Genomic DNA, 461,373 nt, shown 5'->3' with positions numbered 1-461,373 from the left:
TCGTTTAACTGGTTAAACGATTAAACGAATTAACATTATAGTAAACTTAGTTTTTAAGCTCTTCTAAACTTTCTTTCAAAGCTTTTACAAACGTATCAATATCAGATTTTTTCACTGTTAGCGGTGGTAAAATTCTTAACAGATTTTTATTGTTTGCACTTCCTGTAAAAATGTGTTTTTCGATGATTAGTTTCTTTCTTAAAGCTGCTACATCAAAATCAAACTCAACTCCAAGCATTAATCCTTTTCCTTTTACTTGTTTAATTCCGTCAACTTCTTTGATTTTTTCTAAGAAATATGCATAAACTTCATTTACATTTTTCTGCAAATCCAGTTTTTCAATAACATCTAAAACTGCGATTCCTGCTGCACAAGATAAATGGCTTCCACCGAAAGTTGTTCCTAATAATCCGAAACTTGCTTCAAATTTTGGAGAAATTAAAATAGCTCCAACTGGAAATCCATTTCCCATTCCTTTTGCAACGGAGATAATATCAGCATTAATTCCGTGATGTTGGAATGCAAAGAATTTCCCGCTTCTTCCGTATCCTGATTGCACTTCATCTAAAATCAAAACAACATCGTGTTTTTTACATGCTTTTTCTAAAGCCTGAAAAAATTCGGTTGTTCCTTGATCTAAACCTCCAACTCCTTGAATTCCTTCGATAATTACTGCTGTAACATCGCCTTTAGCTAATTCAGCTTCAACTAATTCGATTTGGTTTAAGGGTAAAAAAGTAACGACTTGCTGTGCATTAATTGGTGCAACGATTTTCTTATTGTCTGTAACGGCAACAGCTGCAGAAGTTCTTCCGTGGAAAGAATTATCAAAAGCGACAACTCTAGATTTTCCGTTATGGAAAGACGCTAATTTTAAAGCATTTTCATTGGCTTCAGCACCAGAACTGCACAAAAACAATTCGTAATCTTCTAAACCAGAAAGTTTTCCTAATTTCTGAGCCAATTCCACCTGCAAAGGATTCTGAATTGCATTCGAATAAAATCCTAAATTATCTAATTGATTTTTTAATTTTTCTACATAATCCGGCTGTGTGTGTCCGATAGAAATCACACCATGTCCGCTGTATAAATCTAAATATTCTACTCCTTTGTCGTCTGTAATTGTACAGTCAATTGCTTTTACTGGAGTTATGTCGTATAATGGGTAAACGTTGAATAAGTTCATGTGTTTTTTGTTTATTTTGTTTCAGGTTTCAAGTTTCAAGTTACGTACAGAACGTGGAACTTGAAACATGAAACTTGAAACCATTATTAAAATCCGCTTGGTTTCAAATGTAAACCTGTGGTTTCTTCTAATCCGAACATTAAATTCATGTTTTGAATCGCTTGTCCCGAAGCACCTTTGGTTAAGTTATCTATAATTGATGTTATCAAAACCCGGTTTCCTTTTTTTAATAAACTAATGATACATTTGTTCGTTTGCACCACTTGCTTCATGTTGATGTTTGTTGTGGTTACAGTTACGAAAGGTTCGTTTTTGTAGAAATCTTCATATTTAGCAACCAATTGCTCCAAACTATCATCAGAAAGTGTGTATAAAGTCGCAAAAATTCCTCTTGGAAAATCACCTCTATTCGGAATAAAAAGCAATTCACTTTCAAAATCGTCCTGTAATTGCACCAAACTTTCTGAGATTTCACCTAAATGCTGGTGTTCAAAAGCTTTATAATGCGACATATTGTTGTTTCTCCAGCTAAAATGAGAAGTTTCAGAAAGACTTACGCCTGCTCCTGTACTTCCTGTTGTAGCATTGATGTGAACATCATTATTCAACAGATTATTTTTAGCTAAAGGCAACAAAGCCAATTGAATAGCCGTAGCAAAACAACCTGGATTTGCAATATAATTTGCTTTTTTAATGTCCGCTTTATTCAATTCAGGCAAACCGTAAATAAAATCTTTTCCTTCAAAATGAGCGTCTTTATTCAATCTGAAATCATTTCCTAAATCAATGATTTTAGTATGACTTGCAAATTGATTTTCTTTCAAAAATGAAATTGATTTTCCGTGGCCTAAACACAAGAAAACAACATTTACGTCAGGATTTATTTCATCAGTAAAATTCATTTCGATATCACCCATCAAATCTTGATGCGCCACAGAAAGTGGTTTCCCAGCGTTTGTTGTACTGTAAACAAAATCGATGTTTACTTTTGGGTGAAACATTAAAATTCTGATGAGTTCTCCGGCCGTGTAGCCCGAACCACCAATTATTCCGACATTAATCATGATCTAAATGATTTACAGATGAAAATATGTTTTGTGCATTTCCTAAAATCTTAATAAATCCTTTTGCATCGTCAGACGTCCAGGCATTGTTCATTTCTCCGTATTGACCAAAACCAGTGTTCATCAAATCGTTTTTAGATTCGATTCCGTCAAGTGAGAAATGATATGGTTTTAAAGAAACTGTAACAGTTCCGTTTACTGTTTTTTGTGTGTCTTGCAGGAAAGTTTCAATATTTCTCATAACCGGATCTAAGAATTGACCTTCGTGGAATAGCATCCCGTACCAGTTCCCTAATTGCTCTTTCCAGTATTGCTGCCATTTTCCAAGCGTATGTTTCTCTAATAAATGGTGCGCTTTGATGATAATTAATGGAGCAGCCGCTTCAAAACCAACTCTTCCTTTAATTCCGATAATCGTATCTCCAACGTGAATATCTCTACCAATTGCGTAAGCATTTGCTAGTTTTTCAAGTTTTACAATATTTTTTTCAGGAGCATCTTTTTTACCATTTAATGCAACTAATTCCCCTTGTTCAAAATGTAAAGTCACTTTTTCTTCACCTTCTTTTTTCAATTGCGAAGGATATGCTTCACTTGGCAACGGCTGGCTTGAAGTTAAAGTTTCTTTTCCTCCAACGCTGGTTCCCCAAAGTCCTTTATTGATAGAATATTGTGCTTTTTCCCAAGAATAGTGAACTCCGTTTTGAGCCAAGTAATCCACTTCTTCTTGTCTTGAAAGTTTTAAATCTCTAATTGGTGTAATAATTTCGATTTCCGGAGCGATGGTTTGGAAAATCAAATCAAAACGAATTTGGTCATTTCCTGCACCCGTACTTCCGTGTGCAATAGCGCTTGCTCCTACTTTTTTAGCATATTTGATAGCTTCAATAGCCTGAAAAACACGTTCTGCACTCACTGATAACGGATAAGTATTGTTTTTTAATACATTACCGAAAATCAAATATTTTATCGCTTTATCATAATATTTATCTACGATGGTAAGGTTAGCATGTTGTGCACTTCCTAACTCGTAAGCTCTTTTTTCAATAGCTGCTAATTCTTCTGCGTCGAATCCTCCTGTATCTACTAGTACGGTGTGAACTTCGTATCCTTTTTCATTTTTTAAATATTTCAAACAATACGAGGTATCTAATCCTCCGCTATAAGCTAATACTACTTTTTTCATTTTTTATAATTTTGGCTAATACTTTCGTATGTAGCAGTTTGAGATTTCTTTTTAATTAAATTTTGAATAAAAAAACAAACGACAATAATTTATTTAAAAATAAAGCCTGTTTAATTTTTTTAAGTCTGCTTAAAACAGCCTCGTTAAAAGGATGTCTAGGCGGTGTTTTTTGTTTTTCTTTTGGATCGTATAACATTCCGGTACAAAGACACATTTTGTTTTCTTTGCTTTGTAAAATAGGGAAGTTAGTACAAGTTTTACAGCCAGCCCAGAAACTTGGGTCGGTTGTAAGTTCAGAGAAAGGAACCGGTTTATAACCTAAATCAGAGTTAATTTTCATTACAGCCAAACCAGTTGTAATTCCAAATATTTTTGCATCTGGATATCTCTGTAATGAGTAATCAAAAACTTTTGATTTTATCTTTTTTGCCAAGCCTAAACTTCTGTAGTCAGGATGTACAATTAACCCCGAATGTGCCACGAATTTTCCGTGCTGCCAGCTTTCGATATAACAAAAACCTGCAAATTTACCGTCTGCCAGAGCAATCATTGCATCACCATTCGACATTTTTTTCTGAATGTACTCAGGAGTTCTTTTAGCAATCCCCGTACCTCTCAACAAGGCAGATGATTCTATCGTATCGCAGATTTCTTGTGCGAATTTGAAGTGTTCTTCCTGGGTAACAACAATAGAGATCTTCATTTCAATAATTGAAGTTAGAGTTAAAAATTAAAGCATATTGTTTAGTTTGAAATCCAGAATTGAATCCAATAAAATTAAGCAAAATAGAAGTAACATTCTCAAAATCAAAAGATTGATTTAAAAAATCTACAAAATAATAAATACTTTTAGGATATGTTTGTCCAATGGACAAATTATGTGATTTCAAAATGAAAAATGGATATGAATAAATATACGGCTATAAAACTCAGTGAATACTATATAGATAGTATCCGTACTTCGGGAGAAGTACTAGGTGAGTTTGTCCGTGACAAAGAAGTTGTATGTAAACTTATTTTATTCATCGGTGCAAAAGTACATCTTTTTTTTATTTACAAAACAAAAAATTAAAATTCTAACATTTTTTTAATGTAATGTTATTTTTTGAAGATAGTAAGATTCTAAGTTGCTAAGATTCTAAGATTTAAAATCCGGTAAAGTAAACTTGAAACCTGAAACAAAAAAGAAAACCCGATAATCAAACATGACTATCGGGTTTTTAAATTATTTACAACTTTACCTTTTACTTTTTAGCAAACGGAATTACTTTTCCATCAGATATAATCATATCTACGGCAGTCTTGGCTTCATTGAATTTGAACTTAACTCCTGCTCTTTTTGATTCAAATGTATCATTTTCTCCAGCAACAGCTTTAACAGAGAATTTTGGATAGTTTGTTAATTCAGCATTTAGAACACCATTTTTTTCTGTAAATTCAACTGTCAAAGATGTTTTTGTAGCAGCATATGTTCCCAAATAACCATCTAAAATTACATCTTTTTCAATTTTTCCTTTTCCAGCAGTCCAAACATTATTTGACTCGTTATTATCTGGGAAAGCATGATCAGGATCTAAAGTAATACTTTCGATTTCTTCAGTAGAATTGTGTTTGAAAGACCAGTCATTGTTACGCTGCCAAATTTCAACAGGCAAATTAACTCTAGTCACTTTACCACTTTTTGTTTTAACATCTAAAACAATTGGCATTGGCATTTTATCGAAATTTTCAACTGTGATTACAACACCTTTTGCAGGGTCATTTTTCACGTATTTAATTGAATTCACACCTTGGTCAAAACGCCAGTTGTTCACATACCAGCTTCTCCAGAACCAGCTTAAATCTTCTCCAGCCACATTTTCCATTGATCTGAAAAAGTCATCTGGAGTTGGATGTTTGTAAGCCCAGCGCTCAACATAAGTTCTAAAAGCAGTATCAAAACGTTCTTTTCCTAAAACCTGCTCTCTTAAAAGAATCAGACCTGCACTTGGTTTAAAATAACACAGCATACCAATATTTGCTTCCTTCATATTATCAGGAGAACTCATAATAGTTTCAAGATCAGGACGTGTGAATGATTCAGCTTCTTCGTGTAAATCTGTTGCTGGCTCTTTGTATTCGCCATTATTAAATGTCGCTGTACTTAATGAATTGATAAATGTATTAAACCCTTCATCCATCCATGCAAATAATCTCTCGTTCGAACCTACAATCATAGGAAACCAGATATGCCCGAATTCGTGATCTGTAACTCCCCATAAATCAGCTTTTTTAGATTTCCATCCACAAAAAACAATTCCAGGATATTCCATTCCGCCTTCGTTTCCTGCCACATTTGTAGCAACCGGATAAGGATATTCAAACCATTGTTTTGAATAATGCTCAATTGCTCCTTTTACATACTCACTTGAACGTCCGTATGCGTCATTTCCGTTACTTTCAATAGGATAAGCTGACAGTGCCAAAGCTTTTTTGCCGCTTGGCAAGTTGATTTTTGCTCCATCTAAAATAAAAGCTGGTGATGATGCCCAAGAAAAATCACGAGCGTTTTTGATTTTGTAATGCCAAGTTTTCTCAGTTCCTGCATTTGTATTTGCTGTAGCATTCACTTCATCAGCAGTACGAATCATAACTGTTTTATCACTTTGAGAAGCATCTTTGTATCTTTTTAATTGTTCAGCAGAAAATACTTCCTGACCATTTAACAATTCTCCAGAAGCCACTACATAATGATTTCCAGGAACAGTAAGTTTTACATCAAAATCTCCATATTCTAAATAAAACTCAGAAGCTCCTAAATATGGCGCTGTATTCCATCCGCGCACATCATCGTACACACACATACGCGGGTACCATTGTGCAATAGTGAAGATTTTTCCGTTTTTAGTTTCTAAAACTCCCATTCTGTCAGATCCTTCAAAAGGTGCAATGAAAGAGAATTCGATTTTAATTTTTACTGAAGCTCCCTTTGCTGCTAATTCTTGCGGAAGAAAAATCTGCATTCTGGTATCTGTAACAATAAACTTTGCGTTCACTTCTGTTTTAGTTTTTCCACCAGAAATAACTTTTACAGATTTAATCTTATTTCCTCCATCAAAAACCTGCCCCTGAGCACCGTTACGGCTTCCTATTAAAGGCACAACCGCATTTCCTCTAGAATCCTCTTTGAATAAATTCTGATCTAAATTCAACCAAAGAAACCCAAGTTTGTCTGGACTATTATTTGTATATGTAATTTCGTCTGTGCCGACAATTTCATTTGTGTTCGCATTTAATTTAGCAGTGATTTGGTAATCGGCTCTATTTTGCCAATATTCTGCGCCCGGCTGACCGCTTGCAGTTCTTGTGGCAGTTCCGTTTTTTGTGTAAAAGTGCGGAGCAAAGGCATCATGATAATTATAATTGTTTACTGGATTTGCTGTTTGCGCTGGCGGCGTCTGCTGTGCCCATGCAAAAGAAATTCCAAAAAATAAAGCCGCGGTTAAAATGGCTTTTGAAGATTGCTTTTTCATATTTTTTAGCTGTTTATGTAGCAAATTAATGAAAAAAAAAGCTATTTACAGAGAAATATCCAAGCTTAAATTTAATTTTAGCAAAATTTTATCAATAAAATAAATTGAACGATTTTCCTGAAAAAATAAAATTTATTCAAATATCTTTACATCAGCATTAAAATCAACTCGTTTAATTTTACAATTTTGACTACAACTATATCAAACTCAATACTTACTGCTTCAATCAAACATGCCGGAGCAGAATTATCTTCTTTAAAAAACAATGATAGCAAAGAATATATTTGGGAAGGAAATCCAAATTTCTGGGGAAAACACTCTCCTATTCTTTTCCCAATTGTAGGCACTTTAAAGAATAACACTTATGAAGTTAATGGAAAAGAATATCAATTGCCAAGACATGGTTTTGCAAGAGATATGGAATTTCAATTGATTGAAAAAACAGGAAACAGTGCGGTATTTTCTTTAGAATCGAACGAAGAAACTTTGAAAAAATATCCTTTTGAATTTGAATTGCAGCTTATTTACACGATAGAAGGCACATCTTTAAATATTGAATATATTGTAATTAATAAGAATGATGAAAAAATGCCATTTTCAATTGGAGCGCATCCAGCGATTGCACTTCCTGAAAGTTTTGAAAGCTATTCATTTAAGTTCGAAAAAGAAGAATCGTTGAAATTCAATCTTTTAGAAAATGATCTGATTTCAAATAAAACCGAAACTTTGAAGACTACAAATAATGTAGTTCCCTTAAATTACAAGCTTTTTGAAAATGATGCCTTGGTTTTTAAAACTTTAGAATCAAATTCACTCACCATACTTGAAAACTCAAAACCCTATTTAGAAGTTGATTTTGAAGATTTTCCGAGTTTAGGTATTTGGACCAAAGACCAAGCTCATTTTGTTTGTATTGAACCATGGTTTGGATATTCTGATACTTCTAATAATTCAGGGAATCTATTTGAAAAAGAAGGAATTTTGATTTTAGAGGCCGATCAAACTTTTTATTCTCAATTTAGTCTTAAAATTTTATAAAATGTTAGAATTTAACTTTCATCCGTTTCCAATAATCGAAACAGAACGTTTATTATTGAGAAGAATGACAAACGATGATGTCAATGAAGTTTTCGAATTGCGTTCGAATCCAGAGACCATGAAATATATTCCGCGTCCATTAGCTAAAAACAATGAAGATGCTTTAGCTCACATTGACGTAATCAATAAAAATATTGACAATAACATTGGCATCAATTGGGCAATTACTTTAAAAGATAATCCAAGACTTCTCGGGATTATAGGTTATTACAGACTACAGCCTGAAAATTACCGCGCAGAAATTGGCTATATGCTTTTACCTGAATTTCACGGAAAAGGAATTATACCAGAAGCCGTCAATAGATTGATCACTTACGGGTTTAAAGATTTGAAACTGCACTCCATAGAAGCTGTTATAGACCCTGAAAACTTTGCTTCCGAAAAAGTACTGCAAAAATGCGGATTTGTTAAAGAAGCTCATTTTAAAGAATCAGAATTTTATGAAGGTCGTTTTCTAGACAAGGTAATATACTCATTATTAGAAAAATAGACATTCGTTAACTTTTAACAAGAAATCAACATTTGTTAAAACAAATATTATTAAGACGAAAAGTATGTTAATGCACTATATTTGCACGCGAAATTAGCCACTTTTAACTATTTCGTTCTAAAAACATCTTTATGAAAAAAATATTTTTATTAGCCATAATCTTCTTTTCAATTCAATCACACAGTCAAACTTTTATTAAATTTAATGGTGCTACGGCACTTCTAGCCATTCCAAATGTTGGTATTGAAACCAGCATTGGAGAAAAAACAACTTTTAGCTTTGATGTTATGGCATCTTTCTGGAAGTCGTTCAACGGCCACAACCCAATGGAATTTTATACTTTTACTCCTGAAATTCGTTATCATTTTAAAGAAAAATACAATGGATTGTATGTTGGAGGCCATGCTGGTCCTGATTTTTATCAAATTCAAAAATGGGGATACTGGGGTAGTCCAAAGTACGAACATGGTTTTGGTTATCGATTAGGAGTTACCGTAGGATATAATATTAAATTAAGCGACAAATTTTTATTAGATGTTTTTGCAGGTGGCGGATGGCATCAAGGTTTCTATCATGGATATTATAATGATGGAACTCCCGGAAGATATGACAAGGCAGAAAACTGGAATAAAAGTGGTGAATGGCTTCCATACCGCGGAGGCGTTATGATTTCTTATAAGTTATAGCTATCAACTAAATTTAGGAATTGACTTAATATAAAGTTCTTCCACTTTTTTACGGGCCCAATCTGTTTTTCTTAAAAAAGTAAGTGATGATTTTATGCTAGGAGTCGAAATAAAACATTTAATTGGTATTAATTCTCCCAGAGTGTCAAAACCATAATAATCGACTAAAGTTTCGACAATTTTTTGAAGTGTTATTCCGTGTAAAGGATCTTTTGATTTGTTTTCCATTTTATCACTTTTTAAATTATATCAAAAAGACCGTACTGTAAAAAAGTACGGTCTTTCTTTTTTTGCAAAATTACAAAATAGAATTCGACATTAATCAAATAATGAATATTAGAATAAGAATTTAAATCCAACTGAAATTGGAGAAGTCAAATTTGGATGACTACCACCTAAAGCACCTGTATAAAATGAATCAACATTTGCAGCATGAGCTAAAGCAAAATTAGTTACAGTTGTTTTCTCTCCAACTTTTGGATCAAGTGTTGTAGAGGTAAAATTAGCTAAATCATAAGAAAACTCAACAGAGAAATTCTTCGTAACAAAATAATCAAATCCTCCTGAAAGCGCTAATCCTACTTGATTTACTTTTAATTCACTTTCTTTCTCTTTTCCCGTAATAACTGGCAAAGCTAATTGTCCAAAGAAATATAACGAGCCTGCAACATTCCAATATTTTCTTGCCAATGGTTCAACCACAATTAGATCTGTTTTTGCAGCTGTTCCTGCATTTGAATCTGATTTAATGTTGATATAACCAACTGCACCTCCAACCGCGACAGATGGCGTAACAAATGTTCCAACGATTGGTAAAACTGATAAAGTAGTATTTTTTACATCACCCGTTTTGGTCTGCTGATAACCAAATTGCGATGTTGCAAACCATGCTCCTTTTAAACCTTGACTTGAATCTTGCGCTTTTACTGATAATCCAATTAAAGCGATACTTACGAATGTTAAAAATTTTTTCATTTTTTAAGTTTGTTTAGAATTATTTAACAAAAATAATCCTAAGCTTTTTCTTTAAAACTGATTAAAATCATAGATTAAAAAAAATGTTTAATTATCTTAGATCGCATTAAAATTTTTCAATTTTGTTTTACATTTGCAGTTATGATAAAATCAGTTAATATACTAAATAAAAGAGCTCGATTTGATTATGAAATAATCGATACCTACAGTGCCGGAATTGTTTTGACAGGTACTGAAATCAAATCAATACGCTTAGGAAAAGCAAATATTACGGAGAGTTTTTGCGAATTTAGCGGTATGGAACTTTTTGCCATCAACACTTATATTGAAGAATATTCTTTTGGTAATCAATTCAATCATAAATCCAGAAGTGAAAGAAAATTGCTTTTAAATAAAAAGGAATTAAAAACACTTCATAAAAGTGTACAGGCAAAAGGACTTACTATCGTTCCATTAAAATTATTTACGAACGAAAAAGGATTAGCAAAACTTCAAATTGGACTTTGTAAAGGAAAGAAGAACTACGATAAACGTGAATCTTTAAAAGAGCAGGATACAAAACGTGATTTAGACCGAATTAAAAAAGCTTATAATTAACAAACAGGACTTTAATTTTCTGAAAATGATCAGTTTATAAATATTTTATCGTTATTTTTACTACAAACAATATAACCGTAAAATATGAAAAAGTATCTAATCTTGTTAATTACTATACTGTCCCTTTCTAGTTGCGGCAGTAATACTTCAATTGTAAACAGCTGGAGAGATCCTGATGTCACCGTTGCTCAGGAACAATTTAAAAAAGTTTTAGTTGTAGCTTTGGTCAAAGATGAAGCTTCAAGAAGAATTACAGAAAACAGAATTGCAGCAAGCAATCCTGTATTCAAAACTTCATATCAATATTTAACTGCTACCACACAATTAACGCAGGAGCAAAAACTAAAAATCCTGCAAGATGAAAACTTTGACGGTGTTGTCACAATGCGTTTAGTAAGCAAAGAAAAAGAAACTAATTATGTACCCGGAACATACACAGGAATGTATTACGGCGGTTTTGACGGAATGTATACGGGAATGTACGGATATGGTTTCGGGAATTGGTATGGCATGTATTCCCCAAATTTTTATGATCCAGGATATTATCAGGAAACAACATCCTACATGGTTGAAACCAATATTTTTTCATTAAAACAAAACAAATTAATCTGGACAGGAACTACAGAATCGCAATATGTGACAGATCTAGGGCAAACAGTTGATGCAATTATGCAGGCCGTTGTCAAAGAAATGAGAAAAGACGGCTCTTTGCCTCCAAAATAAAACTGACGAGAGCAACATTTAAATTGTTGCTTTTTTTCTGATTAAATAAATGACTAATTTTGTCAAGACCATAATTTTCATCAAAAATGAAATCACTTTTAAAAAATGCTAGAGAACAAAAAGGTTTAAAAACTCGTGAATTGGCACAATTGGCGGAAATAGATCAGGCGCTAATTAGTAAATTTGAATCAGGAACAAGAAAACCTACTAGAGATCAAGTTATTAAATTATCTCAACTTTTAGAAATTGATTATGAAACTTTAATGGTTGCTTGGCTAAAGGAGAAAATTCTTAATGAGATTGGCGATGATGAGTTTGCTTTGAAGGCTTTAAAAATTGCTGAGGATGAAATTAAATACAATAAAACGGTATCAAGTCTTAAACTATCTACTTCTTTAGAAAAAATCTTAAAAGAAATTGATTCTCTAAAAGAAAAATTAGACACTTACAGACAATTTGATAGCTTTAAAATTAAGCAAGCTTTAGAACTTGAATATACATTTGAAAGCAATAGAATTGAAGGAAATACTATGACCCTGCGTGAAACTGACATGGTAATAAATGAAGGTTTGACAATTTCTGGAAAAAGCATGCGTGAACATCTAGAAGCAATTAATCATCAGGAAGCAATTGGTTTTATTAAAGATTTGATGAGTAAAAACAATTCATTAAACGAGCGTGACCTCTTATCCATTCATAATTTAATTCTCAGAGGAATAATTCCTGAAGATGCAGGACGTTACCGAAAAGTTCAAGTTATGATTCAGGGAAGTACTCACATGCCTCCACAACCTTTGTTAGTTCAACAGGAAATGGAAGAATATTTTACGTGGTACGAAATCAACAAAAACAAACTTCACCCTGTTATACTGGCTACCGAAATGCATGAAAGATTGGTTACAATTCATCCTTTTATTGATGGAAATGGAAGAACCTCAAGACTAATTATGAATTTAATTTTGATGCAAAAAGGTTATTTAATTGCCAACATAAAGGGTGATTACGAAAACCGAATGCGTTATTATCAATCTCTCGAAACTGCACAGATCAAAAAAGATAAAGAAGATTTTCTGCTTTTTATTGCTCAAACACAAAAAGAAAGTTTAGAACGATATATCTCAATTCTTACGCAATAAAAAAGTCCAGCTTAAAACTGGACTTTCTTTACTAATTTTTATCTTCTAACAAAGGAACGAATCTAAATTCTCCAAACTCATGTTTTTCAAATTGAGTTTCATTTTTTCGGATTAACAAAGTCATAATCTGAACATCTTCTCCTAACGGAATAACAAGTCTTCCTCCTATTTTTAACTGTGCCATTAAAGGTTGTGGAATAAATGGTGCGCCCGCCGTAACAATAATACTGTCAAAGGGAGCAAAATTTGGCAATCCTTTATATCCATCACCAAAAGTGACATGTTTTGGACGAATATTTAATTTTGGAAATAAATTGGATGTGGTTTTAAACAATTCATTTTGTCTTTCCACAGTATATACTTTTGCGCCTAGCATAAATAAAACAGCTGTCTGATAACCCGAGCCCGTTCCAATCTCTAAAACTTTGTGATCTTTCTTAACTTCAAGTAATTGCGATTGAAAAGCAACTGTATAAGGCTGTGAAATAGTCTGACCAGCTCCAATAGGAAACGCTTTGTCCTGATACGCAAAATCTTCAAAACTTGAATTTAGAAAAAGGTGTCTCGGGATTTTTTTTATCGCATCCAGAACGGCTCTGTCAGTAATTCCTTTTTGTTCTAAAGTTGTTACTAATTGATTACGAAGTCCTTGATGTTTTGCAGTATCTTTCAAAATGGGTTGGTTTTATTTTGGCAAAAATAAGAAAACAAATTATCAATTTTCAAGTACTTTTTAATCATTTAATTTCTATTTTTGATTTATATGCTAACTCAAATGAATTCTAATATTTTATGAAGAAAACTATACTTGCCTTATCTTTATTTTTTTCATTAATGGGGATTATAAGATCCTTTATTTTTGTTTTTTATAATTTTGAAGATATAACGGAATTTTTAAATTTTATACTATTCGATATTCAGGCATATGATTATGCAGGAATGACCATCTATATCCCAAGACACCCAATTCATGGCATTGAAGGCGGCAGAGTTTCCATGGAACTTCTAAATTTGTCTTTTTTTCTAACTTTCCTTTCTGGTACTTTTATCTATTATTTTTCAAAATACAAAGAAACCAAACTCTTAGCTTTCAATTACGGTTTAGTGTTTTTAGGTTCTATACTAAAAACAGGCTCTTTTATTCTTTTTTTTAATTTTGAAAAATTAAATTTTTATACTGTTTTCTATATCGCAATAACACTATTGTACATTTTCATGTCCTATCAATTTATAACCAAAGAGCTAAATTCTAATGGAATTGAAGATGATATTCAATTAACCGAAAACAAACTTGAAAACGCATCGAATACAAAGCGTTTTTTAAATTTATTCATTGATTCTTTCATTATACTCGCAATTGTTTTTGGTTATATCAAATATGCGGATAGAATGGATGGTGTAACCACTTATTACAATTATTTTAAAAGCGCTTTTGGTGATCAATTTGCGGGTATTGCATTCTATTGGACCTTTAAATTTATATATTATCTATTATTTGAATCTGTTTTTAAAACTACACCTGCAAAATTTATAACATCATGTTATATAACAGATGAAGAAGGAAATCCACCAAGCTTTCAGATGATTTTAAAACGAACGTTACTGCGTTTTGTTCCTTTTGAAAGTTTCTCATTTCTGCTTGGAAAAAATTTACACGACGACTATTCAGATACCTATGTTATCAATAAAAAAACAGATCATAAAATTGAAAATCAATATACACAATTTTTAGCAATCTCATTCGGAATAGTTTTAGTTGTTTACCTCACTATGTTCAACAGAGATTTTTATTAGTAAAAAAAACAGACAAGTAAGATTGATTTAAATTATCAAATCGCTAAATCTTTACTGCATTCATTTTCCCGTTCAACAAATAAATTATATTTTTGTTTAAAATACATTCTCATGTTAAAAGTAGGAGTTTTAGGTGCTGGTCATCTTGGTAAAATACATTTACGCTTATTACAACAATCTGACAAATACGAATTAGTTGGATTTTACGACGAAAATCAAGAAAATGCCGAAAGAATTTCAAAAGAATTTGGCTATAAAAACTTCAGCACAATTGCAAAACTTATTCACGCCGTAGACGTGATTGACATTGTTACTCCAACACTTTCACACTACAAATGTGCAAAAGTTGCAATCAAATCAGGAAAACATATCTTTATTGAAAAACCAATTGCAAACACTGTTGAAGAAGCTGAAGAAATCATTGCTTTAGCCAAAGAATACAATGTAAAAGGCCAAGTTGGCCATGTGGAGCGTTTTAATCCTGCTTTTATTGCTACAAAAAACATGATCGAAAATCCGATGTTTATTGAAACGCATCGTTTGGCCGAATTTAATCCGCGTGGTACAGATGTACCTGTAGTTTTAGATTTAATGATTCATGACATTGATGCTATTTTAAGTGTTGTCAATTCAAAAGTAAAAAATATAAATGCGAGCGGCGTTTCTGTAATCAGCGACACGCCGGATATTGCGAATGCCCGAATTGAATTCGAAAATGGATGTGTTGCTAATTTAACTGCCAGCCGAATTTCGATGAAAAACATGCGTAAAACACGTTTTTTTCAAAGAGATGCTTATATTTCAGTTGATTTTCTAGAAAAAAAATGCGAAGTAGTTCGTATGAAAGATGCTCCTGAAGTTCCAGGAGATTTTGATATGATTCTTCAAAATGCCGAAGGTGTAAAAAAACAAATCTATTTCACCAATCCAGATGTAGAGCAAAACAATGCCATTCTTGATGAATTAGAATCTTTTGCAAATGCAATTAATACAGATACGACTCCGGTTGTAACACTTGAGCAGGCGACAGATGCATTGCGTGTGGCTTATCAAATTATTGATTGTTTCAATAAATAATTTTAAGAATTTTAAAAATAAAATTAGCCACGAAATTCACGATAATGAAGTGAATTCGTGGCTAAATCGTAAAATATAATACCAAAAAAGTAAAATGAAAACAATAGCAGTAATTGGTGCAGGAACAATGGGCAACGGAATTGCTCATACATTTGCACAAAGCGGTTTTATCGTAAAACTAATAGATGTTTCAGAAAAATCATTAGACAAAGGAATGGCAACTATTGCTGCCAATTTAGACAGAATGTTGTCTAAAGGAACAATTACTCAAGAAGATGTTGCAAAAACAATTACCAATATTATTACCTATACTGATATTAAAGACGGAGTTGTTGGCGCTGATTTAGTAGTGGAAGCTGCAACTGAAAATGTCGAATTGAAACTGAATATTTTCAAACAATTAAACGAAGCTTGTTCTCATAATACGATCTTAGCAACAAATACTTCTTCTATTTCAATTACACAAATCGGATCTGTAGTAGCACATCCTGAACGCGTAATCGGAATGCATTTTATGAATCCGGTGCCGATTATGAAATTGGTAGAAATTATCCGCGGATACAATACCAGCGATGAAGTAACCAAAATCATCATGGATTTATCTGAAAAACTAGGTAAAGTTCCTGTTGAAGTAAATGATTATCCAGGCTTTGTGGCCAACAGAATTTTAATGCCAATGCTAAACGAAGCAATCGAAACGTTATATAATAAAGTTGCCGGCGTTTATGAAATTGACACGGTAATGAAATTAGGAATGGGACACCCAATGGGACCGCTTCAATTGGCCGATTTTATTGGTCTTGATGTTTGTTTGGCAATCCTAAACGTAATGTATGAAGGTTTCAAAAACCCAAAATATGCTCCTTGCCCACTATTAGTCAATATGGTTAGAGCCGGAAAACTGGGTGTGAAATCTGGTGAAGGTTTTTATGATTACAGCGAAAGTAAAAAAGCAGAGAAAATCTCGAAGCAGTTTTTATAAAAAATAAATACCATGTCGATTCAATCGAATTTAAATACAATAAAAGAAAGTTTACCTGAACACGTAACGCTTGTTGCCGTTTCAAAAACAAAACCAGTTTCAGACTTATTACAAGCCTACGAAGCCGGACAGCGTATTTTCGGAGAAAACAAAATTCAGGAAATGACGGAGAAATGGGAACAAATGCCAAAAGACATTCAATGGCATATGATTGGTCATGTTCAGTCGAATAAAGTAAAATTTATGGCACCATTTGTGAGTTTGATTCATGGTGTTGACAGTTTAAAATTACTGCAGGAAATCAATAAACAAGCTCTAAAAAACAATCGAACAATAGATTGTCTTCTTCAAATATATATTGCAGAAGAGGAATCTAAATTTGGTTTGGACGAAAACGAATTAAACGAACTTTTAACTTCTGTAGAGTTTAAAGAGTTAAAAAATATTCGTATCTTAGGTTTAATGGGAATGGCAACTTTCACAGAAAATCAAAACCAGATTAAAAAAGAATTTACGCATTTAAAATCTATTTTTGATTCTATTCAAACACTGAAAACTGAAAACTGCGAACTGAACACAATATCAATGGGAATGTCCGGAGATTATCAATTAGCAATTGAATGCGGCAGCACAATGGTCCGCATTGGAAGCAGCATTTTTGGAGGAAGATAATTTTAAAGAACCAAAATCATAAGATGTACAGTTGTGCATCTCTACAAAAAACTGATTACTAAAAACTGAACACTGATTACTGAATTTGTACGCGATATTAGACATAGAAACCACTGGAGGACAATTTAATGAAGAAGGAATTACTGAAATCGCCATCTACAAATTTGATGGACATGAAGTAGTTGACCAATTCATCAGTCTTGTTAATCCCGAAATTCCGATTCAGCCTTTCGTTGTAAAGTTGACCGGAATCAATAATGCTATGTTACAGTCTGCTCCAAAGTTTTTTGAAGTCGCCAAACGCATCATCGAAATCACTTCAGACTGCGTTATTGTCGCTCATAATGCCTCTTTTGACTACAGAATTCTTCGTACAGAATTCAGACGTCTAGGTTATGATTTTGAAGCCAAAACACTCTGTACAGTTGAATTAGCCAAAAAATTAATTCCGGAACAGCCTTCCTATAGTTTAGGAAAATTAGTTCGAGCACTTGGAATCCCAATGGCCGACAGACATCGCGCGAGCGGAGATGCCATGGCAACGACAAAGCTTTTTAAAATGCTTTTAGAAAAAGATGTCGAAAAAACAATCGTAAAAGATTTTATAAAACTCGAAGTCGAAAAAGGAATTGCACCAAAATTTCTTGATCTAATTAGTCAAATGCCTGCAAAAACGGGTGTTTATTATATTTATAATGAAAGTGGCACTTTAATTTATATTGGCAAAAGTCAAAATATAAAAAAAAGAATCAATCAGCATTTTACCGGAATTACAACAAAAAGCAAAAAAATCCAAGCCGAAGTTTTCACCATTACTTATGATGAAACCGGAAGCGAATTAATAGCGCTTTTAAAAGAAAGTGAAGAAATAAAAATTAATCGCCCACGCTACAATCGAGCACAGCGAAAAACAATTTTTCAATACGCCTTATATGCCGAAAAAGATGCTCAAGGATATTTGAACTTAAAACTTGAAAAAGCAGACGGACGAAAAAAAGAAATAACCTCTTTTGCTTCTTTGCAGGAAGGTAAAAATGCGCTTTTCAAATTCACTGCAAAATATCATTTGTGCCAAAAACTTACAGGCTTATATCAAACTAAAAAAGAGTGTTTTCAATATAAAATAAAAGAGTGCGACGGGGCCTGTATTGGTGAAATCACTCCAGAAATTTATAATTTGAGAGTCCAACAGTTCATTTCTGAAAACAGTTTTGAAAATAAAAGCATGATTTTGATCGACAGAGGCCGAAATATTAATGAACGAAGCGCTGTTTTGATTGAAAATGGAATCTATAAAGGTTACGCATATTACGACCTTAATTACCAGATTACTAACATCGAAATCCTAAAAAACATCCTGACGCCAATGCAGCACAATCGCGACGTCAAAAACATCATTCAAAGTTACATTCGAAAAAGTAAGTCGGTAAAAACGCTTCATTTTTAACAAACTTGAACTTTCATTTATCTTTAGATTAAAATTATCCTTTATAGCAAAGGAAAATGTTCGATTATTATAAATATGAAACCGAATTGCTTAGTAATTAAAATTAGAAGCTAATCCAGCTGTACATTGCAACTCCTCCTTATATTTGTTGTTTTTTTAAGGCATAAAAGGAGCTTCCGCTGGTCGCTCTTTTATACCAAAAAAACTAACAAATATAAGTCCGGGGTTTCCATTTCCATCTGGGCTAAAAAATATGAAATACCTAATTACCATTGTCGGACCAACAGCGATAGGCAAAACAGCCTTAAGCATTGCTTTAGCACAACATTTTAAATGCGAGATCGTTTCTTGCGACAGCCGTCAATTTTTCAAAGAAATGACAATTGGAACCGCAGTTCCCAGTCAAGAAGAATTAAATTCGGCCAAACATCATTTCATTCAAAATAAATCTATTTTCGAAAATTATACCGTCGGCGACTACGAAAAAGAAGCTTTAGCCAAAATTGAAGAACTATTTCAAACCAATGATTTTGTTATTCTAATTGGCGGTTCAGGTTTATACGTCGATGCTGTTTTAAAAGGTTTCGACGAATTTCCAGAAATCGATCCACAAGTTCGTTCAGAAATAAATTCAAACTACGAAAAACTCGGAATTGAATATCTTCAGGAACAACTGAAAAATTTAGACCCTGAATATTATACAAAAATAACTTTAGAAAATCCTCAGACTTTACAAAATCCACAGCGGATGATGCGTTTTGTAGAAGTTTGCATTGGAGCTCAAAAACCATATTCTTCCTTTCTAAATCAAAAGAAAAACAATCGGAACTTCACTCCCATTTTAATTGGTTTAGATGCAGATCGAGAAATCATTTACAGCCGAATCAACCAGCGTGTTGACATCATGATGAACGAAGGATTGCTCGAAGAAGCAAAGTCATTGTATCCTAATAAAGCGTTAAATGCGCTTCAAACGGTCGGTTATAGAGAATTATTTAGTTATTTTGACGAGGAATTCACTTTGCCATTTGCTATAGAAGAAATCAAGAAAAACACAAGAAGATTTTCTAAAAGGCAATTAACGTGGTTCAAAAGAAACGAAAACACAAAATGGTTTGATTACGCGACAGATAGAAAAAATATCACTGATTACATAGAAAATCTTCTAAAGTAAAAGTCTTTTCTCTATGTTCTTTATTCTATTCTCTAAAAAAAAAATAAAAAATGCCAATATCTCCAAATTTCACATCAGTTTTAAGTAAAGACTGGGAAATCAATTTCACTCAATGCACACCAACAGGTTTCTTAAAATATACCGATTTGTGTAATATTTTGCAATTAACCGCGGCGGCACATTCTGAAATTGGAGGAATTAGTTTTTATGATATGCAGGAATTTCACCAAGCCTGGGTCTTAAGTCGAATGCGTGTTGAAGTGCATGCGTTACCAAAATGGCAGGACGTTGTAACAGTAAAAACATGGATTAATAGTCTGGAAAACTCACGTTCTGTTCGCGCATTAGAAATGTATGTAAACGGAAAAAAAATCGTGGGTTGTGAAACGTATTGGGCTGTTTTTAATACACAAGCACGCCGTCCAGAAGCTTTAGCTTTACCTTATGAACACTTCGAATTATTCCCTGAAAACAGAGCAACCAAAGAAGGTTTTTCTAAAATAAACATCAACCACGAAAAAGAAGCTGTTTTTGAAAAAACCGTTTATTTATCAGATTTAGACATTGTAAATCACGTAAATAACGTAAAATACCTAGAATGGTGTCTTGATCATGTTGATGCAAAAAGAATCTTAAAACAAGAAGTAAAAAGCTTTGAAATGAATTTCATGAAAGAGCTTTCATTAAAAGATAATGTTGTCATTCACGAAAGCGAAGACGACGATCATACAACAGCAACATTCAGCATTACAAAAGGCGAAAAAACCTGCTTTGCATTGGAGTTGCATTGGAAATGATCTGGGATTCCATTCCTGCAAGGTTTTTAAAACCTTGTAGGTATTTACACTTCCAGTATTTCAATTAAATTACGATCCCGTAATCTAAATAACAAACCTGCAAGGTTTCGAAAACCTTGCAGGAAATTGTACTCAATAAAAAAACGATGCAAAATTGCATCGTTTTTTATTAATCATTTCGATTTCTTTTTAGAATCTTTTTTAGATTTCTTCTCCTTCTTCTTTTTCAATAAATCTATTTTGCCTTCAATTCTCTTCTCTACATCAGAAATATCCGATTCATAATTGAATTGCAACGAATGAAGTTTGGCATTTTTAATTTCTTTTAATGCGTTTTTAAAGTCGTTCTGCGCTTCTAAAAGAATGGCTTTTTTGATGTAAATTTCAGATTTGTTGATTCCTTTTACTGTTAAAGCAAAATCAATTAGCTTTTGAGCTTGTTCATAATCTTCATTTAAAATCAATGTTTTTAAATAATACGGATACACTTCAAGCGCATGAATATTAATCGACAGAGCTTGCTGAAAATAGGCTTTCGCTTCTTCATAATTTAATAATTGCTCTGCCTGAATTCTTCCGTACAAACACAAAACCATTGTGTTTTTATCATCATAAGAAAAAGCATAATCTAAAGATTCAATCGTTTCTTCAAGCGAATACGGATAGTTATCCAAAGCCTGAAAAAGGTATTTATCAATTGTTTTCATTTTTTAAATCGTTTTTTAATTTCTGACGAGTTCCTTTGTAACTTTTCTCTGCTTTATTCTTTTTAAAATCACTTCCGGTAAAAATTCTAACAGGATTTCCACGCTCAATGTTCAGCTGGTTTTCCCATTGTTTCCCCACATGATTTTTAAGCTGAACCAGTTTTTCGTCTTCTAATTTTTTTAATAACCTTTCTGTTGCCAGTTTTTTGTTTTGGTGTTGCGAACGGCTGTCCATCGAAACTACCGCAATTCCAGTTGGAATATGCGTCGCACGAATTGCCGAACTCACTTTATTCACATGCTGACCACCGGCGCCCGAACTTCTCATGGCCTGATATTGAATATCATTTTCTGAAACTGATGCGTTTTTCTGTGCTTCGATTTCAAAAATTCCAATAAACCAGTTTTTGCGTTTGTGCATTTTCCTAAACTGACTCTGGCCAATCCATTGAATGGTTCCAATCCACGAATTCACAAAACTATCTGCATTTTTTCCTTTTACAGAAATAGATGCTGTTTCGACAGTTCCATTTTCCTGACCCGCTTCTCGTTGTAGTAAAACAACATCTAAGTTTTGATCCTGCGCTTCCTCCAAAACTTTTTTAAGCACTTGGGCCACAACCCAAGTGCATTCTGCAGGTCCACGACCCGCTGTTATTTGAATTATTTTTTCCATTTTAAATCTCTTTTAGCGGTCCATTCTAACAATCTTTGGTGTAAAAGTTCCCAGAACTTCAACTAGATCGGCTTGATTTGCCATCACTTTTGTAATGTCTTTGTAGGCCATTGGCGCTTCATCAATATTTCCCCCAATCAAGGTTACGTCATTAGCTTTCAAAACCTTTTTGATTTCGCTTTGCGTGAAAGTACTTTTACATTTTGCTCTCGAAAACAAACGTCCCGCACCATGTGAAGCTGAATTTAAGCTTTCAGCATTTCCTTTTCCTTTTACAATGTAACCCGGCGCAGTCATCGAACCCGGAATAATTCCCAATTGGCCTTTTCCTGCTGGGGTTGCACCTTTTCTGTGCACAATACATTCCTGACCGTTTACCATTTCTTTCCATGCAAAATTGTGATGATTTTCGATTGTTACCACTACCCTTTTCCCAATCGCTTTTGCAATTCGTCTGTGAATATCATCGTGACAAGCTTTCGCATATTCTCCGGCTAAATTCATCGCCAGCCAATATTCCTGTCCATCATGTGTATTCAAATCCAGCCAAGCCAAATGTTGCACATTTTTTGGTAATGGACATTGTTTTGTTGCCAAATAGGTATAATGCTTTGCAATATTTGCACCCAAACCGCGGGAACCACTATGTGAAAGAACAGCGAAATATTCGCCTTTTTCCAATTTCCATTCGTTCTCAGGATTTTCAATTTTTGCAATTCCAAATTCTACAAAATGATTTCCTCCGCCCGAGCTTCCTAATTGTTTGTAGGCTTTTGGCAAAAGATTTTTCAACAATGGAATATCTTGAAATTCGCTTTTATAAAACACTTCATGATCTACTCTTGAAGCATGCGTTTCATACATTCCAAACTTGGTATTGTCTTTTAAAATAGCTTCTAACTGATGCTCTCTTCCTTTAAAATGAGAAGCCGGCAAATCGAAAATTGAAAGACTCATTCGGCAACCAATATCTACTCCAACTCCGTATGGAATCACAGCGTTATCTGTTGCTAAAACCCCACCAATCGGCAATCCGTAGCCCGAATGTGCATCTGGCATTAAAGCTCCAGCTACTGAAACTGGCAGTTTCAACGAATCATACAATTGAAATTTTGCCTGCTGATCGATTTCATTTTCACCAAAAATGGTAAAAGGTGCTCTCGTTGTTTTAAGCTGATGCATTCTTACGTGAACTGGTTTTATCAAACCTTCTGCAACTTTTCCCCATGTTCCATTTCCTTCGTATTTTTCAGGATTTAGCAAAACATCTTTCGCTTCTGTTAGAATGGATTCCTTTTTTTCTCTTTTTCTATATCTGTTTATCTGCCCTAAGGCAATGTTTATTGAATTGTTCTTTGGAAAGCCTAATTTGATTAGGTCTTTTCCGGATAATTTATTTCCCATAAATTTTTTAATTATTCTTGTTGTTTTGCAAGCTGATACTTTCCAAAACCAAATCGTTTTGAATAAAACATAAGCGTGCGGCATCTTTTATCCTTTTGGATAAATAATAAAATCTATTATTCGGGAAAATTTGAAGTGTCTAGAATAAAAAAAGCCCGAAACTAAATGTCTTCGGGCTTTTTTATATATCTAAAAATGTATTTCTAAGATTGAAATAAGCCACGAAGAAGCGCTGCACCAAATCCGTTTGGTGTGAAGCTTTGTGATGTCGATGTAAGTACAAACATTTTTCTTCGTTTTTAAAGGGTTATTATTTTTTTCGTCTGCAAATATTCAGAATTGTTTTTTGATTTTCCAAATTTATTTTAGAGAAAATTCGTGTAAAAATAATTTAGATGGTATTAAAAAACTAAAAAAAATAGTATAGATAATTGAAAAACAAAGAGATAACATCAATAAAAACAAGATCATTTTTTTTCTCGTTTCCCATAATTACTTTACTACTTCATTGTTGACAAAGTTCATATTCATTCTTTGTCGAGCTACTCGCGAAGATTTCTCCTTCGTCGAAATGACAAGATTGCGCAGAAATTCTGTTTATCTTTAAACATAAAAAAAGCCCTGATTTCTCAGAGCTTTTATTTTATTTATAAGTGAATTTGTTATTCAGTTACTTTGCTTTTTACAACTAATCTGAAACCTTCTCCGTGAATGTTTAAGATCTCTACATCTTCATCTGCTTTTAGATATTTTCTAAGCTTAGCGATGTAAACGTCCATACTTCTTGAAGTAAAATAGTTATCATCTCTCCAGATTTTAGTTAAAGCTAATTCTCTTGGCATTAGATCATTTTCATGAAGAATCAGCATTTTAAGTAATTCGTTTTCTTTTGGAGACAATTTAATTGGTTCTTCATCTTGAAAAGTCAAGAATCTAAGTTTTGAATTTAAATGGAATTTACCAATATTAAACTCAAACTGAACTTGCTCCGCTTTATTATCCGCAGATTTTCTTTGAATAATCGCTTTAATTTTCATCAATAAAACCTCTGAATCAAAAGGTTTATTTAAATAATCGTCAGCACCAGCTTTATATCCTTTCAACACATCCTCTTTCATAGATTTTGCTGTCAAGAAAATAATTGGCACTTCACTGTTTTTTTCTCTAATTTCTTTGGCTAAAGTATAACCATCTTTATAAGGCATCATTACATCAAGAATACATAAATCATATACATCCTTCTTGAATTTTTCGAAACCTTCCATACCGTTTTTAGCTAAAGTAACTTCAAAGTCATTTAACATTAGATAATCTTTAAGAACTGCCCCAAAATTTAGGTCATCTTCTACTAAAAGTATTCTTTTGTTATTATTTTCCATATTTTAATTTATTAATGGTATTTTTATTATAAAGGTGCTACCTTTTCCTTTTTCGCTTTCTACATATACTTGACCATTGTGATCTTCTACTATTCTTTTTACATAAGCAAGACCCAGTCCGTGTCCTTTTACATTATGTAAGTCTCCTGTATGTTCTCTGTAAAACTTCTCAAAAACTCGCTTTTGAGCTATCTTACTCATACCAAGACCATTATCTTTTACTTTTATCAGAATCATGTCTTTTACATTTTCTGTAAAAATTTCAATCTCAGGAATATCCGGTGAATATTTTATTGCATTTTCTAAAATATTTACCAACACATTTGTAAAATGCACTTCATTTACCAAACACGTTGTTCTTGAGGCATTTAAGTGTTTCACTACTGTTCCGTTTCTATCCTCTAGAATCAGATTTACGTGCTCTATTGCATCATCAATAATATCATGAATTGCAGTTGGTTCTTTTGTAATATCCAATTCTCTTTTTTCTAATTTAGAAATACGAAGAACGTTTTCAACCTGCGCATGCATTCTTTTATTTTCATCCCTGATCATTTGCAGATATCGATAGACCTTTTCTTTATCTTCAATAACCTTCGGACTTTTAATCGCATCAAGGGCTAAATTTATAGTCGCAATTGGCGTCTTAAACTCATGCGTCATATTATTTATAAAATCTGTCTTAATTTCAGATATATGTTTTTGACGCAGCAACTGATTCAAAGCACTTGTGTATGCTATTATTATAATAAGCGTAAAAACAATAGATAATATTGTAATACTTAACAGCTCTGATAATAAAAATTTCTTTTTGTGTGGAAATGTAATGAATAACTCATATTTACTATTTCCTTCATTATCCGTATATATTGGCACATGATAACTTGCATCTTTATCGTAATGAAACCCATCCGATTTTACTTTTGTTGGCAAACCACTATTAAGAACACCAAATTCGAATTTGGTTTTTACGCCATATTCTTCTAATTCTTTCTTTAATAGTTTGTAAAGTTTGTCTTTTGTAATTCTGCCTTCAATAGGAGTCAGCGAAGCGATATCTTTGTATTGAATTTGCTGCTGTACTTTATTTAAGATATCTAAACTGCCTGATTTTTCAATTTTTAAATCAGGAATAATAGTCTGTCCTAAAGAATTATTATCAATACCATTATTATTGTTATAAACTTCAGTTACACGTTTTGAACTAAAATTCTTAAATCTTTCACTGCTGAATTTTTTATTAAAAAGCGATCCGCTTATATCATAATCTTCAGAAGTCAGCGTGTTAGAATATACGATTGTTTTATTTGTTTTTGTATTTCTCTGAACGTACAAAACCTCCAGTAAATCTTCTTTTTTAGGAATTTTACCAGTACTGTCTTTTATACGATTGTATTTATCATAAAAACTATACTCTTCTTGTTGCTCTAGTTTATCAGCAACATTTCCAATTACTTGAGTAACGTGGTATTTAAATTGTTCGTCATTATTTTTGAACGAAGAATTGAACCAAAATACTTGAACCAGAATTATCCCTATTAAGGACAAACTCATAAGCAAAACAAGTATTCTAAAAAATAATTTATTCATCGAAACAAAATTAATATTTTAACAATATACTAAATAATACATTAACCAAATATTAACATTTAAGACTGATTTTGTTTAATATTTAAAATTTTAAGAATTTTAACAACTTCTTCCTTAGCAATTTTAAGATTTACGTTATTAATAATAAAATTACTCTTCAAAATGCGATCTTCATCTTTCCATTGCATCTGCATCCTGCTTAAAACTTGTGCTCGAGTGGTATTATCACGTTTTAAGACTCTTTCAATTCTGACTTCCTCTGGAGCAGTAACTAGAATTATAAAATCGCAGTCTTTGTATCGGCCGCTTTCGAATAAAATTGCGGCTTCATAAATTACATATTCTTCATTTTTATGCTGTAAAATCCAAGATTCAAAATCTTCTTTTACTGCAGGATGTACAATTGCATTCAGCTTTGCTAATTCATCAGCATCATTAAATACAATTTCAGCCAGTTTTGCTCTATTTAAAACATTATTTTCAAAAAGCGATTCTCCAAATACTTTCTTTACTTTTTCAATAACTGCCTGAGACTGCATAACAGCTCTGGCTGCATCATCGGCAATATAAACGGAAACTCCCATTTCCTTGAAATAATTCGCAATAGTCGTTTTACCACTCCCTATTCCGCCCGTTAAGCCAATAACTTTTGTCATTTTAAACTTTAAAAAACATACGAGGAAACGCTTCTTGCGGTTTTCTCTTCAGAAGAATAACTTTTACATATGATTCTAAAAATCCTGTTCCGTAACCATAAAATTGTTTCCAAACCGCAATTACGGATAGATATCCAATTTTAATACTTTTATTTTGAATACTTGCTGTAAGAAAAATAATAACGAAATATACAAAATATAATTGTAATAAAATATCAATATTAAAAATTAACAATAAAAAAGCTAATAATAATCCGAACATGAAGAATGTTGGAAAGAAGAAAGTTAATTTATTATACTCTGGATACCAGCTGTTTAGTATTGGTCTTGCTATTCCAAATTTATGAACTTGAACAGAAAATTTCTCCCAGTCGATTCTACGTTTATGGTAAACATAAGCTTCTGAAAATAACCGAGTTTCAAAACCTAAATTCCACAAACGAATTGACAAATCAGGATCTTCTCCTGGGTGAATATTGCCAAAACCTTTTGAAATCTGAAACGCTTTTTTAGAAATCCCCATGTTGAAACTTCTTGGCTGAAACTTATTAATTTTCTCAGAACCACCGCGAATTCCACCCGTTGTCAAGAATGACGTCATTGCAAAGTTAATTGCTTTCTGAATACTTGAAAAGCTGTCTAATGCTTTATCTGGACCGCCAAAACAATCTACATATTCTTTATTCAACGCTTTTCTGACCTCGGTTAAATAATTGGAAGGAATGATGCAATCTGAATCAAAAATGATAAAATAATCACCGCGCGCTTTCTGCATTCCGAAATTTCTCGAATCTCCTGGACCAGAATTATCTTTAAAATAATACGAAATATTCAGCTTTCCCTGATAATTCATCACGACATCCTTACACGGAATCGAAGAACCGTCTTCAACAAGAACAATTTCAAATGGTTCATTATAATCAGATTTTGCAAGACTTTCTAAAAGTTCATCAACTTCATCTGGACGATTATACACGGGTATAATTAAAGAAAAAATCATAATGGAATATGCGGTATTAGAATGGCAATTTTTTAAATTTCAAAATTTTAACAAAGATAGGCTATATTCATAAAAAAACCATCAACTTTTGGTTGATGGTTTTCATTTTATATTTTTCAATATCCTTATTTGATACTTTCAATATCAACTACTTCATTTGCCTCTGCCTGATAATCAACTCCAGCAAATTCAAATCCGAATAAGTTTAGGAAATCATTTCTGTATCCAGCTAAATCGCCAATTTCTGGCAACGTTTCAGTTGTAGCTTCTAACCAAAGTTTCGCCACTTTTTCCTGAACATCATCTCTCATTTCCCAGTCATCAATTCTGATTCTTCCTTTTTCATCAACAGGAACTTCAGAACCGTTATATAATCTGTCTTGGAATAAACGCTGAATCTGCTCAATACATCCTTCATGAATTCCTTCTTCTTTCATAATTTTATATAAAAGAGAAATATACAATGGAATAACCGGAATTGCAGAACTTGCCTGAGTTACCAACGCTTTATTTACTGAAACATAAGCTTTTCCACCAATAGATGCTAAGCTGTCAGTAATTGTAAATGCAGTAGCCTCTAAATGATCTTTTGCACGTCCGATAGTACCTTTACGGTAAACCGCTTCAGTCAATGAAGGTCCGATGTAAGAATATGCAACTGTAGTTGCACCCTCAGCTAATAAATTTTCAGCTTTTAAAGCATCAATCCACATTGCCCAGTCTTCACCTCCCATAACCGCAACTGTATTTTCAATATCTTCCTCATTTGCAGGAGCGATTGAAACTTCAGAAACTTTTCCTGTATGAAAATCAACTGTTTTATTTGTAAACGTCTGTCCAATTGGTTTTAAAACCGAACGATGCGTAACACCTGTATTAGGGTTTGTACGCACTGGCGAAGCTAAACTGTAAATTATAAGATCTACTTGTCCTAAATCAGCTTTGATTAAATCTAACGTTTCTCTTTTTATTTCGTTTGAAAAAGCATCTCCATTGATACTTTTTGCATATAGACCTGCTTTATGAGCTTCTTTTTCAAATGCTGCAGAATTATACCAACCTGGTGAAGCCGTTTTTCCTTCAACTGGCGGTTTTTCAAAAAATACTCCAATCGTTGATGCATTAGATCCAAAAGCACTTGTAATTCTTGAAGCCAATCCGAAACCTGTTGACGCTCCAATAACCAATACTTTTTTAGCACCAGCAATTGATCCTTTTGATTTTACATATTCTATTTGATTTTTAACATTTTGCTCTGCTCCCGCTGGGTGGGCTGTCAAGCAAATAAAGCCTCTCATTCTAGGTTCTATAATCATATTTTCTTGTTTATTCGTTAATATAGCAATCGTCAGTTAAGACAATTGATTAACTTATTTACCTTTGTTTAATTCGTTTTTAGATGACAAATATAAAGTATTTCTTTAGTTCAACAAGGCTTTAGCATGATTTAAAGCCGAATCAGAAACAACTGCACCAGATAACATTTGAGCAATTTCGATAACTCTTTCGTCCTGAGACAAAAGCTTTAATTCTGATTGTGTGTCATCATCAACTGTTGATTTGAAAACTTTAAAATGAGAATCTCCTTTTGCCGCAATTTGAGGTAAATGCGTTATTGCAAAAATTTGCATCGATGTACTCATTTCTTTCATTATTTCGCCCATTCTAATAGCGATTTCTCCAGAAACACCTGTGTCAATTTCATCGAAAATTAACGTTGGAAGTTTTGAATATTGTGCCAAAATTGCTTTTACAGCCAGCATAATACGCGACATTTCTCCACCTGACGCCACTTTCTTAAGCAACCCGAAGTCGGTTCCTTTGTTTGCAGAAAATAAAAACTGCAGTTCGTCTTTACCATTTGAGAAATAGGTTTCAGATGGTAAGAGTTCAATATTAAAACGCACATTCGGCATTCCTAAAGTTTCTAAAATAGAAATCAGTTTATTCGATAAAACCGGAATTGCATTTGATCTATTTTGATGAATTGTTTCAGAAAAAGCATCTAATTCAATTACTTTCTGATCAATTATTTTTGATAATGAAGCTATCTCTTCTTCAATATTTCCTAATTCTAAAACCGTGTTGCTCAATTCGGCTTCAATTTGAATTAATTCCTCAACTGAAGATACTTGATGTTTCTTTTGAAGATTATAAATCAATTGCAATTTCTGACTGATCATTTCTAATTGGGCAGGATCATTCAATAATTTCTCTGAGCAATTTTGCAGTTCTTTTGAAACATCATCAAATTCAATCGTCAAACTTATAATTCTTTCAAAAAGATTTTGATATTCGGTCGAAAACGGAGCAATCTTCTGAAGTGTTGCTTTTACTTCATTTAAATTATGCAAAACACCAAATTGCTCTTCATTAGCAATTACTAACGATTTATCAATTGATTCTTTTATGATCTCAACATTATTTAATTTCTCAAAATCAGCCTCAAGTTCTGCTTGTTCTCCAGATTTTAGTTTAGCAGCAACCAATTCATTCAATAAAAAAGTATTGTATTCCTGTTCTTTTCCAGAATCACTCTGCTTTTTCAGCAATGCATTAAGTTTTGATTTATCTGATTTATATGTTTTTAATAATTTTTGATAATCTAAAATAACTTCTCCATTATTTGCAATAGCATCAATTATTTTAAACTGAACACTCTCATCTGACAATTCCTGAGTTTGCTGCTGTGAATGAATATCAATTAAAAACAGACTTAAATCTTGCAATTCCTGAAGATTTACCGGACTATCATTTATAAAAGCACGGGATTTTCCTGAAGGTAAAATTTCACGTCGGATGATGGTTTCATCTTCATAATCTAAATCATTTGCTTCAAAAAACTCTTTTAGATTGTATTTTGAAATTTCAAACTGTGCTTCAATTATACATTTTTCTTCTTTATTCTTTAAAGAAGTCAAATCGGCCCTTTTGCCTAAAACCAAGCCCAAAGCACCTAAGATAATCGATTTACCTGCTCCCGTTTCACCTGTAATTATTGAAAATCCTTTTGAAAAATCAATAGAAAGCTTTTCAATCAAAGCATAGTTTTTAATCGACAGAGAAGTAATCATAAAATAATTTGTAGCTAAAAGTTAATGAGAGAAAGCAAAAGTAAGACTAAAAAAGCAACTAAAACTTAATTTGCGACCATTTTGTACTATTCAATGGCGAAACTTTATTTAAAACATCGGTTAAATCTGTAACGGTAATACTCGGACCACCAGAAAAGATTGAAGTAATTTCATCTGATTTTGCATCAAAAAAGACTCTGGTCAAAAAGGCATTTGGTTTAACACTATTGAATTTTCCAATCAGCATTAAAGAAGCTTTGATTTTTTCTTTTGCCCCTTTTAGATCCTCACTCATAGTATCCAATCCTGAGTGATACATATATGTAACCTGACGCAAATCACTATACATTGGTGAAATCATATCTGTTATCAAATAATAACGATTTTGAATTCCGTCAGCCTGGCTCCAGCCTTTAAAACCGCCTTGCTGGGCAACATTTGCAATATTTTGAGCCGTTTGAAGATATTGATTTCCGGCGCCTAATTGAAATGTATCAGCATCCATCCCTAAAATCAAGTAACTATAAAAAGAAACGATAGAAACTAAATTAGACTCAAAAGTGGTTGGATTAAATAATAACGGTTCATATTCTGTATATCTAAAACTACAATCTTTATCGTTATAATTTAATACAGGAGAAGAATAAGTAGAATTAAAAATCAATCGTGAAGACTGTACCTGAATAGTTCCGGTAAACTGATCTGAATTGTTTGAAGACAATGTAATATACATCGAGCAGTTTATACGCTCATTCTGCTTCAGCACTGAGCCAGTCCAATCTGTTTTATTCACAAATTCTGACAATGAAGTCTGAAGCGTTTTAAAAACCTGCTGATTAGGATTTGGAAGTCTTTCAGTGTTAATAGTTACGATACAATTTAGCTGCTGTGCCTGAGTAAAGCTAAAAATTAAAAACATTAAAACTGTAACTGCTTTATTCATAAAAAAAGATTTGTGTTGATGTAAAATTGTTATTGATACTTTATCTTAAACTCAAAGAAAAGGCATTTATTTTGCAAAATGCAAAATCACTTTGTTTAAAATATCAACAGCAACAGACTCTTTTGATTTTAATTCCATAGGTTCGATTTTAAAATCTTTATCAATAAAAGTAACTTTATTGGTTTCTTTTTTAAAACCTGCACCTTCATCCTGCAAGGAATTAAGAACTATCAAATCTAAGTTTTTTTTCTGAATTTTCAGCTTCGCATTTTCAATTTCATTTTGAGTTTCCAAAGCAAAACCAATTAAAAACTGTTCTTTTTTTATTGCTCCTAATGATGCTAAAATATCTTTTGTTTTTTCAAGCTCAATTGAAAACTCCTCGGCCGCTTTTTTAATTTTTTGCAGTGCCACAACTTTAGGCTTATAATCTGCTACGGCGGCGGCGGCAATAGCCACATCAGTATCATTAAAATACAAATGACAAGCATCATACATTTCTTGCGCAGAAACTACATTTACAACTTCAATTAAACTATTTTTAACTTTAAAATGTGTTGGACCGGCCACTAAAATTACTTGCGCACCTAATTTTGCGGCTTCGTTTGCGATATCAAAACCCATCTTTCCAGAGGAATGATTTCCAATAAAACGTACAGGATCTATCGCTTCGTATGTTGGTCCGGCAGTAATAAGTATTTTTTTTCCTTTTAATGGAAGTTTGCTTTCTAAATCAGCTTCAAGAAAAGCGATTATGTTTTCAGGTTCAGCCATTCGGCCTTCACCAGATAAACCGCTTGCCAGCTCACCATTTTCAGCAGGAATCATTACGTTTCCAAACTGTTTTAAAGCCGCAAAACTTGATAAAGTCGAAGGATGTTTGTACATATCCAAATCCATCGCCGGAGCAAAATAGACTGGACATTTAGCCGATAAATAAGTTGCAATTAAAAGATTATCGCAGTTTCCTGTTGTCATTTTAGACAACGTGTTTGCAGTTGCCGGAGCAATTAGCATTAAATCAGCCCAAAGTGCCAGATCAACATGGTTGTTCCAGACAGCATCTTGATCATCTTCATTAAAGAAACTGGAATGTACAGGATTTTTTGACAAAGTAGATAACGTAAGCGGCGTTACAAAATCCTTAGAAGCAGGTGTCATTATCACTTGGACATGTGCACCTGCTTTTATAAAAAGTCGTACTAATGAGGCTGTTTTATAGGCTGCAATTCCACCAGAAACTCCCAGTAAAATTTTTTTCCCGTTTAAAACTGACATTTATACTATATTATTTGTTTGAACCTCTGTGGTACGTTTTACCGTCTAACCATTCTTGAACAGCTAAAGCGTGTGGTTTTGGTAATTTTTCGTAAAATTTAGAAACTTCAATTTGTTCTTTATTTTCAAAAACTTCTTCAAGACTATCATTATAAGTAGCAAACTCTTCTAATTTCTCAGTCAATTCTTTTTTGATTTCAGAATTAATCTGATTTGCTCTTTTAGCCATAATGGTAATTGCTTCATACACATTTCCTGTTGGCTCTTCAATAACAGTTTTATTGTATGTTATTGTATTTACAGGAGCATTCGTCTTTTTTAAATCCATGACTTTTTTTTATTTAGTATATTTTTGTAAATCAGTTTCAACACGGGCATTCATTTCGTCTGCCTCTTTTTTGTATTTTGTATCGCTTTTAAACTTAATTAAGTTGTTATAAGCCACTTTTGCAACATTTAAACGCTCTTCCATTTTTTGAGGAATACTGTTTATAGCCAATTTATATGCCGAATCATATTTATAAAACAGTGCATCTTCTTTAAATGGAGTTCCAGGGAAATCAGCAATAAAATTATCAAATGCAACTAAAGCTGATTTATAATCCGAAATTGTATTATAACCTTTAGCATTTTCGTATGCTTTTTTCTCCAATTTTCCGTTCAAAACCTTAACAGCTTCATTAGCCTGAGCAATGTATTCAGAATTAGGATAATTATCAATAAATGCTTGTAATTTCTCTAAAGCTTTTACTGTATCAGCCTGATCTAAACTGTAAACAGGAGCTAATTTTGAATAACTGTATGCACCTAAAAATGCTGCTTCCTGTACTTTTTCACTTCGCGGATAACCTGAAACAAAACTTTCGAATTGGTAACCAGCTAAATAATACTGACGCGTTTTATAGTAAGATTGTGAAAACATATAAAAAAGCTTTTCAGCCTGAGGCTTACCTCTATATGATGGCGCTAATTGCTCAAAAAGACGAATCGCTTTTGAATATTTGCCTGCATCGTACATTTTTGTTGCCATTTCAAATTTTGCTGCAACATCTTCATTTTTTAATACCTTTTGGTAATCACTACAAGAACAAAAAAGGACAACAACAATTAATAGAGATACTATTTTTTTCATTTTCTTACTTTTATTATGATTTCTTAGACAATTATGCCAAAGCAAAATCACACCGAAGTTCCGGTGGCAAATTTAGTTATTAATTTAGCTACTACAAAATATTTTTTTTGTATAATAAAATCGTGACAGTCTTACTCTGCTTTGATACTGCTTTTTACAAAATCATTCAATCTTGAAGCCAAAGATTCATCAACAGCTACAAGCGGTAAACGCACGGTATTGTCAGCAATTCCAAGGGCCTGAAAGACTTGTTTTATTCCCGCAGGATTTCCTTGTTCGAAAATCATGTCGATACAATCTGCCAAGAAATATTGTGTTTTAAATGCCTCATTTACTTTTCTGTTCAAACCTAAACGAATCATTTCTGAGAATTCTTTCGGATAACCTTGTCCAATAACTGAAATTACTCCTGCTCCGCCAGCTAAAACAATTGGCAGTGCAATCATATCATCTCCAGAAATTACAAGGAAATCTTTTGGTGCATTTTTAATCAATTGTAAGGCCTGAGCCATATCTCCCGCAGCTTCTTTTATTGCTACAACATTTTCAAAATCATTAGCCAGACGAATTACTGTTGAAGGCAACATATTACTTGCAGTTCTACCTGGAACATTATATAAAATTACTGGAATTGGAGAAGCTTCAGCAATGGCTTTAAAATGCTGATAAATTCCTTCCTGAGTTGGTTTATTATAATAAGGAGAGACTGAAAGTATAGCTTCGAAAGCTGAAAAATCTCTAGTCTTTAATTCTTTGACAATCTCCATAGTGTTATTCCCTCCCACTCCAAGAACTAGAGGCAATCTTCCTTTGTTTACGTCGATTACTGTCTTTATAACCAACTCTTTTTCTTCTGATGTAAGGGTAGCATTTTCTGCTGTTGTTCCCATAACAACCAGATATTCAACTCCTCCATCGATAGAGAAGTTTACAATTCGTTGTAAAGCCTCGATGTCAACTGAAAAATCTTTTTTAAATGGAGTTACAAGCGCAACACCAGTTCCTATTAATGATTGCATATTTTTATTATAATTTATTTTAAACTTTTTAAATACCTAAATAATTCGGAAACAAATACTTTATAGTTTTCCATTTCCGTCTCGATCATCCATCGGTTTAAATTTTTATTTACTGATGAAAATCCGACTTTAAACTTCGCTTTTGATTTACTGGTTATCATCATCAAAATTGCTTTTTCGATGTTATAATAACTAATCAAAAGATCAAATTCTTCTTCTGTAAAATCATTTAGAAAATCTGCTGTAACATCTCCCTTCCAATTAATGTCTTTTTTACTGAAAGTAGGCCTTGAGTACGTTTTTTTCTTCTCTAATTTACTTCTGTAAGCAACGATTTTTATGTTTTTCGGATCAATTCCATGCAGTGAAAGCTCTTTTACCAATTCCTTAGAATGGCGAAACTTACTCTCATCTATCAATAAACCAATTGTTTGTACATTACTAGTAAAGACTTCGTTTTTGACAATTTTCAGATTATTTTTTAATGATTTTTTTACAAATAATTCCTTTATATAATTTAAAAACATAGTATTTTTACCAGATTACAAAATTAATTATTTAAGTCGCATTTAAAATGGTAAAACTAAAAAAGTATAACGGATTTTTAAAACTTTTTGTTATATTCTTAACACTTTTTTTTATTTATTCCTGCAGTCCAAAAAACTACAATTTAACTAAAATAGAAGGCAAACAACTTCCGATAACTGAAAAAGGGGCAGAAACTCCTGAAATTGAAAGCTTTATCAAACCCTATCGCGATCATATTAATAAGGATTTAGACAGTATTTTAGCGTATTCTCCTGAAACTCTAGATAAAAGCAGCGGAAAATGGCAGACAACAATAGGATGTCTATTGGCAGATGTTTGTGTGCAAAGAGGTAATTTAGTTTTCAAAAAGCGCGAAAACAAAACAATCGATTTGTGTCTTTTAAATCATGGCGGGATCCGCGCTATTCTTCCAAAAGGAAATGTAACGAGCAGAACCGCTTTTGAAATTATGCCTTTTGAAAACAACTTAGTTGTTATTGCCTTAAAAGGACAGCAAATTCTTGATATTGCTGCTTATATTATTAAGGAGAAAAAACCGCAGCCGTTATCTGGAATGACATTTACAATTGCTCAGGATAAGACTGCAAAAAATATTTTAATTCAAGGAAAACCTTTTGACATCAACAAAGTTTATTATGTTGCAACAAATGATTATTTGGCAAATGGCGGAGATAACATGAGTTTCTTTGCAAAAGGTGTTCAGAAATTTGATTTAAACTACAAACTTCGAGATGTATTGATTGATTATTTCAAAGAAGTTGATACAATTCCAGCACCAAGAGATATCAGAATTACTGAAGAATAACATTTCAAGAAAAAATAAAATTACCCGCGTTTACGCAAAAAAATATATCCCATGAAAAGAAGAGAATTTATCGAAAAAACTGCTGCCAGTACTGCCCTATTAAGTTTAGGTTTGTCGTTAAGCAGTTTTGAAACTAACGATATTAAGCACTTGACTATTTTGCATACTAATGATGTTCACAGCCATATTGATCCTTTTCCTGCTGATGATCCTCGTAATGCAAATAAAGGTGGCGTATCTCGACGTGCAGCACTTATTGAGACTATTCGTCAGGAAAATCCAAATGTGCTTTTGTTAGATGCTGGAGATATTTTTCAGGGAACTCCTTATTTTAATTATTACGGAGGAGAACTTGAATTTAAGCTGATGAGCATGATGAAATATGATGCTTCGACTATTGGAAATCATGATTTTGATAACGGTGTTGAGGGCTTATATGCACAAATGCCTCATGCAAAATTTGAATTTATCAATTCTAATTATGACTTTAAAAATACGGTCATGAACGGACTTGTAAAACCTTATAAAATTTTCAACAAAAACGGAATTAAAGTGGGTGTTTTTGGTGTAGGAATTGAGCTTGACGGTTTAGTTGATAAAAAAATGTACAAGGAAACTGTTTATAATGATCCTGTAGAAATTGCTCAGGATATGACTCAGTTATTAAAGAAAGAAGAAAAATGTGATTTGGTTATCTGCTTGTCGCACCTTGGTTACAATTATAAAGATGAACCAACAAAAATCTGTGATTTGAAATTAGCCGAATTAACGCAAGATATTGATTTGATTATTGGCGGACACACACATACTTTTCTTGACAAACCAACTATTGTAAAAAATAAGGCCGGTGAAAATGTATTGGTCAACCAAGTGGGCTGTTATGGAATTAATTTAGGCCGTATTGATTTTTATTTTGACCAAAACAAAAATCATACAAACCAAGGAAAATCAATTATTGTATAACATTTTCTTTTGCATTTTTGCCTTTTCAAGAAAATATTCAACCATAAAATAGTAGGCTAAAATTTGCGTTATGTCGCGAATTAAAACCAAAACTACTGAGTATGAAAAATATTCGCTGAAAATATAAAAGATGTCCGAAAATATATAACTGACGGCCATTAAAGACATTAAAAGTGCTATATGCGTTCCTTTTGTAATGTAACTTACAAAGGAATAATAACTCATGACACTTAATACAATTCCGTAAACAGTGTAAAGCAAGTTGAACTTTTTCATGTTGTCAAACTGAAGGCTTAACACTGAAACGAGCAAATAGACAATAAATATGACCACGATAGAAACCGGAAGAACATCTTTTCTTCTTAATTTAATTTTTTCGTGGTCTATTACAAAAAGCTTTATAATCAATAAGTAAACAACTAAAAAGCTCAGCACGGCGCCTATTTCTGAAATTTCAACGTCCATAAGGTCAAAAACCTGACCGACGAAGCAAAAGAAAAAAACAAAACCTTCAGTCTTTCCAATTTTAAAATCATTGCTGATAATAAAATAGAAGAAAATGGCCGGCAATACAACAGCTTTTGCATAAATAGCCAAAATATCCTGTTTTGTGCTATCTAAAATTATTGTAAACAATAATGCTACAAAGAATAAAATCAAAGACGGTTTATTCGCTTTCATTTAATTTAGTTATAAAATCTTCCTCAGACAATATCGGAATATTTAATTTATTTGCCTTTTCTAGTTTTGCTGGTCCCATATTATCACCTGCGACAACAAAATCAGTTTTTGCAGAAATTGAGCTTCCTACCTTTCCACCATTATCTTCGATTGTTTTCTTTAATTCATCTCGCGAAAACTGAGTAAAAACTCCTGAAACTACAAATGTTTTTCCGATGAATTTTTCAGTAGCGTTGGGGTTAATTTTTTCAACTATTTCAAATTGAACACCATAATTTTTTAAGCGTTCAATTATTCGTTTATTTTCTTCATTTTCAAAAAATTCGATTACACTTTTGGCAATTCGTTCTCCAATTTCATCAACTAAAATTAAATCCATTAAAGAAGCTTGGCTTAAAGCATCGATACTTTTATAATGTTTGGCTAATTTTTTAGCAACGGTCTCGCCTACAAAACGAATCCCAAGTGCAAATAGAACGCTTTCAAAAGGAATTTCCTTAGACTTTTCAACTCCGTTTACTAAATTCTCTGCCGATTTTTGCGCCATTCTTTCTAAATGCAAAATATCTTCGACTTTCAATTCATATAAATCGGCGTAATTATGCACTAAATCATTTTTGAAAAGCAGCGCCACTGTTTCACCTCCAAGACCTTCAATATCCATTGCTTTTCTTGAAATATAATGCTGCACGCGGCCAATAATCTGCGGAGGACATCCGTAGAAATTTGGGCAATAATGATTTGCTTCACCTTCATTTCTCACTAATTCCGTCTGACATTCAGGGCAATGTGTAATATATTCTGTTTTTTCTGAATTTTCTGGTCGTTTATCTAAATCTACTGCAATAATTTTCGGGATGATTTCTCCTCCTTTTTCAACAAATACGGTATCGTTTATTCTGATATCTAATTTTTCGATTTGGTCTGCGTTATGCAAAGAAGCTCTTTTTACAATAGTTCCTGCCAATTGCACAGGCTCAAGATTTGCAACCGGAGTGATAGCTCCTGTACGGCCAACTTGATATGAAATTGAATTTAATTTAGTAGAAACTTGTTCTGCCTTGAATTTGTAAGCCATTGCCCAACGAGGCGATTTGGCTGTGTATCCTAATTCTTCCTGATGCTGAATACTGTTTACTTTTATTACAACACCATCCGTTTCATAAGGCAAATTGTGGCGATGTGTGTCCCAATGATCAATGAAATCAAAAACTTCATTCATATTGCCGACCAATTTTGCTTCTTTTGGCACTTTAAATCCCCATTTTCTAGCTGATTCTAATCCTTCGTATTGCGTAGAAAAGGGCAAATTATTTCCGGTTACAAAATACAACAAACATTCTAATGGACGTTTGGCAACCTCAGCACTATCTTGAAGTTTTAAACTCCCTGAAGCTGTATTTCTAGGATTTGAATAAGGTGTTTCGCCTATTTCAATTAATTCCTGATTCATTCTTTCGAAACCGGCAAAAGGCAAAATAATTTCTCCGCGAATATCAAATGTTTCCGGATAATTTCCTTTTAACTGAAGCGGAACCGATTTAATTGTTTTAATATTATTTGTTACCTCATCACCTTGAAAACCATCTCCGCGCGTTAAGGCCTGAACCAGTTTTCCGTTTTCGTAAGTAATACTTATTGATGCTCCGTCATATTTCAACTCGCATGTATATTCTAATTTTACGTTTCCTAAGACTTTTTGAATTCGGTTTTCCCAATCCAACAAATCTTCTTTTGAATACGAATTATCCAAAGAATACATACGGGATCGGTGCGCAATTGTTTTAAAGTTTTTAGTAATGCTTCCTCCTACGCGCTGCGTTGGTGAATGCTCGTCAAAAAATTCGGGGTGTTTGTTTTCTAAATCCTGAAGTTCTTTTAATTTAATATCGAAATCATAATCTGAAATTGTGGCGTTATCAAGCACATAATAATTGTAGTTGTGCTGGTTAAGTTCGTTTCTTAAAGTTTGAATGGTTTCTTGAATACTCATATGATATTAAAATAATGCCTGTTAATTTAGAATAACTGAAGTATCAAAATTAGAATTATTTTTGCGGAAAAACATCAAAAATATAAAGTTTTAAAAAATCAAAAATCAGGCGACAACGAATTGTAGCCTGATTTTCTTCTTGTCCACTATTCTTTAAAAAAGAATTAAACAAAACCAACTTCCAAATGGTTTCTACGTTTTATATTTTTGCACTGATAATCAAATAATTAGAGTGCAAATATAAAACTATTTTTGGATAATGATAAAGTCAGAGCGTCTATTTAACAAATGCTCTTCTTCGGTACATTTTACGCCGTTCTTACATTTGTTAATCAATCGGCTTTCGCCATAACCTATTGCACTTTCAATGCGAGAGGCATCAATCCCTTGAGAAATAATATAATCACGAGTTGATTTCGCTCTATTATCTGAAAGTTTCAAGTTGTATGAATCCTTTCCTCGGGAATCAGTATGCGACTCAATTTTGATTTTGATGTTTGGAAATTTTTGCATGATAAAGACTACTTTTGTCAGCTCTTCAACTGCCAACGGTGTAATAGCATACTTGTCATAATCGAAATAAATAGGTTTTACATCCACTTTTTCAACACCTTTGCTTTTGACTACCAAATCGTCATAATTACTCAATTCAAAATTGACATCTTTAATTTCGCCTCCATTTTCCTTTGTTGTTTCAACTGTTTTTTCGTCGCTGGCGTAATTTGGTTTTGCGGCAATCATTTTTACTATTTTTCCGCAAGGTACTTCGATGGCGTATTTGCCTTCAAAATTTGTTTTTGTTTCGCCAAGAATTTCGGTATATGAATTATATGCCATAATTGAAACATCTGTAAGAGGCAATCTAGTCTTTTTATCTATTGCCATACCCGAAATACTCTGGTTGCAGACTGGTTTTCCTTTTACAAAAGAATAGATATCATCATCTCCTTTTCCTCCGGCTCTGTTTGATGAAACATAACCATAAGTATCGGCGTTGTCGATTATAAAAGAAAAATCATCTTTATTGCTGTTAATTGGTGCACCTAAATTAACTGGAGCCGAAAAAGTTCCGTCAGCTAAAAGGTTGCTTTCATACACATCTAAATCTCCATAGCCATAATGTCCATCTGAAGAAAAATACAGTTTTCCGTTACGGAAGTATGGAAAAACCTCATTTCCAAGCGTATTGATTTTTGGTCCAAGATTTACTGGAGAACTCATGGTGCCATCAGCAGCAATTTTTACATAATACAGATCCGTTTCACCTGCTCCACCTGGCATATCTGAGGCAAAGAAAAGCCATTTTCCATCTTCACTTAAAGCAGGATGCCCAACAGAATAATCTTTATTATCAAAGAAAACCTGCTGTGGATTTTCTAATTTATTATTTACAATATCGCCTTTAACAATCTGAAAATTATTGGTTTTACTTTCGTCAATAACCAATTTATTCTTTTTGACAATGTTTGTAGAATAATAAATTGTTTTTCCGCTGGCATCAAAAGATGCTGTTGCTTCGTGATATTTCGTCATTACATTTGGAAGAAACAGTTTTTCGTTAAACAAACTTCCATCAGCAGGATTTCTTTCGGCCAAATAAAGATTCAAGAAAGGCTGATTGTTCCATGTATATAACTTTTCACTAAACTTTGTGGTGTCTCTGGCAGAAGTAAATACGATTCGGTCTTGAAAATAAGTTGCTCCAAAATCAGATTTACTGGTATTAATATCCAGATTTTTAATTGTGTACAGCGATTTTGCTTTAGATAAACTGTCCATTTGCTGTTTTTGAGCAAGATATCGGTTGACTTCTTTCTGATCGCCTTTTTTAGTCAGATATTCTTTGGTCATTTTATCAGCATCGTCATAATCCATTACGCCTTTCAGTGTCTGAATATAACGGAGATAATAAATATCAGTCAAATTATTGCCCTGTGCTTCGTACAGCTTTTTGTACCATTTTAAAGCATTTCTTTCATCGGAAATAAAATAATACGAATCGGCAGCATTCTTTAAGGTTTGTGCCGAAGGATTTTTGCTGTTCTGCAAAATTTCTTCGTATGCCTTTGAAGCATCTGCGTAAGCATAGTTTCTAAACAAGGCATCGGCCTTTTTTAAATTAGTCTTCTGAGCAAAACTAAACGTAATGCTCAAGACTAAACTTAGGATATATAGTTTTTTCATAGGTTTTTGATTTAGAAGAATCGAGGAGATTTAATTTTACTTTCGCCTTTATTGAACTGATAACGCAGGATAATTTCGTGCGATCCGTCATTGTATTTATTCAGATCGCTCACGGTGTAATCGAAAGCATATCCGACATAAAAACTTTTAGAAATTTGAAAACCAGCCAGTATGCTTACAGAATCATCTGTTCTGTATGAACCGCCAATTACAAATTTTTCAGCAATCATAAAATTCGCCGAGATATCAGCAGTAAGTGGAGCTCCACTCACTGCTTTTACTAAAAATGCAGGTTTAAATTTTAAATTTGGATTCAAATCAAAAACATAACCTCCCATGAAATAATAATGCAGACGATCGTAGTCGATAGATTCCTGAACATCATCATAATAGGCGTTCTGGATAAAACTCGGAACTGATGCCCCTACGTACCATTTATCAGTATAATAATAGATTCCGGCTCCAACTGCCAGTTTTGCCTGGTTGTCAATATTTTGATTTAGCAAAACATCATTTGGATCGTAATATCTCCCTTTTGACCAATCTACATTTAACATTCTCATACCTGCTTTTAAACCGAAAGCCAATCTTTTTTCATATCCTAAGGGAATTGAATAAGAAAAGTTTCCGTCAAGGTAAAGCTCGTTTGACGGACCTATTTTGTCATTAACAACACTAAGTCCCAAGCCAACTTTTTCATTACTAAGCGGTGCGTGAATAGAAAAAGACTGTGTTTCTGGAGCGCCATCAATTCCAACCCATTGAGAACGGTGTAAAAGAGTTGCTTCTAAAGTACCGGTAGACCCAGCATAAGCTGGATTTACCGCCATAGTATTATACATATACTGCGTGTACTCTGGATCTTGCTGTGCACTGGCACAGACTGTGATAAAAGAACATATTAAAATAAAATATGTTTTCTTCAGTGATTTTATATATAGTTTCATAACGATACTTATTTAGTTTAATTAATTAGATGATTAACATCGTCTGCTTATCTCATTATAGATAACCATCCTTTTTTAACCGTTCCGTCTCCAATGTCTATCACATAAAAATAAGTACCTGTTGGCAGCATATCTCCTCTACTAATAACTCCTGATACATTGGCAGTTCCGTTCCAATCATTTTCATAATGCTGTTTGCTGTAAACTAATGCACCGTATCTGTTGTACACTTTCAACTCATTATTTGGATACGATTCGATACAGTCAATTCTGAATAAGTCATTAGCTCCATCATTATTTGGCGTAAACTCATTGTAAACTGTCAAACAAATTGGGGTAACAGAAACTGAAGCCGTATTGTTTGCTGCAGAAACATCTAAAGGAGTTGATATTTCGATGGTTGCGACAGAAAGATAGTCGGTTCCATGAAGTACTTCGGCAACAATTGTAAGCACTACGCTCTGACCTGCATTTAACGTTGGAATTGTCCAAAGCTGTGTTAGTGGATCAAATGTTCCTTGAGTTGTGCTTGAACTGATCAATTCATAACCATTAGGCAATAAGTCGCTTACAAGTGTATTTATGAAATTTCCTTGTCCAACATTATTTACTGTTACTGTAAATGTAATCTGCTCACCAAAATTTGGAGTTGGATTACTCACTGTATTGGTAATCGTTAAATCGGAACAAGTTGCTACTGTAACATTCAAAGTTTTAGTAGTTGTTTCATCGCAAGTGTTTATGTAGGTAACTTTAACTTGACCAGCACCAATATCAGACCATGAAATGGTTACATTTCCATCAGCAGTTCCTCCGCCAGAAAGAATTGTTCCGTTAGTAACTGACCACACATAATTTGATTTGCCGTTTGCAATTGAATACGTCACACCTTGGAAAACACATGGTGTATCGTCGCTTGATGTTATTGGAACTAAAGCATCATTTTCAAATGCAATGGTTACTCCTAATCTTGCTGCGCTTTCGCATCCATTTGTAGTATTACTAAGTGCTGCTGCATAATAAGTTCCAGCCGTTAATTGCGTATTTGCAGTTAAAGGTGTTCCTCCTGTTGCAGTAGAATACCAAACTACATTTGGCTCATTTACCAAGATATTAGCAAGTGTTGGCAATTTTGACAAACAGAATGTTTGCGTTGTTCTTGGCGTTGTAACTACTCCAGGAGTATTTACATTTACCACAACTGCCAAACGTACTGGATTCTCGCAGCCTATTGCACTTGAAACAGCTCCATAATATGTACCTGTAACTAATGCTGTTGTTGCAGGAATTGCTGTTCCGCCAGTTGCAGTAGCGTACCAAACCACATTTGCTTCATTTACCTGAATATTCGCAACTGTAGGTGAATTCAGCGTACAGAAGTTTTGCGTCATATTATTTGTAGTCGGTGTCAGACTTGGATTCGTTACCGTAACCGTTACCTGCAAACGAGTTGAGCTTTCACAGCCTGTCGCCGCATCTATAATATTTCCAAAATAAACGCCGGATGTCAATGCAGTTGTTGATGGAATTGCAGTTCCGCCTGTTGCAGTACTGTACCAAACAACATTACTCTCATTTACTTGAATGCTTGCAATAGTTGGCGCTGCTGTAGAGCAGAAACTTTGTGAGGCATTGTTCGTAGTAGGATTTATTGTGTTTCCTACTTTTACATTTACAAGCAATCTTACACTGCTTTCACAACCCGTAACCGGATCTTTTATAGCTCCGTAATAAACACCTGTAGTTAAAGCTGTTGTTGCTGGAATTGCTGTTCCGCCTGTTGCAGTGCTGTACCAAACCACATTTGCTTCATTTACTTGGATACTTGCCACTGTCGGCGCATTTCCAGAACAGAAAACTTGGGCATTATTAGTCGTTGTTGGTGTAGCTGGATCAGTTACTGTAACCGCTACTTGTAAACGTGTTGCACTTTCACAACCCGTTGCCGGATCTTTTATTGCTCCAAAATAAGTACCGCTTGTTAAAGCTGTTGTTGAAGCAATTGCTGTTCCTCCTGTTGAAGTGCTGTACCAAACTACATTTGCCTCATTCACCTGAATACTTGCAAAAGTTGGTGCATTTACTAAACAGAAATCTTGTGTATTATCTACAGTTGTTGGTGTTCCCGGATCAGATACAGTAATTACTATTTCTAATCTTGTTGCGCTTTCACAGTTTGTTGCTGGATCAAAAATCGCTGCAAAATAACTGCCGCTTGTCAACGCTGTTGTTGAAGCAACTGCAGTTCCGCCTGTTAAAGCTGTGTACCAAACAATGTTTCCAACTGCTGGTGCATTTATTTGAATATTAGCAACCGTCGGCGCATCAATCAAACAGAAATCTTGCGTAGTATCTGCTGTTGTCGGAGTTCCCGGATCAGATACTGTAACAGTAACTAATAAACGAACTGCACTTTCACAATTTGTTACAGGATCTTTAATAGCTGCATAATAATCACCGCTCACTAAAGCCGTTGTTGATGCAATCGCTGTTCCGCCTGTTGAAGTGCTGTACCAAACCACATTTGTTTCATTTACTTGAATGCTTGCCACTGTTGGCGCATCGATTAAACAAAAATCTTGCGTAGTATCTGTAGTTGTTGGTGTCAATGGATCAGATACAGTAATCGTAACTGCTAATCTTTGAGCACTTTCACAGTTTGTTACTGGATCATGAATTGTTGCATAATAAATACCTGTTGTTAAAACTGTTGTTGATGGAATTACTGTTCCACCAGTTAACGCAGTGTACCAAACAATATTTGCCGGATCTGCTGTACTAACTTGAATACTTGCAAATGTTGGCGCATCAACAACACAGAATTTTTGATCTGTATTTGTTATTGAAGGTGTTCCCGGGTCATTTACTTTAATTGTAACTGCTAATCGAACTGAACTTTCACAGCTTGTTAAAGGATCTTTTATTGCTGCATAGTAAATTCCATCAGCTAATGCGGTTGTTGGGGCAATTGCTGTTCCACCTGTTGAAACGGAATACCAAACCACATTTGCTTCATTTACCTGAATATTAGCAACAGTTGGCGCATTGATTAAACAAAAATCTTGCGTATCATCTGTTGTAGTTGGAGTTCCAGGATCTGTTAGAGTTATAGTTCCTTCTTGAAGAGTTCCTGCTAAATTTTCGCAAGTTGTATCACTTGAAACTGCAACATAATAAGAAACTGGTCCCATTGCAAGTGTTAATCCTGAAACAGTTAATACTCCTGCTGAATTAATTGCATATGTTATGCCACCATTAGTATCTCCATCAGCTATAGGCTGTGTTTTATTGCTGTCAAGATACCAAGTAAATACAGGATTTGTCAAAGCTGCTGCAACCGGAGTTAAAGAAGCTGATAAATCGTGACAAACGGTTACATCATCTACCGAAAGATCATTTTGATCAGATGGTCTTAATATTGTAAAAGTTATTTGTTTTCTGTCGCCTTCAGCAGTTTCACAATATTCATCTGAACTGAATCCAACAAAGTAAGTATAAGTTCCAGGTGTTAAACCATTAATCGTTAATGAAGCTGTTGTTGCTCCCGCGACTGGCTGACTGGTTGTTCCATCAAATTTATACCAATGATAAACAGGATTTGTAATTGTTCCTGTAGCCGTTAATGTTGTAGCTAAAGTTACCGTTCCTGTTGGCGCACAAATAGTAGTTGAAGCTGCTCCGTTTAAAGTGATATCTGTTAAAAGATTTTCTGGGCTAGATGCCTTAATTTCAACAGTAACTTCTCCTCTAGTCATTGCCTCACAACCGTAACGAACTGGCTGAACATAATATTTGTATGTTCCCGCTGCTAAATTTGCCGGAAGCGTATAAGTAAGACCGCTGGCAACAATTGAACCTCCAGTAGGAGCATCGTACCAAACATAGGTAGAACAAGCTTCTTCTGGTATTTGAAGCGTGACATCACTTCCAGGACAGACCGTAACTTTATTAGTAATGTCTCCGCCAACGACTGAAGTATTTGCAACACGTTCAACTGTATGAACTCTTAAGAATTCTAAAACACCTGCTACTCCTCCAAAGCGAATTCTCACTCTGTCATACGATTCTGTTGGAGAAGATACTAAAACCATCGCCATCGTATTTGCAGATAATAATTTTATACTTAAAAGCGAACTTGTGTTTTGAATTGGAGCTCCTACTGCAACGTTTCCTAAATAACGCTGAATAGTAAAACCAGTCAATAAATTAACATTTAAAAGAACCGCAGGTTTTGAAATTACAATTCTTAAAGTATCACTTACCACAGATGGGGTTTTAAACTGTACTGTTAAATCTGCTGCTGCCAAAGCACCAACTCCACTGTACATTGTTGCATAGGTCGTAACATCATTATCAGCAATATTCCATGCATCACTTACTCCAACTGTAGCTGTTAATGCTCCTACAGGAAGTCCTAAGTCAGTTGTTCCGTAAAAGATATCCTGAATATCTCCAGGCGTACATGCTACAGTAGTAACTGATTTTTTATAATAAGCTTCATATACTTTTGTATTTTGGGCAACACTCAAAAGTGCTCCTGATACAATTCTGATTCCGTCATAATCTTGAGGACCAGCTGCATTTGATGGAACAAAAGTAAATTCGTACGCATTATCTCCCGGAAGAACATTCAATAATGCTCCCGAAACAGACTGCAATACTCCGATATCTACTCCTGCTTTTCTTCCAATAACAGAAACTCCTTGTGCAACGCCCAAACCACTGAATTCAGAACCAAGCTTAATCGTTACTGGTGTTCCTTTTGCAATATTTGAAGGCCATGTTAGATCTTGCCAAGTTGTACCAATTCCTAAAAGTCCAACTCCTGTTGTGATAGTTGAGAATGTCTGCGGATTTCCGTCAATTGCATTTGCTCCATTAGAAACGCCTCCCGTAACAATTGAACCTGAACTTTGCGCAGTCGCATATACTCTTTCAGTTAATGATTGACAATTGTCTGGATCTTTAACATTGATAGAAAGAGTTCCTGTAACAGAACAGCTTCCTAAAGTTGCTACAACTGTATAAGTATAAATTCCCGGAACATTCAGCGCACCTGTAGTAAAAGGTGGCCCTGCCAATGCATTTCCTTGTGGATCATACCAAGCCAATGTACCGTTTGAAGTTGCATTTAATGTTACATTTGTTCCTTGAGCTACAGATTGAGCCGGATCAACTGTCAAGCTTGGCAACGGATTAACTGTCACAGTTACTGGCTGTTTTGCAGATGGACAATCGACTCCGTTGGCTTTAGCCTGAATTGAGTAAACACCATTAATTGTTATGTTCATCGCCGCTTCATCTGTCATAACTGCATTTGAAGGGTCGAAAAAAGTATAAGTTGTATTACCGCTAGTATCTAACGTCGTAATTGCATTTTTTAAGTTGGCACTTCCGCAGGCAACTAATGGCGATGTTACTGCCAAAGTTGTAGATGTTGCTGGGAAATTAACAACAACAGGCTTCAAGGTATTTATTGCATTATCACAACTTGTTGCATTTCCTACAGCAATATAATATGTATATGATGCGCCTGAAGCTAATCCGTTTATTGTAAGTGCTCCAGTTGAGCCATCTTTTGAGAAAGTTACTCCTGTTTGACCAGCCACTGTAGATCCTGTTGTAATTTCCTGTGTTTTTAACTGGTCAGTATAATATTTAAACTGTGCACCAGTTAAACCAGAAGTTGGAGCCAAAACAGCTGTTCCAGCACAAGACGATACTACTGGACTTGTAATAGTAATATCGGCCGCAACTGATAAAGGCAATACTGTTACAGTTACTGGCTGACGAACACTGTTTATACAGGTTCCACCGCGAACAGCTTCAATATAATATGTTTTTGATGCAGTTAAATTGCCTGTATTATAGGTCAATGTATTTGTTGCCAAAGCTGTACCTCCACTAGCAACATCATACCAGTTAATTGTATCACCAGCTGTAGTTGATGCCGTTAATAGTGTAGATGTTCCTGAACAAATTGCAGAAGATGCTCCTGTAATTGTTGCTTCTTTATATCTGAATGAAGCGCCATAGATATCTAAATTAGTAAGTAGCGTAGCTATTCCTCCTAATCGAACTTCTACAGCAGTAAAATCACCAGATGTTACAAAACTTGCTTTAAGACGCTCTCCACCTAATAATTGAACATTTACTAATGCGCCAATATTAACTTGATCACTGTTTGGTGTTCCTCCATTATAGCTTCTTAAACTTATATAGGATAGCGCACTTACATCGGCAATGCCACCTGGAATTCCTAATTCAACATCGATAATATCGCCTGCTTTTCCTGAAGTAGAAAAAGTAAGCATTTGCTGAATATAATCCCCAACTAACCCTACCGGAACTGAAAGTCTTGCAGCTGTTGCGTCATTACCATCAACAGAATTACCATCATTAAGAGATGAACATGTAAGACAAACTGTTAATCCTCCTTTTGAAGTTACTTGCGAATTTACCTGCAAACAAGAAGTAATTGGAGCTGGAGGTGTAACCACAACATTAATTACTGTTCTTGATGCACTAACACAATTTGTTGCATTTCTCGCTTGAATATAAAAGGATTTGTTTGCTGTCAAAGCTGGACTTGGCGTATAGCTTGGATTATCTGTTACTAATGCTGTTCCACCTGTCGCAACATCGTACCAATCGTAAGCTACCCCCGCAATAGGATTTGAAACTTGTAAAGTAACAACTTGCCCTGAAGGAATAATTACTGTTGAAGAAGCCACAGTTGGAACTGCCGGCAACGGATTAACAGTAATAGATGCTTGTGCACGTGTTGGACTAGAACAGCTTCCAATTACTGACTCAACATAATAATTTGTTGAACCAGTTAAAGCAGGTGTTGTAAAAGATGTTCCCGTAAATAACAAATTCCCAGCCGTTGCAGCATCGTACCAATTATAAGTTGTTCCCGCAACTGGAGACTGAACTGTTATAGTAGCCGACTGCCCTGCACAAATACTGGAAGAACCTCCATTAAGAGCAGCAGCAACAGGATTGTTAACGATGATTGGCATTGCATAACGTACGCTGTTAACGCAGCCATTTCGAGTGATCTCAGCATAATAAGTAGTATTAGCCGTTAAATTTGGTGTTGTAAAAGCTGCAGTACCTGCCAGTGAAGCACCGCCTGTGGCTGCAGAATACCAATTAACGGTTTCTCCAACAGCAAGGCCTGCAGTTAGTGTTGTATTTTGTCCACTGCAAATAATTTTATTTCCAGTAACACTTGGATCGCTATATCTATAACTTGCCTGATAAATATCTAAACTTGTCAGTACTGTAGCCAAACCGCCTAAACGAACTTCCACTCGGTCAAAATTTGCACCTGCAGTAATACTCGCTTTAAAACGGTTTCCTCCTAATAATTGAACACTGACTAAATTATTTATCGAAACTCTGTCGTTATTAAAAGTTGCTCCATTATAAGTTGCTAAACTAATATAATTCAATAAACTTAAATCAAGGACACCTCCTGGCAATTCTAATTCGACGTCAATAATATCTCCAGCTTTTCCTGGATTATTAAATTGTAATGTTTGCTGAATCCATCCGTTTATTAAACCAACTGGAACAGTCAAACGTGCTGCAGTAGAAATATCTCCATCAACAGAATTATCTGGATTTGTACTGTTGCACAATAAACAAAGTCCGTTTAAACTTGTTTGCTGGCTGTTTGCCTGTAAACACCCGCCTAACGGAGTCGTAATTACATTAACAGTAATTGGAACTCTAGAGGCGCTTACACACCCGCCTGCTGCACTCTGTGTTTCTACATAGTACGTTTTTGTTGCAGTTAAAATTGGTGTTGTAAAAGTTGAAGTATTTGTTGCGATAGCTGTACCGCCTGTTGCAACATCATACCAATTTAAAGTTACTCCAGCTTCAGATGTTGTGGCACTTAATGTGGCATTTTGACCTGACTGAATCGTTACGCTTTGTGTCAATGCAGTAGCCACAGCAGGAACTGGGTTAGACACAACATCAACTTGAGCACGAGTTGGGCTTATACAACTTCCTATAACAGCTTCTACATAAAAACTAGTTGTTCCAATAGGAACTGTTGGTGAATAAGAATTTCCAGAAGCTAATATTGTTCCACCGCTTGAAGTTGAATACCAATTATAAGTTGTTCCCGGAATTGGGTTTATTAAGGACAATGTAGTCTGCTGTGTAGCACCACTCGAGCATACTGCCGTTCCTGAAGAACTGATTGCAGGTGCTACAGGATTAGAAACATTAACTACAACTGCCACACGATTATTTCCTTCACAGCTTCCTGCTCTCGCTACTCCTATATAATAGGTAGTATTTGCAGTTAAACTAGGAGTTACATATGTATTTCCTGTTGCTAATGCTGTTGTTGAAGATGCTGAATTGTACCATGCTAATGTTGTTCCCGCAACAGTTGTCGCGGTTAATGTCGTTGAAGTTCCAGAACAAATAGTCTGATTTAGCCCCCCAGAAACACTAGGTTTAGCAAAATCCAGACGAACATCGTAAACTCTTAAATTTACAAGGAGACTTAAAAGTCCTCCTACTTGAATTTGAACCTGATTGGCATCACCCGGAACTGTGTATCTCACTTCTCCTATCGCGTTTCCAGATAATAAACTTAAGTTCAAAACGGGGCTGTTTAATGCCACTCTTGGACCTACGTTTGTGCCAGAAAGCTTTGTTTGAATTGAAACATTAGACAACAGTCCAACATCAAGCAAACCGTTTCCTGTACCTAAATAAAGTACAATTTCATCTCCGGCTCTTACGGTCTGATTCAATGTCATGGTCTCTTCAACCATACAAAGGAGTCCGACCGCATTTTGCAGAGTTGCATAAGTCGTTAGGCCTGGATCATTATCATAGGCCAATGCAGGACTATTTACATCTAAACCTATACATAATAAGCCCGCCTGACTATTTGTTTGTGACACTGGTCTACAAACAGTCTGAGAAAAAGCATTACCACATAATAGGAATAAAAACAATAGTCCTAATAATCTCTTCTTAAAGCAGAGATCACAAAAAGTAAAATTTTTTTTCATAATTTGGAAGATTAGAAAATGGACAATAAAACACCTGTTGCGATAAGCACGTATGCTTAGGCAATTTTAAAAAACATTAATACTCAAATAGTTAAAATGAAATTTAAAACATTTGGGGCCGAACTTTAAATCTTCATTTCATTAAAAAAAATAAATGCTGCGATACATATTTATGTATCTAAAGAGTGCTTTTACCCATCAAGAATAAAACCCCTCGAAACGTTTAGGAAATATTGATCTGGACCAATCTTCCTCACGAAGTGATTTGTTTGAAACATAATTTTCATAAAAGAAAATTTTAACGTTATGTAAGGGGGGGTATTTAAAAAATATTTTACTGATTCAATATCAAAAGAAGCTGATTAGACTACCTAAGATTTTTTATTTAGAAAATACTAAAAATTGAAGCAGTTCTGTGATAAAATAATCAATATCGCATTTATCAAAATGTTAGACACGATAAAACATTACTTCATTAACAAAGCCGCCGACTGGGGTTTGAAAATGAACTAATGAAGCAATTATATTGTTGGAAGGAATTTATAATTGAAAAAAAAGATATTTCACGAAAAAAAATTATCGCATTAAATATGCTAAAAAATAAGGCAGAAATAAATTGAACACTTAACGCAAACTTGATAATGAGAGTAGTTGTCAATTCCATATACAGGCTAATTAAGTTACTTAAAAAATTTGATAAATCTTTTGTTTACCAAAACTCAAACATTAAACAAAACAAAAACAAAAACATCAAAAAGCAATCATCTTATACAAAAGCAAATAGTTTTGTTTAACATTTCTATTTCAAAAATATAGAAAATAAAAACAAAAAACAACCTAATATTCTTATTTTTTTTGAAAGCCAACATTCAACAAAGTGCTAAAAAACAGCTGAATCACAAGAAAAAACCGCATTTTCACTTGAAAAACCTAATTCTCTTATGAGTGTAAAAATAACGTTTATCTCGTGTTAAATTTTAAATTTGAAAGTTAATTCATACGAAAAATCACTAAATCCGACTTGATTTTAACATAAAAACAAATCAAAGCCAGAAAACATTCATTTTTATAGTAGAAATCACAAAATTATGAGAATTATGAAATAAACACGTAAAACTACTTGGTTTAAAAAATAATAAAGATTAAACAAATGTTAAAAAAATAAAAAAAGGTTAAACAATTTACACCTAAACTGTTTAACCTTTTAAAGATATTTAAAATAAAAAAAGCTTATTTAAGACTCAATAATACTATTGATTTGTTTGAACAATTGTCCATCACTTAAAAAAGCACCTTGCTGAATCAATTCAAATATAGAAGCATTGCGATCTTCAGTGAATACTTTTTTACCAACTTTCATTTCAATTGTCTCAGTAAACATATTGTCGCTTAACCACTGTAAACCTTCCTGAGTTAAAAAATCAGTTTCAGGCACTAATGATTTCAGCACTATCGACTGAACATGGGTTTCAAAGCATTGAAACAAGAAAATATGATTTTTTGAGAAATGTTCTAAAAATTCAGCTCTAGACAAAACACCTTCCCAGATCAAATCTGAAAAAACATCCAATTCCTGTTCAGCAACTTCAGGTTTATTTATTTTTAAAGAATCCCATTCAGCTTTATCAATAGCCTGTGTCGCTAAAAAGCTCGCAAATTCAGCGTGTAATTCATCAAATTGTTCTTTTGTTAATCTTGCGTATTTCATTTTATTTTAGGCTTTGTGCCTTACACTATAAGCAATAAGCAAAAAGCGCTTATGCAAATAACTTTAAGTCTGTTAATCAATATTTCATTAAACAAAAAAATCCCGATTTTCATCGGGATTTTTGTATAGTTTTTAAAACTATTACTTTTCAGCAACAATTTCGTAAGCTAAATCAACGATTACATCTCTGTGTAAACGAACTGTAGCATTGTATTTTCCAGTACGTTTAACGATACCGCTAGTGATGAATTTTCTATCGATAGCATTACCAGATTTCTCTAAAGCTTCAGCAATATCGATGTTAGTGATAGAACCAAAAAGTTTCTCTCCACCAGCTTTTGCAGTAAGTTTAATTTCAAGAGCTTTAAGAGTTTCAGCTAATGCTTTAGCATCAGCAACAATTTTAGCTTCTTTATGTGCTCTTTGTTTTAGGTTTTCAGCTAAAACTTTTTTAGCAGAAGGAGTTGCTAAAGCAGCAAAACCTTGAGGAATTAAAAAGTTACGACCGTAACCAGGTTTTACAGATACTACATCATCTTTAAATCCTAAGTTTTGTACGTCTTGTTTTAAAATAAGTTCCATGTTGTTGTCCTTATATTTTAGAAGTTAGGTTCTGCTTTATACAGAAACCAGCGACTAGAGTTTTTAATTATTTTAATAAATCGGCCACGTATGGCATTAAAGCTAAGTGACGAGCTCTTTTTACAGCTACAGAAACTTTTCTTTGGTATTTTAATGAAGTTCCAGTTAAACGACGAGGAAGAATTTTTCCTTGCTCATTAACGAATTTCAATAAGAAATCAGCATCTTTATAATCAATATATTTGATTCCTGATTTTTTGAAACGACAGTACTTTTTAGTTTTGTTAGTTTCAATGTTTAAAGGCGTTAAATATCTGATATCTCCGTCTTTTTTTCCTTTTGCAGATTGTTCGATTGTAGACATAATAATTACGCTTTAGTAGATTTTAATTTAGCTCTTCTTCTCTCCGCCCATGAAATAGCATGTTTATCTAAACTTACAGTTAAGAAACGCATAACTCTTTCGTCACGTCTAAATTCAGTTTCAAAAGCAATTAGAACTTCTCCAGCTACTTTGAATTCGAATAAATGGTAAAAACCACTTTTTTTGTTTTGGATTTCGTAAGCCATTTTTTTCAGACCCCAATCCTCTTTCGATACCATCTCAGCTCCTCTACTAGTAAGAAATTCTTCAAATTTCGTTACTGTTTCCTTCACCTGAACCTCAGATAAAACGGGATTTAAAATGAAAACAGTTTCATAATGATTCATAAATACAATATTTATTTGTTAAAATTGGGTGCAAAAGTAATCATAAAATTTAAATACACAACACATTTTTGCTTTTATTCGTCATAATGCAAAAAATATATGCTCACTTTAGGTTTTTTTACAAAAAAAATAATACTTTTACTAATGCTATCCTGAATTTATTCTAAATTTAAATGTTATGAAACTAAACTGTGTTGTTGTAGATGATAGTTCTATACAGAGGACCATTATTGCAAAATTAGTTAATAATCACCCAGGTTTGCACTTAATCGGGGATTTTTCTAATGCAATAGAAGCAAAAAGCTGTATCTCTTTAAATAATATCGATTTAATATTTCTAGATATTGAAATGCCTGTTATTAACGGTTTTGACTTCCTTGACGGACTAAAATCAAAACCGCAGATTATATTTATTACTTCTAAAGCAGAGTATGCCTTAAAAGCTTTTGACTATGATGCCACCGATTATCTGCAGAAACCAATTGCAGTCGATCGATTCAATGCTTCTGTCAAAAGGGCGATCGATATGCACTTGCTCAAAAAAGAAGTTAAAGAAGAAGAAGGCGAACATATATTCATTAAAAGTAATCTTAAAAAACTAAAAATCTTTACCGCTAAAATCAAATGGATCGAAGCATTTGGAGATTATGTCAGAGTGGTTACAGAAGATGACAGCAATTTGGTTCTTTCAACAATGAAATCCTTTGAAAATGATCTATCAAAGGATAAATTTATTCGAGTGCATAAATCTTACATCATTAATATTGATAAGGTAGAACGCTTTAACAGCAAATTTGCTGAAATTGGAATTACAAAAATTCCTTTAAGCCGAAACAAAAAAGAAGACCTAGTTAAAGCATTATCAACTTCGTCTTAATAGAAATCTACATTCACGACAACTTTTATAGCTCTGTACTGAGCAACAGCTTCAAAACTATTCAGCATTTTCTGAATAGTTTTTTTTGTGTTTCCTAAATGCAAGTTTTGTGGAATCTTAATTAATATAGTTCTGATGTATTCATTTCTGATTCTGCTTATAGCTGGTTCTTCCGGACCTAAAACAGGCATATTCAAGTTTTGGCTCAAAACCTGATACAGCCACATCGAACCTTCTTTCAGCTTATCAAAATCCTTATGTTTTATGGTAAGCTTGATAATCCTGAAATACGGCGGATATTTATAGATTTGACGGTCGTATAATTGCTCTTTATACATACCCATATAATTATGATTTGTAACCTGCTGAATTGTATTATGATTTGGATTATAAGTCTGAATGACAACTTTTCCTTGTTTTTCAGATCTTCCTGCCCTTCCTGCAACCTGCGTCATCATTTGAAAACTGCGTTCAAAAGCTCTAAAGTCAGGATGATGAAGCATATTATCCGCATTCATAATCCCAACCAAACTTACATTATCAAAATCTAAACCTTTAGCCAGCATTTGTGTTCCGACTAAAATATCAATTTCTCTATTTTTGAATGTATCGATAATTTTTTCAAAACCAAATTTTCCGCGTGTCGTATCCTGATCCATTCGCGCTGTTTTCGCTTTTGGGAAAAGAGAAACCAGCTCCTGCTCTATTTGCTCTGTTCCAAAACCTTTTGTTGTCAAATCAATACTCGAACAACTATGACAATTCGTTGGTTTTGCAATCGAATAACCACAATAATGGCAACGCAATTGATTTTTAAATTTATGAAAAGTCAAACTCACATCGCATTGCTGGCAATGAGGTACGTGTCCACAAGTCAAACATTCTATTATAGGAGAATATCCTCTTCTGTTTTGAAACAAAATTATCTGTTCACCCAAAGACAAAGCTTCGGCAATTTCCTCTATTAAAAGATCACTAAAATGCCCCGTCATTCTTTTTCTGAAATGTTTGTCTTTCAAATCAACCAAAACAACTTCAGGCATACGAACATTTTTATATCGTTCTGTAAGCGTTACCAAACCGTATTTATCGGTCTGTGAATTAAAATAAGTTTCAATACTTGGCGTTGCTGATCCTAATAAAACTTTGGCATTATGAAAATTAGCCAAAACTATAGCACTGTCTCTCGCGTGATATCTTGGCGCAGGATCCGTTTGCTTAAAAGTCTGTTCATGTTCTTCATCCACAATCAACAATCCTAAATCATTAAAAGGCAAAAACAAAGCCGACCTCGCTCCTATTACAATTTGTGCTTTTTCTGAATTTTCAAGCGTTTGTTTCCAAACCTCAACTCTTTCGTTATTGCTGTATTTTGAATGAAAAACAGCTACTTTATCTCCAAAATGAAGACGCAAACGCGAAACCAACTGCGTTGTCAGTGCAATTTCAGGAAGCAAATACAAAACCTGTCTTCCTGTCTGCAAATATTCTTCAATTAATTTGATGTAGATTTCTGTTTTCCCGCTTGAAGTAACGCCATGAAGAAGGCAAACTTCTTTCTCAGAAAAACTTTCTTTTATTGCAAGAAAAGCATTTTCCTGAGCTTCGCTTAGCTGAAGTTCTTTTTCTGATTTTTCTCCATTAAATGAAACTCTATCGTGCTGTAAATAATATTCTTCGAAAATTTCTTTTTCTACCAATGCCTTTACAACAGCTGCGGTTACATTAGAAGTCTCAGTAAGTTTTTTTACTGTAATTGGCTTTTTTTCTGAAGCATTCAGCTGAAAATAAGTTAGAACAACTTCTTTTTGCTTATTGGCGCTTTTCAATGCATCAAGCAATTCAGTCAAACCATTGTCCGATTCATATTTTGAATGCAGTTTTACATACCGAACCAATTTTGGCTTGTAGCTTTCTTTTATTTCTTCTTCTAAAACAATAATGTCTTTGCTTATTAATTTTTGAAGAACCGGAAGTATATTTTTCTTGTTTAAAATCGAAGCAATTTCCTGAACCTTTAACGAACTCTGATGCTGTAAAGCTTCATAAACTAAAAATTCATCATCTGAAAGTTCAGAATCATTTACAATTACCTCGGGTTTATGTGACACAATTGTTTCACTTTCCAGCAATAATCCGCTTGGAAAAGCGCCGCGATATACATCGCCAATACCACACATATAATAATTGGCAACCCAGAGCCAATGCTTTATCTGAATTTCGGTTGCAATTGGTTTTTCATCGAGAATTTGATGGATTTCTTTGGCATCATATAATGTTGGTGCATTTTCATGAATATCCAAAACTAGCGCCGTGTATATTTTATTTTTACCAAAAGGCACCGCCACGCGCATTCCTTTTTTAATGAAATGATATTCGGCCTCAGAAATACGATAAGTAAAAGTTTTTGCTAAGGAAAGCGGTAAAATAACTTCGATAAAAAACATGCGATAATTTTAAGTAAAAATTGGAAAATTATTTTTTTCCTAAAGATTTTTGAGCCAAATACTCATCAACCAATTTCTGTGTATGATTTAAAGATTCGATATTTTTCCAATCTTCGTGACCTGGAATAATATACTTTGGACTTTTAAATTTCGTTTGCACTTTTTTAATAGATGTTTTCCATTCTTTTACATCAGCATCACCTAAATAACCAAGATCTTGAGCATCGGCACTTTTTATAAAACAAGCTCCATACAGCACTTTTTCTTTGTCAAACCAAACTACAATATTATCTGGTGCATGTCCTTTTCCAGGATAATAAACCTCAAAAGTATGCTGACCCACAGTAAATGTTTTATCACTCGGAATTATGAATTCGGCTCTCGGTTTCTTTTCTTTTTTAAGAATATCATCAGTCAATTTAATCGAATAGGTTTTGATTCCTTTTTTTCTATAAAAATCAAATCCCCCTGCACGATCATCATGCGAATGTGTAGCAAAAAGCATGATAACGTCTTTATGATGCCTTGCTTTTATAGTATCTAACAAAGGCTGAAATTGTGTTTGATCCCAAGGAGCATCAAACAGAACAACACCTTTATCTGTAACAAGATACATAGCATTGGCAGAAATCATCGTTCCATTATAATCATGAAACGTTTTATAAACATAAAAGTCACCTGTAAGATGACTTATTTGTAATGGCGAATTCTTAGATTGTCCAAAACTATTTGAAGTTAAAACTAAGAATAAAATTATCGAAGTTAATTTTCGCATTTAGTATTTTAATTAATTATTTCACTCGTGTCCAGTATTGTGTTCTTCCCATTAAAGAAATTCCAACATAACCGCGAAGCTTTAATTTATCAGCAGATTCTAAAGTAATATAACACTTGTATTTTTTACCGTTTGTAGGATCTAAAATAGTTCCGTCGTTATATTCGCTTCCCTCTTTTTTAAGACCATTTATAATCACCATTCCTAAAATTGGTTTGTTTTTTTCTGCACCATCACATTTAGAACAAACATCTTTTTTATGATTTTCACGAAGTATTTCTACTATTTTACCGTATATTTTTCCTGATTTCTCGTAAACTTCAACAACAGATTTTGCTTCACCTGTTTCATCATCAATCGTTTTCCATTTTCCAATTACGCTTTGCCCTTGCATACTGATTGCTAAGAAGAAAACACCAATCGCTAACATCCAATTTTTCATATTATTTTATTTTTTTTTGTTTTAATTTTCTGATAGTAGCATTCAATTCGAACCCTAAAAGCAGAATCATACAGTTAATCCAAATGTAAAACATTAGAATTAATAATGTGCCAATAGAACCATAAAGTTCGTTATATTTTGAGAATTTTATAACCCAAATCCCAAAAAAGAACGAAGATATAACAATTAATACCGTCGTAAAAACAGAACCGATGCTTATAAAAGGCACTTTATTGTACTGTTTAGTTCCATAACGCAATAATATTGAGGATGTTATCAAAATCATTAAAAGAACAAACAAATATCGGCCTAAAATAATCAGTGGAATACGATCACTCAACACATCCTGAATGATTGTTTTTTGAATAAATACCTCAAAAACGACAATGGTTGCCACCGTTACAAACAATATTATAGTCATTACAAGTGAGATTGCCAGCGCCACCAAATATTGATGTAAAAACCCACGCTTGTCAAAAACATGTTTTGAAGATTCGAAACCACTCAAAATTCCGTTGATTCCATTTGCCATTAAAAATATGGACAGAAAAAAACCAGTTGACAATAATCCCGAATGACTATTATTCAAAATATCGCTGATAATTTTACTGATGGCATCGTACGTATTTGGAGGAACTCCCTGCTGCACAAACTGAAGAAAATCTTCCTGAAAATTATCGATTGGGATAAACGGAATTAAGTTTAAAATAAATAAGGCAAAGGGAAATAAAGCCATAAAAAAACTAAAAGAAACAGCGCTTGCATGATAGGAGAATGCACCGTCAATAATACCGATAACGTACATTTCGATCAAATCATACAACGAAAAACCTTCCAGCCAAGGCAATTTTATTTTCTTTAAAAGTCGGGCTAAAGTGCGCACTACAGGCAATTTCTCAATCCGAGCTTCTATCTCTTGCGACATATATTTTTAGATTTTAGACCTTTTAGATCATTAGACTTCTTAGAATTTCAATGCTAACAATTGATAATTAATATTTTATAATTATTAAAAAGCTTTCAAACTCAAATCCATGTTATAAACAGAATGCGTTAAAGCTCCGGACGATATATAATTTACACCGCAAAGTCCATACCCGTGAATCGTTTTTTCGTTGATATTTCCTGAAGATTCGGTCTGACATTTTTTACCAATTAAATCCACAGCCTTTTTAGTATCTTCATAATTAAAGTTATCGATCAAAATTCTGTGAACGCCATCGCTTAATAATATTTCGCGAATTTCATCAAGGTTTCTTGCTTCAACAATAATCTTTAAATCTAAATTATTGGCTTTTAAATACTCTTTGGTTTTCTTTATCGCAAGTGTAATTCCGCCAGCAAAATCAATATGATTATCTTTCAGCATAATCATATCGTACAAAGCATAACGATGATTTTCGCCTCCGCCAATTTTTACTGCCCATTTTTCAGCTGCTCTGAAATTTGGCGTTGTTTTACGTGTATCTAATATTTTAGCACCTGTTCCTTCTAAAAGCTGCATCAAGTGATGAGTTTTTGTAGCAATGGCTGACATACGCTGCATGGTATTCAAAACTACTCTTTCGGCTTTTAAAATAGACTGTGAACTTCCGGAAACCTCAAAAACGATATCGCCATATTCTACATGTGTTCCGTCTTCGATAAAAGTCTTTATTTTTAGCTTTGGGTCAACAAATTCGAAAATCATTTTCGCCAAGGCAACACCAGCAATAATTCCCTGATCTTTTACTAATAATTTGGCCTGGCCATGTGCTGTATCAGGAATACAAGCCAACGAACTGTAATCGCCCGGGCCAACATCTTCTCTTATGGCATTGCTTATCAAAAGTTGTAATTCTGCCTGAAATTGCGCTTCGCTTATCATTTTTCTGTTTTTAATAATATGCTAAATTAGGATATATTTTATGGATTTGAAAGTTTACTTAACATGAAAAATTTTTCAAAACATTAAAGTTTTCTTTTTTAACCATTAAGATATTTAGAAAAAAAAGTTACAATTCTTAACAAAACTTACTCCCTTAATAAGCGTTCAATTAAATATCTTTGAGGTTCATTCAAACAAAATCATGGGATTAATTAAAGATATTTATTCGGTTTCTTTTTACGAAAAATTTAGTCAGGCTGTCGCCGAAGTACATCCAACATTCAACAAACAAAAATTTATCGAAGCCATTTACGAAGGCGATTTTGCGCAAAAAGAATGGAAAGAAAGAATGAAACACACCACAGTAGTTTTTCATCAATTTATGCCTCAAAATTTCCCTGAAGCCGTTTCTCTAATTGATAAGATCATTAAAAATTTGAAGAAAAACAATTTTGCAGACAGCAATCTGGCTTTCATCTTTTTTGCTGATTATATTGAAATGTACGGTTTAGACGATTTTAAAACTTCGGCGAAAGCCTTTGTTTCCATCACACAATTTATAAGCTGTGAATTTGCCGTTCGTCCTTTTATTTTAAAGTATAAAGAACAAATGATTGATGAAATGACCAAATGGTCTCTGCACGAAAATCATCATGTTAGAAGATTGTCCAGTGAGGGTTCACGCCCAAGATTACCGTGGGCAATGGCGATTCCGTTTCTTAAAAAAGACCCTACTTCTATTCTTCCTATTTTGGAGAATTTAAAAAACGATCCATCAGAATATGTCCGTAGAAGTGTTGCCAATAACTTAAATGATATTGTAAAAGATAATCCGCAGATTGTATTAGAAATTGCCAATAGATGGAAAGGTCACAGCAAAGAAACAGATGGAATTATAAAACACGGGTGCAGAACTTTATTAAAACAAGGTCATCCAGAAATTCTGAGTCATTATGGCTTAGAAAGTACCAATATTGAACTTTCGTCATTTGAAATCAAAACACCAACTGTAAAAATTGGCGATTATTTGCAGTTTCAATTTCATTTAAATAATAAAAATTCAGCAGCTAAAACGATTCGTTTAGAATATGCCGTTCATTACAAAAAAGCAAAAGGACATTTGGCGAAAAAAGTCTTTAAAATCAGTGAGAAAATTTATCAACCGAACCAATTGATTAAAGTAGACAGAAATCAATCTTTTAAGTTAATTACAACGAGAGTTTTCCATACGGGAATTCATCAATTGTCGATTATTATTAATGGAACTGAAAGTGAGGTTTTGGAATTTGAATTGATTGATTAAATGAAATAAATTCTCGTATTTTTTTGTCATTCCGAGGAACGAGGAATCTCCGCGAGAAGCTCGACAAAGATTGATACTTTAGATTGCGGAGTTACTTGCAGAGATTCCTCGTTCCTCGGAATGACAAATAGAATTGGATAAAAAAGAAGCATTTGAATTATTCGACATTTTCCTTACTTTTATAGATATTACCAAAAACAATTTTTCTTAATCTAAATTAAGTTACAGATTTCTATCACCACTGTAATTTTGTTTTCAAATCAAATCAAAATACCACATGTCAAATATCAGTTTAATTATCGAAGAACGTGCTGCCAATATTGGCAATTTTATGGTTGGACGTTTATTGCCTTTCCGTGAAAAAAGAGCCGTTGGACCCTTTGTATTTATCGATCATATGGGACCTGCGCATTTAAGTGACCATGAAAATATGGATGTTCCGTCACATCCGCATATTGGACTTTCAACATTGACTTTTTTGTTTGAAGGAAGCATTATGCACCGCGATAGTTTGGGAACAGAATTAGAAATAAAACCGGGCGCCGTAAACTGGATGACGGCCGGAAAAGGAATTGTGCATTCTGAAAGAACGCCTGAATATTTAAGACGTTCAGACAAAATGCTTCACGGGTTACAGATTTGGGTGGCACTACCAAAAGAATTGGAGCAAATGGATCCGAATTTTACGCATGTTGAAGCTGATGATATTCCGGCTTGGGAAGAAGACGGCGTTTCATACAAATTAATTGCAGGAGAAGCTTTTGGAAAAAAATCGCCGGTTCCTGTTTACAGTCCGCTTTATTTTATTGAAATTAAAAGCGAGGAAGCGAAGAAAATTAATATTGGTAAGGATTTATTCGGCGAAAGCGGTTTGTATATTTTGGAAGGAAGTATTAAAAGCGGTGAACACGTTTACGATCCGAAACAGATTTTAATTACAAACGACAGTACGCTTTGTGAATTTGAAATTTCTGAAAACTCAACGGTTTATATCTTCGGAGGACAGCCGTTTCCTGAAGAACATTTTATCTTTTGGAATTTTGTTTCTTCAGATAAAAATCTAATCGAAAAAGCCAAAACAGACTGGACAGCACAGACTTTCCCGAAAGTTCCAGGCGAAACCGAATTTGTGCCATTACCAGAACCTAGAATCAAATAACTCATGCAAACAATTTCAGCAAAAATAGATACACGTTTGTATCGTACGGAAATCACATCAGCAAGCGGAAATGTTTTGATTTCTGATGAACCTCAAGAAATTGGAGGAAAAAATTTAGGGCTTAATCCGACAGAACTTTTGGCTTCATCATTAGCATCTTGCACATTAATTACTTTAAGAATGTACATTAATCGCAAGCAATGGAACGTCGAAGAAATCAATATCAAAATTGATTTTGAAAGAGATTCAGAACGAAATTGTACCTCATTTACCAGAAGAATTGAAGTAATCGGAGAAGTAGACGAAACGCAAAAACAAAGATTGGAAACCATTGCCAACAGCTGTCCAATTCATAAAACATTAATGCATTCAATAGAAATTAAAACGACACTAATATAATTAACATGGAAATTCAACAAATAAACGATACAAGAAGAGGATATTTTGAAGCTGTAGAAGACGGAAAACAAGCTGGAAAAATGACTTACACCTGGGCCGGAGATTCAAAATTCATCATAGACCATACAGAAGTCAACGAAGAATTTAACGGAAAAGGTGTCGGAAAAAAATTGGTTATGGCAGCCGTTGAATATGCGAGAGCAAACAACTTAAAAATTATTCCGCTTTGTCCTTTTGCAAAAAGCGTTTTTGATAAAGTTGAAGACATTCATGATGTACTTTTTTCTTAAAGATACTAAGGTTCTGAGTTGCTAAGATTCTAAGGTTTTTTTAACCGCAAAGCACACAAAGGATTACACAAAGTTCGCAAAGTTTTTTAGACAAAGCTTTGCGAACTTTGCGTTTTTTATTAAGTCTAGCAGATAATAAAACCTTGCGTTCTTTGCGGTTAAAATCAACGCAAAGAAATTCAATTTTCAAATCTCCTCGAAAAGCCTTACATTTGCATGTAATTTAAACTTAGAGTATGACAAGGATAATTACGTTTTTCTGTATTTTTATAGCACAAATCGGCTTTTCTCAATCGGCTGAAAGTTATTTAGAAAAAATCAGAAATAATGAAGCGCTCTTAACCGCTTTTTTTCAACAAATGCCAAAAGGAGGCGATTTACACCACCATTTTTCAGGATCAATTTACGCAGAACCACTATTAGAAAGAGCGATTTCAGAAGACTTTTATCTGAATTTAGAAACTTTGGCAGTTTCGAAAACAAAACCTGAAAAAGGAAATTGGGAAAGCTTCTCCTCTCTTAAAGAAAAAGGAAAATTAGAGTATTACCAACAACAAATTATGCAGACTTGGTCGATCAAAGATTATAACGGTTCAGTTCCGTCTGACGATCAGTTTTTTGATTCGTTTATGAAATTCGAACCGACTATTCAAGGTCATTTTGCAGAAGGAATGCTCGAATTAAAAAAACGTGCGATTGCCGAAAACGTAAGTTATATTGAAACACAATTATCTACAATTCCGTGTGACATGAATGTTTCTGATTTGACTGATTTCAATTCGAAATTGCGTCAGGCTTCTGTTCAAAAAGATGAAAAAACAGTTTTGAAACTTTTAGACGAATTGTATAAATCGCTTCAGAAAAAAGAGGCTAAAAAATATGCCGAGGATTTCAATACTAATTTCTTAGCAAAACTTCATAAAGACTTAAAAATTGACGACGAAAAATTCACCATGCGTTATCAAAATTTTGTGCTTCGTTTTATGGAACCGGTAGATTTGTTTAAAAATCTGGTTATTGCTTTTATTTCTTCAAACGAAAGCAAATTGACTGCGGGTGTCAATATCGTTTCTCCAGAACATGGCGAAAATTCGATGAAAGATTATTGGTTGCATATGGTGATGTTTAAATACTGTCACGATAAATTTCCTGATGTAAAATACACGCTTCATGCAGGCGAATTGACTTTAGGTTTGGTTCAGCCGGAAGATTTAACGTGGCATATTAACGACGCGATTTATGTTGCAGGCGCTAACAGAATTGGTCACGGAGTTGACATTGCTTACGAAGCAAATTCATATGATTTATTGAAATACATGTCAAAAAACAATATTCCGATCGAAATCAATTTAGCGAGTAATGAGTTTATTTTGAAAGTAAAAGAAAACAAACATCCGTTTACGCTGTACAAAGAATTTAATGTGCCAATTGTAATCAGCACAGACGACGCCGGAATTTTAAGAAGCAATATGACAGAACAATATGTTTTATTAGCCAAAAGATATCAGGATGTTTCCTATGCAACAATAAAAAAATATGTTTATAACAGCATCAATTATAGTTTTATTCAGGATGAATCGGTTAAAAAACAATTGATTAAAGATCTTGATAATCGTTTTAAAACTTTTGAAGCGAAGCTCTCCAAAAATTAATAAAAATAAAAATCAGCCAAATCCGCTAAATCTGCGAGAGTATAATTTTTCCCGCAGATTTAGCAGATCAAGCAAATAAAATTGAGTTTAAAATGATTCTAGAAGCCGTTTATCTTTTTATAAAACCGGAATTAGCTTCAAAATTTGAAGATGATTTTGCAAAAGCAAGTCAGTACATTTCTTCGATTGAAGGTTATTTAGGGCATCGTTTAGAGAAATGCCTTGAAGTCGAAAACAAATATCTTTTGTTGGTTGATTGGAATACATTGGAAGATCATACAATAGGTTTCAGAACTTCTGAAGCGTATTTGGAGTGGAAAAAGATTTTGCATCATTATTACGAACCGTTTCCAATTGTAGAACATTTTGAAACGGTTTTTGAAAATAAAAAATAGACATGAACATCAAACTTATCGCCATTGGCAAAACAGATAATAAATCGCTTCAGACTTTGATTGACGATTATACCAAACGTTTGTCATTTTACATCAAATTTGATTTGGAGATTATTCCGGATATCAAAAACGTAAAAAACTTATCTGAAAGCCAGCAAAAAGAAAAAGAAGGCGAATTGATTCTGTCGAAACTTTCACCAACCGATCAATTGATTTTATTGGATGAAAATGGGAAAAACTTCTCCAGCGTTGGTTTCTCTGAAGAATTGCAAAAGAAAATGAATTCGGGAATCAAAACTCTTGTTTTTGTAATTGGCGGTCCTTATGGGTTTTCAGATACGGTTTACAGCAAAGCGCAGGGAAAAATTTCGCTTTCGCTGATGACGTTTTCCCATCAAATGGTTCGACTATTTTTTATTGAACAATTGTACCGCGGATTTACCATTTTACGAAATGAACCTTATCATCATCAGTAAAATTAGTATTCAGTCGCAGTTTTTAGTGTTCAGTTAGAAAACGAATTCTTCTTCTTTATTAATAAACTGTTTTTGTTTCAAATTTAATTTTTCCAAAAAAATCTTATATTGAATGTATTCGCCGTATGACATGTTTTTTTCGAATGAAAAAACAATCTTGAATTTAGAATATTTCATTAAACTGTCCAAAAATACGGGAAGCTCATTTTTAGGAAAATAATAGTCTTTTTTTGTCGTGTACTGAATTATTCCATTCTTTTTTAAATACAGCTCGCTACTATTTTTAGCAAATTCCATATTGTAATACACTTTCGTGAAAGGCAAAAAGGCTAAATTCTTCCCAATTGAATCTGCGTAGGAATAATAATTTTCAGCTTTTTCATTTTTATGAGCGCTGTCACCACGTTTTTTTTCCTGTAATTTCATTACTTCCGGAATTACCAATTTTAAAGGCAAACGTTTGTCAATATTGAAAATCCAATTCGTTGAGATAATGCTGTTTTTTCTGTTTACATCGGCAATTGTGTCTTTTCCTTCAGTTTTAAAAAAGATATAAATTGGAGAGTGATCTTGTACATCTTTTACAATTGTGACGCTTGATTTTGGAAGCAAAACGTCTTTTTTTTCTCCGCAGGAGAATAAAAGACAAATCAATAATAAGATAATGTATTTCATAACAATTTAATTAGCAACTTTTTTAGTCTTAATCTTAATTTTAAAAAAATAGCTCTAGATTTTTTCGTTTAATATTGAAAAATATCTTTTTTCTAATTTCATATAATCATTTTTCCAATCTTGAACATTTTTTGGTACATTATACTTTGAAAAGTTCAAAATTAAAATTTCGTGATCAATATCATCAAAACACCCCCATTCTTCTTCATATTCTGTTATTTCTCCTTTCCAGAAATTCACACTATTGTTCTCCACAGTTAGAAAAGATTTTTCACCTATATACCTATGAATTTTCCAATATAAATCAACTCTTTCAGAATAATCTAGATTGAAATTTATTTCTACAACTTCATAATAATCCACAGGCTCACCAACTCCATATAAAAATTCATTTTGACTCCAATTAGGAATATCGCTAAAATAGAATAAAACATTAGCGTTTACGACCATTTCTATTTTTTGGAGTATATTTAAAGTATTTATAATCCTTGGTTTTTCCATAAACTTATCAATAATAAAGTAGATTCTAATTAATTCAATTTATTAAACAACGCCACACATTCCACCGCTTCCTTCACATCATGAACACGTAAAATTTTAGCTCCTTTTGTTAAAGCAATTGTATTCAAAAATGTTGTTCCGTTTAAAGCTTCTTGTGGTGTAATATTAAGTGCTTTATAAATCATCGATTTTCTGGAAATTCCTGCTAAAACCGGCAATTCTAATAGATTAAAAAGTTCCATTTTTTGCATCACTTCATAATTCTGATCAGTAGTTTTAGCAAAACCGAAACCTGGATCTAGAATCAAGTCGTTGATTCCTAAACTTCTCGCCTTTTTTACTTTTTCAGAAAAATAAAAAAGTATTTCTTTTACAATATCATCATACTGCGTCAAACTCTGCATCGTCTGCGGATTGCCACGCATGTGCATCATGATATACGGAACATTATATTTTGCAATTACCTCAAACATTTTATCGTCAAGTTCTCCTGCTGCAATATCGTTGATGATTGTAGCGCCGCTTTCTATGCTTGCTTTTGCAACTTCGGCCCTGAAAGTGTCAATTGACAATAATGTTTCTGGAAAATGCTTTAAAATCAATTCGATTACAGGAACAATTCGGTCGATTTCCTCTTGTTCGGTAACAAATTCAGCGCTTGGTTTGCTTGAATATGCACCAATATCGATAAATGTTGCGCCTTCAGAAAGCATTTTATCGACTTGCGAAATAATTTCGTCTTCGTTTTTATATTTTCCTCCGTCAAAGAAAGAATTTGGTGTAATGTTCAAAATTCCCATTACTTTGGGAATTGATAAATCTATAAGCTTGCCTTTGCAGTTAATTGTCATCTGTTTTGTTATTTTTGTTTCAGGTTTCAGGTTTCAAGTTATGACCTAGATTGCGATAGTTCTGGAACTTGAAACCTGAAACTTGAAACTTTTATATTTTCAAGCTGTTGTCATTAACACTTTGTTTAGAAAAAACTTGAAACAAAGAAAACCTTAAACTTGAAACTCTTTAATTTAATCCTTATTTTTGGAAAAATTTAAGCAAATATACAGCAATAAATGAAGAATACTTCCCTTGAATTTGATAATGTAATTACGGTTTGCCGAACCTTATTTATCAATAAAATGAAAGATTACGGCAGTGCATGGCGAATTTTAAGACTGCCGTCATTGACCGATCAAATTTTCATAAAAGCACAAAGAATCAGAAGTTTACAGGAAAATGATGTCCGTAAAGTTGATGAAGACGAAAAAGGAGAATTCATCGGAATCATCAATTATTCTATCATGGCTTTAATTCAGCTGGAATTAGGCGTTGTTGATCAGCCTGATTTGGATGTTGAAAAAGCAACCGAATTATACGATGCCAAAGTTAAATTGACCAAAGATTTAATGGAAGCTAAAAATCATGATTACGGAGAAGCGTGGCGTGATATGCGTGTGAGTTCTTTGACTGATCTTATTCTTCAAAAATTGTTGCGTGTTAAGCAAATCGAAGACAATAAAGGTGCAACTTTAGTTTCTGAAGGCATCGACGCAAATTATCAGGATATGATTAATTATGCTGTTTTTGCTCTGATTTTAAACCCTATTACTAAATAAAATTCCAAATCTTAAATTCCAAATTCCAATGCTAAACTTGGAATTTGGAATTTGAATATTTAAATATTTGTTATGAAAAACATCATTACTCAATTCTCCCGATTATTTGTCGGTGTATTATTTATCATTTCCGGATTAATCAAACTAAATGATCCTGTTGGTTTCTCTTATAAACTGGCTGAATATTTCAGCGAACCCGTTTTCAATATGCCATTTTTAGAGCCATTGGCTTTAGGTTTAGCAATCTTTTTAGTGATTTTAGAAGTAGTTTTAGGTGTCATGTTATTAGTTGGCTATAAATCAAAATTGACCATTTGGGCGTTATTATTATTAATTGTTTTCTTCACGTTCCTTACCTTCTACTCTGCTTATTTTGACGTAGTAAAAGATTGTGGATGCTTTGGTGATGCTTTACATTTAACTCCTTGGCAATCTTTCACAAAAGATATTATTTTACTTTTCTTTATTCTGATTTTATTCATTAATAAAAAATTAGTTAAACCATTATTTTCAAAAATGGTTACAAACATCCTTACTTTAATCAGCATCGTTCTTTGTGTGTTTATGGCAGTTTGGGTTTTAAATCATAATCCGATAAAAGATTTCCGTCCGTATAAAGTGGGAACTAATATCGAAAAAGGAATGGAAATTCCAGAAGGTGCTCCAAAATCTGTAGTTGAAATGATTTTCATTTACAAAGTAAACGGAGTTGACAAAGAATTTACTGAAAAAGATTTAGCGAATATTCCTGAAGGCGCCACTTTTGTTGACAGAAAAGACAAAGTGATTACAGAAGGTTATGTACCGCCAATTCATGATTTCACGATGACAAAAGACGATTCTGATTATAAAGCAGAATTATTGCAAGAGCCAAAATTGCTGGTTTTTGTAACTTACGATTTGGCTTTGTCTAATCCTGAAGGAATGAAAAAATTAGCAAAAGTGGAAGCTGATGCCAAAGCAAAAGGATACAAAGTTATCGCGATGACAGCTTCTGGAGCGGATGAAATTGCAAAGGCAAAAAAGCAATATGGTTTAAATGTTGACTTTTATTTCTGCGATGCAACAGCTTTAAAAACCGTTGAAAGAGCAAACCCGAGCATTGTTGTGATACATAAAGGAACTATTGTTCAAAAAGTGCATTATAACGATGTTGATGATTTAAAATTGTCTGATGTAGCTTACGGTATTTAAAATCATAAACAATAATTTTACTAAACGCCAATATTCTTTTTTAGATGTATTGGCGTTTTTTTGAATAAACAATTAACCAATAAGAAATATGTTTGCAAAACTAAAAAATGAATTGATTACCAAGTTTTCACAAAATCTTTATCTTTTTTTATTTATAATATTTTTAATTCTTTATGCCATCTGTGATTCTAATTTTTACGAAACTGATGGTGTACATTTGATTCCTCTTCATATCCTGGCTTTAATCTCAGGTATTATTTTTGAAAGTAAAAGAATTACAAAAACATGGACAACAGCTTTTGTAATAGCGATTATTTCTCTTATTTCTACTTTTTCTTTAGGTCTCTATTTATATCACATCTCGCCTAATTCAAAATTTGATTTCATGCAAATTTTAAATCTAAGTATTTTAGCTTGGCCTATTGTTTTCTTTATTTTATATGTTACTTATTCACTACTATTTAATAAGAGAAGAATTGCTCCTCAATTGACAGAAGGTATAACCTTAATACTTTCGATATCGATGATTTATTGGGTTATAGATAATGGTTTGGTAAGATTTGATAATTTCATCTTACGAACATTCATGATTATTGTAATTTTACTTTCCTTATTTTCTTTTTATAATGCTTTTAGTAAAGCTTATTTATCTGATACTAAAAAACTAATCCTAAGCATCTGGAGTTCGATAATTATAATGTTTTTTGCTATCGATAACTTATCTGGAATTTTTAAATATGGAAGCTTTGTAAGTACTAATGAATTAATACAAGCAACATACATTGCAATTCAATATTTTCTTTTAGGTGTTTCAAGTATTTACATGATTCAGAATTTTATGATGCTTATTGGTTTTCTGCTAAGTTGGAAAATATTCTTCTTTACAAAATATTCTGACGCAATAAGTGACCTTAAAAATGAACACATCGATAGATATTCAGATACACAAGTAAGCAAATCAGACTCTAAGTTCTGTATTCTTTTTGTTAGTACTATTTTCTTTTTAAATTATTATTATGAAATCGTTCCCAGACAATTTATAATCTGGTTAACTTTTGTAACATTCCCATTTTTTTTAATGGCGTATAATCATTTTCTAAAAAAGAAAAAAGAACCTTATTTTCAATTTTTGCGACGCAACATCTTTAAAAACAGTTGAAAGATCAAACCCTAACATTGTAGTTATATACAAAGGAACTATTGTTCAAAAAGTGGATTACAACGATGTTGATGATTTGAAATTATCTGATGTTGCTTATCGTCTTTAAATAACATACAATTCAAAAAAACGCTAATATTCTATTTTTAGATTATTGGCGTTTTTTTATAAGAAAATTTTTAATCTTCATTATTGTTTAATTATATTTGGTTTGAAAATTATCCGAAATAAACCTTATCGATGAAACAATTACCAAAGTTCTTTTCTGCCTACTTGCTTATAATATTTTTCAGTGTTCTTGCTTCTGCTCAAGGCGATAAAGATCAGAAATATATCTTTTTTCTGCATAACGCATTTGTGGAGCAAAATGATTTAAGTGTGGCACATCCTGAATATGGAAAAGCAGAGTATAATGAAATTTTGGCTTCATTTAGAAAAGATAATTTCATTGTTTACAGTGAAATCAGGAGTAAAAACACTAATGCAGCAGAGTATGCAAAAAAAATTGTCAAACAAATAAAAGCATTATTAAAAAAAGGCGTTTCTGCCAATAAAATTACCATCATCGGAACTTCAAAAGGCGGTTATATTGCACAATATGCTTCTACTTATTTAGCCAATCCTGATGTAAATTTTGTTTTTATCGGCTGTTTTAGAGATGTTGATATTGAGCAAGCTCCAGAAATCAATTTCTGTGGAAACATTCTCACCATTTACGAAAAATCAGATATCTATGGTGTTTCAGCAATTAAACGAAAAGAAACTTCGAAACTTAAAATAAATCACTTCAAAGAGATCGAATTGAATACAAATCTAAAGCACGGTTTCCTTTATAAAGCTTTAGACTTATGGATTGCTCCATGTAAAAAATGGGCCAATGGAAATTATGATTTGAATTAGCATTTTAAAATTATTCTCAAAAAACTGAATTTGTTAAAATAAATAATATTCTTAAATTTAATATACCAAAAACGAAACTATATCCATGAAAGTATTAATCAAATTATCATTTATTTTCTTTTGTATAACCATTTCAGGGTGCGCTGGAGAAAATATAGATTGTACAACACCACCAAATGAATTTGTTTTTCAGTTTATAGATAAAAACACAGGCGAAGATTTATTATCAAACGGAAAATATGATCCTAAAACTGCTATTATAGTAACTGATTTAAATACGGCAAATATTATAAGAACTGTAAACATAATAAACGGAAACTCCTATTATGTTTCAATTCGTGATATAGGATGGCAAACAGAAAAGATAAATTATGTTATTGCTTTTTTTCAAGGCAAAAGCATTTTTGAACTAAAAGTTGATGCGGAAAGAATAAATAAAAAATGTTCTTATACAAAATACAATTCTATTGAAATCAAGAATGCAGATTTTCAGTTCGATAAAACTACTGGAATTTATAAAATTCTAATCGATACAAAATAGTAAAATACCCATCTATTCTTTTAAAAAAAGTAAAACATAAGATATTTTTTTAACGTTAAAGGTACCTTTAAAAATAAAAAAACTCCTTTTTTTGTCTTAATAAAAAATCAATTCTAAAAAAAACTCTTTAAAATTAGATTTTTCAACCTAACTATTACGATTTCATTCTGTTTTTCGTAACCAAAATTTAACGAATTGTTACAAAACAAACTACTCTTCAAATTTTGTTAATCTCCATTTGGCATTCAATTTGTTTGTTTAACTTTGTGAATTCAGTACTTAAAAAAATAATTTAAATATAATATGAAACAGTTAGCCCTAGTAGTTATTGCATTTATTACATTTTCATGTTCTCAGGCACAGAAAAAAGAATTTTCAAAAGAAGCTTTATCTGAAAAATTATTAGCAACAGACGATAGTCAAGTTGCATTCAAAAGCATATTAAAAAAATATAAAGGAAAAACTTTGGTTATCGAAGTTTGGGCTTCATGGTGCGGTGATTGCGTAAAAGCAATGCCAAAAGTAAAAGAACTTCAAGCTAATAATCCTGATGTTTCTTATCTATTCATTTCCGCTGATAAAACAGCTGATAAATGGAAAGCCGGAATCGAAAAACACGAATTAAAAGGTGATCATTATATGATGAATGACGGCATGAAAGGACTTTTTGGAAAAGCAATTGACTTAGACTGGATTCCAAGATATATCATCATTGACAAAACTGGAAAAATCGTTCTTTACCGTGCTATCGAAACTGATTTTGATAAAATCAATGAAGCTTTGAAAAGCTTAAAAGAAGCTTAACAAATTACCGCAAAAACAAAAAATTAAAAGAATAATAAAAACTACCAAAATGAGAAAAAAGATTGTTGCAGGAAACTGGAAAATGCATAAAAACGCAGCACAGACTGAAGAATTATTAAGCGAATTAATCACTAAAATACCAGCACAAACAACTGCACAAGTTATTGTAGCACCTACATTTGTAAATTTACAAGCAGCCGCTGCAAAAGTAAAAAATACAACTATTGGAGTTTCTGCTCAAAACGTTCACCAAGCTGAAGGCGGTGCTTTTACAGGAGAAATTTCTGCAGATATGCTAACAAGTATTGGTGTTAATACAGTAATTCTAGGTCACTCAGAGCGCAGAGCTATTTTCCACGAAACTGATGCATTAATCGCAAACAAAGTTGACACAGCTTTGAAACATGACATGACTGTTATTTTCTGTTTTGGAGAAGAATTAAAAGACCGTCAGTCTGGAAATCACTTCAACATTGTTGAAAATCAATTACGTGATGGTATTTTCCATATTGCAAAAGAATCTTGGTCTAAAGTTGTTTTAGCGTATGAGCCAGTTTGGGCTATTGGAACTGGAGAAACTGCTTCGCCAGAACAAGCTCAGGAAATGCACGAATTTATCAGAGAAACTATCCGCAAAGCTTTTGGAGCTGACATCGCTGACGAAGTTTCTATTTTATACGGTGGTTCTGTAAAACCAGACAACGCTAAAGAAATATTCTCTAAACCAGACGTAGACGGTGGTCTAATTGGAGGTGCGGCTTTAAAAGCAGATGACTTTTTAGCAATTGTAACTGCTATATAATTAGATTTTCAAAACCTTATATAAAAAAGCGTTCGTTATTCGAACGCTTTTTTTTGTTTTAAATTATTCTTAAATTATCAATGTTCTTCTAGATTTATAAGCTACTTCTGCTTTCTATTCTTACCTTTGCAAAAAAATAATTTATGTCGAATATATATTTAGGATATCATTTTACAATTGAGCCGAAAGAATTAGGATCAGAAATTTTAGTTGCTGAATTAGGAGAAAAAGCGTTTGAAAGTTTTACAGAAACTGAAAATGGGATTTCGGCTTTTGTAAAGAAAGATTTATGGGATGAAAATATCCTGGATGATATTTATATTTTACAGTCTGAAGAATTTAAAATTGAATATACCATTGAAGAAATCGATCAGGTTAACTGGAACGAAGAATGGGAAAAGAATTTTGAACCAATTGACGTTGATGGAAAATGCCACGTTCGCGCTCCTTTTCACCCAAAAACGGATGCCGAATTTGATATTTTAATTGAACCAAAAATGAGTTTTGGAACCGGACATCATGAAACAACACACATGATGATTCAACATTTGTTAGAAATGGATGTTAAAGGTTTAAAAACACTTGATATGGGCTGCGGAACTGCAATCTTAGCTATTCTAGCTGAAATGAAAGGTGCAGAACCAATTGATGCAATTGATATCGACAATTGGTGTTATTTAAATTCTATTGAAAATGCCGAACGCAATAATTGCAAACATATTACCGTTTACGAAGGCGATGCTGCATTATTAGCTAGTAAAAAATACGATTTGATTATTGCCAACATCAACAGAAATATTCTGTTAAACGACATGCAGGCTTATGTTGATTCTTTAAACCCAAAAGGAATTATATTGTTCAGCGGTTTTTATGAAGAAGACATCCCATTTATTGACGCTTCTTGCGTTGAAAAAGGACTGACGTATGTTAAAAAGCTGCAGAGAAACAATTGGGTTTCATTAAAATACGTAAATTAGTTATAAGTAATTACAAGTACAAAAATTAGACAAAATGAGTACTAAAGAAAAAGTAAGAGAAAGAGTTCGCGAAAAGGAAGCAACAGTATTCAATAACGAAATTATTGTTTATAATGATGATGTAAACACTTTTGATCACGTAATTGATACTTTAATGCGTGTGTGCAGCCATACTGCAGAACAGGCAGAACAATGTTCCTTGATTGTACATTACAACGGAAAATGCACCGTAAAAACAGGTCCGCTGGACAAGTTAAAACCGCAATGCTTACAACTTTTAGATGCCGGATTAAGCGCTGAAATTGTTTAATCGCAAATAATTTAAAAAGCATTCTATTTTATTTTATATTTGAATAAAATAGAATGCTTTTTTTATGGAAGAATACGGAAAAATACTAATTATTGCCATGCCGGTCTTTTTAACTTTAATTGTAATTGAAAAGTTATACGGCATTTATAAAAAAAACGATACTGCGCCTTTAATAGACAGCGTATCGAGTATCAGTTCCGGAATTACTAATTCAGTCAAAGACGTTTTGGGACTGAGCATTACTTTTCTTTCGTATGAATGGCTGGTTTCAAAAATAGCCATACAGCATTTAGAACCAAGCGTTATCTCCTATTTTATAGCCTTTTTTGTTATTGATTTTTATGGTTATTGGAGCCATCGTCTGGCACATCAAATCAATTTTCTTTGGAACAAACATGCAATTCATCATAGCAGTGAAGAATTTAATTTGGCCTGTGCGCTTCGTCAGCCCATTGCGAGTTTAGTCAATCTTTTTACTTTTTTGCTGATTCCTGCTGCGCTTCTTGGAGTTCCAGCTTCTGTAATCGCAATTACGTTGCCGCTTCATTTGTTTTTACAGTTTTGGTATCATACCAAACACATCAAAAAAATGGGGATTTTAGAACATATAATTGTTACACCTTCGCATCATCGCGTGCACCATGCCATAAATCCAGAATATTTAGACAAAAACCATTCACAGATTTTTATTTTCTGGGATAAGCTTTTCGGAACTTTTCAGGCCGAATTAGATGATGTTCCGCCTGTTTATGGAATTACAAGACCTGCAAATACTTGGAATCCTGTAAAAATCAATTTTCAGCATTTAACCTTACTGATTAAAGATGCTTGGCGTGCTGAAAATTGGAAAGATAAATTCACTATCTGGTTTAAACCAACGGGCTGGCGTCCTGAAAATTTTGAAGAAAAATATCCTGTAAACAAAATTGAAAATGTTTTTTCTTTTGACAAATACGGCACGCAAAATTCTCAAAAACTAATATATTGGTCGGTTACACAAATGTTAATTACGCTTTTGTTTGTAAGTTATCTATTTGACAATATTGCTAAAATTGGTCTTCCAAATATCTTTGTCTATGGCTTTTTTATTCTGATCACGATTTACAGTTACACCGAATTGATGGACAAAAATAAATATGCCATTTTTTGGGAAGGACTGCGTTTTGCAGTTGTCAGCGGTATTATAGTATATTATGGCGACTGGTTCGGTTTAAATACTATCTTTCCAGCAGGCAATTATATCATTTTAGTCTATTTGACTTTATCCTTTTTAACCACAATTTATTTTGTTACTATAGATTTTAAAAGACCAATGACCCAAACCGCTAATTTATAACCATTTATGAGAAACGCCACCTACTATAAAATTTACAGCGCTTTTAGCTTCATTTATCTTCTTATCTTGTTTTTAGGCTATGAAAATTTAGATTTATTTTTAAAGCCAATACTGATTCCGTTATTGAGTTTTGGAATTTATTTTCACCCAAATTTTCCAACAAAAAACATTTTGCTTCTTGCTTTGCTATTTTCATGGATTGGCGATGTTATCTTGCTTTTTACAGATTTAGGTGAAATCTATTTTATTTTAGGATTAGTTTCGTTCCTGATCTCACATATTACATATTGCGTTTTATTCAACAGACAAAATAAAGGCGAAATCAAAAGAAACTTAGTTTTTTTCGCAATTGGAAGCGTTGTTATTGGCTTATATTTAATCGGAATGCTTTCTGTTTTACTGCCTTCTTTAGGCGATTTAAAAATTCCAGTAATTGTGTATGCTACTGTCATTTCAATAATGCTTTTATTTGCTTTTAATGGCTATTTAATATGGAAAAAACCAGGGAATTTATATGTTTTTTTAGGTGCGATTGTGTTTGTAATTTCAGATAGTATTTTGGCTGTAAACAAATTCTACTCGCCAATTGAAAAAAGTTCGTTTTTTATTATGCTGACGTATCTTGTGGCACAATATCTGATTGTAATTGGTATATTAAAACTAAATCCAAAAAAGGCAGAATAATGTTTTTTAAATAGATTTCTGAGTTTTTAAATCTTTAGAATTATTTATCTGATAGCTCTTAGGAGTGACGGAAAAAACCTTTTAAATTTGCATGACCAAAACAATACAAATCATGAAAAGAATATTCTTTTTTTTAATTTTATTAATTACTGCATCCTCTTGCGTGAGTACTAAATCGACATTGAAAAATGTAGATGACAATGCTCCCGATTTAATTTTGAAGAAAGACAATACGTTCGCCATTACGCTTTTTGCCAAAGACAAAAAATATGGCTACCATCCCGATTATCCGATAAATATTTTCTACAGAAACACCAAAGATGAAGCCTTAAACGAAACTCGTTTCCTAAACGCTCTTACTGGTCCAAATGGTGAAAAAATCACGTATAAACGCTTAGAAACCTGTTGTCCTTTTCCAACCAAAAGAAGCGATATGGGAGCTGGATTTTTAAATGTATATGAATTAACTTGGGAAGGTCAAAAGAAACCAATTACACTTTATTTGAATATTTATGAAAAAGGAATTTTAATGGTACCGATGGGATTGGGTTTGAAGAAAGAGTAAAATATAGTTTCAACATAAAACATTCAAATTAATGTCTGACAATATTAATAATAGGATCGAGTTTTGGATTAATTTGTGGGAAGATTTAATTTCTAACTTTTTAAAAAAATCATATGGATTGTCATTATATAGTCCGCATATATTGGTTGAAGACATTATTACAGAAATAGAAGAAAACTCATTTCAGAATTTAGATAATAGAGCTTATTTTTATAAGAAATTATCATTTTATATAGACAATGATATTATTGTTAAAAATAATTTCAAATCAAGTTTCAAAATTTTAAGATCAATTTTTAATTCTGAAAGAAATCATTATATCCTTGAAACTTCAAAAAAAATAAAAAATGAATTCCAAGAAGGTTTGTATTTTAATTCTTGTTTAGAAATTTTAAATATAGAACTCAGCAAAGATGAAGAAATATCAATAAACTTTATAGATTCTATAAATTACTTAACCCAAAGTATAATCGTTGAATTTATAAAAAAAGGTTACGTATTAGAAGATATTAAAAAATTCGCAGAAAATATATTTTCTGATTATAAAAAAGTTTCTGGAATTGTTAATACAAATTATCCACATAATTTAGATGAGCAAAAATACATCAATGAAAACGGTATTTTCAATCAATCTAAATATGATGAAGATATTATTTTTTTGATGGATAAATTAGAGACTAAAGACCGAATTCATTCATTTTTACAATATTTTTATAAAACAAAAGAAAAAGCTAATTATATTTTTGTTGTTAAAGGACTGAAGGGTTCTATCAACATTGAAATTGGAGGAATTACTTTGTATTCATTAGAAAACAAACGATTTATTACAAGTGAAAGAGGAATTAATGATGAAGACATACAAGGAAGAAATAATAATTCATCCGAGAGATTTATTCAAGCGTCAGTTGAAATTGAATACCTCTCTCCTAAATCTTCCTTAATTAATGCATTAACAAAACTTGAAAATGCCCTAGATTTAATTTCTTGCCATTTCAAAACAAAAACTGAGATTGAAATAGATTCCTCAAATTATATAATAGTAAAAAATGGTGAACGTATTTTTTCGTCATGGGGTCTTAATAAAAGAGAAAATCACATAAAGTTTCGGGACTCTTTAATTTTAAATGATTTCGAAAAAGATTTAAATAGTCTAAATGATTTTTCATTTTTATGGAGTGATAAAAAACAACATAAAAAAGGTCACTCAAAATTATTAAATGCCATCCATTGGTACAGTAAAGCAGAGCAGTCAATAAAGCAAGAAGACAAGATGCTTAATTACTGGATTGCAATCGAAAACTTATTTAATTTAGAATTTGATATATTAAATGATGTTTTAAATAGCAAAAAAAAGCGAAAAATTCACTTGATACAAGAAGTAATTTCATCTACACAAATTTTTAATTATATTTATGATTATGGATGGGAATTATATCGTCATTATGAAAATCAAATTGCTAACCAACGTTTTTCAACAGCAAAAAAATTACCAGACGAAGTCATTTTAAAAGCAAACTTAGCAGTAAATGCAGGGAAAACTATTTATTTAGAAAAATTCATAGATTCATTAGAAGAAATAAAAGAACACGAAACTGACTTGTTCATATTACAAAAAATAGAAAATTTAATTTCCTTTTATAAGGATTCAAAATTCACTAAAAAAACTATAGAAATGCAAATTGAACTCATTGAGAGTGATGTGCTCATGATATATAGATTTAGAAATTTAATCGTTCACAATGCCCACTTTGATAATGCTTTATTGCCATATTTTGTGTGGAAAATTAGAGATTATTCTGGAACATTAATTAGAAAATTAATTCAAGAATTGAGTGTTAATGATAATGAACTTTCTAATTTAATGATACAATTATTTCTAAACAAAGAGCATTTTCTCCTTGAACTAGAAAGAGGAAAAGTTAATATGTTTGAAGATAAAAAATAACTTATACAATAATTGCGCTTACGCTAGTGATTAGAGAAAGTCTCGAAAATAAATATTAGATTCATTATCTTTATAATTAATGAAAATGACTAGAAATAATGACACAATCAAAAAATCACTATAAAATTGAATCTTCAAGTTTCAATCTACAACAATATTTAGACAGAATTAAATTTTCAGGAGAAATTGAATTGAATATCTCAGGCATCAAAAAATTAATGCAATCTCAGTTATTTACTGTTCCTTTTGAAAACATTGATGTTCAAGCTGGAAAAATTATTTCTCTTGCTGGTGATGATATTGTTGATCAAATCATTCATAAAAAGCGTGGCGGATACTGTTATCAGATTAATGGAATATTTTCTTTAGCTCTTCAAGAAATTGGAGTGCCGCATTATTATATTGCTGCGCGACCAATGGTAAATCCCGGAGAAAATGCAAAAACACATTTTGGCATTATTGCAACTATTGAAAATGAAGATTATTTGATTGATTTGGGTTTTGGCGGAAATAGTATCCGTGAACCTTTAAAGTTGAGTGAAGTTGGAAAAGAAATTCAGCATGACTCTGATATATTTACTTTAATCAAAACTGAGGATGACGAATATTTGCTTCAAATTTTAATTGGGAAAGAATGGTCAAATTTGTATTCTTTTGGCTTAACACCTCAAAGATGGATCGATTTTAAACCTGCCAATTATTATAATTACTCTCATCCAGATTCCTTTTTTACTCAAAACTTAATTGTTGTTTTGCAAAATCCATTAGGCAAAAAAATACTGTTTAAAAATTCAGTAAAATCGATAATAAATGGTAAAACAGAAATTGCTTATTTTGAAGATAATGATTTGAAAACGGTTCTTGAAAATGAGTTTAGTTTGAAAGATTTAGAAATCTTTAATTAACTTAAATTATCGTAATTCCACTAATTCCTAGCCCTGATAGCAGTGGAAATCATTTTGCTCTTAAACTTATTTTTTACTGGCTGGGCAGAGCGACCAAAGGAAGCTCCTGAACAGACTTTGGAAAAAAAAGTTTAAGAGCAAAATATTGAAACGGATAGCAGGATTAGCTTCATAAAAATTTCTTAAATCTTCATTCGAAACTCACAAATCATAACTACCTTTGCACTGTCAAAAAATCATATTATGAACATACAACATATTCCACAAATTAAGCATACTGACAGCGGAAATTTCTTTTTATTGGCGGGGCCTTGTGCGATCGAAGGAGAAGAAATGGCGCTAAGAATTGCTGAAAAATTAGTTGGTATTACCGACAAACTTCAGATTCCTTATGTATTTAAAGGATCTTTTAAAAAAGCAAACCGTTCTAGAATTGACAGTTTCTCTGGAATTGGTGACGAAAAAGCTTTGAAAATTTTAAGAAAAGTTTCAGAAACTTTTCATGTTCCAACTGTTACTGATATTCATACCAATGAGGATGCTGATATGGCAGCTCAATATGTTGATGTTTTACAAATTCCTGCATTTTTAGTTCGTCAGACTGACCTTGTTGTGGCTGCAGCGAATACTGGAAAAGTAGTAAACTTGAAAAAAGGACAATTTATGAGTCCGGAAAGCATGAAACATGCGGTTCAAAAAGTACTAGATTGTAATAACGAAAATGTTATGGTTACAGATCGCGGTACTATGTTTGGTTACCAAGACATGATTGTTGATTTTAGAGGGATTCCTACTATGCAGCAATATGCATCTACGGTTCTAGACGTGACACATTCTTTACAACAGCCTAATCAAACTGCAGGTGTAACTGGAGGAAGACCAGATATGATCGAAACAGTTGCTAAAGCTGGTATTGCTGTTGGTGTGGATGGTATTTTTATCGAAACTCACTTTGATCCTGCAAATGCAAAAAGCGATGGCGCTAACATGCTTCATTTAGACTATTTTGAAGGCCTGATGACAAAATTAGTGGCTATCAGAAAAACGGTTAACTCATTCTAAATTTATAACACTTAAGTTCTTTGAAAACAAAAATTTTATTTTTCTTTCTTGCTTGTGTTTCATTAAACACTTATGCACAGGACGAAATTCCGGTTCAAGATAAATACACTGCTCACAACAAAGGTAAATTCTTTATTTCATGGGGAGGAAACAGAGACAGCTACACAAAATCTGATGTGAATTTCAGAGGGAAAGATTACAACTTTACAGTTGCTGATATGGCTTCTCACGATAAACCAAAAGGATATCATGTCGATTACATCAATCCGGCAAATATGACTATCCCTCAGACTAACTTTAGAATGGGATATTTCATTAACGATCATTACAGCGTTGCTGTTGGCTGGGATCACATGAAATATGTGATGACTCAGAATCAAACGGCTAATGTTACTGGTACTATTAATTTACCTGCTGATCAACCTGGATCTTACTACAACGGAGTTTATAATAATACTCCTGTAGATATGTCTCAAAATGGCGCTATAGAAGGTGGTTATGATAAAGGTGTCGCTCAAGGAAATCCTCCTGCTTTTTTAATGTACGAACATACAGATGGTTTGAATTATATTAATACTGAGGTTTCCAGACATGACGATATTTCGAAATGGTTTGGTTTGCCAAATATCGATAAAGTTCAGATTAATTTAACTGAAGGTGTAGGAGGTGGAGTTTTATACCCAAAAACAAATACAACTTTATTAGGAATGGAACGTCATGATGATTTCCATATTTCTGGTTTTGGTGTGTCTGCAAAAGCGGGAATCAACTTTACTTTCTTTAAACATTTTTACCTTCAAGGTGAGTTGAAAGGCGGTTATATCGATATGAAAGATATTAGAACTACTCTTAGCAGCGACGATAAAGCGACACAACATTTCTTATTCTTTCAGAGGATTGTTGCTGTAGGCGGTATTTTTAGAATTTAACCATTCTTAAAAAATATATTTAAAAATAGTTATCATTAATTTGGTAACTATTTTTTTTATCATTTACTTTGTAACTCAAAGTACTTTAAAAACAGATTTATGAAATCTAAAAAATATCTATTTCCCCTAATCACATTCATTCTTAGTTTTGGATGTGCATTGTTTATCAGTTTAAAAGTTTTTCCAGATAATCCTTTTACTGGAAATAAAGAAAAAAAAGCTCTATTGAGTAAATATAAAGATGGCGATATTATTTTTCAAACTTCAGAATCTAAACAATGTGAAGCGGTTCGTATAGCAACTAATTCTAAGTTTTCGCACTGTGGGATAATTTATGATATTAACGGAAAATGGTTTGTTTTTGAAGCTGTTCAGCCTGTAAAATTGACTCCGCTTGAAGATTGGATCAAACACGGACGAGACAGCAAATATGTCGTTAAAAGGTTGAAGAATGACAGTATTCTGAAACCTGAAGTTCTACAAAAAATGAAAGAATACAGCCAGCAGTTTGACGGTAAAGAATATGACGCTTATTTTGAATGGACTGACAATAGAATTTACTGCTCCGAATTGGTTTGGAAAATTTATAAAAACGCTGCCGGAATTGAATTATCAAAGCTGAGAGAATTAAAAGATTTTAATTTAGAAAATCCACAAGTTCAAAAAATATTGAAAGAGCGTTATGGCAATGCTATTCCATTAGAAGAAAAAGTCGTTGCTCCTTCTGACCTTGCTGATTCCAATTTATTGAAAACTGTTATCGACACTTACTAAATATTAAAAAGCTAGTTAAGTTATTATTTCTAGCTTTTTTATTTATTATTTTACTTTGAATTTCAAAGAACTTTTAAAATATATTTATGAGAGATTATTTAATTGAAAAATTGTATGAATGTTCTAAAAAACCCTATCAAAAATACTTCAAGAAAAATGAACCTTGGAAAATTGACAAAGCCAAGCTAATGGATTATCCAACAGAAAGTTTAGGTTATGGTTTAGGGAATTTTCTTCACCACAATCATTTTGATATTCAGGAAAAACTGGAAGATCACGATATAATTCATGTTCTAACGAATACAGGAGTTTCTGTTTATGAGGAAATTGGAATGCAGTTTTATCTGCTCGGAAACGGAAAGAAAAGTTTGTATTTGTTTATGGTTATTTTAACTGGAACTGTTTTTTATCCTAAACGAATAAATTACTTCATTCAGCAGTATCAAAAAGGAAAAAATGCGTTTTCGTTTCATTATTTAGATTTTTCAAAAATGCTTTTTATCCCAATTCAATCTATTCAACAGGCTTTTAAAATTTAATATTATGAAAACAATTAATGACAAACCTTTCAAAGAAAATCAATCCATTGAACTGGCAGTTGGTTCTTTTATAATAACAACTGTATTATTTGTACTCTACATTATTTTAAATGAAAGTCCGAATGTTTTAGTTATTGCATGGCCGTTTGCTTTATCTGCAATAATCGTAAACCTCATTATGTTTTTTCATTTGACTGATAAATTCATTCATTTACCACAACAGCGAAAAGAAATAGGCATTAAAATTTTATTGTTGCTTTCTAATATTCCTGTCACATTTGTTTATTATTTGATTGTGATGAGACTTTAAGTATTAGTATGATTGTTCCTTTAATGATCTTAAATAAAATGTCGATCCTTTGGGATTTTTATAAAAAAATAGGCTGTCATTTCTGACAGCCTATTTATATCAATTTTAAAAATCTTAATTTGAAGCCGGAACTGTTATTCCGTTTTGATCAACTAAATAAATTAATGATGTCATTGTAGCTGCACCAAGTTCTAATTCTCTTTTGTTGATTGCATCAAATTTATCATTTGCTGCATGGTGATAATCAAAATAACGCTGTGAATCTGGCTGTAAACCAGCTTTAACAATCGTTTTTGAAGTTAAATGCTCAATATCTGATCCTGCATGTCCTTTTACAAAACTATGGATTAAATAGGGCTCAAAAAAAGTTTTATACTCCTGCAGCTTTTTGAAGTTTGCTTCATCAGCTTCAATTGAAAATCCTCTTGGTGTAAATCCGCCTGAATCACTTTCTAAGGCAAAAATATGATTCTCGTTCTTTTGTTTTGAAACTTCTTCATATTTTGCTCCACCTTTTCCTCCATTTTCTTCATTCATAAACAATACAACACGAATCGTATTTTTAGGTTTGTAGTTTAAGTTTTTCAAAATACGAACTACTTCCATACTTTGTACTACTCCTGCCCCATCGTCATGAGAACCGTCTGCTAAATCCCAAGAATCTAAATGTCCACCAACAACAAGAATGTTTTCTGGAGTTACAGTTCCTGTTAATTCGCCGATAACATTATACGATAATGCATCTGGCAACGTTTCGCAAGATTGCTTGAAATAAAATTTTAAAGCAGGATTTGCTTTTAATGTTTTGCTTAATAATTCAGCACCATTTGTACTAATTGCAGCTGCTGGAATATATTGTTCTTTTGGCAAATCGCCATAACTTTGAGCTCCAGCGTGAGGAAAATCATCTAAACGAAGGTTTAACGAACGTACAATTGCACCAACTGCACCAAGTTTAGCTGCTTCTTTTGCACCGCTTCTTCTTTGATCTCCTGCACTTGAATAAGAATCAAAAGTTCCGATGTTTTCAGGATTCATTGGTCTGTTAAAAAACACAATTTTACCTTTTACTTTGTCTCCAAGTGTTTTTAATTCGTCAAGACTTTGTACTTCGATTACTTCTGCCGTAATTCCTATTTTTGGAGTTGCAACAGAACTTCCTAAAGCACAAATTGGCACAGCCGTTTTTACTTTTCCATCAAGGATAAAAGCGGTTTCTTTTTCGCCGCGAACCCAGTGAGGAACCGTAACTTCCTGCAAATAAACTTTGTCAAGGCCTAAACTTTCTAATTGTCTTTTTGTATACTCTACCGCCTCTGCTGCACCTTTTGATCCAGATAAACGGCTTCCGATATCATTTGAAAGATATTCTAACCAAGAATAACATTTAGCTTCGGTTAAAGCTTTTTTATAAAATAATTTAATGTTTTTTTCATCATTTGACTGAGCAAAAGATGCGGTCAATCCATTTAAAACTAAAGCAGTTAAAAGAATCGTTTTTTTCATAATTTTAATACCATTTTGGGGTTATGCTGTTTTTTGGGTTTGTTTGACAAAGTAACAAAAAATCTATAGAATTGTCAGAGTTTTTCCTTAGTCTTTGGTAAAAAAAAAACTCCAATTACAAATCTTTAAATTTATAATCAGAGTTTTTATGATTTTAATTAAATAAACTTATTTTACTTCAATAAGCTTATTTCTTGTTCCAATGCCGTTTTCATTAAAAGGTTCAATGGTAAAATAATATTTTGTTCCTTTATCTAAACCTCTAAAATCATATGAATTCTCTCCGTAAACCATAATACTGTTGTATAATTTATCAGGCGTAATTCCGTAATAAATATTGTACCCAACAGCATCATTTTGTTTTTTCCAAGAAATCATAGCATTTCGGGAATCAGTTTTATTTCTGTCTACTTTAAAAGAAGTGACTGCTTTTGGTTTTTGTGCTAAACCATTTCCAAAAACTCTAAAATCAGATATTGCAAACAATCCAGATGCATTATGAATGTTTTCCATTTTGATGTAACGCGCTTTTATTGATTTTGTAAGCTCTACATAATCATGCGGAACATCTTTGTCATTTTTAGATTTATCAACAACCAAAGTCCAGTTTACAGCATCATCAGACATGAATATTTTATATTGATAATAAATATCCATCGCTTTATTGTACTGCATTGCTTTATGATCGGCATAGTTGATCTGTAAAGCATTTATTTCCATTTTTCTGCCTAAATCCAGCTGCAGCCATTCCCCAGGATTACTTGTTTTAGCAGACCAATAGGTTTGGATATTTTCATCAGTAAGATTTTCTGCTCCGTAACAGAATTTCTCATAGACTTTTTTTCCACCATTATCCATTCTGTGTGTTTCAACTTCCATACATTCTTCAGAAGAAGAAACCGTAACGGGCTTTTTGTACGAAAGCAGCATCCAGCCCGATGAAGCACCTTTTGTCTGATCACGCTCGCCAGTTGGAAGCACTATCGGAAAATCTCCATAAGCTGTAATAGAATACATTACATCATCTTTATCAAATCCGGCGGGAAACATATCGATACGGCGCTCAAAACGGTCTTTAATTGAGATTTTGCAGGTTCCCGTATTCCAGTAATTTCCGTAATTATCTGCAAAAGTATTTCCGTGTCCCGCTCCAATCACAAATCCGCCTGGTTTATAAGACATCGGATTGTGTTTTTGATAGGTAAAAGGTCCTAACGGATTATCACCTACGTGAACGCCATTTGCATAACCTTTAAATTCTGTTGCTGGAGCTCCATACTGCATATAATATTTTCCATTATGTTTGGTCATCCAAGCACCTTCAATGAAATTTCCCCATGGTGCTGGTTCCATATCATTATTTGGCCCAAAACGCTCCCATCCATGAGCTGATGGATCTAGAATCGCAACTTCTTTTATCTGTCCATAGGGACGCTGAATATCTTCTACCTCAGTTGCTTTGTATAATTGCGCATAATCTGCCTGATTTCCTTTTGGCAGCCAAGTGTTATAATCAACTTCAGTACCTACAAGTGGCAGTTTTCCGCTTGATCCGTAGTACATATATACTTTTTTGTCATCATCCTGAAAAATCGCTGGATCCCAAGTCGGCAACATTGCTTTGTCAACATGACGCGTCCATCTTCCTGATTTTGGATCAGCCGTTTTCCAAATTGGATGATCTCTTTTCCATGTCGAACCAACGTAAAATAAAGTATCATTTACAACCCAAGCAGCAGGTGCGCACTGGTCGTCATCGCCGGGCTGTCTTTGAAAACTTCCGTAAACAAATTTCCAGTCTGACATGTCTTTACTCCAAAAGAAACCTGCCTGATTTGTTGCAAATAAATAATATTCGCCTTTATAAGTAATAATTACCGGATCGGCACTTGAACGGCGCGATTCTGGAATTCCGTTATGGTTGTGTGTGGTGAAATTGTAGCCAATATTAATAGGATTACAATAAGTCGTTGCCGGTTTAGCAGGGTCAAACCATTCTGTTTTTCCACTTGCATTTTGAGCCAAAATACTGTTATTGAAAACGATCAAAAACAATACGACTGGCAGTCTCAGTTGTTTGTATATTTTTTTCATGATTTGGTTTGTATTTGTAAAGGGCAAAAGATTACTTTTTTATGTTTAATCTTTCCTTTAAAAGTTCAGGTTCATTTGTAGTGATATAATCGAATTTTTGATCGATAATCCAATCCATATCAGCAGCTTCATTTACAGTCCAGGCATTCAAAATAATTTTGCTGTCTTTTGCTTCTTGAATCCATTCAGGATGTTTTTTAAAAACCGAATAATGATAATCAACACCATTAATATTATCAGCTTTAACTTCGATTGGAGATTTATTTCCTTCCAAATATTGAAGCTTTGTTTTAGCATCTATAGCTCTAATTTGTTTTAGAATGTCATAATCAAAACTTATATAACAAGTCTTTTTGTCGGCTTTAAGTTTTTTGATTGTTTCTACGGTTTTAATAGCCGTTTCTTTTCCGCGTTCTTTGCTTATTTCCGAAGGTTTTATTTCGCAAACCAAAAGAGTCTGTTTATTGTTTTTTATTCCTTCTGAAATATATTCATAAAGCGTTGGAAGCTTTTCTCCGTTGGATAACTTAAACTTCATCAAATCGGAATAATTGGTTTGTTCGATCAGTAATTTATTAAAATGTGCGTCGTGATTAATTACCAATGAATCGTCGGCAGTACGCCAAACATCAAATTCTGATCCAGGCAATTTTAAGTCAATTGCATGTCTTAAAGAAGCTATAGAATTTTCAGGAAAATTGTTCTTTTTCCAAGCTCCTCTATGTGCTACAATTGCATTTTTCTGCACATTGCAGGAAGCAAAAACCATTACTAACAGTAAAGAAAAAGCGCTAGATATTTTTAAAGTATTCATAGATAAAAATTAAAAAGAGAATCTTTATTTTAGAAAAAAAGCCCTCCATATGAAGGGCTTTTAACTAACCAATAAACCAACTATTTAGTTAACTCGAAACTAACTTTCTTGTCGGCAGTTGAATTTCCTCCAACGAAAATATCAAACTGTCCAGGTTCTGCAGCGAATTGCAAATCAGAATTATAAAATTTTAAATCTTCAACAGTAATATCAAAACTTACGGTTTGTTTTTCACCTTTTTTAAGTGCTATTTTTTGGAAACCTTTCAATTCTCTAACTGGTCTTGTTACAGAACCAACTAAATCTCTGATGTATAATTGAACTGTTTCTTTTCCGTCAAAATTTCCTGTATTTGTTACATCAACAGTAACTTTTAATTTTCCGCTGAAATTCATTTTATCAGCAGAAATTTTCAAGTTTGAATAATCAAAAGTGGTGTAGCTTAAACCAAAACCAAATGGGAATAAAGGTTCGTTTCTTTCGTCAATATAGTTTGATCTGAATTTTTCGAATTTCCCTTCCGTATTAGAAAGCGGTCTTCCTGTATTTTTGTGTGCGTAGTAAATTGGCAATTGACCAACACTTCTTGGGAAAGTTGAAGTCAATTTTCCAGAAGGATTTACATCTCCAAATAAAACATCAGCAATAGCGTAACCTGCTTCTGTACCAGCAAACCAAGCATTTAAAATGGCTGGAACTGTTTTTTCTTCGTCAACAATTACTAAAGGACGTCCATCAAACAATACTAAAACGACCGGTTTTCCTGTTTTTAATAAAGCGTTTAATAAATCTTTCTGTGCTTGTGGAATCTGTAAATTTGTACGGCTGCTTGATTCCCCACTCATTTCTGCAGATTCTCCTAAAGCTGCAACAATTACATCAGATTGTTCAGCTACTTTTAAAGCTTCTGCTAATAATTCTTCTTTTGAACGCCCGTCACGGTGTAGAGTTTTTCCAAACATCGTTGCATTAGTTTCAAAAGTTTCGTCGTAATCTAAATTGCTTCCTTTAGCATATAAAACTTTAGTTCCTGCTCCAGCAACTTCTTTAATACCAGCTAATAATGAAACTGCATTTTCCATTTTAGTAGCCACACTCCAAGTTCCTGGCATATTTTCTTTAGCATCTGCCAATGGTCCGATTAAACCAATTGTTCCTGATTTTTTAAGAGGCAATAATTGGTTTTGATTTTTTAGCAATACCAATGATTGCGCCGCAATTTGACGCGCTTCTTTTCTGCTGTCCATTGTGAAAATTTCAGTTTTAGCTCTTTTCTCATCACAATATTTATATGGATCTTGGAACAATCCTAAATCATATTTTGCTTCTAAAATAAGTTTTACTGCATTGTCGATTGTTTCCATTGAAACTCTTTTTTCATCTAATGATTTTTTCAAAGTTCCTAAGAAACCTTCTCCAACCATATCCATTTCAACACCAGCATTTAAAGCCAAAGCCGAAACATCTTGAAGGTTACCCATTCCGTGCTCGATCATTTCAGGAATTCCTGTAAAATCGGTTACTACGAAACCTTTGAAACCCCATTGTTTTCTTAAAACATCTGTCATTAACCATTTATTTCCCGTTGCTGGAATTCCGTCAATTTCATTGAAAGATGCCATAACTGAACCTACACCAGCATCAACCGCTGCTTTGTAAGGAGGAAAATAATCATTAAACATTCTGATATGGCTCATATCAACTGTGTTGTAATCACGTCCCGCTTCTGGCGCACCATACAATGCGAAGTGTTTTACACAAGCTAAAATTGAACTGTTTTTTGAAAGATCGTGTTGTTGGTATCCGTTAACCATTGCTTTCGCAATTTGGCTTCCTAAATATGGATCTTCTCCTGAACCTTCAGAAACTCTTCCCCAACGTGGATCGCGAGAAATATCAACCATAGGAGAGAATGTCCAGTTGATTCCGTCAGCACTTGCTTCTTTTGCTGCAATTTGAGCACTTCTTTCAATTAAACCCATATCCCAAGTACAAGATAATCCTAATGGAATTGGGAATGTTGTTTCGTAACCGTGAATTACGTCCATACCAAAAAGCAATGGAATTTTTAAACGGCTCTGTTCGACAGCAATTTTTTGTACTTCTTTAATTTTTTGTACTGATTTTATATTGAACAAACCGCCTACTTTACCTTCAGCAATATTTTTTGCAACATTTGAACTATTTGCCTGACCAGTTGTAATATCTCCAGATGTTGGTAAATTCAACTGTCCTAATTTTTCTTCTAATGTCATTTTTGACATTAAATCTGCCACAAACTCTGACTTAGGTTTAATTTTCACTGTACTTTTTGTGCTCTTTTTTTGAGCATAACCCAAAACAGCACATCCTAAAAAAAGTAAGACTAATTTGTTTTTCATTCTATTCTATTTATTTGTTTGTATTCGTTTTTTTCTGCTGTAACATCCAGTCATAGATTTCTTGATTATCATAAACTCTTGTCCAACTATCGTGATTTGCGTCATCAAAAATGGTCAGCTTTACATCTTTTGCATTACACTTTTTCAATTCTTTGTAAACCGTTATCGCATAATTGACGTTAACCACATCATCTAACAATCCGTGGAAAATTCTGGTTGGAATATTGGCTATTTCACAAATTTTCTCCAGCTGAATTAAATCTACAAAACCAGCGACAGGTACGTTTGCTGCAAATAGATCTGGATGTGCAAAAGCCAAATTCCATGAAGCCCAGCCTCCTGAGCTTAAACCAGTAACATATATTCTTTCTGAATCAATTTTATTTTCTTTCTGAATTTTTAAAATCAGCTCATAAATTGACTCTATATCCCAATTTTCATCTTCATTGCATTGAGGAGCCAAAACATAAGCATCTAGCTGATGTGTCTTTAAATATTTAAAAGGACCGTTAATTTTCACTTTTGCAATATCGGTTCCTTTTTCACCATCTCCCGAAATAAAAACTATTAAAGGCTTCTTTTCTTTAGTATTTGCTGGCTTGTACAAGGCATAACCAAGCTCATACTTTGCCATAATAACCGTATTTATTTTACCCGTTGTTTCGGTTTGGGAAAAACCAAATACCGAAAATAATAAGATGAGAAGCGTTACTTTAAATTTCATTTAGATGCAATTAAATTCCGTACTTACCTGACGTGAAACCAAGTTTTTTCAAACCTTGTTTGGTATCTGACGCATTCATAAATAATTTCCATAATAAACCACTTCTGTAGTTTTCAATCATTGGTGCAATAGTTCCTTGATCGATTGCTAAATAACGAGCCGTTACCCAGTTGTACTGCGGTGAAAAAGCATCATATGGTCCTGCAATTCCAACAAGTTTTGTTCTATTATCATCATATAAATAATGCAAAAACTTCATTGCTTCTGTTGGTGCATAAGGAAATGATGATAAAGCGGCAGTTGGAGAAATAACTCCATTATCATTATTTGGCTGATGTGCTGTATAACCAGTTGTTCCGTCAGGATTAAGAGTATAACTTGCTGTTAATCCCCAGCATTTATCTGAATAATCTTTAAATCCTTTTGGATTAGCAATACTGTACTGAACCATGATTTTTGCATGATTTTGTGTCAACTGCCAATAATCAGCATATTTATCTTTAAGCATATTTGGGTCTAAGCCTAAATATGAATAGTGCGACCAAAACATTGGTCCTACATTTCCAACTGCTCCGTTATAACTTAAAACAACTGGAATTCCATATTGCAAACCTCCGTTTACTATAGCTCCATTTCGCGCCCAAGCCTGGTGATACGCTTCTGCAGAAATTGGGTGTGTTGGAGATGAAGCTGCCATAACATATGTAATCAGACACTCGTTGTAGCCTTCAAGCTTAAAGTTCATTTCCCAGCCATAATTAGGTGACCAATGCCAATACAAAGCATTTTCTCCTTTTGTGTACCAGTCCCACTCTACACCTTTCCAAAGTTCATCAGCTTTTGCTGCTAATGCTTTTTCAGAAGTACTTCCGTTTTTAAAATATTCTCTAATGGTAATTAAAGCTTGACAAACGAAAGAAGTTTCAACTAAATCTCCACCATTATCTTTTGTTCCAAATGGTATAACTTTACCCGCTTTGTTGTCCATCCAATGTGGCCAAGCACCGTGAAAACGGTCAGCATTTTCTAGGAAAGTTAATGCCGTAGTAAGTCTAGAAACAGCTTCAGCTCTTGGCAAAAAACCTCTTTCTACGCCTACAACTATACTCATTAATCCAAATCCAGAACCTCCTGTAGTTATAATATTTGACTCAAAATTAGGATCTTCTGTCAGGTATCTTTCTCTTGCCAATTTTGAATTAGGGTCAGCATAATCCCAAAAATATTTTATTGCATCTTTTTGAACCAGATCCATTGCTTCGGCATCAGTCAAAGGTTTAGTTGGCGTTGTTGGATTTGTTGGCAATGGAGTTCCGCCTCCTGTTCCATCTGGTGTAGATGATGAGCATGAGTTGAAGAAGCTCAAAAAAACAATTACTAATATTGAAGTTTTCATTTTATTCTAAATAATATTAACTAAATAATACACCTGAAGAAAATTCTCCAGGTGTATTGAAAAATACTTATCTCTTATCTTTTTCCAGTTTATATAAAGCCGTAACTTCATTATCTGCAAGAGCAGCATCATATATTCTGAACTCATCCATTAAGCCTGTATAATTAAGCATCCATCCATCAGGAGCACCCCATGGAGCACCTAAATGCTGCTGATAACCTCCAATAATGAATTTAGAAACTTCAGAACTAGCTAATTCTCCAAAAGGACCACCGCCTGTTGCAGGATCACTTGCATATCTTTTAGAAATAGATGCTGGTAAAGCGATTTTTTGTCCATCAATATAAAGGCTGTAAGTAGAACTTGTTCCGTTATATGACCAAATTACCTGTTTCCACGCACCAAACATATTTGGCAAAACATTTGTTCCTCCGTGTTCAATAAATTGCCCAGCCCAAGGAATGCTTGGAGTTACATCTCTTTGAATATGATTTTTCATCAACATTGTTGTTGCTGGTCCAGTTCCTTCAATAAGTGTAAAAATATTACCCCAGAAATCTGTTTTCTTTGGAAGCATGAACAACGACTGAGCACCGCCTGTATGCGGATCAGTTTTGATCCACATTGAAACTGTAATACTTTTCAAGCCTGCAACAGAACTTGCAACATTGTTATAAGCAATAAATGAAGTTGCAGAACCTTTGTAAGCACTACCTTTTACACCTGTATCATACGAAACATTTGTTCCTGTTCCACCAGTAATTGCTCCTTTTGAATCATTGATATTTCCATCAAAACTGAATTTAGCAAGCAAGTGGCTTGGTGCAACATCATCTGAATTCTCATACCCGCCAATTGACTCGTATGGAATTGGACTATTAACTTTATCTATACTATCCTCACAGCTTACAAAAATTTGTGAAGCCAAAGCAAAAGAAAGTAATAAAATAGATTTATTTTTTTTCATTTTATTTATTATTTAAGGATTAGTAACCAGGATTTTGAGCTGATAAACCACCAGCTTGATTAATGAAAGTTGCCGGAATTGGGAATAATTCATTTTTACCTTCTGTGAATACTTTGCCATCAATTGCAAAAGCCGCTTTTGCCTGACCAGTTCTAACAAGATCAAAGAATCTGTCGTGCTCGAAAGCCATTTCTACTCTTCTTTCTTTCCAGATTGCAGTTCTAATATCTGCCTGAGAACTTGCACTAGTATTTCCTAATCCAGCTCTGTTTCTGATTTGATTCAATAATGGAATCGCTGCAGAAGTTTGTCCTAATTCATTTGATGCTTCCGCTTTCATTAATAAAACTTCAGCATATCTTAAATACTTAATGTCAACATCTGTTTCCCAAGCATCTGTATAGGCAGATGAGTATGCTTTATAGTTGTATCTTTCATTTTCAACCGTATTTGGTATTACTCTTCCATCATACAAAGTAGTTCCTCTAAAAATGATTGTTGCTGCTTTTCTAACATCACCAGCCTCATAAGCGTTTACTAAACTTTGAGATGGCGTATTGAAGCCCCAGCCCCAGCCACCAGCACCACGAGCACCTTGCGTATTAGAGTAACCTTCAATTCCTTTTGCTGGTACTGCTCCTTGTGCATAGATTTCGAAAATAGACTCAGAATCAAACTTCCCTGTTGCTTTGTACATTGAAGCATAATCACTTACAAGAGAATAACCAGTAACTTTATTACAATTGTCGATTACTTGCTGCCATTTCTTTTGGTATAAACTTACTTTAGCTAATAAAGCATAAGCAGCACCTTTTGAAACTCTTGATTTTTCATTAGCTGAATAAGCTCCTTTTTCAGGCAAAGCCGCAATCGCATCATTTAAATCAGCTTCGATAAAAGCATAAACTTCAGCAGATGTTTTACGTGTTAACTGCATAACTCTGTCTGATTCTAAAGCTGGAACTGGTAAATGATCTACAATTGGTACTCCTCCATAACATTTTACTAAAGTAAAATACATAAAAGCTCTTAAAAATTTAGCTTCACCGGCTAATCTATTTCTCAAAGCAGCATCTGCTTTATCTAATTTGGGAAGTATGTTTAAAGCCTGATTACATCTATTAATTCCATCATAGTTGGCAATAAAAGTACTTTCGCAAGAAGGATTAGAAGCGTTATAAGTCAGAGCATCCAATACGTCTTTATCTGTTCCAGTATCACCAGGAGAAGATCCCTTATCAGCATCATCAGATGTAATACTTGATAAACCGATCCAACCAAAAGAGGTCATATCCCAATTTAAAAATTTGTTATAAATTGAAGTAACAAACGTTTCTGCTCCTGTGTTGTTATTATATAACTCAATATCTTTTGTCGAAACAGTCTCGGTTTGCTGAACATCTAAATAATCGTCTGCGCATCCTGTAAAAAAGAATGTCGAAAGAACAAACGCGGTAATATATATCTTTTTCATCTTTTTAAAATTTTAAATTAGCACCAACTACAAATGATCTCATTGTTGGATAAGCATCAAGCTCAATTCCCTGAGAACCATAAGGATTTCCATCTCCGTTTAATTCTGGAGAAAATCCTGAGAATTTTTGTGTAATAAATGGATTAATAGCATTTACATAAATTCTGCAAGCGCTGATAAAATTATTTTCTTGTATTGGCAATTTGTAACCTAATGTAATATTATTGATTCTGAAGAAATCTCCAGATTCTAAATAGTAAGTAGAAGCAACAGGTACTTGATTAAATGGTGCAGGGTTTGAAGCTGTTAAATTATTTGGTGTCCAGAAATCAGTAGCAATTGAATCTTCAATATTTTCTCCTGCAAAACGCTGTGCTTTTTTACCATTATAAACTTTAGCGCCACCTGTTCCGTATCCGTCAACAGAAAAATCAAAGTTTTTATAGGTAATTCCTAAAGTAACACCATAGTTCGTTTTTGGTAAACTAGATCCAACATATTTTCTATCTTTATTAGCATCTAATGCATCTTGAGTAACTTTATCTCCTGCAGCATTGTAATAAAGCATTTTTCCATTTGTAGCATCAAAACCAGCATAATCATAAATATAAAAACTTCCTAAAGGTTGGCCAATTGTAGTATTATTAAGCAATTTAGTATTCTGTCCATTTCCTAAACCTCCACCTATAAGATCCGATAAAATAACATTTTTTAAACCTGTAAGTTCATTTTTATTGTTAGAGAAATTTCCTCCAACCCAATATCTAATATTTTCTCCTATTTTATCATCCCAACGCAATGAAATTTCATAACCTCTATTAGATACTTCTCCAACATGTGCAGGTGATGGGAGTGTTAGTCCAGATGTATAATAAGGTTTTGTATTTAAAATTACATTAGATGTTTTCTTGTCATACACATCAAAAGTTCCTTTTAATCTGCTATTTAAAAGTTCGAAATCTAAACCTGCAGAAGACTCTTCTGTAATTTCCCACGATAAGCTAGGATCAATTTGAGAACTAATTGTAGTACCGTTATATAGAAGGGAACCTCCTAGGTAAGCATTACCTCCAGAAGTATATGATTGATCATTAAGCGGAACATTTTGATTTCCTAATCTTCCCCAGCCTCCTCTTAATTTCAATAAATTAATAGCTTTTACATCAGCCATAAAACTTTCTTTGGTAATAATCCAACCTAAACCAAAAGCCGGGAAAGTTCCCCAACGGTAATCTTTACCAAAATTTGACGAACCATCACGTCTAACAGTTCCGGTAATTAAGTATCTATCCATTAATTTATATTGAAAACGTCCAAAATAAGATGCCAATTTCGTTTCATTATAAACAACATCGTAAAAACTTGTTACAGTTGGAGCATATTCTACTCCATGATTAGCAACAGGATCGTTTAATGACCAATAATTAGAATTCGCATTAACATTTTTTCTTGCAATAGTAAGCGTTTCTCTAGGGCCTTTTACCGAAGTTTCAATACCACCTGTCAATTCAACATCGTGGATCTCATTAAATACCTTGTTATAAGTTAAATAATTTGATAAATTCCAATTAAAATAATCTGATCTTCCTTGAGTTAATAAATTTATATTGCTATTAGGAAATTCTTTAGCATAATCGCTATCAACTTTATTAGGGTTAGCAGCTAACCAAATATTTTTAGTATCATCATAATTATACTGTTTCCAAGTATAATATTCACCATTAAATTGTGAAGTAAATTTTAATCCCTTCAAAATTTCATAATCTAATTTCAATCCTCCCTGCAGCGTAACACTTCTTTGTTGTTCATCATAAAAATTTAATTGAGCAACTGGGTTTCCTACGTTGTTAAATGAAGAACCTGTTTCACTTGCAAAGCCATTATCGCCTACACGAGAAACACCATATTTACCATCAGGAAAATAAACCGGCACAATAGGAGACTGTTTGTAAGCATTTGTAAATGCACTTAATGGTTTTGGAGTTGAGTTAGCAGATGTAAAGCTGAAATTTTGACTTAAAGTCAGTTTTTTAGAAATTTTATATTCATTATTATTTCTAAACGTAGTTCTTCCGTAATCCAAGCCATTTAAAACAGCTTTCTCTGAATAGTTTCCTAAACTGAAGAAGTATTTGACGCTCTCTGTAGCTCCAGAAACTGACACGTTATTTTGAGTATAACTTCCAGTTCTTGTAATTTCATCAAACCAATCTGTATTTACAGGCTGATCTTGTGAAAAAGTTGTAGATTGCAAAGCAGCATTTGAATAGTAAGCATACTTGTTGCTTCCTGCCATTTTTACTGTTTTAAGTGGCGATCTAACCCCTGCAAAACTTTCAATTTCGACAGAAACTTTATCTCCTGTACCTTTTTTAGTTGTAATGATAATAACTCCGTTTGCAGCACGAGTTCCGTAAATGGCTAACGCAGAAGCATCTTTTAAGATTTCATAAGAAGTAATATCATTTGCATTGATATTGTTGATATTTTCAGTCTGCATACCATCTACAATATATAAAGGATTTCTTCCTCCTAATGCAGTTCCTAAACCTCTAATAACAACAGAAGGTGTACTTCCTGGTAAATCAGATGAAATTACTTGTACACCAGCCGCTTTACCTTGAATAGCTTGTGAAGCATTCAATACTTTGGTTTTTGTAATTTCTTCTGCTTTTATAGATGAAATAGCAGTAGTGTTATCTACTTTCTTTCTTGTTCCGTAACCAATTACCACTACTTCTTTAAGAGCAGTATCGCCTGCTTCTTTTAGGGTAATTGTCATAGGAGTCGAAGTTGCCACAACAGAGACAGCATCGAAACCTAACATTGAGACCTTTATTGTCTCTCCCGCTTTGGCATTGATTGTAAAATTACCGTCGAAGTCAGCATCAGCAGTTGTTCGGGAACTGGCAGCACTAATAACTGCTCCAGGAATCCCCATTCCGCTGCTGTCAACTACTTTTCCTTTAATTGCTTGCACTTGTCCAGACATATAAGCCGGAAGCAGCAATAACGCTAAAAAGCTAAAAATAAAATTTTTCATACAGTATGTAATCGTTTAAGTTAGTAGAGCCAAATTAAACAATTACAACGTTGTAGTACATCAATTCACACTACTACATAGCTACATCATTATGTTAAAAACTTATTGTATACTTCTAAAAATCAACAGTCTAAATGTTAATTTATTTTCTTTAACATAACCTTATGATGTAGTAATGATGTATTGGAATTATATAAAAAAAGGAATGAAAAAATATAAAATCTTTAAAATTCAATGTCAAATCTTACACAGTTAATAAAAACTTTGACAGGTTTTCGTCCTGTGTGAGGTTTAGCTTCTTTCTTAAGCGATATCTATGTAATTCTACACCTCTAAAAGAGATATTCATCATAGGAGCAATTTCCTTTGATGAAAGATTCATTTTTAGATAAACACACAGTTTTATATCCTTTGGAGTCAGGTTTGGATATTTTTTTGAAAGATTAATAATAAACTCATTATGAATCTGATTCAGATTTGTTTCAAAAATCTCCCATTCGTGTTTATTTACTTCATTTATCTTAATTGCTTTTCTGATTTCGCTCTTAAGCTTGTTAAAATCTTTTTCAGAATCTAAAATATGCTGAATATTATCAATCATTTCACTTTGTTTTGCAATAGAAAGTGATTTCCCAGCAACTTCTGATAATTTGGTCTGCAATTCTAATTCTAAAATGTGCTTTTCATATTCCTGAACATTCAATTCATTCTCTTTTTTCAATTCCATTTCGAGAATTTCACGCTGATGTTTCAGTTCTTCGGCCTGCAGTTTTAATTTTTGAGTATATCTAAGCTTATTCCATTTGTAATAAAAGAACAATACTGCTCCAATTACTAATAAATAAAGCAAAATCATCCAAAATGAAAAATACCAAGGCTGGGCAACCCTAAACTCAAATACTGCAACATTATCGTAGTTCGCCCCATCATGCTTAAAAATCAGGATAGAATGATAACCACTATTTAAGTTATTTAAAACAATTGTTCCGTTTGAAATTGGAATATAATTTTTACTTCCATTTATCTGATAAAACAAATTTGGCTTGCTGGCGCCATAAATACCCGAAATGACATTAATGCGCAATTCGGTATTGTGTTTTATTTTGCCTTCATTTGCCAATAAGATATTATTATTGTAGGCTTCAACTTTAACTCCTTTGTTTTGTTTGTTTTCATAAGACAGCTGCAGCGAAATAAAACCGTCATCAAGATTCATTAAATAATGATTATTGCTTTTGAAGATGCGCAGGTTTTCATTAATTAATTTTCCTTTATAATATTTCTCCTGAATCATATTCCAGACAAATTTATTGCCGTTAGCATAAATATGATATAAGATTCCTTCCTGAAGCACTATAAAATGGTTCTCGTCGATAGCAACAACATCTGAAATATTTTTGAAGTTGGTATTGAACAATTCATTCTCTTCTAATTTATTTGTAATTGAATTGAATGTGTACCATACATTATTGATCAAAAAAAGAATTTCTTCTCTAAACTCAAAAATCTTAACACCAAAGTCATTTTCTATTTTACTTTGCTGCGTAATATTTTCAACTTTTGTGGTTTTAAAATTATCATCAAACAGCACTCTATATAAGCCGCGGTAATTATCTGCTGCCCAAATTTCATTTCTTTTATTCTGTGCAACATATTTTATTGGTTTTGAAAGATCATTAAACTTGGTGCTTTCTGTCAATTTCGAAGCATCCTTGTAAACTAAAATTCCGCTGTAAGTAGATTGAAAATAAGTGTCATTTATAATACTTTTTGACAAATTCCATCCGCCGCTGACATTATTAATTTTTGTCAATGCACCATTTTCATAAGAGAAGGTTCCGTCATTATGACCAATAACATATTTACTGCCAATTTTAGTGATATTCCAGCCTTGTCCTTGTGTATTAGGCAGCATTTTAAAATTACCCGACTCAAATTCAAAAATACCATGATTTGACGCAATTAAATATCCTTTATTTGTTGTGGCTACGGAGTAAACTGAACCTAAAATACCCGAATTATCATAAAAAAAGGAAATTGGAGAATTTACCTCAACATGTGCAATTCCGTTATCAAGCCCAAGCCATAAATCTTCCTCTTTATCAAAGCCAATACATAAAACCGAATTGTTCATTAAAACATTATTTCGGTCTATATTTTTAAAAGAATGAGAACTGAAATCATAAATAAAAACACCTTTATTTCCTGTTCCAATGACCAATTTATTGTTTTTGATAAACTTTGCAACATTAATTCCAGTTCCTTTCAGCATTTCGTTTAATGGATTTTCCCATGCAGTCAATCCATTTTTCTCAACAATAAAAATTCCCTTTTTGTGGGTAAAAATATAGGTTTTGCCTTTGTACTTTTCGATAGCATGAACAACTGTATTTTTTAAAACATTCCACCCTTTCGGATTTGCGATTTTTGAGCCATTCATTCTAAAAATACCTTTGTCGACAGAAGCTACATAGAGATTTTGATCGACAACAAAACAATACGATATCAGAAAAGGAAATTTGATTTTTTTAATATGTTTTCCATCATAAATAAAAACATCATTGAAAGACTGAAAATATAGTGAACCTTTGAATCTGAAAATTTTCCAGATTTCTTCATTGTCTTTTTCATCAAACAAACGGAGATTTTTGGTGATAGAAACGTAAAGCATTTTTCCGTCTTTTCTATACCAATAACCAAATTCTTTATAAGAACCTGAATAAATTCGATCTCCTTCAATTAATATAGAACGAATAATTGTTTTGTTTGGCAAAGAATATTTTTCCCAAACAACACCATCATATCGCAATAAATAATGGTTATTTGCGAAATACATGGCTCGATCCTGACCTTGAACAATATTCCAGATTTGATTATCGCCTTGATAATCTGATTTATTATAATTTTCAACAAAGGGAAGTAATTCTTGTGCTTGTATGTGCGAAGCAATGAAAAAGAAGAAAACTAGTTTAAAAAGTATCGATTTCAAGATATTCGGTTTTATAGTCAAAGATACTCACAAATATTTAATTTTAAGGCGTAAAAAAAGCCTCTCTAAAGAGAAGCTTTGTTATCTAAAACTGTTTTAATCTTAACTGTTCAACAACTGATACACCTGATTTGCAATTTCGTATTCTTCATCTGTTGGCACAACTAAAACCTTTGCTGTTGAATTGGCTTTATTAATTTCTCTAACTTCTTTTGAGCGAATTTTATTTTTTTCTGAATCAATTTCAATTCCAAAATACTCCATATCCGTACAAACCAATTGACGCATATATGAAGAATTTTCTCCAATTCCTGCTGTAAAAACAATAGCATCTAAACCATTCAACGCTGCAGTATAAGAACCAATTGTTTTTTTGATTCGGTAAGCATTCATCAATAAAGCTAGTTGGCAGTCTTTATTTCCTTTTTCAGCCTCTGATTCAATATCACGCAAATCACTATAACCAGTAAGACCAAGCATTCCCGACTGTTTTAATAAAACCGCATTAACTTCATCCGGAGTATAGTTTAGATTTTTTATCATATAAAATATGACAGACTGGTCAATATCGCCCGCACGCGTACCCATAATCAGACCATTTGATGGCGAAAATCCCATTGAAGTATCAATACATTTTCCGTCTTTAACGGCCGCCATACTGCACCCATTTCCTAAGTGAATGGTAATTATTTTCGAATGATTTTCTAAAAATTTAATTGCTTTTTCTGAAACGTATTTGTGACTTGTTCCGTGAAAACCGTAAACACGAACTTTATTTTCTGTCAAGAGATAATTCGGAATTGCATATTTATAAGCCACTTCTGGCATTGTCTGATGAAAAGCAGTATCAAAAACTGCAATTTGTTCAGCCGAATTAAATATTTCTTCAGCAACATTTATACCCTCCAAATTTGCGGGATTATGAAGCGGAGCAAGTTCAAAAAGCTGTTTGATTTTTAGTTTTACTTTCTCGTCGATTTTTACTGTGTCACTAAAATCGCTTCCGCCATGCACCACACGATGCCCAACTGCGGTAATTTCGGAAGTAGATTTAATTACACCTTTTTCAGCGTCTAAAAGCATATTGGCTACTTTTTGCAGACCAACTTTATGATTTGGAATTGGAAGTAATTCCTCAATAGAATTTGAGGATGTTTTAAAAGTAACATTTGAAGTTTCTAAACCAATTCTGTCAATCATACCAGAACAAATTACTTCGTTTTCTGGCATAACCATTAATTGATATTTAATAGATGAACTTCCTGAGTTTATAATTAGTATTTTCATTCTTTTTAAGTTGCTAAGGTTCTAAGATGCTGAGCTTCTAAGTTTTTTTTTATTTTTTTTTATCATGAATTTAGGCTGAAACGAAAGCAATTTTTAGACAAAGTGCAAATTCATAATTTACAATTAACAATTCATAATTAATTACAATCCCTGCGCTTGAATCGCTGTAATGACGACAGTATTGATTATATCGTCAACTGTACAGCCACGGCTTAAGTCATTTACAGGCTTGTTTAAACCTTGAAGCATTGGTCCAATTGCCAAAGCTCCAGTTTCTCTTTGTACGGCTTTGTACGTGTTATTTCCGGTATTTAAATCAGGGAAAATAAGCACACTTGCCTGCCCTGCTACTTCAGAATCTGGCATTTTGCTTTTTCCAACTGCTCGATCTACCGCTGCATCATATTGAATTGGACCTTCGATTTTTAAATCAGGTCTTTTTTGTTTTACAATTTCGGTTGCTGTTCTTACTTTATCAACTTCATCACCTTTTCCTGAAGCTCCAGAAGAATAGGAAAGCATGGCAATTTTTGGCTCAATTCCGAAAGCTGCACTTGATTCTGCCGATGAAATAGCGATTTCTGCCAATTGTTCAGCCGTTGGGTTTGGATTGATGGCACAATCGCCAAAAACAGAAACTCTGTCTTCTAAACACATAAAAAACACAGAAGAAACTACAGAGGAATTGGGTTTTGTTTTAATGAATTGAAGTGCCGGTAAAATCGTATGTTGTGTAGTATGTGCCGCTCCCGAAACCATTCCGTCTGCGTGCCCTTTATACACCATCATAGTACCGAAATACGAAACATCTTCCATTAAATCTCTTGCCATGGTTATACTTACGTTTTTAGCTTTTCTAAGCTCATAATACGTATTGGCATAATCTTCATAAAGCTCTGATTCTTTCGGATTAATAATCTGCACTTTTGAAAAATCTAGGCTAATTCCGAGTTCAGCAACTTTGCTCTCAATTTGTTTTTTATCTCCAATAATCGAAATATCAACCACATCCATATCCATCAATCTTGACGCTGCAGTGATAATTCGGTCATCATTTCCTTCTGGAAGCACAATATGTTTACGATGCTGTTTGGCTCTTTTTACCATGTTGTACTGAAACATTTTTGGCGTCATTCCTTCAGGCTGAAAAGTAATAACTCTTTCTGATAAAGCATCGATTTCAACGTATTTCTCAAACGTACTGATTGAAGTTTCAATTTTATGCGTGTTAGTAGCATAAATTTCAGATTTTATGGAACCAATTTTATTTGTGATATTATAAGTTCCGCCATCGACAGCGATAATTGGAACAATGGCCGAAAGTCCTTCTATAAGCTTTAAAATACTTTCTTCTGGAACAATATTTCCGGTTAAAATGATTCCCGAAATCGTAGGATAATTAGCAGATTCATTTGCCTGCAAAGCTCCTAAAATAATATCTGAACGATCTCCAGGGGTAATTACAAGTGCATTATTATGCAAATGCACCAGATAATTATGAAGCTGCATTGCTCCAACGCTGTAATGACCAATTTCGTTATTAAGATAGTTTTCACCAAACAAAACTTTAGCGCCAAGTTCATTCACAATTTCCTGCATTGTAGGATTGTTCAAACTTGATATTAACGGAATCGTATTGACCAATACATTTGGAGGCAGACTTTTTTGAAGACTTTTAGTGACCAATTTTATATTTTCAGGCTGTACCTTATTGGCAAAAACAGACAAAACCTCAACTTCTTTTACTTTGAAAGAATCATACACTAAATACAAACTATCAACCAGTTCTTCTAAAGTTTTTCCAACGCCGGAACCAATAATTATAGTTGGAATTCCGAGATTTTTTGCAATTAAAACATTCAAATCTAATTCAATTGAAGTTCCTTCGCCAGTAAAACTCGTTCCTTCAACTAAAACAAAATCAAAACGTTCTTCAAGCTTTTTATATTTTTCGATAATTAAATCTAAAACCTCTCCTATTTTGCCTTTATTCTTTTTCTTGATCAGTTTGCTTTTTGTAATTGCATAAGCATCTTCGAACTTAATATCAAGGTTAAAATGCGACAAAACCGTCTCGATATGATTGTCTTGTTCACCGTCTACAAAATCTTCTACAATGGGTCTAAAATAACCCACTTTTGCTGTTTTGCCTAACAAAATGCTCATTAAACCAAGGGTAATTATTGATTTACCGCTATTATGATCACTTGTGGCAATGTATATCGCTTTACTCATAATTTATATTTTGAAACTATAATATGTATTTGAAAAATATTTTTATTCTAAAACCATCGTCTTTTCTTGAAATAGATAATCAAACCTATCACAAGCAAAAGCATAATGCCCATAACTACAAAATAGCCATTTTCGGTTTTGAGTTCTGGCATATTTTCAAAATTCATTCCGTACACTCCCACAATAAAGGTTAATGGAATAAATATAGCTGAGATTATCGTGAGCGTTTTCATGATTTCATTCATTTTTCGGCTTTGTTCCGAAAAATAAAAGTTAGAAGCGCTTTCTAATGAACTCATATCTGATTCTATCTGCTCTAAGAGCTCTAAACTTTTTTGATGAAGTCTGATAAAGAAATTAAACGTTTCCTTCTGAATAAGGCCGTTATTTTCATCGTCATCTTTAATTGTTTTCAGATAATACAATGAATCTCGAAGCGGTACAATGGAACGTTTTAAAAAATTAAAGTTATCTCGGTGATTCTCAATTTTTTCCAGAATAACCGGATGCGCTCCTTTTTTAGCCTGATTAATTAATTCTTCGATTTTGTCTTCTTCATCTTCAATTGTGATGTAGAAATTTTCCATTACGGCATCAAGCAGTAAATAAAGAAGATAATCTACTTTTTTTGTTCTTACAATTCCGGCATGTGTGCGAAGACGCTCGCGAATATGCGTAAAGAAATCACTGCGTTTTTCCTGAAAAGAAATCAGTAATCCATCTTTCAAAATAAAACTAAGCTGCTCCACACTAATGTTATCTGAATACTCAGAAGGTAAAAGTGATTTTATATTAAAAAATAATATATCAGGTTGCTCTTCTAATTTGGTTCTTTTGGTTGTGTTTAAAATATCAGCTAAAAGGAAGTCGTCAAGCTTAAAATGAGTTCCAATTGTTTTAAGCAAGTCAATGTCATTTAAGCCATGAACATTTAACCAATTGTTTTTAGTAAAATCAAAACAAGAATTTAAAGCTAAAACCGTAAACTTGTCATATTCAACAACATCAGCATCATCATATACAAAAAGTTGCATCTCTGTTTCATGTTCTTTATGTGTACCGGTGTACTCTAATGTAATGTGCTGCAGCTTGCGCCCTTTCTTGTATTTAATCTTTCTCATTCAAAAAAATTTACAATAGTAATATTACGAAAAAGAATCCGAATGGGAAATGACAATTGTCATTTTGGCAAGAAAAATAAAGCTTCAATAATTCAAAATAAAACTTATTTTTATTAAAATTAATCGTTCCAAAATTTTGCATTATGATGAAACTAAAAATGACTCTCGCAATTCCTGAATTACAAGAGCAAAATACTAAGTGGATAATTCCTTTTGTCTTAATTATCGCTTTTTTTGGATTAGGAATTCAAGCTACCAAAGCGCAAGAAAAGATGCAAGCCGAACAAAAAATTAATCAGCTCCAAGAAAATATAAAAACGAAAGCCAGCAATGACACTATAGAATATAAAGGAATTGTATATTACAACAATAGCAATGAACCTTTGCCTGGTGTAGAAATAATTGTAAAAGGAACAAAAACCGTAACTATAAGCGATATTAATGGCGAATTCACAATTAGAGCAAAAAAAAGAAATGTTTTAATATTTAAGTACATAAGTTGTGAAATTAAAGAATTAAAACTTAAAAAGAAGCCTACAATAATAGTAAATCTAGACAAAATACCTACTCCGGGAGTTGTAGTAATCACAAAATACGAAGAAGAAGATTAACAAAACAAAAAAACCGAGCCATTTCTGACTCGGTTTTTTTATTTATGATCTTTAAAAAGATCCCGATAAAAATCGGGATAAGCGATTCACATCCCGATAAATCGGGAGCTCTCTGCTTATTTTACTTCTTCGAATTCAACGTCTTCAACATTGTCTCCAGATTGCTCTTGTTGTGGAGCAGCTTGTTGACCTTCCCCACCTTGAGCGTACATTGCTTCTGTAGCTGTTTTCCAAGCTGCATTTACATTGTCTAATCCTTTTTGGATTGCTTCAAGATCTTGAGATTGGTGAGCGAATCTTAATTCAGTCAAAGCAAATTCGATAGCTGTTTTTTGATCGTCTGTCAATTTACTTCCCAATTCTTTCAATTGACTTTCAGTTTGGAAAATAGTACTGTCAGCTTCGTTCAATTTCTCAGCTCTTTCTTTTGCAATTCTGTCAGCATCAGCGTTAGCTTCAGCATCTTTTTTCATTTTTTCGATTTCTTCAGCTGTTAATCCAGAAGAAGCTTCGATACGGATATCGTGAGATTTTCCAGTTCCTTTATCAGTTGCAGAAACTTTGATGATACCATTAGCATCGATATCGAAAGTTACTTCGATTTGAGGAACTCCTCTTGGTGCTGGTGGAATACCATCTAAGTGGAAACGACCGATAGTTTTGTTATCAGCAGCCATAGCTCTTTCTCCTTGTAATACATGGATTTCAACAGATGGTTGAGAATCAGCAGCAGTAGAGAATACTTGAGATTTTTTAGTTGGAATAGTTGTATTAGACTCAATTAGTTTAGTCAATACACCACCCATAGTTTCGATACCTAAAGAAAGAGGTGTTACGTCAAGTAACAATACATCTTTTACATCTCCAGATAAAACTCCACCTTGAATAGCAGCTCCAATAGCAACAACCTCATCAGGGTTAACACCTTTAGATGCTTTTTTACCGAAGAATTTTTCAACTTCGTCAGCGATTCTTGGCATACGAGTAGAACCTCCAACAAGGATTACTTCGTCGATATCAGATGTAGATAAACCTGCATCTTTTAATGCTTTAGCAACTGGCTCCATAGAACGTTTTACTAAAGAATCAGATAATTGCTCAAATTTAGCTCTAGATAATTTTTTCACTAAGTGTTTTGGTCCAGAAGCAGTAGCAGTTACGTAAGGCAAGTTGATTTCTGTTTCAGCAGAAGATGACAATTCAATCTTAGCTTTCTCAGCAGCTTCTTTCAAACGCTGTAATGACATTGGATCTAAACGTAAATCAATACCTTCTTCAGATTTGAATTCGTCAGCTAACCAGTCAATAATAACTTGGTCAAAATCATCACCACCTAAGTGAGTATCACCGTTTGTAGATAATACTTCAAATACACCATCTCCTAATTCAAGAACAGAGATATCAAAAGTACCTCCACCTAAATCGTAAACAGCAATTTTTTGATCAGTTCCTTTTTTATCTAATCCGTAAGCAAGTGCAGCAGCAGTTGGCTCGTTGATGATACGCATAACTTTAAGACCAGCGATTTCACCAGCTTCTTTAGTAGCTTGACGTTGCGCATCGTTAAAGTAAGCAGGAACAGTAATAACTGCTTCAGTTACAGTTTGACCTAAATAGTCTTCAGCAGTTTTTTTCATTTTTTGAAGTGTCATTGCAGACAATTCTTGAGCAGTGTATAAACGACCGTCAATATCCACACGTGGCGTATTGTTGTCACCTTTTACAACACTGTAAGGAACTCTTTTTGCCTCATCTTGAGTTTCAGCAAAAGTGTGTCCCATAAAACGTTTAATAGAAGCAATCGTTTTTGTAGGATTCGTTACTGCTTGTCTTTTTGCAGGATCACCTACTTTAATTTCTCCACCTTCAACAAAAGCGATGATAGATGGTGTAGTTCTTTTTCCTTCTGCGTTAGGGATAACAACTGCTTCGTTACCTTCCATTACAGAAACACAAGAGTTCGTCGTACCTAAGTCAATTCCGATTATTTTACCCATTTTTTATATATTTAATTTTTGATTTAATTTTATAACTCAGGTGGCATAAGTCAATCTTTGTGCCAATATAAAAAACTAAATAAAAATGTCAGTTTTGCCGTCAGAACCTTAAAAATCATCTGACAACATGACATTTTTAAAACCTGACAAGTGTGGCATATCAGTATTTTGGCTGTCATTATATAGGTTATTTTACAAATTTAAATGGTTATTTTTTTTATCCTTAAATACTATTTTTAAGTAAATTCGTTAAAAACTTTATTCATGAAAAAAATATACTTCGCCTTTTTATTCCTTTTCACAATAAACCTTGCAAATGCGCATACCTGCGAAAACGAAACTGTCAATTGTCCTTTGGATAATGCTAAAGTTGACTTTTGTGTGACAATGAGTATGACAACATTTGGCTCTTTAAAAGACTTTCAAAAGCAAGGCGCTATTGGTAGCTTTTATGAGGAACTTATCAATTCCTGTCCGAAATGTCATTTTTCAGGATATATTGATGATTTTAAAGCGAAATACAGCGACGAAGAAAAAGCGAAAATAAAAACCTTTCTGCAGCAATATGAACAAACAAAAATGACCGACATAATGCAATGCAAAGTGGCAGGAGATTTAAAAGAATTTCTTTCTGCTCCAAATGCAAAAATAGCGCACTGCTATTTAGTTGGTTCCTATTTAGCCCGAGACAAAGGAAAATTTATTGATTTAAGAAAAGAACTTCAAGTAAAAACCAAAACTTTCTTGGTTCTCGCTCTTGAAAAAAATGAATACGAGGATAAAACGTCCATCGCTAATATAGATTATTTAATAGCCGAAATGTGTAGAAGAACAGCCAACTTTGATGACGCAATAAAATATTACGACCTTGCCCTAAATGATCCCAACAAACAGGAATGGATTGATGAAGTCGCAAAAATGCAAAAGGATCTTGCTTTGAAAAAAGATGACAATAATACTCTTTAATAATAGTTGCCACAATTGATTTAGGCAATTGGCTTTGTATTTCGGATGATTTTACAAATCCGAAGAATGGTCTTAATTTAGTCACAAACCCGCTATACTACCAAAACGTTGCTGGCAATTATAACAAACATACTCCAATGACAATAAGAAAAGTAATCATTTTAGTTTTAAAAATTTCAATTTTAACAAGTTGCAGACGTGGCTACAAGATTGAAGGCGATAAAGTTTATTATGAATATTGGAATGAAGGAAGTGGGCAAAATAAACTACTCATTCAACAAGCAGATGCAAAGACTTTTAAAGAATTAACTTTTGACTGCGATTGTGACTTTGAGTTTGGCAAGGATAAAAATCACTTATTTATTGATGGAGAACTTATAAAAAATATTGACCCAAACACTTTTAAATTTATTGGAAATTATATTTTCCGAGACAAAGACTCCGCTTATTTTTTTGGTTTTTATAACAACATAAACGACTGTGTAATTAAGGGTATTAATCCCGACAAAATAAAATTGATTAAATATCCTTGGTCAAAGGCCGATAATTTTTTAATTCACGGTGGAGATGCTGTAAATATTGACAATTTAAATGAATTTATTCCTATTGATGATGATTGGGGAAAGACAAAAAAATATATAATTAATAACAATCAAATTCTATATGGAGCAGACGTAGAAACTTTTAAAATTACAAGTTCTTTTCAAGGTAAAGACAAAAACTTCAATTACGAGTTCGGTATTATTAATGAAGATGATTTCAAAAAAATAAGTTACAAGAAATTTGATTTTGACAAGCCTATTTGTGAATATGAACCAATAGTATTTGATGATATTTATGACAGTTTGGTATCATATAAAGAAGATCAAAATAAAAGCATTGAAATTGTAGAAAAATTAAAATCCAAAGGTTTTACAATTAAGAATATTAGATATTCAAATTGGTCAGGCGAATCAAAAATTATCAGCGTTTCGTTGGCAAATGACAAATGTAATTGCATTGTTGAGAAACTTTACCGTTACGATTATTCAAAACCTTCTGAAACTGAAAAAATATTTAAAGTAACAGAAAGAATTCACTGTAAACCGAAAGAAAAAAATCAAGACTAATATAATATTTCACAGCTTTAATCATAAACTGAATTCTTTAAATCAATGGAAAATTACAACAAAGAAGTTACTGCTTACATTGCAAAAATGACCGACTTTGCAAAACCAATCCTAACCCATTTAAGAGAACTAATTTTTAGCACCTGCCCCGAAGTAGAAGAAAATATTAAATGGGGAACACCGCATTATTCCTACAAAGGTGACCATTTAGTTATGATGGGAGGTTTTAAACAGCATTGTTCTTTTAGTCTGTATAAAGCTGAACTAATGAAGGATAAGGATATACAAGAAAGTGTAAAATCAGGTAAAAAATTCGGATATATGGACAAAATTAAAGATATATCTGAACTGCCAAATAAGGAAGTTTTAATTGCGTATATCAAAGAAGCAATGGAATTAAATAAAAACGGTACTGCAAAACCCAAACCCGTAAAAGAGAAATCAACAGTAGAAGTTGTTGTTCCCAAAGAATTTTTGGATGCATTAAAAAAAGACAGTAAAGCAACCGAAATCTTTGAAAGCAAATCACCGTCATTTCGTAAAAATTATATCATTTGGATTGCAGACGCAAAAACAGACGAAACCAGAAATAAAAGAATTACCCAATCTTTAGAATGGATTGCAGAAGGAAAAGATAGATTTTGGCAATCTAAAAAGTAAATACGCTCGACAAAGAACAAATAATGACTGATAGTTTTACAGGATTTGAAAAATTAACTAAAATAAATTATTAAAAATGGGAATACGTGAAAAACTATTTGGAAAGCCGAAACCAAAAAATCCTGAAGATATTTTTTTAATTACAATTAATAAAGAATTTATTAGAGTCGAGCATCCTGAGAGAAAAACCGAAGAAATTTTATGGAATGATATTCAAGAAATAAAATTAATAAATACAGATGAGGGACCTTTTGCACCCGATGTTTGGCTAGCCTTGCTTGGCGAAAATTCAGGGTGTCTTATTCCACATGGCGCTAAAGGATTTGAAACAGTTTATGAGATAATATCAAAATATGATAATTTCAACTTTGACAATTTTATTTCTTCAATGTCGTGCACAGATAATGAAGAATTTTTATTGTGGAAAAAGGAATAAATATGCTGTATGATAACTAACAAAACGATTTTTTGAAAACAAGTTTAATGAATCGGTGTAAATAATGCTATCCATTAAATTGAGATCAACAAAAAAACAATACGTCATAAAATGAGACTAAAATTAACTTTGCTTTTTCATATTTTATCTATTTCGATATTTGCACAGACAAACTTAGGAATTGGTTTGATATCCATTAAATTTAATGATAAAACCGTTTTGCCCTTTTATTCTTCAACGAATGACAAAGAGCCTATAAAAACCATTCGGTTTTTTAATGATACATCGATCAACAGCTGGAATATTAAAGATCTTAAAAATCAGCAAAAATGGCTAAAACCAGAGGTACTTTGGCTGGATTACAATTTCTTTGTTTTTCGTTGCGAGAAACAGGAAAATGACTGGTTTAAAATAATTGTAAATAATGAATCAGGAAAATCACTTTGGATTAAAAAAAATAAAATAACAGAATTTAGAAATTGGGAAAAGTATCTTCAGGATATGTTTAGAATTAGTCGCATTTCGAAAACGGACAAAATTTATAAGTTACCCAATAAAAATGCAGCAACAATTAAATACTCTGGAGAGGATTGTTTTCAGGTTAAATCAACGAAAGGAGATTGGATTGAAATTTTTACTTCAGAATGTGATGAATCAAAAAATGAAATAAAATCGGGTTGGATAAAATGGAAAGAAGGAAATCGTTTATTGATTGAATATTTTCCAATCAGCTAATAAACAGTTGAATCATTGCTTATTAACATTTTTCTAAATTATAAAAATGAAAAAACTAATTTTACCTATCATAGCAATTTCATTTGCTTTTACAGTTCAATCTTGTCTTAAAAAAGAAACAATAAGCCCCAAAAAAAATGTTTCTGTAATCGACAGCCTTCCTGAGCACGACTGTGCGGAAGAAGAAGAATACGAGGAAACTGTTTCTGGAGAACCTAATGATGTTACCTATCCTGAAACAGGAAATAAAATTGCAGACTTTCTTCCTAAACCCGACGTTTATGAAGTACAATATAAAGCTGAAGGAGATTTAAACAATGACAATTTACCAGATATTGCTGTTGTATTAAAACATAAGGAAAATTACACTTTAAAAAGACCTATGCTTATCCTTTTACAAAATATAGATAAATCATACCATTTAGATAAAATTTCGAATATTGTGATACCAGCTGAATACGACGAAAACGATTTTAAAATGTACAGTGAAAAAATCAGTATAGAAAAAGGAGAATTGCGTATTTATCTCTTTGGCGGACCACATAATGCCATTTCCAGTACATTTAAATACATTGAAAAAGGCCTTGTTTTAAACACTTTAACTGCATATTCTGGTGGTGCGGGCAGTATTGTCGAAATGTCTTATGATTTTGAAAAAAGTGAGATCACAACAAAAGAAACCAATACAATGGAAGAAAATATGCCGTCAACATCAGAAACTTTCCCTGTAAAAAAGGAATTTCATTTTTTTGAAGACACAGCCATTACGGAATTCTATAACGAAGATAGTGACGAATCGTAAAATTTAGAATGATTTAGTGTCAAAACCGCTGTAGTGCCAAAAACTTATACTAAATATTAAAACAAACTAAACAAAAATGGGAATATTTGATTTCTTTAAGAAAAAAAGTAAAAACAGTACCGAAGAAAAAAATGATGAACTTTTAATAAAACCTCAAACAGAGGAAACAAAACCTAACACATCTTCAAGCGAAATATCGATCGAGATCATTTCAGATGATCAAGGCTCTCATGGCGATAATTTTGGAGGACTTTTAGGATTTAATTATTTAAACTCTGATAATGGCAATCAATTTATAAATGAAATGATTGCTTTAGCTGCTATTCAAGCGCCAATTCTTGAAAATCCTATTATCAAAATAAATGAGGTAAGTTTCGAAAATTCAAACAATGTAAAAATTAGGGCAATTACCAAAAACGGAAATATGTCGAATGGAGCGGTTTTATCTGCTTATCCCTATATAAAAACGGATTATATATTGCCATTTGAAACTAAAAAAATCATTGAATGGTCACATGTTGCAAATATGGAAGCTGAAATTCAAGGCGGAGGTAGGGATACTTTTGGCTTATCTTTTTTTGCAACTGACTATGCAATTAATAAAAGAAAATACAAATCTGAAAAAAAATTAAATATTAAAATTTCTGCAGTTGGGCTGGTTCTCGACAAGAGTGATTTAACAGAAATAAATGGCACTTCAGTAAGTCCAGACTTTTGTACCTATATGCCAAACCAAGATATTCCAAGACCAACATATTTTGACTTTATAGGAGTTCTAAACAGTTATAAAGAATGCAAAATAAATAACGAAAACTATGGATATTTAATCAATGTAAAATTAATAAACCAAGAAGAAGATCCTGATTTTTTCACAATAGATTTGTTTATTAATAAAGAGAATATGCGATTTACAGATTTAACTATAGGAATGAAAATTACCGGAGCGCTTTGGCTACAGGGAGAAATTGCATAAAAATATTTTGTAAAACAAGGGTTTTACCTCAAAAATGTTAGTGGTAGATTTCAGAAAAAACAAGAATAACAAGATAGAAACTGAATAAAAAATTAAATGAAATTACTCCTAAAGATCATAAGTCCAATTTTAATTGCTATAGTTCTACTAAGCTTTACATACGGTCAAAATTCAGTAAAGATTTATGGGGAATTGAAACCTAAAAAATCTGAAATCAATGTTTCTCGATTGAAAATTTTGGTAAAAACGAACAACCTTATTTCAGCTGAAACAGTAACAGATACTTTTGGTAAATTCAAATTAATACTTACTCAAAAAACAAATGACAAAATTGATTTTTATTGCACAGGAATTGGCAACGACACAATATTTTTAAAAAGAGTATTAAATATCCAATCCGACTCCTTAAATCTAGCTTTTTTACTGCCGTTAAAATACAAACTAAATTTAAAGGGAAAAGTAATTTGTCCTATTTGTAAAAAAACAGATAAGGTTGTGAAAATTATTTATATAAATACAAATCCTTATATTGCTGTTGGAGTAAAAAAAACAGATAACGGTCTATATGATATGTCAAATGTTGAGCTAAAACAAGAAAAATATACTCCAGTAGAACTTTCAAGATATTCATGCAAGAGAGATGTTATAAAATTTTAAAAAATGGAAAACTATACCATAATCATTTTCATATTAGCCATTGTAATTGGTATTTCTGCTTATGCCGAAAAATCAAAACTGCCATTCCCTATTCTTTTGGTAATTGTTGGAGTTGCGATCGGTTTTATTCCGACTATGAATGAAATTGAGATTAATCCTGAAATTATTTTCCTGATTTTTTTGCCTCCGTTGTTGTATGATGCTTCATTTAATATTTCGCCAAAACATTTTAAAACAAACCTGAGTACGATAAGTACATTAGCTATTCCGTTAGTTTTTTTGACCACATTTTGGATTGCCGTCGTTTCGCATTATATGATTCCGGGTATGAGCTGGCCTTTGTCGTTTGTTCTTGGCGCCATACTTTCAGCAACAGATGCAGTCGCAGCCATAAACATAACAAGAGGTCTTGACATCCCCGAAAAGACACTGACAATACTTGAAGGTGAAAGTCTTATTAATGATGCATCTGCGTTAGTTGCGTATCGTTTTGCAGTTGCAGCGGTAATGGGTTCTGTTTTTGTTATCTGGAAAGCCACACTTCAGTTCGTATTCTTGCTTGGAGGCGGATTTCTAGTAGGTTTTGTTATGGGCAAAATCTTAGCTTTCATTCTGACAAAAGTCCGAAACAATATTAATGTTACGGTCAGTTTTATGCTTTTAATGCCATTTGTAACGTATCTTGTTGCAGAGCATTTGCATGTTTCAGGCGTAATTGCTGTAGTATTTTTAGGTTTGGCGATGGCTCGTTTAAGCAACAAAATTTTGCCAGAAAAATTAAAGGCCAATTCCAGAAGCCTTTGGGACGTCATCATCTTTTTGCTCAACGGATTAATTTTTATCTTAATCGGACTTAATTTCAGATACGTTTTAAAAGATATTGACGACGGAATGATTCTTCCATACATTGGTTATGCCGTAATAATTACAATCGTCGCATTATTAACCCGAATGGTGAGGATATTTTTTCAAAAAATAAATTTACAGAAAGCCTATCTCAAAAACAGCAATAAAAAACGAAAAGTAAGTGAACATGCTTTACTCGATTCAAAAAACAGCTTTATTATCGCATGGTCAGGAATGCGCGGTATTGTTTCGCTGGCGATTGCTTTAGGTTTGCCTAAATTTCTGGAAGACGGAACTCCTTTTCCGCATCGAAATGCCATTATTTTTATTTCTGTGGCTGTTGTACTGATCACTATCATTGGCCAAGGCCTTACTTTGCCGTGGGTTGTAAAAAAAATAAATGCCAAAAACGACATTTCGTCATAATAAAAAAGTTTATTTTTTATCTTTACATAAATAAATCTTTCCCGTTTTACTATTTTACCTTCGATAAAATATTCGCCCCTCTATCACAAAACCATTTACTAACAACCAAAAACATAAAAATATGAGTGAAGAATTACAAAGCCAATTTGACGAATTTGAAAAAACAGGAATCATCAGAAGAAAATTACTGCCTTGGTGGATTAAAACATTCTGCTGGATTTTTATGATTTTGTCCGTTTGCGGGTTAGGTACTTTAATAGGCAGTGCTTTTTCAAATAATGTTCATTTATCTTTATATGGTTTTGAAACCAATACTGCTTACTCTGGTGTTGGAATTTTTCTTATTGCAGTTATGACTTTTAAAGGTTATGCCGCGTACTTACTTTGGTTCGAAAAAGCAAATGCGATATCAATTGCCAAAATTGATGCAATCATTGGGGTTGTAATTTGCATCGCATCAATGTTTGTACTTCCTTTTACGACTGGAGATGGACATATTCCTATTCGATTAGAACTTTTATTATTAATCCCGTACTTCATTAAAATCAATAAAATTGAATACGAATGGGATAATCTGGAAAAAATTTAATTATTTAAAAAATATTTAATTACTAAATAGATTAAAAAATGAAATCAGAAATCATCATAACAACTGCAGAATCAGAAATTGTTACGACACGAATTCTGAATTTCCCGCAGGAACTGGTTTTTAAAGCCTGGAGCGATCCTGACCATTTAAAAAATTGGTGGGGACCAAAAGGCTTCACCAATACTTTTAATAAATTTGACTTCTGCGAAGGCGGAAAATGGGAATTTATTATGCATGGCCCTGAAGTGGGAAATTATGCCAATGAATGTGAATTTATAAAAATTGACAGACCAAATCTTATTGCATGGAAACGCTATTCAAAACCGCTTTTCCAAATTCTGGCAACATTTGAAACTGTTGCTGAAAATGAAACAAAAGTTGTTTTTAAAATGCTTTTTGAAACAATTGAAGAATGCCAGAAACTAAAACCTTACGTTGTCGATAAAAACGAAGAAAACTTCGACCGGCTTGAAGTTGAATTATCGAAAATGAAGCCCTAACCATCTATCAAATATATCTTATGACCGCTAATCGAAAAAGAATATGTGTAGAGTTTATAACACAATTGGATGCCTGAATGCTATACAATTAATGTTAGTCAGATATAACGTTGACGAATTTCGCACGTTAAATGAATTGATTAATTATCGGAAAAATTATCAGTTTAACGAACAAGAAATCATCTCTGATCATACGCTGTTTATACAGGAGGAAAAATCAATTCTTGAACAAGAAATCGCTGAATTAAATGACGCAATTCCTCGAAATAAAAATGATCTTGAAGATCGGCTGCGCCAACAGCTTGATGCTTTTAACCAAGAAATAGATAATCTTCCTGAAACTAATTCTAAAATTATCCCAACAATACGGGACTATTGGCTAAACCTAGTCATCTGTACAAAATTTTGGTTTGTCCAGCTTCAATTTCATTATAATATTAAAACATTCAATTATCAGGTAAAAAAATTACTTTCCGAAAAAAATAAACGTTTCGAATATCTTTCTGCAAATTTTCAAGATGCTATAAACGAAAGCTGTTTTCCAGAACTGCAGGCATTTGAGAAAAAAAAGGAAATAATTGAAAATCTAAACCATACAATTTACGGCGCCGTTGGCGAACAAAAAGTCGAAAAGACACTAAGAATACTCTCCGACGATTTTATTTTAATAAATGACTTTTGCTGCACTTTTAAGCCTCCAATTCATAATAAAGCCAATAACGACACGATTCATTCCATTCAAGTTGATCATCTTTTAATTTCATCAGCAGGCATTTTTTTAATCGAAACAAAAAATTGGAGCGACAAGTCAATAAATAATTCAGATTTACGCTCTCCTGTAGAGCAGATTCTTAGAACAAATTTTGCGCTATATAAATTATTATCTGAAAAGAAAAGAAAACGAAATTGGAATTTTGCCCGCCAGCATTGGGGCGATCGCAAAATTCCAATCAAAAATATTATTGTCTTCACAAATAATAAGCCAGTCGAAGAATTTCAATTTGCAAAAATTCTCACACTGACGGAGTTAATTCCATACATAAAATATTTTAAAGGAAATTTCACATCTGATGAAACTGAAATGATTGCCGAATTTCTGCTTAAATTTTCGGAACAAAAAAAAGCGCATTCTAAATTAAAATGCTGAATACATAACATCTCCGATTCTATTTTTGAGGCAATTCCTTTTTTTATTCTTAAAAATCCTATATTTATAAAAAACTAAAAATACCACTATGAAAAAAGTAATTTGTTTCGTCCTTCTGATGATTTCTTATTCGTTTTGTGCACAAAATAAAGTCGCAAAAAAACCTGAAAATGTAATTATAATCAACAATGAAATCGTGACGATGGAACAAGTTGAAAAATATGGGCAGGAAGGCAGAATCAAATCTATGAATAAAGGCGTATCGGAAGAAGAGAGAAATGAATTAGCTAAAAAATATGGTGATAAAATTGGTGACAGAGAATTTATAACGGTTGTTGAGATTTTTTCTGAACAAGAAAAACTTGAAAACAGCAAAAAAGTTGTCACTAATGCACCAAAAAAAGAAATCCAAAAAACTAACGAATATCTTTTAAACATAAATGACACCGCAAAAGATTTCACTTTGAAACTCCTTGATGGCAAAACAATAAAACTTTCTGATTTAAAAGGAAAAGTAGTTCTTGTAAATTTTTGGGCCACTTGGTGTGCACCTTGTCTTTTGGAATTTTACGATATTCCTGCTAAAATTACTGAACCATTTAAAAACGACAATTTTGTATTTTTAGCCATCTCAAGTGGAGAAGCTGAAAAACTTGTGGCACAAAAAGCAACAAAACTAAAAAAAGATGGTCTTGATTTTAATTATGGAATTGATCCAGATAGAAAAATTTGGAATGATTATGCCACCAATTCGATTCCAAAAAACTTTCTGATTGACCAAAATGGAGTTATAAAATTTGCAACGACAGGAAATGTAGAAGGAAATCTAGATAATCTTGCGGCTGAAATCAAAAAACTACTTTCAAAATAAACTAAAGTACTTTCTTCAAATATTCATAAAATTTTGCTTGCTGGAAATTCCATTTGTTTTTATTCGTAATTTCGATTTTTAAAAATGATTGTTTTTTTAGCCGAAACAATTTCGGCAGGCAATCGCAATAAAATCTAAATTACAATTACAAAATGGCTTCATTTATTAAAGAAATTTCTTTTCGCTGGTCAGATCTTGACCCTAATTTTCATGTTCGTCACAGTGCTTATTACGATTTTGGTGCACAGCATCGTATCGAAATCCTTGAAGAATTAGGTTTGACTTTAAGAGTGATGCAATCACAGGGTTTTGGACCTGTTTTGTTTAGAGAAGAATGCGTTTTCAGAAAAGAATTAAAACTTTCTGATAAAATATTCATTCACACTAAAACATCAAAAATGAAAGCCGATGCTTCGCGCTGGTCTATCATTCATGAATTTAGAAGAGAAGATGATACGCTTTGTGCTACTATTACGGTTGACGGTGCCTGGATGGATACAAAATTGCGCAAACTAGCTTCTCCAACTCCAGAAATTGCGATTGAAGCGCTGAGCATTTTCCCAAAAAGCGATGATTTTGTTGGACTATAAAACTAACAATATTTAACCCGTTGGGTGAATTAATTCAAACACATAGAAACATAGATTTAGGAGGTGCAAAAAAGGCGTTTCACTTGTTTAAAACAAACATAGCAAGCTATGTGTTAGAAACTAGTTTCTTTTTTAAGCTCTTTTTTCTGCAAATAAAATCTCTGTTTCTATGTGTTAAATAAAATTTCACGCATTACACCTAACTGGTAATATTTATTTTAACTTTATAAAATCCAAAAAGCAATATTCAAAATTGTTTTTTGGATTTTTTTTCTCAAAATCAAAATCTATGATGGATTACATAAATGATTTCAGAATCGCATTTGTAATTGCTATAATTGCCATTACAACTATTATTTTGGGCGCTATAACAGAAAAAACGCTGCGTTATTTTTTATATCGAAAGTTAACCGATAAAGAATATGATGCAACCGGATTTAAGTTCTTAAAACACTTAATAATAACTGTAATTTACATTCTTGGTTTTGCTTTTGCATTAATTCAGATTCCCGAATTTAAAATTATCGGACACTCCTTTTTAGCGGGTGCAGGCGTAATTTCTCTTGTTGCTGGTTTGGCTTCACAGCAGGCTTTAAGCAATATTGTGAGCGGTATATTTTTGGTCATTTTTAAACCTTTTAAAATTAATGACAAAATCACCATTAACAACTTTGCCGGTACGGTTGAAGACATTAATTTAAGACAAGTCGTTTTGAAAGATGCCGAAAACAACCGAATTATAATTCCAAATTCGGTGATCAGCAATCAAATAATTGTCAATACCAATATGCTTGATACTAAATGCTGTAAAATAATCGAAATCGGAATTGGTTATGATTCTGATGTCGAAAAAGCATTAGAAATCATAAAAGATGAAATTGCCAAACATCCATTATTTATTGATACTCGGACCGCAGAAGCTAAAAAACAAAAAGAACCGATGGTTATTGCAAGAGTTGTGGCTTTAGCCGATTCCAGCGTAAATTTAAAAGCCTGGGCTTGGGCAAAAAATTCTACAGAAGGTTTTGTAATGTATTGCGATTTACTGCAAAGCATTAAAAAATGTTTTGACGAAAATAATATCGATATTCCGTATCCGCAAAGAGTGGTGACACTTAAAAAACAATAATCTTCAATAAATTTTTTAAATTCCAAATTCCAAAAACCTGCGGCCTAAACCGTAGCTACTCAAACTTTAACCCAAAGTTTACTTTTTCAAAAGTGGTACTGCAGGAAAGTGCAAATCGTCCGAGATTTACTGTTCCGAAGATTCCTCCTACTGAGTGTCCAGAGTAAAATCCTCCGGCTGAAAATCGGTGAACCTGATACTTCAGTGCAATATCATTAACTCTGCTGCTCAGCTGACCAAAAGCAATCACATTTGGGATAATTTCATAACTTCCAAAAACTTTCGGAACCAGTTTTTTGTAATAATCAAAACTTTCATCGGTTTCATAATCAACACTTGTCGAATGTAAATTTTCAAGATTTCCTCCGATATAAGTGTTTTCAGAAAAATGCCATGAAATGCTGAAACCCGTAAAAGTTCCGTCGTAACCGCTCCGCGATTCTAAATAACCAACTCCAATTGTAGCTCTGAATTTACCGCATATTTTTCCGATGTAACCAATGTACGTTCGGTCAATTTCCGATTTATCGATTCCAGCGCCAAAAATAACATCGTCATCACACATACTAAATGCGTACTGAAAATAAGCCGAATATTGATCTTCATTGGCCGCGACAACGCTCCGCCCTTTATCAAGATCGATATTTGCTGAGATTAAGGTAGAGTTTATAACGGCGAAATCAAATGTGTTGATTTCTTGGGCAAATGTGGGGACTGTGAGCAAGAGTAAAAGTATTGTTTTTTTCATAATACACTTTTTTAGCTGACAACATTCTACCTCTAATTTACCTACAATTTCGAAATTTTCAAAAGAACTCCCTTAAAGTAGTGGCATTAATCGTTGAACTGCAATATTTTCACAATCAATACCTTACAAATGATAAAAATGCAAAATTAAGAATGCCAAAAAAAATTAAAAGTGAAGAATCAGATGATTAAATTGACTTTAATTTTTCTTTCTGATTCATTTTTTCTGATAATTTTAAGAAGTTAAACTTTGGTTTTCAGAATGGTTAACGGTAATTTTATAGTTCTTAACCCAAAATCAACTCAAAAATGAAAATTTTCCAGCTCTTAATGCTCTTATTTCCTTTTTTAAGTTTTTCTCAAGATGGAAACATAAAACCCTTAGATATAAATCTTTCAAATTACGATTATCCTTTTCCGGTTCAGTTTTTAGAATTAACCAGTCAGCGCCAATACATGCAGATGTTTTATATGGACATAACTCCAGATAATTATAACAATAAAAATGTGGTCCTGCTTCACGGAAAAAACTTCAACGGCGCCTATTGGGAAACAACTATAAAAGCTTTGACCGCAGCAGGTTTTCGCGTAATTGTTCCAGATCAGATTGGTTTTGGAAAATCATCAAAACCAGATAATTTTCAATATACGTTTCAGCAATTAGCAGAAAACACCAAAAAATTATTAGATCATCTCGGAATCGGAAAAGCAACTATTTTAGGACATTCTATGGGCGGTATGCTTGCCACAAGATTTGCTTTGATGTATCCAGAAATGACCGAAAAATTAGTTCTAGAAAATCCAATTGGGTTAGAAGACTGGAAATTAGTGGTTCCCTACAAACCTGTTGATTGGTGGTACGAATCGGAATTAAAACAAAATTATCAGTCCATCAAAAACTATCAAATGGCGAATTATTATAACGGAAAATGGAATGCTGAATATCAAAAATGGGCAGAACTCAGCGCCGGCTGGACAACTGATCCTGAATATGATAAAGTGGCTTGGAATTCGGCACTTTTATATGAAATGATTTTTACACAGCCTGTATTGTATGAGTTCAGAAATATCCAGGTTCCTACTCTTTTAATTATTGGAACAAGAGATAAAACTGCTTTAGGCAAACCTTTAGTTTCTGAAGAAATCCAAGCGGAAATGGGGAACTATGCCGAATTAGGCCGAAGAACACAAAAAGCAATTCCGAATTCAAAACTGGTTGAAATTCCAAATACTGGACATTTGCCGCATATTGAATCTTTTGATCAATTTATAAAACCATTAATCGTATTTTTGAAACAATAATTTTTTTGTTCGCCACGAATTCACAAATTACACTAAAAAAATTCGTGAATTCGTGGCGAACAAAAACCTAAAAACTAAAAACTATGTTTACTATCGACCAAATCAAAGAAGCACATTCTAAAGTAAAAAGCGGTGCTGATTTTCCTAATTATATTCAAGATTTAATCATTCTTGGTGTAAAAGGCTACGATACTTTTGTGCATGACGGAAGTGTCATTTATTTTGGATTAAATAATTATACCGCAGCAGCTGAAGAAAAATATCCTGAAATAAAAGTTGCAGATTTTCCTAACAAAGAACTTTTTATCGAACTTTTGGTAAAACATCAGCATGGTGAAACCGATTATATGACTTTCTGCACCCATTGTGCGCAATGCGGTATTGCAAAATGGCGCGTGAACATTATCGAAATGACATGCACTTATTTTGATAAATCAGAAAACGAAATTTTAATCGAAAAAATTCCTAGTTAAGAGATGAATGTTTTTAATCAAAAAATGAAATTAGCTGCAAAGTGTATTCTGTTAACTCTTTTTCTTGTTTGTTTTACAGGAATTGCACAGCATAAAAAAGCAAAATTTAAAGTAATTGCTTTTTATACAGGCAAAAATGATCAAGCGCACATAAGTTTTGTGCACGAAGCCAATAAATGGTTTCCAAAAATAGCGGAGGAAAATCATTTTGAATACGATTCAACCAGCAATTGGGACAACCTCAATGCAAAGTTTTTAGCAAATTACCAAGTTGTATTATTTTTAGATACAAGACCAGAAACTCCAGCGCAGCGTGAAGCTTTTCAAAAGCATATGGAAAACGGCGGCGGTTTTATTGGTTTTCATTTCTCGGCCTTTGCATTAAATGATTCATCCTATCCGCAAAACTGGGATTGGTACCATAACACATTTTTGGGTTCCGGTGAATACGGAAGCAATACATGGCGGCCAACATCAGCAGTTTTAAGAGTTGAAAATCAAGATCCGATAACTAAAAACATTCCTAAAACCTTTAAATCTCAGCCAAACGAATGGTATCGATGGAGCAATGATTTGACAAAAAATCCAGACATCAAAATTCTGTTGGCAATTGACGAAAGCAGTTTCCCTTTAGGAACAGGCCCAAAAGCGCATGAAATTTGGCACAGCGGTTATTATCCTGTCGTTTGGACCAATAAAAAATACAAAATGATGTATGTGAATATGGGACATAATGATATTGATTATGAAGGCAAAACCAACAAAACGCTTTCGTATACATTTGAAAATGAAACACAAAATAAAGTAATTTTGAATGCTTTGCTTTTGTTTGGAACTAAAAAAGGTAAATAATTTCAAAATGTCAGACAAACTTTCTCCAATTATAAGTGCTGAAGAATTATTAAAACTTAATTCTTCAGAAATCATATTAATTGATGCCAGAGGCGGCATTAATGCACCAGAAAATTATCTAAACGAACATTTAAAAGGTGCACGATATGTTGATCTAAACAAAGATTTGGCAACAGCCGAAAATCCTGCAGATGGCGGAAGACATCCTTTGCCATCTTTTTCCAAATTTTCTGAAGTGTTGTCTAAACTCGGAATTTCCCCAACAAGTCATGTTGTTGTATACGATGACAAAAACGGATCAAACGCCGCGTCACGATTTTGGTGGATGCTGAAAGCCGTTGGACATGAAAAAATTCAGGTTTTAAATGGAGGTTTACAAGAAGCTATAAAAGCAGGTTTTCCGGTAAGTTCTGAAATTGAAAATTTCGAAAAAACAGAAAATTATCCAATAACGGAATGGAAATTAGCTTTAGTCGATATCAATGAAGTCGATAAAGCTCGAAATAACAACGAAAATATCGTAATCGATGTAAGAGATAAAAATCGATTTGATGGCCTTACAGAACCTCTGGATTTAATTGCAGGACATATTCTCGGAGCAGTAAATGTTCCGTTCAGTGAAAATCTGGATGAAAATGGTCTTTTTAAATCGGCTGAAGTTTTAGCTGAAAAATATACTTCAATTTTAGAAAGCAAATCATCTGAAAACATAATCGTTCATTGCGGATCTGGTGTTACGGCTTGTCACACATTATTAGCAATGGATTATGCCGGAATTCCAATTCCAAAATTATACGTCGGCTCGTGGAGTGAATGGTCACGAAATGACCGCGAAATGGCAACAAAAAAATAGAATAAACTATATTCTTCTTGCCGCTCCCGATGGCTATCGGGAGTGGCAAAAGAAACTTTTAATAATACAGAAATGCAGCACTGGGACATACTTTTATCTAACCAGGTAAACAAAAAAGCTTTTATTGATAACATACTTAACGGCGAAGCAAAAGGAGAATTAGCCGTTTTCAACAATCAAAAAGGTATTTTATTCTCTGACATCGCAATTGAAAAATTCATCGAAAAAGAATATCAATATGACAGTGTAGAAGCTTCTCCGGAATCGCATCGCCAATTGAGAACCTTTTCATCAGGCGAACGCAAAAAAGAATTTTTAAAATACTGTATCAATCAAAAGCCAGATTTTATCATTTTTGATAATCCGTTCGATCATTTAGATCAGGCATCAAGAGTAATTTTAGCCGATTCTCTAAAAGATTTAACTGATGAAATTGCTATTATCCAGCTTTTAAATCGTGTTGTGGATGTTTTGGAATTTGTTCCGAATAAAGCGCAGATCAAAGACAATACTTTTGAATTGCATCCAATTTCAAAAACCGAAAGCCATTTTAAAACTCTGAATACATCAGAAATTCCAAAGGCGATTGAACCACATTCTTTCCACGAAAGTGTATTAATAAAACTGGAAAATGTATCCGTAAGTTACGAGGAAAGAAAAATTCTCGACACTATTTCATGGACCATAAAACAAGGTGAATTCTGGCAGTTAATTGGCCCAAATGGTTCTGGAAAAAGCACCATTTTATCTCTAATTACAGGAGATAATCCAAAAGGGTTCGGGCAGGATTTATTTTTATTCGGAAGAAAAAAAGGAACTGGAGAAAGTGTTTGGGACATCAAAAAACAAATCGGAATCTTCACGACTTCGATGACTGATTTATTTCAAAAAGGCCACACTCTGGAACAAATGATTCTTTCCGGTTTTTTTGATTCCATCGGGCTTTATAATGAGCCAACAACCCATCAACAGCAAATTGTATCGCAATGGCTGGAAGTAATCGAAATGACGCATTTGCGAAAAAAACGCTTTATTGATCTTTCCATCGGGCAGCAAAGAGTTGCGCTGATTGTTCGTGCCGTTTTGAAACATCCGCCATTATTAATTTTAGACGAACCGGTAGAAGGCCTGGACGACGAAAATGTAGATTTGGTCATTCAGCTAATCAATACAATTAAACAGGAAACAAACGTCACAATTTTATACGTTTCGCACAGAATAGAACAAGGCCTCGCTCCTACTTCGGTTTTCGAACTTTTACCAAATCCAACAGGATCAATCGGTAAAATAAAATCCCATTCAGAATTAAACTAGATTTTTTTACCATTAAGATATTAAGTTAATTAAGAGTGTTGCGCTTAATTTTCTTTTAAGAATATTAAGCTTATTAAGATCTACGCTTAATTAACTTAATATCTTAATGGTAAAATAAAAAAAGCCCCAGTTGGAGCTTTTTCTATATTCTTTAATCTATTTTCTTTTTTCTAAAAAATTAATTCTCTTCATCTTCCGTATTATGTGATTTCACATATGTACGCCATTTTTCAATACAATCCTGAAAATCCTGAGGAAGTTCCGTATCAAAACGCATCATTTCTCCCGTATTCGGGTGAACAAATCCAAGCGTTTTAGCATGAAGCGCCTGACGTGGCAATGCTTTAAAACAATTCTCAATAAACTGTTTGTATTTGGTAAACGTCGTTCCTTTCAAAATTAAATGACCACCGTAACGCTCATCATTAAATAACGGATGCCCAATATGTTTCATGTGCGCACGAATTTGGTGTGTTCTTCCAGTTTCTAATCGGCAAGAAATCAAAGTCACATAACCAAAACGTTCCAAAACTTTATAATGCGTAATGGCAGGTTTTCCAATTTCAGGATCAGCAAAAACAGCCATTTGCATACGGTCTTTTAAATGTCGTGCCAAGTTTCCTTCAATTGTACCACTTTCTGCAACGACATTTCCCCAAACAAGCGCAATATATTCACGTTCCGTTGTTTTAGCTTCAAATTGCTTAGCCAAATGCGTCATTGCCGCTTCAGTTTTGGCAACAACCAAAAGCCCAGAGGTATCCTTGTCAATTCGGTGCACCAAACCAGGACGTTCACTGCTGTTCATTGGCAAATTATCAAAATGATGTGCCAATGCATTTACAAGAGTTCCTGTATAGTTTCCGTGACCTGGATGTACCACCATTCCCGGCTCTTTATTGATCAATAAAAACGCATCATCTTCATACACAATATTGATCGGAAGATCTTCTGGCAGAATATGATTTTCGTATGGCGGATGCGACAACATAACCGTTATCACATCAAAAGGTTTTACTTTATAATTTGATTTTACCGGAATATCATTTACAAAAATGTTTCCGTCATTTGCCGCGTTCTGAATTTTATTACGCGTAGCATTCTGAATCAAATTCATTAAATATTTGTCAATACGCAAAAACGCTTGACCTTTTGGGACTTCAAATCTGTAATGTTCGAATAATTCGTCTTCCAGATCTAAATTTTCTTCAATATTATTGTTCATCTTGTGGTGTTTCTACAGGCACTGCAGTACTGTCTGCCTGGCTATCATCTACATAACTCGCTTTTCCGTCACCTAAAACCAAATCAATTTTAGACGCTTTCAACACGCGATCTCCTACTTTTAAATTTCTGCCTTTGTAACGCATTTCCAAAACCATATCTTTCCCAAGATTCGGAATATAAGTAATCGTTCCCAGCTCAAGTCCTAAAGCTTTCAAAGTTGGAACCGCTTCACGATATGTTTTTTCAATCAAATCAGGAATCTTCACAGATGAGAATCCAGACGAGTTAATTTTAATATATATTTTTCTTCCTACTTTCACTTTAGTTCCCGGCAGCGGATCCTGCTCTACAACACTAAATTTCGGATATTCACTTTTGTAATCAACGCTGTCCAAAAGCACATAATCTAAGTCAAGTTCGTCTAGTTTTTCTTCAACTTGTTCTTCCGTTAATCTTGCTAAATTTGGAACTGCAATTTCGTGTCCGTGATCAGTTGTAAAAGTCAGCCAATGCATAAACAAATATCCTAAAACTGCAATGATAGCAGCCGCACTCAATAATTGTAAAAAAAATACGCGGCTAGTTAAATACTTACGTAAACTCATAAATTAATTTTTAGTTGTCGCAAAGATAAAGTATTTCATTTCAAAAAAAATGATAATTTTGTTTAAAACAAGAAACTCCTGCGATTGTCATCCTGAGTGAAGTACAAGGATAATTTTGAGGAGCTGTTTCCTGCTGTCCGCTGTATCTTTTATGGTGAACCCCACCATAAAAGGATGCCGCTTCCATCAGGGCTAGGGCACTCGGTTTCAAAAGAACATTATTTAAAAAATCATATACCCAATAAAAAAATTCAATAACGAGTTTTAACAATCCTGACAAAACTTGAAACTTGAAACAAATTAAAACCTGAAACAAAAACATGAAAAACATTGCCATCATCATGGGCGGATATTCAAGCGAATACAAAATTTCGCTTATCAGCGGAAACGTTGTATACCAATATCTTGACAAAACAAAATACAACGGATTCCGAATTCATATTTTCAAAGAAAAATGGGTTTATGTAGACGCAAATGACGCCGAATTCCCAATTGACAGAAACGATTTTTCTGTAACAGTAAATGGCGAAAAAATTACTTTCGACTGCGTTTTCAACGCCATTCACGGAACTCCGGGCGAAGATGGATTAATGCAGGCTTATTTTGAATTAATCGGTTTACCGCAATCGTCTTGCGATTATTACCAATCGGCATTGACTTTTAATAAACGTGATTTATTATCTGTTTTAAAACCATACGGAATCAAAACAGCAATCTCTTATTATCTAAACAAAGGCGACGAAATCAACACAGCCGAAATCGTTAAAAAAGTAGGTTTGCCATGTTTCGTAAAACCAAACAAAGCCGGTTCAAGTTTCGGAATCTCAAAAGTAAAAACGGAAGCAGAACTGCCAATCGCAATTGAAGTGGCGTATAAAGAAGACAACGAAATCATCATTGAAAGTTTCCTTGACGGAACTGAAGTTTCTGTTGGCGTAATCAATTATAAAGGCGAAATCAAAGTCTTGCCAATTACGGAAATTGTTTCTGACAATGATTTCTTCGATTACGAAGCCAAATACGAAGGAAAATCACAAGAAATCACACCAGCCAGAATCTCTGATGAATTGACTCAAAAAGTAGGAGAAACTGCAAAACGTGCTTACGAAGTCTTAAAAATGAAAGGTTTCTCACGAAGCGAATTCATCATTGTAAACAACGAGCCATACATGCTTGAAATGAATACAATTCCAGGCTTAACTACCGAAAGTTTGATTCCACAGCAAGCAAAAGCAGCCGGAATTTCGCTGGAAGATTTATTTACAAATGCGATTGAGTTGGCTTTGGCCTAGTTACTAAGATACTAAGGTGCTAAGATTTTAGCACCTTATTTTTTTTCAAAAAAATTAAATAATAAAAATTGTCGTTCCGAGCTTCATTATCTAAAAAAAACTTAGAATCTTAGTATCTCAGAACCTCAGAATCTTTAAAAAAAAATGCGAAAAGCCATATTTCCCGGATCATTTGACCCTATTACACTTGGACACGAAGATATCATCAAAAGAGGAATTTCTTTATTTGATGAAATCGTAATTGCAATTGGTGTCAACGCCGAAAAAAAATACATGTTTTCACTTGAAGAAAGAAAACGCTTTATTGAAGAAACTTTCAAAGACGAACCAAAAATTTCGGTAATTACTTATGAAGGCCTAACAATTGATTTGGCACACAAACAAAAAGCCAATTTCATTTTGAGAGGCTTGCGCAACCCAGCCGATTTTGAGTTCGAAAAAGCAATTGCACACACGAACAGACGACTTTCTAAAATTGAAACCGTATTTTTATTGACTGCAGCCAGAACATCATACATCAGCTCAAGTATTGTTCGCGATGTATTGCGAAATGGCGGCGAATATGAAATGCTGGTTCCCGACGCTGTAAGGGTTAAGAAATAACTGAATAAGGTACAAGCAAACTTATTTGCATTGCTCAATTAAATCGTTATTTTTGTTTTTATTAACCAATAAAACCCTAATAATGATTTTTTACGGAACCAAATCGAGACACATTAAAAATGACCGCATTAGCAATGTAGATTGCCCAGATTGCAACACTACGGTTTCTATGAATTACAGTTTATATGAAAAGTATGCACATATCTACTGGATACCATTTTTTCCAATTAAAAAGTTAACCTTTGCCGAATGCAACTCTTGTAAAAAAACATTTGAACAGAAAGATTTTTCAGCCCCTATTAAACAAAAAATACACTACTCGATGGGAAGAATAAGCAGCCCGCTTTGGATGTATTCTGGAATTTTTATTATAGCTGGTATTTTTCTTTTTGCCATGTATAGTTCGGTACAAAAAGGAAAAGACACTGAAACTTTTATTAAAAGCCCTAAAGTAGGAGATGTTTATTTTTTAAATTCAAGCAAAGGTTTTTACTCAAGTGTAAAAGTAAGTAAGGTTTCAAAAGACAGTTTGACTATTTTATTAAATGATATGGAAATTGATAATAAAACAAATATCGATAAAATAGATGTGGACAAAAATTATAATAACAAATCTAATGTTTCTAAAAAAGAGATGCAGAAACTTTATGATGAAAAGAAGATTTTTGAGATTAAACGTAATTAATATTTAATCTTCAAATACAACTTGCAAAATGTAGTATTTAACTGTATTTTTGCCAAAATAAAATAATAAAATGAGCATCGAAAGAGAATTAAGCAAACGAAGCGGATCTAAATGTGAACTTTGCGGCGCGGAAGAAAACCTAAAAGTATATCAAGTACTGCCAACACAAAAAGGCGGAATTGATGAAGCAATATTTGCCTGTACTACCTGTATTGACCAAATTGAAAATCCTGATAATGTTGATCTAAACCACTGGAGATGTCTGAATGACAGTATGTGGAATGAAAATATTCCGGTTCAAGTTGTAGCATGGAGAATGTTGAGCCGTTTGCGAGCTGCAGGATGGCCTCAAGAATTGCTGGATATGATGTATTTAGACGAAGATACGCTTGCGTGGGCACAGGCAACTGGAGAAGGCGAAGATGACGAAAACAAACTGGTTCACCGCGACAGCAACGGCGTAGTTTTACAGCACGGAGATTCTGTTGTTTTGATTAAAGATCTAAAAGTAAAAGGCTCAAGTATGGTAGCCAAACAAGGAACTGCTGTTAGAAACATCCGTTTAGACCATGAAAATGCCGAATATATTGAAGGAAAAGTCGATGGACAGCAGATTGTGATTATCACACAATACGTGAAGAAAATATAGGTGCTGAGATTCTAAGATACTAAGTTGCTGAGATTTTTTGAAATAACAACTATTTTAACCGCAAAGCACACAAAGGATTACGCAAAGTTCGCAAAGTTTTTATTCACAAAGCTTTGCGAACTTTGCACTTTTTACAAAGTCTTAGATAAAAAACTTAGCGTGCTTTGCGTTAAAATAAAGACAACGTAAAGAAACTTGAAACTAGAAACGATAAAAAAAGGCTATTCAAAATTTGAATAGCCTTTTATATTTTATAAGATTTACAGTAACTTGAAACTAAATCAAACCTGAAACCTCAAACTAAACTAAATTATTTTTGAAATAATTTATTGATTTGATCTTTTATAAATGGCTCAGAAACACTGCTTGTTGCTGCTGTAGCTTCTTTACTTGAAACCATAAATTGAACTGTCGCTTTTTCTGGAATAACACTTCCTGTGTAGTGAAGCCAGATATAGTTATTAGGCAATTCTAACTTAATATCATATAACGGACTTGCAGTGAAACCGTTCATAATAATGTTATAAAGACTTGCATAATCGTTATTTACATTTTTGAACGTAAATTTTCTTAAAGTTGATCCTTCGTCATCGTTTTGAATACTAGTATAATATACAGTGTATTCGTCTCCAATTTTTTGAATGTAGTTGTTGTTTACTTTTCCTAATTTCTCAACAGGAACGGTTTCAAGAACTTTAATTTGTGCGAAAGAAACAAAACTAAAGAACAAAATGGCAACGGTAATAATTCTTTTCATAATGGATTTGGGGTTTACATTTTTACTGTAACAAAAAAACATAGAATTTATGAAAAAACCCCTATCAAATCGTTATTTTTTTAACACAAAATTGTAAAACTTAGTTTTCATTTTATAAAAACCTGATAAACAACAAAATAGAACATCACGCTCCATTTAAAACTTTTTGCCCTTCTCCTCTTCTTTCTTGATTACATTGCGCGCAACTTCAATTTTAAACTTCTTGCCTTTCATCTTTTCGTCTTTAATATTCTTTAAAAGCTCTTTTACTTTCCCGAATTTTACTGCTGCAAACGAAACAAAATCTTTTACCTCGATCAGTCCTATATCATCTTTTTCTAATTTTCCTTTTTGAGAAAAGAAACCCACAATATCAAACTTATTTAACTTTGTCTTTTTACCTCCGCTGATGTAAATCGTCTGAAATTCTGGCGGTTTTGGCAAAGAAACTTTTCCTTCAACATTTAAAACGTTCATTTCATAATCAATATAATCAAGCTGTTTTTCACTTTCATGAATGATTACATATGCTGTTCCAGTTGCCTGCATACGTGCTGTACGCCCATTTCTGTGTGTGAATTCATCTTCTTTTAAAGGCAAATGATAATGAATTACGTGTTTCATTTCAGGAATATCCAACCCTCTTGCAGCAAGATCGGTTGTGATTAAATAGGATATACTTCCATTTCTAAACTGAATCAAAGCGCGCTCACGTTCATCCTGATCCATTCCGCCATGATAGTAGGTGGCGTAAATTCCTTTTTCGTTCAAAGTATCGCTGATTCTTTCTGCAGCATCACGATGATTACAAAAAATAATAGCCGACTGCGATTTAAGTGAACAAATTAAATTGAACAAACTTTCCAGTTTATCTTTAGAAGGAGACAAAATCATCTTCATCGAAAGATTTGCTTTTTCTTCTTCTTCCGGAATAAAATCTAAAACCGTTGGATTTATAACTCTTGTATACTTTGGAATTTCAATATCTGAAGTAGCCGAAACCAAAACTCTTTTATTCACTTTAGGCAATCTTCCAATGATGAAAGACATCTGTTCATGAAATCCTAATTGAAGCGATTTATCAAATTCGTCTAAAATTAACGTCTGAATTTTATCTGTTCTAAAAGTATCTCTGTCAATATGATCGGCAATTCTTCCTGGAGTTCCAATCAAAACTGCTGGCGGATTGCTTAAATTCTTGATTTCAGTATCAATGGAGTGTCCGCCATAACAAATATTTACTTTATACTGCGTTCCCATTTTTTTCCAAACCTGCTCAATCTGCAACCCAAGTTCGCGTGATGGAACCAGAATCAAACATTGAACTGATAAAATTTCTGGCTGTAATAATTCTAAAACGGGAAGCAAAAAAGCTAATGTTTTTCCAGATCCCGTTGGCGAAAGCAGTAAAACATTGTTATCGTTCAAAATAGCATCTTGCGCCATTTCTTGCATTTCGTTCAGGCTTTCAATTCCTAAATTCGAAAGTATGTTGTTGGAATGGTGTTTTTTATTCATTTTGCAAAAATAGAGAAAATAGTTGGCAGTGTACAGTTTTTAGTGTTCAGGTTTAAATAGTGTTGAATTTTACCTCACGCAGATTTTGCAGATTAAACAGATTAAATTTTCAACTAATAGAATAAAAAATCTATTTAATCTGCAAAATCTGCGAGAAAACAATATCCGAAAAGCATATCAACTTGAAACTTGAAACAAGAAAAACTTGAAACAAAAAACTTATATTTGATTCCTATTAAAATCAAACTCATGAAACTTTTTACCATTCTCATTTCACTTTTCACGATTACCGCTTTTGCTCAAAACAATAAAAAATACGACACTTTTTTTGAAAAAGGAAACGGAAATCAATCGGCTCCATATGCTGAAACTATAGCATATTTTAAAATGCTGGCAAATGATTTTCCAACGATCCAAATAAAAGAAATGGGTTTGACAGATTCTGGTGAACCTTTGCATATGGTAACTTTTAATCCAGACGCGGCATTTGATTTTGATAAAATTCAGAAAACAAAAGCAGTTCTTTTTGTGAATAACGGAATCCACGCCGGAGAGCCAGACGGAATCGACGCGACGATGCAGTTTTACAGAGATTTAGCCATTGGAAAACTGAAGGCACCAAAAAATACTGTTTTGGTTTGTATTCCTGTTTATAATATTGGCGGGGCTTTAAACCGTAATTCAACAACACGCGCCAACCAAGACGGACCAGAAATTTACGGTTTCAGAGGAAATGCCAGAAACTATGATTTGAATCGTGATTTAATGAAATCGGACACTAGAAACACCAAAAGTTTTGTCGAGATTTTCCAGAAAATAAATGCCGATGTTTTTATTGATAATCACGTGAGCAACGGTTCTGATTATCAATACAAACTGACTTATATTATGACGGAACATAATAAATTAGGAAGCGTTCTGGGTGATTTTATGAACAACGAAATGATGCCGGCGCTGGTAAAAGATTTACAGAAAAAGAAAATCGAAACTACACCTTATGTTGATTCGTTTAAAGACACGCCAGACAAAGGTTTTGGGCAGTTTGTTGACAGTCCGAGATATACAACGGGTTATACTTCTTTGTTTAATACAATTGGTTTTGTGGTCGAAACACATATGCTGAAAAAATATGCCGAGCGTGTAAAAATGACTTACGAATACATGAAATCAACTTTGGATTTTACAGATGCCAATTATCTAAAAATCAAAGAACTTCGCGTTAAAAATCTGGAGCAATACCAGCCAAAGAAAAAATACACTTTGCAATGGGAATTAGACAGCACAAAAGCTACTACTTTTTCGTTTTTAGGATATGAAGCGAGTTACAAAAAAAGTGAGGCGACAACAGGAAATCGTTTGTATTACGACCGAAGCAAACCGTATAAAAAGGACGTTCCGTATATCAAAGAATTCAAATCGCTAAAAGACGTTGTTATTCCGTCTGCTTATATCATTCCGCGCGGATATTGGAATATTATTGATTTATTGAAAAACAATAACATCACTTTTTCACAGCTTAAAAACGACACTATTATTGAAGTGGAGAGCTACAGAATTGCTGATTTTAAAACCGTTCCATCGGCTTACGAAGGACATTATGCACATAGAAACACAACGGTAACTTCTAAAATCGTTAAAATGGCTTTTGCCAAAGGAGATTACATCGTTCCAACAACTCAAAAAGGTGTAAAATATTTAGTTGAAGCTTTTGAACCAGAAGGCGTTGATTCCTTTTTTAACTGGAATTTCTTCGACCCAATTTTACAGCAAAAAGAACATTATTCGGAATATATTTTTGAAGATACTGCGGCAAATCTTTTAAAAGAAAATCCGTCTCTAAAAGCAGAATTAGAATCTAAAAAACAAACTGATGCAGCATTTGCAAAAAGCCCTGAAGCGCAGTTGGAATGGATTTACAAACATTCTGTTTATTATGAAAAGGCGCATTTGCAGTATCCTGTTTATCGTGTTTTGTAGATTTTTTTCTAACGCAAAGCGCGCTAAGATTTTTTTGATTTTGGGTGCGTAATAAAAACGCTAAGATCGCAAAGCTATATGTAGAAAACTGACTTGTCTTAACAAATATTTTATTTGTAAAAACTTTATACAGATGTATACTTATAAACATTTATACTTCAGTAATATTTTACTTTTCATGTTTGTTTTCTACATGCTTTTAATTTAGTTTTGATTTAATAAACTTACAGTATGACAATACCGGATTTAATAAAAGATTTTATTGATGCTAGTAAAGAAAGACTAAAAACTCCTATTTCAGGAGCTTTTTTATGGTCATTTATAATTTATAATTGGCGACCAATTTTTTTATTAATGTTTTCTAATAAATCCATTGAGGATAAGATCACGGTAATCAATAACGAGTATTGTAATCTTCTAGCCATAATAGTACCTATTTTAATGGCAATTTTTTATACAAAAACGATTCCTTGGATAATGCTACAAATCGATAATGATTTATTAGAAACTAAACTTAAGCGAATTGACAATATCTATGATTCAAGATCTCATACAATGGATAGAAAAATTAATATTGCAAAACTAGACTTTAAACTTAAAAATGCCGAATCAGGAAATCGTGAAATAGAGGATTATTTAGAACAAATCGAATCTCTAAAAAACAGCAATAAAGGCTTGCAAGACAGTATTAAAAATATTAATGAAGCAAATAATAATACAATCAACGAACTTAATAACCAATTTACTATGTTGGAGGCCGAAAACTCTAAGTTGAAACATAGATTAAAATACAATAGTTTGCGAGTTAATATTTTAAGTGAAACACTTCATTTAGATCAAAAATTAGTCGATCATACTGTAATAGTCGCAGATACACTGACTTTCACTGAATATATGTTTTTATGGAGACAAAAAATGACAGAGAATAACATGGTCAAATACACAACAGATAAGGCAGAAATGGTCCATGAACTTGCAAACAAGGGTGTTTTCATTATTGACCCGGCAAGCAGTAGCGTGCAATTTACTGAAATCGGAGACCTCTTATGCAAAATAATTCAAACTGTATAAAGAACAATTGTTATGACTATCGCAGATTTAATAAAAGAGTTTATAGAAACCAGCAAAGAGCGTTTAAAATCTCCTTTTTCAGGAGCATTTTTATGGTCTTTTGGAATTTATAATTGGAGACCATTTTTTTTATTGATGTTTTCAGATGCTTCAATGGAAGATAAAATTGTAGTCATAAATCATGAATACTGTAAACCAGGGGCTATTTTATGGCCAATTGGTTTAGCTCTTTTTTACATAGTAATATTACCATTTATCATGTGGCTAATTGATTGGCCTGTAGTTTTCGCAAAAAAGATAAGATTGGCAAAAGTGTATGAAAATAAAAATAATGTAATAATAGAAAAAATTGCAATTGCAGCGAAAATATCGGAATTAAAAAATGCTGAATCTGGGAATAAAGAACTACAAAATTTATTAGATGAAAACACTTCGCTAAAGGAACAAACATTTAGTTTACAAGAAAGCATCAACCAGATAAATGAATTAAATAAAAATAGAATTGATGGGCTTAATGATCAATTAAAGATTGCAATTGAGACATCTAATGAAAAACAAAAAGAGATCAATAAAATGAATAAGCTTGTTGATTCAGATTTTAATCAAATGCGTAGTCGTTGGCATCGAAGATTTAATAGAAAGATTCAGCGACTTGAACAAGATTATCCAACACTTTCTCCTGAATTGGTAAAAGAAATTTATTCCGTTTCTCATCTTTTAAATTATTACGAGTTTGAAATTTTAATTAAAATTGAAACAAGCAATACAGGTAGCATTTTAAATGGTTTAGATGAAAATTTAGAAACATTAAAAGGGTTACAAGGGAAAGGACTACTTCGTACTCAATACAATGGTAGTAAAATTGAATTCTTCTTAACTGATGTAGGTAAGATAGTTACAGAAGTTATACAAGATACTCGAGACGAAGAGTCTGAGAATATTTCATAACTTAAAAAAAATGCCAAAATAAAAAATAAATCATATAAAAATCTTAAATAAAAAGCTATGCCACAGGAAGAACAAACAATTTACAATTTACAACTTCACCAATCGTTAACAATAAATATTTCAGGAGGTGAAGGCGACAATCGAGCCGCGCACACGACAGTCTTAAGAGTTCCAGGTGGATGGGTTTACACTACAAAAACTCAATTAGGAGATATTTTAACACAATCAAGTGCATTTGTTCCATTCATTCAAGAATTTAAAAAATTAGAAGATGATGAAGAAGTTTATGAATAATATGAAAAAGTGAGTTTTAATAGCATCATTGTTTTTTATTATATTCATTTAGTTCAAAGAAAAACGAAGATGTATCACCCGTTAGTGCGGATTTGCAATCCGAGCTCGCATAGAGAAGAAGTTTAAAAAACGAAAACTGATACTTTGTGGGCACGGATTACAAATCCGCGCTAACGTTATGCTTATTTAATAATAAAAAAAATTACGTTTTCCCGTAATCATATTCAATTCCAACATTCTATATTTGAATTCAAATAGTATTACCCAATTCTAACCTGCTTAACCAAAAACTATGGACAACCAAACCGGCAACACTATTGTTGAAGGAATATTTTACGGACTAAATTATTTGGGAGCTCTATTCCATTGGTCTGTTTTCTTGGGTAAAAAATCTTTTCAGAACGCACTTCAAAGCAGTTTTATTAATTGTATTATCGGAATTTTGGCAATTGTCTTGATTGTCATTGTGTTCAAAAATGAAGTTTTGCATCTTCTATTATCTTTAATCAAAAACCGACTAAACCATAACTAAAAATGAATTACCAATCTTCTGGAAACCCAAAACCTTTTGCGATAATAGGCTTAGTATTTGCCATTTTAGCCTTTCTATTTTCAATGATTCCGTGTGTGGGATTTTACGCCGTTGGCCCAAGTCTTTTTGCGCTTGCTTTTAGCGGTATTTCCTATCTTGGCTTAAAACAAAGAAACGAAAGTACCTCTATTTCACTTGCTGGTTTAATTATTGGAGCAGTCGCGATTTCTATTGGGATTTTTCAATATTATAAATACGAAACAGTTTATGATGCTAAAGCAAAAATTGAAAACTCTATCAACGAAGCACAGGGAGAAATACTCGATACTATTCAAAAAAAGGTTTTAGAAAAAGCAGAGCAAAAACTTCAAGAAGAGATATCGAAAGATTCTATTTTACAGATTAAAAAAGATTCCCTTCAAAAAATCAAGAATGATTCTGTCTCGAAATAGAGAATATCATTTTTTTAATTTTTTAGTATTTACTGCTATACTAATTTTAGTTCTTTATTTGAAGACTGAAATTATCAGCATAAAATGTCCGTATGCAGAAATTGGACTGAAATGCAAAACCTGCGGCCTTACAACATCTTTTAAAAGGATTTTAAACGGTGATTTTTCCAATTTAAATTTTGGATATTTATTGCTGTTTATTGCCTTTCTTTCACAATTGATTTTGAGACCATTAGTGAGTTTTGCACTGTTTTTTTCAAACAATTGGAAATTGATCCGAAATATTGATATACTATTTTCTGTTTTTCTATTTGCTTTTGCTTTTGCCGAATTAATCTAAAAACTAAAATTATTACTTTTAATAAACTAGCCAAATGAAATTAAAACTTGTATTAATAACTGCATTTGTTTTAAGTATTTCTTCGTGTAAAAACGAAACAAAAGAAGGTAATACTAAATCAGGATCTCAAAAGCCAGAAAAGGAAACTATTTTAAATGATACTTTAAAAACGGATTCGGCAACTGTCAGTTCTTCAAAAAACAATGTTACCGAAAACCAAAAATTACTGCTCGATTTTTTTATTAAAAATGATAAAAAACCACAATTCTTTTTGATCAATAATCAGAAAGACACCACTATTATTTGTGCCGAGAAAACCAAGATTACAATCAAAGCAAATTCTTTTGTTTCAATTAAAACGGGAAATGAAGCATCAGGAAAAATCAAAATATCAGTTAAAGAATATTACTCTATTTCTGATATAATTTTGGGCGGGCTTTCAACAACTTCTAACGGAAAATTATTAGAAACTGGCGGTATGCTGCATATTACTGCAACATCAAATAATGAAAAGTGCGATTTAAAAAAAGGAAAGAATATCGAAATTGCTTTTCCTAAAAAAAGTAATAAAGATGGAATGCAGCTTTTTAATGGAAATTGGAAAAAAGACCAGATCAATTGGACTGTCGACAAAAAATCGGTTGATTTAGCACAGACTTTTACAAATGTTGACGAAAGACCCGTGTATATAGGTGGGAATGAAGCTTTGTACAAATTCATTGGCAACAATTACAGAAATTCTGATGAAGAAATTAGTGGCAAAATATATGCTTCTTTTGTTGTAAACAGAGAAGGAAATGTCACTAATATTAAGATAACAAAAGGTTTGAGTAGAAAAGCTGATGACGAATATCTTAGAGTTCTAAAAAAAATTGGAAAATTTACCCCAGGCAAAGTGCAAGGCGTTCCTGTGAACTTTACGTATACTTTGCCAATTACTATAAAATCAGAGGACTCCGATATTTCCAGTTCAAGAAATTACAGCAACAACCGCTCTCAAGAACCTTATTCCACAAAAACGGATGAAAATATAAAAGCAAATGAAATCAGTTACAATATGTTCAGTAGTGCAAAGCTTGGTTACCTAAATTGTGACCGTTTTTTATACTATATTCCATCAATGGTAATCAATTATGGTGTTATTGTCGAAGATGAAAGCAATGTTTCGATGAATATTATTTACCATAGCTTTAAATCTATTATGAAAGGTGAATTGAGTCCTAAAAAAGTTGTTTTTTATAATTCGCTTTTAAAAGAAAAAATTACGATTGTTGCTATTAAATATTTTGAAGGCAAACCATTTTTAGCGATTAAAGAAGCGACTACGAGTGAAAAATCGGCAAAGGATCTGCAATTTAACCCGGTAACGCCTGAAGAGTTGAAAAATGAAATCATAAAACTGAATAATTTCAATTAATCGCTCGATTTGAGTTATTTTTAAGCATTAATTTAAAAAAATGGATACTTCTTTTTATCTGGAAAATTTTCAAAAAATAGCTCATCAGCTTGATCAGAAGCTTCTGGATGAAAAATCAATTGAAGTTTCTGTTGGTATTTATCTAGATTCTGTTTTTATCAAATTGTATAAAAAATCATGGGCAAGTAATCCAAACGAAGCTTTAACAGCCGAATCAAGGATTTTCTTTTCTGTTTGGATTAATGATTCAAGCATCAAGAAACAAAAAATCATGTATAATATTCATGCCCTAAAGTTGAGAAAACTTAAAGGTTATGCAATAGAAAGCAGAAAATTTGCCGAAAAATTCAGAAATCTTTTTGAAAATTACAGCCAAAAATGGCCAAATGTCAGCACAAATCACGGTCCGTTGACTTTAATGGAAGGCTGGATTGAGTTGGATTCCGAAAATTATCAAAAAGAAATTTTAAAAATCTGCGATAGCTTTTTGGAGATTGATTATTTAATTGATGATACGCTTCTTCAATTTAAATCAATAAAATAGAAAACTATTCGCAAAGTGCAGCTCCGCGTGAGGGATAGAGCTAAGCTACCGAAGTAGCAGCGAAAGCCCGACAGCATCCCGATAAAAGGGCGTATACACACAAACTGAGTTAGCCCTTTTATCGGGATGGTGGCACGCCCAACTATTTATATTTCAAATTTTAATCATCAACCGCAGCGCAACCTTTTCGAGCTTTTTGTACTTATAAAATATAACGTAAACAAAAAGTAAAATGAAAAAGCTAATCGCATTATTTGCTGTACTTGCAATTGTTTCTTGCTCTAATGAAGAAATTGGTGACGCATCAACTAAAACTAATTTAAGTTCTGTCAAGATCACTGATTACTCCAAAAATACTGAAATTCTTAGTTCTCAAGAACTGTTTTTTGAAAATGAGAAACTTACAACAATTAAATATTTTGACGACAGAATAAGTGATTATACGTATAACAATCAGAATTTGGTTTCGAAAATAATTGATTATAATCCTGATGGGGAAATTTTAATTACAACCACTTTCTTGTATAATACTACCGGAAAAATAAGTGAAATTACGCGAATCTCAGGACCGGCAAATGATGAAATTTTGAATAACAAGTTTGTTTTTACTTATCTGGCGGGTAAACTACTTTTGGCAAAATCTTCTGGGAATAATCCGGCGGAACATTCGGAGATTTCACTTAATTCAAACAATCAATTTGAAAAACAAACTATGTTTTCGGGCGCTTTATATTATAAGTATAATTTTGTGAACGGCAACTTAGAAAAGTGTGCTGAATTTGATAATAACGGGAATTTGACCGGAAATGTTAGAAGTTATAAATACACAAATTTGCCCAATATTGATAGTTATAAAAAACTCCTTTTTGGCAACGAATGGAAACTTAATAACTTTTTATGCAGTTTTTACAATTCTAACAGCACTGTGTTTCTGGATCTTTCTGAAAACCTAGTTTCTGAAGATGTCCTTACTTTTTTTCATGCGAGTTCTAATTATACTGTTACTTATAGAACAAAAACAGATTATATTTTTGACAGTTCAAACAGAATGTCAAAAATGACTGAAAACAACACTATTGAAAGTGGTACAACAAGTACTACTATAAGACCAAGCATTAAAACGGAGTTTGTTTTTACTTATAAAGATTAAAAACCAACAACAAAAATGGATTTAAATCGCAATTTACTATTGCGATTTTTTATTTATACTGATTTTCTTCTGCAAATAACAATTTAATATTCTCGTACGAATTTTTAAGCGCTTCTTTGATTTGTTCTGGATTTAACCAAGCTACTTTTTCGATGCCTTCTTCGATTTGTCCGTGTGGTGTTCCTTCAAAATCAGACTGCATTTCAAACCAATGCGTGATTTTAAGTTTGTATTTTCCGTTGCGTTTAAAGATATGATAGGTTTTTTGAAGCTTATTGGTAATTCTCAGTTTGTTTACACCCGTTTCTTCTTCAACTTCGCGCATAGCGGTAACTTCGATGTCCTCACCTTTCTCGATTCCTCCTTTTGGAAGATCCCATTTTCCATTTCTGAAGATAAATAAAACCTCGCCTTTTTTATTGTACACAAAACCTCCGCCGGCTTTATTTACCGGAATTTTGGCTTTCAAGGTTTTCATAATTTCACTTTCGTCAGGATGATAAAGAATAGCTTTTTGAATTTTATTTTGAAAAATTTTTATAATAAGCTGTTCGATATCAATACTTTCTAACAAGAACAATTGGAAATCTGTTTCGCGCGAGATTTCATTTGTCAAAAAAAGTGGTTTGTCGTTCACAAAAACTTTATACATTTGTACTATGATTTTTAATAAAGATACTGCCGAAAAAACAGCCGAATTGCTTTTGCAAATAAATGCAATTAAATTGAATCCCGAAAATCCTTTTACATGGGCTTCTGGTTGGAAATCTCCTATTTACTGCGATAATAGGTTAATTCTTTCATTTCCGATCATCCGAAACTATGTTCGTGATGAGTTTGCAAAGAATATTGAAAAACAATTTGGAAAACCTGACGTAATTGCCGGTGTTGCTACTGGAGCGATTGGAATTGGTATTCTGGTTGCTGAAAGCCTTGGATTGCCGTTTGTATATGTGCGTCCGGAAGCTAAAAAACACGGAAGACAAAACCAAGTGGAAGGTTTTTTACAAAAAGGCCAAAATGTTGTGGTTGTCGAAGATTTAATTAGTACTGGAAACAGCAGTTTATTAGCTGTTGAAGCTTTGCGTAATGAAGGTGCAAATATTAAAGGTATGGCGGCAATTTTTACATATGGCTTTGGAGTTGCCGAAGAAAATTTCAAAAATGCTAATATTGATTTATATACTTTGAGCAACTATGAAAATCTATTGGATTTAGCGGTTCAAAAACAATATATTACTGAAGACCAGCAATCTACCTTGCAAGAATGGAGCATAAGCCCATCAACTTGGGGACAGGAATAGATTTTAGATTTTAAAAAACCGCTCCGCTCTTTTTTGAAATTTCTAATTAAATACAGCTTTGCGATCTTTGCGCAATTTAAAGATAAAACTTAGAAAAAAACCTTGCGCCCTTTGCGTTAAAAAACAAAAAACAATATGAACTTAGAAAGTCCAAAAGTTACTGTTCAGAAATCAGCTCAAGATTTATTTGATCAATTGACTGATGTTAAGAATTTTGAAAAATTAATGCCGGATAATATCGCCAAATTCGAAGTAATTGGTGAAGATGCTTTTATTTTTGGATTGAAAGGTATGCCGGAAATCAAATTAAAAATGAAAGACAAAGTAGCTCCAAACAAAATCGTTCTGGGTGCTGCAAGTGATAAACTTCCATTTACTTTGACTTCAAATATTGACAGTGTTTCTGATTCAGAAAGTGCCGTTCAGTTATTTTTTGAAGGTGAATTTAACGCTATGATGGCAATGATGATCAAAGGACCAATCAGTAAGTTTATTGAAACTCTGGCAAACAACATGAACAAGCTTTAATAATGGTGAATTATTAATTGTGAATTATAAATGAAAAGTCCAATCTAAACGATTGGACTTTTTTTATGCCCATTTATTTCACGGCAAAGCAAAAAACCTTAGAACCTTAGAATCTTAGCAACTTAGAACCTTCCAAAAAAACATTTCATCCTGAAAAAAACACAGTTCAGAAACAAAAATTATTCTCCATTGAAATATTGATGGAAGTTTGAATCATCAAACTAAAACATATCAAAATGGAACCAGCTATTAAGATTTTAATTTACATTCACGCTTTCTTTGGCGGAATTGGGCTAATTACAGGAATTGGAAGTATTGTCGTTAAAAAAGGCGGAAAACTTCATAAAAGAATGGGGAAATTATTCTCTATCGGAATGATAACCAGTTCTCTAATTTCTCTGCCAATTTGCTGGATGCCAAAACATCAAAATATTTTCCTGTTCTTAATTGGCTTATTTACTATTTACCTTGTTATTTCTGGAAACAGAGCTTTAGGTTTTAAAACTAAACCTAAAGCCGACTTATTAGATAAAATAATTTCAGGAACTATGCTGTTCTTTTCTGCCGTTATGATTTCAATTGGCTTGTACTGCCAGTTAAACAACATTGCAAACGGAATATTATTTACTTTTTTTGGCGGATTTGGACTTTTTATGACCGTTAAAGATTTTATTTTCTACAGAAACTTTTCAGAAACCAATAGAAACTGGCTGTCAAAACACATTGGAAAAATGGTTGGCGCTTTAATAGCTTCAATTACAGCCTACATAGTAGCCGGATTGGGAATTGGCAGTTTAATTGCTTGGATTGCTCCATCAATTTTAGGTACTTTTTATATCATTTATCGGAACAAAAAAATAGAGCCAAAAGCAAAAACAATAATTAATCCGAGTTAAGAAAAACTCAGAATCTTAGCAACTCAGTATCTCAGAATCTTATCAATAAAGCATCTGAACTTCTTTAATATCAAACTCTGAAACCGAATCATCTTCAAGCAAAACCTGCAATTTTCCAATTGAAGAAACGCCTTGAATAATTCCCATAAAATTTTGTCCAGACGAATTAGGATCAAGATTTTTAAAAGGCATTGGAACACCTTTTCGGAACAAAGTATTAAAATATTCTTCCCAAAAAAATGAAGAATTTGATTCCCAAGATTCGATTTTCTGCTGTATTTTCTCTATGATTAATTCTGGCAAAAGATTTTTATCAAGAGAACTCCCTAAAATGACTGCCAATGAAGAAGCATTTGGCAATTCATCAAAATTAGTCTGATTGACATTAAGTCCTAATCCGACTACTGACACGATTCTGCCATCACTTTTGATGGTATTTTCGATTAGTATGCCACCAATTTTTTTATTGTATGACATAATGTCGTTTGGCCATTTTATACTTAAATCAGGAATATTTAACGATTTTAAAACTTCAATTACACTCAATGAAACTATTAAGCTTAAATTAAAAACCTCTTCATTACTATAGATAAAATCCTTTACCAAGGCACTCATAATTAAGTTTTTACCTGATTCTGACTGCCACTTTGAGCCCATTTGCCCCTTTCCTTTTGTCTGATTTTCAGCCGTTACCACAGTAAAATTATCAAGTTCATCCTGGCTTGATAACGCTTTAAGAAAGTCATTTGTAGAATCTATGGCATCGAGTTTGATTAGCTTCATCTAAGTAATTTAAATTAACTTAATTTAATATTTTGTTAAGGTTCAAAAATAATCACAAAATTTGGTAACTTTACAAATTCATAAAAATAATTCATGGCGAAAAAGACTATTAATAATGATGTTCTGCTGGCGAACATAATCAAAGGGATTGAAGAAGTAAAAGGAAATGATATCGATATTCTTGACTTAAGAGAAATAGATACGGCTGTATGTGACTACTTTGTCATTTGCAATGGATCTTCAAATACCCAAGTTAACGCCATCGTAAACTCTATTCAAAAAACAGTATCTAAAGACTTAAAAGATAAACCTTGGCACGTAGAAGGAACCGACAACGCAGAATGGGTTCTGATGGATTATGTGCATATCGTGGTACATGTTTTCCAAAAACACATACGTGAATACTATAATATCGAAAGCCTTTGGGGTGACGCCAAAATAACTACAATCGAAAACAAATACTAAAGAAAAATTTTTCTAATGGCTAAAGATAATAATCCAAATCCGAATAAATTTAAAATAAGTCCTTGGTTAATATATACCGCAATACTTTTAGTTTTTTTATTTATAAGTTTTGCAACCGGAGGATCTAACTTAAGCGAACCTGCTCAATTGACTTCTTCTAAATTCAATACGTTATTAGAAAAAGGTCAAATTGAAAAAGTAATCGTTTATAATAAAGCTGAAGCCGAAGTTTACTTGACTGCTGCAGCTCTTAAAGATAAAGCAAACGAGAAAGTTTCTAAAGATATTTTCAAAAATCCTAACAAAGGACCACATTATACTTTAGAAATTGGTAACGATCAAATTTTCCAGACTAAACTTGAAAAAGCAGTTGGCGAAGGAAAACTAAAAGATTTCAATTTTCTTCAAAAAAACAATTGGAGCGATATTTTAATCAGCTTGCTTCCAATCATCATTATTATTGGTGTATGGATTTTCATTATGCGTAAAATGTCTGGCGGAGGCGCTGGCGGAGGCGGACAGATTTTTAATATTGGAAAATCAAAAGCTAAGCTTTTTGATGAAAAAACAGATATCAAAACAACATTTAAAGATGTTGCAGGTCTAGAAGGTGCTAAAGAAGAAATTCAAGAAATTGTTGAATTCCTTAAAAACCCTGAAAAATATACCAACTTAGGAGGTAAAATTCCAAAAGGAGCTTTACTTGTAGGTCCTCCGGGAACTGGTAAAACTTTGCTTGCAAAAGCTGTTGCCGGCGAAGCTCAAGTACCTTTCTTCTCATTGTCAGGTTCTGATTTCGTTGAAATGTTTGTTGGTGTTGGTGCGTCACGTGTACGTGATTTATTCAAACAGGCAAAAGAAAAATCTCCTGCTATCATTTTCATTGATGAAATTGATGCTGTAGGTAGAGCTAGAGGAAAAAGCAATATGTCTGGCGGAAACGACGAAAGAGAAAATACTCTGAACCAATTACTGACAGAAATGGATGGTTTTGGTACAAACTCAAACGTAATTGTTTTAGCTGCAACAAACAGAGCTGATGTTCTTGATAAAGCTTTAATGCGTGCTGGACGTTTTGACAGACAAATTTTTGTTGACTTACCAGACATTCGCGAAAGAGCTGAAATCTTTAAAGTTCACTTGGCTCCTATCAAAAAAATTGAAGGTCTTGATTTAGACTTCTTAGCAAAACAAACTCCAGGTTTCTCTGGTGCTGATATTGCTAATGTTTGTAACGAAGCTGCATTAATTGCTGCTCGTAACAATAAAACTGCTGTTGACAGACAAGATTTTCTTGACGCAGTTGACAGAATCATTGGTGGTCTTGAGAAGAAAAATAAAATCATTACTCCAGAAGAAAAAAGAGCAATCGCGATTCACGAAGCTGGTCACGCAACTGTAAGCTGGATGTTAGAGCATGCTGCACCGCTTATTAAAGTAACTATTGTTCCTCGCGGACAAAGTTTAGGAGCTGCTTGGTACCTTCCAGAAGAAAGACAAATCGTTAGAACAGATCAAATGTTAGACGAAATGTGTGCTACTATGGGCGGAAGAGCGGCTGAAAAAGTAACTTTTGACAGAATTTCAACTGGTGCATTAAGTGATTTAGAAAAAGTAACACGCCAAGCTCGTGCAATGGTAACGATTTACGGTTTGAACGATAAAATCGGGAATGTTACTTATTATGATTCAAGCGGACAAAGCGAATACAACTTCTCTAAACCATATTCTGACGAAACAGCAAAAATTATTGATGCTGAAATTTCAGAATTAATTGAAGGACAATACCAAAGAGCTATTCAAATTCTTGAAGAAAATAAAGACAAGTTAAATCAGCTTGCTGATATCTTAATAGAGAAAGAAGTTATTTTTAAAGATGACTTAGAAACTATTTTCGGAAAACGTACTTTTGACAAAAATCTGGAAGAAGTGGTTTCGTAAATAATTCAGAAATATGTAATATTTTTTAAAATCTTAATTCAAAATAGCCTTTTGAATTAAGATTTTTTTATCTTTGAACGTTTTCAATTAACATGTAAAGTATTTCATATAAAAATGAATTTTTTCAAAAAAATATTTGGTTCCAGTGATGCCGCTTCGGATGAAGAAAGTGAAAGCGAATATGGAGGAAATCCTATTCAGAACAGTCATTTATCTATAGACGAACAATTCATTTTTAATTTCAAAAAAAATGGCGGTAAATTTTTGTATTGTGAAAACACACAAGAAGTTGCTGAACAATTTGAAAATATTTTAGAAGAAAATGATTGGTTTGAAAATGAAGTTTTATGTTACGAACCAGGTCTTTTTCATTTATTAGAAGAAAATAAACTGCCTCATATTTCACCTAGAAATCCTAAATTTTTATTGGCTTCATGTGAAAATTTAATTGCCGATGAAGGTTCAATTTTGTTTTCCTCTAAACAAATCAGACAAGACAAACCTAACGAACTTCCTGCAAACATTGTCATAATTGCCACTACAAGCCAAATTCTGCCAATGAAAAGCGACGGCTTAAGCGCAATTAAACGCAAATACGAAAGAGACTATCCTACCAACATTACCACTATAAAATATTTCGAAAAGGCAAAAGAGGAAGATTTTACTCAATACGGAAGTGTTGCAAAAAATCTTTATTTATTGCTTTTAGAAGATCTTTAAGATGAACGAAACACTGAAGAGAACCATTTCTGGTGCTGTTTATATCGCTTTACTGCTTACCTCTATTCTGTTTTCAACTGAAAGCTTTATTGTTCTTTTTGGTATTTTCTTAATTATTACAATTTACGAATTTTCCAATCTAGTAAGCCTGAATAAAATATTTTCTATTTTATTTGGAACACTTCTATTTTCTGTAATTATACTGATCAGTCATTATAACAAACAAACTACTGATTATTTAAATAGCGCATTGAGCTCAAATCTTGATTTAACCATCAATATCAAGCAATTAGATTTAATACTTCTTGCCGTTACGCTAGTTATATCCATAAAATGTATTCTATTCTTATTTTATGATTCGGTACAAAAAATAAGTACTTCTTCTAAATATTTGTACTTATTAGGATACATTACTTTGCCTTTTGTTTTTATTGTAAAAATTTCTTTTGGTGCTAATGATTATAATCCGAAAATCATTCTTGGATTATTCATTTTAATATGGACCAATGATACTTTTGCCTATTTGGTCGGAAAATCTATAGGAAAACATAAATTATTCGAACGTGTTTCACCTAAAAAAACAATCGAAGGTTTTTTAGGCGGTGCTGTATTTGCCGCATTTGCCGGTTTCTTAATATCAAAATTATACATTCAGCCAACTCCTGAGTTTAGCAATAAATCCATTTTAATCTGGACCATAATTGCTATAATTGTAAGCATTTTTGGTACAATTGGAGACTTAATAGAATCCAAATTTAAACGAATTGCTGGCGTAAAAGACAGTGGTTCAATTATGCCAGGACATGGAGGCATTCTAGATCGCTTAGATAGTGTTATATTTGTATCACCAATTATATTTTTATTTTATCAAATTTTATATTATGTTTCATAAAGAAGGAGGACCATCCATTTTACTAGGTACTATTTTTGCTGTTGCTGTACTGCTTATTGCTGAAAAATTTATTGATATTGCCTGGCTGAGAATGCTTGTTCAAATTGCTGGCGTAGTAGTTTTGATTATTATTTTGCAGTTTTTCAGAAACCCAAAAAGAATTGCAATTCGCAACAGCGATCACATACTTGCTCCAGTTGACGGAAAAGTTGTGGTTATTGAAGAAGTTTATGAAGGTGAATTTTTTAAAGATAAACGTTTACAAGTTTCTATCTTCATGTCGCCAATAAACGTTCACGTAACGCGTTACGCTATGGACGGAGTAATAAAATTCAGCAAATATCATCCTGGGAAATTTTTGGTAGCGTGGCACCCAAAAGCAAGTGAAGAAAACGAAAGAACTACAGTGGTAATCGAAAATGATACTTTTGGAGCAGTTCTTTACAGACAAATTGCTGGAGCTTTGGCACGAAGAATTGTAAATTACGCTAAAGAAGGAATGCAGGTTGTTCAAGGAACTGATGCCGGTTTCATTAAATTTGGTTCGAGAGTAGATTTATTTTTACCTTTAGGTACTCCAATTGATGTGGTTTTAGGCCAAAAAGCAATTGGCGGAAAAACAATTATAGCTACAAAAGCTTAAATGGCTGAAAAAGATTTAGATACACGGTTCGCAGAGGCTGTTGAAAATGCTTTAAAAATGACACAGGCCTCACTGCCTCAAGATGTGCAGTTACGACTTTATGCCTATTACAAGCAAGCAACTTTTGGTACAGCAGTCTATAATCAATCGCAGAATTTTGATTTAAGAGATGCCTTCAAAACAAATGCATGGATGCAGATCAGCCATATTTCAATTGAAGAAGCAAAAGAAAGTTATATCGAGATCATCAATTCACTAACATCGAAATAAATTACATTATGAAGAAAAACATTACTCGTTTTGGCATTATAGCTTCATTTTTCGTATTATTTTCTTGTAATGACAGTAATAAACTTACTGAAGTTGTGGAAGTGCCTTTGCCGACGAAAGAAGAAAAAATCACTATTGGATCTCCTGATCAAGTTACGATTGCACCTGGTTCATTTGAACTTACCAAACTGCCTTTCGGTTATGATGGTTTAGCGCCAGATATTCGTTCTCTTACTCTTGAAACACATTATTCTAAGCATTATGTTACTTATACGAATAATCTAAACAAAGAGATTGTTTCAACTGAGTACGAAAATATGCCGTTGGAGGATATTTTAAAGAAAATGGATCTCAGCAATGCTAAACTTCGTCAAAATGCTGGAGGATATTATAATCACACCATGTATTTTAATCTCCTGACACCAAAAGAACAAACACCAAAAGATACACTTGCCAGTTCTATCAACAAGGAATTTGGATCTTTTAACAACTTGACAAATCAATTTAAAGCACAGGCGGAAAAACAATTTGGTTCTGGATGGGTTTGGCTTGTTGTAGACCGATATGGTAAACTGCAGATTACAACAACAGACAATCAAGATAATCCTTTAATGAAAAATGCTTTGATTCCGGGAACTCCAATTTTAGCAATTGATTTATGGGAACATGCCTATTATCTTGATTATCAAAACCGAAAAGGAAGTTATGTTGATGCTTTTTACAAACATATAAATTGGGAAAAAGCAAACGAATATTATAAAGAGGCTTTAAAGAAAGTCAAAAAAGTATAATTTAAAAAAAGCTGATACAAAATAAGTATCAGCTTTTTTTGTATCTTAATGTTCTGATTTTAAAGACATGAAAGATATTGCCCATCGTTTTATAGAAAATCCGCTGTTATCACCTTCAGATATTCCAGCAAGCCTTGACGGACTAGAAATCACTTGTCTTCTCAATCCAGGAGTTTTTCAATTTCAAAATAAAATATGGCTGGCAGTGCGAGTTGCCGAAAGGCCAAAACAGATTGAAAGCATTATTTCATTTCCAATTTTAACAGAGTTTGGCACTATTGAAATTATTGAAATTTCAATAGATCACCCGGAATTGATTGCAACTGACGCAAGAGTTATCAATTATCAAGGAGCAGATTATTTAACAACATTATCACACATAAGGCTGTTATGCAGTGAAGACGGACGTCATTTTTATGAACCTGAAAATTATCCGCATCTTGTGGGTGAAGGAATTTTGGAAACATTTGGAATCGAGGATTGCCGTGTTTCTTTCATCGAAGGAAAATATTACCTGACATTTACTTCTGTATCAAACAATGGCGTTGGCGTTGGATTACGCACAACAACCGATTGGAAAGTTTTTCAAAAACACGGAATGATTTTACCTCCTCATAATAAAGATTGTGCTCTTTTTGAAGAAAAAATAAACGGATTATTTTATGCATTGCACCGCCCGAGCAGTGTTGATATCGGTGGAAATTATATTTGGATCGCTTCTTCACCAGACGGCATTCATTGGGGAAATCATAAATGTATCGTTAAAACCAGAAAAAATCTTTGGGACAGCAAAAGAGTTGGTGCCGGCGCTGCGCCTATAAAAACAGAAAAAGGCTGGCTGGAAATTTATCATGGCGCAAATGAACAGCATCAATATTGTTTAGGCGCTTTTTTGATGGATTTGAATGATCCTTCAAAAGTAATTTCAAGAACTGAAGATCCAATTATGTTCCCAACAACAGACTATGAATTGAGTGGTTTTTTCGGGAATGTCGTTTTTACAAATGGTCATATAATTGAACCCGACGGAGACACTCTAACCATTTATTATGGCGCTTCTGATGAATTTGTATGCGGTGCTCAATTTTCAATAAAAGAAATTTTATCACTTTTAATAGACATCTAAAAAACAAAAACTTGCCTAGAATTGATTATTCTAAACAAGTTTTTTTTGCATTTAAGTCTTCTTATTTCTATCAGTTCACTTCATAAATAAAGGATTCCGAAGGCTTTATTTTAACTCTTGCTGTACCTTCACCATTCTTAACCGTAAAATAGGTTTTACTCTCAGAATATAATTTATCTAAAAGCACATAAGAACCGTCTTTCAGTTTCCATTTTGAAATGACATCCGCTGGAACTTTTAATTCGAATTCGCTTGTTTTATCAGAAGAAAAATTGGCTATAACAATCAATTTTTGTTTTTCAGACCAGCGAACATAAGAATAAATTAATTCATCGTATCCCGCATTATTCTGACGGTTTGCTGACTGAATTTCCTGAAAACTTCCCATTAAAGCTGAACTATTAATTGAAAAATTCAATAATTGTTTGTAGAAATCGCGTAAATTTTTCTCTGAATCAGATAATTTCCCGCCATCAAATTTTCCATCATTCATCCATCTTTGATGATTTGGAACTCCGATATAATCAAAAATTGATGTTCTGGAGCGTTTTCCAAAACCAGCATCGTCGTTTCCTGCCTCTCCTACTTCCTGTCCAAAATAAATCATTGTAGGCGAAGTGCTTATTGTTGTCGAAACGACCATTAAAGGTTTTCCGCGTTCTGGAGTTCCTGCAAATTCAGGACTTGCTAAGCGCTGTTCGTCATGATTGTCTAAAAAATGAAGCATATGATGCTCAATATCTGTCATTCCTTTTTGAATGTCAGACAAACCATCTGGTGAAGATTTCCCTCTAATAACATCTTTCAGTTTATCGTAAGTTTCTACTTTATCATATAAATAATCCATTTTTCCTAAGCGAATATAATTACGATATTCATTTGGATTATAAACTTCGGCTAATAAAAATGCATCTGGATTCTTCATTTTAATTGCCGAATTCATATAACTCCAAAATTCATATGGAACCATTTCTGCCATATCATAACGAAAACCATCCACACCTTTTGCTGTCCAATACAATGCAATAGATTTAAATTTTTTCCAAGAATCTGGAACGTCTTTATCTTGCCAAAAAGCAAAATGCTCTTTATAAGATTTCTGATCAAATCCTGCAGGAAGTTCTGGAAAATCTTTTGAACCATCTGGACGAATTCCGTAATTGACTTTTACTGTTTCATACCAGTCGTTTTGATCTGGTTTTGCTTTTCGTGAGCCATTCCCTGTCCACTTTGCTGGATTTTCGGGAAATTTTCCATCAACAAGAGGATTTTTTTCTCCATTTAAAGGAATGTCGCCATCCGGAATTTCAAAAGAAGTATTTGGTATATAGTAAAAGTTGTTATCTCGTTTATATTCAACATTTACATCGTCATTGGCACCAAAATCACTTACACCTTGAGGATTGTTTTTTCCTTCATATTTTCTGGCAATATGATTTGGCACAATATCAATAATCAGTTTTAAGCCTGCTTTGTGTGTACGTTCAATCAGTGCCTCAAATTCCTGCAGTCTGTTTGCGGGATTCTCTGCCAAATCAGGATTTACATTATAATAATCTTTGACGGCATAAGGCGAACCTGCACGTCCTTTTACAACTTCTGGATCATCATTTGAAATTCCAATTGCCGTGTAATCGTGAACCAGTGCATGATGAGGAACACCTGTGTACCAAATGTAAGTAACACCTAAATCTTTAATTTCATGAAGCGCTTTGTCTGTAAAATCATTAAACTTTCCAACGCCATTTTCCTCTATTGTACCCCAAGGTTTGTTTGTCGTGTTTTTGTTTCCAAACAATCGTGTAAAAACTTGATAAACTACAACTTTCTTCGTTGCAGAATTTTCTTCTTTAGCCGTACTCATTTTTATATCTTTTGTTTTACATGCCGAAAAAAGCATACTTACTGCTATTCCCGCAGCAAAAAATCGTTTATTTATCATATTCACTATATAATCTTTCTTTTTTGAGATTTCAGAATTAAAATTGGCTTCCAAAACCATTTCCTAAATTTAGTTTAATTTTTAGAACAGGAATAAAACTGATTTTAAATTATTCTAAATTCGGTTCAAAATAGTGAACTACAACGTGAGAGTAAGATCTTTTGTTAATAAATTAAAGCTTCAGGCATACAAAAGCACGAAGGCTCTCAAAAATCATTAAAAAATGTAAAAAGAATCAATTTAAACTTTGAAACTTTGCCCCTTTGTACCTCTGAACCTAAAAATATAAATTAATCCTAATAACATTATAAGGTTGTATCCTTTTTCATAAATTTGACAAAAATTTAATCAATTGAAGAAATCACTCTTTTTCATATCTTTTTGTCTGATGTTACTAGCTGCGCAATTTGGTTTTGCACAGGCATCAAAAAATAAGCCAGGAACTAAAAAAATAATTATAGAGAACTCTGACTTTTCTGATGTCAACCAAGAAATAGCGCCAGACGCAATTTTATTGACTGGAAATGTAAAAATCAATCACGACGGAGTAGTTTTAACTTGCAACAAAGCTTATTTTTTTCAGAAAGAAAATTATTTAAAGGCTTTTGGAAATGTACAATTGGTTCAAGGTGATACTTTATACTTAAACAGCAAATATGCTGAATACAACGGAAATCTAAAAAAAGCTTTTGCAACCGGAGATGCCGTGATGACTTCGCCAGACGCTACGCTGCAGACCGATACAATTAATTTTGACCGAAATGTACAGCAGGTTTTCTACAACACAAAAGGAACAATTGTCAATAAAGACAACACTTTAGTAAGCAAATCTGGGCGCTATTTTGTGGCTGAAAAAAAGTTTCAATTTTTAACCGAAGTGACCATTACAAATCCAAAATATGTAATTAAATCAAATCACTTAGATTATTACAGTAATTCAGGACACACTTATTTACTTGGACCTTCGACAATTACAAGCAAAGCCAATTACATTTATACCGAAAAAGGTTTTTATGACACGAAGAAGAACCTAGCCCATTTCCTCAGAAAATCGTACATAAAATATGATGATCGACGTATTGAAGGTGACAGTTTATATTATAATCGAAATACCGAATTTGCATCGGCAACGCGAAATGTAAAAATAACCGATTCCATAAATCGCGGTATTGTAAAAGGTCATTACGCCGAAATTTTTAAGCTTAAAGATTCTATGTTTGTTACCAAAAGAGCCGTAGCGGTTAATTTTGTCGAAAATGATTCGGTTTACATTCACGGACAAAAGTTAATGGTTACCGGAAAAGAAGGCGAACGAATTTTGAGAGCGTTTAAAAATGTTCGTTTTTACAAGACTGATATGAGCGGTAAATGCGATTCGATTCATTCTAATTCTAAAACTGCCTTGACTAAATTGATAGGAAATCCGATTTTATGGAATGGAGAAAGTCAAATTACTGGCGATGTCATGCACTTAATTGGCGATAATAATACTAAGAAAATAGATTCCTTAAAAGTGCTCAACAATACTTTTCTGATTTCGCGGGATACGTTAGGAACTGGTTTTAATCAGGTAAAAGGACTTAATTTATTTGGGAAATTTTTAGACGGAAAGCTTCATGACGTTGATATCATAAAAAATACCGAGGTCATTTATTATAGCCGAAATGACCAAAACGAGCTTGTTGGGATTAATAAAAGTGTTAGCAGTAAAATAAATTTGATAATAGAAAATAATGTAATTGAAACTATTACTCTTTTTAATAATGTTGACGGAGATTTATTTCCTGAAGCTGATTTGCCTGAAAATGCCCGAAAATTAAGAGGTATGCACTGGCGAGGTGATGAACGAATAAAAACGAAAGATGATATTTTCACCGAGGAAGATAATGAGCTCAATGACAAATTAGTCAAAGAAGGAAAAGATCAGGAAGAAAAAGATAAAAATGTCCCGATGAAAGTCAGAAAAGAGACATTGAATTACGATAAGAAGAAACCGGCTGTGAAACCTGCAATTACGTCTAAGAAAAAATAGTTTTTTTTAGTTTTCAGTCGCAGTCACACAGTTTTCAGTAACCTGAAACAAAACCTCAGAACCTTAGTACCTTTGCTACTTAGCACCTTTAAAAAAAATGAATCCAGATTTTATAAAATATCAGGCACAAACTTCTCCTTATCCTTTAGGAATGGAAGTTTCTCACGCCATCGGCTCTTATATTTACGACACAAACGATAAAAAATATTTAGATTTTGTAGCAGGCGTTTCTGCCTGTACACTTGGGCATCAGCATCCGCGAGTAAATCAGGCTATAAAGGATCAGCTTGATAAATATTCGCATGTAATGGTTTACGGAGAATATTCGCAAAGTCCCGCTGTACAGTATTGCAAATTATTGGCCTCACTCCTTCCTGAATCTCTAAACAAAACGTATTTAGTCAATTCAGGTACCGAAGCGATTGAAGGAGCCTTAAAACTGGCGAAAAGAACTACAGGCCGCAGTCAGCTTATTTCTTGCCACAACGCGTATCACGGAAACACAATGGGTTCTATGAGCGTTATGGGATTTGAAGAACGTAAACAGGCATTTAGACCTTTACTTCCTGATGTTGATTTTATCACTTTCAATAACGAAGAAGATTTACAAAAAATAACCACTCGAACAGCTGCAATTCTTTTAGAAACCATTCAAGGAGGTGCTGGATTTATTCAGCCTCAGGATAATTATCTTCAAAAAGTACGCAAACGTTGTGATGAAGTTGGCGCCATGATGATTGTAGATGAAATTCAGCCTGGTTTTGGAAGAACTGGAAAACTTTTTGGGTTTCAAAACTACGATGTAATTCCAGATATTGTCGTTATGGGAAAAGGAATGGGAGGCGGAATGCCAGTTGGAGCTTTTACCGCATCGGCAGAAAAAATGGATCTTTTGACGGAGAATCCCAAACTAGGACATATCACCACTTTTGGAGGACACCCTGTCATTGCGTCAGCCTGTTTAGCTACTTTGCAGGAATTAACTGAAACAAATTTAATGGCAGATACGCTGGAGAAGGAAAAACTCTTCAGATCACTTTTGGTACATCCTTTGATAACAGAAGTAAGAGGAAAAGGATTAATGCTGGCTGCCATGACAGAATCGGCTGAAATTACCAACGAAGTCATTTTAAATTGTCAGGACAAAGGCTTGATATTATTTTGGCTTTTATTCGAAGGATGCGCAATTAGAATCACTCCTCCATTGACTATTTCAGAAGAGGAAATCAGAGAAGGCTGTGCCATAATTTTAGCCGTAATGGACGAAATTATGAAGAGAAACCAAGAATAGATTTTAAAGTTATATTTCAGCCATTTTTTTCTTCTTGAACCAGCAGACAGAATAATAAACAGCAAATTGATAACCGGCTAAAATTTGGGTTACAATTAAAAAAGAATAAAAAACGAAGCTGATCCCTTGATTATAAAGGAGATTTCTTCCCAAAACAGAATAAAAAACATCATATATTGTTAATTAAATTGTTCAAAACAATTAATTCTCTTTCCTTACAACAATTATATGGTTGCCTAAATTTATAACAGGCTAATTTCAAATAGAGAAAGTATGCAATTAAGCAACGAAGAAGAAGATTATAACCTATCCCTATCTAAATTTGAGTCAATGTTAAAAACTAACAAAGTACTCTTTTTTGATTCTGAAGAATTCGAGGAAATCATTCTTCATTATCTAGATATAGGTAAGGCTAATTTAGCAAAAAAGGCCTTAAAACTTGCATTAGATCAGCATCCAAAATCTACAGGCTTAAAATTAGTACAAGTAGAAATGCTGGTTTATGACGACAAACTCGATATCGCTGAAAAGCTTTTGAATGAGTTGTACGCAATTGAACCCAACAACGAAGAGATTTATATCCAAAAAGCTAATATCTGTTCTAAAAGAGATCAACACGAGAAAGCCGTAGAATTACTAAAAATTGCCCTGCAATATACAGATGACTACGCTGACGTGTACAACTTGATTGGAATGGAATATCTGTTTATGGATAATCTTGAGATGGCAAAAGAAAGTTTTATCAAATGTCTTGAAGAAGATTTAGAAGATCAGTCGGCTTTATATAACGTAGTTTACTGTTTTGAATTTTTAGATCAAAATCAGGAAGCTATTGTTTATCTTAACGACTACATCAACAGAAATCCGTATAGTGAAATTGCCTGGCATCAGCTTGGACGCCTTCATTATGGCGTAAAAGAATATGAAGCTGCAATTCGCGCTTTTGACTATGCAACGCTGATTGATGATGAATTTTTAGGAGCGTTTATGGAAAAAGCAAAAGCTTATGAACGCCTTAAAAAATACAATGAAGCAATTGAAAGCTACAATCGTACAATCGAACTTGATGACGCTACTTCATATGCATTATTGCGTATCGGGAAATGTTATGAAAAGCTTGGAAATGCGGTAAAAGCACTTCAGTATTACAATCAAACCGTTCATGAAGATCCGCTTTTAGACAAAGGATGGATCGCGATCACTGATTTTTATGTTCGCCAGAAAAATTTCCAAAAAGCACTGTTTTTTGTAAACAAGGCTTTGGCAATTGACAATCAAAATCGTTTGTACTGGAAACGTTATGCAACGATAAACAAACAAATGAACTTTTTTGAAGAAGCTGAGTTTGGATACCGTAAAGCTGTAGAATTCGGAGATTATGCTTTAGATACATGGTTATTTTGGACTGATATTCTTCAGTTTCTAGGCGAATTTGAAAGTGCCATTCAAACTTTATTGCAGGCAACAGAATATTTTCCAGAAGAAAATGAAATTGAATACCGTTTAGCAGGATTGTATTTCATGATTCAGGATACAACAAAAGCAAAATTTCATTTAAGCAATGGTTTGCGTTTAAACTTCGACAATTATATCTTAATCGAAGATTTGTTTCCTGTTGTTTGGACAAAAAAAACAGTTAGAAATTATATCGAAAAACATAGAAAATAAGAATGATAGGGATTTTAAAAAGGCGATTTGGCTTATTGGGCCGTAATATTAGCTACTCATTTTCAAAAGGTTATTTTACTGAAAAATTCAATAACGAGATTTTTGCCGGCAACAGCTACGAGAATTTCGATATTGCTGAAATTAATCACCTTACTGGATTATTAAAAAACAATCCTGATTTGAAAGGTTTAAATGTTACAATTCCATATAAAGAGCAGGTCATTCCTTTTTTAGACAAACTATCACGAAAAGCAACTTTAATTGGTGCAGTAAACACTATTAAATTCACCAAAAACGGAAAACTAAAAGGATACAATACTGATTATTACGGTTTTAAAAAATCATTAAAACCATTATTAGAGCCACACCATAAAAAAGCCCTGATTTTAGGAACTGGAGGTGCTTCAAAAGGTGTTGCTTTTGCTCTTGAAGAATTAGATATTCCGTATACTTTTGTTTCGCGTGAAGCCAAAGAAAATATTATCGATTATAATTTAATCAACGCTACGACCTTTGATAATTTTCAAATTATAATCAACTGTACACCGGTAGGAACAAGTCCGAATATTGAGGCTTGCCCTGAACTTCCTTATGAGTTTTTCACTGACAAACATATTGCTTACGATTTAATTTATAACCCTGCTGAAACGCAATTTTTAAAAAATGCTAAGGAAAGAGGCGCAATAATTAAAAACGGATACGATATGTTAATTTTTCAAGCTGAAAAAGCTTGGAAAATCTGGAACAAATAAAAAAAAATACTGACTATCAGAATGTTAAAGTAATTTTCGTAAATTAGTCTACTCATTTGTAGATAGTTATGAAAAAAACGATACTTTACTTCTGCATATTTTTTTTAATTTCAATTGCTGCTAAAGCACAAGACGGAGATATTATTGCTAAAGCAGATGGTCCATTTATGGAACCGCGTTTTAATTATTTCTTAAAAACGATTTTGCTTTTTAATGAATATTTAGACACAAAAAACGGTTCCTTCAACACTACTAATTTACGTATCTTACACCCTATTGGAGATAAATCATGGAATCTTCGATTTGACCTTCCTTTAATTTCAACTAATTCAAATTCTATCAATCAAACCGGGCTCGGTGATGTTGGTGCGGGAATTAGTTATATTCCCTATTTCAAGAAAGACGATGGTTTTGCTTTCAGAACCAGAATAATTTCAAATTCAGCAGCCGATCCAAGTTTTGGAACCGGAAAATGGGTTGTGATTCCAGCCGGTTTTTATGCGCGATATTTTAGACATAAGCAGTTTTTATGGATTGCTACTGTCGAGCATTCCCAAAGTTTTGCCGGTTCAAGTAACAGAAGTGATGTCAGTGTAACGCTTCTTGAAAATAATTTTCTATGGTTTTTTGGAAGAAACTGGCTCGCAACAGATGTTGGACTTAGATATAATTACGTTCTGGATGGTTTTCAGAATAATGCATTTTTAGAATTTGGGCGAAAAATTACACCTACCAATCTGGCCTACGTGCATCCCAGCGTTGCATTCGGCGGTGAAAAATCGTATAACTTTGGCATTGAAATGGGATTAATAATATTGTTTTAATTTCAGAAATACAATAAATTTAGATCGACAACATCGTTTTTCATCTCTTTTTCTAAAAATTATAAGAAATTCAAATTTATGTTTCATTCAAAGAAAAAGTAAAAATTTAAGATATCATACTTACAAAACAGAGTAAAGAATAAGAATTTCATCGTAAAATAAAGCATAAACAAGTGATTTATTTTGTATTTAGAAACACCTTTACTATCTTTCGCACTGTTTAAAGTACAAACCTTATACATTTAAGATGTTAGAAGAAAAGAATGATAACCTGCAAGAAGCAGACGGAAAATTAGAAATCGAAACTACAGATTCTATTCAAGAAAACGCAATTGATGAAACATTGGGTACGGATACAACTGCTGAAAATCCAGTTTCTGAAACGGAAACAATAGCAGAAAATACAGCCGGTACCGAAGAAGACGATCATCAAGATGCGTTAGATGCCATTACAAATTCTAATGCAGAAGAAAGTGAAGATGAAACGCTGAAAGAGCGTCATGATATTCCTATGCAGGATTACGATACTTTTTCATTAGATGCACTTGTAGATGAATTAAGAAAGCTGATTCAAACAGACAAAGTAATGTCTGTAAAAGATCATATTGAAGAAATTAAAAAGTCATTTTTGCTGCAATACAATCACTTGATTGAAGAAAAAAGAGAAGAATTCAACGCTTCAAAACAAGATCCAAATGAAGAGTTTGAATATCATTCTCCTTTAAAATCAAAATTTGACGAATATTACAATGTTTTCAGAGAAAAAAGAAACGTTCACTTTAAACACTTACAGAGTAATCTAAAAACAAATTTAGAAAATAGACTGGCTATTGTTGAGGAATTAAAAGAACTTATCAATCCGCAGGAAAATATTAAAGATACTCTTAAACATTTTAATGACTTAAGAGAAAGATGGAAAAATGCTGGTGCGATTCCAAAAGACAAATACAATCACGTTTGGAATAATTATCATTTTCATGTAGAGAATTTTTATGATTATCTGCATTTAGACCGTGAAGCGAGGGATTTAGATTTCAAATATAATTTGGAACAAAAACAAAAAATCATCACACGCGTTGAAGAATTAGCCAATGAAACTGATATCAGTAAAGCTTTCCGTGAATTGCAGGATTTGCACAGAATCTGGAAAGAAGATATTGGACCAGTTTCTAAAGAACATCGTGATGTTATCTGGAATAAATTTAGCGAACTGACCAAAAAAATACATGACAAAAGAGAAATATTGTTTGAAAGCCAAAGAGCTAATGAACAGCAGAATCTTGAAATCAAAAAAGAAATCATTGGCAAAATTGAAGTTTTAGGAACCGAAAAAGTAAATTCTCATTCGCAATGGCTTGTACAAATTCAAAAAGTAGAAGCACTTAGAAATGAGTTTTTTGCAGCTGGAAAAGTACCTTCAGAAGTAAATGAAGAAACTTGGTCTGCTTTTAAAACAGCAGTAAGAAACTTTAATTCATTTAAAAACTCGTTTTACAAAGACATTAAAAAAGACCAAAACGACAATTTAAATAAAAAAATGGCTTTGGTTGCAAAAGCTAAAGAATTACAAGAAAGCACTGATTTTAGCAGCACTACTCCAATTATGAAGCAAATTCAGGAAGAGTGGAAACAAATTGGTCATGTTCCTAAAAAATATTCAGATAAAATCTGGAAAGAATTTAAAGACGCCTGCAACCATTATTTTGACAAATTAAAAGAGCATAAATCTGAAGAAAACCAAGACGAAGTAACTGCTTTTGACAACAAAAAAGCGTATTTGGACATCTTGAGAGCCTATCAGCTTACGGGCGATCATAAAACCGACTTAGACGCTATAAAACAGCATATTGAAATCTGGAAAAGCTACGGTAAAGTTCCTTTTTCAAGACGTCATATTGAAGGGAAATTCAACAAAATTCTGGATGCTCTTTTTGAAAAATTAAGTTTAAGCAAAAAAGAAAGCGAAATGATGCGTTTTTCAAACCGTCTTGACACTTTATCGGAAAGCAACGATACACGTAAACTAGACAATGAGAAAATCTTTATAATGCGTAAAATTGAAGAAGTTCAAAATGAAATTTTCCAATTAGAAAATAACATTCAGTTTTTTACAAATACTAAAAACGCTAAAAAAGAAAATTCAATTGTTCTTGAAGTCCGTAAAAACATTGCAATTCACAAGGAAAGTCTTGATGTATGGAAAGACAAGTTAAAGCAGCTTCGCAATTTAAACCAAGAGTAAAACTCGATTTTAAATAAATACAAGAGGTGTAATGAAATAATTCATTACACCTCTTTTTTTTTTGCATTTCACTTTCTGGTAACAAATTGATAAAACAATACTTCAAAATAATGCTTATATTTGATAGATTGATTGTAATTGACAATCAACACTTTAAAAATGTTTTATTAACTCAAAATACTTAAATAATGAAATTTACTAGAAAAGCGCACGCCAACTGGCAAGGAACCGGGATGGAAGGAAAAGGAACGATAAGTACACAAAGTACAACTTTAGACAATGCACAGTTATCCTTTAAAACAAGATTTGCTGATGGCGTAGGAACAAATCCTGAGGAACTTATTGCAGCAGCGCATTCAGGCTGTTTTACGATGCAATTAAGTTTTTTGCTGAATGAAGGAGGTTTTACAGCTGATAATTTAACTACAGAAGCGACTGTAACTTTTGAAGATGGAACAATAACATTAATTCACTTGGAACTAAAAGGAAAAGTTCCTTCAATTTCTTCAGAAGAATTTAACGCAGCAGCTGCAAAAGCAAAGGAAATTTGTCCAATTTCAAAGCTTCTAAATACCACAATAACACTGAATGTAACTTTAGAAAGTTAATTGAGACTTTATTGCATAAAAAAAACCATCCGCCAAGACGGATGGTTTTTTTTATGAATTCAGAATTTTTATTATCCTTTAGCTTTTAAAGCTTTAGCTTCAGCAGTCATTTCAAGAGCACTGTAAACCCCTAGCAATGTTTTTTTAACATCTTCGTTTTGTGGATCTAATTCGTTAGCTTTTTTAAGGTAAGGAATTACGCTTTTGAAAACACCTTCTCTTTGTGCTTTTAATACATCATAACGCTTCATATCTTTCGCTGAAGTACCTAACTTATTCATTTCGTCAATGATTGGTTTTTCAGCTTCTAATTTTAAAGCAGCAAGATTAATATAAGCATTTACATAATCAGGTTTAATTTCGATTGCTTTTGTATAGTATTTCTCAGCGTCAACATTATTTTTTGCACCAGCACTGATAACTCCTAAGTTAAAAATCAAATCAGCATTAGTTGGATCTTTTTCTAAAGCTTCGTTTACTAATTTTTTGTAAGTTTCAAAATCTTTAGTTTCTAGATATAAATTAGCTTCAGTAAGAATCAAAGAACTATCATCTGGATTTGTTTTTCTTGCATCAGCAATTGCTTTTTTAGCTTCTTCAGTTTTTCCTTTTTGAACTAAAATTAAAGCTAAGTTTTTGTAAATCTCACCTCTTTTAGAAGGAACTGCTTCCGTTTTAGGTTTTTCGTGAGTTCCTAATTTTACAGCTAAATCTCTGTCTTTTGCATTACTAAAACCATCTTCGCTTCCAGAAATCTTGTTTACTGCAGTAAAAAGAGTTCCTTTTCCAGAATAATTTAATTTTTTCAATTCTTCATACATTGGCAATGCAGCATCATAATCCTGCGCATTTACAGCGGTAGAAGCTGCATAGTATAAATTAATTGTATCGTTTTTATCTAATAAATAAGCATCGTACAATTTTTTAGCACTTTCTGTATGCTTATTAGCCTGAGAGTCAGCAATAGCTGAATTGATTAATTTTCCTTTAATCTCAGTAATTGAAGCAGCAGCTTGAGTTGAATACTTCTGTTTTCCAGATGTTTTTTCAACATCAATCAGTGTTTTGTAGCTTTCAGCTGCAGCAGTCAAGTTTTTGCTTTCGTCAACTTTTTTATTTGCTAAATCTAAGAAAGCATTACCTTTTACAAAATAGTATTGTGCTTGTTCAACATCTTTAGCATTTGTTACTAAGTTTTCAGCATCTTTCAATATTGCAATTGCTCCTTGTGCGTCGCCGCTTTTTAGCGCTTTTTCAGCACTTTTGATTTGATCTTTCTGAGCAAAAGTTGCTGCTGAAATCAATAATGCTGAAGCAAGTAATACATATTTACTTTTCATAATGTTCAATTTGTGTATTTAATTTTAATTTCCTTTTTTTTTATTATTCTTCAGATTCCTCCTCATCAGATTCCTCTTCTTCGTCTTCAACTACATCATTAGCGTCATCATCGTCATCATCTGCTGTTCCGTCATCTTCAAGAACTTCATCAAGATCTGGCTTAACTCTTTCGATTGCAGACTCAACAACATTTCCATCTTCGTCAACAACAACTTCTTCGGCATCATCTTTCATAACTTTTGTCACTGCCGCGATAGAATCTTTCCCTTTTAAATTGATTAATCTAACACCTTGAGTAGCACGTCCCATAACACGTAAATCCTCAATCGCCATTCTGATTGTCAATCCTGATTTGTTGATAATCATTAAATCATCAGCATCTGTTACAGCGCTGATTGAAATCAACTTACCTGTTTTTTCCGTAATATTAAGCGTTTTAACCCCTTTACCTCCACGGTTTGTAATTCTGTAAACATCTTCTCCATCTTCGTCAACTAATTTAGTACGTTTACCGTATCCGTTTTCAGTTACAACCAAAATTTGAGAATCGTTAACATCATTTTTACCAACAGTTACCATACCAATTACTTCATCAGTATCATCTTTTAAAGTAATACCGCGAACTCCAGAAGCTGTTCTTCCCATCGGACGCGTTTTAGTTTCTTCAAAACGAACTAACTTACCAGATTTAACTGCCAGAATGATTTGGCTTTCTCCGTCAGTTAATTGCGCCCCAAGTAACTCATCACCTTCTTTAATTGTAATTGCAGCAACACCATTTACACGAGGTTTAGAATATTTCTCTAAAGAAGTTTTCTTAACCTGGCCTTGTTTGGTAACCATTACAAGGTTATGACTGTTGATATAATCCTTATCTTTTAAATCTTGTGTACAAATGAAAGCTTTTACTTTATCATCACTTTCAATGTTCACTAAGTTTTGAATTGCTCTACCTTTTGCCGTTTTGCTTCCTTCCGGAATTTCATAAACACGCATCCAGAAACATTTTCCTTTTTGTGTAAAGAACATCATATATTGATGGTTAGTTGCAACGAACATATGTTCAAGGAAATCCTGATCTCTTGTTCCAGCACTTTTTTGCCCAACTCCACCTCTATTTTGAGTTTTATATTCTGTTAAGTTTGTACGTTTGATATAACCTGCATGAGAAATCGTAATTACCACATTTTCATCAGCAATTAAGTCTTCTATACTTACATCTCCACCAGAATATTCAATTTGAGAACGACGAGCATCGCCATATTTATCGCGAATTTCAATTAATTCTTCTTTAATCAAATCTGTTCTTAAATTAACATCTGCTAATAAAGCTTTCAAATGCTCGATTAACTTCATTAATTCTTCAAACTCAGCTCTTAATTTATCCTGCTCCAGTCCAGTTAACTGACGTAGACGCATCTCAACAATCGCACGAGCTTGAATATCTGATAACTTAAATCTTTCGATTAATTTTTCTCTTGCTTCATCTGTATTTTTAGACCCTCTGATTAACGCAATTACTTCATCAATATTATCAGAAGCAATAATTAAACCTTCTAAAATATGAGCTCTTTCTTCCGCTTTACGCAATTCAAACTGCGTTCTTCTTACCACAACATCATGACGGTGCTCAATAAAATAGTGAATCATATCTTTCAGATTCAACATTTGTGGGCGGCCTTTTACCAATGCAATATTGTTTACACTGAAAGAAGATTGTAATGAAGTGAATTTATATAAGGTATTTAAAACTACGTTTGGCGTTGCATCACGTTTTAAGATATAAACGATACGCATACCATTTCTATCCGACTCGTCACGGATATTGGCAATACCTTCGATTTTTTTATCGTTAACTAAATCTGCCGTACGTTTGATCATTTCGGCTTTGTTAACCTGATAAGGAATCTCAGTAACAATGATACATTCTCTACCGTCAACTTCTTCAAAACCAACTTTTGCACGCATTACAATACGGCCTCTTCCTGTTTTGAAAGCTTCACGAACACCTTCGTATCCATATATTACACCTCCAGTTGGAAAATCTGGAGCTTTTACATGCGTAATTAATTCGTCTATTTCAATATCGTTATTATCTAGATATGCTAATGTACCATTGATAACTTCCGTTAAATTGTGAGGTGGCATATTTGTCGCCATACCAACTGCAATACCGGTTGCTCCATTTACTAACAAAGTAGGAACTCTTGTTGGCATTACTTTTGGCTCATATAAAGTATCATCAAAGTTCAATTGAAAATCAACTGTTTCTTTTTCGATGTCTGCCATAATATCCTCAGATATTTTACGCATTCTGGCCTCAGTATAACGCATTGCTGCAGGACTATCGCCATCAACAGAACCAAAGTTACCTTGACCATCAACTAATAAATAACGCATACTCCATTCTTGAGCCATACGAACCATTGCATCATAAACTGAAGTATCTCCGTGTGGGTGATACTTACCCAGAACCTCTCCTACGATTCTTGCAGATTTTTTGTGGGCAGATCTTGAAGTTACACCTAAATCATACATTCCATAAAGAACTCTTCGGTGCACTGGTTTTAAGCCATCTCTAACATCCGGAAGTGCTCTCGATACGATTACTGACATCGAATAATCGATGTAAGCTGATTTCATTTCATCCTCAATGTTAATAGGAATTAACTTTTCTCCTTCAGACATAAGTTGTTATGTTTAAATAATTATATTAGTTTCAAAGCGTGCCAAGATACGTTTTTTTGAAATTTTTTCAGCTATTTCCTTACACTTATTTCAATGATTTATTAACAACTTTATTTTGTCTTTTAGTTAATAAATTAAGCGTTTTTTAACTCTTTTATTGTTATTTTTTTTGTCAATTAGCTGACAGCAGATATCAATGGGTATGATTTTTGTTTTTCAACCAGTAAATAATTAAATTTACATATCGAATTATATATTATGGATGATAATTTTTCACCAAGAGTAAAAGATGTTATTACATACAGTAAGGAAGAAGCACTGCGTCTAGGGCACGACTTTATTGGTACTGAACATCTGATGCTAGGCATTTTAAGAGATGGTAACGGAAAAGCTATTCATATACTTAATAACCTAGCAGTTGATTTAGATCATTTACGCAGGAAAGTAGAAATACTGAGTCCAGCCAATCACAGCATTGAGATAAACACTGAAAAGAAAAACCTTCATCTTACACGCCAGGCCGAAAGAGCCCTTAAGACAACCTTTCTTGAAGCTAAAGTATTTCAGAGCTCGTCGATCAGCACGGCTCACCTGCTTTTATGCATCTTACGAAACGAAAACGATCCAACAACCAAGCTATTGAATAAGCTAAAAATAGATTATGACATAGCTAAAGAACAATATCTAAACATGACGCCAAACGAAGAAGAATTTTTAGAAAACTTGCCAAGAAATGAGTCATACAATGACGATTCAGGACAAGATGACAGTCTTAAAGAAAGCAGTTTTAATAATCCCGCCAATAAGTCAAACAAAAAATCTAAGACTCCGGTGTTAGATAATTTTGGGAGAGATTTAACAGAAATGGCGGAAGAAGGAAAACTAGATCCTGTCGTAGGACGCGAAAAAGAAATTGAACGCGTTTCTCAAATTTTAAGCCGAAGAAAAAAGAACAACCCGCTTCTTATTGGAGAGCCTGGAGTTGGTAAGTCTGCTATTGCAGAAGGACTGGCTTTGCGCATCATTCAAAAGAAAGTGTCTCGTATTCTTTTCCACAAGCGTGTTGTAACACTGGATTTAGCCAGCTTAGTTGCCGGAACAAAATACAGAGGACAATTTGAGGAAAGAATGAAAGCCGTAATGAACGAGCTTGAGAAAAATGACGATATTATTCTTTTCATTGATGAAATCCATACTATTGTAGGTGCTGGAGGAGCAACTGGTTCGCTTGATGCTTCAAACATGTTCAAACCTGCTTTAGCAAGAGGCGAAATTCAATGTATCGGTGCTACTACTCTTGATGAGTACAGACAATATATTGAAAAAGATGGTGCGTTAGAAAGACGTTTCCAAAAAGTAATCGTTGAACCAACTTCTGTTGAAGAAACTATTGCTATTTTGAACAACGTAAAAGACAAATACGAAGACCACCATAATGTTACTTATACTCAGGAAGCAATTGAAGCCTGTGTGAAATTAACAAACAGATATATGTCTGAGCGTTTCTTACCAGACAAAGCGATCGATGCAATGGACGAAGCTGGATCTCGTGTTCACATCACTAATATTGATGTTCCTAAACAAATTCTTGATTTAGAGCGTCAATTGGAGGAAGTTCGTGAAAATAAAAACATGGTAGTCAAAAAACAAAAATATGAAGAGGCTGCCAAACTTCGCGACGATGAAAAACGCATCGAAAAAGATCTTGCTGTTGCTCAAGAACAATGGGAAGAAGATTCTAAAAACAACAGAATCGAAGTTACAGAAGATAATGTAGCCGATGTTGTTTCGATGATGACTGGAATTCCTGTTAACAGAATTGCTCAAACAGAAAGCAATAAATTGGCGAAATTACCTGAATTGATTCAGAATAAAGTAATTGGACAGAATGAAGCTGTTCTTAAAATTGCACGTTCTATTCAGCGTAACAGAGCCGGACTTAAAGATCCTAACAAACCAATTGGTTCGTTTATTTTCTTAGGTCAGACTGGAGTTGGTAAAACACAATTAGCAAAAGTATTAGCAAAAGAATTATTCGATTCTGAAGATGCGTTAGTTCGTATCGACATGAGCGAATACATGGAGAAATTTGCGATCTCTCGTTTAGTTGGAGCGCCTCCAGGATACGTTGGTTATGAAGAAGGCGGACAATTAACTGAAAAAGTTCGTAGAAAACCATATTGTGTTGTTCTTTTAGACGAGATCGAAAAAGCGCATCCAGATGTATTCAATATGATGCTTCAGGTTTTAGATGACGGATATTTAACAGATAGTTTAGGTCGTAAAATTGACTTTAAAAACACGATCATTATCATGACATCTAACGTTGGTGCACGCCAGTTGAAAGATTTTGGACAAGGTGTTGGATTCGGAACTGCTGCAAAAGTGGCTCAGGCTGATGAAAACTCAAAAAGCATTATCGAAAATGCTTTGAAGAAAACTTTTGCTCCCGAATTCTTAAACAGAATTGACGACGTAATTGTATTTAATGCATTAGAAAAAGGTGATATTGATTTGATTATCGATATTGAACTTGCTAAACTTTATTCACGTATTGCTGAATTAGGATACAAACTGAATTTGACTGATAAAGCCAAAGCATTTATTGCTGAAAAAGGTTTCGACAGACAATTTGGTGCAAGACCGTTGAAAAGAGCAATTCAGAAATATGTTGAAGATTTGTTAGCCGAAGAAATCATTACTTCAAAAATACATTCTGGTGACGAAATCATGATGGATTTAAAAGATGACTCACAGGAACTTTCAGTAGAAATTCATAAAGCTGAAGAACCGACAAATCAATAAATTACTTAAAATTTATACCAAAAATAATACACCCGTTACGTTTTCATAACATAACGGGTGTTTTTTTTAGATAATTTACTATCTTTAGTAAAAGCAAATAGCTACTTTTGAATTTAAATTCTATAATAAAAATTAACGTATGCTTCAACACAAAGTCATTTTAGGCAGCGAAGAATGGTGCTCATTTCCAGAACTAGGAATCCCGACGATTAAAGCTCGTGTCGACTCTGGTGCCAAAACTTCGGCAATGCACGCTATTAATATAGCTCCTTTTATAAAAAATGATGCTAATTGGGTAAAATTTGACATTAATCCAATTCAGAATAATATTAAAACTATCATTCATTGCGAAGCGCCGCTGGTTGATAAAAGAATTGTAAAAAGCTCAAGCGGTTTTAGAGAACATCGTTATGTAATTCAGACAAACATTAAAATTGGTGATTCAAAATGGCCAATCGAAATGACTTTGACTAATCGTGATTCAATGGGTTTCAGAATGCTTTTAGGCCGTGAAGCCATGAGCGGACGTGTATTAGTAGATCCAGAAGAAAAATACCTATTGGGACAACCTACACCAGAATCTCTTAAAGAATTATACCAAAACTCAGAAAAAGCAAGTTCTGGTTTGCGAATTGGGCTTTTAGCCAGCAATCCAGAATTATACAGCAATAAAAGAATCATGGAAGCCGGCGAAATGCGCGGCCATGAAATGCATTTTTTGAATATCAAAGAATGTTATATGAAACTGGACGCCAAAACTCCAGAAATTCATTACAGAGGCGGAAAAATCTTAAATCAATTTGACGCTATTATTCCGAGAATTAGACCAAGCATCACTTTTTATGGATGTGCTTTAACGCGTCAGTTTGAGGCTTTGAAGGTTTTCGTTTTAAACTCGGCTACAGCCATAACACAATCTCGCGATAAATTATATTCTTTACAATTGTTATTAAACAGTGGGATTGATATTCCGACAACTGGATTTGCCAATTCTCCGCTTGATACAGACAACTTAATTAAGATGGTTGGAGGTTCGCCTCTAATTGTAAAGTTATTAGAAGGAACACAAGGAAAAGGGGTTGTTTTAGCCGAAACCAAGAAAGCAGCCGAAAGTGTTATAAATGCTTTTAAAAGTTTAAATGCCAATATCTTAGTTCAGGAATTCATTAAAGAAGCTAACGGAAAAGATATTCGCTGTTTTGTAATCGACGGAAAAGTAGTTGCTGCTATTCAGCGTGAAGCGATGCCGGGAGAGTTCAGAGCCAATATTCATCTTGGTGGAACTGCATCAGTAATCAAAGTAACGGCTGAAGAAAAAAAGATCGCTATTAAAGCCGCAAAAGCAATGGACTTAAAAGTAGCTGGAGTTGATATTATTCGTTCTTCTAAAGGACCATTATTGCTTGAAGTAAACTCTTCTCCAGGCCTTGAAGGAATTGAAGGCGCGACAAATAAAGATGTTGCTGGAGAAATGATTAAAGCAATTGAAAAGAATTTCAAACTGAGTTAAGTTCATTTAAACTTAATATCACATAAATAATTTAGCAGCTTTGTCGAAGTTTAAAACTTTGGCAAAGCTTTTTTATTTAACTTTAATAAAACAAAAGAATAAAAAATGATGCAATTCCCCTATTTAGATATCATAATAAGAAGTATCGCTGTCTATTTTTTCATGACGATTGCTTTGAGAATTTTTGGCAAAAAAGAACTTTCACAATTGAATACCGCTGATATTATTCTGATTTTACTGATCAGCAACTCCGTTCAAAACGCCATGGTTGGACCTGACACTAGTCTTTTAGGAGGCTTAGTAGCAGCTTTAGTTTTATTCGCAATCAACTTTATAATAAAAAAACTTACGCGCAGGTATAAAGTTATCGGCGATTTATTATTAGACAAACCTGAAATCTTAATTCATGATGGAAAATTAGATTTCAAAGCTTTAAGCAAACTTGATATTTCTGATGAAGAATTAAAAGAAGCCATGAGAGAACACGGAATTGAATTCTTTAAAAATGTAAAACTTGCCATGCTCGAAATCGACGGAACAATCAGCATCATTTCTGAAGATGAAAAGGACCTAAAACAAACGCATTACAAACGTAAACATAATCGCAAAAACATTCAGAACTTCTAATAATTTCAAAGACAAAAAAAGCCGATTTCAAATTGAAATCGGCTTTTTAATATGTTTACAAAATGCAATTTACATCTCACATTTCGCAATAATCGTTTTAAGAAATAAACACGCTCAGTACAAAATAAACCAAACCTGCTAATATAGCTGAAATTGGAATAGTCAAGATCCATGCCCAAACTAAACTTACGGTAACTCCCCAGCGAACTGCAGAAACACGTTTTGTTAATCCAACTCCAATGATAGATCCTGTAATCGTATGCGTTGTACTTACCGGAATTTTTAAATGCTCTGTAAAATAAAGTGTCAAAGCTCCAGCAGTTTCCGCAGCAACTCCTTCAAATGAGCTCACTTTTGTAATTTTAGAACCCATTGTTTTTACAATTTTCCATCCACCACTTAAAGTTCCCGCAGCAATTGCAGAATAACAAGCTAACGGAATCCAACCTGGCATCACTCCTTTTATTCCCAAATCATCATTTGGCAGAACAACATCTAGCCAAGAAGCCATGTGAACTCCAGGATTTGTATTGATATAAACCGCTACAGCCGCAGCGATAATACCCATTACTTTTTGAGAATCATTTCCTCCGTGACCTAAACTAAAAGCCGCAGAAGATATTAACTGCATCTTTTTCAGTGCAGCATCTGCTTGATGAAGATTTAAACTGCTAAATATCAAACAAAATGCACTTACAGTTAATATAATAAAGGCTACTAAAAACCATTTAATATTATGAGGATCAAAAGCTACACTCCAAAAATGAGAATCAAATCTTCCTTTATGACCATCTTTTATAATTTCTTCATAAGGAACCATTTGTGTATATACAAACCAAACTGTAGCAATCATTAAACATACAGTAAACACTTTAGGCCAAATACTTTTACGAGAAGCATTCAATAACCAAATAGAAATTAAATACGAAGCTAAAGCCCCTAAAAGCGGTGCTAAAACAATAAAAGCAATAATAATAAGAACTCCTGAAGGCATTCCACCATCTTTTCCGGCTTTATACCAGCTTACGATTTCGTACCAATAATGTGTCGCTCCATCTTCACCAACATATCCAGAAAAACCATGAACTGCGATAGCATGCGCAACGGCTGCTCCGGCAAAACCTCCAATAAGTGTATGTGAAGAACTTGAAGGAATTCCAAGCCACCAAGTCAATAAGTTCCAACAGATTGCCGCAATAACACCGGCAAGAATTACTACTAGGTTAATTTCCATTGTGTGCGCTGTTTTAGCAACAGTATCTGCAACACCAAATCCGAAAACCCAATAAGCTAAAAAGTTAAAAAATGCTGCCCAAAGAACGGCCTGAAAAGGCGTCAAAACCTTTGTAGCAACAACAGTCGCTATAGCATTTGCCGCATCATGAAAACCATTGATGTAATCAAAAATTAAGGCTAATACTATAATTAATATAAGTAGCGTCATAAAATTATAACTTCAGAATGAAAAATTGAATTAAGAATGTTTTACAGAAATAGATTCTAGTATGTTTGCAACACTCTTACATTTATCTGTTGCTGATTCTAAAACAGATAACACTTCTTTATATTTAATAATATTTTTAGCGTCTGTTTCGTTTTCAAAAATTTCAAAAACTGCTTTGTTATATACGTTATCAGATTTGTTTTCCAGCTTGTTGATTCTGGCACATGAATCTTTAATAACTTTCATATTTTTCAAGTTGCTCAATTCCTTAACAGCACTATCAATATTTTGACAAGCTTCAAGGTTGATTTCTGTCATTTTTCTGATCGATTTTGTAATCTTGTCAACTTGGTATAATCTCATACGGCTTGCAGCTCCATGAAGGTAATCTGCAACGTTATCAATTGAAGTAATTAAGGTATGAATATCTTCTCTATCAAATGGAGTAATAAAGTTTCTGCTCAATTCCAAGTTAGTTTGACGTGTAATGTCTTCTCCTTTTTGCTCTAATTCATCAATTTTCTGAAAAAGAACTTCTCTTTCTTTTAATGGTAAGTTTACAGCTTCGTGTAGGTTAGATGCTAATTCAATTAAATTGCTTGAAGCCTCTTCAAAAAGTGGAAAGAATTTCTTGTCTTTCGGCACTAAAAATTGGAAAATACTGTTTATTGACATTTTTATATTTTTGATAGTGCAAAATTACTTCAATAATATTCTACTATGTTAAGCCATTGTTAACAAATCGTTTTCAATTTGAAAACTATCCAAGAACGATATTGTCTTCTCGATATCATAATGCAAGATTCTATCTTCTTTAACCAAAGGCACAACTTCACGATAACTGCTTAAGAACATTTCAATAAAATCACTTGATTTCAAAGGCTCTCTATACGCAATTGCCTGTGATGCATTCATCAATTCAATTGCTAAAATACGCTCTAAATTATCTAAAACACGCAATGCTTTTGTCGCGCCATTTGCTCCCATACTTACGTGATCTTCCTGACCATTGCTCGAAACAATACTGTCAATACTTGATGGAGTTGCCAACTGTTTATTTTGACTTGCAATACTTGCAGCAGTATATTGCGGAATCATAAATCCTGAATTCAATCCTGGATTATCAACTAAAAATGCAGGAAGATTTCGTAATCCTGAAATCAACTGATACGTTCTTCTTTCTGAAATACTTCCCAATTCCGCCAAAGCAATTGCCATAAAATCTAAAGCCAAAGCCAATGGCTGTCCGTGGAAATTTCCTCCCGAAATAATCTGATCTGCTTCAACAAATATGTTTGGATTATCTGTAACCGAATTAATCTCAGTTTTGAATACTTTTCGGACATAATCGATCGCATCTTTTGAAGCACCATGAACCTGTGGCATACAACGGAAAGAATACGGATCTTGAACGTGTTTCTTTTCTTGAGCGATAATTTCACTTCCGTCTAAGAATTCTGCAATTCGCTGCGCCGTTACAATTTGCCCTTTATGCGGACGTATATAATGTATCAATTCATTGAATGGTTCAATTCTTCCATCAAAACCTTCCAACGAAATAGTTCCGATTAAATCGGCTAAATAAGATAATTTATAACCTTTAATTAAAATATGAGCTCCGTAGGCACTCATAAACTGCGTTCCGTTTAACAAAGCCAAACCTTCTTTTGACTGTAAAATAATTGGTTCCCAGTTAAAATGTTTTAAAACTTCGGCAGAAGCTGTTTTTTTACCTTCAAAATACACTTCTCCTTCTCCTAATAAAGGCAATGATAAATGTGCCAAAGGCGCCAAATCGCCAGAAGCCCCAAGTGAACCCTGAGTATAAATAACAGGAAGAATATCGTTGTTATAAAAATCAACTAAACGTTGAAGCGTAATCAACTGCACTCCTGAATGCCCGTAGCTTAAAGACTGAATCTTCAGCAAAAGCATCATCTTCACAATTTCTGCAGGAACTTCCTCTCCTGTTCCGCAGGCGTGCGATTTTACTAGATTTTCCTGAAGCTTAGAAAGATTTTCATTTGATATTTTCACACTGTAAAGCGATCCAAAACCAGTATTGATTCCATAAATAGGTGCAGAAAGCGTCGACATTTTTTTGTCAAGATAATCACGGCATTTCTGAACGTTCACTTTTGCTTCTTCAGATAATTCAAGCGTTTTGTCATTAACTAAAATCTCTTGTAATGTTTCTAAAGTTATGGTTTCAGTACTTATATAATGAATCTCTCTCATGATTATTTTAAATTTAAGACGTCAAAATTCAACAAATCAATATTAAAAAGCAACATTTTATCACAATAATTAAAATTTGCATCTGAGCATTTCTTAAGTTTTATTTATTCAGCAATTTGAAATTTAGCCAAAAACAACATTTTTTGACAAGACTTTCGTTAAAAATCAATTCATTGTATCTGTTTTATGAGCAAAAAAACCAATCTTAAATATATCAAAACTTCAATTAAGCTTGCTGAATTTTAACAATTACTCAATATTGATTTTTTGAGATTTGAATTATTAAAATATTCGCAAAAAGGAAATAAGAATTTTTAATGCTGCTTAAAAGCTGTACTTTTGAAAAATCAAAAATGAAAAGTAACAGCACAAAATATCAATCTACAATGACAACTCAAACTGGAGTTGCGATTGCTGCTACGATTATTTCTACTACAACAACTACTACCCCTTAGGGGTATACATTTTTACATATAATCCAGGTTATCTATACTTTTTTCTAAAAAGAAGAAAGGTATTGGATACATAAAAATATTTGCATAAAAAGAAAAAAATATCAAAATGAAAGTATTAAAATTTGGCGGAACTTCGGTTGCCAATGCTCAAAATATAAAACTCGTTCTCGAAATTGTTAATCAAAAAGCTAAAAATGACAAACTCGTTGTTGTAGTTTCTGCACTTAGCAAAGTGACTGATTTATTGCAGTCAGCTGCTGCAAAAGCCGCCGCAAATGATGAAAGCTTTAGAGAAATTGTTGCCGAAATTGAGAAAAAACACCTTGACACACTAAAAGAATTGATTCCAGTAAGCGAGCAAAGCAGTTTGTTGAGCCACGTAAAAAGAATCATTAATCACTTAGAAACTTTATTGGATGGTTGTTTCCTTTTAGGAGAATTATCTCCAAGAACTGCCGATACTATTTTAAGTTTTGGAGAATTGCTTTCTTCGTACATCATCGCGCAGGCATTTCAGCAAATTGATAAAAGTGCCGTTTATAAAGACAGCCGTGAGCTGATCAAAACAAATGCTGATTTTGGAAAAGCGGTTGTAAATTTTGAAATCTCTAATAAATTAATTCAAGAATATTTTGCTTCGAATGAATCAAAAATCAATATTCTTCCTGGATTTATCGCACAGACTTTAGATGGAATCACTTCGACTTTAGGACGTGGCGGATCTGATTATACGGCAGCAATTATCGCCGGAGCAATCGATGCAGAACAACTTGAAATTTGGACTGACGTAAACGGAATGTTTACTGCCAACCCAAAAATTGTAAAACAAGCACAGCCAATTGCCAACATCTCGTATCAGGAAGCGATGGAATTGTCGCATTTTGGTGCCAAAGTTTTGTATCCGCCAACAATTCAGCCGGTTTTAAGAAAAAACATTCCAATTTTAATCAAAAATACTTTTGAGCCGGAAGCCGTTGGAACTTTAATTTCTGACACTGTTGTATCAAAAGATACTGTTGTAAAAGGAATCAGCCATATTGACAATATTTCGCTTTTAACGCTTGAAGGCCCGGGAATGATTGGAGTTGCTGGTTCGTCAAGACGTTTGTTCGAAGTATTATCTCAGGAAAAAATCAACGTGATTTTCATTACTCAGGCTTCTTCTGAGCATTCGATTTGTATCGGAATTTTAAATTCGGATGCTGATAATGCCGAAGCTGCAATCAACAGAGCTTTTGAAATCGAAATTGCACAAAACAAAATCGATCCTTGTTATGTAGAAAAAGACCTTTGCATTATTGCTTTAGTGGGTGAAAACATGAAAAATCACCAAGGTTTAAGCGGAAGAATGTTCAGTACTTTAGGAAAAAACAACGTAAACATTCGTGCGATTGCGCAAGGTGCTTCTGAAAGAAATATCTCGACTGTAATTAACGAAAGAGACGTTAAAAAAGCATTGAATACTTTGCACGAAAACTTCTTTGAAGAAAATACAAAACAGCTGAATTTATTCGTAATGGGCGTTGGAAATGTGGGTGAAAAATTCATCGAGCAAATTCATTCTCAAAGGAAATTCTTAAAAGATCATTTAAAGATTAATGTTCGCATAATTGCTTTGTCAAACTCAAGAAAAATGCTTTTTGATGAAGACGGAATTTCGTTAAAAGACTGGCAATCGACTTTAGATAAAGGTGAAGAAGCAATTCCGACAGAATTCATCGCACGTGCTAAAGAACTGAATTTACGTAACAGTATTTTCGTTGATATTACAGCAAATGCAAGCGTTTCTGAAATGTATGAGAAGTTCTTAAAAGAAAGTATTGCGGTTGTAACTTGTAATAAAATTGCTTGTTCATCTGCTTATGACAATTATAAAAAATTAAAAAGCTTATCTCGCCAGTACAACGCTCCGTTTTTATTTGAAACAAATGTTGGTGCGGGATTGCCAATTATTGATACCGTAAAAAATCTTATTGCTTCTGGTGATAAAGTGCATAAAATTCAGGCGGTTTTATCTGGAAGTTTGAATTTCATTTTCAACAATTTCGATAAAAACAATTCTTTCCACGATGTGGTTAAAGAAGCCGGAGTTCAAGGTTTCACAGAACCAGATCCAAAAATTGACTTAAGCGGTGTTGATGTGGCTCGTAAAATCCTGATTCTGATCCGTGAAAGCGGTTATGAAATGGATATTGACGCCATTGCAAACGAATCGTTTTTACCGGCAGAATGTTTAGCAACAACAAACAACGAAGACTTTTTTGCTTCGTTAATCAAACACGCTGCTCATTTTGAAGGTATTTACAACGAAGCTTTAGCCAAAGATTCAAGATTGAAATACGTGGCGCAATTCGAAAACGGAAAAGCAAGCGTTGGCCTGCAATTCATCCCAAAAGATCATCCTTTCTACAATTTAGAAGGAAAAGACAATATCGTTTTGTTCTACACAGATCGTTACGTAGATCAACCTTTATTAATCAAAGGAGCTGGAGCCGGAGCTGCGGTTACTGCTTCTGGAATTTTTGCTGACGTTATACGCATTGGGAATGTATAGCCGCTAAGGCACTAAGACGCTAAGTTTCTAAGTCTTTTTATACTTAGTATCTTAGAAACTTAGCATCTCAGAAACTATAAAAATAAACTTTGTGACTTTGTGCCTTCGTGGCAAAACCAACCAGAAATGAAAGAAATAAAACTATTTTGCCCAGCAACTATCGCCAACCTCTCATGCGGATTTGACGTACTCGGACTTTGCTTAGACAATGCGGGCGATGAAATGATTGTTCGAAAAGTCGATCAAAAAGGAGTTCGAATCACTAAAATTGTGGGTGCCGACTTGCCTTTGGAAACCGAAAAAAACGTTTCTGGAGTTGCGGCTTTGGCCATGCTTGAAACTTTAGGTGAATTAGACTTCGGTTTCGAAATCGAAATTTATAAAAACATAAAAGCGGGAAGCGGTATCGGAAGCAGTGCAGCAAGTTCTGCCGGAGCGGTTTTCGGAATTAATGAATTATTAGGAAAACCTTATTCCCGTAAAGATTTGGTTCAGTTTGCGATGCAGGGCGAGAAATTAGCCAGCGGAAATGCACATGCTGACAACGTTGCTCCTGCCCTTTTAGGCGGCTTTACTTTGGTAAGAAGTTATGCGCCTCTTGATATTATCCAAATTGACAGTCCGGAAGAATTATTCGCAACAGTAGTTCACCCACAAATTGAGTTGAAAACATCTGATGCACGTTCGGTTTTAAAACAAAACGTTTCCCTGAAAAGTGCCATCATGCAATGGGGAAATGTAGGTGGATTAATTGCCGGCTTATATACCAAAGATTACGATTTGATCGGAAGATCACTTCATGATGAAATCGTAGAACCTTTAAGAAGCGTTTTGATTCCGGGATTTGATCAAATCAAACAAACGGCTCTTGAAAACGGCGCTTTAGGTTCTGGAATTTCAGGTTCTGGCCCATCGATTTTTGCTTTAAGCAGAGGAAAAGAAACCGCTGAAAAAATCGCAAAAGCCATGAGCGACGTTTACGAAAAAATGAATTTACCGTATGAAATTCACGTTTCGAAGATAAACCCTGATGGCGTTAGGATTTTGTAGAAAAGTATTAAGTACGAAGAATTAAGTATTAAGACAAAGTTTGTCAGGCTGAGCGAAGTCGAAGTCCGCGTAAAGTATTGACACAAAGTGTAGACACACAAACCGAAAAACATAAAGTTTGTCATTCCGAGGAACGAGGAATCTCCACGAGAAGCTCGACAAAGTGTATACACAAAGCATAACCATACAGTTTGTCATTCCGAGGAACGAGGAATCACACTAGAAGCCCGACAAAGATTTGATTCTCGTTGCGGAGTTACTTGCGAAGATTTCTCCTCCGTCGAAATGACAAAACAACTCAAATATTAAAATGTAAATTATTGGAATTTGGAATTTCAAAAAATTGGAATTTGTTTCCAGAAATCTAAAATTAGAAATGAAATACTACAGTTTAAACCATAATGCCCCAAAAGTTTCTTTCAAAGAAGCAGTAATACAAGGATTAGCGAGTGACAAAGGATTATATTTCCCAGAAAACATTACCGCTTTAGATCCGTCATTTTTTGATAAAATCGAAAGTTTAAGCCACGAAGAAATTGCTTTTGAAGCGATCAAACAATTCGTAGGCGACGAAATACCTGCAGACAAATTAAAAGAAATCATTGCCGAGACTTTAGTTTTTGATTTTCCGGTGGTGAAAGTCGAAAACGGAATCTATTCATTAGAATTATTCCACGGCCCAACAATGGCTTTTAAAGACGTTGGAGCTCGTTTTATGTCACGTTGTTTGGGTTATTTCAATAAAGACAAAAAAGATGCTAAAAACACGGTTTTAGTAGCTACTTCGGGAGATACAGGCGGCGCCGTTGCCAGTGGATTTTTAGGCGTTGACGGCGTTGATGTTGTGATTTTATATCCGTCAGGAAAAGTGAGCGATATTCAGGAAAAACAATTGACGACTTTAGGGCAAAACATTAAAGCACTTGAAGTGGAAGGCGTTTTTGACGATTGCCAGGATATGGTGAAAAAAGCATTTTTAGATGAAACTTTGGCGCATAAAAACCTGACATCGGCGAATTCTATTAATATTGCGCGCTGGTTACCGCAAATGTTTTATTTCTTCTTTGCTTATAAAGCACTGAAAAGCCAAAACAAACCTTTCGTTTTCTCTTGCCCAAGCGGCAACTTCGGGAATATCTGTGCCGGAATTATGGCAAAAAAATTAGGTTTGCCAATTGAGCATTTTGTAGCGTCTACCAACGTAAACGACACCGTACCAAGATTCTTAGAAAACGGAAAATACGATCCAAAACCTTCTAAAGCCACAATCTCTAACGCCATGGACGTTGGAAACCCAAGCAACTTTATCAGGATTCAGGAATTATACAATAACGACTTAAAAGCTTTCGAAAAAGACTTCTCTTCTTATAGTTATACTGATGAAGAAACGCTAGTTGCTCTAAAGAAAATTTATAACACGGACGGTTATATCGCAGAACCGCACGGCGCTGTTGGTTATTTAGGTTTGAAAAAAGAACTGGAAAAACACCCCAACGCCATTGGTATTTTCTTAGAAACGGCGCATCCTATCAAGTTTTTGGATGTTGTGGAACCTGCTTTAGGCATTACACTTCCAATTCCAACTCAAATTGAGAGTGTTATTAATGAGGAGAAGGTTAGTGTTAGGATTGGGACTTATGAGGAGTTGAAAAGTTTCTTGGGGTAATAACCATCCTTTTACATAATTTAAACCATAAATTACGGGAATTTTTTCAGTGTAATTTGTGGTTTTTTATTTTACTTCCGAATTGTCTTTTTTGCAAGTTAAATTGATAAATTTGATTACTAATCATTTCGACCTTAATGAAAAAAATAATTTATCTTTTTATCTTAGTTTTTTTTCTTTCCTGTAATAGAGAAAAAATCGACTTACCTCTACTTTTAGAAAATACGTTGCCTTCTTCTTCTGAGATGCCATTTAATTTAATTCTTTCAGAAAATAAATTCCCAGACAAAATCAAAAAAATTTATCAAGTACAAAATCAAGACACTCTAAATATTCTTGAATTTGATAAAAACAAAAATCTAATCTTCAAGTATTACAAACAGTTTGTAAGTGAGAATTGGAATGGTAAATTTCTTTATATGATAGAAGCAAATGTCTATAGTGAAGGTAAACTTGTAAAAACTTATTATTTACATTCAAATACTGAATATGAAGTTTTCGAATACGCTTATAATGGTGATAATATTACTGAATTAAAATCTTTTTTACTTGGATATTTAAAAGGTTATAATGATAATCCTCATTTGCTTATAAAAGAAATTAAGAGTTATCAAACCTGTATCAACTTCATAAAAAAAATAGAAAGCGAAAGTAAAAAAAGACCAAATTATACGATTAAAAGAGAATTTTCTAAAAATGAAATTAAAGAATATTTTAATTCTAATAATATTCAGAATGATGGATCATACAAGTTGTACATCTTAAATGAAAAGAATAAAATTCAAAAAATAGAATATTATGCAAAAGATAAAAAATGGGATATTAATACAAAATATTTTGTGTATGACAATTTCAATAACTTAAAGAAAACATACTCTTTAAATAAAAATAATGATACTCTAAAGAGCACTGAATACCTATATAAAAATTCAAATAAAACTATAATTAAAAAAGAAAATAAATTTGAAATTTCAAGGAAAGAATTTTCAAAAAACACCCTTATAAAATATAAATATCAAGGAGCAGACGGTTCTTCTTGTGGAGTTGAAAATTATTTATTAGATAAATTTGAAGTTCCAGTGAAAATAATCAAAAAGACCCAAGAAATTGATACAAGCTACAGCTTAAAAAATTTCTACGAATTTTATAAATAATTATTCTCTCAGATGTCCACCTTTCGCGCGAGCGTCCTCCTCCTGAACAAGACAACTATTTAATTTCAATACAATTACAAAAATGGCAGTTTGGCAATATCTTTTAATTGTGGTTCCTGAGAAATCAACTCAAAACAATTATCAATGTATTATTAAAAACAATACGACGAAATACTTACCAAAAACTAAATCATTATGGAAAGATTTTAATGGTAATGGTGATTCCATTATTTCTGAAATGGACAGTATTATAAAAAGAGCAGATTGGGGAGACGAAACTTATATTTGTTGGAAAGGAGATGAATCAAATCAAGAAGACAATGACTGCAGTATTTCTTTAAATGGAAATAAAACTCAAATTGAGGAATTTCACTTTCGAATTGATTTAAGAAAGTCGTCAAATATTACAAATACACTAAAAGCAATTTTAAAAATTTGCGAAACAAATGAATTAGTTTTGATTGATTTAAAAGGAAAAATTCATAAACCAAAAATTGAAAATCTTTTAATAAGTCTCAAAGAATCGAATGCGACTGCTTTTCTTACTGATCCAATAAAATTTTTAGAGAATTTATCTAAAACTTAAATTTTGATTTTCCCCCGCTAGCGCGAGCGTCCCGCTCGTGAACACAAAGAAATTCAAAACCCAATTGGGACGTTCACGAGCGGGACGCTCGCGTTAGCAGAGGGTAAATTTTAAAAATTATCCCGAAAAAAACATATATATTTGTAAAGCGCGAAAACGAAACAAAGATTCATCTATCTACACGAATTTAAAATCATATACTAACGTCTGTTTTATCTATAAACAACTTAGTAACAATAGCTAAATAGGTCAGATTTCCTCCCTTCCAGCGAATCTGAAAATGTTTAAAAATGCCTCATTATATTTTTTTGATCACGTACCTATATGAATAAGCAAGGATTGCAAATCCGCACTATCTAATAATTTAGAAATTATGCTTTCAAAAGAAGAAAAAAAAATAATTCGAGAAGAAGAGTCTTATAAATTTGAATTAAGGAAATATTTTGAAAAAAAAAATGAGAAAACTTGGAAAGAAAAATTATGGCTATTTCTCAATAGCGCTTTCGGTTTATGGCTTTTATCAACCATAGTTTTCAGCATAATAGTAAATTCGTATGCAAATTTTAAAGAAAATAATACCAAAGCGGCCATAAAAAATGAAACTGTGCGCAAATTAGAAATAGAAATCTCAAATAAAATTCAATATTTTAAAGCACGCATAGAAGAAAATAAAAAAGAAATTACCAAATCTTTAAATAATTTGAACAATAATGAATCTACTTATACAGCACCATTAAATCCAACAATTAAAGAAATATTAACTGAAACTGAAAAAAATGCAGATATTTTTCCTGAATATAAGGACAGAACACTTCAATCCTTAATTTTCGAATTAGATCAACTAAGTGAAAAAGATACTGATAAAGCGTCATTATACACAAGCAGAATTTTATTAAAAAACATGGCTCTAAAGGATAGTATAATTTCAGATTATAAAATTTTACTTAATGATTACAACACTGTTTTAAAGTCAATATCCAAAGATGATAATTTAAATAAATGGTCAAAATAATTAATAGTGTCCCCTCGCTAGCGCGAGCGTCCCGCTCGTGAACACAAAGAAATTCAAAACCACACTGGAAATTCACGAGCGAGACGTTCACGCTAGCAGAGGCAAAAGCTTCCAAAACATAGCAACAAAATGAATTCCCAAAAATTAAAAACATGAATAAAAAAATATTCGTATCATTTGCATTTTTGATTGGCCTAATCTACGTCTATGACAACTTCTTTACTAAATCTATGATTATTGGAACTTATGTAAGCAATGGAAATGGTATAGATGGACCAAATAAAAACGATACTTTAATACTTTTAGAAAATTACACGTACGAAAGTCAAAGTTGGGGAAAAGGAAAGTATACTTTAAAAAATTCAGGAAAAGGAACCATTATTGATATTCAGTACGATTATGAATTTGGGAAAGGTGGTTATCAAATGAGTATTGAAAGGGATTTTTATGTAAAACCGAAGCTAGTCTTTGATTTTGACCAAGATTACTACTTCAAAAAAATAAAATAGACCCCGCTAGGGCGAGCGTCCCGCTCGTGAACACAAAGAAATTCAAAACCCAATTGGAACTTTCACGAACGGGACGCTCGCGCTAGCAAATACAAAACTTTCTTCTCTCCATAAATAACGCTCAAACATCCATCGTTTGGGTTATTTACCCCAATTTTTAGGTTCCAAGCCTAAAATTTTACGTCACGAACCTAAAAATATACGTTGCCTGACGTAAAATTTGACGTCTCGAGGCTAAAATTTGGGGTTCCGGATGTCAAATTTGAGGCTCCGAACCTAAACGATGGAGTTCAGCACCTAAACGATGCAGGAAAGAACCTAATCAGAGGTTTAAATTATGTACCGGATTTACAAGACTAAAAATCATCACTTATTATTTTTTTATATCTTTAAAAACTCTAATTATAGTCCCCCTATTTAGAGCATTGAAATTCAATAACACACCCTAATTCTATGAAAAAAACATTTACTTTATTCCTTTTAGTTGGATTTTTTACTTCATACGCTCAGGATTCAAAACCGAAAGCCGCCACTGCGCCTCCGGCAGCAAAAGAAGAAAACTCACCTGCCAATCTTACTTTCAATCCAGATTCGCAAGTCATCACCAATCATACCACCACAATAAAAGGACAAAAAGTTCCTTATAAGGCAACAACAGGTACTATGCCTGTTTGGGACGAAGACGGAAAAGCAATTGCTGGATTATTTTATACGTATTATGAGCGTTCTGATGTAAAAGACAGAGATTCCCGTCCTTTGGTTATTTCGTTTAATGGTGGGCCTGGTTCTGCTTCGGTTTGGATGCAGATTGCTTATACGGGACCAAGTTTGTTAAATATTGATGATGAAGGATACCCTTTACAGCCTTACGGAATAAAAGAAAACCCGTATTCTATTTTAGATATTGCTGATATCGTTTTTGTAAACCCTGTTAATACAGCGTATTCAAGACCTACAAGCAAAGAAATCCCTGCTGCAAAGTTTTTCGGAACAAATGCCGACATTAAATACTTAGCCGATTGGATTAACGGTTTTGTAACCCGCACTAATCGTTGGGCTTCGCCTAAATACCTGATAGGTGAAAGTTATGGTACAACCCGAGTTTCTGGATTAGCACTTCAATTGCAAAACAATCAATGGATGTATCTTAACGGAGTAATTTTGGTATCACCAACTGATTTAGGAATAACGCGCGGCGTTGTTTCTGATGCTGCTCTTAAATTGCCTTATTTTGCAGCGACTGCATGGTACCACAAAATGCTTAGTCCTGATCTTCAAAATAAAGATTTAACGGATATGCTGCCCGAGGTTGAAGATTTTACCATAAACGAACTTCTTCCTGCAATGAGCAAAGGAGGATTTTTGGAGGAACAAAAAAGAAAAGAAATTGCTGCCAAAATGGCTCGTTATTCTGGTATTTCAGAGAAAGTTATTCTGCAAAACAATTTAGACGTTCCTTATGATTATTTTTGGAAGGAACTGTTAAGAGATAAAGGCTACACCGTAGGAAGACTTGATTCAAGATACAAAGGAATTGACCGTAAAGACTCAGGCGAAAGCGTCGATTTTAATGCTGAACTTACGTCTTGGTTGCATTCGTTTACACCTGCTATCAATATGTATGTACGTAATAATCTTAACTACAAAACCGATTTTAAATACATGATGTTTGGTTCTGTACATCCTTGGGACAGATCTAATGATAAAACAGGCGAAAATTTAAGACAAGCCATGGCACAAAATCCATATTTACATGTAATGGTGCAATCAGGATATTATGATGGTGCCTGTGACTATTTTAATGCTAAATACGATTTATGGCAAATGGATCCAAGCGGAAAACTAATGGATAGAATGTCATGGAAAGGCTACAGAAGCGGTCATATGATGTATTTGAGAAAAGCTGACTTGGAAACTGCAAATGAAGACATTAGAACATTCATAAAACAATCATTGCCGAAAGTTAGCGAACCTGCAAAATATTAAATCTGATTTTTAATCCTAAAGAAGCTAAATTACAAGTACTATAATTCATGATCTCAAAAGCAACATTAGCAGATATTTCTGCTTTGAATATCTTAATCAATTCCGCATACAGAGGAGAATCTTCAAAAAAAGGCTGGACAACCGAAGCACATTTATTGGAAGGAAAAAGAACCGATGAGCAGGAAATGACTGCCATTTTCCAAGATTCAAAAAATACGATTCTGAAATTTACAGAGGACGATAAAATTATTGGTTCGGTTTTATTGGTTGAAAAAGGGCAGCAATTGTATTTGGGAATGCTGACGGTTTCCCCAGAACTTCAAAACAGCGGTATCGGAAAAAAACTTTTGGCTGAAGCCGAAAATCATGCTAAATCTTTGGGATTGTCAAGTATTATTATGACCGTTATTTCGGTTCGCGAAGAACTTATTGCCTGGTACAAACGTCATGGTTATGTGGATACGGGCGAAAGAGAAGCTTTTCCGGAAAGTGATATTCATGTTACGGTTTCTGAAGAACCTTTAGAGTTTATTTACTTAGAGAAACAGCTTTGAGAATTTAGAGAATAAAATGAACATACACCTTTTGCCTAAAAAAAGCAGTAAAGCCTCTGCTTGGAGTGGCGGATTGACATATGAATATATGATCTATCCGAAAACAGCAAACTATGCTGATAAAGATTTTCTATTCAGAATAAGCAGTGCTACAATAGAGCAAACACCTTCTGTATTTACCAAATTTAAGGGCTATCATCGATATTTAGCTATGCTTGATAACAGACTAGATATTGAGATAAACAAAGAAAAAAGAACGTATGAGAAATATGAAATCACGGAATTTAATTCGGATGACGAAGTAACTTCTTATACAAAAGGTATTGATTTTAATTGGATGGTTTCTGAAAAAATAAACCATCACAAACTGATAATAACGAATAATGAGCAACATTATAATGCTCCAATAATAATTTTGTTTTGTTTACAGACAACAGTTATTAAAATTAATGATAAGTCATATCATTTAAGCCCTTATGATTTATTAGTCATTGAAAATCAAAAAAAGGAAAATATAATGGTTGATTTTTCTAATGAATGCCTTGCTGGAATATTGGATTTTTAATCTAAGTTTTTTTAATCTCTCAAAGACGCAGAGTCGCAAAGTTTTTTTTATCCCCGCATTATCCTCAATATTGTCATTTCGAGGAACGAGAAATCCTCGCAAGTAGCTCCGCACAGAAATGTTGCCAATCTTTGTAGAGTTTCTTGCGAGGATTTCTCGTTCCTCGAAATGACAAACTGTTATGGGAACTTTGTCTAAAAACTTTGCTACTCTGCGTCTTTGCGAGATTTTTACAATACGTTACACGCACTGCAGTGCGTCTCTACAAAAAACCTTTGTCGCTCTGTCCCTCTGTAACTTTGTCCCTCTTTAAAGAACCAATTCTTCAAACAATGTCTGAATCGTTTTCTCTAAATCCTGACACAAACCCGGATGAGGTCGTGACGTTTGAATTGCTGAACTTCTAATTGCAGTTAACCAGCGAAAACGTTCGGGAATATCAAACTCTGCAATTGGACCGCCGTCTTTTGCTCCGTTTGTGATTTTTTCTAATGAAGTCAAATTGCATTCTAATTGTTCGATGTCAAAATCGTTAGAAAGAGCTTCTATTTTTTCTTTATTCAAATGAAAAAGAACCTTTATAAACTTGGCTTTTTTGCAAAACAAAATGATTCCGATATTCAGGAATTCTTCGCGCTCTACCCTTGGCACAACACGAATCACAGCATATTCGTATAAGTGATTATCTTGCATTTTGAGCCTGATTTACAAATATTTCTGAATTCTCTAATCTTGTCTTTAAAAACTGCAAGTATACATTTCGCAAGCCTTCTGGCGTTTCGTCTGCATCTTCCCATTGCAGCCAGTCTACCGGAATCGTATTTACAATTTCTTCCAAAACTTCTGGAGTCAAAATTGCTTTGAATTCGGTATCCACTTCTTTTAAAAGTGTGGCCTGAGGCAATAAAACGTGATCTTTGATCAATGTAAACGGACTTTTAGCATGCTGTTCCCAATTGTTCCAGGAATGATGGAAATACAAACATGCTCCGTGATCAATCAGCCATAATTCTTTATGCCAGATCAGCATATTCGTGTTTTTGAAAGTTCTGTCAACATTGGTAATATAGGCATCCAGCCAAACAATCTGCGACGCTAATTTAGCATCAACCGTTGTTACAACAGGATCAAAAGTAATCGCGCCAGATAAGAAATGAAGCGCCAGATTTAATCCCTGACTTCCTTGCAGTAAATCCTGAATTTCTTCATCGGCTTCGGTTCTTCCGAAAGCTTCGTCGAGATTCGCGAAAACCAATTCTGGCAATTGCAGTTTTAATGCTTTTGCTATTTGTCCGCCAACTAATTCGGCTATAAGGGCTTTTACGCCGTGTCCGGCACCTCTAAATTTTAATACGTATTTAAAATCGTCATCGGCTTCTGCCAAAGCGGGTAAAGAACCGCCTTCGCGCAGTGGTGTTATATAACGGGTAACGTTTACCGTTCTTAGATCGAAGTTGTTTTCCATATTACAAACTTAGTGATTTTTTGATTTTAGATTGTAGAGGGTTAATTTTAGATTTTTCGAATTGAAGATTTTTTAACACAAAGCGCGCAAAGGTTACGCAAAGAGCACTAAGTTATTTTTAAAGTTGCTTTGCTTTTTAAGATCACAAAGCATTATACTCATTTTTTGTCATCCTGAGCGAAGTCGAAGGACCGCAAAGATATTCCTCAAAGTTTAGTTACTTTGTCGAGCTACTTTCGCCCCTTCGACTTCGCTCAGGGTGACAGCTCAATAAAATTATCTAATTATCAAATTGGCAGATTTCCTAATTCAAGAAAAGCTTTCCCTAAATACTTAATGATAGTAGAAGCCGTAAAAGATTCATAACCCGTTTTTGGCAATGCAATATCAGCCGTTAAACCATGAATGTAAACACCGAGTTTTGCAGCGTATTTTGGTTCATAACCTTGTGCCAAAAGACTCGTTAGAATTCCGGTTAAAACATCACCGCTTCCTGCTGTGGCAAGCGCTGCGTTTCCGGTTGTGTTTTGATAGATTTCAGATTTGTTGACTATGAATGTCGGAGCGCCTTTCATGACGATAATGACTTTATATTTTTCTGAAAAAGCGACTGATTTTTGAAATTTTTCTGCTTCTGAATTCCATTTCCCGATTAGTCTTTCCAATTCTTTAGGATGAGGTGTCAAAATCGTGTTTTCAGGAACTAATTCCAGCCATGCTAAATTTTCAGAAATGATGTTCAAAGCATCGGCATCCAGAACTAAAGGTGCTTTGTTTACTCTCAAAAACTCAAATAAAGCTTTTTGGGTTCCGAGTTCCTTCCCTATTCCTGGACCAATTCCGATTGCCTGTGGCACTAATGGCAAATGAATATTGGTAATGAAATTTGCATTTTCATCGGTGGCAACCATAACCTCGGGAATCGAAATTTGAAGAATTTGATAACCGCATTTAGGTACAAAAGTGGTTACGAGTCCGCAACCTGATTTAAGACAGGATTTTGAAGCTAAAACTGCGGCTCCAATTTTTCCATAACTGCCGCCAATAATCACGGCGTGACCTTGAATTCCTTTATGTGTCTGCGGATTTACAGGCTTGTAGATTTTTAAAACTTCTTCTTTTGTTATTAAATATGGAGCTTTCATTTTCTATTTTTAATTCAAACGCTGATTTACAAAATACATTTTCATCATGCCTTTATTTTTAACTTCGATTTCACCGCGATAACTGCAATTAAAATTGTCTTTTACTAATTCAAACGTATTTTCAGAAATATTTATTTTTCCGGATTCCGAATTAGATTCCATTCTTGAGGCAATATTTACAGCATCTCCCCAAATATCGTAAGCAAACTTCTTAGTTCCCACAACTCCCGCAACAACAGGCCCCGAATTAATTCCGATTCTGATATTAAAAGGAGTTCCGTTAAAATCGATATTTGATTTTGAGTCTTCAACAAATTTAAGCATTTCTAAAGCAGCGAGAACCATTAAATTTGCATGATTATCAGAGGCATAAGGCAATCCTCCGGCGCACATATAAGAATCGCCAACGGTTTTGATTTTTTCTAAATCATATTTTTCGATAATTTCATCAAATTTCGAAAAATAATAACCTACACTTTGCACTAATTTTTCTGGAGATAAGTTTTCAGAATAACTTGTAAAGCCTTCAAAATCGGTAAATAAAACGGTAACCGATTCGAATTTTTTAGCCAAAACTTTTCCCGTTTCTTTTAATTCGGCCGCCGTTTCTTCGGGAAGAATATTGAGTAATAAGGAATTTGAACGGTTCCTTTCATTCTCAATAATTTTATTGGTCTTATTCACAAATTTATATCTTCGGTACAATCCAAAAGCCAGCAAAAGCACCAATACAAAAGAGATTATAGACGAAATTGCGATGATTTTCTGTGTCTTTTTCTGCTGATTCAATAAATTGACTTCAATTTGTTTTTGCGCGACTTCGGCATTCGTTCGGATGTCAGCCATTTTTTGAACCATTTCAATATTATTCACACTGTCTTTGTAAATAATATGGTTTTTAAAATAATGCAGCGATTCTCTAAAATTCCCTGATTTCTGATACAGTTCTGAAAGTTTTAAATTTGAATTGCTCAGCTGTTCTTTTAATCCATATTTCTGCGCCAAACTCAAACTTTCTTCGGCATAACCCAATGCTTTTTTCCAGTTATTTCGTTTCAAATAAATATCAGACATATACGTGAGATAGTCTGAAATAGCATAATAATCCTCTAATTTCTCTAGAATTGCGATAGCTTCATTTATGTTCTTCATCGCTAGATCATCTTCTCCTTGTTCCGCATAAAGCATTCCGGTATTCCCTAAATTATAAGCTGTACCAATTAAATAATGAGCCTTCTTAAAGAGAATACCGGACTCTTTATAATAGGCTAATGCATTTTCATACTTTTTACTTTTCGAATATTCTTCCCCAGCGTTCAATAAGGCAGTGGCTAATGAAATTGTATCGGTTGTTTTTCGTAAAATTGAAATTGCTTTGTTATAGTACATTTGGGCATTTAAAGTGTTGTCCATAACCGAATAAACATCGGCAATAGACATATTTGCAGCGCCTTCTCCAGCAGGAAAATCGGCCTGAATTGCAGCATCTTTACTTTTAAAGTACGCATCAAGTGCGGTATTCAAATCACCAAGAACGCGGTACGAATTCCCTTTTTGCAGATAACCGCGATGTAAATAAAGATAATTGTTTTCCTTTTTTGACAGCTGAATGAGTTCGTTGGCATATTTAAGCGAAGTTTTGAGATTACTGACTTCATTAAAAGATAAATTTCGCAATAACTCGAGTTTGGCTTCTCCGGAAAGTTTATTCTCTTCATAAATCTTCACTAAGCTGTCAGCTACTTTTTGATTTTGAGCATGGCAAATAACAGATAAAAAGCAAATTGCAATTATCAAAAAACAAATTCTGGTAACTGAACTACTTTTTCTCAAAATTCTTAACTGTTAGCTCTTAATTTAGGATCGATCAGGTATTTTTTGACATTATTTTGGTAGTAAATACTGAAATTGATTTTGTAGATATTATTAGTTTCAGCAATATCAGCTTGATCTTTAACGGTGGCGACTACTTTGCTGTTTTTTCCGCCGGAACCGGTTATCGTAATGTCATCGTCAAGAAAATAAATATCAGTTGGGTCGTTTAAATCAAAATCGTAAACAATGCTGTCAATTGCAATATTGTATCCTACATCTTTTGATTCGCCTACCCATTCCACATTTTGAGCAATATAAACATTGCTTAAAAAATCAACTATTTTTCCGGTATCGCTCACGCCGTCATTATCATCAGAAAGTTCGCAATTATCGTGAATATCATCCTGAGAAGGATTTTTCATATGATAGAGTCGGCTGGCATCAACAGTCAAAACTATCTGTACATTTTTACCCATAATTCAATCATTTAAAATTAATTATTTTGCTTTTTAGAGGTCCAAAATAGTAGTCAGGAAACTAGTTTTAACTGGTTGATTTTTAAGGGGTAAAATTTTAAATCATACTCAAATTTAGTAATTTTTTTATTTGAACTTTGATAAAATCAACAAGATGCTTTTTAATCGGATTAAAGTATCGTTTCGTCGGGTATTTAGTTAATAAAAGAAGTAAATTCTTTATATTTATAAATATAATTACCTGTTTTTAAACATCTTACAAGTTTACTTCGAATAAAATTCAGCTAACATACAACGCTTATGAACGTAAACAAACACGCTATAGAGTGGAAAGAAATTTTAAACTTTAAAAACATTGCTCTTAACTTAATTGGAGTTGCTTTTATCACGCTTGCTTTAAAAGGTTTTATGCTTCCAAATAAGTTTTTAGACGGTGGTGTCATCGGAATCTCGATGCTTCTTCATGAAATTTTACATCTCCCGTTTGGTGCTTTGGTTCTCGTTTTAAATATTCCGTTTTTGTTTATTGGAAAAAAAATCCTCGGCAATACTTTCGCTGTTCAAAGCCTTATTACGTTTATCCTTATTGCTCTGAGTATTAATTTTGTACATATTGATGCCGTGACTTCAGATAAATTACTGATTGCTTTATTTGGAGGCTGTTTAATAGGCATCGGGATGGGTTTTTGTATCCGGAGCGGCTCAACTGCTGACGGAATTGAAATTTTAGCTTTACTGACCACTCGAAAAATCGGTTTAAATGTTTCAGAGGTCATCTTTGGGATAAACAGTTTGTTGTTTCTTGCTGCTGCCTGGTATTTTGGAATCTCAACTGCATTATATTCTATTGTAACTTATTTCTCGGCTGTAAAATCTTTAGATTATATCTCACAAGGTGTTGAACAGTATATTTCGCTGCATATCATTTCAGCCAAAAGTGCTGAAATTAAAGAATTAATTGTTCAAAAATTTAAAAAAGGAATTACAATAATCAAAGGCGAAAGAGGCTATCTTCCAGACAGTTTTGATGAAAAATGGGACTGTGATATTATTGTAACCATTGTCACTCGTTTGGAATTACTCCGAATTAAAGAAGAAATCAGTCAGCTTGATCCGCATGCCTTTATGTATATTCAATATATAAAAGATGCGAGTGGCGGTATTTTACGATTTAAACCGAAGCATTAGTTTTTTTGCCACGACCCGAGCGATAGCGAACTGGCGAAGCAATGTCACGAATTTTCACTAATTAATTTTGTTTAAATTACTGAAGCTATAGTAATTTTTTAGAAATGAGACTTCTTTTTTACCAATATGTCCTAGCCCTGATAGCAGCGGCATCCTTTTTGTTTTTTCTTTAAAAACAAAAAGATATAGCGGATAGCAGGAAATTGCTCCTAAATATTGCGAAATTTATAATTTAGACTATCAAAATTCGATATTTTTTGAATAAATTTGCGACTCAATTTTATAAAACAACACAATGAAAAATACTGCGCTTACGCACATACATGAAGGTTTAGGAGCAAAAATGCTTCCTTTTGCTGGTTATAACATGCCAATTACTTATGAAGGAGTTAATGCTGAACATGAAACGGTTCGTAACAGTGTGGGCGTTTTTGACGTTTCGCACATGGGTGAATTTTTCTTATCGGGTCCAAATGCTTTGGCTTTGATTCAAAAAGTAACTTCAAATGATGCATCGACTTTGACGATTGGAAGAGCGCAATATTCTTGCCTTCCAAATAACGAAGGAGGAATCGTGGATGATTTGATTATTTATAAAATGAAAGACGAAGAATATTTACTTGTTGTAAATGCTTCGAATATTGAAAAAGACTGGAACTGGATTTCTTCTCACAATGATTTGGGAGTTGAAATGAAAAATCTTTCTGATGATTATTCATTATTAGCCATTCAAGGTCCAAAAGCGGTTGAAGCTATGCAGTCTTTGACTTCTATTGATTTAGCTGCCATTACCTATTATCATTTTGAAGTGGCCGATTTTGCTGGTTTTAATGATGTAATTATCTCTGCAACTGGTTATACTGGTTCTGGAGGATTTGAAATTTACTGCAAAAATGCTGATGCTGAAGCAATTTGGAACAAAGTTTTTGAAGCGGGTGCAGCTTTCGGAATCAAACCAATCGGACTTGCAGCGCGTGATACTTTACGTTTAGAAATGGGATTCTGTTTATACGGAAACGATATTAACGATACAACTTCTCCGCTTGAAGCTGGTTTAGGATGGATTACTAAATTCACTAAAGATTTTACCAATTCTGAAAACCTGAAAAAACAAAAAGAAGAAGGAGTTTCAAGAAAATTAGTTGCTTTTGAAATGCAGGAACGTGCAGTACCAAGACACGATTATGAAATTGTTGACGGTTCTGGAGCTGTAATCGGGATTGTAACTTCTGGAACAATGTCGCCTTCTATGAACAAAGGAATTGGTTTAGGATATGTTACAGTTGCAAACAGCGCTGTTGACAGTGAAGTTTTTATTAGAATCAGAAAAAATGATGTTCCTGCAAAAGTGGTAAAATTGCCTTTTTACAAGAAATAGTTTCCAATAAGTCTTAAAGATGAAAGTCAAAAGTCATAAAGTTGTGAAATACAAAACTTTTAGACTTTTCACTTTTGACTTTTGACTTAAAGAAAATTCCAAAAATGCATTACAATCTTAAAAGTTGTAATGCATTTTTTTTTGATGTTTATTTTGAGATATTACGCGTCTATTTCGATCGTTTTGTCAATTTTTAATACTCGTTTTTCTCATTTCATGTCATTCATAGATAAAATCTTTTAGTTGTCGATATTCTGCAGAAATTACTGTCATTTATCAAAAAAATACCGTAATTTTAGTGTAACTGATGATTTACAGATTTATGAAAAACCTATTATTAGTACTTCTGCTTACTTCAACTGTTCTATTTGGTCAAAATAGCGCTCAGACATGTCAAATCCTAAATAAAATCAATGCACTTATTCAGACTGAACATATTCGGCCAAAGCCAATAAATGACAGTTTGTCGATTTTTGTTTTTGATAATCTGATCAACGAATTAGATTCTTCCCGAAACATATTTTTTAAAAGTGAATACGATGAAATGTCTAAAAAATACCGCCTAAATCTAGATGATTTAATTTTGAGCAACGACTGCAGTTTTTTAGATGATATCACGTCAAAATACAAAACGGGACTTTTGAGAACCAAAGCTGTTTTGGAGAAAATCCAGTCCGAAAAAATTGATTATGCGGTTAAAGATACAATTCGGTTTTATAAAAAAGCATTTCCATTTTATCTGAAAAAAGAAGATCTAGAAAAAGTCTGGCTTAAAAAGCTGCGTTATCAAATTTTAGATGAAATGGCTGAAAGCAGTGAAAATCTGGACTCAATTAAAGCAAATTTCGCCTCAATTGAATCGGCTTCAAGACACCAGATTTTATCTAATGAAATTTGCCGAATAAGTACACTGCTAGAAACTAAAGTTAAGCAGGAAGAAAATCTTTATAATTATTTCTGTACCTATTTTGATCCGCATACTGCTTATTTCAGTGATGATTCTAAAACCAGTTTTGTTGCTTCATTATCTAAGGAACATCTTTCGTTAGGAATGAGTGTTAATCTGAATGAAAAAAATGAAATCATTATAGCCGAAATTGATCCGAATGGTCCAGCATATCAAACCGGACTCATTAAAAAAGGAGATCAAATCATTTCGATATCCAATCAAAAAGAAACCCTGAAAGTTTCCTGTTCTTCGTTAGAATCAATTTCGACCATGATTTTGTCCGAATCCAATAAAAGCATAACGCTTACGCTGAAACGAAATTCAGGAAAAAGCTTTGATGTTTATATTGAAAAACAAGTTATGAAGGATGAAGATAATTCGGTTTACAGTTTTATCATTGGGAAAGACAGTAAAATTGGCTACATCAAAATTCCAAGTTTTTATGCTGACTTAGATGAAAATAACCGAAAAGGCTGTGCCGACGATGTTGCCCGAGAAATAATGAAACTTGAGCGCGACAACATAAAAGGCTTAGTAATTGATTTAATTGACAACGGCGGCGGTTCTATGGAAGAAGCCATAAAATTAGCCGGAATGTTTATTGATTATGGCCCAATTTCGATTGTAATCGACAACAAAAAAGAGAAATCGGTGATTAACGATCCGTATAAAGGATTAATTTACAAAGGCCCAATTGTGGTACTTGTAAACAGCAATACAGCATCGGCAAGTGAATTTTTTGCTTCTATAATGCAGGATTATAATCGTGCTCTTTTAATGGGAAGCACCACACTAGGAAAAGCGACAATGCAGACTATTCTTTCGCTTGACGATCAAAAAAACACTGATTTCTTAAAAATTACAATTAATAAATTTTACCGCGTTACAGGTAAAAGTCATCAATATGTTGGTGTAACTCCAGATGTAGTATTACCCGAATTTTATGAAGATGTTTATCAGAAAGAAAGTGATTTTCCAACCGCAATTAAAAATGACAGTATTGCGTCTTTTTTAAAATATAGACCTTATGCAAAACGTGCTTTGATTGATCAATTAGCGAAAAACTCTGCTGCAAGGCTAGTCGATAACTACTATTTTAACGACATTAAAAAAATCAACCAAAAAATTGACAACATCGTAAACACACCAAAAGCAGAACTTCCAATGACTTTAGATGCCGTTTTTAAACAAAAAAAACTGGTCAATTCGCTTTGGAAAGAAATCAATACTTTCAATGACGAAAATAATCCACTGGATGTTTACAACTCAACTGTGAATCAATTTTTACTTGGCGTTTATCCAAACGATAAAACAGCAAATCAATACCAGATCGACAATCTAAAAACGAATCCGTACTTGAATGAAGCCGTAAATGTTATCAATGAATTTAATGCTTCAAAGTAGCGTTTTTGTTTCAGGTTTCAGGTTACAGGTTACAGGTTACAGGTTACAGGTTACAGGTTACAGGTTACAGGTTACAGGTTACAGGTTACAGGTTACAGGTTTCTTATATAAAAAAATCCATTCGCAATACGAACGGATTTTTTAATTTATGGATTCCAATAAACTTGAAACGTGATCCCGAAGCTTCGGGAGAAACTTTTAAACTAAAAATATAATTGAAATTGATTTTGGAAAAATAAGGAATAACCGTATTTTTGCATCACAAAACTAAAAATTAGAAATGGGAAGAGCGTTCGAATTTAGAAAAGGAAGAAAAATGAAGCGTTGGTCAGCAATGGCCAAAACATTTACCAGAATTGGTAAAGATATCGTTATGGCTGTTAAAGAAGGCGGACCAAACCCAGATGCCAATTCTAGATTAAGAGCTGTAATACAAAATGCGAAAGCAGCCAACATGCCAAAAGACAATGTGGAGCGCGCAATTAAAAACGCAAGTAATAAAGATACTGCTAACTATAAAGAAATTTTATTTGAAGGATATGCGCCTCACGGAATTGCAATCTTAATTGAAACTGCTTCTGACAACAATAACAGAACGGTTGCAAACATTAGAAGTTACTTTAACAAATGTAACGGAACAATGGGAACTCAAGGTTCTGTAGAATTCATGTTTGACCATACTTGTAATTTCAGAATTGCAAAAGGTAATCTTGATCCTGAAGAACTAGAGTTAGAATTAATTGATTTTGGTGCCGAAGAAGTTTTTGAAGACGAAGACGGAATCTTAATTTACGCTCCTTTTGGAAGCTTTGGTGCTTTACAGAAAGAATTAGAAAACAGAAGTCTTGAAATTTTATCTTCTGGTTTTGAGCGTATTCCTCAAATCACAAAAGAATTAACTGAAGCTCAAATCGCTGACGTTGAAAAATTAATCGAGAAAATCGAAGAAGATGATGACGTTATGAACGTTTATCATACTATGAAAGAAGAATAATTTCTTATTTGCGATATATTTTAAAAGCTCTAGATTTTTCTGGAGCTTTTTTGTTTTCATAAACTTGGCCTTTTTTAATTCAAATAAAAAATTATATTTGCTAATCTCAGCAATAAACTAATTTAAATACAATTTTATGCAAACCTCAAAAATCACAAGATACGCTATAATATTATTAGTTGTTTTATTCGTAGTAATTAGCGTATTAGGCTAAAAAACAAGAAAGCCTTCTGAAATTTCAGAGGGTTTTGGTTTTTTAAAACAATTGAAAACTAAACACATGAGAAAAGTTTTAGAAAAAGACTGGGAGATTTTTGATAAAAATTACAGAATTAGCAGAGAAGAATTGTTTCTCATTTTCCCTTACAGAGCAAATTTTGAGGAGCTGAAACAATTGCTTCTGGAATCAAAAACTGATTCTATATTCAATAATCGATTTGATGCTATATTATGGAGATTTCCAATTTCTATGTCGGATAATGAATTCATGAAATTATTACAATTCTTTTTACTAGAGAATTGGCATCATGATCATGAATCCATGATCAGTTCTTTCCAACAATGGTTCAATCAAGATAAGGAAAACATAAAATATCTAATGCAGGCATTTTCTTCCCTTCCTGAGTTTTATAAGTATGATGAAGATCTTAAATATCCTTATATTCGAAAAATCATCTATGCAATTGGCGCACAACCAGAACCCTACAATTTTGAAGCATTAGAAACTATTTCACAATCAGAAGATGAGGAAATAAAAGCATTAGCATTGCATCAAATTGAGAAAAGAAAACGACTTGGTAGATGGGAAGCAAAAAAACATGAATAACTTTTTCATTAAGACTTCAATTAAACTTTCCAGAATTAGAGAATGACATAGATCACCCGATAGCGCACATCTCCGAGTAATTTGTTTTTCAGGAGCCTTTTGTTTGTAACGGTTTTAAACTAAGACAGTATATTTGAAAAATCATATTTACCATTATATTTGCAAAACCTCAAATAAAAATTAAAATATGCAAACATCAAAATACACAAAAATAGCTGTAATTGTAATGGTACTTTTGTTTTTAGTATTAAGCGTAATAAGCTGCAGTACTCATGTTCATACAAACGGGCCAGCACCAACAACTAAAAAAGTACCGCCAGGACAGGCTAAAAAAATGTCGGGAAGCAAAAGTGCAAAAGCATACGCTCCAGGACAACAAAAGAAAAAATAAAAAAAAGCCTTCTGACGGTCATCAGAAGGCTTTTTTGATTAAGAAAAATCAAATTATTTTTTTGCTGGTTTTTTTGTTATTTTCAACAAATAAGTTCCTTCCGGTAAATCAGTAACATTTGAAGCGTTACTTCCCATTATTTTATTTCCTTGAGAAAAAATTTCAATTGTTTTAGATTCTGCATCATTTTCTTTTGAACTTTCGACAGCAGTAACTGGCGTTTTTGTTGGAACTACAGTTTGTACTGTTGGTGATGCAGCAACTTTTTTTGCAGCATTTGAAGCTGGAGCCGTCGCAGGTTTAGAACTTGCATAAGAATCCATAACTTGTTCGTCAGTCATTGCAACATTATATATTTTAAGATCGTCTATATCAGCATTAAAAACAGCTGTCGTATTTATTTGTCCAAGCCTTAAAATATAACCTTTAGTTGCGCGCGAAATTCCAGTTGCCGATTTTAATAATTCTCCATTACGGTATATTTTTGACGTATTCCCATCATAAGTAATGTTATACTGATACCAAACCTCTTTTTGAAGCGGAAGTGAAACAACAATATTATTAGCATCGCCCCAGCCAATTAGACTTAAATCTGAATTTCCTGAAGCAACGGGTTGCTGTACTAAACCAAAAAATTGAGCATTTACAGCTGCACCATAACCTAAAATGTAATTTGCTGAAGCAACATTATTAAATTTCACCCAAAATGATATTGATCTGGGTTTATTTTCTTGCGGAAGTTCCCCTACTACACCCTGCAGTACTTTATTCGTAATTCGCTGTGCCGCTTTAGCAGTTCCCATTCTGTCATTTACAAAATTAGGAGCTCCTAATAAGGTGATACTATTATCAGAACTGCTTAAAGTTCCATTGAAAGTGAATTCCTGAACAGGATTTTGAGCATTAGAATTTAAAAAAGCTACAAACATTAATATAAGTAATAGTTTTTTCATAGATATGATTTAGGGTACTTAAAAATCTTGTAAATATGTAATATAGATGCGATTAATTAATTTAGCAATCAGGCTTGGACAATTATTATGCAAGCTCAATAAATAACTCCATTTTTTGTTAAAACTATAAATTTAATTCAAATCTACCAAATACTTGCAATACAATAATACGTTATTCTTATTAAAACAATGAAAAAGTAATAAAAAATAAAAGTTAAGTACAACATTTGTAAATACATCTTTACAAAAAAAACCTTCTGAATTTCAAAAGGTTTTTTTTTCCACTATCCAAAATAAATGCTCACTAAACAACATACTAAAAAAAAAAAAAAAAACTAACTAACTATTTCTATTAACCAAATCTTTAATTCTTACTTTGAAGTGATTTTTTTTGATGGTGCATTTGTTATTTTCAACAAATACGTTCCTTCAGGCAAATCACTGATACTCATCGAATTTTCTCCAATTATTTTTTGTCCTTGCGAATAAACCTCAACATTTTTACCAGCTGCATTTATATCACTATTTGCGATTATTGCTGCTGAAGGAGCTGTTTTAACTGCAGTTTTACTTTTTCCTGAAGAAGTCTTAGCTGATCCTGTTTTAACAGCAGGAGCTGCATCGGCAACAACTGCAATCACTGGTTTTGATTCGTCATAAAATGCTGTAACCTGTTCATCAGTCAGTGCAACATTAAAAATCTTCAAATCATCAATATCTGCATTAACTCCAACTGTCGTATTTATTTCTCCAAGTCTGAAAATATTGCCTTTTGTCGAACGTGTAATACCTTCTAAGGATTTTAAAAGTACTCCATCACGATAAATTTTTGAAACTTTTCCGTCATAAGTTATAGTATAATTATACCATTTTCCTTTTGCTAATGGAACCGAAACAATAACATCATTGCTTGCTCCCCAGCCAGCCAAACTAAGATCTGAATTTGAAGAGGCCGTACCTTGTTGCAGTAAACCATAATATTGAGCATTATATGCCGTTCCGTAGCCCAAAATATAATTTGGTTTCGAAATATCGTTTAGCTTTACCCAAACACTAATTGATCGAGCACTATTATTTTGTGGCAGGTCGTCAATTACAGCTTCCAGAGATTTATTATTTAAGTGCTGGGCACCGTTTGGATTTCCCATACGATCTGGAACAAAATTATTTGTTCCCATGAAGGTAATAGTATTTTGAGTATTGTTTAAAGTACCGTTGAAGTTAAACTCCTGAATAGGATTCTGCGCATTAGCATTCAAATAACTTACAAACATTAAAGAGAGTAGTAATTTTTTCATAGCGATAGATTTAGGGTTATTAAAAAACATTGTGTCATTTTAACACTGCTAAACTATATTTTTATGCTTCTCAGCGAAAATTTTTTCGATAACTAACCTAAATAATCGTTTAAATAACAAAAACTGATGATTTTTAGCGATCAATTGCATTTTTTTTATACTCTCATTAATATTATTAAAATAATATTATTAGTTCAATCAAACTCAAAGTTTCTTACGTATAAATACGGTATTTATAATAATTACATGATTTTTATAAATCCGTTTTTTATGCAATTTTTATGTATTTTCTAAGTTTTCAAAAATTCCTTTAATCTAATGTGCAAAAAAAAACTCCATCACAAGGATGGAGTTTCTGTATATTAAAAAGTCTTTTTATTTACTTTACAAATTCAATTTTTTGAGCTTCTTCTTCGTTAACACTGTCAAAGAATCCTTGTTCGTTCATCCAGTCATCGCTAAATACTTTACTCATATATCGAGAGCCGTGGTCAGGGAAAATAGCAATAATGTTACTATCTTTTGTAAACTCGCCTTCTTCTGCATATTGTTTAATCGCCTGCATTACTGCTCCAGAAGTATATCCAACAAATAAACCTTCTTTACGAGTAATTTCTCGTGCAGAATGAGCACTTTCCTCGTCGGTTACTTTCATGAATTTATCGATAATATCAAAATCAGTCGCTGACGGAATTAAATTCTTTCCTAAACCTTCAATACGGTATGGGTAAATTTCTTTATTGTCAAATTCTCTTGTTTCGTGGTATTTCTTTAACACTGAACCAAAAGCATCAACTCCCAAAATTCTAATATTAGGATTTTGCTCTTTTAAGAATTTTGCAGTTCCAGAAATTGTTCCTCCTGTTCCGCTGCAAGCAATTAAGTGTGTGATTTTTCCTTTTGTCTGTTCCCAGATTTCCGGGCCTGTACTATTGTAGTGTGCATCAATATTTAACTGATTGAAATATTGATTGATATAAACAGAACCTTTTGTTTCTTCGTGTAAGCGCTTTGCTACATTGTAATAAGATCTTTCATCATCTGCTGAAACGTGCGCCGGACAAACATAAACTTTTGCTCCTAGGCTTCTCAGCATGTCAATCTTATCTTTTGATGATTTTGAACTTACGGCTAAAATACAGTTATAACCTTTAATAATGCTGACCATTGCTAAACTAAATCCCGTATTTCCCGATGTAGTTTCAATAATCGTATCCCCTGGCGACAAAATTCCTTTTCTCTCAGCTTCTTCAATAATATATAACGCGATTCTATCTTTTGAGGAATGACCTGGATTAAAAGCTTCTACCTTTGCGTAGAAATTTCCTTCTAAGTCTTCGGTGATTTTATTTAGCTTAATAAGTGGGGTGTTACCTATTAATTCTAAAACATTATTATAAGCATTTATTTCTTCTTTCATAAAAAAATAGTTAATCAAAGGTTTTTTTTAAAACCCCCGATAGGTTGCAAATTTAACAAAATTTTTCTAATTAGCTTTTAATTTTCTCTAAATCTAATAAAAAACTAAATTCTTTTGCTAAGTCCTTCAAAGCCTCAAAACGTCCTGAAGCTCCGCCATGTCCGGCATCCATATTGGTATCTAAAAACAAAAGTTTCTCATTTGTCTTCATATTTCGCAATTTGGCGACCCATTTGGCAGGCTCCCAATATTGTACCTGAGAATCGTGCAATCCTGTAGATACATACATGTTTGGATAATCTTGCGCTTTTACATTATCATACGGTGAGTACGACAACATATAATCATAGTATTTTTTATTGTTTGGGTTCCCCCATTCATCGTATTCTCCAGTTGTTAACGGAATTGTATCATCTAACATTGTTGTAATAACATCAACAAAAGGAACCTGAGCAATTACTCCGTTGTATAATTCAGGCGCTTCATTTATGATAACTCCCATTAAAAGTCCTCCTGCTGATCCTCCTTCTGCATACAAATGTTTAGAAGATGTGTATTTCTCGTTTATTACAAATTTAGAGCAATCGATGAAATCTGTAAAGGTATTTTTCTTTTTTAACAGTTTTCCGTCTTCATACCATTGTCTTCCCAAGTCTTCTCCACCACGTATATGAGCGATGGCGTAAACAAATCCGCGGTCTAAGAGCGAAAGTCTTGTGGAAGAGAAATAAGTATCCATAGTAATTCCGTACGAACCATATGCATACAATAAAAGCGGATTTTTGCCATTTTTCTCTAGTCCTTTTCTGTAAATCATCGAAATTGGCACTTTTGCACCGTCTCTAGCTGTTGCCCAAACACGCTCTTCAATGTAATTTTCTTTATCAAATTTTCCTCCTAAAACCTGCTGTTCTTTTAAGATCTCTTTGGTTTTAGTTTTCATATTAAAATCAATTACAGACGATGGCGTTGCAAGCGACTGATAACTGTAACGCAAAATATCGGTATCAAAATCAATATTTGTTGTTGTATAAGCATTATAAGTCTCGCTTCCAAATGGCAGATAATAATCTGGCTCTCCATTCCAAGGCATGATTCGAATATGATTCAATCCGTTTGAGCGTTCTTCAACAACTAAGTAATTCTTAAAGATTTCAATATCTTCCAGCAAAACATCTTCTCTGTGCGGAATAACATCTACCCAGTTTCTTTTGCCTGTTTTGTTTTCAGGCGTTTTCATCAATTTAAAATTGGTCGCTTTATCTTTATTAGTCAAAACATAAAACGAATCTTCAAAATGTGAAATACTATATTCTAATCCGCGCACACGGGTCTGAAAAACTTCAAACTCTCCGTCTGGATTATCAGAATTCAAAATTCGGTATTCAGTTGTCAAAGTGCTTCCTGAACTGATTACAATATATTTTTTAGATTTTTCTTTGTGAACAGAAACATTAAAAGTATCGTCTGTTTCATTGTAAACCAAAACATCGTCTTTAGAATCTGTATTTAATTTATGTCTGAAAATTTTATCTGCTCTTAAAGTAACTTCATCTTGTCTGGTGTAAAACAAAGTGTTATTATCATTTGCCCAAACCGAACTTCCTGTGGCATTTTCAATTTTGTCTGACAAGATTTCTCCTGTTTCCAAATTTTTAACTTGAACGGTATAAATTCTTCTTCCAACAATATCTACTCCAAAACTGGCAAATTTATTATCTGGACTAATGCTTAAACCTCCTAATTTGAAGTAAGCATGACCTTTTGCCAATTCGTTGCAGTTGAACAAAATTTCTTCTTCTGCAGAAAGACTTTCTTTTTTTCTGGCAAAAATTGGATAATCCTGACCTGTTTCAAAACGTGTAATATAAAAATAGCCATTATAAAAATAAGGAACAGACGAATCGTCTTCTTTAATTCTGCCCTTCATTTCCTCATATAAAGATTCTTGCAAATCTTTAGTATGAGCCGTCATACTTTGATAATAATCATTTTCTTTATTTAGATAATCAATAACTTCTGGATTTTCGCGGTCATTTAGCCAAAAGTAATTATCAATTCTGGTCTCTTTATGTTTTTTAAGTTTCTTCTGAATTTCCTTGGCTTCTGGAGCCATTATATTATTTTGCATTGATTGAGCATTTATTTTAAATACGAAGGAGCAAAAGTAGTACAATCAAAAGGAACGAAAATTAATTTTTTCATAAAATATTCTATTGATTTACCATAGCAATATACTAATTTTGTCTTAAATAATTTAAAAAATCAAGAAAAATGGATTTAATGGGAATGATGGGTAAACTTAAAGAAACCCAGCAAAAAATTGAAGATACAAAGAAACGCTTGGATACTGTTTTGATTGACGAACAAAGCGCTGACGGATTATTGAAGATAACAATTACGGCAAATAGAAAAATAAAAACAATCTCTGTTGATGACTCTCTTTTAGAAGATAAAGAACAACTGGAAGATTACTTAATTGTAACATTAAATAAAGCAATTGAAAGAGCAACAAGCGTAAATGAAAGAGAACTTGATGCTGTTGCAAAAATGGATATGCCGATGATTCCTGGAATGGATAATCTTTTTAAATAAGATTCTAAGATGCTAAGGTTCTAAGATACTAAGGTTCTAAGATACTAAGGTTCTAAGATACTAAGGTTCTAAGATACTAAGGTTCTAAGTTTTATAGAGACTGAGTTTTATAGAGACTGAGTTTTATAGAGACTGAGTTTTATAGAGACTGAGTTTTATAGAGACTGAGTTTTAAAAAAAAAAGACGCACAAGTGCGTCTTTTTTTTTTCACAAAGGAAAAACCTTAGAATCTTAGCAACTTAGAACCTTAGCATCTTTTTTAGATTTTCGAAAAAGTCTCCATAACATACGTGTGCATCACTTCTTTATAATCTAAATGTGTCACAATTCTTAGTTTGTTGCGTCCTAAAGAGCTTATTAATATATTTTTCTGTTTTAATTTTTCGATTAAAAGCTGATCGCTGTAGCCTTCTGCCAAAGAGAAAATTAAAATATTAGTTTCCACCGGTTCTACACTTGAAACCCAAGATTTTGTACTTAAAATAGCTCCTATTTCCTTAGCTCTTCTGTGATCTTCAGCTAATCGTTCTATATTATTTGCCAAAGCATATAATCCCGCTGCTGCCAAATAACCAACTTGACGCATTCCTCCTCCTAATATCTTTCTGATTCTCAACGCTCTATGGATATCAGCTTTGCTTCCAAGCAAAACAGAACCAATTGGAGCACCCAAACCTTTAGATAAACAAACTGATATTGTATCGAAAATAGCTCCAAATTCCTTTGGATTTTGTCTTTTAGCCACTAATGCATTCCAAATTCTTGCTCCATCTAGGTGAAACTTTAAATTATTGGCATCACATACTTTTTTGATATCTCTTAAATCTTCAAGTTCGTAGCAGGCACCGCCTCCCTTGTTTGTTGTATTTTCTACACAAACCAAACTCGTTAACGGACTGTGATAAAATTCTGGGTCATTGATTGCTGCCGCAACCTGAGATGCGTTGATCATGCCTCGGTCGCCATCTAACAAACAGCATGAAACACCGCTGTTGAAAGAAACTCCTCCTCCTTCATAATGAAAAACGTGAGCATATTTATCGGCAATTAACTGCTCGCCAGGCTGTGTATGAAGTTTAATAGCGGTTTGATTTGCCATAGTTCCCGACGGAAAAAAAAGTCCAGCTTCCATACCAAAAAATTCGGCTACTCTTGTTTCTAATTCGATAACCGTAGGATCCTGTTTGTATACGTCATCACCAACTTGTGCGTTAAACATATATTGCAGCATCTCATATGTAGGTTTTGTAATGGTATCGCTAATTAAATTTATTTCCATATAAAACTAATATCTTTTTTGGACAGCAAAATTACATATTACTGTTATTTATTAATCGTAAGTTTTCATAAATTTTAACTTTCGATTACTATACAACCAAATTAACGTAATATTTATAAAAAACATATAAAACTAACATTAATAATTCAAAAATTGAGCGCCAAGTTTAGAAACTATTTTATTTGATGAGAAACAGCATCTTTTGGAAAACAAAAAAACTAGGCAAAACTACTAGTCTTTAATCATTTAGGTGCGAATGGCTGTATTCTAAATTTATTGCTGTATTCTAAAAACTAAATCTTATTTTTGTAGAACGAAATTACATAAGCAAATGAATGTAATCTCTACAAAAAACATCTTAAAACTACTTATTAATTTATGACAACAGCCGAACAAGTAAAAGGTATTGTGGAGCGCCTTGGTGCGTTGAGGAGGTATCTTTGACGTTGATGCCAAGCTAATCGAAATTGCAAACGAAGAAGAAAAAACTTTTGCTCCAGATTTCTGGAATAATGCCAAAGAAGCAGAAAACATCGTAAAAAATCTTCGAAACAAGAAAAAATGGATTGAAGATTATGATAAAGCTGTCGAACTTACTGATGAGCTTCAGCTTGCTTATGATTTTTATAAAGAAGGAGAACTTTCTGTAGAAGAATTAGATGAGCAATACAGTGGAGCACAAGCGCACATTGAAAACATCGAATTTAAAAACATGCTTTCTGATGAAGGTGACAGTCTGAGTGCAGTTGTTCAAATTACGGCCGGAGCCGGAGGAACTGAAAGCTGTGACTGGGCCGGAATGCTGATGCGTATGTACATGATGTGGGGAGAAAGTTACGGTTATAAAATAAAAGAACTTAACTTTCAAGAAGGTGAGGTTGCCGGAATCAAAACCGTGACTTTAGAATTTGAAGGTGATTATTCTTTTGGTTATTTAAAAGGCGAAAATGGTGTTCACCGTTTGGTCAGAATTTCTCCTTTTGACAGTAATGCAAAACGTCATACTTCGTTCGTATCGGTTTATGTTTATCCGCTTGTTGATGATAGTATCGAAATCGACATTAATCCTGCTGATATCGAAATTACAACTTCGCGCTCAAGTGGTGCTGGTGGACAGAACGTAAATAAGGTTGAAACTAAAGTACAGCTGGTTCACAAACCAACCGGAATTCAGATTCAATGTTCTGAAACTCGTTCGCAGCAAGACAACAGACAACGTGCTATGCAAATGCTTCGTTCTCAATTGTATGAAATTGAGTTAAAAAAGCAACAAGCACAACGTGCTGATATTGAAGCCGGAAAAATGAAAATTGAATGGGGTTCGCAAATTCGTAATTACGTAATGCAACCTTATAAATTAGTAAAAGACGTTCGAACTGGCTATGAAACCAGCGATGTTGACGGCGTAATGAACGGAAATATTGATGCTTTTCTGAAAGCCTATCTAATGATGATGGGACAGAAAGAGGAAGAGTAAACAGTGTTCAGATTTATAGTATTCAGTCACAGTTTGCAGTCACAGTAAACTTGAAACCTGAAATTTGAAACTTTAAAACTAAATAGTTATGATAAAATGGGCCGATGTAATTCATTTTACAAATAAAGGAAATCCAGCTCCAGACAATAGAGTTGAAAAAACGGAAGAAGAATGGAAACAGCTTCTTACAACGGAAGAATTTCAGGTTACACGTTTAAAAGGAACTGAACGATCTTTCAGCTCAGAATTATGCAGTTTATTTGATCCTGGAATTTACGAATGCAAATGCTGCGGAACCGTACTGTTTGATGCAAGTGAAAAATTTGAATCAGGAACCGGATGGCCTTCTTTTACACAGCCAATTAAAGAGAATGCAATTGGGTATAATGCCGATAAATCATACGGAATGATTCGCGTTGAGGTTGTGTGCAACGTTTGTGACGCACATTTAGGACACGTTTTCCCAGATGGTCCGCCTCCAAGCGGTCTGCGTTATTGCATAAATGCAGTTTCCTTATCTAAAATTAAAGACTAAAAATAGAAAAACGATTCCTTTAAAAAGTGAATCGTTTTTTTTTGATGCTTAGGTCATTAACAAAAAAAATGTAAGTTAGTGCTTATCAATAAAAAAACTTTTACATCTCTGTCAAAAAAAGCCTAAATACTTCTTTATAAGCAACATAAACCCATACAAATACTACCCATGAAATTGCAAAACAAACAAAATTTTAATATCTAAAATGTTAATTTTGTAATATTTAAACTATTATAATAAATATCTTTCAATAAACCCAATAAAAATATTAGGTAATTAAAATGTATTTTATTTTATTTGGCAAAAATTAACCCCAAATACTATTACATACAATAAATGAAATCCTATTCAATTCAAGAGATTAACGAAGTAATTAATGGCGTGATATACGGCACAACTTCTCAAAGTATTACTGCAACCGAGCAACTGGAAAAAGCAACAACTTCGCAAATTTCATTTATTGGTAATAAAAAATATGAAAAACATTGGTCAGCTTCAAATGCTTCTATTGCAGTTGTAAATGAAGATATCTCAATAGAGCCAGGAGAAAATCGCGCTTTTATTAAAGTAAAAAATGCCGATTTAGCCATGTCTCAAATTCTTGCTCTTTTTGCTCCTCCTACTCCAATATTTCGCACCAACATTCACAAAACAGCTACTATTGACGAAACAGCAATAATTGCAGATGGAGCCAAAATTGGCGCTGGCTGTTATATTGGACCAAAAGTTGAAATTGGAGCTAATGCGACTATATATCCAAATGTGACAATTTTGGACGAATGCACTATTGGAAAAAACACAATAATTTGGCCTGGAACGGTTGTTCGTGAGCGTTGTCATATTGGAAATGACTGTATTATTCACCCAAATGCAACTATTGGTGCTGATGGCTTCGGATTTCGTCCTTGTAAAGAAAACGGACTTGTGAAAATTCCGCAGATTGGAAATGTAATTATAGGAAACGGTGTTGAAATTGGCGCAAATACTTGTGTTGACCGCGGAAAATTCAGTTCTACAATTCTGGGTGACGGCTGTAAAATTGACAATTTAGTTCAAATTGGACACAACAGCAAATTAGGGAAATTTTGCATTATGGCTGGAAACAGCGGTTTAGCAGGTTCTGTAACTTTAGGAAATGGCGTTATCATTGGCGGAAGCGCATCCATAAAAGATCATACCAATATTGGAGATGGAGCTGTAATTGGTGCCGGATCTGGTGTTACGGGAGATGTTCCGGCAGGGAAAACAATGCTGGGTTATCCAGCGGTTGAAGCTCGAGATGCTCTAAAGCAATGGGCAATGCTGAAACAAATGGTCTGCAGTCCAAAAAAATAATCACAGTTTAATCAATTATACAAAAACAGAAGCGAAACCTTCTGTTTTTTTTATGCCCTAATCTCATTAAAATTTAAAATTAGACATTTTCAAAACATTCGATTTATTTCAATTGATTTTGTAAATTAGCCAACACTATTTTGTAAAATCAATATTATATCATGGATTTAAACTTCAATAAAAACGAAGATCACAATAAATTACTCCTTTCAGAATTAAAACAAAAATTTGCTAAAGTCAAATTAGGCGGAGGCGAAAAACGTATCGAAAAACTGCATGCTGAAGGAAAAATGACAGCTCGTGAAAGAATCGCTTATCTATTGGATGAAAATTCAAAAAATATTGAAATTGGAGGTTTTGCCGGCGATGGCATGTACGCGGAACACGGAGGATGTCCGTCTGGCGGTGTTGTTGTCAAAATTGGTTACATTAAAGGAAAACAATGTATTGTTGTCGCAAATGATGCCACTGTTAAAGCGGGAGCTTGGTTTCCAATTACAGGAAAGAAAAACCTGCGAGCGCAAGAAATTGCAATGGAAAACCGACTTCCAATTATTTACTTAGTTGACAGTGCAGGAGTTTATCTGCCAATGCAGGATGAAATTTTTCCGGATAAAGAACATTTTGGACGAATTTTTAGAAACAATGCTCAAATGAGCAGTATGGGAATTACTCAAATTGCAGCCGTTATGGGAAGCTGTGTTGCAGGAGGGGCCTATTTGCCAATTATGAGTGATGAAGCTTTAATTGTGGATAAAACTGGAAGTATTTTTCTTGCCGGAAGTTATTTGGTCAAAGCTGCAATTGGAGAAACTATTGATAATGAAACTTTAGGAGGCGCAACAACACATTGCGAAATCTCAGGTGTTACAGATTATAAAGCTAAAGATGATAAAGATGCTCTAGATAAAATCAAAAATATAGTAGATAAAATTGGTGATTTTGATAAAGCTGGCTACAACCGAATAAAAGCAGAAAAACCTGCTCTTGAACCAAAAGATATTTACGGAATTTTGCCAAAAGCTCGAAATGAGCAATACGATATGATGGAAATCATTAATCGTTTGGTTGACAATTCAGAATTTGAAGCCTATAAAGAAGGTTACGGCCAATCATTGATTACCGGTTATGCCAGAATTGACGGCTGGGCAGTTGGAATTATTGCTAATCAGCGAAAAGTAGTAAAAACCAAAAAAGGTGAAATGCAATTTGGCGGTGTTATTTATTCTGACAGTGCCGACAAAGCAACACGTTTTATAGCAAATTGCAATCAAAAGAAAATTCCGCTTGTATTTTTACAAGATGTTACTGGTTTTATGGTGGGTTCTAAATCTGAACATGGCGGCATTATTAAAGACGGCGCTAAAATGGTAAATGCTGTCAGTAATTCTGTTGTTCCAAAATTTACTATAATTGTCGGTAATTCATATGGTGCCGGAAATTATGCAATGTGCGGAAAGGCCTATGATCCTAGATTAATTTTTGCTTGGCCAAGCGCAGAACTTGCTGTTATGGGCGGTACACAGGCAGCAAAAGTATTGGCACAAATAGAAGCTTCTTCGCTTAAAGCAAAAGGGGAACTTGTTGACGAAGCCAAAGAAACAGAACTATTCAATAAGATTAAAGCAAGATACGATGAGCAGACTTCACCTTATTATGCAGCCTCACGATTATGGACAGATGCTATTATTGATCCTTTAGATACACGCACATGGATTTCAATGGGAATTGAAGCAGCAAACCACGCTCCTATTCAAAAACCGTTCAATTTGGGTGTAATTCAGGTTTAAAGCGTTCCGAAATTCTCAAAATAAGACAAGCAAATACCAAAAAACTCATTTTCAAGGACTTATTATTAAATATGTTATTAAAATTTTGTAATTTTAATAAACAATTTTTAATCACGTAATGTCATGGAAAATGTAAAAAGCTTGAATAAATGGGCAAATTCGCACACTTATTTACCAGTAGATTTAGTACGTATTGTATTGGGTGTTTTTTTATTTATGAAAGGAGTTTCATTTGTAACTAACGTTCAATATCTGCATGATTTAATTTCTCCAATCGATCAGTTTGGAGGCGGCATGTTTCTGCTGCATTATATTGCGCCTGCGCATATGATTGGAGGAATAATGATCGTTTTCGGTCTGCTCACACGATGGGCAATTGCTGCACAGCTGCCTATACTTTTTGGAGCAGTTTTAGTTAATTTCATGGGACGAATGCATTCTGAAAGCTTATTTCTTGCAATAACAGTTTTACTGATTTGCATTTTCTTTCTTTTTTATGGCGGGGGAAAGCATTCTGCCGATTATTACTTTAAAATGCAGCAATAAAATACCTCTATCCTCAGCCTTTATTTAAGCTGAGGATAAAGCAAAAGAGCATTTTTAAGAAGTAATTAATACTCTAAAATTTCTTTTATTCTGTTTTATGAACTAAATTCGCCTCATGAATTGGATTCGTAAGACGGTTTTATTTATTTCACTTTTGATTATTGGCTTCTTTGCTGCTCAGGCAAAAGACGTTCCTATGCAAATAAGTGAAAGCCAAAAGACGGACACCAATTTCTCCAAAGATATTCCAGATTCCTCTGCGTTTATCCAGCCACAAGCCAGTTATCAATTTGCTGCAAGCATTAAAACAGAATATCCAGTTGTAATAAAATGGTTTGATTCGTTAATAGCAGTCATTCCGCAGCATGAAGCGGTTAAATCTTCATTTAATTTTACACGTCAATTTTCAACACAGAGCAAGAAAATCTCATTAATGCTCTATGCTTTCCATTTTTTTTGGTAAATAAACCCTGAAATTTAATTAGAAAGAAATCCTTTCTTTCTTGCGTCTTTAAACCGTTTTCAGCCCGAAAACTGTTTATAATTTCATATTGTTTATCAAATTAAAAAATCAAAAATGGAAACAAGTGTAACCATAATTGGATTAGTGATTGCAGTCATTGTCGCTATTCCGGTCTATTTTTCAGCACGATCGAGCGCTGCAAATAAATCTAAAATTTTAAATATCAAAAAGAAATTCAATGCATCGCATCCTGAAGATTTTGATCTAACCGAATCACAAAGCAACAAAACGCTTACTATAGATCAAAAAAACAGGAGATTTATTTTAATGAATTTCAATCCAAATCAGCAAGAATCAACCTTTATTGATTTAAAAAGTGTTTCCTCCTGCAAATTGGTTTTGACTACAGATGGAAACTCAGATACAATTCTAAAAATTGATTTTGAATTCCAAGAAAAAGAAATTTCTAAAAAAATCACAATACCATTCTATGATTTTGATGATGACCGCATCAAGCAGATCAGCTCTTATCAAGATCATATTTTTGCAAAAAAATGGCTTAAAATCATCCAAGATTCTATTTCACGTTAGTTATTTAATTCAGAAAAGAGGCTCAAATATTGAGTCTCTTTTTATTTATATGATATTTATCATTTTAATTTTTAAACGAGTAAAGTAATTTTGATACCTCTCAAAATGTTTTATTTTATGAAAATTTCGCTGACTCAAAAATATAACGTCCCAGGTCCAAGATATACAAGTTATCCAACAGTTCCATACTGGAATGAAGCCGATTTTAATTTAGAAAAATGGACGGCATCTTTTCAAAAATCATTTTCCGAAAGCAATACTCAAAATGGAATCAGTTTATACATTCACTTGCCATTTTGTGAGAGCATGTGTACTTTTTGCGGATGCAATAAACGAATTACAAAAAATCATTCTGTTGAAGAAGTTTATATAAATGCAGTTTTAAAAGAATGGAGTCTTTACTGCAGACTTCTTCCTGAAAAACCTCTTATCAAAGAAATTCATTTAGGCGGAGGAACACCCACTTTTTTTTCGGTTTCTAATTTGGAAAACCTAATAAATGGAATCTTTAAGTTAGCCGATAAAGCTGAAAACTACGAATTCAGTTTTGAAGGACATCCTAATAACACCACTTACGAACAGCTTAAAAAATTATATGATTTAGGCTTTCGCCGAGTAAGTTTTGGAGTTCAGGATTATGCCGAAAAAGTTCAAAAAGCCATTCATCGCATACAGCCTTTTCACAATGTTGCAAAAGTAACTTTTTGGGCAAAAGAAATTGGTTATAAATCAATTGGCCACGATATCATTTTTGGGCTTCCATTTCAGACTATCGAAAATATTGTAGATACGATTGAAAAAACAAATTCATTAAAACCAGACCGATTAGCATTTTACAGTTACGCTCATGTTCCTTGGATAAAAGGCAACGGACAGAGAGGCTTTAATGAAGAAAACCTGCCAAAAGACGCCGAAAAAAGGATGCTTTATGAAATCGGAAAAAAACTTCTTTCAGCAAATGGATATCATGAAGTTGGTATGGATCATTTTGCGCAGTCATCAGATAGTTTGTTTCAAGCGGCTCACTCTAAAAAACTGCATAGAAACTTCATGGGATACAGTGCATCAAAAACGCAGCTTATGATTGGTTTAGGGGTTTCCTCAATCAGTGACAGCTGGTATAGTTTTGCGCAAAACACTAAGAATCTTGAAGATTATTATCAAATTCTACAATCAGATCGATTGCCAGTCGTAAAAGGGCATATTTTAAGTGATGAAGATTTAATTATTAGAAAACATATCTTAAATCTAACTTGTGAGCTTGAAACTTCCTGGAACAGCGAATCTTTATATTTTAAAGAATTACCAGAGGTTCTTTTAGCCCTAAAAGAAATAGAAAACGACGAATTAATTGTAATTGAAGATAACAGAATTAAAATTACTGAAGCCGGAAGACCATTTGTCCGCAATATCTGTATGGCTTTTGATTTGCACTTAAAAAGAAAATCACCGGAAACAAACTTGTTTTCGATGACTGTTTAATGACAATTAGGAGTCTCCTGCACAAATAAACTCATATTTGATGGCGACAGATATGGAATTCCTAAACCTAAGCCTCTCAAAATAAATAATACGCCTATAAAAACAGCTACAAAAGGAATTGCCTTTTGAATTTTATTTCGGAAAGACAGTTTTAATAATGAATTAATGTAAACCACAATCGTCATTAAAGGAATAGTTCCTAAGCCGTAAAGCAACATATAAAGCACTCCCAAATTGGCACTTTGCATGGCGATTGCACCAAACAACGCCACATAAACCATTCCGCATGGAAGAAAACCATTTAATAAACCTATTATAAAAAGTGATTTGTAACTTTTCTTTTTAAACTGGCTTCCTAAACTTGATTTAATTTTTGAAATTACTTTGTAAACAGGCTTTGAAAAGTTGTATTTAGAAAATGTTTTTTCAGGAATCAATACAACTGCTATCATTGCAATACCAATGAAAATTGATATTTTCTGTTGTATTCCTGCCATAAAGAAACCACGTCCCAGCAAACCAAAAATCAAACCTATTGTTGCATAAGCTGTCAGACGTCCTAAATGATACGTGACAATCTGAGTAACCTTTTTAGCTTCATTATGATGATCAACTGGCAACATTACAGCAATAGGCCCACACATTCCAACACAATGCAGACTGCTGATAAGACCTAATATGAATGCTGAATATAACATTTGTAAATTAGTTTACGTAAATTACTTCTTTACTCAAGTACCTTTTTCCGTTATACTGCCATTCCATATTAACATCCCAACGCCCTTTGATCAATTTATCTTTCGGGATAAATAAAGCTGAATTTGTTAAGGCAATTTTAGTATTAAAATCAAATTTTTTATTTGAAGGGCGGTACAACAAAATATTCCCTGTTATTTTATCACTCTCAAAAGTTGCCGGAAATACAACTTTCACACCAGTATCACCAAAGGTAATAGACGGTTTTTGCTGTAAATCATGTGCGTTTTGAACACGTGCCATCTCCTCTTGAAAATGTGAATCATGCTTGTAATATTCCTCGACAACTAAATCATTATCATATTTTGCATTTGACTGTACTTCAAAAACGAAATACAATATAAAACTCATAAAAAGAGCAAAGGCTATTACAATTCCGGTTCCCCAATTTATTTTCATAATCTTGTATTTTAATTAAAACTTCGCGGACCTAAAAAGTTTGTTTTAGTAGTTTCCAGCAATTCATTGCCGTTATAAACACCAATTTTAACTGTTGTTTTATCGCTTTCTAAAATTGCTTCATTAATTTCTATAAAAAGTGTTCCTTGGGCAGTTTCTTCTCTTTTAATTTTGAAGTGAGTATTCCCCACATTTTTTATTTCACCTTTTTGATCAATCAATTCAAAATGAATGTCATTATAGTCGTTCATTGTTTTATTGACAATCTTGTAGGTATAAACATTGCTTATTTTATCTCCTTTATGCTGAAATAATTGTCCTGGCAAACGTAAAATAATTGCTTCAACATTAGTTCTTAAAAACAGCATTCCAACAAAAACACTCAGTAAAATAAATAAAACAGCAGTATAGCCTTTCATTCGGTTTGTAAATCTAAAAGGCTCTTTTTTTGTTATTTCATCTTCAGAAGCATAGCGTATAAGCCCTTTTGGCAAGCCAATACTTTCCATTATATGATCACATTCGTCGATACAAGCCGTACAATTAGTGCATTCCAACTGAGTTCCGTTTCGAATATCAATCCCCATTGGACAGACATGTACACATTGAAGACAATCAATGCAATCTCCTTTTCCTGTTAAAGCTCTGTCCTCTTTTTTATTGAATTTTGCTCGTCCCTCTTCCTTTTCACCACGAACAAAATCGTATGCTACATTGATGGATTTATTATCGAGAAGAACCCCCTGAAGTCGGCCGTAAGGACAGGCAATTATACAAACCTGTTCACGAAACCAAACAAAAACAAAGTAAAAAACACTAGTAAAAATAAGCAGTGCTATAAAATTGCTTGCCTGTTTTACTGGACCTTGCTCCATCATTAAAAATAACTGATCACTGCCTACTAAATAAGCCAAAAACACATTTGCAATGCCAAAAGAAATCAAAAAGAAAACCGTCCATTTAAAGAGTCTTTTTTTAATTTTTTCAGCATTCCATTCTTGTCGGGCTAAACGTGCTTGAGAACCTCGGTCACCATCAATCCAATATTCAATTCGGCGGAAAACCATTTCTAAAAAAATAGTCTGCGGACAAATCCATCCACAAAAAATTCTTCCAAAAACGACCGTAAACAAAATGACGAAAACAACACCTACCAGCATTGAGATCACAAAAAGATAGAAATCCTGCGGCCAAAACGGAAAACCAAAAATATTAAAACGACGTTCCATAACATTGAACATCATAAATTGATTTCCGTTGATTTTAATAAATGGATTTGCAACTAAGATGGCCAACAAAACATAGCTGACAATCTTTCTGTAATCATAGAACTTACCAGACGGTTTTTTAGGAAAAATAAATTTTCGATTACCGCCTTCATCAATAGTTCCGATGGTATCTCTAAAAGCTTCGTCTGGTAAATTTGACATGATTCTTATTTTTTTACTTCTGTACTATCTTTTGGGCTAGTTGTTGCTGTTGTAGCTGTAGCATCTTTTTTGGGAGCACTTTCATCGACCCAAACTTCACCTTCGGCTGGTTTAGGATCTTTAGGATTGCTTCCTTGTAAAGAAAGTATATAACTAGCCACTTTTTGAATATCTTTTGGCTTCATACCGTTTGTTTTCCAAGAAACCATTCCTTTTCCGTCACGTCCACCATTTGTAATGGTATGGAAAACATTTTTGATACCACCACCTAAAATCCATTTGTCGTCGGTTAAATTTGGTCCAATCTGACCTCCAGCATCTGCTCTGTGACATGCCGCACAGTTTGTCATGAAAATTTCTTTACCTGCTGCTAAACTTGCATCATCTGTAAGTAAAACAACTGTCTTTTCATCCATTAAATCTGGTGCTGTTTTCAGGTATTCATCTACATCAATTTTAGCTTGAGCCATTTCTTTTTTAAGTTCTGTTTCCTGATCATCTGCACCAAGAATTTCATAACGAACAAGGTAAACAGCTCCAAAAAGGATCGTGATGTAAAATAAATATACCCACCAAGGCGGTAAATTATTATCAAGCTCTTTGATTCCATCATAATCATGATGCATCAACAAATCACCTTCTTTTTCAATTGGCGACGTTTTTGTAAGCTTTTGCATCAGTTCTTTAAACCAAGTGCTTTCACTTAAACTAAGACTATTTTCGTACTCCAATTTAGCTTTTTCTTCAGGTGAAATTAAATGATACATCACTCGATTAACTGCGCTGAGCGTAATTTCAATTGCAATTAAAACAAATAGAAATACTGCTAAGAAAACAGAAACCATTGGGAATTTTATAAATGCCGGTTTATCACCTGAATCAATAAAATACTCCATCAAAGCAAAACCGATGAAGAAAATAAGTGGTACTCTTACATATACTGGGAAAAACTTTTTCATTTTATTTATCTTTTGAAATTATACCAAGTCCTCGTTTAAAGGAATTTCACTCATTTCTTTAATCTTGTCTTTTTTATATGAAAACACCCAAAAGGCCAATCCAACAAAAAATAAAAAGAAGATCAAGAGAGAAAGAATCGGGTAAATTTCTATACCCGATATTGTCTCCATATTGTGTTTTATCTGTTCAAACATAACCTTATTTTTTAGCAGTATCTTTTACTTTAATATCAGTACCAAGTCTTTGTATATAGGCAATCAAAGCAACAATTTCTCTTTCATTCATTGGAACAAATTGTTCGCCTTTAGCAGCAGCCTTCTTTTTACTGTCGTTATAACTTTTCACGAAATCAGGGTCGTTTTCTAAGCTTTTTTCAATCTTTACGGCTTGATCTCTCAATGTTTTCTGAGCGTTTGCAATTTCAGCTTCTGAATATGGTACACCAAGTGTAACCATCGCCTGCATTTTCTTTTGAGTCAATGAAATATCCAATGGTTTATTATCAAATAACCACTTGTAACCTGGCATAATTGAACCGGCAGAAGTGCTTTGCGGATTCCATAAGTGATTAAAATGCCAGTTGTCATTATACTTTCCTCCTACTCTCAATAAATCTGGACCAGTACGTTTTGATCCCCATAAAAATGGATGATCGTAAACAAATTCTCCAGCTTTTGATTGAGGTCCATATCTTTCAACCTCACTTCTAAATGGTCGAACTGACTGTGAGTGACAACCTACACATCCTTCTCTGATATACAAATCACGTCCTTCAAGTTCTAAAGGTGTATAAGGTTTTACACTTGTAATGTTCGGTATATTCGTTTTAACCATAATTGTTGGTACAATTTGAATAATACCTCCAATTAAAATTGCAATCGTAGCTAAAATGGTTAATTGAATAGGTTTTCTTTCTAACCAAGTATGGAATTTTTCTCCGCTTAATCTATTATTGCTTATCCTTTGCAATGCTGGAGCTTGTGCCAATTCGTCTTCAATTGTATCTCCTGCTTTTATCGTCATTATAATATTATAAACCAATGTCAGCATTCCAATTAGATATAAAGTGCCTCCAATTGCTCTCATCCAGTATAAAGGCATAATTGCAGTAACTGTTTCAAGGAAATTTCCGTACGTTAAAGTTCCGTCTGGATTAAATTGTTTCCACATAGATGCCTGCTGGAAACCTGCAACATACATTGGCAATGCATATAATATAATTCCTAAAGTTCCAATCCAGAAATGGAAATTAGCCAGTTTTTTAGAAAACAAAGTACGTTTTGTCATACGTGGAATTAACCAATAGATAATACCAAATGACATAAATCCGTTCCATGCTAATGCTCCAACGTGTACGTGTGCAATAATCCAGTCTGTATAGTGCGCAATTGCATTTACATTTTTGAAAGAAAGCATCGGACCTTCAAAAGTCGCCATTCCGTAACCTGTTATAGCTACAACGAAAAATTTTAAAACTGGTTCTTCACGAACTTTGTCCCAAGCACCTCTCAACGTTAAAAGTCCGTTGATCATACCTCCCCAAGATGGAGCAATTAGCATTACTGAAAACACAACTCCTAAATTCTGAGCCCAGTTTGGCAAAGCTGAATACAATAAGTGATGAGGTCCAGCCCAAATGTAGATGAAAATTAATGACCAAAAGTGAATAATAGACAATCTATAAGAATAAATAGGTCGGTTGGCAACTTTAGGAATAAAATAATACATCATTCCTAAAAATGGCGTTGTCAAGAAAAATGCAACAGCATTATGACCGTACCACCATTGTACCAGCGCATCTTGAACACCTGCGTAAACAGAATAACTTTTTAATGCAGAAACTGGCAATTCGATATTATTGAAAATATGCAAAACAGCAACTGTTACGAAAGTGGCTAAATAAAACCAAATAGCAACGTATAAATGCCTTTCTCTTCTGCGCAACATTGTACCGATCATATTGATCCCCATTACAACCCAAATTAAAGCAATTGCTATATCAATAGGCCATTCCAGCTCAGCATACTCTTTTGATGAAGTATAACCTAAGGGCAATGTAATAGCGGCAGCAACAATGATTAACTGCCAGCCCCAAAAATGCAGATTACTTAAAAAATCACTAAACATTCTGGCTTTCAGCAAACGCTGCAGCGAGTAATATAAACCCGCAAAAAAAGCATTTCCGACAAAGGCAAAAATAACTGCATTAGTATGCAAAGGTCTTAATCGGCCGTAGCTAAGCCACGAAATCCCATCTGTCATGTTGGGAAAAAGGTACATAACCGCTAAGGTCAGCCCCACTAACATACCTACTACTCCAAAAAGAATAGTGGCATAAATGAATTTTTTTACAATTTTGTTGTCGTAATAAAACTGTTCCATTTCCATAATTAAACTTGTTTTTCTTCGGTTGGTGAATTATTTTGCTGGGGAATATTTTTTGTCTCATCATCAAAAAGCATTCTGACTGAGGGCGTATAGTCATCATCATACTGTCCAGATTTGACAGCGATAATAAAAGCAATGAAGAAGCCAATTGCTACGCAAATACTTACTGAGATTAATAGATAAATTACACTCATACCATTAAAATTATGTTAACAAAATTAACTGGTTAGTATTGCATAAAATATGATAATTATCATAGTCAAAAGACCAATGTTAAATTTAGTAAAAAATTATTTATAAATTACTTATAATTACTACAAATTACTGTTTTTGAAATAGTTAGACATAAAAGTCACAAAACTTACAATAGTAATTGTGCTTAATGGCATAATAATCGCTGCCACTAACGGAAGTAAATTACCTGTTATCGCAAAACCAAGTCCGACAACATTATAAAGAAGAGATAAAGCAAAACTCATTTTTATAATCAAGATCGATTTTTGAGAAAGCTTTAAAAAATAATTCAATCGGGAAAATTCATTAGCATCTAAGATCGCATCACAAGCTGGCGAAAACACATTGACATTTTCAGAAATAGAAACCCCAACATTGCTTTGCGCCAATGCTCCAGCATCATTTAAACCATCGCCGACCATCATCACATTTAGCCCGCTTTCCTGAAGTTTTTTAATGAATTCAAGCTTTTGTTCAGGTTTCTGATTAAATATAAGTTCAGTTCCTGTAGGCAAGATTTTTTCAAGATTTGACCTTTCTCCGTCATTATCTCCTGAAAGTACTTTTAACTTGTAGTTTTTGCTTAAATTTAAAAATAACGTTGCAAGACCATCTCTATATTGGTTTTGAAAATTAAATCGTCCAAAATAAACATCTCCAATTTTAATATGAAGGGCTGTTTTCTCAATTTCTGACGAATCTGAATCTGGACTTTCAACAAATACTGCCGAACCAATTTTAATCGTTTTATTTTCGGCGAAAGCCAAAATTCCTTTTCCCGTTATTTCTTCAAATTCATCAATTTTAATTCGTTTTGTTTCTGGCAAAAAATCATAAAGCATTCTGCTTAAAGGATGATTTGATGCACGCAGTACATTTTTCAGCAAAATCTTATTTTCATCAGAAATCACAATTCCTTCATAAACAATATTTGATTTTTTATTTGTTGTGATTGTTCCAGTTTTATCAAAAACAATTGTATCAACTTTGGCTAATTGTTCAATGACCAACGCATTTTTAAGATACATTTTTTGTTTGCCCATAATTCTTAGGATATTTCCAAAAGTAAATGGAGCTGTAAGCGCAAGGGCACATGGACAAGCAACAATTAATACTGCAGTAAAAACATTAAATGCCGTATTTGCATCTATAAATATCCAATATCCAAATCCGGCAAAAGCAATAAGCAATAATATAGGAGTAAAATAACGGCTGATTTTATCGGTTATCGTTTTGTGTTTTTGAATTACCTTTTTCTGAAAAATTTCGTTGCTCCATAACTGCGTCAGGTAACTTTGTGAAACCGAATGTAAAACTTCCATTTCAATTACTTTTCCAATTTGTTTTCCGCCGGCAAAAACTTTATCACCCGATTTTTTTGTTATTGAAACTGCTTCTCCAGTAACAAAACTATAATCAATTTCAGCTTTTTCGCTGATTAAAATACCATCAACCGGAATCAATTCCTGATTTCTGATCAATAATCTATTTCCTTTTAAGACATCATAAATCGGCACACTTTCTTCAGAGGTATCTTGATTAATTCTGGTAACCGCAATTGGAAAATAGGATTTAAAATCTCTTTCAAAACTCAAAAAACCATAGGTTTTAATCTGGAACATTTTTCCGAGAAGCATAAAAAATACCAAACCCGTAAGACTGTCAAAAAAACCGCCTCCGTAATTCATGACAATATCAAACGTACTTCTAATAAACATTACAATAATCCCCAATGCAATCGGAATATCAATATTCAGCATTTTTGATTTAATACTTTTGTAAGCTGATACATAATAACCGCTAGCTGAATAAAGAAAACTCGGCAAAGCCAATAAAAAAATCAAAATCCTGAAAAACGGCTTGTAATTATCTAGCCAATATTCCTTGATTTCAAAATATTCTGGAAATGAAAGCAACATGATATTTCCAAAACAAAAGAAAGCAACTCCAAGTTTATAAGTCAAACTTCTGTCAACACTGCTTTTTCCGGTTTCGTAATTTTCGAGACTTATATAAGGTTCGTAACCTATCGAACTTAGCAAATAAGCAATAGATTTAAGCGAAACAAGATCTGAGTTGAAAGTAATTCGGACTTTTTTTTCTGGAAAATTAACTTGAGAAATGCTGATTCCTGACTGAATTCTGTTGAGATTTTCTAGAATCCAAATACATGAACTGCAATGTATGTGCGGAATACTTAAAGAAACGATAGCAGTATTTCCCTCTTGAAAATCGATTATTTTGGATGAAATTGCTTCATTATCTAAAAAATCATACTTTCCTTGAATATCCTGAGGAGTAGCGCCTGGCGATTTTTCGAAATCATAATAACAGGTCAAATCATGCAGACTAAAAATCTCATAAACCGTTTTACAGCCGGCACAACAAAACTTTTTTTCATCAAAATTGATCTCTTCATTTTTAGGAATGTCAATCCCGCAATGAAAACAGCTCTGCTCAGTCATAATTTGTTTCTTTTTTAATGTAACAAATATTCCAAATAAGATTTTAGTTTAAATATGACAATTATCATATGAAAATGAAATCCAATTCTAATTTAATGAAATAAAATAGTCAAATTACGTTCGTAAAATTTTTCTGCATATTTTAAGAGAAAACAGGGCTGTAAAACACGAATATTAGTTAATTTTGCACTAAATTATTTTTGCGATGAATAAATGTGATCAATGTATTGTACGCCAATTGTCGTCTTTAAAAGCCCTTAATAAAGAGGAAGTTGTAAAATTAGCAAATAGTAAAACTAGTTATTCAATTAAAAAAGGAGAAGCTATTTTTGAAGAAGGAGAAGTTACGAATGGCGTATTTTGTATAAAAGATGGCGTTGGAAAATTATCTAAATTAAGCGCTAATGGAAAGGACCAAATTGTAAAATTGGTAAAATCTGGCGAATTATTAGGACAGCGCTCTATGATCAGCAATGAACCTGCAAATTTATCTGCAAAAGCAATCGCTGATATGGAAGTTTGCTTTATTCCGAAATCTGAAATCATCCATTTTTTCAATAACAACAATCAATTCTCACTTAATTTAATGCAGTCCATTTGTGAAGATCTTAAAGAATCAGAAAACGATAAAATTGCATTAGTTCAAAAAACCGTAAAACAGCGTTTAGCCGAAACATTATTACAGCTTCATGATGAATTTGGAGAAAATCCAGACAAAACTTTAAAAGTACAGCTTACAAGAGAAGAACTTGCAGGAATAATTGGAACCGCAACTGAAAGCTGTATTCGCCTTTTATCTGATTTTAATAAATTAGAACTGATTGAACTTGTTGGAAAAAAAATTATGCTGAAAGATGTCCGAGCATTAAAAAAAATGGCGGAATAATTAGAGCTTTTTAGCTTCGTTCCAAAAAACATCCATTTCTGCCAGCGTCATTTCTGACAAAGGTTTTCCTAATTCACCAGCTTTGCTTTCTAAGTATTGAAAACGCTTAATGAATTTTTTATTCGTGCGCTCTAATGCATCTTCTGGGTTTACATTTAAAAATCGGGCGTAATTGATCATGGAGAATAAAACATCGCCAAATTCGGCTTCAATTTTATCCTGATCACCCGTTTTAACTTCCACTTGAAGTTCTTCTAACTCTTCCTGAACTTTATCCCAAACCTGATGCGGTTCTTCCCAGTCAAAACCAACGCCTTTTACTTTGTCCTGAATTCGGCTTGCTTTTACTAAAGCGGGAAGGCTTTTTGGCACTCCTTCTAAAACAGATTTCTTGCCTTCTTTGAGTTTAAGTTTTTCCCAGTTCTGCTTTACTTCTTCTTCATCTTTTACAACAGTATCGCTGTAAATATGCGGATGACGATGAATTAATTTATCACAGATTTCATTGCAGACATCAGCCATATCAAAATCATTGGTTTCTGAGCCAATTTTGGCATAAAAAACAATATGGAGCAGCAAATCACCAAGTTCCTTTTTAACTTCGTTTAAATCATTATCTAAAATTGCATCTCCAAGTTCATAGGTTTCTTCGATTGTCAAATGGCGCAAAGTCTGAAGCGTCTGTTTTTTATCCCACGGACATTGCTCGCGAAGTTCATCCATGATTATTAATAATCTTTCGAAAGCTTTAAGCTGAAGTTCTTTGCTCATTTTTAATTTTTTTTGAATAGTAACCGAATACTGTAAAAGTAAAAAATCCTGTCAAGAAAACATCTCAACAGGATTAATATATTTGAAAGAAGAATTTTCTATTCTTCTTTTTTTGCTTTTGCTTTTTTAGCTGGTGCTTTTTTAGCTTTTTCTTCAACTGCAGGAGCCTCTTCAGCTGTTTCTGCTGGAGCAGGAGCTAAATCAGTAACTAAACCTTTTGCTTGAAGTGTGTTGTACCAATTTAATACTTTTTTAATATCAGATGGATAAACTCTTTCTTCATCATATTCTGGCAAAATTTCTTTAAAATAAGCACTTAACTTAGCATTATCTTCTTTATGTGAAATAGCTTGACCTTTATTTTCTTTAGCTGCAATTTTTTGCATTACTTCAGTTAATGGTTTTTCGCCTTCGTATGTATAAATTGAAATTTCTGACAATAAACTTACATTACTTTTTAAGTTTACTGTGATTTTTTTTCCGTCTGTTAATGATTCCGCCACAAAACCTGTACGAGTTTGCACTTTTAGTACATATAAACCTGGTTTCCCTGAAATGGCTAAAATTTTGTCTAAATTCATGTTGTATTAATATTAGTATTAAGAATTTTATTGTATTTTTTTTGCTCTTGTCAAGAACAATTATCTTCCTTTTTTAGCAGCAGCAAATTTCATTCTGTATTCTTGAAAAGTCTTGCCTTCTGTAATATTTTTTAATTTCTTTTGAATCAAACGTTTTTTCAATGAAGATATTTTATCTGTAAACAAAACTCCTTCGATGTGATCGTACTCATGCTGAATAACTCTTGCAATTAATCCGTCAAAAACTTCTGTTTTCATTACAAAATCCTCTTCGCAATATTCAATTGTTACGGTTGGTTTTCTGTAAACATCTTCGCGAACATCAGGAATACTTAAACAGCCTTCGTTAAAGCTCCACTCTTCTCCTTCTTCCTTAACGATTTTAGCATTGATAAAAGTTTTTTTGAATCCTTTTAATTCTTTAGCCTCATCAGATCCCAAATCATCATCTTCACTAAAAGGAGTTGTATCAATAACAAACAAACGAATTGCCATACCTACCTGAGGAGCAGCAAGCCCAACACCGTAAGCATTATACATGGTTTCATACATGTTTGCTATTGTTTCTTTTAGGTTTGGATATTCTGGCGTAATTGCCACACCTACTTTTCTTAAAACAGGATCCCCATATCCTACAATTGGTAAAATCATTTGTATTAATTTATTGCATTATCTACTGTAAAACTGAATTTTAGTTTCCCATAATTCAGCTGGCAAAAATAGTAAAAAATACTCTATTAATAATTCTTAACCATATATTATATCTTATTTTTTGCCCGTATGTTAAAATCTCATCCATAATTATGCCAAATTAATTCGTACAATTCTTACCTTTGTTAGTAAACCTCAATATATGTTTGATCGCATCTCGAAATTCACGAACAGTACTTCTTTTTTAAATGCCTCAAAAGTAACCATTGCTTCTGTAGTTCCTGTCTTGATTTTAAACTTCTTAGGACATTTTGAGATTGGATTTACCATTGCACTTGGCGCTTTTTATACCTATCCCAGTGATATTCCGAGTTCGTTGAGTCACAAGATAAAAGGACTAATTGTGGCTTCTTTTATTGTTTCGGGAGTTAATTTGCTAGTAAACTTTACGTATCCATATCCGTTTTTGTTTTATCCTTTCTTAGGATTTTTATTGTTTTTATGTTCCATGATTTCTGTTTACGGACAGCGTGCTACATTAGTTTCTTTTTCTGCTTTACTTTCGATTTCATTATCATTCGGACATTTACACGAAGGCTGGGAAGCGTTTGAATATGCTGGATTTATTTTTATTGGAGGAATTTTATATCTCATTGTATCGCTTGTTTTTCACTTTATACAGCCTTATAAATATGTGGAACTTGAAATTGCAGAAGGAATAAAACTTACCGCTAAATACCTGAAACTAAGAGGTGATTTATGGAGTCCCGAAGCAAATAGAGATGCTATTACAGAAAAACAGTTAGCTGTTCAGGTCGAATTGAATTTGATTCATGAAGATCTAAGAAAAATGCTTATTGGCAATCAGAATACATCTGCTGCAACGGCTCAAAACCGAAAGATGTTATTGGTCTTTATCACTTTGGTTGAAATCCAAGAACTTGCCTTATACACTTCATTTGATCACAGCAAACTTCATGAAAAATTTGCTAAACATCCCGAAGTGCTTCGAACGTATCAAAATGTTGCTTATAAACTGGCTTCGACCTTAAAAAAGCTTTCTAAAAATGTACATCATATTGCCGTTTACGTCGATAAAAATGATTTAAAAAACGAATTGGATGCTCTTGAATTTGCCATTTTTGACTATGAAAAAAGTTTGGGCAAGGAAGAAGCTTCAGAAGGCGTTTTAATGCTGACGAATATGCTGAAATATGCGAGAAACCAAGTTGGAAAAATCAAAATCATTCAGCGTGCTTTCTCACTTGCAATGCAGTCTTACAAGCTAAAAGATAAGGATAAGGAACTTGAAAAATTCCTGACACCACAATATTATCCATTACGGACTTTGACTGAAAATCTGAGTTTTTCTTCTTCCATTTTCAGACATTCTTTAAGATTGACCATTACAATTTTAATTGGCTTTTTGATTGGAAAAATCCTTCCATTTCAAAATGTTTATTGGATCTTATTGACCATTGTCGTTATTATGCGTCCGGGTTACGGATTGACAAAAGAACGCTCTTATAATAGAATTTTCGGAACCATTTTAGGAGGATTATTTGCTTTTGGAATCGTATCGGTTGTTCAAAATCATATCGCACTGAGTATATTCTCAATTGTTTGTATGCTTCTTGGAATTTCTTTCACTCAGATCAATTACAAAATAAGCGCAACTTTCGTAACGATGTATGTCGTTTTCATTTACGGAATTTTAACGCCAAATGTTGTCGAAGTAATTCAGTTCAGAATTTTAGATTCGCTTGCAGGAGCTATTTTAGCCTTTTTAGCCAATCAGTTTTTGTGGCCGGCCTGGGAGTTTATTAATACACCTATTCATATTGAAAATTCAATTCGGGCAAACCGAAATTATCTGAAAGAAATTGCCGATTTTTATAATAAAAAAGGAGAAATTCCTACTTCATACCGCCTAGCCAGAAAAAATGCTTTTGTCGAAATTGGCAATTTGATGACCTCATTTCAGCGTATGATGCAGGAACCAAAATCAAAACAGAAAACATTGCCGCTGGTAAATAAATTAGTAGTACTGAATCATTCCATTTTATCGGCTTTGGCTTCACTATCAACCTATATTCAGTCACATCAAACAACATCGGCATCAGATTCATTTAATTATATAATCAAAACGATTTTATCCAATTTGGATCATTCCATTTCTATTTTAAAAAATGAAACGATTATTAATGATACTTTTTTTGATAAAGAAGATGTAACACTGCAGTTTGAAGAACTAAAACGTAAAAACTTTACGCGTCTGGCCGAAGATGACGAACTTGACAAAGAAACCCGTCAAGCCAAAATGCAGGAAGCTCAATTGGTTATTGAACAATTAATCTGGATGAGCAACCTTGCCGAAAAGATTTTAAAAATTACAAAAGAATTAAAAGCAGCAAATCCAGATTAATCAATCTGGATTTACTGCTTTTTTTATATAAAAACTTGAATTTTAGTTTAATTTCAAAGCTTCAGAAGTCTCTTTTCTAAGTTTAGCTAAAAGTTCAGGCTTGTCATTTAATGTCTGACCGTAAGAAGGAATCATTTCTTTTAATTTTGCTTCCCACTCTGGTGTTTTGATTTGATTTGTAAAACATCTGCTTACAAGATCAATCATAATCGCTACAGCCGTTGATGCTCCTGGAGATGCCCCCAAAAGAACCGCAAGAGTTCCGTCATGCGTATTGATTACTTCAGTACCAAATTCTAAAACACCACCTTCTTTTTCATCTTTTTTGATCACCTGAACACGTTGTCCAGCTTTTTCAAGTTTCCAGTCTTTTGAACGTGCAGAAGGCAAATACTCACGAAGTGCTTTCATTCGGTCTTTTGGAGACTGACGCACTTGCTCGATTAAATATTTTGTAAGCGGAATATTGTGATATCCGGCAGCTAACATCGGAATTAAATTATTCGACTTTATAGATAACGGCAAATCTAAATAAGAACCATTTTTCAAGAAACGAGTTGAGAAACCTGCAAATGGTCCAAAAAGCAATGCTTTTTCGCCATCAATTACACGAGTATCAATATGAGGTACAGACATTGGAGGTGCTCCAACACTTGCTTTACCGTAAACTTTTGCCTGATGTTTTGCAATAACTTCTGGATTTGTACATTTTAACCATTGACCGCTTACCGGAAATCCGCCGTAACCATTTCCTTCAGGAACATTTGCTTTTTCTAATAAAGGCAATGAACCTCCTCCAGCGCCAATAAATACAAAGCTTGTATATGCTTTTCTTTTTTGTCCAGTTGAAAGATCAGTGATTTTAATTCTCCAAGATTTATCCTCACGCTGTTTTAGTTTCTTAACCTCATGATTAAAAAATAAACTAACACCATCAAGTTTCTCAAGGTAACTAAACATGCTTCTGGTCAAAGCACCAAAATTAACATCGGTACCAATTTCCATATGCGTTGCCGCTAATGCTTCGTTATTTTCTCTGCCTTCCATTACTAATGGCATCCATTCTTTCAGTTGATTAAAATCAGTACTGAATTCCATTTCAGCGAAAATTGGGTTGCTTTGCAAAGCTGCAAATCTCTTTTTAAGATATTCTACGTTTTTATCACCCCACACAAAACTCATATGAGGAACACTTTTTATAAAATTTTCTGGAGATGGCACTTTCTTTTCTTTAACTAAGTAAGACCAAAACTGGCGTGAAATTTCAAAAGATTCTGCTATGCTGATTGCCTTTTTTGGATCAATACTCCCATCAGCCTTTTCTGGTGTATAGTTTAATTCACAAAAAGCGGAGTGCCCTGTTCCTGCATTATTCCATGCATCTGAACTTTCTGCTGCGGCAACATCCAGTCTTTCATAAATTTCAATTTTAATATCCGGCTGCAGCTCTTTTAAAATTAATCCAAGAGTTGCACTCATAATTCCAGCTCCAATAAGTACTACTTCACTATTAGAACGTATTGTATTGTCAGGCATAACAGTATTTGTTTTTAAAATGCAAAGGTACTTTTTTCAATCGCAAAAAAAAACTAAAATCTGCATGATAAAAGTTAGGAAATCATATTTTTTTCTAAATAAAGTGAAATTTTTAAGCCCGAAACTTAAAAACGGTTAGAAGAAAGATAGTCTTGAAGCATAATCGTTGCAGAAATTTCATCGATCAAACCTTTGTTTTGACGTTGTTTTTTGCTCAGTCCGCTGTCGATCATGGTTTGAAAAGCCATTTTTGAGGTAAAACGCTCGTCAACACGAACCACTTTCATGTCTGGAAAAATATTTGAAAAATGAGTTACAAAGCCTTTTATTATAGAAGCACTTTCTGAAGGAAGTCCGTTCATTTGTTTCGGCTCGCCAATTAAAACCGCTTCGACTTTTTCTTTGGCAAAATAATCTTTTAAAAAATCAATTACGGTATTGGTTGGGATTGTCGTTAAGCCCGATGCAATTATTTGCATTTCGTCAGTAACCGCAATTCCTGTGCGTTTTTGTCCGTAGTCTATGGAAAGTATTCTTGGCATTTTAAAATTTTTATCAAAGATAACTATTTTAACTTTTTGATTTCAACAATCCAATACTCTAAAAACCAAATAAAAAATCCGCTTTAAAAAAATTTAAAAGCGGATTCACCCAAAATATTTAAAACCCTAAAAAATTCAATTTACCTATTAAATAGTCTTCTAAAAAAACCTCTCTCCTCCTCTTCTTCGTCTTCAGTCTGTTGTTCGTACTGCAAAAACTTAGATTGAGATTTTTCATGTTCCAGAATTAACTCCTTAATATATTCAACATACGATCTCTTTTTCTCTTCCAAAAAACCAATTAAATACTTTTCACTAAATTCTACACCGCTTGCTACTTCAATCTGTAAAAGCTTTTTGTATAAAGGTTCAATATGAAGAGAAACCACTTCATGCGGAACAGATTGTCTTCTTCCAAAATAATTTACAATCACTCCATTTTCATCTTTTGCTATTTCAAAATCGGTAATAACCCAATAGTATCTGCCCGATTTTGCTAAATTTTTCACGATTGCATGAAAATTTTTCCCTTGTTTCAGATTTTCCCAAAGCACTTTAAAAATGACCTTGGGCATATCTGGATGCCTAATAATATTATGCGGTTGTCCCATCAATTCATAATCTTCATAACCCGAAACATCTACAAACACTTCATTGGCATATTCTATAATACCAAAGGCATTTGTTTTACTCATAATAACTTGCGTTTTATCCCAAGTAACTTCTTTGTCAATTACCGTAACTTTATTCTGGAGCTGATTTTCTTGATTCATAATACTGTGCTTATAATTTGTTTTGGAAAGGTATTTTATTAGTTCTATTTACTCTTTTTCAGAATTAACGCTGCGAAAGTAGTCCCAAGAAAAAAGCTAAAATCTGATTTTTGTCATATTTTGATATAAAAAAAACTTTTAGAGGCTTTTAATGTAATTAAAATCAAAACTAAAATTCTTTAATTTATCAAATTAAAAACAAAATGTTACATATATAACATTTTCAAAAAGGTTTTGCTTTTCCGCTTTTCCACAAATACGCTATCTTTGCCAAAAATTAAAACTTATGAATTCTTTACAGACTATAATTGAACAAGCTTGGGAAAACAGAGCTTTATTACAAGAAACTGCAACAACTGATGCGATCAGAGAAGTTATCGAGCTAGTAGATGCAGGAAAATTGCGTGTTGCTGAACCGGTTGCAGAAGGATGGCAAGTAAACGAATGGGTAAAGAAAGCTGTTGTAATGTATTTCCCAATTCAAAAAATGGAAACATGGGAATCTGGTATTTTTGAATATCACGATAAAATGCTCCTTAAAAGAAATTATGCTGAAAAAGGAATTCGTGTAGTACCAAACGCTGTTGCACGTTACGGAGCTTATATTTCTAGCGGTGTTATCTTAATGCCTAGTTATGTAAATATTGGTGCTTATGTTGACGAAGGAACTATGGTTGACACTTGGGCAACTGTTGGTAGCTGTGCTCAAATTGGTAAAAACGTTCACTTGAGTGGTGGTGTTGGAATTGGCGGTGTTTTAGAGCCATTGCAAGCTGCCCCGGTAATTATTGAAGACGGTGCTTTTATTGGTTCTCGTTGTATTGTTGTAGAAGGTGTTCATGTTGGTAAAGAAGCTGTTCTTGGTGCTAACGTATGCTTAACTGCTTCAACAAAAATTATTGATGTTACTGGTGATGAACCAGTTGAAATGAAAGGTTTTGTTCCTGCACGTTCTGTTGTAATTCCAGGAAGTTACACTAAGAAATTTGCTGCTGGAGAATTTCAAGTTCCATGTGCATTGATTATTGGTACTCGTAAACCATCTACAGATTTAAAAACTTCATTAAATAATGCACTTCGCGAATACGACGTTGCGGTATAAATTTTAGAAAATTCAAATTAAAAAATCCAAATTCCAATCTAATAATTGGAATTTGGATTTTTTTTTGCATAATCAGAAAAAAAAATTATACTATTGCACAAATTTTACAAGATTTAAAACTGCCGTTTATGTCTACTGAAAATAAAAAATTATCTGTCATTATATTAACTTATAATGAAGAATCCCATATTAGTGATGCAATTAAATCTGTAGCATTTGCAGATGAAATAATTGTTTTAGATTCTCATAGTACTGATGCGACTGCTGAAATTGTTATCGATCTAGGCGTTGAGCTTCTTTATAGAAAATTCGACAATTATTCGAATCAAAGAAATCATGCCATTGAATCTGCAAAAGGAGAATGGATTCTTTTTCTTGATGCCGACGAAAGAGTTACGCCTGAACTTAGGGATGAAATCCTAGAAAGCATCTATTCCAATAAATCTGATGCCTACAGAATCTGGTTTCCTCACTTTTTTATGGATCGTTTTTTATTTCATTATACAGATAAAGTAACGCGCTTGATGAAAAATGAAAATCTTCGTTTTGAAAATGAAGTGCACGAAAAATTAGTTGTAAAATCGAAGCCGCCTGTATTAAAGAACTACATGATACATTATACCTATAAAGGTCTATTTAACTTTATATACAAAAAAGATAGATATGCATGGTTTCAGGCAAAAATGTCACACCAAAAAGGAAAAAAAGCTACTCTTTTTCTATTATTCTTTAAACCTTTTTACCGATTCTTTCATACTTACTTTATAAAAAGAGTTTATCTTGATGGAGTTCCAGGATTAGCAGCCGCTTCTATCGATGCTTATGGCGTTTTTTCAAGATATGCAAAAATGGTATTACTAGAAAAAGATCTAGAATAATTTTAATTTTCCAAATCTTATTTTCAATTTAAAAACCATCAAACTGTCAAAACCTTTAATGTCTATACGTTTGATTTCATAATTATCTTTAAAAGGAAATATATTAGGACGATTACCGATTTTTAATGCAAATTTCATCTTATTTTCAGTAAGTAATGTTTTGAAATTTGCATTTTCAACACCTTCTTTTGGATAGTTTCCATAAGGATATGCAAGTGCTGGATATACTTTAAGATTATGGGTTTTAATTTCTTTTTCGCATTTGAAAAAATCATTCTCGATTTCTGAAGAGCTTAACATTTCATATTTATTATGCCCATAAGAATGATAACCAAGTTCAATTATATGACTTGGCAATTTTTTTAATTGCTCAATAGTCATAATTTTTTGCTCCGGCTCTCCTGTATCTTTATTCCAAAAATCTGTTTTTCCTATATATTTAAAAGGAATAAAGAAACTGGCTTTTAGTTTGTACTTCTCTAACAAAGGCAGCGCATAAATTAACTGATTTTCGGTAACGTCATCAAAAGTCAGGATAATACTTTTTTGAGGAATCGTTTTCATTTTTTCCAATTCCGAAAAATGAAATGTCTTATAATTATTGTCACTTAAATATTGAAATTGTCTTTCTAAATTTTGTACCGAAACTGTCAATTTATTACAATCTGAAGGAGATTGGCATACATTATGGTACATTAAGATTGATAATTTAGACATTTTAATTAATTTTCGGCAAAGTTATGGTTTTTAACATTATTTTTGGCGAAAAAATCAGAAATCGTGTTGGCTGAAAAAATAAGCATCATCTCTCTTTGTTACAATGACGAGACCTACATAAAAAAACATTTCGACAATTTATCATTTGCCAATGAGATCATTCTAATTGACAATAACAGCACGGACAAAAGTGTTGAAATTGCCAAAGAATTGGGAGCAACTGTTATTTTGCAAAAAGATAAGTTGAAGGCTGAATGTGTCAAATCAGCAATTGCATCTGCAAAAAACAATTGGGTAATATTACTTAACTGTACAGATCATCTTTCTGAGGAACTTATAAATGAAATGAGTTCTGAAATTTCCAAACCTAAAACTGAAGCATCCTATTTTTCTGGGCAAACTTTATTTTTCTTTGGAAAAACTATAAAATACGGCGTGTTTTTAACGAGAAAGAAACTCTTGCTTTTTGATAAAACGAGACATTCCTTTACTGAAAGTGCTTATAATAGCTTATTTAAAAGACCAAAACTCTTCAAAAACAAAATAGCATCTTTTGCTTACAAAAATTTTGATGACTTTAGCAACAGGGTAAATGTAGTACGGAAAGAAGAAGCTTTGGTTTTGTTCAATAAAAATAAAAGACCAAATATTTATCATTTTTTCATAAAACCATTTTTCATTTTTATAAATCAATTTTTTCTAAAATTAGGCTTCCTTAATGGCCGTGAAGGATTTATTTTAGCCTACATATATTCTTTCTCCATATTAAAACGTTATTTTATTCTATGGCTCTTATACCGTAATATGGATTGATTTTTTCAACACATTTTATAAAAAATTAAGCCTTAATTTAAAATACTCAAACCATTTAAAATGAAAATATTAGTAATACAGCAGAAAAGAATTGGAGACGTTTTGCTAACTTCTATCCTTTGCAATAGTTTAAAGCAGGCATATCCAGACGCTACAATAGATTTCATGTGTTATCCTAATTGCAAAGATGTTTTGCTTGGCAATCCAAATATTGATTCTATAATATTGCTTCCAAATGAAGTGCGAAAATCATATCCATCATTATTTAAATTTTTCTTTGAGATTAGAGCCAAAAAATATGATGTACTTTTTGATGTATATGGAAAATTAGAAACCAATTTAATAACATTGTTTTCTGGTGCAACTACTAAAATATCATATTACAAATGGTATTCTTCGTTATTTTACAATCACAATCTTCATCGACTGCCAAAAGAGGCTAAAACAAAATATGGTCAGGCAATTGACAATAGACTTTTGTTATTACAGCCATTAAAGCTGGATGAAAGCGCAATTAACCCTTATCCAAAATTATACGTTGCTCCTAAAGATAATGATGATGCATTAGCTTTATTTAAAAAGCATAATGTAGACCAAAACAAGAAAATTGTAATGATCAGCCTTTTGGGAAGTGAGAAAATAAAAACATATCCTTTAGAATATATGGCTGAAATAGTTGAATATGTAAGCCAAAATAATGATGCTGAAATTTTATTCAATTATTTCCCGAGTCAAAAAGAAGATGCACAAAAAGTTTACGATCTCTGTTCATCTGAAACGCAGAAAAAAATACATTTTGATTTATTAGCAGGCACTTTAAGCTCGTTTATTGCTATAATGGATTTATGCGATGTCATTATAGGAAACGACGGAGGCGCAATAAATATGGCAAAAGCGTTAAACAAACCTTCGTTTACTATTTTTTCTCCTCATGTTGACAAAAATGACTGGGCAACTTTTGAGGATGGCAAACAAAACATCTCTGTACACTTAAATGACTTTAAACCGGAACTATTTAGCGAATTGGGAGATAAAGAAGTAAAACCAAACACGCTTCAATTATACACTGAATTTAAGCCTGATTTTTTCAAGGATCAAATCTCATTCTTTTTAAATGAGCATTTGTAATTCATTATATTTTCAGAAAGCAAAGACGAATCTTATTATTTTTTCCAGAATTTTAGTTTCTTTTTAAGTCTTTGCTTTCTGGCAAATTTTTCTTGAAATTCACACGTCTCGCTCCACATCTTTTCAAAAATTTCAGCTTCTGACTTATTAGTATACAATTTAGCATACTCATTACTCATTACTGCAATCATATCTTTTTCAGGCGTTAAACGTCTTAAATTATGCATTCTTTGCTCAAAACTCATAGTTTCATGAAAATCCATTCGGTTTAAATCGACTAAAAAGAATTCGTATTTATTATCTGCAACCTTTTTTATCAAAGTATTTCCGGGAGAATGGTCTAAAAATTCAATTCCTTTTTCATGCAGATCAAAAGAAAATCTAGTAAACTGTCTTAAAATAGTATCACCATCTGGATAATCTGGAATTAGTATCAATTCCCTGTAAGTCAATTCTGTTACTAAATGTTCACTTACATAATAACTGTCTTTTAAACCTAACGCATTAAAATTTTCAACAAATGCAATTGGCTCTGGAGTTCCAATACCTTTACTCAGCAGAATTGTAGCGTACTCATAAGAGCGTTCTGCTTTTGATTTTCGAAAAAATCTATAAACAACCTTATTTACTAAATTAGGGACCTTAAATGATTTAATATTAATTGTTTTACCTTCAAGATCAAATAACTTTATAATATTACGTTGTCCGTTGCCAAAAATAATACCTGACCCATTAAAATCTCTGGTTACACCAAGAATAGATGAGATAGCGTTTAGAAAAACGGGATTTACTCTAAAATTCATTTATGATTCTTTATAAGCAACAAAAGTAGGCATAGAATATAATACTTCAAATGAATATGATTTTTTTCATATTACTTAAATTGTACTAAATGCACTAATTTGTTATAATTTGTTTTTGTTTGTTTTAACTGATCAAAACACATAATTCCTTTAAAAAATACGCGTTTCCAAAATGGAAAACGAACATTTTACTTTTATATTACTTCAAAGCAAATTAAATCGAAACCAATATGTTTTTACTTTAGATACCAAAAAAGCAAAAAGGTTTAATCTAAAAATAAAAAAACACAACTTTAAATGATCGCATTAAATTATCAATGTACAACTATCCGAAAATAATTCACTCTAATACAACCTTTTAAATCTTTGACATTGAAGCACTGTTGTGGCTGAAGAACCAACAATACTTTCTCTAAGCTTCTTCAATAGTTTATTATCACTTATAAAGTTAAGCAATAATTTTTTAGTATTTATCAATTATAGGTTTCCAAAAATCAATAACTTTTGGTTTATTAATTCCATGACAGCCAAACGGAAGTACATTATTAGTAAGTGCCATTCCCAGATTTGGTTTTCGGTCTAGTGCAAAAAAGATAGCTTCTTTATAATCTGGAATTTTAAAATTACTTTCAAATTCAGGAGCTTTTATTGACCAGAACACATCTTCGATAGCATAAATTTTCTTTTTTTCTTCTTTTAAAAAATCAGAAATAAACTGCTGATATTTTTTTGCAATTACATAATGTGATGCCACTTTACGCAATGAGAATCCACCGTTTCCTGACTTAAAAAAAATCTGATGTCTTTCTTGTTTTTTCTTAGACAGCTTTCGGACTAATTTATGATAGTATTTCAAAAACACAGTGTCTTCAGGTGTAGCAAGCCAAGGCGCGCCGATATAATCATATCCTTTTTGGCACCATTTTGTCAAATCATTTTTAAAAACAAAAGCATCCAACTGATAGATCAAAATATATTCTGAATCTAAAAAACTTTCGTAAAATATAGGAGACAAAAGCAATTCATTGTAACCGTCAATAGAGGTAAAATAACTTTTGGGAAAGCTCTTGGAAGTAACATTATCAAACTTATCAGTCAAATAAGAATGATTCAATCCTTCTGGATGCACAATTACAATTTCATAGTCTTTTAAGACTTTACAGCATTGTAAAAACGATTTTTCTTCAAGTTCACCAAAATATTCCTTGTAAGCAGGAATAATTACTTTTACAAGATTTTTAGACATGTCGTGTTTTAGATTAACTACTATTTAAGAGTAAATTCTGAGTTTAAAAAATTAAATCAGATTCGCTCTTTTCGATATTCAACTTGACAACAAAAATAATCTTATAAATTACAAAAACTTGATTATTGTAAATATTTTTAAACTTTATACGAAGAAGAAATATTATTTTTGCAATAAAATTACATTCCATTTTACAATGAACGAAGAAATAATCAAAGCTTACGAAGTTATTAAAGAAGGAGGAATTATTCTTTATCCTACTGACACCGTTTGGGGAATTGGATGCGACGCTACTAATCCTGAAGCCGTTGCTAAAATCTACAAATTGAAACAGCGTGCCGAAACTCAAAGTATGATTGTACTGATGAATGGGGAAAAAATGATGTATAATGTTTTTAAAAATATTCCTGAAGTGGCGTGGCAAATTTTAGATTTATCTGAAAAACCGACTACTTTAATTCTTGACGAACCGAGAAACGTGGCTCCAAATATTATTGCAGCCGATAATTCGCTTGGAATTCGTTTAGTAAAAGAGCCATTTTGCTTTAAATTATTAGAGCGAATGAAAAAACCTTTAGTTTCAACTTCAGCCAATATTTCTGGCCAGCCAACACCAATAGCTTTTAAAGATATTAGTCCCGAAATTGTAAATGGTGTTGATTATGTTGTCAACTTATATCACGATAAAGTTGCAGGAAAACCATCGACAATTATAAAATTGACAAACGATTCGCAGGTTAAAGTGATTCGTAAATAATTGTTAATTATCAATTGTTAATTATTAATTTCTTTAAGGCTCTCAATCAGCCAATCGATATCTTCTTTGGTGTTATAATGACTAAATGAAATTCGAAGATTTGGCAATTTTAAGTCAGACTCCGAAAGCATTTCTTTTAAAACATGCGATGGCTTAATGCTTCCTGACTGGCAGGCGCTTCCACGTGAAACTGCAATTCCTTTCATATCCAGACTAAACAGCAGCATCGAAGTTTTATCTGAAGAAAAAGGCAGAATAATATTGATGATATTATAGAAATCTTCTTTTTTTCCGTTAATTCTAAAATCTGGAAAATGAATTTCAAGCTGTCCAATAAGATACGTTTTTAAGCCTGAAATATAATCTCTTTCTTCGTTTAAATTCTCACAAGAAACAGCCAAAGCTTTTGCCATTCCGGCTATTTGATGGACAGCTTCGGTACCGGCGCGCAGTCCTTTTTCCTGTTCTCCGCCAAAAATTAAAGGCTGCAGTCCAGAATTTTTTCGAACAAATGCAAATCCGACTCCTTTTGGTCCATGAAATTTATGTGCACTGGCTACTATAAAATTAACTGGTATTTTTTGCAGATCGATTTCTGTTTTCCCAATAGACTGAACCGTATCTGAATGAAATAAAGCACTGTATTGTCTGCAAATAACACCAACTCGCTCAAGATCTAAAATTGTTCCTGTTTCGTTGTTTACATGCATCAAACTGACAATAGTCTTTTTATCTTCTGACAATAAATTAGACAAATGTGTCAAATCAATACTTCCATCTGGATTTACATTCACATAATCGACTTGAATACCGTAATCCGATTCTAAAGCCAAAACAGTGTATAAAACAGCGTGATGCTCAATTCTTGAGGTAATAATTCGCTTTACGCCGAGATCTTCAACTGCCGAACGCAAAATCCAGTTATCAGCTTCAGTGCCGCCAGAAGTAAAAATAATTTCCTGTGCAGAACAGTTTAAATGTTTAGCGATGCTTTTTCTGGAAAGTTCTAAAATAGTTTTGCCATTTCGTCCAAAACTATGCGTAGAAGACGGATTACCAAAATCTTCTGTCATCACTTTTGTCATTTCCTGAATCACTTCAGGACGCATGGCGCTGGTAGAGGCGTTATCGAGATATACTTTTTTCATTACTGCAAAGTTATAAAATATCAATTGTCCAATCTTCAATATCATTTGCGAAATTTTTCACTATTTTTGACCCAAATAAAATTACGATGAAAAAATATGCAAGCCTTCTGTTATTTGCACTTTTATTAAACGGCTGTGATGATGGTGACTTAACTGTAGAAACTATTGATTTTAAAGATGTCTCCGCTACAAGCTGTGATCCTACAACTAATACTTTGATTTATAAACTTAAGCCTCAGGAATCTTTATTATTACAGATGCCAGAAAATAGTCTTAAAAATGAACCAACAGCAAAAGATACTTTAACTTACGATATTGATGATAAAACTTTTCGCTTTTTCTACAGAGCTTATGATGGTGCTGTTACACAATCAAACGTCTGTGATGCGATACCTCCAGCGACACCAAACATTAATCAGGAATGGCGTGCACTTGCAGGTAAACTTCAAATCGTAACCAAAGCGACTTATAAAGATCCTGCTCCAGCAGACGGACATACAGAAATTGTTGGGTACAATCACAATATTACTTTAAAAAATGCAACATTTTCAAAACCAGGTCCTGTGTTAGTTAATGATGAATATGTTTTTGGAGATTTTAAAACAACTGTTGATCCTGTTGTTGTATCTTTTACAGATGAAGTAGCAAAATACTGCGATGTTCAGCTTAAAGTTTACAACAATAATTCATCAAACGCACTTGTAATAGAAAATTTAGACAAATCTTTAATTGTAAATGTAGATACACCTGCCGGACAGCCAAGAAAAAGCCTAATCAATTTACCTACAAGCGATCCAAAAGTTACATCAAATAATCTTTATTACAGAATATATTCCGGGAATCTACCTGAAATAACTAAAGACTATTTTTGCATAAATTCAACGCCATCTACTCCAACAATAAAAGATACTTGGGTAGGTGTAGCAGGAGTTGTAAACGTAAGTGGAATTATTGAAGTAACTACAACCAGCAGTCTTAAAGTTTTCAAACATAAAGTGGTAATAAGAAACGCAACTTTGACAAAAGGAAACAGTACTTTTAGACTTGCAACCGAATTTGTTTTAGGAACTGTAACAACAATAGCACCATAAAAACAATATAAAAAAATGCTTTAAAAAGCACTTTTAAATTCTTACAAAAAAACATCCATTTTTCAAACTGATTTCATAGTAGAATCAGAACGAAAAACGGATGTTTTTTTATGCTTTAATAATAGCTGTTTTTTAGATCAAAAAAAGTGCTATTTATTGTTTTGTCTAAAATAAACTTCGGTTGCTCCAAGACCATATTTTTGATAATTGGCATCTTGAAAATCTAATCCATCATAACGACCTAAAAGAAAATCAAGTTCGGCTTTTAAAATTCCTTCGCCGACACCGTGAATAAAAACAATTTTTGGAATCCTATTTTTAATCGCAAATTCAATATGTCTTTTTGCCGTTTCTGTCTGCAAAGTCAAAATATCATAATTGGACATACCGCGTTTATTTGGAACCAATTTCTCAATATGCAAATCAAATTCGGGAGCCGAAATTTCGCGTTTATCTTTCTTTTCTTTGACAAAACTTCGTGCTTTTGGCTCTGTTTTCTCTTTTGAAATTTCTTCTAAATCAATTCTTTTAATAGAATTCATTAAATTACTGGTTTCCTGAATCTTAATCAATTCGTTGACAAAAAATGTCATCATAAATCCATCTTCAGTTTCAATCAAAACTTCGTTATTTTTCACTGAAACTACTATTCCGTTTATGGCTTCATCTAAAACAGAAACCTTATCTCCTTTACTCAGCATCTTCTTCGTCTTTATCTTGATTTTTACTTGGCGTTTTTGCACTCAGCTGCATCATTCCATACATAAAAACTACAATTGCAGCAATCATGATATAGATATTTTTTTCTTCAGAAACTTGCTCATAAAGCGCTACTCCAATGGCAAGAATCATTATTAAAATTTTAAAAGCTTTCATTTTTTTTCTGGTATAAGATTTCAAAAGTATAAAACTTTAAAATAGCAGTTCGATTCTTCTGAATTGATATCGAATATTTTTTTGTAAAATTGCAAAAACATTCCCTTGAATTTAGAAATCTATATGATTCCCTGCTTGTTCAAATCACTCTTTGGATTTGACTGTCTCGGCTGTGGTTTTCAGCGCGCTTTATTCTTACTTTTTCAAGGCGAGTTTTTAGCCGCTTTTAAAATGTATCCGGCGCTTTATTCTACTCTTTTATTTTTCGGATTTTGTATTTTTTACTTTTTCGACAAATCAAAAAAACACAAAAAGCTAATTTGGAATTTAGCATTATTAAATCTGATTTTTGTTGTTTTCGGCTATTACCTCAAGCATTTCTACTTTTGATTTTTGTCCCGAAGCCTCGGGATTACTTTTTGATCTGATGCAAAATATCATTCATCATTTCAATCTGAACTTTTTGAATTTCGATTAATTCCTGCTGTTGATGCATAATCAAATGATCGATTTTATCATGAATCATTCTGATCTCTAATTCTGATTTCAAGTTGATCATAAAATCTTTTTTAGCGCGGTTTCTGTCTTTTTCTTCCTGACGATTTTGACTCATCATAATTACCGGCGCCTGTAAAGCAGCGATACAAGATAAAATCAAATTAAGCAGAATAAAAGGATAGGGATCAAAACCTTTGTTTACCAAAATCAAAACATTTGCACTAATCCAGATAACAATAAAAAGCACGAATGAAATAATAAAAGTCCAGCTTCCTCCAAAATCAGCTACTTTATCGGCTATTTTTTGTCCAAAACTTCTGGACTCATCTTCATCTTCAACAATGCTTACAATTGATTTATCTTCCTTTAAAGACGAAATAACATTTTTTTCAAGATCTGAAAGCATTCCGATTTCACTAGATAAATAATTCGAAATATACTTTTGGCGGTAATCATTCAATTCTTGAACCGAAATACAATCCTCGTCACAAAACGAAGGAAAATCTTTGATAATAAGACCTAGAATAGGATTGTGAATTGATTTTCCTGAGATTTTCTGATTGTCTGCCAATTCAAGACCAGAAATGGCACTTTTAAAAGTTGAATTATTTTTCATTTTTAGAAATTTTACTGGCTAATTTACGCATTTAACTTTTTAAGATACATACAAATTAATCGTATTTATCAATCATTTAATTATCACAAATAGGATTGCCAACACAAAATTTCTTTAGTTAATTCCTGCCCTTATTTACAAAAAACGCCTTACTTTTAACGTTTGAAAACATTCAATCAATTTTACCATTGTGACAAAAGACACTATCATACAAAATATCAAAGCTTTAAAAAGCCATTCAAACATAAATTACGGAATCAAAACTAAAACAGAAGATTTTACCGAGAAGCTTTTTTACACACTTTTTGATTCGAATGCCGCTTTAGACAAAAGCATTGACGATCTCGAAATTCGTTTTAAAGAGATTGCAGTTCTGGCATGCCAAAAACCAGAAAACTTATGCGAATCAATCTGGGACAGATTTCTAGAGAAACTTCCGGGTGTTTTAGAAAAGTTAAATGAAGACGCAGCTTATATTTTAGAAAATGATCCTGCATCAAACAGTATTGATGAAGTGTATCTGGCTTATCCAGGTTTTTATGCCATTGCCATTTATAGATTAAGCCACGAATTATATCTACTCGATTTATTATTATTTTCTAGATTAATGAGTGAATATGCACACCGCATTACTGGAACAGATATTCACGCCGGAGCTAAAATTGCATCGCCATTTTTTATTGATCATGCTACCGGAATTGTTATTGGCGAAACCACAGTCATTGAAAAACATGTAAAAATATATCAAGGTGTTACGCTTGGCGCTTTGAGCGTAAGCAAAGAGATGAAAAATGCAAAACGTCATCCTACTGTAGAAAAAAATGTCTGTATTTACGCCAATGCAACAATTTTAGGCGGAGAAACTATTATCGGAAAAAATAGTGTTGTGGGCGGAAATGCGTGGATTACAAAATCTGTTCCTGCAGATTCTATCGTTTTGAATACTACTACAACAGAAGTTAAAATAAAAGAAAAAAAATAAAATGAGTCCACAGAAATTGGTTAACCTTATTGGAAATACTCCATTGATGGAAACTGTCAATTTGGTTAAAAATAAAAACGTAAAACTTTTACTGAAACTTGAAGGAAATAATCCTGGGGGAAGTGTAAAAGACAGAGCGGCATATAATATGATTGCGGCAGCTTTAGAAAGAGGCGAAATTAAAAAAGGTGATAAACTGATTGAAGCAACAAGTGGGAATACCGGAATTGCTCTGGCTATGATTGCACAATTGTTTCAAATTGAAATTGAATTGGTTTTACCAGAAGATTCTACCAAAGAACGAACTCAGACCATGCGTGCATATGGCGCTACAGTGATTTTAACGCCTGCTGAAGAAGGAATTATTGGCTCTAGAGATTATGCCGACAAAAAAGTCGCAGAAGGCGGTTATATCATGCTAAATCAATTTGCAAATGATGATAACTGGAAAGCGCATTATAAAACAACAGGTCCAGAAATCTGGAACGATACTGAAGGAACCGTTACGCATTTTGTATCTGCGATGGGAACCACAGGAACGATCATTGGAACTTCGACTTATTTAAAAGAAAAAAATCCAGCTATACAAATCATCGGTGCGCAGCCAAGCGATGGATCTCAGATTCCTGGAATTCGTAAATGGCCACAGGAATATCTGCCAAAAATATTTGATGCCTCAAAAGTTGATACTGTTATCGATGTCAGCGAAGACGAAGCCAGAGCAATGACAAAACGTCTAGCGCTTGAAGAAGGTGTTTTTGCCGGAATGAGCAGTGGTGGTTCTGTTGCCGTTGCCCTAAAAATAGCCGAACAATTAGAATCTGGTGTTGTGGTTGCGGTAATCTGCGATCGCGGCGACCGTTATTTGTCTTCGGATTTATTTGATTAAAAGATACAAAGTTGCAAAGACACAAAGTAACAAAGGTTTCTAAACTGAGTAAAAAACTTTAAATCTTTTCAACAAAAAACTTTGTCTCTTTGTCTCTTTAAACCTTTCTAACTAAAAAGAAAAAAATGATCTACAGAAAACTAGGAAAAACAAACTTTAATATCTCTGAAATCTCACTTGGAACTTGGCAAGTTGGAGGAAAATGGGGATCAGGATTTGACGATAAAACAGCCGATGCGCTTATCAATACGGCAATTGATAATGGTGTTAATTTTATTGATACTGCCGATGTTTATGAAAACGGTTTAAGTGAAACTGCTGTCGGGCGTGTTGTGCGCTCAAGATCTGAGCGTATTTACGTTGCTACAAAATGTGGGCGATTTATTAATCCGCATGTAAATGAAGGTTATCAGCCAAAAGTGCTTCAAAAATTCGTTGAAGACAGTTTAAAAAGAACAGGATTAGAGGCGCTAGATTTGATTCAGCTGCACTGCCCTCCTACTGAAGTCTATTATCGTCCAGAAATTTTTGAATTATTTGACCGTTTAAAAGATCAGGGGAAAATTTTAAATCTTGGCGTAAGTGTCGAAAAAGTAGAAGAAGCTTTAAAAGCCATCGAATATTCAAATGTAACTACAGTTCAAATTATATTTAATTTGTTCCGTCAGCGTCCTTCGCAATTGTTTTTCTCAGAAGCGAAGAAAAAAGACATCGGAATCATTGCTCGTGTTCCACTTGCAAGCGGACTTTTAACAGGTAAATTTGATTCGAAAACCACTTTTGAACCGCAGGATCACCGTAATTTTAATCGTAACGGAGATGCTTTTGACAAAGGCGAAACATTCTCAGGAATTGATTATGAATTAGGCTTAAAAGCTGTTGAAGAATTAAAAGCGCTCTTCCCAGAAAATCCAAACCTTGCTCCTATTGCCCTGCAATGGATTTTGAATTTTGAAGAAATCAGCTGTATTATTCCCGGCGCATCAAAAGCAGATCATGTTTTATCAAATTTATCTGTTTATAATCTTCCAAAAATAAGTCCCGAAAAAATTATTGCAATGAACGCAATTTATGAAAAATACATAAAACCATCTGTTCATCACTTATGGTAGCTTTTTAAAATACTAAGGTTCTGAGACACTAAGATGCTAAGTTTTTTTTCAATCTTAGTATCTCAGAACCTTACTATCTTTTTTATCCACGCAACCTTTTTTGAATTGGCACATCTATGTATAAGACTAACCTTCAATCACTAACCATGAAAAAATTAAGTTTTATACCAGCTGCTCTTTGTCTGATTTTTGCTTCCTGCAGTAATGATCGTGCTGAAGATAATAATGCCAAAGAAACTGACCTGCAGCAATTAGAGAAAATGTATCAGGAAATTGTAACGCTTTCGAAAGTAAATTCGGAGACCTGTACAGATTCAAAAGATTGGGATTTTACTGCAATTGGTTCAAAAGCTTGTGGCGGACCTGAAAAATTCATTATTTACTCAAAAAAAATAAATACTGCTGCATTTTTAGCTAAAGTAAAAACCTATACTGATGCAAGAGCAGCATTTAATGTAAAATGGAATATTTTCTCGACCTGTGACGTTGCCCTGCCACCCGCTGGAGTTGGATGTGCTGATCGAAAACCAGTTTTATTGTGGAATGTTGCTTTTTAAACACAAGTAGTCTTAAAGATCAAATTCAATTTTGAATTCAGCTCCTCTATTCTTACCATCACTTTCAGCGTTCAGCGTACCTTTATGACGTTCGATTATTTTTTTGCATAAATAAAGACCAATTCCCGTTGATAATTCGTTTGCAGTTCCCAATCGGCTCATTTTAGTGAATTTTTTGAATAATTCTTCGATTTGATTTTTATCAAAACCAATTCCTTTATCGGCTACAATAATCTTTAATTTCGAATCTTCACTGTAAATTCGGACTTTCACTTCGCTGTCAAAATAGGAGAATTTTATTGCATTGCTTATCAAATTAACTAAAACCTGAACCAGCAGACCTTCGTCAATTCTTAATTTTGCTTCAGATATATCTAAACTTAAATTCAACGTGATATTTTTATCCAATAAACGCTGTTCCACTTGTTCATTTATAAAAGGTACAATCCCTGTAAAAACGATCGTTTTAGCTTCGGGATTAAGCTTCGCAACCTGATCCTGTTCTTTCAGCAGTTTTATAAAATTTTCGATGTATCGAAATTGCAAATTAGTCGATTCACAAATTAATTCGGCTAAATGTTTAACAGATTCTGATGGATTTTCGCTTAAAATCAATTTTGCCAGTCCCTGCGGATTTCCTGCGAAATTTTTCAAATCATGCGAAAGCATATAAATCAAATCTTGTTTTTCATTTATAAAACTTTCAGACTCATAAATCGATTCTTGAATATTACACATCAACAAACCTGCTTCATCTGTATATTCCGTCGGCAAAACCGAAAGTTTACGATTATTTCTATAATCATCCAGCGATTTTGAAGCAATAGCTATTGGCATAATCAATTGATTTAAAACCAGCAATGTCACAGCAGTAGCCAATAATGTCATAATTATTGCAAAAATCACAACAGAGGCTACAGAAATATTGTACGATGAAAACAGTACAAATAATAGAATACCTATTAAAGGAATATGAATTCCGATGAATGCAACAAATAAAAATTTAAAAGCATAACTCTTTTTAAGAAAACTTATTTGTGACAGATTATGATACAACTTCATAAAAAAATAACAATACTAATAGGTTAAAAACGCAGCACTTGGGACAATTGCTAAGAAACAAAGTTAACTTTTAAACTCAATTTATATGTTAAATTAAACAATTTGATAAAATATTTTGAAAATTAAATTTATAAAAGTTTTCAAACCCTTATTTTTGCGCTATGGGAAGAAAAAATACAGACAAAGTTGTCTTTCATCAAATTGAAGTTTTAGACGCAGGAGCTAAAGGAGTATCAGTAGCAAAAGCTCCTGATGGAAAAGTAATCTTTATTCCGAATGTTGTGCCCGGCGATGTTGTGGATGTACAGACATTCAAAAAAAGAAAAGCATATTACGAAGGAAAAGCCGTGAAATTTCACGAATTTTCTAAACATCGTATTGAACCAATCTGTGATCATTTTGGTGTTTGCGGCGGATGTAAATGGCAAAATATGAAATACAGTCAACAGCTGTATTACAAACAAAATGAAGTAAAAAATCATTTACAGCGAATAGGAAAAGTTGAACTTCCAGAATTTGAAACTATTTTAGGTTCTGAAAAACAGTTTTTCTACAGGAATAAAATGGAATTTTCTTTTTCAAACAGCCGTTGGTTAACCGAAAAAGAAATTGGAAGCACAGAAGATTTAGGAAACAGAAACGCATTAGGATTTCATATTCCTAAAATGTGGGATAAGATTTTGGACATTCAAAAATGTCATTTGCAGGAAGATCCTTCAAACGCAATCAGAAACGAAATTAGAACTTTTGCCAATGAGCATAACTTAGCTTTCTTTAATCCGAGAGAACATTCTGGATTATTGAGAACTTTAATGATTCGTACTGCTTCAACAGGCGAAATCATGGTTTTAATTCAGTTTTTTGAAAATGACAAAGCAAACCGTGAATTGGTTTTAGATCATTTATACGAGAAATTTCCGCAAATCACTTCATTGCAATATGTTGTAAATGCAAAACAAAACGATACTATTTACGATCAGGATATAAAACTTTATAAAGGAAGAGATTATATCTTGGAAGAAATGGAAGGCTTGAAATTCAGTATAAATGCTAAATCTTTCTATCAAACCAATTCTGATCAGGCTTACGAATTATACAAAATAACGCGTGATTATGCTGGATTGACTGGAGAAGAAACTGTTTATGATCTATATACAGGAACCGGAACTATTGCACAGTTTGTTTCTAAAAAAGCAAAAAAAGTAATTGGTGTAGAAAGTGTTCCTGAAGCTATTTTAGATGCCAAAGCAAATGCTGAACGCAATAATATTACTAATTGCGAGTTTTTTGTTGGAGATATGAAAGTGGTATTCAACGAAGCTTTTATTGCACAGCACGGAAAACCAGATGTAATTATTACAGATCCGCCAAGAGACGGAATGCACGCTGCGGTAATTGATCAAATTTTAAAAATTGCTCCAAAAAAAGTTGTTTACGTAAGCTGTAACTCGGCTACACAAGCACGTGATTTAGCTTTGATGGATGAAAAATACAAAGTTACGCGCGTACGTCCGGTTGATATGTTTCCGCAAACGCATCATGTCGAAAATGTTGTACTTTTAGAACTTCGATAATAAAATATAAATGAGAAAAATAATTTCAGTTTTACTAATTTTTACTTTTGGCCTATCAAGTTGTGAAAAAGACGATATTTGCGATCCAGATACTCCAACAACACCAAGATTAGTAATTACATTTTATGATGCTGACAATGCCTCTGCACTTAAATCAGTTACCAACTTAAAAGTAACTGGAGAAGATATGCCCGAAGGGATTATTTTTAATGAAAACGCAACTGGTGATGCAAAGTATAGAGCAAACGGAAGTAAAATTTCTATTCCTTTAAGAACAAATGCAAAATTTTCGACATTTACCTTTACTTTAGATGATGGTAATGAAAATACCGCAGCAATAAATGTAGACCAGGTAAGATTTAATTATACAACTCAAAATCTTTATGTTTCAAGAGCTTGTGGTTTTAAAACCATTTTTACTCTTGATCCTTTTTCTGACGGAATTCCGCCAACAAACGCATTTATAAAAACCGATCCAGATTCGAAAGGCTTCTGGATGAGGCAGATTTTTGTAGAAAAATATAACATTGAAACAGAAAATGAGACACACATTAAAGTATATTTCTAGTTTTTGCTTATTGTTTTCAATGTTTTTGGGTCATGCTCAAGAAACGCCGACTACTACAGTAACCAAAGAAATCGTTCCTGAAAAATCAAAAACAGAAACAGTAACGAAACCTGCTTTGCAGGAAGTAAAAGCCGACAGCATAAAAACAGACCGTTACGGGCTTCGTGTGGGAGTTGATTTGTACAAATTAACTCGTGGTCTTTATGACAAAGATTATAAAGGAATCGAATTTGTAGCTGACTGGCGTTTGACAAAAAAATACTATTTAGCTGCTGAGCTTGGTTTTGAAGATAAAACGACAGACGATGAGAGATTAAACTCATCAGCAACTGGAACCTACATTAAAGGTGGTTTTGATTACAATTTGTATCAAAACTGGCTTGATATGGAAAATTTGATTACTATTGGTATGCGAGGCGGTTTCAGCACATTTAGTCAGGAACTAAATAGTTATAAAATTTACAATGCAAATCCATATTGGGGTGAACAGCCTGCAATTGTGGATCATCAAAAATATAGTGGCCTTACAGCTGGCTGGATTGAAGTAGCAATGGGTATAAAAGCAAAAGTTTTTAATAATGTATTTGTTGGTTTTGGTGTGCAGCTGAAAATGTTGGTTGCAAATACAAAACCAGACAATTTTGACAATTTGTACATCCCAGGTTTTAATAGAACTTATGATGGAAGTTTCGGAATTGGCTTTAACTACACTGTTTCTTATTTTATCCCTATTTACAAGAAGAAAACGGTTATTCCTGTTGTTCCGGCTAAAAAAGCACCTAAAAAATAAAATTTACCAAATACTAAAAAACCACGAACTCATAATTTTGAATTCGTGGTTTTTTATTTTATTTCTAAAGCTATTAAGAAAGCTGAAAATTAACTGCTGCTTTTGAATGTATCAAAGTTGTATCAAAAACTGGAACTGAAATGTCTTCGGGTTTTATTACTAACGGAATTTCAGTACAGCCCAAAATAATTCCTTCTGCACCATTTTTAATTAGTTCGTTAGCAATTTCAAGATAACGCTTTTTAGTTTCATCAGTAACGAGACCACGGCCTAATTCTTCAAAAATAGTGTAATGAATAAAATCTTTATCACCTTGGTCAATTGGAATAATTGCTTCGATTCCTTTATCAGCTAGTTTATCTTTAAAGAAATCCAATTCCATTGTAAACTTAGTTCCCAATAAACCGACTTTTTTAATTTCTTGCTTTTGAATTTCAACAGCCGTTTCAGTTGCAATATGAATAAGAGGCAAATCAATGGCTTCTTCCAATCTATCAGCAATAAGATGCATCGTATTGGCGCATAAAACAATCGCTTCTGCCCCGCCCGATTTTAAAAATTCGCATCCTTTAAAAAGCATTTTAAAAGTTGAATCCCAATCGTTGTTATCGTTATTCTTTTTGATATCGGCATAATTAAAAGAATAAATCAAACATTCAGAGAAGTTCAAACCTCCCATTTTCTCGTTTATTCCTTCATTAATAAGCTTATAATAATCAGCCGTTGAAACCCAGCTGATACCGCCAATAAGTCCAATTTTCTTCATAATGCTGATTAAAATTTTATCCGATTTCTTTAATCCCTTTTATAAAAATCCATTTCATAAAAAGCTTTTCACCATCTTTAGTTTTTACAGCCTGAAATTTAGGTCCAATAAGAGTTGCCACAATAAAAGAAGTCATTGGAATCCAAAATCCCGTTAAACCTGTATACTGCGAAACAATGAATCTGCCCAAAATAAACAGAATCGCAAAAGTTCCTAATTGATATAAAAAAGCTCTTACTTGTAGTTTTGTCATTTTTTTTGAGTTGCTGAGGTTCTGAGATGCTAAGGTTCTAAGGTTTTCTTTTAGAACTTAAGCTTTGAACCTAAATTATTATATAACTAAATTTCGCAAGCCAAATCTCTTAGCACCTTAGTACCTCAGAAACTTAGCGTCTTAGATCTGAAATTTCGTTCTCTTGCTTCCTTCGTACATTTCGTATTTTACCAAACGTGCTTCAAGGCTTCCGTTGAAAAGTTTAATTTTTCTTGAAGGCTTTAGTCCAACAAATTTCAAAGCTTCAAGATTTGCCGTTATAAACCAAGCGTTTGTTCCAGGATAACTTTTCTTTAAAGTATCGCCAATACTAGCGTAGAATTTCTCCATCTGAATATCCAAACGCTCATCGTACGGCGGATTGAAAACCATATGCAGTTTTCCTTCAACCGCTTTTTCAGTATCAAAAAAGTTATCTTCAGAAACTGTTACATAATCTTCAAGATTTGCATTTCTGATATTGTCTTTGGCTTTGCTTACCGCACTTGGCGCTTTATCAAAACCTTTTATCGTATAATGAAATTCCTTTGTTTTTTTCATTAAACTGTTTACAATCTGATCAAACAAATCGTTGTCCCAGTCTTTCCATTTTTCAAAAGCAAACTCTTTTCTGTTGATGTTTGCCGGAATATTGCAGGCAATCATTGCGGCTTCCGCCAAAAAAGTTCCAGAACCACACATTGGGTCTAAAAAGTGACTTTGCCCTTCCCAGCCAGATAACAACAAAATTCCTGCTGCTAAAACTTCGTTGATTGGTGCGATATTCGTTGCAGTTCTGTATCCGCGTTGGTGCAGTGAATTTCCAGAAGTATCCAAAGCAACCGAAACCTGATCTTTATCGATATGAACGTTAATTCTTAAATCAGGATATTGTTTATCGATGCTTGGTCGTTGTCCCGTTCTTTCTCTAAACTGATCTACAATCGCATCTTTACATTTTTGAGAAACAAACTCAGAGTGATTAAAATATGTCGAATGCACTGTTGCATCAATAACAAAAGTTTGGTTTGCATTAAGCAATTTAGACCAGTTTATGCCCGAAATTCCTTTATACAAAGCCTGCTCGTTATTGGCTCTGAACGAATAAATCGGCTTTAAGACTTTAAGCGCCGTTCTCAGTGATAAATTGGCTTTGTACATAAACCCTTTATCGCCTTTAAAACTCACCATTCTCACCCCTTTTTCGACATCCTGAGCACCAAGAGCACGCAATTCGTTTTCTAATATTTCTTCGAAACCAAAAAAACATTTGGCTATCATTCTAAAATTTTCTTCCATCTTTATTTTTGTATTAAAAAACAACCCCAATCGCATCTATAGTATAACGTTTATTTACGTATCGTCGCGAAATAGTTATTTTTCGGCAAAAATACACTAAATTTGCGGTACTTTGAATTAATTGAAATAGAATAAATGTCTGAAGCACCAAACTCATCAACACCAAATCAGGAGCGTAACACCGAAAACTGGTTTACATCATGGTTTGACACTCCGTATTATCACATTCTTTATAAAGACCGAAATTACAGAGAAGCTCAGATTTTTATGGATAATCTTACGCATTATCTCAATCTTCCTGAAAAAGCAAAAGTGCTTGATTTAGCCTGCGGAAAAGGGCGCCATTCTATATATCTAAACCAATTAGGTTTTGATGTTTTAGGAGCCGATTTATCTGAAAACAGCATCGCCGAAGCCAATAAAAACAGCAACGAAACCCTTCATTTTAAAGTGCACGATATGCGTGAGGCTTTCGAAGAAAAATTTGATGCTATTTTTAATTTGTTTACGAGTTTTGGCTATTTTGAAAGTGACGATGATAATCTTACGACTTTAAAAGCGATCAAAGAAAGTTTATCTGAATATGGTTTTGCCGTAATTGATTTTATGAATGTGAATCAGGTAATCGAAACTTTGGTTCCCGAAGAAGTTAAAACCGTTGACGGAATCGATTTTAAAATTAAAAGATACCTTGAAGACGGACATATTTTTAAAGAAATTGATTTTGAAGATCAAGGCCGAAAATTTCATTTTACCGAAAAAGTAAAAGCGTTAACATTGAAAGATTTTCAGGATTTAATGGAGGAAGCCGGAATCTATCTTTTAGATATTTTTGGAGATTATAAACTCAAAAAATTCCACAAAACCGAAAGCGAACGATTAATCATGATTTTTAAATAAAATTGGTGAATCGTTTAATTGTTTAACCGTTTAATCGCTAAACAAAAAAACAATTAACCGATTTAACAAATCAACGATTAAACAATAAAAAATGAGTTATATACTACCCTTACTTTCTGTACTTTTAGGTTATGGCGTGGCTTTGTTTTTAAAACCAAACAACAAAACCAATTTAAAGTTGTTGCTAGCTTTTAGCGGTTCATTTTTACTGTCTTTAACCGTAATGCATCTTTTACCGGAAGTTTACGAATCACATAATCATAATATTGGTTTGTTTATAATGGCTGGGATTTTATTCCAGATCGTATTGGAGTTTTTCTCCAAAGGTGCCGAACACGGGCACGTTCACGGGCATGCAAAAATGTCTCAAATTCCGTGGTTATTATTCATCAGTTTATGTATTCATGCCTTTTTAGAAGGTTTTCCGGTAAGTCATCATCATGATTTAGCGGTTGGTATTGCGATTCATCATTTGCCGATTGCCGTGATTCTTACCACGTTTTTCATCAATGCTGATCTTAACAAAAAAGCCATTTTTGCCTTCATGCTGACTTTCGCGATCATGACACCATTAGGCACAATTGCATCCGAATATCTAGCCTTTCTAAACAATTATTACACCGAAATAACTGCCATCGTAATCGGAATATTATTCCACATTTCCTCGACTATTATTTTCGAAAGCAGTGAAGGCCATAAATTCAACATCGCCAAAGTTTCCATGATCGTTCTCGGAATTCTATTGGCATTCTTTTTATAATAAATAAATTAGAGAATGTGTCAATTTGATAATGAGATAATTTTCTAATTTATTCAATATTACTTCAATGATTTTTTTCGAAAGCATCGAAGCTCATCAATTTAATGTCGCAAAAGTTTCCATGATTGTACTCAGAATTCTATTGGCATTCTTTTTTAATAAATAAATAAATAAATTAGAAAATGTGCCAATTCGATAATGAGATAATTTTCTAATTGACACATTTTCTAATTATCTAATTAATTCCCCGCTCTCTTTTTCTCCTCCTGATTTCCAAAAGCACGTTCTTTTATATTTATCTTTTTGTTACCAAAATTATAAACCACAGATAAACGTACAAATCTGTTACCCTCATTATTGGTATAGACTTGTTTTACACCATTTACAATCGAAGTAAAATCTTTTAAATAAGAAGTATTAAAAATATCGTTTGCCAAAAATGCAATTTGAAGCGATTTATTTAATAAATCCTGCTTAAATCCAATATCAAAACTTGAACTATATCCTATTTTATACAAACCACTTTCATAAGGCGTAGAATAGGAAAAATCAATCTGAAGTTTTGTGTTTTTTCCTAAAATAAGAGTATTATTGGTCGAAAAATCAATTTGCAGACTATTTGATGGTGTTGCATTTATATCTTTTATAAATTCAGTTTTGGCTCCTAAAAAATACAATGAATTTTCACTTGACCACCAATCTGCAAAACTTGCCGAATACGTTTCTCCAACACTATAATTTAAGCTTTTAAAATAATTTTCTCGTGTCACAATCTGCGTATTGGTTTCGGGATTTGATGTAAATAAAACGCCATAGCCATTTGTAATTGCATTTACAGAAACACTCGTTCTTAAAATTTCTTTATACGAATGTGAAAATTCAAAATTATCACTAAACGATGGTTTTAAAAACGGATTACCTTCTGAATAGCTGTTACTGCTGATATAAATACGAAAAGGATTCAATAAGTCAAAACGAGGTCTGTTAATTCTTTTTCCGTAATTTAAAGTAAAAGTATTGTTTTCATTTTTCTTGTACGAAGCAAAAACTGTTGGGAACAACTTCAAATAATCATTAATCGTTTCCTGATTTAAAGTTTCTGAAAAACCGTTTGTTTGTGTATTCTCTAATCTTAATCCAAGTTGGAAATTCCATTTTTCATCAAGTTTTTTATCAGCATTAATATAAATTGCCTGATTATTTTCGGTGTATTTAAATTGGTTCGATTGATTCGGATCTAATTCCGGAGTTCCCGTAATTGTATTATAATAAAGTACATCGCTTAAACTGTTTGTAAAACTTATTTTTGCACCGTAAGATAAATTCAACGCTTGAAGCGGATGTTCCATGTCTGCCTTAAAACTCACGTTATCAATATCCTGATTAGAAATATTTCGTCCTGATTGATTTACATCTATAAAAGTTCCATCTGATGCGTAATTGTTTGCAATAAAATCTCTATCAAATTTTGAATTGTAATTGAAATAATCAACATCAAATGATAATTTTCTGTTTAGAGGATCTAGTTTTGTAATCAAATGTGCGTTATAGGTCTGGTTTCCAGATCCTCTGTCTGCAGAACTATTATTAAGTGTATAATTTTCTAATTGATTTTGCGTATTATATCGGTCGATTCTAATATTTGATTTAAAATCCGGGTTATTTTTATCATTTACAAATTGAAAACCGATTGTTGTCTTTTCTGAAAAATCATAATCTAAGGCCAATTTACCTGATACATTTTCATTTTTTAGTTTTGTTGTCGCAGTCATTTTGGAAAGTCCATCCGCAAAATACACATCCGAAACTTCATCTACATTTTTATAACCTGTTTTTCCATTAACACTTGCTGAGAAACGAAATTTATTTTTGCTGTAAAAGAAATTATCCCTCAAAGTAAAATTTCCGTATTTATTTTGATCGTAAGAAACTGTAGTTGTATTTTTCCAGGAATCACGAGTTCCTTTTTTCATAATAATATTAATAAGTCCGCCAGTTCCTTCAGCTTCATATTTTGCCGGCGGATTACTGATAATTTCAATATTTTTAATATCACTGGCCGAAATTGATTTCAGAAAATTATTCAGTTCTTCGCCCGTTAATTCAATCATTCTTCCGTCAATCATAACGCGGGAAGTTCCTTTTCCTAAAATATTAATTGTATTATTCTGCACGACAACGCCCGGCGCAGTATTAATGGCGCTTAAAGCATCACCGCCCACATTTGTTACATTATTTTCAAGATTATAAACCAAACGATCTGTTTTTTGCTCTATTGTTTTCTTTTTAGATTGAATAACGACTTCTACCAAGTGGGTTTCACTTTGTTTCAAAATGATAATTCCTAAATCTGTATCTTTTTCTATGGAAATCTCTTTTTCAAAATCGGTAAATCCCAAAAGACTGATTCCAATTTTATAAGTTCCTTTTTTAAGATTAATTTCAAAAGTTCCATCTTGTTTGCTTGTTGTTCCGTCAATTATTTTTCCTTCTGAATTTGAAATTGATATATCTGCCCATTCTAATATTTCTTTTTCACTTGTTATTTTTCCTTTTAATTGAAGGGATTGTGCTAAACAAAATAGTGGCAATAATAAGAAGATAAGGAGGTTTGCTTTTTTCATGGTTTCTAATTTTAAACTTGTTTCGATTAATTTGAAGCAAAGTTGCCTTAGAAATTTTCCAGATTCGACCGACAAAAAAAAGTCGAACCAATTTCTATTCAGGAAATCGGTTCGACTTTATTGGGTATGAAGTACGACTTTTTACAAAGCTTTAATTATGAAGCATTTCGGTACGCTGTTGGCGTTAAATTAGTATATTTTTTAAAAGAGGTATTAAACGAAGATTTCGAATTAAAACCAACTTCGTATAAAATTTCTAAAACAGTAAGATCACTTTTAGACCCATCTTTTAAAATATTCATGGCTTTTTGAATGCGATATTCATTTACAAAATCAAAAAAATGCTGATCCATTTGGTGATTGATCAAAACAGACAAATCCCGAACCGGAATATCAATTTGATTGGCCAATTCCTGAATCGTAAGTGACGGATCAAGATAAGGCTCCTTCTCTATCATATAATTTTTTAATACCGCAATTTGAGAAAGAACAGCTTCATCCTGATCATTTACTGTTTCGGTTATCTCATTATTTTCTTTATTTTCTTTAGGAAGAAAGTCTTTAGTTAAAGGCAATCCGGAATTAATTCCTCGAAAAAGTTCTGGATGATTTAATGCTTTCATTACAAACCAGCATATTACACTTAAAGCCATAATTACCATTAAAACATTTCCCCAAAGAAAAACATCTCTTGAAGCAGTATAACGCAACAAATTCTTTGAAGCTGTAATAGAATGCATTACTACAAAAACACAATTCATTTGAAAAAGCCATTTGTAGGTAGAAGTACTGGGATTAGTATAATTTTCGAGATAGATTTTCTTGTATTTTCTTAAAATCAAAAATATGCTGACAATGTAAAACCAATATTGGCATTCGATTAGAATCTGAAAAAAATACACTTCAGGCATTGTACTGAAACTAGCTAAAAATTGCTGTTTCTCTATAACTGATTTTAAATAAAATCTGGGCATTAAAACTATATTCATTACTATAAAAGGTATTAAGTATAGTAAATGTTTCCATTTCAAACGAAAATCAGAATAGCAGACTGCAAAAACGTACAGATATATCAAAGGCATTTCTAGCAAACAAAATGTACTTCTAAAAATCTCTAAATGAATATATTCAGCTGGAAATGAGAAATCAAGAAGACCACTGAAATCAATTGCTGAAAAAGTTATAAAACAAGCAAATAATCGATTAGCTAATTTATTCTCTGTTTTTACGGTAAATAAAAAAAGTGCAAGCAGTAACGAAATAAAAACAGCAATCCGGGCAACCCCGTCCAAAAAAACTAACTTATCCATTTATCTTTTATATAATAACAAATATAATATTTTAGTTTATCTAATAAAGCTTTAAGAAAGTATTCGATGATAAAGTATGAAAACTACAAAATACAATGTTCTTTTAACAAAGATGTAAGAAAGAATTCGCAACAACCTAAACAAAACTTTAAATCTTTGTGACTTTGCGTTTCAAATTTCGCGATTGAAAGAAAAAACATTAATTTTGACGAGTCTAAACAACTGATAAAAATGACATTTACCAAAACTACTGAACTAGCATCAAAATATGAACATTTAGAACAAATGTCTGTTCATGAATTGTTATCCAATATTAACCAAGAAGACAAAACGGTTCCGTATGCGGTTGAAAAAGCGTTGCCTCAAATAGAAGCTTTAATTCCGCAAATAGTGGCTAAACTAAAATTAGGAGGCAGGCTGTTTTATATTGGAGCAGGAACTTCAGGACGACTTGGCGTTGTCGATGCTTCGGAGTGTCCACCAACATTTGGTGTTCCTTTTGATTTAGTAAACGGAATTATTGCTGGCGGTGATACAGCAATAAGACGTGCAGTAGAAAATGCTGAAGACAGTACCACAAATGCCTGGATTGATCTCCAAAAGTATAATATTGACGCTACTGATGTTGTAATTGGTATTGCTGCATCTGGAACAACTCCGTACGTTATCAGCGGTTTAGAGGCTTGTAATCAAAATAATATTGTTACTGGATGCATTACTTGCAACGCGGGAAGTCCATTGGCGTTGACTGCTCAATTTCCTATTGAAGTAGTGGTTGGTCCAGAATTTATAACTGGAAGTTCCAGAATGAAAGCCGGAACAGCTCAAAAACTAGTTTTAAACATGATTTCGACTGCAGCAATGATTCAACTTGGAAAAGTTAGAGGAAATAAAATGGTCGATATGCAATTGAGCAATGTGAAACTTGTGGATCGCGGTGTAAAAATGATTATGGAAGAAATTCCGGTTTCATATGATGAAGCTTCAGAATTATTAAAGAAATATGGCAGCGTGAGAAATGCTGTTGATAATTATAACAAGTAAAAGGTTTTCAATACCCAGTTTGTCATTTCGAGTGACGACAAACTTGAAACAAAAAAAACCTGAAACAAAAAAACATGGCAACAAATAAAGAATTATTAGGAAAAGGAATTAAATATTTATCTGGTTCGCTGCCATTACTATTTATTGGGCCTTCGTTGATTTATAATGCATTTATGAATCAACATACAAATTGGCACTATTTAGTTTTAGGAATTGGTATCGTAGCTTGTCTAAGTGCTATGTTTTTGATTTTTTATGGATTGAAAATCATTATGAAAGGTTTGTTTAATGACTAATTTCGTTCACTAAGCAAACTCCACAGATTTATCCCAAGGCTTCGGGACTATCGGGTTTAATATTGAAACCTTAAAAAACAAAAAACTTATTTTTATCCAAACAAAAATGGAAGACATAATTCACATTCAAAAAACATTCGAGAAGGTTATTTATATCGATAAAAAAATAAACAATCGGGAGTTTGAGGATTGTGTTTTTAAAAACTGTGATTTTTCTAACAGTAATTTTAATTCTAACAGCTTTTTAGACTGCGAATTTATTGACTGCAATCTTTCAATGACAAGTTTAGCCGGAACAAGTTTAAAAAATGTCACTTTTAGAAACTGTAAACTTCTTGGAATTGCTTTTCATGAATGTGACGATTTTTTATTTCAGGTTCATTTTGAAGAAAGTGTCTTGGATTATGCCATATTTTCCAACAAAAAAATGCCCAAAACCAAGTTTATTGATTCTTCGGTTCGCGAAGTAACTTTTATTGGAACTAATTTAACAAGTTCTGTTTTTGATAATTGCAATCTTGAAGGTGCTATTTTTAATGAAACACAATTGGCCGGAGTTAATTTTAAAACAGCCTATAATTATAAAATTGATCCCGAATTTAATCCAATGCGAAAAGCACAATTTTCTAATGATGGAATTGTTGGGCTTTTAGATAAGTATGATATTAAAATCGTATAAATATGGAAACTGCTCAATCTTATTTGGAAAGCGTAAAAAAGCAATTTTTATATTATAAAATGCTGGGCGAAAAAGCGATTGACCAATTAGAACCTCAACAGCTTTTTGTTGCTATTAACGAAGACACAAACAGTATTGCAACTATTATAAAACATATTTCAGGCAACATGCTTTCGCGCTGGACTGATTTTTTGACTTCTGACGGCGAGAAAGAATGGCGCAACCGTGACGCTGAATTCGAAAATGATTTACAGTCAAAAGAAGAAGTATTAGAAGTTTGGAATAAAGGCTGGAATGTTTTTCTTGAAACACTAAACAGTTTGAAACCAGAACAGCTTTCAGATATTATTTATATCAGAAATGAAGGTCACACTGTTATTGAAGCCATAAACAGACAATTGGCGCATTATCCTTATCATGTTGGACAAATTGTTTTTTATGCCAAACAATTGAAAAACAGCGAATGGAATAGTTTATCGATTCCAAAGAATAAATCTGGAAATTATAATGCTGAAAAGTTTGCCAAAGAAAAAGAAATCAAGAACTTTACAGATGATGAATTAAAGAGATTGAAATGATAGAATATTATGCAAATTTTGGCGGGACATGTTGGTGGATTTTAATTAAATTCTGTAAAACAAATTTAAGTGAAGAACAGAGTTTTAAAAACAAAAAAAGGAATTTGCTTTTTCTAACTTTTATAACTCTTGTAATTTTCTTTTTATTCTTTAATTAAAAAAGAACTTTTGAAAACTAAAGCCCTAGCCCTGATGGAAGCGGCATCCTTTTGTGGTGGGGTTCACCACAAAAGATACAGCGTACAGCAGGAATAAGCTCCTAAAAAAACTTATTTAAAATGAAAAAAATACTATTCCTTCTTCCGTTAATTGCATTAGCATCTTGTTATAACGCAGAACACAATTGCAAAGATTTTAAAAACGGAAAATTCAAGTTTGAGACTGAAGTAAACGGCGTAAAAAAAACGACCTTTTTTGAGCGAAACGACAGCATTGAAATCGAAACTTTTGAAGGAAAAACAGATACGGCAACTGTGCGCTGGGTTAGTGACTGCGAATACGTTTTGCAGAAAAAACATCCAAAAAATATGGCTGAAGAAAAAGCAATCAGTATGAAAATTTTAACGACTTCGAAAGATTCATACACGTTTGAATTTGGCTTAGTTGGCTCTGAAGAGAAACAGAAAGGCAAAGTTTATAAAGTTGAATAAAAATTAAAGTCCCAGATTGGGGCTTTTTTTTTTGATTTGCCACGAAGACACAAAGTCACAAAGTTTTTTTTACCATTACAGAAAAAACTTTGTCGCTTTGCACCTTTGTTCCTTTGTCCCCAAAAAAAGAAACGTGTTTATTTCACGTTTAAATTTTTAAATAGTATTTTAGGACTTTAAACTAACCAAATGAAAAATACCATTTCGCAAAGAGTTGCCGACTTTTTAAAGAATTTCCCGCCTTTTAATTTTTTACATCAAATGGATTTGGAGAAACTTTCGGAACAGATTTCTATTGTTTACAAAGAAAAAGACGCTGTGATTTTTGCTGAAAATGACAAAACTCATGATTCTTTTTATGTAGTTCATAAAGGTGCCGTTGCTTTGAAAAAAAGCACAAAAAATACGGTTTTAGATATGTGCGACGAAGGTGATATTTTTGGATTGCGTCCGCTTTTGGCGCAGGAAAATTATATTATGGAAGCTGTAGCACATGAAGAAACGATTTTATATGCAATTCCGATTGCGGTTTTTAAGCCTTATGCTCTTGAAAACAGAAATGTTGGCAATTTCCTTATTGAAAGTTATGCTTCGAACACGCGAAATCCGTATTCAGATATTCATAAAGATAAATTGTATGGAGACGATGATTTATTAAACGAAAATCGGCATTCAAATAACGATTCATTTGATTTAACACCAATAAAGTATTCAAAAAAAATTGTTACCTGTAGTCCGTCAACAACGGCTCGAGATGTTGCAAAAATTATGAATAAGAAAAAAGTCGGAGCAATATTAATTGTAGATGAAATGCTTCCGATTGGTATTTTGACAGATAAAGATCTTCGAAACAAAATCGTAACCGGCGATTATTCGATTATGACAACTGCCGAAACTATAATGACGAAACCCGTTATTACCTATCCTAAAAAAATGACGGTTACCGAGGCGCAAATGGCGATGATGAAAAGTAATATCAGTCATTTATGTCTAACAAAAGATGGAACGGTCAACACCAAAGCCGTTGGGATTTTATCAAAACATGATGTTATGGTGGCGCTGGGAAATAATCCAGCAGTTTTAATAAAAGCACTTAAAAGAGCTAAGAAAACCAAGGAAATAAAACCCATCAGAAACCGAATCATGCAATTGCTTCAGGGATATTTAGACCAAAATATTCCTATGACACTGATTTCTAAAATTATAACGGAGTTAAACGAAGCTTGTACTACACGCGTTATCGAGATTTGTCTGGAAAAAATGAGCAGTCCTCCACCTGTAAAATTTGCATGGCTGGCGCTTGGCAGTCAAGGAAGAGGTGAGCAAATGTTGCATACGGATCAAGATAATGCAATTGTGTATGAAAATGTTTCTGAAGTTTTTAGAGATGAAACAAGAATTTACTTTTTGAAATTTGCCTCTCTCGTTAACAAAGGACTTTTTGATATTGGTTATGATTATTGTCCCGCCGATATGATGGCTTCAAGTCCAAAATGGTGTATGAGTTTGGACGAATGGAAAAGCCAGGTATATCATTGGATCACCAATCCGGGCAAAAATGAGGTTTTACTTTCTTTCATTTTCTTTGATTACAGTATGACCTATGGCGATGCCGAAATCGTAAATCAATTATCGGATTCTATTTTTGAAAACGTAAAAGCAAACCCAATTTTTTATATGCATTTGGTAAGTGGTGCATTGCAAAGCCCTTCTCCTACTGGTTTTTTTAGACAATTTTTAGTCGAACAAGATGGTGCAAACAAAGATAATTTTGATATTAAACGAAGAGCATTAATGCCTTTAACCGATGCAGCGCGAGTTTTAATTTTATCACATTCGGTTAAATCGATCAGCAATACTGCAGAACGATTTGAGAAATTAGCAGAACTGGAACCGAACAATCGTGAATTGTATTTATCTTGTTCCTATTCGTTTAAGGCTTTATTGAAATTTAGAACCAAACAAGGACTTTTACACCATGATTCTGGCCAGTTTATTGCTTTGGAATCGTTATCAAAGATGGAAAAAATTAAGCTGAAACGTACTTTTAAAACCATTAAGGAACTTCAGGAATTAATTTCAGTGCGTTTTAATATTTCAAATCTGGTATAATCATGAGTTTATTCAATTTTTTCAAGAAAGAAGAAAATCTTTTTGATGAAAGTGTCACTATCGAAAACACGCGATTTGTAGTTTTAGATACAGAAACCACCGGATTTGACTATGAAAATGACAGAATATTATGCATTGGCGCATTAATTCTTCAAAACGGAATTATATCGATTCAAAATAGTTTTGAAGTATATATCGAACAAGATCATTACGACAAATCGACCGCTCAAATTCATGGTATTTTAAAAGCATTTGTGATTCAGCGTCCAAATGAATTAGAGGCTTTGCAACAGTTTTTGTCATTTTTAGGCGATTCAATTATTATTGCGCATCACACTATTTTTGATGTTACAATGATCAATAAAGCTCTCGAGAGAAATGGTTTGCCAGAATTAACCAACAAACGTTTAGATACAGCATATTTATATAAAAAAACCTTAATAAAGTCTCATTTATTTGAAAGAAAAGACCATTACACTTTAGACGATCTTGCGGATAAATTTGATATTTCTAAAAAAGACCGTCACACGGCATTGGGCGATGCTTACATTACGGCAATCGCTTTCTTGAAAATTGTAAAAAAGCTGAAAGAGAAAAAAGAAATCAATTTGAATTATCTTTTCAAATAGAAAACTTGACTTTAAGAAGTCAAGTTTTCTTCGATTTTACTTATCTATAAATAATCGATACGGAAATACATTTGAAGATCTATTCTTTAAATTTTTCATGAAACTATCACATAAATAATCCCATTCGTTGGTGCTCCGCCAGGCTATGTAGGCTATGAACAGGGAAGTTTGCTAGTAAACAGGATCAGACAAAAGCCTTATTCTATTGTTTTATTCGATGAAATTGAAAAAGCACACCCTTCTGTTTTTGATATTTTCCTGCAAATTATGGATGAAGGAAAATTACACGATCGTTTAGGAAAGGAAGGCGATTTTTCGAATGCCATTATTCTTTTTACTTCAAATATTGGTGCAGACCATATTGTGAATACTTTTAATAACGGAGAAATTCCGACTTCAAATTCTTTAATGGAAATTATGGGAAATTATTTCAGACCTGAATTTTTGGGACGTTTGACTGAAATAGTACCTTTTGCACCTATCAGTAAAGAAAATGCATTAAAAATATTCAATATACATCTTAAAAAAGAATTCTTAGATTTACTGACCAACATCAATATTCAAGTTGAAATTCCCATGGAGGCAAAACTTTACCTTGCCGAAAATGGTTACAGCGCCAAATACGGCGCAAGACCCATTAAAAGTATTATCAGAACACATTTAAGAAGGCCTTTAGCAAAAAAAATAATTTCTGGAGAAGTAAAAGATGGAGATATTATTTCTGTAAAAATTGAAAACAATGAAGTAAAATGGACTAAAGAAGAAGCGTTTTCTTCTCTTGAAAATTAAATCAAAAAAAACGCTAAGAACTTAATCTTAGCGTTTTCATTTCTTATTCTAAAACCAAACCTATTTGGCCGTCATCATCTAGTTCTGTTTCAACTGACTCATCATCTTCTGATAATTCTGGTTTTTCAGGAACTTCTTCGACAGGTTCTTCATAAGGCAAAGGCTCTAATAAATTAACTTGTTTCAGTTTATCTGCTGTTAATTGATTTCCTAAAGCTTTGAAGCCTTTTACAGCTATAAAATCCTCAACATCTATATGTAAATCTTCTTTTTGTACACCTTTTACTTTTGCAAAAACCAACTGTGCCAATGGACGATAATCTGTCGACACGATTTCTAACTGCGAATTTGGATGATCTGTAATAAAACTTTCTTCTTTTCCTTCATTTTCAACAAGGAAACGTTTTAAGAAATAACGTTCTTTTTCTCCATCATAATAAATAGCCGAAATTGGTTTTTTAGGTTTCCATTTTTCCAAAATAATCATATCTTCCTCAAAGTGAGTCGATAATTCCGGAATAATGACTTTTAATTTTCCAGTCTGACTAATTACTAGAATTTTATCACTTGGTTTAAATTCCCCAAGCAATTCTCCTCTTGCATCAACATTTAAACGTTTTACAGTATCATCAAACCAAACTTTTCTTGGCAGTAAAGTCGAAATTCCTTTTTCTTTTAATTCGATTTTCTTGATTGGATATTTGGTTACCAAATTCCCTTTTGAAGCACGTCCTTTGATCGCTAATTTAGCAAAATCAATATCGAATTTTAGCTTCTTAATCGTTCCAACCTGGCGTAATAATATGGTTACAACCTCAGCTTCGCCATTTGGATTATGCGAAAAATAAACCACTTGCGAACCGTTTGTTCCGTTAGTTAAATCATAAGCTTTGTCACGTGTTACACCTGAAACATTGAAACGCTTGATATATGATGGACCTGATTTTCCATCACGATACATCATATTATAAATGGTACGTTTATCGCTCTTGTCAAAAACTGCAACATGAATAATGTCTTTTCCGATAAACGTTTTGGCATCCACTTTTGTAACCATCAATGTTCCGTCTCGTAAAAACACGATAACATCATCGATATCAGAACAATCGCCTACATATTCGTCTTTCTTTAAGCTGGTTCCAACAAAACCTTCTTCACGGTTTACGTATAATTTTGTATTACGCAAAACTACTTTTGTAGCCTCAACGTTATCAAAAACACGAAGTTCTGTCTGACGTTCACGGCCTTTTCCGTATTTCTCTTTTAATTTGGTGAAATAAGCAATTGCAAAATCGGTTAAATGCTCCAAATTATGCTCTACTTCTTTCATTTCGTCTTCTAACTTCGCAATAAAATCATCAGCTTTATCAGAGTCAAAACGGGTAATACGAATCATCGGAATCTGAGTCAGTCTTTGTAAATCATCATCGTTAATTTCTCTGACAAATGATTTTTTGAACGGATCAAAACGATCATATAAATATTTATAAAGTGATTCTCTATCCGAATATAATTTGAAATCAATATACATTTCTTCACGAATGAAGATTTTTTCTAAAGTAGAGAAATGCCATTTATTTTTTAATTCTTCTAACTGAATTTCTAATTCCTGACGAAGCAAATCAACTGTTCTGTGTGTTGAAATTTTCAACATTTCAGAAACACCAATAAACAATGGCTTATTATCTTCAATAACGCAACCTAAAGGCGCTACAGAGGTTTCACAGGCTGTAAAAGCAAACAAAGCATCAATTGTTTTGTCTGGAGAAACGCCCGGGAAAAGATGTATTAAAATCTCAACATCGGCAGCGGTATTGTCTTCAATTTTCTTGATTTTGATTTTACCTTTATCATTGGCTTTCAAAATACTGTCAATTAAACTCGATGTATTGGTAGAAAACGGAATTTGTGTAATCACCAATGTATTTTTGTCTAATTGCGCAATTTTTGCACGCACACGCACACGTCCACCACGAAGTCCGTCATTATAATTGGACACATCGGCAATACCTTGTGTCATGAAATCAGGATATAACGTAAAAGATTTTCCTTTTAAAATCTTGATTGAAGCATCAATTAATTCATTGAAATTATGAGGCAAAACTTTAGTTGAAAGTCCAACCGCAATTCCCTCTGCTCCTTGTGCCAAAAGCAATGGAAATTTTACAGGAAGATTGTTTGGCTCAGCACGACGACCATCATACGAAACGCCCCAATCAGTGATTTTTGGAGAATACAAAACCTCCAAAGCAAATTTAGATAAACGTGCCTCAATATAACGCGAAGCTGCTGCTCCATCGCCCGTTAAGATATTCCCCCAGTTCCCTTGACAGTCAATCAATAAATCTTTTTGACCAATTTGCACCATTGCGTCACCAATACTCGCATCTCCGTGTGGGTGATACTGCATGGTGTGACCAACGACATTGGCAACTTTATTATAACGACCATCATCCAGCTCTTTTAAAGAGTGCATAATACGACGCTGAACCGGTTTAAATCCGTCCTCGATAGCAGGAACTGCACGTTCCAGAATTACATACGAAGCATAATCCAAAAACCAGTCTTTGTACATTCCCGTTACTTTGGTAATAACGTCTTCTCCTTCTTCTTCCTGATTTTCGTAAAAATGCTGTCCTTCGAAATGTTTGGCATCTACGTTGATAATCTCATCGTCATCTCCATCCTGATTATCATCCATCAGGTTTTCATCTTGATTATTCTCGTCGTCGTTTGGAATTATGTTATCGTCTTCTTCGTCTTTCATTTTATATGCTGAATTATTTCAGTAAACTATTTCTTTTATTCATAATTATCGTCAAAATATTTTATACCAGCTTTTTTAAAAAGCTCTTCCATTTGACTAAAGCAAAAGCCATTGTAATTTTCAAGATTTTTTGATTCTCTAAAACCTTTACATGACAAACAAAGCTCTTTATAACCAATTATTCTATTTTTTTGATCTCTAAAAAGTATCATATGCCGTGGCATATAACAATCTGAAGGTAACTCTTCTACCCTACAGCTATCCTGAAACATTAATTCCAGTAATTCTGATTTCAATACTGAATTTAATAATACCCTTTCTTTAACCTTTGTACTATCAAAATTCAATTTAAAATGAACAACTAGATCTTTTGTATATTTATTATCCTTCTTCGTAATTTTTCTATCCCATCGCATTCGATCTTCATAAGACAAAACCTCGACTTTAGATAAATTCTTTAAAGGAAAATCTTTTCTTTTGATTGCTTCACTTTTTGATTTACTCACTTGTGTTTTCTCACTTACGATTGAAGATTCTGTGTTTTCTTTTTTACAGGAAATAAGTATCACGATAAAAATCAAAAAAAATGCTTTCCTCATAAATTAGATTTGGATTTTAGCTTTTAAACTTCCTCAAGCTCATCAATCTCAACCTTCAGATTCTTGATAATAAACTCTTGTCTGTCTGGCGTATTTTTCCCCATATAGAAAGACAACAATTGCTCAATTGAAGTATGCTTGTCCATCATAACCGGATCAAGACGAATGGTGTCTCCAATAAAGTTTTTAAACTCATCTGGCGAAATCTCTCCCAAACCTTTAAATCGGGTGATTTCTGGTTTTGGTTTTAGTTTTTCGATAGCATCTTTTCTTTCCTCTTCAGAATAGCAATAAATCGTTTCTTTTTTGTTTCGAACCCTGAAAAGCGGTGTCTGCAAAATATACAAATGCCCTTCTTTGATTAACTCAGGGAAAAACTGAAGGAAAAACGTAATCAACAACAAACGAATGTGCATTCCATCGACATCGGCATCGGTTGCAATTACGATGTTGTTGTAACGCAGTTTTTCTAATCCATCTTCAATATCAAGCGCTGCTTGCAGTAAATTGAATTCTTCATTTTCATACACAATTTTCTTTGTCATTCCGTATGAATTCAAAGGCTTACCACGTAAACTGAAAACGGCTTGCGTATTCACGTCGCGCGACTTTGTAATGGATCCAGAAGCCGAATCTCCCTCGGTAATAAAAAGCGTGCTTTCTAAGTTTCTTGGGTTTTTAGTATCTGGAAGATGCGCTCGGCAATCTCTTAATTTTTTATTGTGAAGATTGGCTTTTTTAGCACGATCTGTCGCTAATTTTCTAATCCCTGACAATTCTTTTCTTTCGCGTTCTGCCTGAAGAATTTTGCGTAATAAAGCTTCAGCAGTCGGCGGATTTTTATGCAGATAATTGTCTAATTTGGTTTTGATAAAATCATTTACGAAAGTACGAACCGAAACCGCCGGAGTTCCATCATCAGAACCCATATCTGTAGAACCTAATTTGGTTTTGGTCTGAGACTCAAAAACCGGTTCCATAACTTTAATACTAATCGCACTTACAATCGATTTACGAACATCAGAAGCTTCGAAGTTTTTGTTGTAAAACTCACGGATGGTTTTTACAATTGCTTCTCTGTAAGCTGCTAAGTGCGTTCCTCCCTGCGTCGTATTCTGACCGTTCACAAAAGAGTGATATTCTTCGCTGTACTGCGTTTTACTGTGTGTAAGCGCAATTTCGATATCGTGATCTTTCAGGTGAATAATCGGATATTCTAAATCATCTTCACTGATTGTTTCTTCTAATAAATCTCTAAGACCATTTTCCGAAATATATTTTTCTCCATTAAAAATAATTGTCAGACCATTGTTCAAATAACAATAGTTTTTAACCATTTTAATGACATATTCTAAACGAAATTTATAGTTTTTGAAAATCGTTTCGTCTGGCGTAAAAGTTACTTTTGTTCCTTTACGTTTTGTAGTATCGACTATATCTTCTTCTAAAACAAGATTTCCGGCAGAAAACTCTGCTCCTTTTTGCTTGTCATCACGAACAGATTCTACACGGAAATAATTCGAAAGTGCATTAACCGCTTTTGTTCCGACACCGTTCAAACCAACCGATTTCTGAAAAGCTTTAGAATCGTACTTTCCACCTGTATTCATTTTCGAAACTACATCGACTACTTTTCCTAACGGAATTCCACGTCCGTAATCACGAACCGAAACCGTTTTATCCTTTATAGTTACTTCAATAGTTTTTCCGGAGCCCATTACGAACTCGTCAATACAGTTATCTAAAACCTCTTTTAAAAGAATATAAATACCATCATCTGGAGAAGAACCGTCTCCTAATTTCCCGATATACATTCCCGGACGCATACGGATATGTTCTTTCCAGTCGAGTGATCGGATATTATCTTCGGTATATTGATTTTGCTCTAGCATAAGGTGAATTGGATTTTTGGCTAATGTACCATTTATCGGCAAAAAATGAAAGCGTATTTTTTCTTTTGTTACGAATAATAACAGCTTTTTAATCTATTTAAATTGATTTTAAAAAAATACGACCGTTAAAAATATAAAAAATCAGCTATGAAACAAAAAAATACTATTTGATTCCAAGTACTTCTTTTGCCAAAGCAATCATTTCGGGCGTTCCCGTGTTTTTATTTTTTTCGTCAGAAAGTTTCACAACGCCCTGCCAATGTGTATTGTCAGGTTTTGTATCGGTCAATTTTATTACCATATTCATGGCTGGAAGCCCAACATCATTAGTGAAATTTGTTCCGATTCCGAATGACATTTTTATTTTGTCATGACAGAAATCAACTATCGTTTTTACTTTTTCGTAATTAAGAGAATCAGAAAAAACAATTGCTTTTGATTTTGGATCAATTCCCATTTTAGTATAATGTGAAATCACTTTTTGTGCGAACTCAATCGGGTCACCGCTGTCATGGCGAACGCCGTCAAAAAGTTTGGAATATTTTTTATCAAATTGGGTGAAAAATATATCGGTCGTATAAGTATCTGTCAAAGCAATTCCGAGGTCACCGCCGTACACTTGTGTCCAATGTTCCAGACTTATCAAATTGGCCATTTTAAAGCCATACTGCGCAGCATGAAACATAAACCATTCGTGCGCATGCGTTCCTAAAGGCCGTTTATTGTTAAGCATTGCAAAATGCACATTACTGGTTCCGAGGAAACTATGCCCGCCAAAAGTTTGCAAAGTTTCGTTTACCAATGCATGAACATCGTACGAATGACGGCGTCTTGTTCCGAATTCTAAAACCGAAACTCCCAGTTTATTGTAATTATCGATTTTATCTTTCGTAAGACTTTTTATGGCTTCGTCGTTTAGACGGATTAAGTGGTTTGATTTATAAAAAAGCTCCGAAATTAAGGACATCAACGATACTTCCCACAAAATTGTTCTGTACCAAAAACCTTCAACGGTAACTTTAATTTCTGAGCCTTCCTGACTGATATGAACTTCAGAAGGATCATAAATAAATCCCTGCAGAAAGTCTAAATAAGTTGGATCCAGATAAGGACAATGATGGGCTAAATAATGCTTTTCTTCTTTTGTTAAACGGAGATCTGCCATTGCATCAACTGATTTTCGAAGCAGATCTGCGAAACCGGGCGGAAAAATATGTTTTCCTCGATTTATAAATCCGTATCGAACTTTCGCCTTTGGGAAAAGTCGGATTACAGCATGCTGCATCGTAAATTTATAGAAATCATTATCTAAAATTGATTTCAAAAAAGTTGTTTCCATGGCCTATTAATTCAAATCCTGAATTGCTAAGATACGGCAATTCAAGAAAAGAAGAAAATCCAATCAAATAAAGCTTTCTAACTCTTACTTTGGAATTACCTTAAAAGCAGCAAAAGATTTTCCATTAAGGTAAAAAGTAATAAATCGTCCCAGTTTTCTCGCATAAGTAACCTGAAACTCCATTATTCCATCTTCTACTTTTGAATTTTCTACCTTAATTTTTTCATCTTTTTTATCAAGATAATACAAGTCATCTATTTTGGAAAGATTTTTTAATTTAAAATTTATTTTATCTCCCTCATTTGCACTGACAACCCCCGAAAAAGGCATCAAAACTTCGCAGTTTTCTTCTATAAAATCATTGTATATAAGAGGTCCGTTCAAAAACGCTGCTTTATTCCCTGTATTTCCTTTATACATCGCACTCTCTGCATAATGTTTGGCATTAAAGTATTTCGGATCCATGTCAAAATAGATCGGAGTAAATTTTTTGATTAGCACTTTTCTACGATAATCATAACTTCCCTGGCCCCATGTAGCATCAACTAAAACCCATTTTCCATCTACCTGAACCGAATTCCATGCATGATTTAAGATATAATTTCTTCTGCCGATATCTGTCAATTCGACTTTAGCATCTCCATGTATCACCTGACATTTTAAGCCTGACAACAAAGCCAAATGCTCGTATAATTGAGCAAAACCTTCGCAAACCGCTTTTCTTGATCGAAATGCTTTTTGTGCTGTTTTTGCATTTTGCAGCTGTATTTGCTTGGCTGCATCAGAATCACTGCTCGAAATTTCTTTTGGTTTAGGAGGATCTAAAAATGTATCCAAATCATATTCTAAATTTAACGCAATCCAGCTGTAAATTGCTCTTGCTTTATCATGTTCTGTGGTAAAATCATTTTTAATTCTTTCCGCTAATTTTTCAGTGCTTCCAAAATCAGGATATTTTAAAACGATACTATCAATAGCACTGTACTGTTGCGAATAAGAAGAACTTATAAAAATAAAATTCAAAAGGAATGCTAAAACAATTTTCTTTATTGTCATTATACTATTAGGTTTTAGAAATGGGGTTAAATGGGGAAACTCTTTTATTTCAGAGCAATTTTAAAAGAAACGATACTGTTTGTATCTACAAAAATGGTGATATACTCGCCTACATTTTTATCAATAAGAATTTGAAATTCTAAACCTCCTCGTTTTTCTCTGGCGTTTTGAATTTTAACAGGCTGATTTCTTTTATTCAAATAAAAAACCTGATTTGATTTTGAGACGTTTTTAATTTCAACAGTAATTTTATCTCCGATTTTGGCTTCAATTATGCCAGAATCAGGAGATTTAATTTGAAAATCATTTTCAATGGTTTTATTGTAAATCAAAGGTCCGTTTAGAAAATCTTCCTTACTTAGTTTATTCCCTAAATAAGTGCCAGAATCTGGAAAATGTTTGGCGAAAAAATAATCAGGATCTGTGTCGAAATAAATGGGCGAAAAATCGTTAACCATTCGGCCTTTACTACTGTCATAATAACCCTGACCCCAAGTAACATCAACCAAACGCCATTTTTTATCAATCAAAACCATATTCCAGGCATGATTTGACGATGTTGTTTTACGGCCAATATCGCGTACCGAAATTTTCGAATCTCCGCGAATAATTTCACATTTTATTCCTACCAAAGAAGCCAAATGCTGATACAAAGCCGTGAAACCTTCACAAACGGCTTTTTGAGATTTAAAAGTTTTCTGAATCAGATTGTCATTAATCTGTTTTATTTTTCTTTGTTTTTCGGCTTCAGTAGAATAACTGAAACCCTGACTTTTAGGCGGATTCAAAAAAACATTGAAGTCATATTTTATATTAAAAGCCATCCAGCTGTAAATAGCTCGTGCTTTGTCATAATCTGAGTTGAAGTCTTCTTCAATTCTTTCCGCTAATTTTTCTGTTGTTGCAAAGCTTTTTGGGTATTTTGCAACAATTTTGTCGACTTCATTAATCTTTTGAGCAAAAGTATAATTCAAAAAAATACAGTGCAGCAAAAGAAATATAAGAGTAATCTTTTTTTGTGGCATTTAAAAATTTGATTTGATAATATCTTTGAGTTCCTTATCTAACTCAACATTAGAAATTTTATTTTCTTGTAAATCAAAATTCGAGCCAAATGCCGGTAATGAGAAACTTCCTTTGATTTCAGCTCCATAACGCGGAAAAAGATTTTGTGCAATTCCTAAAACAGAACTTCCGCCTCTTCCACCCGGCGAAGTTGCCAGCAAAAGCATTGGTTTATGCTGAAAAACATCTTTTTCAATACGTGAACTCCAATCAAAAATATTTTTAAAAGCAACCGAGTAGTTTCCGTTGTTTTCTGCCATTGAAACTACTAAAATATCAGCCTCTTTGAGTTTGTTTAGAAAAGCTTGCGCCACTTTATGCTGACCAACTTCTTTTTCAAGATCAACGCTAAACAAAGGCATTGCAAAATCGTTTAAATCTAAAACTTCGACAGTGGCATTCTCAAACAAACTTGATGCGTAAGTAGCTAACCGTTTATTGATTGAATGTTTACTATTGCTTCCTCCAAAGGCTATTATTTTCATATCGTGGTATTTTTCATTTTTTTAAACCATATAAGTTATATAAGTCCATTTTAAAAGCTTTGTATTTAATTCAGACACAAAACTTAAATTTTCTTATATTACTTATATGGTTTATTTTATTTAAGCACTTTCGATTTCAAAAATCTCTTTTTGTATTTCTACGGAATAATCATTTGGCGAAATACTCCCGCCGAAAGCTTTTGCGTATACTTTTGTAAATTCTGCTCCAAAATACAAAATAATAGCCGAATAATAAACCCAGACCAATATTATAATTACAGAACCCGCAGCGCCATACACACTTGCAATAGTCGAATTTCCTAAATAAAGTCCGATTGCGAATTTACCAATCATAAATAAAATCGCCGTGCAGGAAGCGCCAATAAAAGCATCTTTCCATTTGATAACTCCGTCAGGTAAAGTTCTGAATATAATCGCAAAAAGCAATGTTATACTTGCAAAAACGATTACTAAATTAATGACATAAAACAAATAAACTGTGCTGTCTGGCAAATACATTTTCAACCTTTCATTCATTACATCAAGCGTGGCATTAACCATTAAACTCACAAGCATTAAAAACCCAACTGTAACAATCATTGAAAACGACATGATTCTATTTTGAATGAATTTTTTCAGTCCTTTATTTGGTTTTGCCCGTAATCCCCAAATGTAATTTATGGAACTCTGAATTTCTGCAAAAACTCCCGAAGCACCAATCAACAGCATTACCACTCCAAAAATGGTTACAAAAACATTACTGTCTGATAATTGAACATTTTTAATTGCCTCCTGAATCTGAACCGCAGCATTATTTCCCACCAACCTATTGATTTGTCCGTATAATTGACCCGTGACTGCTTCTTCCCCATAAAAGAAACCACAGATTGTGATAATTATAATTAACAGCGGAGGCAACGCAAAAATGGTATAATATGATAACGCTGCACTCAATTTTATCGCATTATCGTCGTTAAATTCAAAAAAAGTTGTCTTCAATAAATACCATGATTTCGAAAATATATTTTGATTTTTCATTTGCTGCTTTTTTGATATTCTCTCAAATTTACGCAATAATGAAAAATTTTGAATTCTTGCTTTTTAGGTGAATTTTATATTTTTTCCATGTCTTCTTTTGAGACTTTTTTATATTCTTGATCGAAACCTAGATTTTGAATTTTCAGAATATTTTTAAACTCTTTTCTTGTTGGCTTTATTAAATAGGAAAGTGAATCTAGCATTTTTGCTTTTATTGCAGAAACTGAATCTAATTTCTTCAAATCTTCAGGCAAATAGATACTCTTAATTTTAAGAACATTTTTTTCTAATGACATCATTTTAATTTTCCAAAAAACAGAATCTCTTGTACTTAAAACTAGTTGTCCATAAATACGTTTTAACTTCTGATTATAAGACAACCTAAATAATGTATCTATCTCTTTTCTTGATAATTCAATTGAATCCCCTTTTTTAAATACATCAAATTTATATTTTGTATCCTTAGAAATTAATTTTCCATCAACAAGGTCAAATTCAGATTTTAAAGAATCTAGTTTTTGTCTGTGAATCCTGAATTTAAAATAATATTCCTTTGAAATTCTCTCATCATCAATTCTTAAAAAAGTAGAATCTGGTGTCATATATAATCCTTTAAATTTTGAAGGAAAGCTATTTAGCTCAGAATCATTAATTGGCTGAGGCTTCTCAAAATAAAATGCTAAACCTCCATATTCTGCCTCGGCATCAGCCTTTTTACAAGAAATCATTAATAATATTATCGCAAAAATTAAAATCAGCTTTTTCATTGCCAGATTATTTATAATGACAAAAAATCCCTTTATCATAAACCGTCCATAAACTAGCTTTTTGATTCGCTGCTTTTAGTGCACTGTTCGCCCAAGTATTGCAGGTGTTAAAAAGGCTGTAACTTCCTTTTGCTTCATAAAAAGCATCTTTTTTTCCGTAGCTGTGACCTTCAATCCATTGCGGATGAACTGGATCACTGAAACTGTTTGAAATATAATTGACTAAGTTTTGATAGTTTTCTTTTGAAACTAAAATGCGTTTGCAATCATCGCCTTCACGTAATTGTTTAAAAAATGTAGTATGCATTGCCGATGAACTTACTCCAAATGCGGCTTTGAACGCGGTACTCGCTTTTAAATCAGACCATTCTGGCGTATCGAGATAAAAACCTTTATCACCCCAGCCGAAAGCGATAAAATTCATTAAGGAATCTTTTGATTGTGTTTGACTGAACTGGATTTCGTTTCGCCAGTCTTTGATTTCGTTTTTTACAGGAACGACAATATCTGTATGAACGCCATTGGAAAGAATATAAATTGGAACCGCATTTTGTTCTTCCACTTTTGCAATATCCGAATTCACTGTGATTCTTGAAATAATAAGAACAGAAGAAATATACAACGCAAGGAAAGTGAAAATTCCGAAAAGTGTCCAGCCTAGAAATTTGAATGATTTTTTTAGCATTTTGATTGGTTGATTTTAGATTCGTAATTGGTTATTTTTTCTGTAACCAATTTTTGAGCCAAAGATTTTGCTTCCTGAAAATAGCACGCGGATTTTACGGATTCGCTTTCGCGAAAGCGCAGATTTACACGGATTTTTTTTTAAGATTGTCATCCTGAGCGAAGTCGAAGGACACGCAAGAAGCTCCACAATCTAAATCGCCAATCTTTGCGGGGCTTCGACTTCGCTCAGCCTGACAATCGAAAACTTAAGTTTAATACATAAAAAAACTGCTGAATTTCTCCAGCAGTTTTAGTCTATTTTCTATATTCTTTCTTCTATTCTCTAAAAAAGATTATACGTTGAAACGGAAATGCATCACATCACCATCTTTAACAATATATTCTTTTCCTTCTACTTTGAATTTTCCTGCTTCTTTTGCTTTTGCTTCAGAACCATATTGAACGTAATCTTCATAAGAAATAACTTCCGCACGGATGAAACCTTTTTCAAAATCTGTGTGGATAACTCCAGCCGCTTGAGGCGCTGTAGCTCCAATGTTGATTGTCCAGGCACGAACTTCTTTTACACCAGCGGTAAAATAAGTTTGCTGTTTCAATAATTTATAAGCTGCACGAATTAAAACAGATGCTCCTGGCTCAGTCAATCCCATATCTTCAAGGAAAACCTGACGCTCTTCGTAGCTTTCTAATTCTGTAATATCAGCCTCTGCTCCTACTGAAAGAATAATTACTTCTGCATCTTCGTCTTTAACTAGTTCACGAACCTGATCTACATATTTGTTTCCGTTTACAGCTGAATTCTCATCAACATTACAAACATATAATACTGGTTTTGCAGTAATTAATTGAAAAGATTCCATTAAAACTTCTTCATCATTACCTTGAGGTACAATAGTACGAGCCGATTTAGCCTGTAATAATGATTCTCTGATTCTGTCTAAAAGTGCTTTTTCAGTCTGCGCTTCTTTATTTCCAGTTTTAGCAGCACGATTTACTTTTTCCAAACGTTTTTCAACCGTTTCTAAATCTTTCAACTGCAATTCGATATCGATAGTTTCTTTGTCACGAATTGGATTTACGTTTCCATCAACGTGAACGATATTATCATTGTCAAAACAACGTAAAACGTGAATGATCGCATTACACTCTCTAATGTTTCCTAAAAACTGGTTTCCAAGACCTTCACCTTTACTTGCTCCTTTTACCAAACCTGCGATATCAACAATATCAACTGTTGCCATTTGCACGCGCTCTGGTTTTACCAATTCTTCCAATTTATTGATTCTTGGATCCGGAACGTTTACAACACCAATATTAGGTTCGATTGTACAAAACGGAAAGTTCGCACTTTGCGCTTTTGCATTAGATAAACAATTAAATAATGTTGATTTTCCAACATTTGGTAATCCTACAATTCCTGCTTTCATCTGTTGTTTCTATTTATTTTATGGCACTGATTTTTCTCAGGCCAGCCCATTAATACTTCTGTTGTAATGGTTTATGATTTACGTGTACTTTTTTGATTTTCTGCCAAAATGCTATTTTTTGACTTTAAAATTTTGCAAATATAAGATTTAATAGCTCGTGAGCGAAGTAAAAATGTGTAATAATATAATTTACAGGTTAATCTTAAAAATTTTTAAACTTTTTATTAAGTTTTTGTTAAAAAATACTACTTTTATCATTATTCAAAACAAACCAATATTCAAAAACAACCAAACCATGAAAAAGATTGTATTATTATTATTTCTATTAAATACGGCATTTCTTTTTGCTCAGAAAGAAGTCTCAGGCGTCGTAAAAGACAAGACAGGAACACCGTTACCGGGTGTGAATATTGTCGAAAAAGGAACTACAAATGGTGTTTCTACTGATGCTGACGGCGGTTTTAAAATAAAAGTAAAAGAAGGTGCTAAATTAGTTTTTACTTATGTTGGATTTGCAACTGTCGAAAAAACAGCAACAGATAAAATGGAAATTAGTTTAGACGAAAGCGGTGGTCAGGTCCTAAATGACGTTGTTGTTGTAGGTTCCAGAAGCACTAAAAGAACTGTTGTAAATTCAGCCGTTCCCATTGACGTAATCAATGTAAAAGATGTTACAACACAAAGCGGTAAAATCGAAATTAATCAGCTTCTTCAATATGTAGCTCCTTCATTTAATGCCAACAAACAATCTGGCTCTGATGGTGCCGATCACGTAGATCCTGCTTCTTTAAGAGGTATGGGACCAGACCAGACTTTGGTTTTAATTAACGGAAAAAGAAGACACCAATCCTCTCTTATCAATTTATTTGGAACACGCGGACGCGGAAATACAGGAACAGATTTAAATGCAATTCCGGCCGCTTCAATCAAAAGAATTGAGATTTTAAGAGATGGTGCAGCGGCACAATACGGTTCTGATGCTATTGCCGGCGTTATCAATATTATAACAAATGATAATGTAAAAGAACTTTCAGGTTCTGTTACTTATGGTGTTTTTAATACAAATGCAAAAGGAGACTTTTTGCCTGGAACACCAAATACTGATGGTTTCAGACTCGATCAAAAAGGAAATGGAAACTCTTACGGAAAAGACAAATCTTTTGACGGAGGATCTCTGAAAGTGGCAGCAAATTATGGTTTTTCTGTTGGAAGCAAAGGCGGCTATGCCAATTTTACTGGTGAATTCATCAATAAAGACAAAACATTAAGACCAGCTTATGATTTTAGAAAAGGTTTTGGTGATGCACAAATGAAGGGTATCAATTTCTTCGGAAACTTTTCACTTCCATTATCAGACAGAACTGAGCTTTATGCTTTCGGAGGCAGTAATTTCAGAAATACTGATGCTTATGCCTTTACAAGAAATGATGGAGAAAGAGTTGTAGAAGAAATTTATCCGGGCGGTTATACACCAAGAATTACTTCGAATATTAGAGATAACTCATTGGCAGCCGGAATTAGAACAACAACCGGAGGCGGATGGAAAATGGATTTGAGCAATACTTTTGGAAAAAACAAATTCGAATATGATATTAAAGGAACTTTGAATGCTTCTCTAGAAGCAAAATCTCCAACTGAATTTAATGCCGGAGGACACAGTCTGCTTCAAAACACAACGAATTTTGATATTTCTAAAAACTATGATGATGTTATGAGCGGTTTTAATATCGCTTTTGGAACCGAATTCAGAGTAGAGAAATTTGAGATTTTTGCAGGTGAAGAAGGTTCGTACACAACTTACGACACAAATGGAAAACCAATTACCGACCCAACAACGCAAAGTGCTCCTATTGATCCAATTTCAGGAAATCCTCGTCCTGGAAGCTCGCAAGGTTTTCCTGGTTACAGTCCTGCAAATGAAGTAAATAAAGACCGTACTAACTTCTCGCTCTATACTGATGCTGAATTAGATGTTACAGAAGCTTTTATGGTAAGCGGCGCTGTTCGTTTTGAAAATTACAGTGATTTTGGAAGTACAGTAAACGGAAAACTAGCTTCTAGACTTAAAATTAATGATCATATTAACTTAAGAGGTTCTGTGAGTACTGGTTTCCGTGCTCCTTCTTTGGCCCAAATTTATTATAATTTACGTTTTACAAACTTTAATGCAAGCGGTGCAACTGAGGTACTTTTAGCACCAAATGACAGCCCTGTGACAAGAGCTTTCGGAATTGAAAAATTAAATGAAGAAAAAGCGGTAAATGCTTCTTTGGGTTTCACTGCAACTTATGGAGATTTTACTGCAACTGTTGACGGATATTATATTAAAGTAAAAGATCGTATTGTTCTTACCGGATATTTTGACGCAAGTTCTTTAGGCCTTGGTGTTTCTGAAGCACAGTTTTTTGCGAACGGAGTAGATACAAGCACTCATGGTTTAGATTTGGTATTTTCTTGGAAAAAAACATACGATTTCGGACATATTGGAGCGACTTTAGTTGGAAACATTAATGATATGAAAATTGATAATGTAAAAAACGGTTCTCTAGATGCTGATACCTTTTTTGGAAATCGTGAAAAAGCCTTTTTACTGGCTTCTGCTCCAGACAGCAAATTTGGTTTGAATCTTACTTATGCAAAAAATAAATTTGACGCAGGATTAGCTTTCACTCGCTTCAGCAAAGTGGTTTTAGTTGATTATGCCGATGAAGAGGATGTTTACAACCCAAGATTAGTAACTGATTTGACTTTTGGCTACCAATTAAGTAAAAGTTTAAAATTAAGCATCGGAAGCAATAACTTATTCAATGTTTATCCAACCAAACAGGATGAACAAGGAAACACAGAAGCTGGAGGATATTGGGATGCTGTACAAATGGGTTTCAGCGGTGCTTACTACTACGCAAGACTTGGATTTAATTTCTAAGAAACGGGCTTCTCCTGAAACTTCGGGATGTGGACGCTCAGCCTGACAATCTACATTTAATAAAACAAAAAATCCTGAACATTTTGTTCAGGATTTTTTTTATGTTTTTCTGCAAAAACTACAGTTTAAATTCTAATGAATCTACTATTGCTTTTTCTTCTTCAGTGGGTACAAATCCTGATATTTCCCAATATTTGGTCAATACTTTATTCTTTTTATTGAAAAGTGATTTTTCTTTAAAAACATCACTTTCACTATAGGTGAAATTTTGCCTGTTGAAATGTGTGGTAACAAAACTATTGCGAACCTGAATATTTTTGATGTGATCTTTTAAAATAAGATCATAACCAATTTCTTCATTTGAACTCAACAAATAATAATCTTCCCCATCAATTCTATAATTCACTTTAACAATTGATCTGGTCACATTTTTTGAACCGATTTTTGTCTGCTCTTCAACTTGAAGCAAATTTTGAGGCGTAATTATAATGCTGAATTCAACAATTAACTTTTTTACGGGATCATAAATTACCTCAAAAGTATCTAATGCCTTTTTTGATTTATCTAATGGCGTTATTGCCATGATGTAATAATTTTTATTATTTGGATGGCCTCGCGTAATAAAATCATATTCTTTTCTGGTCTTGGAATCTAAAAGAGGATCGAAATACTTCAGATTACAATAACTTTCCATGATATCATTCAGATTATAACCTTTTAAATCAGCGCTGACATCAGTATCCAAAAGTCCATAAGAGCGGTTTTGCTCTACTAATAATGTTGTCGTTGATTTTTTTTGACTGGCTGTAAATTGAAAGTTTACTAATCCGTCGTTATAATAAGAATATTTATTATCAAGCATAAAAAACTCTCTCACAAAGACTTTTAATCGATAGGAAGAAGCTAATTTTTGCCTTGAATTCACAACTATTTTTTGAAGAATCTTTTGCGGATTTTCTTTAGAAACTACAATTTCATCTAATTTAGTATTGTTGCTTTCAAGATAAACCACAAATAAATCTGGTTTTAAAGGCCCCCATCGAAGTGTTACTTTTTCATAATCGATTTGAGAAACCTGAAGGCTCGAAGATCCATTTAATCTAAAAGTTACCTTTCCGTCCTTATTGCTTAACAATGTCTGCTTTGTTTTCATGATAAAAACAGTTGCATTTTCTATAGGCAATTGTGTTTCAATGTCTTTAACAACAATTGAATACTCTGCATCTTGAGCAAAGGCGGCAAAATTAAATAATACAATAAATAAAAGTACCAGTCTCCTCATAGGCTGTTATTAAATTTTCAACTAATGTATTAAATTATTAAATATAAATTAACATTTGTTCAACAAAACATTAAAAACCAACAAAATACGTAAGTTAAGTCTTTAAAATTGGATAAAAAAAATCCTGAGCACAATACTCAGGATTTCAATATTTTAGTTACGAGAAATTATTCTCCATGCAAAAACGCCTGTCTGTTCAACAAGGTTTCTTCATCTTCTACGTGATTATCATCTGGTACACAGCAATCAACAGGACAAACAGCTGCACATTGAGGTTCGTCGTGAAAACCTTTACATTCTGTACATTTTCCTGGAACGATATAATAGATTTCGTCAGAAATAGGAGTTTGAGCATCTTCAGCATCAACTTCAGTTCCGTCAGGTAAAATTACTTTTCCAGAAAGACTTGTTCCGTCTTTATATCTCCAGTCATCTGCACCTTCATATATTGCTGTATTTGGGCATTCTGGTTCGCAGGCCCCACAATTAATGCATTCGTCAGTTATAATAATTGCCATCTTTTTCTTGATTACGTGTTAAAAGTCTTAAAATCAAAAAAAGTACATAATAGACATTCCTCGCTTTTGACTGAATGACTTTTGACTTTCGACTTATTTATCCTTATTTTTGTGCAAAATTACAATCAAAACAATTCATAAACAAACATTATGACATTAGAAACAAAAAAAAGTGTTTTTGTTGAATTAGGAAATTTTTTAAGTCAGTTTTCTGAAAAGGAATCCGTTAAAAAATCGGACGTATTATATAACGATATTTTTTTCGATGATTTTCAAAGTCTTATTCAATTATCACAATCTCATAATGGCTGGTACACCCCTGAACAGGTTTACTTTGCAATAGAATCATGGGCAGAAGCTTTGACAGCAGAAAACATTGAAAAATGGCTTTCTCAATACAAAGCTCAATTCGCTCAAAATGACGGAAAAGAAAAAACAGTTGCTTTGATTTTGGCCGGAAATATTCCGTTAGTTGGATTTCATGATTTCTTATCGGTTTTGATAACCGGCAATAAAGCTTTGATAAAAACATCATCAAACGATCAGCATTTATTGCCATTTTTGGCGAAATATTTAATTGCTGTTGATGAAAATCTGAAAGATAAAATCACTTTTGTTGAAGGAAAATTGGAGAATTTTGACGCTGTAATTGCAACGGGAAGCAATAATACTTCACGATATTTTGAATATTATTTTAAAGACAAACCTTCTATCATCAGAAAAAACAGAAATTCGGCTGCTGTTTTAAACGGAAATGAATCTAAAGAGGAATTAGAAAATTTAGGCGAAGATATTTTCCGTTATTTCGGATTAGGATGCCGAAATGTTTCTAAACTTTTTGTTCCAAAAGGCTATTCTTTTGATGGATTTTTTGAAGCAATATTCAAATATCAAGATGTTATTCATTATGAAAAATACGCTAATAATTATGACTATAATAAAGCCGTATTTTTAATGAGTAATTTCAAATTATTGGACAACGGATTTTTGACTATTAAAGAAGATTCGAGTTATGCCTCTCCAATTTCGAGTGTTTTTTATGAGTTTTATGAAAATATTGATGATTTAAAAACGCGTCTTGAAGCTGATTCTGAACAAATTCAGTGTATCGTAAGCAGCGATTTAATTCAAAACAGCATCAGATTTGGTGAAACTCAAAAACCGCAATTGTGGGATTACGCAGATAACGTAGATACTATAACGTTTTTGTTAACAACAAAGTAAAAATATGTTTAATTATTTCGAATAATTTATCGCTTTTTCAGCTCCTATTGCCGAAATTTGCGTCTTTAAAATTTTCGACTATTAACAACAACCATGAAAAAACACAACTACAGCGCAGGACCAAGTATTTTACCTCAGGAAGTTTTTGAGAAGGCATCAAAAGCAATTTTAAATTTTAATGATTCAGGATTGTCTATCCTTGAAATTTCGCACCGAAGCAAAGATTTCGTTGCTGTTATGGATGAAGCTCGTTCGCTTGCTTTAGAATTATTAGGACTTCAAGGAAAAGGATATCAGGCTTTGTTTTTACAAGGTGGTGCAAGTACTGCATTCTTGATGGCTCCTTATAACTTAATGAAAGAAAACGGAAAAGCAGCTTATTTAGATTCAGGAACTTGGGCAACTGCTGCAATTAAAGAAGCTAAGTATTTTGGAGAAACTGTTGTTGTAGCTTCTTCAAAAGAAGAAAATTACAACCATATTCCAAAAGGATACGCAATACCAAGTGACGCAGATTATTTTCACTGTACAAGCAACAATACCATTTTTGGAACTCAAATGAAAGAATTCCCATCGACTAACATTCCAGTTGTGTGCGATATGAGTTCTGATATATTTTCACGTGAATTGGATTTCTCAAAATTTGATTTAATCTATGCTGGAGCTCAAAAAAATATGGGACCTGCAGGAACAACTCTTGTTGTTGTTAAAGAAGAAATTCTAGAGAAAAGCGGCAGAACAATTCCAAGTATGCTGGACTATGCTAAACATATTAAAGCAGAAAGTATGTACAATACTCCTCCTGTTTTTGCTGTTTACGTTTCTTTATTGACTTTACAATGGATTAAAGAAAAAGGCGGAATTGCTGCGGTTGAAAAATTAAACAACGCAAAAGCAGAATTGCTTTATGCTGAAATCGACAGAAACCCATTATTTAAAGGCGCTGCTGCTGTAGAAGACCGTTCAAACATGAATGTGACTTTCTTATTAAATAACGCTGATCATACAGAAACTTTTGATGCTTTATGGAAAGCGGCAGGAATTTCTGGATTGCCAGGACACCGTTCTGTTGGTGGTTACAGAGCTTCTATTTACAACGCTATGCCTATCGAAAGTGTTCAGGTTTTAGTGGATGTAATGAAAGCATTGGAAGCTAAAGTTTAATCGTTTTTTCGGTTAATCGTTTAATCGAAATATCTGTTTACTAAAAAATATCAATTGAATACAGGATTCCTAGCCCCGATAGAAGTGGAAATCCTTTTGTGCCGGTCCCGAGACTTCGGGAGGCACAAAAGATTGTAACGAATAGCGGGATTAGCTCCAAAATCAAAAAAGAAAAAATTATAATAGTTGGTTTATCAGTTAAACGATTAACCAAATAAACAATAAACACACAATGAAAGTATTAGCAAATGACGGAATTTCTAAAAGCGGAATTCTAGCCTTAGAAAAAGGCGGATTTGAAGTTATAACTACAAAAGTAGCTCAAGAACAAGTAGCTAACTTTATAAATGAAAATAATGTAGACGTAATTTTAGTTCGTAGTGCAACTAAAGTTCGTAAAGATATTATCGATGCTTGTCCTGGTATCAAAATCATTGGTCGTGGTGGTGTTGGTATGGATAATATCGATGTTGATTATGCGAAAAGCAAAGGAATTCATGTAATTAATACACCAGCTTCATCATCAGAATCTGTTGCTGAATTGGTATTTGGACACTTATTTTCTGGTGTTCGTTTCTTGCATGATTCTAACCGAAATATGCCTCTTGAAGGAGATTCAAACTTTGACGGTTTGAAAAAAGCTTACGCTAATGGAACTGAATTAAGAGGAAAAACTCTTGGTATTGTTGGTATTGGACGTATTGGTCAAGCTACAGCAAAAATGGCGCTTGGTTTAGGTATGAAAGTTATCGCTGCTGATAGCTTTATTCCACAGGTTGATGTAAAAGTGGAGTTTTTTGACGGACAGTCTATTACAACTACAATTGTTTCTCAATCTTTAGAATCTTTATTCAAAGAAGCAGATTTCATCACATTGCACGTTCCTGCTCAAGATGGTTACATCATTGGAGAAAAAGAACTTGCTATCATGAAAGACGGAGTTGGAATCGTAAACTGTGCTCGTGGTGGAGTTATTGATGAAGTAGCTTTAGTAAAAGCATTAGATTCAGGAAAAGTTGCTTTTGCTGGTTTAGACGTTTTTGAAAGCGAACCAAAACCAGAAATGGCAATCTTAATGCACTCTAAAATCTCGTTGACTCCTCATATTGGAGCTGCAACTGGAGAAGCACAAGACAGAATTGGTACTGAATTAGCATCTCAAATCATTACTTTGTTAAGCTAATTAACCATAATTAAATTAATTGTAAGGGATTTATTAACATCGTTTAATAAATCCCTTTCTTTTTTTGTTTAAATTTGAGTTTTAATCTAAATCCTTAATATCATGTTTGAACAATTAACACAATTAGTACAGCAATATGGCGGAGATGCCGTTGTAAACAATTCTGCTGTCCCAAATGAACATAATGAAGCTGTATTAAGCGAAACCAGTAATTCTATTTTTGCAGGATTACAAAAGATTGTTTCTGAAGGTGGAACGGAACAAATTGCCGGATTATTTAATGGAAATTCAGCCATTGACAGTTCAAATCCTGTTGTACAGCAAATACAACAGCAATTAAGTGGCAATCTTGGTGAAAAATTTGGACTAAGCAGTGCTGATTCAAACGGCGTTGCATCTAATTTGATTCCGCAGATATTAGGTTCATTGGTTAATAAAGCAAAAGACCCAAATGATAGCAGTTTTCAGATTTCAGATATCATCAATTCGATTTCTGGAAACAGCGGACAAGCTTCAGGAATTATGGATACTATTTCGAAATACGGAATGCAATTTGGTCTTGACCAAAACAATGACGGAAAAGTAGATGTTGCCGATGTGCTGGTAGTTACTAAAAGCAAAGGCGGTATTTCTGGTTTTATAGGAAAATTGTTTGGAAGTAAATAGAGTTACTAAGATTCTAAGTTTCTAAGACACTAAGATTTTTGTCTTTATCTAAAATACTAAAAAAGCTGTTTACTAAAATAAACAGCTTTTTTTATAACGAACAACTTAGAATCTTAACCTCTTAGAAACTTAGAGTCTTAGAAAAATTTCGTAACTTTAATTGTTCAAAACAAAAGTCATGAAGAAATTCATTTACATATCAATTGTTTTATTTACGATAATTGCGTGCTCGACTGCGTCAAAAAACGATGCAGTTGCCGTCAATACTCCTAAGGTAAATAAAGCTGTAAATAAAGCCGTAAGTGATACGGTCAAAATTGTAAATGATTCATTAGAATACGAAGTAATTATTATTGACAATGGCTTTTCGACATGGCTGGTATCAATGGCACAACCGCGACAATATTATTCACTCTCTTATCTTGAGAACAAAAACTTTCTGTATGTAACAGAATGGAATAATCGCGTACGACAACCCCAGGTTTATAACCCAAATTTATACGAAATGCTGATTGATTACCGCCCAGAGATTCATTACGGGTATGAAGTAAATTATCTTATTTACAACTACATGATTTATTTTCAAAATACTTACAAACAAAAGCTTTGGGGTTATGTTCCATCTAGATAATGTTCTTATATTTGTAATCATTACAAATAGCAATGAATAAATTAAAGAAACGCTGGGGAATCACCTCAAATTTACAAGCCATAATCATTCTTATCGTTTTTGCCATCACCGGATCGGCATCTGCGTGGCTGTCTAAACCTTTTTGCGTTTGGCTGGGCATTACAAAAGAAGATTTTGGAGGCTGGTTTACTTTAATTCGGCTGCTTATTATATTCCCAATTTATCAAGTTTTATTAGTTGCCATTGGAACTGTGTTTGGGCAATTCAAATTCTTTTGGAACTTCGAAAAGAAAATGCTTAAAAATATGGGATTAGGTTTTCTATTCAAAGATTAAATTTTCATGCGTTCTCTCGAAAAGAAATAGGTATAAATCCAAGTTAATGTAAAAGACGGAATTACATCTGTGAAAGGAATTATCTCTTCCAGAAAAGTCAAAACACTCGCTACTTTCCCTACTCTTCCTTTATACATTCTAGTCATTATAAAAGCGGCAATTGGTGCCCAAATTACATCTGAAAATTCGCCGAGAAGCGGAATCGAAAAAGAAATCATGCCAATTCCATCTAAAATTAATCCTATCATTAATTTCGAGATTCTACTATCATCTACAACTTTTGTTTCTTCCTCCTTCATCATATTCATTTTTTACTTTTTTCTTACTACTGCAAATAATACACCAAAATCTCCATCAGTCTGAATCCAGTTTTCTGATGGCACATAAGCTCTTGAAACAAATCCGTCTAAATACAAGGCATTCTTACATCCTAAACCCTTAAAATAATTGGCAAAATCATAGAAATTTACTTCGTTTTTAGACAATACAAAAACCACTTTCCCATTTGGCAGAATACCAACGCCATTTCTAATATTCAAATTTGGTGATCCTTCTTTAAACTCTGGATGAATTTGACCATTAATAACCAGCATCGGTCCAGATTGAGTGGCGTATTTTATTTTTCCATTCGCATTGTTAAAATCTTCTGTTTTACAAATTTTAGGAACATTTTGATCTGTTATATAAAAAACTCCATTTGGCTTTAAATAAAAATTTCCTGTTGCTGTCGAAGTATCCAGTGCTGCTAAAGTCTTTTGATTTTCAATGTAAAGACCTTGTGGCGCATTTTCTTTATTGTACATTCCGGCGTTCATTGCAAAATCTAGCGTTTGATTCTGTTTTTCTATCCAATTTTTTAAATTCTGAATGCTTTTAAATTTTTCACCCTTTTCATTTTTCCAATATAATTTTAAATTTTTAGCTTTAAGATCAATTGTATAAACCACAAATTCGTTTTTATCATACACTTTTGCGCTAATAAAAACAGTTACTAATAAAAACAAAAACAGTGTTATTTTTAATTTCATTTTTTCAAAATATAGTATAAATGTAATATTAAATTTTCATACCAATTTACATCGTTTTTTCTTTCGCTTACATATTCGCTACATTACAAATGTTATTCTTAAAATTCTGTTACAACTCATTTTTATATCGATATAATCTTCGTTTCTTTGTAGAAACAGTTTCAAAAAAATGATACACGCAAAAAATATACATAAATTCTACGATCAGCTTGAAGTTTTAAAAGGCGTAGATTTACACATTAAAAAAGGAGAAATTGTTTCTATAGTTGGCGCTTCCGGAGCGGGAAAAACAACTTTGCTTCACATTTTAGGAACTTTAGACAAACCTTCAAACGCTACTACACCTACTTCATTAAGCATAAATGGCCAAAATATTCTAAAATTGAATGATAAAGCTTTATCTAATTTCAGAAACCTGAATTTGGGGTTTATTTTTCAGTTTCACCAACTTTTGCCTGAATTTACAGCTCTTGAAAACGTTTGTATTCCCGCTTATATTGCAGGAAAAAAAGCTGCCGAGACTGAAGCAGAAGCTAAAAAATTGTTGAATTTTCTAGGATTATCACACCGTATCAATCACAAACCAAACGAGCTTTCAGGAGGAGAACAACAGCGTGTTGCGGTCGCTAGAGCTTTAATAAATAAACCGGATGTTATTTTTGCCGATGAACCTTCGGGAAATTTAGACACACATTCTGCCGAAAACCTTCATCAGTTATTTTTTCAATTGAGAGATGAATTTGGTCAAACGTTTGTAATCGTAACGCATAATGAAGAATTGGCAAATATGGCCGATAGAAAACTGGTAATGGTTGATGGCCAAATTAGTAATGCTGGAGTAATCAAAGATGAATAAAGCAGAACTCAAAGAATTTCTAGACGAAAAAGTTATTCAATATAACAATCAGGATTTTATTGAAAGTGATCCTGTGCAGATTCCGCATTTATTTTCTCAGAAAGAAGATATTGAAATTGCCGGTTTTCTAAGCGCTTCAATCGCTTGGGGAAACCGCAAAATGATTATCAAGAATTCACATAAAATGATGGAATTGATGGGTAATGCGCCTTACGATTTTGTCATGTCGCATTCTGATGAGAATCTAGCAGATTTAGAAACCTTTGTTCACCGTACTTTCAACGGAAAAGATTTTGGCGGATTCATCAAAGGATTACAGCATATTTATAAAAATCATGGCGGACTTGAAGCCGTTTTTGCCAAAAACCAAGAGCAAAATAGTCTGCAGAAAAGCATCCATGAATTCAAAAAGATATTTTTTGAAATCGATCATTTGCCAAGAACACAAAAACACATTTCGGATCCAATGAATAATTCGGCTGCAAAACGCATCAATATGTATTTGCGATGGATGGTGCGCCAAGACACAAAAGGAGTCGATTTAGGAATTTGGAAAACCATTTCTCCGGCATCTTTATCTTGTCCGTTAGACGTACATTCAGGAAATGTAGCCCGAAAATTGGATTTGCTTACCCGAAAACAAAATGACGGAAAAGCATTAGCCGAATTAGATGCTAAACTTAGAGAGATGGATTCTCAAGATCCTGTAAAATACGACTTTGCACTTTTTGGTTTAGGTGTTTTTGAAGGATTTTAACTACAAAATGCATTGATATTATTTTGATATTGCATTTTTTTTTCGTAATATTACAAGTGTAAAAGCCTGTATTATGGAACAAATTATAGTTTATATCAAACATTTTGTCCTTCCATTTTTTTTAGTTTTAACGCTTTCTTTAGCAGCTATTCTAATTCTGAAAAGAGTTTTTTATCAATACAGCCTTCCTTACAAGCAAATGATTATCAGAAAGTCTGAAATATTTCTGACTGAGATAACCTTATCAAAACCTGACAAGAATACACTAAAGTATAGAATTGCAAAATTCAAGTCAGAAATTCCAATCCATAAAACGTGGTGCAAAAACATGCTTATCGAGGATTTAATCCGAATGAGAAGCAACTTAAAAGGTCCTGCTGCAAAAAATATTCTTCTTATTTACAAACGTTTAGGTCTAAACAATTATTCTGCAGGCTTAATTAGGGATTTCAGAAAATACAAAAAATACGAAGGCATACATCATTTTCAATTATTATGCTATAAACCAGGTATTTCGCTTATAAAAAAATATTTATTCAGTTCCAATACAATTATTCGGTCCAATGCCAATATTGCCTATTTAGCATTGTCAAAAGGCGACTGGCAGGCTGTGGACAAACTGCCTCTTAAAGTAACGATTATCACGACGATAAAAGTTATGGATGTACTTCATACAGAAAATATACCAATGCCTCAAGAAGTAAATCAATGGATATATTCTAAAAAGAAGGCGGTTTTAAAACTAGCCGTAATGGTAATGGTTTTTTATAATTACAGAAACAAATCGGCCGAAATTATTAACTTATTGCATCATAAACATCTAGGTTTAAAAACGGATGTAATTATAGCCATCAGAGATCTTTATTTGTATGAAGCCGAAGATGTAATTTTATCTTTATATCCCGCGGAAACTCAGGAAATTCAATTTCAAATGCTGAAAACGCTGTCTGTTATCGGCTCAAAAAAAACATTGAAATTCCTAGAAATTGAAATTGAAAAACAAGAAATAAAAGACCTGAAGCTTAAAATGGTTTATTGCTACAACAGCTTAGATCCTAAAAGGCTGGAATTATTAGGCAATAAAGATGCTGATACACAAAAAATGATTAATCACATTAGACAAATACAAATATGATTCACGATTTTCTGACTCATCTTATACGTGGTTATGACATTTTTGTCGCCTTTTTTTCTATTGGGTATATTTTATTTTATGTGTTTTTATCCATATTGTCCTATTGGGCCATTATAAAACATTTGAAATATCAAAAATATCTAGAAGAAGAAGTTTTGTTGCGCTCCAATCATATTTTAGGCGTTTCAGTTGTTGCACCGGCTTTCAACGAAGGTTTAAATATTGTTTATAATGTAAAATCACTGCTCTCACTGACTTACCCTAAATTTGAAATTATAATCGTAAACGACGGAAGCACAGATGATACATTGCAAAAACTAATAACCGAATTTGATTTAGTAAAGATTGATTTTTATTATCAGGAAAAAATCGTGACACAGCCTGTAAGAGGGCATTATAAATCTAAAAATCCCGTTTATTCTAAACTGTTGGTTGTAGATAAAGTAAACGGAAAAAGCAAAGCAGACGCATCAAACGCAGGCATTAATTCATCACAATATCCGCTGTTTTTATGTACAGATGTTGATTGTATTTTAAAGCAAGATACAATTCTAAAACTGGCAAAACCATTCATGGAAAGTCAAACTCGTGTAATTGCCAGCGGTGCCGGCATTAGAATTTCAAATTCTTGTGATGTAAAAGAAGGTTTTTTGTTTAGAGTTCATTATCCAAAAGAATGGTATCCGCGGTTTCAGGAACTGGAATATGTTCGTTCTTTTTTATTTGGGCGAATGGCCTGGAGTCAGATAAACGGCTTATTGCTTGTTTCTGGCGGACTCGGAATGTTTGATAAAGACATTGTGATCAAAGCCGGCGGTTATTGGCATAAATCTTTAGGCGAAGATATGGAACTCGTAACGCGTATGCGCAAATATATGCATGATACAAAGCAGAAATTTTTGATTAAATACATTCCAGAATCACTCTGTTGGACAGAAGTCCCTAGTACAAGACAAGTTTTTTTGAGACAAAGAATCCGTTGGGCACGAGGGCTTGTACAAACGCTTTATTTGCATAGAAATATGTTTTTAAACCCAAAATACGGACGAACGGCATTTCTAGTGCTGCCTTTCTTTTTCAGTTTTGAATTTTTAGTTCCAATAATAGAATTCATTGGAATCATTACTTTGATTTCGAGTTTCATTTTTGGCATTATAGATTTTCAGTATTTATTGATTATAAGTGCTTTAGTGTACCTTTTTTATTTATCAATTACTATTATTTCAATTTTAATAGATGAAATACTGTACAGAAGCTACGCAAATTATAAAGAATTAATAATTCTTGTTGCAATGGCGGCCATTGAGCCTTTTGTTTATCATCCAATAAACGTTTATGCATCGTTAAAGGGATATTGGTACTTTTTTACAAACAAAGAACAAAAATGGGGTGTCATGGTTCGCAAAGGTTTTGAAAAATCACCCGTAAAATAATTTGATATGAAAAGCATTAAAACTTTACATATAATCCAACTGTTTATCTGCCTATTTTTATTTTCTAACCAAAATATAAAAGCCCAGAAAATTGATACAGACAGCCTATTAACTGTCATAATCAAAGATATGAAAAACAATAAGCCTGATTATAAACACAATATTCAGCGCGCTTTACTGGGTAAAAAATTGGCTCCAGATTATCTTGATTTTCATTTGGTGTTGGGGCGAAATTATGATTTTGTAAACCAAAAAGACAGCGCCAGATATTATTACAATTATGTAATTGACAAAAATCCAAAGTATCAGGAAGCTTTCCTTTATTTGATAAATTTAGATTTAGAAGAAAAAAAATACGCCGATGGTGTCGCAACGGCCAATAAAGCAATTGAGCTATATCCTGACGACAAAACATTCCGGCTTAAACGTATTGCTTTTTATTCCCTGCAGAATGATACAGCAAACGAAGCTAAATATTTAAAATCGATTAAGGCCAAATTTCCAAACGATCCAGAAATTCAACAGCTCCTTTTTGAATTATATTCGACTGTAAATATGGATCGGGTTGGTATGTATTATAACTACACCTCAATTAGCCGAGACGGAATTGGCCCATGGCATCTCGCAAGTGCAGATTACTTAAGACAGCGTTTATGGGGAAGCTTAATTGGCCGAGTAAGTTATGCAAAAAGATATTCCTCTAACCAAGTAATGGCAAGCGGACTTCAATTTGAAGTTGAATCCTATCTTTATGCCAAAAATAATAATTACTCCTACCTAGATGCCGCATATAGCAAAGATGACGCATTTCCTGAATGGAGATTAGGATATTCTTATTTTCATAACTTTAATCATGGCTGGGAAGCTGATTTGGGAATTCGCTATATTAAATCGCAGGACAACAGCGATATTAAATCACTTAATGTAGGTCTTGGCAAGTATTTTGGTTCCTATTGGATAAATCTTAGATCTTTTATTCAAGATGAAGGCCCATCTTTTACTTTTACCTCTCGATATTATTATAAAACAAAATTTGATTACGTAACTTTGATTGCCGGTTACGGAACTTCCCCAGATGACAGAACACGCTCCGCTGAGTATGAAGCACGAATGACTTTAAAATCGTTCAGAATCAGTGCGGGTTTTAACAAACTTATAAAAAGTCATTATATAGCAGGAATTTTAATCACAGCAAACGAGCAAGAATATACGCCCAATAAATATCAAACTGAACTTGATTTTGCCTTTTTATTGCAATATAAATTTTAGAAATCATGAAAAAAAAGCATCAGATATATTTACAGCTCCTCATTTTCTCTCTATTTAATTTTAATATGATGTCGCAATCTGAAATTATTATAACTAATAAAAACAGTATTCTCTCAAAATCAGATGATGCTCGTGATGCAGCTGTAATATTAAAAAAATATATCGATAAAGCTTTTGCAAAAGAATTTGATAATATTTCAGGCGAAAAAAGAGATCCTGATCAATCGGAAATAATTTTAGAAATTTCAGATCAGGAAAAACTGAAACCCAACGATTTTATCATTAAGAGTGATTCAAAATCTATTTATCTGATTGCAGAAAACTCACGATCAATCCGTTATGCCGTATATACGTTGCTTGAAATTTGGGAATTCAGGAAATTTTCTGCCACTGAAACCTATATTCCAAAAGTGGATCAATTTACGTTCGCCAAAAATACACTTAAACGTTACCAGCCTTCATTTGATTATCGAGCACTTTTTTTTCCTGATTGTTATGACGAGGCTTTTAGAGACTGGCATAAACTCGACTGGCACTTAAATGACTTCGGAATTTGGGGACATTCTTTTAATGTGCTTGTTCCGCCAAAAGAATACTTTAAAAACAATCCAAAACTTTTTGCGCTCTATCAAGGAAAAAGAAACGGAGAATCGTTATGTATGACGAATGATACTGTCGTTGATTTGGTGCAGAAAAAAATGGCTAAAATCATTGAAACAACTCCAAATGCCCAATTTTACTCCGTAAGCCAAAATGATGACGTTGTCTACTGCGAATGCGCTGAATGCCGAAAAATGAATGAAAAATACGGTGGACCGCAAGGATCTCTATATTATTTTTTAAATAAAATCGCTTCGCATTTTCCGAACACAAAAATTACAACACTCGCCTATTTACATACTTTTAAACCCCCGGTTAATCTAAAAATTTCTCCAAATATTTATACCATTTTCTGTCCGATTGAATTAAACCGAGGAAAAACAATTACAGCTCAAAATGAACCTACATTTGTAAAAACACTTGAAAATTGGAGCAGTACTTCTCCGCATTTATTCTTATGGGATTATACGGTTCAGTTTTCGAATTACATGTCACCTTTTCCAAATTTCGAACCTTTTCAGAGCAATTATAAGCTCTTTAAAAAGAATAAAGTAAAAGGTTTATTTGTTCAAGGATACGCTGATGTTCCTGGCGATTTCTCAGAATTAAGACAATACCTTTTGGCCAAATTATTATGGGATACCGATATTAATATTCAAACCACAACAGCCGATTTTTTAAGAGGTTTTTACGGAAAAGCTGCGCCATTTATAGGCAATTATTTAAAAGCTTTAACCGAAAATCAAAGCAAAAGCAATGCTTATTTAGATATTTATTCGGGTCCGGTTCAGGCTCGAAATTCTTTCTTGACGCCAGCAAATATGGATCAATACGATCAATTACTGGAAAAAGCCGCCGATGCAGTAACCGATGATGCTGTTTTAAAAACCAGAGTTCAAAAACTGAGACTAGCTTTAGAATATGCCTATTTTGAGCAGTCTAAATTTTATGGGAAAAACCAGCACGGAATGTTTGTCGTAAATAATAAAGGAGAGAAAGAAGTAAAAAATGGTTTGACCGAAAGAGTTTTACAATTTACTAAATCCTGCAATGATCTGGGAATTTATGAATTAAGCGAAGATGGTCTCTCTCCCGACAATTATTATAAAGAATGGCTTGAAATCTGCAAAAACAAAACAACTCATTTAGGAGAGGATTTAAAAATCAATTATTTGACGCCTCCGTCTGAAGATTTTAAAGGAAAAGGAGGTTATGGTTTAGTAGACGGAAACAGAGGTTACAAGGATTTTAATATCAACTGGATTGGATGGTACGGAACAAATCCTTCATTTGAAATTGAAACAAACAAACTGAATTTTAATGTTTTGAAACTGAATTTTCTAAACGATCAGCGTCATTGGATTTTTACTCCAAAAAAAATAAAAATTTATGGTTTTGTAAATCAAAAATGGAAACTTATTGAAGAGAAAATTTGTGATAATTTAACAGAAGAATTTGAAATTACAACGAAATCTTGGGAATTTGAAAATCAAAGCTTTAATAGTTTTGCGAAGATTAAAGTGCTTGTTGAAAACCAAACTGAATTACCAACTTGGAGAGAAAGAAAAAATAAAAAGCCAATGGTTATGATTGATGAAATCGAACTTTATAAAAAATAAAAGCCAAAATGAACAGCAATGAAAAAAAAATTATGATTATCGATAGTGATGATATGACTATCGAAATTCTAAAATTTATTTTAAATCGGGAAGGTTATCAAATTAGTGTCGCTAAAGACGGAATCAGCGCACTTGAGCAAATACAAATGATTATGCCTGACTTGGTGATTACTACCATTATTATTCCATTAAAATCAGGATTGGAAATCATCAATCACATTAAAAAAAATTACCCGCAGATACGTGTGGTGGCGCTTTCGTCGCTTGGCGAAGAAGAAGAGACTGTCGAAGAAGCTTTTAGACTAGGCGTTGATGATTTTATTGCAAAACCTTTTAATCCAAACGAGCTTTTATTGCGAATAAAACGATTTTTGCAGTAATTCAAACTGTAATTTTAGGAAATATGAATTGCTTAAGTTTTTGTAATTTCTAAGAAATACCAATTTTTCAGCTATTTATAGCTATCTTTGCACAAAATTTAATGCAAATGAGCACTTTCGAAAAATTCAATCTCCCAAAATCATTACAAAAAGCTGTTGACGAATTAGGCTTTGTTACGCCTACTCCAATTCAGGAAAAATCTTTCTCTGTAATCATGTCTGGACGTGATATGATGGGAATTGCGCAAACCGGAACCGGTAAAACATTTGCTTATTTACTTCCTCTTTTAAAGCTTTACAAATTTACAAATACCAATACACCAAAAATTGTTGTTTTGGTACCAACTCGTGAATTAGTAGTTCAGGTTGTCGAAGAAGTTGAAAAACTGACTAAATATATGTCGGTTAAAACTTTAGGAATTTATGGAGGCGTAAATATTAATACACAGAAAAAAGCCGTTTACGAAGGAATTGATATTTTAGTTGGAACTCCCGGCCGAACAATGGATTTAGCTCTTGACGCTGTTGTTCGTTTTGATGAAACACAGAAATTAGTAATCGACGAATTTGACGAAATGCTGAATTTAGGTTTCAGACCGCAGCTGACTTCACTTTTGGCAATGATGAAAACAAAACGTCAAAATATTTTGTTCTCGGCAACTATGACTGACGAAGTTGATGAAATCTTGAACGATTATTTTGATTTTCCTGAAGAAGTTACACTTGCAGCTTCGGGAACACCTCTTGAAAAAATTACTCAGATTACATACAATGTTCCCAATTTTAATACTAAAGTAAATTTGCTGAAACATTTATTGGAAACAACCGAAAACATGGATCGTGTTTTGGTTTTCGTAAACAATAAAAAGATTTCAGACATGCTTCATACACGTATTGAAGAGCATTTTGAGGGACAATTTGGCGTTATTCACTCCAATAAGTCTCAAAACTACCGTTTGAGTACTATGGCCGAATTTCAAGCAGGAAATCTTCGTGGCTTGATCACTACAGATATTATGGCGAGAGGTTTGGATATTTCTGACATCACGCACGTAATCAACTTTGAGCTTCCAGAAGAACCTGAATTATACATGCACAGGATTGGTCGTACTGGTCGTGCTGATGCAACCGGAACTGCAATTAGTTTTATAACGCCTCGTGAAGAAGAATTTAAAGTTGAAGTGGAGGTTTTAATGAATCAAGAACTTGAAACAACCACTTTTCCAGAAGAAGTCGAAATTTCAACTAAATTAATCGAGCCTGAAAAAGACAGACAGCCGATTAAGTTTTTAATGAAAAAAGTAAAACTTGATGGTGAAGGTGCTTTTCATGAAAAATCTAAAAAGAACAAAAAAGTCAACTTAGGTGGGCCTTCTAAAACCAAAAAGAAAACTCATGGTTCTGTTAATAGAAACATGTTGAAAACGAGAGACAAAAAGAGAAAAGACAAGGACAAATAAAATTCAAAAAAAAAATCCAAATTCCAAGTTTATCAGGAATTTGGATTTTTTTTATGCTGCAAAAATTAAAAGGCCAATTGCATTTAAAATAAAAACACTTGACCAAAGCCAAATCTTCTGGTATTTATCAAAACTTAAGTATTCCTTCATTATATTTAAATTTAAAACATTAAATACAAAAATCATCATACTCGAAATTATGATTACTGGCCTAAGAAAAATCCATGTTATTACTTCATAATGACAGAATTGAGTAACTAGACTAGCAGTCAAACCACAAAAAGTTAAGAGTACAAAAGCCTGAGGGAATATCCAGCCAAGTACATTTTTACGCACAAAACCAATTCCTCCAATTAACAATAATAACCAACGAAAGGTATCAAAAAGTAAAAAATATTTCTGTGGAACTCCACTTCCAACCATTTTATAGGAATCGTAAGATGACAATTTTTCCCAATAAGTAACTAAGAGCTTGACATCTGTAAAAATGAAAACAACCGCGATAATTATCAAAAGCAAACCTAATCTTGAGATGGTCTTTTCTAAAGTATCCATTTAATTATTTCGTAAAAACTAATCCAACTGGCGAGCATAACTCAATTCGTTTTCCAGTATCTGTAAGCTTTCCGGTAGTTTTATCTCTTTTAAAAATGATAATATCATTTGTATATTGATGTCCCACTAAAAGGTAATTTCCAGATGGATCAATAGCGAAATCTCTCGGACCTTTTCCTAATGTGCTTTGCTGTTCTACCAATTCTAAACTTCCGTTTTTCAAAATTTTATATACCGAAATTGCATTGGCATCTACACGGTCTGTTAAATACAAAAAGTTTCCGTCAGGCGAAATTTTAATTGCTGCGGCGCCAGTTCCACCCGTAAATCCTTTAGGAAGAATACTTGTTTCAGCAACTATTTTCAAATTTCCGGTTTTATCATAACTTAAAGTTGTCAACGTGCCATCAAGTTCCTGAACTAAATAAACAAATTTACCGTCTTTGCTGAAAGTCAAATGTCTTGGCCCGCTTCCTGCTTTTACGTCAATACTTCCTTTTAAAGTTAAAATCTCATTTTTAGCGTCAGGATTATATTTGTAGATAAATATTTTATCGAGACCTAAATCATTAGACAAAACAAATTTTCTGTCTGGTGAAAAAACAACTTGGTGCACATGCGCTTTTTCCTGACGCGCCACATTAGGACCTTTTCCTTCGTGCTGAATTAATTGCTGTACAGTTGAGATGCTTCCGTCTGTATTTTTCTTAAAAACAACAATACTTCCTCCAGAATAATTAGCAACAATTACATTTTTATCATCATTAATCAAATGACAGGGATCTGCTCCTAAAGCATCATTTGTGTTTAAAAATTTAAGTTTTCCAGAAACTGAATCATATCCAAATGCACTTACAGCACTTTGAGTTCCGTTTTCATTTACAGCATATATAAATTTATTGTTCGCCGAAACCGACAAATAACTTGGGCTGATTACATTTTCAGAAGAATTTTTCAATTTAAATTCCCCAGAATTTGCATTAAATTCATATACGTAAATTCCGTTGCTTTGGCATTTATTAGTATAAGTTCCTACTAACAAATTGAATTTATCTTGAGCTTCAGCCGTTGTCACTGCCAAAGCTGAAAATAAGATCACATACAATTTTTTCATATTCTATTATTTTTTGAATACGCTAAAATACGCAATAATATCTTTTTCATCATTACAAATGAAACCAGAAAAGTTACATTTTTTTGATCTATTTCACCATATAAGTTATATAAGTTCATTTAATTTAAACGTAATAACGCTTGCTTATAATCTCTTATATAACTTATATGGTTTAACTTAATATTACTTATATGGTTTGACTAAAAATTTGTATTTTTGACCAGCATCTACAAAATGTAGTGAAGTAAATCGAAGCCAGAATGCATTTTAAACATCCCGAAATTCTATACTTTCTGTTTTTATTGATTGTTCCAATTTTGGTTCATTTATTTCAATTACGACGATTTAAAACTTCTTATTTTACCAATGTCCGTTTCTTAAAAGAGCTTGCAATTCAGACCCGAAAAAGTTCTAAAATCAAAAAACGATTATTGCTTGCCACTCGATTATTACTGCTTACTTGCATAATTATCGCTTTTGCACAGCCTTTTTTTGAAGCCAAAGACAGTAAAAATGCTTCAAACGAAATGTATATTATTCTAGACAATTCGTTTAGTATGCAGGCAAAAGGCAAAAAAGGTGAATTACTAAAACGCGCCGTTCAGGAACTATTAGAAAATACGCCTGAAACTGCTCAATTTTCCTTATTAACGAACACCGAAAATTATTGGAACACTGATATTAAATCGGTTAAAAGTTCTTTACAGAATCTAAACTACAGTGCAACGCCATTTGAACTTTCGTCCATTATAGCAAAAGTAAAAGCACATAAATCGGCATATAAAAAAGACATCATTATTATTTCTGATGCTGTCGGCTTAAAAGAAAACGATATTACAACTATTGATTCTGATGAAAAGCCCTATTTTATTCTTTCAGAAGCTGAACAGAAAAATAACGTTTCAATTGACAGCGTTTACATCAATCAGACTTTGGAGAATTTCTACGAAATAAGTATCGATTTATCTGCTTATGGCGAAGATTTCAAACCAATTTCGACAGCTTTATACAATCAAAACAAACTGATTGCCAAAACGATTATCAATTTTGATTCGAAGAAAAAGAAAATCAACTTTACGATTCCAAAAGAAGCTTTCCATGGCTATGTTTCTATAGAAGACAATGGATTGACTTATGATAACAAATTGTTTTTCAGTATTTCTAAAAACAAAAAAACAAACGTAATCAGCATTGGCGAACCTGAAAAAAGTAATTTCTTATCGAGAATTTATACTTCTGCCGAATTCAATTATAATAATTATTCCATTAGTTCTTTAGACTACAATAGTTTAGAAAAACAAAACACAATAATCCTGAACGAATTAGTTGAAATTCCGCAGGCTTTACAGACGACTTTAAAAGCGTTTGTTTCTAAAGGCGGCAATATAGTTGTCATTCCTTCTGAAAAAAGTTCAATTTCAAATTTAAATTCCTTTTTAGGGAATTTTGGAAAAATTCAATTTAATAATCTGAAAACTGAAAGTAAATTAATTACGAAAATCAATTTTGATCACCCTTTGTTTTCTGGCGTTTTTGAGAATAAAATCACGAATTTCCAATATCCAAAAACAAGCAGTTCATTTGCGATTTCGAGTCCATATCCGGCCGTTTTATCTTATGAAGATCAGAGTGCATTTGTAACTGCAATTCAAAACCCGACTGCCGGAATTACAGTATTCTCGGCACCAATAAATTCGGCCAATTCAAATTTTCAGCAATCTCCATTAATCGTTCCATTGTTTTATAAAATGGCACAGAATAATCAAAAAACCGGAGTAAATGCCTTAACAATTGGAAACAATCAGCCTTATTTTGTGGATGTTTTATTGACAAAAGATGCAATTTTAGAAGTAAAAGGAACTGAAGATTCTTTTATTCCGATTCAGCAAAGTTTGAATAATAAAGTCAAATTAACATTCAATGATTTCCCTGAAAAAGCTGGAAATTACAGCATTTTTGACAAAAAAGAATGGGTTGAAAATTTAAGTTTTAATTACAAAAGAACCGAAAGCGATTTGAGTCAGGTAAACACAAACGCAGTTTCTGACTTTAAAACTGCAGATACTATTTCGACTATATTTAATACGCTACAAACTGAACGAACTGACAGCCAAATTTGGAAATGGTTTGTTATCTTTGCACTGTTATTTTTAGCATTAGAAATGGCGATCATCAAATTTGTAAAATAGATTCAACGACAATTTAAAGGCGTTGTACTTTTTACAAAAATTATTTTACGACAATAAAATATCTACATATGAAAATAATCATCAAAAGCGCCAAAATTATCGACTCAAAAAGTCCGTTTCATAATCAGACCGTTGATCTTTTAATTGCAGATGGTTTAATTGAAAAAATAGGCGTTTCACTTCCAAATGACGATGCCGAAGTAGTAAGATTCGACAATCTTCATGTTTCTCAAGGATGGTTTGACAGCAGTGTTTCGCTTGGAGAACCAGGTTACGAAGACAGAGAAACCATTGCAAACGGATTAAATGTTGCAGCAAAAAGCGGTTTTACTGCGATTGCTTTACAGCCAAACTCCTTCCCGATTATTGACAATCAGTCTCAGGTAAATTTTGTAAAAAATAAGGCAAATGGTTTTGCAACGGAAATTTTTCCAATTGGAGCTTTAACAAAAGCCAGCGAAGGAAAAGATATGGCAGAACTTTATGATATGAAAAATTCCGGAGCAATCGCTTTTGGAGATTATAACAAAAGTATCGAGAATGCTAATTTGCTTAAAATCGCATTACAATATGTTCAGGATTTTGATGGATTAGTAATTGCTTATTCGCAAGATCCAAATATCAAAGGAAATGGAGTTGTCAACGAAGGTATTGTCTCTACAAGATTAGGCTTAAAAGGAATTCCGAATTTAGCTGAAGAACTACAGATTTCAAGAAACTTATTTTTATTAGAATATACTGGCGGAAAACTTCATATTCCGACCATTTCTACGGCAAAATCGGTTCAATTGATTAGAGAAGCTAAAGCAAAAGGTTTAAACGTAACGACAAGTGTTTCTGTTCATCATTTGGTTTTAACCGATGAAAAACTGGACGGATTTGACACACGTTTTAAAGTAACACCGCCGTTACGCACAGAAGTTGACAGACAAGCTTTACTAAACGGAATCGCTGACGGAACGATTGATACCATTACTTCAGACCACAACCCAATTGATATTGAATTCAAAAAAATGGAATTTGATACCGCTAAAAATGGAACTATTGGTTTAGAAAGTGCTTTTGGAGCTTTATTAACGGTTTTACCATTAGAAACTGTAGTTGCAAAATTAACTTCTGGACGAGCTGTTTTTGGTTTGGAAAATAATACAATAGAAGAAGGTGCAAAAGCCAATTTCACATTCTTTACTCCAGAAGGAAAATCGACTTTTACGAAAGAAAATATTCTTTCAAAATCTAAAAATTCTGCTTTTTTAGGAACTGAACTTAAAGGTTCTGTGTACGGAATTTTAAATCAAAATCAACTTGTTACAAAATAATACAATGAATAATAATTCAATCGAAGAAGGAAAATCAATCGCCATTACCAGCTATATTTTAATTATTGGCGTTTTGATTGCCATGTCTATGAATTCTGAGAATAAAAACAGTTTTGCGTCTTTTCATATTCGTCAGGCTTTAGGTTTGTCGCTGACTTTTATTTCTTTCGGAGCTATAATCAGTAATTTTGACAGCTTTTTTATCACTTTCCCAATGTGGATCTGTATTTCAATTCTGTGGACTTTTGGTATTTTTAATGCTATTCAAGGACAAATGAGACCTATTCCTTTGGTTGGGAATTTATTTCAGAAATGGTTTAAATCGATAGGTTAGAAAAATTCTAATATTTAAATTCCAAACTTGAAAACTTTGTCAAAGTTTGAAACTTTGACAAAGTGAAAAATTCACAATTCACAACTTACAATTCACAATTAAAAAATGAATCTATCTTTAGAATATAAAATACAAGAACCAAAAGTAATTTTAGATAAAAATCCGTTATTGCTTTTATTGCACGGATATGGCAGCAACGAAGCAGACTTATTTTCGTTTGCCTCTGAACTTCCAGATAATTATTATATCATTTCAGCAAGAGCTCCTTATGATTTGCAATATGGCGCTTACGCTTGGTACGCTATTAATTTTGATGCAGATCAGAATAAATTTTCAGATAACGAACAAGCAAAATCTTCTCGCGATGTAATTGCAAATTTCATTGACGAATTAGTTGCAAAGTACCCAATTGACGCCAATAATGTAACGCTAATTGGATTCAGCCAAGGCTCTATTTTAAGTTATGCAACAGCACTTTCTTATCCTGAAAAAATTCAGAGAGTTGTGGCCATGAGCGGTTATTTTAATGAAGAAATCATCAAAGACGGTTTTGAGAAAAATGACTTTAGAAACTTGAAAATATTTGCTTCTCACGGAACTGTAGATCAAGTCATTCCAATTGAATGGGCGAGAAAAACTCCTACAATTTTAGAAAACTTAAATATTCCAGTTACTTATAAAGAATATCCTGTTGGTCACGGTGTTGCTCCTCAAAATTTCTTTGATTTTAAAAATTGGCTGGCTTTGTAAGTTTGCAGTATTCAGTCGCAGTTTTCAGTGTTGAACAAGCTTAGAACTTTCACAAAGTTTCAAGATTTACTATTCCAAACTGAAAACTGCGACTGAGACTAAAAACTAAAATATTACTGTCCAGTATAAATAATTTTCCCTTCTTTTTTCAAAACATATCCTTTCCACGGAATTAATTGCCAATCACCATTTACCCACGAATCACCTTCCGATTTTCTTTCTAAAATGATGGATTCTTTTTGAGTATCAAGGAAAAGCTCTGCTTTATTTCCGTCGAAAATTACATAAGAAGCAGTTGTATGATTTTTTCCGTCATCGTAATGAGACAATTTGGTTCCATCAAATATTCGGATACATTCTTTTTTTAATGTAGACCAAGTGTAACCTGCAGAAGCTTTGCAGCCGTGAGCATCTGAGTCTGCTCCTACCGCTGTTTCTGTTTTTGATTCGGTTTTTGGTGCTTTTAAGCCTTTCTTTTCTGAGGAAACTTTCTTCGCACAAGAAAATGCAAGAGTTGCTATAATTGCAAACAAAATTATCTTTTTCATAATCCTAATAATTTTAAAATTGAGCAAAAAAAATAGGATTAAAAAATCCTATTTTTGATATAACCAAGTTTGATTTACTTCAAATGTAATGTTATCATCGTTATCAACAAAATATTTTAACAAGACTTCTCCCCATAATTCTCCATTGCTGTAATCCGCAATAATCCATCTGTGGTTTAAAATTTTAATTTTATTGATGATAAATTTCTTTCCGTCAATCATATCCTGACCTGTGTATGGGTTTCCTTTTGGATTCGCATTAAGATCTAATAATTTTTCTGTCACAACCGGAATCAATTTTTCGTATAAAATTACTTTTCCGCCAGAAGCACTGTTATCAAAGTAATTTTGAGCATTTTCATTATGTTCTAAAGAAAAATAATCGGCCTCAGCCAATTTGGTAGATACCAAATTTATACTGTCTCTAAGTTTCTTAGTAGTTTTATCGTATCGATCTTGCTCAAATTTAACTTGTCCGCTGTAAAACGTATAAGTAAAAACATTCATTAAAATGGCAAGAATAAAAAGATAAAGCATTAAGGATTTTTTCATTGTAGGTATAATTAAATTGTAATTTCTAAATTGTCATAAGCCAGAAAAACATTTTCAGGAAGTGTTTTTTGCACTTCTTCGTGAAAACCTAAAACATGGCTGATATGAGTTAAATAAGCTTTTTCAGGCTTAACAAGGTTAATAAAATCAAGGGCTTCCTGCAAGTTAAAATGTGTATCATGCGGCTCAACGCGCAATGCATTAACAACTAAAACTTTCAGGTTTTTTAATTTTTCAATTTCGGCAGCTTCAATTGTTTTTACATCAGTTAAATAAGCAAAGTCATCAATACGATAACCAAAAACCTGCAGATCGCCATGCATAACATTTATCGGAATAGCTGTTTTATCGCCAACTGCAAAAGGTTTATCATTTAAAACTTCAATTGTTTTAATGCTTGGTGCGCCGGGATATTTGTTTACGGTTTCGAAAATATATTCAAATCGGCGTTCCAGATTGGTAATTACACGCTGATGCGCATAAACCGGAATTTCGCCTTGCCTGAAATTAAACGGACGAATGTCATCCAGACCCGCAGTATGATCAGCATGTTCATGTGTAAATAAGATAGCATCGAGTTTTCGGCATCCGCACGAAAGCATCTGCTGTCTAAAATCTGGGCCACAATCTATCACATACGAATGTTCGTCCCACGAAATCCAGATGGATACGCGGAGCCTTTTGTCCTTAGCATCAGTGCTTTTGCAAACGGGATGATCAACCCCAATAATCGGGATACCTTGAGAAGTACCAGTACCTAAAAAATAGACCTTCAATTGAACTTAATTTTTTTACAAAAATAGGATTATTTCTCTTTCATTAGAAGCCTAATTTGCTAACTTTGTAACAAATCTATTTAAAATAAAATGGGTACAGAAATAAAACTCAAAGGTGACAAGGTCATCGAACAGATTCCTTCTATAAAAGACAAAGCGTTACGCATTAATTTAAACGAGAATATTTACGGAACATTTGCCGAAATTGGCGCTGGACAAGAGACCGTTAGGCACTTTTTCAGATCCGGAGGTTCATCGGGAACAATTGCAAAAGCGATGTCTGCCTATGACAAAGATTTTAGTGACGCCGTTTACGGTATTGAAGGTGACGGCCGCTATGTGACTGAAAACCGACTAAAAAAAATGCTGACGTTTGAAGGTGAATTGATCGAAGAACGTTTAAGCCGTGAAAAACATCCAAATAAACTTTTCTTCAGCTACGCCAATACAGTAGCAACTATAGATTTTGCCAAACAGTTTAAAGGCCACGGCTGGGTAGGAATTCGATACCAAATTGAACCAGACGAAGCATACAACGAAATTATACTTCACATTCGTTTTAAAGAAACTGATGCCCGATTACAACAAGAAACTTTAGGAATTTTAGGTGTAAACTTAATTTACGGTGCATTTTACAAATACAACGATCCAAAGCGCTTACTGCGTTATTTATATGATCACTTAGACAAAGATCAGCTTGAGATTGACACCATTAACTTTTCAGGACCTCGTTTTGCCGATGTTGATAATCGTTTAATGAGTTTACAGTTAGTTAAAAATGGAATGACCGATGCCGTGATGTTTAATCCGGAAGGAAAGAATGTTTTGCCAGCTGCTGTTTTATACAAAAAAAATATTCTTGCTTTTAGAGGAAGTTTCCGCCCGGTAACTAATGTAAATCTTGATATGTATGAAAAATCATTAAAGATGTTTCTGCATGAAAATAAAGTTGACAAAGATAATACCTTAACAGTTTTTGAAATTACGCTTTCGAATTTACGTTCTGACGGTGAAATTGACGAACGTGATTTTATGGACAGAGCCGAATTGCTTTGTTCTCTTGGTCAAACCGTAATGATTTCGAATTTCCAAGAATATTATAAAGTTGTTGAATATTTCTCTAATTATACTAAAGCCAGAATGGGATTGGCGATGGGTGTAAACAACTTAGTTGATATTTTTGATGAGAAATATTACCGTCATTTAAGTGGCGGAATTCTGGAAGCTTTCGGTAAATTATTCTACCGCGACATGAAAGTTTTCTTGTATCCAATGCTAGGCGATAACGGCGAAATTATTACTTCTGATAATTTGAAAGTTCACCCTAGAATGAAAGAATTGTACAAATTCTTTAAATTCAACGGAAAAGTGGTTGATATTAAAGATTACAATCCAGATATATTAAATGTATTCTCACGCGAAGTATTAAAAATGATCGGCCAAGGAAAAACGGGCTGGGAACCAATGCTTCCTTCTGGAGTTGCAGAAATTATAAAAGAACATCATCTTTTTGGGTATCACCCGCAGAAAGAATTAGAACAAAATACTTAATAAAAAAAGTCCCTTTATTGGGACTTTTTTTTGTTTCAGGTTTTCCTTGTTTCAAGTTTCATGTTCTAAACTGATCAAATTTAACCGCAAAGCACGCTAAGTTTTTTGATCTTCGGGATTTTATAAAAACGCAAAGTTCGCAAAGCTATCTATTGATAAAGCTTTGCGAACTTTGCGCATTATAAATGCAAACTATAAAAAATTTAGCGTGCTTTGCGGTTAAATATCACATTCAGCAAAAAACCTGAAACCTAAAACCTAAAACCTGAAACTTGAAACAAAAAACTCTATTTCAAAATCTGCGTCGTATGTTCTTTTGTTTTTACTTTTTCGATTACCTCATCAATAATTCCGTTTTCATTGATTACGAAAGTCGTTCTATGGATTCCGTCGTATTCTCTTCCCATGAATTTCTTTGGTCCCCAAACTCCAAAAGCATTGATAACCGATTTATCTTCATCGGCTAGTAAAGGAAATGGCAATTCGTATTTTTCTTTGAATTTGGTTTGCGCTTTTTGATTGTCGGCACTTACACCAAGAAGTTCGTAATTATTGGCTTGGAATCGATGAAAATTATCTCTTAAATCACAAGCTTCAGCTGTACAGCCCGGCGTGCTAGCTTTTGGATAAAAGAAAACTACTAATTTTTTTCCGGCATAGTCTGCCAGTTTGTGTGTTTTTCCTTCTTGATCTACTCCAGAAAAATTTGGTGCTTTATCGCCTGCTTTTAATGTTGTCATTTTTTTAGATTATTTAGATTGTTAGACTTCTTAGATTTTTAAATCTTGTGTTTTGTTTAAAAAAAAACTGATATTATAAATCTAATTCGTCTTTATTTTATTCTTTGGATTAAGCCGTCTAATTATTATTAAACTAAATCCTCCAAAGGTAAAAGCTATCAAACGATCTAATTGATATGCAAATTGACCCTTTGATTCTTCAGCAAATTGTTTAATATTAGATGTTACATTTTTGTCTTTCATCAAGCGTACAACATTTAAATCTACCTCACGATTATATTCTTTACAAAGCCAATCTCTTTGAATGTAGATAACAAAAATTATAAGTACAATAAATAATATTTCCATAAAATATTGTTTTAAAAATCTTACCATTTATCTGTGATTTATTTTTAGGATTTTAGATTGTTAGACTTCTTAGTCTAACTTAGATTATCAATTTTACTATTATAATTTAAAGCAATTCATAATTAACAATTAATAATTGTTTTCATGCCCCAGATTGAAGTGAAAACCCCGGAATTGTGGCGGTTTACATTTTTTGTATTTAAAAAGCGACCGAAGGAAGCTCTTTTAAATACTTAAAAATGTTACTGACTCAATGAGGAGTTGAAACGGAAAGCTGGATTAGGCACATCATCAAAAATACACTATTTTTACGACTCTAAAAATACGGAAATGAATAAAGAAGCTCGTGTACAATTTGTCATCGATACATTAAAAGAACTTTACCCTACTATACCTGTCCCGCTTGATCATAAAGATCCCTATACCCTTTTAATTGCGGTTTTACTTTCGGCACAATGTACAGATGTTCGCGTGAATCAAATTACGCCTTTATTGTTTGCAAAGGCTGATAATCCGTATGATATGGTAAAAATGTCGGTCGAAGAAATTAAGGAAATTATTCGCCCGTGTGGGTTGTCGCCAATGAAATCAAAAGGAATTCATGGTTTATCTCAAATATTGATTGATAAGCATAACGGAGAAGTTCCGCAAAGTTTTGAAGCTCTTGAAGAATTACCAGCTGTTGGGCATAAAACAGCCAGCGTTGTAATGTCTCAGGCTTTTGGTGTTCCGGCTTTTCCAGTTGATACACATATCCACAGACTGATGTACAGATGGAATCTTTCGAATGGAAAAAATGTGACTCAGACTGAAAAAGATGCCAAAAGATTATTTCCGAGAGAAATATGGAATGATTTACATCTTCAAATTATTTGGTACGGACGTGAATATTCGCCTGCGCGAGGCTGGAGTTTGGAAAAAGATATTATCACGAGAACTGTCGGAAAAAAATCAATTATTGAAGAAATGACGAAAGTGACAAAATAGAAAAAGGCACAAAGATTTAAACCTTTGTGCCTTTGTTAATTTTTTAATGTGTCAATTTGATAATGTATTGACAAAGATTTACTATAATAAATTATCTAATTATCACATTTTCTAATTATCACATTTTATTACATTCCCGCTTTTAAAGCATTGTATTCAGTAGTCATATCAAGCGATCTGTAAACTCCTAAAAGTGTTTTTGCCACGTCTTGGTTTTTAGGTTCAATCGAAAGCGCTTTTTTAAGATATGGAATTGCACTTCTGGCAATATCATCTTTTTTTGCATTCAATTTATCATATTGCTGCATTTCTTTTGGCGTTGTTCCTAAGTTGGCAATTTCATCAGCTAATGCCTTTTTTTGCTGTAATTTTAGATATGCAAGATTAATATATGCATCTATATAATTAGGATTTACTTCTAAAAGAGAATTATACGTTGCCTCAGCCTTTGCATAATCTTTATTTTCCATGTAACAATAAGCCAAATTATTGATAACATCTATTTTTTTAGAAGGAACTGATTCAGTTCTTGGTTTTTCATAAAGACCTTGATCTATTGCTGATTGTCTGGCTTTTGGCGAAATAAACGCATCTTCTTCTTTTGTTTTCTTATTTGTTGCATAATAAAGAACGCCTTGCCCAGAATAATTTCTTTTCTTTAGCTCTTCATAATATTTAATTGCCGAATTATAATCTTTTGCATTTATTGACGACGAAGCGGCATTAAATAAATTAAGCGTATCTTTTTTGTCAAACAAATATACTTTGTAGCTTTTATCGGCACTTTCTTTAAATTTACCTGCTTTAAAATCGTCCATAGCACCATTAACCAGGTTAGACTTCATATCTTTTAAAGCCGCTGCTGCTTTTACAGTAAATTTAAATTTTCCTGATTCGTTTTCGAATAAAAATACGTCTTGATACGCTTGCGATGCAAGACTGAAGTTATTTGCAGCATCAATATTTTTGCTGGCTAAGTCTTTTAATACATTTCCTTTCAAAAAATAAAAATCAGATTTATCTTCATCTGGCGCATTTATGATCAGATATTCTGTTTTATTTAAAATCGTAATTGCTTCTTGCGAATTACCTTTATCAAAAATTGCCTGCGCATCTTTTATTTGTGTCTTTTGGGCATACGTCCCAACATTTATCAATACCATTGATAAAATCATTAGTTTCATTTTCATTGTAGATCAAGTTTGATAGTTAAATAGATTGGGTTCTTCTCTCTTCAATTTTGCTGGTTTTCCTTCAAAAAAGGACAAAATTGCACTTTTGACATCCTCATAGTGGATTCAAAAATAATCAAACTTAAAAGTTAGCTTGAGTAGTTTTTTATCATATTAAAGATTTTAAAGGATTAAACATATTTTTTAATTATTTTTTATAATAATTTGTTTTTTAACAGTATTTGCATTATAAATATCATTGTTTACAGATATTTCATGTGAACATTATATTTTTTTATCTAAAATAGAATTAAAAAATGAATACACAATAAAATGTGAATATTTTTTTAGCGAAATCATAACTTTTTCTTAAAACCGCTAAATTATCATAATTTTCTAAAGTTTCAACAAAGAACAAAAAAAAACTCACTGTCAGTATTTTGCATACTAAAAGTGAGCTTTAAACCAAAACGACCATTTGGTTTTTTCGTTAAGAATAACTTTCGGCCTAAATTGCCGATTGTTTAATTTGCTATTATATCAAAAGTTTTATCTTCGATTTTCACAACTGTTAAGGCTTGTGAATAACTAAGTAAAAAAGAAACAACTTCTTTTTTAGGTTTTAAATTTTTAGAAGCTAACGCTTTCTTAGAGTAAATTTTTGCCATACTGTAAAATGTTTATATACAGTATAACGAGTTAATACTCAAAATAGTATTAGTTGGTTAAAATAATTTGATGTTTATCAATTATTTTTCTCAAATTCATTAGTGCATAACGCATTCTTCCTAATGCTGTATTGATGCTAACGTCTGTTAATTCAGAGATTTCCTTGAAACTCATGTCCTGATACATACGCATTACCAATACCTCTTTTTGATCGTCAGGAAGTTCTTCAATTAGTTTTTTTAAGTCTATTTCGACTTGATCAAGTATCATTTTTCCTTCGATTGTCAAAGAATCATCAGACATTACAGAGAAAATTGAAAATTCTTCTGTTTCTCTGTACATTGGCATTTTTTTGGTTTTGCGAAAGTGATCTACAATTAAATTGTGAGATATACGCATAACCCAAGGTAAAAATTTACCTTCTTCATTATAGGAATTACTTTTTAAGGTTTTGATTACCTTAATAAAAGTGTCTTGAAAAATATCATTTGAAATATCTCTATCGGCGATCTTAGAATATATGAAACCATATATCTTAGATTCGTGCCTTTTAATTAATGTCGACAGTGCAACTTCATTGCCATCGATATAATTTTTCACTAACAGAGCGTCTGGAATGTGCAGATGAGCCATAATACTACTTTTTTAGTTTTTTTTAATTTGGAGTAATTTTCTAAAAAGTAATTTTATTGTATAGGCTTCTCTTTTTTTAGTTGTGTTAATTAAGTGATCAAATTTAACAAATTATTATTTTAAAAAGCAAATAAAACACAGAATAATTAACAATAAAAACTTAAAAAACATGTTGATACGTTAAATTTTATTCGCAAAGTCCGTTAAAACCTTAAATTTAATACATGAAAAAATCAATAAAAAAAAGACATAAATAACTTACAATTAAGCACTTATAGCTATTTATATCTTTCTTTTCAATACTTTTATTGGTAAACACGCACGTAGTCAACATAGTACTTTTGCGGAAATATTTTATCATCAACTTCTGGTCCTCCAAAATTTCCTCCAACAGCTAAATTGACAATTATATAAAAAGGCTTGTCAAAAGGCCAAGTGTCTTCATTTTTTACAGGAGGATTAAAAGTATACACCAATGTTTTATCTACAAAAAAGTCCATTTTATCTTTTGTCCATTCGATTGCAAATATGTGATACCCTTCTTCAATATTAGGATATGGTGTTCTTTTGGTATTAATCGTATTTCCATGGCTGTCTTGCGTATGCAAAGTAGTGTAAACCATTCCGGGATCGCGACCAATATATTCTAAAATATCAATTTCACCTGCTTTTGGCCAATGAATTTTATCAATGTTAGCGCCTAACATCCAGAAGGCAGGCCAGATTCCTTGACCAACTGGCAATTTTGCCCTAGCTTCGATTCGTCCATATTTAAATTCTTTTTTTCCTTTTGTTGTAATTTTTGTTGATGTGTATTTAGAACCTTCTTTTCGGGCTTCAATTACGAGATTTCCGTCTTTAAATTCGTGATTTGTTTTGGTATAAATCTGTCTTTCATTATTTCCAAATCCACAAAGATTAGGACAACCGTCGCCAAGCTCAAAATTCCATTCTTTTTCATTTAGCTCTTTTTTATTGAAATTTTCTTCCCAGACCAGTTTCCTTTTTACTTCCTGAGCAAAACAAGCACTACTGATTAACAGCAGTATTAACACCTTTTTCATAGTTTTCTTTTAAAATTATAAAAATTAAGAAGGCCAGCCTAAACTGACCTTCTCATTTCATTCTTACTAATTAATTTAATCTATTGATATACTCTAACGTAATCAATCTCCATCGAAGACTGCGTGAAAGCTGCATCAATATTACCGCCAAAATTACCTCCCATAGCTACATTCAAAATTAAGAAAAAGTCTTTGTTGAAAGGCAAACTCGCATCATTAGGAACCGAATGAATTAACTCATCATCTACATATATTTTTACTGCTTCAGGACTCCAGATTGTTTTATAAATATGAAATTCTGTTGAAACATTTGCGATTGTTTTAGAACCTGTATTGGCAGTTCCGCCTGAATGTCCAGGATAATGAAGTGTTCCATGAATCAAGTTCTGGCTGTTTCCTACATGCTCCATTATATCAATTTCTCCGCACGCCGGCCACGCATTTGTTGCGTAGTTTGCACCCAACATCCAGATTGCAGGCCAAGTTCCTCCGCCTATTGGCAGTTTTGCACGTACCTCAACTTTTCCATACGTAAATTTATATTTTCCTTCAGATTTCAATCTGGCTGAAGAATAATCAGCTCCACCAGAAGCTTCTTTTTTAGCCGTAATTTTTAAATTACCTCCCTGAACAATTACGTTTGTTGACGAATTAGTATAATTCTGTTTTTCATTATTTCCCCATCCATTATCGCCGCGTCCTAAATCATAAACCCATTTTGAAGCATCTGGCGCTCCATCTGTATTAAACTCATCTGACCAAACTAAATTGGTATAATCTTTATCTGGCGTTGTTGGGTTTTGCGTTGGTTTTGTAGTCGTGAAAATATGATACCAAGCCAATGATGCGTTTCCGCCCATAACGGCTCTTACCACCATTCTATTTGCTGTAATCGATAAGATCTCATATGAACTCTGACCAATATAATAACCCATAAATCCGTTATCAGAGAAGTTCATCATTGTACCTCTGGTTTGCGTTGCATGATTTGGATTTTGCATTACAACAGATTCTGATGGACTCAACGAAACTGTTTTCTTTCCTGAAGTGTCATAAGCCAAACAAGCGTCAGATCCTGAACTTCCTCCTCCTACGCTTTCAAAAGCGGCGTTGAAGAATGTTGCTCCACCATTATTTAACTGAAATTTAAGCAGACCACCTTCAAGAGAGAATGTCAGTTCGTTTTCGTATAAACAGCTGCTCGTTGGCGAACCTGCTTTTTCCCAAGCTCCAGCCTGATAATAGTTTCCATAATAGTTTTTAGTAGCGTCGCCATCATTTTGACCAACACCTAAATGTCCCGCTTCTGAAGCCGACCAATACCATTTTTTAGAAGTACCGCCCGTTAAAAACTGAACAGCCTCAGCATCGCTAAAATCACTTTTAACTGTAACATCAGTTGTAGTTGTACTGCTTACTCCTCCTTTTCCAGAAGCAATTATCGTTACGGTATACGTATTAACGCCCGTTTTTGTAAAACGCTTTGTTACTACTCCGTTTGGCGCATTGTCTGATGTTCCGTCACTATACACGTATTTGTATGATATTGCACCATCTGCTTTAGCGGTAAACTTTACAGTTCCCGAACCATCTCCCGTTGGAGCTGTGGCAGTTTTACCAATAATCTCGGCAGTAACCTTAAGATTTGTTGGCGAATCTATTGATCCAAAAGTAAAATCGTCTTTTTGACAACCCGTCATCAAGAGAATCGTAAATATGGATACTATTTTTATAATTATATTTTTGCTCATGATTTCTGGTTTTAATTGGATTGTTTTATGTCGTCAAAATAATAACTCGCTCCAGTTCCTGATTGTCCAAAGTCTGGGAATAAAATTACTCTGTCGTATTTGACGCTGGCATCAAAACTCGCTGCACTTGTCAAATCAAAAGTTAAAATTTGCCAGGCATTCGCAACCGTAGTTGAGACATGTACTTCAAAATTAACGCTTGGATTTCCGTTTCCATCTTTAGGAGATGTTGAAAGTTCCATTTTGTATAAAATATCAGCGCCCACTTTTGGCGACCAAACGGCTACTTTTACTTTAGTTCCTTTAGAAAAATCTGGCGAAGCGTCAAGATTTAAACTCGCTCCTGCCCAGGTTTCTGCTCCTGATTTTTTCTCTAATTTCACTACTTTGTCAGAAACATTCGATCCAGTTTTATCAGGATTTGTTGTCATTGAAGCAATAACATTTCCAAAACCACCCCAAGCATAAGTCAAGTTTGCCGATTCAAAATCGATAGGTAATGCAATTGATTCCGAAGGTGCTTTGTAGAAATAGATATTATCGATATAAACACTCTTACCTGGTACAGGAGCTGTGTCTAATTTTAACTGAAAAATATCAGCTACTGTAAAACCGCCCTGACTAGTAAATGCTGAAATTGGAATATCAATACTTGTCCATTGATTTAAAGTAAGGTCTTTTTCCACCTTTCTTTCTCCATTAGATTTACTAATAGGGAATATAGCCAGTTTCTCTAAATCTGCTGTCCATACATCCATGTGCAAATATTCCATTTTAGAAACATCAATTGTTACACCGTCTGCCAATGCAATTCCCTGATAATTTAGTTTGATATAATTAAGTATTTTATCACCATTTAGGTCAAATTCAGAGAAAGTTCCTGCTTGTCCCCAATTCGGGTTAAAGTTAGTTCCTGCAACATCAGTGTATTTCGCACTAAAAATCGATATAACATCAGCTGGCTGTCTATTTGGTGGTGTTGGCGCAGATGCTGAAGGCGCTACAACTAGTTTCGCAGTCACTTGTGCTGTATACTCTGTTGTTTTAATAGCAGCACTTTTAGAAACTACACGAACAGTATAAACGCCTGCCTCTTTATATGTATAAGAAACCGATTCGCCATTGTTTGCCGAAATTGGATCTGGTTTTCCAGCTTCTCCAAAATAAACATCATAAAACAAAGCAAAATCTGCCGTTGCTTTTACGGTTACTTTTTTAGATACTGTTAAATCATTTGTGATTTCAACAACCAACTTTTCTGGCGCTCTGAATGAAACGACAACATCTTTCGTCACTTCAGTCGTTTTTCCATTAACATTCATTGCCGTAATTTTCGATTTATAAGTTCCTTCTTTATAAGTATGCGATAAAGTACCGCCAGAAGAAATATAAGCCGATTCGGGAGTTCCGTCTCCAAAATTAATTTTGTACTGCGTTGCACCTTCTCCTGTAGGGATAAAAGTTACTTTTCCGGTGTTATCCTGTGTAACTGTTGTCAGTGCCGAAATGTTTGTCGGCGCTGCTGCACTGTCTAAATCAACATCAAGAGCATCATCGTTTGTGCAAGCAATCAGCGTTGCTAAAACGAATAGATTTAGTATTAGATATATTTTTTTCATAATTGTATTTTTTAGTATCCAGGATTTTGTTGCCAGTTTCCGTTTGCGAATTGAATTTCTTCAATTGGAAGCGGAAATAATTCGTTCTTATTAGCTGTAAATCCAGGGATTTTTCCAACAGCTTTTCCAGTTCTTACCAAATCAAAGAAACGGTGTCCTTCTCCAAAAAGCTCCACTCTTCTTTCCGCATAAATAAAGTCAGTTAAAGCTTGTCCAGAAGCTGTGATATCGTGATTATTATCGCCAAAAGCGCGTCTTCTTACCTGATTTAAATACTCTCTTGCTTTCGCATCATTGTTTCCTGCTCGACTATATGCTTCGGCAGCCATCAATAAAACATCAGCATAACGAATGGCTCTGTAGTTATTTGGGTTTGTCAAGTTCAAATCTCCAGCTGCAGCTGAACTTCTTTTTCTTGGAAGATATTTTCTGTTGAAATATCCTGTATCCTCATTTCCTTTTCCGTAGCTCACACCTTTTCCGCCGTCATAATTAGCATTTGCAGCAGCAAAAGCGGCAATATCTAAAATGGCAACATCTTTACGTTTATCTCCAGCTTCAAAAGCATCGGCACCTTCTTTCGTTGGAACATTAAAACTAAATCCAGAAGAGAAAAGAGGTCCTGAAAAATTTCTGACACCGCTAAATCCAACTGCTACGTTACCTTCACTGCACTGAAGACATCCAAAACCAGCGCCTTCAACATCTGTATATTGCACTTCAAAAACAGATTCTGCATTATTTTCTCCATCCATTTCAAAAATGGAATTATAATCAGTTACCAAAGAATATTTTGCCGAAGTTATTACACCGTCAAGGGCACTTGCTGCTTGTGCAAATTTACCTTCATATAAATACGCTTTTCCTAAAAGTGCCAAAGCTGCACCCTTTGTAGCGCGTCCTTTTTGAGAAGCAATTGGAGATAAATTAGCAGCCGCAAAAGTCAAATCGGCTTCAATAGAAGCGTAGACTTCTTCTTTACTAGAACGCGGTACTGTTTTTTCATCTCCAATTTTAAACCTAGCATCGCCTTTCATTGGTATACCACCAAACCATTTTACTAACTCAAACTGATAATATGCTCTAAGAAAACGTGCTTCGGCTATAATTTGGTTTTTTCCTTGAAAATCGGTTTTATTTTGAAATTCAAGAATATAATTTGCTCTTTGAACACCTGCAAACATCCAGTTCCAAACATCTCTTAAATTACTGTTTACCGGAGTATGAATCATATCATCTATCTGTTGAAAACCAATAACATCTGTTGGGCTTTCTCCTCCGCATAATGTATTATCTGAGGCAATTTCACCTAATAAAACATTTACATAAGAAGCCTGAAGCAAATCGTAAGCGGCAATTAATGCCTGATCATAATCTGCTTTTGAATTAAAATAGTTTTCAGAATCGATAGAATATTCTGGTGTAGGATCTACATACTCATCCGAACAAGAAATACATAAAGTCGAAAATAGAGTAAGCGTTATAACGGTTGTATATAAATATTTTTTCATTTTAATTGAAATTAAAAATTAAGATTAAGCCCCATCAAGTAGGTTCTCGGAATTGGATAAAAACCATAATCGATTCCCGCACCAATTGGCGACTGAGAAACATTATCACGATTTTGCGGACCAAATGAAGCGCCTGGATCAAAACCTTTATATTTTGTAAATGTGTATAAATTATTTACCCCAACGTAAAGTCTTAATTTTGTAAGGCCTGCTTTTTGAGCCACATTTGGACTAAGAGAATATCCTAATTGAATATTTTGGATTCTGAAATAAGAAGCATCTTCTACAAAATAATCAGAAAAAACATTGTTTGCTGTTGCCCCCGTTGTAACTCTTGGAGTTGAATTTGTTGATCCTTCGCCTGTCCATCTGTCTAAAACATAATTTAAACGATTAGCATCTGAAAGTGTTCTTTCATAATTACGAACCATATCATTTCCTACTGAAGCAAAGGTGAACATCGCAAAATCCACATTTTTATAATTCATCTGTATATTGAAACCCATTGTTGCATCGGCAATTGGATCGCCAATATTGGTTTTATCATTTGTATCGATTTTTCCATCTCCATTAACATCAACGTAACGAAGATCACCAGGAGCAGCATTTGCGCCTAAAGCAATTTGAGAGGGATGCGCATCGATTTCTGCTTGATTTTGGAAAACTCCATCGGTTTTATATCCATAGAAATAACCCATTGGCTGACCTACTTCCATACGTGAAGGTGCAGGCTGTCCAACGCCAAAAGCGCCTCCTTCAATAAACCCTGTGCCATTATTTACTTGTTGCACAACATTTTTAAGAAAAGTAACATTGTAGCCTACGCTGAAATTAAAATTATCTGAGAATTTATCTTTATAATCAATTGCGAATTCAAAACCTGAATTTTTAACCGATCCCGCGTTTAAAGTTGGAGCACTTGCACCCGGAGCTCCTGTTCCGTTGATTCCAGAAACTGGAATATTTGGCACTAATAAATCTTTTCTGATATCACTGAAATAATCGGCAACGATGTAAACTTTGTCGTTTAAGATTTTCATATCCAAACCAACATCAAATTTCTCAGCTTCTTCCCATTTTAAATCTGGGTTTGGAACCTGACCTGTAGCACTTCCGTTTACAATTGCACCGTCAAAAACATAAGTTGCTTCACCGTTCAAAAGTCCTAAATAACCATAATTCGGAATTTGGTCATTTCCTAACGTTCCATAACTAGCTCTTAGCTTTAAGAAATTTATAAACTTAGGCTCTCCGAAGAAATCTTCTTTCGAAACAATCCATCCACCCGTAACGGATGAAAAATATCCAATTTTATTTCCTGGTCCGAATTTAGTCGAAGCATCACGTCTGGTCATTCCAGACAGTAAATACTTCTCTTTATAATCGTACTGAAGTCTTGCATAATAGGATAATCTTCTCTGGTCATAATTATACGAACTGTTTGTAAGCGTTTCCGAAATTCCTTTTGTTAAAGAAATATCGGCAAAATCCCAAGAATTATTTGGAACATCAAAACCCGTTGCTGAAAGTCCGTTACCCCATTCTTTAAAGATTGTTGTACCAACAGTTGCCTTTACATTATGATTTTCTGCAATTTTTGTTTCATAAGTTCCATAAAGGTCAAATGAATAATTATTATCATTTACTGCTCTTTGCGTTACTGAACTTCTTTGAACATCAAAAACTTTTCCACCATAACTAATCTGTTGTGCAAAGTCTTTTCCTTCACTGTTTGAAGTATTAAAACCGATAGCACTTGCTAAGGTAAATCCTTTGAAGATTTTATAATCCAGTCCAAAGTTTCCGTTTATTTTTTTATAATTATAACTGTTATAAGTATTTGCAATTTGCGCCAGCGGATTAATGATTTCATTTCCTAATCCTGTAGTATTTGGCACAAGAGTAAAACTGCCGTCAGCATTATATGGATTTAACGTTGCAGGAACGTTTAAAGCATTAAACAATACAGATCCAAGGCCATTTTCATTTAATGTTTTTCTAGTGAAATAAGTATAGATAACATTTGTTCTCAATTTAATTTTACTGCTTAAATCAGCGCCTAAACCAATTCTTGCCGTATTTCTTAAATAACCCGATTTATCACCTCCAACAATACCTTCTTGATCTAAATGCGATCCACTGATAGAGTAGGTAATATTTTCTGAACCTCCAGAAATAGTCAAGTCGTTATTAATAAGAGGTGCACCTTTCTGGAAAACTTCATCTTGCCAGTTTGTGCCTTTTCCTAGTCCACTTACATTTGGATAAGGAATTGTTTTTCCTCCATTTGCATAACTTTCATTTAATAAAAGTGCATATTCGGTAGCATTTAAAGTTGGAAGTTTCCTAGATGTTTCCTGAAATCCTGCATAGCTGTTAAACGAAACTTTAGTTTTAGAGTTCTTTTTACCCATTTTGGTTGTCACCAAAATAATTCCATTTGCACCAATTGTTCCATAGATTGCCGCCTGAGCATCTTTTAAAACTGTAATGCTTTCAATATCATTTGGATTCAACAAACTAAAATCACCCACATAACCGTCTATAATAGCTGTTGGCGAATTTTGTCCGTTGGTAGCAATACCTCGAATACGAATATCCAAACCAGCTCCCGGCGCACCAGACTGTGTAGTCACATTCACACCCGAAACGGTACCTTGAAGCGCTTGCTCAATTCTTGTTGGTTTTAAAATATCCAGCGTTTTGCTGTCTACAACAGAAACGGCTCCGGTAATTTCTCTTTTCTTTTGAGTACCGTAACCAATAACAACGACTTCTTCAAGGGATTTTGCGTCGTCGGCCATCTTTACATTCATTATAGTTCCAGAAACTGCAATTTCCTGCGTTCTGTAACCAATATAACTAAAGACAATTGAAGCTCCTTTTGGAACTCCGGTTAACTTAAAAGATCCATCAAAGTCTGTGGTTGTACTTTGAGACGAACTTTTAACTTTTACATTTACGCCAGGCAGTGATAATCCTGACCCATCTACTACCGTTCCGCTTACATCATAAGATTGCGCAAAGGCAAATGATGTACACAACGATAGTACAATTAGTAACAATTTCGATTTCATAATTAGTTAGTTTTTATTGAAAGATAAATTTATTCGTTCCAATTAGGAATCCGCTAAATTTAACCTCAACAAAAAACATACATCTCAAAAAAAATGTTACTAATTTCAAGATTTCGCAAAAAAAATCCTGAAACGACTAATATTTACGAATGTTAATTTCTTTAACATTTGCGTTATAAAACCCTAACAAAGTCATAATGTTGTGGTAATGTATAGTTATTTTGGCTGTTTTTTCGTGCTACTATACAGCCAGAATATATTCAACTAAACCGATTTCGTGCTGCAAATCCATTTTTTTGCGCAAACGGTATCTTTTAATCTCAACACTTCGGACAGAAATATTGAAAAGCGGTGCGATTTCTTTGGATGAAAGATTCAAACGAAGATAGGCACACAAACGCAAATCATTTGGAGTCAATAAAGGATGAAGCTGTTTGATTCTTTTTAAGAAATCTTTATCGGCATTATCAAAAGCTTCTTTAAAAACATTCCAGGAATCCTCTTCGGTAATATTTTTATTAATCGTACTGATAACTGATTTTATATTTTTGCTTTCACCTGGAACCGTTTTCTGCAAATCTTCTCTAATAAAAGCCAACAATTCATTCTTACTGTTTAAACTCATGGTCGAAACAGCTAATTCCCTGCTTTTTGTATCTACATCCTGAGAAAGCTGTTCGTTTCTCAGTTTCATTAATTGCTGTTCGTTTTCTAATTCTTTGATTTCGAGCAAAAGATTATTCTCTTCAATTAATTTTTCTTTTTGTTTATGATAATAATTTCGGTACGCTTTGTTAATGAAATAAGCCATTGCCAGCATCAATAGAAAATAAATAAAAACGGCAAGATTAGTCAAATACCAAGGTTTTGAAATTGTGAATGTATAAACGGCGGTATTTTCAAGAATTGTATTAGCGTATTTTGCCCGAACCTTAAAGGTGTATTTTCCCGGAGAAAGATTTTTGAAATTCACAGTTGCTTTTGTACTCCATTCGCTCCATTCATTTTGAAAACCTTCCAGCGAGTATTGATATTCTGTATTAATATATTTGTTGTATTCCGGAACGGTATAATTTAATGTTATATTATTTTCGTTTGATGCAAAACTTCCTTCTTCTTGAATAGCAACATCTTTCAGTGCTTCGTTTTGCTTATTCATGGCGATATCAGTTATAAAAACGGTGTAATTTTTAAAACTTAAATCATCAATATTTAAAGTATAATAACCATCTGTTGTGCCAATTAGATAATTTGATTTAGAAATTTGGGTGATATTTTCATATCCGAGCATCGAATTTGTCAAAGATGCCGGAATCGGAATTACATTTTCCTTAAGCTGACTGCTTAATTTACTGGCCGAGAAATAATGAATATAGTTTTTAGAAAACAGCCAGATTTTATTCGAATTGTCAACAATTAATTTACCTGAATTATATTCATCATTTTCAAAAATCGAACTTAAAACAGTGTCTTTTTCAAATTGCTTTGTTGCCGCATTTAATTTAAAAATACCCGCTTTATAGGCATAATAAATCGAATTATTAAACTTAGTCAAACTTGCACGGATTCCTTTTTGAGGCGATTTATAAGTATAGAAATTATCTGTTTTTAGTAATGAATTATACAATTTCAATCTAAAAATCCCCTTATATTCATGGCTCACATAAACATCTAAATGATTTGAAATTTCAAAATAACGGGATGAATAATCAAATCCTTTAATTTTATTTCGAAATACCCATTGATTATTCACCTTTTCTAAAACCGAAATTCCGTAGTAATTTCCTTGAAGCAAAAGATTTTTATTATGAGGAACTGGTTCAAATTTCCAGCTTCCAGATGCTGAAAAAATACTTCTAGCCGTGTCATTTGCAACTACAAATGTTCCCGAATCATGTCCGCAAAAGAGCGTATCATCATAAACAAAAAGTGACCAAACCTGACCTTTTGTTCCGTTTATAAACTTAAAATCGATGTTGCTTTCAAGCGGTCTGCAAAAAAGTCCTTGATTTGTTCCAATGTATAAAAGTCCTTTGTAAACTGCCGAAGCATAAACCGTTCCCAAAACTCCCGAGTCATCAGTAAAACTGTGGACTGGTGACTGCATATTGATACAGTTAATCCCGTTATCAAGACCAGCCCATAAATTCTGATCTTTATCTTCAAAAAGCGACAAAGCGGTATTATTGCTCAATCCTTTACTTTGTGATAAATGATATTTTAATTTTCCTTTATCCGATAAAACAAAAATTCCGTTTGAAACCGTTCCTAAAGCAAAATTTCCATTTTGAAGACGCTGACTGCTGTAAACAAAACTCGATTTTAATTCTGAATCAACATCGGTAACAAAACGAGTCAGTGTATTTTTGACCAATTTATACATTCCATCGAGCTGTGTCTGAATTAATAAACCTTCATCGGTAGTGAAAATATTGGCAATCGTAAATTTTTTCAAAATCGGATTATCGGAAACTAACTTTGCTTTTCCGCTTTCGATTTCAAACAGACCTTCTTTCATCGTTTGAAAATAGATCGCATTTTTTGGCGCGAATGATTTTATAACACCATTTTTTGGGGCAATAATTTTAAACTGTCCCGTCTTTGTATCATAAATGTAAATTCGGTTAAGCGATTGAAACAAAACCCATTGATCGTATTTTAATATGTTCCAAAATTGTTCATCATCTAATATTTTGCTTTTGATTGTATTGCTAAGCGAAGTATATTTCAGTCTGCCATCTGGTTTTCTCGTCCAGTAACCAAAATTCATGTAAGTTCCTGTGTAGATTTTATTTCCGATTACTTTTACAGAGCGCAGAATTGTTTCATTTGGAGCACGATACAATTGCCAATTTGTTCCATTATACTCTAAAAGTCCGTCATTATTAGCAAAATACAAATAATTCTGATCGTCCTGCGAAATCATCCAGCTCTGATTTCCAGCTCCATAGACAGAAGATGAATACTTAATAATTGGCGGGAATTCCTGGCCGAACAGCAGGAAATTCAATAAAAAAAAGAAGATAGATAGTTTAGTTTTCAAAATTTGGTCAGGATATTAAAATAATACTAAAACAGTTCTAAAATAGGATATTTTGCAGTTGAAACAATATTTTTTTTCAAAATTACGCGAATACATTGCGCTCCTGCGGTTAAAACCTCAGGCTATGTTTTTCAAAATATTTCTCAAATATATTCAAATATAACCCATCGCCTCAACCACGGGAAACGAATTGTGATCAATTTAGATTGTCGTTTCGATATCTAATTTTCAAGACCTAACATGGTAATTCTGTTAAGATTTGGAACAATATCCTTAACAAAACTCTGCTTAAAATTGATTACTTTTGTAAAAATTGACTTTTTTTATGCAAATTGACCTTTCTACACTCGACCCAAAGCAAAATATCATCATTAAAGGAGCACAGGTACATAATTTAAAAAATGTAAGTGTTGCGATTCCGCGAAATAAACTTGTTGTGATTACAGGACTTTCGGGATCAGGAAAATCCAGTTTGGCATTTGATACTTTATATGCCGAAGGACAGCGCCGTTATGTAGAAAGTTTATCTTCATACGCACGTCAGTTTTTGGGACGTTTGGACAAACCAAAAGTAGAATATATAAAAGGTATAGCACCCGCAATTGCAATTGAGCAAAAAGTGAATACTACAAATGCGCGTTCGACTGTTGGTACTTCGACGGAAATTTATGATTACATCAAACTCTTATACGCTAGAATTGGTCGTACTTTTTCTCCAATTTCAGGGCAGGAAGTCAAAAAAAATACCGTAACCGATGTTATTTCTGATGTAAAGACTTTAGAAATTGACAGCAAATGGCTTCTCTTGTCTCCTATTCATTTAGAAGAAGGAAGACAGCTCGAAGACAAACTAAAAGTGCTTTTACAGCAAGGTTTTGCCCGTATTTTAGTCGATAATGAAATGGTTCGTTTGGATGAGTTTACAGCTTCAGACTTGCATTCATTAGATAATAAAGATATTTTATTAATCATCGACCGAATTGTGGTCAAAGAGGAAGAAGAATTCTATAACCGTCTGGCAGATGCGGTACAAACTGCTTTTTTTGAAGGAAAAGGGATTTGTTTCCTGCAGGAATTAGGGACAGAAAAGCGTTTTTCCTATTCTAATAATTTTGAATTGGATGGCATTACGTTTTTAGAACCAAATGTTCATTTATTCAGTTTCAACAATCCTTACGGTGCTTGTCCGGTTTGTGAAGGCTACGGAAATATTATCGGTATTGATGCCGATTTAGTAGTTCCAAATACTTCTTTATCTGTTTTTGAAAGTGCTATTTATCCGTGGCGAGGCGAAAGCATGAGCTGGTATAAAGATGAACTAGTAAAGCATGCTTACAAATTTGACTTTCCTATTCATAAACCTTATTTTCAATTGTCTGAAGAGCAAAAAGATTTGGTTTGGAAAGGAAATCAGTATTTTCAGGGATTAAATGATTTTTTCAAAGAATTAGAAGAGAAAAATTATAAAATACAAAACCGTGTCATGTTATCGCGCTATCGAGGCAAAACAAAATGTCACGCCTGTCGCGGAAAACGCTTGCGTGAAGAAGCTTCATATGTAAAAATCAATGGCAAAACGGTTTCAGAATTAGTCGATTTGCCGATTAGACATTTGGTTACTTTTTTCAAAAACATCGATTTAAATGTTTATGAAGCGCAAATTGCAAAGCGCTTGATGGTTGAAATCAACAATCGTTTATCATTTTTGACTGAAGTTGGTTTGGATTATTTAACACTTAATCGAAATTCTTCAACGCTTTCTGGAGGAGAATCACAGCGTATTAATCTTGCGACTTCATTAGGAAGCAGTCTTGTTGGTTCGATGTACATTTTAGATGAACCAAGTATTGGTCTGCATCCAAAAGATTCTGAACGTCTTATTAAGGTTTTACTTTCCCTTCGTGATTTAGGAAACACTGTAATTGTGGTTGAACATGACGAAGATATCATGAAAGCGGCCGATATGATTATTGATATTGGTCCAGAAGCAGGAACTTTTGGAGGAAACTTAGTCGCTCAAGGCACTTATGAAGAAATCCTAAAATCAGATTCGCTTACGGCAAAATACTTAAATGGCGATTTAGAAATTTCTGTCCCAAAGAAAAGACGAAAATTCAAAAATCATATTGATATCGTTGGAGCAAGAGAAAATAACTTAAAAAACATTGATGTTACTTTTCCGCTTGATGTTTTAACGGTCGTTACTGGAGTTTCTGGAAGTGGAAAAAGTACTTTAATCAAGAAGATTTTGTTTCCTGCCATGCAGAAAAAACTGGAAAACGCTGCCGAAAAAGCGGGTCAGTTCAGTGAAATAAAAGGTTCTTTTTCTCAAATCAAACATATTGAATATGTAGATCAAAATCCAATTGGAAGAAGTTCGAGATCAAATCCAGTGACTTACATTAAAGCTTATGATGATATTCGAGATTTATATGCTAAAGAAAAACTTTCGAAAATAAGAGGTTATCAGGCCAAACATTTTTCTTTTAACGTTGATGGCGGCCGATGCGAAACCTGTAAAGGAGAAGGCTCAATAAACATTGAAATGGTTTTCATGGCCGATGTTTCATTGCCTTGCGAAACTTGTGGCGGAAAAAGATTTAAGAAAGAGATTTTAGAGATCAATTTTGACGATAAAAACATCAACGATATTCTGACTATGACTATTGATGACGCAATTGCTTTTTTTGAAAAAAACAAGCAGTCAAAAATCACTCAAAAACTACAGCCTCTGCAAGATGTAGGTTTAGGATACGTTCAATTAGGACAATCGTCTTCTACTCTTTCTGGCGGTGAAGCACAGCGTATTAAATTAGCTTCGTTTTTAGTAAAAGGCGCAACAAAAGACAAAGCTTTATTTGTATTTGATGAACCTACAACCGGTCTGCATTTTCACGATATCAAGAAGTTATTAGCTTCATTTGATGCTTTAATCGAAAAAGGCCATTCTATAATTGTCATTGAACATAATCTTGATTTAATCAAATGTGCCGACTGGATCATTGACCTCGGACCTGAAGGAGGTGAAAATGGTGGGCATCTATTAGCTGTTGGAACACCTGAAGATATTGTAAAAGTAAAAGAATCTGTTACTGGGATTTATTTGAAAGATAAATTATAAAAAAGGTTCTGAGGTTCTAAGTTACTGAGATTCTAAGTTTTTTTTCACCATAAACTTTTTGCTGCTCAACCTGACAACAAATAAAAATTCCAAATTCCAATGACATGATTAATCATATTGGAATTTGGAATTTTTTAATTTTGTAATTTAAGTTGCTAAGCAACTAAACATTTTTCTTCAAAAGGAACGCCATCTTCATCGATGGCAACTAATATTTTTTTCTGCTTTGAGGCCTCTAAAGTAAGATAAAGCCATGCGAACGACCACAATCCTAACGTCAAGCAAAAAATAATAAAATTCAAACCATGATTCACCACTTTTCCGCCTTTTGAAAGTACGGCAAAAAGTAATTCATCATTTCTTTCTTCCAGTGTAAATCCATTATGAACTTTGTTTGAGATCATATTTGAAAACACTTGTAAGCTTTGTTCTTGACTAAGTGGATTGCCTTTCATAATCATTAATTAATTAAAAGATTAATCTAAATACTACTACAACTACTTAATGCTTTTCAGTTCTCGAAAAGCATTTCAATCTCAATAAAACATAACACTGTCAACTTTTATTGCTTTATGAATGATATTTTTTATCATTGCCGGCAAAACGTTGCTGAATTCTCAGCTAAAGTTAGTTTTAATAAAATTAACTGCAAAGAAAAAGAGTGTTAAAATTTCAAACTTAACAACTTAATATCAATACCTTAACCCTTATTTTTTACTTCAAAAGAAGGTGCTTCGTAATCTGGATTCAGGTAATTTGCCGGAATAGTTGTGGCATTTCCGTCACGGAGCGAATTATAATGAGGCGACATTATTTCGATTCCAGCAGCGTTAAATGAATCTTGGATATTTTGATGCAGTGATGAATAAATTCTAGGCTGTTTTGTTGGCTCTTTGGTATAAACATTAATTTGATACGACACATAAAAATCGTCCAAGCTAGTCTGAAGAACAAATGGCGGAGGTGTTTTCTCGGCTAATTCTGTTTTTAGCGCTGCATCAATTAAAGCTTTATGAATGTCTTTCCAAGGCACATCGTAACCAATAGTCACTGTGGTATGAATAAGCAGTCCATTTGTCGACTGTTTTGTATTCGCCGAATAATTTGTAGATGTACTAGATAATACTGTCGCATTCGGGATTGTAATATCTTCAAACTTTGGCGTTCTTATTCTTGTTACCAAAGCCGTTTTTTCAATCACTTCTCCGCTTACATCTCCAATTTTTATAAAATCTCCAATCTTAAAAGGCCTCATATACGTTATAACCAATCCGGCAACCATATTGGCAATGGCATTTGAAGAACCCAATGAAAATAAAATACCGACAAATACTGAAACTCCTTTAAAAATGTCTGAATCAGATCCTGGCAAATACGGAAAAATAATTACAAGCATAAAGGCAAACATCAAAAACCGAATAATATTAAATGTCGGCATTGCCCAATCGCTGTAAAAACCATCAATTTTAATATTTTCCTTCTTAATCTCTTCAAAAAAGAATTTAATTACTTTAACGCTAAATCTGAAGATAATAATAATGACAAGGATAGTAACCAAACTCGGCAGAAACCCTACAAAGCCCATAACGGCCAATTTTGCAGGCGTCAATATCCAGCGAAGCAAAGTCGTTGTATAAACCTCTGTAGCAGGAAAAATACTGAACAAAACCGGAAGCGACAGGTAAACTATAAAAATTAATGCAATTACTTTTATAAAACCAAATAATCGCATAATCAGAAACTGCTGTTTATTCGCCGCGATTAAATTAATAGTATTGTATTTTATTCCTTTAAAATATCGGTCGCTATTTTTTAGAATATAAAGTTTTATCCAATTAAAAACTTTCGACACAAGATATAAAACCAAGCCAATTATAAAGATCAGCAATGCCGTATATCCGAGTCTTTTTGGGAGCTGTGAATAATTTTCGTTTTGATAAATAACTGCCTTTTTTATCGCGTTAAGATTACGAATGGCAATTTCTTCAGCCGATTTATTTTCTGAAGCCGCATCGGCATTTAAAACAGACATTAGTATTAAATCGCCTTTGTAAACAATATCAACGCTAATATCAGAAGTAATAGTCTTTAAGGAATCGGCCTCAAAAAGATCATTTTCATACAAAGATTTTATTTTCTCTGTTATTGCTTTTGCTCTATTTTCTGCAGAAAAAGATCCCACTTTATTATAAACATAAAAAAGTGTGTCTTTAAAAGGAACGACTGGATATCCTTTTGGTTTTGACACATTAGTCCCAATATTTGCGTTTTGGGACTTCTCTTTTTGAGCAAATAAAAATGAGGAGAATAAAAGAATAGAAAACGCTAACAAATAATTGAATTTCTTTTTCATAATCTATTAGAAATAAATTGGTTATCCTTTCTAACAAATATAAAAACAAAATTGATTCTAATTTAAATTACTTTTCGTTTTCCAAAAAAAATCGTACTAAATTTTAATTCCCACTTTATTTAATAAACTATCAATAACCCTATTAATGTCTGGAGATATTTTAAATTTATAATTCAGATACACATATAAAATCGTAACCAAAATTGATTTTAAAGCGATACTAATCAATTGAAAAAATGGAAATTCCCAGAAATAAAACACTAAAAACAATGCAAATGTCAGCAATGCCGAGTAAATAGTTTCTTTTGTAAAAGGATATAAATGCAATTTTTTAACCACAAAAAGAAGTTTTGCCAAACTATATAAAGTAATAGAAAGCAGTGTGGCAAATGCAGAACCAAAAATTCCGAAAATTGGGATAAAAATCATATTCAGAACAATAGTCAAAACAACCAGCATAAGTCCTAAATACAATACCATTCGGTAGTATTTAGTGTTAAAAATGATGGCGTTGTTATTGCCTAAAATCAGATCAAAATATTTAGATAATCCAATCATAAATACAACAGCAATTCCACCACTGTATTCCTTTGGAACCAATTCATAAAGCTGACTGATATTTACAAAAATGCACAGCATCACAAACCCGCCGACCATTTGTAAATTAATAGAGGTTTTTTTGTAAAGCGAATTCAATTCATCATGCTTATTTTCATGCATCAATTTTGCTGTAATTGGATATACAATTTGATGCATTGCACGACTCGGAACTGAAATTACCAAAGCAATATATGTCGCTACAGAATAATAAGCGATATTTTCGATTTTCATATATTGATTCAACATCAATTTATCTCCATCTAAAAGTAAATTGGCAACACTTCCTGAAAGGATAATAAAAAAGGTATATTCCATTACGCTCTTTACATTCTCAGGAATTGTAATCTGAAATTTTGGCCTTTTGATGTAAAAAGCATAAAACATTGTTACTATAAATGCAAAGAAATAAATTATCGCAGTTACATATACAAATTCAATTAATGAAATCCATTTAAAATATAAACCAATTAAAGCAATAGTCGAAAGCAGTCTTAAACCAACTTCCTTTATAAAATTTCCAAAAACCGAATGCATATGTACTCTCGCCCAAGCATAAAAGATTTCAAAATAAGCCATACATATTCCGATAAACGGAATCAATAGCATAAATTCTCTTACTACGGGATTTTCTTTGGATACAAAATCAGTTATATCATCATAAAAGAAGATTCCAATAATTCCTAATGGGATACACATCAAAACAGGAAATAATGCTGTAAACGATAGGAATTGTTCCCTCTCTTCTTCTGTTTTATATTGTGAATAGAATTTTACTAAGGTATTTTGCATCCCAATAGCAAACAAAGGCATAATTACATTTGCTGCCGAAGTAATGTAATTCGTTAACGCATAATAAGTTGCACCAAGAAAAACAGGATACAAATAAAGTGTATTGATGGCTCCAATTGCGAAACCTATATAGGTAATAATAGTATTTTTGAAAGATTGATTTAAGACAATACCCATTTTTGGATTTCTGAATTTAGATTTTAGATTTTTTGCAAAATTAGATTATTCACTAATCAATTGTGCTAATTGTTTTGTCAAGTTTTTTCGGGAATATTGCTGTAAACCAACGCCATTAGACTGTAATTTTCCTTCTAAAAATTGATTATAAAAGTCCAAAATTACACTTTTTAACTTCGCTTTTTCAGAATAATCAAAAAATACTCCTGTATTCGTTTCAGTAATAATATCGGCAAAATCAGAACCTTGAGGTCCAATAGCAATAATTGGTCGGTTTGAGACCATATATTCAAACAGTTTTCCAGGAATAATACTTTTGGTGTCTTCAGAATTAATTTCGATTAAAAGCAAAACCTGCGACTTTTTTTGATGAGCAATTGCTTCATTATGCGAAACATATCCCAAAAGATTCAAATAATCATTCAGTTTAAATTCTTCAATAGCATCCAAAACTTCCTGACTAACTGCTCCAATTAATTTAATTTCTAAATGAGATTTAAAATCCGGAATTTCCTGAAGAAGCTCAACAAGACATTCCCATAAAAATCTAGGATTTCTATCAGATAAAAATGAGCCAATATGTGCAAGCGTGAATTTTGTATCCAAAGGCTGTTTTTCAACCTTTTCGATATCATATCCATTTGTAATTACTGAAATTGGCTTATTGGTAATCGCCTGAAATTCAGTTTTTGTAGTTTTACTCGTTACGATAATCGTATCTGCAGTATTAAGTACTTTATGCTCTAAACTTTTATGCTTTTTTTCAGCGTAAGATGATAAACGTAATGCTTTGTGATAGCCAATAGTTGTCCACGGATCACGAAAATCAGCAAACCATTTTACATTTAATTTTTCTTTTAATTCTAAACCGATTAAATGCAGACTGTGCGGTGGTCCCGAAGTCACAATGGTATCGATATTATTTTCCCTAATATATTTTTCAAGATAAGCAACAGAAGGTTTTACCCAGAAAACGCGTGCATCTGGAATAAAAAGATTGCCACGAATCCAAAGGAAAGTCTTATCTAAAAACGTCTGCTTTTTTTTATGTGGAAAAATACCAGAACTGATTTTCTTGGTTTTATTTTTTGAAAACACAGAAGCCAATTGATACGGTTCCCAAATTTTATTTTTAAGAACAATTACTTTATCTGATATTTCGCTTACTAAACCTTCGTCAACAATTGGATAAGTTGGATTTTCTGGAACATAAACAATTGGCTGAACACCAAAATCTGGCAGATATTTTACAAATTTCAGCCAGCGCTGTACGCCCGGTCCTCCTGCTGGTGGAAAGTAATACGTAATAATTAAGAGCTTTTTTTGTTCCAATGAAAATTGTTTATTGTTTAAGGTAAAATTATTTTAGAGTCACTTTTCTATATACTCGATAAATGATATAGAATAAAAGCAAGCAATTTAAAACTATCCAAAAATTATAAAATCCCCAGACCATCTTATACTCCGTTTTCATGCTTGAAAAACTAAAGTATTCTCCTTGACTTTCATTATAAAAGTCATCATATCCCATCATGTAGATTCCGCAAAAAACAAAAATCAATAAGTCAAAAATGACAAAGAGAATTATCTTTAGAATCTTAGAAAATCGCATTGAGAAATTTTAAACTTTAAATTCGCTTTTGTTTTTATTAGATCTTCTATTCTCAAAATAAATACCGCCACCTAAAAGCAATAACATTCCAATTGAACTTATTAAAGTGATCGTTCCTCCAGTTTTAATTACCTGTGGTTCAAACTTAAACTCAATAGTATGTTTTCCACCAGGAACTTCCATTGCTCTTAAAACATAATCAACAGGGAAATGATCTGTCAACTTTCCGTCAAGGTAAGCATTCCAACCGTTTTTATAATAGATTTCAGAGAAAACAGCTAAACCATCATTTTTGCTATCAGACTGATATTTAATATAATTTGGCTTGTATTCAACAACTTTAATCGTTCCAGTTGTATCCCATTGAGTTTTTATTGGAGTATTTTTAGACTTAACTCCATTTTCATTAACGTTGAAAACTGCTACTTTTTTAGTATCAATATGATCTAAAGTTTTCATTACATCGTCTGAGTTTTTTACTAGTTTTAGATCGCTTACAAACCAAGCGTTTCCATTTGCTTCAGGATTAATTATTGGTATAGGTGCACCAGTTGAATCTGTCTGAATTACATACTTAACATTTAACATGTTAAGCACTTCAATATTCATTTTTTTTGACCTATTTCCAATTTGGTAATCAAACAATTGCTGCATTCTTCTTGGTTTTGCAGCGTGATAACCTCCAATAGAATGATGAAAATAAGAAGCTGTTGCGCTTGACATATTTCCGTTCATATCGAAAACTCTGTAAATAGTTTTATCTTCCAAAATTTTAGCATCAGCTGCTGTTTCCTGAAACGGTGCTGCAATTTGAACTGGACTTACAAAATCTTTAGGAGAAACATATTTTCTATCTACAAAAAATAAATCAAAAATCATTAAAAGAGCAACAATAACTAAAGTTGTTGTCTGAGAAAATTTGTTTTTAATAAACAACCATAAAACTCCAAAAGTTACCACAATAAAAAACCCTGAACGAAGTAAATCTGCTGAATACAAAGACATTCTGTCTTCTTTTAAAGCATCGACGAAGTCTGGTCCGTAAGTTTCCATGAAGTAACTATCACTGCTTCCTGAAAAATGAAAGAAACCTTTCGCAATTACCAAAATCAAAATAACTCCAAGACCAAAAATTCCTGTTTGAACAAGTGCTTTTTGCTGTGTTTTTGGTTCTTCTTTTGCTTTGAAAAAGGATTGAATTCCCATAACAGCAAGAACAGGCATACATAATTCAAGAATAACCTGAATTGAAGAAACTGCTCTAAACTTATCGTACATTGGAACATAATCAATAAAAAAATCTGTCAATAAAGAGAAATTTTTACCCCATGAAAGTATCAATGAAAATAAAGCTCCGCTTAAGAATACATATTTTATTTTTCGGTCATCAATAAACAAAGCTAAAACTGCCAAAAAGAAAACCACAGCTCCAATATAAGCAGGTGCAGCTACAATAGGCTGATTTCCCCAATACGTTGGCATTCCTGATACAAAATTTTCGGCATCAGTTGAAGATACGCCGTGTTCCGTCATAAACGAATACATACGGCTGTCTGTTCCAACATTTTCATGATTAGAACCTCCAAAAAGTCGTGGTGCAATAAGGTTGAAACTCTCTGCAATTCCATAACTATATTCTGTTATATATTCACGGCTCAATGCGTTCTCGTTTGTCTTTTTAGTCCCGTCTGGATTAAAAGTCAATTCGCTGTTGCTTCTTGTACTGAATTTAGCATATTCGCTTGTTGCCAATAAATTTCCGGCATTGGCGCCAATAGCAAAAATTCCTGCCACAGCCAAAGTTCCAATCGAAATTAAAAGCGGTTTATATTCTTTATCTTTTATAAAATTGAAAGCAAAATAACCTGAAAGAATCAATAAGAAGATCAAAAGATAATACGTCATTTGAAAGTGGTTTGCATTAACTTCTAATGCAACCGCAAACATGGTGAGCAACCCTCCCCAGACATATTTTTTCTGAAAAACAAGTATAAATCCGGCGATAACAAGAGGCATATACGCAATTGCGTGTGCTTTCGCATTATGTCCAACACCAAGAATAATAATTAAATAAGTAGAAAATCCAAACGCGATCGCGCCTATAAAAGCTTTTAAAGGATCTGTTTTTAGAACTAATAATAGTCCATAAAAACCTAAGAAATATAGAAATAAGTAATCCGCCGGTCTTGGTAAAAAACGCAAAACATCGTCAATTTTTCCAACAAAATCATTTGGATAATTTGCACCTAACTGATAAGTCGGCATTCCGCCAAAAGCAGAATTAGTCCAATATGGTTCAGTATGTTCAGCGGCTCTAAAGTCATTTTGCTCCTTTGCCATTCCGGTGTACTGTGCAATATCTGACTGGTAAATTTGTTTTCCCTGCAGTACCGGGTAAAAATAAATTAATGAAACGAGAATAAAGCCCAATATTACAAGGGCGTGCGGAATGAACTTATTTACTATTTTCAATTTTGGCAGGTTTGGTTAAATGATGAATCCTAATTTTTCAGGATACAAACTTAATCTATTTCTTCGTAATCAACATAATCACCCACTTTTTTGGTCTCACGCGGGTTTTTAGCATTAGCAGTGTTAATGATTATTTCATCATTATTCTTATTTTGAGTTTTCTGCCAAGAGTTATCCTGGGTATACTGCTGCTGTCTCTGAAAATTTTCACCTGCTTTTTCAACCGCCTTCTTTACCAATACTGGCAAAAAGATTCGAGCTAAAAATTTAAAAATATAATAAAACGCAATGATCCACATTATCGTTTTAAACAAGTTTGTAAAAGATGCTTCTTGCATAACTATATAATTTTTGCCAAAATTAGTAAATCCGCTGTTTAAAATTAAAATATCAATCTTAAATAAATAATAAAATATAGTACATTTGAAATGCGTTATAAGTTTTTAATCCAAAAATACATTTATGTTAAAAATTAAAAAATTATTTATTACAGCTCTTTTTTTTGTGCCTCATTTCTTTTTCGGACAATATACCGATGTTATCAATTCAAACCGCCCCGGCGAAACTATGTCTGCTTATGCAGTAGGAAAAACAGTAATTCAGGCCGAACTTGGTATTTATGGAATCAAGGAGAAACACGATTTGCTAGATTATGATGCAAGCGGTTTTGGTACCGATTTTACGCTAAGATATGGTGCTTTTCTAGAACAATTAGAATTTGTGCTTGATGTGCAGTATCAAATGGAAAACTTTGATACTCCATACACCAGCTACAAAAAAAACAATTTCAGACAAACTGTTTTAGGAGCTAAATATTTAATCTACGATCCTTATAAAAATTACAAAAGAGAAAACAATATTTACAGCTTCAAAGCTAATTATACGTTCAACTGGCGTGAATTAATTCCAGCAGTTTCTATATTTGCAGGAGCAAATTTTGTTGGTGCAGACAATCCTTATTATTTTTCTCCACAAAGTGCCATTTCGCCTAAAGTAGCATTGGTAACTCAAAACTTATTTGGAGGCGGAAAATGGGTTTTTGTAACCAATATCATTGCAGATTATATTGGTACCGATTATCCGAGTTATGGATATGTTTTAACTTTGACCCACGGATTTAACGACAAATGGTCTGGATTTATAGAAAATCAAGGATACAAAAGCGATTTTTACAGTGACGCAATTGTTCGTGGAGGTGCCGCCTATCTGCTTTCAACAAATATGCAGGTGGACGCTTCTATAAGCACAAACTTCAAAAATACGCCTTCAATATTATATGGTGGAATCGGCGTTTCGTGGCGTTATGACGGCTGGTATAAAGAAAAACTGACAGAAGTCAAAAACAAAGAAAGGGCAGATAAAAACGACGATAATAAAAAAGAGATCGACTACCAAGAAAAAGAAAGAAAACGAAAATCTAAATACGAATAAATTTTATAACTAAGTCTCTTCAAGAAAAGAGAATCTTATAATACCACCTTAATGATTACAATTAAAGAAGCCAAAACTAAAAAAGAATTAACTGAATATATAAAATTTCCATTTTCACTTTATAAGGACAGTCCGTATTGGGTTCCTCCTATTATTGCTGATGAACTGGAATCTTTTGACAAAACAAAAAATCCTGCTTTTGATAATGCCGAAGCTTATTTTTATATCGCCTATAAAAATAACGAAGCTGTTGGCCGTATTACAGCTATTATCAACTGGGCAGAAGTTAATAATCAGCATAAAAGAAAAGTACGTTTTGGCTGGTTTGATGTAATTGATGACATTGAAGTTACCAAAGCATTACTTGAAAAAGTGTACGAATTAGGCCGAAAACACAATCTGGAGCACACAGAAGGCCCAATGGGTTTTTCAAATTTAGACAAAGTTGGTGTGCTGACTGAAGGCTACGACCAAGTTGGGACAATGATTACATGGTACAATCATCCTTATTATGTAACGCATTTTGAACAGCTGGGTTTTCAAGTTGAAAAAGAATATATCGAAAGTATTTTTCCTTTTTCGAACGTAAAACCAGAGTTTTTTCAGAAAGCACAGGCGTTAATCAAAAAACGTTATGAGCTGAGAACACTTAATTTTACCAAAACAAAAGACATTATGCCTCACGTAGACAAAATGTTTGATTTGTTTAATGAATCGTACGAAAAACTGGCTTCTTTTGTAGCGATTTCAGATGTTCAAAAAGAATATTTTAAGAAGAAATACATCAGTTTTATCAATCCTGAATATATTAAGTTTGTTGTTGACAAAGATGATAATTTAGTTGCTTTTAGCATTGTAATGCCGAGTTTTACAGAAGCTTTACAGAAAATAAGAGGGAAATTATTTCCGTTTGGATTTCTGCAATTACTGAAAGCTAGAAAGCACAGTAAAGATGTTGTTTTTTACCTAATTGGAGTTCATCCTGATTATCAAAATAAAGGTGTAACAGCCCTTATTTTTGACGAATATTTTAAAACTTTTTCAGAAAAAGGAATCAAAAACTGCATTAGAACTCCTGAATTATTAGAGAATACTGCAATTCATTTATTATGGAAGAACTTTGATCCAAAAATTCACTGTCAGAGAAAAACGTATTTGAAGAATCTTTAGTTTTAAGTGATTAGTGAAAAGTAAAAAGTGATTAGGCCAACCTATAATCAAAATGGACATTAAAGATTCAATAATTGTTTGTGATGAATGTAAAAGTGAATTTTACAGAAAATCTTCTAGAATGAAAAATTTATGTCCAGAATGCGCACATCTTTTGTACGGTTATGAAAATTGCGATCATGAATTTGTAAATAAACGTTGTAGAAAATGCAATTGGAATGGACATTCTAGTGATTATATAAACAAATTAAGATTAGAAAGCTAAAACATAAAAAAATCCATTCGCCCGAAAACGAATGGATTTTTCAATTTATAAACTATATTTATTCTACTTTGCAATCAACTTTAGTCAAAGTGTTTTTTGCGTCGAACTTTAATTTTGATTTGTCTTTAAAAGTAACTTTATCATTGCTCGAAACCACATCACCATATCCTTCAATTAAAGTTCCGTCTTTCTGCAGAAAAACAACTTCTCTTACAGATGAAACTCCCTCAGACATAAAGGTATAATCTGCAACTAAAGTATCTCCTTTCATATTACCAATTAGAGTTCCTTCATTTTTATCTTTTCCTGTCAAATTATAACTTAGTTTTCCGTTAACCTCTTGATGAGAATTGACATTAAAACTTAGCGCAACAATATATCCGTTTGATCTTGAAGCATAACATTGATCCCCTGCTGGTTCTACTATTTCAGCTTCTTTTGGCGCTTTTGGCTCAATTTGAACTGGTTCAGTATCAGTTGCTTTTTTACAGGAAATAAGAAGTGTTAAAACAAGTGTTGTTATTGCTAATACTTTTTTCATAATTCGTTATTTTTATTTTGTTGATTTTGAGATAAAGTTAGTCCAAATAAAAAAAATCCATTCGTAGAACAAATGGATTTTTTTACATAATTCCCACTTAAGAGAATTTATTTTATAATTAATTACGAAACGTCAACTGTTGTACGCTCAGCAATTTCTTTATAGATTCCGTTAACTAATTTCTCGCGGATTGCTTCAAAAGCAGTTAAAGTTTCATCAATATCAGCAAGCGTATGAGAAGCTGTCGGGATCATTCTTAACAAAATAATTCCTTTTGGAATAACTGGGTAAACAACAATCGAAAGGAAAATACCGTAGTTTTCTCTCAAATCGTTTACCATAACCATTGCTTCAGGAATACTTCCTTCTAAGTACACTGGTGTAATACAAGTATTTGTATCTCCAATATTAAATCCTTTTTCTTTAAGACCGTTTTGCAATGCATTAACGTTTTCCCAAAGTTTATCTTTAATTGAAGATGAATTACGCAATAATTCTAGACGTTTCAATGAACCGATCGTCTGAATCATTGGCAATGCTTTTGCAAACATCTGAGAACGTAAGTTGTATTTTAAATAATCAATAACCGATTTATCAGCCGCTACAAAAGCGCCAATATTAGCCATTGATTTTGCAAAAGTAGAGAAGTAAACATCAATATCATCTTGAACTCCCTGCTCTTCACCTGCTCCAGCACCTGTTTTTCCAAGTGTACCAAAACCGTGTGCATCATCAACTAATAAACGGAAATTGTATTTTTGCTTCATAGCAACAATTTCTTTTAGTTTTCCCTGTTGTCCGCGCATTCCAAAAACACCTTCGGTAATAAATAAAATACCTCCGCCTGTTTCTTCGGCCATTTTAGTAGCACGCTGCAGGTTTTTTTCCATACTTTCAAGATCATTGTGTTTGTATGTGAAACGTTTACCCATGTGCAAACGAACACCATCAATAATACAAGCATGTGAATCAACATCATAAACAATGATGTCATTTTTTGTTACCAATGCATCAATGATCGAAACCATTCCTTGGTAACCAAAATTCAATAAATAAGCAGACTCTTTCATTACAAAATCAGCCAATTCATTTTCTAATTGTTCATGATACGTAGTGTGTCCAGACATCATACGAGCTCCCATCGGATAAGCTGCTCCAAACTGAGCTGCTGCATCTGTATCTGCTTTACGAACCTCTGGATGATTAGCTAAACCTAAATAATCATTTAAACTCCAGTTTAAAATATTCTTTCCGTGAAATGTCATTCTAGGACCCAGCTCACCCTCTAACTTTGGGAAAACATAGTAGCCCTCTGCTTGAGAAGCCCATTTTCCTAAAGGTCCTTTATTGTCCTGAATTCTCTCGAATAAATCTTTTACCATAATATAGTGTAGTAATAATTTTAACTTTAATCAGCGAGCAAAAATAATCATTATTAATTTAAAATGAAGAACCTCAATTATTTTTATTGAAAATAATTCAACTCATTATATTTAACAAGATAAATCCTAAATAAACATTTCAAACCTTTATAATTTAGGCATATAGTTGTTTTCAGATCATGATTTTTATCCTAAAAAAGACAACATCATCTTTTATTTTTTGATCTTAATTAAAACCTTAGAAAACCAAAATACGACGAAAACCAAAAAAGGCATTTTAATTAAAACGGGACTGTTGACCTGTAATCCTTTTAGTGCATTATTTATAATCAGCTGTAAAAAGGAAGAAATTATTAATTATGATAGTGTAGACAAACATTCTATAAATATTATAGTTCCTTGGGAGATTATTTACTTGAACCATTCAGAATGTAAATTTCTAATGGATGTCATCATTAAAACTAATCCTAAAACCAAAAACAGACTCAATATCAAAATACTTTGATAGTAAAATGCAATTGTTCCTTTTTCAAAAAAGAAAAGCCAGCCTTGAAGAAATAGTAAAACTTCTGTAGCAATATATCCAAAGATAAAGCACTTCACTCCTATTTTCAATAGTGAAGAATTGGCAGAAAGTATTTTATTCTGAAGCAAGATTCCAAACAAAAATCCTGTGATAATTCCTAAAGTTGTTAAGTGAATAAAGCCAATTACAAAATTTCGAATTTGATGCGAAACTTCGGCTAAATTTGGAAAAACGGTTAATAACTGAATTCCGACTTTTAAAAACAAAGAACAGAATGCCAAACCATAAACCATTTTTGCAGTTTTATCTAAAGTGCTTTTGAAATGACCTATTTGAGGTTTTAGCATTTTATAAAAATAAATAAAAGCGACTAATTGAATTAAAACTCCCAAACCATTGATATAATTCAAAACATCATTTTCTATAAACCATCGTATTGGAAAAGAAACCGTTAAAAGCGTTGAGATAACTAAGGCATAATAGAACTTTTTAAACTTTACTTCATCCATTTTATCTTGAAACTGTTTTAAAAACAAAGCTAAAATAGCCAGTATAAACCAGCCATTAAACTGAAAATGCAGGAAAAACTGAATCGCAATCTGGTAAAAAGCACTTTGTTTTCCTAACATACTTACTGCCGGCCCCAAACACCAAACGCCACAAGTTGACAAAATCATAAACAGAATTGAGGTCAGTAAAAGTCTTTGCACAGGAGATTTTTCTTTAGAACAATCCTTCCAAATCAATCGGCAAAAAACATAACTCAGTAAGATATGCATAGTCGAAAATACAATTGAGAACAAAGCATATCCCTGAATTGGAAAAGCAATCATCATTCCGATAACTGAAAATTCCGTCAGCCAGAATAAACGATTGTAAATTAGTTTTTGACTTTTCTCATTTGGAATAAAAAAACGAACAATCAGAACATAAACGATCATATAAACCCAGCCTAGCATCGCTACATGCGAATGAGCGTGAAGCAAAAAACTGTAGTTTAAAAAATCTATTGGAAAAAGATACATAAACCGCATTAATAATCCGAAAACACAGGCAATCAGAAAATTAAAAAAACAGCAAATAATCCAAGCTTTTTGGGAATTCATATTGTGATTATTTTTTAAACACATAGAAACATAGATTTTGCAGCGGCTTTAAAGGCGTTTCACTTGCATTAACAAACATAGCTATGTGTGAAAATCTAGATTTTTTAAAATAATCTTTTTTTTATCTTCAAAATCTATGTTTCTATGTGTTAAATAATTTTAAACTCAATCTATTAAAATAGCATTTCTTCAAATAAAAACACCGATAATTATCATTTTAAAAGATTGTTATCGGTGCTTTTCGAACTATTAAATCAACCTTTATTGTACTTCAACAAAGTCTTTTTCTAAAACAACCGCTTTTGGAAATAAGATATTATTTTCCAGATGAATGTGTTTGTGCAAATCTTCTTCAAATTCTTTCAACATTGCAAAAGTCACTTTGTATGTGGTACAGGCATCTGCTGGCGGTGTATAATTATTTGTCAATTCGGCAATTGCTCTAAAACGTTCGCCTTCATTATCGTGTTCGTTCATCATCATCGCAATCGGATTTGAAACGGTTCCGAAAGAAGGCTGATTCAAAACTCCATCAGATTCTTTGATTTTTACCATTCGCTTTACAAAAGGAAACAACATCAATTCTTCTTTTTTCATGTGCTGCGCCAATTCACCCGCACAGCCAATAAACAATTCATTAATCTTAAATAATTCAGGATGATTGCCACCGTGAACTTTACATAATTTATCTAAAAACGGAAGCAAAATATTTGTTTTTTCTTCTACGTAACGGTGGTGTTTTTTCTCAATATAATCTACCAATAAATCTAGAGGCCATGAATTAAAATCGACATTTCCATTGTTTTCTGATTGTACGACTTGCAGCACATTTTCTAATAAAGTAGCTGCGTCGATATTCTGTTTTTCACAAACTTCAGTAACAGTTCTATTTCCTTTACAGCAAAAATCGATTTTATATTTAGAGAAAACTGCTGCTGTTCTAAAGTCTTCAGCTACGAACGATCCTATTGTTTTGTTTTTTAAATTTTCCATGATAATGTGTTTTTATTTTTTGTTTTTTAAAGTCAGTTCAAATACAAACCAAGCCATTGTAATAAATCCGATTCCAAAGATTGAATCTCCAATGGCACGAAGCCATTTCAGCGTAATCATTTCTGGCTGCTGCATTAATTCTGATGAACGTGCGTACCACATTCCGTGATTGATACTTTCAATTGCCTGCCAAACCCCAATTGGAAGCAAACTCAAAATTGCCATTAGGAATAAACCAATATTTAATGACCAAAAAGTGATTTTAAGCAGTTTGTTGTTCCAGCTTACATTTCGGTACAAACTTCTCAATACAAATAACACTAAACCAATTCCCAGCATTCCGTACACTCCAAATAAAGCAGTATGTCCGTGTAATGGCGTTGTATTCAAGCCTTGTATATAATAAAGTGCAATTGGCGGATTGATGATGAATCCGAAGATTCCGGCGCCTAGGAAATTCCAAAATGCTACAGAAATCATAAAGTAAATCGGCCATTTGTAATCGGCAATCCATTGTGTTGATTTTGAAATTTTATAGTTTTGATAGGCTTCAAATCCGATTAAAGTTAAAGGCACAACTTCTAAGGCACTGAATGTTGCTCCCAAAGCCATAATTGCTGTTGGTGTTCCTGAGAAATACAAGTGATGAAATGTTCCTAAAATCCCTCCAGACATGAAAATAATTGTCGCAAAAAGTACATTTAAGGTTGCTGTTTTGGTTTTTAACAATCCCAAACGAACAAATAAAAATGCGATCACAACAGTTGCAAATACTTCGAAGAAACCTTCCACCCAAAGGTGAACAACCCACCATCTCCAGTATTCAGCAATGGCTAAATTCGTCTGTCTTCCCCACATTAATCCTGCTCCGTAGAACATCGCAATGGCGGTACAAGAAATTAAAAACAAGATCATTAGATTTTTCTCTTCTGTTTTTTTCTTAAGAACAGGAAGTAACGGACGAATCATTAAAGCCAGCCATAAAAACAATCCTACCAAAAGGAAAATTTGCCAGAAACGACCTAAATCAACATATTCGTAACCTTGATGTCCGAACCAGAAATTTTGAACCAAATTCAGTTTTTGCATTACACCAAACCATTGTCCAGCCATTGAACCTAAAACAATAATCAATAAAGCCACAAACAAAAAGTTGATTCCAAAACACTGAAATTTAGGGTCTTTGCCCGAAACTGCCGGCGCAATATATAATCCTGTTGCCAGCCAAGCTGTTGCAATCCAGAAAATCGCTAATTGTGTGTGCCAAGTACGTGTTACAGCATACGGCAGAATCTTATCAATTGGAATTCCGTACAAACCGTTACCTTCTACTCCATAATGCGCTGTTATGATTCCAAAAACCATTTGCAAAACCATCAATAAACTCACAACCCAGAAATATTTAGTCACCAATCCCATTGATTTAGTTTTTCCCTGCTTGATGATTGGATCTTCTTTTGGAAGCGGGAATTCTTCTTCTTCACCTGATTTTGCATGATAGAAAACTAAAATTCCAACACTTAAAATCAATAGAATAATACTTACTCCAGACCAAGCCAAAAGTTCGGTTGTGGCAGTATTTCCGACCAATTCATCTGATGGCCAATTGTGCGTGTATGAAATTTTTGAATCTGGTCGATTGGTAACTGTTGCCCAAGTTGCCCAAAAGAAAAAAGCGTTCATCTTATGCATTCGTTCAGCATCTTTAATCGAATTTTTCGGAATGGCATATTCTCCTCTTAATTTATCGAACTTAGGATCATTCGTAAAAAGACCTTTATAATATTCGCTTAAACCTTTGATCGCTGCAGCACGATTTTCAGAAATCGTAAGTACACCTGTGTCAGGATTATAACGATTAGTTCGTACATCTTTCTGTAAACGAATCTTTAATGCCGATTGCTTTTCAGCATCTAATTCGTCATATTTTTTATTAAAATCTTTTTGGGCATAAATATCCAGTATAAAAACCGCTTCTCTGTGGAGCCAATCTGCAGTCCAGTCTGGAGCTACATAAGCACCGTGTCCCCAGATCGATCCCACTTCCTGGCCTCCTATACTCTGCCAGATATTTTGTCCGTCTTTAATTTCGCTTTCACTAAAAATAACTTTTCCAGAATCTGAAACAATCTGTTTTGGAACCGGCGGTGCCTGTTGATAAATCTCGTATCCGTAATAACCAAGCACTGCAAATGAAATACTCATGACCAATGCAAAAACAATCCATAATTTTTTTTCTCTTTTCATCTTTTTCGATTAAATAAAAGACAATTTTATCTTTTATTAGTTTTAAAAAAAACTTCAAACCCAATGATACGATTTGAAGTCTATATTATTTACTCAACAATTAATACGCCTTTCATCATCGCCACGTGGCCTGGGAAAGAGCAAATGTATTTGTATGTTCCTTTTTTATCAATTGTAAATTCGATTGTATCTTCTTCGCCACCGCCCAATAATTTAGTATGAGCAATAATTGAAGCTTTTTCAGATTCTGGAATATAATCCGTTGCCTTAGCGTCATTCGCTTTCAAAGCAAAAGCAGCTTCGTCTGTTCCTTCTTGAAGGATTACTAAATTATGTCCCATCGCTTCTTTTGGTATTTTTCCAACGTGTTTCAAAGTCAGTTTAATTGGTTTCCCTGCAACGGCTTTCAATTCGTTTACATTGTACTGCATTTGGTCATTTCCTTCAATAACTAATACATTTTCTTCAGTTGGTGCAGCTGTTGGAGCTGGTTCTCCTTCTGTAGATGTTTCTGTTTGTTCTTCAGCCGGCGCTGTTTCTTTTTTACCGCAAGAAGTTATGGTTAAAAATCCCATTAGGATCAATAGTGAAATTTTGGTTTTTGTATTCATATTTGAGATAATTTATTAAATATTAATCGTTTGTATTCAATGTTTTAAGGAAAAAATCGCCAGATTTCACATCCGAAGCCAATTGTTCCAAAGTAGTTTTAGTTAGCATTTCCAAGAGCAAACCTCTTATTTTCGTAAATTCGTTATGAACAGGACAAGGATGCACCGCAGAACATTCTTTAAGTCCAATACCGCAGCCAGTGTAAATCTTGTTGCCGTCAATGGCATCCACGATTTGAATTAATTTTATTGATTTTACGGCTTCATTTGAAACCTCAAAACCGCCTCCGACTCCTTTAGCCGAATGAATAATTCCGTTTTTAGTCAGAATCTGCATAATCTTTGCTGTAAATGGCTCAGGTGAATCAATTTCTTTGGCAACATCTTTTATACCGACTCTGATTCCCTTTGAAGAATTGGCAGCAATAAAAATAGAAGCTCTAATTCCGTACTCACACGCTTTTGAAAACATATATCCGTTTATTAATTCCAGACAAAGATATACAGACTCACAATAAAAGACAAATTTATCTTTAATTAATTTTTGAGTTGTTCCATATTATTTATAATGAAAATAATTAGTGTTGATCAAAGCACTAATTCACCTATCGATTCTTATAAAAACCAATTTTAATTTTAACTTTGAGAAACTTAATTTCTAATATTGAAATAATGGCGTTAAGCAACTCAAAAGATTTAAAATTGGCCGTCCTGATTGATGCCGATAATGTGCCCTACAGCAACGTAAAAGGTATGATGGAGGAAATTGCAAAGTTTGGAACGCCAACAACCAAACGTATTTATGCCGATTGGACAAAACCAAATGCCAACGGATGGAAAGGTGTCCTTTTGGAACATGCCATTACTCCTATTCAGCAATATAGTTATACAGTTGGGAAAAATTCTTCAGATTCTGCTTTGATTATAGACGCAATGGATTTGCTGTATTCAGGAAAATTAGATGGATTCTGTATTGTTTCGAGCGACAGTGATTTTACTCGTCTTGCCATCAGGCTTCGCGAATCGGGAATGAAGGTGATTGGTATTGGCGAAAAGAAAACCCCAAATTCTTTTATTGTTGCCTGCGACCGATTTATTTATATTGAAGTTTTGGATGGGGCAATTCAGAAGAAAAAACCAAAAACTACGCCTTCCGATACTAAAAAACCTATTGAAAAACCAACCGAAAAAGCACTTCATAAGGTTGACAAACAAACTATTGAACTAATTGAAACCACAATTGAAGATCTTGAAGATGATGACGGCTGGGCATTTTTAGGAGATGTCGGGAATTTGATTGTAAAGAAAAAACCAGAATTTGACCCAAGAAATTATGGTTATTCAAAACTTACGCCAATGCTGAAATCACTGACTGATTTTCTTGAAATTGACGAAAGAGAATCAGACAAAAAAGGAATCAAACACGTCTATGTACGTTTACGATTCAACTAAATTATTACACTTATTACCTATTTAATTTTTTAAAAACATGAGAAAAAAATTCTTCATTTACGGATTCTTATTGTTTCTAATTGTTGCCGCAGTTTATTATTACACCGGACGTGGATTTTTGTTAGTACTTATTCTCCCTTTACTTTTAATTGTCGGAGTTTATAATGCATCACAAGAAAAACATGCAATTTTAAGAAACTTTCCAGTTCTAGGTTATTTCAGATATTTATTTGAAATGATTGCGCCGGAAATTCAACAGTATTTTATTGAAAGATCAACAGACGGAAAGCCTTTTTCTAGAAATCAGCGTTCTTTGGTTTATCAAAGAGCTAAAAATATTGATTCGAGCACCCCTTTTGGAACACAGCAAAACTTAAATACAGAAAGCTACGAAGGAATAAAACATTCTATTTTCCCAGCAAAAGTAAACGAAGAATTACCGCGCGTTTTAGTTGGTGGAAAAGACTGCAAACAGCCTTACTCTGCTTCTTTATTTAATGTTTCGGCAATGAGTTTTGGTTCTTTAAGCGAAAATGCCGTTCGTGCCATCAATATTGGTGCACAAAAAGGAAATTTTTACCAAAATACCGGAGAAGGCGGATTAACTGAATTTCATCTTGCTGGAGGCGGCGATATTACATGGCAAATTGGTACGGGATATTTTGGATGCCGTGATGATGACGGAAATTTCAACCCAGAAAAATTCTCAGAAAAAGCAAATCTTCCAAATGTGAAGATGATTGAGATCAAGCTTTCTCAAGGTGCAAAGCCGGGACATGGAGGCGTGCTTCCTGCTAAGAAAAATACGGAGCAGATTGCTAAAATCAGAGGGGTTAAACCGCATACTATGATTCTTTCTCCTCCAGGCCATCACGCTTTTTCGGATTCAAAAGGACTGATACATTTCATAAAACAATTGCGTGAACTGTCAAACGGAAAACCAATTGGATTTAAATTATGTATTGGAAATACAGCCGAATTTGAAGCCATCTGCAACGAAATGATTGCTGCCGATATTTATCCAGATTTTATTACCGTTGACGGTGCTGAAGGCGGAACTGGTGCTGCACCTCTAGAATTTGCGGATGGAGTTGGAATGCCGTTTGAGCCCGCTTTAATTTTTGTCAACAAAACTTTGGTGCGATTAAATATTAGAGATAAAATCAGAATTATTGGAAGCGGAAAAATTATTTCTGGCTATTCTATTTTGCATGCCGTTGCTCTAGGTGCTGACATGTGTAACAGTGCGCGAGGTTTTATGTTCTCTTTAGGCTGTATTCAGGCGCTTCGATGTCATAATAATGAATGTCCGACAGGAGTTGCAACTCAAAATAAAATGCTGATGAAAGGTTTGGTTGTCACCGATAAGTCAGAGCGTGTTTATCATTTTCATAAAAATACGCTTCACTCAGCAAATGAACTTTTGGCTGCTGCCGGAAAAACTTCTTTTGCAGATGTTGATATTAATATCTTCATGCGAGGCGATGAATTTACGAATCTCTCTGAATTATACTTTCCAGATAACTTAACAAACGTTACCAAAAGAAATTAAACTAAAAAGCCTCTTTGAAATCAAAGAGGCTTTTTACATTTTATCTATTGTTAAAGTAGTTTTATTTTCCAGGCACTAAAGTTTTGCAGTTTCTTTTCCGTTTCCTGCACCCGCTGAATCTTCTAGGATTGCCAATTCTTCTTTGTCAACTAATTGTTTTGCTAGAATGATATTATTATAAGAGATAAAATATACATCAAACTTTACACCTTCTTCAATTAACTCCTTAGAGATTTGGTCGTTTTTAATCATTTCAGTAAGTAAACTTGGGAAAGTCTCTTGATATGCCAATTTGTTTTCTTCAGTTCCTTCTAAATCTGTTTCAATTCTAATTTCAATTTTATTATCATTTAAAAATGCTTTCGAGCTGGTCGATACAACATTTCCTCCTTTTATAGAAGCTGTCGTATTGTAATTACTAACGTGCTCCTGAATTTTTTGCTTAGTGTTCTTACAGCTGGCAAGAACTAAAACCAAAACAAACACAAATGCGATTTGGGTAATTTTTTTCATAATTTTTTAGGTTTTTGGTTATTTTTTAACTCAAACATAACAAACTTTCAACACAAAAACAACATTAGAATGAAAAAATAAAATTAGTAATTATTTAATTACAAATCACATACAGCCAAATAAGACAAAATTTATCAAGCAAAAAAAAACCTCTTCAGAAAAACTAAAGAGGTTTTTTAATTATTTTGAGCCGTTTAAAATATCAGTAGTTCCTTTATTTTAATATTTCAGAAATAGATTCTTTATCGATAATTTTCTTTGAAAGAACTGTATTGTCATTTGCTAAAAAATAAGCATCAAACCGAATTCCTTCTTCAACCAAATCTTTTGGAAGCTGATTTTTATTTATCATTTCCTTTAGAAGCTTTGAAAATGCAAGATCTCCAGCCATTTTATTGGCTTGATTTTGTTCCAAGCCCGTCTCAAATCGCAATTCAATTTTATTATCGTTAATATACCCTCTTGCCGTTGTCAAGGTAACATGGTCTGCCTTAAAACTTGGCGCAGCAGTATTATATGCAGTAACATATTCCTGAAGTTTTTGTTTTGCATTTTTACAATTTACAGATAGCATGGCAACTGTAAAAAAGCAAAGAATCAGGCTGATTTTTTTTATCATAACTATAGTTTTTATACTAAATAAATTTAGGAATTATATTTAATACTGATGCAAAATTCGATTGAGAAAGGCATTTAATTCAAAAAACATTATTTTTTTTGTTTCGTATTTTGAATCAAAAATTCTAATGCTTTGTTCTTTAGCATGTCTTTTGAAAGTGTGCTGCTCTCAAATTCATAAAAAGTTTGGTAATCTCTAGTCTTACTTTGAAAAGCCAAAGCATAACCATTGAATTTTTTACCCTCTTTAGAAATTTTATATGAAAAAACTTTAGCAGATTCCAAATTATTCTCTACTTTAAATTTCTCAAGATTACTGTATCTTTTAACACTTTTAAAACCATTCTCTACACTTTCTTTGGTCTCAAAATCGTGAATAAAAATAGTTAAATTTCGAGGTGACTTAAAAGCAACCCGAAGCGAATCATCATGATTATTCTGCAAATAATATTCTTTCGGAATATTTAACTGTGATTTTATATCCATAAAAATCAGAGAATCTTTTTTCAGCCTGCAAACCCCATATTCTTCCTGCTCAGAAACAGTTAAACTATCTAATGCAGCATAATCACTATAAAACAAATTATTAGAAAATCTATTTTTTTCAAACTGTACAATCTTAGTATTAACTCGTTTTTGGTCAGCTATAGCTTCAGCCTGCTCTTGGGTCATAACATAAGGACTGACATCCAGATTATTTACTGCGCTATCGTCTCTTCTGTTCATATTTGAACAAGTGTACATCAGCCTGATTGAGGTCACTATAACAAAAATAATACTTAAAACTGTTCTCCAGCTTGATGATTCTCCACTCATTATAGTTTAAGATCTTTTTCAGTTATAACCATACTATTAACGATTTTACCTTTTGCGTTTAGATATTCGTATTTTATATCTTTAATACCATAGCGACTTACAGTACTAGCCACTTTTTGCAGCTGACCTTCTCTTAAAATACTTTCTTTTACCAAAGAATTGGCTGCATTATTTTTTAATATCTCAAGTACATCTTCAGGCATTTCTACTTGATAAACAAGCTGCTTTTTATCATTAACATAAATTTTCAAAATTTTACTTCCGTCGTTATTTTTGAATGGCATATTTTGATTCATCATAACCAATATCTGCTGAAGCTGCGTATCGCTGTCAGATGATGCTAATGATTCGGCAGAAATTGTCGGTTTGCCAGCATTCTTTTTCAATAAAGCAGCCAATTCTTTCTGATCGATTTTAAATTCTGCAATCGATGTTCTATCATCTGCTAGAAAATTAACATCGAAAACCACGCCTTCTTCAATTAAATCTTTAACATTTTGATCTGTTGTAAGTGCCTCTTTTAAAAAAAGAGGAAACATCTGTCCGTAAATAGATTTGTTGTTTTCGTTTTGCTCTATGGAAGTTTCAACATTGATTTCAATTCTTTTTTCATTGTGAAATGCTTTTGCTTCTGTTGAAATAATTATTTCGTTGCTGAAATTAGCAGCGGAATTATTATATGAATTTACAAAGGCTTGTGTCTTTTGCTTCGTATCCATACAACTTGACAAAGACAATAAAATCGTTAAAACAAATAAGACTTGGGTAATTTTTCTAATCATAGTTCAATTTTTTTCGGTTAAAATAATAAATATTTTACTACGAAAATAAGCAATAGTAAAACTTATCCAAATCTTTACATATAAAATGTTTTGATTCGAATTAAAAAATAATCCTCTTACGATTTTAAAAATTTATTTTAATTTTTTAAGTCTCAAAAGTGCTTCTAAATAGTAGTAATCTGCATAGTTGATTGAACAGTCGATTTCACTTCCGGCTGGTTTGTGGCCTGTAGAATGAAGCAAAAATGCCGAATTGACATCACGGCTCTGGTAATTATCTGAAAGTGAAACAATCATTTTTTTAGCTTTCGTCAAATATTCATTTTTTAGATTTTTATCTTTTGTATAAGAACTTAATTCTAAAAGTGCCGAAGACACAATTGCCGCTGCAGAAGCATCACGCGGTGCATTTGGAATATCTGGCGCATTAAAATCCCAATACGGAATCAAATCTTCTGTTGTCAATTTATCCAAATAAACTCGGGCAATTTTATGTGCAAAATCTAAAAATTTAGGATCTTTAGTTTCTCTGTACACCATTGTGAAACCATAAATACCCCACGCCTGGCCTCTCGCCCACATACTATCGTCGCTATATCCTTGAGCCGTTCTTCCTTTTATCTTTTTTCCCGTTTCATAATCGTAAATCACAACATGATAAGAAGTATAATCTGGTCTGAAATGATTGTTCATTGTTGTTTCGGCATGCTTTAAAGCAATGTCATACAATTTTTTATTTCCTCCATTTTTAGAAGCCCAAAACAACATTTCTAAATTCATCATGTTGTCAATAATGGTATTGTGACCGCCCATTTTATTATGAGGCCAAGACTGAATTGTTCCCACTTTCGGATTAAAAAGTGTTGCCAATGTATCTGCCGTTTTTAGAATGATCTCTTTATATTCTTTGTTTTTTGTCAAACGATATCCGTTTCCAAAACTATTAAAAACCTGAAAACCTAAATCGTGATCTCCTGCCTTGCTTACCGATAAAGGTGTTAAGAATCGGCTGAATTTATCGGCTTCTTTTTCCCATTTTTTATCTCCAGTTGCTTCATATAAATACCATAATTCTCCTGGCCAGAAACCGCTTGTCCAATCTTTATAACCAACAAATTTCCATTCTTTGCTTCCATTTGGAACTGTTCTTGGCGAAGTTCCGTCATTCGGAATCACTTTTAATGTTTTTGATGCCTGTTCTGCACAGTAATCAAGCTGTTTTTTAATAGTAAACGAACTGTTCTTTTGAGAAAAACCCTGAGTTCCAAGTAAAAACAAAGCAGTAATCAGAGCGAAAAATTTTACATTCATGTGGTTATTTTTTAATCGATAGTTTATTGAATCGATAAATTTATGAAATAAAGAGAACTTATTTGAGTGTTTGTATTTTTCGTTCCCTAAAAGTGTACTTTCTTGCCCATTTTTCTTAATCCACGTGTTGTTTGTCATATATTTGCTTTAAAATAATATCTCCCGAAACTTGAAAAAATCCAGACTTCTTTATTTGATTTTTTTTCTGTCGATTATTTTTCTCGGAATTATTTCAAGAAAAATTTCTTTTATTCCTTTATGGATTGGCGATTTTCTTTATGCAGTAATGATTTATTTTTTGGTGAGAATATTTCTTCCAGCTAAAAAAGCTTCTGTCATCGTTTTAATTTCTCTATTACTATGTTACTGCATTGAATTTTTACAGCTTTATCAAGGAGAATGGATTATTGAACTCCGAAAAACACTTTTTGGAAGATATGTTTTAGGGCAAGGCTTTTTATGGTTCGATATTCTGGCTTATACAGCAGGAATACTATTTATCTTTTTTATCGAAAAAATCATTTTAAAATATACCTATTATGAAACTCGTTTTCGCATCAAACAATAAAAACAAAATCAAAGAAATTCAAAGTATCTTAAATGGCTCAATTGAATTATTAAGTCTTGAAGAAATTGGCTGTTTCGAAGAAATTCCTGAAACTGCCGATACTATTGAAGGTAACGCAATTTTAAAAGCAAATTATGTAACCGAAAAATATGGCTACAATTGTTTTGCCGATGATACAGGATTAGAAGTCGCTGCATTGAATGGTGAACCTGGAGTTTATTCGGCAAGATATGCTGGCGAACAAAAAAATGCTGACGATAATATGAATAAACTTTTAGAAGCTTTATCAGAAGAAGAAAATCGCAATGCACAGTTCAAAACCGTTATTGCATTAAATTTAAATGGAAAACAGCATCTTTTTACTGGTTTGGCAAAAGGAAAAATCACACATCAAAAATCTGGAATTTATGGTTTTGGATATGATCCAATCTTTCAGCCTGAAAATTATTCAGAAACTTTTGCAGAAATAGCAGCCGAAATTAAAAATAAAATCAGTCATCGTGCAAAAGCAACAGAGCAACTAATTGATTTCCTGAATACAATAAAATAATTGTTTAAAATACAACATTTTAAAGACGAAAATTTATATTTCACGACGTAATTTTTCCGAAAATTATTCAATCTTCGGCAAAAATGATTTTACATTAAACATAACTTTTTGATTATCAAATCATAAGAAATACATAATTCTTAAAATAGCATTAGTTTATCTGAATAATTAACAGTAATTTTGCACCCTATTTTAAAAATACATATGAACAAATTTGAACAATTAGGATTGAATGAATCGTTACTGAAGGCGATTTTAGATCTAGGATTTGAAAATCCGTCAGAGGTACAGGAAAAGGCGATTCCCCTATTATTGGAAAAAGACACAGATATGGTTGCGTTGGCTCAGACAGGGACAGGGAAAACGGCAGCTTTCGGTTTTCCGCTAATTCAAAAAATTGATGCTGACAACAGAAATACACAAGCATTAGTTTTATCGCCAACACGAGAACTTTGTTTACAGATTACCAACGAACTTAAAAACTACTCAAAATACGAAAAAGGTATTAATGTGGTAGCAGTTTACGGCGGGGCTAGTATTACAGAGCAAGCTAGAGAGATTAAAAGAGGAGCACAAATTATTGTGGCAACTCCAGGAAGAATGCAAGACATGATTAACAGAGGTTTAGTTAACATTAAAAATATAGATTACTGTATTCTTGATGAGGCTGACGAAATGTTAAACATGGGATTTTATGAGGATATCGTGTCTATTTTATCAGATACTCCAGATCAAAAAAGTACATGGTTGTTCTCTGCAACTATGCCACAAGAGGTTGCTAGAATTGCAAAACAATTCATGAGCGAACCAGTTGAAATTACTGTTGGAACTAAAAATTCAGGTTCTTCAACAGTGTCTCACGAATTTTATTTAGTAAATGCACGTGACCGTTACGAAGCTTTAAAACGTTTGGCAGATGCTAACCCAGATATTTTCTCTGTGGTTTTCTGTCGTACTAAAAGAGATACTCAGGCTATTGCCGAGAAATTAATTGAAGACGGATATAGTGCTGCTGCGTTGCACGGAGATTTATCTCAAGCACAGCGTGATGGTGTAATGAAATCTTTCCGTGGAAGACAAATTCAGATGCTTGTTGCAACTGACGTTGCTGCACGTGGTATTGACGTTGATAACATTACTCACGTAGTAAATTATCAGCTTCCTGATGAAATCGAAACATACAACCACCGTTCTGGACGTACTGGTAGAGCTGGAAAATTAGGAACTTCTATTGTTATCGTTACAAAAAGTGAGTTGCGTAAAATTTCTTCTATCGAAAGAATCATCAAACAAAAATTCGAAGAAAAAACTATTCCTTCTGGAATTGAAATCTGCGAAATTCAATTATTGCACTTAGCAAACAAAATTAAAGATACTGAAGTTGATCACGAAATTGACAACTACTTGCCAGCAATCAACAATGTTCTTGAAGGTTTATCTAAAGAAGAATTGATTAAGAAAATGGTTTCAGTAGAATTTAACCGTTTTATTGCTTACTATAAAAAGAACAGAGATATTTCATCTCAATCTGGAGAAAGACGCGAAAGAAGTGATGCTGAACCAAGAGAATTCAATAATAATGGAGCAGTTCGTTATTTTGTAAACATCGGTTCAAGAGATAACTTCGATTGGATGACGCTTAAAGATTACTTGAAAGAAACATTAGACTTAGGTCGTGATGACGTTTTCAAAGTAGATGTAAAAGAAGGTTTCTCTTTCTTTAACACTGATCCTGAGCATACTGATAAAGTAATGGAAGTATTAAACAACGTACAATTAGAAGGACGTCGTATTAATGTTGAAATTTCTAAAAATGACGGTGGCGGAAGACGTGATCACAATAATCGTGGTGGCGGAAGAAGTTCTGGAGGACCAAGAAGAGAAGGAAGTTTTGCTCCAAGACGTGAAGGTTCTGGTGGTGGAGGTTTCAGAAGCGACAGAAACTCAGCTCCAAGAGAAGGTGGTTTCAGAAGCGACAGAAATTCATCTGCTCCAAGAAGAGAAGGTGGTTTTAGAAGTTCAGCTCCAAGAAGCGAAGGAAGTTCTGATAGAGCTCCAAGACGTTCTGACAGCTTTGGTGATTCACCAAGACCAAGAAGACCAAGAAGAGATTAATAATTTAGTTTCTTAAAATATAGATCCCAAATTCCAGACATAATTGGAATTTGGGATTTTTTTATGCCAAGAATCTTTCTCCTTGCCTCTTTTTAGTTAAATACTAAAAGCAACACTTGTATCCTTTGTTAATTTTCTTATAATTATATTCCAAGACTACGAAATATTTAATCCTGATTTATTACTTTTAGTGCTTTAAATCAGGATATGAAATATTTCGCAGTTTTCTTTTTTATGTTACTTTCGAGTATTGGTTTTGCCCAAGATACAGAATCAACAGCTCCACAAAGAGTTTCAGGCTATATCTTTAATGATAATTCTAAACAGCCTCTTCCTAATGTAAATATCATCAATAAAAACAAAGTACTAGGCGCAAAGTCTGATGCTAAAGGTTATTTTGAAATTGATGTACAGCAAAATGACACACTGCAATTCTCTATTCTGGGATTCCAATCTTTGCGTATCAGAGTAACCAATGACTGGATAAAAAACAAAATCACAAGAATTCAGCTTACCGAAAAAGCAATTGCACTTGAAGAAGTAGTTATTGCTCCTTTCAACTTAACAGGATATCTTGAAATTGATTCAAAATTGATTCCGACAAAAGAAAACTACCGTTACAGTATTTCAGGTCTTACACAAGGTTATGAAGCCGGTGAATATGCTCCAAATGCTTTCGGAAAAGTATTGGGTTCTATTTTTAACCCCGCCGATATGCTTTATAATTTCTTTGGAAAAAATGGAAAAGAACTCAAGAAGCTTAAAGACATGAAAAAAGATGATACGATCAGAAATCTTCTTGAAACTAAATACGACAGAGAAACGCTTGCCCTGCTTTTGGGAATAACAAAAGAAGAAATTCCGGAGATTTTACAACGCTGCAACTACTCAGAATCTTTTGTTCAGCAAGCAAATGACTTGCAGATTCTTGATGCTATTAGTGGCTGTTATGAGCAGTATAAAGTATTGAAACGTAATTAAGTTAGTGTTCAGTGATCAGATTTTTAGTGGTCAGCCTGAACAACTTAACTTTTAAATAAATAATCCCTGATTGCTAAAAGCGGTCAGGGATTTTTTGATTTTTAGGCATGCGGTAAAGCTGCGAAAATTTATAAAAGTTAGTACGAAAAGTATTCAATAAATTAAAAGTTCGTTGGATGATTTATAAGGCAAATATTCTATATTTGAGTTTTACAAAATAAATAAAAACGGATAATTATTAGACGGAGGATAACGTAAACAAAAACTCAAATGAAAAAAATATTTTGTCTTTTATTCTTATTATTTAGTGCAATTTCCTTTTCACAATCTGTTACTGGAGAAGATGAACTTTATAAACAATATCAAAGAGTTGACAAAAAATTAAATTCTGTTTATAATAAGCTAATGAAAGGACTTGAAGAAACTGACAAAAAGAATTTAGTTGAAGCTCAAAAAGCATGGATAAAATTCCGAGATTTAGACTGTAAATTTCAAAGTCAAGATCCAGGAGATGGCGGTGGACCGTATGAAAACAAAATGAAAATAGATTGCTTAATTACAAAGACTACAGAAAGAATAAAGGAACTGGAAAATTTAGATCAGTAATTTAAAAAACTAATGACTAATAGATAGTACAACGGATTTCGGCAATTGCCTTAATTGAAAATTGCTTTTGTATTTGCGTTAATTTGGCAAATCCGAAAACAGAACTTAATTTAGTCTCAAACCCGCTGTAACAGCGAGAAGTTAATCGTTAGCACACGAATTATTAGCTTAAAAAGACAAAATTTAAATAATTTATTTTTTTCAAAACATATCAAAAAATCTTGAAATATCTTATCTATATTACTTTCGTATTCGTCCTGAATGTCACACAAGTGAATTCACAAACAAATACAAATCTTATTTCGGATAAAGAATATAAGGCGTTTTTTATTGACCTAAAGCAAAATTTAAAAACCAATAGAATCGAAACAAAGATTGAAAAGTATTCTATAATCAGCAAAAACAATCCGATAATCAAGGAATGGAGCAAGTATTTCACCAAGGAAGATATAGTTTTTCAAAATAAGCAGATTAATTTATTAAAAACTAAAAAAAATATACCAGCAAATCTAATTGATAATGTTCATTTTATAAGTGATAACGAATTGAAAATAATAGAAGAAAATTTATCTGAAAAGAATGCTTATTATTCGCTTAGATATCCAATTTTCTCGAAAAACAAGAAACTTGCTGGCATTTGGATTAAATATAATTGCGGAAATTATTGTTCAGAAAATAAACTAATTCTTTACAAAAAAGTAAATAACCATTGGAAAGAATACAAGACTTTATTTCACATGACTTGGTAAGAGTTCATTAGCTAGCTAATTACAGCGGATTTGGACAATTAACTTAATGAAATTGCTTGTATTTGAGATGATTTGACAAATATGAATAATGGATTTAATTTGGTACCACACCCACTATAGTAGTGAAACGTTAGCAGTAATGCAAAACAGAAAATATGGAAAACGAGAAAATATCAATTGAAAATGGAAAGTGGTATATCGCTGAAATAATTGAAAAATGTGAACCCGTAAATCGAAATGAAGCAAAAGAATTACGTCGTGTCAAAACTTGGGGAAATTTCCATATAATTAAAGCCGAAACACCAAAAATAGCATATGATAAAGCTGTTAAAATTGGAAAGGACGCAGAATTTAAATTCATTAACTCTGACAATTTAGAAATGGAATGGATTTTTATTGGAATCGGAAATCTTATTCCTATTTACGAAGATATAGAAGATGGAAGTGAAATAATGTGGGAGGATTATGGAGACATTAGCAACAGAAAAGCGATGAAATTTCCAATTAGTGAAGAAAAGCTTTTAGCAGAATTAAAAGAAAAGAAGTAAAAAAACATTGTAAAATAAGTGCATTACCGACAACAGCTACTATAACGGAATTGGGCAATTGACTCAATGAAAATTTGGTTTTGTATTTGAGACTATTTGGCAAATCAAAAATTAGAACTTAATTTAATCTAAAACCCGCTGTGGTATCAGAACGTTATGGCTAATGCTACTACTCAAATTTGATAAAAAGAACTATGAGAATATTAAATTTATTTATTTTTATACTTCCTCTTCTACTAATTTTTAGCAGTGAAAAAAAAAATGGATTTTGTTTTTTTTTCAATGGAAACTCCTAGTAAATGGAATTATGTCAAAGAGAGAGGCATAGACTCTTTTGTGGGTAAAATAGGAATTGACAAGAAGGACACTGTATATTTTGACTATGGATTATATTCAAACGATCTCGAAGAGAGCTTTAATAATGGTGAGTATTTAATTAGGAATAACGACAGTATTTTTATTGATGATTGGGAACGTAACAAGCTAGACACAATCAATGGACCTTATTATAAATTTTATGCTCGAGGAGGACAAAACAAACTTCGGGAGTTCAAAAAGGATACGTGTTATTACGAGACAATCTATGGACTTAAAGCAAAAATCGTAGTGCCTAAAAATTCAGGAATAGGAACTACTGGAGTTTATTTTGAAAACACACGTACTGATGGAAAAGGAATGAAATTTCAGATTAGTGGTTACAATTTGAGCAATGAAAATCAGAAATCATTTTTGAAAGTAATAAGAACTCTGAAATTCAAAAATTGAAAAAAAATACTAGCTATAACATTTACTACAACGGATTTGGGTATTTGGCTTAATAGAAAGTTGGTTTTATTTGGAACTATATTGTAAATCTACAAAAAAGAAATAATTTAGTCCTTAACCCACTGTAGTCCCAGAACGTTGCTTATGCAAAAAAAAACGAAAACTAAATAAGTATAAACCTCTAATATGAAAATTTTAAAAGGTTGTTTAATAACAATAATTGCTTTTATTTTAATGTGTATTGTTGCTTACTATTTTTATAGAAATAATGTGATTTCTAATTTAGAAAGCTCAAGTAAAAATGTTGAAGAAAATTGGAAAAAATACACTGAAAACATAAATTTAAGAAACAAAGAACTCATTCTTGAAACAATCAATGATGATAGTTTACAGCATTATTTAAAAATGTCTAAGGACATTAAAAAAGAGGAATTCTCAAGAGATTTTGAATATATTGAATACAAAATCAATGAAAAACTCATGTCCGAAAATATCGAAAATGAATTTAACGAAAAACTAAATTCTAATGTTGATGCTTATAATCAATCGGTCAGAGCGTACAACGTTTATAGAGTAACTTTTCCAAATTCTCTAATTGCAAGAAAAACGAATTATCCAAAAAAATTCAAATATTTTGATATCATTAGATACGGAATTGAAAACCAAAATCCGAAAGAAAAAAGACAAAAAATTGATCATTGGATTAAAAATGGCGGAAAATACCCTGAATAAAAACAGCTACTACAACAAATAATCAAACCAAATCTTTATTAACAACATACAATTGTTTAAAAACCAAAAAAGAATGAAGAAAACATTAGCCTCAATATTTTTAATTTTAGGATTTGTATCAGCATACTATTTAGTTAGAAATTCTCCTCCAATTCACGGTCTGCTTTCAATTATTTTCAATTATCTTTTAATTTTTATTCCTTCGTATTTTTTCCTAAAAACTTTTTTTGCTTCTGCTGATGGTGTCGGCATGTTTAATGATGGAAAAATAACTTTTATTGCTTGCATAGTAATCACGGTTATCACAATGAATTTACTGCACTCAAATATTCATGGCGGCACAACATCTGACGAAAAAATTAAGACAATTAATGAGAAATACTGCTTAAATACACAAGCCAATATTACGGAAATTGTTCATCAGGATGGGTTTTATATTAAGGGTAAAGAAGTTAAAGAAACTTGGTTAGTGATATATGTTTTTTTTGCTAAAGGAAAAGAATATTATGGTAAAGAAATATTTCAGTCAGTGCCTGATTTAAAAAAGGGTGATGTTATTGATGTGAAATATGTAGAAGACACTCCAACGATTAATATACCTTTAAATAAAATCGAGTAAATGAACTTAAAATTCATCTTCCAACAGCTGATACAATAAATTTAGACAATAGGCTTAATGAAAAGTCAGCTTTGCACTTGTGCTGATTTGGCAAATCCGAAAATAGGGTTTAATTTAGTCTCAACCCCGCTGTAGTAGTAGAACGTTATGTGCCCTAGTATCAACATTAACCCAAAAACATATGAAACAAATCCTAATTATTTTCACTTTATTAATTACATTTTCTTCTTTTGCGCAAAAGAATCGCAAACCTTTTTCTTTAGAAATTGCAGCGAATGAAACACAGCAGTACAAAGCTGAAATTCCTGAAAGCCCATATTTTGTAAAGGAAAAATTATTACAAATTTATTGTGGTGAAAAAGTTTTCGTTGAATGTGAAATTGCTGGAGATTCAATAAGTAGCATGAAAATAGTAGCAGAAAATATACATCCCGAAAAGACAATAGAAATTCAGTTTTCTCAAGATGCTAAAGACCGAAAGAATATAAATACTATGCTGCAGTTAAATAATCCTTTTAACAAAGACTTAGTTTATGAAGCAATTATGCTTACGCCATCAAGCGGACAATGGAAATCAACATCCACAATTCCAATTACGGCAAAATTAAAGAGTTTCGAAACTTGGGGCCATTCAATTATATCTTTAGGATTAATGAATTGGCATTTTAAATAAAGCTACGATACATAACAGCTAATACAATGGATTTTTATGACACAAATACCACATAAAATTGCACTTGGTAAAGATTGGAGTATTTTGAATCCTCTAGATTTTTTTAATATTAAATTTTTCATTTTTAATAATGCAATTGGCGGACATGCAAATACTCCTCCTCGACTAGAATGTATTTTATCTCCAATTAATTCTATAGACAGTTTTGTTCATGAGGTAAAAGAATTGGTAAAATTGTATTCTGATTCCAACATTACTATTTCAAAAAATGAAGAAAATCTAAAAATTGAATTTTTCGAGTGGGAGCTTTACGATTATGAATTTCAACTTGCTGAAAAAATTGAAGACCTGATTGAAAAATATAATTTAAATAGCATTTCTAAAACAGACAATTATAACTTTGAAGAAATTTTTCAAAATAGACGCGAAGATCACAAAAACGGTTATTTTCTTGAAACTAAAACGAATTTATCTCGTACTTCTTCTCGCATATATTTTGATTGTAATTTAAAAATTACCTCAGAAACCGAATTTATAGAACATATTAAATCTATATTCAACAATTTTGAACTTGATGAATTGAAATTTAGTCGAAAATTAATTTACCAAAATGTTCAATTTCGAATATCGTTTATTAAGCATAAAACGATTTTATCTCAAAATGGGAAGTATGTATTTGATATTCATTTACTAGATAATAAATTATATCAAGTTTGTAAAGATCTGAACGTTACTATAGGAACCTTAAAAGATAGTTATTCCGTAAAGTATGAAGTATTATTATTTACCAAAAAAAATTAGTTCAGTGAACCAATTTCAAGCTTATATCCTTTGCCGCGCACAACAACAATTTTTATATTTGGATCAAATTCCAGTTTTTTTCTAAGTTTTGATATGAACATATCCAAACTACGTCCGACGATAACGCCTTCATCTTCCCATATCTCTTTTTGAATTCGTTTTTTCTCTATAATCTCGTTGGGAGACAATGCAAAAATGAGCAGTAAACGGGTTTCTGTTCCGGTCAAGTCTACTGCCTTTCCATTTACAAAAAGTTTCTTGTTCATCGCATCAAATATTGCCGAACCCAAAGCGATTTCATTTTTATGCTCACTATAAGATAAAGCTTTTTGCGGCTTAAAAGATCTTAAAAAAATAAAACCGAAAAATCCTAAAAAGGACAAGCTTCCCAGAAGATATAAATTCTTAACTATATTTATACTTGTTGGTTCGAATTTAATCTTAATCATATAACAGGCTTTGGGCTGTTTTCTTCCTAGACAGGCTACAATATTATCTTTCTTGTTTTTGGATATAGCATATCCATAGGCCACACTTGAATTACTGCAGTTCAAAACGTTAACAATATAATTACTTGCAAACGATTGTTTATCCAAAAAACGGCTGGTAGTATTCACTAAGCTGTCCGGTTGAAAAGTAAAGTCATTCTCAAAACGAATCAGGTATTCATTTTCTGCGATTTTTTTCACAGGCAATACTCTTGATGTACTATCACCCGACTGTAGAAGTATTTCATGTCCAATTCGGCGAAGCAAAATTTCTCTTCTCGCGTAGTTATAGTCATCACTATCCTCACTGTTAAAAGCAACACAAATTACGCAGATTACACAGATAAATGAGAAAAATAGCAATCCGAACAAGTATTTGCGTTTTCCTGAAAGAAGATTTCTGCTATTAGACATAGTATCAAGTTTTTATTTACAAAGTTTACATTTTTATTTACAATTTTAAACTCTCAATCAGCAAAATAATAAAGTAATTTGCTTCATAAACTTTAAAAAGAGATAAAACTATAGTATTAATTAAAACAACGAAAACATGAAAAAAATCATTTATGTAGTGATCTTATCGCTGGTTGTGGTAAGCGGAGTGGTATTTGCTAATCGTGAAATTAAAAATGAACCTCTTAAAAAGGAAATCCCGAAGCACCTCTCTGATGCTGAAAGGAAAGCGGCATTAAAAAAATGGGAAGCTACACCTGATGGTAAAATGTACAAAAAATGGGAAGCATCTGCTGCAGGAAAAAAAATGCATGCCAGTGTTACTAAAATAAGCAAGTCCATTATTGATTATACCGATATGGACGGAGTTGTAACCTCTCTTTCTCTTCCGCAAGGTGCAAGATTAGGTTACGGTATGATGGTCAGGATTAATGGTGGCGATTATATTCTTGCTTTTGGAACAGAAAAGTCTGATTATACTACTTTGAATTTCAACAATACCTTTGACCAATTACATAAACTGAAAGTTAACGACAAAATAACTATAAGAAGCCATGGCCTATCGCAAGCGCCAAAATATTCATATCCAATAATAACGGGCGACTATGTAGAACTAAATAGTAAAACAATTTATAAACGTCCACCTAGCGAAGACGGCTGCTAAGTAAATAAATTATGAAATACGTTCATATACCTTAAAAACACTATATTTACTTGTAATTAACTTTAACACAAGCAAGTCATGTCAAAAGGTCAAGATGCTAAAAAAACAGCAAAAAAAGAACCGTTAAAAACGGCTAAAGAAAAAAAAGAAGAAAAAAGAGAAAAGAAGAATTCTCCCAAAAGGGATTAAAAAAAAAGTGATCAGTGGTCAGCTTTTTAGTGATCAGTAAAGGTAATTCTATAAAAAAGAAAGCAATCAATATGATTGCTTTCTTTTTTATACAAACTGATCACTAAAAAGCTGACCACTGAACACTACTATTTAACCGGTATATTCGAAAGAATTTCCAATACAAATTTCCAATATTTTTGAGCAGATGAAATGCTGGCTCTTTCGTCTGGAGAATGTGCTCCGTGAATAGTTGGACCAAAAGAAATCATATCCATATCTGGATAATTAGTTCCTAAAATACCACACTCTAAACCAGCGTGACAAGCTACTACTTTTGGTTTTTCACCATTTTGTTTCTCGTAGATCTCTTTTAAAACTTCTAAAATTTCAGAATTTACATTTGGCGTCCATCCTGGGTAAGAACCCGTAAGTTCAACCTCGCATCCAACTAATTCAAAAGCTGAACGCAACGAATTAGCCAAATCAAATTTTGAAGATTCAACAGAAGAACGTGTCAAACATCCCACTAATACTTCTCCATCTTTGATGATTACACGAGCAATATTATTTGAAGTTTCAACTAAATCGGCCATATCAGCGCTCATTCTGTAAACTCCGTTGTGTGCTGCGTAAATCGCTCTGATAATTCCTTCTTGAACTCCTAAATCCATCACTTTTTCAGGCAAATTGCCTTTTACGATTTCAATCGATAAGTTTGGTTCAGTTGTTTTGTACTCCGCTTTGATATCAGCAATAATTTCCTGCATATCATAAACATACGCTTCATCAAACATTTGAGAAATTATTACTTTCGCAACACTTTCTCTCGGAATTGCGTTTCTTAAACTTCCTCCATTAATTTCAACAATCTGCAAACCGAAGTTTTCAAAAGCATCAAATAACAAACGGTTCATGATTTTATTCGCATTTCCTAAACCTTTATGAATATCCATTCCTGAATGTCCACCGTTTAAGCCTTTTACAGTAATAGTATAACCAACAGAACCTTCTGGAACTTCTTCTTCATGATATGTTCGTGTTGCTGTAACGTCAATTCCGCCGGCACATCCAATATCAATTTCATCATCTTCTTCGGTATCCAGATTCAGCAAAATCTGACCTTGCAAAATGCCTCCTTTTAAATTTAAAGCTCCTGTCATTCCAGTTTCTTCATCAATTGTAAACAATGCTTCAATTGCCGGATGCGGAATATCCTTGCTTTCTAAAATTGCCATAATTGTAGCTACTCCAAGTCCGTTGTCAGCACCAAGAGTTGTTCCTCGCGCACGAACCCAGTCACCATCTATATACATGTCGATTCCTTGAGTATCAAAATCAAAAACAGTGTCGGCATTTTTTTGGTGCACCATATCAAGGTGACCTTGCATTACAATAGCTTTGCGGTTTTCCATTCCTGGAGTTGCAGGTTTTCTGATGATTACATTTCTGATTTCATCTTCAAAAGTTTCTAAACCTAAGCTGTTTCCAAAGTTTTTCATAAACTCGATAACACGTTCTTCTTTTTTCGATGGACGCGGAACAGCATTTAAATCTGCGAATTTATTCCAAAGTGCTTTTGGTTCCAGATTTCTAATTTCCTGACTCATTATATTTTGTTTGAAGTTTAACAATTAAGAGTCCCAAAGTTACAAAGTTTAAATGCTTTTTTAGCCACAAATTATACGAATTAGCACAAATTATAATAGCTCTAAAATCGGACAAATCAGTAATTAGCGAAAATTTTTGGAATTCGTGGCTAACTTTTTTCAATCAGTCAATATTGTAATTATATTTACGTATCCAAAAATTATACTGTGAAATCAAAATATATTCTTCCCCTATTTCTTTTACTTCAGATTATCTTTTTAAAAATCCTGCCATTTTTCCCCGATTATGTTGAAGGTTTTTACAGCAATAACTTTTATATCAGAATTTCGCGTTTCTCGAGAACACTTTTGGGCAAAGTTCCGTTTTCTGTCGGCGACTGTATTTATGCTGTTTTAATTCTTTCCGTTATCATTTGGTTTTGGAAAATACGAAAAACTTGGAGAACAAACTGGAAAGATCATCTTCTAAAAATCTTAGGCAAAATTTCTGTTTTTTACTTTCTATTTCATGTACTTTGGGCGTTTAACTATTACCGTGAACCTTTGTTTGAAAAGATGGAAGTTAAAAGAGAATATACTGATGCCGATTTATTGGCTTTTACAAAAAAATTAATAAACAAGACCAATGAAATTCAGTACCAACTCACAAAAAATGATGCTGCAAAAGTAGTTTTCCCTTATTCTCAAAAAGACGTTTTTAAAATGAATGTCAGTGGATATGATAATTTAGCAAAAGAACATCCCTATTTTAAGTATGAGATTTTGAGTGTCAAAAAATCACTATTCAGCGTTCCTTTGACTTACATGGGATTTGGCGGTTATTTGAATCCATTTACAAATGAAGCGCAGGTAAATGATTTACTGCCCATGTATAATTTTCCCATTACAAGTTCGCACGAAATGGCGCATCAAATTGGCTTTGCGAGTGAAAATGAATGTAATTTTATAGGCGTTTTGGCAACGGTGAAAAATGACAACTTATATTATCAATATTCCGGATATAGTTTTGCTTTGCGCTATTGCCTTGGAATCTGGCAATTTAAAAACGAGAAGGTTTTTAATCAATTAAAGAAAACGGTTCATGTCGGGATTTTAAAAAACTATCAGGAAAGTCAAGATTTCTGGCAGAAATACGACACTTTTATTGATAAAGGTTTTCATTTTGTTTATGACAGTTTCCTTAAATCAAATAATCAAAAAGACGGTATGGAAAGCTACAGCAAGTTTATTGATTTGATGATTAATTATTATAGAGGAAAAGAGTTCTGATTCATTTTAACTTTGAAACTAAAAATACCTAACAAGTTTTAAAAACCTGTTAGGCTATCAGTCTTTTAAATTAAGGCAGAACTTCAATTTCTAAACCAGAATTCCAATTTTTGTGTTCATTTTCATAGTACAAGTACGCTGACGAAGCAACACCTTTATATTTCCCAGGAATAACTGCTTTAAAATCAATATTTACTTTTCTGGTCTCATTCGCATCTAATTTTCTGAAATAAAGCACCAATTCATTTCCGAAAATCTCATAATAATCGACCACATTTTTCTCTATTAATTCTTTCAGTTGCCAAGGCTCAGGAGCTAATCCGCCTGGAATTCCAATTCTGGCAATTGGGTTTGAAAGCTGTTCATTGCTTTTATTCTGAATCTCGATTTCAACTCTTGCCGTTTCGCTTATTTTCAGTTTATCTACCAATGATTTTGTTTTTAAACTCACTTTGCATTCTTTGGCATTATTGGGCAGTAAAGTTTGATACTGTACATAAAATAAATACGGAACTGATTTTTCTTCGGGAACTTGAATCGAAAATTTATTATTTCCTGTATTAATCTTTAAGTCTTTCAAAATTACATTTTCATTGGTATCTTTTTTAGACAAATCGATTGCTCCGTCATTCAGCGACATACTCACATCATTAGAAATCATCGAATCCATATTGATTTTAGAAAATTCTGTAATCGCTTTCAATGCGAGTGCTGTTGCTTGCGTAGAACCAAATCCATAGGTATTTTTTGATGATTGAATATAATCTAAAACATTAAAAATCTCTTTTGTAACTTTTTTTTCTTTTAATAAAGCAAGCGCATAAAGCGAGGCAATTTCAACATTCATCGACCTGCCATAACTATTAATAACAGATTGTTCGGCGTTAAGTTCTTTAAATGCGAGTTTATTCACTTTTGCTTTTATCAAATCCATCAGCTGTTTGTATTCGGGCATTTTTTTAAGATTAAACGAAGCCAGAGCCAGCAAATTCATTCGGTACAAATCATTGCTTTTTAAGGCTTCAGCTAAAGCAGTATCATATTGTTTCTCAATATCAACTTGTCCAATTTCAGACAAAACATAAACGATATAAGCATTATTAACAACATATTTGATTCCCGAAAAGCCGTATTTTGCAGGATTTTGCTTAAATCCTCCGTTTTCATCTTTTCTAGAATCCAGCCAATTCATTGATCGAATAATTAATTTTTGATCAATATTGATAAACTCTTTCATTTCATAAAATTGCAGTAAACCGTACGCAGTCAATGCTTCGTTACCAGGATTTCCGCCATACCATTCAAAACCACCCTCTTTTGATTCGTAATTTTTTAATTTCGTATAACCGATTTCTAAATATTTTAAAGCTTTCTCTTTAAACTGTGGAGTCGTATTTTTAAATTTCAACAACTGCATCGCCATAATATTAGGATAATTTGTAGACGAAACCTGCTCAAAACACCCGTGAGGTTCGCTCATCATACTTTCGAGTCCGTCAAAAATGGAAGAAAACGGATTCAAGAATAATTTAAATCCAGAATCTATAGAACCCGGAATAACTTCTGCAACAGTGAAATCTTTTGTTTGTGATCTGGTTCCCGAAATATCAATATTCATTGGGAAATCTCTTGAAAATATATCGATGCTCTTTTTGATTTTAGATTTAAAATTTTCAGCATTCAATAAAATTTCCAATGGCAATTGTTTTCCTATTTTATCTGTTTTTACCGTTATATAAACAGTTCTCGATTCATTTGGTTTTAAATGAATTAAGGAATCTTTCAGGATAAGATTTTGCTTATTGAAATTGGCTTGACAATCTAGTTTCAGCATTTTATCTGAATTGTTTTTTAACCAAAGCGGCAATACGATTTTATCGCCTCGAGAAGCATACAAAGGCACTTTTACATCAGTCTGAATCAAATCTTTTACTGCATAAACAGCTTCCGCTTTCCCTACGTCACCTTTATACGAAATTCCTTCGGCTAAAATCTTGAAAGAAGTGTTATCATCTGAATTATGAAATTCAAAATGAGCTTCACCTTGATTGTCTGTCTGGATAATCGAATTCCAATAAATACAGTTTCTAAAATCTGTTTTTTCTTCAGTGATTACTGATTTGTATATTGGCGCATAAAAAGTCTCCGCTTCATTTAAATCTTTTATTTTAGATCTTTTTATTTCCTGAAATGTATAATTATGTGTTTTGCCCAATACAATATTGGCCGGATTTGCCTTGTTTTTTGTGGTAACATAAATAACTCCGTAAGCGCCCGCTGACCCGTAAACGGCAGTTGCAGAAGCATCTTTTAATATTGTTATCGACTCAATTGAATTTACAGGAAGACTGCCAAATACAGATGAATTTTCATTATTTGCATATGGAATTCCATCAACGACAATTAAGGGCTGACCGCCAGATCTGTTTCCATAAATCGAAGACAATCCTCTGATTACAACTTTATCAGCTGAAGCCACCTGACCCGAAGATGATGAAATCTGAATTCCTGCGGCGCGCCCGCTCAATGCATTTGAAAAAATTTCCTGAGAAGAAATCTTCACAATTGAGCCTGTAAGCGCTTTTCTTGTTGTCATTCCGTAACCTATTGTAACCACTTCCTGTAATGCATTAGAATTAGCATCTAAAATAATGCTGCTTCCAGATAATTGGACATTTCTGGTCGTTTTTTCTTTCTCTTCGGTGTATTTGTAATGAATATTTGGTGTTGATGTATCTGTTAATCTGGATCTTAATTTCCAAAATTCATATTCATCTGAAAATGAATTCTTAATGGTCAGATCGCGATAATATTTATGTTCGGCAACCAGATAACCAAAATCAGAAAAGTGAATTCGGTTGAATTTAAAATAACCGCTTTTGTTGCTTTTCGTTTCAAAAACTTTTCCCTGCTCTGTAAAAAACATAACTTTTACACTGGCCGGTTTCCCTTTTTTAGTCAGTACAAATCCTTCAATGGTATTGCTTTTTTCCGGCTGAATATTGGCCGCTTCTGACAAAAGTTTTTGTAGCTCTTTTTGATCGTATTTTCTCCATCCGTGCGTATTCAAAAGCAAATCAATGGCTTTTTCTCTTTCCTGAAGCGGTTTATTTTCATCAAAATAAAATCTTGGCTCATGAATTTTTCCTTTCAATTCAAAACCTAAAAGAAGCCACGACACTATATTATCTTGTTTGTCATCGATATATGTTAAAAGCTTCGAATCGGCGACAGAAACGGAAAGATTAGACGCAATTGGAGCATTGTTTTTATCTGTTGTAATAATCGAAACTTTTACTTTTTCTCTTGGCAGATAATTTTCTTTGTCTGTTTTAATTTGAATTTTAAGTCCGTCCTGATAGTTTACAAAAACCAATCTTTCAGCCACAATTTTATCTTGAATCAATAATGAAAAAGACTGAATTCCCATTGGAAATTCTTTTGTATTGATCGAAATAGTATTCCAGCCCTGAACTAAATTCAGTGCCAATGTTTTGTAAATTTTTGCCGTATTTCGAACTAATAATTTTCCGGAAGCGTCTGTTGGTGAATAAATTTTCAAAAGAACATCTTCCTGACTTTTCTCTGCATTTAATACAAACAGATTTTTTTCTGCCACCGGCAATGCAATTTTTTCTTCCGATTTAAAGGGAGAAGTCACAACAGCAAAATATTTTTTATTTTCTTCTGATTTTAATGCGACGTTCCCCATTCCGTCGTGAAAACTTTTGAAATCTGTGACTTTATTGCCTTCTTCATCTTCAATAAATCCAGCAACATCCATTGGAAGCCCAAATTCATTTTTTGCTATAAAAAACAATGACGACGCTTCACTCAAAACCAAATTACCGCTTTCTGCTAGAAACTGCAGATCAACAAAATTCAGGTTTATTGGAATAGAACGCGTAACCGATTCTTTGAAATTGTCATAATCCAGCATAACATTCAAAATTCCGTCATTCGATTTTAAATTTTCCGGAAGTTTAAATTGAATTACTGCTTTTCCTAAATCATCTGTTTTTGCATGAAGCGAATCCATTTTTGCTCCGCCAATAAAAATGTCATATTTAAAATCATAATTTTTAATAGGCTGATTTTCCAGATTTTTAAGCTCAAAATCGGCTTGGCAGATTTCTCCTTTTCCGTAGGCTTTTTTCTTAAAATCTAAAGTCATTAAAATTCTTGGTGAAATCACTTTTTGTACAAAAACAGTCTTTTCAAAAATATTTTCAGCAACCTTATCCTGAATTCGTGTATAAGCACGAATTTTATAAATTCCTGAAGCTCCATCTTGTGGAATTGCATACGATCCAACAGCATTTCCGTCTTTTACAACATAAGTTTGACTATTTATTTTTTTGTCGCTGGCGTCTAAGAAATCCACATAAAGATAATCGCTCAAAGTTGTTGGTCTATTGTCACTTTTTGTGATATAGGCTTTAAAATGAATTGTTTCACCCGGAAAATACAATACGTTATTAAAATGCAAATACACTTTTTCGGTTATTGACCACTTATATGCTGTATTCCAATCGGTTTCAGTATTTTGAGAAAAAATACTCTGAAACACTAATAAAAAGAATACGTATTTTATATTTTTCATCGGATTAAAATTTAATAGTTAGAGAGGAACCAAAACTTTTCATCATTGGCGAATTGAAATAATCTAATCCGGTAGTATCGATTGAACTAAACATAGAATTACTACTAAAAGCCGATTTACTTTTAGACGCAATAAAAGCATTGTTCATAAAAACTGTAAGAGTAAAATTTAGATTGTTTCGTGTCCAATTTGTTGCTTTTGAGTACGATAAACTAATTGAACTCAATCTAAAATAAGTTGCATCTTCAATTGCATCTTCAGCAATTCCTTCAGTTCCATATCGAACCCAGCGATTCTGCTCCACCGGAAGTCCGGCATCATAAAACGAAACCGCTTTTGTATTTGGCAAACCACTTTGCGTTACACCGTCAAATATGTAATTGGTAACATTACGCTGGTTTCCAGTTAATTCAGATTTTCCATAATAATTCAAAGTCTGCTGTGTTCCGTTCCAGATTTCTCCTCCCTGACTCCACTCAAAAGTTAAATTCAGCATTAGTTCTTTATATTTAAAAGCATTAAAAAACCCCACAACAAAATCTGGATTTGGGTTTCCTAAAATTTTAGGCTGTGCATCTTTTATAGGAAAACCAGCATCGTCAATAATTATGTTTTTACTGCTGTCTCTCAAATAACCGTTTCCAACAATAACTCCTAGTGGCTGTCCCACAATATAATTTTTATTAACATCAGCAAAACCGGCAAATGGAAGACTGCTCAAATTGCTGTTTAAACTTGTAACCTCATTTTTGTAATACGTGAAATTTATATTGAAATTATAGTTAATCTCATGGTTATAAGAAAATGATTTCCGAATTTCAAACTCGATTCCGTTTTGTTTGTAATTAACATCTGGCGACCAGCTGACCGCATTAGAATTCAAAATTGGCGCGTATAAATTATCAACCTTTTTTGAATAATAATTCAGATTTACGTTCCAATAATTAAATTCATAACTCAATTTAAGATTCGTAATCTGCTCTTTTGTAGGCGCAGCACCTCTTGGCGTTATGATCTCCCAACTATTTTCAAGTTGTTTAAATTGATTGATTTGAAAACGCAGTGAATTAAAATTCAAATTATTGTTTTGCAGTGAAGGTTCGGTTTCATTATATCCGTAATCAATTCCAAAGTTTATGCGCGTTTGAAGAATATTTTTGAATTCGGCTGATCCATAATAATTCTTCATAAAATGATTTTGAACCGTTGACGAATAATTCAAATCGGTTTTCGCTTTTATCGTTACATCACAGTCATATCCATCCAGATCATTAATAAAAAACGACCCATTTATATTATAAAAAACTTCAAATCGATCTTGCGCAACATTAAAATTGGTCTGATTTTGACTGTTTTTTGGAAAATCAGAAGAAGAGGCAAATCCGCTGAAATAATCACGATTCAATTCCCGATCAAAAAATCGGAAATCGATTTTTGATTCTATAAACTTCATGTAATTAAATTTATGACGGTAAACATCTGACACCGAAATGCTTTTAAAATTTTCGGTTCTTTCATTAAAATTTGGTGCAGTGATTCCTGCCATATAAAAAGGCTGTCCGTTTGTGTTTTTTATTTCCGAAGACTGAAAACTTGCGTTAATTTTATTTTCGTTGTCCATACTATCATAATTAAGATTGAAATTAAATGATAGTGTCTGACTTTTATTTCGGTCAAGATTGTTCTGCAACAAATAATAGGGATTATTTTCTAAAGCCGAATAACTTCTCTGTGAACCATTTGACAAAACAGAAGCAATACGATTGTCAAAATGAATTGGCGTAACGGCATTTGCAAAAACAATTTTATTGATTGCAAAATTGGAGTTCGATAAATTATTCTCAAAATTATTATAACTCAAAATCGCATCAATTTTGCTTTTGATTGAAACCTCTCTAAAATATCGCAAAGAAGTCGTAATTTCATTATTACGAGTATCTGGAATTGCAATATTTCCGGTTTTATAAGCAAAGTTTATTTTTAAGAAGTTTTTCTTTGGGCCAATAATTTGAGCGCTTAAAGAGGTTTTGCTATCTATGGTATTCTGAAAAAAGTGATTCGGATTATAAAGTTCCAACTGATTTGCACCAGCAGAAGTCCGATTCACAATATCACCCTGAGGATAATATTCTGAAACATTCTGAGAATACTGCAATGAACTGACTTGCGGACCCCAGCTGAAAATTTCATTTGTCTGTGGCGACTGATAAGTCAACGCACCATTTTGGCTTCTTCCCTGCGCATATGCATTTTGATATTTTGGAAGACGAAACGGCGACGAAACCAAAAGTTCCTGAACCACCTCAAAAAATGTTCTATTATAATCATATCGGCTTTTCAATCTATAAAAACCATTTTCTTTTCGAATAATATTCTTTATATCACGGTCGTTAAAATTTAATTCTAAGCTGTTATCATAATAGCCCGAAGGTTTAGAAATTGGCACTGAATCGGAGGATTTTTCTATTTTATCCGTGTAATCATTACTTAGTATTGGCACTACTCTTTCGTCGTTTTCAAGTAAAGTCCTGTTGGTAATTTTAATTGTTTTCGTTTCCAAACCAACACAGGAAATCTGCAAAAAATCACCTTCTTTTACTTCAATAGCATAATTTCCATCAAAATCTGTGGAAACACAATTTTTAGTATGCAAAACACACACATGAGCGCCAGGAATGGGCTGGCCTTCGTAACTTACATTGCCTTTAAAGATAGATTGAGAATGTCCAATGGCGGATAAAAAAAGAAATAGTAATAGTTTTTTCATACTGCTGTTTTATACTATAGAGCCCAATTCTTATTAAAAGGTTGGGAACGAAATAAAAAAATGTAAGAATACAGCAAAAATTTAATTTTATGTTAATTTTTTTTAACTTCACACTGTAACAAAAGTGATTTCAACACTACTAATACTTTATGAGCGAAAATCTAGAACAGTCATTTGTTGCGCAATTGCAGGCAAATCAGAATATAATCCACAAGATTTGTAGATTATATACTGCCGGCGAAGATGCTCACAAAGACTTGTTTCAGGAAATTACCATTCAGCTCTGGAAAGCATATCCTAAATTTAGAGGCGACAGTAAATTTTCGACCTGGACGTATCGTGTGGCTTTAAATACTGCCATTACTTTATATCGAAAAACCAAAAGAACCATATCGACAGTAGAATATGAAAGTCATCAGCATTTTGTAAAAGATGTTGATTACAACTATGAAGAGGAAGAACAGATTAAATTGATGTACAAAGCGGTTTACCAGCTCAACGACATCGAAAAAGCATTAGTTTTTATGTATTTAGAAGACAAAGATTATCAAGAAATAGCTGAAACCTTAGGAATCAGCGAAGTCAATGCGCGCGTGAAAATGAACAGGATCAAAGGGAAACTTAAAAAAATACTAAATCCTTAAAAATTATTATGAAAGAACTGGATTTATTAAAAAAAGACTGGAAAAAGAACTCGGATTCTTTTGAGCAAATTTCTGAAAAAGAAATCTACAGAATGATTCACAAAAAATCATCTTCAATTGTGAAATGGATTTTGATTATCAGTATTTTGGAAGTTACTTTTTGGACTTTTTCAAACTTATTTATCAATACTGACGATTTATTGAAAAAAATGAATCATCCGGAGATTGTATTGGCAATGGAAATACTTACCTATTTTAACTATATAGTTGTTTTAGTTTTTATTGTTATTTTTTATAAAAATTATAAAACAATTTCAACGACAGTCGCAACAAAATCACTTATGGGGGCGATTTTACGAACTCGAAAAACAGTTCAGTATTATGTGTGGTATAATCTTGGAATGCTTGTTTTAATAACTATTTTGAGTTATTTCATTGCTTTTGTTTACAATCCAGATATGGCATTTTTTAGAGAACAACTTGCCGAAAGCGGGAAAACAATGTTTTTTACTGTCGGAATTTTATTTCTGATAATATTAGGAATATTGGGGCTATTCTGGTGTATTTACAGATTAGTGTACGGAACTTTATTACGCAGATTATATGCGAATTATAAAGAGCTGAAGAAAATTGATTTCTAAGGTGCTGAGATTCTAAGATACTAAGGTTCTAAGATACTAAGATACTAAGGTTCTAAGTTGCTAAGACTTTAAGTTTTTTCAAACTTGAAACTTGAAACCTGAAACAAAACCTAACCTCTTAATACTCCCACTGTCTTAATCTGTTAAGTTCTTCCTGTGCTTTGATTTCTTCGGCTGGAATAACTTTTAAGAATGATGGATGCTGTTCGATGGCGTATTCTACTTTTTCAACAATTTCGTCGATTGTGTCGTTTTCATAATCAATTTCAAGAGGTTCTTTGATAATGAATGACTGCAGAATTCCTTTTTTCTTCATTCGTAAACCTTTTTTGTCAAACGAACGACGGAAACCGTCAATAACAATAGGAATTACGATAGGTTTATGCTGTTTGATAATATGAGCCGTTCCTTTGCGAACAGGTTTAAACGATTTTGTAGTCCCCTGCGGAAACGTAATTACCCAGCCATCTTCAAGAGCGATTCTGATATTTTCAGTATCATTTGGGTTAACATCTCTTTTTTCAGTTACGTCTACACCTTTTGCGCGCCAAGTTCTTTCAACAGTAATGGCACCAACGTAAGCCAGAATTCTTGGCAGTAAACCAGCCTGCATTGTTTCTTTAGCAGCAACATAATAAATATTCATTTTTGGCTGCCATAAATAACCAATGTTCTTAATAGTATCTTGACGTCCGCTTAAACTTGCGTTAAACACATGAAACATCGCCACCACATCAGCAAAATAAGTTTGGTGATTTGAAATAAACAGCACATTAGTATCAGGCAATGTTTTAATAATTTCAGATCCTTCAATCTGCAATTCATTAAATCCTCTGTATCTGCGGTGCGTCATAGCTCCCAAGACTCGGATTAACCATTTCTTGATGAATAATATATGTCCAAAAGGATTTCGTTTAAACAATCCCATAGCTGTTTATTGTGTTTTTTTTGTTAAGTCGCAAACATACAAAAATTATTCTTTTAGCAATACTATAAAGCAATTTCGGAAATAAATCGTTATAATAATGAATATCAAATCGTTAAATTTTCATTTTTATGATTTTTCACCTAAAACAGTTTTTAGAACGTCTCTCAGTTCGCTTAATATCATCGCTGTTGCGCCCCAGACAACGTGATTTTCAATACTAAAAGCCGGTACCAAAATATTAGCCGCGTAAGAAGTTGACAATGTGGCTTCGATGATAATTTCATCATTTAAAAAAACAGATAATGGCAGTTCAATAATAGCCGCTACTTCACGGATATCAGGATAAAAAGAAAGCTCTTCTTTAGCAATTCCCATAAAAGGATGCACCAAAAAATTACTCGGCGGAATGTACATTGGCGTAAATTGTTTAACAACTTCTATTTTTTCAGGAAGAACACCAATTTCTTCATTGGTTTCTCGCAACGCAGTATCTTTAAAATCAAAATCGGAAATTTCATATTTACCGCCTGGAAATGCAATTTGCGATGAATGGACGCCATTATAAGCATTGCGGACGATTAAAACCAAGTGAGTTTTGCCATTTTTAGGGTAAAACAGCATCATTACAGCAGCAATTCTCGGATTCTTTGCACTTAAATCGAGGTTTTTAAGCTCTTGCATGCGTTCCTTTGGCGCCATTTTTATATGCGAATTCGTCGCTGGAAGTTCAACAGGAATTAAATTAGGAACATATTGCAAAAAATCTTGAAAATCCATATTCAAAGTTTATTTTTGTACTTTAAAATAAAATATAAATATACTCTAGAAAATGCGGTTCTACAAATTTTCTAAGATAAAGCCATAGATAATGTACAGTAAAGAAGAATCACAACGCATGAAAAGAGAATTTTGGGTAGCTTTTGCAGAAAAGTATCCGAGAAAATGGGTTCTTTATGATACAAAAATCAAAGATTTCTCTTTTAAGTTTTATGTTGACAATAAAAAAGCACAGGTTTTAATTGATATTGAACACCGAAGTGACGAAAAACGAAATGCCTACTTTGAAAAAATAGAAGCCTTAAAAAATATTCTGGAAGAGGAATTTATTAAGGATTTAGTCTTCGAAAAAAATTATACGCTGGAAAGCGGGAAAACCATCAGCCGAATTTGGGTTGAAAAACAAGGAATTGGTTTCAGCAACCGAAATAATTGGGATGCCATTTTTGATTTTTTTAACGAAAATATGCATGCGCTTGAAATGTTTTATTTAGAGTATGATGAATTTATTAAAGATATAGAGTAGTTTTTAAGTTGCTAAGGTACTGAGGTGCTGAGATTCTAAGATTTTTAAACCCTGCTGATTCTTTCTTGTGGGGTTTTCTTTTTTATTCTTTCAGCATTCAACATTTATTAAAAAAATATCTAAAAATCACTATTTATAAGGGATTACAACATATTTGTTTTGTTTTTAAGATATCTTAAAAATAATTAATAAAGAAATACCTATAATCAATGAAGATTTGGTCAAAATTTTTATATTTGAAAAACCTAAATCTGCAATGAGAAAACTTTTACTGGTGTTTTTTTTAGTTTCATTTTCAAAAAACTATGCTCAAACTGATTATGCTTTTGTTTACAACAATGATTCCATAATCAAAAAAGGTGAAAGATTATATGATACTCAAAAATATGATGAAGCCTTAAAAGAATATCAAAAAATCAGTAAAATTGACCCCAGATATCTTAATGCACAATACGAAATAGGTCTTGTCCTGAATGCTCAGGAGAAAAAAACAGAGCTTAAAGCGCATTTAGAAAATTTATATGCTAAAGGAAAAATGCAGGAATTTCCGGAGCTGTATAAAATGTATGCGATCTTTTTAAGCAACGAAAAAGAATACGAATTATCAGAAAAAATATTTAAAGAAGGTGAAAAGTACATTGGAAATTACTCCACTTTTCAGTACAATTTTGCCATACTTTATATTCGTAAAAAAGAAACACAAAAAGCACTTGATATATTAAAAACCATCATTACAAATGATCCTAATTATGCCTCAGCGCACTATTTATTAGGAATTATGGCTTTTGAAAACGGTAAAATTACCGAAGGGACTCTTGCCTTAATGAGCTACCTTGCTATTGCGCCTACTGGCCAGTTTGCTGCTAAAGCAGTTGTGCAGTTAAATTCCAGCTTTGGGCAAAATTATCTTGAGGAAAACAAACTGGTTTTCTCAAAATCTGGAGATAATTTTGAGGAAATCGAAACGATCTTAAGAAATCAGCTTCCATTAAAAAAAGTATATAAGATAAAGTCAAGCATTGATGATGTTATTACACGTCAAGTTCAGGCAGTTGCAGAATATGCTGTGGAACATAAAATGGGTGACGGTTTTTTTGAAACCACTTACATTCCGTGGGTAAAAGACATGGTTGCAAAAAATCAGTTGGAAAATTACTCTTATTACAGTTTGCTTTCTTTAGAAGATAAAATTGGAAAAGAGCTGACTAAGCAAAAGAAAAAGATAATGTCTTTTAATGATGATTATATTCAAAAGAGCTTCTGGTCCGTTTTTGCAGCCAGAAAACTGGATCTTTTCGGCAAAACAGAAGATGTTGTAGTTACTATCAGAAATGAGCGACCTTTTATCATTGGCCCACAAATAAATGGCGAGTTTAACGGAAAATGCAAGTATTTAAATGCTTTTGGAAACTTAGGCGGTGAACTTAACTTTAAAAATGGCGTTTTAGATGGTCTTCAAAAATATTATGATGAAAAAGGACGTCTTACTGAAGAAAAATATTTTGCTGACGGAAAATTAAGCGGTGAAAGAAAGGTTTATTATGAAAATGGAAACATTTCTTTATATGAAAATTACAAAGATGATAAGCTTGACGGAATTAGCACATCGTATTACCCAAATGGCGGAAAAACCTGCGAAATAAACTTTACAAACGATCAGCGTAACGGTACTTTAGTTTGTCTTTATGAAGCTGGAACGAAAAAAAATGAAATTGATTTTGCCGATGGAAAATTGAGTGGGAAATACATTTCGTACAATGAAGTTGGCGATATTACAGAAACTTACAACTGTAAAGATGACAAAATTGAAGGCAATTATGCCGAATATTTTGACGGCAAAACTTTAAAATCTGAAGCAGTTTACAAAAACGGTTTTATTGAAGGAAGCTATAAAACGTATTATACCAACAAAACTTTAGAAAAAGAAAATATCTGTTCGCTTGGCAATGTTTCTAAATCAATAGATTATTACGAAAACGGAAAAAAATCTGCTGAGACTTTATATACTGCTAAAGGCGAAATGGATGCTTATGCTTGTTTTGACACTTTTGGAAACAAATATTTTGAAGAAAAATACAAAGCTGGAGAACTGAAAACAGGAATTCAATTTACTGAAGATGCACCAAAAGGAACAGAAGTAAATGTGACTAAAAAAGGTTTTGAGATGAAAAACTTTGACGGTTCAACTAGAATTACAGGAAACTTCGATAAAGGCAAAAAAACAGGCGAATGGAGTTATTTATTTTCATCTGGATTTCCTAGATTGAAAGAATCTTATATCAATGGGAAAAATAGCGGTTTAAGCACTAATTATACGGAAAGCGGAAAGCTTTCAAGCATAGCACACTTTGAAAACGACACTTTAAACGGACGTTATGAAGGGTACGACGGCGACAAGGTGAATCAGCTTTTTTATTATGAAAAAGGAAAACAAAATGGTCCTTTTCAAACTTTTTATGCGGATGGAAAAGTGAGTACAGAAGGTTTCATGAACAATGACAATATCTCAAATGATAAATATATTTATAATCAAAACGGAACTATTGCATCCATTGAACATTATGTAAACGCCTATATAACCGTTAGAAAAACGTTTGGTCCTGATGAAAAATTGGAAAATGAATTTGACTATAAAAACAAAACAGGAAAATTCAGCTTATCTTTCAATAATGGAGTTTCTACAGAAACCTTGGAAATGAAAAACGGGATTTTAAATGGTAAAGCAATTTCTCAGGATAAGTATAAAAATATGATGATAGATGCCGAATATGTTAACGGAAAACTTCATAATTTATATAAAAAATACGGGCCGACAGGAGCTCTTCTTTTAGAGCAAAACTATTATTGCGGAAAATTAAACGGATTGAGCAAGCAATATGATTTTGTTGGAAACTTAAGACTTGCCGAAGAATATTCTTTTGGCAACGAAAATGGCAAAACAACTCGTTATTTCAACAATAAATCAAAAATGATGGAGAGTTCATTGCAAAATGAGGCACGTGAAGGAGAAACTACTTATTACAATCAAAAAGGGGAACCTTTAGTTATTATTGGTTACGAAAATAATATGCCTCAATATTTCATCACAAAAAACAAAACTGGTGAACTGACTGATAAAAAACCTATCAGCAATCAAACTGCTGAAATAGTATCGTATTATCCAAATGGAAAACCAGCGATTCAGCTTGCATTAAACAAAGGACAGCTAAACGGAAAATTCGTTATCAGTTCTGCTGAAGGAAAACCAGAATATGAATGTAATTATAAAAACAGCAGTTTAGAAGGCGACCGTTTTGAATATTATGCAAATGGAAAAGTGTACAAAAAAGAGCACTTTGAAAACAATAATTTTGAAGGGCAGCAGCAATATTTTAAAGAAGACGGAAATTTATGGGCTGCAATATCTTATAAAAATGATGAACTGCACGGAAACACGTTGATTTATAGCGCTGGAAAATTAGTACAAACAAAAAAATATGATTCAGATGAATTGGTTGACATTATCAAATAAACCTTTAATTCTGAGTGTATTCTTTGTTCTATATTCAGTTTTAGGTTCGGCACAAAAATCATTTCAGGATACAAAAAACTTGTACCCAGATTATAACGAAATCATTCTGGATAATACGGAAGCGTACGATATTACTTTTGAGAACAACGGTCTTAAAATCATACTTGATAATCATTATGAAGCCATGATCTTGACTCAAAACGGAATAATCAACAACAAAGAATCTTTTTCTTATTCCGATTTGATTCCGCTTAAAAGTTACGATGCGTATACTGTTATTAATGAAAACGGAAAAGAGAAAAAGATAAAAGTAACTCAGACGATTGAAAAGCAGTCACAGCAGAGTTCGATCTTTTATAATGATGTAAAAGAACGACAGCTTACTTTTCCGAATTTAGAAACGGGAGCCAAAAAAGTATACAATTATCAGACTCAGTTTTTAGATCCGCATTTATTGCACAAATTTATTTTTGGAGATGTTTTGCCTATTCAAAATTCGACTTTAGAAGTCAAAACGGATAAAAACATTGTGATTGATTACAAGATTTTTAATGATCCCAACAAAACAATTGTTTATTCTAAAACAGAAAAAAAGGGCAAATGGATTCATAGATGGACATTAACTGATATAAAACCTGTAAAGTATGAAGACGGAACTCCTGGATATTTATATCAAGTTCCTCATGTTGATTTTTATATTAAAGAATATACCATTAACAATGTTACAACTCCGGTTTTAGGTACTATTACTGAGCTTTTTAATTATTACAAAGCTTTTGTAAAAGACCTGAATAAAAAAGAAGATCCAGATTTGAAAGCGCTTACAATGGATCTTACCAAAGATAAAACTACGGATGAAGAGAAAGTAAAAAGCATATTTTACTGGGTCAAAGCAAACATTAAATACATCGCTTTTGAAAATGGCTACGAAGGATTTATTCCGCGTGAAGCGAATCTGGTTTTTGAGCGAAAATTTGGTGACTGTAAAGACATGGCCAGTATTATTTCCTGCATGGCAAATTATGCCGGCGTAAAAAATGTGACTGTTGCCTGGATTGGTACGCGCAGTATTCCGTATTCCTATAATGATCTCGCAACGCCTTCGGTAGATAATCATATGATTGCTATTTTTAAAAAAGACGATCAGTATATCTTTTTAGACGGAACTGATAAAGAAACCCGTTACGGCATTCCAACGGCTTTTATACAAGGAAAAGAAGTTCTTTTTAGCGAAAACGACCAGTACAAGATCTATCCGGTTCCGGTGGTTGCTCCAAGTCAAAATGAAGTTAAAGAAACTGTCAATTTAAAAATTGAAAACAGCAAATTGATTGGAAATGCAAAAATGGAACGTTTTGGCTATAACCGAAGCCATATTTTAATGCAAATTGGCGACGCAACAAACAAAGCGCGTCAGGAAATGATTAAATCTTTGGTTTTAAAGGGAAATAATAAGTTCATTTTGAAAGATTATAAAGAGGAAAATCTATCCGATAAAGATCTGCCTTATGTGATTGATTACAATTTTGACCTTGATAATTACATCGTAAAAGTGGACAAGGAAATTTACGTGAATTTGTTTTTAGACAAATTTTTAGAAAAAGCAACTCTTGCAAAAGACAGAGTTGCACAGTATGAATATGAATATCTTACTGAATTCGCAACACAATATGCACTCGAAATTCCGAAAAACTTTAAGATCAAATATCTTCCAAAAAACTTTGATTTAGATAATGATTATTTGAAAGCGCATTTTGTTTATGAATTCAAGAACAACATTATGTATTTAAATGTCAGTTTACAGCAAAAGAAATTACTGCTCAATAAAACCGATTTTGAGCCTTGGAATGAAACCATCAAAAAATTAAAATCTAACTATAGCGAAACCATAATTTTACTTGAAAATAATGAAAAAAAACTTCCTTAAAACCCTTTTTACCTTTGCTACATTATTATGCACTACACTCTTTTATGCTCAGGAATATAGTTTCAAGAATTATGACTGGAATGAAAAAGATGTAAAAATTGAAGTGCCTCAAAAATATGAAACAGAAAAAGAAATCATTCTGAACCGTACTATAAAAATTGAAATTTTAGTGGATAAAAACACGGCTTCACAATATCGTCTGATTCACGAAAAAAAATACATCAACTCTGATGATGCTATCGAAAGAAACAATAAAATTTATATTCCGTTTAGTGATAACGAAAATGTACTGGTTACAAAAGTTCGTGTGATCTTAAAAAATGGGAAAACGATTGTTTTAGATAAAAAAGATATTAAAGAAGAGGTTGATCAGGAAAAAGGAATGAAATACAACTATTTCGCCCTAAACGGACTTGAAAAAGGCGCCGTGATCGAAAAGTTATATGTTCTTGAAGAAAATCCAGATTTGAAAGGAAATACAATCAAAATGCAGGATGAATATCCAATAGCCGAATATAATTTTGAACTTATTACGCCTGCACATCTTGTTTTTAAAACGAAATCATATAATGGTTTGAGCGAACCTGTTTTGGATGACAAAAAATTGGAAAATAAAAAAGTAATCAGTATTTCCGAAAAAGATATTCCTGCTTTAAAAGATGATGAAGAATACTCAAATTGGGATGTCAAACTAAAACTTTTCCGTTACAAATTGGATGCAAACCTTTATAACGGCGCAAAAAACCTGAATAATTTTAAGGAATACGCGACTGCTACTTATGAAAGAATCAATCCTGTTTTAGATAAAAAACAAGAAAAAGCAATTGCTACTTTTTGTAGTTCTATTCCGGAATCTAAAGATCCTCAAGAACAGATCTGGAATATCGAAAACAAAATCAAAAAGACAATCATTTACGATAAATATACCGACATGCAGCCTTCTTTGAGCGATGTAATCAGCAAAAAACAGGCAAATAGTGTTGATATTATAAAATTGTATGTTGCGGCTTTTAAATATTTTAAAATAGAGCAAAATCTAGTTTTTACTTCAAGCCGTTACAAAGTTCCTTTTGACAAAGATTTTGAAAGCTATGAAAACCTAAATGATTTCTTGTTTTATTTTCCAGCCATCAAAAAATATCTTTCACCAACAGAAATCGAATACCGTTTGCCCCTTTTCCCAAATTATTTAGGAAACAACAACGGATTATTTATCAAAGAAAAAGTATTTGCCGGCGTTGCAATGGGAATTGGTGAAATCAATTTTATCGAAATTCCAGGAACCGAAATCACGCATGATTATATGGATATTACAGTTGATTTTACAAAAGATCTAGAAAATCCATTAATTACCAGCAACATGACTTATGGCGGCTATTCTGGTTTGAATTTTCAGCCGATAAAAGATTTTGTTTCGGCAGAACAATACAAAACAATGCTGAAAAGTGTTTCTGAAAACTATACACTTCAAAGCGAATACAAAACGCTTACAACAGAAAATGACGGTACAGAGTTTATTGGCAAAAAACCATACAAACTGAACCTAACATTTGATGGAAAAGATATGATTCAGAAAGCGGGAGAAAATTATTTGTTCTCTGTGGGACAGACTATTGGACGCCAGATGGAATTTTATCAGGAAAACAAACGTATGCTTCCTATCGAAATTGATTATCCGCATTACTACACCCGTAAAATAAAAATTGTTTTGCCTGAAGGTGCTAAAATCAAAAACTTGGATAAGTTTGTAATGGACTTTAAAACCGATTTAAACGGTAAAACTGAAGCTGCTTTCACGAGCAAATATTCTCAAAACAAAAATGAAGTTACGATCGAAAATACAGAGTATTACAATATTGTAAATTATCCGCTGGCAAGTTTTGACCAATACAAAGCGGTTATTAACGCTGCTGCCGATTTCAATAAAATTGTGGTTATTGTGACGCAGTAAATTCTAAACTTATTAAAAAAAAGAAGCCCGGTATTTAAAAATACCGGGCTTCTTTTTTATTCTTAAAAACTACACACTAAAAATATTATAAACAATAATGTGATCGTCGTAGTTAATATAAAGCTGTTTACGGAAGTCTTGTTTTTTGCGGGTAATAATAGAAAGCTTACATTCTTTGCCGTCATTATCTTTGCACATAAAAGAATACACAATATCAGTATCGTTTTCTTCTCTTTCAATATAATCCAAAATACTAAAAAGCTGAATTTCCTGCGAATAAACTACGATTCTGTGTTTATTAGTGTCTAAAACCACACTCAGGTTTACTAAATCTAAATTAGACCATTCGCCCCAGGTCCCTTTTTGATTTTTCTCTAAAACGCTAAAACCCGAAGTTTTAAAATTATAAGACTGGCTTTGAACGTTTTGCAGTCCAAAAATAAAAAATGATAGTAATATAGAAATGCGAATAAAATTCATGAAATATTTCTTACAGATAATTAAAATTCAAATTTAGCCTTTTCTTTGCTAGCAGCATCAAATTCGGCCATCATTTGCTGGATAATTTGTTCAACAGGCAAAATTTCGTGAATGAGTCCGGCAATTTGTCCTATTTCAAGTTCACCTTCGTCAAGGTCTCCTTCAAACATTCCTTTTTTTGCTCTCGCTCTGCCTAAAAGCTGCACTAAATCTTCTTTTGAAGGACATTTTTCATACAAAGCCTGAACATCGTGATAAAACTTATTTTTCACCAATCTAACAGGCGCTAATTCTTTCAGCGTTAAATGTGTATCCCCTTCTTTTATAGTAACTATAGTTTCTTTAAAATTATTGTGAGCCGAAGATTCTACCGAAGCAGCAAAACGGCTTCCAACCTGAACACCATCGGCACCAAGAATCATTGCTGCCAGCATTCCTCTTCCTGTTGCAATTCCTCCCGCAGCAATAAGCGGAATTTGGATTTTTTCTCTCACCATCGGAATCAAAGTTAACGTCGTTGTTTCGTCACGTCCGTTATGTCCGCCGGCTTCAAAACCTTCTGCTACAATGGCATCAACTCCTGCTTCCTGCGCTTTTAAAGCAAAAACAGAACTGCTCACTACATGAACAACTGTGATTCCTTTTTCTTTTAAAAATGAAGTCCATGTTTTAGGATTTCCTGCCGAAGTAAAAACGATTTTCACGCCTTCTTCAACAACGATATTCATAATTTCTTCAATGTTTGGATATAACATGGGAATATTGACTCCAAAAGGCTTATCTGTCGCTTTTTTGCATTTTTGAATATGCTCTCTTAAAACTTCAGGATACATAGAACCCGCACCTATAAGACCTAAACCGCCCGAATTACTAACGGCAGAAGCTAATTTGTAACCACTGTTCCAAATCATTCCGCCTTGAATTATTGGATATTTTATATTAAAAAGCTGCGTAATTTTATTCATGCAAGTAGGCTGTTATTGTTTAATTATCTTTCCTGTTTTATGTAAACCTTCAGCATCAAAAGTATAAAAATAAAGACCGCTGTTTAAGGTTTCAACAGAAAGAGATGGATTTTGATTTGTAATTTGTTTTTCAATTAATTTCTGTCCCAAAAGCGAGTAAATTGTTACTGACGCTGTATAATTCTCCTCCGGAAATTGAAAAGAAATTGTCGTTTTAGCTGGATTTGGAAAAACTGAAAAAGTTGAGGATAAGAAGAAATCATTGACACCTAAATTAGACCCAAAATTTGGAATTCCGTAACCGTAATTAAAATCTGGAGTTGTATAACGATCTGATGATTGTAAAATCATTTGTCTGATTTCTTTATTTGTTTTTGATGGAAAAGCCTGCCAGAGACACGCGACCAATCCCGCCATAACCGGACATGAAAAAGAAGTTCCGTTTGACGTGCCAATATTTCCCGAAGGATCAGAAACTGCGGTTGCTGTTCCTTGAGCCATAATATCAGGTTTTACCCGATTGTCAAAACTTGGCCCGATAGAACTAAAATCAGATCTTACTTTTCCCGAAGTCACAGATCCAACTGCTAACACCGAAACGGCATCGGCCGGCGCACCAATATGAGGTTCAGCACTTTTACCTTCATTTCCTGCAGAAGCCAATACAATCATTCCTTTGCTGAAAGCGATTTCTGCTCCACGCGAAATAAAAGTGGTACTGCCGTTCATATCACTATACGTATGGCTTTCGCCCGCTTTATCAAATTCAAAATAACCTAAAGAAGTTGTAATAATATCAACACCAAGACTATCTGCTCTTTCAGCTGCTTCTACCCAAAGCGACTCTTCAATTGGATTTTCAGAAGCATCATTTTCAGTAATAAATAAATAATAAGAAGCATCCGGAGCTGTGCCAATCAAAGCATTTTCTTTGTAACCGCCCATGGTTGAAAGCACTAAAGTCCCATGATTAACGCCAGTGTAAAAATTGGTATTTCGATTTACAAAATCATATCCGCCTAAAATCCTATTGTTTGTTTGCAGATTCTGAAAAGGCTGTGCGGTATTTACACCCGGAAAACCCGCATCTAAAACTGCAATTATTTTTCCTGAACCTGTATAATTCTGTTTATGTAAAGCCTGTCCATTCAGCATTTGAATTTGATTTGCCGCATTTCCATAGGCATAATCAATCGTTGTTTGGAGCTTATTCTTTGTTTGTGCGGTACTGTTTTCGTTAACTCTTTTTGCTGTATTTAAAGTTTTATTCGTAAAAACAACTTTGTCAACAAATGATAATGATTTAAGTGCCGAAACATTTGTTTGAGTTCCGCTTATATGAAGCGCATTCAGCCATTTTGATTTGGCTAAAACTGTAATTCCCGTACTTGATTTTATTTGGGTTATATAACTTTTTTCAATGGGAACATCGGTAAGATCCAATGCAATATTCTGAGCCGTTCTTCGGGTTAAAGAACGCTGTGTCAACATATCCAAAGGCTTATCTAAAAAAGATTGCGAACTTGGCTTGTCTTTAAAATAAACCCATGCATCCTCTTGCGAAAACATCGCAGAAGAAAAAAGCAAAAGAAAAAAGATGAAACAGTACTTCATAGTTTACTTTTTTAAAAAGGAAAATTCCCTATAAAAAAGTATAAAGCTAAGAAATTACTCCCGAACCAACTAATTCATTATCTAAATACCACGCAACAAATTGACCTTCAGTAATAGCAGATTGAGGTTCTTCAAAACGAACGTACATTCCGTTTTCAAATTGATACAGAATAGCTTTCTGCAAAGGCTGACGATAACGAATTCTGGCCATCACTTCCATTGATTCACCTGATTTTAAAGCCAAATCAGTTCGAACCCAATGCACTTCAGAATTACCAACAAACAAAGCTTTTTTAAACAAACCAGGATGATTGCTTGATAAACCTGTATAAATAGTATTGGTATCAACATTAGTTGCAATTACAAAAAGCGGATCAGTAGTTCCTCCTACATTCAGACCTTTTCTTTGTCCGTTTGTAAAATAATGAGCGCCTTGATGTTTCCCAACTACTTTTCCCATTGTAGGCAAGTAATTCAGTTTGTCAGATTCCGCTTTTAATTGTTCTTCTAAAGATAATCCTGCCGTTTCTTCAACAGCATAAATTGGATCATTTTTATCAATCTGAACAATTTTGCCTTCTTTTGGCTGTAATTTTTGCTGTAAAAATTCAGGCAAACGAACTTTACCAATAAAGCATAATCCTTGCGAATCTTTCTTTTCGGCTGTTACCAATTCCATTTCAGCAGCGATTTCGCGTACTTCTGGTTTTGTCAAAGCTCCAATAGGAAACAATGCTTTTGATAATTGTTCCTGTGATAACTGACATAAAAAATAAGACTGATCTTTATTGATGTCGTTTCCGGCAATTAACTGATAAACAGGTTTTCCGTCAACTTCAATTTCGTTTTTTTGACAATAATGTCCTGTTGCTACATAATCAGCACCAAGACTTAGAGCAATTTTCATGAAAACGTCAAATTTGATTTCGCGGTTACAAAGCACGTCAGGATTTGGAGTTCTTCCTTTTTCGTATTCGTTGAACATATAATCAACGATTTTTTCTTTGTATTCTTCGCTTAAATCAACAGTCTGAAACGGTATTCCAAGTTTTTCTGCTACTAATAAAGCATCATTACTGTCTTCTAACCAAGGACATTCGTTAGAAATAGTAACCGAATCATCATGCCAGTTTTTCATAAAAAGGCCAATAACTTCGTATCCCTGCTGCTGCAATAAATAAGCGGCAACACTAGAATCTACTCCACCAGAAAGTCCAACAACTACACGTTTCATTCTAAATCGTTTATATTTTTACAAGGGTGCAAAGATAAGCCAAATAATAGAAAATTATAACCGTTTCGATTAGTTTATATAATCCCGCAGTAGACAAAAGCTATCGTTTTTTTTAATTACTTTTAATAATCAATAAAAATGCCATGCAAAAAATTGTTTACAGCTTTATTTTACTGCTTCTAACAGCCTCTTTGAGTGCGCAGCGATTCAGCGCTTCTTTGCCAGATTACGATTCTTATAAGGCTTTTAAGGGAAAACCATTATCGGATAAATTTTCGAATATCGAATCGGTAAAAATTATTTACGATTTGAAACAAAAGAAAATGTATTATTTCAACAGTACTTTGATTCCGCTTCATTATGATTTTGTTACCGATTATTTAGGCTATGACAGAGGAGTTGAAGTTTTTAATGATGAAAATTACAGCGATACCGAAAAAAACCGAAACTATTTGCTCGGAAATTTAAATCATATCAAAGGAACTGATAAATGGGTTTTCGAACTTGCTGCTTCAGATCATATGCCGATTCCTTTGATCGAAAGGTTTTACAATCTAATTGTGCAGTCCACTTTTATTGGCCCGAAATTAAATTTCTATCTGAATAATCCTGAAAAAATGGAATGGTTCCAGCAACAGAAATTTAAAATTCCCTGTGTAAAATCAGATTATATATTTAATGAAGTGACGTATCAGGAAGTGGTTTCTGGAAACAATATCGGAATCTTAAAACAATATAAAATAAAGGATTTGGAAACCATAAAACCAAATGCTGATGAAATTATAGTTTTGGACGGAACGCCAGATATACTGCCAAATGTTAGAGGAATTATTGTAAATGAACTCCAGACACCGCTAAGTCATTTGGTTCTTTTAGGCAAAAACAGAAAAATTCCGATTATGGCTTACACCAAAGCTTTTAAAGACAATAACATCAAAAGGCTGCTTTCTAAAAAAGTAGAGTTAACTATTCAAATTGATACTTTTTATATCAAAGAAACCAACAAAAAAATAGTTCAGAAAACGAATTCAAAAAAGAAAATACTTGTAACGGATAACAGCGTTACCGATTTAGTTGATTTAAATACGATTCCAAAAAACGGTGTGAATTACATTGGTTCAAAAGCAACGAATATGGCTTATTTAGTCGCTATTTCAAAAGAAATTCCGTTTAAAACTCCGGAAGATGCACATGCAATTCCGTTTTATTTTTATACCAAACACATTCAAAAAAAGTCGATTTCACCTTTAATTGAAGAACTTTTAGCATATCCAAATAAAGATTCTGCCGTTTGGATTCATAAGCAATTAAAAAAGATTAGAGACGCAATAAAACAGGAACCAATTGATCCAGGACTAATTGCTAAATTAAATCAGACTTTTAAAAATGCTAAATTCAAAAACTTTAGATTCAGATCATCAACTAATGCCGAAGATTTAGACGATTTTAACGGCGCCGGATTATATGATTCGAAAACAGGAATTGTGGGCGACACGATCAAAACTTTCGAAAAAGCAATAAAACAAGTTTGGGCGAGCGTCTGGAATGAAGCTTCTTATACTGAACGAGAGCTTTTTGGAATTGATCAGCATAATATTGCAATGGGCGTTTTGGTTCATCGCTCTTTTCCGGATGAACTTGCAAATGGCGTAGTTATCACAAAAAACATCTTCAGAAAAGATTTTCCCGGAATTACAGTTAATGTTCAAAAAGGCGAAAACTCAGTTGTAAAACCAGAAAAAGGAGAAATCTGTGAGCAGTTTATTGCTTCTCATTTTAATGATGGAAAAGATGATTCTGACTTTGATGTTGACTATACCTCCAATTCAAATCTAAACAATAATGAACCTTTATTGAGCAGAAAAGAAATGAGTAATCTTTTTTTAGTCAGCAAAAAAATTGAAACCAAAATGTACCGTTACTGGAAGAAAAACCGATTTAATCCGGTCGACATAGAGTTTAAAATTGTGGGAGAAAATAGGGATTTATATATTAAACAGGTTAGGCCTTTTAATGAATAATCAGTAAAAAACCTGAAGTTCAATTTCGTTTGCAACTGTGTTTACCAATACAATTTTAAAATCGAAATCTTGAATGTTTATTTTTTCCTGAATCGCTTTTCGTACGTTTCCATTCTCCAAAGAAAAATCGCTTAAAAGAGGGATTTTAACATCAACAGAATTTAAATATTTAGAAGCTTTTTTGTTTACGATAAGCGAAGCTGCAATGTAAAATCCGATAATTATCAATTGAAAAAATAAAAGCACTTCAATTTTTTCATACGGATACATAATATCTAGAATCGAAAGTGTGATTGTTGCAAAAAGAAAAATAATCGCATTTACGGTAAAAGACTGCGTTCTGAATCTTAAAATGGAAAAAATCGCAAATAAGCCAAAACCAATTCCGACACCAATTTCAATTTTGGTAAACAAATAACAAAGCGAAAAAGTACACAACCCAACAATTACCATTAATGGATTTATGGTTTCATTATCTTTTCGGTTAGAGAAAAAATACAAAACCAAAATCGAAAAAAACAACAATAAAAATCGGCCAATCAACTCGTTTAAATCCATTTCTTTCAAAGTGTTAGACAATCAAATTTAAAAAAAGTTTGCCACGAATTCACAAATTTTTTCTTCTAAAATAAATTCGTGAATTTGTGGCAAAAAAACTTAGTTTAAAAAGCTCAATTTATTCCATTTTTGGCTTTGAATCAGCTTTATAATTACTTTTTGGGTCGCTCATGTTTACTTCTTTGGTTAATTTCCCTCTTGAATAAAACTGCCACATTCCCACTTTTTTACCATTCAAAAATTTTCCTTTAGACGCCATAACACCATCCGAATCATAGAAAACAGCATCGCCATTATAAACATTATCTCTATAAGTTGACTGCTCCAGCAGAATTGCATTTTGCCCATATTTTTTATAAATCCCTTCTCTTGAACCATTTTTATAAATCATTTCTTCGGCGATTTTTGCATCAGGATAATAGACAGATCTTGTCCCTTCAAGCTTTCCATTTTTATAATTTTCAAGCGTCATTATAACCTTTGAAGCTTTGTGGTAATATTTCCATTCACCTTCACGCGATTTTCCAACTTCTTTTCCTTCGCTTACTTTATTCTTGTTCTGATCATAAAAAATCGTGTATGAACTTCCATCATTTGCAGTAAAATCACGAGTTGCAATTACGTCGCCTTTTTTGGTATCATCAAAAAATTTAAATACTCCTGTTTCTTTACCATGACTAAAAGTTCCTTCATAACGCGGGCGTTTTGAAAGTTCGTAAGTTCCTTTCCAAACTCCGTCTTTTTTACCATCAGAATCGACTTTATTAAAATCTTGCGAAAAAGCTAGTGTGCTTATTAAAAATAAAATCCAAAATTTTTTCATAATTCGTTTTTCTTTATAACAACAAAAATTCAGTTTTAGTATCGCAAAAGTATGACCAATTTTACTTTTATCCTGATTTTTAAAGTCTTAAATGTCATTTTATATTTTGTTTAATTTTTCTTAAACAAAATAAGCAGAAGTAAACAGAAAAACACAACATACTAATACAAATAATTAAAAATCAACAACTTACATTGTTAAACAAAATAGTTAAATCTATATTAAATTTAATATTTGTTTAATTTTTAGTAAAAAAAGTTAAACAAAATAGTTACTTTAGCGGTACAAACGAAAAAAAACAATATTATGAAAACAATTAAAATCAAATTAATTGCTCTTTTAGCGTTAATTACTTTCGTCACTGTTTCCTGCAACAATGATGACGATTCAAGTCAAAATCCCCAAACAATTGTATCGATTGCGCAAGCAAATCCAAATTTAAGCTCTCTGGTAACTGCTTTACAAAAAGCAGACTTAGCCACAACGTTGAAATCTTCTGGCACCTTTACAGTATTTGCTCCCACAAATCCTGCTTTTAGTGCTTTTCTAACTGCAAATGGTTATGCCGATCTGAATGCTGTACCCGTACCTGCACTTAAAGAATTATTATTAAATCATGTTTTAAACACCAAAGTAAAATCAAGTGAAATCACAACAGGTTATGTCAAAACATTGGCCAAAGGAAGCGCATCAGCTGCAAACACTATAAGTATGTACCTTGAAAAAAATTCTGGCGTTGATATTAACGGAGGAAAAGCAAATGGCGGAGCAACGGTAACTATTGCTGATATCCCGGCTTCTAATGGTATTATTCATGTTGTAGATGGCGTAATTGGACTGCCAACTGTTGTGAATCATGCAATAGCTAATAAAAATTTCACAACACTGGTTGCTGCCTTGACCTATAATCCATCATCTGGATTTGCGGGAATTTTATCTGGTACAGCTAGTTCGCCATTCACCGTTTTTGCCCCTACAAATACAGCATTCTCTAATTTTTTAACTGAAACTGGATATTCCGGACTTGCAGCTATCCCTGTAAATGTTTTAGAAACAACTTTAAAATATCATGTGGTTGCCGGCGCAAACGTACTTTCAACTTCTTTAACAAATAGTCAAATCGTAAGCAATTTTGCCGGTCAGAATTTCACCATTGGCTTAACCGGAGGAGCTAAAATTACTGATGCAAATAACAGAATCAGCAATATTATAGCTACAGACGTACAATGTTCAAATGGAGTTATTCATGTCATTGATAAAGTTTTGTTACCTAAATTTTAAGCATAAAAAAACCGCTGTTTTGCAACAGCGGTTTTTTTTATCAATCTAAATACTATTTCTTTTTATTCGCTTTTGCAGCTTCTTGCTGTTCCATTACTTCATTAAGACGTTGTTGGAATTTGCTAGGTTTTTTAGGCTCTTTTTGTTTATTCTCCTGAATTTGAGCGTGAATTTTAGTACTATCTACAATGTAATTCTTGATCACAAACATAATTCCGATAGTAATTAAGTTTGAAATAAAGTTGTACAAACTCAATCCTGCACCATAGCTATTAAAGAAAATTAACATCATTAATGGCGAAACATAAATCATGATTTTCATCATTTTAGCCATATCTGGCATTCCTTCTTGCTGAGGCGCAGCCATTTGTTGATCCCCTGAAGTCATTTTCATATAGAAGAAAATTGCAATTGCTGCCAAGATTGGGAACAAACTGATATGATCTCCATACAATGGAATAGAAAATGGCAATTTAACAACTGAGTCAAAAGATGATAAATCGTCTGCCCAAAGGAAGCTTTTTTGTCTCAACTCAAAAGCCGCCGGGAAAAACTGGAACGATGCGTACATAAAAGGAAGCTGAATCAATGCTGGGATACATCCTGCCATTGGGTTTACTCCTGCTTTGTTGTACAGTTTCATTGTTTCCTGCTGTTTTTTCATTGGGTCTTTTTTGTATTTTTCTCCCAACTCTGTAATATCAGGTCTTAAAACTTTCATTTTAGCCTGAGACAAGAACGATTTATATGTAATTGGCGACATTGCCAATTTGATGATAATGGTAAAGATGATAATTGCAATTCCTAATGAAAGTCCCATTGTTGAACTTAAGAATCCAAATAAAGGAATAAAGATCCATTTGTTGATCCATCCAAAAATTCCCCATCCTAATGGAATAATTTTTTCGAAATTTTTATCGTAAGCTTTTAATGTCTTATAATCTGCAGGACCAAAATACAAACTCATTTTGTAATCAACTTCTCCATTTGAGAATGCTAAAGGCAAATTAGCTCTGAATTGTTTTGTAAAAACAGTATCAATTTTTTCGTCTTTAACTAAATTATCCGATTGTAATTTTGAAGTTTCAAAAGGCTTTTCAGTCGCTAAAATAGTAGTAAAAAAGTGCTGTTTGAAAGCTACGAAACTCACTTTTGTTGGCGTTTCCTCTTTTCCTTGACCATTACCGCTTACATTGCTGTATTTTGAATCTTCGTATTTGTAATCAACCTGAGAGAAACGGTTTTCATATGAAATACTTTTCTCGTTTCTGTATGTTTTTAAATCCCATTGTAAATCTAATGGTTTTGCAACATTTAAAACTTTATTAAGTCCTTGAGAACGAATATCAAAACCAACTAAATAATCATTTGGCTTTAAAACATATTTGTACTCTAAGAATTCATTTGCACCCGCTTTCAAACGCATTGACAAAACCTGATCTTGACCCACTTTTTCTAATGTTGGCTCAAAATACAAATCTTTAGAATTTAAAGTTCTGTTGTCAGTAGTCTGTAACTGAATATTTAAGTTTGAATTATTGTCTTTAATTAACTCAACTAATTGTTTAGAACCTTTTTTAAACTTTTCAAATTCTTTTAAAGTTGCTTCAACGATGTAACCGCCTTTGTTAGCAATTTTAAGTTTAATCTTTTCGTTTTCGATTGTTGTAAAAGATTCTTTTGCAGAAGGAAGCGTCGCAGAATAAGCAAAACCACCTAAAGTTTTTTGCAATTGCGCTAATTGAACTGTATCACCTGGAGTTGTTGCTGCAACTGGTGCAACAGCAGTTTTAGTTTTATCAGCTTTTGCTTGAGCTTCTTGCTTAGCAACTAATTCTTTCTTGGCTTTTTCAGCAGCAATTTCCTTCTCAGAAGGTTGATTTTGATACATGATCCAAATCAAAATTCCAAATATCAATACAAAACCAATGATTGAATTAAGGTCAAATTTTTTTTCTTCCATTATTTTTAAAAAAGTTATTCGTTCGAGGTTATTAGTTATCCGTTTAAGTTAAAAGTTACACCTCTTAGAATGAATTATTATTTTTTATGCGCATTAACCGCAGCGGCCACAAAGTTTACGAAAATCGGATGTGGGTTTGCAACTGTACTTTTATATTCTGGATGGTATTGTACGCCAATGAAAAACGGGTGGTTTTCAAGTTCTACAATTTCTACCAATCCTGTATCTGGGTTCACTCCAGAAGCTTTTAAACCAGCTTTCTGCAATTCATCAGCATATTTATTATTGTATTCATAACGGTGACGGTGACGCTCAGAAATTGTTTTCTGTCCGTAAATTTTATATGCTAAAGTGTTTGGTTTAATATCACATTTCCAAGCACCTAAACGCATTGTTCCACCTTTATCTGTAATTGTTTTTTGCTCTTCCATTAAATTCACAACCGGATGAGGCGTTTTATCGTTCATCTCTGTAGAATTCGCATCGGCATAACCTAAAATATTTCTAGAATATTCAATAACAGACATCTGCATTCCCAAACAAATTCCGAAAAACGGAATATTATTTTCACGTGCATAACGAACTGCTTCGATTTTTCCTTCAATACCTCTTTCTCCAAAACCAGGAGCTACTAAAACTCCATCAAGAACGCTTAATTTTTCAGCAACATTATCAATATTAATATGTTCTGAATGAATAGAAATCACATTAACTTTAGTTTCGTTTGCAGCACCTGCGTGGATGAACGCCTCTAAAATTGATTTGTAACAATCCTGCATTTCTACATATTTTCCAATCAAACCAATATTTACGGTATGTTTTGGGTTTTTTATTCTGCGTAAAAAAGTATTCCAGTTTTTCAAATCTGGAGCTGCTTTTTTAGGTAAATCTAATTTTTTCAAAGCCACAACATCTAATCCTTCTTCAAGCATTAAATTTGGAACTTCATATATTGTTGAAGCGTCAATGGATTGAATAACTGCTTCTTTCTTAACATTACAAAACAAAGCTAGTTTTTGACGTAATTCCTGAGACAATTCATGCTCCGTTCTGCAAACTAAAATATCAGCTTTGATTCCGCTTTCCATTAATGTTTTTACAGAGTGCTGTGTCGGTTTTGTTTTCAACTCCCCTGCTGCTGCCAAATAAGGAACTAAAGTTAAATGAATAACAATTCCGTTATTTTCACCTAATTCCCAAACTAACTGACGAACTGATTCAATGTAAGGTAATGATTCAATATCACCAACAGTTCCACCAATTTCAGTAATTACAATATCATAATCGCCAGATTTACCCAGCAATTGCATTCGGTCTTTAATTTCGTTTGTAATATGAGGAACAACCTGAACCGTTTTTCCTAAAAATTCTCCTCTTCTTTCTTTTTCAATAACCGAAAGATAAACTCTTCCTGTAGTAACGTTATTTGCCTGAGAAGTAGGAACATTCAAGAAACGCTCGTAGTGACCTAAATCTAAATCTGTTTCAGCTCCATCATCTGTTACATAACATTCTCCATGCTCGTACGGATTCAATGTTCCTGGATCCACATTAATATACGGGTCAAATTTTTGAATAGTTGTACGGTATCCTCTTCCTTGTAACAATTTTGCTAAAGATGCTGCGATAATACCTTTTCCTAATGAAGAAGTCACACCGCCTGTAACAAAAATATATTTTGTTTGATTCATTCTGTTGTTGTTTGTAAGTAGTTGTGTAAAAAACTTGGCAAAAGTACAAATTTAATTAGACAATTTATCAATTAGATTATGAGATAATTTGCAAATTTTTAAACAGATCGATTACTTGGTTTGGTAATCGATAATTTTAACTTTTAATTAGAGTTTTTTTTGAGGAAAGTCCTTATTTCTGAGTTCAAAAATTTTTTGAGAAGACTTTAAAAGAAAATAAATAAAGAAGTATATTAATAAATGTCACCACAACGCAGGTTTTAAACCAAAAAAAAATATTATAATTTGAAAAACACTGACTTGTACACATTTATGAATTCAGGCTTGAATTCTGTGGTATCATTTTGTTTTTGGAAATTATAATATTTTTGTATTTCAAACTTAAATAAAAAATTTTAAACCGCCAAAGATTTTTCTTACTATTTAATAGGTTTTGGATATTGCTTCTTAATATTCCGTATCAATTCTTCCAAACCGTTTAATTTTAATTCATAAATAAGCTGCAATTGCTGTCCTAATTCTCCATTTGGAAAACCTTTATTGTGGTACCAAACCACATAATATTCGGGTAAATCAATTAAAAAACGGCCTTCGTATTTCCCGAAAGGCATTTTAGTGTGTGCTAATTTTATGAGAAGTTTTTTGTCTTGTTCCATTTTTTTTTAGAGAAGAAAGAAGCTAGAACAAAGAAAATAGATTATTCCGCTTAATTTAATTGTATACAAAACTATCACTTATTTTTTCTTTTGCCACAGATTAAAAGGATTTAAAAGATTTTCGCCACGAATTCACGAATTATATTTAAATCAATTCGTGAATTCGTGGCGAATATAAAATCTTAGAATCTTAGCATCTTAATAATGCCATCTCACAAAAGCTTCCATCGCTGCATAAGTTGCTAAACCTAATTGCTGATATAAAGCTGCTGTTTCGCTGTTTCTGTCTTCGGCTCTTTGCCAAAATTCTCTGGCATCAGTTCCTTGAAAAACAACGCCGTCTTTTTGCGATTGGTGTTTGAAGATTCCATGACGTTTGGCTAAAACTTGGTCTGGGCTCATTGGCACAGCCATTTCAACTTCATCAATTCCCCATTCCTGCCAAGCGCCGCGGTACAACCACAACCAACAGTCATCCATAAATGATTTTGGTTTTAGAACTTTTACAGCTTCAAAAATAGCATCCAGACAAACTTTGTGTGTTCCGTGCGGATCTGCTAAATCTCCTGCTGCGTAGATTTGATGCGGTTTGATTTTTTCAATTAAATCAACCGTTAACTGAATATCTTCTGGTCCGATTGGTTTTTTCTCGATTGTTCCAGTTTCATAAAAAGGCAATTCCATAAAATGAATCTGATCATCGGTTAAACCAACAAAATGACTGGTTGCTCTCGCCTCTCCTTTTCTGATCAAACCTTTAATGTAACGAACTTCTGGAATATCAATTTCACTGTTCTTTTTATTTTGTAAAAATGATTCGGCTTTTTTATAGATATTATCCGCCTCAGCACTTTTTATTCCGAATTTCTCATTGTAATCAATTACAAATCTTGCAAAACGAAGCGCTTCATCATCCGCGACAGCGATATTTCCTGAAGTTTGGTACGCAACATGAACTTCATGCCCTTGCTCCTGCAGACGCATGAAAGTTCCTCCCATACTGATAATATCGTCATCTGGATGCGGACTGAAAATCAATACGCGTTTTTTAGCCGGCTCTGCTCTTTCTGGACGATTTGTGTCGTCTGCATTTGGTTTTCCACCTGGCCAGCCCGTAATTGTATTTTGAAGTTTATTGAAAATTTTAATATTAGTGTCGTATGCCGGACCAGAATCTGCTAATAAATCGCTCATTCCGTTTTCGATATAATCGGCATCGGTAAGTTTTAAAATTGGTTTTTTAAGATCTAGTGCTAATCCTAAAACCGCTTTGCGCGTTAATTTATCAGTCCATTCAATTTTTTCAACCAACCAAGGCTTATTAATTCTTGTTAGTTTTGAAGAAGCTTCTTTATCTAAAATAAAAACAGCATCATCATGTTCCTGCAAAAACGAAGCTGGAACTCGGTTCGTAACTTCATCCTCAACAGATCTTTTTACAATATTTGCTTTTCCTTCTCCCCAAGCCAATAAAATTACTCTTTTGGCTTCCATGATTTTTTTAACCCCAAGCGTAATTGCCGTTCTTGGCGTATTATTTAATCCGAAGAAATCTTTGCTTGCGGCAACTCTTGTAATATGATCCAAAGCCACCAAACGTGTTTTAGAGTTTTGAAGCGAACCTGATTCGTTAAAACCAATATGTCCGTTTCCTCCAATTCCAAGAATCTGCAAATCGATTCCGCCTAAAGCTTCGATTTTAGCTTCATATTCATGACAATAATCGGCGATTTGTTCTTTTGTTAAAAGTCCGTCTGGAACGTGAGCATTTTCAGGTAAAATATCGACATGATCAAACAGCAATTCTTTCATAAAACGAACATAACTGTTGATTGAGTTTGGTTCCATTGGATAATATTCATCCAAATTAAAACTGATTACGTTTTTAAAACTCAAACCTTCTTCTTTATGCAGACGAACTAATTCAGCGTACAATCCTTTTGGCGAAGAGCCTGTTGCCAAACCTAAAATACAAGGCTGATTTTCTTTTTGTTTTGACTGAATTAAAGCTGCAATTTCTTGAGCAACTGCTTTTGAAGCATCTGACGAATTTTCAAAAACAACCGTATTGATGTTTTCGAATCGTTTTTCGAATCCCGTTGCTTTGTCGATTTTACTTTTTAACATGATATAGTTTTTTTAATTTCTCTTCTTTATTCTACCATCTTCTGTATTTATGCCCTTTTACAGCATAAAAAAGAATCATTAGATACGATGGTAAAAGCATTAAATAGGCCAACTGGTTACCGCTTCGCGATGTTGCCTGTGTTCCGGCCGCGATATTTGATGTGTTTATTGTTTCGGTAATCAAACCATAAAACAAAGGAAAAATAGCACCGCCAATAATTCCCATAATCAAAATGGCACTTCCTATTTTAGTGTATCCGCCTAGATCTTCTAACGCCATTGGCCAGATCGCCGGCCAGCAAAGTGCATTTGCTAAACCTAATAAAGCAACTAACAGAATGACAATTGGCAAACTTGGAATTCCCGGCAGCTGAACAGCCAATTTAGGCGAAATCATAACAATTGCGAGGACCAAAATGATTCCTAAAACTCCAGATCCTTTTAAAGCTGTTACCTGCGAAAGGTATTTTGGAATCAATGTTATTCCTAAAATATAGCCCACAACCATTGCCGACATGGTAAAAGAAGTCAGTTTTAAATAAAAATTTCCTTCGTCGCCATAAACGCCTAATTGTTTTCCAAAACCTCCAATTGAATCTCCTGCCAAAACTTCGGCAGCCAAATACAGCATTAAAGTTATCACTCCCAAAACCAATTGAGGACGTCTGAATGCATTTTTAATTTGTTTGAAAATACTCAGATTTGAAATATTTCCTTCTTCATCTAAATCAATTTCTGGGAGAGGCGAAAGCTTTACAAATAAAGCTAAAACCATAATAATCAACCCCATATAAAGATAAGGTCTTTGCAATTGTAATGCAAGAGAATCTAATGCATTTGATTTTGAAACAGAATCCAGCATTGCAATTTTGTCTGCCGTGAACTCCTGCATATTTGACAAAACCAAAGCCGTTAATATAATTGGTGCTACAAATCCTGCTAATTTATTGGCAATTCCTAAAACACTGATTCTTGCTGCAGCGCTTTCCCTTGGACCAATTACAACGACATACGGATTTGAAGCCGTCTGTAAAATTGCTAAACCAGTTCCCATGACAAAGAGCGCTACTAAAAACAGTAAAAAAGTACGGCTTTCAGCTGCTGGATAAAACAAAAATGCTCCTAAAGCAATTATTAATAATCCTAACGAAATACCATTTTTGTAGCCTACTTTCTCGATAACCCATGATGATGGCACTGCCATAACAAAATAAGCAATATAAAAAGCAAAAGTTACAAAATAAGCCTGAGAAGAAGACAACTCACAAGCTAATTCAAAAAATGGAATTAAAGGTCCGTTTAGCCAGGTTACAAATCCGAGAATAAAAAATAATGCGGTCAGGATGACCATCGGAATAATTGCATTCCTTTTTTCTGCTTGGATGACATTTTCAATGTTTGACATAATACTTTGGGTTGATTGTTAATAGATTTTTCGCTTTCAATCTATGATAGAATCAACGCTAAACATTTAATTTGCATTTTTTGCGCAACTATTTGCGATTTTTTTGCAATGCAAATGTAATGCAATAAGAAGTACTTATCCTAAAATAGATATGAAATTTTTGTTAATATTTTTTAAGACTCCCAATTAAGTACTGGATAGTGTTTTTTAAGATATTCTTTAACGTCAGCAATATCTTCTTTTGCAGTTAAATCAGGTACATGCTCAGAAAACGGAATTCCGATAGTTGTATTTGGGTTTGCTTTTACGGTATTTAAAAGTACAGTTGGCAATTCTTTTTCGTCTCTTTCAGGATTTACTGGGCAATTTTTCAGATGCGAATACAAAGTCTTTCCTGTAAACTTAAAAGCATTCATGCTAACTCTGATTTTTCCTTCAACATCTTTATAATTTTGCAAATCATTTGCAGTCGGCTTTTCTAAAATATCCAGCAGTTGATTATTTTCATCCAATTTTGCAATAGCGAAACGCGAAATTCTTTCTAAAGGAAACTCTAAAGCATCGCGGTCATAACTGATAAACGCATTTGGACTAGCTGTTTTTCTTAAAGCCAATAAAGCTTCTGCAGAATACAAATTATCGCTGTTGCAAACAGAATATTCCAATTCATTCAGCTCCGGAAACTGCTCAACAGCTTGGAAAAGTGCATCTGCCGTTCCAAAAGGTTTTATTCTTCCTTCAGGAATATATTGAACCGCAAATGAAATATTCAAACCATGAAAATCATTATCAGTATCATGACTTCCATAAAACTCTTTAAACAATTGTCCCTGTTCACCAATAATAATGTAAATATTTTGGTAACCCGCTTTTTTTGCATTCAATAAAAGATAATCCAATAAAGGTCTTCCGCTTGATCCAACGCCAATTAAGCCTTTGCTTCTTTCATTTGCCTGAGCGATTTCTTCTGGAGTTAAATTATCTGTAACGGCTTCTTTTTTCATACGAGACGATGCTCCGCCCGCAAGAATAACTAAATTGTTGTGCATATTTCTTTCTCTAAATTTCAATATTTTCAATAATTCTAACGCCAGGAGCAACTGCTACACCGTAAGCTTCTTGTGCGCCAGCTTTTAAAATAGCCTCGATAACTTGAGCTTCTTTTACAGGATCAGCAATAACAACGATGCTTCCACCACCGCCAGAACCTACAATTTTAGCTCCGTAAGCGCCTGCTCGCAAAGCGGCATTGATCATGTCATCAATACGAGGGACTGTGTTTTTTAATAAATCGCGCAAAACTTCATGATGCTGATTCATCCAGAAACCAATTTTTTTAAGATCTAAAACCGGTTTTTCAAATTCTTTTAAAGCTTCTTTTGTATAATGATAATTTTTTAAAGCAGCTTCAAAAAACGGAATCAGACGATCTGGAAGACAATTTTTATATCGATCAACATCTTCAATTTCAGAAGCATTTAAATCAAAATCAGGATAGTTTTGCTTTACAATAGCAATAGCCATCAAAGCATTTCCTTTTAATTCGCCAATTAATCCGATTGTTTCCTTTGGAACGCCAGAAACACCCGTAATTAAACCTTTTAATTCTGTGCCGATGCATCGATACGAAAAAGGAACTTTCGTATTTATATAAACGATATTTCCAGCTCCAATACTAAAATGATCCATCATGCCGCCCGGTTCTCCGTGTTCCAAAACTTCAGATGCATATCCAATTTTGGCGATAAAATCTGGAGTCGCTTCTTCATCGGCTCCGAAAGCTTCGATTAAAAACCGAATCCAAGCCATTAACAAAGCAGATGAACTTGATGTTCCCGAATTAATTGGAATATCGCCAGTGATTGTAATGTTATAACCTGATGTAGGAATACAGCCATGTCTGCGCAAAACGCGCAGTGATGAGGCGAAATAATCTCGCGGTTCTAATTTTTCAAAAGTTGCATTAATATCAATGACACGAATTTCATTAATATCAATCATATTAATAACAAAAGTATCGGTGTTATTTTGTTCTGCTGTCAGCTTTATATTTCGGTCTATCGCGCAGGCTATAACAGGCAAACCTAAATAGTCCTGATGATCTCCAAAGAGACACGTACGGCCTGGGGCTAATGAAGTAATTTTTTTCATGTAAAAACTTTACATTAAAATATTGCAAATCAATACATTACAATATTTATTGGTTATAAATTTATTTTAGATTTTCAGTTTTGATTTTACGAAACTATAGATTATATTTTGATAAAACAAGAAAAAAATAAAAAATGTGCTCGAACACACTTAAATAATGTTCTCGAGCACACAACTTAATTTCAATAAAGTTTTTTCAAAATAATTAAATCAAAGTTTCTATATTTGCTCATATGGATAAAAAGTACACGATAAAGGATATTGCAAAAATGGCTGGAGTTTCTAAGGGAACTGTCGATCGTGTTTTGCATAATAGAGGAAAGGTTTCTCCTACAGCACTTGAAAAAATCAACGAGGTTTTGAATGTGATCGATTATGAGCCCAACTTAATTGCCCGAAATTTAAAAAACACTAAAGTTTATCGTATTTGTGTACTTCTGCCCGATCCAGAAATTGATCCGTACTGGCTTCCGTGCGTAAACGGAATTCAAGATGCTATTGTTGAGTTTAAGGCTTACAGTGTTATTATTGAAACGTATTATTTTAATCCAGAAAGCACAAAGTCATTTTTAAAAACACACGAAACCATTGTTGCACAATCACCTGATGCTGTTTTACTCGCGCCTCTTTTTCATAAAGAAACCGTTGAAATCATTAAACAGTATGACGAATTAGGAATTATCGTGAACACTTTTAATAACCAAGTTGAATCTTCGTCGATTAAAAGTTTTGTTGGTCAAGATCTTCATAAAAGCGGCCGTGTTGCTGCAAGTTTGATGAATTTGATTTTAAGCAAAGGCCAAATCGCAATTATCCATATTGATGAAAGCCTTAAAAATGCAGTTCACATGCAAGAAAAGGAAAAAGGCTTCAGAAATTATTTTGAGGAAAAAAAGCTTTCTGACTTTTCTCTAACCACTCTGAAACTTAAATTTTCAAACATCGAAACTAAATTTGCCGCATTTGTAGAAGAAAACCCAGATTTAAGCGGTATTTTCATTACAACTTCAAAAGCATATCAAATAGCCTCTGTTTTATCTTCGGCAAAAAACAAAAAAATTGCTCTTATTGGTTATGACTTAATCGAAAAAAATGTCAATTTCTTAAATCAGGGGTTGGTTCATTTTTTAATTCACCAAAATCAAAAAAGGCAGGCTTACTTAGGAGTGAGTACTTTAGTAGATCATTTTCTATTCCGAAAAGAAATTCCGGAAACTATTTTGTTGCCAATCGATATTATTAATGTCGAAAATGCATCTTTTTATTCGTAAGGTTCTATTCTAAGATACTAAGGTTCTAAGATGCTAAGATTCTAAGGCTTCTTTTCCTTTGCCTCTTTGTCTCTTTGAGCCTTTTTGAAGCCTACTTCATCAAAATCAACTTTCCAAACGAAGAAGCAATGTGAAAATTGGGTTCAGCAGTATTTGGATTTACCCATGAAATCCAGGTTGGTTGATAGTTTTGATTTTCATCTTTAGAAAATTTCGCTCTAAAAATCCCCGTTTCAATTGTATTGTTCTGAATCAAATGCAATTTATTTAATGATTCAATACTGATATTTCCTTCTACTATAAAAGAAATTTCATCTTTTGATGCCTTAGTATTAAAATCTTCTTTTGGCCATTTCCAGCTGAAATCAAAATCTTTATTCGGCTTTGCCATAAAATCCATTACTCTTGCAGCAGTATCTATTTCGAGACAATAATATGGATTTAAAGAATTATCTGTTCTAAAAAAAAGTTCCACTCGGTCTGAGTTTCCAATACTGTCAAAACTATTATCTTTTTCATCAATATAAATATCAGTATCAAAAACGCTGAATTTAAAATACAGGTTTTCAAAATCCCAAAGTGCACGAAATTCAATTTTAGAAATCGGATCACTGTTCCAAGGTGAAGAAAAATCGCTGAGACAATTTGCATTTTCCCAAGCAGATAAATCCAAAATTCCACTCTTTTTTTTCAGATTTTTATCTATTAAAACTACTTGATATTCCTTCATGATTTTATTCTTAAATTTTGTTAATTTTTTGCTTCTTGAAAAACTCGGATTGACTGAAATTTACCTTCCATTTTAAGTCTACTTTTTCGATCGTTAAGATAGCGTATATTCTAAGAAAAAAAATGCGCTTAAGAATTTATAAAAATTGTTGCAAATCAATTTTATTGCTAAAAAAAGGCATCAGAAAATGCTGTATAATATCTACATTTTCGGATTTGTAATTGCGAATTTCACAACATTTCATCAAAACATCATTTATAATTCATCTAAACAGCAATTAAGCATAAAAAAGCCACAATTACTGCGGTGCTTCTATTTCTAAAATATTTTATAAAAATAGCAAGAATTTAAGTCAAAAAAAACGTTTCGCACAATTTTATGTGCTCGAGAACATAAATTTTGTGTGTTCGAGCACATTTTTTGTGTTTTTTCTTGTTTTATAAAAATATAATCTATAGTTTCGTCAGAGATTAATCTTAAAACCAAGTTAAATCGGTGAAATTTTTGATGATTTTGAAGCTTGAAAAATGATTAAAATTGAACTAAACAAGCAGTATTTTGATTGAAAAATTAAGTGATTTTTTTAATCGAAAAAAAGACAGAAAAATGTCAAATCAAAAAACAAAAATGAAATTGCCAATCAAAAAAGAAATCTAAAACCTACAAACAGAAAAAAACAATTAAACATTAACCAAAACCAATTTTTAGTATGAAATTATTAACCCAAAAAAAGCCAAGAGATTTTCGGATTAACAATTTATCCCGCAAAGAAATCAAACTGACAGTTCTTTCACTGTTAGTTTTTACATTTCAAGCTTCGGCGGCTGCATCAATAAGCACTTCTGATAAAAATTATACTTCATTATTTTTTGAGAAAACAATAAAAGGTACAGTAACCGATCAAAATGGTTTGCCTCTTCCTGGTGCAAATGTTCTTGTAAAAGGCACTTCAAAAGGAGTTCAGACTGATGTTGATGGAAGTTTCTCGATTACAGTAGCAGATAATGTTACCAAACTTATTGTAACCTACATTGGTATGGAAGATCAAGAAGTGTCAGTAGGAAACAGTCCGTTAAAAATTGTCATGAAAGAAGCAGGACAAAAATTAGACGAAGTTGTTATTGGATACGGAAAATCAAAGAAAAAAGATCTTACCGGTTCTGTTGCCTCTATCAGTAAAGATAATTTAAACTTGGGCGGGACAATTTCGAATGTTGGCCAAGCTTTACAGGGGCGTGCTTCTGGAGTTCAGGTACAGCAAAACAGCTACGCGCCTGGAACTAATCCTTCGGTTATAATTAGAGGAGGAAACTCTATTAATACTTCTAATGCGCCTTTGTATGTAGTTGACGGATTTATTACAAGTACTGGTGCATCGATAAGCCCTAACGATATTGAAAACATACAGATTCTGAAAGATGCCGCTTCTACTGCTATTTATGGTGCACGAGGAGGAAATGGAGTTATTTTGATTACTACTAAAAAAGGAAAATCGGGCAAAATGCAGGTTGAGGCCGAAATTTCAGATGGTTTTCAAAATATTATCAAAGAACCATCTTTAATTACAGGACAGCAATATGCTGATATCCAAAATGCAATTGCCTCTGAAAACGGAAGACCACCAGTTTTCCCTGCAAGTTTTCCTATTGCAAACACAAACTGGTTTGAAGCTGCAACGCGTCCGGGTGAGGTTTTAAACAGAACGCTTACTTTTAGCGGAAGCGATAAAACATCGAAATTTTTCTTATCAGGAAACTATTTAAAACAAACCGGAGCCATTGAAAATACAGATTTTGAAAGATATACGGTGAGAATGGGCGGCGAGAAAAGATTTAATGATAAATTAAACATGGGAACTAATGTTTATGGCGCTGTAAGTGAAGGAAATAACAGTGATTTTGGCGATAATATTTTATCTCCTATGTTCTCTATTCAGACTGCACCTCCAACAATTCCTATCTATAATGCTGACGGTTCTTATTACAAATATCAAGGTAAAGACAATGCTTTAGCGCTTTTGTTAGAACCAACTGACCATACTATCAATAGAATGGTAAACGGAAATATGTTTTTAGATTATGAAATCATTAAAGGTTTGACATATCATTTTGGCGCCGGTGCTGAATGGCAGGAAGTTATCCAAGGAAAATATACGCCAAGTACTTTAGTAGCTGGAGCGGCTTTAAAAGGATCTGCATCTGAGGAAAACAGAACGTATTTCAGATGGAGTACTGAGCAGTATTTGACTTATAAGTTCAATATCAATGAACAACATGTATTTACTGCAATGATTGGAACTTCCAACCAAAAAGATACTTACGAAAGAGTAAAAGCAGCTGGAACTGGTTTCTCAAGCGACTTGCTTACTTACTATAATCTTCAGGGTGCTGCAGTTTATTTAAAACCAGAAACTGAAAAAACAGAAACAAAACTTACTTCTTATTTTGGAAGGTTAAATTATGCATTCAATGACAAATACCTTTTCACTTTTACAATAAGAAAAGACGGTTCTTCTCGTTTTGGTCCAAATAACAAATTTGGTATTTTCCCATCAGGAGCTGTGGCTTGGAAATTGTCTAATGAATCATTTATTCAAAATCTGAACACTTTCTCTGATCTTAAATTAAGAGCTAGTTATGGTATTACAGGAAGTGATGGTATTGGAGATTATTCCTATATGAGCAGACTACAATCATGGGGCGTAACGATTGCTCCTGATGAATTTGTTGCGGGTACTGAACCAGCCAACTTGGCAAATCCAAATTTGAAATGGGAACAAACAGCTCAAACGAACTTAGGTTTGGACATGGGATTCTTTAATGACAATGTTACAGTTACAATTGACGCCTACAAAAAAAGAACGAGTGATGCTTTATTGAACGTTCCTGTTGGAGGATGGTGGGGATTTGGTACACAAAGAGTTAACTCTGGAGTTATTGACAACAGCGGAATTGAGTTGGGAATCAGCACAGTAAACTTTAAAACAGATAAATTCACTTGGAGTACATCTTTAAACTTAGCTTACAACAAACAAGAAATTGTATCTCTTGCTGATAATGTAAAAATCATCAGTACAAATACTTCAAATCCAAGCGGAACTGTTTCTGGACAAGAATTTACAAGATTAGAACCTGGAAAAGAAATGGGCGTTTTATATGGTTATAAATATGCAGGTGTAATAAAAACTGGAGAAACCTATTCGCCGCAACCACTTTCTAAACCGGGAGATCCAAAATATGTTGATGTTGACGGAGACGGAACAATTACAGCAGCTGACAGAACGTATTTAGGAAATTCAATTCCGCATTACATTGCTGGTATTAATAATGATTTTAGATATGGAAACTTTGATATGAATATCTTTTTCCAAGGCGCTTTTGATTATTCAGTATATAATATGACTGCAATGGTGGGAGAATCATCTACAAGTACAGATGCTTTAAACCGCTGGGTTGCTGGAACTAATGAAAACACTGATATTCCAAGAGATGGTTACTACAAAAGCAAATACGGAAGTTATGTGAATTCTAAATTTGTTGAAGAAGCATCATACCTGCGTTTGAAAAATGTTTCTATAGGATATTCTATTCCTGAAAGTGCTTTAAAATCAGTGAAATTTATTGACAGCATCAGATTATATGCTATCGGACAAAATTTATTGACGATTACAAATTATTCTGGAAATGACCCTGAGGTTAATGGACATTCAGGCAACAATTTAGGTGGAGGAATTGACTTTAACTCATTCCCAGCTTCGAGAACATTCATAATTGGTATCAAGGCCGCAATTCACTAGTCTAAAAAGCTTTTTTAGTAACACTAAATTTATTAAAATGAAAAAATATACACTTTTATTATTTTTACTAGCCGCCGGTGCACAATTTTCGTGCAATCAGGATCTTGATCCTACGGTGTACAGTAATTTGACTAATACCAATGGGTATCAGACAAAGTCAGATGCGATTGCAGCTATCAATTCCATTTATGGAAGATTGAAAGGTCCTGCTGTAGGCGATAACTTTTCATACTGGGCAACAAGACACTTTGCTTTGACTGATATTGCTACAGATTTGGGGCATTGTCAATATGGCGGAGATCCAGGACAATTATCATTAGGAACCTGGAATTCAACAAACGGATTACTTGATGAAGACTGGAAAGCGATGTACAAATTGATTGCCAATGCAAATAATGCGATTTTCAACATTACGCCAATGTCTGGGATTACAGCAGCAGAAAAAGCGCAATTTATTTCTGAAGCAAAATTTTTGAGAGCTTCGGCTTATATGGATTTGACTGATTCTTGGGGACCGGTAATTTTAATTACGGAAGCCAATTTAGGAAGTCCTGGATATTTAGATCAGACACCTCCATCATCTGTTGAAGAAATTGATGCTTTCCTTGTAAAAGAATTAACAGAAGCAGCAGATGTATTGCCTGTAAATTATAAGAGCAATGCCATTTATGGTACAAATGACGTTGGCCGAGCTACAAAAGGTGCAGCACTTACTTTATTAGCAAAACTTTACATGCGCAGTCACGAATGGCAAAAAGTGGTAACACTTACACAGCAAGTAATGGCTTTAAACGAGTACAGTTTATATCCTTCTTATTTAGGTTTGTTTAAAGAAAGCAACAAATGGTGCAGCGAGAACATCTTCTCTTCTTTGAGTGATGCTAACACAAACGGAACAGAATTATTGAATCATTTTGGACCAATTGATCACCCAGTAGTTCAAAACAGATGGCAGTATTATACTGTAAACTGGGATTTCTACAACACTTTTGGTGACGAAGATGACAGAAAAAAATGTTTCTTTCCAGAATTTATGGGAACTGACGATCTTCTTCATAAACAAGCGCCATCATTAGGAGCACAGCCACCAGCTGGTGAATTTTACATGCCAGACGTTTCAACAAGAAAATATGCTGATGATGAAACAACAACTTATTATGACGGACATAGTGTAAATATTTTACGTTATGCTGATGTTTTATTAAGCAGAGCTGAAGCTTTAAACGAAATTAGCGGCCCTACAGCTGAAGCTATCAACTTGATTAACCAAGTAAAAGGAAGATCTCATGCCAAATTATTGGTTTTAGCAGGTTTGACGAAAGAAACGCTGAGAGATGCCATATTGCAAGAAAGAGGCTGGGAACTTTTCTACGAAGGAAAACGCCGCGCCGATTTGATCAGAATGAACAAATATGATGTTCTTGTAAATGCTTATCACCTTAGAGTTGGAGAATCGGCACAAATCAAAATGCCGCAAAATAAGTATTACACTTATCCGCAGAGTCAGGTGAATCTTAACCCAAAATTAAGCAATGCTGACCGACAATAAATAAAAACTTAAATCAAGAATAGACAGTTAAAATTGTCTGTCTATTCTTGATTTTTTAAACAAAAAAAGTACTTTTCTGTTTCACAAAGAAAACCTTTAAGATGATCAAAAAATTAGTATTAAAATGGAGTTTTATTTTGGTTTTGCTTGTTTTTACAGGCTGTTCCAAAAATCAGGGCAATGGTATTACAAATATCAATATTGGGACTCATAGCAACAACGAACTGAAAATTCAGATCGATGTTACTACGAAGGACAATGTTCAGGTATATGCAGAATATTGGTCAGATAAAGAGGGTATCAAGAAAAAAATAACTTCTCCTATTTCAAAAACTGGTCTTGAACATTCTTTGGTTCTTTGCAATATTATTCCTGAAACGAATTACAGTTATCAATTGACAACGATTCAGGATGGCAAGAAAAAACCGAGTAAAGTGTATACTTTCAAATCAAGAAAACTTCCAGAATGGCTTCAGAAGCAATTCAAAGCAAATTGTCCAAAACCAGAATTATTGCCTGCAAATTTTAAAAAAGGTTTTATGCTTTTGGCAAAAAGAGAAACTCCGGGAACAGCTTATATTGTTGATTATAAAGGAAACCTAAGATGGTATCATACGGTTGAAGGAACCGGATTTAAAGTCGCACATTTTACAGAAGAACAGACCATTCTTTCGATTTTAGGAACAAATGACGAACCAACAAGTTACGGAAGCGAAATCTTAGAAATCAATCTTCAAGGCGATACATTAACGCATATCAAAAAAGGTCAGGGCGATTTTAAACAAACCATTCATCATGAAATTTTAAAAAAATCGGCTAACGAACTTGTGACAATAACGGTTGATCAAAAAATAATCGATTTGACTTCCATTGGAGGAAAAAAACAAGATACTATCAATAGTGACGGAATTCTTATTATGGATAAAAAAGGAAAACAACTCTGGAAATGGAGTGTTTTTGATGATTTAGATCCTTTAAAAGATAAGAATCTATTAAAAACTAAAAAAGACTGGACACACGCCAACAGCCTTAATTATGATACAGATGGGAATTTTTTAATCTCTTTCTATAATAACGGCCAGATCTGGAAAGTCGATTCAAAAACTGGAAAAGTAATCTGGAAACTTGGAAAAAGCGGTAATATGAAAATGTCACCAGATACTAATTTTTCTCAGGCACACGCCGCGCATATTGATCAGGAAGGAAGTTTATTGTTTTTTGATAATGGTGTTGATAAAAAACAATCATCTGTTTTTGCATTAAAAATAAATGAAAAAGACAAGGCAGTAAATCTGGATTTCCAAATAAAATTGCCAAAAGATATTTATAATGACAGAATGGGGAGCGCTTACATGATCAATAAAGAGCTCTTTTTAGTTTGCTGTTCAAAAAGACACATAACGGTTTTAACCAATAAAAAAGGAGTTCTATTATGGGCTTTAGAATCTGAAATTCCTCCTTATCGCACACAGTTTATTGAAGAAGAAAAAATGAAACCTTTTCTTTTAAATTAAAAAATATTAAACATGAAAAAAGTAATTCTTCTCGGTCTCTTTTCAGCTTTGCCAATTATTGTTTTCAATTCTTGCACCAAATCAAATTCTCAAACATTAGCAGCAAAAACTGCCGATGATGAGGCATATATTACAATTGATACTTCAAAAATTCCTGACGACCAATTTGGGGAATCGGTTCGTTATGGAAGGGAATTAATGATGAAAACGGCATATTACATTGGTCCAAACGGAATCAATGGAAAATATCTTGGCAATAAAATGAATTGTACAAACTGCCATCAGGATGCTGGAACAAAACCGCATGCTTTTAATTTAATGTCTTCGCATGATAATTATCCGCAGTACAGAGGCCGAGAAAATAAAGTGCTTACGCTTGCTGAGCGTGTAAACAATTGTATTATGCGTCCGCATTCTGGAAAACCGCTTCCGCTCGACAGCAAAGAAATGGTCGCTTTTTTATCTTATTTTAAATGGATCAGTAAATTTGTTCCAAAAGATGGTAATTTTAAAGGTGCAAAAAATTTAGAAATCGAGTTTCCAGATGTTGCCGCGAGTCCAGAAAGAGGAAAAACTTTATTTATTGAAAATTGTGCAAGATGCCACGGAAATAATGGCGAAGGCGTATACAATGCTGATAAATCAGGTTACACCTACCCTCCTCTTTGGGGCGAATATGGATATCAGCCCGGATCAAGCATGCACCGCGTTATTAAACAGGCACAATGGCTAAAAAGCAATATGCCTTATGATAAAGTAACTTTAGGAAAACCTTATCTGACGGATAAAGAAGCACTTGATATTGCAGCCTATGTAAATGACGATTCACAGCATACAAGGCCAAACCCAAAAACATTTGATTATCCTAATAAAATGGGCAAACCTATAGATTATTCACACAGCCCTTTTCAGGATAATTTTACCGAAGAACAGCACAAATACGGTCCATATAAACCAATTATTGCGTACTGGAAAAAGAATGGATGGAAAGCCGTTTATTAATTTTAGAACCTTACTACACTATTATAATCTGAACAAAAAATAAAATGAAACTAAACCTAAACAAACAGCTCCTAAATAAAATATTGATTGCGTGCCTTTTCGTATTCAGTATTTCATTGACTGCACAAATAAAATATTCAGACGGAAATGACAGCTGGAATCCTAATCAATTAGGAAATCACCGTGCTGTAATTGCATTTTCTGGTTCAGGAAATATTGCCAAAACTACCATTGAATGGAGAAGAAGAGATCAAAATCCAGAACTTAAAAAGATTATTGTTCAGGATGCATCTGGAAAAGAAATTCAGAATATAAAAACGGAAAATATCAATAGAGAAAACGGAACTATTTTCTTTGAACCAATTTCAGGAAAAGGAATCTATTACGTTTATTATATGCCTTACATTGACGAAGGAACTGCAAATTATCCAAAAGGAATTTATCAGAAACCGGAAGATAAAGCCGATGCACAATGGATTTCTAAAATAAAAACCAATATAAAAGACAATGCTTCAGTAACCGAAATTCAAAGCGTAAATGCGTTCAATAGTTTCTACCCAATGGAAGTTATCGCTACTTCGGAAGAAACTTCTGCACTTTTGAAAAAAAACAGCGGAAATTCATTTTTGATTTTCCCAGAAGACAGAGAACATTCCATCAAACTAAAATCTGATTTACCACAGAGATGGATTCAGAAAGGAGTTCAAAATAGTTTTGCAGATACTGCAATGAAAGGAGAATATTTGGGTTTTCAATTGGGCGTTTATGCGCTTGAAGATTTACAGAATGTAAAAGTGACCTTTTCGAACTTAGTAAGTCCAACTGGAACAATTGAGGCAAAAGACATTAACTGCATCAATACTGACGGAACTAAATATGACGGATCTCCTTTTACAAATACGGTTTCGGTTTCAAAAGGAAAAATTCAGGCAATGTGGTGCGGTATTGATGTTCCTCAAACTGCTACAGCTGGAACTTATAAAGGAAAAGCGACTGTTATTGCTGACGGAAAATCAAAAGAAATTGAACTTCAAATTACGGTAACTAGTGAAGTTACTAAAAATGGTGGAATCGACAGTCCTGAAAAAATGACGCGTTTAAAATGGTTAAACTCCACTTTAGCTCAGGAAAACACTGTTATTGCACCTTATACTCCACTAACTGTAAAAGATTCTGAAATTTCTTTATTAGGAAGAAAATTGATTTTGGCGTCAAATGGATTTCCAGCACAAATTCAGACTTTTTTCACTCCAGAAATGACAACAACAACTACAAAAGCAAACGATATTTTAAGTTCGCCTATTGATTTTCATTTTGTTGATGCATCTGGAAAAGAAGCACAGTGGAAAAACAGCGGTGTAAAATTCACTAAAAAAGAAGCTGGAACGGTTTCTTGGGAAAATACTTCTACATCAAACTCAGTTCAAATGGATGTAAATGCTTCTATTGAATTTGATGGTTTTGTACATTATATTGTAAAAATTACAGCACTTGAAGATGTGTCATTTAATGATATTAATTTCCAAATGCCAATCCAGCCAACAGCTGCAAAATATATGATGGGATTAGGCCAAAAAGGCGGTGATCGTCCTGCAACTTTTGACTGGAAATGGGATGTGGCGCATAAAAATCAAGACGGTGCTTGGATTGGCGCTGTAAATTCTGGATTACAATTTTCTTTAAGAGATGAAAAATACAGCCGTCCGTTAAATACCAACTTCTATTTACAAAAACCATTATTATTACCAACTTCTTGGGGCAATGATAATAAAGGTGGAATCACAATTGCACCAAATCCAAAATCAGTTCTGGTAAATGCGTATAGTGGTGCTAGAACGATGAAAAAAGGTGATGTTTTGTATTATAATTTCAATTTATTGATTACTCCTTTCCACACAATAAATACTGATTTCCAATGGGATACTAAATTCTACCACAAATACAGTCCAATTGATACCATTGCAAAAACTGGCGCAACGGTAATCAATATTCACCATGCAAATGCAATAAATCCTTATATCAATTACCCTTTCATTGAATTTAAAAAGATGAAATCGTATATCGATGAAGCACATGAAAAAGGTTTAAAAGTAAAAATCTACAACACTGTTAGAGAAGTTTCAAACAAAGCTTACGAAACTTTTGCGCTTAGAAGTTTAGGCCACGAAATTTATTCTCCAGGAAAAGGCGGCGGATTCTCTTGGCTTCAAGAACATGTTGGCGATGATTATATCGCGGCTTGGTTTGTTCCTGAAATTAAAGATGCTGCAATCGTAAACAGCGGTATGAACCGTTGGCACAACTACTATGTTGAAGGTATGAATTGGCTGACTCAAAATGTTGGTATTGATGGAATTTATTTGGATGACGTTGCTTTTGACAGAATCACAATGAAACGTATCAAAAGGGTTTTAACCAATAACGGACATCCTGGAATTATCGATTTGCATAGTGCAAATCAGTATAATAAAAGTGACGGATTTAATAATAGTGCCAACTTGTATATGGAGCACTTCCCATACATCAATAAATTATGGTTTGGAGAATATTTTGATTATGAGAAAAACCAGCCTGACTTTTTCTTGACAGAAGTAAGCGGTATTCCTTTCGGATTAATGGGTGAAATGCTTCAAGACGGAGGAAATCCTTGGAGAGGAATGGTTTATGGAATGACGAACAGATTACCTTGGAGTGATAACGCTGACCCAAGACAAATCTGGAAATTATGGGATTCTTTCGGAATTAAAGGTTCTGAAATGATTGGCTACTGGAGCGAAAATTGTCCAGTAAAAACAAACAACGACAAAGTTCTGGCAACAGTTTACAAAAAGAACGGAACGGCTTTAATTTCGATTGCAAGCTGGGCAGATACTGATGTAAATGTGAAACTGAATATCGATTGGAAAAAACTTGGAATCAACCCTGCTAAAGCAACAATTACGGCTCCAGAAGTTACCAATTTTCAATCAGCAAAAACCTTCACTGCAAAAGACGAAATACCAGTTTCAAAAGGAAAAGGCTGGCTGTTGATTGTGAAGTAACAATAGCCAATTATTCTAACTACAATTTTAAGCCACAGATTTCACAGATTAAAAGGATTTTTTGATTTTATTTAAATATATCTGTGTTAATCAGTGAAATCTGTGGCAAAAAAAATAACCACAAAAAAACCAGCTCTCCATATGAAACTTAGACCAATATTATCCCTTTTACTCTTTGGAAGCCTTTTTATAAATGCACAAAATAAACCAACTGTAAAGGAATTTAAAAAAGTATTTACCACTTACCCTTTTTCAGATCCTGATCCAATTCCGAAGCCAGATACAAAGTTTTATCCTTATTTCCGTTTTGACGGTTTTGCCGATAAACCAATACAGAAAGAATGGAAAGTAATCGAAATTGAAAACGATTATATCAAACTGATGATTCTGCCAGAAATAGGCGGAAAAGTCTGGTCGGCTGTAGAAAAATCAACAGGAAAGGATTTTGTTTACAATAATCATGTAATCAAATTTAGAGATATCGCCATGCGCGGACCGTGGACAAGCGGCGGTGTTGAAGGCAACTACGGAATTATTGGGCATACGCCAAATTGTGCCACTCCAGTCGATTATAAAATCATAACTCGAGAAGATGGAAGCATCAGCTGTGTTATTGGCGTTTTAGATTTATTAACTAGAACTTCGTGGAAATTAGACATTAATTTACCCAAAGACAAAGCCTATTTTACGACAAATTCATTTTGGTCAAACACGACTGAATTTGAACAGCCGTATTACACTTGGATGAATACCGGAATAAAAGCAGCAGGAAATCTGCAATTCATTTATCCGGGACAAACTTACATTGGTCACAATGGCGAATACAATTCATGGCCAATTGACAAAGAAAACGGCAAAGATTTATCCTTCTACAAAAACAATGATTTTGGCGGTTATAAGTCGTATCACGTTTTCGGGAAATACAATGATTTCTTTGGCGGTTATTGGCATGACGAAGATTTCGGAATGGGAAGATATGGCAATCATGACGACAAACCAGGTAAAAAAATCTGGATTTGGGGATTGTCGCAGCAAGGTATGATTTGGGAAAAATTACTAACCGATACTGACGGACAATATGTAGAAGTGCAAAGCGGGAGATTGTTCAATCAAGCGAGTGAAGGCAGTAATTTGACGCCTTTCAAACAGCGTTCATTTGCACCTTACCAAACCGATACTTGGACAGAATACTGGTTTCCTGTAAAACAGACAAAAGGTTTTGTAAAAGCCAATAATTATGGCGCAGTTAATATCAAAAATGAAAATGGCTGGCTGAAAATCTATCTTTCTCCGCTTCAAAAATTAAATGAAAAAATAGAAGTTTTTGAAGGGGAAAAGAAAATCTATTCTAAAGATATTGCGGTAAATACGCTGCAGTTATTCAAAGATTCAATTCAGGTTAAAGCCGATTCTAATAAGTTGAAATTTGTTCTTGGCGAAAATAAATTGGTATGGAACGCAGCTCCAGAAGACGGAAATATTAATCGTCCAGTAGAAATTCCCAAAGATTTTGATCATAATTCGGTTTACGGATTGTATCTGCAAGGAAAAAATTACATCAGTTTTAAAGATTATGCAAAAGCGGAAGAAAATCTTTCGGCTTGTTTAAAAAAAGAGCCAAACTTCGCTCCTGCCCTTTCTGCTTTAGCATCTTTACAAATTAGAAAATTAGAATTTAAAGAAGCTGTAGAAACTGCCAAAAAAGCATTAGCAATTGATACTTACGATCCTGCTGCAAATTATTTTTATGCTTTGGCAAATTTGCATTTAGGAAATAATACTGATGCAAAAGATGGTTTTGATATTGCGGCCGCGGGCGTTGAATTCCGCAGTCCGGCTTATACTTCTTTAAGCAAAATTTATTTGGCTGAAAACAATTTACCAAAAGCAGTTGAATATGCTGAAAAAAGTTTGGTGAACAATCAATATAATGTAGAAGGATTACAGGTTTTGGAGGTTTTATATCGTCTTCAAAATAATGCTGAAAAAGGAAATTCGGTTTTAAAAACGATTGCTGCACTTGATCCGTTAAATCATTTTGTGGATTTTGAGAAATATCTTTGGAACAATTCAAATGATACAAAGCTGAATTTTACTGCTTCTATTCAAAATGAAATGCCAGAGCAGACGTATCTAGAATTAGGAATTTGGTACAACAATTTAGGTCGCAAAGAAGAGGCTTTAAAAGTGTTTTCAATCGCAGAACCAAGTGCCGAAATTAATTATTGGAAATCATTCTTAGAAAACAAACCGGTTGATTTAAGCAAAATCAAGCCTTCGACAAGTTTTGCTTTCCGAAATGAAACAGCGGAAATTCTAAAGAAATTGATTCAGACAAATGATCAATATCAATTAAAATATCATTTGGCATTAATTGAATGGAACCGCAATAATATATCTGAGGCTAAAGAATTATTCTCGCAATGCGGTGCAAAACCAAATGATGCAGCATTTTATGCCGCAAAAGCTTCTTTATTTAAAGACGATGCAGCGACTGTAAATACAAGTTTGCAGCAGGCTTTAAAATTAGATCCGAAAGGCTGGAGATATCATAAATTATTAGTTGAAAATTATATCGTTCAAAAGCAATTTGATAAAGCACTTTCGACTGCAGAAGCATTTTACAAAACGCATAAAGACAATTATTTAATTGGAATGCTATACGCCAAAACTTTATTATTAAATAAAAAATATACGGCTGCAGATGCTTTTTTGACCAAATTACAAATCCTTCCTTTTGAAGGCGCAACCGCCGGAAGACAGTTGTATCATGAAGCAAAATTAATGCAGGCTCTAGCTGAAATTAAAAACAAACAGTACAAAAAAGCTTTACAATTTATTACCGACGCAAAACTGTTTCCTGAAAATTTAGGCGTTGGAAAACCTTACGATGAAAACATTGATGAAAGACTTGAAAATTGGTTAGATTACCAATGTTATACCAAGCTTGGTAATAATGAAATGGCATCAAAATCATTGCAGAAAATTGTTGCTTTCCATCCAAAAGTGGACAATACGGTAATGAACTTTTTGCCGGCAAATGATCTTGTTTCAGCTTGGGCAATCGAAAAAACTTCTTCTTCGCAGGAAGCAGAAAAATGGCTTAAAAATCAAGCCGATTTATATCCGACAAACAAAATCATTCAGTGGAGTTTATTGGTTTACACGAAAAAACCATCGAATATTTTAAGTGAAGATGAAAAAGACGGCGAAGTCAGAATAATCGAAAAACTTTAAAAAATGTATTAAAAGTACAATGCAATTAGCTGTACTTTTAAACCATAAAACAATCATTTAAAATCAAAAAAATGAATAACCTTTTCTTAAAATGTACTCTTTTTGGTCTTGCCTTATTGGCGGGTCAAAATACAGAGGCACAAAACACAGACAAGAGCAAAGATGAATTGTCTGTTTACCGAGCTACCGCTCAAAAAGTTCACGATTTAATTCACACTAAACTTGACGTATCCTTTGATTATGGCAAAAGATACCTGTATGGAAAAGAGTGGCTGACTTTAAAACCACATTTCTATGAAACCGATTCACTTACACTTGACGCAAAAGGAATGGATTTTAAAGAAATTGCAATTATTGAAGGAAACAAAAAAACACCTTTAAAATATACGTATGACAATGAGCAACTTTTTATTGCTTTAAACAGAAAATACAAAAGCACTGAAAAATTCACTATTTACATTAGTTACACCGCAAAACCAGATGAATTAAAAGCAAAAGGAGGTACCGCAATTACAGATGCAAAAGGATTATATTTTATCAATCCTGATGGAAAAGATGATAAACCAATCCAGATCTGGACACAAGGAGAAACAGAATCTTCATCGGCCTGGTTTCCTACAATCGACAAACCAAATCAGAAAACAACTTCTGAAATTGCGATGACGGTTGACGCAAAATATGTAACCTTATCTAACGGTAAACTAGCCTCACAAAAAGTCAATTCAAACGGAACCCGAACGGATACCTGGAAAATGGAATTACCACATTCTCCTTATTTGTTTATGATGGCTGTTGGTGATTTTAAAATAGCCAAAGACACTTACAATGGTAAAGAAGTAAGCTATTATCTGGAACCAAAATATGCCCCATACGCAAAACAAATATTTGGTAAAACTCCGGATATGATGAACTTTTACAGCAAAATGTTAGGTGTTGAATATCCATGGGCAAAATATGCGCAAATCGTTGCAAGAGATTATGTTTCTGGTGCAATGGAAAATACATCTGCAACTTTGCATGGCGAGTATGTACAGAAAACAGCCAGAGAATTACTGGATGACAATCAGGAAAGTACGATAGCTCATGAGCTTTTTCACCAATGGTTTGGAGATTATGTAACGGCTGAATCGTGGTCAAACTTAACAATGAATGAATCGTTTGCCACTTTTGGAGAAGTGCTTTGGCACGGTCACGATGCCGGACAAGATGCAGAAGACCGCTCTCGTTATGAAAAACTACAGAATTATTTACGCTCTCAAAAAAATGGAGACAGCCCTATTTTAGCACGTTTTTATTACAAAAATGCAGACAATATGTTTGATAATATCAGCTATTCTAAAGGTTCTATCATTTTATATGCGATAAAAAATCAAATGGGAGATGAAGCATTTTTCAAATCTTTAAATCATTATTTGACAACCTACGCTTACAAATCTGGTGAACCACACCAGCTTCGTTTATCGATGGAAGAAGTTACTGGAAAAGACTGGTTGCCGTATTTTAATCAATGGTATTATAATGCTGGAAGTCCAATTCTGGATGTGATTTACAAATATTCTAATGGAAAAATGATCATTACAATAAGTCAATCTCAGGATAGTGCAGTGCAAACCTTTACATTGCCTTTAAAAGTTGATTTTTACGTAAACGGAACTAAAATAAGAAAGGATCTTTTAATTAATAAAAGAGAACAAAGTTTTAGTTTTGATCTTCCTTCAAAACCTGAATTTATAGATTTAGATCCAGATAAAATCCTAGTTGGCCAAGTTAATGTTGATAAAAAAACGGCTGCTGATTATCTTTTTCAATATAAAAATGCGCCATCGTATTACAACCGAATTGAAGCTATAAAATTTGCTTCAAAAGACAGAAGTCAGGAATCACAACTTATTTTACTGGAAGGTTTAAAAGATCAACAGGAAGATTTAAGAGTACTGAGTATCAAAGCAATTGATTTATATGAAAAACAAACCAAAGATCAGGTTTTAAAAACGCTTCTTGACATTGCTAAAAACGACAAAAAGACAATTTCCAGAGCAAATGCTATAGTAAAATTAGCTTCTACAGGTGATGCTTCTTATAAAAATTTAATGGAAGAAAGCATTAAAGAACAATCATACAACGTAATTGCAGCAGGAATCTCCGGATTAACAAAATACTCTTCTGAAGAAAGCGAAAAAGCATTAGCAGGATTAGATGACGACACTAAAAAACATGTGACGCCTTTAATCAAAAAGTTTAATAGTCAAAAATAATTAGCAAGGTCCATTTGAATTGTTTTGTTTTTGAAAACCTCTCTAATCTGGTTCATTAGAGAGGTTACTTTTCAATTAAAAACCAAAATTCCAGCAAATGAAAAATTTATTTTACCTGTTTTTTGCTTTTTTATTAGTCTCGTTTTCGAATGAAAAAAAAGAGGCCGAAACAACCGTTTCTATTCCACTTGCGGGAAATGCTTTCAGTTCTGAGCATATCGACGGAAGCAATACAATTACTGAAAATGGTATTGAAAACTGGACAAATGCAAAGGAGTTTTTTACCGTTTATTTTCGAATTTCAAAAGCGGGAACTTTTCAGATTTCTATAGAAGAATCAGTAGAAGTTTTTGGAAAATCAGAACTTGAATTTTCTATCCATAATGAAGCAAAAAAAGTAATTTTCGATACCTCAAAAAAGGCTGTTTTAATTGGAAATTGGAAAATTAATCAAGAAGGTTATGTTGCCTTAAAAATAAAAGGAATCAGTAAAAGCGGTGGTCAATTTCCATCTCTAAACCGATTAAAAATTTCAAGCACAGGTTACGACGGAAAAATATCTTTTGTCCCAAATAACGAAGGCAACTTTTATCATTGGGGACGCCGTGGTCCATCTCTACATTTAAATTATCAGGTTCCTGAAAACATAAATGCCGAATGGTATTACAACGAAATTATCGTGCCTAAAAATGAAGACAAAATAGGATCTTATTTTATGGCGAATGGTTTTGGTGAAGGTTATTTTGGAATTCAGGTCAATTCCGCAAACGAAAGAAGAGTTTTGTTTTCGGTTTGGAGTCCTTTTCAAACAGATGATCCTAAAAGTATTCCTGATTCGCAAAAAATCAAAATGCTCAAAAAAGGAGAAAACGTTCACGCAGGTGAATTTGGAAGCGAAGGCTCAGGAGGTCAAAGTTATCTGAAATACATGTGGAAAGCGGGTACAACCTATAAATTCTTATTGCACGGAAATCCTCAAAACGATAATTCCACAAATTACACAGCCTATTTTTATGCTCCAGAATTAAAAAAATGGCTGCTGATTGCGAGTTTCAATCGTCCTCAAACCAATACTTATCTAAAAAGATTTCATTCGTTCTTAGAAAATTTTATTCCAGAACAAGGCGATTTATCGCGTCGTGTTTTATTTAATAATCAATGGGTCTGCGATGAAAAAGGAGTTTGGACAGAAATTAATTCGGCTCGATTTACCACAGACAATACCGGCGCAAAAGGTTACCGAATGGATTTTGCAGGCGGGCTCGAAAATGATTCTTTTTATCTAAAAGATGGTGGCTTCTTCAACAATTTTACAACACCGAAAACTATTTTCACAAGACCTTTAAACAACAAAAAACCTGAAATAAATTTTAATGCTTTGCCTTAAAAACAAAGTATTACAAAACAAAAACCAAATTAACTTACTTATGAAAACTGCATTTTTAAAATCAACCATAGTCTTTTTTCTTTTGTTTGGATGGACAATTGCATCGGCACAAATGATTAAAACCAAAACGCCATCACGGCCAAAAGGACAGCAAGATGTTCTGAGAATGGCGGCAACTCCAATTCCGACAGTTCGTATTGCTTTCATTGGTCTTGGAATGCGTGGACCAGGTGCTGTAGAACGCATGACGCATATTCCGGGCGTAGAAATTGTAGCGTTATGCGACATGACCCAGGAAAATACTTCAAAAGCAAATGAAATTTTAACTAAAGCTGGTTTCCCAAAAGCGCAGGAATTTTATGGCGATGAAAATGCTTGGAGAAAAGTAACGGCATTGCCAAATGTAGATTTAGTTTATGTTGCAACAGATTGGCTTCATCATGCTGTGATTGGAGTTCAGGCAATGAAAGACGGAAAACACGTTGCAATTGAAGTTCCGGGAGCTTTGACCATGAAAGAAATCTGGGAACTTATTGATACTTCAGAAAAAACAAGGAAACATTGTATGCAGTTAGAAAACTGTGTTTACGATTTCTTCGAATTGACTACTTTAAATATGGCACAGCAAGGTTTATTTGGTGAAATCCTTCATGCTGAAGGTTCTTACATCCATGGTTTACAGCCTTTTTGGGGAGAATATTGGAACAATTGGAGAATGGATTACAACATCAAACATCGTGGCGATGTGTACGCAACGCACGGTATGGGTCCAGCTTGTCAGGCATTAAACATTCATCGTGGCGACAAAATGAATTTCTTGGTTTCTATGGATACAAAAGCGGTTGGAAATCCAGCGTATATTAAAGAAAAATCCGGTCAGGAAATCAAGGATTTTAGAAACGGTGATCATACGATGACAATGATTCGTACAGAAAACGGAAAAACAATTCAGATTCAGCATGACGTTACTTCACCACGTCCGTACAGCAGAATGTACCAATTGAGCGGTACTAAAGGTTTTGCAAATAAATATCCTGTAGAAGGTTATGCTTTAGACGGAAAAGAATTAAGTGATGACGTAAAACCAAATCACGAAAAATTAAGCGCTCACTCTTTTGTTCCAGAAGAAGTTAAAAAAGCGCTGATGGAAAAATACAAACACCCAATTGCAAAAGGAATCGAAGAACAGGCTAAAAAAGTGGGCGGTCACGGCGGAATGGATTTTATTATGGATTACCGATTGATTCACTGTCTGCAAAAAGGACTTCCGCTAGACATGGACGTTTACGATTTGGCTGAATGGTCTTGCCTTGGACCATTAACCGAAATTTCATTAGATAATAATTCTGCTCCCGTTGAAATACCAGATTTTACAAGAGGAGGATGGAATAAATTGAAAAAATTAGAATTTTCTGAATAGAAATTTATTATTGGTTAGTTAAAAGGAACAAGAGGGCATTATTTTAAAAAAGTGCTCTCTTGTTTATTACAGTTATTTATACTATTTCACTAATGAAAAAAATCTTATACACCTTTTTATTTTTGTTTTTCATGGCGTTATCGTCAACTGCACAGCAAAAACAAACATTTGCCATTCGCGACGGGAATTTTCTTTTAAATGGAAATCCAATCCAAATTCATTCTGGCGAAATGCATTATTCCCGTATTCCACAGCCCTATTGGAGACATCGTTTAAAAATGATGAAAGCAATGGGTTTAAATGCTGTTGCGACTTATGTATTTTGGAATTATCATGAAATTGCTCCCGGAGTCTGGGATTTTAAAACGGGCAATAAAAATTTAGCCGAATACATTAAAACCGCTCAAGAAGAAGGCTTGTTCGTAATTTTACGTCCAGGTCCTTACGTTTGTGCCGAATGGGAATTTGGAGGTTATCCTTGGTTTTTGCAGAATGTTCCAAATATGACTATTCGCGGTAATAATGCAGCTTATTTAAGCGCTACAAAAGCTTATTTTACAGAATTGTATAAACAAGTTGCCAATTTGCAAATCACCAAAGGCGGACCAATTATTATGGTTCAGGGCGAAAATGAATTTGGTTCGTATGTTTCACAGCGAAAAGATATTCCGTTAGAAGAACATAAAAAATATAGTGCTGCTGTTTTTCAGCAATTAAAAGATGTTGGGTTTGAAGTTCCGTTTTTTACTTCAGACGGAAGCTGGCTTTTTGAAGGCGGCGCTTTGCCTGGAGCTTTGCCAACTGCAAATGGAGAAGATGACGTCGCAAAACTAAAAAAAGTGGTTGATCAATTTAACAATGGACAAGGTCCATATATGGTTGCCGAATTTTATCCGGGCTGGCTGGATCATTGGGCAGAACCATTTCCGACTCAAAAACCAGAGCAAACAGTTCGTCAGACAAAAAAATATTTAGACAACAATGTGTCTTTCAATTATTATATGGTTCATGGCGGCACTAATTTCGGATTTACTTCTGGTGCCAATTATGATAAGGAACACGATATTCAGCCTGACATGACATCATATGATTATAATGCGCCAATAAGCGAAGCGGGCTGGGCAACTCCAAAATACAATGCTTTAAGAGAGCTTTTAAAAACGAAAGAAACACCAAGTATTCCTGAACAGATTGCTGTAATCACCATTCCAAATATTTCTTTATCAAAGGTTGTAGATTTAGATGATTTAAAATCGAAAATAGAACCCGTTATTGAAGATACACCGCAGACATTTGAACAATTAAATCAAGGCTACGGCTATGTTTGGTACAGTAAAAAATTCACACAGCCTATAAGCGGAAAATTAGAATTAAACGGTTTAAGAGATTATGCCATCGTTTATCTTAATGGAAAAAAGGTTGCCGAATTAAACCGATATTACAAAAAATATAGTTGTGAAATTGAAGTTCCTTTCAATGCGACTTTAGATATTTTAGTCGAAAACATGGGACGCATCAATTATGGTTCTCAAATTAACTCAAACAATAAAGGAATTATCAGTCCGGTAATTATCAATGGAGAAACTATTACAGGCAATTGGGAAATGTATAAATTTCCAATGAACAAAGAACCAGATTTAGCCGCTTACAAAAACTCAGGAAAAGCAAATCGTCCTGTTTTATACCAAGGAACTTTTGATTTGAAAAAAACAGGTGATACGTTTTTAGACATGCGAGATTTTGGAAAAGGAATCGTTTTTATAAACGGAATCAACGTTGGCCGTTATTGGAGCGTTGGGCCACAGCAAACGCTTTATGTTCCGGGATGCTGGCTTAAAAAAGGCAAAAACCAAATTACCATTTTTGAACAAAAAAATGAAATCATCCAAAAAGAAGCCAAAACTATTGCAACACCAATTCTAGAAGATTTAAAACCTGAAAAAGGATAAAAAAAGGCTATCGCAAAAAACACTTTTGAATAGGCAACTTATTTTATAAGCAAAAGCCCCAGCGGGGTAAAATATTTATAGAATTTGAATACGACAAATGAGAAAAAAGCTCCAGCGGAGCGACATATCTTTAATTATAAAAAAGACATGTCGCTCCGCTGGAGCTTTAAATTGCATACATAGATTCTTTTCTATAAATATTTCGCTTCTCTGAAGCTAAAAAAAAAGAGGCTATTCTTTAGAAAGCCTCTTTTTTTTATTTAGTCGAAAATTAACTCCAGTTAAAAGTAATTTTCTTTTCTATTTCACTGCTTAAACTCAAAAATACTGGGCAAGTCATTGCAGCACGTTCTAAAATTGTTTTGCTTTTTTCATCAGCATTGCTTTTCATATCAAACACAATTTCAATTGCGCCAATTCGTCTTGGTTCTGCATTCATGATTTTTGTTACTTCGGCTGTAGAGCCAACAAAATCAACTTCTAAATCGCGGGCTTTAATTCCCATAATCGTCATCATACAGCTTGCTAAAGCATTGGCAACTGTATCTGTTGGAGAAAAAGCTTCTCCTTTTCCGTTATTATCTAATGGTGCATCTGAAATAATTTCGCTTCCAGATTGCACGTGAATTGAACTTGTTCTTAAATCGCCTAAATAGGTTACTTTTGATGTCATTAATTTGCTGCTTTTAAAGTTAAATCGGTGTCGTAATATAAAATGTAAACACCTTTGTTTGCGTGTCCGCCATCTTCTTTTTTGTAATATTGAAATTTATTATCCACTTGTTCTGTGGTCATTAAATCTGCTGTTTCTTGATATGTTTTCCCTTGAACCAAACGCATCATGGTATCAAAAGTAACATCAAATCCTTTCGTTGCATACGTACTCGGATTTACCTTGTTTTTTAATCTATATGCTTTTTTGAAAATTAAAGCTCCAGCCTCATCGCTTTCACGCGTTATAGACGGATACATCAATTTCAGTTTAATTAAATTGTCAAAACTAATTTCATCTGTGTCTAATGTGCTGTTTGGTTCTAAAATAACCAATTGCACCTGACAAGTTTTCTGTGAATCAAGCAATGCTTTTATAGTTGTTTTTACCATTGCGGTATTTCCAGTTTCCATCACCACATAATTCATTCGGTTTGGCAAAAGAAGACTTTTTAAATTGGCAACGTCTAATCCGCCAGTTTCGGTCAAAGCAGCAAATACTACTCCTTTTTGGTTTTGCTTGATATAATTAATCACCGATTCTTTTTTCTTATCTACAACAGCCACAATATTTCCGTTTTTAGCTCGCATATAATCAAAAACCGAATTACGGATTACATCATTTGACGGAATCGCTTGATACAAATTATCAATTGGGTTTGCGGCATCTTTTGATAATGGAGAAATTACCGGCACATTATCTGCACGAAGCATATTTGCAGTCGATTCGGCATTATTTTGATAAAACGGCCCAATAACTGCGTTTGCATTCTGCAATTTATTTTGAGCAATTAAACTAGAAATATTTGATGACGTTTTGGTTTCCTGCGAATCATAAATAGCAACATCAATTGGCAGTTTTAAAGTTTTAGCCGAATCAATTGCCATCATAGCTCCAGAATAAAAATCAAGAGTCATGTTTAAAAATTTATCATTTTTAATTTTAGTCGCCATACTTGTCGTATCGCTTTGAAGCTTCGCCAAATTAAAAGGCAATAATAAAACTACTTTCTGACGATCAGTCTGACCTCTTTTCTTTGTTAACTCAACAATTTCAGGGTCTGCAGAAACAGTTTCCGATTTTACTTTGTCAACAATTTTAATACCGCTTGGCGTTTCTGGCGTTTTTTCGATTGGTTTCTCAACCGTTTTTTCAATTGGCTGTGCCTGAGCTATAATGGGCTGTGGCGCTAAATATCCTGTCGGAACTTTCAAAACCATTCCTTCTTTTACACCTTCAGAAAGTGACGGATTTAAAGCTGTCAATTCTTCTTGAGACAAATGAAATGTTCTTCCTAAACTATAGAAAGTTTCCTTTGGCTTTACTTGATATTCCATATAAGAAACTGCCTTTTTAGAAGTTTCAGTTCCTTTTTTAGCTTCAGCAGGTTTAGCCGCATTTGTAATTGGCGCTGCTTCCGTTTTAGGTGCAGTTCCTTTTATCGTTAATCGGTAACCTACTGGCAAACTTTCAACGATTTCCGGATTACGTTTTTCTAATTCGGCAACAGAAATATCATATTGTTTTGCAATACCAAATTTGGTTTCCTTAGGCAAAACATCATGATAAACATATTTTTCTTGTCCTGTACTTTTAACCGATTTCGTACTTGCAGCTGCTGCTTTTGAAGCAGAACCTTTTGCAGGAATTACCAATTTCTGTCCAACTACAACACCATCTTTTTCTAAAAATGGATTTGCCGTTTTTAAATCTTCATCTGAAATTCCATATTTATGCTCAATACTCCAAAATGTTTCTTTTGCCTGCACTTCATGAATAATTTCTTTTGAATTCGCGGGAGTTTTCACCGTAGCAGTTTCAGATTTCACCGCTGTTTTCCCGCCAGCAGCAGGAATCAGCAAAACTGTATTAGGTTTTACTCCATTTCTTGCATCTGGATTTAATGCATAAATATCATAAGGCGTAATTTTAAATTTTAACGCAATCTGGTTTATCGTTTCTCCGCCCGAAACTGTATATTTTACTACCTTTTCCTGAGAAAAAGCAGAACAGGTTACAAAAAAAACGAGACACAATAATGTTGAATAATATTTCATAATATGCTTAAAACAATTTAATTTTTAATTCAAAAACAAGTTACTAAATTCTTGTCAGAGCAAGATTCGGACCACTGTTAATTCCAACCCAAAATTACCTCAAATCGATTTCGACTTTAGCGATAATTATCTTTTTATATAACTCATCTTCTTCCTTTTTCTTGCATTTATATAAAACTTCTTCCATGTTTTCGAATTTATCTGAGTAAACATAATACGAAAGACTGTTGATATTGAAAAAGAAACTTGCGTTAAAATCACCAGAATCAATAAGTTTCATAATGAACTTATCTCTTAGTGTAGCGTCTGTAAATATACCCAAAACTAAGTAATACCCATTCGAAACTTCTTTAAGATTATCAAAAACTTCAACGTTTACAGTTTTGTCTTTTCTCAGCGGATTTTCCTTGAGCTCGCGTTTCATTTCTTCTAACGAAACAGTTTTTGAACTTTCAGCTGGACTCGAGTTACTTCTGTTTTTAACTGCTTCATCCTGATATTTTTTCAATTTGACCAAAGCCAGTTTATCATCAAATTTCCTTGCTTCCATACTATAATAAGAAGCTTTGCTGATATGTCTTTTTACTTCAATTTTTTTCTGAATATCCAGCGAATCAATTTTTGCAATCAATAACTGATTCTGTGCATCGCCCTGCTCCTGCTCAATTTTGTAGCGCTTAATTTCTTCTAAAGAAAGTCGTTGCTGGATTGAAGTGACGTTATTATTTTTTTCGCTTTCGCGGATTTTCTTCTTGTATTCCTGATTTTCTTCAACAGCAATTTTCTCCACTTTGCTCATTAAACCAGCATAAGCTTTTCGGTTTTCAGCCAATTCTTTTTTCAGCTGAGAAGATAATTCACTTGTTTTCCCAATGCTCTCATACGATTGCTTTTCCAGCCGTTTTGATTCGTCGACATTCAAAATATCCATGTGTTTCAACTCAACTAAATCATTATTCATTGTATTTACTAATGAATCTAATTTTGCCATTAAAATATCCTGAACATTTTTGTTTGCTTCCAAAACCAATCGCAATTTTTCAACCGAATTTTCTTTAGAACCATTCATGTCATTCAGATTCACTTTCAAATCATTAATTTTTATAATCTTCTGATTCATTTCTTTCTGAATAATTAATCGGTCTTTTAAATCATCAATTTCAACTGTTTTGGCTTTTGTTTTTTCAACTACAACTTGCTTTTCAGCAAGAGCCAGCATCAGTTCTTCACTTTCGTTTGCAGGTTTAATTGCTGTAGTATTGATGGCCAATTTATTGCCAACAACCAATCCGTTTACAATTTCTGGATTTTGAGATTCCAGCTGATCAATTGAAATTCCGTATTTTTTAGAAATCGAAAATTTAGTTTCCTTTGGTTCCACCACATGAAAAATAGTTTCCTGATTAATCACACGAACTCTTCCGTCTAATGTTTTTCTTTTATTCGGAATTGCAATTGTCTGCCCAATCTGCAATCCGTTCTGCAATATATTCTTATTGAGATCTTCTAAATCCTGAACTGAAACATTGTATTGTCTGGCAATGCTGAATAAAGATTCTTTAGCTACAACAAGATGTGAGCTTTTTGAAATAGTAACATTTTCAGTTTTAGAAGAATTTGAAGTATTTTGCGGAATCACTAATTCCTGACCTATTTGAAGTCCGCCGGCAAGAATTTCTTTATTCGCTTCCTGAATGGCTTCTTGAGAAATATTATATTTTTTTGATAAGCCATACAGCGTTTCTTTTTCAGCAACGGTATGAATAACTTGAGAATCTGATTTTGGTTTTTCTGAAGAGTGAACTGGAATCTTAATTATTTGATTGTCTTTGATTCCGTTTTGAGATTCAGGGTTGAGTTTGTAGATTTCATCAACCGAAACCTTATATTTTTGAGCTATAAAATAAGCGGTTTCGCCCTTTTGAATTTTGTGCTCGATAAATGAATCTTGTGCAGTTATTCTGTTAAAAGACAAAACAAAGACAAGAAAAAACGTTAAAAATTCTCTCATAAATAGTAGGTTTAAAAAATTAAGGCATTACAAATGTAACGCCTTAATTTGAAAAATCTTACTATTCCCACTCAATTGTTGCAGGTGGTTTTGAACTAATATCGTAAACAACGCGATTCACGCCTTTTACTTTATTTATAATATCATTTGAAACTTTCATCAAGAAATCATAAGGTAAATGAACCCAGTCAGCCGTCATACCGTCCGTAGATTCTACAGCTCTAAGTGCAACCACTTTTTCGTAAGTACGCTCATCGCCCATTACACCAACACTGTTTACAGGAAGCAAAATTGCTCCAGCCTGCCAAACTTTGTCGTATAATCCCCAAGATTTTAATCCTTCGATAAATACAGAATCAACATCCTGTAAAATCTGAACTTTTTCAGGTGTAATATCTCCTAAAATTCTGATTGATAATCCTGGTCCTGGGAAAGGGTGTCTTCCTAATAATTCAGGATCTATTCCTAAAGTAGCTCCAACTCTACGAACTTCGTCTTTAAACAACATTCTAAGTGGTTCCACAATTTTTAATTTCATATAATCTGGCAATCCACCAACATTGTGGTGCGATTTAATTGTAGCCGATGGTCCTTTTACAGAAACCGACTCAATTACGTCAGGATAAATTGTTCCCTGAGCCAGCCATTTTACGTCTTCAATTAAATGTGATTCATCATCAAAAACTTCGATAAATACACGTCCAATAGTTTTACGTTTGGTTTCAGGATCACTGATTCCGGCAAGTTCTGAAAGAAAACGATCTCCGGCGTCAACGCCTTTCACGTTCAATCCCATTCCTTTATATTGATCTAATACATTTTGGAATTCGTTTTTACGAAGTAAACCGTTATTTACGAAAATGCAGTAAAGGTTTTTACCAATCGCTTGGTTCAATAAAACTGCCGCTACGGTAGAATCTACTCCACCAGACAGTCCTAAAACTACTTTATCGTTTCCTAATTTCTCCTTTAATTCTGCTACCATTTCTTCAACGAAAGCATTTGGTGTAAAGTTTTGAGGAACTTCGGCAATTTTAACTAAAAAGTTTTCCAGCATTTTTGATCCATCTGTAGAATGGAAAACTTCTGGATGATATTGAATTCCGTAAGTCGTTTCACCTTCAATTTTGTAAGCAGCAAATTCTACATCATGCGTGCTTGCTAATTTTACAGCATTTGTTGGAAGTCCTTTGATACTATCGCTGTGGCTCATCCAAACTTGGCTGTTTTCTGAAACTCCATCAAAGAAAACTTCATTCTCCTTAATAAAAGACAAATTCGCTCTTCCGTATTCTCTTGTATTTGAAGCTGCTACTTCTCCACCGCTAAAGTGTGCCAAGTATTGCGCTCCGTAACAAACCGCCAACATTGGAAGCTTGCCTCGAATTTGAGATAAATCAGGATGTGGAGCGTCTTCTGCACGAACAGAAAATGGACTTCCTCCTAAAATTACTGCTTTATAAGGTGATAAATCACTAGGAAAGTGATTGTAAGGGAAAATTTCGCAGAATATATTTAATTCGCGAACTCTACGCGCAATAAGCTGTGTATATTGCGACCCGAAATCTAAAATAAGTACGTTGTGTTGCATGCGCAAAAATACTTTTTATATTCCAAAATGAAAAATCGGAGCAATGAAAAAAAATATTTTTTTTTCATTAAGCTTCTAAGATGCTAAGATTCTAAGGTTCTGAGTCTTCTTTTTCAACTTTAAAAACAAAAAAACTTAGCATCTTAGCAACTTAGAACCTTAGCATCTTAGAAAAAATCCAGACTCTAAATTATTTCGTATTTACTGAAAAACCCAATTTAAATTTAACTATGAAATCAAAATTTATTGCTCTGACAGTTTTGCTGTCGATCTTTTTAACCTCTTGTGATGCTGTTGATGATTTATTGACGTTTAACATTTCTAATGAAACTTCAATAAAAATCCCAAGCACTTCACCTATTAATCTACCTTCGGAAATTATCATGCCGGACGTGACTACAAATTCATCTGCCGAATTTGAAAATAACAAAACCAAAGCCAGTCTTGTAAAAGATGTAAAACTGAGATCATTAAAATTATCGATTTCTGATCCGTCAGATAAAACTTTTACATTTTTAAAATCGGTTCATTTGTATATTTCGACCACAAATTCAGATGAAATAGAATTGGCCTACCAAGACAACATTATGGCAACAACCAACACAATTGATTTGATTTGCACCGATAAAAAACTGGATCAATACATAAAAGCTGACAGTTACAAGATAAGAACTCAGGTAACGTTGAAAGAAACTTTAACTAAAGATGTAACTGTAAAAGCTGACATGAAATTTAAAGTTACTGCGGATCCTTTCTAAAAAGGTTCAGAGTTACAAAGAGACAAAGGTTCAAAGGTTAAAAAAGTAAAAAACTTTGTCCCTTTGAACCTTTGTCGCTTTGCTCCTAGCGCTAGCAGCGCTATTCTTTCGTCACAATAATAGAAGCTTTAAATCCAGCAGCAAGATTGTCCCAATAGTCATTTGTAACCAATTGGCCTTTATCATCAAACACTTGAATTTCGGCAGTATTTCCTCCTAGAGTACCTATATTCAATGCTTCGAAATCTAATTTATTAAATCCGTCTGAAAGATCTATTTTTACATCTTTGAAATTAGCATCCAGAAATATTTGGTTCTGAATTACCTTATCATTATTTGAAACCTTTACCAAATCGCCATCGATTGCTCCAAAATCACGAAACTTTACAATAAAATATTTCGATTTTGTTCTAAAATCTCCTAACGAAATATTGTGTTTTACTAATGTTCCTCGACCTTCGCGAAGTCCGGCGTCTTTTAGAGCTTTATCTAAATCTTTTTCCATTTTCGCAACATAGCGGTCACCCGGATTAGCAAATTCCGTTTCTGTTGACATTGTAAATTTGCTTTTTTCTTCGCCTACCTGAAATTTTGATTTTGTTGTCAACTTGGTATTATCATAAACATTTGGTGTTTTGATACTCGGAATTTCAGCAGTTGGAGCGGCAGGATCATTAAGATCAGGCATAGCTGGATCAGGCAGTTTTTTTGGTTTTGCACCAAACTTTGGTGCAGGAATACTTTTAAATTTAGTACTAAATTCGGTTTGGGCTGATACTGTTGCAGCGGTAAAAAATAATATGAAAAATAAAATATGCTTCATTGAAAAAGTTTTATCGATCTCGCCTTTTATAGTTTTATAAAATAGTACAGCAAAGCAAAAATAATATAATTTACTTACGCACTTTAACTTTAAGGATTTTATAACAATAATTTGGGCAAATTTTTAGAATCAAAAAACCTGCCAATAATTCTTCAAATAAACTTTCAAGAAAATAAAATCCAAATTCCAAATTAATGTAAACCTACTTTTTTTTCTTTCAAAAAGAACATCATCATTTTGATAGTTAACAACTTATTCTTAAATTCAAGGTTTTAATTCACGTTTATAAAAAATCAAAAAGATGGATTATATCGACTATTACAAAACATTAGATATAACGAAGGCTGCAACTGAGGCCGAAATCAAAAAAGCCTACAGGAAATTAGCCCGAAAATATCACCCTGATTTGAATCCGAATGATAAAGATGCGGAGAGGAAATTCAAGGAAATCAACGAAGCAAATGAAGTTTTGAGTAATCCGGAAAATCGTAAAAAATATGATAAATACGGAAAAGACTGGAAACATGCTGATGAATTTGAAAAGGCAGGTTACGATCCAAATCAGCAACAGCATCAGCAATATTCAAGACAGCAAAGCGGTCAGGATTTTTCTGGTTTTGGCGGTGATTTTTCAGGAAGTGATTTCTCAGAATTCTTCAATTCGATGTATGGATCTGGGCGAAGCAGCCGAGCTCAGTCCAAATATAGAGGTCAGGATTTCAATGCCGAATTACAGCTTGATCTAGCACAAGCATACACGACGCACAAACAAAGTTTAACCGTAAATGGCAAGAATATCCGGATTACAATTCCGGCCGGAGTTGAAAACGGTCAGGTTATAAAAATTTCGGGGCATGGCGGTGCTGGTGTTAATGGAGGTCCAAACGGTGATTTGTATATTACTTTTTCTATCTCTAATAATTCTGATTTTAAAAGAGACGGAGATAATCTGTATTCAAATGTCGATCTGGATTTATACACTGCAGTTTTAGGAGGAGAAATCAGCATCAAGACATTTGACGGAAAAGTAAAAATTAAAGTTCCTTCCGAAACTCAAACGGGAACTAAAGTCAAATTAAAAGGAAAAGGATTTCCAGTTTATAAAAAAGACAATCAATTTGGTGACTTATACGTAACCTACAACTTAAAAATCTCGACCAAATTATCTGAAAAAGAAAAAGAATTGTTTACAGAATTATCTAAACTAAGAAATCATGAGCAGTAAAAATTTAATCCAAATAAAACAATTTTGTCTGTATCACGAAATTGAAAATACGTTTATAAAAGAGCTTAATAATTATGGTTTGGTCGAAATTATTTTTGAAGAAAATGATGAATATCTAGAGCCAGAACAATTGCCAGCAATCGAAAAAATGATGCGAATGCATTATGATCTTAATATCAATTTAGAAGGAATTGACGCCATTTATCATTTACTGAATAAAATTGAAGTTTTACAGCAGCACTTGACAAATACACAAAACAAACTCCGAATTTACGAAGAACAGTAAAGCAAATAAAACCGTAATTCATTTTCAAAATATCACAAAAAAGAGGGATTTTAAGAGGGATTTCAAACTAAAATGATTCTTTTTCACAGGCTTATTTTATAAATTGCAGCACATTAATTAACCTGAATTTGTTTTTTAAAACCACCGAAAACAATTCAAAAAAACTCATAAAATGAAAAGAGAAAACATCTTAACAGGATCACCGTGGGAAGACAAAATGGGATACTGCCGTGCTGTAAGAATTGGTAATATCATTGAAGTTTCGGGAACTGTTGCAATCGTTGACGGAGACAAAGTAAAAGCCGATGACGCTTATGCGCAGACCTATAATATAATCGAACGTGTTGAAAAAGTTTTGGAGGATTTGAATGTGGGAATAAAAGACGTGATCAGAACTAGAATTTTTACAACTGATATTTCTACTTTTGAAGAAGTTGCCAGAGCGCATTCTGCTTTTTTTAAAGATGTAAAACCTACAACAGGTTTTTATGAAATCAGTAAATTAGTTGCTCCAGAATATTTGGTAGAAATCGAATTTACAGCTGTTGTACAGTAATATTTTTTCGGCACGAATTCACGAATTTTCACTAATTTACTTCTCTTTTGCCACTCCCGATAGCTATCGGGATAAAAAGATTTAAAATGATTTTTTCTATTTTAATTCGTGAAAATTCGTGAAATTCGTGGCAGAAAAAAATCAAACCTATTTAATGACTTCTCAAAACCTAAAACAATTACTGCTTTCCATACCTAAATGGATTTTTATTTGTGGTTTAATTGGTATATTATCAGGATCTGCATCGGCATTTTTTCTTGTTTCTTTAGAATGGGTAACACAATTTAGAATACATCACGACTGGATTATCTGGCTTCTGCCTTTTGGTGGATTATTAGTCGGTTTGAGTTATTATTACTGGGGAGAATCTGTTGCAAAAGGCAATAATTTACTGCTGGAAGAATATGAGAATCCGCAAAAAGTGATTCCGTTTAAAATGGCTCCTTTAGTTCTTTTAGGGACTTTGCTGACACATTTATTTGGAGGTTCTGCTGGACGTGAAGGAACTGCGGTTCAAATGGGAGGCGCCATTGCTGACCAATTCACTAAAATTTTCAAACTTGACAATTCTGAACGCAAAATTTTAATTATTCTCGGAATCAGTGCGGGTTTTGCATCGGTTTTTGGAACGCCTTTGGCGGGTGCCATTTTTGCTTTGGAAGTTTTGTATTTCAGCAAGATCAATTTCAAAAGTATTTTACTTTCATTTTTAGTCGCTTATGCAGCTTATTTTACTGTCGAATTTTGGGAAATAAAACATACACATTATAGTATTCCGGTTGTTCCAGAAATTAGTTTCAGTAATATTTTTTATACCTTAATAATTGGGCTTTTATCTGGTTTTGCTGCTTTATTATTTGCAAGAAGCACGCACTTTTGGAGTTCTCTTTTTTCAAAAAACATTAAGTATCCGCCACTTCGTCCGGTTATTGGCGGCGTGATTTTAGCCATTGCAATTGCGGGTTTTGGATTTACAAAATTCTCCGGACTTGGCGTTCCAGTAATTGTTGATTCTTTTTCTAATCCAAACCAATGGTACGACTTTTTGCTAAAAATTCTTTTTACAGGATTTACTTTAGGCGCCGGTTTTAAAGGCGGTGAAGTAACACCATTATTTTTTGTAGGCGCAACTTTAGGAAGTGCTCTATCCTTAATTATTCCAATGCCAATTGCTCTTCTCGCCGGAATTGGTTTTGTTTCTGTTTTTTCGGGAGCAACCCACACTCCTATCGCCTGCACCATTATGGGAATGGAATTATTTGGTATTCAGCCTGGAATTTTTATTGCGCTTGGCTGTACGATTGCTTATTTTTCTTCAGGTTCTGTTGGAATTTACAAATCACAAATTATAAAAGGTGCAAAGTATAAATTGTATCAGCGATTTAAGAAAGAAGAATTGGAACATCTGTAATGAATATTTTTCTAAGAAATAAAAGTTTTTTTTGTAGTATTGTTCGACCTAAATCAAAACTATCAAAAAATGGCATTTGGATTTCCTGCAGCATATTCTCAATTAACGCCTTTAAATAATTTGCCTCAAAAAGCATTTATTTTAAATGCCATCACAATTTGCAAAAAACTAAATTGGAAAATCATTAACATTGATGAAAATGAACTAATTGCAATTTCTCAAAACAATAAAAACACCTGGTATGAAACCATTTCATTTTCGTTTGATGAAAATACTGCAATAATTTCAAGTTCGTCAAATGGAAATCAAATCTATGATCGCGGAAGAAATAAAAAAAATACGGAAGCTTTTTTAGATCTTTATTTTGAAGGTGCTAAAAACAGTTCTGATTTTGAAATAGATGAAGCTGTTTTTTTTGAACAAATTAAAAAAGAAAATGTTTTAAATAAAGAAAAAGCAGCACCTCAAAACATTACATCATTTTATTCTTTCTTTTCGATTTTTACCCCTTCAAAAGGTTATTGGGTAACTCCAATTTTAATTTACATAAATCTTTTGGTTTTTCTTGCCATGACTTTTTCAGGAGTACATTTTTTCAAACCTGAATTTCAAAATATTATTGACTGGGGAGGACTTTATGGGTCAATGATTTATGAAGGCGAATTTTGGAGACTTCTCACTTCCTGCTTTGTTCATTTTGGATTTTTCCATTTAATTCTAAGTTGTCTCGCGCTGGCTTATGTTGGCCTTCTTTTAGAACCCTATTTAAAGATTTGGACTTTTCTGGCAACTTACTTTTTCTGTAGTATTATTACCAGTTTGAGCAGTTTATACTGGAACAAAGATTTGATAAATGCAGGTGCTTCGGGAGCCATTTTTGGTTTGTATGGAATCTTGCTTGTGACATTTTTATTTAAAACTTTTGAAACCAAAATAAACTTAAAATTACTAATCATTATCATTGTCTTGATTTCGCTTAATATACTTTACGGTCTTAAGTATGAAATTGGTACAAGTACTCATATTGCAGGTTTTACTTCTGGTATTTTATTTGGTTTTATACTTTCTCTTATACGTAAAAGAAAAGATTACAGCATGGCGCTGATTTCGTCACTTGCTACCGTTATAATTGCTTGTTTATTTATAAATTTCAAAAATTCTAAAGTTTATATTTATCAAGTGATGGAATATGAAAAAAGGATGCAGGAGTTTACTGATATGGAAAAAATGGCTTTGGAAGCGTATAGCACTCCTTACGGAAATTCGATTGAAGAAAACAAAGAATCTGTCTTATACATGATTCGAGATCGTGGTATTTATTATTGGAACGAAAATATTAGTTTAATCAACGAATTAGACAAATTATACCTACCAAAAGAAATTCACGAGCAAAATGAAAAACTAATTGAATATTGCAAATTAAGAATCAGTTTATATGAATTGGCCTGCAAAAAAATCGTTGAAAACACTGCTCAATATAATGACCAAATGCTTACGCTAAACTTTAAAATTGAAAGCATTTTGAACCAAATAAAAAAAGCACAGTCAAAAAGCTAAATTTCAAAACTCAAAACTTACAACTCCCAACTCATAATCCATAACTTAAAAGTGTGTTAATCTATAAAATGATTGCAACATTACATTAAAAAAATGTAAATTCGCACACTATGAAAATACAAGATATTCAGGCAATACAATTGTGGCTTTCTGCCCCAAAGAAAATTGCAATAATCCCACACAGAGGACCCGATGGCGATGCTATGGGTTCAACTTTAGCATTATACCATTTTTTACTTAAAAATAATCATCAGCCAACAGTAATTGCTCCAAATGATTTTCCTGATTTTTTAGCCTGGCTTCCAGGTTCAGAAACGGTAAAAATATTTGAAAAAGATACTGAAAACTGCACCAAAATATTAGAAGAAGCTGAGCTGATTTTTACACTTGATTTTAATGCATTTCATCGTACAGGCGAAATCATGGAACAAACTTTAGCCAAGCTGACAGCTCCATTCGTTATGATCGATCATCATCAAAAACCTGATGATTATGCGACTTATATGTATTCGGACACTTCATTTGGATCAACCTGCGAAATGGTTTACAACTTTATTTCTTTTTTAAACAAAAAAGGAGATATCGACAAAACCATTGCAACTTGTATTTATACCGGAATCTTAACCGATTCTGGCTCCTTCCGTTTTCCTGGAACAACCGGAGACACGCACCGAATTATTGCTGAATTGATTGATTTAGGAGTTGAAAACACTCAGATTCCTGTTTTATTATTTGACAACAGTTCGTACAGCCGTCTTCAATTGCTTGGACGCGCGCTGCAGAACATGAAAGTGCTTGAAAAACATAAAACTTCTTATACATCACTTACACAGGACGAATTAGATTCTTTTGATTATGTTAAAGGTGATACTGAAGGAATTGTAAATTACGGATTAAGTATAAAAGGTATTGTTTTTACTGCTATTTTTATCGAAAATAAAGAAGAAAAAATCATCAAAATATCTTTCCGTTCACAAGGAGGTTTCGATGTAAATCAATTTGCCAGAGATCATTTTAATGGCGGAGGCCACAGCAATGCCGCCGGCGGAAAATCTCTTTTGTCGATGGAAGAAACACTAAATAAATTTGAAGATCTAGTAACTAAACTTACAATATAACCGCATATGAAGTATTTAAAAATCAGTATTTATACACTTCTTTTTACTATTCTATTAGCCAGCTGCAAACAGCATGAAGAAGCAAGAAGACCGCTTTCAAGAGCGTCAGGTACTTTCATGAAAAAATCGGCTGACCGAAATAAAAAATTAGTAGCTAATGAAGAAGGAGTCATCAAAAAAATCATAAAAAGCAATCCGAAAGTAAAATATTACGCAACAAGGAAAGGCTATTGGTTTTTTTATGATGAAAAAAATCCAACTGAAACTTTAACGCCTAAAAAAGGCGATATTGCTTATTTCAATTTAGAAATAAAAGACATTCAAGGCAAAGTAATTTATTCGGAAGCTGATCTTGGTCCGCAAACTTATTTCGTAGACAAACAAGATATTATGATGGGACTGCGTGACGGTATCAAGTATATGCACAAAAATGAAACTGTTACCTTTTTATTTCCGTCGCATATTGCTTATGGCTATCATGGCGACAATAACAAAATTGGGACAAATGAATCATTAATGTGTACTGTAACGCTTCGTAATTTTGTTCCAGATCCGGCTGCACCAAAAACAGCTGTTCCAGCAGGACAAACTACAGCCGAACAAGCTCCAGCAGGACAAACACCAAAACCTGCCGCACCAAAACCGGTCGCTGTAAAACCAGCCACGCAAATTAAAAAAGACACAGTAAACCCTTAAAAAAAACATTTTAGAAATGAAAAAAAGTATTTTAGTATTACTATTAGCCGTAACCTCACTTTATTCTTGTAAAGATGAACACAGTAATTTACCTGATGGTTTATATGCCGATATTGAAACAAACAAAGGACATATCATTGTTGAATTAGATTATAAAAAAGCACCTGTTACTGTAGCAAATTTTGTGACTTTGGCAGAAGGCAAAAATGAATTTGTAACTAAAGATTATAAAAAAGGCAAACCTTTTTATGACGGATTAAAGTTTCACAGAGTTATTGCAGATTTTATGATTCAATCTGGAGATCCAGAAGGAACTGGTTCTGGAGATACAGGGTACAAATTTAAAGACGAAATTACAGACTTGAAATTTGATTCAGCTGGAGTTTTAGCAATGGCAAATAACGGTCCTGGAACAAACAGCAGCCAATTTTTCATTACACATGTTGAAACACCTTGGCTGACAGGAAAACACACCATTTTTGGTCACGTAGTGGAGAAAGGACAAGAAGTTGTAAACCAAGTAAAACAAGACGATACAATTGTTAAAGTAACTATTATCAGAAATGGTGAAGCAGCGAAGAAATTTGATGCTGTAAAAGTATTTGGTGATTATTTCTCAGAAATTGCAAAGGAAAGAAGCAAATATGCAGGAGTTCAAACAGCAAAAGTTGCTTATTACGCTTCTATCAGACCAAAAGCAACTAAAACGAATTCAGGTTTAGAATTTGTTATTACTGAAAAAGGATCAGGCAAAAAACCAGCTATTGGAACTCAGGTTTACATTCATTACGCAGGTTTCCTTGAAGACGGAACTTTATTCGATTCAAGCATTGCGGATGTTGCAAAAGCTTTTGGAAAATATGACGTTTCAAGAGAAGAACAACACGGTTATCAGCCAATTCCATTTCAGGCAGGAAAAAAAGACGGTTTAATTCCTGGATTTATTGAAGGAATTGAGCAGCTTTCATTTGGAGACAAAGCGGTTCTGTTTATTCCATCTCACTTGGCTTACGGAGCAACTGGTGCTGGAGGCGTTATTCCTCCAAATGCAAATATCATTTTCGAAATTCAATTATTAGAAAAACCACAATAATAAATTAGTACGCAGACTTAAATTTGACACAAAATGAAATTTAAATTTCTATTATTATTCTGTTTGGCAGTAGTAAATCTTCAGGCACAAACAAAAAAACCGGCAGCAAAACCAAAAGCGGCTCCAGCTAAAACTGTCCCTGCTAAAACTGCTGTTACTGCAAAATCAGCTCTTCCAGCGAATCCAAATGATGGTATTTTTGCAACAATTTCAACTTCAAAAGGCGATATCGTTGTTTCTTTAGAATATGTAAAAGCCCCTATTACTGTAGCTAATTTTATTTCTTTGGCAGACGGAACAAATCCAAATGTTAAAGTAGAAAGACTTAAAGGAAGACCATTTTATGATGGTTTGAAATTCCACCGCGTTATTAATGATTTCATGATTCAGGGTGGAGATCCAGACGGAAATGGTTCTGGAGGTCCTGGATATTCCTTTAAAGATGAATTTACTGAAGAATTGAAATTTGACAAAGGCGGTATTCTAGCAATGGCAAATTCTGGTCCAGCAACTAACGGAAGTCAGTTTTTTATCACGCATAAAGATACACCTTGGTTAAACGGAAAACACACAATTTTTGGTCATGTAGTTTCTGGAATGGATAATGTAAACAAAATTGTTCAGAATGATATCATGACCAAAATCACGATTACACGCAAAGGTGCTGCAGCTAAAAAATTTGATGCTGTAAAAGTTTTGGCTGATGATGTAAAAAAAGAAGAAGCAAAAAATGTTGAAGCGAAAAAAGTAATCACAACAAAAGCAGCTTATTTTGCCGCAACTAAAGCAAAAGCAACTACAACTGCATCTGGCTTAAAATATGTGATTACACAAAAAGGAACTGGCGTAAAAGGAGCTGAAGGATCTACAATATATTTTCACTACGCAGGTTATTTTGAAGATGGAAATCTTTTTGACAGCAGTATTGCCAAAGTAGCTAAAGAGTACGGCAAATATGATGCTAACAGAGATGCTGGCGGAGGATACAAAGCTTTCCCTTTTGCAGTTGGAAAAAAAGATGGTATGATTCCTGGTTTCATTGAAGCTTTAGATATGATGACTGACGGAGACAAAGCAATTTTCTTTCTTCCTTCAAATTTGGCTTATGGAGAAAAAGGTGCAGGAGGCGTAATTCCGCCAAACGCTACTTTAATTTTCGAAATCGAAACCTATAAAGATCAGCCAGTCAAATAATTAGTCTGAACGATTTATAAAAAAATAAAAACCATCAAAGCGCAAGTTTTGATGGTTTTTTCATTTTAGAAGGTTTGACGTTTTTTAAAAAATATACAATTTACAGCCAAAAAATATGACTTCACTAATATTAATCCCAATGTTTCCTTCTTATTTCTATTAAATCATAAACAAAATAGCTTACCTTTGCCGGCCTTAATTTTTAAAACAGGAATTTCAGATGTCACAAAACAATGTATTAAAAGGAGTTTTTCTAGTTGCTTTAGGAGCTACAACTTACGGAATGTTAGCCACTTTTGTAAAAATGGCTTACACAGAAGGTTATACTACTGCAGAAGTAACCACTTCACAATTTGTTTTAGGAATAATTGGAATTTTAATAATCAATGCATTTCAAAAAATAAAACATAAAGACAATGTTGTAAAAGCTTCATCAAAAAACATTTTCAGTTTGATGCTTGCCGGAACCTCATTAGGAATGACAAGTTTGTTTTATTACTTGGCTGTAAAATATATTCCGGTTTCAATTGGAATCGTTTTATTAATGCAGACTGTTTGGATGGGTGTTTTTCTTGAAATGATTTTAGAAAAAAAACTGCCTTCAAAACAAAAAGTTATTGCCGTTTTTATTGTCCTTATCGGAACTGCTTTGGCTACAAATCTTATCCACGCTGATTTTAAACTAGATTGGAGAGGAATTGTATGGGGATTATTAGCAGCAGCTTCTTTTACTACAACCATGTTTACCGCAAATCGTGTTGCTACCGAAATTTCGTCGGCGCAGCGCAGTTTATATATGCTTTTGGGCGGTGCTGTAATTGTATTTTCTTTTGCACTAGCAACTCAGACAGAAACTTTTAATCTTGCCATTTTCATGAAATGGGGAATTGTTTTGTCTTTATTTGGAACTATAATTCCGCCAATGCTTATGAACGCAGGTTTTCCTTTAACCGGAATTGGTTTAGGAAGTATTGTTTCTGCTCTTGAACTTCCAGTTTCTGTAACAATGGCTTTTATACTTTTGAATGAAAAAGTAATCTTTGTTCAATGGGTCGGAATTGTTTTGATCATTCTTGCCATTATTATTATGAACATAAATTTTAAGGCTAAAAAATAGTCAATTTTGCATACCTCTAAAAAAAAGCGTCTTGTAATGCAATAATTGTTAATTTTTTTATAAATTCGTGATAAACAATAAGATATCATGAAACAATCTTGGCATTTATATTTAATGGCTTTTTTATATATACTTGCTGGTATCAATCATTTTATAAAACCCGGAATGTACATCAGAATCATTCCGCATGTTTTTAAAAACCCCAAATTAATAAATAATTTAAGTGGAGCTGCCGAAATTATATTGGGCTGCCTCCTATTGCTTCCTTTTACAAAAAGTTTTGCCGCATGGGGAATTATTGCATTGTTAATTGCAATATTTCCCGCCAATTTGTACATGTATCAAAATAAAAAAGCAAGTTTTAATTTACCAAAATGGATTTTATTTGTACGTTTGCCCTTACAAATTGTTTTGATTTTTTGGGCATACCAATATACCCTTTAACAATCGGAATCTATTAATTTAAAATTACTTAATTATGAAAAAATTATTTGCAGAGTTTTTTGGAACTTTTTGGTTAGTTTTTGGAGGTTGCGGAAGCGCTATTTTTGCGGCAGGAATTCCTGATTTAGGAATTGGATTTGCTGGTGTAGCTTTAGCTTTTGGTTTAACAGTTTTGACAATGGCTTATGCTGTTGGACACATCTCTGGCGGACATTTTAATCCGGCCGTTTCGTTTGGATTATGGGCTGGCGGAAGATTTTCAGCAAAAGACCTTATTCCTTATATTATCGCTCAGTGTATTGGAGCAATCGCGGCTGCGGGAACTTTGTACACCATTGCTTCAGGAAAAGCTGGTTTTGTAATTGATAACACTAAAGCAGGTGCATTTGCATCAAATGGTTTTGGTGCTTTTTCTCCTGAGGGTTATTCACTGCAATCTGCTTTTATAGCTGAGTTTGTATTGACATTGTTTTTCCTTTTGGTTATTTTGGGAGCTACAGATAAATTTGCAAACGGAAGATTCGCTGGTCTTGCAATTGGTTTAGCTTTAACTTTAATTCACTTGATCAGTATTCCAATTACAAATACTTCTGTAAATCCAGCAAGATCTTTGTCTCAGGCTATTTTTACTGGCGGTGAACCATTATCTCAGGTTTGGTTGTTTTGGGTCGCTCCTATTTTAGGCGCCATTGTAGCAGGATTTATCTACAAAACTTTACTGCAAAATCATGATGAAGCATAAGCTAAAAAACAAATCAAATACAAACTAAAAAAATTAAAACTATGGAATTTTTATATTTCTTACTTATAGGAGCAATTTCTGGATGGTTGGCAGGTCAAATTTGGAAAGGTGCTGGCTTTGGTCTAATTGGCAACATTATCGTTGGAATTATTGGCGGTATCATTGGTGGCTGGATTGCCGGAAAACTTGGTATTGGCGGAGGCGGACTTCTTTGGCAAATCTTGATTGCTGTTGGCGGTGCTTGGGTTTTACTATTTATCATCAGCCTCGTTAAAAAAGCTTAAACCAAAAGCATCAAAATAAATTAGTTAACCTAATATCATATAAAGAGAAAAAAGATGTCTTATTGGCCTTTTTTCTCTTTTTTTGTCACTACTTTTTCTTCATTAAGCAATAAATACTAAAGTGATTATAAAAATTTACATTTCTTAAAATTAATGTTATTATTTCATCAATTTTATTACATTTGAAAAAATACATTAGAGAATTATGAATGACATTATTGCTTATTTCAGTACTATTCCTTCTTCGCATCGAAGTTTAATTTTGATTGGAGGAATAACTATTTTTTGGCTGATCGAAAATGCATTTCCACTTTTCCAAATGCAGTATAAAAAATGGCATCACGCAGGAATTAATATTTTTTTTACTGTTACCACTATTATTGTCAATTTCATTCTGGCTTTTATCTTAATTAAAACTGCAGCCTGGACAACTGAAAATCATTTTGGAATTTTGCAATGGCTGCCAAAAATGCCGCTTTGGCTGAATGCTATAATCGGTTTGCTTTTACTTGATTTAATCGGTGCCTATTTAGCTCATTTAGTACAGCATAAAGTAAAATTTTTATGGCGTTTTCACCTGATTCATCACACCGATACTTGGATTGACACAACGACCGCCAACAGACATCATCCAGGTGAAAGCGTAATCCGATTTGTATTTACAACTTTGGGCGTTTTAATTGTAGGAAGCCCAATGTGGATGGTTTTTCTTTACCAATCATTATCGGTAATAACTTCACAATTCAATCATGCAAATATTTCACTGCCCAATAAGTTAGATGTTTTCATAAGTTATTTTATTGTTTCACCAAATATGCATAAGGTTCATCATCATTATATGTTGCCTTATACAGACAGTAATTATGGAAATATTTTTTCAGTTTGGGACCGGCTTTTCAGCACTTTTACCACTTTGCCAAAAGATCAGATAATTTACGGAGTAGATACGCACCCAGAGCCTGAAGAACATAACAAATTGAGAAATTTATTGCAAATTCCGTTTCAAAAATCAAGATCTGCAAAAAACAGTTAAAATCAATAAAAAAATATAGTTCTGCGTACCAACTAATTATTTTTTTTATTAATATTGATATATAAAATGAAAATCAATCTATTAATCATTAACCTCTATTTTGAATTAATTTTCACGAGATGAAAAAGAGTAACCGCAAAGAATTGAATTGGGAACAAACTGAAAGACTTGTTTCTTTAGCTTTAGAAGAAAAAAATCCATTTGAAATTATAAAAAAAGAATTTGGATTAGCAGAAAAGGAAGTTCTGGAAATCATGAAAAAGAAGATGCCTGTAGAAAAATTTGAAATGTGGAAAAAGAAGGCAATTGCAAATAAACCTAAGCCAAAACCTGTCAAAATAGATGACTTTGATGAAGATTTGGACGGTAAATATTACATAAAAAACAAACTAGACTAAAAGAAAACTCCTGAAATTCAGGAGTTTTTTTTATATTTATATAAAGTGTGTAACAATTTGATAATTTATAAGTCAAATACACAAAACTAAACGCGAACAAATGAAAAAAATAATCTACACACTAGCTCTTGCTGTAACATTATGGAGCTGTAAAACGGGCAGTACATCAGGAGATGCGAAAAGCAAAACCGTTGATGTCAACATTAATCTTGTTGATGTAAAAGACGATAAAGTCTTGGTAACGGTAACGCCTCCAGCAATCAAAACAGATGAAATTATTTATAGCATTCCAAAAACAGTTCCTGGAACTTATTCTACAGATAATTATGGTAAATATTCTGATGGTTTTAAAGCTTTTGATGCCAAAGGAAATGAATTAACCGTAAAAAGAATTGACGATAACTCTTGGTCCATTTCGAATGCAAAAACACTTAAAAAAATCACTTATTTAGTTGGCGATACTTTTGATACTGAAAAAGGAACTGGTTTTGGAAACGATGATGTATTCTCACCAGCGGGAACAAATATTAACGCCGGAGTAAACTTCATGGTTAATACACACGGTTTTGTTGGATATTTTCAAGATAAGCTAGATGTTCCTTATAAAGTTACAATTACACATCCTGAAACACTTTGGGGAGCAACTTCGATGACAGATGAAGATGCAAGCAAAACAAGCGATGTTTTTGTAACGCCTCGTTATGCTGTTTTGGTTGAAAATCCAATTATGTATTCGAAACCAGATTACACGACATTCAACGTGAACGGAATGGATATTTTAATTGCTGTTTATTCTCCAACAGGGAAATTTACTGCAGAAAGCATTACTCCGGAAATGAAAACGATGATGACGGCGCAGAAAAACTTTTTAGGGAAAATCAATTCAACTAAAAAATATACTGTTTTACTGTATTTATCGAGCTTAGCAAAAGATGATGCTCACGGTTTTGGAGCTTTAGAACATCCTACAGCTACAACAGTTGTATTGCCAGAATCAATGCCTAAGGAAAAATTGGTAGAATCAATGAAAGATGTGGTTTCGCACGAGTTTTTCCACATTGTAACACCATTGACAATTCACTCAAAAGAAATTCAGTTTTTTGATTACAATGCACCAAAAATGTCAGAACATTTATGGATGTATGAAGGTGTAACGGAATATTTTGCAAATCTTTTCCAAATCAATCAAGGTTTGATCGACGAAGCAGAATTTTATACTCGTATTGCTGACAAAATCGAACAGGCTAAACATTTAAATGATACAATGTCATTTACGGTAATGAGCAAAAACGTACTGCAGGAACCTTATAAAGACCAATACTTGAATGTATATCAAAAAGGTGCCTTAATTGGTATGTGTATCGACATTATCATTAGAGAAAAAAGTAATGGAGAGAGAGGAATTCTTGATTTAATGCATAAATTATCAAATGAATACGGAATCGAAAAACCTTTTAATGATGAAGAGCTTTTTGCAAAAATCACTCAATTGACTTATCCAGAAGTTGGAGAATTCTTAACTAAATATGTTGCAGGAACTACGCCAATTCCTTACGATGTTTACTTAGCAAAAGTAGGTGTAACAAAAGCAACGGAGAAAAAAGCTAGTCCAATTTTCCTTAAAGGTCAGACTCCTTATATTTCTGTTGATAAACAAACTAAAGAAATTGCTGTTCGTTCTGATATTGAGCCGAATAATTTTTTCAAAAACCTTAATCTAAAAGGTGGAGATGTTCTTGTTGCAATAAACGACAAGCCTTATTCTCTTGTAAATATTTACGAATTAATTGGAGAAAGTGAAAATTGGAAAGAAAACGATCCAATTACAGTAAAAATTAAACGTGCAGGAAAAGAAGAAACTATTAAAGGAACAGTAAAACTTCCTTATGAAGAATCAGAAACTTTTAAAGCTACAGATGCTTCAAAAGACAAACTTAAAAATGCATGGTTAAAAGGATAATTTCTTTTAAGCTTATAAAAAAACCGACAAGTGATTGTCGGTTTTTTTATAAGTTTATTTCTTCACTGGAAATTTCCAGTCAAATTCATCTTTACTATTAATGATTGCGCCAATTTCAAATTTTACTACTTCATCAAATTCTGTTTGAAGAATGAACCAATTGTCTTCATTGAAGTAATTTTCGAAAGTATCAAAAGTCTCCTGATTGTATTTTGTAATTCCTTTTGCAGCGAAATCTTTCTTTACATCAGCAATTTTTCTGCCGATTATTTTGAATCCGAAAACTTCTAAATCATTGCTTGAAGCTACAAGATAGCCTAATTTCAAATCTTCTTCTTCATAAAATGTCAATCTGATTTTGTGTGAATTATATACAAAAATCACGTTGTCATCTTCGTCTTTATAGTTTTTATCAGGTTTTCCAAAAACGGCAGTAACGTCGTTTTGTTTCATTCCGAAAAGCAATTTATCGATTCCTGATTTTAGATTTATTTTCATATTTATCTGTCTTTATTTGAAATGCAAATTTCGTGAAGTTTTTTGTTGTTTCGTCACGAATTACACAAATTTTCTCGAATTTTAATATTGCTTTGTCTAGCTGAGTTGCCTTTTATGTCAGGCTGAGCGAAGTCGAAGCCTCGGGAGAAGCTCTTTTCGTTACAAGAAGCCCTTCGACTTCGCTCAGGGTGACAATAGAATAAACCATCTTAATTTTGATAACTCTTTTTGTTTGGTTTTGCACTCATATAAAATGTGATTTTCCCGCCATTCATTACGTCTGAATGTTTTAAGAAAGGTCTATTTAATTCTTTCCCATTCAACAAAACTTTGCTTACAAACATATTTTTATCCGATTGATTTATTGTTTCAACTTCGAAGTTTTTTCCGTTTTCTAAATTAAAAACCGCATTTTTAACCAACGGACTTCCCAATGCATATTCATTAGAACCCGGCGCAACAGGATAAAACCCTAAACTGCTGAAAATATACCATGCGCTCATTTGTCCGAAATCGTCATTTCCGCCTAAACCGTCTGCTCCATTTCGGTACATTTTTTTCAAAATCATTCGAATCTTATCTTGCGCTTTCCATGGCGAATCTGTCCAATTGTACAAATAAACCACGTGATGAGAAGGTTCATTTCCGTGCACATAATTTCCAATGATTCCGTCTCTTGTAATATCTTCCGTATTTTCGAAATATTTATCCGGTAAATGCATGTTGAATAATGAATCTAAACGGACTTTGAATTTATCATTTCCTCCCATCATTTTAATCATATCAGCAGGATCTTGCGGTACATACAAACTGTAATTCCAAGAATTCCCTTCAATAAAACCTTGTCCGTGTGTATCCAGCGGATCAAATTCTTTCTTGAAAGTTCCGTCATTTAATTTAGGACGCATGAATCCAGTTTTCTCATCATAAACGTTTTTATAATTTTTAGATCTCTCGATGAATTCATTATAAATGGCTGTTTTGCCTAATTTCTTCGCAGCCTGTGCAATCGCCCAGTCATCATAAGCATATTCTAATGTTTTAGAAACAGAAGCCCCATTTTTGTCTTCAGGAACATAACCCATTTTCATATAATATTCCAATCCGTCATAATAAGGTACTTTTGCTGTATTAACACAAGCCTGAAGCGCCTTTTCCGCATCAAAATTCACATTTCCTTTCACAATAGCATCTGCAACCACTGAAACCGAATGATAGCCAATCATACACCAGTTTTCATTTGCATAATGCGACCAAATTGGCAGCATTTTGTGAACACTTTGATCTGAATGCGCCAGCATAGAACTGACCATATCTGCATTTCGTGTAGGCTGTATAATATTAAAGAATGGATGCAAAGCTCTATAAGTGTCCCATAAAGAATAACTTGTATAGTTTTTAAAATTTTCGGCTTTGTGAACATTCATATCCAAGCCTTTGTAATTCCCGTCAAGGTCCATATATTCTGTTGGTCCTAAAAAGGCATGATACATCGCTGTATAAAAATTCACATAATCTTCTTTTTGAATGGCTTCTATCTGAATTTTATTCAGCTCATTGTTCCAAACTTCCTGACTCTGTTTTTTTACTTTTTCGAAATCCCAGCCTGGAACTTCTTTTTTCATATTTACTAACGCTCCAGCCGAACTTACCGGCGATAAAGCCATTTTGATTTTGATTTTCTCGCCTTCATTCGTATTAAAATCAAAAAATAATTTCAGATTTTGACCTGCCATTTCTGGGAAATTTTTCGTCTGGTCAAATCGTCCCCAAAAACCTCTGTAAACGCTTTTTTCCTGTGCTGCCTGCCCGTAGCTTTTTATGGGTTTGCTGAAAGACATTGCAAAATAAACCGTTCTGGTTCTTGCCCAGCCATTTGTTTGGCGGTAACCCGTAATTAAAGTATCGTTTTCAACACGAACAAATGTCCAAACGTTTTTCTTATCGTAATTATAAATCCCGGAAGTTAAATCGAGGATTATATGCGCTTCATCTGATTTTGGAAAAGTATATTGATGCATGCCGACTCTGGTTGTAGCAGTCAATTCGGCTTTAATTTTATGATCTTCTAAAAAAACGCTGTAATAGGCCGGTTCTGCTTTTTCTGTTGTATGCGAAAACGCAGATCTATAGCCTGACAGAGGTTTTGAAGCCATTCCTGGATTTAACTGTAGTTTCCCAGTTGTTGGCATGATTAAAAAATCTCCTAAATCGGAATGGCCTGTTCCGCTGAAATGCGTGTGGCTGAAACCTACAATCGTTTTATCTTCATATTGATAACCTGCACAATATTTATAAACTTCACCGTTGTATTTACCGTTTAAGCCGTAAGCAATGGTATCTGTTTCTGGACTCAGCTGAACACTTCCAAATGGTACTGTCGCTCCAGGATAAGTGTGCCCCATTTTGGCTGTTCCAATCATTGGATCAACATATTGAATTAAATTTCGTTTTTCAGGAGCTTTTTTTTGTGCATTTGAAATCGTACCAAGCATCAAAAAAGAAAATCCGAAAAGAAGACTTTTGCAGTTTATTCTATTCATTGGGTATTTTTTAAAATCATTATATTTTTTATCTAAAACAAATCAGGCATTTACTAAAACGATTTACCTGTGTTTTTAGTTTAGAAAAATACAACAAAATATGCTTTTAAAAAAAATAAATTATATCCTTCTAAAAAGCTTTTAAATATCTTTGAAATATAAAAATATTGCATTTCATGAAAAAATATATAGCATTAGCTTCAACAATTATAGTATTCATTATAACTCAATCTTGTTCTCAAAAAAAAGAGAATGCAGATGCAAAATTGAAAGATTATTGCAGTATTATTTTTGAATCAAAAAGAAAAAATATTTATGTAACTTATGATGATGCTTTTTCAGAAGAATGGATTAAGCAAAAGAACGGAAAAGACAAAAAAATTCAAAAGAAATTAAATTTCACTAAGAAAGAACTTGACAGCTTAGCAAAATATGCATATCAAATCATAAAAGCTCCTGCTCTTGCCACTACACATCTGACTTGTGGCGCAGGTGAAAATATAACAATTGAAATTAGTTACTGCAATACAAGTATTTTATGCAAATACTCATCCATACAAAGTTGGTCAACATTATCAAACGACAACAAAAAATTGTATGATCTATTAAGTTCCAAAACTATAATTCCAAAATAGCAATTGTTAAAAAAACGGTTGAGATGCAATAGAGGATTAATCTTCGCAGGATCGAAATCTAGCTTTTTATTATTTCTTATTTCTCTTTAGACTGGACTGAAGTCCAGCCCTACAATATGGTTCGAGCCGCTGGCTCTTTTTCGCTTTGCTCTTTTTTATTGTAATTTCCTTTTTAGGTTTTCTTTTACCTCATCAAACCATTCATTTTTAAGAATGCTTAAAACTATTGAATCACGTCGGAGATTATTGTCTCTTGTTGGCATGTTACTTCTTAAAACTCCTTCGACTTTACAGCCAATGCTTTTCATCGCTGCTATACTTCTTTCGTTATTATTATCAGCGCGAAACTCAACTCTTTCTAATCCAAGTGTTTCAAAGGCAAACTGAAGCAGTAAAAATTTGCAGTGTTTGTTTAAACCAGTTCCTCTAAATGCCGAGCCATACCAAGTATATCCCAATTGTAAAGTTTTAAAATCAAAATTGATATCATAAAAACGTGTTGAACCTGCATATTTTTGAGATTTTTTATCAAAAACGATAAAAGGAAATTCTTTCTTGTCTTCTCTGGCTTTAACTGCCTGCTGAATATAATTGATCAAATTTTCTTTTCCTTCTGCGCCAACTAATGAATACTTCCAAGTTTCTGGTTCGTTGATAGAAATATCCAATAAATTTTCTACATCTGATTCTTGAAGCGGGCGCAACAAAACGAAATCGTCCTCTAAAATAATAGTATCGGTGAAATTGAAATTTGATGTTTTATTCATAATTCTTTTTTTGGTTATTAAATGTTTTGGTCATAAGAAAAGCCCCGTTAGGGACTTTACTTTTCTGCTATTATTTTTCTAGAGTCCATAATTTCTTTAAAAAAATTATTCGCTCATTTCATCGTAACGCTCTGGAACTTGAGGATCGTAAAGCGGACATTTGAATTCTTCCATTACCGAAAGCAATTGATTCATCGTTTTTCCTTCGGTGCCATAACAATCAATTTTTATACTTTGTGGTGTTGTAATCACTTGAAAAGCGCCTTTTCCGGCATTATTTTTCCAACTGTTTTCGTCGACTCTTTCCCATTTTGAAAATACAGAATTGATTCGGTTAATGATTACGTCAACCGGAAGAACTGCAAGTCCTTGCATTTCTTCTTTCTCAATAAGAGCTTCATAAACTTCCTGATTGTTCAGGTAAATTTCATCTAAATATCTCCAAAAAAGAAGTTCGTACATAATGAAGTGTTTTATAAATTGTAGAGGCGCACAGCAGTGCGTCTGACATCGAGTAAGACGCACTGCTGTGCGCCTCTACATTATATGGTGAATTATTTTAATATTCAAATGTTCCGTACTCGCTGGTAATAGTCAGCTTTTTAGCATCTGCTGCTTCTACTCTTCCTACGATTTGTGCGTCAACATTGAATGATTTTGAAATTTCGATAATATCTTGTGCGATGTTTTCTGGAACATAAATCTCCATACGGTGACCACAGTTGAAAACCTGATACATTTCTTTCCAATCCGTTTTTGATTGCTCTTGAATTAACTTGAACAATGGCGGCACTGGAAATAAATTGTCTTTTATAATGTGTAAATTTTGAACGAAATGAAGGATTTTAGTTTGTGCTCCTCCGCTGCAATGTACCATTCCGTGGATATCTGCTGGAGTATATTTATCTAAAATTTTCT

408 protein-coding genes and 1 pseudogene (1 of these 409 only partly in view) are annotated in these 461,373 nt (G+C 33.3%); 226 read left to right on the top strand and 183 right to left on the bottom strand.

The window, feature by feature from the left end; translation table 11 throughout:
* Positions 1-46: 46 nt before the first annotated feature.
* From GKZ88_RS03370 to GKZ88_RS03355, 4 genes are all read right to left on the bottom strand, one after another.
* Complete coding sequence (locus tag GKZ88_RS03370) at positions 47-1,186, bottom strand: aminotransferase class III-fold pyridoxal phosphate-dependent enzyme (RefSeq protein ID WP_155100980.1); 1,140 nt, start codon at positions 1,184-1,186, stop codon at positions 47-49.
* Between the two features lie 86 nt (positions 1,187-1,272).
* The gene (gene argC, locus GKZ88_RS03365) at positions 1,273-2,250 is read right to left on the bottom strand and encodes an N-acetyl-gamma-glutamyl-phosphate reductase (RefSeq protein ID WP_155100979.1); all 978 of its coding nucleotides are present in this window, start codon (positions 2,248-2,250) and stop codon (positions 1,273-1,275) included.
* A complete protein-coding gene (locus tag GKZ88_RS03360; protein WP_155100978.1) occupies positions 2,243-3,436 on the bottom strand; it encodes an argininosuccinate synthase domain-containing protein in 1,194 nt (397 codons plus the stop codon). Before GKZ88_RS03360 ends, argC begins: the two co-directional genes overlap by 8 nt.
* 55 nt (positions 3,437-3,491) lie before the next feature.
* Positions 3,492-4,139 (bottom strand): GNAT family N-acetyltransferase, encoded by a 648-nt coding sequence (locus tag GKZ88_RS03355; RefSeq protein ID WP_035644879.1) that lies wholly within the window; start codon positions 4,137-4,139, stop codon positions 3,492-3,494.
* Positions 4,140-4,340: 201 nt separating this feature from the next.
* Between GKZ88_RS03355 and GKZ88_RS03350 the strand changes: the two genes are divergently transcribed.
* On the top strand, positions 4,341-4,508 hold the full coding sequence (locus tag GKZ88_RS03350; RefSeq protein ID WP_155100977.1) for a hypothetical protein: 168 nt from the start codon (positions 4,341-4,343) through the stop codon (positions 4,506-4,508).
* Positions 4,509-4,680: 172 nt separating this feature from the next.
* Here the strand turns inward: GKZ88_RS03350 and GKZ88_RS03345 are convergent, their stop codons facing one another.
* Entirely contained in the window at positions 4,681-6,948 is a 2,268-nt protein-coding gene (locus GKZ88_RS03345) for a M1 family metallopeptidase (protein ID WP_155100976.1), read from the bottom strand.
* Between the two features lie 186 nt (positions 6,949-7,134).
* Between GKZ88_RS03345 and GKZ88_RS03340 the strand changes: the two genes are divergently transcribed.
* From GKZ88_RS03340 to GKZ88_RS03330, 3 genes are all read left to right on the top strand, one after another.
* The gene (locus tag GKZ88_RS03340; RefSeq protein ID WP_155100975.1) at positions 7,135-7,986 is read left to right on the top strand and encodes an aldose 1-epimerase family protein; all 852 of its coding nucleotides are present in this window, start codon (positions 7,135-7,137) and stop codon (positions 7,984-7,986) included.
* A 1-nt stretch (position 7,987) separates the two neighbouring features.
* Positions 7,988-8,536 (top strand): GNAT family N-acetyltransferase, encoded by a 549-nt coding sequence (locus GKZ88_RS03335; protein WP_155100974.1) that lies wholly within the window; start codon positions 7,988-7,990, stop codon positions 8,534-8,536.
* A 131-nt stretch (positions 8,537-8,667) separates the two neighbouring features.
* Positions 8,668-9,222 carry a DUF3575 domain-containing protein gene (locus GKZ88_RS03330; protein ID WP_155100973.1) on the top strand — a complete coding sequence of 185 codons (555 nt, stop codon included), beginning with the start codon at positions 8,668-8,670 and terminating at the stop codon, positions 9,220-9,222.
* Positions 9,223-9,225: 3 nt separating this feature from the next.
* On the opposite strand, the gene GKZ88_RS03325 is transcribed toward GKZ88_RS03330, so the two are convergent.
* Both GKZ88_RS03325 and GKZ88_RS03320 read right to left on the bottom strand, forming a co-directional pair.
* The gene (locus tag GKZ88_RS03325; RefSeq protein WP_155100972.1) at positions 9,226-9,450 is read right to left on the bottom strand and encodes a VF530 family protein; all 225 of its coding nucleotides are present in this window, start codon (positions 9,448-9,450) and stop codon (positions 9,226-9,228) included.
* Between the two features lie 108 nt (positions 9,451-9,558).
* Positions 9,559-10,197, bottom strand: coding sequence for a hypothetical protein (locus GKZ88_RS03320; protein ID WP_155100971.1), 639 nt, complete (start codon positions 10,195-10,197; stop codon positions 9,559-9,561).
* Between the two features lie 141 nt (positions 10,198-10,338).
* On the opposite strand from GKZ88_RS03320, the gene smpB reads away from it, so the two are divergent.
* The 3 genes from smpB to GKZ88_RS03305 all read left to right on the top strand — a co-directional run bounded on the left by smpB (position 10,339) and on the right by GKZ88_RS03305 (position 12,653).
* Positions 10,339-10,794, top strand: coding sequence for an SsrA-binding protein SmpB (gene smpB / locus GKZ88_RS03315; RefSeq protein WP_155100970.1), 456 nt, complete (start codon positions 10,339-10,341; stop codon positions 10,792-10,794).
* An 84-nt stretch (positions 10,795-10,878) separates the two neighbouring features.
* On the top strand, positions 10,879-11,517 hold the full coding sequence (locus GKZ88_RS03310) for a hypothetical protein (protein WP_155100969.1): 639 nt from the start codon (positions 10,879-10,881) through the stop codon (positions 11,515-11,517).
* A gap of 86 nt (positions 11,518-11,603) precedes the next feature.
* Positions 11,604-12,653 (top strand): Fic family protein, encoded by a 1,050-nt coding sequence (locus tag GKZ88_RS03305; protein ID WP_155100968.1) that lies wholly within the window; start codon positions 11,604-11,606, stop codon positions 12,651-12,653.
* Positions 12,654-12,684: 31 nt separating this feature from the next.
* Here GKZ88_RS03305 and GKZ88_RS03300 read toward each other — a convergent pair whose 3' ends face one another.
* Entirely contained in the window at positions 12,685-13,326 is a 642-nt protein-coding gene (locus tag GKZ88_RS03300) for a protein-L-isoaspartate(D-aspartate) O-methyltransferase (protein WP_115886796.1), read from the bottom strand.
* A gap of 119 nt (positions 13,327-13,445) precedes the next feature.
* Here GKZ88_RS03300 and GKZ88_RS03295 point away from each other — a divergent pair, with 119 nt between their 5' ends.
* The 7 genes from GKZ88_RS03295 to GKZ88_RS03265 all read left to right on the top strand — a co-directional run bounded on the left by GKZ88_RS03295 (position 13,446) and on the right by GKZ88_RS03265 (position 20,596).
* Positions 13,446-14,447: an RDD family protein gene (locus GKZ88_RS03295; protein WP_155100967.1), complete on the top strand. Its 1,002-nt coding sequence runs from the start codon at positions 13,446-13,448 to the stop codon at positions 14,445-14,447.
* A gap of 111 nt (positions 14,448-14,558) precedes the next feature.
* Positions 14,559-15,524, top strand: coding sequence for a Gfo/Idh/MocA family oxidoreductase (locus GKZ88_RS03290; RefSeq protein ID WP_155100966.1), 966 nt, complete (start codon positions 14,559-14,561; stop codon positions 15,522-15,524).
* 94 nt (positions 15,525-15,618) lie between these two features.
* Positions 15,619-16,506, top strand: coding sequence for a 3-hydroxyacyl-CoA dehydrogenase NAD-binding domain-containing protein (locus GKZ88_RS03285; RefSeq protein WP_155100965.1), 888 nt, complete (start codon positions 15,619-15,621; stop codon positions 16,504-16,506).
* Positions 16,507-16,518: 12 nt separating this feature from the next.
* Positions 16,519-17,178, top strand: coding sequence for a YggS family pyridoxal phosphate-dependent enzyme (locus tag GKZ88_RS03280; protein ID WP_155100964.1), 660 nt, complete (start codon positions 16,519-16,521; stop codon positions 17,176-17,178).
* Between the two features lie 85 nt (positions 17,179-17,263).
* Positions 17,264-18,625 (top strand): exonuclease domain-containing protein, encoded by a 1,362-nt coding sequence (locus tag GKZ88_RS03275; RefSeq protein WP_155100963.1) that lies wholly within the window; start codon positions 17,264-17,266, stop codon positions 18,623-18,625.
* A 253-nt stretch (positions 18,626-18,878) separates the two neighbouring features.
* On the top strand, positions 18,879-19,799 hold the full coding sequence (miaA, locus tag GKZ88_RS03270; RefSeq protein WP_155100962.1) for a tRNA (adenosine(37)-N6)-dimethylallyltransferase MiaA: 921 nt from the start codon (positions 18,879-18,881) through the stop codon (positions 19,797-19,799).
* 50 nt (positions 19,800-19,849) lie between these two features.
* A complete protein-coding gene (locus GKZ88_RS03265) occupies positions 19,850-20,596 on the top strand; it encodes an acyl-ACP thioesterase domain-containing protein (RefSeq protein WP_155100961.1) in 747 nt (248 codons plus the stop codon).
* 173 nt (positions 20,597-20,769) lie between these two features.
* Here the strand turns inward: GKZ88_RS03265 and GKZ88_RS03260 are convergent, their stop codons facing one another.
* From GKZ88_RS03260 to GKZ88_RS03190, 15 genes are all read right to left on the bottom strand, one after another.
* The gene (locus GKZ88_RS03260) at positions 20,770-21,303 is read right to left on the bottom strand and encodes a hypothetical protein (protein WP_155100960.1); all 534 of its coding nucleotides are present in this window, start codon (positions 21,301-21,303) and stop codon (positions 20,770-20,772) included.
* Positions 21,290-21,979, bottom strand: a complete 690-nt coding sequence (prfH, locus tag GKZ88_RS03255; protein ID WP_155100959.1) for a peptide chain release factor H — start codon at positions 21,977-21,979, stop codon at positions 21,290-21,292. The genes GKZ88_RS03260 and prfH overlap by 14 nt, the downstream gene beginning before the upstream one ends.
* 12 nt (positions 21,980-21,991) lie before the next feature.
* A complete protein-coding gene (locus GKZ88_RS03250; protein ID WP_155100958.1) occupies positions 21,992-23,383 on the bottom strand; it encodes an RtcB family protein in 1,392 nt (463 codons plus the stop codon).
* Positions 23,384-24,045: 662 nt separating this feature from the next.
* On the bottom strand, positions 24,046-24,762 hold the full coding sequence (locus GKZ88_RS03245) for a response regulator transcription factor (protein ID WP_026729443.1): 717 nt from the start codon (positions 24,760-24,762) through the stop codon (positions 24,046-24,048).
* Between the two features lie 3 nt (positions 24,763-24,765).
* Positions 24,766-26,352 carry a HAMP domain-containing sensor histidine kinase gene (locus GKZ88_RS03240; RefSeq protein ID WP_155100957.1) on the bottom strand — a complete coding sequence of 529 codons (1,587 nt, stop codon included), beginning with the start codon at positions 26,350-26,352 and terminating at the stop codon, positions 24,766-24,768.
* Positions 26,353-26,411: 59 nt separating this feature from the next.
* The gene (coaE, locus tag GKZ88_RS03235) at positions 26,412-27,008 is read right to left on the bottom strand and encodes a dephospho-CoA kinase (protein ID WP_155100956.1); all 597 of its coding nucleotides are present in this window, start codon (positions 27,006-27,008) and stop codon (positions 26,412-26,414) included.
* Position 27,009: 1 nt separating this feature from the next.
* Positions 27,010-28,008 carry a glycosyltransferase gene (locus GKZ88_RS03230; RefSeq protein ID WP_155100955.1) on the bottom strand — a complete coding sequence of 333 codons (999 nt, stop codon included), beginning with the start codon at positions 28,006-28,008 and terminating at the stop codon, positions 27,010-27,012.
* Between the two features lie 125 nt (positions 28,009-28,133).
* Positions 28,134-29,324 (bottom strand): enoyl-ACP reductase FabV, encoded by a 1,191-nt coding sequence (fabV, locus tag GKZ88_RS03225; RefSeq protein WP_155100954.1) that lies wholly within the window; start codon positions 29,322-29,324, stop codon positions 28,134-28,136.
* A 105-nt stretch (positions 29,325-29,429) separates the two neighbouring features.
* On the bottom strand, positions 29,430-31,082 hold the full coding sequence (gene recN, locus GKZ88_RS03220; RefSeq protein WP_155100953.1) for a DNA repair protein RecN: 1,653 nt from the start codon (positions 31,080-31,082) through the stop codon (positions 29,430-29,432).
* A 58-nt stretch (positions 31,083-31,140) separates the two neighbouring features.
* Entirely contained in the window at positions 31,141-32,025 is an 885-nt protein-coding gene (locus GKZ88_RS03215) for a DUF4835 family protein (protein WP_155100952.1), read from the bottom strand.
* Positions 32,026-32,091: 66 nt separating this feature from the next.
* Positions 32,092-33,303, bottom strand: coding sequence for a bifunctional phosphopantothenoylcysteine decarboxylase/phosphopantothenate--cysteine ligase CoaBC (gene coaBC, locus GKZ88_RS03210; protein ID WP_155100951.1), 1,212 nt, complete (start codon positions 33,301-33,303; stop codon positions 32,092-32,094).
* 10 nt (positions 33,304-33,313) lie between these two features.
* Positions 33,314-33,631 carry a DNA-directed RNA polymerase subunit omega gene (locus GKZ88_RS03205; protein ID WP_007807938.1) on the bottom strand — a complete coding sequence of 106 codons (318 nt, stop codon included), beginning with the start codon at positions 33,629-33,631 and terminating at the stop codon, positions 33,314-33,316.
* Between the two features lie 9 nt (positions 33,632-33,640).
* A complete protein-coding gene (gene bamD, locus GKZ88_RS03200) occupies positions 33,641-34,435 on the bottom strand; it encodes an outer membrane protein assembly factor BamD (RefSeq protein WP_155100950.1) in 795 nt (264 codons plus the stop codon).
* Positions 34,436-34,566: 131 nt separating this feature from the next.
* Positions 34,567-35,454, bottom strand: a complete 888-nt coding sequence (gene dapA / locus GKZ88_RS03195; protein ID WP_155100949.1) for a 4-hydroxy-tetrahydrodipicolinate synthase — start codon at positions 35,452-35,454, stop codon at positions 34,567-34,569.
* 14 nt (positions 35,455-35,468) lie between these two features.
* Entirely contained in the window at positions 35,469-35,981 is a 513-nt protein-coding gene (locus GKZ88_RS03190; protein WP_155100948.1) for a hypothetical protein, read from the bottom strand.
* 47 nt (positions 35,982-36,028) lie between these two features.
* On the opposite strand from GKZ88_RS03190, the gene GKZ88_RS03185 reads away from it, so the two are divergent.
* Together GKZ88_RS03185 and GKZ88_RS03180 are read left to right on the top strand one after the other, a co-directional pair.
* Positions 36,029-36,808: a 5'-nucleotidase gene (locus tag GKZ88_RS03185; RefSeq protein ID WP_155100947.1), complete on the top strand. Its 780-nt coding sequence runs from the start codon at positions 36,029-36,031 to the stop codon at positions 36,806-36,808.
* A 51-nt stretch (positions 36,809-36,859) separates the two neighbouring features.
* Positions 36,860-37,771: a metallophosphatase gene (locus tag GKZ88_RS03180; protein ID WP_155100946.1), complete on the top strand. Its 912-nt coding sequence runs from the start codon at positions 36,860-36,862 to the stop codon at positions 37,769-37,771.
* Here GKZ88_RS03180 and GKZ88_RS03175 read toward each other — a convergent pair.
* The 9 genes from GKZ88_RS03175 to rpsF all read right to left on the bottom strand — a co-directional run bounded on the left by GKZ88_RS03175 (position 37,757) and on the right by rpsF (position 55,627).
* Complete coding sequence (locus GKZ88_RS03175; protein WP_155100945.1) at positions 37,757-38,452, bottom strand: lysoplasmalogenase family protein; 696 nt, start codon at positions 38,450-38,452, stop codon at positions 37,757-37,759. The genes GKZ88_RS03180 and GKZ88_RS03175 overlap by 15 nt on opposite strands.
* Positions 38,439-40,445 carry an NAD-dependent DNA ligase LigA gene (gene ligA, locus GKZ88_RS03170; RefSeq protein WP_155100944.1) on the bottom strand — a complete coding sequence of 669 codons (2,007 nt, stop codon included), beginning with the start codon at positions 40,443-40,445 and terminating at the stop codon, positions 38,439-38,441. Before ligA ends, GKZ88_RS03175 begins: the two co-directional genes overlap by 14 nt.
* Positions 40,446-40,691: 246 nt before the next feature.
* A complete protein-coding gene (locus GKZ88_RS03165) occupies positions 40,692-42,629 on the bottom strand; it encodes an OmpA family protein (RefSeq protein ID WP_155100943.1) in 1,938 nt (645 codons plus the stop codon).
* An 11-nt stretch (positions 42,630-42,640) separates the two neighbouring features.
* Positions 42,641-43,576: a type IX secretion system membrane protein PorP/SprF gene (locus tag GKZ88_RS03160; RefSeq protein WP_155100942.1), complete on the bottom strand. Its 936-nt coding sequence runs from the start codon at positions 43,574-43,576 to the stop codon at positions 42,641-42,643.
* A 47-nt stretch (positions 43,577-43,623) separates the two neighbouring features.
* A complete protein-coding gene (locus GKZ88_RS03155) occupies positions 43,624-52,515 on the bottom strand; it encodes a gliding motility-associated C-terminal domain-containing protein (RefSeq protein WP_347343848.1) in 8,892 nt (2,963 codons plus the stop codon).
* A gap of 1,345 nt (positions 52,516-53,860) precedes the next feature.
* Positions 53,861-54,334: a DUF6495 family protein gene (locus GKZ88_RS03150; RefSeq protein WP_155100940.1), complete on the bottom strand. Its 474-nt coding sequence runs from the start codon at positions 54,332-54,334 to the stop codon at positions 53,861-53,863.
* A gap of 141 nt (positions 54,335-54,475) precedes the next feature.
* The gene (gene rplI / locus GKZ88_RS03145; RefSeq protein WP_155100939.1) at positions 54,476-54,916 is read right to left on the bottom strand and encodes a 50S ribosomal protein L9; all 441 of its coding nucleotides are present in this window, start codon (positions 54,914-54,916) and stop codon (positions 54,476-54,478) included.
* Between the two features lie 67 nt (positions 54,917-54,983).
* A complete protein-coding gene (gene rpsR / locus GKZ88_RS03140; RefSeq protein ID WP_002987043.1) occupies positions 54,984-55,280 on the bottom strand; it encodes a 30S ribosomal protein S18 in 297 nt (98 codons plus the stop codon).
* A gap of 5 nt (positions 55,281-55,285) precedes the next feature.
* A complete protein-coding gene (rpsF, locus tag GKZ88_RS03135; protein ID WP_007810575.1) occupies positions 55,286-55,627 on the bottom strand; it encodes a 30S ribosomal protein S6 in 342 nt (113 codons plus the stop codon).
* A gap of 178 nt (positions 55,628-55,805) precedes the next feature.
* Here rpsF and GKZ88_RS03130 point away from each other — a divergent pair, with 178 nt between their 5' ends.
* Positions 55,806-56,504, top strand: a complete 699-nt coding sequence (locus GKZ88_RS03130; protein ID WP_026729423.1) for a LytTR family DNA-binding domain-containing protein — start codon at positions 55,806-55,808, stop codon at positions 56,502-56,504.
* Here GKZ88_RS03130 and priA read toward each other — a convergent pair.
* The 5 genes from priA to nadC all read right to left on the bottom strand — a co-directional run bounded on the left by priA (position 56,501) and on the right by nadC (position 62,035).
* Positions 56,501-58,951: a primosomal protein N' gene (gene priA, locus GKZ88_RS03125; RefSeq protein ID WP_155100938.1), complete on the bottom strand. Its 2,451-nt coding sequence runs from the start codon at positions 58,949-58,951 to the stop codon at positions 56,501-56,503. The two genes, GKZ88_RS03130 and priA, sit on opposite strands and share 4 nt — an antisense overlap.
* A gap of 28 nt (positions 58,952-58,979) precedes the next feature.
* Positions 58,980-59,726 carry a subclass B1 metallo-beta-lactamase gene (gene bla-B1-FLAV / locus GKZ88_RS03120; protein WP_155100937.1) on the bottom strand — a complete coding sequence of 249 codons (747 nt, stop codon included), beginning with the start codon at positions 59,724-59,726 and terminating at the stop codon, positions 58,980-58,982.
* A gap of 16 nt (positions 59,727-59,742) precedes the next feature.
* Positions 59,743-60,168, bottom strand: a complete 426-nt coding sequence (locus GKZ88_RS03115; RefSeq protein ID WP_155100936.1) for a DUF2147 domain-containing protein — start codon at positions 60,166-60,168, stop codon at positions 59,743-59,745.
* Between the two features lies 1 nt (position 60,169).
* The gene (locus GKZ88_RS03110) at positions 60,170-61,093 is read right to left on the bottom strand and encodes a YihY/virulence factor BrkB family protein (RefSeq protein ID WP_155100935.1); all 924 of its coding nucleotides are present in this window, start codon (positions 61,091-61,093) and stop codon (positions 60,170-60,172) included.
* A gap of 84 nt (positions 61,094-61,177) precedes the next feature.
* Complete coding sequence (nadC, locus tag GKZ88_RS03105; RefSeq protein ID WP_155100934.1) at positions 61,178-62,035, bottom strand: carboxylating nicotinate-nucleotide diphosphorylase; 858 nt, start codon at positions 62,033-62,035, stop codon at positions 61,178-61,180.
* 202 nt (positions 62,036-62,237) lie between these two features.
* Between nadC and GKZ88_RS03100 the strand changes: the two genes are divergently transcribed.
* The 7 genes from GKZ88_RS03100 to rlmH all read left to right on the top strand — a co-directional run bounded on the left by GKZ88_RS03100 (position 62,238) and on the right by rlmH (position 67,709).
* Positions 62,238-63,338 (top strand): DNA alkylation repair protein, encoded by a 1,101-nt coding sequence (locus GKZ88_RS03100; RefSeq protein WP_155100933.1) that lies wholly within the window; start codon positions 62,238-62,240, stop codon positions 63,336-63,338.
* Between the two features lie 277 nt (positions 63,339-63,615).
* Positions 63,616-64,497, top strand: a complete 882-nt coding sequence (locus GKZ88_RS03095; protein WP_155100932.1) for a pirin family protein — start codon at positions 63,616-63,618, stop codon at positions 64,495-64,497.
* 3 nt (positions 64,498-64,500) lie between these two features.
* Positions 64,501-64,896 (top strand): OsmC family protein, encoded by a 396-nt coding sequence (locus GKZ88_RS03090; RefSeq protein ID WP_155100931.1) that lies wholly within the window; start codon positions 64,501-64,503, stop codon positions 64,894-64,896.
* Between the two features lie 5 nt (positions 64,897-64,901).
* A complete protein-coding gene (locus GKZ88_RS03085) occupies positions 64,902-65,186 on the top strand; it encodes a GNAT family N-acetyltransferase (RefSeq protein WP_155100930.1) in 285 nt (94 codons plus the stop codon).
* Positions 65,187-65,422: 236 nt separating this feature from the next.
* Complete coding sequence (locus GKZ88_RS03080) at positions 65,423-66,838, top strand: adenosine deaminase (RefSeq protein ID WP_155100929.1); 1,416 nt, start codon at positions 65,423-65,425, stop codon at positions 66,836-66,838.
* 92 nt (positions 66,839-66,930) lie between these two features.
* Complete coding sequence (locus GKZ88_RS03075) at positions 66,931-67,233, top strand: antibiotic biosynthesis monooxygenase (RefSeq protein ID WP_155100928.1); 303 nt, start codon at positions 66,931-66,933, stop codon at positions 67,231-67,233.
* Positions 67,234-67,235: 2 nt separating this feature from the next.
* The gene (gene rlmH / locus GKZ88_RS03070; RefSeq protein ID WP_026982293.1) at positions 67,236-67,709 is read left to right on the top strand and encodes a 23S rRNA (pseudouridine(1915)-N(3))-methyltransferase RlmH; all 474 of its coding nucleotides are present in this window, start codon (positions 67,236-67,238) and stop codon (positions 67,707-67,709) included.
* Positions 67,710-67,742: 33 nt separating this feature from the next.
* Here rlmH and GKZ88_RS03065 read toward each other — a convergent pair whose 3' ends face one another.
* Genes GKZ88_RS03065 through folP form a run of 3 tightly spaced genes read right to left on the bottom strand, consistent with a single transcriptional unit; the run spans position 67,743 to position 69,736 of the window.
* Positions 67,743-68,384: a hypothetical protein gene (locus GKZ88_RS03065; protein ID WP_155100927.1), complete on the bottom strand. Its 642-nt coding sequence runs from the start codon at positions 68,382-68,384 to the stop codon at positions 67,743-67,745.
* 54 nt (positions 68,385-68,438) lie between these two features.
* Entirely contained in the window at positions 68,439-68,885 is a 447-nt protein-coding gene (locus GKZ88_RS03060) for a hypothetical protein (RefSeq protein WP_155100926.1), read from the bottom strand.
* Between the two features lie 29 nt (positions 68,886-68,914).
* Positions 68,915-69,736, bottom strand: coding sequence for a dihydropteroate synthase (gene folP, locus GKZ88_RS03055; protein WP_155100925.1), 822 nt, complete (start codon positions 69,734-69,736; stop codon positions 68,915-68,917).
* A gap of 219 nt (positions 69,737-69,955) precedes the next feature.
* On the opposite strand from folP, the gene GKZ88_RS03050 reads away from it, so the two are divergent.
* The 19 genes from GKZ88_RS03050 to GKZ88_RS02960 all read left to right on the top strand — a co-directional run bounded on the left by GKZ88_RS03050 (position 69,956) and on the right by GKZ88_RS02960 (position 86,234).
* Positions 69,956-70,498 carry a DUF1599 domain-containing protein gene (locus tag GKZ88_RS03050; RefSeq protein ID WP_155100924.1) on the top strand — a complete coding sequence of 181 codons (543 nt, stop codon included), beginning with the start codon at positions 69,956-69,958 and terminating at the stop codon, positions 70,496-70,498.
* A gap of 72 nt (positions 70,499-70,570) precedes the next feature.
* On the top strand, positions 70,571-71,692 hold the full coding sequence (locus GKZ88_RS03045) for a BT_3928 family protein (protein ID WP_155100923.1): 1,122 nt from the start codon (positions 70,571-70,573) through the stop codon (positions 71,690-71,692).
* Between the two features lie 88 nt (positions 71,693-71,780).
* A complete protein-coding gene (locus GKZ88_RS03040; RefSeq protein ID WP_155100922.1) occupies positions 71,781-72,851 on the top strand; it encodes a hypothetical protein in 1,071 nt (356 codons plus the stop codon).
* A gap of 240 nt (positions 72,852-73,091) precedes the next feature.
* The gene (locus GKZ88_RS03035; RefSeq protein WP_155100921.1) at positions 73,092-73,751 is read left to right on the top strand and encodes an Mbeg1-like protein; all 660 of its coding nucleotides are present in this window, start codon (positions 73,092-73,094) and stop codon (positions 73,749-73,751) included.
* Positions 73,752-73,836: 85 nt separating this feature from the next.
* Complete coding sequence (locus tag GKZ88_RS03030) at positions 73,837-74,292, top strand: hypothetical protein (RefSeq protein WP_155100920.1); 456 nt, start codon at positions 73,837-73,839, stop codon at positions 74,290-74,292.
* 303 nt (positions 74,293-74,595) lie between these two features.
* The gene (locus GKZ88_RS03025) at positions 74,596-75,096 is read left to right on the top strand and encodes a TlpA disulfide reductase family protein (protein ID WP_155100919.1); all 501 of its coding nucleotides are present in this window, start codon (positions 74,596-74,598) and stop codon (positions 75,094-75,096) included.
* A 49-nt stretch (positions 75,097-75,145) separates the two neighbouring features.
* Positions 75,146-75,898 (top strand): triose-phosphate isomerase, encoded by a 753-nt coding sequence (gene tpiA, locus GKZ88_RS03020; RefSeq protein ID WP_155100918.1) that lies wholly within the window; start codon positions 75,146-75,148, stop codon positions 75,896-75,898.
* Between the two features lie 143 nt (positions 75,899-76,041).
* A complete protein-coding gene (prmA, locus tag GKZ88_RS03015) occupies positions 76,042-76,875 on the top strand; it encodes a 50S ribosomal protein L11 methyltransferase (protein ID WP_155100917.1) in 834 nt (277 codons plus the stop codon).
* Positions 76,876-76,909: 34 nt separating this feature from the next.
* A complete protein-coding gene (locus tag GKZ88_RS03010) occupies positions 76,910-77,185 on the top strand; it encodes an ATP-dependent Clp protease adaptor ClpS (RefSeq protein ID WP_155100916.1) in 276 nt (91 codons plus the stop codon).
* Between the two features lie 64 nt (positions 77,186-77,249).
* Complete coding sequence (locus GKZ88_RS03005; protein ID WP_155100915.1) at positions 77,250-78,521, top strand: sterol desaturase family protein; 1,272 nt, start codon at positions 77,250-77,252, stop codon at positions 78,519-78,521.
* A 6-nt stretch (positions 78,522-78,527) separates the two neighbouring features.
* On the top strand, positions 78,528-79,205 hold the full coding sequence (locus GKZ88_RS03000) for a lysoplasmalogenase (protein ID WP_155100914.1): 678 nt from the start codon (positions 78,528-78,530) through the stop codon (positions 79,203-79,205).
* A 112-nt stretch (positions 79,206-79,317) separates the two neighbouring features.
* Entirely contained in the window at positions 79,318-79,770 is a 453-nt protein-coding gene (locus tag GKZ88_RS02995; RefSeq protein ID WP_155100913.1) for a 2-dehydro-3-deoxyphosphooctonate aldolase, read from the top strand.
* A gap of 31 nt (positions 79,771-79,801) precedes the next feature.
* Positions 79,802-81,715 (top strand): hypothetical protein, encoded by a 1,914-nt coding sequence (locus GKZ88_RS02990; RefSeq protein WP_155100912.1) that lies wholly within the window; start codon positions 79,802-79,804, stop codon positions 81,713-81,715.
* Positions 81,716-81,813: 98 nt separating this feature from the next.
* Positions 81,814-82,620, top strand: a complete 807-nt coding sequence (locus GKZ88_RS02985) for an arylamine N-acetyltransferase (protein ID WP_155100911.1) — start codon at positions 81,814-81,816, stop codon at positions 82,618-82,620.
* Positions 82,621-82,863: 243 nt separating this feature from the next.
* Complete coding sequence (gene kdsA / locus GKZ88_RS02980) at positions 82,864-83,682, top strand: 3-deoxy-8-phosphooctulonate synthase (RefSeq protein WP_155100910.1); 819 nt, start codon at positions 82,864-82,866, stop codon at positions 83,680-83,682.
* A 20-nt stretch (positions 83,683-83,702) separates the two neighbouring features.
* Positions 83,703-84,611, top strand: coding sequence for a hypothetical protein (locus GKZ88_RS02975; RefSeq protein WP_155100909.1), 909 nt, complete (start codon positions 83,703-83,705; stop codon positions 84,609-84,611).
* A 99-nt stretch (positions 84,612-84,710) separates the two neighbouring features.
* The gene (locus tag GKZ88_RS02970; RefSeq protein ID WP_155100908.1) at positions 84,711-85,385 is read left to right on the top strand and encodes a YiiX family permuted papain-like enzyme; all 675 of its coding nucleotides are present in this window, start codon (positions 84,711-84,713) and stop codon (positions 85,383-85,385) included.
* Between the two features lie 86 nt (positions 85,386-85,471).
* Positions 85,472-85,924 carry a hypothetical protein gene (locus tag GKZ88_RS02965; protein ID WP_155100907.1) on the top strand — a complete coding sequence of 151 codons (453 nt, stop codon included), beginning with the start codon at positions 85,472-85,474 and terminating at the stop codon, positions 85,922-85,924.
* 4 nt (positions 85,925-85,928) lie between these two features.
* Positions 85,929-86,234, top strand: coding sequence for a hypothetical protein (locus GKZ88_RS02960; RefSeq protein ID WP_155100906.1), 306 nt, complete (start codon positions 85,929-85,931; stop codon positions 86,232-86,234).
* Between the two features lie 114 nt (positions 86,235-86,348).
* Here GKZ88_RS02960 and GKZ88_RS02955 read toward each other — a convergent pair whose 3' ends face one another.
* From GKZ88_RS02955 to corA, 13 genes are all read right to left on the bottom strand, one after another.
* Entirely contained in the window at positions 86,349-87,740 is a 1,392-nt protein-coding gene (locus GKZ88_RS02955; protein WP_155100905.1) for a M20/M25/M40 family metallo-hydrolase, read from the bottom strand.
* Positions 87,741-87,908: 168 nt separating this feature from the next.
* Positions 87,909-89,834: a discoidin domain-containing protein gene (locus tag GKZ88_RS02950; RefSeq protein ID WP_155100904.1), complete on the bottom strand. Its 1,926-nt coding sequence runs from the start codon at positions 89,832-89,834 to the stop codon at positions 87,909-87,911.
* 31 nt (positions 89,835-89,865) lie between these two features.
* The gene (locus GKZ88_RS02945; RefSeq protein ID WP_155100903.1) at positions 89,866-90,648 is read right to left on the bottom strand and encodes a glycerophosphodiester phosphodiesterase family protein; all 783 of its coding nucleotides are present in this window, start codon (positions 90,646-90,648) and stop codon (positions 89,866-89,868) included.
* Positions 90,649-90,728: 80 nt separating this feature from the next.
* Entirely contained in the window at positions 90,729-93,029 is a 2,301-nt protein-coding gene (gene bglX / locus GKZ88_RS02940) for a beta-glucosidase BglX (RefSeq protein WP_155100902.1), read from the bottom strand.
* 10 nt (positions 93,030-93,039) lie between these two features.
* Positions 93,040-93,753 (bottom strand): prolyl oligopeptidase family serine peptidase, encoded by a 714-nt coding sequence (locus GKZ88_RS02935; RefSeq protein ID WP_155100901.1) that lies wholly within the window; start codon positions 93,751-93,753, stop codon positions 93,040-93,042.
* Between the two features lie 10 nt (positions 93,754-93,763).
* On the bottom strand, positions 93,764-95,149 hold the full coding sequence (locus tag GKZ88_RS02930; RefSeq protein WP_155100900.1) for a glucoamylase family protein: 1,386 nt from the start codon (positions 95,147-95,149) through the stop codon (positions 93,764-93,766).
* A gap of 67 nt (positions 95,150-95,216) precedes the next feature.
* Positions 95,217-96,116, bottom strand: coding sequence for a LamG-like jellyroll fold domain-containing protein (locus GKZ88_RS02925; protein WP_155100899.1), 900 nt, complete (start codon positions 96,114-96,116; stop codon positions 95,217-95,219).
* A gap of 19 nt (positions 96,117-96,135) precedes the next feature.
* Positions 96,136-97,590: a RagB/SusD family nutrient uptake outer membrane protein gene (locus GKZ88_RS02920; protein WP_155100898.1), complete on the bottom strand. Its 1,455-nt coding sequence runs from the start codon at positions 97,588-97,590 to the stop codon at positions 96,136-96,138.
* Positions 97,591-97,594: 4 nt separating this feature from the next.
* Positions 97,595-100,633, bottom strand: coding sequence for a SusC/RagA family TonB-linked outer membrane protein (locus GKZ88_RS02915; protein WP_155100897.1), 3,039 nt, complete (start codon positions 100,631-100,633; stop codon positions 97,595-97,597).
* 244 nt (positions 100,634-100,877) lie between these two features.
* Positions 100,878-103,622 carry a histidine kinase gene (locus GKZ88_RS02910; RefSeq protein WP_155100896.1) on the bottom strand — a complete coding sequence of 915 codons (2,745 nt, stop codon included), beginning with the start codon at positions 103,620-103,622 and terminating at the stop codon, positions 100,878-100,880.
* A gap of 102 nt (positions 103,623-103,724) precedes the next feature.
* Positions 103,725-104,909: an acetate kinase gene (locus tag GKZ88_RS02905; protein WP_155100895.1), complete on the bottom strand. Its 1,185-nt coding sequence runs from the start codon at positions 104,907-104,909 to the stop codon at positions 103,725-103,727.
* Positions 104,910-105,050: 141 nt separating this feature from the next.
* Entirely contained in the window at positions 105,051-107,144 is a 2,094-nt protein-coding gene (pta, locus tag GKZ88_RS02900; RefSeq protein ID WP_155100894.1) for a phosphate acetyltransferase, read from the bottom strand.
* 47 nt (positions 107,145-107,191) lie between these two features.
* A complete protein-coding gene (corA, locus tag GKZ88_RS02895; RefSeq protein WP_155100893.1) occupies positions 107,192-108,265 on the bottom strand; it encodes a magnesium/cobalt transporter CorA in 1,074 nt (357 codons plus the stop codon).
* A 143-nt stretch (positions 108,266-108,408) separates the two neighbouring features.
* On the opposite strand from corA, the gene GKZ88_RS02890 reads away from it, so the two are divergent.
* The gene (locus tag GKZ88_RS02890) at positions 108,409-108,876 is read left to right on the top strand and encodes a carboxypeptidase-like regulatory domain-containing protein (protein WP_155100892.1); all 468 of its coding nucleotides are present in this window, start codon (positions 108,409-108,411) and stop codon (positions 108,874-108,876) included.
* 116 nt (positions 108,877-108,992) lie between these two features.
* On the opposite strand, the gene dnaK is transcribed toward GKZ88_RS02890, so the two are convergent.
* The gene (dnaK, locus tag GKZ88_RS02885) at positions 108,993-110,873 is read right to left on the bottom strand and encodes a molecular chaperone DnaK (RefSeq protein WP_155100891.1); all 1,881 of its coding nucleotides are present in this window, start codon (positions 110,871-110,873) and stop codon (positions 108,993-108,995) included.
* A gap of 264 nt (positions 110,874-111,137) precedes the next feature.
* Between dnaK and GKZ88_RS02880 the strand changes: the two genes are divergently transcribed.
* The 15 genes from GKZ88_RS02880 to GKZ88_RS02810 all read left to right on the top strand — a co-directional run bounded on the left by GKZ88_RS02880 (position 111,138) and on the right by GKZ88_RS02810 (position 123,309).
* The gene (locus GKZ88_RS02880; RefSeq protein WP_155100890.1) at positions 111,138-111,839 is read left to right on the top strand and encodes a DUF2225 domain-containing protein; all 702 of its coding nucleotides are present in this window, start codon (positions 111,138-111,140) and stop codon (positions 111,837-111,839) included.
* Between the two features lie 137 nt (positions 111,840-111,976).
* Positions 111,977-112,948 (top strand): DKNYY domain-containing protein, encoded by a 972-nt coding sequence (locus tag GKZ88_RS02875; protein WP_155100889.1) that lies wholly within the window; start codon positions 111,977-111,979, stop codon positions 112,946-112,948.
* 45 nt (positions 112,949-112,993) lie between these two features.
* Complete coding sequence (locus tag GKZ88_RS02870) at positions 112,994-113,608, top strand: YdeI/OmpD-associated family protein (protein ID WP_155100888.1); 615 nt, start codon at positions 112,994-112,996, stop codon at positions 113,606-113,608.
* Positions 113,609-113,684: 76 nt separating this feature from the next.
* Entirely contained in the window at positions 113,685-114,044 is a 360-nt protein-coding gene (locus tag GKZ88_RS02865; protein ID WP_155100887.1) for a hypothetical protein, read from the top strand.
* Between the two features lie 111 nt (positions 114,045-114,155).
* Positions 114,156-114,779 carry a hypothetical protein gene (locus tag GKZ88_RS02860; protein ID WP_155100886.1) on the top strand — a complete coding sequence of 208 codons (624 nt, stop codon included), beginning with the start codon at positions 114,156-114,158 and terminating at the stop codon, positions 114,777-114,779.
* A 46-nt stretch (positions 114,780-114,825) separates the two neighbouring features.
* Positions 114,826-115,581, top strand: a complete 756-nt coding sequence (locus GKZ88_RS02855) for a hypothetical protein (protein WP_155100885.1) — start codon at positions 114,826-114,828, stop codon at positions 115,579-115,581.
* A gap of 76 nt (positions 115,582-115,657) precedes the next feature.
* The gene (locus GKZ88_RS02850) at positions 115,658-116,554 is read left to right on the top strand and encodes a hypothetical protein (RefSeq protein ID WP_155100884.1); all 897 of its coding nucleotides are present in this window, start codon (positions 115,658-115,660) and stop codon (positions 116,552-116,554) included.
* Positions 116,555-116,782: 228 nt separating this feature from the next.
* Positions 116,783-117,211, top strand: coding sequence for a hypothetical protein (locus GKZ88_RS02845; protein WP_155100883.1), 429 nt, complete (start codon positions 116,783-116,785; stop codon positions 117,209-117,211).
* 3 nt (positions 117,212-117,214) lie between these two features.
* A complete protein-coding gene (locus GKZ88_RS02840) occupies positions 117,215-118,483 on the top strand; it encodes a Na+/H+ antiporter (RefSeq protein ID WP_155100882.1) in 1,269 nt (422 codons plus the stop codon).
* Between the two features lie 121 nt (positions 118,484-118,604).
* Entirely contained in the window at positions 118,605-119,072 is a 468-nt protein-coding gene (locus GKZ88_RS02835; RefSeq protein ID WP_155100881.1) for a hypothetical protein, read from the top strand.
* Between the two features lie 38 nt (positions 119,073-119,110).
* A complete protein-coding gene (locus GKZ88_RS02830; RefSeq protein ID WP_155100880.1) occupies positions 119,111-119,572 on the top strand; it encodes an SRPBCC family protein in 462 nt (153 codons plus the stop codon).
* Between the two features lie 43 nt (positions 119,573-119,615).
* Positions 119,616-120,719 carry a nuclease-related domain-containing protein gene (locus tag GKZ88_RS02825; RefSeq protein WP_155100879.1) on the top strand — a complete coding sequence of 368 codons (1,104 nt, stop codon included), beginning with the start codon at positions 119,616-119,618 and terminating at the stop codon, positions 120,717-120,719.
* A gap of 88 nt (positions 120,720-120,807) precedes the next feature.
* Positions 120,808-121,590 (top strand): TlpA disulfide reductase family protein, encoded by a 783-nt coding sequence (locus GKZ88_RS02820; protein WP_196216442.1) that lies wholly within the window; start codon positions 120,808-120,810, stop codon positions 121,588-121,590.
* A 152-nt stretch (positions 121,591-121,742) separates the two neighbouring features.
* On the top strand, positions 121,743-122,180 hold the full coding sequence (locus GKZ88_RS02815; RefSeq protein WP_155100878.1) for an acyl-CoA thioesterase: 438 nt from the start codon (positions 121,743-121,745) through the stop codon (positions 122,178-122,180).
* Positions 122,181-122,469: 289 nt separating this feature from the next.
* Positions 122,470-123,309, top strand: a complete 840-nt coding sequence (locus GKZ88_RS02810; protein WP_155100877.1) for a mechanosensitive ion channel family protein — start codon at positions 122,470-122,472, stop codon at positions 123,307-123,309.
* Between the two features lie 55 nt (positions 123,310-123,364).
* On the opposite strand, the gene GKZ88_RS02805 is transcribed toward GKZ88_RS02810, so the two are convergent.
* A complete protein-coding gene (locus tag GKZ88_RS02805) occupies positions 123,365-124,057 on the bottom strand; it encodes a hypothetical protein (protein ID WP_155100876.1) in 693 nt (230 codons plus the stop codon).
* A 308-nt stretch (positions 124,058-124,365) separates the two neighbouring features.
* Between GKZ88_RS02805 and GKZ88_RS02800 the strand changes: the two genes are divergently transcribed.
* The 5 genes from GKZ88_RS02800 (at position 124,366) to GKZ88_RS02780 (ending at position 128,850) form a co-directional block, all read left to right on the top strand.
* The gene (locus GKZ88_RS02800; protein WP_155100875.1) at positions 124,366-125,358 is read left to right on the top strand and encodes an alpha/beta hydrolase; all 993 of its coding nucleotides are present in this window, start codon (positions 124,366-124,368) and stop codon (positions 125,356-125,358) included.
* An 83-nt stretch (positions 125,359-125,441) separates the two neighbouring features.
* The gene (locus GKZ88_RS02795) at positions 125,442-125,831 is read left to right on the top strand and encodes a DUF1398 family protein (protein WP_155100874.1); all 390 of its coding nucleotides are present in this window, start codon (positions 125,442-125,444) and stop codon (positions 125,829-125,831) included.
* A gap of 24 nt (positions 125,832-125,855) precedes the next feature.
* Positions 125,856-126,683, top strand: coding sequence for a ThuA domain-containing protein (locus GKZ88_RS02790; RefSeq protein ID WP_230392451.1), 828 nt, complete (start codon positions 125,856-125,858; stop codon positions 126,681-126,683).
* A 7-nt stretch (positions 126,684-126,690) separates the two neighbouring features.
* Positions 126,691-127,536 (top strand): sulfurtransferase, encoded by an 846-nt coding sequence (locus GKZ88_RS02785; protein ID WP_155100872.1) that lies wholly within the window; start codon positions 126,691-126,693, stop codon positions 127,534-127,536.
* 72 nt (positions 127,537-127,608) lie between these two features.
* Complete coding sequence (locus GKZ88_RS02780; protein WP_155100871.1) at positions 127,609-128,850, top strand: ATP-binding cassette domain-containing protein; 1,242 nt, start codon at positions 127,609-127,611, stop codon at positions 128,848-128,850.
* A 178-nt stretch (positions 128,851-129,028) separates the two neighbouring features.
* Here the strand turns inward: GKZ88_RS02780 and GKZ88_RS02775 are convergent, their stop codons facing one another.
* Both GKZ88_RS02775 and GKZ88_RS02770 read right to left on the bottom strand, forming a co-directional pair.
* A complete protein-coding gene (locus GKZ88_RS02775) occupies positions 129,029-130,075 on the bottom strand; it encodes an RluA family pseudouridine synthase (protein WP_155100870.1) in 1,047 nt (348 codons plus the stop codon).
* A complete protein-coding gene (locus tag GKZ88_RS02770; RefSeq protein WP_155100869.1) occupies positions 130,065-130,682 on the bottom strand; it encodes a PASTA domain-containing protein in 618 nt (205 codons plus the stop codon). The genes GKZ88_RS02775 and GKZ88_RS02770 overlap by 11 nt, the downstream gene beginning before the upstream one ends.
* A gap of 320 nt (positions 130,683-131,002) precedes the next feature.
* Here GKZ88_RS02770 and GKZ88_RS02765 point away from each other — a divergent pair, with 320 nt between their 5' ends.
* From GKZ88_RS02765 to GKZ88_RS02750, 4 genes are all read left to right on the top strand, one after another.
* Positions 131,003-131,974, top strand: coding sequence for a D-alanine--D-alanine ligase (locus GKZ88_RS02765; RefSeq protein WP_132990301.1), 972 nt, complete (start codon positions 131,003-131,005; stop codon positions 131,972-131,974).
* 144 nt (positions 131,975-132,118) lie between these two features.
* Positions 132,119-132,577 carry a pantetheine-phosphate adenylyltransferase gene (coaD, locus tag GKZ88_RS02760; protein WP_155100868.1) on the top strand — a complete coding sequence of 153 codons (459 nt, stop codon included), beginning with the start codon at positions 132,119-132,121 and terminating at the stop codon, positions 132,575-132,577.
* 82 nt (positions 132,578-132,659) lie between these two features.
* Positions 132,660-133,262 carry a zinc-ribbon domain-containing protein gene (locus GKZ88_RS02755; RefSeq protein ID WP_255474696.1) on the top strand — a complete coding sequence of 201 codons (603 nt, stop codon included), beginning with the start codon at positions 132,660-132,662 and terminating at the stop codon, positions 133,260-133,262.
* A 70-nt stretch (positions 133,263-133,332) separates the two neighbouring features.
* The gene (locus tag GKZ88_RS02750) at positions 133,333-133,911 is read left to right on the top strand and encodes an alkylphosphonate utilization protein (RefSeq protein ID WP_155100866.1); all 579 of its coding nucleotides are present in this window, start codon (positions 133,333-133,335) and stop codon (positions 133,909-133,911) included.
* A 310-nt stretch (positions 133,912-134,221) separates the two neighbouring features.
* Here the strand turns inward: GKZ88_RS02750 and GKZ88_RS02745 are convergent, their stop codons facing one another.
* Both GKZ88_RS02745 and GKZ88_RS02740 read right to left on the bottom strand, forming a co-directional pair.
* On the bottom strand, positions 134,222-134,668 hold the full coding sequence (locus GKZ88_RS02745) for a hypothetical protein (RefSeq protein WP_155100865.1): 447 nt from the start codon (positions 134,666-134,668) through the stop codon (positions 134,222-134,224).
* 156 nt (positions 134,669-134,824) lie between these two features.
* Positions 134,825-136,186 carry a DEAD/DEAH box helicase gene (locus GKZ88_RS02740; RefSeq protein WP_155100864.1) on the bottom strand — a complete coding sequence of 454 codons (1,362 nt, stop codon included), beginning with the start codon at positions 136,184-136,186 and terminating at the stop codon, positions 134,825-134,827.
* A 249-nt stretch (positions 136,187-136,435) separates the two neighbouring features.
* Between GKZ88_RS02740 and GKZ88_RS02735 the strand changes: the two genes are divergently transcribed.
* The 9 genes from GKZ88_RS02735 to GKZ88_RS02690 all read left to right on the top strand — a co-directional run bounded on the left by GKZ88_RS02735 (position 136,436) and on the right by GKZ88_RS02690 (position 144,911).
* On the top strand, positions 136,436-138,163 hold the full coding sequence (locus GKZ88_RS02735; RefSeq protein WP_155100863.1) for a M14 family metallopeptidase: 1,728 nt from the start codon (positions 136,436-136,438) through the stop codon (positions 138,161-138,163).
* Between the two features lie 231 nt (positions 138,164-138,394).
* Positions 138,395-139,234, top strand: coding sequence for a hypothetical protein (locus GKZ88_RS02730; RefSeq protein WP_155100862.1), 840 nt, complete (start codon positions 138,395-138,397; stop codon positions 139,232-139,234).
* 12 nt (positions 139,235-139,246) lie between these two features.
* A complete protein-coding gene (locus GKZ88_RS02725; RefSeq protein ID WP_155100861.1) occupies positions 139,247-140,182 on the top strand; it encodes a hypothetical protein in 936 nt (311 codons plus the stop codon).
* Between the two features lie 57 nt (positions 140,183-140,239).
* Positions 140,240-140,476: a hypothetical protein gene (locus GKZ88_RS02720; protein ID WP_155100860.1), complete on the top strand. Its 237-nt coding sequence runs from the start codon at positions 140,240-140,242 to the stop codon at positions 140,474-140,476.
* 292 nt (positions 140,477-140,768) lie between these two features.
* Complete coding sequence (locus GKZ88_RS02715) at positions 140,769-141,008, top strand: hypothetical protein (RefSeq protein WP_155100859.1); 240 nt, start codon at positions 140,769-140,771, stop codon at positions 141,006-141,008.
* A gap of 2 nt (positions 141,009-141,010) precedes the next feature.
* Complete coding sequence (locus GKZ88_RS02710; RefSeq protein WP_155100858.1) at positions 141,011-141,460, top strand: hypothetical protein; 450 nt, start codon at positions 141,011-141,013, stop codon at positions 141,458-141,460.
* 374 nt (positions 141,461-141,834) lie between these two features.
* Positions 141,835-143,217 (top strand): energy transducer TonB, encoded by a 1,383-nt coding sequence (locus GKZ88_RS02700; protein WP_155100856.1) that lies wholly within the window; start codon positions 141,835-141,837, stop codon positions 143,215-143,217.
* Between the two features lie 40 nt (positions 143,218-143,257).
* Positions 143,258-143,761 (top strand): hypothetical protein, encoded by a 504-nt coding sequence (locus tag GKZ88_RS02695; protein WP_155100855.1) that lies wholly within the window; start codon positions 143,258-143,260, stop codon positions 143,759-143,761.
* 232 nt (positions 143,762-143,993) lie between these two features.
* On the top strand, positions 143,994-144,911 hold the full coding sequence (locus GKZ88_RS02690) for a hypothetical protein (protein WP_155100854.1): 918 nt from the start codon (positions 143,994-143,996) through the stop codon (positions 144,909-144,911).
* Positions 144,912-144,960: 49 nt separating this feature from the next.
* Here the strand turns inward: GKZ88_RS02690 and GKZ88_RS02685 are convergent, their stop codons facing one another.
* Positions 144,961-145,563: an NUDIX domain-containing protein gene (locus tag GKZ88_RS02685; protein ID WP_155100853.1), complete on the bottom strand. Its 603-nt coding sequence runs from the start codon at positions 145,561-145,563 to the stop codon at positions 144,961-144,963.
* A 7-nt stretch (positions 145,564-145,570) separates the two neighbouring features.
* On the opposite strand from GKZ88_RS02685, the gene pyrE reads away from it, so the two are divergent.
* The 3 genes from pyrE (at position 145,571) to GKZ88_RS02670 (ending at position 147,639) form a co-directional block, all read left to right on the top strand.
* Positions 145,571-146,215, top strand: a complete 645-nt coding sequence (pyrE, locus tag GKZ88_RS02680; RefSeq protein WP_155100852.1) for an orotate phosphoribosyltransferase — start codon at positions 145,571-145,573, stop codon at positions 146,213-146,215.
* A gap of 135 nt (positions 146,216-146,350) precedes the next feature.
* Complete coding sequence (locus GKZ88_RS02675; RefSeq protein WP_155100851.1) at positions 146,351-146,743, top strand: SRPBCC family protein; 393 nt, start codon at positions 146,351-146,353, stop codon at positions 146,741-146,743.
* 236 nt (positions 146,744-146,979) lie between these two features.
* A complete protein-coding gene (locus tag GKZ88_RS02670) occupies positions 146,980-147,639 on the top strand; it encodes a hypothetical protein (protein WP_155100850.1) in 660 nt (219 codons plus the stop codon).
* A 42-nt stretch (positions 147,640-147,681) separates the two neighbouring features.
* Here the strand turns inward: GKZ88_RS02670 and GKZ88_RS02665 are convergent, their stop codons facing one another.
* Complete coding sequence (locus GKZ88_RS02665; protein ID WP_155100849.1) at positions 147,682-148,422, bottom strand: biotin--[acetyl-CoA-carboxylase] ligase; 741 nt, start codon at positions 148,420-148,422, stop codon at positions 147,682-147,684.
* A gap of 93 nt (positions 148,423-148,515) precedes the next feature.
* Between GKZ88_RS02665 and rsfS the strand changes: the two genes are divergently transcribed.
* From rsfS to GKZ88_RS02625, 8 genes are all read left to right on the top strand, one after another.
* Positions 148,516-148,887 carry a ribosome silencing factor gene (gene rsfS, locus GKZ88_RS02660; protein WP_007809313.1) on the top strand — a complete coding sequence of 124 codons (372 nt, stop codon included), beginning with the start codon at positions 148,516-148,518 and terminating at the stop codon, positions 148,885-148,887.
* Positions 148,888-148,902: 15 nt separating this feature from the next.
* Entirely contained in the window at positions 148,903-150,828 is a 1,926-nt protein-coding gene (ftsH, locus tag GKZ88_RS02655; RefSeq protein ID WP_155100848.1) for an ATP-dependent zinc metalloprotease FtsH, read from the top strand.
* Positions 150,829-150,942: 114 nt separating this feature from the next.
* Positions 150,943-151,548 carry a lactate utilization protein B/C gene (locus GKZ88_RS02650; RefSeq protein WP_155100847.1) on the top strand — a complete coding sequence of 202 codons (606 nt, stop codon included), beginning with the start codon at positions 150,943-150,945 and terminating at the stop codon, positions 151,546-151,548.
* 1 nt (position 151,549) lies between these two features.
* A complete protein-coding gene (locus GKZ88_RS02645; RefSeq protein WP_155100846.1) occupies positions 151,550-152,440 on the top strand; it encodes a phosphatidate cytidylyltransferase in 891 nt (296 codons plus the stop codon).
* On the top strand, positions 152,430-153,083 hold the full coding sequence (locus tag GKZ88_RS02640; protein ID WP_155100845.1) for a phosphatidylserine decarboxylase family protein: 654 nt from the start codon (positions 152,430-152,432) through the stop codon (positions 153,081-153,083). Before GKZ88_RS02645 ends, GKZ88_RS02640 begins: the two co-directional genes overlap by 11 nt.
* A complete protein-coding gene (locus GKZ88_RS02635) occupies positions 153,084-153,353 on the top strand; it encodes an acyl-CoA-binding protein (RefSeq protein ID WP_155100844.1) in 270 nt (89 codons plus the stop codon).
* Between the two features lie 8 nt (positions 153,354-153,361).
* Positions 153,362-154,144: a superoxide dismutase gene (locus GKZ88_RS02630; protein ID WP_155100843.1), complete on the top strand. Its 783-nt coding sequence runs from the start codon at positions 153,362-153,364 to the stop codon at positions 154,142-154,144.
* 67 nt (positions 154,145-154,211) lie between these two features.
* Positions 154,212-155,270 carry a glycoside hydrolase family 130 protein gene (locus GKZ88_RS02625; RefSeq protein ID WP_155100842.1) on the top strand — a complete coding sequence of 353 codons (1,059 nt, stop codon included), beginning with the start codon at positions 154,212-154,214 and terminating at the stop codon, positions 155,268-155,270.
* A 70-nt stretch (positions 155,271-155,340) separates the two neighbouring features.
* On the opposite strand, the gene GKZ88_RS02620 is transcribed toward GKZ88_RS02625, so the two are convergent.
* Complete coding sequence (locus GKZ88_RS02620; protein ID WP_155101196.1) at positions 155,341-157,212, bottom strand: alpha-amylase family glycosyl hydrolase; 1,872 nt, start codon at positions 157,210-157,212, stop codon at positions 155,341-155,343.
* A gap of 388 nt (positions 157,213-157,600) precedes the next feature.
* Here GKZ88_RS02620 and GKZ88_RS02615 point away from each other — a divergent pair, with 388 nt between their 5' ends.
* From GKZ88_RS02615 to GKZ88_RS02585, 7 genes are all read left to right on the top strand, one after another.
* Complete coding sequence (locus tag GKZ88_RS02615) at positions 157,601-159,244, top strand: OstA-like protein (RefSeq protein ID WP_155100841.1); 1,644 nt, start codon at positions 157,601-157,603, stop codon at positions 159,242-159,244.
* A gap of 97 nt (positions 159,245-159,341) precedes the next feature.
* Complete coding sequence (locus GKZ88_RS02610; protein WP_155100840.1) at positions 159,342-160,535, top strand: aspartate aminotransferase family protein; 1,194 nt, start codon at positions 159,342-159,344, stop codon at positions 160,533-160,535.
* 273 nt (positions 160,536-160,808) lie between these two features.
* Entirely contained in the window at positions 160,809-162,203 is a 1,395-nt protein-coding gene (locus GKZ88_RS02605; RefSeq protein ID WP_155100839.1) for a tetratricopeptide repeat protein, read from the top strand.
* A 2-nt stretch (positions 162,204-162,205) separates the two neighbouring features.
* Complete coding sequence (locus GKZ88_RS02600) at positions 162,206-162,955, top strand: shikimate dehydrogenase (RefSeq protein ID WP_133525648.1); 750 nt, start codon at positions 162,206-162,208, stop codon at positions 162,953-162,955.
* A 68-nt stretch (positions 162,956-163,023) separates the two neighbouring features.
* A complete protein-coding gene (locus tag GKZ88_RS02595) occupies positions 163,024-163,779 on the top strand; it encodes a lipid A phosphoethanolamine transferase (protein ID WP_155100838.1) in 756 nt (251 codons plus the stop codon).
* 247 nt (positions 163,780-164,026) lie between these two features.
* Complete coding sequence (locus GKZ88_RS02590; RefSeq protein ID WP_155100837.1) at positions 164,027-166,021, top strand: DUF349 domain-containing protein; 1,995 nt, start codon at positions 164,027-164,029, stop codon at positions 166,019-166,021.
* A gap of 188 nt (positions 166,022-166,209) precedes the next feature.
* Positions 166,210-166,629, top strand: coding sequence for an OsmC family protein (locus GKZ88_RS02585; protein ID WP_155100836.1), 420 nt, complete (start codon positions 166,210-166,212; stop codon positions 166,627-166,629).
* A 71-nt stretch (positions 166,630-166,700) separates the two neighbouring features.
* Here GKZ88_RS02585 and GKZ88_RS02580 read toward each other — a convergent pair whose 3' ends face one another.
* Together GKZ88_RS02580 and gyrA are read right to left on the bottom strand one after the other, a co-directional pair.
* The gene (locus tag GKZ88_RS02580; RefSeq protein WP_155100835.1) at positions 166,701-167,969 is read right to left on the bottom strand and encodes a tetratricopeptide repeat protein; all 1,269 of its coding nucleotides are present in this window, start codon (positions 167,967-167,969) and stop codon (positions 166,701-166,703) included.
* 43 nt (positions 167,970-168,012) lie between these two features.
* Complete coding sequence (gene gyrA, locus GKZ88_RS02575; protein WP_155100834.1) at positions 168,013-170,658, bottom strand: DNA gyrase subunit A; 2,646 nt, start codon at positions 170,656-170,658, stop codon at positions 168,013-168,015.
* A 258-nt stretch (positions 170,659-170,916) separates the two neighbouring features.
* Here gyrA and GKZ88_RS02570 point away from each other — a divergent pair, with 258 nt between their 5' ends.
* From GKZ88_RS02570 to GKZ88_RS02560, 3 genes are all read left to right on the top strand, one after another.
* Positions 170,917-173,463 carry an ATP-dependent Clp protease ATP-binding subunit gene (locus GKZ88_RS02570; RefSeq protein WP_155100833.1) on the top strand — a complete coding sequence of 849 codons (2,547 nt, stop codon included), beginning with the start codon at positions 170,917-170,919 and terminating at the stop codon, positions 173,461-173,463.
* 139 nt (positions 173,464-173,602) lie between these two features.
* Positions 173,603-174,973: a 30S ribosomal protein S6--L-glutamate ligase gene (rimK, locus tag GKZ88_RS02565; protein WP_155100832.1), complete on the top strand. Its 1,371-nt coding sequence runs from the start codon at positions 173,603-173,605 to the stop codon at positions 174,971-174,973.
* A 108-nt stretch (positions 174,974-175,081) separates the two neighbouring features.
* Positions 175,082-175,600, top strand: coding sequence for a YetF domain-containing protein (locus tag GKZ88_RS02560; protein WP_155101195.1), 519 nt, complete (start codon positions 175,082-175,084; stop codon positions 175,598-175,600).
* A 97-nt stretch (positions 175,601-175,697) separates the two neighbouring features.
* On the opposite strand, the gene GKZ88_RS02555 is transcribed toward GKZ88_RS02560, so the two are convergent.
* The 3 genes from GKZ88_RS02555 to hutH are packed head-to-tail and all read right to left on the bottom strand — an operon-like array spanning position 175,698 to position 179,282.
* Positions 175,698-177,044 carry an inorganic phosphate transporter gene (locus GKZ88_RS02555; RefSeq protein ID WP_155100831.1) on the bottom strand — a complete coding sequence of 449 codons (1,347 nt, stop codon included), beginning with the start codon at positions 177,042-177,044 and terminating at the stop codon, positions 175,698-175,700.
* 30 nt (positions 177,045-177,074) lie between these two features.
* Entirely contained in the window at positions 177,075-177,719 is a 645-nt protein-coding gene (locus tag GKZ88_RS02550; RefSeq protein WP_035648449.1) for a DUF47 family protein, read from the bottom strand.
* Positions 177,720-177,767: 48 nt separating this feature from the next.
* Positions 177,768-179,282, bottom strand: a complete 1,515-nt coding sequence (hutH, locus tag GKZ88_RS02545) for a histidine ammonia-lyase (protein ID WP_155100830.1) — start codon at positions 179,280-179,282, stop codon at positions 177,768-177,770.
* 561 nt (positions 179,283-179,843) lie between these two features.
* On the opposite strand from hutH, the gene thrA reads away from it, so the two are divergent.
* The 10 genes from thrA to GKZ88_RS02495 all read left to right on the top strand — a co-directional run bounded on the left by thrA (position 179,844) and on the right by GKZ88_RS02495 (position 191,373).
* Entirely contained in the window at positions 179,844-182,291 is a 2,448-nt protein-coding gene (thrA, locus tag GKZ88_RS02540) for a bifunctional aspartate kinase/homoserine dehydrogenase I (RefSeq protein ID WP_155100829.1), read from the top strand.
* A 126-nt stretch (positions 182,292-182,417) separates the two neighbouring features.
* The gene (locus tag GKZ88_RS02535; protein WP_155100828.1) at positions 182,418-183,341 is read left to right on the top strand and encodes a homoserine kinase; all 924 of its coding nucleotides are present in this window, start codon (positions 182,418-182,420) and stop codon (positions 183,339-183,341) included.
* Positions 183,342-183,717: 376 nt separating this feature from the next.
* A complete protein-coding gene (gene thrC, locus GKZ88_RS02530; protein ID WP_155100827.1) occupies positions 183,718-185,007 on the top strand; it encodes a threonine synthase in 1,290 nt (429 codons plus the stop codon).
* Positions 185,008-185,144: 137 nt separating this feature from the next.
* Positions 185,145-186,161: a hypothetical protein gene (locus tag GKZ88_RS02525; protein WP_155100826.1), complete on the top strand. Its 1,017-nt coding sequence runs from the start codon at positions 185,145-185,147 to the stop codon at positions 186,159-186,161.
* A gap of 82 nt (positions 186,162-186,243) precedes the next feature.
* Positions 186,244-186,747 carry a hypothetical protein gene (locus GKZ88_RS02520; RefSeq protein ID WP_155100825.1) on the top strand — a complete coding sequence of 168 codons (504 nt, stop codon included), beginning with the start codon at positions 186,244-186,246 and terminating at the stop codon, positions 186,745-186,747.
* A 373-nt stretch (positions 186,748-187,120) separates the two neighbouring features.
* Positions 187,121-187,759 carry a hypothetical protein gene (locus GKZ88_RS02515; protein ID WP_155100824.1) on the top strand — a complete coding sequence of 213 codons (639 nt, stop codon included), beginning with the start codon at positions 187,121-187,123 and terminating at the stop codon, positions 187,757-187,759.
* A 152-nt stretch (positions 187,760-187,911) separates the two neighbouring features.
* Positions 187,912-188,268 carry a hypothetical protein gene (locus GKZ88_RS02510; protein ID WP_155100823.1) on the top strand — a complete coding sequence of 119 codons (357 nt, stop codon included), beginning with the start codon at positions 187,912-187,914 and terminating at the stop codon, positions 188,266-188,268.
* Positions 188,269-188,721: 453 nt separating this feature from the next.
* On the top strand, positions 188,722-190,254 hold the full coding sequence (locus GKZ88_RS02505; RefSeq protein WP_155100822.1) for a carboxypeptidase: 1,533 nt from the start codon (positions 188,722-188,724) through the stop codon (positions 190,252-190,254).
* A gap of 47 nt (positions 190,255-190,301) precedes the next feature.
* Positions 190,302-190,808 carry a GNAT family N-acetyltransferase gene (locus GKZ88_RS02500; RefSeq protein WP_155100821.1) on the top strand — a complete coding sequence of 169 codons (507 nt, stop codon included), beginning with the start codon at positions 190,302-190,304 and terminating at the stop codon, positions 190,806-190,808.
* 16 nt (positions 190,809-190,824) lie between these two features.
* Positions 190,825-191,373 (top strand): HutD family protein, encoded by a 549-nt coding sequence (locus GKZ88_RS02495; RefSeq protein WP_155100820.1) that lies wholly within the window; start codon positions 190,825-190,827, stop codon positions 191,371-191,373.
* 309 nt (positions 191,374-191,682) lie between these two features.
* Here GKZ88_RS02495 and GKZ88_RS02490 read toward each other — a convergent pair whose 3' ends face one another.
* From GKZ88_RS02490 to GKZ88_RS02470, 5 genes are all read right to left on the bottom strand, one after another.
* A complete protein-coding gene (locus tag GKZ88_RS02490; RefSeq protein ID WP_155100819.1) occupies positions 191,683-192,066 on the bottom strand; it encodes a DUF3037 domain-containing protein in 384 nt (127 codons plus the stop codon).
* Positions 192,056-192,838: a HipA family kinase gene (locus GKZ88_RS02485; protein ID WP_155100818.1), complete on the bottom strand. Its 783-nt coding sequence runs from the start codon at positions 192,836-192,838 to the stop codon at positions 192,056-192,058. The genes GKZ88_RS02490 and GKZ88_RS02485 overlap by 11 nt, the downstream gene beginning before the upstream one ends.
* Before the next feature lie 287 nt (positions 192,839-193,125).
* Positions 193,126-193,983 carry an NAD(P)H-hydrate dehydratase gene (locus tag GKZ88_RS02480; protein ID WP_155100817.1) on the bottom strand — a complete coding sequence of 286 codons (858 nt, stop codon included), beginning with the start codon at positions 193,981-193,983 and terminating at the stop codon, positions 193,126-193,128.
* 9 nt (positions 193,984-193,992) lie between these two features.
* Positions 193,993-195,816, bottom strand: coding sequence for an adenylate/guanylate cyclase domain-containing protein (locus tag GKZ88_RS02475; protein ID WP_155100816.1), 1,824 nt, complete (start codon positions 195,814-195,816; stop codon positions 193,993-193,995).
* 5 nt (positions 195,817-195,821) lie between these two features.
* Complete coding sequence (locus GKZ88_RS02470; RefSeq protein ID WP_155100815.1) at positions 195,822-196,274, bottom strand: hypothetical protein; 453 nt, start codon at positions 196,272-196,274, stop codon at positions 195,822-195,824.
* 300 nt (positions 196,275-196,574) lie between these two features.
* On the opposite strand from GKZ88_RS02470, the gene GKZ88_RS02465 reads away from it, so the two are divergent.
* From GKZ88_RS02465 to GKZ88_RS02440, 6 genes are all read left to right on the top strand, one after another.
* A complete protein-coding gene (locus tag GKZ88_RS02465) occupies positions 196,575-197,462 on the top strand; it encodes a YitT family protein (RefSeq protein WP_155100814.1) in 888 nt (295 codons plus the stop codon).
* Positions 197,463-197,757: 295 nt separating this feature from the next.
* The gene (gcvT, locus tag GKZ88_RS02460) at positions 197,758-198,840 is read left to right on the top strand and encodes a glycine cleavage system aminomethyltransferase GcvT (RefSeq protein ID WP_155100813.1); all 1,083 of its coding nucleotides are present in this window, start codon (positions 197,758-197,760) and stop codon (positions 198,838-198,840) included.
* 322 nt (positions 198,841-199,162) lie between these two features.
* Positions 199,163-201,193, top strand: coding sequence for a S41 family peptidase (locus GKZ88_RS02455; RefSeq protein WP_155100812.1), 2,031 nt, complete (start codon positions 199,163-199,165; stop codon positions 201,191-201,193).
* A gap of 280 nt (positions 201,194-201,473) precedes the next feature.
* Complete coding sequence (locus tag GKZ88_RS02450; protein ID WP_155100811.1) at positions 201,474-202,187, top strand: YebC/PmpR family DNA-binding transcriptional regulator; 714 nt, start codon at positions 201,474-201,476, stop codon at positions 202,185-202,187.
* Positions 202,188-202,467: 280 nt separating this feature from the next.
* Entirely contained in the window at positions 202,468-203,013 is a 546-nt protein-coding gene (locus tag GKZ88_RS02445) for a hypothetical protein (protein WP_155100810.1), read from the top strand.
* 187 nt (positions 203,014-203,200) lie between these two features.
* Positions 203,201-203,404, top strand: coding sequence for a hypothetical protein (locus GKZ88_RS02440; protein ID WP_155100809.1), 204 nt, complete (start codon positions 203,201-203,203; stop codon positions 203,402-203,404).
* Positions 203,405-203,457: 53 nt separating this feature from the next.
* On the opposite strand, the gene GKZ88_RS02435 is transcribed toward GKZ88_RS02440, so the two are convergent.
* The 4 genes from GKZ88_RS02435 to GKZ88_RS02420 form a co-directional block, all read right to left on the bottom strand.
* Positions 203,458-204,357, bottom strand: coding sequence for a LamG domain-containing protein (locus GKZ88_RS02435; protein ID WP_155100808.1), 900 nt, complete (start codon positions 204,355-204,357; stop codon positions 203,458-203,460).
* Positions 204,358-204,728: 371 nt separating this feature from the next.
* Positions 204,729-205,655 (bottom strand): LamG domain-containing protein, encoded by a 927-nt coding sequence (locus GKZ88_RS02430; RefSeq protein ID WP_155100807.1) that lies wholly within the window; start codon positions 205,653-205,655, stop codon positions 204,729-204,731.
* 379 nt (positions 205,656-206,034) lie between these two features.
* Positions 206,035-207,075 (bottom strand): cysteine synthase family protein, encoded by a 1,041-nt coding sequence (locus tag GKZ88_RS02425; RefSeq protein WP_155100806.1) that lies wholly within the window; start codon positions 207,073-207,075, stop codon positions 206,035-206,037.
* 70 nt (positions 207,076-207,145) lie between these two features.
* Positions 207,146-209,206, bottom strand: coding sequence for a S9 family peptidase (locus GKZ88_RS02420; protein ID WP_155100805.1), 2,061 nt, complete (start codon positions 209,204-209,206; stop codon positions 207,146-207,148).
* A gap of 143 nt (positions 209,207-209,349) precedes the next feature.
* Here GKZ88_RS02420 and GKZ88_RS02415 point away from each other — a divergent pair, with 143 nt between their 5' ends.
* On the top strand, positions 209,350-209,670 hold the full coding sequence (locus GKZ88_RS02415) for a YbaB/EbfC family nucleoid-associated protein (protein WP_155100804.1): 321 nt from the start codon (positions 209,350-209,352) through the stop codon (positions 209,668-209,670).
* A 260-nt stretch (positions 209,671-209,930) separates the two neighbouring features.
* On the opposite strand, the gene GKZ88_RS02410 is transcribed toward GKZ88_RS02415, so the two are convergent.
* The gene (locus GKZ88_RS02410) at positions 209,931-210,950 is read right to left on the bottom strand and encodes a GntG family PLP-dependent aldolase (protein ID WP_155100803.1); all 1,020 of its coding nucleotides are present in this window, start codon (positions 210,948-210,950) and stop codon (positions 209,931-209,933) included.
* A gap of 378 nt (positions 210,951-211,328) precedes the next feature.
* Here GKZ88_RS02410 and prfB point away from each other — a divergent pair.
* The 8 genes from prfB to hemN all read left to right on the top strand — a co-directional run bounded on the left by prfB (position 211,329) and on the right by hemN (position 219,169).
* A protein-coding gene (gene prfB, locus GKZ88_RS02405; protein WP_155100802.1) for a peptide chain release factor 2 occupies positions 211,329-212,427 on the top strand; the annotation gives its coding sequence in 2 pieces (ribosomal slippage) (positions 211,329-211,391 and positions 211,393-212,427; 1,098 coding nt in all).
* Between the two features lie 88 nt (positions 212,428-212,515).
* Positions 212,516-212,962 carry a peptide-methionine (R)-S-oxide reductase MsrB gene (gene msrB, locus GKZ88_RS02400; RefSeq protein ID WP_155100801.1) on the top strand — a complete coding sequence of 149 codons (447 nt, stop codon included), beginning with the start codon at positions 212,516-212,518 and terminating at the stop codon, positions 212,960-212,962.
* Between the two features lie 336 nt (positions 212,963-213,298).
* A complete protein-coding gene (lpxD, locus tag GKZ88_RS02395) occupies positions 213,299-214,297 on the top strand; it encodes a UDP-3-O-(3-hydroxymyristoyl)glucosamine N-acyltransferase (RefSeq protein WP_155100800.1) in 999 nt (332 codons plus the stop codon).
* A gap of 161 nt (positions 214,298-214,458) precedes the next feature.
* Complete coding sequence (locus tag GKZ88_RS02390; protein WP_155100799.1) at positions 214,459-216,087, top strand: carboxyl transferase domain-containing protein; 1,629 nt, start codon at positions 214,459-214,461, stop codon at positions 216,085-216,087.
* A 123-nt stretch (positions 216,088-216,210) separates the two neighbouring features.
* Positions 216,211-216,633 carry a DoxX family protein gene (locus GKZ88_RS02385; protein ID WP_155100798.1) on the top strand — a complete coding sequence of 141 codons (423 nt, stop codon included), beginning with the start codon at positions 216,211-216,213 and terminating at the stop codon, positions 216,631-216,633.
* Between the two features lie 115 nt (positions 216,634-216,748).
* On the top strand, positions 216,749-217,096 hold the full coding sequence (locus tag GKZ88_RS02380) for a hypothetical protein (protein WP_155100797.1): 348 nt from the start codon (positions 216,749-216,751) through the stop codon (positions 217,094-217,096).
* A 114-nt stretch (positions 217,097-217,210) separates the two neighbouring features.
* The gene (locus GKZ88_RS02375) at positions 217,211-217,687 is read left to right on the top strand and encodes a hypothetical protein (RefSeq protein ID WP_155100796.1); all 477 of its coding nucleotides are present in this window, start codon (positions 217,211-217,213) and stop codon (positions 217,685-217,687) included.
* A gap of 117 nt (positions 217,688-217,804) precedes the next feature.
* Positions 217,805-219,169, top strand: a complete 1,365-nt coding sequence (gene hemN / locus GKZ88_RS02370) for an oxygen-independent coproporphyrinogen III oxidase (RefSeq protein ID WP_155100795.1) — start codon at positions 217,805-217,807, stop codon at positions 219,167-219,169.
* On the opposite strand, the gene GKZ88_RS02365 is transcribed toward hemN, so the two are convergent.
* The 8 genes from GKZ88_RS02365 to GKZ88_RS02330 form a co-directional block, all read right to left on the bottom strand.
* Positions 219,166-219,867: a sulfite exporter TauE/SafE family protein gene (locus GKZ88_RS02365; RefSeq protein WP_155100794.1), complete on the bottom strand. Its 702-nt coding sequence runs from the start codon at positions 219,865-219,867 to the stop codon at positions 219,166-219,168. The genes hemN and GKZ88_RS02365 overlap by 4 nt on opposite strands.
* 7 nt (positions 219,868-219,874) lie before the next feature.
* Complete coding sequence (locus tag GKZ88_RS02360) at positions 219,875-220,324, bottom strand: FixH family protein (RefSeq protein ID WP_155100793.1); 450 nt, start codon at positions 220,322-220,324, stop codon at positions 219,875-219,877.
* A gap of 11 nt (positions 220,325-220,335) precedes the next feature.
* On the bottom strand, positions 220,336-221,754 hold the full coding sequence (gene ccoG, locus GKZ88_RS02355; protein ID WP_155100792.1) for a cytochrome c oxidase accessory protein CcoG: 1,419 nt from the start codon (positions 221,752-221,754) through the stop codon (positions 220,336-220,338).
* Positions 221,755-221,759: 5 nt separating this feature from the next.
* Positions 221,760-222,713 (bottom strand): cbb3-type cytochrome c oxidase N-terminal domain-containing protein, encoded by a 954-nt coding sequence (locus GKZ88_RS02350; RefSeq protein WP_155100791.1) that lies wholly within the window; start codon positions 222,711-222,713, stop codon positions 221,760-221,762.
* Positions 222,714-222,731: 18 nt separating this feature from the next.
* Positions 222,732-222,908, bottom strand: coding sequence for a CcoQ/FixQ family Cbb3-type cytochrome c oxidase assembly chaperone (locus GKZ88_RS02345; protein ID WP_035648546.1), 177 nt, complete (start codon positions 222,906-222,908; stop codon positions 222,732-222,734).
* A gap of 4 nt (positions 222,909-222,912) precedes the next feature.
* The gene (gene ccoN, locus GKZ88_RS02340; RefSeq protein ID WP_155100790.1) at positions 222,913-225,102 is read right to left on the bottom strand and encodes a cytochrome-c oxidase, cbb3-type subunit I; all 2,190 of its coding nucleotides are present in this window, start codon (positions 225,100-225,102) and stop codon (positions 222,913-222,915) included.
* Positions 225,103-225,104: 2 nt separating this feature from the next.
* Positions 225,105-225,296 carry a cbb3-type cytochrome oxidase assembly protein CcoS gene (gene ccoS / locus GKZ88_RS02335; protein WP_155100789.1) on the bottom strand — a complete coding sequence of 64 codons (192 nt, stop codon included), beginning with the start codon at positions 225,294-225,296 and terminating at the stop codon, positions 225,105-225,107.
* 120 nt (positions 225,297-225,416) lie between these two features.
* Positions 225,417-227,801, bottom strand: coding sequence for a heavy metal translocating P-type ATPase metal-binding domain-containing protein (locus GKZ88_RS02330; RefSeq protein WP_155100788.1), 2,385 nt, complete (start codon positions 227,799-227,801; stop codon positions 225,417-225,419).
* A 205-nt stretch (positions 227,802-228,006) separates the two neighbouring features.
* On the opposite strand from GKZ88_RS02330, the gene GKZ88_RS02325 reads away from it, so the two are divergent.
* Positions 228,007-228,687 carry a Crp/Fnr family transcriptional regulator gene (locus GKZ88_RS02325; protein ID WP_155100787.1) on the top strand — a complete coding sequence of 227 codons (681 nt, stop codon included), beginning with the start codon at positions 228,007-228,009 and terminating at the stop codon, positions 228,685-228,687.
* Here the strand turns inward: GKZ88_RS02325 and mazG are convergent, their stop codons facing one another.
* The 3 genes from mazG to def form a co-directional block, all read right to left on the bottom strand.
* Positions 228,688-229,458: a nucleoside triphosphate pyrophosphohydrolase gene (gene mazG / locus GKZ88_RS02320; RefSeq protein ID WP_155100786.1), complete on the bottom strand. Its 771-nt coding sequence runs from the start codon at positions 229,456-229,458 to the stop codon at positions 228,688-228,690. It abuts the gene before it with no gap.
* Between the two features lie 98 nt (positions 229,459-229,556).
* On the bottom strand, positions 229,557-230,039 hold the full coding sequence (locus tag GKZ88_RS02315) for a DUF5606 domain-containing protein (protein WP_155100785.1): 483 nt from the start codon (positions 230,037-230,039) through the stop codon (positions 229,557-229,559).
* Between the two features lie 60 nt (positions 230,040-230,099).
* Positions 230,100-230,690, bottom strand: coding sequence for a peptide deformylase (gene def / locus GKZ88_RS02310; protein ID WP_133524870.1), 591 nt, complete (start codon positions 230,688-230,690; stop codon positions 230,100-230,102).
* 202 nt (positions 230,691-230,892) lie between these two features.
* Between def and GKZ88_RS02305 the strand changes: the two genes are divergently transcribed.
* On the top strand, positions 230,893-233,115 hold the full coding sequence (locus GKZ88_RS02305; protein WP_155100784.1) for an FUSC family membrane protein: 2,223 nt from the start codon (positions 230,893-230,895) through the stop codon (positions 233,113-233,115).
* A 42-nt stretch (positions 233,116-233,157) separates the two neighbouring features.
* On the opposite strand, the gene GKZ88_RS02300 is transcribed toward GKZ88_RS02305, so the two are convergent.
* From GKZ88_RS02300 to GKZ88_RS02290, 3 genes are all read right to left on the bottom strand, one after another.
* Positions 233,158-234,651, bottom strand: a complete 1,494-nt coding sequence (locus GKZ88_RS02300; RefSeq protein WP_155100783.1) for a malate:quinone oxidoreductase — start codon at positions 234,649-234,651, stop codon at positions 233,158-233,160.
* A gap of 125 nt (positions 234,652-234,776) precedes the next feature.
* Positions 234,777-235,193 (bottom strand): Holliday junction resolvase RuvX, encoded by a 417-nt coding sequence (ruvX, locus tag GKZ88_RS02295; RefSeq protein WP_155100782.1) that lies wholly within the window; start codon positions 235,191-235,193, stop codon positions 234,777-234,779.
* Positions 235,194-235,333: 140 nt separating this feature from the next.
* Positions 235,334-235,966: a PAS domain-containing protein gene (locus tag GKZ88_RS02290; RefSeq protein WP_155100781.1), complete on the bottom strand. Its 633-nt coding sequence runs from the start codon at positions 235,964-235,966 to the stop codon at positions 235,334-235,336.
* 286 nt (positions 235,967-236,252) lie between these two features.
* Between GKZ88_RS02290 and GKZ88_RS02285 the strand changes: the two genes are divergently transcribed.
* Together GKZ88_RS02285 and GKZ88_RS02280 are read left to right on the top strand one after the other, a co-directional pair.
* Positions 236,253-237,068, top strand: coding sequence for a 2,3,4,5-tetrahydropyridine-2,6-dicarboxylate N-succinyltransferase (locus GKZ88_RS02285; protein WP_155100780.1), 816 nt, complete (start codon positions 236,253-236,255; stop codon positions 237,066-237,068).
* 128 nt (positions 237,069-237,196) lie between these two features.
* The gene (locus tag GKZ88_RS02280) at positions 237,197-237,946 is read left to right on the top strand and encodes a glycosyltransferase family 2 protein (protein ID WP_155100779.1); all 750 of its coding nucleotides are present in this window, start codon (positions 237,197-237,199) and stop codon (positions 237,944-237,946) included.
* Here GKZ88_RS02280 and GKZ88_RS02275 read toward each other — a convergent pair.
* The gene (locus GKZ88_RS02275; protein ID WP_155100778.1) at positions 237,938-238,663 is read right to left on the bottom strand and encodes a polysaccharide deacetylase family protein; all 726 of its coding nucleotides are present in this window, start codon (positions 238,661-238,663) and stop codon (positions 237,938-237,940) included. The genes GKZ88_RS02280 and GKZ88_RS02275 overlap by 9 nt on opposite strands.
* 42 nt (positions 238,664-238,705) lie before the next feature.
* Between GKZ88_RS02275 and GKZ88_RS02270 the strand changes: the two genes are divergently transcribed.
* Positions 238,706-239,476, top strand: coding sequence for a glycosyltransferase (locus tag GKZ88_RS02270; protein ID WP_155100777.1), 771 nt, complete (start codon positions 238,706-238,708; stop codon positions 239,474-239,476).
* 60 nt (positions 239,477-239,536) lie between these two features.
* Positions 239,537-240,604: a glycosyltransferase family 9 protein gene (locus tag GKZ88_RS02265; RefSeq protein WP_155100776.1), complete on the top strand. Its 1,068-nt coding sequence runs from the start codon at positions 239,537-239,539 to the stop codon at positions 240,602-240,604.
* 35 nt (positions 240,605-240,639) lie between these two features.
* Here GKZ88_RS02265 and GKZ88_RS02260 read toward each other — a convergent pair whose 3' ends face one another.
* Both GKZ88_RS02260 and GKZ88_RS02255 read right to left on the bottom strand, forming a co-directional pair.
* The gene (locus GKZ88_RS02260; RefSeq protein WP_155100775.1) at positions 240,640-241,407 is read right to left on the bottom strand and encodes a Kdo domain containing protein; all 768 of its coding nucleotides are present in this window, start codon (positions 241,405-241,407) and stop codon (positions 240,640-240,642) included.
* Between the two features lie 463 nt (positions 241,408-241,870).
* Positions 241,871-242,653 (bottom strand): DUF5672 family protein, encoded by a 783-nt coding sequence (locus GKZ88_RS02255; protein ID WP_155100774.1) that lies wholly within the window; start codon positions 242,651-242,653, stop codon positions 241,871-241,873.
* 196 nt (positions 242,654-242,849) lie between these two features.
* On the opposite strand from GKZ88_RS02255, the gene GKZ88_RS02250 reads away from it, so the two are divergent.
* A complete protein-coding gene (locus GKZ88_RS02250; RefSeq protein WP_155100773.1) occupies positions 242,850-243,410 on the top strand; it encodes an L-threonylcarbamoyladenylate synthase in 561 nt (186 codons plus the stop codon).
* Positions 243,411-243,427: 17 nt separating this feature from the next.
* Here the strand turns inward: GKZ88_RS02250 and GKZ88_RS02245 are convergent, their stop codons facing one another.
* Entirely contained in the window at positions 243,428-244,558 is a 1,131-nt protein-coding gene (locus tag GKZ88_RS02245; protein WP_155100772.1) for a cysteine desulfurase family protein, read from the bottom strand.
* An 86-nt stretch (positions 244,559-244,644) separates the two neighbouring features.
* Between GKZ88_RS02245 and GKZ88_RS02240 the strand changes: the two genes are divergently transcribed.
* Entirely contained in the window at positions 244,645-245,649 is a 1,005-nt protein-coding gene (locus tag GKZ88_RS02240; RefSeq protein WP_155100771.1) for a hypothetical protein, read from the top strand.
* Positions 245,650-245,798: 149 nt separating this feature from the next.
* Here GKZ88_RS02240 and GKZ88_RS02235 read toward each other — a convergent pair whose 3' ends face one another.
* Positions 245,799-246,350, bottom strand: a complete 552-nt coding sequence (locus GKZ88_RS02235; protein ID WP_155100770.1) for a Smr/MutS family protein — start codon at positions 246,348-246,350, stop codon at positions 245,799-245,801.
* On the bottom strand, positions 246,340-246,525 hold the full coding sequence (locus GKZ88_RS02230) for a hypothetical protein (RefSeq protein WP_155100769.1): 186 nt from the start codon (positions 246,523-246,525) through the stop codon (positions 246,340-246,342). Before GKZ88_RS02230 ends, GKZ88_RS02235 begins: the two co-directional genes overlap by 11 nt.
* 123 nt (positions 246,526-246,648) lie before the next feature.
* On the opposite strand from GKZ88_RS02230, the gene GKZ88_RS02225 reads away from it, so the two are divergent.
* Positions 246,649-246,915 carry a DUF2752 domain-containing protein gene (locus GKZ88_RS02225; RefSeq protein WP_196216446.1) on the top strand — a complete coding sequence of 89 codons (267 nt, stop codon included), beginning with the start codon at positions 246,649-246,651 and terminating at the stop codon, positions 246,913-246,915.
* A 22-nt stretch (positions 246,916-246,937) separates the two neighbouring features.
* On the opposite strand, the gene GKZ88_RS02220 is transcribed toward GKZ88_RS02225, so the two are convergent.
* Positions 246,938-247,639 carry a DUF1003 domain-containing protein gene (locus GKZ88_RS02220; RefSeq protein WP_155100767.1) on the bottom strand — a complete coding sequence of 234 codons (702 nt, stop codon included), beginning with the start codon at positions 247,637-247,639 and terminating at the stop codon, positions 246,938-246,940.
* 190 nt (positions 247,640-247,829) lie between these two features.
* Here GKZ88_RS02220 and epsC point away from each other — a divergent pair, with 190 nt between their 5' ends.
* The 4 genes from epsC to GKZ88_RS02200 all read left to right on the top strand — a co-directional run bounded on the left by epsC (position 247,830) and on the right by GKZ88_RS02200 (position 251,179).
* A complete protein-coding gene (gene epsC, locus GKZ88_RS02215; RefSeq protein ID WP_347343847.1) occupies positions 247,830-248,621 on the top strand; it encodes a serine O-acetyltransferase EpsC in 792 nt (263 codons plus the stop codon).
* Between the two features lies 1 nt (position 248,622).
* Positions 248,623-249,510: a cysteine synthase CysM gene (gene cysM, locus GKZ88_RS02210; protein ID WP_155100766.1), complete on the top strand. Its 888-nt coding sequence runs from the start codon at positions 248,623-248,625 to the stop codon at positions 249,508-249,510.
* 125 nt (positions 249,511-249,635) lie between these two features.
* A complete protein-coding gene (locus GKZ88_RS02205) occupies positions 249,636-250,622 on the top strand; it encodes an aldo/keto reductase (RefSeq protein WP_155100765.1) in 987 nt (328 codons plus the stop codon).
* Positions 250,623-250,768: 146 nt separating this feature from the next.
* Positions 250,769-251,179: a hypothetical protein gene (locus GKZ88_RS02200; RefSeq protein WP_155100764.1), complete on the top strand. Its 411-nt coding sequence runs from the start codon at positions 250,769-250,771 to the stop codon at positions 251,177-251,179.
* A 12-nt stretch (positions 251,180-251,191) separates the two neighbouring features.
* Here the strand turns inward: GKZ88_RS02200 and GKZ88_RS02195 are convergent, their stop codons facing one another.
* Positions 251,192-252,241, bottom strand: coding sequence for a HAMP domain-containing sensor histidine kinase (locus tag GKZ88_RS02195; protein WP_155100763.1), 1,050 nt, complete (start codon positions 252,239-252,241; stop codon positions 251,192-251,194).
* A 161-nt stretch (positions 252,242-252,402) separates the two neighbouring features.
* Between GKZ88_RS02195 and rlmD the strand changes: the two genes are divergently transcribed.
* From rlmD to GKZ88_RS02180, 3 genes are read left to right on the top strand one after another with little or no spacing between them, the layout of a single operon-like run.
* Positions 252,403-253,815: a 23S rRNA (uracil(1939)-C(5))-methyltransferase RlmD gene (gene rlmD / locus GKZ88_RS02190; protein ID WP_155100762.1), complete on the top strand. Its 1,413-nt coding sequence runs from the start codon at positions 252,403-252,405 to the stop codon at positions 253,813-253,815.
* A gap of 10 nt (positions 253,816-253,825) precedes the next feature.
* Positions 253,826-254,383 (top strand): DUF6452 family protein, encoded by a 558-nt coding sequence (locus tag GKZ88_RS02185; RefSeq protein WP_155100761.1) that lies wholly within the window; start codon positions 253,826-253,828, stop codon positions 254,381-254,383.
* The gene (locus GKZ88_RS02180) at positions 254,355-255,173 is read left to right on the top strand and encodes a DUF6048 family protein (protein ID WP_155100760.1); all 819 of its coding nucleotides are present in this window, start codon (positions 254,355-254,357) and stop codon (positions 255,171-255,173) included. Before GKZ88_RS02185 ends, GKZ88_RS02180 begins: the two co-directional genes overlap by 29 nt.
* Positions 255,174-255,246: 73 nt before the next feature.
* Here GKZ88_RS02180 and GKZ88_RS02175 read toward each other — a convergent pair whose 3' ends face one another.
* The 3 genes from GKZ88_RS02175 to GKZ88_RS02165 all read right to left on the bottom strand — a co-directional run bounded on the left by GKZ88_RS02175 (position 255,247) and on the right by GKZ88_RS02165 (position 257,491).
* A complete protein-coding gene (locus GKZ88_RS02175) occupies positions 255,247-255,939 on the bottom strand; it encodes an aspartate/glutamate racemase family protein (protein ID WP_155100759.1) in 693 nt (230 codons plus the stop codon).
* A 16-nt stretch (positions 255,940-255,955) separates the two neighbouring features.
* Complete coding sequence (locus tag GKZ88_RS02170) at positions 255,956-256,192, bottom strand: hypothetical protein (protein WP_155100758.1); 237 nt, start codon at positions 256,190-256,192, stop codon at positions 255,956-255,958.
* Positions 256,193-256,333: 141 nt separating this feature from the next.
* Positions 256,334-257,491 carry a THUMP domain-containing protein gene (locus tag GKZ88_RS02165; RefSeq protein WP_155100757.1) on the bottom strand — a complete coding sequence of 386 codons (1,158 nt, stop codon included), beginning with the start codon at positions 257,489-257,491 and terminating at the stop codon, positions 256,334-256,336.
* A gap of 135 nt (positions 257,492-257,626) precedes the next feature.
* On the opposite strand from GKZ88_RS02165, the gene GKZ88_RS02160 reads away from it, so the two are divergent.
* Entirely contained in the window at positions 257,627-258,391 is a 765-nt protein-coding gene (locus GKZ88_RS02160) for a class I SAM-dependent methyltransferase (RefSeq protein ID WP_155100756.1), read from the top strand.
* A 91-nt stretch (positions 258,392-258,482) separates the two neighbouring features.
* Positions 258,483-259,151: a ZIP family metal transporter gene (locus GKZ88_RS02155; protein ID WP_155100755.1), complete on the top strand. Its 669-nt coding sequence runs from the start codon at positions 258,483-258,485 to the stop codon at positions 259,149-259,151.
* A gap of 239 nt (positions 259,152-259,390) precedes the next feature.
* Here the strand turns inward: GKZ88_RS02155 and GKZ88_RS02150 are convergent, their stop codons facing one another.
* Together GKZ88_RS02150 and GKZ88_RS02145 are read right to left on the bottom strand one after the other, a co-directional pair.
* Positions 259,391-261,775 carry an outer membrane beta-barrel family protein gene (locus GKZ88_RS02150; RefSeq protein WP_155100754.1) on the bottom strand — a complete coding sequence of 795 codons (2,385 nt, stop codon included), beginning with the start codon at positions 261,773-261,775 and terminating at the stop codon, positions 259,391-259,393.
* A 155-nt stretch (positions 261,776-261,930) separates the two neighbouring features.
* Positions 261,931-263,085: a helix-turn-helix domain-containing protein gene (locus GKZ88_RS02145; protein WP_155100753.1), complete on the bottom strand. Its 1,155-nt coding sequence runs from the start codon at positions 263,083-263,085 to the stop codon at positions 261,931-261,933.
* A gap of 231 nt (positions 263,086-263,316) precedes the next feature.
* On the opposite strand from GKZ88_RS02145, the gene murQ reads away from it, so the two are divergent.
* The 8 genes and pseudogenes from murQ to GKZ88_RS02105 all read left to right on the top strand — a co-directional run.
* Positions 263,317-264,129, top strand: coding sequence for an N-acetylmuramic acid 6-phosphate etherase (gene murQ, locus GKZ88_RS02140; protein ID WP_155100752.1), 813 nt, complete (start codon positions 263,317-263,319; stop codon positions 264,127-264,129).
* 74 nt (positions 264,130-264,203) lie between these two features.
* A complete protein-coding gene (locus tag GKZ88_RS02135; protein ID WP_017498392.1) occupies positions 264,204-264,425 on the top strand; it encodes a DUF6095 family protein in 222 nt (73 codons plus the stop codon).
* A 106-nt stretch (positions 264,426-264,531) separates the two neighbouring features.
* Positions 264,532-265,104, top strand: coding sequence for a pentapeptide repeat-containing protein (locus GKZ88_RS02130; RefSeq protein ID WP_155100751.1), 573 nt, complete (start codon positions 264,532-264,534; stop codon positions 265,102-265,104).
* Positions 265,105-265,106: 2 nt separating this feature from the next.
* Positions 265,107-265,682: a DUF1572 family protein gene (locus tag GKZ88_RS02125; RefSeq protein WP_155100750.1), complete on the top strand. Its 576-nt coding sequence runs from the start codon at positions 265,107-265,109 to the stop codon at positions 265,680-265,682.
* A gap of 278 nt (positions 265,683-265,960) precedes the next feature.
* The gene (locus GKZ88_RS02120; RefSeq protein WP_155100749.1) at positions 265,961-266,332 is read left to right on the top strand and encodes a DNA topoisomerase IV; all 372 of its coding nucleotides are present in this window, start codon (positions 265,961-265,963) and stop codon (positions 266,330-266,332) included.
* Between the two features lie 189 nt (positions 266,333-266,521).
* Positions 266,522-268,444 carry a DUF294 nucleotidyltransferase-like domain-containing protein gene (locus GKZ88_RS02115; RefSeq protein ID WP_155100748.1) on the top strand — a complete coding sequence of 641 codons (1,923 nt, stop codon included), beginning with the start codon at positions 266,522-266,524 and terminating at the stop codon, positions 268,442-268,444.
* Positions 268,445-268,446: 2 nt separating this feature from the next.
* Positions 268,447-269,073, top strand: coding sequence for a 3'-5' exonuclease (locus GKZ88_RS02110; protein WP_155100747.1), 627 nt, complete (start codon positions 268,447-268,449; stop codon positions 269,071-269,073).
* A 129-nt stretch (positions 269,074-269,202) separates the two neighbouring features.
* A pseudogene (locus GKZ88_RS02105) lies at positions 269,203-269,862 on the top strand (AAA family ATPase); the annotation flags it as partial.
* A gap of 43 nt (positions 269,863-269,905) precedes the next feature.
* Here GKZ88_RS02105 and GKZ88_RS02100 read toward each other — a convergent pair.
* From GKZ88_RS02100 to ychF, 11 genes are all read right to left on the bottom strand, one after another.
* Positions 269,906-272,629 carry a DNA gyrase/topoisomerase IV subunit A gene (locus GKZ88_RS02100; RefSeq protein ID WP_155100746.1) on the bottom strand — a complete coding sequence of 908 codons (2,724 nt, stop codon included), beginning with the start codon at positions 272,627-272,629 and terminating at the stop codon, positions 269,906-269,908.
* A 35-nt stretch (positions 272,630-272,664) separates the two neighbouring features.
* Positions 272,665-273,228: a hypothetical protein gene (locus GKZ88_RS02095; RefSeq protein WP_155100745.1), complete on the bottom strand. Its 564-nt coding sequence runs from the start codon at positions 273,226-273,228 to the stop codon at positions 272,665-272,667.
* Between the two features lie 23 nt (positions 273,229-273,251).
* On the bottom strand, positions 273,252-275,120 hold the full coding sequence (locus tag GKZ88_RS02090; RefSeq protein WP_155100744.1) for a DNA topoisomerase IV subunit B: 1,869 nt from the start codon (positions 275,118-275,120) through the stop codon (positions 273,252-273,254).
* A gap of 163 nt (positions 275,121-275,283) precedes the next feature.
* Positions 275,284-276,459, bottom strand: a complete 1,176-nt coding sequence (gene pncB, locus GKZ88_RS02085; protein ID WP_155100743.1) for a nicotinate phosphoribosyltransferase — start codon at positions 276,457-276,459, stop codon at positions 275,284-275,286.
* A gap of 84 nt (positions 276,460-276,543) precedes the next feature.
* A complete protein-coding gene (locus tag GKZ88_RS02080) occupies positions 276,544-277,515 on the bottom strand; it encodes a transglutaminase domain-containing protein (protein WP_155100742.1) in 972 nt (323 codons plus the stop codon).
* 44 nt (positions 277,516-277,559) lie between these two features.
* Complete coding sequence (locus tag GKZ88_RS02075) at positions 277,560-278,540, bottom strand: transglutaminase domain-containing protein (RefSeq protein WP_155100741.1); 981 nt, start codon at positions 278,538-278,540, stop codon at positions 277,560-277,562.
* Positions 278,541-279,065, bottom strand: a complete 525-nt coding sequence (locus GKZ88_RS02070) for an NAD(P)H-dependent oxidoreductase (protein ID WP_155100740.1) — start codon at positions 279,063-279,065, stop codon at positions 278,541-278,543.
* A gap of 120 nt (positions 279,066-279,185) precedes the next feature.
* Entirely contained in the window at positions 279,186-280,103 is a 918-nt protein-coding gene (locus GKZ88_RS02065) for a YihY/virulence factor BrkB family protein (protein WP_155100739.1), read from the bottom strand.
* 74 nt (positions 280,104-280,177) lie between these two features.
* Positions 280,178-280,870, bottom strand: a complete 693-nt coding sequence (locus GKZ88_RS02060; protein ID WP_155100738.1) for a hypothetical protein — start codon at positions 280,868-280,870, stop codon at positions 280,178-280,180.
* Positions 280,871-280,877: 7 nt separating this feature from the next.
* Complete coding sequence (locus GKZ88_RS02055; RefSeq protein WP_155100737.1) at positions 280,878-281,555, bottom strand: TIGR02117 family protein; 678 nt, start codon at positions 281,553-281,555, stop codon at positions 280,878-280,880.
* 334 nt (positions 281,556-281,889) lie between these two features.
* Positions 281,890-282,984 (bottom strand): redox-regulated ATPase YchF, encoded by a 1,095-nt coding sequence (ychF, locus tag GKZ88_RS02050; protein ID WP_155100736.1) that lies wholly within the window; start codon positions 282,982-282,984, stop codon positions 281,890-281,892.
* A gap of 295 nt (positions 282,985-283,279) precedes the next feature.
* Here ychF and GKZ88_RS02045 point away from each other — a divergent pair, with 295 nt between their 5' ends.
* Positions 283,280-285,910: a TonB-dependent receptor gene (locus GKZ88_RS02045; RefSeq protein ID WP_155100735.1), complete on the top strand. Its 2,631-nt coding sequence runs from the start codon at positions 283,280-283,282 to the stop codon at positions 285,908-285,910.
* Between the two features lie 118 nt (positions 285,911-286,028).
* On the opposite strand, the gene GKZ88_RS02040 is transcribed toward GKZ88_RS02045, so the two are convergent.
* Together GKZ88_RS02040 and GKZ88_RS02035 are read right to left on the bottom strand one after the other, a co-directional pair.
* Complete coding sequence (locus tag GKZ88_RS02040; RefSeq protein ID WP_155100734.1) at positions 286,029-287,192, bottom strand: hypothetical protein; 1,164 nt, start codon at positions 287,190-287,192, stop codon at positions 286,029-286,031.
* A gap of 167 nt (positions 287,193-287,359) precedes the next feature.
* Positions 287,360-287,710 (bottom strand): 4Fe-4S dicluster domain-containing protein, encoded by a 351-nt coding sequence (locus GKZ88_RS02035; RefSeq protein ID WP_133524920.1) that lies wholly within the window; start codon positions 287,708-287,710, stop codon positions 287,360-287,362.
* Between the two features lie 150 nt (positions 287,711-287,860).
* On the opposite strand from GKZ88_RS02035, the gene GKZ88_RS02030 reads away from it, so the two are divergent.
* The 6 genes from GKZ88_RS02030 to GKZ88_RS02005 all read left to right on the top strand — a co-directional run bounded on the left by GKZ88_RS02030 (position 287,861) and on the right by GKZ88_RS02005 (position 292,913).
* Positions 287,861-288,934, top strand: coding sequence for an acyl-CoA reductase (locus GKZ88_RS02030; protein ID WP_155100733.1), 1,074 nt, complete (start codon positions 287,861-287,863; stop codon positions 288,932-288,934).
* Between the two features lie 93 nt (positions 288,935-289,027).
* Positions 289,028-290,098: a 3-phosphoserine/phosphohydroxythreonine transaminase gene (gene serC / locus GKZ88_RS02025; RefSeq protein ID WP_155100732.1), complete on the top strand. Its 1,071-nt coding sequence runs from the start codon at positions 289,028-289,030 to the stop codon at positions 290,096-290,098.
* Between the two features lie 232 nt (positions 290,099-290,330).
* Positions 290,331-291,281 (top strand): D-2-hydroxyacid dehydrogenase, encoded by a 951-nt coding sequence (locus GKZ88_RS02020; protein ID WP_155100731.1) that lies wholly within the window; start codon positions 290,331-290,333, stop codon positions 291,279-291,281.
* Positions 291,282-291,383: 102 nt separating this feature from the next.
* Positions 291,384-291,947: a hypothetical protein gene (locus GKZ88_RS02015; RefSeq protein WP_155100730.1), complete on the top strand. Its 564-nt coding sequence runs from the start codon at positions 291,384-291,386 to the stop codon at positions 291,945-291,947.
* A gap of 178 nt (positions 291,948-292,125) precedes the next feature.
* Complete coding sequence (locus GKZ88_RS02010) at positions 292,126-292,578, top strand: DUF6146 family protein (protein ID WP_155100729.1); 453 nt, start codon at positions 292,126-292,128, stop codon at positions 292,576-292,578.
* A gap of 32 nt (positions 292,579-292,610) precedes the next feature.
* Complete coding sequence (locus GKZ88_RS02005) at positions 292,611-292,913, top strand: DUF6787 family protein (RefSeq protein ID WP_155100728.1); 303 nt, start codon at positions 292,611-292,613, stop codon at positions 292,911-292,913.
* Here the strand turns inward: GKZ88_RS02005 and GKZ88_RS02000 are convergent.
* Together GKZ88_RS02000 and GKZ88_RS01995 are read right to left on the bottom strand one after the other, a co-directional pair.
* The gene (locus GKZ88_RS02000; RefSeq protein WP_155100727.1) at positions 292,910-293,212 is read right to left on the bottom strand and encodes a hypothetical protein; all 303 of its coding nucleotides are present in this window, start codon (positions 293,210-293,212) and stop codon (positions 292,910-292,912) included. The genes GKZ88_RS02005 and GKZ88_RS02000 overlap by 4 nt on opposite strands.
* A gap of 12 nt (positions 293,213-293,224) precedes the next feature.
* Positions 293,225-293,941 carry a phosphodiester glycosidase family protein gene (locus GKZ88_RS01995; RefSeq protein WP_155100726.1) on the bottom strand — a complete coding sequence of 239 codons (717 nt, stop codon included), beginning with the start codon at positions 293,939-293,941 and terminating at the stop codon, positions 293,225-293,227.
* Positions 293,942-294,110: 169 nt separating this feature from the next.
* On the opposite strand from GKZ88_RS01995, the gene GKZ88_RS01990 reads away from it, so the two are divergent.
* The 8 genes from GKZ88_RS01990 (at position 294,111) to GKZ88_RS01955 (ending at position 303,450) form a co-directional block, all read left to right on the top strand.
* Positions 294,111-294,797: an ABC transporter ATP-binding protein gene (locus tag GKZ88_RS01990; RefSeq protein ID WP_155100725.1), complete on the top strand. Its 687-nt coding sequence runs from the start codon at positions 294,111-294,113 to the stop codon at positions 294,795-294,797.
* On the top strand, positions 294,790-295,554 hold the full coding sequence (locus tag GKZ88_RS01985) for a TIGR02757 family protein (protein WP_155100724.1): 765 nt from the start codon (positions 294,790-294,792) through the stop codon (positions 295,552-295,554). Before GKZ88_RS01990 ends, GKZ88_RS01985 begins: the two co-directional genes overlap by 8 nt.
* A gap of 73 nt (positions 295,555-295,627) precedes the next feature.
* Positions 295,628-296,689 carry a hypothetical protein gene (locus GKZ88_RS01980; RefSeq protein ID WP_155100723.1) on the top strand — a complete coding sequence of 354 codons (1,062 nt, stop codon included), beginning with the start codon at positions 295,628-295,630 and terminating at the stop codon, positions 296,687-296,689.
* 122 nt (positions 296,690-296,811) lie between these two features.
* Complete coding sequence (locus GKZ88_RS01975; RefSeq protein ID WP_230392450.1) at positions 296,812-298,122, top strand: glycosyltransferase family 2 protein; 1,311 nt, start codon at positions 296,812-296,814, stop codon at positions 298,120-298,122.
* 129 nt (positions 298,123-298,251) lie between these two features.
* Positions 298,252-299,391, top strand: a complete 1,140-nt coding sequence (locus GKZ88_RS01970) for a YaiO family outer membrane beta-barrel protein (protein WP_196216439.1) — start codon at positions 298,252-298,254, stop codon at positions 299,389-299,391.
* Positions 299,392-299,396: 5 nt separating this feature from the next.
* Complete coding sequence (locus tag GKZ88_RS01965) at positions 299,397-301,610, top strand: DUF4838 domain-containing protein (RefSeq protein WP_230392449.1); 2,214 nt, start codon at positions 299,397-299,399, stop codon at positions 301,608-301,610.
* An 8-nt stretch (positions 301,611-301,618) separates the two neighbouring features.
* Complete coding sequence (locus GKZ88_RS01960) at positions 301,619-301,990, top strand: response regulator (protein WP_155100720.1); 372 nt, start codon at positions 301,619-301,621, stop codon at positions 301,988-301,990.
* 107 nt (positions 301,991-302,097) lie between these two features.
* Positions 302,098-303,450 carry a DEAD/DEAH box helicase gene (locus GKZ88_RS01955; protein WP_155100719.1) on the top strand — a complete coding sequence of 451 codons (1,353 nt, stop codon included), beginning with the start codon at positions 302,098-302,100 and terminating at the stop codon, positions 303,448-303,450.
* A 51-nt stretch (positions 303,451-303,501) separates the two neighbouring features.
* On the opposite strand, the gene GKZ88_RS01950 is transcribed toward GKZ88_RS01955, so the two are convergent.
* Positions 303,502-304,005 (bottom strand): hypothetical protein, encoded by a 504-nt coding sequence (locus GKZ88_RS01950; protein ID WP_155100718.1) that lies wholly within the window; start codon positions 304,003-304,005, stop codon positions 303,502-303,504.
* A gap of 4 nt (positions 304,006-304,009) precedes the next feature.
* Positions 304,010-305,119: a lactonase family protein gene (locus GKZ88_RS01945; protein ID WP_155100717.1), complete on the bottom strand. Its 1,110-nt coding sequence runs from the start codon at positions 305,117-305,119 to the stop codon at positions 304,010-304,012.
* Between the two features lie 260 nt (positions 305,120-305,379).
* Here GKZ88_RS01945 and GKZ88_RS01940 point away from each other — a divergent pair, with 260 nt between their 5' ends.
* The 4 genes from GKZ88_RS01940 (at position 305,380) to GKZ88_RS01925 (ending at position 309,711) form a co-directional block, all read left to right on the top strand.
* Positions 305,380-307,308 carry a BatA and WFA domain-containing protein gene (locus GKZ88_RS01940; protein ID WP_155100716.1) on the top strand — a complete coding sequence of 643 codons (1,929 nt, stop codon included), beginning with the start codon at positions 305,380-305,382 and terminating at the stop codon, positions 307,306-307,308.
* 68 nt (positions 307,309-307,376) lie between these two features.
* Positions 307,377-308,627 carry a dihydroorotase gene (locus GKZ88_RS01935; protein WP_155100715.1) on the top strand — a complete coding sequence of 417 codons (1,251 nt, stop codon included), beginning with the start codon at positions 307,377-307,379 and terminating at the stop codon, positions 308,625-308,627.
* Between the two features lie 4 nt (positions 308,628-308,631).
* Positions 308,632-308,961 (top strand): hypothetical protein, encoded by a 330-nt coding sequence (locus GKZ88_RS01930; RefSeq protein WP_155100714.1) that lies wholly within the window; start codon positions 308,632-308,634, stop codon positions 308,959-308,961.
* Between the two features lie 105 nt (positions 308,962-309,066).
* Positions 309,067-309,711, top strand: a complete 645-nt coding sequence (locus GKZ88_RS01925) for an alpha/beta fold hydrolase (RefSeq protein ID WP_155100713.1) — start codon at positions 309,067-309,069, stop codon at positions 309,709-309,711.
* 113 nt (positions 309,712-309,824) lie between these two features.
* Here GKZ88_RS01925 and GKZ88_RS01920 read toward each other — a convergent pair whose 3' ends face one another.
* From GKZ88_RS01920 to GKZ88_RS01910, 3 genes are read right to left on the bottom strand one after another with little or no spacing between them, the layout of a single operon-like run.
* A complete protein-coding gene (locus tag GKZ88_RS01920) occupies positions 309,825-310,259 on the bottom strand; it encodes a hypothetical protein (RefSeq protein WP_155100712.1) in 435 nt (144 codons plus the stop codon).
* A 48-nt stretch (positions 310,260-310,307) separates the two neighbouring features.
* Positions 310,308-310,811: a hypothetical protein gene (locus tag GKZ88_RS01915; RefSeq protein WP_155100711.1), complete on the bottom strand. Its 504-nt coding sequence runs from the start codon at positions 310,809-310,811 to the stop codon at positions 310,308-310,310.
* A gap of 11 nt (positions 310,812-310,822) precedes the next feature.
* Positions 310,823-311,587 (bottom strand): MBL fold metallo-hydrolase, encoded by a 765-nt coding sequence (locus tag GKZ88_RS01910; RefSeq protein ID WP_155100710.1) that lies wholly within the window; start codon positions 311,585-311,587, stop codon positions 310,823-310,825.
* 90 nt (positions 311,588-311,677) lie between these two features.
* On the opposite strand from GKZ88_RS01910, the gene GKZ88_RS01905 reads away from it, so the two are divergent.
* Positions 311,678-313,138 carry a TonB-dependent receptor gene (locus GKZ88_RS01905; protein ID WP_155100709.1) on the top strand — a complete coding sequence of 487 codons (1,461 nt, stop codon included), beginning with the start codon at positions 311,678-311,680 and terminating at the stop codon, positions 313,136-313,138.
* Positions 313,139-313,425: 287 nt separating this feature from the next.
* Here the strand turns inward: GKZ88_RS01905 and bcp are convergent, their stop codons facing one another.
* Positions 313,426-313,878: a thioredoxin-dependent thiol peroxidase gene (gene bcp / locus GKZ88_RS01900; protein ID WP_155100708.1), complete on the bottom strand. Its 453-nt coding sequence runs from the start codon at positions 313,876-313,878 to the stop codon at positions 313,426-313,428.
* An 81-nt stretch (positions 313,879-313,959) separates the two neighbouring features.
* Positions 313,960-314,226, bottom strand: coding sequence for a hypothetical protein (locus tag GKZ88_RS01895; RefSeq protein WP_155100707.1), 267 nt, complete (start codon positions 314,224-314,226; stop codon positions 313,960-313,962).
* 330 nt (positions 314,227-314,556) lie between these two features.
* On the opposite strand from GKZ88_RS01895, the gene nth reads away from it, so the two are divergent.
* Positions 314,557-315,213 (top strand): endonuclease III, encoded by a 657-nt coding sequence (gene nth / locus GKZ88_RS01890; protein ID WP_155100706.1) that lies wholly within the window; start codon positions 314,557-314,559, stop codon positions 315,211-315,213.
* A 128-nt stretch (positions 315,214-315,341) separates the two neighbouring features.
* Here the strand turns inward: nth and GKZ88_RS01885 are convergent, their stop codons facing one another.
* From GKZ88_RS01885 to GKZ88_RS01850, 9 genes are all read right to left on the bottom strand, one after another.
* The gene (locus GKZ88_RS01885; protein ID WP_155100705.1) at positions 315,342-316,403 is read right to left on the bottom strand and encodes a tetratricopeptide repeat protein; all 1,062 of its coding nucleotides are present in this window, start codon (positions 316,401-316,403) and stop codon (positions 315,342-315,344) included.
* 506 nt (positions 316,404-316,909) lie between these two features.
* Complete coding sequence (locus GKZ88_RS22295; protein WP_166638431.1) at positions 316,910-317,053, bottom strand: hypothetical protein; 144 nt, start codon at positions 317,051-317,053, stop codon at positions 316,910-316,912.
* A gap of 49 nt (positions 317,054-317,102) precedes the next feature.
* On the bottom strand, positions 317,103-317,687 hold the full coding sequence (locus tag GKZ88_RS01880) for a sigma-70 family RNA polymerase sigma factor (RefSeq protein ID WP_035648741.1): 585 nt from the start codon (positions 317,685-317,687) through the stop codon (positions 317,103-317,105).
* Between the two features lie 305 nt (positions 317,688-317,992).
* A complete protein-coding gene (locus GKZ88_RS01875; RefSeq protein WP_155100704.1) occupies positions 317,993-318,751 on the bottom strand; it encodes a glycoside hydrolase family 16 protein in 759 nt (252 codons plus the stop codon).
* Between the two features lie 80 nt (positions 318,752-318,831).
* A complete protein-coding gene (locus tag GKZ88_RS01870) occupies positions 318,832-320,502 on the bottom strand; it encodes a glycoside hydrolase family 16 protein (protein WP_155100703.1) in 1,671 nt (556 codons plus the stop codon).
* A gap of 11 nt (positions 320,503-320,513) precedes the next feature.
* Positions 320,514-322,121, bottom strand: a complete 1,608-nt coding sequence (locus GKZ88_RS01865; RefSeq protein WP_155100702.1) for a PKD domain-containing protein — start codon at positions 322,119-322,121, stop codon at positions 320,514-320,516.
* Between the two features lie 11 nt (positions 322,122-322,132).
* On the bottom strand, positions 322,133-323,632 hold the full coding sequence (locus tag GKZ88_RS01860; protein WP_155100701.1) for a RagB/SusD family nutrient uptake outer membrane protein: 1,500 nt from the start codon (positions 323,630-323,632) through the stop codon (positions 322,133-322,135).
* Between the two features lie 11 nt (positions 323,633-323,643).
* A complete protein-coding gene (locus GKZ88_RS01855) occupies positions 323,644-326,709 on the bottom strand; it encodes a TonB-dependent receptor (RefSeq protein WP_155100700.1) in 3,066 nt (1,021 codons plus the stop codon).
* A 241-nt stretch (positions 326,710-326,950) separates the two neighbouring features.
* The gene (locus tag GKZ88_RS01850; RefSeq protein WP_305069191.1) at positions 326,951-329,752 is read right to left on the bottom strand and encodes a triple tyrosine motif-containing protein; all 2,802 of its coding nucleotides are present in this window, start codon (positions 329,750-329,752) and stop codon (positions 326,951-326,953) included.
* Positions 329,753-330,077: 325 nt separating this feature from the next.
* On the opposite strand from GKZ88_RS01850, the gene uvrA reads away from it, so the two are divergent.
* On the top strand, positions 330,078-332,873 hold the full coding sequence (gene uvrA, locus GKZ88_RS01845) for an excinuclease ABC subunit UvrA (RefSeq protein ID WP_155100699.1): 2,796 nt from the start codon (positions 330,078-330,080) through the stop codon (positions 332,871-332,873).
* A gap of 155 nt (positions 332,874-333,028) precedes the next feature.
* On the opposite strand, the gene GKZ88_RS01840 is transcribed toward uvrA, so the two are convergent.
* From GKZ88_RS01840 to GKZ88_RS01815, 6 genes are all read right to left on the bottom strand, one after another.
* Positions 333,029-333,277 (bottom strand): hypothetical protein, encoded by a 249-nt coding sequence (locus GKZ88_RS01840; protein ID WP_230392448.1) that lies wholly within the window; start codon positions 333,275-333,277, stop codon positions 333,029-333,031.
* A gap of 296 nt (positions 333,278-333,573) precedes the next feature.
* Positions 333,574-335,226, bottom strand: coding sequence for a mechanosensitive ion channel family protein (locus GKZ88_RS01835; protein WP_155100698.1), 1,653 nt, complete (start codon positions 335,224-335,226; stop codon positions 333,574-333,576).
* 96 nt (positions 335,227-335,322) lie between these two features.
* The gene (locus tag GKZ88_RS01830) at positions 335,323-336,792 is read right to left on the bottom strand and encodes a polysaccharide biosynthesis C-terminal domain-containing protein (protein ID WP_155100697.1); all 1,470 of its coding nucleotides are present in this window, start codon (positions 336,790-336,792) and stop codon (positions 335,323-335,325) included.
* A 45-nt stretch (positions 336,793-336,837) separates the two neighbouring features.
* Complete coding sequence (locus GKZ88_RS01825; RefSeq protein WP_155100696.1) at positions 336,838-338,124, bottom strand: glycosyltransferase family 4 protein; 1,287 nt, start codon at positions 338,122-338,124, stop codon at positions 336,838-336,840.
* A gap of 289 nt (positions 338,125-338,413) precedes the next feature.
* Positions 338,414-340,876: a YfhO family protein gene (locus tag GKZ88_RS01820; protein ID WP_155100695.1), complete on the bottom strand. Its 2,463-nt coding sequence runs from the start codon at positions 340,874-340,876 to the stop codon at positions 338,414-338,416.
* Between the two features lie 50 nt (positions 340,877-340,926).
* The gene (locus tag GKZ88_RS01815; protein WP_155100694.1) at positions 340,927-341,214 is read right to left on the bottom strand and encodes a DUF4834 family protein; all 288 of its coding nucleotides are present in this window, start codon (positions 341,212-341,214) and stop codon (positions 340,927-340,929) included.
* Positions 341,215-341,338: 124 nt separating this feature from the next.
* On the opposite strand from GKZ88_RS01815, the gene GKZ88_RS01810 reads away from it, so the two are divergent.
* Together GKZ88_RS01810 and GKZ88_RS01805 are read left to right on the top strand one after the other, a co-directional pair.
* Positions 341,339-342,307: a transporter gene (locus GKZ88_RS01810; protein WP_155100693.1), complete on the top strand. Its 969-nt coding sequence runs from the start codon at positions 341,339-341,341 to the stop codon at positions 342,305-342,307.
* Positions 342,308-342,358: 51 nt separating this feature from the next.
* Positions 342,359-343,477, top strand: a complete 1,119-nt coding sequence (locus GKZ88_RS01805) for a GTP cyclohydrolase (RefSeq protein ID WP_155100692.1) — start codon at positions 342,359-342,361, stop codon at positions 343,475-343,477.
* Between the two features lie 323 nt (positions 343,478-343,800).
* Here GKZ88_RS01805 and GKZ88_RS01800 read toward each other — a convergent pair whose 3' ends face one another.
* The 7 genes from GKZ88_RS01800 to GKZ88_RS01770 form a co-directional block, all read right to left on the bottom strand.
* A complete protein-coding gene (locus GKZ88_RS01800; protein ID WP_155100691.1) occupies positions 343,801-344,283 on the bottom strand; it encodes a hypothetical protein in 483 nt (160 codons plus the stop codon).
* A gap of 122 nt (positions 344,284-344,405) precedes the next feature.
* Positions 344,406-345,665, bottom strand: a complete 1,260-nt coding sequence (locus GKZ88_RS01795) for an aminotransferase class I/II-fold pyridoxal phosphate-dependent enzyme (RefSeq protein ID WP_155100690.1) — start codon at positions 345,663-345,665, stop codon at positions 344,406-344,408.
* A 411-nt stretch (positions 345,666-346,076) separates the two neighbouring features.
* Positions 346,077-347,297 carry a cbb3-type cytochrome c oxidase subunit I gene (locus GKZ88_RS01790; RefSeq protein WP_230392447.1) on the bottom strand — a complete coding sequence of 407 codons (1,221 nt, stop codon included), beginning with the start codon at positions 347,295-347,297 and terminating at the stop codon, positions 346,077-346,079.
* A gap of 261 nt (positions 347,298-347,558) precedes the next feature.
* Positions 347,559-348,290: an iron-sulfur cluster repair di-iron protein gene (gene ric / locus GKZ88_RS01785; RefSeq protein WP_155100688.1), complete on the bottom strand. Its 732-nt coding sequence runs from the start codon at positions 348,288-348,290 to the stop codon at positions 347,559-347,561.
* A 12-nt stretch (positions 348,291-348,302) separates the two neighbouring features.
* The gene (locus tag GKZ88_RS01780) at positions 348,303-350,537 is read right to left on the bottom strand and encodes a nitric-oxide reductase large subunit (RefSeq protein WP_155100687.1); all 2,235 of its coding nucleotides are present in this window, start codon (positions 350,535-350,537) and stop codon (positions 348,303-348,305) included.
* A gap of 89 nt (positions 350,538-350,626) precedes the next feature.
* Positions 350,627-351,148, bottom strand: coding sequence for an azurin (locus tag GKZ88_RS01775; RefSeq protein ID WP_155100686.1), 522 nt, complete (start codon positions 351,146-351,148; stop codon positions 350,627-350,629).
* 22 nt (positions 351,149-351,170) lie between these two features.
* Entirely contained in the window at positions 351,171-351,620 is a 450-nt protein-coding gene (locus tag GKZ88_RS01770) for an Rrf2 family transcriptional regulator (RefSeq protein ID WP_155100685.1), read from the bottom strand.
* 200 nt (positions 351,621-351,820) lie between these two features.
* Here GKZ88_RS01770 and GKZ88_RS01765 point away from each other — a divergent pair, with 200 nt between their 5' ends.
* Together GKZ88_RS01765 and GKZ88_RS01760 are read left to right on the top strand one after the other, a co-directional pair.
* Positions 351,821-352,600, top strand: a complete 780-nt coding sequence (locus GKZ88_RS01765; RefSeq protein WP_155100684.1) for an NYN domain-containing protein — start codon at positions 351,821-351,823, stop codon at positions 352,598-352,600.
* A gap of 37 nt (positions 352,601-352,637) precedes the next feature.
* Positions 352,638-354,152: an FMN-binding glutamate synthase family protein gene (locus GKZ88_RS01760; RefSeq protein WP_155100683.1), complete on the top strand. Its 1,515-nt coding sequence runs from the start codon at positions 352,638-352,640 to the stop codon at positions 354,150-354,152.
* A 75-nt stretch (positions 354,153-354,227) separates the two neighbouring features.
* Here the strand turns inward: GKZ88_RS01760 and GKZ88_RS01755 are convergent, their stop codons facing one another.
* The 5 genes from GKZ88_RS01755 to GKZ88_RS01735 all read right to left on the bottom strand — a co-directional run bounded on the left by GKZ88_RS01755 (position 354,228) and on the right by GKZ88_RS01735 (position 358,330).
* Positions 354,228-354,665 (bottom strand): hypothetical protein, encoded by a 438-nt coding sequence (locus tag GKZ88_RS01755; RefSeq protein ID WP_155100682.1) that lies wholly within the window; start codon positions 354,663-354,665, stop codon positions 354,228-354,230.
* Positions 354,666-354,879: 214 nt separating this feature from the next.
* Positions 354,880-355,284 (bottom strand): hypothetical protein, encoded by a 405-nt coding sequence (locus GKZ88_RS01750; protein WP_155100681.1) that lies wholly within the window; start codon positions 355,282-355,284, stop codon positions 354,880-354,882.
* Between the two features lie 89 nt (positions 355,285-355,373).
* Positions 355,374-356,009, bottom strand: coding sequence for a hypothetical protein (locus GKZ88_RS01745; protein WP_155100680.1), 636 nt, complete (start codon positions 356,007-356,009; stop codon positions 355,374-355,376).
* A gap of 89 nt (positions 356,010-356,098) precedes the next feature.
* On the bottom strand, positions 356,099-356,881 hold the full coding sequence (locus GKZ88_RS01740) for a hypothetical protein (RefSeq protein WP_155100679.1): 783 nt from the start codon (positions 356,879-356,881) through the stop codon (positions 356,099-356,101).
* A gap of 132 nt (positions 356,882-357,013) precedes the next feature.
* Positions 357,014-358,330: a glycoside hydrolase family 88 protein gene (locus tag GKZ88_RS01735; RefSeq protein WP_230392446.1), complete on the bottom strand. Its 1,317-nt coding sequence runs from the start codon at positions 358,328-358,330 to the stop codon at positions 357,014-357,016.
* A 31-nt stretch (positions 358,331-358,361) separates the two neighbouring features.
* On the opposite strand from GKZ88_RS01735, the gene GKZ88_RS01730 reads away from it, so the two are divergent.
* From GKZ88_RS01730 to GKZ88_RS01675, 12 genes are all read left to right on the top strand, one after another.
* Entirely contained in the window at positions 358,362-358,760 is a 399-nt protein-coding gene (locus GKZ88_RS01730; protein WP_155100678.1) for a DUF2809 domain-containing protein, read from the top strand.
* Entirely contained in the window at positions 358,732-359,310 is a 579-nt protein-coding gene (locus tag GKZ88_RS01725) for a non-canonical purine NTP diphosphatase (RefSeq protein ID WP_155100677.1), read from the top strand. The genes GKZ88_RS01730 and GKZ88_RS01725 overlap by 29 nt, the downstream gene beginning before the upstream one ends.
* Before the next feature lie 204 nt (positions 359,311-359,514).
* On the top strand, positions 359,515-361,425 hold the full coding sequence (locus GKZ88_RS01720) for a DEAD/DEAH box helicase (protein ID WP_155100676.1): 1,911 nt from the start codon (positions 359,515-359,517) through the stop codon (positions 361,423-361,425).
* A 207-nt stretch (positions 361,426-361,632) separates the two neighbouring features.
* On the top strand, positions 361,633-362,406 hold the full coding sequence (locus GKZ88_RS01715; RefSeq protein ID WP_155100675.1) for a carboxypeptidase-like regulatory domain-containing protein: 774 nt from the start codon (positions 361,633-361,635) through the stop codon (positions 362,404-362,406).
* A 270-nt stretch (positions 362,407-362,676) separates the two neighbouring features.
* Positions 362,677-363,012, top strand: coding sequence for a lysozyme inhibitor LprI family protein (locus GKZ88_RS01710; RefSeq protein ID WP_155100674.1), 336 nt, complete (start codon positions 362,677-362,679; stop codon positions 363,010-363,012).
* A 221-nt stretch (positions 363,013-363,233) separates the two neighbouring features.
* Positions 363,234-363,761 (top strand): hypothetical protein, encoded by a 528-nt coding sequence (locus tag GKZ88_RS01705; protein WP_155100673.1) that lies wholly within the window; start codon positions 363,234-363,236, stop codon positions 363,759-363,761.
* A 155-nt stretch (positions 363,762-363,916) separates the two neighbouring features.
* Complete coding sequence (locus GKZ88_RS01700) at positions 363,917-364,309, top strand: DUF4288 domain-containing protein (RefSeq protein ID WP_155100672.1); 393 nt, start codon at positions 363,917-363,919, stop codon at positions 364,307-364,309.
* A 261-nt stretch (positions 364,310-364,570) separates the two neighbouring features.
* The gene (locus GKZ88_RS01695) at positions 364,571-365,074 is read left to right on the top strand and encodes a hypothetical protein (protein WP_155100671.1); all 504 of its coding nucleotides are present in this window, start codon (positions 364,571-364,573) and stop codon (positions 365,072-365,074) included.
* 186 nt (positions 365,075-365,260) lie between these two features.
* On the top strand, positions 365,261-365,806 hold the full coding sequence (locus GKZ88_RS01690; RefSeq protein WP_155100670.1) for a hypothetical protein: 546 nt from the start codon (positions 365,261-365,263) through the stop codon (positions 365,804-365,806).
* A gap of 73 nt (positions 365,807-365,879) precedes the next feature.
* Complete coding sequence (locus GKZ88_RS01685; protein WP_155100669.1) at positions 365,880-366,425, top strand: hypothetical protein; 546 nt, start codon at positions 365,880-365,882, stop codon at positions 366,423-366,425.
* A gap of 181 nt (positions 366,426-366,606) precedes the next feature.
* Entirely contained in the window at positions 366,607-367,098 is a 492-nt protein-coding gene (locus tag GKZ88_RS01680) for a hypothetical protein (protein WP_155100668.1), read from the top strand.
* A 36-nt stretch (positions 367,099-367,134) separates the two neighbouring features.
* Positions 367,135-367,899: a hypothetical protein gene (locus GKZ88_RS01675; RefSeq protein ID WP_155100667.1), complete on the top strand. Its 765-nt coding sequence runs from the start codon at positions 367,135-367,137 to the stop codon at positions 367,897-367,899.
* On the opposite strand, the gene GKZ88_RS01670 is transcribed toward GKZ88_RS01675, so the two are convergent.
* A complete protein-coding gene (locus GKZ88_RS01670) occupies positions 367,896-368,588 on the bottom strand; it encodes a winged helix-turn-helix domain-containing protein (RefSeq protein WP_347343846.1) in 693 nt (230 codons plus the stop codon). The genes GKZ88_RS01675 and GKZ88_RS01670 overlap by 4 nt on opposite strands.
* Before the next feature lie 349 nt (positions 368,589-368,937).
* On the opposite strand from GKZ88_RS01670, the gene GKZ88_RS01665 reads away from it, so the two are divergent.
* Positions 368,938-369,504 carry a hypothetical protein gene (locus GKZ88_RS01665; protein ID WP_155100665.1) on the top strand — a complete coding sequence of 189 codons (567 nt, stop codon included), beginning with the start codon at positions 368,938-368,940 and terminating at the stop codon, positions 369,502-369,504.
* 317 nt (positions 369,505-369,821) lie between these two features.
* Here the strand turns inward: GKZ88_RS01665 and GKZ88_RS01655 are convergent, their stop codons facing one another.
* The gene (locus tag GKZ88_RS01655; protein ID WP_155100664.1) at positions 369,822-371,282 is read right to left on the bottom strand and encodes an aminoacyl-histidine dipeptidase; all 1,461 of its coding nucleotides are present in this window, start codon (positions 371,280-371,282) and stop codon (positions 369,822-369,824) included.
* A 207-nt stretch (positions 371,283-371,489) separates the two neighbouring features.
* Here GKZ88_RS01655 and GKZ88_RS01650 point away from each other — a divergent pair, with 207 nt between their 5' ends.
* A complete protein-coding gene (locus GKZ88_RS01650; protein ID WP_347343845.1) occupies positions 371,490-372,551 on the top strand; it encodes a DUF3810 domain-containing protein in 1,062 nt (353 codons plus the stop codon).
* 70 nt (positions 372,552-372,621) lie between these two features.
* On the opposite strand, the gene GKZ88_RS01645 is transcribed toward GKZ88_RS01650, so the two are convergent.
* Positions 372,622-377,154 (bottom strand): TonB-dependent receptor plug domain-containing protein, encoded by a 4,533-nt coding sequence (locus GKZ88_RS01645; protein WP_155100663.1) that lies wholly within the window; start codon positions 377,152-377,154, stop codon positions 372,622-372,624.
* A 4-nt stretch (positions 377,155-377,158) separates the two neighbouring features.
* Positions 377,159-379,921 (bottom strand): carboxypeptidase-like regulatory domain-containing protein, encoded by a 2,763-nt coding sequence (locus GKZ88_RS01640; protein ID WP_155100662.1) that lies wholly within the window; start codon positions 379,919-379,921, stop codon positions 377,159-377,161.
* A gap of 149 nt (positions 379,922-380,070) precedes the next feature.
* Here GKZ88_RS01640 and GKZ88_RS01635 point away from each other — a divergent pair, with 149 nt between their 5' ends.
* A complete protein-coding gene (locus GKZ88_RS01635; RefSeq protein WP_059118031.1) occupies positions 380,071-380,565 on the top strand; it encodes a sigma-70 family RNA polymerase sigma factor in 495 nt (164 codons plus the stop codon).
* Between the two features lie 8 nt (positions 380,566-380,573).
* Positions 380,574-381,206: a hypothetical protein gene (locus GKZ88_RS01630; protein ID WP_155100661.1), complete on the top strand. Its 633-nt coding sequence runs from the start codon at positions 380,574-380,576 to the stop codon at positions 381,204-381,206.
* Positions 381,207-381,324: 118 nt separating this feature from the next.
* Here the strand turns inward: GKZ88_RS01630 and GKZ88_RS01625 are convergent, their stop codons facing one another.
* Together GKZ88_RS01625 and GKZ88_RS01620 are read right to left on the bottom strand one after the other, a co-directional pair.
* On the bottom strand, positions 381,325-382,134 hold the full coding sequence (locus GKZ88_RS01625; protein ID WP_155100660.1) for a lysophospholipid acyltransferase family protein: 810 nt from the start codon (positions 382,132-382,134) through the stop codon (positions 381,325-381,327).
* Positions 382,135-382,260: 126 nt separating this feature from the next.
* Positions 382,261-382,911: a CoA pyrophosphatase gene (locus GKZ88_RS01620; RefSeq protein ID WP_155100659.1), complete on the bottom strand. Its 651-nt coding sequence runs from the start codon at positions 382,909-382,911 to the stop codon at positions 382,261-382,263.
* A gap of 91 nt (positions 382,912-383,002) precedes the next feature.
* Here GKZ88_RS01620 and GKZ88_RS01615 point away from each other — a divergent pair, with 91 nt between their 5' ends.
* From GKZ88_RS01615 to GKZ88_RS01600, 4 genes are all read left to right on the top strand, one after another.
* On the top strand, positions 383,003-383,437 hold the full coding sequence (locus GKZ88_RS01615) for a DUF4268 domain-containing protein (protein ID WP_155100658.1): 435 nt from the start codon (positions 383,003-383,005) through the stop codon (positions 383,435-383,437).
* Between the two features lie 256 nt (positions 383,438-383,693).
* The gene (locus GKZ88_RS01610) at positions 383,694-386,948 is read left to right on the top strand and encodes a toxin-antitoxin system YwqK family antitoxin (protein WP_155100657.1); all 3,255 of its coding nucleotides are present in this window, start codon (positions 383,694-383,696) and stop codon (positions 386,946-386,948) included.
* The gene (locus GKZ88_RS01605; protein WP_196216438.1) at positions 386,923-388,875 is read left to right on the top strand and encodes a DUF3857 domain-containing protein; all 1,953 of its coding nucleotides are present in this window, start codon (positions 386,923-386,925) and stop codon (positions 388,873-388,875) included. Before GKZ88_RS01610 ends, GKZ88_RS01605 begins: the two co-directional genes overlap by 26 nt.
* Entirely contained in the window at positions 388,856-390,826 is a 1,971-nt protein-coding gene (locus GKZ88_RS01600) for a DUF3857 domain-containing protein (protein ID WP_155100655.1), read from the top strand. Before GKZ88_RS01605 ends, GKZ88_RS01600 begins: the two co-directional genes overlap by 20 nt.
* A gap of 69 nt (positions 390,827-390,895) precedes the next feature.
* Here the strand turns inward: GKZ88_RS01600 and GKZ88_RS01595 are convergent, their stop codons facing one another.
* Genes GKZ88_RS01595 through mnmA form a run of 4 tightly spaced genes read right to left on the bottom strand, consistent with a single transcriptional unit; the run spans position 390,896 to position 395,119 of the window.
* On the bottom strand, positions 390,896-391,306 hold the full coding sequence (locus GKZ88_RS01595; protein WP_155100654.1) for a hypothetical protein: 411 nt from the start codon (positions 391,304-391,306) through the stop codon (positions 390,896-390,898).
* A 20-nt stretch (positions 391,307-391,326) separates the two neighbouring features.
* Positions 391,327-392,271 (bottom strand): nitronate monooxygenase, encoded by a 945-nt coding sequence (locus tag GKZ88_RS01590; RefSeq protein ID WP_155100653.1) that lies wholly within the window; start codon positions 392,269-392,271, stop codon positions 391,327-391,329.
* Between the two features lie 12 nt (positions 392,272-392,283).
* Positions 392,284-393,885 (bottom strand): S8 family serine peptidase, encoded by a 1,602-nt coding sequence (locus GKZ88_RS01585; protein ID WP_155100652.1) that lies wholly within the window; start codon positions 393,883-393,885, stop codon positions 392,284-392,286.
* 46 nt (positions 393,886-393,931) lie between these two features.
* Positions 393,932-395,119, bottom strand: coding sequence for a tRNA 2-thiouridine(34) synthase MnmA (gene mnmA, locus GKZ88_RS01580; protein WP_155100651.1), 1,188 nt, complete (start codon positions 395,117-395,119; stop codon positions 393,932-393,934).
* 143 nt (positions 395,120-395,262) lie between these two features.
* Between mnmA and GKZ88_RS01575 the strand changes: the two genes are divergently transcribed.
* A complete protein-coding gene (locus GKZ88_RS01575) occupies positions 395,263-397,140 on the top strand; it encodes a PEP/pyruvate-binding domain-containing protein (RefSeq protein ID WP_155100650.1) in 1,878 nt (625 codons plus the stop codon).
* Here the strand turns inward: GKZ88_RS01575 and GKZ88_RS01570 are convergent, their stop codons facing one another.
* Both GKZ88_RS01570 and GKZ88_RS01565 read right to left on the bottom strand, forming a co-directional pair.
* A complete protein-coding gene (locus GKZ88_RS01570) occupies positions 397,141-397,698 on the bottom strand; it encodes a DUF4956 domain-containing protein (protein ID WP_155100649.1) in 558 nt (185 codons plus the stop codon).
* 118 nt (positions 397,699-397,816) lie between these two features.
* On the bottom strand, positions 397,817-398,521 hold the full coding sequence (locus tag GKZ88_RS01565; protein ID WP_155100648.1) for a hypothetical protein: 705 nt from the start codon (positions 398,519-398,521) through the stop codon (positions 397,817-397,819).
* Between the two features lie 306 nt (positions 398,522-398,827).
* Here GKZ88_RS01565 and GKZ88_RS01560 point away from each other — a divergent pair, with 306 nt between their 5' ends.
* Positions 398,828-399,802 carry a fasciclin domain-containing protein gene (locus GKZ88_RS01560; protein ID WP_155100647.1) on the top strand — a complete coding sequence of 325 codons (975 nt, stop codon included), beginning with the start codon at positions 398,828-398,830 and terminating at the stop codon, positions 399,800-399,802.
* A gap of 52 nt (positions 399,803-399,854) precedes the next feature.
* Here GKZ88_RS01560 and yidC read toward each other — a convergent pair whose 3' ends face one another.
* From yidC to GKZ88_RS01525, 7 genes are all read right to left on the bottom strand, one after another.
* On the bottom strand, positions 399,855-401,765 hold the full coding sequence (gene yidC, locus GKZ88_RS01555) for a membrane protein insertase YidC (RefSeq protein ID WP_155100646.1): 1,911 nt from the start codon (positions 401,763-401,765) through the stop codon (positions 399,855-399,857).
* Positions 401,766-401,842: 77 nt separating this feature from the next.
* Complete coding sequence (locus tag GKZ88_RS01550; protein WP_155100645.1) at positions 401,843-403,456, bottom strand: CTP synthase; 1,614 nt, start codon at positions 403,454-403,456, stop codon at positions 401,843-401,845.
* A 419-nt stretch (positions 403,457-403,875) separates the two neighbouring features.
* On the bottom strand, positions 403,876-404,112 hold the full coding sequence (locus tag GKZ88_RS01545; RefSeq protein ID WP_155100644.1) for a DUF3820 family protein: 237 nt from the start codon (positions 404,110-404,112) through the stop codon (positions 403,876-403,878).
* Between the two features lie 198 nt (positions 404,113-404,310).
* Complete coding sequence (nagB, locus tag GKZ88_RS01540) at positions 404,311-406,239, bottom strand: glucosamine-6-phosphate deaminase (protein WP_155100643.1); 1,929 nt, start codon at positions 406,237-406,239, stop codon at positions 404,311-404,313.
* Positions 406,240-406,270: 31 nt separating this feature from the next.
* Complete coding sequence (locus GKZ88_RS01535) at positions 406,271-407,644, bottom strand: sugar MFS transporter (protein ID WP_155100642.1); 1,374 nt, start codon at positions 407,642-407,644, stop codon at positions 406,271-406,273.
* Positions 407,645-407,817: 173 nt separating this feature from the next.
* On the bottom strand, positions 407,818-408,693 hold the full coding sequence (locus tag GKZ88_RS01530) for a sugar phosphate nucleotidyltransferase (protein ID WP_155100641.1): 876 nt from the start codon (positions 408,691-408,693) through the stop codon (positions 407,818-407,820).
* Between the two features lie 10 nt (positions 408,694-408,703).
* Positions 408,704-409,795 carry a galactokinase family protein gene (locus tag GKZ88_RS01525; RefSeq protein WP_155100640.1) on the bottom strand — a complete coding sequence of 364 codons (1,092 nt, stop codon included), beginning with the start codon at positions 409,793-409,795 and terminating at the stop codon, positions 408,704-408,706.
* 233 nt (positions 409,796-410,028) lie between these two features.
* On the opposite strand from GKZ88_RS01525, the gene GKZ88_RS01520 reads away from it, so the two are divergent.
* Positions 410,029-411,066 carry a LacI family DNA-binding transcriptional regulator gene (locus GKZ88_RS01520; protein ID WP_155100639.1) on the top strand — a complete coding sequence of 346 codons (1,038 nt, stop codon included), beginning with the start codon at positions 410,029-410,031 and terminating at the stop codon, positions 411,064-411,066.
* A gap of 91 nt (positions 411,067-411,157) precedes the next feature.
* On the opposite strand, the gene GKZ88_RS01515 is transcribed toward GKZ88_RS01520, so the two are convergent.
* A complete protein-coding gene (locus GKZ88_RS01515) occupies positions 411,158-411,796 on the bottom strand; it encodes a sugar-binding protein (protein WP_155100638.1) in 639 nt (212 codons plus the stop codon).
* Between the two features lie 709 nt (positions 411,797-412,505).
* On the opposite strand from GKZ88_RS01515, the gene GKZ88_RS01510 reads away from it, so the two are divergent.
* The 10 genes from GKZ88_RS01510 to GKZ88_RS01465 all read left to right on the top strand — a co-directional run bounded on the left by GKZ88_RS01510 (position 412,506) and on the right by GKZ88_RS01465 (position 432,946).
* A complete protein-coding gene (locus tag GKZ88_RS01510; protein WP_155100637.1) occupies positions 412,506-415,592 on the top strand; it encodes a TonB-dependent receptor in 3,087 nt (1,028 codons plus the stop codon).
* 37 nt (positions 415,593-415,629) lie between these two features.
* Complete coding sequence (locus GKZ88_RS01505) at positions 415,630-417,141, top strand: RagB/SusD family nutrient uptake outer membrane protein (protein ID WP_155100636.1); 1,512 nt, start codon at positions 415,630-415,632, stop codon at positions 417,139-417,141.
* A 101-nt stretch (positions 417,142-417,242) separates the two neighbouring features.
* Positions 417,243-418,655 (top strand): aryl-sulfate sulfotransferase, encoded by a 1,413-nt coding sequence (locus GKZ88_RS01500; RefSeq protein ID WP_155100635.1) that lies wholly within the window; start codon positions 417,243-417,245, stop codon positions 418,653-418,655.
* Positions 418,656-418,667: 12 nt separating this feature from the next.
* Positions 418,668-419,657: a c-type cytochrome gene (locus tag GKZ88_RS01495; protein WP_155100634.1), complete on the top strand. Its 990-nt coding sequence runs from the start codon at positions 418,668-418,670 to the stop codon at positions 419,655-419,657.
* Between the two features lie 44 nt (positions 419,658-419,701).
* Positions 419,702-422,698, top strand: coding sequence for a glycoside hydrolase domain-containing protein (locus GKZ88_RS01490; protein ID WP_196216437.1), 2,997 nt, complete (start codon positions 419,702-419,704; stop codon positions 422,696-422,698).
* Positions 422,699-422,839: 141 nt separating this feature from the next.
* Positions 422,840-425,935 (top strand): DUF5107 domain-containing protein, encoded by a 3,096-nt coding sequence (locus GKZ88_RS01485; protein ID WP_155100633.1) that lies wholly within the window; start codon positions 422,840-422,842, stop codon positions 425,933-425,935.
* Positions 425,936-426,006: 71 nt separating this feature from the next.
* The gene (locus GKZ88_RS01480; RefSeq protein ID WP_155100632.1) at positions 426,007-428,190 is read left to right on the top strand and encodes a M1 family metallopeptidase; all 2,184 of its coding nucleotides are present in this window, start codon (positions 426,007-426,009) and stop codon (positions 428,188-428,190) included.
* Positions 428,191-428,287: 97 nt separating this feature from the next.
* Positions 428,288-429,577: a DUF3472 domain-containing protein gene (locus tag GKZ88_RS01475; RefSeq protein WP_155100631.1), complete on the top strand. Its 1,290-nt coding sequence runs from the start codon at positions 428,288-428,290 to the stop codon at positions 429,575-429,577.
* 40 nt (positions 429,578-429,617) lie between these two features.
* On the top strand, positions 429,618-430,997 hold the full coding sequence (locus tag GKZ88_RS01470) for a Gfo/Idh/MocA family oxidoreductase (RefSeq protein WP_155100630.1): 1,380 nt from the start codon (positions 429,618-429,620) through the stop codon (positions 430,995-430,997).
* Positions 430,998-431,089: 92 nt separating this feature from the next.
* Entirely contained in the window at positions 431,090-432,946 is a 1,857-nt protein-coding gene (locus GKZ88_RS01465) for a beta-galactosidase family protein (protein ID WP_155100629.1), read from the top strand.
* A gap of 271 nt (positions 432,947-433,217) precedes the next feature.
* Here GKZ88_RS01465 and GKZ88_RS01460 read toward each other — a convergent pair whose 3' ends face one another.
* The 4 genes from GKZ88_RS01460 to guaA all read right to left on the bottom strand — a co-directional run bounded on the left by GKZ88_RS01460 (position 433,218) and on the right by guaA (position 439,317).
* Entirely contained in the window at positions 433,218-433,619 is a 402-nt protein-coding gene (locus GKZ88_RS01460) for an OsmC family protein (RefSeq protein ID WP_155100628.1), read from the bottom strand.
* Positions 433,619-435,715, bottom strand: a complete 2,097-nt coding sequence (locus GKZ88_RS01455) for a LysM peptidoglycan-binding domain-containing protein (RefSeq protein ID WP_155100627.1) — start codon at positions 435,713-435,715, stop codon at positions 433,619-433,621. The genes GKZ88_RS01460 and GKZ88_RS01455 overlap by 1 nt, the downstream gene beginning before the upstream one ends.
* A 94-nt stretch (positions 435,716-435,809) precedes the next feature.
* Positions 435,810-437,726, bottom strand: a complete 1,917-nt coding sequence (locus tag GKZ88_RS01450) for a LysM peptidoglycan-binding domain-containing protein (protein ID WP_155100626.1) — start codon at positions 437,724-437,726, stop codon at positions 435,810-435,812.
* Positions 437,727-437,787: 61 nt separating this feature from the next.
* Complete coding sequence (gene guaA, locus GKZ88_RS01445; RefSeq protein WP_155100625.1) at positions 437,788-439,317, bottom strand: glutamine-hydrolyzing GMP synthase; 1,530 nt, start codon at positions 439,315-439,317, stop codon at positions 437,788-437,790.
* A gap of 230 nt (positions 439,318-439,547) precedes the next feature.
* Between guaA and GKZ88_RS01440 the strand changes: the two genes are divergently transcribed.
* A complete protein-coding gene (locus GKZ88_RS01440) occupies positions 439,548-440,075 on the top strand; it encodes a hypothetical protein (protein ID WP_155100624.1) in 528 nt (175 codons plus the stop codon).
* Between the two features lie 100 nt (positions 440,076-440,175).
* Here GKZ88_RS01440 and GKZ88_RS01435 read toward each other — a convergent pair whose 3' ends face one another.
* Entirely contained in the window at positions 440,176-440,898 is a 723-nt protein-coding gene (locus tag GKZ88_RS01435; RefSeq protein WP_155100623.1) for a hypothetical protein, read from the bottom strand.
* A 301-nt stretch (positions 440,899-441,199) separates the two neighbouring features.
* Between GKZ88_RS01435 and GKZ88_RS01430 the strand changes: the two genes are divergently transcribed.
* The 16 genes from GKZ88_RS01430 (at position 441,200) to GKZ88_RS01355 (ending at position 456,012) form a co-directional block, all read left to right on the top strand.
* Positions 441,200-442,123 carry a J domain-containing protein gene (locus GKZ88_RS01430; protein ID WP_155100622.1) on the top strand — a complete coding sequence of 308 codons (924 nt, stop codon included), beginning with the start codon at positions 441,200-441,202 and terminating at the stop codon, positions 442,121-442,123.
* A complete protein-coding gene (locus GKZ88_RS01425; protein WP_155100621.1) occupies positions 442,113-442,409 on the top strand; it encodes a chaperone modulator CbpM in 297 nt (98 codons plus the stop codon). The genes GKZ88_RS01430 and GKZ88_RS01425 overlap by 11 nt, the downstream gene beginning before the upstream one ends.
* Positions 442,410-442,581: 172 nt before the next feature.
* Positions 442,582-442,965: a RidA family protein gene (locus GKZ88_RS01420; RefSeq protein ID WP_155100620.1), complete on the top strand. Its 384-nt coding sequence runs from the start codon at positions 442,582-442,584 to the stop codon at positions 442,963-442,965.
* A gap of 154 nt (positions 442,966-443,119) precedes the next feature.
* On the top strand, positions 443,120-444,376 hold the full coding sequence (locus GKZ88_RS01415) for a voltage-gated chloride channel family protein (protein WP_155101189.1): 1,257 nt from the start codon (positions 443,120-443,122) through the stop codon (positions 444,374-444,376).
* A gap of 69 nt (positions 444,377-444,445) precedes the next feature.
* Complete coding sequence (locus GKZ88_RS01410) at positions 444,446-445,933, top strand: rhomboid family intramembrane serine protease (protein ID WP_155100619.1); 1,488 nt, start codon at positions 444,446-444,448, stop codon at positions 445,931-445,933.
* Between the two features lie 110 nt (positions 445,934-446,043).
* On the top strand, positions 446,044-447,051 hold the full coding sequence (locus GKZ88_RS01405) for a bifunctional oligoribonuclease/PAP phosphatase NrnA (RefSeq protein WP_155100618.1): 1,008 nt from the start codon (positions 446,044-446,046) through the stop codon (positions 447,049-447,051).
* 6 nt (positions 447,052-447,057) lie between these two features.
* Positions 447,058-447,747, top strand: coding sequence for a gliding motility-associated peptidyl-prolyl isomerase GldI (gene gldI, locus GKZ88_RS01400; RefSeq protein WP_155100617.1), 690 nt, complete (start codon positions 447,058-447,060; stop codon positions 447,745-447,747).
* Between the two features lie 16 nt (positions 447,748-447,763).
* Positions 447,764-448,840 (top strand): peptidylprolyl isomerase, encoded by a 1,077-nt coding sequence (locus GKZ88_RS01395; RefSeq protein ID WP_155100616.1) that lies wholly within the window; start codon positions 447,764-447,766, stop codon positions 448,838-448,840.
* Between the two features lie 33 nt (positions 448,841-448,873).
* Complete coding sequence (locus GKZ88_RS01390) at positions 448,874-450,034, top strand: peptidylprolyl isomerase (RefSeq protein ID WP_155100615.1); 1,161 nt, start codon at positions 448,874-448,876, stop codon at positions 450,032-450,034.
* A gap of 220 nt (positions 450,035-450,254) precedes the next feature.
* On the top strand, positions 450,255-451,151 hold the full coding sequence (locus tag GKZ88_RS01385) for a DMT family transporter (RefSeq protein WP_155100614.1): 897 nt from the start codon (positions 450,255-450,257) through the stop codon (positions 451,149-451,151).
* A gap of 87 nt (positions 451,152-451,238) precedes the next feature.
* Entirely contained in the window at positions 451,239-451,595 is a 357-nt protein-coding gene (locus tag GKZ88_RS01380; RefSeq protein WP_155100613.1) for a DoxX family protein, read from the top strand.
* Between the two features lie 34 nt (positions 451,596-451,629).
* On the top strand, positions 451,630-452,337 hold the full coding sequence (aqpZ, locus tag GKZ88_RS01375) for an aquaporin Z (RefSeq protein ID WP_155100612.1): 708 nt from the start codon (positions 451,630-451,632) through the stop codon (positions 452,335-452,337).
* Positions 452,338-452,378: 41 nt separating this feature from the next.
* Positions 452,379-452,621, top strand: a complete 243-nt coding sequence (locus GKZ88_RS01370; RefSeq protein ID WP_155100611.1) for a GlsB/YeaQ/YmgE family stress response membrane protein — start codon at positions 452,379-452,381, stop codon at positions 452,619-452,621.
* A gap of 205 nt (positions 452,622-452,826) precedes the next feature.
* The gene (locus GKZ88_RS01365; protein WP_155100610.1) at positions 452,827-453,654 is read left to right on the top strand and encodes a sterol desaturase family protein; all 828 of its coding nucleotides are present in this window, start codon (positions 452,827-452,829) and stop codon (positions 453,652-453,654) included.
* Between the two features lie 119 nt (positions 453,655-453,773).
* A complete protein-coding gene (locus GKZ88_RS01360) occupies positions 453,774-454,052 on the top strand; it encodes a DUF2805 domain-containing protein (RefSeq protein WP_155100609.1) in 279 nt (92 codons plus the stop codon).
* 100 nt (positions 454,053-454,152) lie between these two features.
* Positions 454,153-456,012 (top strand): peptidase M61, encoded by a 1,860-nt coding sequence (locus GKZ88_RS01355; RefSeq protein ID WP_155100608.1) that lies wholly within the window; start codon positions 454,153-454,155, stop codon positions 456,010-456,012.
* Between the two features lie 54 nt (positions 456,013-456,066).
* On the opposite strand, the gene GKZ88_RS01350 is transcribed toward GKZ88_RS01355, so the two are convergent.
* Positions 456,067-456,510: a hypothetical protein gene (locus tag GKZ88_RS01350; protein ID WP_155100607.1), complete on the bottom strand. Its 444-nt coding sequence runs from the start codon at positions 456,508-456,510 to the stop codon at positions 456,067-456,069.
* Between the two features lie 209 nt (positions 456,511-456,719).
* The gene (locus tag GKZ88_RS01345; RefSeq protein ID WP_230392458.1) at positions 456,720-459,005 is read right to left on the bottom strand and encodes a GH92 family glycosyl hydrolase; all 2,286 of its coding nucleotides are present in this window, start codon (positions 459,003-459,005) and stop codon (positions 456,720-456,722) included.
* A 224-nt stretch (positions 459,006-459,229) separates the two neighbouring features.
* On the opposite strand from GKZ88_RS01345, the gene GKZ88_RS01340 reads away from it, so the two are divergent.
* Entirely contained in the window at positions 459,230-459,688 is a 459-nt protein-coding gene (locus tag GKZ88_RS01340) for a hypothetical protein (RefSeq protein ID WP_155100605.1), read from the top strand.
* Between the two features lie 155 nt (positions 459,689-459,843).
* On the opposite strand, the gene GKZ88_RS01335 is transcribed toward GKZ88_RS01340, so the two are convergent.
* The 3 genes from GKZ88_RS01335 to GKZ88_RS01325 all read right to left on the bottom strand — a co-directional run.
* Positions 459,844-460,455 carry a GNAT family protein gene (locus GKZ88_RS01335; RefSeq protein ID WP_155100604.1) on the bottom strand — a complete coding sequence of 204 codons (612 nt, stop codon included), beginning with the start codon at positions 460,453-460,455 and terminating at the stop codon, positions 459,844-459,846.
* Between the two features lie 105 nt (positions 460,456-460,560).
* Positions 460,561-460,917, bottom strand: coding sequence for a hypothetical protein (locus GKZ88_RS01330; protein WP_155100603.1), 357 nt, complete (start codon positions 460,915-460,917; stop codon positions 460,561-460,563).
* Between the two features lie 97 nt (positions 460,918-461,014).
* Positions 461,015-461,373 carry the end of an AIR synthase related protein gene (locus GKZ88_RS01325; RefSeq protein ID WP_155100602.1) on the bottom strand. The gene runs 820 nt beyond the window's last position, so 359 of the gene's 1,179 nt are visible here — the last part of the coding sequence; its start codon lies beyond the right edge, outside the window — the gene reads right to left on this strand; its stop codon occupies positions 461,015-461,017.

The organism is Flavobacterium sp. LC2016-01 (genome assembly GCF_009711135.1).
Lineage (GTDB): Bacteria > Bacteroidota > Bacteroidia > Flavobacteriales > Flavobacteriaceae > Flavobacterium.
Note: the sequence above shows the minus strand (reverse complement) of the source record. Positions and strands in the feature narration are given on the sequence as shown.

What these genes read in the sequence shown, in the direction of transcription:
- GKZ88_RS02590 (WP_155100837.1), top strand. Translation starts at nt 164,027, where the DNA reads ATGTTAGAAGAAAAGAATGATAACCTGCAAGAAGCAGACGGAAAATTA.
- GKZ88_RS01665 (WP_155100665.1), top strand. Translation starts at nt 368,938, where the DNA reads ATGAAAAAAATCATTTATGTAGTGATCTTATCGCTGGTTGTGGTAAGC.
- GKZ88_RS02630 (WP_155100843.1), top strand. Translation starts at nt 153,362, where the DNA reads ATGAAGAAAAACATTACTCGTTTTGGCATTATAGCTTCATTTTTCGTA.
- GKZ88_RS01760 (WP_155100683.1), top strand. Translation starts at nt 352,638, where the DNA reads ATGAGAAAAAAATTCTTCATTTACGGATTCTTATTGTTTCTAATTGTT.
- GKZ88_RS01360 (WP_155100609.1), top strand. Translation starts at nt 453,774, where the DNA reads ATGAAAAAGAGTAACCGCAAAGAATTGAATTGGGAACAAACTGAAAGA.
- uvrA (WP_155100699.1), top strand. Translation starts at nt 330,078, where the DNA reads ATGCAAATTGACCTTTCTACACTCGACCCAAAGCAAAATATCATCATT.
- ftsH (WP_155100848.1), top strand. Translation starts at nt 148,903, where the DNA reads ATGGCTAAAGATAATAATCCAAATCCGAATAAATTTAAAATAAGTCCT.
- GKZ88_RS02415 (WP_155100804.1), top strand. Translation starts at nt 209,350, where the DNA reads ATGGATTTAATGGGAATGATGGGTAAACTTAAAGAAACCCAGCAAAAA.
- GKZ88_RS01735 (WP_230392446.1), bottom strand. Translation starts at nt 358,330, where the DNA reads ATGACAAACAACACGTGGATTAAGAAAAATGGGCAAGAAAGTACACTT.
- GKZ88_RS02710 (WP_155100858.1), top strand. Translation starts at nt 141,011, where the DNA reads ATGAATTACCAATCTTCTGGAAACCCAAAACCTTTTGCGATAATAGGC.
- bcp (WP_155100708.1), bottom strand. Translation starts at nt 313,878, where the DNA reads ATGACAACATTAAAAGCAGGCGATAAAGCACCAAATTTTTCTGGAGTA.
- GKZ88_RS01795 (WP_155100690.1), bottom strand. Translation starts at nt 345,665, where the DNA reads ATGGTAAAAGATTTATTCGAGAGAATTCAGGACAATAAAGGACCTTTA.
- GKZ88_RS02300 (WP_155100783.1), bottom strand. Translation starts at nt 234,651, where the DNA reads ATGCCTGACAATACAATACGTTCTAATAGTGAAGTAGTACTTATTGGA.
- GKZ88_RS03165 (WP_155100943.1), bottom strand. Translation starts at nt 42,629, where the DNA reads ATGAAAAAACTATATATCCTAAGTTTAGTCTTGAGCATTACGTTTAGT.
- GKZ88_RS02280 (WP_155100779.1), top strand. Translation starts at nt 237,197, where the DNA reads ATGTCTACTGAAAATAAAAAATTATCTGTCATTATATTAACTTATAAT.
- GKZ88_RS02985 (WP_155100911.1), top strand. Translation starts at nt 81,814, where the DNA reads ATGACACAATCAAAAAATCACTATAAAATTGAATCTTCAAGTTTCAAT.
- GKZ88_RS01875 (WP_155100704.1), bottom strand. Translation starts at nt 318,751, where the DNA reads ATGAAAAAGGTGTTAATACTGCTGTTAATCAGTAGTGCTTGTTTTGCT.
- GKZ88_RS01495 (WP_155100634.1), top strand. Translation starts at nt 418,668, where the DNA reads ATGAAAAAAGTAATTCTTCTCGGTCTCTTTTCAGCTTTGCCAATTATT.
- GKZ88_RS02890 (WP_155100892.1), top strand. Translation starts at nt 108,409, where the DNA reads ATGATGAAACTAAAAATGACTCTCGCAATTCCTGAATTACAAGAGCAA.
- GKZ88_RS02420 (WP_155100805.1), bottom strand. Translation starts at nt 209,206, where the DNA reads ATGCAAAATAATATAATGGCTCCAGAAGCCAAGGAAATTCAGAAGAAA.
- gldI (WP_155100617.1), top strand. Translation starts at nt 447,058, where the DNA reads ATGAAGTATTTAAAAATCAGTATTTATACACTTCTTTTTACTATTCTA.
- GKZ88_RS01725 (WP_155100677.1), top strand. Translation starts at nt 358,732, where the DNA reads ATGAAACTCGTTTTCGCATCAAACAATAAAAACAAAATCAAAGAAATT.
- GKZ88_RS02915 (WP_155100897.1), bottom strand. Translation starts at nt 100,633, where the DNA reads ATGAAAAATTTTATTTTTAGCTTTTTAGCGTTATTGCTGCTTCCGGCT.
- hutH (WP_155100830.1), bottom strand. Translation starts at nt 179,282, where the DNA reads ATGAGAGAGATTCATTATATAAGTACTGAAACCATAACTTTAGAAACA.
- GKZ88_RS01385 (WP_155100614.1), top strand. Translation starts at nt 450,255, where the DNA reads ATGTCACAAAACAATGTATTAAAAGGAGTTTTTCTAGTTGCTTTAGGA.
- GKZ88_RS02265 (WP_155100776.1), top strand. Translation starts at nt 239,537, where the DNA reads ATGAAAATATTAGTAATACAGCAGAAAAGAATTGGAGACGTTTTGCTA.
- ligA (WP_155100944.1), bottom strand. Translation starts at nt 40,445, where the DNA reads ATGAGTATTCAAGAAACCATTCAAACTTTAAGAAACGAACTTAACCAG.
- pta (WP_155100894.1), bottom strand. Translation starts at nt 107,144, where the DNA reads ATGAGTAAAGCGATATACATTGCCACAAGTGATCATAATAGCGGTAAA.
- GKZ88_RS02675 (WP_155100851.1), top strand. Translation starts at nt 146,351, where the DNA reads ATGAACTTAGAAAGTCCAAAAGTTACTGTTCAGAAATCAGCTCAAGAT.
- GKZ88_RS01675 (WP_155100667.1), top strand. Translation starts at nt 367,135, where the DNA reads ATGACACAAATACCACATAAAATTGCACTTGGTAAAGATTGGAGTATT.
- prfH (WP_155100959.1), bottom strand. Translation starts at nt 21,979, where the DNA reads ATGGAAAAAATAATTCAAATAACAGCGGGTCGTGGACCTGCAGAATGC.
- GKZ88_RS02455 (WP_155100812.1), top strand. Translation starts at nt 199,163, where the DNA reads ATGAAAAACCTATTATTAGTACTTCTGCTTACTTCAACTGTTCTATTT.
- GKZ88_RS01590 (WP_155100653.1), bottom strand. Translation starts at nt 392,271, where the DNA reads ATGAATAAAATTACGCAGCTTTTTAATATAAAATATCCAATAATTCAA.
- GKZ88_RS01550 (WP_155100645.1), bottom strand. Translation starts at nt 403,456, where the DNA reads ATGAATCAAACAAAATATATTTTTGTTACAGGCGGTGTGACTTCTTCA.
- GKZ88_RS01585 (WP_155100652.1), bottom strand. Translation starts at nt 393,885, where the DNA reads ATGAAGTACTGTTTCATCTTTTTTCTTTTGCTTTTTTCTTCTGCGATG.
- GKZ88_RS02840 (WP_155100882.1), top strand. Translation starts at nt 117,215, where the DNA reads ATGGAAAACTATACCATAATCATTTTCATATTAGCCATTGTAATTGGT.
- GKZ88_RS02860 (WP_155100886.1), top strand. Translation starts at nt 114,156, where the DNA reads ATGAGACTAAAATTAACTTTGCTTTTTCATATTTTATCTATTTCGATA.
- GKZ88_RS03045 (WP_155100923.1), top strand. Translation starts at nt 70,571, where the DNA reads ATGAAAAACATCATTACTCAATTCTCCCGATTATTTGTCGGTGTATTA.
- GKZ88_RS02625 (WP_155100842.1), top strand. Translation starts at nt 154,212, where the DNA reads ATGAAAGATATTGCCCATCGTTTTATAGAAAATCCGCTGTTATCACCT.
- GKZ88_RS01680 (WP_155100668.1), top strand. Translation starts at nt 366,607, where the DNA reads ATGAAACAAATCCTAATTATTTTCACTTTATTAATTACATTTTCTTCT.
- GKZ88_RS03230 (WP_155100955.1), bottom strand. Translation starts at nt 28,008, where the DNA reads ATGATTTTTTCTTTAATTATACCCGTGTATAATCGTCCAGATGAAGTT.
- GKZ88_RS01595 (WP_155100654.1), bottom strand. Translation starts at nt 391,306, where the DNA reads ATGAATTTTATTCGCATTTCTATATTACTATCATTTTTTATTTTTGGA.
- GKZ88_RS02465 (WP_155100814.1), top strand. Translation starts at nt 196,575, where the DNA reads ATGAACGTAAACAAACACGCTATAGAGTGGAAAGAAATTTTAAACTTT.
- GKZ88_RS01880 (WP_035648741.1), bottom strand. Translation starts at nt 317,687, where the DNA reads ATGGCTCATCTGCACATTCCAGACGCTCTGTTAGTGAAAAATTATATC.
- coaE (WP_155100956.1), bottom strand. Translation starts at nt 27,008, where the DNA reads ATGACAAAAGTTATTGGCTTAACGGGCGGAATAGGGAGTGGTAAAACG.
- GKZ88_RS02485 (WP_155100818.1), bottom strand. Translation starts at nt 192,838, where the DNA reads ATGGAAAACAACTTCGATCTAAGAACGGTAAACGTTACCCGTTATATA.
- pyrE (WP_155100852.1), top strand. Translation starts at nt 145,571, where the DNA reads ATGATTTTTAATAAAGATACTGCCGAAAAAACAGCCGAATTGCTTTTG.
- GKZ88_RS02260 (WP_155100775.1), bottom strand. Translation starts at nt 241,407, where the DNA reads ATGAATTTTAGAGTAAATCCCGTTTTTCTAAACGCTATCTCATCTATT.
- GKZ88_RS02790 (WP_230392451.1), top strand. Translation starts at nt 125,856, where the DNA reads ATGAAATTAGCTGCAAAGTGTATTCTGTTAACTCTTTTTCTTGTTTGT.
- GKZ88_RS02520 (WP_155100825.1), top strand. Translation starts at nt 186,244, where the DNA reads ATGGCAGTTTGGCAATATCTTTTAATTGTGGTTCCTGAGAAATCAACT.
- tpiA (WP_155100918.1), top strand. Translation starts at nt 75,146, where the DNA reads ATGAGAAAAAAGATTGTTGCAGGAAACTGGAAAATGCATAAAAACGCA.
- GKZ88_RS02805 (WP_155100876.1), bottom strand. Translation starts at nt 124,057, where the DNA reads ATGAAAAAAACAATACTTTTACTCTTGCTCACAGTCCCCACATTTGCC.
- GKZ88_RS01635 (WP_059118031.1), top strand. Translation starts at nt 380,071, where the DNA reads ATGAGCGAAAATCTAGAACAGTCATTTGTTGCGCAATTGCAGGCAAAT.
- GKZ88_RS02080 (WP_155100742.1), bottom strand. Translation starts at nt 277,515, where the DNA reads ATGACAATAAAGAAAATTGTTTTAGCATTCCTTTTGAATTTTATTTTT.
- GKZ88_RS01370 (WP_155100611.1), top strand. Translation starts at nt 452,379, where the DNA reads ATGGAATTTTTATATTTCTTACTTATAGGAGCAATTTCTGGATGGTTG.
- GKZ88_RS02065 (WP_155100739.1), bottom strand. Translation starts at nt 280,103, where the DNA reads ATGAAAAATCAAAATATATTTTCGAAATCATGGTATTTATTGAAGACA.
- GKZ88_RS03090 (WP_155100931.1), top strand. Translation starts at nt 64,501, where the DNA reads ATGCAAACAATTTCAGCAAAAATAGATACACGTTTGTATCGTACGGAA.
- GKZ88_RS01655 (WP_155100664.1), bottom strand. Translation starts at nt 371,282, where the DNA reads ATGAGTCAGGAAATTAGAAATCTGGAACCAAAAGCACTTTGGAATAAA.
- GKZ88_RS03000 (WP_155100914.1), top strand. Translation starts at nt 78,528, where the DNA reads ATGAGAAACGCCACCTACTATAAAATTTACAGCGCTTTTAGCTTCATT.
- GKZ88_RS02880 (WP_155100890.1), top strand. Translation starts at nt 111,138, where the DNA reads ATGAAAAAAATATACTTCGCCTTTTTATTCCTTTTCACAATAAACCTT.
- GKZ88_RS02095 (WP_155100745.1), bottom strand. Translation starts at nt 273,228, where the DNA reads ATGAGGAAAGCATTTTTTTTGATTTTTATCGTGATACTTATTTCCTGT.
- GKZ88_RS02555 (WP_155100831.1), bottom strand. Translation starts at nt 177,044, where the DNA reads ATGACGCTACTTATATTAATTATAGTATTAGCCTTAATTTTTGATTAC.
- GKZ88_RS02450 (WP_155100811.1), top strand. Translation starts at nt 201,474, where the DNA reads ATGGGAAGAGCGTTCGAATTTAGAAAAGGAAGAAAAATGAAGCGTTGG.
- GKZ88_RS02640 (WP_155100845.1), top strand. Translation starts at nt 152,430, where the DNA reads ATGTTTCATAAAGAAGGAGGACCATCCATTTTACTAGGTACTATTTTT.
- GKZ88_RS02645 (WP_155100846.1), top strand. Translation starts at nt 151,550, where the DNA reads ATGAACGAAACACTGAAGAGAACCATTTCTGGTGCTGTTTATATCGCT.
- GKZ88_RS01960 (WP_155100720.1), top strand. Translation starts at nt 301,619, where the DNA reads ATGAACAGCAATGAAAAAAAAATTATGATTATCGATAGTGATGATATG.
- GKZ88_RS03330 (WP_155100973.1), top strand. Translation starts at nt 8,668, where the DNA reads ATGAAAAAAATATTTTTATTAGCCATAATCTTCTTTTCAATTCAATCA.
- GKZ88_RS03280 (WP_155100964.1), top strand. Translation starts at nt 16,519, where the DNA reads ATGTCGATTCAATCGAATTTAAATACAATAAAAGAAAGTTTACCTGAA.
- GKZ88_RS01955 (WP_155100719.1), top strand. Translation starts at nt 302,098, where the DNA reads ATGAGCACTTTCGAAAAATTCAATCTCCCAAAATCATTACAAAAAGCT.
- GKZ88_RS01740 (WP_155100679.1), bottom strand. Translation starts at nt 356,881, where the DNA reads ATGATTAGAAAAATTACCCAAGTCTTATTTGTTTTAACGATTTTATTG.
- GKZ88_RS01870 (WP_155100703.1), bottom strand. Translation starts at nt 320,502, where the DNA reads ATGAGCAAAAATATAATTATAAAAATAGTATCCATATTTACGATTCTC.
- dapA (WP_155100949.1), bottom strand. Translation starts at nt 35,454, where the DNA reads ATGCAATCATTAATAGGAACTGGTGTTGCGCTTGTAACTCCATTTAAA.
- rimK (WP_155100832.1), top strand. Translation starts at nt 173,603, where the DNA reads ATGCTTCAACACAAAGTCATTTTAGGCAGCGAAGAATGGTGCTCATTT.
- GKZ88_RS02525 (WP_155100826.1), top strand. Translation starts at nt 185,145, where the DNA reads ATGAAAAAAATAATTTATCTTTTTATCTTAGTTTTTTTTCTTTCCTGT.
- GKZ88_RS01610 (WP_155100657.1), top strand. Translation starts at nt 383,694, where the DNA reads ATGAGAAAACTTTTACTGGTGTTTTTTTTAGTTTCATTTTCAAAAAAC.
- smpB (WP_155100970.1), top strand. Translation starts at nt 10,339, where the DNA reads ATGATAAAATCAGTTAATATACTAAATAAAAGAGCTCGATTTGATTAT.
- GKZ88_RS02480 (WP_155100817.1), bottom strand. Translation starts at nt 193,983, where the DNA reads ATGAAAGCTCCATATTTAATAACAAAAGAAGAAGTTTTAAAAATCTAC.
- GKZ88_RS01345 (WP_230392458.1), bottom strand. Translation starts at nt 459,005, where the DNA reads ATGCTTGGTACGATTTCAAATGCACAAAAAAAAGCTCCTGAAAAACGA.
- GKZ88_RS01685 (WP_155100669.1), top strand. Translation starts at nt 365,880, where the DNA reads ATGAAGAAAACATTAGCCTCAATATTTTTAATTTTAGGATTTGTATCA.
- GKZ88_RS01815 (WP_155100694.1), bottom strand. Translation starts at nt 341,214, where the DNA reads ATGCAAGAAGCATCTTTTACAAACTTGTTTAAAACGATAATGTGGATC.
- GKZ88_RS02315 (WP_155100785.1), bottom strand. Translation starts at nt 230,039, where the DNA reads ATGAATTTAGACAAAATTTTAGCCATTTCAGGGAAACCAGGTTTATAT.
- GKZ88_RS01950 (WP_155100718.1), bottom strand. Translation starts at nt 304,005, where the DNA reads ATGGATACTTTAGAAAAGACCATCTCAAGATTAGGTTTGCTTTTGATA.
- GKZ88_RS22295 (WP_166638431.1), bottom strand. Translation starts at nt 317,053, where the DNA reads ATGGCAAAAATTTACTCTAAGAAAGCGTTAGCTTCTAAAAATTTAAAA.
- GKZ88_RS02855 (WP_155100885.1), top strand. Translation starts at nt 114,826, where the DNA reads ATGAAAAAACTAATTTTACCTATCATAGCAATTTCATTTGCTTTTACA.
- GKZ88_RS01625 (WP_155100660.1), bottom strand. Translation starts at nt 382,134, where the DNA reads ATGGGATTGTTTAAACGAAATCCTTTTGGACATATATTATTCATCAAG.
- GKZ88_RS03160 (WP_155100942.1), bottom strand. Translation starts at nt 43,576, where the DNA reads ATGAAACTATATATAAAATCACTGAAGAAAACATATTTTATTTTAATA.
- GKZ88_RS02275 (WP_155100778.1), bottom strand. Translation starts at nt 238,663, where the DNA reads ATGTCTAAATTATCAATCTTAATGTACCATAATGTATGCCAATCTCCT.
- GKZ88_RS01515 (WP_155100638.1), bottom strand. Translation starts at nt 411,796, where the DNA reads ATGAAGGAATATCAAGTAGTTTTAATAGATAAAAATCTGAAAAAAAAG.
- GKZ88_RS02945 (WP_155100903.1), bottom strand. Translation starts at nt 90,648, where the DNA reads ATGAATACTTTAAAAATATCTAGCGCTTTTTCTTTACTGTTAGTAATG.
- GKZ88_RS02600 (WP_133525648.1), top strand. Translation starts at nt 162,206, where the DNA reads ATGATAGGGATTTTAAAAAGGCGATTTGGCTTATTGGGCCGTAATATT.
- GKZ88_RS03310 (WP_155100969.1), top strand. Translation starts at nt 10,879, where the DNA reads ATGAAAAAGTATCTAATCTTGTTAATTACTATACTGTCCCTTTCTAGT.
- GKZ88_RS02770 (WP_155100869.1), bottom strand. Translation starts at nt 130,682, where the DNA reads ATGAGTTTACGTAAGTATTTAACTAGCCGCGTATTTTTTTTACAATTA.
- nagB (WP_155100643.1), bottom strand. Translation starts at nt 406,239, where the DNA reads ATGTTAAAAAGTAAAATCGACAAAGCAACGGGATTCGAAAAACGATTC.
- GKZ88_RS02620 (WP_155101196.1), bottom strand. Translation starts at nt 157,212, where the DNA reads ATGATAAATAAACGATTTTTTGCTGCGGGAATAGCAGTAAGTATGCTT.
- mnmA (WP_155100651.1), bottom strand. Translation starts at nt 395,119, where the DNA reads ATGAAACGTGTAGTTGTTGGACTTTCTGGTGGAGTAGATTCTAGTGTT.
- GKZ88_RS02165 (WP_155100757.1), bottom strand. Translation starts at nt 257,491, where the DNA reads ATGGAAGAAAATTTTAGAATGATAGCCAAATGTTTTTTTGGTTTCGAA.
- GKZ88_RS02780 (WP_155100871.1), top strand. Translation starts at nt 127,609, where the DNA reads ATGCAGCACTGGGACATACTTTTATCTAACCAGGTAAACAAAAAAGCT.
- GKZ88_RS01425 (WP_155100621.1), top strand. Translation starts at nt 442,113, where the DNA reads ATGAGCAGTAAAAATTTAATCCAAATAAAACAATTTTGTCTGTATCAC.
- GKZ88_RS02330 (WP_155100788.1), bottom strand. Translation starts at nt 227,801, where the DNA reads ATGACTGAGCAGAGCTGTTTTCATTGCGGGATTGACATTCCTAAAAAT.
- GKZ88_RS02750 (WP_155100866.1), top strand. Translation starts at nt 133,333, where the DNA reads ATGAGCATCGAAAGAGAATTAAGCAAACGAAGCGGATCTAAATGTGAA.
- guaA (WP_155100625.1), bottom strand. Translation starts at nt 439,317, where the DNA reads ATGCAACACAACGTACTTATTTTAGATTTCGGGTCGCAATATACACAG.
- GKZ88_RS02250 (WP_155100773.1), top strand. Translation starts at nt 242,850, where the DNA reads ATGAACGAAGAAATAATCAAAGCTTACGAAGTTATTAAAGAAGGAGGA.
- GKZ88_RS02220 (WP_155100767.1), bottom strand. Translation starts at nt 247,639, where the DNA reads ATGAAAAATAATTCAACTTTTAAAAGTGCCATTTCTGGTCTTGAATTG.
- GKZ88_RS02950 (WP_155100904.1), bottom strand. Translation starts at nt 89,834, where the DNA reads ATGAAAAAAATATACAAACAACTGAGACTGCCAGTCGTATTGTTTTTG.
- GKZ88_RS03065 (WP_155100927.1), bottom strand. Translation starts at nt 68,384, where the DNA reads ATGAAATACATTATCTTATTATTGATTTGTCTTTTATTCTCCTGCGGA.
- GKZ88_RS02785 (WP_155100872.1), top strand. Translation starts at nt 126,691, where the DNA reads ATGTCAGACAAACTTTCTCCAATTATAAGTGCTGAAGAATTATTAAAA.
- murQ (WP_155100752.1), top strand. Translation starts at nt 263,317, where the DNA reads ATGACATTTACCAAAACTACTGAACTAGCATCAAAATATGAACATTTA.
- GKZ88_RS02570 (WP_155100833.1), top strand. Translation starts at nt 170,917, where the DNA reads ATGGATGATAATTTTTCACCAAGAGTAAAAGATGTTATTACATACAGT.
- GKZ88_RS02865 (WP_155100887.1), top strand. Translation starts at nt 113,685, where the DNA reads ATGGGAATACGTGAAAAACTATTTGGAAAGCCGAAACCAAAAAATCCT.
- GKZ88_RS01810 (WP_155100693.1), top strand. Translation starts at nt 341,339, where the DNA reads ATGTTAAAAATTAAAAAATTATTTATTACAGCTCTTTTTTTTGTGCCT.
- GKZ88_RS02000 (WP_155100727.1), bottom strand. Translation starts at nt 293,212, where the DNA reads ATGAAGGAGGAAGAAACAAAAGTTGTAGATGATAGTAGAATCTCGAAA.
- GKZ88_RS01710 (WP_155100674.1), top strand. Translation starts at nt 362,677, where the DNA reads ATGAAAAAAATATTTTGTCTTTTATTCTTATTATTTAGTGCAATTTCC.
- GKZ88_RS03005 (WP_155100915.1), top strand. Translation starts at nt 77,250, where the DNA reads ATGGAAGAATACGGAAAAATACTAATTATTGCCATGCCGGTCTTTTTA.
- GKZ88_RS01700 (WP_155100672.1), top strand. Translation starts at nt 363,917, where the DNA reads ATGGAAAACGAGAAAATATCAATTGAAAATGGAAAGTGGTATATCGCT.
- GKZ88_RS02200 (WP_155100764.1), top strand. Translation starts at nt 250,769, where the DNA reads ATGAAAAAATTAAGTTTTATACCAGCTGCTCTTTGTCTGATTTTTGCT.
- GKZ88_RS02935 (WP_155100901.1), bottom strand. Translation starts at nt 93,753, where the DNA reads ATGAAATTTAAAGTAACGCTTCTCATCTTATTATTTTCGGTATTTGGT.
- GKZ88_RS03335 (WP_155100974.1), top strand. Translation starts at nt 7,988, where the DNA reads ATGTTAGAATTTAACTTTCATCCGTTTCCAATAATCGAAACAGAACGT.
- GKZ88_RS03345 (WP_155100976.1), bottom strand. Translation starts at nt 6,948, where the DNA reads ATGAAAAAGCAATCTTCAAAAGCCATTTTAACCGCGGCTTTATTTTTT.
- GKZ88_RS03265 (WP_155100961.1), top strand. Translation starts at nt 19,850, where the DNA reads ATGCCAATATCTCCAAATTTCACATCAGTTTTAAGTAAAGACTGGGAA.
- GKZ88_RS03360 (WP_155100978.1), bottom strand. Translation starts at nt 3,436, where the DNA reads ATGAAAAAAGTAGTATTAGCTTATAGCGGAGGATTAGATACCTCGTAT.
- GKZ88_RS01620 (WP_155100659.1), bottom strand. Translation starts at nt 382,911, where the DNA reads ATGGATTTTCAAGATTTTTTGCAATATGTTCCTAATTTAATTCCTGTT.
- GKZ88_RS01450 (WP_155100626.1), bottom strand. Translation starts at nt 437,726, where the DNA reads ATGAGAGAATTTTTAACGTTTTTTCTTGTCTTTGTTTTGTCTTTTAAC.
- GKZ88_RS01630 (WP_155100661.1), top strand. Translation starts at nt 380,574, where the DNA reads ATGAAAGAACTGGATTTATTAAAAAAAGACTGGAAAAAGAACTCGGAT.
- GKZ88_RS03085 (WP_155100930.1), top strand. Translation starts at nt 64,902, where the DNA reads ATGGAAATTCAACAAATAAACGATACAAGAAGAGGATATTTTGAAGCT.
- GKZ88_RS03370 (WP_155100980.1), bottom strand. Translation starts at nt 1,186, where the DNA reads ATGAACTTATTCAACGTTTACCCATTATACGACATAACTCCAGTAAAA.
- GKZ88_RS02930 (WP_155100900.1), bottom strand. Translation starts at nt 95,149, where the DNA reads ATGAAAACTTCAATATTAGTAATTGTTTTTTTGAGCTTCTTCAACTCA.
- GKZ88_RS02765 (WP_132990301.1), top strand. Translation starts at nt 131,003, where the DNA reads ATGAAAAACATTGCCATCATCATGGGCGGATATTCAAGCGAATACAAA.
- GKZ88_RS02130 (WP_155100751.1), top strand. Translation starts at nt 264,532, where the DNA reads ATGGAAGACATAATTCACATTCAAAAAACATTCGAGAAGGTTATTTAT.
- kdsA (WP_155100910.1), top strand. Translation starts at nt 82,864, where the DNA reads ATGAACATACAACATATTCCACAAATTAAGCATACTGACAGCGGAAAT.
- ccoS (WP_155100789.1), bottom strand. Translation starts at nt 225,296, where the DNA reads ATGAGTGTAATTTATCTATTAATCTCAGTAAGTATTTGCGTAGCAATT.
- GKZ88_RS02240 (WP_155100771.1), top strand. Translation starts at nt 244,645, where the DNA reads ATGAAAAAATATGCAAGCCTTCTGTTATTTGCACTTTTATTAAACGGC.
- GKZ88_RS01745 (WP_155100680.1), bottom strand. Translation starts at nt 356,009, where the DNA reads ATGAACAGAAGAGACGATAGCGCAGTAAATAATCTGGATGTCAGTCCT.
- GKZ88_RS02445 (WP_155100810.1), top strand. Translation starts at nt 202,468, where the DNA reads ATGAGAAAAGTTTTAGAAAAAGACTGGGAGATTTTTGATAAAAATTAC.
- GKZ88_RS01615 (WP_155100658.1), top strand. Translation starts at nt 383,003, where the DNA reads ATGTACAGTAAAGAAGAATCACAACGCATGAAAAGAGAATTTTGGGTA.
- GKZ88_RS02305 (WP_155100784.1), top strand. Translation starts at nt 230,893, where the DNA reads ATGTTTGATCGCATCTCGAAATTCACGAACAGTACTTCTTTTTTAAAT.
- GKZ88_RS02350 (WP_155100791.1), bottom strand. Translation starts at nt 222,713, where the DNA reads ATGAAAAAGTTTTTCCCAGTATATGTAAGAGTACCACTTATTTTCTTC.
- GKZ88_RS02255 (WP_155100774.1), bottom strand. Translation starts at nt 242,653, where the DNA reads ATGTCTAAAAATCTTGTAAAAGTAATTATTCCTGCTTACAAGGAATAT.
- coaD (WP_155100868.1), top strand. Translation starts at nt 132,119, where the DNA reads ATGCGAAAAGCCATATTTCCCGGATCATTTGACCCTATTACACTTGGA.
- GKZ88_RS02090 (WP_155100744.1), bottom strand. Translation starts at nt 275,120, where the DNA reads ATGCTAGAGCAAAATCAATATACCGAAGATAATATCCGATCACTCGAC.
- GKZ88_RS01505 (WP_155100636.1), top strand. Translation starts at nt 415,630, where the DNA reads ATGAAAAAATATACACTTTTATTATTTTTACTAGCCGCCGGTGCACAA.
- GKZ88_RS02700 (WP_155100856.1), top strand. Translation starts at nt 141,835, where the DNA reads ATGAAATTAAAACTTGTATTAATAACTGCATTTGTTTTAAGTATTTCT.
- GKZ88_RS03060 (WP_155100926.1), bottom strand. Translation starts at nt 68,885, where the DNA reads ATGGAAAAACCAAGGATTATAAATACTTTAAATATACTCCAAAAAATA.
- GKZ88_RS01545 (WP_155100644.1), bottom strand. Translation starts at nt 404,112, where the DNA reads ATGGAACAAGACAAAAAACTTCTCATAAAATTAGCACACACTAAAATG.
- GKZ88_RS01860 (WP_155100701.1), bottom strand. Translation starts at nt 323,632, where the DNA reads ATGAAAAAATATTTATATACAACCGTTATAACGCTTACTCTATTTTCG.
- GKZ88_RS01790 (WP_230392447.1), bottom strand. Translation starts at nt 347,297, where the DNA reads ATGAATTCCCAAAAAGCTTGGATTATTTGCTGTTTTTTTAATTTTCTG.
- def (WP_133524870.1), bottom strand. Translation starts at nt 230,690, where the DNA reads ATGATTTTACCAATTGTAGGATATGGGGATCCTGTTTTAAGAAAAGTA.
- hemN (WP_155100795.1), top strand. Translation starts at nt 217,805, where the DNA reads ATGAAAATTTCGCTGACTCAAAAATATAACGTCCCAGGTCCAAGATAT.
- GKZ88_RS01915 (WP_155100711.1), bottom strand. Translation starts at nt 310,811, where the DNA reads ATGAAAAAATCCTTAATGCTTTATCTTTTTATTCTTGCCATTTTAATG.
- GKZ88_RS02825 (WP_155100879.1), top strand. Translation starts at nt 119,616, where the DNA reads ATGTGTAGAGTTTATAACACAATTGGATGCCTGAATGCTATACAATTA.
- recN (WP_155100953.1), bottom strand. Translation starts at nt 31,082, where the DNA reads ATGATTACTTCTCTGTCGATTAAAAACTATGCTTTGATTGAAAAGCTT.
- GKZ88_RS02820 (WP_196216442.1), top strand. Translation starts at nt 120,808, where the DNA reads ATGAAAAAAGTAATTTGTTTCGTCCTTCTGATGATTTCTTATTCGTTT.
- rplI (WP_155100939.1), bottom strand. Translation starts at nt 54,916, where the DNA reads ATGGAACTTATTTTAAAACAAGACGTACAAAACTTAGGATTTAAAGAT.
- GKZ88_RS03080 (WP_155100929.1), top strand. Translation starts at nt 65,423, where the DNA reads ATGACAAGGATAATTACGTTTTTCTGTATTTTTATAGCACAAATCGGC.
- GKZ88_RS01770 (WP_155100685.1), bottom strand. Translation starts at nt 351,620, where the DNA reads ATGTTTTCAAAAGCGTGTGAGTACGGAATTAGAGCTTCTATTTTTATT.
- GKZ88_RS02230 (WP_155100769.1), bottom strand. Translation starts at nt 246,525, where the DNA reads ATGAAAGCTTTTAAAATTTTAATAATGATTCTTGCCATTGGAGTAGCG.
- ccoG (WP_155100792.1), bottom strand. Translation starts at nt 221,754, where the DNA reads ATGTCAAATTTACCAGACGAAGCTTTTAGAGATACCATCGGAACTATT.
- GKZ88_RS02005 (WP_155100728.1), top strand. Translation starts at nt 292,611, where the DNA reads ATGAATAAATTAAAGAAACGCTGGGGAATCACCTCAAATTTACAAGCC.
- GKZ88_RS02730 (WP_155100862.1), top strand. Translation starts at nt 138,395, where the DNA reads ATGACAATACCGGATTTAATAAAAGATTTTATTGATGCTAGTAAAGAA.
- GKZ88_RS02150 (WP_155100754.1), bottom strand. Translation starts at nt 261,775, where the DNA reads ATGAAAAAAGCAAACCTCCTTATCTTCTTATTATTGCCACTATTTTGT.
- GKZ88_RS03100 (WP_155100933.1), top strand. Translation starts at nt 62,238, where the DNA reads ATGGGATTAATTAAAGATATTTATTCGGTTTCTTTTTACGAAAAATTT.
- GKZ88_RS01530 (WP_155100641.1), bottom strand. Translation starts at nt 408,693, where the DNA reads ATGCACAACAATTTAGTTATTCTTGCGGGCGGAGCATCGTCTCGTATG.
- pncB (WP_155100743.1), bottom strand. Translation starts at nt 276,459, where the DNA reads ATGGAAACAACTTTTTTGAAATCAATTTTAGATAATGATTTCTATAAA.
- GKZ88_RS03325 (WP_155100972.1), bottom strand. Translation starts at nt 9,450, where the DNA reads ATGGAAAACAAATCAAAAGATCCTTTACACGGAATAACACTTCAAAAA.
- GKZ88_RS02610 (WP_155100840.1), top strand. Translation starts at nt 159,342, where the DNA reads ATGAATCCAGATTTTATAAAATATCAGGCACAAACTTCTCCTTATCCT.
- GKZ88_RS03240 (WP_155100957.1), bottom strand. Translation starts at nt 26,352, where the DNA reads ATGAATAAATTATTTTTTAGAATACTTGTTTTGCTTATGAGTTTGTCC.
- GKZ88_RS01355 (WP_155100608.1), top strand. Translation starts at nt 454,153, where the DNA reads ATGAAAAAAATAATCTACACACTAGCTCTTGCTGTAACATTATGGAGC.
- GKZ88_RS02725 (WP_155100861.1), top strand. Translation starts at nt 139,247, where the DNA reads ATGACTATCGCAGATTTAATAAAAGAGTTTATAGAAACCAGCAAAGAG.
- GKZ88_RS02435 (WP_155100808.1), bottom strand. Translation starts at nt 204,357, where the DNA reads ATGAAAAAACTATTACTTATATTAATGTTTGTAGCTTTTTTAAATTCT.
- gyrA (WP_155100834.1), bottom strand. Translation starts at nt 170,658, where the DNA reads ATGTCTGAAGGAGAAAAGTTAATTCCTATTAACATTGAGGATGAAATG.
- GKZ88_RS01930 (WP_155100714.1), top strand. Translation starts at nt 308,632, where the DNA reads ATGAATAATAATTCAATCGAAGAAGGAAAATCAATCGCCATTACCAGC.
- GKZ88_RS03175 (WP_155100945.1), bottom strand. Translation starts at nt 38,452, where the DNA reads ATGAAAGCGAATAAACCGTCTTTGATTTTATTCTTTGTAGCATTATTG.
- GKZ88_RS02665 (WP_155100849.1), bottom strand. Translation starts at nt 148,422, where the DNA reads ATGAAGCTAATCAAACTCGATGCCATAGATTCTACAAATGACTTTCTT.
- GKZ88_RS02360 (WP_155100793.1), bottom strand. Translation starts at nt 220,324, where the DNA reads ATGAAAATAAATTGGGGAACCGGAATTGTAATAGCCTTTGCTCTTTTT.
- GKZ88_RS02060 (WP_155100738.1), bottom strand. Translation starts at nt 280,870, where the DNA reads ATGAAAAAGCTGATTTTAATTTTTGCGATAATATTATTAATGATTTCT.
- thrC (WP_155100827.1), top strand. Translation starts at nt 183,718, where the DNA reads ATGAAATACTACAGTTTAAACCATAATGCCCCAAAAGTTTCTTTCAAA.
- GKZ88_RS01865 (WP_155100702.1), bottom strand. Translation starts at nt 322,121, where the DNA reads ATGAAAAAAATATATCTAATACTAAATCTATTCGTTTTAGCAACGCTG.
- cysM (WP_155100766.1), top strand. Translation starts at nt 248,623, where the DNA reads ATGAGTCCACAGAAATTGGTTAACCTTATTGGAAATACTCCATTGATG.
- GKZ88_RS02740 (WP_155100864.1), bottom strand. Translation starts at nt 136,186, where the DNA reads ATGAATAAAAAACACCATTCCAACAACATACTTTCGAATTTAGGAATT.
- prmA (WP_155100917.1), top strand. Translation starts at nt 76,042, where the DNA reads ATGTCGAATATATATTTAGGATATCATTTTACAATTGAGCCGAAAGAA.
- GKZ88_RS02685 (WP_155100853.1), bottom strand. Translation starts at nt 145,563, where the DNA reads ATGTATAAAGTTTTTGTGAACGACAAACCACTTTTTTTGACAAATGAA.
- GKZ88_RS02510 (WP_155100823.1), top strand. Translation starts at nt 187,912, where the DNA reads ATGAATAAAAAAATATTCGTATCATTTGCATTTTTGATTGGCCTAATC.
- GKZ88_RS01525 (WP_155100640.1), bottom strand. Translation starts at nt 409,795, where the DNA reads ATGAAAAAAATTACTTCATTAGCCCCAGGCCGTACGTGTCTCTTTGGA.
- GKZ88_RS02905 (WP_155100895.1), bottom strand. Translation starts at nt 104,909, where the DNA reads ATGAAAATACTAATTATAAACTCAGGAAGTTCATCTATTAAATATCAA.
- GKZ88_RS02440 (WP_155100809.1), top strand. Translation starts at nt 203,201, where the DNA reads ATGCAAACATCAAAATACACAAAAATAGCTGTAATTGTAATGGTACTT.
- GKZ88_RS02125 (WP_155100750.1), top strand. Translation starts at nt 265,107, where the DNA reads ATGGAAACTGCTCAATCTTATTTGGAAAGCGTAAAAAAGCAATTTTTA.
- GKZ88_RS01365 (WP_155100610.1), top strand. Translation starts at nt 452,827, where the DNA reads ATGAATGACATTATTGCTTATTTCAGTACTATTCCTTCTTCGCATCGA.
- GKZ88_RS02500 (WP_155100821.1), top strand. Translation starts at nt 190,302, where the DNA reads ATGATCTCAAAAGCAACATTAGCAGATATTTCTGCTTTGAATATCTTA.
- lpxD (WP_155100800.1), top strand. Translation starts at nt 213,299, where the DNA reads ATGAAATCCTATTCAATTCAAGAGATTAACGAAGTAATTAATGGCGTG.
- GKZ88_RS03290 (WP_155100966.1), top strand. Translation starts at nt 14,559, where the DNA reads ATGTTAAAAGTAGGAGTTTTAGGTGCTGGTCATCTTGGTAAAATACAT.
- GKZ88_RS01935 (WP_155100715.1), top strand. Translation starts at nt 307,377, where the DNA reads ATGAAAATAATCATCAAAAGCGCCAAAATTATCGACTCAAAAAGTCCG.
- yidC (WP_155100646.1), bottom strand. Translation starts at nt 401,765, where the DNA reads ATGGAAGAAAAAAAATTTGACCTTAATTCAATCATTGGTTTTGTATTG.
- GKZ88_RS01835 (WP_155100698.1), bottom strand. Translation starts at nt 335,226, where the DNA reads ATGAAAAAGAAATTCAATTATTTGTTAGCGTTTTCTATTCTTTTATTC.
- GKZ88_RS02870 (WP_155100888.1), top strand. Translation starts at nt 112,994, where the DNA reads ATGGAAAATTACAACAAAGAAGTTACTGCTTACATTGCAAAAATGACC.
- GKZ88_RS02170 (WP_155100758.1), bottom strand. Translation starts at nt 256,192, where the DNA reads ATGACAAAACTACAAGTAAGAGCTTTTTTATATCAATTAGGAACTTTT.
- GKZ88_RS02735 (WP_155100863.1), top strand. Translation starts at nt 136,436, where the DNA reads ATGAAACTTTTTACCATTCTCATTTCACTTTTCACGATTACCGCTTTT.
- rlmD (WP_155100762.1), top strand. Translation starts at nt 252,403, where the DNA reads ATGGGAAGAAAAAATACAGACAAAGTTGTCTTTCATCAAATTGAAGTT.
- GKZ88_RS01750 (WP_155100681.1), bottom strand. Translation starts at nt 355,284, where the DNA reads ATGATAAAAAAAATCAGCCTGATTCTTTGCTTTTTTACAGTTGCCATG.
- GKZ88_RS01330 (WP_155100603.1), bottom strand. Translation starts at nt 460,917, where the DNA reads ATGTACGAACTTCTTTTTTGGAGATATTTAGATGAAATTTACCTGAAC.
- GKZ88_RS02830 (WP_155100880.1), top strand. Translation starts at nt 119,111, where the DNA reads ATGAAATCAGAAATCATCATAACAACTGCAGAATCAGAAATTGTTACG.
- GKZ88_RS02030 (WP_155100733.1), top strand. Translation starts at nt 287,861, where the DNA reads ATGACATTAGAAACAAAAAAAAGTGTTTTTGTTGAATTAGGAAATTTT.
- GKZ88_RS03260 (WP_155100960.1), bottom strand. Translation starts at nt 21,303, where the DNA reads ATGAAAACAATTGATAAATACCTTTTTCAGGCTTTGGATAACTATCCG.
- GKZ88_RS02390 (WP_155100799.1), top strand. Translation starts at nt 214,459, where the DNA reads ATGGATTTAAACTTCAATAAAAACGAAGATCACAATAAATTACTCCTT.
- GKZ88_RS02490 (WP_155100819.1), bottom strand. Translation starts at nt 192,066, where the DNA reads ATGCAAGATAATCACTTATACGAATATGCTGTGATTCGTGTTGTGCCA.
- GKZ88_RS01690 (WP_155100670.1), top strand. Translation starts at nt 365,261, where the DNA reads ATGAAAATTTTAAAAGGTTGTTTAATAACAATAATTGCTTTTATTTTA.
- GKZ88_RS01755 (WP_155100682.1), bottom strand. Translation starts at nt 354,665, where the DNA reads ATGAAAAAAATTACCCAAATCGCATTTGTGTTTGTTTTGGTTTTAGTT.
- GKZ88_RS02365 (WP_155100794.1), bottom strand. Translation starts at nt 219,867, where the DNA reads ATGTTATATTCAGCATTCATATTAGGTCTTATCAGCAGTCTGCATTGT.
- GKZ88_RS02595 (WP_155100838.1), top strand. Translation starts at nt 163,024, where the DNA reads ATGAAAAAAACGATACTTTACTTCTGCATATTTTTTTTAATTTCAATT.
- GKZ88_RS02505 (WP_155100822.1), top strand. Translation starts at nt 188,722, where the DNA reads ATGAAAAAAACATTTACTTTATTCCTTTTAGTTGGATTTTTTACTTCA.
- GKZ88_RS01520 (WP_155100639.1), top strand. Translation starts at nt 410,029, where the DNA reads ATGGATAAAAAGTACACGATAAAGGATATTGCAAAAATGGCTGGAGTT.
- fabV (WP_155100954.1), bottom strand. Translation starts at nt 29,324, where the DNA reads ATGATTATAGAACCTAGAATGAGAGGCTTTATTTGCTTGACAGCCCAC.
- GKZ88_RS01340 (WP_155100605.1), top strand. Translation starts at nt 459,230, where the DNA reads ATGAAAAAATATATAGCATTAGCTTCAACAATTATAGTATTCATTATA.
- GKZ88_RS01980 (WP_155100723.1), top strand. Translation starts at nt 295,628, where the DNA reads ATGGAACAAATTATAGTTTATATCAAACATTTTGTCCTTCCATTTTTT.
- ric (WP_155100688.1), bottom strand. Translation starts at nt 348,290, where the DNA reads ATGGAAAATTTAAAAAACAAAACAATAGGATCGTTCGTAGCTGAAGAC.
- GKZ88_RS02290 (WP_155100781.1), bottom strand. Translation starts at nt 235,966, where the DNA reads ATGAATCAAGAAAATCAGCTCCAGAATAAAGTTACGGTAATTGACAAA.
- thrA (WP_155100829.1), top strand. Translation starts at nt 179,844, where the DNA reads ATGAAAGTATTAAAATTTGGCGGAACTTCGGTTGCCAATGCTCAAAAT.
- GKZ88_RS02585 (WP_155100836.1), top strand. Translation starts at nt 166,210, where the DNA reads ATGAAATTTACTAGAAAAGCGCACGCCAACTGGCAAGGAACCGGGATG.
- nadC (WP_155100934.1), bottom strand. Translation starts at nt 62,035, where the DNA reads ATGATAAGCGAAGCGCAATTTCAGGCAGAATTACAACTTTTGATAAGC.
- GKZ88_RS02920 (WP_155100898.1), bottom strand. Translation starts at nt 97,590, where the DNA reads ATGAAAAAGATATATATTACCGCGTTTGTTCTTTCGACATTCTTTTTT.
- GKZ88_RS03035 (WP_155100921.1), top strand. Translation starts at nt 73,092, where the DNA reads ATGAAACAATTACCAAAGTTCTTTTCTGCCTACTTGCTTATAATATTT.
- GKZ88_RS01600 (WP_155100655.1), top strand. Translation starts at nt 388,856, where the DNA reads ATGAAAAAAAACTTCCTTAAAACCCTTTTTACCTTTGCTACATTATTA.
- GKZ88_RS02410 (WP_155100803.1), bottom strand. Translation starts at nt 210,950, where the DNA reads ATGGAAATAAATTTAATTAGCGATACCATTACAAAACCTACATATGAG.
- GKZ88_RS02835 (WP_155100881.1), top strand. Translation starts at nt 118,605, where the DNA reads ATGAGTGAAGAATTACAAAGCCAATTTGACGAATTTGAAAAAACAGGA.
- gcvT (WP_155100813.1), top strand. Translation starts at nt 197,758, where the DNA reads ATGAAAAATACTGCGCTTACGCACATACATGAAGGTTTAGGAGCAAAA.
- serC (WP_155100732.1), top strand. Translation starts at nt 289,028, where the DNA reads ATGAAAAAACACAACTACAGCGCAGGACCAAGTATTTTACCTCAGGAA.
- GKZ88_RS01985 (WP_155100724.1), top strand. Translation starts at nt 294,790, where the DNA reads ATGAATAAAGCAGAACTCAAAGAATTTCTAGACGAAAAAGTTATTCAA.
- GKZ88_RS02635 (WP_155100844.1), top strand. Translation starts at nt 153,084, where the DNA reads ATGGCTGAAAAAGATTTAGATACACGGTTCGCAGAGGCTGTTGAAAAT.
- GKZ88_RS02195 (WP_155100763.1), bottom strand. Translation starts at nt 252,241, where the DNA reads ATGAAGTTGTATCATAATCTGTCACAAATAAGTTTTCTTAAAAAGAGT.
- GKZ88_RS01335 (WP_155100604.1), bottom strand. Translation starts at nt 460,455, where the DNA reads ATGAATAAAACATCAAATTTCAATTTCACCGATACTATTATTTTAGAG.
- GKZ88_RS02045 (WP_155100735.1), top strand. Translation starts at nt 283,280, where the DNA reads ATGAAAAAGATTGTATTATTATTATTTCTATTAAATACGGCATTTCTT.
- priA (WP_155100938.1), bottom strand. Translation starts at nt 58,951, where the DNA reads ATGTTTTTTATCGAAGTTATTTTACCGCTTTCCTTAGCAAAAACTTTT.
- GKZ88_RS03295 (WP_155100967.1), top strand. Translation starts at nt 13,446, where the DNA reads ATGAAGAAAACTATACTTGCCTTATCTTTATTTTTTTCATTAATGGGG.
- miaA (WP_155100962.1), top strand. Translation starts at nt 18,879, where the DNA reads ATGAAATACCTAATTACCATTGTCGGACCAACAGCGATAGGCAAAACA.
- GKZ88_RS02775 (WP_155100870.1), bottom strand. Translation starts at nt 130,075, where the DNA reads ATGAACAATAATATTGAAGAAAATTTAGATCTGGAAGACGAATTATTC.
- GKZ88_RS02185 (WP_155100761.1), top strand. Translation starts at nt 253,826, where the DNA reads ATGAGAAAAATAATTTCAGTTTTACTAATTTTTACTTTTGGCCTATCA.
- GKZ88_RS02715 (WP_155100859.1), top strand. Translation starts at nt 140,769, where the DNA reads ATGGACAACCAAACCGGCAACACTATTGTTGAAGGAATATTTTACGGA.
- mazG (WP_155100786.1), bottom strand. Translation starts at nt 229,458, where the DNA reads ATGAGCAAAGAACTTCAGCTTAAAGCTTTCGAAAGATTATTAATAATC.
- GKZ88_RS01575 (WP_155100650.1), top strand. Translation starts at nt 395,263, where the DNA reads ATGCAAAAAATTGTTTACAGCTTTATTTTACTGCTTCTAACAGCCTCT.
- GKZ88_RS01830 (WP_155100697.1), bottom strand. Translation starts at nt 336,792, where the DNA reads ATGGGTATTGTCTTAAATCAATCTTTCAAAAATACTATTATTACCTAT.
- GKZ88_RS01645 (WP_155100663.1), bottom strand. Translation starts at nt 377,154, where the DNA reads ATGAAAAATATAAAATACGTATTCTTTTTATTAGTGTTTCAGAGTATT.
- ccoN (WP_155100790.1), bottom strand. Translation starts at nt 225,102, where the DNA reads ATGGAAATGGAACAGTTTTATTACGACAACAAAATTGTAAAAAAATTC.
- GKZ88_RS03285 (WP_155100965.1), top strand. Translation starts at nt 15,619, where the DNA reads ATGAAAACAATAGCAGTAATTGGTGCAGGAACAATGGGCAACGGAATT.
- GKZ88_RS03010 (WP_155100916.1), top strand. Translation starts at nt 76,910, where the DNA reads ATGAGTACTAAAGAAAAAGTAAGAGAAAGAGTTCGCGAAAAGGAAGCA.
- GKZ88_RS01905 (WP_155100709.1), top strand. Translation starts at nt 311,678, where the DNA reads ATGGGTACAGAAATAAAACTCAAAGGTGACAAGGTCATCGAACAGATT.
- bla-B1-FLAV (WP_155100937.1), bottom strand. Translation starts at nt 59,726, where the DNA reads ATGCGAAAATTAACTTCGATAATTTTATTCTTAGTTTTAACTTCAAAT.
- GKZ88_RS02380 (WP_155100797.1), top strand. Translation starts at nt 216,749, where the DNA reads ATGAATTGGATTCGTAAGACGGTTTTATTTATTTCACTTTTGATTATT.
- GKZ88_RS02955 (WP_155100905.1), bottom strand. Translation starts at nt 87,740, where the DNA reads ATGAAAAAAACGATTCTTTTAACTGCTTTAGTTTTAAATGGATTGACC.
- GKZ88_RS01395 (WP_155100616.1), top strand. Translation starts at nt 447,764, where the DNA reads ATGAAAAAAAGTATTTTAGTATTACTATTAGCCGTAACCTCACTTTAT.
- GKZ88_RS01640 (WP_155100662.1), bottom strand. Translation starts at nt 379,921, where the DNA reads ATGAAAAAACTATTACTATTTCTTTTTTTATCCGCCATTGGACATTCT.
- GKZ88_RS02670 (WP_155100850.1), top strand. Translation starts at nt 146,980, where the DNA reads ATGGAACCAGCTATTAAGATTTTAATTTACATTCACGCTTTCTTTGGC.
- GKZ88_RS03245 (WP_026729443.1), bottom strand. Translation starts at nt 24,762, where the DNA reads ATGGAAAATAATAACAAAAGAATACTTTTAGTAGAAGATGACCTAAAT.
- GKZ88_RS02850 (WP_155100884.1), top strand. Translation starts at nt 115,658, where the DNA reads ATGGGAATATTTGATTTCTTTAAGAAAAAAAGTAAAAACAGTACCGAA.
- rsfS (WP_007809313.1), top strand. Translation starts at nt 148,516, where the DNA reads ATGGCGAAAAAGACTATTAATAATGATGTTCTGCTGGCGAACATAATC.
- GKZ88_RS01720 (WP_155100676.1), top strand. Translation starts at nt 359,515, where the DNA reads ATGAACAAATTTGAACAATTAGGATTGAATGAATCGTTACTGAAGGCG.
- GKZ88_RS02960 (WP_155100906.1), top strand. Translation starts at nt 85,929, where the DNA reads ATGAAAACAATTAATGACAAACCTTTCAAAGAAAATCAATCCATTGAA.
- GKZ88_RS02120 (WP_155100749.1), top strand. Translation starts at nt 265,961, where the DNA reads ATGAAAAAAATACTATTCCTTCTTCCGTTAATTGCATTAGCATCTTGT.
- coaBC (WP_155100951.1), bottom strand. Translation starts at nt 33,303, where the DNA reads ATGTCAGTTTTAAACGGGAAAAAAATTTTACTGGGAGTTTCTGGTGGA.
- GKZ88_RS02430 (WP_155100807.1), bottom strand. Translation starts at nt 205,655, where the DNA reads ATGAAAAAATTACTACTCTCTTTAATGTTTGTAAGTTATTTGAATGCT.
- GKZ88_RS01895 (WP_155100707.1), bottom strand. Translation starts at nt 314,226, where the DNA reads ATGGAAATATTATTTATTGTACTTATAATTTTTGTTATCTACATTCAA.
- GKZ88_RS01695 (WP_155100671.1), top strand. Translation starts at nt 364,571, where the DNA reads ATGGATTTTGTTTTTTTTTCAATGGAAACTCCTAGTAAATGGAATTAT.
- GKZ88_RS03095 (WP_155100932.1), top strand. Translation starts at nt 63,616, where the DNA reads ATGTCAAATATCAGTTTAATTATCGAAGAACGTGCTGCCAATATTGGC.
- dnaK (WP_155100891.1), bottom strand. Translation starts at nt 110,873, where the DNA reads ATGGGTAAAATAATCGGAATTGACTTAGGTACGACGAACTCTTGTGTT.
- GKZ88_RS01465 (WP_155100629.1), top strand. Translation starts at nt 431,090, where the DNA reads ATGAAAAAAATCTTATACACCTTTTTATTTTTGTTTTTCATGGCGTTA.
- GKZ88_RS02560 (WP_155101195.1), top strand. Translation starts at nt 175,082, where the DNA reads ATGCAATTCCCCTATTTAGATATCATAATAAGAAGTATCGCTGTCTAT.
- GKZ88_RS03180 (WP_155100946.1), top strand. Translation starts at nt 36,860, where the DNA reads ATGAAAAGAAGAGAATTTATCGAAAAAACTGCTGCCAGTACTGCCCTA.
- GKZ88_RS03030 (WP_155100920.1), top strand. Translation starts at nt 73,837, where the DNA reads ATGAAAGTATTAATCAAATTATCATTTATTTTCTTTTGTATAACCATT.
- GKZ88_RS02115 (WP_155100748.1), top strand. Translation starts at nt 266,522, where the DNA reads ATGAAAAATACCATTTCGCAAAGAGTTGCCGACTTTTTAAAGAATTTC.
- GKZ88_RS03110 (WP_155100935.1), bottom strand. Translation starts at nt 61,093, where the DNA reads ATGTCGCAAGAGATAGAAGCTCGGATTGAGAAATTGCCTGTAGTGCGC.
- GKZ88_RS02550 (WP_035648449.1), bottom strand. Translation starts at nt 177,719, where the DNA reads ATGTCAATAAACAGTATTTTCCAATTTTTAGTGCCGAAAGACAAGAAA.
- GKZ88_RS02425 (WP_155100806.1), bottom strand. Translation starts at nt 207,075, where the DNA reads ATGAAAGAAGAAATAAATGCTTATAATAATGTTTTAGAATTAATAGGT.
- GKZ88_RS01605 (WP_196216438.1), top strand. Translation starts at nt 386,923, where the DNA reads ATGAATTGGTTGACATTATCAAATAAACCTTTAATTCTGAGTGTATTC.
- GKZ88_RS01510 (WP_155100637.1), top strand. Translation starts at nt 412,506, where the DNA reads ATGAAATTATTAACCCAAAAAAAGCCAAGAGATTTTCGGATTAACAAT.
- GKZ88_RS02925 (WP_155100899.1), bottom strand. Translation starts at nt 96,116, where the DNA reads ATGAAAAAAAATAAATCTATTTTATTACTTTCTTTTGCTTTGGCTTCA.
- GKZ88_RS02225 (WP_196216446.1), top strand. Translation starts at nt 246,649, where the DNA reads ATGATTCCCTGCTTGTTCAAATCACTCTTTGGATTTGACTGTCTCGGC.
- GKZ88_RS02110 (WP_155100747.1), top strand. Translation starts at nt 268,447, where the DNA reads ATGAGTTTATTCAATTTTTTCAAGAAAGAAGAAAATCTTTTTGATGAA.
- GKZ88_RS01855 (WP_155100700.1), bottom strand. Translation starts at nt 326,709, where the DNA reads ATGAAATCGAAATTGTTACTAATTGTACTATCGTTGTGTACATCATTT.
- rpsR (WP_002987043.1), bottom strand. Translation starts at nt 55,280, where the DNA reads ATGTCTACAATCGAACAATCTGCAAAAGGAAAAAAAGACGGAGATATC.
- GKZ88_RS01435 (WP_155100623.1), bottom strand. Translation starts at nt 440,898, where the DNA reads ATGAAGCATATTTTATTTTTCATATTATTTTTTACCGCTGCAACAGTA.
- nth (WP_155100706.1), top strand. Translation starts at nt 314,557, where the DNA reads ATGAATAAAGAAGCTCGTGTACAATTTGTCATCGATACATTAAAAGAA.
- GKZ88_RS01805 (WP_155100692.1), top strand. Translation starts at nt 342,359, where the DNA reads ATGATTACAATTAAAGAAGCCAAAACTAAAAAAGAATTAACTGAATAT.
- GKZ88_RS01990 (WP_155100725.1), top strand. Translation starts at nt 294,111, where the DNA reads ATGATACACGCAAAAAATATACATAAATTCTACGATCAGCTTGAAGTT.
- GKZ88_RS02100 (WP_155100746.1), bottom strand. Translation starts at nt 272,629, where the DNA reads ATGAAAGACGAAGAAGACGATAACATAATTCCAAACGACGACGAGAAT.
- GKZ88_RS02070 (WP_155100740.1), bottom strand. Translation starts at nt 279,065, where the DNA reads ATGAAAATAATAGCCTTTGGAGGAAGCAATAGTAAACATTCAATCAAT.
- GKZ88_RS01500 (WP_155100635.1), top strand. Translation starts at nt 417,243, where the DNA reads ATGATCAAAAAATTAGTATTAAAATGGAGTTTTATTTTGGTTTTGCTT.
- msrB (WP_155100801.1), top strand. Translation starts at nt 212,516, where the DNA reads ATGATAAAATGGGCCGATGTAATTCATTTTACAAATAAAGGAAATCCA.
- GKZ88_RS02535 (WP_155100828.1), top strand. Translation starts at nt 182,418, where the DNA reads ATGAAAGAAATAAAACTATTTTGCCCAGCAACTATCGCCAACCTCTCA.
- GKZ88_RS02650 (WP_155100847.1), top strand. Translation starts at nt 150,943, where the DNA reads ATGAATTTTTTCAAAAAAATATTTGGTTCCAGTGATGCCGCTTCGGAT.
- GKZ88_RS02965 (WP_155100907.1), top strand. Translation starts at nt 85,472, where the DNA reads ATGAGAGATTATTTAATTGAAAAATTGTATGAATGTTCTAAAAAACCC.
- GKZ88_RS01535 (WP_155100642.1), bottom strand. Translation starts at nt 407,644, where the DNA reads ATGTCAAACATTGAAAATGTCATCCAAGCAGAAAAAAGGAATGCAATT.
- GKZ88_RS02970 (WP_155100908.1), top strand. Translation starts at nt 84,711, where the DNA reads ATGAAATCTAAAAAATATCTATTTCCCCTAATCACATTCATTCTTAGT.
- rpsF (WP_007810575.1), bottom strand. Translation starts at nt 55,627, where the DNA reads ATGAATCATTATGAAACTGTTTTCATTTTAAATCCCGTTTTATCTGAG.
- GKZ88_RS02345 (WP_035648546.1), bottom strand. Translation starts at nt 222,908, where the DNA reads ATGTTTGAACAGATAAAACACAATATGGAGACAATATCGGGTATAGAA.
- GKZ88_RS02235 (WP_155100770.1), bottom strand. Translation starts at nt 246,350, where the DNA reads ATGCTGAGTAAAGGAGATAAGGTTTCTGTTTTAGATGAAGCCATAAAC.
- GKZ88_RS02135 (WP_017498392.1), top strand. Translation starts at nt 264,204, where the DNA reads ATGGCAACAAATAAAGAATTATTAGGAAAAGGAATTAAATATTTATCT.
- GKZ88_RS01775 (WP_155100686.1), bottom strand. Translation starts at nt 351,148, where the DNA reads ATGAATACAAAAACCAAAATTTCACTATTGATCCTAATGGGATTTTTA.
- GKZ88_RS02010 (WP_155100729.1), top strand. Translation starts at nt 292,126, where the DNA reads ATGAAGAAATTCATTTACATATCAATTGTTTTATTTACGATAATTGCG.
- GKZ88_RS01415 (WP_155101189.1), top strand. Translation starts at nt 443,120, where the DNA reads ATGACTTCTCAAAACCTAAAACAATTACTGCTTTCCATACCTAAATGG.
- GKZ88_RS03215 (WP_155100952.1), bottom strand. Translation starts at nt 32,025, where the DNA reads ATGAATAAAGCAGTTACAGTTTTAATGTTTTTAATTTTTAGCTTTACT.
- GKZ88_RS02175 (WP_155100759.1), bottom strand. Translation starts at nt 255,939, where the DNA reads ATGAAGAAAATTGGACTTATTGGCGGTATCAGCTGGGTTTCAACGGCT.
- GKZ88_RS02495 (WP_155100820.1), top strand. Translation starts at nt 190,825, where the DNA reads ATGAACATACACCTTTTGCCTAAAAAAAGCAGTAAAGCCTCTGCTTGG.
- GKZ88_RS02470 (WP_155100815.1), bottom strand. Translation starts at nt 196,274, where the DNA reads ATGGGTAAAAATGTACAGATAGTTTTGACTGTTGATGCCAGCCGACTC.
- GKZ88_RS01920 (WP_155100712.1), bottom strand. Translation starts at nt 310,259, where the DNA reads ATGAAAAAGATAATTTTGTTTGCAATTATAGCAACTCTTGCATTTTCT.
- GKZ88_RS01565 (WP_155100648.1), bottom strand. Translation starts at nt 398,521, where the DNA reads ATGAAAAAATTTTGGATTTTATTTTTAATAAGCACACTAGCTTTTTCG.
- ychF (WP_155100736.1), bottom strand. Translation starts at nt 282,984, where the DNA reads ATGAAAGCAGGAATTGTAGGATTACCAAATGTTGGAAAATCAACATTA.
- GKZ88_RS03355 (WP_035644879.1), bottom strand. Translation starts at nt 4,139, where the DNA reads ATGAAGATCTCTATTGTTGTTACCCAGGAAGAACACTTCAAATTCGCA.
- GKZ88_RS03025 (WP_155100919.1), top strand. Translation starts at nt 74,596, where the DNA reads ATGAAACAGTTAGCCCTAGTAGTTATTGCATTTATTACATTTTCATGT.
- GKZ88_RS02245 (WP_155100772.1), bottom strand. Translation starts at nt 244,558, where the DNA reads ATGAAAAAAGTATATCTCGATAACGCCTCTACCAGCGCCATGCGTCCT.
- GKZ88_RS01945 (WP_155100717.1), bottom strand. Translation starts at nt 305,119, where the DNA reads ATGAAAAAATTGTATGTGATCTTATTTTCAGCTTTGGCAGTGACAACG.
- GKZ88_RS02580 (WP_155100835.1), bottom strand. Translation starts at nt 167,969, where the DNA reads ATGAAAAGTAAATATGTATTACTTGCTTCAGCATTATTGATTTCAGCA.
- GKZ88_RS02875 (WP_155100889.1), top strand. Translation starts at nt 111,977, where the DNA reads ATGACAATAAGAAAAGTAATCATTTTAGTTTTAAAAATTTCAATTTTA.
- GKZ88_RS02800 (WP_155100875.1), top strand. Translation starts at nt 124,366, where the DNA reads ATGAAAATTTTCCAGCTCTTAATGCTCTTATTTCCTTTTTTAAGTTTT.
- GKZ88_RS02995 (WP_155100913.1), top strand. Translation starts at nt 79,318, where the DNA reads ATGAAAAGAATATTCTTTTTTTTAATTTTATTAATTACTGCATCCTCT.
- GKZ88_RS02375 (WP_155100796.1), top strand. Translation starts at nt 217,211, where the DNA reads ATGGAAACAAGTGTAACCATAATTGGATTAGTGATTGCAGTCATTGTC.
- GKZ88_RS01350 (WP_155100607.1), bottom strand. Translation starts at nt 456,510, where the DNA reads ATGAAAATAAATCTAAAATCAGGAATCGATAAATTGCTTTTCGGAATG.
- GKZ88_RS03040 (WP_155100922.1), top strand. Translation starts at nt 71,781, where the DNA reads ATGTTTGCAAAACTAAAAAATGAATTGATTACCAAGTTTTCACAAAAT.
- GKZ88_RS02605 (WP_155100839.1), top strand. Translation starts at nt 160,809, where the DNA reads ATGCAATTAAGCAACGAAGAAGAAGATTATAACCTATCCCTATCTAAA.
- folP (WP_155100925.1), bottom strand. Translation starts at nt 69,736, where the DNA reads ATGACAATTAACTGCAAAGGCAAGCTTATAGATTTATCAATTCCCAAA.
- GKZ88_RS02020 (WP_155100731.1), top strand. Translation starts at nt 290,331, where the DNA reads ATGAAAGTATTAGCAAATGACGGAATTTCTAAAAGCGGAATTCTAGCC.
- GKZ88_RS01885 (WP_155100705.1), bottom strand. Translation starts at nt 316,403, where the DNA reads ATGAAAATGAAACTAATGATTTTATCAATGGTATTGATAAATGTTGGG.
- GKZ88_RS01470 (WP_155100630.1), top strand. Translation starts at nt 429,618, where the DNA reads ATGAAAACTGCATTTTTAAAATCAACCATAGTCTTTTTTCTTTTGTTT.
- GKZ88_RS01490 (WP_196216437.1), top strand. Translation starts at nt 419,702, where the DNA reads ATGAAACTAAACCTAAACAAACAGCTCCTAAATAAAATATTGATTGCG.
- GKZ88_RS02155 (WP_155100755.1), top strand. Translation starts at nt 258,483, where the DNA reads ATGAGTTATATACTACCCTTACTTTCTGTACTTTTAGGTTATGGCGTG.
- GKZ88_RS03115 (WP_155100936.1), bottom strand. Translation starts at nt 60,168, where the DNA reads ATGAAAAATTGGATGTTAGCGATTGGTGTTTTCTTCTTAGCAATCAGT.
- GKZ88_RS03185 (WP_155100947.1), top strand. Translation starts at nt 36,029, where the DNA reads ATGGTAAAACTAAAAAAGTATAACGGATTTTTAAAACTTTTTGTTATA.
- GKZ88_RS03150 (WP_155100940.1), bottom strand. Translation starts at nt 54,334, where the DNA reads ATGAAATACGCAAGATTAACAAAAGAACAATTTGATGAATTACACGCT.
- GKZ88_RS02015 (WP_155100730.1), top strand. Translation starts at nt 291,384, where the DNA reads ATGTTTGAACAATTAACACAATTAGTACAGCAATATGGCGGAGATGCC.
- GKZ88_RS01560 (WP_155100647.1), top strand. Translation starts at nt 398,828, where the DNA reads ATGAAAACAATTAAAATCAAATTAATTGCTCTTTTAGCGTTAATTACT.
- GKZ88_RS02325 (WP_155100787.1), top strand. Translation starts at nt 228,007, where the DNA reads ATGAATAAATGTGATCAATGTATTGTACGCCAATTGTCGTCTTTAAAA.
- GKZ88_RS02055 (WP_155100737.1), bottom strand. Translation starts at nt 281,555, where the DNA reads ATGCTAAAAAAATCATTCAAATTTCTAGGCTGGACACTTTTCGGAATT.
- bglX (WP_155100902.1), bottom strand. Translation starts at nt 93,029, where the DNA reads ATGAAAAACAAATTAGTCTTACTTTTTTTAGGATGTGCTGTTTTGGGT.
- GKZ88_RS02035 (WP_133524920.1), bottom strand. Translation starts at nt 287,710, where the DNA reads ATGGCAATTATTATAACTGACGAATGCATTAATTGTGGGGCCTGCGAA.
- GKZ88_RS02795 (WP_155100874.1), top strand. Translation starts at nt 125,442, where the DNA reads ATGTTTACTATCGACCAAATCAAAGAAGCACATTCTAAAGTAAAAAGC.
- GKZ88_RS03250 (WP_155100958.1), bottom strand. Translation starts at nt 23,383, where the DNA reads ATGGGAAATAAATTATCCGGAAAAGACCTAATCAAATTAGGCTTTCCA.
- GKZ88_RS01970 (WP_196216439.1), top strand. Translation starts at nt 298,252, where the DNA reads ATGAAAAACAATAAGCCTGATTATAAACACAATATTCAGCGCGCTTTA.
- GKZ88_RS01965 (WP_230392449.1), top strand. Translation starts at nt 299,397, where the DNA reads ATGAAAAAAAAGCATCAGATATATTTACAGCTCCTCATTTTCTCTCTA.
- GKZ88_RS01480 (WP_155100632.1), top strand. Translation starts at nt 426,007, where the DNA reads ATGAATAACCTTTTCTTAAAATGTACTCTTTTTGGTCTTGCCTTATTG.
- GKZ88_RS01715 (WP_155100675.1), top strand. Translation starts at nt 361,633, where the DNA reads ATGAAATATTTCGCAGTTTTCTTTTTTATGTTACTTTCGAGTATTGGT.
- GKZ88_RS01780 (WP_155100687.1), bottom strand. Translation starts at nt 350,537, where the DNA reads ATGAAAAGAGAAAAAAAATTATGGATTGTTTTTGCATTGGTCATGAGT.
- argC (WP_155100979.1), bottom strand. Translation starts at nt 2,250, where the DNA reads ATGATTAATGTCGGAATAATTGGTGGTTCGGGCTACACGGCCGGAGAA.
- GKZ88_RS01475 (WP_155100631.1), top strand. Translation starts at nt 428,288, where the DNA reads ATGAAAAATTTATTTTACCTGTTTTTTGCTTTTTTATTAGTCTCGTTT.
- aqpZ (WP_155100612.1), top strand. Translation starts at nt 451,630, where the DNA reads ATGAAAAAATTATTTGCAGAGTTTTTTGGAACTTTTTGGTTAGTTTTT.
- GKZ88_RS01410 (WP_155100619.1), top strand. Translation starts at nt 444,446, where the DNA reads ATGGCATTTGGATTTCCTGCAGCATATTCTCAATTAACGCCTTTAAAT.
- GKZ88_RS01925 (WP_155100713.1), top strand. Translation starts at nt 309,067, where the DNA reads ATGAATCTATCTTTAGAATATAAAATACAAGAACCAAAAGTAATTTTA.
- GKZ88_RS01485 (WP_155100633.1), top strand. Translation starts at nt 422,840, where the DNA reads ATGAAACTTAGACCAATATTATCCCTTTTACTCTTTGGAAGCCTTTTT.
- GKZ88_RS02810 (WP_155100877.1), top strand. Translation starts at nt 122,470, where the DNA reads ATGATGGATTACATAAATGATTTCAGAATCGCATTTGTAATTGCTATA.
- GKZ88_RS02990 (WP_155100912.1), top strand. Translation starts at nt 79,802, where the DNA reads ATGTCTGACAATATTAATAATAGGATCGAGTTTTGGATTAATTTGTGG.
- GKZ88_RS01420 (WP_155100620.1), top strand. Translation starts at nt 442,582, where the DNA reads ATGAAAAGAGAAAACATCTTAACAGGATCACCGTGGGAAGACAAAATG.
- GKZ88_RS03205 (WP_007807938.1), bottom strand. Translation starts at nt 33,631, where the DNA reads ATGGATTTAAAAAAGACGAATGCTCCTGTAAATACAATAACATACAAT.
- rlmH (WP_026982293.1), top strand. Translation starts at nt 67,236, where the DNA reads ATGAACATCAAACTTATCGCCATTGGCAAAACAGATAATAAATCGCTT.
- GKZ88_RS02145 (WP_155100753.1), bottom strand. Translation starts at nt 263,085, where the DNA reads ATGGATAAGTTAGTTTTTTTGGACGGGGTTGCCCGGATTGCTGTTTTT.
- GKZ88_RS02815 (WP_155100878.1), top strand. Translation starts at nt 121,743, where the DNA reads ATGGCTTCATTTATTAAAGAAATTTCTTTTCGCTGGTCAGATCTTGAC.
- GKZ88_RS02515 (WP_155100824.1), top strand. Translation starts at nt 187,121, where the DNA reads ATGCTTTCAAAAGAAGAAAAAAAAATAATTCGAGAAGAAGAGTCTTAT.
- GKZ88_RS02180 (WP_155100760.1), top strand. Translation starts at nt 254,355, where the DNA reads ATGAGACACACATTAAAGTATATTTCTAGTTTTTGCTTATTGTTTTCA.
- GKZ88_RS01570 (WP_155100649.1), bottom strand. Translation starts at nt 397,698, where the DNA reads ATGGATTTAAACGAGTTGATTGGCCGATTTTTATTGTTGTTTTTTTCG.
- GKZ88_RS02690 (WP_155100854.1), top strand. Translation starts at nt 143,994, where the DNA reads ATGAAAAAGCTAATCGCATTATTTGCTGTACTTGCAATTGTTTCTTGC.
- GKZ88_RS03130 (WP_026729423.1), top strand. Translation starts at nt 55,806, where the DNA reads ATGAAACTAAACTGTGTTGTTGTAGATGATAGTTCTATACAGAGGACC.
- ruvX (WP_155100782.1), bottom strand. Translation starts at nt 235,193, where the DNA reads ATGCCAAGAATACTTTCCATAGACTACGGACAAAAACGCACAGGAATT.
- GKZ88_RS03320 (WP_155100971.1), bottom strand. Translation starts at nt 10,197, where the DNA reads ATGAAAAAATTTTTAACATTCGTAAGTATCGCTTTAATTGGATTATCA.
- GKZ88_RS01405 (WP_155100618.1), top strand. Translation starts at nt 446,044, where the DNA reads ATGAAAATACAAGATATTCAGGCAATACAATTGTGGCTTTCTGCCCCA.
- GKZ88_RS03350 (WP_155100977.1), top strand. Translation starts at nt 4,341, where the DNA reads ATGAATAAATATACGGCTATAAAACTCAGTGAATACTATATAGATAGT.
- GKZ88_RS01940 (WP_155100716.1), top strand. Translation starts at nt 305,380, where the DNA reads ATGCATTTTAAACATCCCGAAATTCTATACTTTCTGTTTTTATTGATT.
- GKZ88_RS03050 (WP_155100924.1), top strand. Translation starts at nt 69,956, where the DNA reads ATGAAGAATACTTCCCTTGAATTTGATAATGTAATTACGGTTTGCCGA.
- GKZ88_RS02385 (WP_155100798.1), top strand. Translation starts at nt 216,211, where the DNA reads ATGGAAAATGTAAAAAGCTTGAATAAATGGGCAAATTCGCACACTTAT.
- GKZ88_RS02160 (WP_155100756.1), top strand. Translation starts at nt 257,627, where the DNA reads ATGTCTGAAGCACCAAACTCATCAACACCAAATCAGGAGCGTAACACC.
- GKZ88_RS01380 (WP_155100613.1), top strand. Translation starts at nt 451,239, where the DNA reads ATGAAACAATCTTGGCATTTATATTTAATGGCTTTTTTATATATACTT.
- GKZ88_RS01440 (WP_155100624.1), top strand. Translation starts at nt 439,548, where the DNA reads ATGAAATCAAAATTTATTGCTCTGACAGTTTTGCTGTCGATCTTTTTA.
- GKZ88_RS02205 (WP_155100765.1), top strand. Translation starts at nt 249,636, where the DNA reads ATGATCTACAGAAAACTAGGAAAAACAAACTTTAATATCTCTGAAATC.
- GKZ88_RS02075 (WP_155100741.1), bottom strand. Translation starts at nt 278,540, where the DNA reads ATGCCACAAAAAAAGATTACTCTTATATTTCTTTTGCTGCACTGTATT.
- GKZ88_RS01995 (WP_155100726.1), bottom strand. Translation starts at nt 293,941, where the DNA reads ATGAAATTAAAAATAACACTGTTTTTGTTTTTATTAGTAACTGTTTTT.
- GKZ88_RS02745 (WP_155100865.1), bottom strand. Translation starts at nt 134,668, where the DNA reads ATGAAAAGAATTATTACCGTTGCCATTTTGTTCTTTAGTTTTGTTTCT.
- bamD (WP_155100950.1), bottom strand. Translation starts at nt 34,435, where the DNA reads ATGAAAAAAATAGTATCTCTATTAATTGTTGTTGTCCTTTTTTGTTCT.
- GKZ88_RS01840 (WP_230392448.1), bottom strand. Translation starts at nt 333,277, where the DNA reads ATGATCTCAAACAAAGTTCATAATGGATTTACACTGGAAGAAAGAAAT.
- GKZ88_RS02040 (WP_155100734.1), bottom strand. Translation starts at nt 287,192, where the DNA reads ATGAGGAGACTGGTACTTTTATTTATTGTATTATTTAATTTTGCCGCC.
- GKZ88_RS03190 (WP_155100948.1), bottom strand. Translation starts at nt 35,981, where the DNA reads ATGTTTTTAAATTATATAAAGGAATTATTTGTAAAAAAATCATTAAAA.
- GKZ88_RS01390 (WP_155100615.1), top strand. Translation starts at nt 448,874, where the DNA reads ATGAAATTTAAATTTCTATTATTATTCTGTTTGGCAGTAGTAAATCTT.
- GKZ88_RS02615 (WP_155100841.1), top strand. Translation starts at nt 157,601, where the DNA reads ATGTTACTAGCTGCGCAATTTGGTTTTGCACAGGCATCAAAAAATAAG.
- GKZ88_RS02720 (WP_155100860.1), top strand. Translation starts at nt 140,240, where the DNA reads ATGCCACAGGAAGAACAAACAATTTACAATTTACAACTTCACCAATCG.
- GKZ88_RS01765 (WP_155100684.1), top strand. Translation starts at nt 351,821, where the DNA reads ATGGCGTTAAGCAACTCAAAAGATTTAAAATTGGCCGTCCTGATTGAT.
- GKZ88_RS03075 (WP_155100928.1), top strand. Translation starts at nt 66,931, where the DNA reads ATGATTCTAGAAGCCGTTTATCTTTTTATAAAACCGGAATTAGCTTCA.
- GKZ88_RS02695 (WP_155100855.1), top strand. Translation starts at nt 143,258, where the DNA reads ATGGATACTTCTTTTTATCTGGAAAATTTTCAAAAAATAGCTCATCAG.
- GKZ88_RS02755 (WP_255474696.1), top strand. Translation starts at nt 132,660, where the DNA reads ATGATTTTTTACGGAACCAAATCGAGACACATTAAAAATGACCGCATT.
- corA (WP_155100893.1), bottom strand. Translation starts at nt 108,265, where the DNA reads ATGAGAAAGATTAAATACAAGAAAGGGCGCAAGCTGCAGCACATTACA.
- GKZ88_RS02285 (WP_155100780.1), top strand. Translation starts at nt 236,253, where the DNA reads ATGAATTCTTTACAGACTATAATTGAACAAGCTTGGGAAAACAGAGCT.
- GKZ88_RS01460 (WP_155100628.1), bottom strand. Translation starts at nt 433,619, where the DNA reads ATGACATCAAAAGTAACCTATTTAGGCGATTTAAGAACAAGTTCAATT.
- GKZ88_RS03305 (WP_155100968.1), top strand. Translation starts at nt 11,604, where the DNA reads ATGAAATCACTTTTAAAAAATGCTAGAGAACAAAAAGGTTTAAAAACT.
- GKZ88_RS01455 (WP_155100627.1), bottom strand. Translation starts at nt 435,715, where the DNA reads ATGAAATATTATTCAACATTATTGTGTCTCGTTTTTTTTGTAACCTGT.
- GKZ88_RS01430 (WP_155100622.1), top strand. Translation starts at nt 441,200, where the DNA reads ATGGATTATATCGACTATTACAAAACATTAGATATAACGAAGGCTGCA.
- GKZ88_RS01800 (WP_155100691.1), bottom strand. Translation starts at nt 344,283, where the DNA reads ATGAAAAAAGTATTAGCAATAACAACACTTGTTTTAACACTTCTTATT.